This window comes from Ralstonia sp. UBA689, assembly GCF_002298975.1.
Classification (GTDB): Bacteria; Pseudomonadota; Gammaproteobacteria; order Burkholderiales; family Burkholderiaceae; genus Ralstonia.
This window is the reverse complement of sequence record NZ_DBMV01000001.1, coordinates 1-456,546: the sequence shown is the minus strand read 5'-3', so window position 1 is coordinate 456,546 and position 456,546 is coordinate 1. Positions and strand designations below refer to the sequence as shown.

At 63.3% G+C, this 456,546-nt stretch carries 428 protein-coding genes, 11 tRNA genes and 6 pseudogenes (1 of these 445 only partly in view); 184 read left to right on the top strand and 261 right to left on the bottom strand.

Annotated elements, in window-relative coordinates:
* Both B4F51_RS02220 and B4F51_RS02215 read right to left on the bottom strand, forming a co-directional pair.
* On the bottom strand, positions 1–881 hold the 5' portion of the coding sequence (locus B4F51_RS02220) for a sialidase family protein (protein ID WP_296223448.1). The gene continues 556 nt to the left of window position 1, outside the view; only the first 881 of its 1,437 coding nucleotides appear in the window; it begins with the start codon at positions 879–881; the stop codon falls past the left edge of the window.
* 826 nt (positions 882–1,707) lie between these two features.
* The gene (locus tag B4F51_RS02215; RefSeq protein ID WP_296223447.1) at positions 1,708–2,472 is read right to left on the bottom strand and encodes an SDR family NAD(P)-dependent oxidoreductase; all 765 of its coding nucleotides are present in this window, start codon (positions 2,470–2,472) and stop codon (positions 1,708–1,710) included.
* Positions 2,473–2,601: 129 nt separating this feature from the next.
* Between B4F51_RS02215 and B4F51_RS02210 the strand changes: the two genes are divergently transcribed.
* Positions 2,602–3,528, top strand: coding sequence for a LysR family transcriptional regulator (locus tag B4F51_RS02210; RefSeq protein ID WP_296223446.1), 927 nt, complete (start codon positions 2,602–2,604; stop codon positions 3,526–3,528).
* A 92-nt stretch (positions 3,529–3,620) separates the two neighbouring features.
* On the opposite strand, the gene B4F51_RS02205 is transcribed toward B4F51_RS02210, so the two are convergent.
* The 3 genes from B4F51_RS02205 to B4F51_RS02195 all read right to left on the bottom strand — a co-directional run bounded on the left by B4F51_RS02205 (position 3,621) and on the right by B4F51_RS02195 (position 12,822).
* Positions 3,621–7,721: an autotransporter domain-containing protein gene (locus B4F51_RS02205; protein WP_296223445.1), complete on the bottom strand. Its 4,101-nt coding sequence runs from the start codon at positions 7,719–7,721 to the stop codon at positions 3,621–3,623.
* 290 nt (positions 7,722–8,011) lie between these two features.
* On the bottom strand, positions 8,012–12,109 hold the full coding sequence (gene purL, locus B4F51_RS02200) for a phosphoribosylformylglycinamidine synthase (RefSeq protein ID WP_296223475.1): 4,098 nt from the start codon (positions 12,107–12,109) through the stop codon (positions 8,012–8,014).
* Between the two features lie 137 nt (positions 12,110–12,246).
* Positions 12,247–12,822, bottom strand: a complete 576-nt coding sequence (locus B4F51_RS02195; RefSeq protein ID WP_296223444.1) for a winged helix DNA-binding protein — start codon at positions 12,820–12,822, stop codon at positions 12,247–12,249.
* Positions 12,823–12,921: 99 nt separating this feature from the next.
* Here B4F51_RS02195 and B4F51_RS02190 point away from each other — a divergent pair, with 99 nt between their 5' ends.
* Positions 12,922–14,517, top strand: a complete 1,596-nt coding sequence (locus B4F51_RS02190; RefSeq protein ID WP_296223443.1) for an NAD(P)H-hydrate dehydratase — start codon at positions 12,922–12,924, stop codon at positions 14,515–14,517.
* Positions 14,518–14,578: 61 nt separating this feature from the next.
* Positions 14,579–16,198 (top strand): glucose-6-phosphate isomerase, encoded by a 1,620-nt coding sequence (pgi, locus tag B4F51_RS02185; RefSeq protein WP_296223442.1) that lies wholly within the window; start codon positions 14,579–14,581, stop codon positions 16,196–16,198.
* A gap of 39 nt (positions 16,199–16,237) precedes the next feature.
* Here the strand turns inward: pgi and B4F51_RS02180 are convergent, their stop codons facing one another.
* Complete coding sequence (locus B4F51_RS02180; protein ID WP_296223441.1) at positions 16,238–16,948, bottom strand: ABC transporter ATP-binding protein; 711 nt, start codon at positions 16,946–16,948, stop codon at positions 16,238–16,240.
* A 73-nt stretch (positions 16,949–17,021) separates the two neighbouring features.
* Here B4F51_RS02180 and B4F51_RS02175 point away from each other — a divergent pair, with 73 nt between their 5' ends.
* Positions 17,022–17,630: an arylesterase gene (locus tag B4F51_RS02175; RefSeq protein WP_296223474.1), complete on the top strand. Its 609-nt coding sequence runs from the start codon at positions 17,022–17,024 to the stop codon at positions 17,628–17,630.
* Between the two features lie 73 nt (positions 17,631–17,703).
* Positions 17,704–18,396, top strand: coding sequence for a signal peptidase I (gene lepB / locus B4F51_RS02170; RefSeq protein ID WP_296223440.1), 693 nt, complete (start codon positions 17,704–17,706; stop codon positions 18,394–18,396).
* A gap of 75 nt (positions 18,397–18,471) precedes the next feature.
* Here the strand turns inward: lepB and B4F51_RS02165 are convergent, their stop codons facing one another.
* The 14 genes from B4F51_RS02165 to B4F51_RS02100 all read right to left on the bottom strand — a co-directional run bounded on the left by B4F51_RS02165 (position 18,472) and on the right by B4F51_RS02100 (position 35,189).
* Entirely contained in the window at positions 18,472–20,418 is a 1,947-nt protein-coding gene (locus tag B4F51_RS02165) for a SurA N-terminal domain-containing protein (RefSeq protein ID WP_296223439.1), read from the bottom strand.
* A 64-nt stretch (positions 20,419–20,482) separates the two neighbouring features.
* The gene (locus B4F51_RS02160) at positions 20,483–21,043 is read right to left on the bottom strand and encodes an NADPH-dependent FMN reductase (RefSeq protein WP_296223438.1); all 561 of its coding nucleotides are present in this window, start codon (positions 21,041–21,043) and stop codon (positions 20,483–20,485) included.
* Between the two features lie 93 nt (positions 21,044–21,136).
* Positions 21,137–21,213: transfer RNA gene (locus B4F51_RS02155), tRNA-Asp, on the bottom strand.
* A gap of 44 nt (positions 21,214–21,257) precedes the next feature.
* A tRNA-Val gene (locus B4F51_RS02150) sits at positions 21,258–21,333 on the bottom strand.
* A gap of 77 nt (positions 21,334–21,410) precedes the next feature.
* The gene (locus tag B4F51_RS02145; RefSeq protein WP_296223437.1) at positions 21,411–21,683 is read right to left on the bottom strand and encodes an HU family DNA-binding protein; all 273 of its coding nucleotides are present in this window, start codon (positions 21,681–21,683) and stop codon (positions 21,411–21,413) included.
* Between the two features lie 170 nt (positions 21,684–21,853).
* A complete protein-coding gene (gene lon / locus B4F51_RS02140) occupies positions 21,854–24,274 on the bottom strand; it encodes an endopeptidase La (RefSeq protein ID WP_296223436.1) in 2,421 nt (806 codons plus the stop codon).
* A gap of 294 nt (positions 24,275–24,568) precedes the next feature.
* Positions 24,569–25,843 (bottom strand): ATP-dependent Clp protease ATP-binding subunit ClpX, encoded by a 1,275-nt coding sequence (gene clpX / locus B4F51_RS02135; protein WP_296223435.1) that lies wholly within the window; start codon positions 25,841–25,843, stop codon positions 24,569–24,571.
* Positions 25,844–26,018: 175 nt separating this feature from the next.
* On the bottom strand, positions 26,019–26,666 hold the full coding sequence (clpP, locus tag B4F51_RS02130) for an ATP-dependent Clp endopeptidase proteolytic subunit ClpP (protein ID WP_296223434.1): 648 nt from the start codon (positions 26,664–26,666) through the stop codon (positions 26,019–26,021).
* A 41-nt stretch (positions 26,667–26,707) separates the two neighbouring features.
* Positions 26,708–28,054 carry a trigger factor gene (gene tig / locus B4F51_RS02125; RefSeq protein WP_296223433.1) on the bottom strand — a complete coding sequence of 449 codons (1,347 nt, stop codon included), beginning with the start codon at positions 28,052–28,054 and terminating at the stop codon, positions 26,708–26,710.
* A gap of 233 nt (positions 28,055–28,287) precedes the next feature.
* Positions 28,288–30,294: a bifunctional tRNA (5-methylaminomethyl-2-thiouridine)(34)-methyltransferase MnmD/FAD-dependent 5-carboxymethylaminomethyl-2-thiouridine(34) oxidoreductase MnmC gene (gene mnmC, locus B4F51_RS02120; protein ID WP_296223432.1), complete on the bottom strand. Its 2,007-nt coding sequence runs from the start codon at positions 30,292–30,294 to the stop codon at positions 28,288–28,290.
* 182 nt (positions 30,295–30,476) lie between these two features.
* Positions 30,477–30,671, bottom strand: a complete 195-nt coding sequence (locus tag B4F51_RS02115) for a hypothetical protein (protein WP_296223431.1) — start codon at positions 30,669–30,671, stop codon at positions 30,477–30,479.
* A 90-nt stretch (positions 30,672–30,761) separates the two neighbouring features.
* On the bottom strand, positions 30,762–32,168 hold the full coding sequence (locus tag B4F51_RS02110; RefSeq protein WP_296223430.1) for an MFS transporter: 1,407 nt from the start codon (positions 32,166–32,168) through the stop codon (positions 30,762–30,764).
* Between the two features lie 76 nt (positions 32,169–32,244).
* Positions 32,245–33,441, bottom strand: a complete 1,197-nt coding sequence (locus B4F51_RS02105; protein ID WP_296223429.1) for a CaiB/BaiF CoA transferase family protein — start codon at positions 33,439–33,441, stop codon at positions 32,245–32,247.
* Positions 33,438–35,189 (bottom strand): acyl-CoA dehydrogenase family protein, encoded by a 1,752-nt coding sequence (locus tag B4F51_RS02100; protein ID WP_296223428.1) that lies wholly within the window; start codon positions 35,187–35,189, stop codon positions 33,438–33,440. Before B4F51_RS02100 ends, B4F51_RS02105 begins: the two co-directional genes overlap by 4 nt.
* A 119-nt stretch (positions 35,190–35,308) precedes the next feature.
* On the opposite strand from B4F51_RS02100, the gene B4F51_RS02095 reads away from it, so the two are divergent.
* Positions 35,309–36,205, top strand: coding sequence for a LysR family transcriptional regulator (locus B4F51_RS02095; protein WP_296223427.1), 897 nt, complete (start codon positions 35,309–35,311; stop codon positions 36,203–36,205).
* Between the two features lie 12 nt (positions 36,206–36,217).
* Here the strand turns inward: B4F51_RS02095 and B4F51_RS02090 are convergent, their stop codons facing one another.
* The 5 genes from B4F51_RS02090 to B4F51_RS02070 form a co-directional block, all read right to left on the bottom strand.
* Positions 36,218–36,550 carry a hypothetical protein gene (locus B4F51_RS02090; RefSeq protein WP_296223426.1) on the bottom strand — a complete coding sequence of 111 codons (333 nt, stop codon included), beginning with the start codon at positions 36,548–36,550 and terminating at the stop codon, positions 36,218–36,220.
* Between the two features lie 100 nt (positions 36,551–36,650).
* On the bottom strand, positions 36,651–37,076 hold the full coding sequence (locus B4F51_RS02085) for a GNAT family N-acetyltransferase (RefSeq protein WP_296223425.1): 426 nt from the start codon (positions 37,074–37,076) through the stop codon (positions 36,651–36,653).
* 159 nt (positions 37,077–37,235) lie between these two features.
* Positions 37,236–37,322, bottom strand: a tRNA-Leu gene (locus B4F51_RS02080).
* Between the two features lie 165 nt (positions 37,323–37,487).
* Positions 37,488–40,607 carry an efflux RND transporter permease subunit gene (locus B4F51_RS02075; protein ID WP_296223424.1) on the bottom strand — a complete coding sequence of 1,040 codons (3,120 nt, stop codon included), beginning with the start codon at positions 40,605–40,607 and terminating at the stop codon, positions 37,488–37,490.
* Positions 40,608–40,649: 42 nt separating this feature from the next.
* Entirely contained in the window at positions 40,650–41,858 is a 1,209-nt protein-coding gene (locus tag B4F51_RS02070) for an efflux RND transporter periplasmic adaptor subunit (RefSeq protein WP_296223423.1), read from the bottom strand.
* Positions 41,859–42,035: 177 nt separating this feature from the next.
* On the opposite strand from B4F51_RS02070, the gene hpnD reads away from it, so the two are divergent.
* A complete protein-coding gene (gene hpnD, locus B4F51_RS02065; protein WP_296223422.1) occupies positions 42,036–42,878 on the top strand; it encodes a presqualene diphosphate synthase HpnD in 843 nt (280 codons plus the stop codon).
* Here hpnD and B4F51_RS02060 read toward each other — a convergent pair.
* From B4F51_RS02060 to B4F51_RS02050, 3 genes are all read right to left on the bottom strand, one after another.
* Entirely contained in the window at positions 42,868–44,061 is a 1,194-nt protein-coding gene (locus tag B4F51_RS02060) for a DUF1501 domain-containing protein (protein WP_296223421.1), read from the bottom strand. The genes hpnD and B4F51_RS02060 overlap by 11 nt on opposite strands.
* A 25-nt stretch (positions 44,062–44,086) precedes the next feature.
* A complete protein-coding gene (locus tag B4F51_RS02055; protein ID WP_296223420.1) occupies positions 44,087–45,706 on the bottom strand; it encodes a DUF1800 domain-containing protein in 1,620 nt (539 codons plus the stop codon).
* Between the two features lie 79 nt (positions 45,707–45,785).
* Entirely contained in the window at positions 45,786–46,229 is a 444-nt protein-coding gene (locus tag B4F51_RS02050; protein ID WP_296223419.1) for a hypothetical protein, read from the bottom strand.
* Positions 46,230–46,439: 210 nt separating this feature from the next.
* On the opposite strand from B4F51_RS02050, the gene ompR reads away from it, so the two are divergent.
* From ompR to B4F51_RS02030, 4 genes are all read left to right on the top strand, one after another.
* The gene (gene ompR / locus B4F51_RS02045; RefSeq protein WP_004627064.1) at positions 46,440–47,162 is read left to right on the top strand and encodes a two-component system response regulator OmpR; all 723 of its coding nucleotides are present in this window, start codon (positions 46,440–46,442) and stop codon (positions 47,160–47,162) included.
* 33 nt (positions 47,163–47,195) lie between these two features.
* Positions 47,196–48,557: an ATP-binding protein gene (locus B4F51_RS02040; RefSeq protein WP_296223418.1), complete on the top strand. Its 1,362-nt coding sequence runs from the start codon at positions 47,196–47,198 to the stop codon at positions 48,555–48,557.
* A gap of 268 nt (positions 48,558–48,825) precedes the next feature.
* A complete protein-coding gene (locus B4F51_RS02035; RefSeq protein WP_296223417.1) occupies positions 48,826–49,380 on the top strand; it encodes a peroxiredoxin in 555 nt (184 codons plus the stop codon).
* A gap of 78 nt (positions 49,381–49,458) precedes the next feature.
* The gene (locus B4F51_RS02030) at positions 49,459–49,977 is read left to right on the top strand and encodes a carboxymuconolactone decarboxylase family protein (RefSeq protein ID WP_296223416.1); all 519 of its coding nucleotides are present in this window, start codon (positions 49,459–49,461) and stop codon (positions 49,975–49,977) included.
* Positions 49,978–50,051: 74 nt separating this feature from the next.
* Here B4F51_RS02030 and ispF read toward each other — a convergent pair whose 3' ends face one another.
* Both ispF and ispD read right to left on the bottom strand, forming a co-directional pair.
* Entirely contained in the window at positions 50,052–50,567 is a 516-nt protein-coding gene (gene ispF / locus B4F51_RS02025; RefSeq protein ID WP_296223415.1) for a 2-C-methyl-D-erythritol 2,4-cyclodiphosphate synthase, read from the bottom strand.
* On the bottom strand, positions 50,564–51,325 hold the full coding sequence (gene ispD / locus B4F51_RS02020; RefSeq protein ID WP_296223414.1) for a 2-C-methyl-D-erythritol 4-phosphate cytidylyltransferase: 762 nt from the start codon (positions 51,323–51,325) through the stop codon (positions 50,564–50,566). The genes ispF and ispD overlap by 4 nt, the downstream gene beginning before the upstream one ends.
* 159 nt (positions 51,326–51,484) lie before the next feature.
* Between ispD and mfd the strand changes: the two genes are divergently transcribed.
* The 4 genes from mfd (at position 51,485) to B4F51_RS02000 (ending at position 58,205) form a co-directional block, all read left to right on the top strand.
* The gene (gene mfd / locus B4F51_RS02015) at positions 51,485–54,916 is read left to right on the top strand and encodes a transcription-repair coupling factor (RefSeq protein WP_296223413.1); all 3,432 of its coding nucleotides are present in this window, start codon (positions 51,485–51,487) and stop codon (positions 54,914–54,916) included.
* A 48-nt stretch (positions 54,917–54,964) separates the two neighbouring features.
* Positions 54,965–56,158 (top strand): acetylornithine deacetylase, encoded by a 1,194-nt coding sequence (argE, locus tag B4F51_RS02010; RefSeq protein WP_296223412.1) that lies wholly within the window; start codon positions 54,965–54,967, stop codon positions 56,156–56,158.
* A gap of 109 nt (positions 56,159–56,267) precedes the next feature.
* Entirely contained in the window at positions 56,268–57,125 is an 858-nt protein-coding gene (gene serB, locus B4F51_RS02005) for a phosphoserine phosphatase SerB (protein ID WP_296223411.1), read from the top strand.
* Between the two features lie 18 nt (positions 57,126–57,143).
* Positions 57,144–58,205, top strand: a complete 1,062-nt coding sequence (locus tag B4F51_RS02000; RefSeq protein ID WP_296223410.1) for a PDDEXK nuclease domain-containing protein — start codon at positions 57,144–57,146, stop codon at positions 58,203–58,205.
* 39 nt (positions 58,206–58,244) lie between these two features.
* Here B4F51_RS02000 and B4F51_RS01995 read toward each other — a convergent pair whose 3' ends face one another.
* From B4F51_RS01995 to phaC, 9 genes are all read right to left on the bottom strand, one after another.
* Complete coding sequence (locus B4F51_RS01995; protein ID WP_296223409.1) at positions 58,245–59,456, bottom strand: cystathionine beta-lyase; 1,212 nt, start codon at positions 59,454–59,456, stop codon at positions 58,245–58,247.
* A gap of 54 nt (positions 59,457–59,510) precedes the next feature.
* Positions 59,511–60,251 (bottom strand): hypothetical protein, encoded by a 741-nt coding sequence (locus B4F51_RS01990; protein ID WP_296223408.1) that lies wholly within the window; start codon positions 60,249–60,251, stop codon positions 59,511–59,513.
* Positions 60,226–61,410 carry a beta-ketothiolase BktB gene (bktB, locus tag B4F51_RS01985; protein ID WP_296223407.1) on the bottom strand — a complete coding sequence of 395 codons (1,185 nt, stop codon included), beginning with the start codon at positions 61,408–61,410 and terminating at the stop codon, positions 60,226–60,228. Before bktB ends, B4F51_RS01990 begins: the two co-directional genes overlap by 26 nt.
* 86 nt (positions 61,411–61,496) lie before the next feature.
* Positions 61,497–62,858 (bottom strand): 30S ribosomal protein S12 methylthiotransferase RimO, encoded by a 1,362-nt coding sequence (rimO, locus tag B4F51_RS01980; protein WP_296223406.1) that lies wholly within the window; start codon positions 62,856–62,858, stop codon positions 61,497–61,499.
* A 64-nt stretch (positions 62,859–62,922) separates the two neighbouring features.
* The gene (locus B4F51_RS01975; RefSeq protein ID WP_296223405.1) at positions 62,923–63,903 is read right to left on the bottom strand and encodes a tRNA dihydrouridine synthase; all 981 of its coding nucleotides are present in this window, start codon (positions 63,901–63,903) and stop codon (positions 62,923–62,925) included.
* 200 nt (positions 63,904–64,103) lie between these two features.
* Positions 64,104–64,658 (bottom strand): polyhydroxyalkanoate synthesis repressor PhaR, encoded by a 555-nt coding sequence (gene phaR, locus B4F51_RS01970; RefSeq protein WP_296223404.1) that lies wholly within the window; start codon positions 64,656–64,658, stop codon positions 64,104–64,106.
* A 394-nt stretch (positions 64,659–65,052) separates the two neighbouring features.
* Positions 65,053–65,793 (bottom strand): 3-ketoacyl-ACP reductase, encoded by a 741-nt coding sequence (locus B4F51_RS01965; RefSeq protein ID WP_296223403.1) that lies wholly within the window; start codon positions 65,791–65,793, stop codon positions 65,053–65,055.
* 111 nt (positions 65,794–65,904) lie between these two features.
* On the bottom strand, positions 65,905–67,086 hold the full coding sequence (locus B4F51_RS01960; protein WP_296223402.1) for an acetyl-CoA C-acetyltransferase: 1,182 nt from the start codon (positions 67,084–67,086) through the stop codon (positions 65,905–65,907).
* A gap of 87 nt (positions 67,087–67,173) precedes the next feature.
* Complete coding sequence (gene phaC / locus B4F51_RS01955) at positions 67,174–68,967, bottom strand: class I poly(R)-hydroxyalkanoic acid synthase (RefSeq protein WP_296223401.1); 1,794 nt, start codon at positions 68,965–68,967, stop codon at positions 67,174–67,176.
* Positions 68,968–69,236: 269 nt separating this feature from the next.
* Between phaC and B4F51_RS01950 the strand changes: the two genes are divergently transcribed.
* On the top strand, positions 69,237–69,458 hold the full coding sequence (locus B4F51_RS01950) for a hypothetical protein (protein ID WP_296223400.1): 222 nt from the start codon (positions 69,237–69,239) through the stop codon (positions 69,456–69,458).
* A gap of 4 nt (positions 69,459–69,462) precedes the next feature.
* Here the strand turns inward: B4F51_RS01950 and pgeF are convergent, their stop codons facing one another.
* Together pgeF and B4F51_RS01940 are read right to left on the bottom strand one after the other, a co-directional pair.
* Entirely contained in the window at positions 69,463–70,272 is an 810-nt protein-coding gene (pgeF, locus tag B4F51_RS01945) for a peptidoglycan editing factor PgeF (RefSeq protein WP_296223399.1), read from the bottom strand.
* The gene (locus B4F51_RS01940; RefSeq protein ID WP_296223398.1) at positions 70,256–71,368 is read right to left on the bottom strand and encodes an RluA family pseudouridine synthase; all 1,113 of its coding nucleotides are present in this window, start codon (positions 71,366–71,368) and stop codon (positions 70,256–70,258) included. Before B4F51_RS01940 ends, pgeF begins: the two co-directional genes overlap by 17 nt.
* A 15-nt stretch (positions 71,369–71,383) precedes the next feature.
* Here B4F51_RS01940 and B4F51_RS01935 point away from each other — a divergent pair, with 15 nt between their 5' ends.
* Positions 71,384–72,229, top strand: coding sequence for an outer membrane protein assembly factor BamD (locus B4F51_RS01935; protein ID WP_296223397.1), 846 nt, complete (start codon positions 71,384–71,386; stop codon positions 72,227–72,229).
* A gap of 64 nt (positions 72,230–72,293) precedes the next feature.
* On the opposite strand, the gene B4F51_RS01930 is transcribed toward B4F51_RS01935, so the two are convergent.
* The 3 genes from B4F51_RS01930 to B4F51_RS01920 form a co-directional block, all read right to left on the bottom strand.
* Positions 72,294–74,405: an ATP-dependent DNA helicase gene (locus B4F51_RS01930; protein WP_296223396.1), complete on the bottom strand. Its 2,112-nt coding sequence runs from the start codon at positions 74,403–74,405 to the stop codon at positions 72,294–72,296.
* Positions 74,406–74,482: 77 nt separating this feature from the next.
* Complete coding sequence (locus B4F51_RS01925) at positions 74,483–74,686, bottom strand: DUF465 domain-containing protein (RefSeq protein WP_296223395.1); 204 nt, start codon at positions 74,684–74,686, stop codon at positions 74,483–74,485.
* Positions 74,687–74,721: 35 nt separating this feature from the next.
* On the bottom strand, positions 74,722–75,489 hold the full coding sequence (locus B4F51_RS01920) for a hypothetical protein (RefSeq protein WP_414706653.1): 768 nt from the start codon (positions 75,487–75,489) through the stop codon (positions 74,722–74,724).
* 119 nt (positions 75,490–75,608) lie between these two features.
* Between B4F51_RS01920 and B4F51_RS01915 the strand changes: the two genes are divergently transcribed.
* Positions 75,609–77,942 carry a Tex family protein gene (locus B4F51_RS01915; protein ID WP_296223393.1) on the top strand — a complete coding sequence of 778 codons (2,334 nt, stop codon included), beginning with the start codon at positions 75,609–75,611 and terminating at the stop codon, positions 77,940–77,942.
* A gap of 153 nt (positions 77,943–78,095) precedes the next feature.
* Here the strand turns inward: B4F51_RS01915 and B4F51_RS01910 are convergent, their stop codons facing one another.
* The 6 genes from B4F51_RS01910 to B4F51_RS01880 form a co-directional block, all read right to left on the bottom strand.
* Positions 78,096–81,227, bottom strand: a complete 3,132-nt coding sequence (locus tag B4F51_RS01910) for a beta strand repeat-containing protein (protein ID WP_422662587.1) — start codon at positions 81,225–81,227, stop codon at positions 78,096–78,098.
* Positions 81,228–81,277: 50 nt separating this feature from the next.
* Complete coding sequence (locus B4F51_RS24620) at positions 81,278–81,514, bottom strand: hypothetical protein (protein ID WP_414706652.1); 237 nt, start codon at positions 81,512–81,514, stop codon at positions 81,278–81,280.
* A gap of 124 nt (positions 81,515–81,638) precedes the next feature.
* Positions 81,639–89,165: a DUF11 domain-containing protein gene (locus B4F51_RS01895; protein ID WP_296223391.1), complete on the bottom strand. Its 7,527-nt coding sequence runs from the start codon at positions 89,163–89,165 to the stop codon at positions 81,639–81,641.
* 205 nt (positions 89,166–89,370) lie between these two features.
* Positions 89,371–92,256, bottom strand: a complete 2,886-nt coding sequence (locus tag B4F51_RS01890) for a beta strand repeat-containing protein (RefSeq protein ID WP_296223390.1) — start codon at positions 92,254–92,256, stop codon at positions 89,371–89,373.
* 224 nt (positions 92,257–92,480) lie between these two features.
* Entirely contained in the window at positions 92,481–93,080 is a 600-nt protein-coding gene (locus tag B4F51_RS01885; protein ID WP_296223389.1) for a hypothetical protein, read from the bottom strand.
* Positions 93,081–93,223: 143 nt separating this feature from the next.
* A complete protein-coding gene (locus tag B4F51_RS01880; protein WP_296223388.1) occupies positions 93,224–93,997 on the bottom strand; it encodes an EAL domain-containing protein in 774 nt (257 codons plus the stop codon).
* 512 nt (positions 93,998–94,509) lie between these two features.
* Here B4F51_RS01880 and B4F51_RS24615 point away from each other — a divergent pair.
* The 3 genes and pseudogenes from B4F51_RS24615 to B4F51_RS01870 form a co-directional block, all read left to right on the top strand.
* Positions 94,510–94,962: pseudogene (locus B4F51_RS24615) on the top strand (IS110 family transposase); the annotation flags it as partial.
* A gap of 110 nt (positions 94,963–95,072) precedes the next feature.
* The gene (locus tag B4F51_RS24610) at positions 95,073–95,408 is read left to right on the top strand and encodes a transposase (RefSeq protein ID WP_414706650.1); all 336 of its coding nucleotides are present in this window, start codon (positions 95,073–95,075) and stop codon (positions 95,406–95,408) included.
* 5 nt (positions 95,409–95,413) lie between these two features.
* The gene (locus tag B4F51_RS01870) at positions 95,414–95,584 is read left to right on the top strand and encodes a hypothetical protein (protein ID WP_296223386.1); all 171 of its coding nucleotides are present in this window, start codon (positions 95,414–95,416) and stop codon (positions 95,582–95,584) included.
* Between the two features lie 249 nt (positions 95,585–95,833).
* On the opposite strand, the pseudogene B4F51_RS01865 reads toward B4F51_RS01870, so the two are convergent.
* Together B4F51_RS01865 and B4F51_RS01860 are read right to left on the bottom strand one after the other, a co-directional pair.
* A pseudogene (locus B4F51_RS01865) lies at positions 95,834–96,094 on the bottom strand (transposase); the annotation flags it as partial.
* Between the two features lie 13 nt (positions 96,095–96,107).
* Entirely contained in the window at positions 96,108–98,009 is a 1,902-nt protein-coding gene (locus tag B4F51_RS01860; RefSeq protein WP_296223385.1) for a potassium transporter Kup, read from the bottom strand.
* A 392-nt stretch (positions 98,010–98,401) separates the two neighbouring features.
* On the opposite strand from B4F51_RS01860, the gene B4F51_RS01855 reads away from it, so the two are divergent.
* Positions 98,402–98,641, top strand: coding sequence for a hypothetical protein (locus tag B4F51_RS01855; protein WP_296223384.1), 240 nt, complete (start codon positions 98,402–98,404; stop codon positions 98,639–98,641).
* Between the two features lie 4 nt (positions 98,642–98,645).
* Here B4F51_RS01855 and B4F51_RS01850 read toward each other — a convergent pair whose 3' ends face one another.
* On the bottom strand, positions 98,646–99,680 hold the full coding sequence (locus tag B4F51_RS01850; protein WP_296223383.1) for a quinone-dependent dihydroorotate dehydrogenase: 1,035 nt from the start codon (positions 99,678–99,680) through the stop codon (positions 98,646–98,648).
* A gap of 239 nt (positions 99,681–99,919) precedes the next feature.
* On the opposite strand from B4F51_RS01850, the gene B4F51_RS01845 reads away from it, so the two are divergent.
* The 4 genes from B4F51_RS01845 (at position 99,920) to B4F51_RS01830 (ending at position 102,300) form a co-directional block, all read left to right on the top strand.
* Positions 99,920–99,996, top strand: a tRNA-Met gene (locus B4F51_RS01845).
* Between the two features lie 172 nt (positions 99,997–100,168).
* On the top strand, positions 100,169–100,756 hold the full coding sequence (locus B4F51_RS01840) for an NUDIX hydrolase (protein ID WP_296223382.1): 588 nt from the start codon (positions 100,169–100,171) through the stop codon (positions 100,754–100,756).
* Positions 100,757–100,784: 28 nt separating this feature from the next.
* Entirely contained in the window at positions 100,785–101,531 is a 747-nt protein-coding gene (gene aat / locus B4F51_RS01835; RefSeq protein WP_296223381.1) for a leucyl/phenylalanyl-tRNA--protein transferase, read from the top strand.
* Positions 101,518–102,300 (top strand): arginyltransferase, encoded by a 783-nt coding sequence (locus B4F51_RS01830; RefSeq protein ID WP_296223380.1) that lies wholly within the window; start codon positions 101,518–101,520, stop codon positions 102,298–102,300. Before aat ends, B4F51_RS01830 begins: the two co-directional genes overlap by 14 nt.
* A 209-nt stretch (positions 102,301–102,509) precedes the next feature.
* On the opposite strand, the gene B4F51_RS01825 is transcribed toward B4F51_RS01830, so the two are convergent.
* The 5 genes from B4F51_RS01825 to B4F51_RS01805 form a co-directional block, all read right to left on the bottom strand.
* Positions 102,510–102,677 carry a hypothetical protein gene (locus B4F51_RS01825; protein ID WP_296223379.1) on the bottom strand — a complete coding sequence of 56 codons (168 nt, stop codon included), beginning with the start codon at positions 102,675–102,677 and terminating at the stop codon, positions 102,510–102,512.
* A 14-nt stretch (positions 102,678–102,691) separates the two neighbouring features.
* Entirely contained in the window at positions 102,692–103,006 is a 315-nt protein-coding gene (locus B4F51_RS01820; RefSeq protein WP_296223472.1) for an NINE protein, read from the bottom strand.
* 69 nt (positions 103,007–103,075) lie between these two features.
* The gene (locus B4F51_RS01815) at positions 103,076–103,357 is read right to left on the bottom strand and encodes a hypothetical protein (RefSeq protein ID WP_296223378.1); all 282 of its coding nucleotides are present in this window, start codon (positions 103,355–103,357) and stop codon (positions 103,076–103,078) included.
* Positions 103,354–104,763, bottom strand: coding sequence for a LutB/LldF family L-lactate oxidation iron-sulfur protein (locus B4F51_RS01810; RefSeq protein ID WP_296223377.1), 1,410 nt, complete (start codon positions 104,761–104,763; stop codon positions 103,354–103,356). The genes B4F51_RS01815 and B4F51_RS01810 overlap by 4 nt, the downstream gene beginning before the upstream one ends.
* Before the next feature lie 30 nt (positions 104,764–104,793).
* Complete coding sequence (locus B4F51_RS01805) at positions 104,794–105,519, bottom strand: (Fe-S)-binding protein (protein WP_296223376.1); 726 nt, start codon at positions 105,517–105,519, stop codon at positions 104,794–104,796.
* 238 nt (positions 105,520–105,757) lie between these two features.
* Between B4F51_RS01805 and B4F51_RS01800 the strand changes: the two genes are divergently transcribed.
* Entirely contained in the window at positions 105,758–106,555 is a 798-nt protein-coding gene (locus B4F51_RS01800; protein ID WP_296223375.1) for an IclR family transcriptional regulator, read from the top strand.
* A gap of 71 nt (positions 106,556–106,626) precedes the next feature.
* On the opposite strand, the gene pbpG is transcribed toward B4F51_RS01800, so the two are convergent.
* The 5 genes from pbpG to B4F51_RS01775 all read right to left on the bottom strand — a co-directional run bounded on the left by pbpG (position 106,627) and on the right by B4F51_RS01775 (position 111,426).
* On the bottom strand, positions 106,627–107,823 hold the full coding sequence (gene pbpG, locus B4F51_RS01795) for a D-alanyl-D-alanine endopeptidase (RefSeq protein WP_296223374.1): 1,197 nt from the start codon (positions 107,821–107,823) through the stop codon (positions 106,627–106,629).
* Positions 107,824–108,272: 449 nt separating this feature from the next.
* Positions 108,273–108,980 (bottom strand): nitroreductase, encoded by a 708-nt coding sequence (locus B4F51_RS01790; protein WP_296223373.1) that lies wholly within the window; start codon positions 108,978–108,980, stop codon positions 108,273–108,275.
* A 15-nt stretch (positions 108,981–108,995) separates the two neighbouring features.
* A complete protein-coding gene (locus B4F51_RS01785; RefSeq protein ID WP_296223372.1) occupies positions 108,996–109,439 on the bottom strand; it encodes an acyl-CoA thioesterase in 444 nt (147 codons plus the stop codon).
* A 65-nt stretch (positions 109,440–109,504) separates the two neighbouring features.
* Positions 109,505–110,422, bottom strand: a complete 918-nt coding sequence (locus B4F51_RS01780) for a DMT family transporter (protein WP_296223371.1) — start codon at positions 110,420–110,422, stop codon at positions 109,505–109,507.
* Entirely contained in the window at positions 110,419–111,426 is a 1,008-nt protein-coding gene (locus B4F51_RS01775) for a histone deacetylase family protein (protein WP_296223370.1), read from the bottom strand. The genes B4F51_RS01780 and B4F51_RS01775 overlap by 4 nt, the downstream gene beginning before the upstream one ends.
* Positions 111,427–111,779: 353 nt before the next feature.
* Between B4F51_RS01775 and B4F51_RS01770 the strand changes: the two genes are divergently transcribed.
* Together B4F51_RS01770 and B4F51_RS01765 are read left to right on the top strand one after the other, a co-directional pair.
* Complete coding sequence (locus B4F51_RS01770; protein ID WP_296223369.1) at positions 111,780–112,358, top strand: phasin family protein; 579 nt, start codon at positions 111,780–111,782, stop codon at positions 112,356–112,358.
* Positions 112,359–112,701: 343 nt separating this feature from the next.
* The gene (locus tag B4F51_RS01765; RefSeq protein ID WP_349676267.1) at positions 112,702–113,262 is read left to right on the top strand and encodes a hypothetical protein; all 561 of its coding nucleotides are present in this window, start codon (positions 112,702–112,704) and stop codon (positions 113,260–113,262) included.
* Positions 113,263–113,361: 99 nt separating this feature from the next.
* On the opposite strand, the gene lpdA is transcribed toward B4F51_RS01765, so the two are convergent.
* The 4 genes from lpdA to aceE form a co-directional block, all read right to left on the bottom strand.
* A complete protein-coding gene (gene lpdA / locus B4F51_RS01760) occupies positions 113,362–115,149 on the bottom strand; it encodes a dihydrolipoyl dehydrogenase (protein WP_296223367.1) in 1,788 nt (595 codons plus the stop codon).
* A gap of 56 nt (positions 115,150–115,205) precedes the next feature.
* Complete coding sequence (locus B4F51_RS01755; RefSeq protein WP_296223366.1) at positions 115,206–115,778, bottom strand: MFS transporter; 573 nt, start codon at positions 115,776–115,778, stop codon at positions 115,206–115,208.
* 105 nt (positions 115,779–115,883) lie between these two features.
* Positions 115,884–117,560, bottom strand: a complete 1,677-nt coding sequence (gene aceF, locus B4F51_RS01750; protein ID WP_296223365.1) for a dihydrolipoyllysine-residue acetyltransferase — start codon at positions 117,558–117,560, stop codon at positions 115,884–115,886.
* Positions 117,561–117,713: 153 nt separating this feature from the next.
* Complete coding sequence (aceE, locus tag B4F51_RS01745; RefSeq protein WP_296223364.1) at positions 117,714–120,404, bottom strand: pyruvate dehydrogenase (acetyl-transferring), homodimeric type; 2,691 nt, start codon at positions 120,402–120,404, stop codon at positions 117,714–117,716.
* Between the two features lie 317 nt (positions 120,405–120,721).
* Between aceE and B4F51_RS01740 the strand changes: the two genes are divergently transcribed.
* The 4 genes from B4F51_RS01740 (at position 120,722) to B4F51_RS01725 (ending at position 127,173) form a co-directional block, all read left to right on the top strand.
* A complete protein-coding gene (locus B4F51_RS01740) occupies positions 120,722–123,292 on the top strand; it encodes a PAS domain S-box protein (RefSeq protein WP_414706649.1) in 2,571 nt (856 codons plus the stop codon).
* Between the two features lie 62 nt (positions 123,293–123,354).
* Positions 123,355–123,990, top strand: a complete 636-nt coding sequence (locus tag B4F51_RS01735; protein WP_296223362.1) for a response regulator transcription factor — start codon at positions 123,355–123,357, stop codon at positions 123,988–123,990.
* An 86-nt stretch (positions 123,991–124,076) separates the two neighbouring features.
* Positions 124,077–124,937 carry a bifunctional methylenetetrahydrofolate dehydrogenase/methenyltetrahydrofolate cyclohydrolase FolD gene (folD, locus tag B4F51_RS01730; protein WP_296223361.1) on the top strand — a complete coding sequence of 287 codons (861 nt, stop codon included), beginning with the start codon at positions 124,077–124,079 and terminating at the stop codon, positions 124,935–124,937.
* Positions 124,938–125,055: 118 nt separating this feature from the next.
* A complete protein-coding gene (locus B4F51_RS01725) occupies positions 125,056–127,173 on the top strand; it encodes a M3 family metallopeptidase (RefSeq protein ID WP_296223360.1) in 2,118 nt (705 codons plus the stop codon).
* A gap of 65 nt (positions 127,174–127,238) precedes the next feature.
* Here B4F51_RS01725 and B4F51_RS01720 read toward each other — a convergent pair whose 3' ends face one another.
* Positions 127,239–128,510 carry an amidohydrolase family protein gene (locus B4F51_RS01720; protein ID WP_296223359.1) on the bottom strand — a complete coding sequence of 424 codons (1,272 nt, stop codon included), beginning with the start codon at positions 128,508–128,510 and terminating at the stop codon, positions 127,239–127,241.
* Positions 128,511–128,628: 118 nt separating this feature from the next.
* On the opposite strand from B4F51_RS01720, the gene xth reads away from it, so the two are divergent.
* Both xth and hpaR read left to right on the top strand, forming a co-directional pair.
* Positions 128,629–129,438 (top strand): exodeoxyribonuclease III, encoded by an 810-nt coding sequence (xth, locus tag B4F51_RS01715; protein ID WP_296223358.1) that lies wholly within the window; start codon positions 128,629–128,631, stop codon positions 129,436–129,438.
* A 19-nt stretch (positions 129,439–129,457) separates the two neighbouring features.
* Entirely contained in the window at positions 129,458–129,928 is a 471-nt protein-coding gene (hpaR, locus tag B4F51_RS01710; protein WP_296223357.1) for a homoprotocatechuate degradation operon regulator HpaR, read from the top strand.
* Between the two features lie 7 nt (positions 129,929–129,935).
* Here hpaR and hpaI read toward each other — a convergent pair whose 3' ends face one another.
* The 4 genes and pseudogenes from hpaI to B4F51_RS01690 all read right to left on the bottom strand — a co-directional run bounded on the left by hpaI (position 129,936) and on the right by B4F51_RS01690 (position 132,901).
* The gene (gene hpaI / locus B4F51_RS01705) at positions 129,936–130,742 is read right to left on the bottom strand and encodes a 4-hydroxy-2-oxoheptanedioate aldolase (RefSeq protein ID WP_296223356.1); all 807 of its coding nucleotides are present in this window, start codon (positions 130,740–130,742) and stop codon (positions 129,936–129,938) included.
* 56 nt (positions 130,743–130,798) lie between these two features.
* Positions 130,799–131,614, bottom strand: a pseudogene (locus tag B4F51_RS01700) (aldehyde dehydrogenase family protein).
* 23 nt (positions 131,615–131,637) lie between these two features.
* On the bottom strand, positions 131,638–132,393 hold the full coding sequence (locus tag B4F51_RS01695; RefSeq protein WP_296223355.1) for a fumarylacetoacetate hydrolase family protein: 756 nt from the start codon (positions 132,391–132,393) through the stop codon (positions 131,638–131,640).
* Positions 132,394–132,610: 217 nt separating this feature from the next.
* Positions 132,611–132,901 (bottom strand): DUF1488 domain-containing protein, encoded by a 291-nt coding sequence (locus B4F51_RS01690; RefSeq protein WP_296223354.1) that lies wholly within the window; start codon positions 132,899–132,901, stop codon positions 132,611–132,613.
* Positions 132,902–133,222: 321 nt separating this feature from the next.
* Here B4F51_RS01690 and B4F51_RS01685 point away from each other — a divergent pair, with 321 nt between their 5' ends.
* On the top strand, positions 133,223–134,035 hold the full coding sequence (locus B4F51_RS01685; protein ID WP_296223353.1) for a DUF1223 domain-containing protein: 813 nt from the start codon (positions 133,223–133,225) through the stop codon (positions 134,033–134,035).
* A 12-nt stretch (positions 134,036–134,047) separates the two neighbouring features.
* Here the strand turns inward: B4F51_RS01685 and B4F51_RS01680 are convergent, their stop codons facing one another.
* From B4F51_RS01680 to B4F51_RS01670, 3 genes are all read right to left on the bottom strand, one after another.
* Positions 134,048–135,478: an amino acid permease gene (locus B4F51_RS01680; RefSeq protein ID WP_296223352.1), complete on the bottom strand. Its 1,431-nt coding sequence runs from the start codon at positions 135,476–135,478 to the stop codon at positions 134,048–134,050.
* Positions 135,479–135,679: 201 nt separating this feature from the next.
* On the bottom strand, positions 135,680–136,768 hold the full coding sequence (dinB, locus tag B4F51_RS01675) for a DNA polymerase IV (RefSeq protein WP_296223351.1): 1,089 nt from the start codon (positions 136,766–136,768) through the stop codon (positions 135,680–135,682).
* Between the two features lie 148 nt (positions 136,769–136,916).
* Positions 136,917–137,282: a hypothetical protein gene (locus B4F51_RS01670; RefSeq protein ID WP_296223350.1), complete on the bottom strand. Its 366-nt coding sequence runs from the start codon at positions 137,280–137,282 to the stop codon at positions 136,917–136,919.
* Between the two features lie 330 nt (positions 137,283–137,612).
* On the opposite strand from B4F51_RS01670, the gene B4F51_RS01665 reads away from it, so the two are divergent.
* Positions 137,613–138,551, top strand: a complete 939-nt coding sequence (locus B4F51_RS01665; RefSeq protein ID WP_296223349.1) for an aldose epimerase — start codon at positions 137,613–137,615, stop codon at positions 138,549–138,551.
* A gap of 17 nt (positions 138,552–138,568) precedes the next feature.
* On the opposite strand, the gene B4F51_RS01660 is transcribed toward B4F51_RS01665, so the two are convergent.
* A complete protein-coding gene (locus tag B4F51_RS01660) occupies positions 138,569–138,922 on the bottom strand; it encodes a carboxymuconolactone decarboxylase family protein (RefSeq protein ID WP_296223348.1) in 354 nt (117 codons plus the stop codon).
* Between the two features lie 116 nt (positions 138,923–139,038).
* Here B4F51_RS01660 and B4F51_RS01655 point away from each other — a divergent pair, with 116 nt between their 5' ends.
* The 3 genes from B4F51_RS01655 (at position 139,039) to B4F51_RS01645 (ending at position 140,588) form a co-directional block, all read left to right on the top strand.
* Complete coding sequence (locus B4F51_RS01655; RefSeq protein ID WP_296223347.1) at positions 139,039–139,962, top strand: AraC family transcriptional regulator; 924 nt, start codon at positions 139,039–139,041, stop codon at positions 139,960–139,962.
* A 133-nt stretch (positions 139,963–140,095) separates the two neighbouring features.
* Complete coding sequence (locus tag B4F51_RS01650; protein WP_296223346.1) at positions 140,096–140,461, top strand: DUF4156 domain-containing protein; 366 nt, start codon at positions 140,096–140,098, stop codon at positions 140,459–140,461.
* A 50-nt stretch (positions 140,462–140,511) separates the two neighbouring features.
* A tRNA-Pro gene (locus B4F51_RS01645) sits at positions 140,512–140,588 on the top strand.
* Between the two features lie 68 nt (positions 140,589–140,656).
* On the opposite strand, the gene B4F51_RS01640 is transcribed toward B4F51_RS01645, so the two are convergent.
* From B4F51_RS01640 to B4F51_RS01570, 15 genes are all read right to left on the bottom strand, one after another.
* Positions 140,657–141,079 carry a MerR family transcriptional regulator gene (locus B4F51_RS01640; RefSeq protein WP_296223345.1) on the bottom strand — a complete coding sequence of 141 codons (423 nt, stop codon included), beginning with the start codon at positions 141,077–141,079 and terminating at the stop codon, positions 140,657–140,659.
* A gap of 32 nt (positions 141,080–141,111) precedes the next feature.
* Positions 141,112–141,531, bottom strand: coding sequence for an integration host factor subunit alpha (locus tag B4F51_RS01635; protein WP_296223344.1), 420 nt, complete (start codon positions 141,529–141,531; stop codon positions 141,112–141,114).
* 78 nt (positions 141,532–141,609) lie between these two features.
* Positions 141,610–144,039, bottom strand: coding sequence for a phenylalanine--tRNA ligase subunit beta (gene pheT, locus B4F51_RS01630; RefSeq protein ID WP_296223343.1), 2,430 nt, complete (start codon positions 144,037–144,039; stop codon positions 141,610–141,612).
* A 66-nt stretch (positions 144,040–144,105) separates the two neighbouring features.
* A complete protein-coding gene (gene pheS / locus B4F51_RS01625; RefSeq protein WP_296223342.1) occupies positions 144,106–145,140 on the bottom strand; it encodes a phenylalanine--tRNA ligase subunit alpha in 1,035 nt (344 codons plus the stop codon).
* Between the two features lie 131 nt (positions 145,141–145,271).
* Positions 145,272–145,628 carry a 50S ribosomal protein L20 gene (rplT, locus tag B4F51_RS01620; protein WP_039597500.1) on the bottom strand — a complete coding sequence of 119 codons (357 nt, stop codon included), beginning with the start codon at positions 145,626–145,628 and terminating at the stop codon, positions 145,272–145,274.
* 28 nt (positions 145,629–145,656) lie between these two features.
* Positions 145,657–145,854, bottom strand: coding sequence for a 50S ribosomal protein L35 (rpmI, locus tag B4F51_RS01615; RefSeq protein ID WP_004636003.1), 198 nt, complete (start codon positions 145,852–145,854; stop codon positions 145,657–145,659).
* 167 nt (positions 145,855–146,021) lie between these two features.
* A complete protein-coding gene (gene infC, locus B4F51_RS01610; RefSeq protein ID WP_414706657.1) occupies positions 146,022–146,543 on the bottom strand; it encodes a translation initiation factor IF-3 in 522 nt (173 codons plus the stop codon).
* Positions 146,544–146,585: 42 nt separating this feature from the next.
* Entirely contained in the window at positions 146,586–148,493 is a 1,908-nt protein-coding gene (gene thrS / locus B4F51_RS01605) for a threonine--tRNA ligase (protein WP_296223341.1), read from the bottom strand.
* A gap of 406 nt (positions 148,494–148,899) precedes the next feature.
* A tRNA-Val gene (locus tag B4F51_RS01600) sits at positions 148,900–148,976 on the bottom strand.
* A 22-nt stretch (positions 148,977–148,998) separates the two neighbouring features.
* Positions 148,999–151,248, bottom strand: a complete 2,250-nt coding sequence (locus tag B4F51_RS01595) for a RelA/SpoT family protein (protein WP_296223340.1) — start codon at positions 151,246–151,248, stop codon at positions 148,999–149,001.
* A 27-nt stretch (positions 151,249–151,275) separates the two neighbouring features.
* A complete protein-coding gene (locus B4F51_RS01590) occupies positions 151,276–151,644 on the bottom strand; it encodes a RidA family protein (protein WP_296223339.1) in 369 nt (122 codons plus the stop codon).
* Positions 151,645–151,674: 30 nt separating this feature from the next.
* Positions 151,675–152,544 (bottom strand): alpha/beta fold hydrolase, encoded by an 870-nt coding sequence (locus B4F51_RS01585; protein WP_296223338.1) that lies wholly within the window; start codon positions 152,542–152,544, stop codon positions 151,675–151,677.
* A gap of 145 nt (positions 152,545–152,689) precedes the next feature.
* On the bottom strand, positions 152,690–153,469 hold the full coding sequence (locus B4F51_RS01580) for a 3-hydroxybutyrate dehydrogenase (protein WP_296223337.1): 780 nt from the start codon (positions 153,467–153,469) through the stop codon (positions 152,690–152,692).
* A 13-nt stretch (positions 153,470–153,482) separates the two neighbouring features.
* Positions 153,483–154,118, bottom strand: a complete 636-nt coding sequence (locus tag B4F51_RS01575) for a 3-oxoacid CoA-transferase subunit B (protein ID WP_296223336.1) — start codon at positions 154,116–154,118, stop codon at positions 153,483–153,485.
* Between the two features lie 10 nt (positions 154,119–154,128).
* A complete protein-coding gene (locus tag B4F51_RS01570; protein WP_296223335.1) occupies positions 154,129–154,830 on the bottom strand; it encodes a CoA transferase subunit A in 702 nt (233 codons plus the stop codon).
* Positions 154,831–155,010: 180 nt separating this feature from the next.
* Between B4F51_RS01570 and B4F51_RS01565 the strand changes: the two genes are divergently transcribed.
* A complete protein-coding gene (locus tag B4F51_RS01565; RefSeq protein WP_296223334.1) occupies positions 155,011–155,556 on the top strand; it encodes a LuxR C-terminal-related transcriptional regulator in 546 nt (181 codons plus the stop codon).
* 14 nt (positions 155,557–155,570) lie between these two features.
* Here the strand turns inward: B4F51_RS01565 and B4F51_RS01560 are convergent, their stop codons facing one another.
* On the bottom strand, positions 155,571–156,356 hold the full coding sequence (locus B4F51_RS01560; RefSeq protein WP_296223333.1) for an SDR family oxidoreductase: 786 nt from the start codon (positions 156,354–156,356) through the stop codon (positions 155,571–155,573).
* 210 nt (positions 156,357–156,566) lie between these two features.
* On the opposite strand from B4F51_RS01560, the gene B4F51_RS01555 reads away from it, so the two are divergent.
* Positions 156,567–158,252 carry an electron transfer flavoprotein-ubiquinone oxidoreductase gene (locus B4F51_RS01555; RefSeq protein WP_296223332.1) on the top strand — a complete coding sequence of 562 codons (1,686 nt, stop codon included), beginning with the start codon at positions 156,567–156,569 and terminating at the stop codon, positions 158,250–158,252.
* 77 nt (positions 158,253–158,329) lie between these two features.
* Here the strand turns inward: B4F51_RS01555 and aroC are convergent, their stop codons facing one another.
* The 4 genes from aroC to B4F51_RS01535 all read right to left on the bottom strand — a co-directional run bounded on the left by aroC (position 158,330) and on the right by B4F51_RS01535 (position 162,442).
* Entirely contained in the window at positions 158,330–159,430 is a 1,101-nt protein-coding gene (aroC, locus tag B4F51_RS01550; protein WP_296223331.1) for a chorismate synthase, read from the bottom strand.
* Positions 159,431–159,515: 85 nt separating this feature from the next.
* On the bottom strand, positions 159,516–159,932 hold the full coding sequence (locus tag B4F51_RS01545; protein ID WP_296223330.1) for an FKBP-type peptidyl-prolyl cis-trans isomerase: 417 nt from the start codon (positions 159,930–159,932) through the stop codon (positions 159,516–159,518).
* 63 nt (positions 159,933–159,995) lie between these two features.
* Entirely contained in the window at positions 159,996–161,903 is a 1,908-nt protein-coding gene (locus B4F51_RS01540) for an MFS transporter (RefSeq protein WP_296223329.1), read from the bottom strand.
* Positions 161,904–161,986: 83 nt separating this feature from the next.
* Positions 161,987–162,442: a CBS domain-containing protein gene (locus B4F51_RS01535; RefSeq protein WP_296223328.1), complete on the bottom strand. Its 456-nt coding sequence runs from the start codon at positions 162,440–162,442 to the stop codon at positions 161,987–161,989.
* A gap of 226 nt (positions 162,443–162,668) precedes the next feature.
* On the opposite strand from B4F51_RS01535, the gene B4F51_RS01530 reads away from it, so the two are divergent.
* The 3 genes from B4F51_RS01530 to B4F51_RS01520 are packed head-to-tail and all read left to right on the top strand — an operon-like array spanning position 162,669 to position 165,175.
* Positions 162,669–164,003, top strand: a complete 1,335-nt coding sequence (locus tag B4F51_RS01530) for an O-acetylhomoserine aminocarboxypropyltransferase (protein ID WP_296223327.1) — start codon at positions 162,669–162,671, stop codon at positions 164,001–164,003.
* Positions 164,003–164,836: an alpha/beta fold hydrolase gene (locus B4F51_RS01525; protein WP_296223326.1), complete on the top strand. Its 834-nt coding sequence runs from the start codon at positions 164,003–164,005 to the stop codon at positions 164,834–164,836. Before B4F51_RS01530 ends, B4F51_RS01525 begins: the two co-directional genes overlap by 1 nt.
* A 21-nt stretch (positions 164,837–164,857) precedes the next feature.
* On the top strand, positions 164,858–165,175 hold the full coding sequence (locus tag B4F51_RS01520) for an Mpo1-like protein (protein WP_296223325.1): 318 nt from the start codon (positions 164,858–164,860) through the stop codon (positions 165,173–165,175).
* Positions 165,176–165,179: 4 nt separating this feature from the next.
* Here B4F51_RS01520 and B4F51_RS01515 read toward each other — a convergent pair whose 3' ends face one another.
* Positions 165,180–166,490 carry a YihY family inner membrane protein gene (locus tag B4F51_RS01515; RefSeq protein ID WP_296223324.1) on the bottom strand — a complete coding sequence of 437 codons (1,311 nt, stop codon included), beginning with the start codon at positions 166,488–166,490 and terminating at the stop codon, positions 165,180–165,182.
* Positions 166,491–166,580: 90 nt separating this feature from the next.
* Between B4F51_RS01515 and wrbA the strand changes: the two genes are divergently transcribed.
* The 3 genes and pseudogenes from wrbA to B4F51_RS01500 all read left to right on the top strand — a co-directional run bounded on the left by wrbA (position 166,581) and on the right by B4F51_RS01500 (position 168,982).
* Positions 166,581–167,174 carry an NAD(P)H:quinone oxidoreductase gene (wrbA, locus tag B4F51_RS01510; RefSeq protein ID WP_296223323.1) on the top strand — a complete coding sequence of 198 codons (594 nt, stop codon included), beginning with the start codon at positions 166,581–166,583 and terminating at the stop codon, positions 167,172–167,174.
* A pseudogene (locus B4F51_RS01505) lies at positions 167,171–167,461 on the top strand (DUF2069 domain-containing protein); the annotation flags it as partial. The gene wrbA and the pseudogene B4F51_RS01505, both read left to right, overlap by 4 nt.
* Positions 167,462–167,569: 108 nt before the next feature.
* Entirely contained in the window at positions 167,570–168,982 is a 1,413-nt protein-coding gene (locus B4F51_RS01500; RefSeq protein WP_296223470.1) for an FAD-binding oxidoreductase, read from the top strand.
* A 12-nt stretch (positions 168,983–168,994) separates the two neighbouring features.
* On the opposite strand, the gene B4F51_RS01495 is transcribed toward B4F51_RS01500, so the two are convergent.
* A complete protein-coding gene (locus B4F51_RS01495) occupies positions 168,995–169,198 on the bottom strand; it encodes a hypothetical protein (protein ID WP_296223322.1) in 204 nt (67 codons plus the stop codon).
* Between the two features lie 679 nt (positions 169,199–169,877).
* Between B4F51_RS01495 and B4F51_RS01490 the strand changes: the two genes are divergently transcribed.
* Positions 169,878–169,954: transfer RNA gene (locus tag B4F51_RS01490), tRNA-Arg, on the top strand.
* A gap of 184 nt (positions 169,955–170,138) precedes the next feature.
* Here B4F51_RS01490 and B4F51_RS24605 read toward each other — a convergent pair.
* The 6 genes from B4F51_RS24605 to B4F51_RS01465 all read right to left on the bottom strand — a co-directional run bounded on the left by B4F51_RS24605 (position 170,139) and on the right by B4F51_RS01465 (position 173,585).
* Positions 170,139–170,465, bottom strand: coding sequence for a helix-turn-helix domain-containing protein (locus B4F51_RS24605; RefSeq protein ID WP_414706648.1), 327 nt, complete (start codon positions 170,463–170,465; stop codon positions 170,139–170,141).
* A 47-nt stretch (positions 170,466–170,512) separates the two neighbouring features.
* Positions 170,513–170,788: a helix-turn-helix domain-containing protein gene (locus B4F51_RS24600; RefSeq protein WP_414706647.1), complete on the bottom strand. Its 276-nt coding sequence runs from the start codon at positions 170,786–170,788 to the stop codon at positions 170,513–170,515.
* 293 nt (positions 170,789–171,081) lie between these two features.
* Positions 171,082–171,750 carry a hypothetical protein gene (locus B4F51_RS01485; RefSeq protein WP_296223321.1) on the bottom strand — a complete coding sequence of 223 codons (669 nt, stop codon included), beginning with the start codon at positions 171,748–171,750 and terminating at the stop codon, positions 171,082–171,084.
* A 314-nt stretch (positions 171,751–172,064) separates the two neighbouring features.
* Positions 172,065–172,244: a hypothetical protein gene (locus B4F51_RS01480; RefSeq protein WP_296223320.1), complete on the bottom strand. Its 180-nt coding sequence runs from the start codon at positions 172,242–172,244 to the stop codon at positions 172,065–172,067.
* Positions 172,245–172,533: 289 nt separating this feature from the next.
* Positions 172,534–172,959, bottom strand: a complete 426-nt coding sequence (locus B4F51_RS01470) for an Sbal_3080 family lipoprotein (protein WP_296223319.1) — start codon at positions 172,957–172,959, stop codon at positions 172,534–172,536.
* A gap of 452 nt (positions 172,960–173,411) precedes the next feature.
* Positions 173,412–173,585 carry a hypothetical protein gene (locus B4F51_RS01465; protein ID WP_296223318.1) on the bottom strand — a complete coding sequence of 58 codons (174 nt, stop codon included), beginning with the start codon at positions 173,583–173,585 and terminating at the stop codon, positions 173,412–173,414.
* A gap of 564 nt (positions 173,586–174,149) precedes the next feature.
* On the opposite strand from B4F51_RS01465, the gene B4F51_RS01460 reads away from it, so the two are divergent.
* Complete coding sequence (locus B4F51_RS01460) at positions 174,150–175,043, top strand: LysR family transcriptional regulator (RefSeq protein WP_296223317.1); 894 nt, start codon at positions 174,150–174,152, stop codon at positions 175,041–175,043.
* A 16-nt stretch (positions 175,044–175,059) separates the two neighbouring features.
* Here the strand turns inward: B4F51_RS01460 and B4F51_RS01455 are convergent, their stop codons facing one another.
* Positions 175,060–176,607 (bottom strand): acetyl-CoA hydrolase/transferase family protein, encoded by a 1,548-nt coding sequence (locus B4F51_RS01455; RefSeq protein ID WP_296223316.1) that lies wholly within the window; start codon positions 176,605–176,607, stop codon positions 175,060–175,062.
* 234 nt (positions 176,608–176,841) lie between these two features.
* Between B4F51_RS01455 and B4F51_RS01450 the strand changes: the two are divergent.
* Positions 176,842–176,982, top strand: a pseudogene (locus B4F51_RS01450) (trans-aconitate methyltransferase); the annotation flags it as partial.
* Positions 176,983–177,002: 20 nt separating this feature from the next.
* Here B4F51_RS01450 and B4F51_RS01445 read toward each other — a convergent pair.
* On the bottom strand, positions 177,003–177,863 hold the full coding sequence (locus tag B4F51_RS01445; RefSeq protein ID WP_296223315.1) for an MBL fold metallo-hydrolase: 861 nt from the start codon (positions 177,861–177,863) through the stop codon (positions 177,003–177,005).
* A gap of 162 nt (positions 177,864–178,025) precedes the next feature.
* On the opposite strand from B4F51_RS01445, the gene B4F51_RS01440 reads away from it, so the two are divergent.
* From B4F51_RS01440 to B4F51_RS01415, 6 genes are all read left to right on the top strand, one after another.
* Entirely contained in the window at positions 178,026–178,328 is a 303-nt protein-coding gene (locus tag B4F51_RS01440; RefSeq protein ID WP_349676268.1) for a metalloregulator ArsR/SmtB family transcription factor, read from the top strand.
* Between the two features lie 93 nt (positions 178,329–178,421).
* On the top strand, positions 178,422–179,690 hold the full coding sequence (locus tag B4F51_RS01435; protein WP_296223313.1) for an NAD(P)/FAD-dependent oxidoreductase: 1,269 nt from the start codon (positions 178,422–178,424) through the stop codon (positions 179,688–179,690).
* A 4-nt stretch (positions 179,691–179,694) separates the two neighbouring features.
* A complete protein-coding gene (locus B4F51_RS01430; protein ID WP_296223312.1) occupies positions 179,695–180,516 on the top strand; it encodes a sulfite exporter TauE/SafE family protein in 822 nt (273 codons plus the stop codon).
* Positions 180,517–180,551: 35 nt separating this feature from the next.
* Positions 180,552–180,628, top strand: a tRNA-Pro gene (locus tag B4F51_RS01425).
* A gap of 135 nt (positions 180,629–180,763) precedes the next feature.
* On the top strand, positions 180,764–181,237 hold the full coding sequence (gene sixA, locus B4F51_RS01420; RefSeq protein WP_296223311.1) for a phosphohistidine phosphatase SixA: 474 nt from the start codon (positions 180,764–180,766) through the stop codon (positions 181,235–181,237).
* Between the two features lie 128 nt (positions 181,238–181,365).
* Positions 181,366–182,199, top strand: a complete 834-nt coding sequence (locus B4F51_RS01415; RefSeq protein WP_296223310.1) for a GNAT family N-acetyltransferase — start codon at positions 181,366–181,368, stop codon at positions 182,197–182,199.
* Between the two features lie 71 nt (positions 182,200–182,270).
* Here B4F51_RS01415 and ppx read toward each other — a convergent pair whose 3' ends face one another.
* Positions 182,271–183,806, bottom strand: coding sequence for an exopolyphosphatase (gene ppx / locus B4F51_RS01410; protein WP_296223309.1), 1,536 nt, complete (start codon positions 183,804–183,806; stop codon positions 182,271–182,273).
* A 168-nt stretch (positions 183,807–183,974) separates the two neighbouring features.
* On the opposite strand from ppx, the gene ppk1 reads away from it, so the two are divergent.
* A complete protein-coding gene (gene ppk1, locus B4F51_RS01405; protein WP_296223308.1) occupies positions 183,975–186,146 on the top strand; it encodes a polyphosphate kinase 1 in 2,172 nt (723 codons plus the stop codon).
* A 94-nt stretch (positions 186,147–186,240) separates the two neighbouring features.
* Here ppk1 and phoR read toward each other — a convergent pair whose 3' ends face one another.
* The 11 genes from phoR to B4F51_RS01350 form a co-directional block, all read right to left on the bottom strand.
* A complete protein-coding gene (gene phoR, locus B4F51_RS01400; RefSeq protein ID WP_296223307.1) occupies positions 186,241–187,569 on the bottom strand; it encodes a phosphate regulon sensor histidine kinase PhoR in 1,329 nt (442 codons plus the stop codon).
* 84 nt (positions 187,570–187,653) lie between these two features.
* Positions 187,654–188,367, bottom strand: a complete 714-nt coding sequence (gene phoB, locus B4F51_RS01395) for a phosphate regulon transcriptional regulator PhoB (protein WP_296223306.1) — start codon at positions 188,365–188,367, stop codon at positions 187,654–187,656.
* A gap of 23 nt (positions 188,368–188,390) precedes the next feature.
* A complete protein-coding gene (gene phoU, locus B4F51_RS01390) occupies positions 188,391–189,104 on the bottom strand; it encodes a phosphate signaling complex protein PhoU (RefSeq protein WP_296223305.1) in 714 nt (237 codons plus the stop codon).
* Positions 189,105–189,139: 35 nt separating this feature from the next.
* Positions 189,140–189,931 (bottom strand): phosphate ABC transporter ATP-binding protein PstB, encoded by a 792-nt coding sequence (gene pstB / locus B4F51_RS01385; protein WP_414706644.1) that lies wholly within the window; start codon positions 189,929–189,931, stop codon positions 189,140–189,142.
* A complete protein-coding gene (gene pstA, locus B4F51_RS01380) occupies positions 189,928–190,812 on the bottom strand; it encodes a phosphate ABC transporter permease PstA (RefSeq protein ID WP_296223303.1) in 885 nt (294 codons plus the stop codon). The genes pstB and pstA overlap by 4 nt, the downstream gene beginning before the upstream one ends.
* Before the next feature lie 38 nt (positions 190,813–190,850).
* Positions 190,851–191,825: a phosphate ABC transporter permease PstC gene (gene pstC / locus B4F51_RS01375; RefSeq protein WP_296223302.1), complete on the bottom strand. Its 975-nt coding sequence runs from the start codon at positions 191,823–191,825 to the stop codon at positions 190,851–190,853.
* A gap of 97 nt (positions 191,826–191,922) precedes the next feature.
* Positions 191,923–192,954, bottom strand: coding sequence for a phosphate ABC transporter substrate-binding protein PstS (pstS, locus tag B4F51_RS01370; protein ID WP_296223301.1), 1,032 nt, complete (start codon positions 192,952–192,954; stop codon positions 191,923–191,925).
* A gap of 193 nt (positions 192,955–193,147) precedes the next feature.
* Positions 193,148–194,491: a phosphoglucosamine mutase gene (gene glmM / locus B4F51_RS01365; protein WP_296223300.1), complete on the bottom strand. Its 1,344-nt coding sequence runs from the start codon at positions 194,489–194,491 to the stop codon at positions 193,148–193,150.
* 103 nt (positions 194,492–194,594) lie between these two features.
* On the bottom strand, positions 194,595–195,458 hold the full coding sequence (folP, locus tag B4F51_RS01360) for a dihydropteroate synthase (RefSeq protein WP_296223469.1): 864 nt from the start codon (positions 195,456–195,458) through the stop codon (positions 194,595–194,597).
* Between the two features lie 145 nt (positions 195,459–195,603).
* Complete coding sequence (ftsH, locus tag B4F51_RS01355) at positions 195,604–197,490, bottom strand: ATP-dependent zinc metalloprotease FtsH (protein WP_296223299.1); 1,887 nt, start codon at positions 197,488–197,490, stop codon at positions 195,604–195,606.
* Positions 197,491–197,613: 123 nt separating this feature from the next.
* Positions 197,614–198,279 carry an RlmE family RNA methyltransferase gene (locus B4F51_RS01350; RefSeq protein WP_296223298.1) on the bottom strand — a complete coding sequence of 222 codons (666 nt, stop codon included), beginning with the start codon at positions 198,277–198,279 and terminating at the stop codon, positions 197,614–197,616.
* Positions 198,280–198,375: 96 nt separating this feature from the next.
* Here B4F51_RS01350 and B4F51_RS01345 point away from each other — a divergent pair, with 96 nt between their 5' ends.
* Complete coding sequence (locus tag B4F51_RS01345; RefSeq protein WP_296223297.1) at positions 198,376–198,876, top strand: YhbY family RNA-binding protein; 501 nt, start codon at positions 198,376–198,378, stop codon at positions 198,874–198,876.
* A gap of 54 nt (positions 198,877–198,930) precedes the next feature.
* Here the strand turns inward: B4F51_RS01345 and B4F51_RS01340 are convergent, their stop codons facing one another.
* From B4F51_RS01340 to gloB, 8 genes are all read right to left on the bottom strand, one after another.
* Complete coding sequence (locus B4F51_RS01340) at positions 198,931–199,398, bottom strand: DUF4149 domain-containing protein (RefSeq protein WP_296223468.1); 468 nt, start codon at positions 199,396–199,398, stop codon at positions 198,931–198,933.
* 20 nt (positions 199,399–199,418) lie between these two features.
* Positions 199,419–199,895 carry a transcription elongation factor GreA gene (gene greA, locus B4F51_RS01335; RefSeq protein ID WP_296223296.1) on the bottom strand — a complete coding sequence of 159 codons (477 nt, stop codon included), beginning with the start codon at positions 199,893–199,895 and terminating at the stop codon, positions 199,419–199,421.
* Positions 199,896–200,091: 196 nt separating this feature from the next.
* A complete protein-coding gene (gene carB, locus B4F51_RS01330) occupies positions 200,092–203,337 on the bottom strand; it encodes a carbamoyl-phosphate synthase large subunit (protein WP_296223295.1) in 3,246 nt (1,081 codons plus the stop codon).
* Positions 203,338–203,353: 16 nt separating this feature from the next.
* Positions 203,354–204,028 carry a leucine efflux protein LeuE gene (gene leuE, locus B4F51_RS01325; RefSeq protein WP_296223294.1) on the bottom strand — a complete coding sequence of 225 codons (675 nt, stop codon included), beginning with the start codon at positions 204,026–204,028 and terminating at the stop codon, positions 203,354–203,356.
* A gap of 22 nt (positions 204,029–204,050) precedes the next feature.
* Entirely contained in the window at positions 204,051–205,187 is a 1,137-nt protein-coding gene (carA, locus tag B4F51_RS01320; RefSeq protein ID WP_296223293.1) for a glutamine-hydrolyzing carbamoyl-phosphate synthase small subunit, read from the bottom strand.
* A 330-nt stretch (positions 205,188–205,517) separates the two neighbouring features.
* Positions 205,518–207,416: a propionate--CoA ligase gene (prpE, locus tag B4F51_RS01315; RefSeq protein WP_296223292.1), complete on the bottom strand. Its 1,899-nt coding sequence runs from the start codon at positions 207,414–207,416 to the stop codon at positions 205,518–205,520.
* Between the two features lie 146 nt (positions 207,417–207,562).
* Positions 207,563–209,089 (bottom strand): transglycosylase SLT domain-containing protein, encoded by a 1,527-nt coding sequence (locus tag B4F51_RS01310; RefSeq protein WP_296223291.1) that lies wholly within the window; start codon positions 209,087–209,089, stop codon positions 207,563–207,565.
* Positions 209,090–209,228: 139 nt separating this feature from the next.
* Entirely contained in the window at positions 209,229–210,056 is an 828-nt protein-coding gene (gloB, locus tag B4F51_RS01305) for a hydroxyacylglutathione hydrolase (protein ID WP_296223290.1), read from the bottom strand.
* On the opposite strand from gloB, the gene B4F51_RS01300 reads away from it, so the two are divergent.
* Positions 210,055–210,972, top strand: a complete 918-nt coding sequence (locus tag B4F51_RS01300; protein WP_296223289.1) for a class I SAM-dependent methyltransferase — start codon at positions 210,055–210,057, stop codon at positions 210,970–210,972. The genes gloB and B4F51_RS01300 overlap by 2 nt on opposite strands.
* 37 nt (positions 210,973–211,009) lie before the next feature.
* Entirely contained in the window at positions 211,010–211,462 is a 453-nt protein-coding gene (rnhA, locus tag B4F51_RS01295) for a ribonuclease HI (RefSeq protein ID WP_296223288.1), read from the top strand.
* Between the two features lie 22 nt (positions 211,463–211,484).
* On the opposite strand, the gene B4F51_RS01290 is transcribed toward rnhA, so the two are convergent.
* The 4 genes from B4F51_RS01290 to B4F51_RS01275 all read right to left on the bottom strand — a co-directional run bounded on the left by B4F51_RS01290 (position 211,485) and on the right by B4F51_RS01275 (position 214,038).
* Positions 211,485–211,994 carry a hypothetical protein gene (locus tag B4F51_RS01290; RefSeq protein ID WP_296223287.1) on the bottom strand — a complete coding sequence of 170 codons (510 nt, stop codon included), beginning with the start codon at positions 211,992–211,994 and terminating at the stop codon, positions 211,485–211,487.
* Between the two features lie 49 nt (positions 211,995–212,043).
* Positions 212,044–212,496: a lysozyme gene (locus tag B4F51_RS01285; RefSeq protein WP_296223286.1), complete on the bottom strand. Its 453-nt coding sequence runs from the start codon at positions 212,494–212,496 to the stop codon at positions 212,044–212,046.
* Positions 212,486–213,256, bottom strand: coding sequence for a DUF2589 domain-containing protein (locus tag B4F51_RS01280; RefSeq protein WP_296223285.1), 771 nt, complete (start codon positions 213,254–213,256; stop codon positions 212,486–212,488). Before B4F51_RS01280 ends, B4F51_RS01285 begins: the two co-directional genes overlap by 11 nt.
* Before the next feature lie 101 nt (positions 213,257–213,357).
* The gene (locus tag B4F51_RS01275; RefSeq protein ID WP_296223284.1) at positions 213,358–214,038 is read right to left on the bottom strand and encodes a DUF2589 domain-containing protein; all 681 of its coding nucleotides are present in this window, start codon (positions 214,036–214,038) and stop codon (positions 213,358–213,360) included.
* A gap of 249 nt (positions 214,039–214,287) precedes the next feature.
* Between B4F51_RS01275 and B4F51_RS01270 the strand changes: the two genes are divergently transcribed.
* The 3 genes from B4F51_RS01270 (at position 214,288) to B4F51_RS01260 (ending at position 216,101) form a co-directional block, all read left to right on the top strand.
* Positions 214,288–214,947, top strand: a complete 660-nt coding sequence (locus tag B4F51_RS01270; RefSeq protein ID WP_296223283.1) for a response regulator transcription factor — start codon at positions 214,288–214,290, stop codon at positions 214,945–214,947.
* 194 nt (positions 214,948–215,141) lie between these two features.
* Positions 215,142–215,420: a DUF1488 domain-containing protein gene (locus B4F51_RS01265; RefSeq protein ID WP_296223282.1), complete on the top strand. Its 279-nt coding sequence runs from the start codon at positions 215,142–215,144 to the stop codon at positions 215,418–215,420.
* A gap of 9 nt (positions 215,421–215,429) precedes the next feature.
* Complete coding sequence (locus B4F51_RS01260; protein ID WP_296223281.1) at positions 215,430–216,101, top strand: hypothetical protein; 672 nt, start codon at positions 215,430–215,432, stop codon at positions 216,099–216,101.
* Positions 216,102–216,123: 22 nt separating this feature from the next.
* Here the strand turns inward: B4F51_RS01260 and B4F51_RS01255 are convergent, their stop codons facing one another.
* The 23 genes from B4F51_RS01255 to B4F51_RS01145 form a co-directional block, all read right to left on the bottom strand.
* Positions 216,124–217,653, bottom strand: a complete 1,530-nt coding sequence (locus B4F51_RS01255) for a SpoVR family protein (protein WP_296223280.1) — start codon at positions 217,651–217,653, stop codon at positions 216,124–216,126.
* Positions 217,654–217,746: 93 nt separating this feature from the next.
* On the bottom strand, positions 217,747–219,009 hold the full coding sequence (locus B4F51_RS01250) for a YeaH/YhbH family protein (RefSeq protein ID WP_296223279.1): 1,263 nt from the start codon (positions 219,007–219,009) through the stop codon (positions 217,747–217,749).
* Positions 219,010–219,052: 43 nt separating this feature from the next.
* Complete coding sequence (locus B4F51_RS01245; RefSeq protein ID WP_296223278.1) at positions 219,053–220,975, bottom strand: PrkA family serine protein kinase; 1,923 nt, start codon at positions 220,973–220,975, stop codon at positions 219,053–219,055.
* A gap of 879 nt (positions 220,976–221,854) precedes the next feature.
* Positions 221,855–222,178 (bottom strand): DUF4224 domain-containing protein, encoded by a 324-nt coding sequence (locus B4F51_RS01240; RefSeq protein ID WP_296223277.1) that lies wholly within the window; start codon positions 222,176–222,178, stop codon positions 221,855–221,857.
* A gap of 51 nt (positions 222,179–222,229) precedes the next feature.
* On the bottom strand, positions 222,230–222,439 hold the full coding sequence (locus B4F51_RS01235; protein WP_296223276.1) for an excisionase: 210 nt from the start codon (positions 222,437–222,439) through the stop codon (positions 222,230–222,232).
* 609 nt (positions 222,440–223,048) lie between these two features.
* Entirely contained in the window at positions 223,049–223,987 is a 939-nt protein-coding gene (locus B4F51_RS01230) for a phage protein (RefSeq protein ID WP_296223275.1), read from the bottom strand.
* A 9-nt stretch (positions 223,988–223,996) separates the two neighbouring features.
* A complete protein-coding gene (locus B4F51_RS01225) occupies positions 223,997–225,361 on the bottom strand; it encodes a gp53-like domain-containing protein (protein WP_296223274.1) in 1,365 nt (454 codons plus the stop codon).
* A 100-nt stretch (positions 225,362–225,461) separates the two neighbouring features.
* Positions 225,462–225,755, bottom strand: a complete 294-nt coding sequence (locus B4F51_RS01220) for a hypothetical protein (RefSeq protein ID WP_296223273.1) — start codon at positions 225,753–225,755, stop codon at positions 225,462–225,464.
* Positions 225,756–225,765: 10 nt separating this feature from the next.
* The gene (locus B4F51_RS01215; RefSeq protein ID WP_296223272.1) at positions 225,766–226,419 is read right to left on the bottom strand and encodes a hypothetical protein; all 654 of its coding nucleotides are present in this window, start codon (positions 226,417–226,419) and stop codon (positions 225,766–225,768) included.
* Positions 226,420–226,427: 8 nt separating this feature from the next.
* Entirely contained in the window at positions 226,428–226,691 is a 264-nt protein-coding gene (locus B4F51_RS01210) for a hypothetical protein (protein WP_296223271.1), read from the bottom strand.
* Positions 226,688–227,146: a hypothetical protein gene (locus B4F51_RS01205; RefSeq protein WP_296223270.1), complete on the bottom strand. Its 459-nt coding sequence runs from the start codon at positions 227,144–227,146 to the stop codon at positions 226,688–226,690. The genes B4F51_RS01210 and B4F51_RS01205 overlap by 4 nt, the downstream gene beginning before the upstream one ends.
* Positions 227,143–228,447, bottom strand: a complete 1,305-nt coding sequence (locus tag B4F51_RS01200; protein WP_296223269.1) for an AAA family ATPase — start codon at positions 228,445–228,447, stop codon at positions 227,143–227,145. Before B4F51_RS01200 ends, B4F51_RS01205 begins: the two co-directional genes overlap by 4 nt.
* Positions 228,434–228,832: a hypothetical protein gene (locus B4F51_RS01195; RefSeq protein ID WP_296223268.1), complete on the bottom strand. Its 399-nt coding sequence runs from the start codon at positions 228,830–228,832 to the stop codon at positions 228,434–228,436. The genes B4F51_RS01200 and B4F51_RS01195 overlap by 14 nt, the downstream gene beginning before the upstream one ends.
* Before the next feature lie 120 nt (positions 228,833–228,952).
* Positions 228,953–229,279 (bottom strand): hypothetical protein, encoded by a 327-nt coding sequence (locus B4F51_RS01190; RefSeq protein ID WP_296223267.1) that lies wholly within the window; start codon positions 229,277–229,279, stop codon positions 228,953–228,955.
* On the bottom strand, positions 229,272–230,144 hold the full coding sequence (locus B4F51_RS01185) for a hypothetical protein (RefSeq protein WP_296223266.1): 873 nt from the start codon (positions 230,142–230,144) through the stop codon (positions 229,272–229,274). Before B4F51_RS01185 ends, B4F51_RS01190 begins: the two co-directional genes overlap by 8 nt.
* On the bottom strand, positions 230,138–230,434 hold the full coding sequence (locus B4F51_RS01180) for a helix-turn-helix domain-containing protein (protein WP_296223265.1): 297 nt from the start codon (positions 230,432–230,434) through the stop codon (positions 230,138–230,140). The genes B4F51_RS01185 and B4F51_RS01180 overlap by 7 nt, the downstream gene beginning before the upstream one ends.
* A gap of 3 nt (positions 230,435–230,437) precedes the next feature.
* Positions 230,438–230,647: a helix-turn-helix transcriptional regulator gene (locus B4F51_RS01175; RefSeq protein WP_296223264.1), complete on the bottom strand. Its 210-nt coding sequence runs from the start codon at positions 230,645–230,647 to the stop codon at positions 230,438–230,440.
* A 91-nt stretch (positions 230,648–230,738) separates the two neighbouring features.
* A complete protein-coding gene (locus tag B4F51_RS01170; RefSeq protein WP_296223263.1) occupies positions 230,739–231,437 on the bottom strand; it encodes a hypothetical protein in 699 nt (232 codons plus the stop codon).
* Positions 231,438–231,630: 193 nt separating this feature from the next.
* Positions 231,631–232,845, bottom strand: a complete 1,215-nt coding sequence (locus tag B4F51_RS01165; protein ID WP_296223262.1) for a tyrosine-type recombinase/integrase — start codon at positions 232,843–232,845, stop codon at positions 231,631–231,633.
* A 165-nt stretch (positions 232,846–233,010) separates the two neighbouring features.
* A tRNA-Val gene (locus tag B4F51_RS01160) sits at positions 233,011–233,085 on the bottom strand.
* Between the two features lie 70 nt (positions 233,086–233,155).
* Positions 233,156–233,884 carry a DNA polymerase III subunit epsilon gene (gene dnaQ / locus B4F51_RS01155; protein ID WP_296223261.1) on the bottom strand — a complete coding sequence of 243 codons (729 nt, stop codon included), beginning with the start codon at positions 233,882–233,884 and terminating at the stop codon, positions 233,156–233,158.
* Between the two features lie 17 nt (positions 233,885–233,901).
* The gene (purU, locus tag B4F51_RS01150) at positions 233,902–234,768 is read right to left on the bottom strand and encodes a formyltetrahydrofolate deformylase (protein WP_296223258.1); all 867 of its coding nucleotides are present in this window, start codon (positions 234,766–234,768) and stop codon (positions 233,902–233,904) included.
* Positions 234,769–234,776: 8 nt separating this feature from the next.
* Entirely contained in the window at positions 234,777–235,619 is an 843-nt protein-coding gene (locus tag B4F51_RS01145) for an NUDIX hydrolase (protein ID WP_296223467.1), read from the bottom strand.
* Between the two features lie 109 nt (positions 235,620–235,728).
* Here B4F51_RS01145 and B4F51_RS01140 point away from each other — a divergent pair, with 109 nt between their 5' ends.
* Positions 235,729–236,121, top strand: a complete 393-nt coding sequence (locus B4F51_RS01140) for a hypothetical protein (RefSeq protein ID WP_296223256.1) — start codon at positions 235,729–235,731, stop codon at positions 236,119–236,121.
* Between the two features lie 5 nt (positions 236,122–236,126).
* On the opposite strand, the gene B4F51_RS01135 is transcribed toward B4F51_RS01140, so the two are convergent.
* Positions 236,127–236,675, bottom strand: coding sequence for a hypothetical protein (locus tag B4F51_RS01135; RefSeq protein ID WP_296223255.1), 549 nt, complete (start codon positions 236,673–236,675; stop codon positions 236,127–236,129).
* 261 nt (positions 236,676–236,936) lie between these two features.
* Between B4F51_RS01135 and lpxO the strand changes: the two genes are divergently transcribed.
* The 12 genes from lpxO (at position 236,937) to B4F51_RS01075 (ending at position 250,791) form a co-directional block, all read left to right on the top strand.
* Positions 236,937–237,839, top strand: coding sequence for a lipid A hydroxylase LpxO (gene lpxO, locus B4F51_RS01130; protein ID WP_296223254.1), 903 nt, complete (start codon positions 236,937–236,939; stop codon positions 237,837–237,839).
* A 298-nt stretch (positions 237,840–238,137) separates the two neighbouring features.
* Positions 238,138–238,743 (top strand): BPSL1445 family SYLF domain-containing lipoprotein, encoded by a 606-nt coding sequence (locus B4F51_RS01125; protein WP_296223253.1) that lies wholly within the window; start codon positions 238,138–238,140, stop codon positions 238,741–238,743.
* A gap of 256 nt (positions 238,744–238,999) precedes the next feature.
* Positions 239,000–240,151, top strand: coding sequence for an ABC transporter substrate-binding protein (locus B4F51_RS01120; protein ID WP_296223251.1), 1,152 nt, complete (start codon positions 239,000–239,002; stop codon positions 240,149–240,151).
* A gap of 162 nt (positions 240,152–240,313) precedes the next feature.
* Complete coding sequence (locus B4F51_RS01115; RefSeq protein ID WP_296223250.1) at positions 240,314–241,288, top strand: LysR substrate-binding domain-containing protein; 975 nt, start codon at positions 240,314–240,316, stop codon at positions 241,286–241,288.
* A complete protein-coding gene (locus B4F51_RS01110; protein ID WP_296223249.1) occupies positions 241,285–242,796 on the top strand; it encodes a flavin-containing monooxygenase in 1,512 nt (503 codons plus the stop codon). Before B4F51_RS01115 ends, B4F51_RS01110 begins: the two co-directional genes overlap by 4 nt.
* On the top strand, positions 242,793–243,776 hold the full coding sequence (locus B4F51_RS01105; RefSeq protein WP_296223248.1) for an ABC transporter permease: 984 nt from the start codon (positions 242,793–242,795) through the stop codon (positions 243,774–243,776). Before B4F51_RS01110 ends, B4F51_RS01105 begins: the two co-directional genes overlap by 4 nt.
* Positions 243,773–244,711 carry an ABC transporter permease gene (locus B4F51_RS01100; RefSeq protein WP_296223247.1) on the top strand — a complete coding sequence of 313 codons (939 nt, stop codon included), beginning with the start codon at positions 243,773–243,775 and terminating at the stop codon, positions 244,709–244,711. Before B4F51_RS01105 ends, B4F51_RS01100 begins: the two co-directional genes overlap by 4 nt.
* Positions 244,708–245,721, top strand: coding sequence for an ABC transporter ATP-binding protein (locus B4F51_RS01095; RefSeq protein ID WP_296223246.1), 1,014 nt, complete (start codon positions 244,708–244,710; stop codon positions 245,719–245,721). Before B4F51_RS01100 ends, B4F51_RS01095 begins: the two co-directional genes overlap by 4 nt.
* Positions 245,718–246,719, top strand: a complete 1,002-nt coding sequence (locus tag B4F51_RS01090; protein ID WP_296223245.1) for an ABC transporter ATP-binding protein — start codon at positions 245,718–245,720, stop codon at positions 246,717–246,719. The genes B4F51_RS01095 and B4F51_RS01090 overlap by 4 nt, the downstream gene beginning before the upstream one ends.
* A gap of 30 nt (positions 246,720–246,749) precedes the next feature.
* Positions 246,750–248,318: an ABC transporter substrate-binding protein gene (locus B4F51_RS01085; protein ID WP_296223244.1), complete on the top strand. Its 1,569-nt coding sequence runs from the start codon at positions 246,750–246,752 to the stop codon at positions 248,316–248,318.
* Positions 248,319–248,323: 5 nt separating this feature from the next.
* The gene (locus B4F51_RS01080) at positions 248,324–250,204 is read left to right on the top strand and encodes an acyl-CoA thioester hydrolase/BAAT C-terminal domain-containing protein (RefSeq protein WP_296223243.1); all 1,881 of its coding nucleotides are present in this window, start codon (positions 248,324–248,326) and stop codon (positions 250,202–250,204) included.
* On the top strand, positions 250,201–250,791 hold the full coding sequence (locus tag B4F51_RS01075) for a peroxidase-related enzyme (RefSeq protein ID WP_296223242.1): 591 nt from the start codon (positions 250,201–250,203) through the stop codon (positions 250,789–250,791). Before B4F51_RS01080 ends, B4F51_RS01075 begins: the two co-directional genes overlap by 4 nt.
* A gap of 380 nt (positions 250,792–251,171) precedes the next feature.
* Here B4F51_RS01075 and B4F51_RS01070 read toward each other — a convergent pair whose 3' ends face one another.
* Positions 251,172–253,469 (bottom strand): xanthine dehydrogenase family protein molybdopterin-binding subunit, encoded by a 2,298-nt coding sequence (locus B4F51_RS01070; RefSeq protein ID WP_296223241.1) that lies wholly within the window; start codon positions 253,467–253,469, stop codon positions 251,172–251,174.
* Positions 253,466–253,933 carry a (2Fe-2S)-binding protein gene (locus B4F51_RS01065; RefSeq protein WP_296223240.1) on the bottom strand — a complete coding sequence of 156 codons (468 nt, stop codon included), beginning with the start codon at positions 253,931–253,933 and terminating at the stop codon, positions 253,466–253,468. Before B4F51_RS01065 ends, B4F51_RS01070 begins: the two co-directional genes overlap by 4 nt.
* Before the next feature lie 211 nt (positions 253,934–254,144).
* On the opposite strand from B4F51_RS01065, the gene B4F51_RS01060 reads away from it, so the two are divergent.
* From B4F51_RS01060 to B4F51_RS01050, 3 genes are all read left to right on the top strand, one after another.
* Positions 254,145–254,235: transfer RNA gene (locus tag B4F51_RS01060), tRNA-Ser, on the top strand.
* A gap of 144 nt (positions 254,236–254,379) precedes the next feature.
* Positions 254,380–255,615 (top strand): tyrosine-type recombinase/integrase, encoded by a 1,236-nt coding sequence (locus B4F51_RS01055; RefSeq protein ID WP_296223239.1) that lies wholly within the window; start codon positions 254,380–254,382, stop codon positions 255,613–255,615.
* A gap of 432 nt (positions 255,616–256,047) precedes the next feature.
* Positions 256,048–257,019 carry a hypothetical protein gene (locus B4F51_RS01050; RefSeq protein WP_296223238.1) on the top strand — a complete coding sequence of 324 codons (972 nt, stop codon included), beginning with the start codon at positions 256,048–256,050 and terminating at the stop codon, positions 257,017–257,019.
* Between the two features lie 773 nt (positions 257,020–257,792).
* Here the strand turns inward: B4F51_RS01050 and B4F51_RS01045 are convergent.
* A complete protein-coding gene (locus B4F51_RS01045) occupies positions 257,793–258,143 on the bottom strand; it encodes a T6SS effector amidase Tae4 family protein (protein WP_296223237.1) in 351 nt (116 codons plus the stop codon).
* Entirely contained in the window at positions 258,046–258,411 is a 366-nt protein-coding gene (locus B4F51_RS24595; protein ID WP_414706656.1) for a PAAR domain-containing protein, read from the bottom strand. Before B4F51_RS24595 ends, B4F51_RS01045 begins: the two co-directional genes overlap by 98 nt.
* A gap of 385 nt (positions 258,412–258,796) precedes the next feature.
* On the opposite strand from B4F51_RS24595, the gene B4F51_RS01035 reads away from it, so the two are divergent.
* Positions 258,797–259,735 (top strand): SOS response-associated peptidase family protein, encoded by a 939-nt coding sequence (locus B4F51_RS01035; RefSeq protein WP_296223236.1) that lies wholly within the window; start codon positions 258,797–258,799, stop codon positions 259,733–259,735.
* Positions 259,736–259,778: 43 nt separating this feature from the next.
* Here the strand turns inward: B4F51_RS01035 and B4F51_RS01030 are convergent, their stop codons facing one another.
* From B4F51_RS01030 to B4F51_RS01015, 4 genes are all read right to left on the bottom strand, one after another.
* A complete protein-coding gene (locus tag B4F51_RS01030; RefSeq protein WP_296223235.1) occupies positions 259,779–260,198 on the bottom strand; it encodes a type II toxin-antitoxin system HicB family antitoxin in 420 nt (139 codons plus the stop codon).
* 64 nt (positions 260,199–260,262) lie between these two features.
* Positions 260,263–260,448 carry a type II toxin-antitoxin system HicA family toxin gene (locus B4F51_RS01025; protein WP_296223234.1) on the bottom strand — a complete coding sequence of 62 codons (186 nt, stop codon included), beginning with the start codon at positions 260,446–260,448 and terminating at the stop codon, positions 260,263–260,265.
* Positions 260,449–260,535: 87 nt separating this feature from the next.
* The gene (locus B4F51_RS01020) at positions 260,536–261,582 is read right to left on the bottom strand and encodes a phage portal protein (protein WP_296223233.1); all 1,047 of its coding nucleotides are present in this window, start codon (positions 261,580–261,582) and stop codon (positions 260,536–260,538) included.
* Complete coding sequence (locus tag B4F51_RS01015) at positions 261,579–263,366, bottom strand: terminase ATPase subunit family protein (protein WP_296223232.1); 1,788 nt, start codon at positions 263,364–263,366, stop codon at positions 261,579–261,581. Before B4F51_RS01015 ends, B4F51_RS01020 begins: the two co-directional genes overlap by 4 nt.
* 141 nt (positions 263,367–263,507) lie before the next feature.
* On the opposite strand from B4F51_RS01015, the gene B4F51_RS01010 reads away from it, so the two are divergent.
* The 11 genes from B4F51_RS01010 to B4F51_RS00960 all read left to right on the top strand — a co-directional run bounded on the left by B4F51_RS01010 (position 263,508) and on the right by B4F51_RS00960 (position 269,815).
* Complete coding sequence (locus B4F51_RS01010) at positions 263,508–264,338, top strand: GPO family capsid scaffolding protein (protein ID WP_296223466.1); 831 nt, start codon at positions 263,508–263,510, stop codon at positions 264,336–264,338.
* Between the two features lie 43 nt (positions 264,339–264,381).
* Positions 264,382–265,419, top strand: a complete 1,038-nt coding sequence (locus B4F51_RS01005; protein ID WP_296223231.1) for a phage major capsid protein, P2 family — start codon at positions 264,382–264,384, stop codon at positions 265,417–265,419.
* Entirely contained in the window at positions 265,416–266,138 is a 723-nt protein-coding gene (locus B4F51_RS01000) for a terminase endonuclease subunit (protein ID WP_296223230.1), read from the top strand. Before B4F51_RS01005 ends, B4F51_RS01000 begins: the two co-directional genes overlap by 4 nt.
* 96 nt (positions 266,139–266,234) lie before the next feature.
* Positions 266,235–266,714: a head completion/stabilization protein gene (locus tag B4F51_RS00995; RefSeq protein WP_296223229.1), complete on the top strand. Its 480-nt coding sequence runs from the start codon at positions 266,235–266,237 to the stop codon at positions 266,712–266,714.
* Positions 266,714–266,917: a tail protein X gene (locus tag B4F51_RS00990; RefSeq protein WP_027681354.1), complete on the top strand. Its 204-nt coding sequence runs from the start codon at positions 266,714–266,716 to the stop codon at positions 266,915–266,917. The genes B4F51_RS00995 and B4F51_RS00990 overlap by 1 nt, the downstream gene beginning before the upstream one ends.
* 14 nt (positions 266,918–266,931) lie before the next feature.
* Positions 266,932–267,327: a phage holin family protein gene (locus tag B4F51_RS00985; RefSeq protein WP_260784573.1), complete on the top strand. Its 396-nt coding sequence runs from the start codon at positions 266,932–266,934 to the stop codon at positions 267,325–267,327.
* Positions 267,324–267,635, top strand: a complete 312-nt coding sequence (locus B4F51_RS00980) for a phage holin family protein (protein WP_296223228.1) — start codon at positions 267,324–267,326, stop codon at positions 267,633–267,635. Before B4F51_RS00985 ends, B4F51_RS00980 begins: the two co-directional genes overlap by 4 nt.
* Positions 267,632–268,438, top strand: a complete 807-nt coding sequence (locus B4F51_RS00975) for an N-acetylmuramidase domain-containing protein (protein ID WP_296223227.1) — start codon at positions 267,632–267,634, stop codon at positions 268,436–268,438. The genes B4F51_RS00980 and B4F51_RS00975 overlap by 4 nt, the downstream gene beginning before the upstream one ends.
* The gene (locus B4F51_RS00970) at positions 268,435–268,935 is read left to right on the top strand and encodes a hypothetical protein (protein WP_296223226.1); all 501 of its coding nucleotides are present in this window, start codon (positions 268,435–268,437) and stop codon (positions 268,933–268,935) included. Before B4F51_RS00975 ends, B4F51_RS00970 begins: the two co-directional genes overlap by 4 nt.
* A complete protein-coding gene (locus B4F51_RS00965; protein WP_296223225.1) occupies positions 268,932–269,366 on the top strand; it encodes a phage tail protein in 435 nt (144 codons plus the stop codon). The genes B4F51_RS00970 and B4F51_RS00965 overlap by 4 nt, the downstream gene beginning before the upstream one ends.
* Positions 269,363–269,815, top strand: a complete 453-nt coding sequence (locus B4F51_RS00960; RefSeq protein WP_296223224.1) for a phage virion morphogenesis protein — start codon at positions 269,363–269,365, stop codon at positions 269,813–269,815. The genes B4F51_RS00965 and B4F51_RS00960 overlap by 4 nt, the downstream gene beginning before the upstream one ends.
* A 56-nt stretch (positions 269,816–269,871) precedes the next feature.
* Here the strand turns inward: B4F51_RS00960 and B4F51_RS00955 are convergent, their stop codons facing one another.
* Positions 269,872–270,531 carry an MltR family transcriptional regulator gene (locus B4F51_RS00955; protein WP_296223223.1) on the bottom strand — a complete coding sequence of 220 codons (660 nt, stop codon included), beginning with the start codon at positions 270,529–270,531 and terminating at the stop codon, positions 269,872–269,874.
* Positions 270,532–270,664: 133 nt separating this feature from the next.
* Between B4F51_RS00955 and B4F51_RS00950 the strand changes: the two genes are divergently transcribed.
* Genes B4F51_RS00950 through B4F51_RS00920 form a run of 7 tightly spaced genes read left to right on the top strand, consistent with a single transcriptional unit; the run spans position 270,665 to position 274,811 of the window.
* Complete coding sequence (locus B4F51_RS00950) at positions 270,665–271,282, top strand: phage baseplate assembly protein V (protein WP_296223222.1); 618 nt, start codon at positions 270,665–270,667, stop codon at positions 271,280–271,282.
* Positions 271,279–271,626: a GPW/gp25 family protein gene (locus B4F51_RS00945; RefSeq protein WP_296223221.1), complete on the top strand. Its 348-nt coding sequence runs from the start codon at positions 271,279–271,281 to the stop codon at positions 271,624–271,626. Before B4F51_RS00950 ends, B4F51_RS00945 begins: the two co-directional genes overlap by 4 nt.
* A 2-nt stretch (positions 271,627–271,628) precedes the next feature.
* Positions 271,629–272,537 (top strand): baseplate assembly protein, encoded by a 909-nt coding sequence (locus B4F51_RS00940; protein ID WP_296223219.1) that lies wholly within the window; start codon positions 271,629–271,631, stop codon positions 272,535–272,537.
* A complete protein-coding gene (locus B4F51_RS00935; protein ID WP_296223217.1) occupies positions 272,518–273,147 on the top strand; it encodes a phage tail protein I in 630 nt (209 codons plus the stop codon). Before B4F51_RS00940 ends, B4F51_RS00935 begins: the two co-directional genes overlap by 20 nt.
* A gap of 5 nt (positions 273,148–273,152) precedes the next feature.
* Positions 273,153–273,728 carry a phage tail protein gene (locus B4F51_RS00930; protein WP_296223216.1) on the top strand — a complete coding sequence of 192 codons (576 nt, stop codon included), beginning with the start codon at positions 273,153–273,155 and terminating at the stop codon, positions 273,726–273,728.
* 10 nt (positions 273,729–273,738) lie between these two features.
* Positions 273,739–274,377, top strand: a complete 639-nt coding sequence (locus tag B4F51_RS00925) for a hypothetical protein (protein WP_296223215.1) — start codon at positions 273,739–273,741, stop codon at positions 274,375–274,377.
* A 2-nt stretch (positions 274,378–274,379) separates the two neighbouring features.
* On the top strand, positions 274,380–274,811 hold the full coding sequence (locus B4F51_RS00920; protein WP_296223214.1) for a hypothetical protein: 432 nt from the start codon (positions 274,380–274,382) through the stop codon (positions 274,809–274,811).
* A 122-nt stretch (positions 274,812–274,933) separates the two neighbouring features.
* Here the strand turns inward: B4F51_RS00920 and B4F51_RS00915 are convergent, their stop codons facing one another.
* Positions 274,934–275,734, bottom strand: a complete 801-nt coding sequence (locus B4F51_RS00915) for a hypothetical protein (protein WP_296223213.1) — start codon at positions 275,732–275,734, stop codon at positions 274,934–274,936.
* 208 nt (positions 275,735–275,942) lie between these two features.
* On the opposite strand from B4F51_RS00915, the gene B4F51_RS00910 reads away from it, so the two are divergent.
* From B4F51_RS00910 to B4F51_RS00865, 10 genes are all read left to right on the top strand, one after another.
* Positions 275,943–277,118 carry a phage tail sheath protein gene (locus B4F51_RS00910; protein WP_296223211.1) on the top strand — a complete coding sequence of 392 codons (1,176 nt, stop codon included), beginning with the start codon at positions 275,943–275,945 and terminating at the stop codon, positions 277,116–277,118.
* A gap of 39 nt (positions 277,119–277,157) precedes the next feature.
* Complete coding sequence (locus B4F51_RS00905; protein ID WP_296223210.1) at positions 277,158–277,667, top strand: phage major tail tube protein; 510 nt, start codon at positions 277,158–277,160, stop codon at positions 277,665–277,667.
* Between the two features lie 86 nt (positions 277,668–277,753).
* Positions 277,754–278,080 carry a phage tail assembly protein gene (locus B4F51_RS00900; protein ID WP_296223209.1) on the top strand — a complete coding sequence of 109 codons (327 nt, stop codon included), beginning with the start codon at positions 277,754–277,756 and terminating at the stop codon, positions 278,078–278,080.
* A complete protein-coding gene (locus tag B4F51_RS00895; protein WP_296223208.1) occupies positions 278,077–278,178 on the top strand; it encodes a GpE family phage tail protein in 102 nt (33 codons plus the stop codon). Before B4F51_RS00900 ends, B4F51_RS00895 begins: the two co-directional genes overlap by 4 nt.
* A complete protein-coding gene (locus tag B4F51_RS00890; protein WP_296223207.1) occupies positions 278,175–280,790 on the top strand; it encodes a phage tail tape measure protein in 2,616 nt (871 codons plus the stop codon). The genes B4F51_RS00895 and B4F51_RS00890 overlap by 4 nt, the downstream gene beginning before the upstream one ends.
* 2 nt (positions 280,791–280,792) lie before the next feature.
* Entirely contained in the window at positions 280,793–281,215 is a 423-nt protein-coding gene (locus B4F51_RS00885; protein ID WP_296223206.1) for a phage tail protein, read from the top strand.
* Entirely contained in the window at positions 281,212–282,309 is a 1,098-nt protein-coding gene (locus B4F51_RS00880) for a phage late control D family protein (RefSeq protein ID WP_296223205.1), read from the top strand. Before B4F51_RS00885 ends, B4F51_RS00880 begins: the two co-directional genes overlap by 4 nt.
* Before the next feature lie 125 nt (positions 282,310–282,434).
* On the top strand, positions 282,435–284,099 hold the full coding sequence (locus B4F51_RS00875) for a hypothetical protein (protein ID WP_296223204.1): 1,665 nt from the start codon (positions 282,435–282,437) through the stop codon (positions 284,097–284,099).
* 239 nt (positions 284,100–284,338) lie between these two features.
* Entirely contained in the window at positions 284,339–284,893 is a 555-nt protein-coding gene (locus tag B4F51_RS00870; RefSeq protein ID WP_296223203.1) for a hypothetical protein, read from the top strand.
* A 42-nt stretch (positions 284,894–284,935) separates the two neighbouring features.
* Positions 284,936–285,793: a hypothetical protein gene (locus B4F51_RS00865; RefSeq protein ID WP_296223202.1), complete on the top strand. Its 858-nt coding sequence runs from the start codon at positions 284,936–284,938 to the stop codon at positions 285,791–285,793.
* 33 nt (positions 285,794–285,826) lie between these two features.
* Here B4F51_RS00865 and B4F51_RS00860 read toward each other — a convergent pair whose 3' ends face one another.
* From B4F51_RS00860 to B4F51_RS00850, 3 genes are all read right to left on the bottom strand, one after another.
* Positions 285,827–286,282: an OB-fold protein gene (locus B4F51_RS00860; protein WP_296223201.1), complete on the bottom strand. Its 456-nt coding sequence runs from the start codon at positions 286,280–286,282 to the stop codon at positions 285,827–285,829.
* Positions 286,283–286,431: 149 nt separating this feature from the next.
* Complete coding sequence (locus B4F51_RS00855) at positions 286,432–287,505, bottom strand: WYL domain-containing protein (protein ID WP_296223199.1); 1,074 nt, start codon at positions 287,503–287,505, stop codon at positions 286,432–286,434.
* Positions 287,506–287,585: 80 nt separating this feature from the next.
* The gene (locus B4F51_RS00850) at positions 287,586–288,017 is read right to left on the bottom strand and encodes a helix-turn-helix domain-containing protein (protein WP_296223198.1); all 432 of its coding nucleotides are present in this window, start codon (positions 288,015–288,017) and stop codon (positions 287,586–287,588) included.
* A 326-nt stretch (positions 288,018–288,343) separates the two neighbouring features.
* Here B4F51_RS00850 and B4F51_RS00845 point away from each other — a divergent pair, with 326 nt between their 5' ends.
* Entirely contained in the window at positions 288,344–288,637 is a 294-nt protein-coding gene (locus tag B4F51_RS00845; protein WP_296223197.1) for a DNA-binding protein, read from the top strand.
* A gap of 89 nt (positions 288,638–288,726) precedes the next feature.
* Here the strand turns inward: B4F51_RS00845 and B4F51_RS00840 are convergent, their stop codons facing one another.
* On the bottom strand, positions 288,727–289,218 hold the full coding sequence (locus B4F51_RS00840; RefSeq protein ID WP_296223195.1) for a hypothetical protein: 492 nt from the start codon (positions 289,216–289,218) through the stop codon (positions 288,727–288,729).
* Between the two features lie 107 nt (positions 289,219–289,325).
* Between B4F51_RS00840 and B4F51_RS00835 the strand changes: the two genes are divergently transcribed.
* The 9 genes from B4F51_RS00835 to B4F51_RS00795 all read left to right on the top strand — a co-directional run bounded on the left by B4F51_RS00835 (position 289,326) and on the right by B4F51_RS00795 (position 294,361).
* Positions 289,326–289,577: an ogr/Delta-like zinc finger family protein gene (locus B4F51_RS00835; protein ID WP_296223194.1), complete on the top strand. Its 252-nt coding sequence runs from the start codon at positions 289,326–289,328 to the stop codon at positions 289,575–289,577.
* Positions 289,578–289,669: 92 nt separating this feature from the next.
* Positions 289,670–290,215, top strand: a complete 546-nt coding sequence (locus B4F51_RS00830; RefSeq protein ID WP_296223193.1) for a BRO-N domain-containing protein — start codon at positions 289,670–289,672, stop codon at positions 290,213–290,215.
* A 10-nt stretch (positions 290,216–290,225) separates the two neighbouring features.
* Positions 290,226–290,396: a hypothetical protein gene (locus tag B4F51_RS00825; protein ID WP_296223192.1), complete on the top strand. Its 171-nt coding sequence runs from the start codon at positions 290,226–290,228 to the stop codon at positions 290,394–290,396.
* Positions 290,396–290,638 carry a hypothetical protein gene (locus B4F51_RS00820; RefSeq protein ID WP_296223191.1) on the top strand — a complete coding sequence of 81 codons (243 nt, stop codon included), beginning with the start codon at positions 290,396–290,398 and terminating at the stop codon, positions 290,636–290,638. The genes B4F51_RS00825 and B4F51_RS00820 overlap by 1 nt, the downstream gene beginning before the upstream one ends.
* Positions 290,631–290,831, top strand: coding sequence for a hypothetical protein (locus B4F51_RS00815; protein WP_296223190.1), 201 nt, complete (start codon positions 290,631–290,633; stop codon positions 290,829–290,831). Before B4F51_RS00820 ends, B4F51_RS00815 begins: the two co-directional genes overlap by 8 nt.
* A gap of 19 nt (positions 290,832–290,850) precedes the next feature.
* Positions 290,851–291,159, top strand: coding sequence for a hypothetical protein (locus tag B4F51_RS00810; RefSeq protein WP_296223189.1), 309 nt, complete (start codon positions 290,851–290,853; stop codon positions 291,157–291,159).
* A complete protein-coding gene (locus B4F51_RS00805) occupies positions 291,159–291,425 on the top strand; it encodes a hypothetical protein (protein ID WP_296223188.1) in 267 nt (88 codons plus the stop codon). Before B4F51_RS00810 ends, B4F51_RS00805 begins: the two co-directional genes overlap by 1 nt.
* 18 nt (positions 291,426–291,443) lie before the next feature.
* Positions 291,444–294,149 carry a toprim domain-containing protein gene (locus B4F51_RS00800; protein ID WP_296223187.1) on the top strand — a complete coding sequence of 902 codons (2,706 nt, stop codon included), beginning with the start codon at positions 291,444–291,446 and terminating at the stop codon, positions 294,147–294,149.
* Entirely contained in the window at positions 294,146–294,361 is a 216-nt protein-coding gene (locus tag B4F51_RS00795) for a helix-turn-helix transcriptional regulator (RefSeq protein ID WP_296223186.1), read from the top strand. The genes B4F51_RS00800 and B4F51_RS00795 overlap by 4 nt, the downstream gene beginning before the upstream one ends.
* Before the next feature lie 342 nt (positions 294,362–294,703).
* Here B4F51_RS00795 and B4F51_RS00790 read toward each other — a convergent pair whose 3' ends face one another.
* The gene (locus B4F51_RS00790) at positions 294,704–294,985 is read right to left on the bottom strand and encodes a DUF7696 family protein (protein WP_296223185.1); all 282 of its coding nucleotides are present in this window, start codon (positions 294,983–294,985) and stop codon (positions 294,704–294,706) included.
* A gap of 522 nt (positions 294,986–295,507) precedes the next feature.
* Here B4F51_RS00790 and B4F51_RS00785 point away from each other — a divergent pair.
* The 8 genes from B4F51_RS00785 (at position 295,508) to B4F51_RS00750 (ending at position 303,596) form a co-directional block, all read left to right on the top strand.
* Positions 295,508–297,514, top strand: a complete 2,007-nt coding sequence (locus tag B4F51_RS00785; protein ID WP_296223184.1) for a CocE/NonD family hydrolase — start codon at positions 295,508–295,510, stop codon at positions 297,512–297,514.
* 295 nt (positions 297,515–297,809) lie between these two features.
* On the top strand, positions 297,810–298,820 hold the full coding sequence (locus B4F51_RS00780) for a hypothetical protein (RefSeq protein ID WP_296223183.1): 1,011 nt from the start codon (positions 297,810–297,812) through the stop codon (positions 298,818–298,820).
* Positions 298,821–298,825: 5 nt separating this feature from the next.
* Positions 298,826–299,629: a DUF4239 domain-containing protein gene (locus tag B4F51_RS00775; protein WP_296223181.1), complete on the top strand. Its 804-nt coding sequence runs from the start codon at positions 298,826–298,828 to the stop codon at positions 299,627–299,629.
* Positions 299,630–299,864: 235 nt separating this feature from the next.
* Entirely contained in the window at positions 299,865–300,944 is a 1,080-nt protein-coding gene (locus tag B4F51_RS00770; RefSeq protein ID WP_349676265.1) for a poly(3-hydroxybutyrate) depolymerase, read from the top strand.
* A 35-nt stretch (positions 300,945–300,979) separates the two neighbouring features.
* Positions 300,980–301,519 (top strand): hypothetical protein, encoded by a 540-nt coding sequence (locus B4F51_RS00765; protein ID WP_296223180.1) that lies wholly within the window; start codon positions 300,980–300,982, stop codon positions 301,517–301,519.
* Positions 301,516–302,142, top strand: a complete 627-nt coding sequence (locus B4F51_RS00760) for a hypothetical protein (protein ID WP_296223178.1) — start codon at positions 301,516–301,518, stop codon at positions 302,140–302,142. The genes B4F51_RS00765 and B4F51_RS00760 overlap by 4 nt, the downstream gene beginning before the upstream one ends.
* Before the next feature lie 133 nt (positions 302,143–302,275).
* Positions 302,276–302,893: a hypothetical protein gene (locus B4F51_RS00755; RefSeq protein WP_296223464.1), complete on the top strand. Its 618-nt coding sequence runs from the start codon at positions 302,276–302,278 to the stop codon at positions 302,891–302,893.
* An 85-nt stretch (positions 302,894–302,978) separates the two neighbouring features.
* Positions 302,979–303,596: a hypothetical protein gene (locus tag B4F51_RS00750; RefSeq protein ID WP_296223177.1), complete on the top strand. Its 618-nt coding sequence runs from the start codon at positions 302,979–302,981 to the stop codon at positions 303,594–303,596.
* A gap of 81 nt (positions 303,597–303,677) precedes the next feature.
* On the opposite strand, the gene B4F51_RS00745 is transcribed toward B4F51_RS00750, so the two are convergent.
* Together B4F51_RS00745 and acs are read right to left on the bottom strand one after the other, a co-directional pair.
* The gene (locus B4F51_RS00745; protein WP_296223176.1) at positions 303,678–305,741 is read right to left on the bottom strand and encodes a sodium:solute symporter family protein; all 2,064 of its coding nucleotides are present in this window, start codon (positions 305,739–305,741) and stop codon (positions 303,678–303,680) included.
* 19 nt (positions 305,742–305,760) lie between these two features.
* Positions 305,761–307,743, bottom strand: a complete 1,983-nt coding sequence (acs, locus tag B4F51_RS00740) for an acetate--CoA ligase (protein ID WP_296223175.1) — start codon at positions 307,741–307,743, stop codon at positions 305,761–305,763.
* Between the two features lie 204 nt (positions 307,744–307,947).
* Between acs and B4F51_RS00735 the strand changes: the two genes are divergently transcribed.
* From B4F51_RS00735 to murI, 4 genes are all read left to right on the top strand, one after another.
* Positions 307,948–308,904 (top strand): DMT family transporter, encoded by a 957-nt coding sequence (locus B4F51_RS00735; RefSeq protein ID WP_296223174.1) that lies wholly within the window; start codon positions 307,948–307,950, stop codon positions 308,902–308,904.
* 92 nt (positions 308,905–308,996) lie between these two features.
* The gene (locus B4F51_RS00730; RefSeq protein WP_296223173.1) at positions 308,997–309,536 is read left to right on the top strand and encodes a TIGR00645 family protein; all 540 of its coding nucleotides are present in this window, start codon (positions 308,997–308,999) and stop codon (positions 309,534–309,536) included.
* Between the two features lie 203 nt (positions 309,537–309,739).
* Positions 309,740–311,263, top strand: a complete 1,524-nt coding sequence (locus B4F51_RS00725) for a fumarate hydratase (protein ID WP_296223172.1) — start codon at positions 309,740–309,742, stop codon at positions 311,261–311,263.
* 21 nt (positions 311,264–311,284) lie between these two features.
* Complete coding sequence (gene murI / locus B4F51_RS00720) at positions 311,285–312,136, top strand: glutamate racemase (protein WP_296223171.1); 852 nt, start codon at positions 311,285–311,287, stop codon at positions 312,134–312,136.
* A gap of 41 nt (positions 312,137–312,177) precedes the next feature.
* Here the strand turns inward: murI and B4F51_RS00715 are convergent, their stop codons facing one another.
* Positions 312,178–313,455 carry a dicarboxylate/amino acid:cation symporter gene (locus B4F51_RS00715; RefSeq protein ID WP_296223170.1) on the bottom strand — a complete coding sequence of 426 codons (1,278 nt, stop codon included), beginning with the start codon at positions 313,453–313,455 and terminating at the stop codon, positions 312,178–312,180.
* A 371-nt stretch (positions 313,456–313,826) separates the two neighbouring features.
* On the opposite strand from B4F51_RS00715, the gene B4F51_RS00710 reads away from it, so the two are divergent.
* A complete protein-coding gene (locus B4F51_RS00710) occupies positions 313,827–314,168 on the top strand; it encodes a DHCW motif cupin fold protein (RefSeq protein WP_296223169.1) in 342 nt (113 codons plus the stop codon).
* On the opposite strand, the gene B4F51_RS00705 is transcribed toward B4F51_RS00710, so the two are convergent.
* Positions 314,169–316,484, bottom strand: a complete 2,316-nt coding sequence (locus B4F51_RS00705) for an AAA family ATPase (RefSeq protein WP_296223168.1) — start codon at positions 316,482–316,484, stop codon at positions 314,169–314,171.
* Between the two features lie 526 nt (positions 316,485–317,010).
* Here B4F51_RS00705 and B4F51_RS00700 point away from each other — a divergent pair.
* The 4 genes from B4F51_RS00700 to hemP all read left to right on the top strand — a co-directional run bounded on the left by B4F51_RS00700 (position 317,011) and on the right by hemP (position 319,457).
* The gene (locus B4F51_RS00700) at positions 317,011–317,670 is read left to right on the top strand and encodes an energy transducer TonB (protein ID WP_296223167.1); all 660 of its coding nucleotides are present in this window, start codon (positions 317,011–317,013) and stop codon (positions 317,668–317,670) included.
* Positions 317,671–317,712: 42 nt separating this feature from the next.
* Positions 317,713–318,441 carry a MotA/TolQ/ExbB proton channel family protein gene (locus tag B4F51_RS00695; RefSeq protein ID WP_296223166.1) on the top strand — a complete coding sequence of 243 codons (729 nt, stop codon included), beginning with the start codon at positions 317,713–317,715 and terminating at the stop codon, positions 318,439–318,441.
* 18 nt (positions 318,442–318,459) lie between these two features.
* Positions 318,460–318,873: an ExbD/TolR family protein gene (locus B4F51_RS00690; protein ID WP_296223165.1), complete on the top strand. Its 414-nt coding sequence runs from the start codon at positions 318,460–318,462 to the stop codon at positions 318,871–318,873.
* Between the two features lie 323 nt (positions 318,874–319,196).
* Positions 319,197–319,457 (top strand): hemin uptake protein HemP, encoded by a 261-nt coding sequence (hemP, locus tag B4F51_RS00685; RefSeq protein ID WP_296223164.1) that lies wholly within the window; start codon positions 319,197–319,199, stop codon positions 319,455–319,457.
* Positions 319,458–319,666: 209 nt separating this feature from the next.
* On the opposite strand, the gene B4F51_RS00680 is transcribed toward hemP, so the two are convergent.
* The 3 genes from B4F51_RS00680 to B4F51_RS00670 form a co-directional block, all read right to left on the bottom strand.
* Positions 319,667–320,080, bottom strand: a complete 414-nt coding sequence (locus tag B4F51_RS00680; protein ID WP_296223163.1) for a GlcG/HbpS family heme-binding protein — start codon at positions 320,078–320,080, stop codon at positions 319,667–319,669.
* Between the two features lie 347 nt (positions 320,081–320,427).
* Positions 320,428–320,748, bottom strand: a complete 321-nt coding sequence (locus B4F51_RS00675; RefSeq protein WP_296223162.1) for a hypothetical protein — start codon at positions 320,746–320,748, stop codon at positions 320,428–320,430.
* A gap of 186 nt (positions 320,749–320,934) precedes the next feature.
* On the bottom strand, positions 320,935–321,432 hold the full coding sequence (locus tag B4F51_RS00670; RefSeq protein ID WP_296223161.1) for a phasin family protein: 498 nt from the start codon (positions 321,430–321,432) through the stop codon (positions 320,935–320,937).
* 318 nt (positions 321,433–321,750) lie between these two features.
* Between B4F51_RS00670 and B4F51_RS00665 the strand changes: the two genes are divergently transcribed.
* From B4F51_RS00665 to B4F51_RS00655, 3 genes are all read left to right on the top strand, one after another.
* On the top strand, positions 321,751–321,957 hold the full coding sequence (locus B4F51_RS00665) for a glycine zipper 2TM domain-containing protein (protein WP_296223159.1): 207 nt from the start codon (positions 321,751–321,753) through the stop codon (positions 321,955–321,957).
* A 184-nt stretch (positions 321,958–322,141) separates the two neighbouring features.
* Positions 322,142–323,104: a nodulation factor ABC transporter ATP-binding protein NodI gene (gene nodI, locus B4F51_RS00660; protein ID WP_296223157.1), complete on the top strand. Its 963-nt coding sequence runs from the start codon at positions 322,142–322,144 to the stop codon at positions 323,102–323,104.
* 12 nt (positions 323,105–323,116) lie between these two features.
* Positions 323,117–323,938 (top strand): ABC transporter permease, encoded by an 822-nt coding sequence (locus B4F51_RS00655; RefSeq protein WP_296223155.1) that lies wholly within the window; start codon positions 323,117–323,119, stop codon positions 323,936–323,938.
* A gap of 68 nt (positions 323,939–324,006) precedes the next feature.
* Here the strand turns inward: B4F51_RS00655 and purF are convergent, their stop codons facing one another.
* The 23 genes from purF to B4F51_RS00540 all read right to left on the bottom strand — a co-directional run bounded on the left by purF (position 324,007) and on the right by B4F51_RS00540 (position 348,274).
* Positions 324,007–325,545: an amidophosphoribosyltransferase gene (purF, locus tag B4F51_RS00650; protein WP_296223463.1), complete on the bottom strand. Its 1,539-nt coding sequence runs from the start codon at positions 325,543–325,545 to the stop codon at positions 324,007–324,009.
* A 96-nt stretch (positions 325,546–325,641) separates the two neighbouring features.
* Positions 325,642–326,139, bottom strand: a complete 498-nt coding sequence (locus B4F51_RS00645; protein WP_296223154.1) for a CvpA family protein — start codon at positions 326,137–326,139, stop codon at positions 325,642–325,644.
* A gap of 81 nt (positions 326,140–326,220) precedes the next feature.
* Positions 326,221–327,087: an SPOR domain-containing protein gene (locus B4F51_RS00640; RefSeq protein ID WP_296223152.1), complete on the bottom strand. Its 867-nt coding sequence runs from the start codon at positions 327,085–327,087 to the stop codon at positions 326,221–326,223.
* Between the two features lie 92 nt (positions 327,088–327,179).
* On the bottom strand, positions 327,180–328,478 hold the full coding sequence (gene folC / locus B4F51_RS00635) for a bifunctional tetrahydrofolate synthase/dihydrofolate synthase (RefSeq protein WP_296223151.1): 1,299 nt from the start codon (positions 328,476–328,478) through the stop codon (positions 327,180–327,182).
* An 84-nt stretch (positions 328,479–328,562) separates the two neighbouring features.
* Entirely contained in the window at positions 328,563–329,435 is an 873-nt protein-coding gene (gene accD / locus B4F51_RS00630) for an acetyl-CoA carboxylase, carboxyltransferase subunit beta (protein ID WP_296223149.1), read from the bottom strand.
* Between the two features lie 37 nt (positions 329,436–329,472).
* Complete coding sequence (trpA, locus tag B4F51_RS00625; protein ID WP_296223148.1) at positions 329,473–330,270, bottom strand: tryptophan synthase subunit alpha; 798 nt, start codon at positions 330,268–330,270, stop codon at positions 329,473–329,475.
* A 15-nt stretch (positions 330,271–330,285) separates the two neighbouring features.
* On the bottom strand, positions 330,286–331,104 hold the full coding sequence (locus B4F51_RS00620) for a DNA-methyltransferase (protein WP_296223147.1): 819 nt from the start codon (positions 331,102–331,104) through the stop codon (positions 330,286–330,288).
* 19 nt (positions 331,105–331,123) lie between these two features.
* Positions 331,124–332,317 (bottom strand): tryptophan synthase subunit beta, encoded by a 1,194-nt coding sequence (gene trpB / locus B4F51_RS00615; RefSeq protein ID WP_296223146.1) that lies wholly within the window; start codon positions 332,315–332,317, stop codon positions 331,124–331,126.
* Between the two features lie 91 nt (positions 332,318–332,408).
* On the bottom strand, positions 332,409–333,110 hold the full coding sequence (locus tag B4F51_RS00610; protein WP_296223145.1) for a phosphoribosylanthranilate isomerase: 702 nt from the start codon (positions 333,108–333,110) through the stop codon (positions 332,409–332,411).
* 14 nt (positions 333,111–333,124) lie between these two features.
* Entirely contained in the window at positions 333,125–333,949 is an 825-nt protein-coding gene (gene truA, locus B4F51_RS00605; RefSeq protein WP_296223143.1) for a tRNA pseudouridine(38-40) synthase TruA, read from the bottom strand.
* A gap of 93 nt (positions 333,950–334,042) precedes the next feature.
* On the bottom strand, positions 334,043–336,916 hold the full coding sequence (tapV, locus tag B4F51_RS00600) for a FimV/HubP family polar landmark-like protein TapV (RefSeq protein ID WP_296223141.1): 2,874 nt from the start codon (positions 336,914–336,916) through the stop codon (positions 334,043–334,045).
* 388 nt (positions 336,917–337,304) lie between these two features.
* Entirely contained in the window at positions 337,305–338,408 is a 1,104-nt protein-coding gene (gene asd, locus B4F51_RS00595; RefSeq protein WP_296223139.1) for an aspartate-semialdehyde dehydrogenase, read from the bottom strand.
* Positions 338,409–338,490: 82 nt separating this feature from the next.
* A complete protein-coding gene (locus B4F51_RS00590) occupies positions 338,491–338,667 on the bottom strand; it encodes a hypothetical protein (protein ID WP_296223137.1) in 177 nt (58 codons plus the stop codon).
* An 81-nt stretch (positions 338,668–338,748) separates the two neighbouring features.
* A complete protein-coding gene (gene leuB, locus B4F51_RS00585) occupies positions 338,749–339,819 on the bottom strand; it encodes a 3-isopropylmalate dehydrogenase (protein ID WP_296223136.1) in 1,071 nt (356 codons plus the stop codon).
* Between the two features lie 29 nt (positions 339,820–339,848).
* Positions 339,849–340,499, bottom strand: a complete 651-nt coding sequence (gene leuD, locus B4F51_RS00580; protein ID WP_296223135.1) for a 3-isopropylmalate dehydratase small subunit — start codon at positions 340,497–340,499, stop codon at positions 339,849–339,851.
* A 25-nt stretch (positions 340,500–340,524) separates the two neighbouring features.
* The gene (leuC, locus tag B4F51_RS00575) at positions 340,525–341,934 is read right to left on the bottom strand and encodes a 3-isopropylmalate dehydratase large subunit (protein ID WP_296223134.1); all 1,410 of its coding nucleotides are present in this window, start codon (positions 341,932–341,934) and stop codon (positions 340,525–340,527) included.
* A gap of 197 nt (positions 341,935–342,131) precedes the next feature.
* On the bottom strand, positions 342,132–343,433 hold the full coding sequence (gene gltA, locus B4F51_RS00570) for a citrate synthase (RefSeq protein WP_296223133.1): 1,302 nt from the start codon (positions 343,431–343,433) through the stop codon (positions 342,132–342,134).
* A 121-nt stretch (positions 343,434–343,554) separates the two neighbouring features.
* Positions 343,555–343,842 (bottom strand): succinate dehydrogenase assembly factor 2, encoded by a 288-nt coding sequence (locus tag B4F51_RS00565; protein ID WP_296223132.1) that lies wholly within the window; start codon positions 343,840–343,842, stop codon positions 343,555–343,557.
* Positions 343,843–343,898: 56 nt separating this feature from the next.
* A complete protein-coding gene (locus tag B4F51_RS00560) occupies positions 343,899–344,600 on the bottom strand; it encodes a succinate dehydrogenase iron-sulfur subunit (RefSeq protein WP_003264033.1) in 702 nt (233 codons plus the stop codon).
* Positions 344,601–344,622: 22 nt separating this feature from the next.
* Positions 344,623–346,401 (bottom strand): succinate dehydrogenase flavoprotein subunit, encoded by a 1,779-nt coding sequence (gene sdhA / locus B4F51_RS00555; RefSeq protein WP_296223114.1) that lies wholly within the window; start codon positions 346,399–346,401, stop codon positions 344,623–344,625.
* Positions 346,402–346,404: 3 nt separating this feature from the next.
* Positions 346,405–346,770, bottom strand: coding sequence for a succinate dehydrogenase, hydrophobic membrane anchor protein (gene sdhD / locus B4F51_RS00550; protein ID WP_296223112.1), 366 nt, complete (start codon positions 346,768–346,770; stop codon positions 346,405–346,407).
* Positions 346,771–346,780: 10 nt separating this feature from the next.
* The gene (gene sdhC, locus B4F51_RS00545; protein WP_296223111.1) at positions 346,781–347,191 is read right to left on the bottom strand and encodes a succinate dehydrogenase, cytochrome b556 subunit; all 411 of its coding nucleotides are present in this window, start codon (positions 347,189–347,191) and stop codon (positions 346,781–346,783) included.
* A gap of 270 nt (positions 347,192–347,461) precedes the next feature.
* Positions 347,462–348,274, bottom strand: coding sequence for a GntR family transcriptional regulator (locus B4F51_RS00540; protein ID WP_296223110.1), 813 nt, complete (start codon positions 348,272–348,274; stop codon positions 347,462–347,464).
* 364 nt (positions 348,275–348,638) lie between these two features.
* Between B4F51_RS00540 and B4F51_RS00535 the strand changes: the two genes are divergently transcribed.
* The 10 genes from B4F51_RS00535 to B4F51_RS00490 all read left to right on the top strand — a co-directional run bounded on the left by B4F51_RS00535 (position 348,639) and on the right by B4F51_RS00490 (position 361,206).
* On the top strand, positions 348,639–349,628 hold the full coding sequence (locus tag B4F51_RS00535; RefSeq protein ID WP_296223109.1) for a malate dehydrogenase: 990 nt from the start codon (positions 348,639–348,641) through the stop codon (positions 349,626–349,628).
* Positions 349,629–349,739: 111 nt separating this feature from the next.
* Positions 349,740–350,720 (top strand): HpcH/HpaI aldolase/citrate lyase family protein, encoded by a 981-nt coding sequence (locus tag B4F51_RS00530; RefSeq protein ID WP_296223107.1) that lies wholly within the window; start codon positions 349,740–349,742, stop codon positions 350,718–350,720.
* 25 nt (positions 350,721–350,745) lie between these two features.
* Positions 350,746–351,642 carry a methylisocitrate lyase gene (gene prpB / locus B4F51_RS00525; protein ID WP_296223105.1) on the top strand — a complete coding sequence of 299 codons (897 nt, stop codon included), beginning with the start codon at positions 350,746–350,748 and terminating at the stop codon, positions 351,640–351,642.
* Between the two features lie 249 nt (positions 351,643–351,891).
* A complete protein-coding gene (locus tag B4F51_RS00520; protein WP_296223103.1) occupies positions 351,892–352,452 on the top strand; it encodes a hypothetical protein in 561 nt (186 codons plus the stop codon).
* A gap of 26 nt (positions 352,453–352,478) precedes the next feature.
* Positions 352,479–353,930 carry a bifunctional 2-methylcitrate dehydratase/aconitate hydratase gene (locus B4F51_RS00515; RefSeq protein WP_296223102.1) on the top strand — a complete coding sequence of 484 codons (1,452 nt, stop codon included), beginning with the start codon at positions 352,479–352,481 and terminating at the stop codon, positions 353,928–353,930.
* Between the two features lie 70 nt (positions 353,931–354,000).
* Positions 354,001–356,706, top strand: coding sequence for an aconitate hydratase AcnA (gene acnA / locus B4F51_RS00510; protein WP_296223100.1), 2,706 nt, complete (start codon positions 354,001–354,003; stop codon positions 356,704–356,706).
* A gap of 195 nt (positions 356,707–356,901) precedes the next feature.
* Positions 356,902–357,186: a hypothetical protein gene (locus tag B4F51_RS00505; protein WP_296223098.1), complete on the top strand. Its 285-nt coding sequence runs from the start codon at positions 356,902–356,904 to the stop codon at positions 357,184–357,186.
* Positions 357,187–357,269: 83 nt separating this feature from the next.
* Positions 357,270–358,481 carry a DUF2863 family protein gene (locus B4F51_RS00500; RefSeq protein WP_296223096.1) on the top strand — a complete coding sequence of 404 codons (1,212 nt, stop codon included), beginning with the start codon at positions 357,270–357,272 and terminating at the stop codon, positions 358,479–358,481.
* A gap of 169 nt (positions 358,482–358,650) precedes the next feature.
* On the top strand, positions 358,651–360,237 hold the full coding sequence (locus B4F51_RS00495) for an ABC transporter substrate-binding protein (RefSeq protein ID WP_296223095.1): 1,587 nt from the start codon (positions 358,651–358,653) through the stop codon (positions 360,235–360,237).
* Positions 360,238–360,372: 135 nt separating this feature from the next.
* Positions 360,373–361,206, top strand: coding sequence for a BspC domain-containing protein (locus B4F51_RS00490; RefSeq protein ID WP_296223093.1), 834 nt, complete (start codon positions 360,373–360,375; stop codon positions 361,204–361,206).
* 67 nt (positions 361,207–361,273) lie between these two features.
* Here B4F51_RS00490 and B4F51_RS00485 read toward each other — a convergent pair whose 3' ends face one another.
* Together B4F51_RS00485 and yaaA are read right to left on the bottom strand one after the other, a co-directional pair.
* Positions 361,274–362,419 carry a M14 family metallopeptidase gene (locus B4F51_RS00485; RefSeq protein WP_296223092.1) on the bottom strand — a complete coding sequence of 382 codons (1,146 nt, stop codon included), beginning with the start codon at positions 362,417–362,419 and terminating at the stop codon, positions 361,274–361,276.
* Between the two features lie 40 nt (positions 362,420–362,459).
* Complete coding sequence (yaaA, locus tag B4F51_RS00480; protein WP_296223091.1) at positions 362,460–363,233, bottom strand: peroxide stress protein YaaA; 774 nt, start codon at positions 363,231–363,233, stop codon at positions 362,460–362,462.
* 37 nt (positions 363,234–363,270) lie between these two features.
* Between yaaA and B4F51_RS00475 the strand changes: the two genes are divergently transcribed.
* A complete protein-coding gene (locus B4F51_RS00475) occupies positions 363,271–363,795 on the top strand; it encodes a putative toxin-antitoxin system toxin component, PIN family (protein WP_296223090.1) in 525 nt (174 codons plus the stop codon).
* A 12-nt stretch (positions 363,796–363,807) separates the two neighbouring features.
* Positions 363,808–364,980 carry a pyridoxal phosphate-dependent aminotransferase gene (locus B4F51_RS00470; RefSeq protein WP_296223089.1) on the top strand — a complete coding sequence of 391 codons (1,173 nt, stop codon included), beginning with the start codon at positions 363,808–363,810 and terminating at the stop codon, positions 364,978–364,980.
* Between the two features lie 15 nt (positions 364,981–364,995).
* Here B4F51_RS00470 and B4F51_RS00465 read toward each other — a convergent pair whose 3' ends face one another.
* Positions 364,996–365,649: a glutathione S-transferase gene (locus B4F51_RS00465; protein WP_296223088.1), complete on the bottom strand. Its 654-nt coding sequence runs from the start codon at positions 365,647–365,649 to the stop codon at positions 364,996–364,998.
* 110 nt (positions 365,650–365,759) lie between these two features.
* Here B4F51_RS00465 and B4F51_RS00460 point away from each other — a divergent pair, with 110 nt between their 5' ends.
* The 4 genes from B4F51_RS00460 to B4F51_RS00445 are packed head-to-tail and all read left to right on the top strand — an operon-like array spanning position 365,760 to position 369,949.
* On the top strand, positions 365,760–367,268 hold the full coding sequence (locus B4F51_RS00460) for a 3-hydroxyacyl-CoA dehydrogenase (protein WP_296223085.1): 1,509 nt from the start codon (positions 365,760–365,762) through the stop codon (positions 367,266–367,268).
* 29 nt (positions 367,269–367,297) lie between these two features.
* Positions 367,298–368,077, top strand: coding sequence for an oxepin-CoA hydrolase, alternative type (locus B4F51_RS00455; protein WP_296223084.1), 780 nt, complete (start codon positions 367,298–367,300; stop codon positions 368,075–368,077).
* A 13-nt stretch (positions 368,078–368,090) separates the two neighbouring features.
* Positions 368,091–368,825: a histidine phosphatase family protein gene (locus B4F51_RS00450; RefSeq protein ID WP_296223082.1), complete on the top strand. Its 735-nt coding sequence runs from the start codon at positions 368,091–368,093 to the stop codon at positions 368,823–368,825.
* 47 nt (positions 368,826–368,872) lie between these two features.
* Positions 368,873–369,949: a phosphotransferase gene (locus B4F51_RS00445; protein ID WP_296223462.1), complete on the top strand. Its 1,077-nt coding sequence runs from the start codon at positions 368,873–368,875 to the stop codon at positions 369,947–369,949.
* A 32-nt stretch (positions 369,950–369,981) separates the two neighbouring features.
* Here the strand turns inward: B4F51_RS00445 and B4F51_RS00440 are convergent, their stop codons facing one another.
* Complete coding sequence (locus B4F51_RS00440) at positions 369,982–370,383, bottom strand: glyoxalase (RefSeq protein WP_296223080.1); 402 nt, start codon at positions 370,381–370,383, stop codon at positions 369,982–369,984.
* The gene (locus B4F51_RS00435; protein WP_296223079.1) at positions 370,380–371,084 is read right to left on the bottom strand and encodes an SDR family oxidoreductase; all 705 of its coding nucleotides are present in this window, start codon (positions 371,082–371,084) and stop codon (positions 370,380–370,382) included. Before B4F51_RS00435 ends, B4F51_RS00440 begins: the two co-directional genes overlap by 4 nt.
* Positions 371,085–371,202: 118 nt before the next feature.
* On the opposite strand from B4F51_RS00435, the gene B4F51_RS00430 reads away from it, so the two are divergent.
* Positions 371,203–372,171 (top strand): LysR family transcriptional regulator, encoded by a 969-nt coding sequence (locus tag B4F51_RS00430; RefSeq protein WP_296223077.1) that lies wholly within the window; start codon positions 371,203–371,205, stop codon positions 372,169–372,171.
* On the opposite strand, the gene B4F51_RS00425 is transcribed toward B4F51_RS00430, so the two are convergent.
* Positions 372,099–373,046 carry a LysR family transcriptional regulator gene (locus B4F51_RS00425; RefSeq protein WP_296223075.1) on the bottom strand — a complete coding sequence of 316 codons (948 nt, stop codon included), beginning with the start codon at positions 373,044–373,046 and terminating at the stop codon, positions 372,099–372,101. The two genes, B4F51_RS00430 and B4F51_RS00425, sit on opposite strands and share 73 nt — an antisense overlap.
* Before the next feature lie 92 nt (positions 373,047–373,138).
* On the opposite strand from B4F51_RS00425, the gene B4F51_RS00420 reads away from it, so the two are divergent.
* The 4 genes and pseudogenes from B4F51_RS00420 to B4F51_RS00405 all read left to right on the top strand — a co-directional run.
* Entirely contained in the window at positions 373,139–373,591 is a 453-nt protein-coding gene (locus B4F51_RS00420) for a PaaI family thioesterase (protein WP_296223074.1), read from the top strand.
* Between the two features lie 53 nt (positions 373,592–373,644).
* On the top strand, positions 373,645–374,907 hold the full coding sequence (locus tag B4F51_RS00415; protein WP_296223072.1) for an acyl-CoA dehydrogenase family protein: 1,263 nt from the start codon (positions 373,645–373,647) through the stop codon (positions 374,905–374,907).
* A gap of 147 nt (positions 374,908–375,054) precedes the next feature.
* Complete coding sequence (locus B4F51_RS00410; protein ID WP_296223070.1) at positions 375,055–375,747, top strand: glutathione binding-like protein; 693 nt, start codon at positions 375,055–375,057, stop codon at positions 375,745–375,747.
* A 73-nt stretch (positions 375,748–375,820) separates the two neighbouring features.
* A pseudogene (locus B4F51_RS00405) lies at positions 375,821–375,967 on the top strand (isoprenylcysteine carboxylmethyltransferase family protein); the annotation flags it as partial.
* 10 nt (positions 375,968–375,977) lie between these two features.
* Here B4F51_RS00405 and B4F51_RS00400 read toward each other — a convergent pair.
* From B4F51_RS00400 to B4F51_RS00190, 43 genes are all read right to left on the bottom strand, one after another.
* The gene (locus tag B4F51_RS00400) at positions 375,978–376,280 is read right to left on the bottom strand and encodes a hypothetical protein (protein ID WP_296223068.1); all 303 of its coding nucleotides are present in this window, start codon (positions 376,278–376,280) and stop codon (positions 375,978–375,980) included.
* Between the two features lie 76 nt (positions 376,281–376,356).
* Positions 376,357–376,977 carry an urease accessory protein UreG gene (gene ureG, locus B4F51_RS00395; protein ID WP_296223066.1) on the bottom strand — a complete coding sequence of 207 codons (621 nt, stop codon included), beginning with the start codon at positions 376,975–376,977 and terminating at the stop codon, positions 376,357–376,359.
* An 11-nt stretch (positions 376,978–376,988) separates the two neighbouring features.
* Positions 376,989–377,678, bottom strand: coding sequence for an urease accessory protein UreF (locus B4F51_RS00390; RefSeq protein WP_296223461.1), 690 nt, complete (start codon positions 377,676–377,678; stop codon positions 376,989–376,991).
* Entirely contained in the window at positions 377,671–378,324 is a 654-nt protein-coding gene (gene ureE, locus B4F51_RS00385) for an urease accessory protein UreE (RefSeq protein ID WP_296223065.1), read from the bottom strand. Before ureE ends, B4F51_RS00390 begins: the two co-directional genes overlap by 8 nt.
* A 1,139-nt stretch (positions 378,325–379,463) precedes the next feature.
* Positions 379,464–381,182 (bottom strand): urease subunit alpha, encoded by a 1,719-nt coding sequence (ureC, locus tag B4F51_RS00380; protein ID WP_296223064.1) that lies wholly within the window; start codon positions 381,180–381,182, stop codon positions 379,464–379,466.
* Between the two features lie 13 nt (positions 381,183–381,195).
* Positions 381,196–381,501 (bottom strand): urease subunit beta, encoded by a 306-nt coding sequence (locus B4F51_RS00375; RefSeq protein ID WP_296223063.1) that lies wholly within the window; start codon positions 381,499–381,501, stop codon positions 381,196–381,198.
* A 12-nt stretch (positions 381,502–381,513) separates the two neighbouring features.
* On the bottom strand, positions 381,514–382,131 hold the full coding sequence (locus tag B4F51_RS00370; protein WP_296223061.1) for a HupE/UreJ family protein: 618 nt from the start codon (positions 382,129–382,131) through the stop codon (positions 381,514–381,516).
* A 24-nt stretch (positions 382,132–382,155) separates the two neighbouring features.
* Positions 382,156–382,458 carry an urease subunit gamma gene (gene ureA, locus B4F51_RS00365; RefSeq protein WP_021194965.1) on the bottom strand — a complete coding sequence of 101 codons (303 nt, stop codon included), beginning with the start codon at positions 382,456–382,458 and terminating at the stop codon, positions 382,156–382,158.
* A gap of 64 nt (positions 382,459–382,522) precedes the next feature.
* Positions 382,523–383,410: an urease accessory protein UreD gene (locus tag B4F51_RS00360; protein WP_296223058.1), complete on the bottom strand. Its 888-nt coding sequence runs from the start codon at positions 383,408–383,410 to the stop codon at positions 382,523–382,525.
* A gap of 90 nt (positions 383,411–383,500) precedes the next feature.
* The gene (gene urtE, locus B4F51_RS00355) at positions 383,501–384,193 is read right to left on the bottom strand and encodes an urea ABC transporter ATP-binding subunit UrtE (RefSeq protein WP_296223055.1); all 693 of its coding nucleotides are present in this window, start codon (positions 384,191–384,193) and stop codon (positions 383,501–383,503) included.
* A gap of 1 nt (position 384,194) precedes the next feature.
* Positions 384,195–385,058: an urea ABC transporter ATP-binding protein UrtD gene (gene urtD, locus B4F51_RS00350; protein WP_296223053.1), complete on the bottom strand. Its 864-nt coding sequence runs from the start codon at positions 385,056–385,058 to the stop codon at positions 384,195–384,197.
* Positions 385,055–386,218 carry an urea ABC transporter permease subunit UrtC gene (gene urtC / locus B4F51_RS00345; RefSeq protein WP_296223052.1) on the bottom strand — a complete coding sequence of 388 codons (1,164 nt, stop codon included), beginning with the start codon at positions 386,216–386,218 and terminating at the stop codon, positions 385,055–385,057. Before urtC ends, urtD begins: the two co-directional genes overlap by 4 nt.
* A gap of 4 nt (positions 386,219–386,222) precedes the next feature.
* Positions 386,223–387,854: an urea ABC transporter permease subunit UrtB gene (urtB, locus tag B4F51_RS00340; RefSeq protein WP_296223050.1), complete on the bottom strand. Its 1,632-nt coding sequence runs from the start codon at positions 387,852–387,854 to the stop codon at positions 386,223–386,225.
* A 106-nt stretch (positions 387,855–387,960) separates the two neighbouring features.
* On the bottom strand, positions 387,961–389,223 hold the full coding sequence (gene urtA, locus B4F51_RS00335) for an urea ABC transporter substrate-binding protein (protein ID WP_296223049.1): 1,263 nt from the start codon (positions 389,221–389,223) through the stop codon (positions 387,961–387,963).
* Between the two features lie 253 nt (positions 389,224–389,476).
* A complete protein-coding gene (locus tag B4F51_RS00330; protein WP_296223047.1) occupies positions 389,477–389,956 on the bottom strand; it encodes a MaoC family dehydratase in 480 nt (159 codons plus the stop codon).
* 37 nt (positions 389,957–389,993) lie between these two features.
* Positions 389,994–390,464 carry a MaoC family dehydratase gene (locus B4F51_RS00325; RefSeq protein ID WP_296223045.1) on the bottom strand — a complete coding sequence of 157 codons (471 nt, stop codon included), beginning with the start codon at positions 390,462–390,464 and terminating at the stop codon, positions 389,994–389,996.
* A gap of 56 nt (positions 390,465–390,520) precedes the next feature.
* A complete protein-coding gene (locus tag B4F51_RS00320) occupies positions 390,521–391,651 on the bottom strand; it encodes an acyl-CoA dehydrogenase family protein (RefSeq protein ID WP_296223044.1) in 1,131 nt (376 codons plus the stop codon).
* Between the two features lie 25 nt (positions 391,652–391,676).
* Entirely contained in the window at positions 391,677–392,873 is a 1,197-nt protein-coding gene (locus B4F51_RS00315) for an acyl-CoA dehydrogenase family protein (RefSeq protein WP_296223042.1), read from the bottom strand.
* Between the two features lie 84 nt (positions 392,874–392,957).
* A complete protein-coding gene (locus B4F51_RS00310) occupies positions 392,958–393,419 on the bottom strand; it encodes a DUF1178 family protein (protein ID WP_296223040.1) in 462 nt (153 codons plus the stop codon).
* Positions 393,420–393,556: 137 nt separating this feature from the next.
* Positions 393,557–394,168 (bottom strand): NUDIX domain-containing protein, encoded by a 612-nt coding sequence (locus B4F51_RS00305; protein ID WP_296223038.1) that lies wholly within the window; start codon positions 394,166–394,168, stop codon positions 393,557–393,559.
* Positions 394,169–394,214: 46 nt separating this feature from the next.
* The gene (locus tag B4F51_RS00300; RefSeq protein ID WP_296223037.1) at positions 394,215–394,520 is read right to left on the bottom strand and encodes a DUF2818 family protein; all 306 of its coding nucleotides are present in this window, start codon (positions 394,518–394,520) and stop codon (positions 394,215–394,217) included.
* A gap of 15 nt (positions 394,521–394,535) precedes the next feature.
* Positions 394,536–396,008 carry an NADH-quinone oxidoreductase subunit NuoN gene (gene nuoN / locus B4F51_RS00295; RefSeq protein ID WP_296223036.1) on the bottom strand — a complete coding sequence of 491 codons (1,473 nt, stop codon included), beginning with the start codon at positions 396,006–396,008 and terminating at the stop codon, positions 394,536–394,538.
* A 19-nt stretch (positions 396,009–396,027) separates the two neighbouring features.
* Entirely contained in the window at positions 396,028–397,494 is a 1,467-nt protein-coding gene (locus B4F51_RS00290; RefSeq protein WP_296223035.1) for an NADH-quinone oxidoreductase subunit M, read from the bottom strand.
* 12 nt (positions 397,495–397,506) lie between these two features.
* Positions 397,507–399,567, bottom strand: a complete 2,061-nt coding sequence (nuoL, locus tag B4F51_RS00285; protein WP_296223033.1) for an NADH-quinone oxidoreductase subunit L — start codon at positions 399,565–399,567, stop codon at positions 397,507–397,509.
* A 27-nt stretch (positions 399,568–399,594) separates the two neighbouring features.
* Entirely contained in the window at positions 399,595–399,906 is a 312-nt protein-coding gene (gene nuoK, locus B4F51_RS00280) for an NADH-quinone oxidoreductase subunit NuoK (RefSeq protein ID WP_296223031.1), read from the bottom strand.
* A 17-nt stretch (positions 399,907–399,923) separates the two neighbouring features.
* Positions 399,924–400,556 (bottom strand): NADH-quinone oxidoreductase subunit J, encoded by a 633-nt coding sequence (locus B4F51_RS00275; RefSeq protein ID WP_296223029.1) that lies wholly within the window; start codon positions 400,554–400,556, stop codon positions 399,924–399,926.
* 146 nt (positions 400,557–400,702) lie between these two features.
* Positions 400,703–401,194 carry an NADH-quinone oxidoreductase subunit NuoI gene (nuoI, locus tag B4F51_RS00270; protein ID WP_039597867.1) on the bottom strand — a complete coding sequence of 164 codons (492 nt, stop codon included), beginning with the start codon at positions 401,192–401,194 and terminating at the stop codon, positions 400,703–400,705.
* A 20-nt stretch (positions 401,195–401,214) separates the two neighbouring features.
* Entirely contained in the window at positions 401,215–402,279 is a 1,065-nt protein-coding gene (gene nuoH / locus B4F51_RS00265; protein ID WP_296223025.1) for an NADH-quinone oxidoreductase subunit NuoH, read from the bottom strand.
* An 8-nt stretch (positions 402,280–402,287) separates the two neighbouring features.
* Positions 402,288–404,639, bottom strand: coding sequence for an NADH-quinone oxidoreductase subunit NuoG (gene nuoG, locus B4F51_RS00260; RefSeq protein ID WP_296223024.1), 2,352 nt, complete (start codon positions 404,637–404,639; stop codon positions 402,288–402,290).
* A 12-nt stretch (positions 404,640–404,651) separates the two neighbouring features.
* Positions 404,652–405,947, bottom strand: coding sequence for an NADH-quinone oxidoreductase subunit NuoF (nuoF, locus tag B4F51_RS00255; protein ID WP_296223022.1), 1,296 nt, complete (start codon positions 405,945–405,947; stop codon positions 404,652–404,654).
* On the bottom strand, positions 405,948–406,451 hold the full coding sequence (gene nuoE, locus B4F51_RS00250; RefSeq protein WP_296223020.1) for an NADH-quinone oxidoreductase subunit NuoE: 504 nt from the start codon (positions 406,449–406,451) through the stop codon (positions 405,948–405,950). It lies immediately after the preceding gene.
* A gap of 101 nt (positions 406,452–406,552) precedes the next feature.
* Positions 406,553–407,806 (bottom strand): NADH-quinone oxidoreductase subunit D, encoded by a 1,254-nt coding sequence (locus B4F51_RS00245; RefSeq protein WP_296223019.1) that lies wholly within the window; start codon positions 407,804–407,806, stop codon positions 406,553–406,555.
* A 22-nt stretch (positions 407,807–407,828) separates the two neighbouring features.
* Complete coding sequence (locus B4F51_RS00240; RefSeq protein ID WP_296223017.1) at positions 407,829–408,431, bottom strand: NADH-quinone oxidoreductase subunit C; 603 nt, start codon at positions 408,429–408,431, stop codon at positions 407,829–407,831.
* Between the two features lies 1 nt (position 408,432).
* Positions 408,433–408,915 carry a NuoB/complex I 20 kDa subunit family protein gene (locus tag B4F51_RS00235; RefSeq protein WP_003261929.1) on the bottom strand — a complete coding sequence of 161 codons (483 nt, stop codon included), beginning with the start codon at positions 408,913–408,915 and terminating at the stop codon, positions 408,433–408,435.
* A 6-nt stretch (positions 408,916–408,921) separates the two neighbouring features.
* Complete coding sequence (locus tag B4F51_RS00230; protein WP_296223016.1) at positions 408,922–409,281, bottom strand: NADH-quinone oxidoreductase subunit A; 360 nt, start codon at positions 409,279–409,281, stop codon at positions 408,922–408,924.
* Between the two features lie 166 nt (positions 409,282–409,447).
* A tRNA-Leu gene (locus tag B4F51_RS00225) sits at positions 409,448–409,532 on the bottom strand.
* A 178-nt stretch (positions 409,533–409,710) separates the two neighbouring features.
* Positions 409,711–410,070 carry a preprotein translocase subunit SecG gene (secG, locus tag B4F51_RS00220; protein WP_296223015.1) on the bottom strand — a complete coding sequence of 120 codons (360 nt, stop codon included), beginning with the start codon at positions 410,068–410,070 and terminating at the stop codon, positions 409,711–409,713.
* A gap of 65 nt (positions 410,071–410,135) precedes the next feature.
* Entirely contained in the window at positions 410,136–410,882 is a 747-nt protein-coding gene (gene tpiA / locus B4F51_RS00215; protein ID WP_296223014.1) for a triose-phosphate isomerase, read from the bottom strand.
* A gap of 87 nt (positions 410,883–410,969) precedes the next feature.
* Positions 410,970–411,974: an NAD(P)H-quinone oxidoreductase gene (locus B4F51_RS00210; protein WP_296223013.1), complete on the bottom strand. Its 1,005-nt coding sequence runs from the start codon at positions 411,972–411,974 to the stop codon at positions 410,970–410,972.
* Between the two features lie 19 nt (positions 411,975–411,993).
* Positions 411,994–412,944: an HAD family hydrolase gene (locus B4F51_RS00205; RefSeq protein ID WP_296223460.1), complete on the bottom strand. Its 951-nt coding sequence runs from the start codon at positions 412,942–412,944 to the stop codon at positions 411,994–411,996.
* A gap of 103 nt (positions 412,945–413,047) precedes the next feature.
* Positions 413,048–415,216, bottom strand: coding sequence for a polyribonucleotide nucleotidyltransferase (gene pnp / locus B4F51_RS00200; RefSeq protein WP_296223012.1), 2,169 nt, complete (start codon positions 415,214–415,216; stop codon positions 413,048–413,050).
* 346 nt (positions 415,217–415,562) lie between these two features.
* Positions 415,563–415,832 (bottom strand): 30S ribosomal protein S15, encoded by a 270-nt coding sequence (gene rpsO / locus B4F51_RS00195; RefSeq protein WP_296223010.1) that lies wholly within the window; start codon positions 415,830–415,832, stop codon positions 415,563–415,565.
* 163 nt (positions 415,833–415,995) lie between these two features.
* Positions 415,996–417,264 (bottom strand): branched-chain amino acid ABC transporter substrate-binding protein, encoded by a 1,269-nt coding sequence (locus B4F51_RS00190; protein ID WP_296223009.1) that lies wholly within the window; start codon positions 417,262–417,264, stop codon positions 415,996–415,998.
* Positions 417,265–417,366: 102 nt separating this feature from the next.
* On the opposite strand from B4F51_RS00190, the gene B4F51_RS00185 reads away from it, so the two are divergent.
* Complete coding sequence (locus B4F51_RS00185) at positions 417,367–417,918, top strand: hypothetical protein (RefSeq protein WP_296223007.1); 552 nt, start codon at positions 417,367–417,369, stop codon at positions 417,916–417,918.
* 244 nt (positions 417,919–418,162) lie between these two features.
* On the opposite strand, the gene B4F51_RS00180 is transcribed toward B4F51_RS00185, so the two are convergent.
* From B4F51_RS00180 to B4F51_RS00155, 6 genes are all read right to left on the bottom strand, one after another.
* Positions 418,163–419,704 (bottom strand): 2-isopropylmalate synthase, encoded by a 1,542-nt coding sequence (locus tag B4F51_RS00180; RefSeq protein ID WP_296223005.1) that lies wholly within the window; start codon positions 419,702–419,704, stop codon positions 418,163–418,165.
* 315 nt (positions 419,705–420,019) lie between these two features.
* Complete coding sequence (gene pssA, locus B4F51_RS00175; RefSeq protein WP_296223003.1) at positions 420,020–420,892, bottom strand: CDP-diacylglycerol--serine O-phosphatidyltransferase; 873 nt, start codon at positions 420,890–420,892, stop codon at positions 420,020–420,022.
* A 13-nt stretch (positions 420,893–420,905) separates the two neighbouring features.
* A complete protein-coding gene (locus B4F51_RS00170; protein ID WP_296223001.1) occupies positions 420,906–421,553 on the bottom strand; it encodes a phosphatidylserine decarboxylase in 648 nt (215 codons plus the stop codon).
* 150 nt (positions 421,554–421,703) lie between these two features.
* On the bottom strand, positions 421,704–422,720 hold the full coding sequence (ilvC, locus tag B4F51_RS00165) for a ketol-acid reductoisomerase (protein ID WP_004630832.1): 1,017 nt from the start codon (positions 422,718–422,720) through the stop codon (positions 421,704–421,706).
* Between the two features lie 54 nt (positions 422,721–422,774).
* Positions 422,775–423,266 carry an acetolactate synthase small subunit gene (gene ilvN / locus B4F51_RS00160; protein ID WP_296223000.1) on the bottom strand — a complete coding sequence of 164 codons (492 nt, stop codon included), beginning with the start codon at positions 423,264–423,266 and terminating at the stop codon, positions 422,775–422,777.
* Entirely contained in the window at positions 423,266–425,023 is a 1,758-nt protein-coding gene (locus tag B4F51_RS00155) for an acetolactate synthase 3 catalytic subunit (RefSeq protein ID WP_296222999.1), read from the bottom strand. The genes ilvN and B4F51_RS00155 overlap by 1 nt, the downstream gene beginning before the upstream one ends.
* Before the next feature lie 360 nt (positions 425,024–425,383).
* On the opposite strand from B4F51_RS00155, the gene B4F51_RS00150 reads away from it, so the two are divergent.
* The 11 genes from B4F51_RS00150 (at position 425,384) to B4F51_RS00100 (ending at position 433,782) form a co-directional block, all read left to right on the top strand.
* Positions 425,384–425,950, top strand: coding sequence for an RNA polymerase sigma factor (locus B4F51_RS00150; protein WP_296222997.1), 567 nt, complete (start codon positions 425,384–425,386; stop codon positions 425,948–425,950).
* On the top strand, positions 425,947–426,390 hold the full coding sequence (locus B4F51_RS00145; protein ID WP_296222996.1) for a DUF3619 family protein: 444 nt from the start codon (positions 425,947–425,949) through the stop codon (positions 426,388–426,390). The genes B4F51_RS00150 and B4F51_RS00145 overlap by 4 nt, the downstream gene beginning before the upstream one ends.
* Before the next feature lie 11 nt (positions 426,391–426,401).
* Positions 426,402–427,256 (top strand): DUF3106 domain-containing protein, encoded by an 855-nt coding sequence (locus B4F51_RS00140; protein ID WP_296222994.1) that lies wholly within the window; start codon positions 426,402–426,404, stop codon positions 427,254–427,256.
* A gap of 124 nt (positions 427,257–427,380) precedes the next feature.
* Positions 427,381–427,872: an RDD family protein gene (locus tag B4F51_RS00135; RefSeq protein ID WP_414706635.1), complete on the top strand. Its 492-nt coding sequence runs from the start codon at positions 427,381–427,383 to the stop codon at positions 427,870–427,872.
* Between the two features lie 25 nt (positions 427,873–427,897).
* Positions 427,898–428,917, top strand: coding sequence for an esterase/lipase family protein (locus B4F51_RS00130; protein WP_296222990.1), 1,020 nt, complete (start codon positions 427,898–427,900; stop codon positions 428,915–428,917).
* A 243-nt stretch (positions 428,918–429,160) separates the two neighbouring features.
* Positions 429,161–430,111 (top strand): UDP-2,3-diacylglucosamine diphosphatase, encoded by a 951-nt coding sequence (locus tag B4F51_RS00125; RefSeq protein WP_296222988.1) that lies wholly within the window; start codon positions 429,161–429,163, stop codon positions 430,109–430,111.
* 107 nt (positions 430,112–430,218) lie between these two features.
* A complete protein-coding gene (locus tag B4F51_RS00120) occupies positions 430,219–431,262 on the top strand; it encodes a glycosyltransferase family 4 protein (protein ID WP_296223459.1) in 1,044 nt (347 codons plus the stop codon).
* Between the two features lie 12 nt (positions 431,263–431,274).
* Entirely contained in the window at positions 431,275–431,739 is a 465-nt protein-coding gene (locus B4F51_RS00115; protein WP_296222986.1) for a diacylglycerol kinase, read from the top strand.
* Between the two features lie 139 nt (positions 431,740–431,878).
* Entirely contained in the window at positions 431,879–432,577 is a 699-nt protein-coding gene (locus B4F51_RS00110; protein ID WP_296222984.1) for a TetR/AcrR family transcriptional regulator, read from the top strand.
* On the top strand, positions 432,574–433,158 hold the full coding sequence (locus tag B4F51_RS00105; protein ID WP_296222982.1) for a TIGR00730 family Rossman fold protein: 585 nt from the start codon (positions 432,574–432,576) through the stop codon (positions 433,156–433,158). Before B4F51_RS00110 ends, B4F51_RS00105 begins: the two co-directional genes overlap by 4 nt.
* 21 nt (positions 433,159–433,179) lie before the next feature.
* A complete protein-coding gene (locus B4F51_RS00100) occupies positions 433,180–433,782 on the top strand; it encodes a LysE family translocator (RefSeq protein WP_296222980.1) in 603 nt (200 codons plus the stop codon).
* Positions 433,783–433,812: 30 nt separating this feature from the next.
* Here B4F51_RS00100 and B4F51_RS00095 read toward each other — a convergent pair whose 3' ends face one another.
* The 4 genes from B4F51_RS00095 to B4F51_RS00080 are packed head-to-tail and all read right to left on the bottom strand — an operon-like array spanning position 433,813 to position 438,547.
* Positions 433,813–434,391 (bottom strand): DUF924 family protein, encoded by a 579-nt coding sequence (locus B4F51_RS00095; protein WP_296222978.1) that lies wholly within the window; start codon positions 434,389–434,391, stop codon positions 433,813–433,815.
* Between the two features lie 41 nt (positions 434,392–434,432).
* Positions 434,433–434,837 (bottom strand): group II truncated hemoglobin, encoded by a 405-nt coding sequence (locus B4F51_RS00090; protein WP_296222975.1) that lies wholly within the window; start codon positions 434,835–434,837, stop codon positions 434,433–434,435.
* Positions 434,838–434,858: 21 nt separating this feature from the next.
* A complete protein-coding gene (locus B4F51_RS00085; protein ID WP_296222973.1) occupies positions 434,859–437,390 on the bottom strand; it encodes an ABC transporter permease in 2,532 nt (843 codons plus the stop codon).
* Positions 437,391–437,446: 56 nt separating this feature from the next.
* Positions 437,447–438,547: a substrate-binding domain-containing protein gene (locus B4F51_RS00080; RefSeq protein WP_296222972.1), complete on the bottom strand. Its 1,101-nt coding sequence runs from the start codon at positions 438,545–438,547 to the stop codon at positions 437,447–437,449.
* A 159-nt stretch (positions 438,548–438,706) separates the two neighbouring features.
* On the opposite strand from B4F51_RS00080, the gene B4F51_RS00075 reads away from it, so the two are divergent.
* On the top strand, positions 438,707–439,555 hold the full coding sequence (locus B4F51_RS00075; protein ID WP_296222970.1) for a substrate-binding domain-containing protein: 849 nt from the start codon (positions 438,707–438,709) through the stop codon (positions 439,553–439,555).
* A 26-nt stretch (positions 439,556–439,581) separates the two neighbouring features.
* Here B4F51_RS00075 and B4F51_RS00070 read toward each other — a convergent pair whose 3' ends face one another.
* Positions 439,582–440,526: a LysR substrate-binding domain-containing protein gene (locus B4F51_RS00070; protein ID WP_296222969.1), complete on the bottom strand. Its 945-nt coding sequence runs from the start codon at positions 440,524–440,526 to the stop codon at positions 439,582–439,584.
* A gap of 222 nt (positions 440,527–440,748) precedes the next feature.
* Here B4F51_RS00070 and xdhA point away from each other — a divergent pair, with 222 nt between their 5' ends.
* From xdhA to B4F51_RS00040, 6 genes are all read left to right on the top strand, one after another.
* The gene (gene xdhA, locus B4F51_RS00065; RefSeq protein ID WP_296222966.1) at positions 440,749–442,263 is read left to right on the top strand and encodes a xanthine dehydrogenase small subunit; all 1,515 of its coding nucleotides are present in this window, start codon (positions 440,749–440,751) and stop codon (positions 442,261–442,263) included.
* 4 nt (positions 442,264–442,267) lie between these two features.
* Positions 442,268–444,634 carry a xanthine dehydrogenase molybdopterin binding subunit gene (gene xdhB / locus B4F51_RS00060; RefSeq protein WP_296222965.1) on the top strand — a complete coding sequence of 789 codons (2,367 nt, stop codon included), beginning with the start codon at positions 442,268–442,270 and terminating at the stop codon, positions 444,632–444,634.
* Between the two features lie 14 nt (positions 444,635–444,648).
* Positions 444,649–445,689: a xanthine dehydrogenase accessory protein XdhC gene (gene xdhC / locus B4F51_RS00055; RefSeq protein WP_296222962.1), complete on the top strand. Its 1,041-nt coding sequence runs from the start codon at positions 444,649–444,651 to the stop codon at positions 445,687–445,689.
* Positions 445,690–445,691: 2 nt separating this feature from the next.
* Positions 445,692–446,729: an adenosine deaminase gene (locus B4F51_RS00050; protein ID WP_296222961.1), complete on the top strand. Its 1,038-nt coding sequence runs from the start codon at positions 445,692–445,694 to the stop codon at positions 446,727–446,729.
* A gap of 17 nt (positions 446,730–446,746) precedes the next feature.
* Complete coding sequence (gene guaD / locus B4F51_RS00045) at positions 446,747–448,081, top strand: guanine deaminase (protein ID WP_296222959.1); 1,335 nt, start codon at positions 446,747–446,749, stop codon at positions 448,079–448,081.
* 345 nt (positions 448,082–448,426) lie between these two features.
* Positions 448,427–448,996: a TMEM165/GDT1 family protein gene (locus B4F51_RS00040; protein WP_296222958.1), complete on the top strand. Its 570-nt coding sequence runs from the start codon at positions 448,427–448,429 to the stop codon at positions 448,994–448,996.
* Positions 448,997–449,129: 133 nt separating this feature from the next.
* On the opposite strand, the gene B4F51_RS00035 is transcribed toward B4F51_RS00040, so the two are convergent.
* On the bottom strand, positions 449,130–450,347 hold the full coding sequence (locus tag B4F51_RS00035; RefSeq protein WP_296222956.1) for a urate hydroxylase PuuD: 1,218 nt from the start codon (positions 450,345–450,347) through the stop codon (positions 449,130–449,132).
* Between the two features lie 18 nt (positions 450,348–450,365).
* Positions 450,366–450,719: a hydroxyisourate hydrolase gene (gene uraH, locus B4F51_RS00030; RefSeq protein WP_296222955.1), complete on the bottom strand. Its 354-nt coding sequence runs from the start codon at positions 450,717–450,719 to the stop codon at positions 450,366–450,368.
* Positions 450,720–451,086: 367 nt separating this feature from the next.
* On the opposite strand from uraH, the gene B4F51_RS00025 reads away from it, so the two are divergent.
* The 5 genes from B4F51_RS00025 to uraD all read left to right on the top strand — a co-directional run bounded on the left by B4F51_RS00025 (position 451,087) and on the right by uraD (position 456,304).
* Positions 451,087–451,848, top strand: a complete 762-nt coding sequence (locus B4F51_RS00025; RefSeq protein WP_296222953.1) for a GntR family transcriptional regulator — start codon at positions 451,087–451,089, stop codon at positions 451,846–451,848.
* Between the two features lie 92 nt (positions 451,849–451,940).
* Complete coding sequence (locus B4F51_RS00020; protein WP_296222951.1) at positions 451,941–453,350, top strand: nucleobase:cation symporter-2 family protein; 1,410 nt, start codon at positions 451,941–451,943, stop codon at positions 453,348–453,350.
* Positions 453,351–453,354: 4 nt separating this feature from the next.
* A complete protein-coding gene (locus B4F51_RS00015; protein ID WP_296222949.1) occupies positions 453,355–454,779 on the top strand; it encodes an 8-oxoguanine deaminase in 1,425 nt (474 codons plus the stop codon).
* 44 nt (positions 454,780–454,823) lie between these two features.
* Entirely contained in the window at positions 454,824–455,786 is a 963-nt protein-coding gene (gene puuE / locus B4F51_RS00010) for an allantoinase PuuE (RefSeq protein ID WP_296222948.1), read from the top strand.
* Positions 455,783–456,304 carry a 2-oxo-4-hydroxy-4-carboxy-5-ureidoimidazoline decarboxylase gene (uraD, locus tag B4F51_RS00005; protein WP_296222947.1) on the top strand — a complete coding sequence of 174 codons (522 nt, stop codon included), beginning with the start codon at positions 455,783–455,785 and terminating at the stop codon, positions 456,302–456,304. The genes puuE and uraD overlap by 4 nt, the downstream gene beginning before the upstream one ends.
* Positions 456,305–456,546: the final 242 nt, after the last annotated feature.

Here is a 456,546-nt window from a genome sequence, read left to right as displayed (position 1 = left end):
AGCTGCGGTTTGGTCCATGTCGCGCCGCCGTCGGTCGACTTGACGAACGCCACGCTGTAGGTGCCCGCCGATCTGCCGGGCGCGTGGATGTAGTTGAAGAAGTCGTACAGCGTGCCGGTCTGCGCGTTGACCACGATCTGGTTGCCGATGGTTTGATGTTCCGACGGCGTGTTCACCATCACGCTGGGCGCGCTCCAAGTCTGGCCGCCATCAACGGTCTTGGAGAACAACCCCGGCCCACGCAAGGCCAAGGCGTGCTGGTTCGCATAGGGGTTGTCGTTGGGCAACTCCAGACGGTCCCACACCGCATATGCAACACCGCGCTTGACCGGGTCTGCCGTCACGGATTCCTTGTCGTTGAAGAACTGCGTGCTTGGCTCGTCGTCGGTAATGAGCTGGGTGAGATTGGTCCAGCTCAAGCCGCCGTCTCTTGAGACGGCCGCACCCACCGCGTTGCTGTTGTTGGTGTGGTTAAACGAGATCGACACTGAGTACGCGGTGCCGTCCGGCCCGAAGGACACCCACGGATCCGAAGCGCGCTCGTAACCAAGTCCACCCGCACACGTGCTGAACGGCTGAGGCACCGGCTTCCAGGTGGCGCCACCATCGAACGAAGCCGCAGACATCAGGCCGTGCGCGCCGCCGTTGGACCACCGGTCTTGCTGCCAGACGCCAATGTAGTTCGTCGGGTTGGCGGGGTTGACAGCGACGTAAGGCTCGACTTCTGCATTGACGTAATTCGTACCTGGGCCGCCGACAGTGCACCCGGCAAATGGACTGGGGCCGGAGACAAGCGTAGCCGCCCAAAGCGCCGGGCTGACGATCAGGGATGCCGTTAGCACGCTTCTGCGCAGCAGCGCAGCCGCTCTGTTACGAGACATGAGAACCTCCTCTTTCGGGGACTGCCTTGTGGTGGATGCCGCCCTTCTTCTCGATGTGTGCAACGCGCGGGTAACTGGCAGTGGAGCCATGCACTCGACGCTCCGCATCGCCGTCACCTCGTGGCGCAATGACGACGATGCCATTGCGCGCGGCCATCACGTCAACCGCCCTGCAACACCGCGGGGTCGGTTGGAAGGCGCTCAGGCAGCCGTTGCCGCGTAAGCTTAGGAAATACTTACGACTGTGGAGTGAAGTAATTTTTATCGCTGTGCAAACCAAAATTAACGATGCGCTGCAGCCAATCGCGCGCACGAGGTCCACACAGGCGATCACGGCAACGGTGGCTCACCGTTCGGTTCATTTTGTTGCAATGCAGAAGCTGTGAGCGCCGGGCAGCCGATCCACCATCCGGTGGAGTCGCCCGATGCGCGACACACTGCCTCCCCTATCCGAATGGCAGTCCATATCGGCCTCCCATGCTGGGCGTTGGCACATAAAGCGTCGATTTCAGCGACTGGAGTTCGAGCCTCCGGCCGCCACAACTTTTTGTTGGCGCTCCGAGTTCAGAGCTCGACGCGCGGAGCTTTTTTCTCGGCGTTCCGAGCTCAGAGCTCGACGCGTGGAGCTTTTTTCTCGACGATCCGAGTTCAGAGCTCGACGCATGGAGCTTTTTTCTCGGCGGCCCGAGCTCGGAGCTCGACGCGCGGAGCTTTTTTCTCGGCACTCCGAGTTCAGAGCTCAACGGGCGGAGCTTTTTTCTCGGCGTTTCGAGGTCGAGACTGGGCAGTTGAATAGCAGACCGCCGAGCGTCGCGGTCTGCGCGGCTTACAGGAACATCCCGCCCGACGCCTCGATACGCTGGGCGTTGATCCAGCGGTTGTCCGGCGACAGCAGCGACGCCACCACGCCGCCAATGTCATCGGGCAGCCCGGCACGGCCCAACGCCGTATTGGCGGCCACCATGGCGTTGATGTCGGCGTTGTCGCGCACCGCACCACCGCCAAAGTCCGTCTCGATTGCGCCCGGCGCCACCACGTTCACGGCAATGCCGCGCGGGCCGAGTTCCTTGGCGAGATAGCGCGTGAGCACCTCCACCGCCCCCTTCATCGCCGCATACGCGCCGTAGCCCGGCAGCGCAAAGCGTGCGAGACCCGACGAGATATTGACGATGCGCCCGCCGTCAGCCATGAGCGGCAGCAAAATCTGCGTGAGGAAAAATACGCCCTTGAAGTGGACGTTCATCAGTTCGTCGAACTGCGCTTCGGTGGTTTCGGCCACGGTGGCGTGCACGCCAACGCCGGCGTTGTTGACGAGGTAATCGAAGCGCTCGGCCTTCCACTGCGTCAGCACGCCGCGCACGGCATCGGCAAAGGCCGGGAAGGTGGCGGTCTTGCCGGTGTCGAGTTGCAGCGCGGCGGCGCGGCGGCCCTGGGCAGTCAGTTCAGCGACGAGCGCATCGGCTTCAGCGCAGTTGCTGCGGTAGGTGAAGATCACGTCGGTGCCGCGCTGCGCGAGCTTCTGGGCCATGTTCTTGCCAAGGCCGCGGCTACCGCCGGTGATGATCGCGATGGGGGTGTGGGTCTGCGTCATGTTGCTCTCCGGTTGGGTTGAGGGGTGTTGAACACCGTGAGAGCATGGTATTGGGCGATAAAGCAAGAATAAATCTCGCCTATTCTATTGCTGTGTTTGCCCACAGATAACAATCGACCGCCCCTCGCCATGTCCGCCAACCGACTCGAAGCCATGCAGATCTTTGTGCGCGTGGCCGAACTTGCCAGCTTCACGCGTGCGGCAGAAGCGCTGAGCATTCCCAAGCCCGCCGCCTCGGTGGCGGTGCAACAGCTGGAAACGATGCTCGGCACGCGCCTGCTGCACCGGACCACCCGCAAGGTGCAGCTCACGCAGGACGGCCAGGCCTTCTACGGGCGCTGCCAGGACCTGCTGGCCGACATGGACGAGCTGCAGACAATGTTCCGCCAGAGCGCGCAGGCACTGCGCGGCCGCCTGCGCGTCGACATGCCGGTCGGTGTTGCACGCCGCATCGTCATTCCCGCCCTGCCCGCGCTGCTGGATGCGCACCCTGAGCTGGAAATCGAGCTCTCCAGCACCGACCGCCGCGTCGACCCTGTGCGCGAGGGCTTCGACTGCGTGCTGCGCATCGGCAACCTGACCGACAGCAGCCTCATCGCGCGCCCGCTCGGCCAGTTGCATCAGGTCAACTGCGCGAGCCCGAGTTACATCGCACGCCACGGCATGCCGAAAACGCTTGAAGACCTCGACCACCATCGCATCGTCCATTACGTGCAGACGCTGGGGACGAAATCGCCGGGTTGGGAATACACGGTGGACGGCCGCTCCGCGTTCCGGCCGATGAAAGGCGCGGTGACGGTCAGTTCGGCCGAGAGCTACGACGCAGCGTGCCGCGCGGGGCTGGGGATGATCCAGGCGCCCGTGTATGCGGGGCTGTCGTCAGCGATTGCGGACGGCACGCTGGTGGAGGTGATGCCCGACTTGCGGCCGCCGCCGATGCCGGTGTCGCTGGTGTATCCGAACCGGCGGAATCTGCCGGTTCGGGTGCAGGTGTTTATGAATTGGATCGCAGACCTGTTGGCGCCGCATCTGGCGCCGTTACCGACCGGCCGGTAGTGCGGGGGGACTCCGGCTCACCCACACCGCCGAGCGCCGGAGCTTTCAGACTTGCCAGCACGATGCGCACGTGCGCCTCTGCACGCCCCCCGTCAGAACCTGTGATTGACCCGCACATAGGCCGACTGTGCAGACACGTGGCTCGTATTGATGGTCGCATCGACCCCAACGGACACCGTGGTCGCCTTGGCTGCCTGGAGCGTAACGCTGGCACCAGTCGTCAGGAACGAACGCGGGAGATCGGTGCCGGGAGCGGCGAACACGGTGCCGTCCTGGCTCTGCACCTGAATGACTCGGCCGGCGTTCATCAGCTCGTGCGCATAGCCCACGCGAAGCTGCACGTTGAGGGGGCGCACGGCATCGCCGAAGGCCTTGTCGAGCGTGACACCCACGTAGGGCTGGAGACTGCGCGCGCTGTCGGAGCCGACTTGCAGGTTCTGGCCGTTGGCGCCGTTCTCGCCGAAGCCGCTGCCGCGCACATAGGCATACCGCAGGCCCACGTGGGGGGCGAGCTGGATACCACCAACTTCCATCGGCAAGCTGGCCTGCGTGGCGACGGTGAGCTCGTGCGCCAGATGGTCGCCCTCGGCGGTCCCCACGCTGCCGAATGGCCGCTTCTGCGAGAAGAAATCGAGCCCGTAACCGACCGTGGCCGAAAGGTTGACGGCGCCCATCGGCTGCGCTCCGTAAAGAGCCACGCGCAGCGTATCGATGGCGCCCGATGCGCCGGTCGTGTCTTCACCGAGCGTGGTGTGGGTGTAGCCGCCAGCCGCGCCCACTGTGGCCCCACCAAGGCGGCCCTCCGCACCCGCGAGGAACCCATAGGCGTGTGTGAGGAATCCCGGCGCATTGCCCGTGCCCCCGACCTTGGTGCTGGAGCCGCTGGCCGTGACCCACACATCGTTGGAACCGACGGGGCCGTCTTGCAAGCTCGACAACCTGCCGAGCAGCGCGGAGCTGGCGCCCTGGGCCTGAAGCAGCGCTGTCGTGCCAAGTGCCGTGTAGATCGAGGTCTTTGCTGGTGCCACCACAGTGGTGCCAGTCGGCGTGCCCGGCCCGGTTGCTTCGGCGAGCAGCAGGTCGACCGCGTTGGTGCCGTAGTCCACCGACTGCTGCAACGCGCCGAGGTTCGCCCCGGCCGTGGCCGCACTGACGTTTGCGAAGCGGCCCGTCACGCCATTGGCCGCACTCAGCACGGTGTAGCGGCGAGCGGTGTAGGTGCCGGGATCGAACACAATGGCCAGCGAGCCATCCAGCGCCGCGGCACCGCCCACGCGTAGTTGCGATGCCTGCGTCGGGCTGACCTCGATCGAGAGGGTCGCGCCCGAGCTTTGCGTGTAGTTACCGCCGACGGAGAGCGTTCCGATGGAGCCACCCGGCGCGACCACCCCGCTGCTGCTGACGTCGCCCGATACCGTGCCATGGCCACGCAGCGTGCCTAGCGTATTCACCAAGACGTTGCCGCCGAGCACTGCGTTGGCGTTCGCCGCATCGCCGACGGCTAGGGTGCCGCCCGCCACCGTCGTCGTACCGGAGAAGGCGCTGCTGACCCCGTTGAGCGTGAGCGCACCCGTGCCCTGCTTGATCAAGGCTCCGCTGCCGCTCAGGCTGCCGCTGAAGGTTTGCGAAGAGTCATCAGCCAGCGTGAGCGCGCTGCCGCCCAGCGCCACCCGGCTGCCTGCCACGCCAGAGAGATGCGCCACCGTCTGGCTGCCGCCCGTAGACAGATCAAGCGCTGCGCCCGCACCAGCAAGCGACACCGACGTAGCCGAAGCCAAACGGCCAGCCCCCGACAAGGCGAGCGTGCCAGCGTTGATGGCCGTTGCTCCGGTATACGTGTTCACGCCGGACAGCGTTTGCGTGCCGCCACCCAGCGTGAGGCCGCCCGTACCGCCAATGGCGCCGCTGAACGTGCCGGCGGCATTGGCCAGCGTCAGCGTGCGGCCGCCCAACGCGACAGTTCCCGTGCCCGCCAGTGCGTTGATGGTGGCACCCGAGGTCGTCCCCGAGATATCGAACGTGCCGTTGTTGACCACGCCGCTGGAGGCGGCAATGCTGCCGGCGCCAGTCAACGCAAGTGTGCCGGCGTTGATCGTCGTTGCCCCGGTAAATCCATTCGCCGCCGACAGCGTCTGCGTTCCGCCACCCAGCGTGAGGCCGCCGGTACCGCCGATGGCACCGCTGAACGTGCCGGCTGCATGGGCCAGCGTCAGCGTCTGGCTGCCCAGGGCGACAGTCCCCGTGCCGGTCAATGCGTTGATGGTGGCGCCGGAGGTCGTGCCCGAGATGTCGAGGGTGCCGTTGTTGACGACGCCGCCGGAGGTCGCAATGCTGCCCGCGCCGGTCAACGCAAGGGTGCCCGCGCTGATGGCCGTTACCCCGGTAAATACGTTCGCCGCCGACAGCGTTTGCGTGCCACCCGCAATTGTGAGGCGCCCCGCCCCTCCAATGACGCCGCCGAACGTGCCGGCGGCATTGGCCAGCGTCAGCGTCTGGCCGCCCAGGGCGACTGCGCCCGTGCCGGTCAATGCGTTGATCGTGGCGCCTGAAGTCGTCCCAGAGATATCGAAGGTGCCGTTGTTCACCACGCCACTGGAAGCGGCAATGCTGCCGGCGCCCGACAGTGCGAGCGTGCCAGCAGTGATGGTCGTGCTGCCCGCATAGCCCGCCGTGCCCGAGATGGTCAACGTGCCGGGCCCCGCCTGCACCAGATTGCCGGAGCCGCCGATGGTGCCAGCGTATGTCAGCGTATCGCTGCGGTTGAAAGCCAGTGTGCCGTTGTTGACGATATTGCCCGCCACCGAGCCGGTGGTCCCGCCGTTGCCGATCTGCAGCGTGCCGGCGCTGATGGTGGTATCGCCCGTATAGGTGTTGTTGCCGGTGAGGGTGATCGTTCGATTGCCGCTCACACCCACGTTGCCCGCGCCCGATATGACACCTGACACCACGAGGTTCGTCGTGGTCGAATCGAGCGTGACGCGCGACGTGGTGTTGCCCAGCGTGATGTTGTTCGACAGCGAGAGCCCGGCGCTGCCTGCCGTGATCTTGGCTACCGCCCCCGCCGCCACGTCGAGGTTGCCGATGATGTTGGAACCCGTCAGCAGTTGCAGCGTGTTGTTCGTCCCGTTGAACTGGATGGCTGCCGCACGCGTCACGCCGTCGCTGAACAACCCGCCGCTGATCGTGCCGCCATTGACGATGACCGCGCCATTGGCAATGACACCTGCGCCCGCGGCACCGCCGTTGCCCGCGCCGCCAGTAATCGTGCCGACGTTGGTGAGCACGTTGAACCCGGCAGCCAGATTGACGCCCGCGCCACTGGCGCCTGCCGTGCTGCCGCCGCCACCGGCGCCGCCGCCGACACCGCCCACGATTGTCCCGATGTTGGTCACCTGCGAGCCGGAGCCCAAGATCAGCAACCCATCGCCGCCGCCACCGCCGCCACCCGGATTACCGCCGCCACCTCCGTTGCCGCCATTGCCGCCAACCAGCGTGCCCTGGTTGTTCACGTCGCCAGCTGGCGTCACCATCACCAAGGCTGCGCCGCCGCCACCACCGCCTCCGCCGTTGGAGGCCGGCCCCGATGTGCCGGCACCGCCAGTTCCACCCGCGCCGCCCTGCACGGTCGCGCCGGTGTTGACGGTGACGCTGGTGCCCGTGGAATAGACACCGGCGCCGCCGCCACCGGCGCCGCCGGCGAAATTGAATCCGTCGAAGGCTTGGCCTGACCCGCCTTGTGCGTTCGCGTTGATGACGACATCGCCAGCGACCACCGCGCCGGCCGCCCCGCCCGGGCCGACTTGCCCATATTCGTTCGCGGCCCCGGTGCCGCCCGTCCCGCCCGAGGTTGCACCGCCCGGAATCTGCACCGTGACGCCACCGCTGCCGAACGCGGACGAACCGCCGCCACCGCCATTGCCGCTGCCACCGTTGCCGCTGCGGTTCGGGATGCCATCGCCGCCTGCTGCGCTGCAGTTTGCAATCGTGCTCGGCGAGCACGTCGCCGCCCAGCCAGGGAGCGCCACGCCAGCCAAGCCGAGCGATATGCCGATTGAAATGATGGATGCTCGCCGATGCGCGTGCGTTGTGTCGTGGCTGGCGTCAACGCCCCCGTGCGATGCCTTTGTCAGTTCGGACACCACTTGCGGAGCACGCAAGGTGCGGCTCCAGACCAGCCGATAGACCCGGTTCATGTTGATCCCCTCGTTGCATAGACCCATGGGTCGGGCGCTGATCATTGAGAGGCAGGACCGTGGCGCGAGTGACCCGTTTTTTGTGTTGTCGTTCTCTGGCGCGCCGTCCGGTGGATGCAGTTTTTCGGCTTATGGCCGGGGGCGCATGCGCGCGAAATATAACACCTGCCTAGGAAATATTGCCCAGGCCATCGGTAAGGCCTGTTGTGCGGGCGCTGTTGCCCTGACCGGGGGCGAAAAAAACGCGCCGAGTTGCCCCGGCGCGTCTTTGTATTGCTGCGGCAGACAGGTCAGCCCATCCACTTCCGCGCATTGCGGAACATCCGCATCCACGGGCTGCTGCCATCCCCGGCGGCTTCCCATTCCTTCGGATGCCAGCTCATCTGCACCGCGCGGAACACGCGTTCCGGGTGCGGCATCACCACGGTGAAGCGGCCGTCATGCGTCGTCACTGAGGCGATGCCCTGCGGCGAGCCGTTCGGGTTCAGCGGATACGTCTGCGTGACCTGGCCGCGGTTGTCGACAAAGCGCAGGCCGACGGCCACCTTGCTGATATCGCCTTGCTGCGAGAAGTCCGCATAGCCTTCGCCGTGCGCGACGACGATGGGGATGCGGCTGCCTTCCATGCCCGCGTAGAAGATCGACGGCGATGCCTCCACCTGCACGCTCACCAAGCGGCCTTCGTATTGCTCCGACTGGTTGCGCGTGAACTTCGGCCATGCACCCGCGCCCGGGATGATCGGGGCCAGGTTCGCCATCATCTGGCAGCCGTTACACACGCCCAGCGCGATCGAATCGGTGCGGTTGAAGAACGCCGCGAACTGCTCGGCAAGCATGCTGTTGAAGAGGATGGTCTTGGCCCAGCCCTCGCCCGCGCCCAGCACGTCGCCATAGCTGAAGCCGCCGCAGGCCACGAAGCCCTTGAAGTCGGCCAGCTTGGTGCGGCCGGCCAGCAGGTCGCTCATGTGCACGTCGTACGTGTCGAAGCCGGCCTTGTCCATCGCGTAGGCCATTTCCACCTGCGAGTTGACCCCCTGCTCACGCAGGATCGCCATGCGCGGGCGCGCGCCCGTTGCAATGAACGGCGCAGCCACGTCTTCCGCAATATCGAACGTGAGCTTGGGCGAGATGCCCGGATCTTCGGCGTCGAGGATGCGGTCGTATTCGCTCTGCGTGCACTCGGGGTTGTCGCGCAGGTTGGCGATGCGCCAGGAAACGTCCGTCCACGTGCGTTGCAGTTCGATGCGCGACGCGCTGAACACCTTCTTCGCATCGCGCCAGATTTCGATGTGGTCATTGGCGTTGGGGGCGCCGATGACGTGGCTGCAGCCTGCCAGGCCGTGCTCGCGCAGTACCGCGAACACAGCGTCGCGCTGGGCCAGCGGCACCTGGATGACTGCACCGAGTTCTTCGTTGAACAGCGCACGCAGCGTCAGGTCGGCGCGGCGGCCGGAGACTTGCTGCGCCCAGTTCTTGGCGTCGCCGTAGTCCGATTCGTGCGTGCCGTCGAGGGTGAGCATGTCGACGTTGATCGACACGCCGCAATGGCCCGCAAAGGCCATTTCGCAGACGGTCGCCCACAGGCCCCCGTCGGAGCGGTCGTGGTAGGCCAGCAGCGCGCCGCTCGCGTTCAGTTGTTGGATGGCGGCGAAGAAGCGCTTGAGGTCTTCGGCGTCGTCCACATCGGGCACACTGTTGCCGATCTGCTCCGTGACCTGCGCCAGGATGCTGCCGCCCATGCGGTTCTTGCCGCGGCCCAGGTCGATCAGGATCAGCGTGGTGTCGGCCGGCGCGTTGGCAGATTCGACTTGCTTGAGCTGCGGCGTGAGCGTCTTGCGCACGTCCGTTACCGGCGCAAAGGCCGAGACGATGAGCGACACCGGCGCGACGACTTCCTTCGCTGCGCCCTCGTCTTCCCACTTGGTGCGCATCGACAGCGAATCCTTGCCCACCGGGATGCTGATCCCCAGTGCCGGGCACAGATCCATGCCGACGGCCTTGACCGTGTCGTACAGGCGGGCGTCTTCGCCGTTCACGCCGCACGCGGCCATCCAGTTGGCCGACAGCTTGAGTTGCGTGAGCGAGTCGATCGGCGCGGCGGCAATGTTGGTGATGGCCTCACCGATGGCCATGCGGCCCGACGCGGGTGCGTTGATGACAGCCAGCGGCGTGCGCTCGCCCATCGTCATCGCCTCGCCCGTGTAGCCCTTGAAGTCGAGCGTGGTGACGGCCACGTCGGCCACTGGCACTTGCCACGGGCCGACCATCTGGTCGCGCGTGTTCAGGCCGCCGACGGTGCGGTCGCCAATGGTGATGAGGAACGACTTGCTGGCGACCGTCGGATGGCGCAGCACATCGCGTGCGACGGGTTCCAGGTCCAGCCCGGTAACGTCCACTTCCGGCAGTTCCTGCGACACACGGCGCACGTCGCGATGCATGCGCGGCGGCTTGCCGAGCAGCACATCCATCGGCATGTTGACCGGGAAGTGCTCGGCACTGTCGGCGGGCGCGTCACGGTCGACCACCTGCAGTTGCTGTTCGTCCGTGGCAAAGCCGACGACGGAGAACGGCGCGCGCTCGCGCTCGCACATGGCCTGGAAGCGCGGGAAATCGCCCGGAGCAATCGCCAGCGTGTAACGCTCTTGCGATTCGTTGCACCAGATTTCTGCTGGGCTCAAGCCCGACTCTTCCAGATGCACTTGGCGCAGGTCGAAGCGGGCACCCTTGTCGGCGCCGTCAACGAGTTCTGGGAAAGCATTGGAGATACCGCCCGCTCCCACGTCGTGGATCGACAGGATCGGGTTGTCTTCACCCAGCGCCCAGCACGCGTTGATGACTTCCTGCGCGCGGCGCTGCATTTCGGGGTTGCCGCGCTGGACGGAATCGAAGTCCAGGTCGGCGGTATTGGTGCCGGTCGCCATCGAGCTGGCAGCGCCACCGCCCATGCCGATACGCATGCCGGGGCCGCCGAGTTGGATCAGCAGCGTACCGGCTGGCAGGCCGTGCTTGTGCGTGTGGCCGGCGTCGATGTTGCCGATGCCGCCGGCAATCATGATCGGCTTGTGATAGCCGCGCACGGTGCCGCCGACGTTCTGCTCGTAGACGCGGAAATAGCCGCCCAGGTTGGGCCGGCCGAATTCGTTGTTGAACGCTGCGCCGCCGATCGGGCCCTCGATCATGATCTGCAGCGGCGAGGCGATGCGGTCCGGTTTGCCGACCGGGCTCGGTGCAGCTTCATTCGGGTTGCGGTGTGCCACAGGCTGGGCCGTATCGCGGGCGTTTTCCCACGATTGCACGGCTTCGGGCAGCAGCAGGTTAGACACGGTAAAGCCGGTCAGGCCAGCCTTGGGCTTGGCGCCACGGCCGGTCGCGCCTTCGTCACGAATTTCACCGCCCGCGCCGGTCGACGCACCCGGGAACGGGGAAATGGCCGTCGGGTGGTTGTGCGTCTCCACCTTCATCAGCGTGTGCGTGAGGGCTTCACGGCGGCCATATTGCGGCACACCCGTCTCGCCTTCCGTGCCTGCGTGCGGGAACCAGCGCTCGGCCATGCCGCCTTCCATCACGGCGGCGTTGTCCGAGTACGCGACGATCGTGCCCTGCGGCGCGAGCTGGTGCGTGTTGCGGATCATCGCGAAGAGCGACTTGTCCTGCTGTTCGCCGTCGATGGTCCAGTCGGCGTTGAAAATCTTGTGGCGGCAGTGCTCGCTGTTGGCCTGGGCGAACATCATCAGCTCGACGTCGGTCGGGTTGCGTTCGAGCTTGCGGTAGGCGTCGACGAGATAGTCGATTTCGTCGTCGGAGAGGGCCAGGCCCATCTCAACGTTGGCGGCTTGCAGCGCGCGGCGGCCGGCGGCGGCGTCTCCGCTGCCCAGATCAACAAAGCGCAGCGCCTTGGCGGGCAGCACGTCGAACAGGCCGTAACCGGCTTCGCGCGTGTCGATCACGGTTTCCGTCATGCGGTCGTGCAGGTGCGCGGCCACGGCGGCGCGGGTGGCGTCGTCCAGGTGCTTGCGGCCCCGGATGAGGCCCTTCTTGCACGTGACGGTGAATTCCACACCCCGCTCGATGCGGTGGATTTGCGGCAGTGCGCAGTGGCGAGCGATTTCGGTCGCCTTGCTCGCCCACGGCGAGATCGTGCCAAAGCGCGGAATGACCACGAAGCGGTCGCCCTCCACCTCGGCCGGCGCGGGCGAACCGTAGGTCAGCAGCGCTTGCACACGGGCAGATTCATCGGCCGACAGCGGCGTGTCGGCGGCCACGAAATGCAGGTATTGGGCACTGACGGCATCGATGTCCGGATCGATGCGCTTGAGGGTGGAAAGCAGGCGTTGCTGGCGGAAGGCGGACAGCGCGAGAGCGCCGGGAAAGCACGAGAAATGCGCCATGGTGGGCAAGGCAGGCAGTAGCTGGAAGGGGAGTTTTCCCGGCGTGCGCGGGAAAACCGCCATTGTACCTTGCTCAGCCCTTCTTACCGATGGCCAAATCGGCTGGAAATGCCCTTGCCGAGGCTGAAACAGGCGTTTTACAGCGACGTCGCCGAGCGCGCGGCCTGCTCGTACAGCCCCGTCAGTACGCGCAGCAGGCGCGCCAGCTCGCCGATTTCGGCGTTCTCCTCGCCACCGGGCGAGATGTTGCTGGTCAGGCACTGCTCACGGATCTCGCGGTAGCGGGCACAGGCCTTTTCACCCGTCGGCGTGGTGGTGTAGGTGACTTCCTTGCCATTGCGCGTGCCTTCCACCAACTCCATCCCCTGCAGCTTTTTGAGGGAATACGTGACGAGGTGGGTGTCTTCCACGTTGAGCACAAAGCAGATGTCGGCCAGGCGCTTGGCGCGGCCACGGTGGTTGACGTGATGCACAACCAGCACATCGAGGAAGGTCAGGTCGCGCACGCCGGCGGCAGCCATGCAGCGCACGCACCAGCGGTTGTAGGCGTTGTAAGCCGTGTTGAGCGCAAACTCGAACTCCGACAACTCCGGGCTGCGCGCCGACACCAGGTGCGACGAAGACACGATCGGCCCGCCCGTCGCGCCCGTATCGGCGGTCACTTCAGACGGATCGGCTTTCTGTGTTGACGGCAATTTCGACGTGCTGGACATGCGCAACTCGGACGTAAAAGGGGCGGAAACGGTCGGAAACGCGGGCTATTGTAAGAGAATAGATCGTCATGTCTGACTCGGTTATAGCCTGTAGCCATCATGTCCACACACCCCACCTGGCGTGAAATCCTGATCGACGGCGCCCTTGCCGCGCATCATGGCGCCGATTTGCTGTTCGGCACGGTCGGCATCCGCGCACTGGAAGCCGCCGCTTACCGCACGCTCGAACCTTTCGCGCTCATGGCCCGTGCCGGCGAGGCTGCGGCCGACTGGCTGCAGACACGGGCGCCGCATGGCCATCTGCTGTTCGTTGCCGGCCCCGGCAACAATGGCGGCGATGCGTTGGTCGCGGCAACGGTGCTGCATCTGGCCGGCCGCACCGTCACCGTGTGGCTGACCGCCGACCCAGCCAAACTCCCCGACGACGCCCGGCGCGCCTGGACCGAAGCCCGCGCGGCAAACGTGCCGATCGAGCAACTCCACACGCCCGCGTCCGTACCGGCCACGGCCACCGGCATCGTCGACGGGCTGTTCGGCATCGGGCTGGGGCGGCCGCTGACCGGGCTGCCTGCGGCGCTGGTCGAGACCATCAACGCGAGTGGCCTGCCGGTCTACGCACTGGACATCCCCTCCGGGCTGAACGGCGATACGGGGCAGCCACCGGCGCCAGACTCGCCCGTCATCCGCGCGCGTGCCACCATCACGTTCCTTGCCGTCAAGCCCGGCCTGCTGACCGGCATCGGCCGTGACGCCGCGGGAGACATCGCCTTGGCGGATTTGCAGGCGGCGCAGCCTGCCTACGACGGCGTGATCGAGGCGGATGCGCTCATCAACACACCGGCGCGCTGGCTTGCGCAGGTGCCGCGCCGGCTCCACAACGGACACAAGGGTACGTACGGCAGCGTCGCCATCGTCGGTGGGGCGCCGGGCATGGTGGGCGCTCCGCTGTTGTCGGCACGCGGGGCGCTTTACCTCGGTGCGGGCAAGGTGCATGTGGTCTCTCTTGCTGCCGATGCGCCGCGTGTCGATTTCGCGCAGCCCGAGCTGATGCTGCACACATGGGGCGCACTCGACCTGGGCGACATGCAGGCGCTGGCCGTGGGCCCCGGCATGGGCACCGGCAAGGAGTCGGAAGCGGCGCTCGACCACTTGCTGGATCGCATGCTCTCGGCCCGAGCGCCTGCCGTGTTCGACGCCGATGCGCTGAACCTCTTCGCAAAGGCGCCCGCGCTGCTTACACGCCTGACACGGCTGGCGGAAAACGGTGTGCCCGTGGTGCTGACGCCGCACCCGCTCGAAGCCGCAAGGCTGCTGCAAACCGATGCGCAGACCGTGCAGCATGACCGGCTGTCCGCGGCCAAGGCGCTGGTCAATCGCACCAATGCCGTCGTCGTGGTCAAGGGTTCGGGCACCGTGATTGCTGCGCCGGGCATGGCCCCCGCCATCAACCCGACCGGCAATGGTGGCCTGGCCACGGGCGGTACCGGCGACGTGCTGACCGGCATGGTTGGTGCGTTGCTCGCGCAGGGTATATCGGCGCGCGAGGCGGCGCTCGCGGCGGTCTGGCTGCATGGCCGTGCGGCGGATGATCTGGTCCATGCGGGTGTCGGCCCCGTCGGTCTGCACGCGGGCGAATTGTGTGTGCCGGCACGACGTGCACTCAACGCGCTGCTGGCGTCGGACGCTCGCCGATAGAAGCCCGCCGTAACACGCCGTTATACTTGGCACACGTTTTCGCTTGCTGATGTCACGCCGTATGCCCATCGCCCTACCCGCCTGGCAGTCCCTCACGCAACACGCCCAGACCATCCGCGCTGCCCACATGCGCGACTGGTTTGCCGCACCGGACGCTGAGCAGCGGGTGCGCGCCTTCACGCTCGAAGCCGCGGGCCTCACGGTCGACTACTCCAAAAACCGCATTACGCCCGACACGCTTGCGCTGCTCCTCAAGCTGGCCGACGAAGCCGGCGTGCTCACGCTGCGCGACGCCATGCTGCGCGGCGGCCGCATCAACAACACCGAGCATCGCTCCGTCCTGCACGTCGCCCTGCGCGGCCATGCCGAAGATGACTACCGCGCAGATGGCGAGCCGGTCATGCCCGAGGTGCTGCGCGTGCGCGCCCAGATGCGCGACTTCGCCAACCGCGTGCATAGCGGCGCATGGACGGGCCACTCCGGCCAGCGCATCACCGATATCGTCAACATCGGCATCGGCGGCTCCGATCTGGGCCCGCGCATGGTGTGCCGCGCGCTCGATCACCTCGCCGTGCCGCAGGTGCGCGTGCATTTCGTTTCCAACGTTGACGGCACCGACCTGGCGGAGACGCTCGACGGCTTGAACCCCGACACCACGCTCGCCATCGTCTGCTCCAAGACGTTCACCACGCTCGAAACGATGGCCAACGCGCACAGCATGCGCCGCTGGTTTGTCGAGCACGGCGTGGCCGAAGATCAGCTCAGGCACCACTTCGTGGCCGTCTCCACCAACCGCGAGGCCGTCGTCCAGTTCGGCATCGATCCGGACAACATGTTCACGTTCTGGGATTGGGTGGGCGGGCGTTTTTCGCTGTGGTCGGCGGTGGGCCTGTCGATCGTGCTGGCGATCGGGCCACAGCAGTTCGAGGCAATGCTCGACGGCGCGCGCGCGATGGACCGCCACTTCGCCACGGCCGCACCGCGCGAGAACCTGCCGCTCATCCTCGGGATGTTGTCGGTGTGGTACCGCGGCTTCTTCAATGCGGCCAGCGCCTGCACGGTGCCCTACTGCGCGCCGCTTGAGCTGCTGACCGACTTCATGCAGCAACTGGAGATGGAGAGCAACGGCAAGTCGGTCCAACGTACGGGCGCCGCTATCGATACCGACACCGGCCCCATCGTCTGGGGCACAGCCGGCACCAACGGCCAGCATGCGTATTTCCAGTTGATTCATCAGGGCTCGCAGATCGTGCCGGTGGATTTCATCACCACGCTCGAACCCGTGCGCAACCTGCCCGGCCATCACGCCAAGCTGCTCGCCAACTGCTTCGCCCAGGGCGAGGCATTGCTGCGCGGGCGCACCGCCGATGAAGTACGCGCCGGCGGCGTGACCGACGAAGCACTGGTGCCGCATATGGTGTTCGACGGCAACCGCCCGAGCACAACCATCCTGATGCAGCGGCTCGATGCCGCGTCGCTCGGCGCGTTGATTGCCTGCGCCGAGCACCGCACCTTCGTACAAGGCGCGGTCTGGAACATCAACTCATTCGATCAATGGGGCGTGGAACTGGGCAAGAAGCTCGCCAAGCCGATCCAGGCAGAGCTGGAAGGTGCGCCCGCCTCGGTAGCGCACGATGCGTCGACGGCAGCGCTGATCCGCCGCGCCAGGACAGCCCTCTAACGACCACGTAGCCGCGAACGGCAGAGTTCGCGTCGGACGTCAGAGTTCGGTCATGGCCTCGTCACCGATCAGGTGACCGGCCTCGATCGTGAGGATACGGCTACAACGCGCCGCGACAGACCGGTCGTGCGTGACCAGCACCAGCGTGGAACCCGCACTGCGGTTGAGTTCGAACATCAGCGCAATGACGGCTTCGCCGGTGGCGGTGTCGAGGCTGCCGGTCGGCTCGTCGGCGAAGAGAATGTCCGGCTCGGTCACGAACGCACGAGCCAGCGCCACGCGCTGCTGCTCGCCGCCCGAGAGCGTCTTCGGATAATGCGACAGCCGCGCGCCCAGGCCGACACGCTCCAGCAGCGCCGTGGCGCGGCGGCGCATCTCTGCAGCGCCCACGTTGCCCTGCAGTTCCAGCGGCAGCGTCACGTTCTCCAGCGCGGTCAGGTGCGGCAGCAACTGGAACGACTGGAAGACGAAGCCCACGTGGCTGCCGCGCACGGCCGCGCGGCCATCTTCATCCAGCCCGAACAGGTCGTGCCCCAGCAGCTTGACCGTCCCGGAGGTCGGCAGATCGAGCCCCGCCAGCAATCCGAGCAACGTCGACTTGCCCGACCCCGAGGCACCGACAATCGCCAACGTCTCGCCCGCTTCCACGCGAAACGAAACATCGCTCAAAATAGGCAACTCGCCGGTGGCATCGCGCACGGTCTTGTGCAGCGAATCGACCTCAATCACCCAGGTAGCGGAAGACGACATGATCGGACAGGTTGGTAGTAAGAGGCGCAGCGTGAAAGCACTCGTTGCAGCGCTGGGTTACGCGTTGATCGGCATGCTGCCGGCCGGGCAATTGGCGGCGGCCCAGGACACGGTCGCATCGCATCGCGTGTTGGTGCTGGGTGACAGCCTGTCAGCGGGATACGGCCTGGCGCAGGGCACCGGCTGGGTCGCGCTGCTCGACAAGCGTCTCAAAGAACGGAAGCTTGATTATAGCGTCGCCAATGCCAGCATCAGCGGCGACACCACGGCCGGCGGCCGCGCCCGCTTGGCCGCAGTGCTGGCGCGCGAGAAGCCCACCGTCGTCATCCTGGAGCTGGGCGCCAACGATGCATTGCGCGGCCTGTCGCTTACCGCCAGCGAATCCAACCTGAAGGCAATGATCGATGCTTCGCAGGCGGCCGGCGCCAAGGTGCTGCTGGTCGGCATGCGCATCCCGCCCAACTACGGGCCCGATTACAGCGAGCATTTCTTCGCCATGTTCGGCAAGCTGGCGCAGCAGTACAAGCTGCCGCTGGTGCCCTTCCTGCTGGACGGCGTGGTGCAGCATCCCGACTGGTTCCAGGAAGACCGCATCCACCCGGTCGCCCAGGCCCAGCCGACGCTATTGGACAACGTCTGGCCCAAGCTGGAACCTCTGCTGAAGACGCGGGTCGGAGGGTGACGGCCCGGCCGCACTGCCCTGCTCGCTAGAAGCACGGCACACGTCAGGGGCGTATCTCACACGGGGGAACACCATGAAGCTTCTGGCAGGCGCACTGCACGCGGCACGCGACAACAAGCGATTCCTGGTCGGCATGTCCTTGTTGTTCGCATTCCGCGCCTGCATTGCCGATTGGGCTGTCGTGCCCAGCGGCTCGATGAATCCGACGCTCGTCGAAGGCGATTACATCCTGATGAATCGGCTGGCCTACGGTGTGCGCGTGCCGGCCACCACGGTCTGGCTCAAGCGTGGCGACGAACCCCGGCGCGGCGACGTCGTCGTGTTTTCCTCGCCGGAAGACGGCACGAAACTGGTCAAACGCCTGGTCGGCCTACCCGGCGACGTGGTCGAGATGAAAGGGGACGCACTGGTCATCAACCACAAGCGGATCGCCTATGCACCGCTGCCGGACGTTGCCCCTGGTGCATTGCCGCAGGCGACTGCCGCCTTGCCGCATGAGCTTTGGTCCGAGGCCCTGCCCGGCCGCGAGCATACCGTGATGGTCTTGCCGCAAGTGGCTGCATTGCGCAACTTCGGCCCGATCACGGTGCCGCCAGATCACTACCTGATGCTCGGCGACAACCGCGACAACAGCCGCGACTCGCGCTACTTCGGCCTCGTCCCGCGCAAAAACCTGATCGCACGCGCCTCGCACGTCGCGCTGTCGTTCGACCCGGACCGCTGGTACATGCCGCGTCTCGCGCGCATCGGCAAGCCGCTCGACTAAGCCGACCCACACAAAGACAAAGCCCCCTCGCCGATCGGCTAAAGGGGGCTTTTTTGTCAGGCTTGCAGCAACGCGTCAGGACGCATCGTCTGCCGAGTTGGCCGGCTTGGTGGCGTCGACCACGCTGCTGTTGATCTTCACCTTCGAGCGCGCCTTCAGCGCTTCGTAATAGGCGTTGAAATCGGCCTGGCCGGTGGCCTGCGCCAGTTGCTGCGCGTCCGCAGCGCGACGGGCGTCGTCCACGTTGGCCGGCGGCAGTACCTTGTTGACGCGATACAGCGCATAGCCCTGGGCACCGAGGTCGACGCCGACAGTGGTCGGCAGCTTGGTCGCGTCTGCGCGCAGGATAGCGGTCAGCGCTGTCGGCAGCGTACCTTGCGCTTGCTGGCGCGAGACCGTCTGCGCGGCACCGAACCCGTCGGCGCTGTTGCTCTGCTTGATTGCTGCGAGCTTCTCTTCGCCGGCCTTCTTGGCCAGCGCGGCCGACTGCTCGGCAATGACCTTCGCCTTGACCTGTTCACGCACGTCGGCCAGCTTCTTGACCGTGGCCGGGCGGTAGTCCACCACACGCGCCGCCACCAGTGTGGTCGGGCCAACCTGGATGGCCGCGGTGTTGCGGTGGTTCTTGATCACGTCATCGGCAAACAGTGCCCTGAGCACCTTGTCGTTGCCGAGCGGACTGCCGGTCAGCGCCGGAGTCGGGGTGCGCGTGACGTTATCGGCAGTCTGGATTTGCAGCTTGAGCTTGTCGGCCACCGGCTTCAGGCTGTCGGACTGGTCTTCCACCGCATTGGAGAACGCATCGGCCAGTTCGGAATACTTCTTGTTGGCCAGTTGCGTGCGCACTTCTCGCTCAAGCTCGGACTTGACGGCTTCCAGCGGCGGCACGCCGCCACCCTTCACCTCTTCGAGTTTGATGATGTGGAAGCCGAAATCGCTTTCCACCACATCGCTGATGTCACCCGGCTGCTTGAGCGCATACAGCGCATTCTCGAACGGCGGCACGGTCGACTTCCTGGGCAAAAAGCCCAGTTCACCGCCCTGCGCTGCCGAACCCGGATCACCCGAATACTTCTTCGCCAGCTCGGCAAAGCTCGCTGGGTTCTTGCGCACCTCGGCCAGCACTTCCTCGGCCTTCTTCTTTGCGGCCTCCTTATCGGCAGGCTTGGCGTTGTCCGGCAGCTTGATCAGGATGTGTGCGGCGCGGCGTTGCTCTTCGGTCTTGAAGCGCGCGGAGTTTTGATCGTAGTACTCCTTGAGCTGTTCAGGCGTGACCGGAAGCTGCTTCATCATGTCTTCGCCCGAGAACACAACGTACTCGGCCTTGACTTGCTCCGGCACCGAAAACTCCTGCTGGTGCGCGTCGTAGTAGGCCTGGATGGCCTTGTCATCAGCATTGACCTTGGCAGCATAGTCGGCCGGCTTGAACAGCAGGGCCTGCACTTCGCGCTGCTGGTCGCGGACCTGAATCAGATGCTCCACCAGCGACTTCGGCACGAAAGCCGTTGCCGTGATCGATTGCGGAATCTGCTGCTGCGAGAGCTCGAAGCGCAGGCGGCCCTCCAACTGCTCGGGCGTCATGTTCTGCGCGGCCAGCAGTTGCACGTAGGCCTGCTGATCGAACGAACCGTCCGGCTTGCGCAGCGCGGCCACTGCCGGGATCTGCAGGATGGTGTCGCGAATCTTGTCGTTCGAGACGGTCAGGTTGGCGCGCGTGACTTCGTTGGCCAGCACGCGCTGCTGGATGACGCCGTCCAGCACCTCGCGGCGCATCTGCGGGCCTTCAAACTGCCGCGGATCGTACTGCGAGCCCAGCATCTGACGCAGGCGTTCGGTCTGCTCGCGCATGCGCGCGTCGACCTCGCTAGTGGTAATGACCTTGCCGTCCACCTTGGCAGCGTCGTGCGAGCTGTCCATGAAGCTCGAATAGCTTTGCACGCCAAAGAACACGAACGACGGGAACACCAGAATCAGCAGCACCAGAAACATCAAGCGCCGATGCGTACGTACGAAATCAAGCATGCTGAACGGAGTGAGGAAGAGATGGAAAATTCGCTGATTCTATCAGGGCTGGTGATCCGCCTGGTCAATCGACCGGGTGATTCACTTCCTGCCGTTGATCCACGATGTACCGCCGCAGCGCTTCCAATGCGTCACGCAATGTCGCGGCGAGCACGGGGTGACTCGCAATGCCAGTCGCATCGAGCTTGCTGCCAAGCACCGGCAGCGTAACCGAAGCCGCCGACACGAGGTCCGCCGACATGACCGACAGCGTCTCTTTGAGCGCTGCATCGGCATGCGCGGCACGCGGCGATGCGTTCAGCACAGCCGTTGGCTTATAGACAAAGGCCTCGCTGCCGACAACCCAATCCAGCGCGTTCTTTATTACGCCGGTCACGCCGTGCGCATATTCGGGGCTGGCAATCAGCACGGCGTCTGCCGCGTTGAGTTGCTCTCGAAACGCCTGCACCGGAGGCGGCAACGGATATTCGGTATCGGGATTGAACAGCGGAAACTCACCAAGGCGCGCAAACGGCACGACGGCGATTCCGGCAGGCGCCACCGCAGCGGCCGCTGTCAGCACGGCGGTATTGACGGACGCGGCGCGCAAGCTGCCGGAAATGGCCAACACTCGGATGGTTTGCATTGCGTTGTCCCTACGATTGCCACCAGATGAGCGCATGCTCTCTCGGGAGCAGAAAAGACAAAGGCCCGAACGAATCGGGCCCTTGCAATGTTTTGGCGGAGCGGACGGGACTCGAACCCGCGACCCCCGGCGTGACAGGCCGGTATTCTAACCGACTGAACTACCGCTCCAGATTGGATCGGACCACCCGACGTCTGAGCGGCAACACGAACGATGGTGGGTGCTGAGAGGCTCGAACTCCCGACCCGCGCCTTGTAAGGGCGCTGCTCTACCAACTGAGCTAAGCACCCGTTCGTACTGCCGGCACAAGCCGGACTGTCCGGCGCCTGCGTTCGTTGTCACCCGAATCAGCAAGCACCAAAGCCCGCTAGTTTAGCGCATCTTTCAGCGCTTTGCCAGGTTTGAATTTCGCGACCTTGCCACCCTCGATCGTGATGGCAGCGCCGGTGCGCGGATTGCGCCCATTGCGCGAAGAACGCTTGCCGACCATGAACGTACCGAAGCCGACCAAGGTGACCGACCCGCCGTCGCACAGTGCGTCCTTGATGCCGCTGATCAGCGCGTCGATGGCGCGCCCGGCCGCGGCTTTTGACATGTCGGTCTGCGCCGCCACATGGTCGATGAGATCCGTCTTGTTCATCGCGCCACCTCCCCGAACACCCGCTCAGTGTGGATTCATTAAAGTGGTCGCCAATCGACGTGTCAAGGCGAAGAGCCGAGAGCGCATGTCGCTGACTGCATCGCACGCAATCCAAAGAAAAAGGGCCCGAACAATGTCGGGCCCTTCTTCCACCTAGGCAGGCTTCGGTATCAGTGATGCACCATCTCCTGCGCCTTGCCGTCGTCGGTCTTGGCGGCCTCGGGAGCCGGCTTGGCCTCCTCTTCCGGCAGCGGCTCGGGCTTGCGCACCAGCGCGAGTTCCAGCACCTTGTCGATCCAGCGCACCGGCTGAATTTCGATGCTGTTCTTCACGTTGTCCGGAATGTCTGCCAAGTCCTTGACGTTCTCTTCCGGAATCAGCACCAGCTTGATACCGCCGCGATGCGCGGCCAGCAGCTTTTCCTTCAGTCCGCCGATCGGCAACACCTCCCCACGCAGCGTGATCTCGCCGGTCATCGCCACATCGGCCCGCACCGGAATGCCGGTCAGCACCGACACCAGTGCGGTCGTCATGGCAATCCCCGCCGACGGACCGTCCTTGGGCGTTGCGCCTTCAGGCACGTGGATGTGGATGTCGCGCTTCTCGAACATCTCATCCTTGATACCCAGGCGAGCCGAACGCGAGCGCACCACCGAACGTGCGGCCTCGACCGACTCCTTCATCACGTCGCCCAGCGAACCGGTGCGGGTGATGTTGCCCTTGCCCGGCATCAGCGCGGCTTCGATGGTCAGCAGATCGCCGCCCACTTCCGTCCACGCCAGGCCCGTGACTTGGCCAACCTGATCTTCCTTGCCTGCCAGACCAAAGTCGAAGCGACGCACGCCGAGGAATTTGTCCAGATTCTCCGAATCGACCTTCACGGGCGCCACGCCCTCCTTCTTCAGCAGGAGCTGCTTGACGACCTTGCGGCAGATCTTCGAGACCTCGCGCTCCAGCGAACGGACACCAGCTTCCCGCGTGTAGTAACGGATGATGTCGCGCAGCGCGCCTTCGCTCACATCGATCTCGCCCGCCTTCAGACCGTTATTCTTGATCTGCTTGGGCAGCAAGTAACGTTGCGAGATGTTGACCTTCTCGTCTTCGGTGTAGCCCGATAGGCGAATAACCTCCATCCGGTCCAGCAGCGGCGCCGGGATGTTCAGCGAGTTCGACGTCGCCACGAACATCACGTCCGACAGATCGAAGTCCACCTCGATGTAGTGGTCCTGGAACGTATGGTTCTGTTCCGGGTCCAGCACTTCGAGCAGGGCAGACGACGGATCGCCGCGGAAGTCCGCACCCATCTTGTCGATTTCGTCGAGCAGGAACAGCGGGTTGCGCACGCCGACCTTCGTCAGGCTCTGCAGGATCTTGCCCGGCATCGACCCGATGTACGTACGGCGGTGACCGCGGATCTCGGCCTCGTCACGCACACCACCCAGCGCCATGCGCACGAACTTGCGGTTCGTCGCACGCGCCACCGACTGCCCAAGCGAGGTCTTGCCAACACCCGGCGGCCCCACGAGGCACAGGATCGGCGCCTTCAGCTTGTCCACACGCTGTTGCACTGCGAGGTATTCAAGGATGCGCTCCTTGACCTTCTCCAGACCGTAGTGGTCTTGATCCAGCACTTGCTCGGCATTCGACAGGTCGTTGTTGACCTTGCTCTTCTTGCGCCACGGCAGACCGACCAACGTGTCGATGTAGTTGCGCACGACCGTTGCCTCGGCCGACATCGGCGACATCAGCTTGAGCTTCTTGAACTCGGACTCGGCCTTCTTCTTGGCCTCCTTCGGCATGCGGGCGGCCTTGATCTTCTTGTCCAGCTCTTCGAGATCGGCGCCCTCTTCGCCTTCGCCCAGTTCCTTCTGGATGGCCTTGACCTGCTCGTTCAGGTAGTACTCGCGCTGGCTCTTCTCCATCTGGCGCTTGACGCGGCCGCGGATGCGCTTTTCCACCTGTAGGATGTCGATCTCGCCTTCCAGCTGCGACAGCAGGCTCTCCAGACGTTCGGTCACATTGAACATCTCGAGAATCTTCTGCTTCTGCTCGAGCTTGATCGGCAGATGCGCGGCGATGGTGTCGGCCAGACGACCCGGCTCATCGATGCCCGACAGCGAAGTCAGGATCTCTGGCGGGATCTTCTTGTTCAGCTTCACGTACTGATCGAACTGCGACACGATGGCGCGACGCAGCGCCTCGGTCTCAGCCGATTCAGTCGGCTCCGGCCCGACGGGCACCGCTTCACAGAAGAAGTGCGACTCGTCGTCGGTCACGGACAGGATGTTGGCGCGTTGCGTACCTTCGACCAGCACCTTCACGGTGCCGTCCGGCAGTTTCAGCATCTGCAGGATGTTGGCGATACAGCCGACCTCGTAGAGGTCCTTGTCGGTCGGCTCATCCTTGGCCGCCGTCTTCTGCGCGACCAGCATGATGCTCTTGCCCGCTTCCATCGCGGCTTCCAGAGCCTTGATGGACTTGGGGCGCCCCACGAACAGCGGAATCACCATGTGCGGAAACACTACCACGTCACGCAACGGCAACAGCGGCAGGCGAATCTGCTCAGCGGGTAAAAGTTGGGTTCCGGACATTATGTTCCCCAGAAAGTCATGTAAGGGCTAAATTGGGCGCAGTAGCAGTTTTACAAGACTGCTGCAGCAAGTCGCATGCCGGCCCGGTTTCCCGAAGCAAAAAAGCCGCTCGCATGCGAACGGCTTCCTGCATGGGACGCATACGGCGCATCCCTGCCGGGCATTCGCGTCAGAACCTGTCCGCGATCCGTAGCGAGCGGCCCGAGTTTGGCCAGAGAAGCGTAGTCGCACGAGAAGTACGGCGAGCATCGCATGGCCAAACTCGGGCCGCGCAGTAGGATCGTGAGCGGGTTCTCAGTTGGAACCTGCAACCTTGGGCTGCTCTTCGTAAATCAACAAGGGCTTGCCGTCACCGGAGATCGTGCTTTCGTCGATCACCACCTTCTGCACACCCTTGTGGTTGGGGAGGTCATACATCACATCCATCAAAGCGTGCTCGACGATGGAACGCAAACCACGCGCCCCCGTCTTGCGCTTGATCGCCTTGCGGGCGATCGCCGTGAGCGCGCTCGGACGGATTTCCAACTCCACTCCTTCCATCGCCAGCAGTTTCTGATACTGCTTCACGATTGCGTTCTTAGGCTCGACCAGGATTTCCATCAGGGCGGCCTCGTCGAGCTTGGCCAGCGTCGCCACGACAGGCAAACGACCGATCAGTTCAGGAATCAAACCGAACTTGATGAGGTCTTCCGGCTCCACCTGCGGCAGCACTTCGCTGATGTCGCGCTCTTCCTTGCTCTGTACTTCTGCTCCGAAACCGATCCCAGTCTTGTCGGAGCGCTGCATGATGATCTTCTCGAGACCATCGAACGCGCCGCCGCAGATGAACAGGATGTTGGTGGTATCGACCTGCAGGAAGTCCTGATTCGGATGCTTACGACCACCTTGCGGCGGCACTGACGCCATCGTCCCTTCGACCAGCTTGAGCAATGCCTGCTGCACGCCTTCACCGGAAACGTCACGGGTGATGGACGGGTTGTCAGACTTGCGCGAAATCTTGTCAATCTCGTCGATGTAGACGATGCCGCGCTGAGCCTTCTCGACCTCGTAATTGCAGTTCTGCAGCAGCTTCTGGATGATGTTCTCGACGTCTTCGCCCACGTAGCCGGCTTCGGTCAGCGTGGTGGCGTCGGCGATGACGAAGGGCACGTTCAGCAAGCGTGCCAGCGTTTGCGCAAGCAACGTCTTGCCCGAGCCGGTCGGCCCGATGAGCAGGATGTTGCTCTTGGACAGCTCGACATCGTCTTTCTTGCCGAGGTGCTTCAAACGCTTGTAATGGTTGTAGACCGCAACCGCCAGAATTTTCTTGGCTTGCTCCTGACCAATCACATATTGGTCGAGGCTTTGGCGGATCTCATGCGGCGTGGGCAGGTCGGACTTGACCGCTAAGCCACCTTCCTTTTCGGAAATGGCGGCTTCGTCCCGGATGATTTCGTTGCACAGGTCGATACATTCATCGCAGATGAAGACCGAGGGACCGGCAATCAGTTTCTTGACCTCATGCTGGCTCTTGCCGCAAAACGAGCAGTACAGCAGCTTTTCGCCAGTGGAGCCTTTCTTGTCCGCCATAACGATAACCAGTAGTTCCTGGCAGCATCATACGCCAAATTATCTGGCGACGATCCGCAGGTGTTGTACATAGCAAAAACGAGGCGCGAAGCCTCGTTTTTGACACCGCTTGACACTTTAGGATGGTCGCGCCGGTGTGCCCCAAAGCGCACCGACTGCCACGCACATAGGTGCCTTACCGCTTGCTGATGACCTTGTCGATCAGGCCGTACTCCCTGGCCTGCTCGCTGCTCATGAAGTTGTCGCGGTCCGTGTCGCGGGCGATCTTGTCGACCGGTTGACCGGTCACGTCGGAGAGCACCGTGTTCAGACGCTCACGCAGGTACAGGATCTCGCGCGCCTGAATCTCGATGTCGGATGCCTGACCGCGTGCGCCGCCCAGCGGCTGGTGGATCATGATCCGCGAGTTCGGCAGCGCGAAACGCTTACCCTTCGCGCCGGCAGCTAGCAGGAATGCACCCATGCTGGCTGCCATGCCCATGCACAGCGTGGAGACATCCGGCTTCACGAACTGCATCGTGTCGTACATCGCCAAGCCAGCCGAGACCGAGCCGCCCGGCGAGTTGATGTACAGCGAGATGTCCTTGTCCGGGTTCTCGCTCTCCAGAAACAGCAACTGTGCCACCACGAGGTTGGCAGTCTGGTCGTTGACCTCGCCCACCATGAAAATCACTCGCTCCTTGAGCAGGCGCGAGTAGATATCGTAGGCGCGCTCGCCGCGGCCCGACTGCTCGACCACCATCGGCACCAAACCGAGCCCTTGCGTCTCGAGCGCAGAAGCCTGGGTGCGGGCGAGTTGGTCGATCAGTTCATTGCGGATCATGCGGTTCTCCGGTGCTTACTTCCGAAACTCAGTCGATTGAATCAGCCTTGCGCCGGAGCGGCGGTCAGCTCTTCAAACGACACGGCCTTGTCAGTGACCTTGGCCTTGTCGCACACAAAATTTACCACGTTGTTTTCGAGCACGTAGGCCTCCATCTCGGCCAGGCGCTGCTGATCTCCGTAGTACCAGCGGATGACTTCCTTCGGATCTTCGTAGCTCTTAGCGAACTCTTCGATCTCGGCCTTGATCTGCTCCGGCTTGGCTTCCAGGTTGTTGGCCTTGACGACTTCAGCCAGCACCAGACCCAACTTGACGCGACGCTCGGCCTGCTGCGCGAACATCTCGGCCGGAATCGGCATGTTCTTGGCATTCGGCATGCCACGGGCTTCGAGGTCACGACGGGCCATTTCGACCAGGCGCTCCTGGTCTTGCTCGACCAGCGACTTCGGCACGTCCAGCTCGGACACCTTCAGCAGCGCGTCCATGACCTGATCCTTGAGCAGCGCGTGCGTGCGGCGCTTGACTTCACGCTCAAGGTTTTCGCGGATGTCGGCGCGCATCTTGTCGAGGTTGCCGTCGGCGATGCCCAGCGATTGCGCGAAGGCTTCGTTGACTTCCGGCAGGTGCGCCCACTCGACTTGCTTGAGCGTGACGGTGAATTCAGCGGTCTTACCGGCCACGTCCTTGCCGTGGTAGTCCTCGGGGAAGGCCAGCGGGAACACCTTCGATTCGCCCTGCTTCAGGCCCAGCGTGGCTTGCTCGAACTCCGGCAGCATGCGGCCTTCGCCCAGCACGAAACCGAAGCCCTCTGCCTTGCCGCCGGCGAATTCCACGCCGTCGATCGTACCGACGAAGTCGACCGTCACGCGGTCGCCGTTCTGTGCGACGGCCGCGCCGCCGTCACCGTGCTCGCCAGCTTCGCCGCGCGTATGGTAGTGCACGCGCTGCTTGCGCAAGATGTCGATGGTCTTGTCGATCTCGGCGTCGGTGATTTCGGTCTTGGTGCGGGTCAGTTCCGCGTCGGCCAGATCGCCAAGCTTGACTTCCGGATACACCTCGAAGGTGGCGTCGAATGCGAACTGGTCGTCGGCCACGCCTTCGGTCTTCAGTTCGAAGCGCGGCTGACCAGCGACCTTCACGCCCTGCTCGCTGGTGATGTCGAAGAACTGGCGAGCAGCCTTGTCGAAGCGCACTTCGAGTTCAACCTGCTGGCCGTATTGCTTTTCAACCATCTTCATCGGCACCTTGCCCGGGCGGAAGCCGGACATCTTGACGGTCTTGGACAGACGCGCCAGACGGCTTTGCTTCTCTTGTTCCACTTCGGCCTTCGGGACGGCCAGGGTCACCTTGCGATCGAGTTTGCCGAGGTTTTCAATGACAGTCGACATGGTCGTAATTCCAGATTCAGATGAAAGTTGCGTCGAACGGCGCAGCGCCAGCAGCAGCCGTGGTTCAGAGTTCTTGGTCTTGCCGGGCTTGCAGGAATGCGACGCGAGGGCCGCCTGGGCGACACATCGGGCGCGTTCGGGCTGGCAAACGCAAAACGCATATTATGGCATGGAACGCTCGCCGGCCTCGCTTTTTTGGGGCGAAACGCTCGTAAAACTGTTTGAGTGGGACGTCAGTCGAGGGGATCCGCCGCTTCGGTTTCCGCAGGTGCCGCACCATGCCCGTGGCGCAATGCACGCAGAATGAAGCGACCGGGATCCAGCGCCGCCGCCAAGTCGGTTTCCAGCGGCAACGGCCCCCCGTCGATCTGCGCGGCCAGTAGTTCTGCGCCCAGCACCGACCATGTGAGGCCACGCGAGCCGTACGCAAGTGCGGCATACAGCCCAGGCACACGCGGCAAGTGAGCATGCGGCCCACGCAGCCGGAAACCGGGCGTCATGGCTGCCGCCTCATCCGCTACCGCGCCGATCAGCGGCAAGCGATTGGCCGACACACATCGCACTCCGACGTACCCATGCAGTTGAGCCGGGTCCAACCGCGCCAGTGCAGCCAACTGTTGCGGTTGCAACTTTGCCAGCCGCCGTAGGTTGGCCGCGTGATCTGCGGGACGCTCGGCCATATCAGATTCTCCGGGTTGAAAGGAGGAACCAAAGCGTACGGACTGCGCGCCCGGCTCGACGGGTAGCAGATAGCCGTCGCCGCACACTACGGCCCCAGGCCAGGCGACACCCGGCTCCAGGCCAGCGACGGGCACATCCGTGAGTTGGCCGCGCACCGGTTTGAGCGATGCCGATGCCAGCGGTGCCAGACGTGCCGCATCCAGGCTGTTGGCTAGGACGACCACCGGCGCACTGGCGATCACGCCGCCGTGAGCGTCGAACGCTTGCCACTGACCGCCGTCTTGGCGCAACGATTCGACACGGGTATTCCAGCGCGTTTCGACCGCGCTGCCGGCAGCAGCAAGACTGGCTCGGCAGACATCGGGCGGCGCCACCCAACCCGCTTGTGCGAACCACCAGCCACCCTGGGGCACGCTGGCGCCAACCCGCTCGGCCGCCCGTGCGGCATCGAGCCAGTCGATGTAGTCCGCGGGATAGCCGAGTGCCTGCACGACGCGCTGCTGCTCGATGGCATCGTCGGCGTGTTCGGCAAGCTGGAGCACGCCGGTCGGCTGGAAGCCGGTGGCAAAGCCCGCGCGATCGAGCGCATCCCAATGCCGGCGCGCCAGCAGATTGCCGGCACGGGACAGACGCGAGAGCACGCTGTCGTCGATGGACACATGTGGATGCATGGCCGCCGCACGGTGCGCCGACGTGCCGCCCGCCGGACCGTCGTTCGCGTCGATGAGCGTGATGCGCCAGCCCCGCGCGGCAAGCCGTTCCGCGACGGAGCATCCCGCCAGTCCGGCACCTAGGACGATCGCGTGGCGATCACTCCAGACTGGCGCTTCGGCCGGACCGCGTCGCGTACGCCAATGGGTCGGGAATTGCGCGATGGTCATATCGCGTTTGGTGCCGAAGCCGGATGCCTTGCGTGCCTCGAAGCCAGCCTCTTGCAAACCTCGTCGAACAAAACCGGCTGCCGTGTACGTTGCCAACGTGGCACCGGCACGGGCCACGCGCGCGAGCTGCCTGAACACGCGCGGCTGCCAAAGGTCGGGGTTCTTCGCGGGCGAGAAACCGTCCAGATAGAACGCATCGGCCGCGCAGGACAATTGCGGCAGCATCTCCATGACGTCGCCAAAGAGCAGCGTGAGCGTAACGCGCCCGCCTTCGAACGCCAGGCGATGCACGCCGGGCACAGGAACTGGCCACGACTGGCGCAGCGCCTCAGCCAACGGTGCAAGTACGCCGCCTTTCGGATGCACGGCCAACAGCCCTGCGCGGTCGAACGGATGCTTTTCGACGGACACGAAATCGAGCCGCGCACAGCGCTGCGGATCTTCGCGCCAGACGGCCCACGTGGCCAGGAAGTTCAGGCCTTGGCCAAAGCCGGTCTCGACGACGGTGAAGGCGCCCTTGCTTTGCCACGCGCCAGGCAGGCCATTGCCGCCCAGAAACACGTGCTGCGCCTGCGCCAGACCACCTTCGGTGCTGTGGTAGACGTCATCGTATTGCGCGGAGAACGGCGTGCCGTCCGGTGTGAGAAATGGCGTGGCAAGAACGAGGCCGCGGGGCATGGAACACCTGAGGAAGAAGCGACGGATTGTACCGTCGCGACCTCGTCAACCACTTGTTCAATCTCAATCAGACAAGTGGATAAGTGCTGGCAACCCACCCAGGCAGTTTTCAGCGAACCCCGGTCGCAAATGGATGCTCAAAGCGGGAGCGCCGAGAAATTGCAAATAGCGGCAAGACGCCCCTAAGCCGCATCGTCAGTCGAACGATGGCGCCAAGCCATCAGCGCAATCGCCAGGGCGGCGACCGACAGACCGATCGCCAGCCCGGTCATCCTGCCCGCGCGGCGTGCCTCGTCGGCCTGATGGCGGGCCTCGATGGCCTGGCGTACGGTTTCCCAGAACGCCTCGCGATGCTCGTTCTCGTCAAAGATGGACATGGCACGCCTCCCCGTCGTGTGGCTAGCCTTGTCATCGTAGGGAATGTGCAGTGGGCTCGCCACCGCACGTTTCGCGTAGGAAGCCTGGACTCAGGAAGCGGTCACGGGCTTGCCGACCGGCACGGCGGGGGAACGAGCGGCATCGGCATCACCCTGCCCCAGGTCCATCGCGTCTGCGCGCTCGGCAGAGGACAGTTCATCGGCCCGATACCCGGTGCGGTTGAGCAGCACCAGCGTGCACGCCAGCGACACCACCGCATACAGCGCCGATGAGACCGCCACGCCCATGATGCTGCCCGTGCCATTCAGCACCCACTGCGCAAATACCGGCGTGCCACCGCCCACCACCAGCGAACACAACTGATACGCCAGCGACAACCCCGTATAGCGGATGCGCGTCGGGAACACCCGCGCCAGAATGCCACCGATGGCTCCGTAGAACATCGAATGCGGAATCGTCGCCAGGCACATGCCCGCCAGTGCAATCCAGTACACCTTGGTCTGGATGGCAAAGAACATCACCGGCATCAGCAGGAACTCCGGCAACACCATCAGGCAGATCGCGCGGCGCATGTCCATGCGCGAAACAAGCCATGCGCCCAGCGGCTGCGTGATGAACTGCACCACCAGCGCAATCGCGATGATGCCGAGGAAGGTATCCTGCGCGTAACCAAGCTCCTTGGTCGCCCACGACAGCGCGAAATTGCTCTTCAGATACGTCACGTGGATGAGCGGCAGCGTACCCGCGCCCAGCAGCACCAGGCCCCAGTGGTCGCGCACCACATCCTTGAGCGGCAGCTTGACGGTCTTCTTCTGTGCCAGCACGCGCTTCATGTCGTCTGACTCTTCCAGCCTCAGGCGGATGAGCATGCCGACAATCACCAGCACAGCCGACAGCAGAAACGGCACTCGCCAGCCCCACATCATGAACTGAGGCGTCGGCAGCGCGCTGAGCACAAAGAACACCATCGTCGCCAGCAGGTTTCCCGTGGGCGAGCCCTGCTGCGCAAACGCGGAATACAGGATGCTCTTGCGCTTGGGCGCGCTCTCGCTGGCGATCAGCACTGCCCCGCCCCACTCGCCGCCCACGGCGATGCCCTGGATCACGCGCAGCACCACCAGCCCCGCCGGCGCCCACACACCGATCTGCGCATAGCTCGGCAACAGGCCGATGCCCATCGTCGCCATCCCCATCATGATGAGCGTGATGATGAGCGTGGTCTTGCGGCCAATCTTGTCGCCCAGATGCCCGAAGAGGATCCCGCCGATGGGGCGTGCCGCAAAGCCGGCCCAGAGCGTTACGAACGACAACAGCGTGGCGATGCCCGGGTCCAGCGTCTTGGCAAAGAACACCTTGCCGAAGACGAGCGCGGCCGCCAGTCCGTAGATATAGAAGTCGTACCACTCGATCGTGGTACCGATGAACGCGGCAACCGCAGCACGGCGCGGCTGCAGGTTTGCGGCCTCGGTGGCCTGGGGCGCAGGCTGGTGTGACATGGTGGTCTCCTTGGTGGTGCAGCTTGGGTGGCGCGGCCTCTGTCGGACCGTCTACCTTGCTGTTTGCTGGGTCAGTTCATTTGAGGACGCCCGCCTCGAAGAGGCGCTGCCTCGTTGGCGCGTCGATACCGAGCGAGGCCAGCACGGCATCGGTGTCGGCGCCGAGCGCGGGTGGCGCACTGCGATACGTGGCCGGCGTGCGCGAGAGTTTGATCGGCGAGCCCGTGCCGCGATAGTCATCCAGCTCGACCACCATCTTCCGGTGCAGCGTGTGCGGGTGACGTGCCACCACGTCGACGCTGAGCACGGGCCCGCAAGGCACGCCGCTGTGGATCAGGTCATGCGCAAGCACCTCACAATCGAAGCGCGCCAGTTGCGCCTCCAGCGCCTGCTTGAGTTCAGGCCGATGCGCGCAGCGGCTGCGGTTGTCGGCAAAGCGTGTGTCCTCTGCCAACTCCGGCGCGCCAATGTGCGCGCACAGCTTGGCGAACTGACGGTCGTTGCCCACCGCCAGGAAGATCGGCGCTGTGCCGGTCTGGTAGCTGTCGTACGGGGCGATGTTCGGATGCGCGTTGCCGCTGCGCTGCGGTACCTTACCCGAGCCGAAATAGTTGGGCAGATGCGGATGCAGCAACGACACGCCGCAGTCGTACAGCGCAATGTCGATCGACTGCCCGCGCCCGCTTTTCTCGCGCTCGGCCAGCGCCAGCAGGATGCCAGCCAGCGCGTTGAGCCCAGTCACCATGTCGACGATGGGCAAGCCCACGCGCATCGGGCCGCCATCGCGCTCACCATTCACGCTCATCAGGCCGGCCATGGCCTGGATGGCGGCATCGTAGCCGGGCAGCCCGCCAAGCGGGCCGTCCGGGCCGAAGCCTGAAACGGCACAGTGGATCAGGCGCGGAAAGCGCGGCTGCAGATCGCGCTCGAAATCCATGCTCCAGCGCGCCAGCGTGCCGGGCTTGAAGTTCTCGACCAGCACGTCGGCGTCTTCCAGCAATTGCCAGAGGACAGCACGACCCTCGCCGCACGACAGGTCAACCGAGATGCCGAGCTTGTTGCGGTTGACACCATTGAAGTACCACGCGTTGTCGCTCTCGTCGAACGGCGGGCCCCAGGTGCGAGTCTCGTCGCCAACGGGCGGTTCCAGCTTGATGACCTGCGCGCCGTGATCGGCCAGCGCTTGCGTGCAGTACGGACCGCCGAGCACGCGGCTCAGGTCGATGACCTTCAAGCCATGCAGCGCGCCGCTTACACCGATCGCCGCGCTCATTGCGCGTCCCCCGCCGGCAGCGCCTGCATGGCCAGCGCCAACGAAACTTCGCGGTGCTTGACGAGGGTATCGAAGAGCAACGCGTCGTCGACTTCTGACAGGGCCAGCGGATCGACTGGCAGCAGCTTGTGACGCAGCACAAGGTGAGCCAGCGCAAGGCGTCGGTGATCCGGCGCCAGGCGCACACCCTCCACCGCCATGAAGATCGCCGTGGCGATGTGGTAGAGCGCAGAGCCAGCCTGCCGCACGAGCTGGTCGTTGCCAGCTTCGGCCACTTTGGCCATGGCACCGCAAACACGGTCGAGCGTGGCGCGCAACAGCACATCGCTCTGCGCCGGTAGCGTGACACCATTCAGCAAGCCAAGCAGATACGCGCGCAGCGGCTCCAGCGCCTCTTCGCGCTTGACTGCCCGCGCGATGTCCAGCGCAACGATATTGCTGGTGCCCTCCCAAATCGAGCCGAGATGCGCGTCGCGCACCAGGCGGGCGTCGCTCCACTCCTCGATGTAGCCGGTGCCGCCGCGTACTTCCATGGCGTCGCCAGTCACCCGGCGCGCATCGCGGCAGGCGCGGAACTTGATGAGCGGTGTCAGGATGCGCACGCATTTGGCGGCCTGCGCGTCGCCGGCATCGGCCAGCGGCAACAGTTGCGCGATCTGCATGAACATCGAGCGCGCCTGCTCGGTCGGCAGCAGCATCTTCAGGAGCTGGCGCTGCATCAGCGGCATGTCGATCAGCTTGCGGCCGAAAGCCTCGCGGTTGCGGGCGATGTGCAGCGCCTCGGTGGTGGCGCGGCGCATCAGGCCGGCGGCGCGCACACCATTCGACAGACGCGACATGTTGATCATGTCGGCCATCTGGTGGAAGCCTCGGCCAATCTCGCCAATCAGGTAGGCGGTGGCGCCTTCGAGCACGATCTCGCCGCTGGCCATCGAGCGACTGCCGAGCTTGTCTTTCAGGCGGATGATGCGGTAATGGTTGCGCGAACCATCAAGCAACGTCTTGGGCAACAGGAATAGCGCCAGGCCATTGATGCCAGACGGCGCACCGTCCGGATGGGCCAGCACCATGGCAAGATCGGCGTCGGCATTGGAGCAGAACCATTTGTCGCCATACAGGCGCCACGTCTGCGTGCCGTCGGGCGCGGTCTCCTGCACGGCGCGCGTGGCAATGCGAGCGACGTCCGAACCAGCAGCCTGTTCGGTCATGAACATCGCGCCCTGATACAGCTCGTTGAAATCGCGCGAAGCCAACATCGGCAGGTAACGCGCCACCAGCGCCGGGTCGCCAAACTTGCGCAGCGTGCGCGTGAGCGAATCGGTCATGCTGACCGGGCAGCACAGGCCGAACTCCGCCTGCACGAACAGATACGTGAGCGCGTATTTGACCAGCGGCGGCGGCGCGTTGCCCACGTGGCTCATCGACGCGAGCCCCAGCTCAGCATAGGCTACGCGTTCGAGGGCAACGTAGTCGGGGTGCTTGTCGATGGTTTGCAGCGCCTCGCCACGGCGCGTGCGGTGACGCAGTTGCGGCGGATTGTGATCGGCGCTAATGGCCCAGTCGTCGAGTTCGTCTGAAGCGCGCTGGCCGAGTGATTCGAGCTGCGGCTCCAGCCCACGGTACTGCGCATCGCCAAGGTACAGCCGCAACAGGCGTGCGAGATCGGGATCGACGTGGAAGAAATTGATGCCCCGGCTGTCGGGGATGTTCTGGTGGCCAATCAATGGCTCGCGGGCGATGTCGTTCATACGCGGGTTGCCTCGCTGTCTCCTGTGTTGTCCGGCCAGCATAGGAATGCCATCGATAATCGTCCAATACAGGTTTTGTCCTGTACGATAAATAGTTCTTATCGTTGAACGAGACCGCCATGGACTTGAAGCAACTGCGCTATTTCGTCGCCGTGGCGGAGGAACTGCACTTCGGGCGCGCGGCGCAGCGGCTGTTCATCTCGCAGCCCGCGCTGAGCTTCGACATCCGCAGGTTTGAGGAGCAGTTGGGCGTACAGCTATTGGCGCGCACCAACAAGAGCGTCACGCTTACCAACGCCGGCCAGGTGCTGCTGGACGAGGCGCGCAAGCTATTGCAGCAAGCTGCCGAGGTCGAACGCGTGACGCTGCGCTCCGCGCATGGCCTGGCCGGGCGGATGCGCGTCGGCTTTGTCAATTCGATGCTGTATCGCGGCCTGCCACGCGCCATAGAACGCTTCGAGGCCGATCACCCCGCCGTGGAAATCGTCCTCAAGGAGATGAACACCGGTGAGCAGATCCAGGCCATCCAACGGCAGCAGATCGATCTGGGTTGCGCGTATTGGGGCAGCTTCCCGGCGGAAGTCGTTTCCGCGCCGATCTTTTCCGAGCCCTTTGTCTGCTGCCTGCCGGCCGGGCACACGCTGGCTCGCCGCAAACATCTCGACCTGAGCGCGTTGGCGCAGGAACCGTTCATCCTCTTCCCTCGCACGGTATCGCCGCACTATCACGACCTGATCATCGCGCTATGCGTGGACGCCGGCTTCAGCCCGGTGATCCGCCACGAGGCGCGGCTGTGGCAGACGGTGGTGACGATGGTGGGGTTCGGGATGGGCGTGGCGTTGGTGCCGAAGACGCTGCAGCACGCGGGCGATGTGCGTGTCAGCTTTGTGCCGCTGGCGGGTGGAAAGAAGGAATCACCCGTGTTGTCGTTGCGGCGTGCGGGCGATACCGAACCGGTGACCGGGCGCTTCCTGGAATATCTGGAGGCAACGGCGCGGGAAAGCGCGCCGCGATAACCCTGTGCAGGGTCAGGGCGAGACCAGCTTGAAGCGCGTCAGGCAGACGTGCTTCTGCTGCTTGTCACGCGGCAGCGGTACGGCATCGGTCTTGCCATACGGCTCGCCGGTCTGCACGTCGAGCTCGTCCTTGTAGCTGCCCTTCACGTACTGCGTGTCGCACTGGTCGTACTTGTTGCAGACCTGGAGCTTGGTGCAGATGGCCTGCCCGTCGCGTTCATAGATGTAGTACGTAGCGCCAGAGTATGGCGGGCGTGGGTAGTTCTCCGTGCGTACCGTGGTCTCGGCGGCGTGGAGGTGGCCAGTTGCCAATGAGAGCGTGAGTGCGGCAAGTGCCTTGTACATGGAAAGGTCCCCCTCAGGGTTGAACGCGAATAGACAGATGCGATGCGCATTGTGCATGGGATTCGCGCCCAGGCAAGTGCTTAATCCGGAGGGCGCCACCTCACAACGTCTTGCTCAGGAAAACCCGGCTCGTACCAGGCGGATCGCATGGAACTTCTCCGAACGCCGTCCACCCGTTGCGCTTATAGAACTCCGGCGCCTGGAAACTGATCGTGTAGACCACCGCTGAGCGGCAGCCACGGCAGCGCCCTTCTTCTTCGAACCGGCGCAGCACCTCTGTTCCGATACCCATGCCTCGCAGCGTACCGGGCAGATAGAACAGGTCGAGAAACAGCAGCCCCAGCGAGGTACGCCCGCTTGCTCCGCCGACGATTTCCCCGCTCTGCGGGTCCCGAACCAGCACCGCCAATGGCTGCCGGTCAGCATAGCCGACGTGGGCATCGTTGAAGCGGTCCAGCCCGTCGCTAATAATCTTGACTGCGTGATGATCGGCGGTGTCTGTGACGATGATTTCTGGGGTCTGCACAAAGCCCTCCTATTGGCGTGCCGCAAGAAAACTGTACGAACGCGCAGCATTTGACGCGCTCTCGACGACAACGACAAGGCCGCGACATGCCACGCCGTTGCGGCAGCACGAAGCGAAGGCAATGCAAAAGAATGCTGGGAAACCTCAGAATGAGGCAGTTGGTGCGAGGGAGGGGACTCGAACCCCTACACCATTGCTGGCGTCAGGACCTAAACCTGGTGCGTCTACCAATTTCGCCACCCTCGCCGGATGGAACGCGGTGCACCGTACGGCGCACCGAAAAGGAAGCCCGCGATTATATCGCAGTCGCTCGAGGGTTTCCATCCCCCGCCCCGGCTCGGCACGGTGTAGGGATTCGAGTCCGCTCCCTTGCACCGCTCCGGCTAGGGCGGCGTGCGCGAGCTGCGAACGTCAGGCCGTTGGCGCAGAAGCCTCAGCCTCAGGCCGCTTGACACGGAACCACGCCGCATACAGCGCCGGCAGGAACAGCAGCGTCAGCACCGTGGCGATGATCAGGCCACCCATGATGGCCGCGGCCATCGGGCCCCAGAACACACTGCGCGACAGCGGAATCATCGCCAGCACCGCCGCTGCAGCCGTCAGGATGATGGGGCGGAAACGCCGCACAGCCGCCTCGACGATCGCCGTCCAGGTCGGCACGCCGGCCGCCACGTCCTGCTCGATCTGGTCGACCAGAATGACCGAGTTGCGGATGATCATGCCAATCAGCGCCGTGATGCCGAGCTGCGCCACAAAGCCCATCGGCGCGCGCAACAGCAGCAGCGTGGCCGCAGCCCCAATCAGACCCAGCGGCCCCGTCAGGAACACCATCACGGAGCGTGAAAAGCTGTGCAGTTGGAGCATCAGCAACAAGAAAATGATGAAGATGCACAGCGGCATCTGCGCGGCAATCGATGCACCTGCGTTGGCGCTCTCTTCTTCCGCGCCGGCGATCCTGATCTGGTAGTCCGGCGGCAAATCGGCGCGGATCTTGTCGAGCAGCGGGTTGATCTGCGCCGTCACCGTCGGGCCCTGCACGCCGTCAACCACGTCGGACTGCACGGTGATGCCGTAGTCGCGGTTCTCGCGCCAGATCACGCCCGGCTCCCATGCAAAGCCAACACGCGCCACCTGCGTGAGCGGCACGACGCGTCCACTGGCGGTCGGCACTTGCACCTTCTGCAGCGCATCGAGCGTGTTGCGCTCGTCTTCCTGCGGGCGCATGACGATGTCGAGCAGCTTGTCGCCGTCGCGATACTGGGCGATGGGCGAGCCGGACATCACCGTCTGCGTGACCTGCGAGATCGAACCAGTCGATACGCCCAACGCGCGCGCCTTGTCCTGGTCGATGTCCAGGCGCAGCACCTTGACGTTCTCGTTCCAGTTGTCGTTCACGCCCACGGTGTTGGGGTTGGCCTGCATGATGGCCTTGACCTGATCGGCAATCTTGCGCACGCCGCCAATGTCCGGCCCCATCACGCGGAACTGCACCGGATACGGCACGGGCGGCCCGTTAGGCAGAAGCTTCACGCGGCCGCGCAGATGTGGGAATTGCGACTTGAGTAGACCGATGATGTCTTGCCGCACGCCTTCACGCGCCTCCAGCGAAGCAGGCATCACGATGGCCTGAGCCACGTTGGTCTGCGGCAGAATCTGGTCCAGCGGCAGGTAGAAGCGCGGCGCGCCGGAACCGATGAACAGCGTGACGCTGTCGACCTTCTGTTCCTTGCGCATCAGCGCTTCAAAGCGCTTGGCCTCGGCTTCGGTCTGGCTAAAGCTGGAGCCTTCCGGCAACCACAGTTCCACCATCAGCTCGGGGCGACTGGAGTCGGGGAAGAACTGCTTCTCCACATACTTGAAGCCGAACACGCCGAGCGCAAAGGCCGCCAGCGTGATGACGATCACCGTCTTGCGGTACTCCACGCACCAGTTCACCCAGCCGCGGAAGCGGTTATAGAACGGCGTGTCGAACAGTTCATGATGGCCGCCGTCGCCCACGTGCGACTTGGTCCGCAACAGCAGGAAACCGAGGTAGGGCACGAACACCACGGCCGCAAACCACGACAGCACGAGCGCCAGCGCCGTCACTGCAAAGATGCCGAAGGTGTATTCACCCACCGTGGAGCGCGCCAGCCCCACCGGCAAGAAACCCGTGGCCGTGATGAGCGTGCCGGTCAGCATCGGCATGGCGGTGGAGGTGTAGGCAAAGGTGGCCGCCTCCATCTTGGAGAAGCCCTCCTCCAGCTTGCGCACCATCATCTCGACCGCGATGATCGCGTCGTCCACCAGCAGACCCAGCGCGATGATCAACGCGCCGAGCGAAATCTTGTGCAGGCCGATGTCGAAGATGCTCATGAACAGGAACGTCACCGCCAGCACCAGCGGAATCGTCAGGCCCACCACCAGCCCTGGCCACACATCAATGCGCAGGCGCGGCTTGGTATGCAGGCCCAGCGACAGGAAGCTCACGCCCAGCACGATCACCACCGCCTCGATCAGCACGTGCACAAATTCGCCCACCGAACTCTGCACCGATTTCGGCTGGTTCTGCACCTGCTCCATCTCGATGCCCACCGGCAGCTTGGCGCGAATCTTGTCGACCGTGGCGCGCAAGTCCTTACCGAGCTGGATGATGTCGCCGCCCTTGGTCATCGAGATGCCCAGACCGATGACTTCCTTGCCGTTGAAGCGCATCTTGGCGTGCGGCGGGTCGATGTAGCCGTGCTTGACGGTGGCGATGTCGCCCAGGCGGATGTTGGTCGTGCCGCCGGGGCCGCGCAGCGTCAGGTTCTCCAGATCGCGAATATCCGAGAACTGGCCCGACAGGCGAATCTGCACGTTGTCGGTGGGCGTCACCAGCACGCCGCTCGGGCCGATGTTGTTCTGCTGGCCGATCTGCGTGGCGATGCTGTTGATATCCAGCCCCATCTGCGCGAGCTTGGCCTGCTGGAACTCGATGTAGATCTTCTCGTCCTGATCGCCCAGCAGTTCGACCTTGGCGACGTTGGGCACACGCAGCAACTGCTGACGGATCGCATCGGCGTAGTCGTTGAGCTGACGGTACGTGAAGCCATCGGCGGACAGCGCATAGATCGAGCCGTACACGTCGCCGAAATCATCATTGAAGTACGGCCCGCGCACGCCCTGCGGCAGCGTGGGCGCGATGTCCCCCACCTTCTTGCGCACCGTGTACCAGAGCTGCTGCGTTTCCTTGGCGGGCGACGTGTCGGCCAACTGGAAGGTGACGAGCGTTTCGCCAGGCTTGGAGTAGCTGCGTATCTTCCAGGCGTACGGCACTTCCTGCAGCGCCTTCTCGATCTTGTCGGTCACCTGGCGCGACATCTGCTCGGCCGTGGCGCCAGGCCAGAAGGCCTGCACGACCATCGCGCGGAAGGTGAAGGGCGGATCTTCATCCTGCCCCAGCTTGGAATACGCAAAGATGCCGCCGAGCAGCAGCGCGACCAGCAGGAAGCGGGTCAGCGGCTGGTGTTCGAGCGCCCAGCGTGACAGGTTGAAACGGGAATGTTCCATACGCGCGAAGGTTGGCGTGTTGGGGCGGGGGCCGGGTGTGGCTTACCGGCGTGGTGTGATGGCGGATTGCGCCGACGGTTGATCCGCCGGGGCCATCGGCATCACCTTCTGACCAGCCTTGAGCAGATGCACACCGGCCGTGACGATGGCTTGGCCCGGCTGGAGCCCGCTGGTGACCAGGAGCACGTCGCCGCGCGGCTCGCCCACCGTCACCGGCACCGGCTTGACCGTCTGCGAGCCGGCGTCATACAGCCACACCACGTTCTTGCCTTGCTCCTGCAGCAGCGCAGTCAGTGGCACGCGAACGCCCATGCCACCGCTGTCCGCACCGCCGCCTGGGCGCAAGAAAGTCGCCACCGCCGTCATGCCGAGCCTCAGATCGGGCGGCGGGTTGGGGATGGATAGCTTCACGGTATACGTGCGCGTGAGCGGGTCCGCTGCCGGCGCAATCTCGCGTACCTTGCCCGGAATGCTGCGCGACTGATCGGCCCACAGCTTGACGCTTACCTCAGGCGATTTGCGCAGTGCGTCCACCTGATCTTCGGGAATGCCGATCACGACTTCCTTCTCGGCCGTCTGTGCCACGCGCACGACCGGCTGACCTGCGGACACCACCTGCCCGACTTCCGCATCGACACCCGTCACCACGCCATCCGCATCGGCTTCGAGCGTGGCGTAGGCGGCCTGATTGGCTTGGTTGCGATAGCCAGCAGTCGCTTGCTCGTAACGGGCCTGGGCAGCGTCATAGTTGGCCTGATGGCGCTGCTGCTCCGCCGCGCTGATGAAGCCCTTGGCAAAGAGTTCGGAAAAACGTTTGAGATCGGCGGCAGCCAGATCGCGGTCGGTCTTGGCCGCCGACAACTGGGCTTGGGCCGACTGCTGCGCGAGCGCCAAGTCAGTCGGGTCCAGTCGCGCGAGCACCTGGCCCTTTTTGACCGTCGCCCCCACATCTACCAACCGCGCGATGATCTTGCCCGGCACGCGGAAGCCCAGACGCGATTCGATGCGCGGGCGTACATCGCCGGAGAATTCGACGGTGCCGGCAGCCTGCTCGCTCGTTACCGTCATGATGCGCACAGGGCGCACTTCGGGGGCTTTGGGTTGCTCCTTGCTGCAACCGGTCAGGAGGACGGCGCCGCTCAGCAGGAGCACCGATGCCGTCATGGAGAAGGAGCGCCTGCGCGACAGGAAACGCGTGTCGGAGGAACCGGGGGAGTCGGAATGCAGGTACGACAGGCACATCGCAGGCATGACACGCTCTCAGTAAATAACTGACCGGTCAGTAATATACCCACGGCAATGCGCAGGGTCAACGACGCGGTCGTATCTGATTGACTTTTCTGGCCGAGCGCCCTGTAACGGCATGCTGCACCGCAACGCCATGTAGAATGGCCGCCCCGTTTCAATCCGCATCCCGACGGCCTTCCCGTGACCCTCGACGACTACTGCGCCGACAAGGCCGCTCCGCCCGGCAGCGACCTGTACTACAGCGTATTGTTTCTGGCGCCCGAGCGCCGTCGCGCGACCATCGCGCTGGAAGCCGTACGCCGCGAGCTGGAAGACGCCGTGCGCGACGCGACCGACCCGACGGTTGTGCAATCAAAGCTGCAATGGTGGCGCCAGGAACTGGCGCGACTGTTCGAGGGGCGCCCCGACCATCCCGCCACCAAGGCGCTGCAGCCGCATCTGGCAGCCTACGACATCGGCGCTGTGCACTTGGGTGAATTGCTGGCCGGCGTCGAAGCCGACGCCATGCAGAACCGCTATCTGGATTGGCCCAACCTGCGCCGCCACGGCGATCAGGTGGCGGGCGTGGCAGGCCGTCTAGCTGCCCGCATTGCCGGACACACGCATGCCCGCACGCTGGAGTTCGCCCGCCAGCTATCGCTGGCTGAACAGCTCGTCCACTTCGTCCGCAACCTGGGCGAAGACGTGCGCCACAACCGCGTCTACATCCCCGTGGATGAACTGCAGCGCTTCAACGTGCCGGCCGCTGACCTGTTCAACCGCCGCTATGCCGAAGGCTTCAAACCGCTGATGGCTTTCCAGGCCGAGCGCGCCCGCGCGACATACAAAGAAGCGCTGGCCGCCCTGCCCGCCGAAGACCGCCGCGCCCAGCGCCCGACGCTGATCCGCGGCGTGTTGGCCATGCGCCTGCTCGACGAAGTGGAGGCCGACGGCTTCCAGGTGCTCACGCAGCGCACCGACCTCACGCCGCTGCGCAAGCTGTGGCTTGCGTGGCGAACGCAAATCGTACAGATCAGGTCTTGATAAGGTCCAGCGGTGCAAACCGACCGGCAAGCACCGCCTGCGAATCCATTCCCCACCAGCGCTCAAGCACCGCCGCGTAGAGCGATCGGAAATCGACCGACGGGTCGAGATTGCCGCCGCCATCCAGGCGTTCCAGCACCGGCCCCTGGCCGGCCAGCCCGCCCTTTACACGGCCGCCCGCCACGAAATGCGCGGAGGCTGTGCCGTGGTCCGTACCATTGTTCAGGTTCTCGCGCGGGCGGCGGCCAAATTCGGAGTACGTGACGATCAGCGTGTCGTTCCAGCGGCCCAATTCCGTGAGCGCGCGCTTCAGCGACGCAATGCCCTCGCCCAGTTGACGCAGCAGATTCGCCTGCGTGCCCTGCTGGTTGGTGTGCGTATCGAAACTGCCCAGCGACAGGCACACCACGGCCACATCTGCGCCGCCGTGACCGGGCGCGGCCACCACTTGCATCGCGGCCTTGATCGAATTGCCGAAGCCGCCGTCCGGAAAGCGCGTCTGGAATGCGAACTTGCCCGCCTTCGGACGCAGCCCATCAGCGGCCTTGACGATGTCCGCCTCGACCTTGAGCACATGCTCCAGCGTGGCATTGCCGAGCGCGTGAGACGGCATGGCCAGCTTGGCCTCGTTGAGGAAGGCGTCGGGGTTGGCCAGCGCCACCGCGCGCGCGCCACCGTCCAGCGGACCGAGGTCTGCCGTACCGATGATCACGCCGTCGGCCCCAAACGATGCCGGCACCGGACGCGCTGCAAACGTGCGGGTCAGCCAGCCCTCGCGCAGATACTGGTCGGAGCGCGACGCCGTATCCCAGATCTCGATCGAGCGGAAGTGCGACAGGTTCGGCTGCGGATACGACAGCCCCTGCACCACCGACAGCTCGCCCGCCTGCCACAGCGGCATCATCGCCTGCAAAGACGGATGCAAGCCGTAGCGGTCATCCAGTTGCAGCACCTGCTCACGCTTGATGGCAATGCGCGGGCGCAGCGCGTAGTACTGTGCGCTGGTGTACGGCACGACGGTATTCAAGCCGTCGTTGCCACCCTTCAGTTCGATGAGGATAAGCAGGTTGCCGTAGCCCTTGCGTTTGTCCTGTCCTTGCGCAAAGACGATGCCCGGGAGCCCCGATGCGGCGCCACCCATGCCGAGCATGGCGCCTGCCTTGAGAAAATCACGACGTTCCATGATGTGTGCTCCAGCAGAGGTGGCGTTACTTCAGTTGATAAGCCGGGTCCATCATCAGCGTGCGCAGGTACGCCGTACCGGCCAGCTTGACGGGAATGGGCGCTGTCGGCTCGATCGGCAGCACGGCGCGCTGGATCGAGATGCGCGGCCCGAGTTGCGGCGGGTCATCCGCCTCCGCCCCGAATTGCGCGAGCCACTTGGCCGAGTTGAACGACACCATTGTCTGCGCCTGCGCCAGCTTGAAGCGGCCTTCCTGGCCCATGCCCTTGAGCGCTTGGCCCAGGCCCTGCACCGTGCCACCCTGCTTCAGGTCTTCGCGCATGGCGGCCATCATCACGCCGGGCTTCTGCTGCTGAGCCTGCTGTGCCGGCGGCTTCATCTCTGTCGAACGGAATAGCTGATCGAGAAACTGCTTGCGCCCCAGCAATGTGGTCGAGTTAATCCACGCATCACCGCCCGGCCAGCCCTTCACGTTGGGCGGCGCCAGCAGGTTCTGCCCGAGCTGTGCAGACTTGATCGCAAACGGCGTCGGATCGGAATACTGCACGTTGAATTCCTTGAGCGTGCCGACGATCATCTCCACGGGCGATTTCACCAGCGTCGCGCGCGTCTGCGGTGCCCAGAACGTGGGCGTCATGAACAGTTCGCGCAGCGCGACCTTGATGTCGTAGCCGCTGGAGCGGAAGGCATCGGCCACGCGCTGCACCTGCACCACATCCGGGTCAGGCGAAACGAACTCGCGCCACAGCTTGGTCACGATGAAGGTGGCCGTCTCGGAGCATGAGAGCAGGATGTCGAGCATCTGGTCGCCGTCGTAATCCCCGCTCTGGCCGAATACGGTTTTTACGCCCGTATCGTGAATTTGCGGGCGCCAGATGTAAGCAAAGTCGTGCTCGCGATCGATGCTCCAGCCGGTGTAGGCACGCGCGGCTTCCTTGATGTCCTGCTCGGTGTAATGGCCCTCGCCCAGCGTGAAGAGCTCCATCACCTCGCGCGCGAAGTTCTCGTTGGGCTTGCCCTTACGGCTTTCGGCACCGTCGAGGTAGATCAGCATCGCCGGGTCTTTGCCGATGGCGTGCAGCATGGTGCCGAAGTTGCCTACGGCGTTCTGCCGCAGCAGCACGTTCTGCCGATACATCAACTGCGCGAACGGCACCTTCTGCGAGCTGGAGACAAAGTGGTTGTGCCAGAACAGCGTCATACGCTCGGTGAGCGGCGACGGCGTCTTGATCATCTCGCCCATCCACCAGGCGCGCAGTTCCAATTCATGCGCGCCATTCTTCTGGCGAGCGGCCTTGCGGGCGTCTTCGTCGGGCAGCTTGTTGTAGGGGATGATCGGCTCGTTCACCCAGGCCGGTGGCGGCTGAGTGGCAACGTTGCCCGTCTGGGCCAGCACGCGGTCGACGGCCTCGCGGTGCGTCAGCCCGGCATAGGCATCGAGTTCGCTCTCGGAGGGCGAGAAGCCGATGCGGGTGAGGAAATAGCGCGCGTCGTCGCGGTCCAGGCGCTGCTCGTCGGCAGCAGGCGCCAAGGCTCGCGTACTGTGGCGATGCGGCTTGTCCTGCGTCGCCGCCTGCGTGGGTTGAAGTGAAAGCACGCCGGCGGCTGCCAGCGCCAAGAAAATGATGGTGCCACGTACTCGCACGTCGGTCCCCCGAGTCGACCCTACTGCCCCTGCGGAGCTTTGCCGGGGCAGCGACTGCGCGCCGTTCCTCGGCCCCTACCTAGCCGCCACGGTGGTAGATGTCCCGCGTGACGTCATAGATGTTCTGACGCAACTGCTTGCGTTCCTCGGGTGACAGCTTGCGCTGCGGGGGTGGCGACGACCGGCCTTCGTTCTCGGCCCGGCGCTTCTCCATGGCGGCGGCGCGGCGGCGGCGTTCATCGCCTTCGTTGCCGCGCGCCTGGCCCTGATTCCCGCCCTTGTGCGGTGCCGCGGCCTCGAAGAAACCACCGCCGCTGAATCGGCTGAACCCGCCACCGTTGCCACCGAATGCGCCAGGCGGGGCGTTGTGCGGCCCGCGCGCCTGCGCCGAAAGGTGCACCAGAAAAAGGGCGGCAGCACACACCGTCAGCGCCAACCGCTGCCGGAAACTTACCGATCGATCCGTCAAAAGAGAGAGAGAAGCCACGTCCATGTTGCTGGAAACCGATGCGCCATGCATCATTGCGCGACAATCGATAACAGGCAACCGCATTGCACGCCAGTCCCCTTCGCGGGGGTCGACAATAGTTGACCCGACTCGCGGAACTGCCAAGGCAGTGTAGCCGCGCGTCCCACAGACTGTTCGCGCGCCTCGGTAAATAATGTAACCGTCTGTTTCAATTAGGCTTTTGTTGCGCATCGAGCCCGTGTTTTTGCCGTTACCATTAGCGCCATGGAAAATTCCGGTCAAAAGATTCTTGTCGTCGACGACGATCCCCGCCTGCGCGATCTGCTGCGCCGCTACCTCGGGGAACAGGGCTTCACCGTGCTGGTGGCGGAAAACGCCACCGCCATGAACAAACTCTGGCTGCGCGAGCGCTTCGACCTGCTCGTGCTCGACCTGATGATGCCGGGGGAAGACGGCTTGTCGATCTGCCGCCGCCTGCGCGGCGCGAACGATCAGACGCCCATCATCATGCTCACCGCCAAGGGAGAAGACGTCGATCGCATTGTCGGCCTCGAAATGGGCGCCGACGACTACCTGCCCAAGCCTTTCAACCCGCGCGAACTGATCGCGCGCATCCACGCGGTGCTGCGCCGCCGCGGCCCGGCCGAGATTCCCGGCGCGCCGTCGGAAACGCCAGAAACCTTCGCTTTTGGCGATTTCGTGCTCAACCTGGCCACGCGCACGCTCAAGAAGAACGATGAAGAGATCACGCTTACGACGGGCGAATTCTCCGTACTCAAGGTGTTCGCGCGCCATCCGCGCCAACCCCTATCGCGCGAAAAGCTCATGGAAATGGCGCGCGGCCGCGAGTACGAAGTCTTCGACCGCAGCCTGGACGTGCAGATCTCGCGCCTGCGCAAGCTGATCGAACCCGACGCCAGCAACCCGCGTTTTATCCAGACGGTCTGGGGGTTGGGCTACGTGTTCATTCCCGACGGCGCCAAGTAAGGCGTCAAGCCAAACCTCCTCTTCCGCACCGACTTGCGCATCCCGCGTCCGGCCGCGCTGCGGCGTCTACTGATCAGTGTGTTCGGTTCGCTGTTCTGGCGAACCTTCATGCTGATCGCATTGCTCATCGCGATTTCGCTGGGCGTGTGGTTCCAGAGCTTCCGCATTTTCGAGCGCGAACCACGCGCGCAGCAGATCGCCATGCAGGTGGTCAGCGTGGTCAAGCTCACGCGGGCGGCGCTGCTGTATTCCGATCCCGCGCGGCGCCGCTTCCTGCTGCTCGACCTCGTGCAAAACGAAGGCATCAAGGTGTACCCGCGCGAAAAGGAAGACGAATACCGCGAGCCGCGCACCAATCCTTATCTGACGCAGCTCGTTCAACAGGAAATTCGCAACCGGCTGGGTGCCGATACGGTGATCGCCACGGCGGTCAACGACATCCCAGGTGTGTGGGTCAGCTTCCAGATCGAAGGCGACGACTACTGGGTCGCCATCAGCCCAGACCGCTTCGAACACGTGCCTGGGCTGCAATGGCTGTGGTGGTCGATGGCGGCACTGGTGCTGTCGGTACTGGGCGCAGCCTTCATCACCTCGCGCGTGAACCAGCCGCTCAAACGATTGGCCGACACGGCGCGCGCCATCAGCGCGGGTGACGACCCGAAGTCACTGCCCGAAGGCGGCGGTACTGAAGTGGCGCAGGCAAATCACAGCTTCAACCAAATGGTGCGCGACCTGAAGCAACTTGAAGCCGACCGCGCCGTCATGCTTGCCGGCATCTCGCACGACCTGCGCACGCCCCTCACGCGCCTGCGCCTGGAAACCGAGATGAGCCCCGTCGACGAGCAGACGCGCGAGTTGATGGTGGCCGATATCGAGCAGATGGATGCCATCATCGGCCAGTTCCTCGACTACGCGCGCCCCACCGGCGAGATGCTCGAAGCCGTCGACCTGACCGAGTTGGTGCGCGACACGGCCCCCGTCTACTCAGCGCACGGCGACATCGATCTGACGCTCAAGCTGGCGCCCGAGGCCGTCGCACACTGCAACCGCATGGAGACGCAGCGCATTCTCGACAACCTCATCGAGAACGCGCGCCGCTATGGCAAGACGCCCGGCACCAGTCGCGCAGAGATCACCGTCAGCACCACGCTGCAGAACAACGAAGTGGTGCTGTGCGTGGCCGACCGCGGTGTCGGAGTACCAAGCGACCAGCTCGTGCTGCTCACGCGCCCGTTCTACCGGCTGGAATCGGCCCGCAGCGAGGCCAAGGGCGCGGGGCTCGGCATGTCGATCGTCAATCGCATCTTGCAGCGCAGCGGCGGGCGGTTGACGCTCGAGAACCGCACGCCGCCGGAGACGGGGTTGGTGGTCAGTGCCTGCTATGCGCGGGCTTGATCTGGCACAGCCTGCACATCCCCCGTTTGGCACGGCTGTCATGCGAGGCCCGTAAGGTCGCGCAGGGTACGGCCGCTATGGCGCGCTTTGAGATTATCAATTAGCCGCTTGCGATTTCGTCGCCCATAATCCAGCCGCTAGGCTGCGCTTGCGCCGCGGCTATGTTTTTGTCTCTCCGCCCGTTGTCCCCCCTCGGCGAGCGGGTATTCGCAAGCCCCGCTGCTTCGCAAGTCCCGCCCCCAAAGCCCCGCAACTTCAGGAGAAGCTCATGAAGACCATTGGTGACAAGCTCGAACCGTTCAAGGTTGTCGGCGTCAAGCCGGGGTTCAACCATCACGAGGAAAACGGCCAGTCGGCGTTCGAAGACATCACCGAGACCTCGTTCCCCGGCAGGTGGAAGGTCATCTACTTTTATCCGAAGGACTTCACCTTCGTGTGCCCGACCGAGATCGTTGCCTTCGCCAAGCTCAACCAGGATTTCGAAGACCGCGACACGGTCGTCCTGGGCGGCTCCACCGACAACGAGTTCGTCAAGCTGGCGTGGCGCCGCGAGCACAAAGATCTGAACAAACTCAACCAGTGGTCCTTTGCCGACACGACTGGCGCGCTGATCGACCAGCTCGGCGTGCGCGAACACGAGGCCGGTGTCGCCCTGCGCGCCACGTTCATCGTCGATCCGCATAACGTGATCCAGCACGTGTCGGTCAACAACCTGAACGTGGGCCGCAATCCGGACGAAGTTCTGCGCATCCTCGATGGCCTGCAAACGGACGAACTGTGCCCATGCAATCGCGCGGTGGGCGGCGAAACGCTGCATGCCTGATTGCGGCGGCCGTGATGTGCCTAATGCCCGAAGCCCGCGCAAGCGGGCTTTTTCAGCGCGAGCGAATAGGAGAATTCAATGGAATTCCTGCAGACGATTAAAGGGCGTATTCCCGACTACGCCAAGGACATCCGCCTGAACGTGGACAGCACCATCGCGAGGTCTTCGCTCGAAGGCACAGATGCCGTGGGCGTGGCGCTGGCGGCAGCCTTTGCGGCCAAGAGCAAGGTGCTGGTCGAGATCATCCGCAATGCCGGCGTGCTGTCGCCCGAAGAGACCACCGGCGCACTCACCGCCGCAGCACTGATGGGCATGAACAACACGTGGTATCCGTTTGTCGAGATGGCCGATGACGAAGACCTGAAAACGCAGCGCGCCGAGCTGCGCATGAACGCCTACGCCGCCCACGGCGGCATCGACAGGCGCCGCTTCGAGATGTACGCCCTGACAGCTTCCATCGTCGGCAAATGCCACTTCTGCGTCAGTTCGCACTACAAGCTGCTCAGGGAGATCGGCATGCCCACGCAGCAATTGCGCGATGTCGGACGCATCGCTTCGGTGATCAACGCCGCAGCGATCGTGATTGCTTCCGAATAGGTGATCAGGCTCCACAAGCGACAACGGCAGCGCGGAGCAATCCGGGCTGCCGTTGTCGTTCGTGAGGCCGGGCTTCAGTCCTGGTCAGCACCTTCCGCGCGGTAGATCAGCACCACGGCCTGCGCGACGATGCCCTCTTCCTTGCCCTCGAAGCCGAGTTTCTCGTTGGTCTTGGCCTTGACGTTGCAGCGCGCGGGCGCAATACCGAGGTCTTCCGCCAAGTTGGCGACCATGCCCGGCACGTGCGGTGCGAGCTTCGGTTTCTGGGCGATGACGGTGGCGTCGACGTTGCCCACCGCATAGCCTGCCTCGCGCACACGGCGCACCGCCTCGCGCAGCAGCACGCGGCTATCTGCACCGGCAAAGGCCGGATCGGTATCGGGAAAGTGCCGGCCGATGTCGCCCAGGCCGGCGGCACCGAACAGCGCATCGGTAATCGCGTGCAGCAGCGCGTCGGCGTCGGAGTGGCCGAGCAGCCCGCGCGTGTGCGGAATCTCCACGCCGCCGAGGATCAGCTTGCGGCCCTCCACCAGCGCGTGCACGTCGTAGCCCTGGCCTATACGGAAATTCGGGATGTCCACCCAGTTCATGCTTGCGATGCCTCTTGATCGGGGTTGGCGCGCGCAAGGATGGCCTCGGCGAGCGCGAAATCGTCGGGATACGTCACCTTGAAGTTGCGCAGCGCGCCAGGCACCAGCAGCGGCTTATGGCCGGCGGCTTCGATGGCGCTGGCTTCATCGGTGACGATGCGGTGCTGCACGAGCGCGTCACGCAAGGCGCGTTCCAGCAGACCGAGCGGGAACATCTGCGGCGTCTGCGCCTGCCACAGACCGTCGCGCGGCACGGTGGCGTCGATGTGCTGAGCGATGTCGGCACGCTTGAGCGTATCGGCCACCGGCAGCGCGAGGATACCGCCCACCGCTTGCGAGCCTTCCGAGTCAACCGCTGCAACCAGGCGAGCGATCAGCGCGGGGGTCAGGCCAGGGCGTGCAGCATCGTGCACGAGCACCCAGTCGTCGTCATGCGCACCTAGGCCGCGCAACGCTGCCAGCCCGTGCGTGACCGAGGCGTGGCGCGAATCGCCGCCGCAATCGACTTCCACCAGTGTGGGGGCATCGAACCCGCCATCGGGAAAGCGCTGCGCGAGCGGCTGTGCGCCCGGCGTCGTGACAACCAGCACGGCATCAATCTCGGGACTGGCCAGAAACGCTTGCGCCGTATGCCAAAGCATCGGCCGCCCGGCAATCGCCTGATATTGCTTTGGCAGGTCACCACCGGCGCGTGAGCCGGTGCCGGCCGAGGGAATCAGCGCAAAGCGGCGTCGGCCTATGCGGGAGTTTTCGGGCATGGAATACGGAAGATGAAGCGTAAGTGCGGCGTTTTCCAGGATTTTTGGCCTTCACCAGCACGCGATTGGCGCGGATTTTATAATAGCGGCCGAACCCGGAACACCCCGCCCGCAAAAGCTGGCGGGGTGTCGTGCTTTGTCTTGCCGACCGACCCCCACATGTCCGATTTCTCGTTCTCCGCCCTGCCCGCCGTCAAACCAGGCCAGCGCTTCGTCTTCAGCGGCCTGCAGGGTGCGGCGGATGCCCTGCTGCTCGCGCGCTACCTGGAACAGCATCGCGCCGCCGTACCAATGCTGGCGGTGGTCTGCGCCAATGCCGTCGATGCCCAGCGCCTGGCCGAAGAGCTGCGCTGGTTCGCGCCGCAAGCGCGCGTGAAGCTGCTGCCGGACTGGGAAACGCTGCCGTACGACAACTTCTCGCCGCACCAGGATTTGATCTCGGAGCGGCTGGCGACGCTGCATGACCTGCAGAACGGCGCGTGCGACATCCTGCTGGTGCCTGCTTCCACGGCGCTGCAGCGTATCGCCCCAACCTCGTTCCTAGCCGCCTATACGTTCTTCTTCAAGAAGGGCGAAAAGCTCGATGAGGCCGCGCTCAAAGCGCAGTTCACGCTGGCCGGGTACGAACACGTCAGCGCTGTGATGCGGCCAGGCGAATATTCGGTGCGCGGCGGTCTGATCGACCTATTCCCGATGGGCTCGCCGCTGCCGTACCGGCTCGACCTCTTCGGCGACGAGATCGAGACCATCCGCTCCTTCGACCCCGACACGCAGCGCAGCCTTTATCCAGTCAATGAGGTGCGCCTGCTGCCGGGCCGCGAATTCCCGATGGACGAAGCCTCGCGCACCGCCTTCCGCGGCCGCTGGCGCGAGGTGTTCGAGGGCGACCCGACGCGCTCACCCATCTACAAGGACATCGGCAACGGCGTGCCCTCGGCCGGCATCGAGTATTACCTGCCGCTGTTCTTCGAAGAGACCGCGACGCTGTTCGACTACCTGCCCGGCGCCACGCATCTCGCCTTCGTGGGCGACATCGAAGGCGCGGTGCGCCGCTTCTGGGCCGACACCACCCAGCGCTACAACTTCATGCGTCATGACCGCGAGCGGCCGCTGCTGCAGCCGTCTGCCCTGTATCTGGATGAAGAGGCGTTCTTCGTCGCGGCTAAGCCGCACGCACGTCTGGTGTTGCGCAGCGAGCCCGGCGATGAACCGCTTTCGCTGCCGTTGCCGAACGTGGCCGTCAACCGCCGCGCAGAGGACCCGCTCGTCAATCTCGAATCGTTCCTGATGCGCAGCAACTGCCGCGTAATGATCTGCGCCGAATCCGCAGGCCGCCGCGAAACGCTTGCGCAAATGCTTGCTGCTAGCGGCTTGCACCCCGAAGGCGTGGCTGACTTTGCCGACCTGATGGCGGGCGATGCCAAGTTCGTGCTGGGCGTGGCACCGCTGTACCAAGGCTTCATCCTCGGCGAGGAGCGTATCGCCCTCATCACAGAGACCGAGCTTTACGAGCAAACCACCCGCCGCGCCGGGCGCCGCAAGCAGGAACAGGCTACCGCCGTGGATGCCATGGTGCGCGACCTGGCCGAGCTGAAGATCGGCGACCCAGTGGTGCATAGCGAGCACGGCATCGGCCGCTACCAAGGGCTCGCCTCCATCGATATGGGCAACGGCGAGGAGGAGTTTCTCCACCTCGACTACGACAAGGGCAGCAAGCTCTACGTGCCGGTGCATCAGTTGCACGTGATCTCGCGCTACTCCGGCGCCGATCCGGAAACTGCGCCGCTGCACTCGCTCGGCTCCGGCCAGTGGGAAAAAGCCAAGCGCAAAGCCGCTCAGCAGATCCGCGATACAGCGGCCGAACTGCTGAACCTGTATGCGCGCCGCGCGATGCGCCAGGGCTTTGCCTTCCCGCTCACGCCGAACGACTACGAGACGTTTGCCGAGAGCTTCGGCTTTGAAGAAACGCCCGACCAGGCTGCCGCCATTGCAGCCGTCATCGCCGACATGACCTCGGGCAAGCCGATGGACCGCCTCGTCTGCGGCGACGTCGGCTTCGGCAAGACGGAAGTCGCACTGCGCGCCGCCTTCGTCGCGGTGATGGGCGGCAAGCAGGTCGCCATTCTCGCGCCCACCACGCTGCTGGCGGAGCAGCATTACCAGACGCTGGTCGACCGCTTTGCAGATTGGCCCGTGCGCATTGCCGAGATCTCGCGCTTCAAGAACAAGAAAGAGATCGACGGAGCCATCGAGGCCATCAATGCCGGCACCATCGACATCGTGATCGGCACGCACAAGCTGCTCTCACCAGACGTGAAATTCGATCGCCTCGGGCTCGTCATCATCGATGAGGAACACCGCTTTGGCGTGCGCCAGAAGGAGGCGCTCAAGACGCTGCGCGCCGAGGTGGACGTGCTCACGCTCACCGCCACGCCGATCCCGCGCACGCTGGGCATGGCGCTGGAAGGCCTGCGCGATTTCTCGGTGATTGCCACCGCGCCGCAGAAGCGGCTGGCCATCAAGACCTTCCTGCGCCGCGAAGAAGACGGCGTGCTGCGCGAAGCCATCCTGCGTGAGCTGAAACGCGGCGGTCAGGTCTACTTCCTGCACAACGAGGTCGAAACCATCGAGAACAAGCGCGCCAAGCTGGAGGAGTTGATTCCGGAGGCGCGCGTGGTGGTTGCCCACGGCCAGATGCATGAGCGAGAGCTGGAGCGCGTGATGCGCGATTTCGTGGCCCAGCGCGCCAACATCCTGCTGTGCACGACGATTATTGAAACCGGTATCGACGTGCCGACCGCCAACACGATCCTGATCCACCGCGCCGACAAGTTCGGCCTGGCGCAATTGCACCAGTTGCGCGGCCGTGTCGGGCGCTCGCATCACCAGGCGTATGCGTATCTGCTGGTGCATGACGTGGACGGCCTGACCAAGCAGGCACAGCGCCGGCTGGAAGCGATTCAGCAAATGGAAGAACTCGGCTCCGGCTTCTACCTGGCGATGCACGACCTGGAGATCCGCGGCGCCGGCGAGGTGCTGGGCGACAAGCAGTCTGGCGAGATTTCCGAGATCGGCTTCCAGCTTTACACCGACATGCTCAATCAGGCGGTGAAGTCGCTCAAGGCGGGCAAGGAGCCCGACCTGATGGCGCCGCTGGCAGCCACCACTGAGATCAACCTCGGCACGCCCGCCCTGCTGCCGCAGGACTACTGCGGCGACGTGCAGGAGCGCCTGTCGCTGTACAAGCGCCTGGCCAACTGTGAAAGCAGCGAGACCATTGACAATATCCAGGAAGAACTGATCGACCGCTTCGGCAAGCTGCCGCCGCAAGCGCAATCGCTCATCGAGACGCACCGCCTGCGCATTGCGGCGGTGCCGCTGGGCATCCGCAAGATCGACACGGGCGCCGACGCTGTCACGCTGCATTTCGTGCCCAACCCGCCCGTGGATGCAATCAAGATCATCGACCTGGTGCAGAAGAACCGGCAAATCAAGCTGGCCGGCCAGGACCGCCTGCGCATCGAGAACATCCCCGCCGAGACCGCCGCGCTGGCACAGACGATCCGCCACGCCATGCGGCAATTGAGTTGATCGGATAGGATCAGCCAATCACCAGAAAGACACCCTCAGGACACCATCATGAGCACCACCCCCACCGGCCTATCCACGCTTGAATGGACGCGCAAGCTTGTCAGCTTCGACACCACCAGCCGCGGCTCCAACCTGGCGCTGATCGAAACCGTGCGCGACTACCTGCGCGGCGTCGGCATCGAATCGCATCTCTCGCACAACGACGACCGCAACAAGGCCAACCTGTTTGCGACGATTCCGGCTGCGGATGGCAGCGTGCAAGGCGGCATCGTGCTGTCGGGTCATACCGACGTGGTGCCAGTCGATGGTCAGAAGTGGGACAGCGCCCCGTTCACGCCGGAAATCCGCGACGGCAGGCTGTACGGGCGCGGCACGTGCGACATGAAGGGCTTTATTGCTTCGTCGCTGGCGCTGGTGCCGTCGCTGCTGCAGGCCAAGCTGCGCGAGCCGGTGCACCTGGCGCTATCGTATGACGAGGAGGTCGGCTGCGTGGGCGCACCGCGCATGATCGAAGACCTGATCGCACGCGGCATCAAGCCTGCCGGTTGCATCGTCGGCGAGCCCACCTCCATGCGTCCGATCATCGCCCACAAGGGCATCAACGCTTACCGCTGCCGCGTGCACGGGCGCGCCGCCCATTCGTCGCTCACGCCGCAGGGGGTCAATGCCATCGAATACGCCGCGCGCATCATCTGCTTCGTGCGCGACCTGGCCGATGAATTCCGCGCACAAGGCCCATTTGACGACGCATTCGACGTGCCCTTCACCACGGCGTCCACCGGCCTCGTCAACGGCGGCATCGCGCTCAACACGATTCCCGCGCTGTGCGAGGTCGTCTTCGAATTCCGCAACCTGCCGGGCGTGGATGCACCGGCCATCCGCGGCCGCGTGGAGCAATACATCCGCGAGACCATCGAACCCGCGATGCAGCGAGAACACCCGGATGCCCGCATCGAACTGGCCGAGATTGCCGCTGCGCCGTCGCTCGACGCCTCTGAGCAGGCCGCTATCACGCAGCTCGTGCGCGTGCTGACTGAGGACAACGACAAACGCAAGGTCGCCTACGGCACCGAGGCGGGCCTCTTCCAGCGTGCCGGCATTCCGGCCGTGTTGTGCGGTCCAGGCAACATTGAGCAGGCACACAAGGCCAACGAGTACGTGGAACTCGCCCAGCTTGATGCCTGCGACCAGTTCCTCGCCAAGGTGGTCCGCAGCCTGATGCTGGAGACTGCCTCCGCCTGAGCCCTGCTGCCTCAGTTCATGTGCGCCTCACCTTTTCGTGGGGCGCATTCCTAGGGCAGCGTTCGCTACAATGGCGCGCTTCCCCGGCATTTCATTCCCCCGCCCTCCCATGCCCGTCGTCCTGCAAAGCCTGTCGCCGCTGTCCTCCGGCGAGATCGAGTCCGTCCGCAGCCTGTTCGGCACTGCCGCCTACGAGATGCGTACGCCCAACGTAGCCGCCATCGAGTGGGTGCACGAACTACCCAGCGAACTGCGCGTCCAGCTCGACGCCATCTGCGCCAATCTGAAGCTGGACTACGCGTGGATTCCCGACGAATGGACCTTTGGGGATTTTCGCGTCCTGGCGATGGACATGGATTCCACCCTCATCACCATCGAGTGCATCGACGAGATTGCCGATTTCTGCGGCCTGAAATCGCAGGTGGCCGCCATCACCGAGGCGTCGATGCGCGGTGAGATCAAGGATTTCAACGAGAGTCTCACGCGCCGCGTCGAACTGCTCAAGGGCCTGGACGCGGGCGTGCTGGAGCGTGTTTATGCCGAGCGCCTGCAACTGTCACCCGGCGCCGAGAAGATGCTCAAGGCCGTGCAGGCCATGGGCATCCGCACGCTGCTCGTATCGGGCGGCTTCGAGTTCTTCACCTCTCGCCTGCAGGAACGCCTGGGCCTGGACCGCACGCGCGCCAACACGCTGGAGATCGTGGACGGCAAGCTCACCGGCCGCGTGCTCGGCGAGATCGTCAATGCGGATGTGAAGGCGCAGACGCTCAAGGCGTTCTGCAAAGAGTTGGACGTGACGCCGGACAACGCCATCGCCATGGGTGACGGCTCGAACGACCTGAAGATGATGGGCGTAGCTGGCCTGTCGGTGGCCTTCCGCGCCAAGCCCATCGTGCAGGCGCAGGCCGACGTGGCGCTCAACGTTGTCGGGCTGGATGGGCTGCTGAACCTTTTCCCGCAGCAGTAAAGCCGCTGTCAGACGGCGATGGCGACGAGGCAACCCACCCGCAAGAAACTCGCACCAGCGGTGCGAGAAAAGGACGTGGCAAAGGACTACCCGGCATTGCTGGCCGAGGTGAAGGCACGCATTCAGGCGGCGCAATACGCCGCACTGCGTACGGTCAACAAGGCACTGGTGGGCCTCTATTGGGATATCGGCCAGCTCATCGTCGAGCGACAGCACAGCGAGGGCTGGGGCAAGGGCGTGGTGGAACAACTCTCGAACGATCTACGCGCGGCGTTTCCCGAAGTGGGCGGGTTTTCGGTGCAAAACCTTTGGTATATGCGCCAGTTCTATCAGGAATACAGCGCCGCGCCAAAACTCCAACCACTGGTTGGAGAAATCGGATGGGCCCACAACCTGCTCATCATGTCGCGCTGCAAAGACGCCCAGGCGCGTGAGTTTTACCTGCGTATGACGCGTAAGTTCGGCTGGTCGAAAAACGTGCTCGCCCACCAGATCGACAACCAAAGCTACGAGAAATCGCTGCTGGGCCAGACCAATTTCGACAAGGCCCTGACGCCCACCTTGCGTGCGCAGGCCAAGCTTGCGATCAAGGATGAATACGCCTTCGACTTTCTCGAACTGGGCGAACAACACAGCGAACGGGAACTGGAGCGCGCGCTGATTACCCGCATTGAGGATTTTCTGCGTGCGATGGGCGGCATGTTCGCTTTCCTTGGTAGCCAGTACCGGCTTGAAGTAGACGGCGACGAATACTTTATCGACCTGCTGCTGTTCCACCGGCGCTTGCGCTCACTCGTCGCCATCGAACTGAAGATCGGCAAGTTCGAGCCTGAGTTCGTCGGCAAGATGCAGTTCTACCTGGCCGCGCTGGACGCACAGGTGCGCCAGGACGACGAAAACCCGTCCATCGGCATCATCCTGTGCAAGGAGAAGAAGCGCACCATCGTCGAGTACGCCCTGCGCGATGCGAAAAAGCCGATCGGCGTGGCGACTTACGCCATTACCAAGAGCTTACCGAAGGAGCTGCAAGGGCAGTTGCCCTCGCCGGAAGCCATTGCGCGCCTGCTGGAAACACTCTGACGGCCGCCGACGCCCGCGCCCGCCGGCGGCGCTCGTCAATCAACCCCGCAGGTGCGTCTCCATCGCTTGCTTCAGGTCGGCGATCAGATCGCGCGGATCTTCCAAGCCGATATACAGGCGCACAAAGCCGCCCGCATTCTCCCAATCCGCCGGCGGCCAGGCCGTGGCTGTGCGCATCGACGGGATGTTGTACGGCAGCGCAAGGCTGTGCGCTCCACCCCACGAAAAGCCGATCGCGAAGTAGCGCAGCCCCTCGATAAAGGCGTCGATCTGGGCAGCCGAATAGCGCTCGTGCAGCACGATCGAGAACAGGCCGGAGGCGCCCGTGAAGTCACGCTTCCAGTTCTCATGGCCCGGACAGTTGGGCAGCGCAGGATGCAGCACGCGCACGACCTCTGGCCGGTCGGATAGCCACTGCGCCACTTCACGCGCGTGTGTGTCATGCGCGGCCAACCGCGTCGGCAGGCTGGGCAGGCCGCGCAGCACGAAATAGCAGTCGTCCGCCGACACGCCCCAACCCATGCGCATGCGCGTGGCCAGCAGCTTGTGATGCAGCGCCTCGTCATTGGTAATGGTGGCGCCCATCAGCACGTCGCTACCACCGGACTGGTACTTGGTCAGCGCTTGCACCGAGATGTCGATGCCGTGCGCGAACGGCTGGTAATACACGCCGCCGCTCCAGGTGTTGTCGATGGCGGTGACGGCGCCGTGCGCGCGCACCACCTCGGCGATGGCAGTGCAATCCGGCACCTCCATCGTCACCGAGCCAGGCGCTTCCAGCCACACAAGCTTGGTGTTGTGGCGCATCAGATCGGCGATGCCGGCGCCGATCATCGGATCGTAATAGCGCACGGTGATGCCAAACTGGCGGGCCATCCATTCGCCGTGGTCACGATTCGGGCCGTAGACGTTATCGGGCACCAGCACATCGTCGCCGGACTTGATGAGCGTGAAGTACACCAGCGAGATCGCCGCCAGGCCAGAAGGCAGCAGCAGTGCGTGTGACCCGCCTTCGATCTGCGCCAGCGCCTGGCACAGCGCGTCGGAGGTCGGCGTGGCGTGCAGGCCGTAACGCCAGTGCACCACGCTGCCGCTGCCGAAGGCGCGCATGTCGGCGAGGTTCTTGAAAACGACGGTCGAGGCGCGTTGCGTGGCATGCGAAAACGCCGCAAAGCCGGGCGGGACATGCAGGTCCGGATGCACGGCTTGCGTCGCGGGAAACATGGGCGGGAGCTTGGTATCGTCGGTCACGAGGAATTCCTGGCCAAAGGCAGATGAGCGGCAGTCAGCGATGGACCCCGCAGCTTACCAGTGCGCGCCGGATCTGGCGGGATTAACGGACGGCAGCATCGGTGCCGGAGCCAACTGGCCCGGAGCGGCGGGCGTCAAGGGTGTCGCCGGTACGACGGCATTGCTATCGGCAGCGGCATCGTACGGCGGGATCACCACCACGGCCACTGGCCGCAGCACAAACGGGAGCGTATGGCCGCCATGCGCGACATCGGTCCAGGTGCCATGCACGATGCCGTGCGCGTCGATGGCGCCCTCCCACGTGCCGCTGACATGCGTGCCGTCGTCGGACTCCTCCATCAGGAAACCGCCGTTCTCGTATTCGCCGGTCACGAGACGCACACCCGGGCCATTGCCGGCGACGTACTCGCCGTGGACGCTGTCGATCTCGCCAGGCTTGGCGGCAAGGCGCATGTGGATCGGCATGTCGCCGATGACGCCGGTGTAGACAGGGTATTTCGCGTAGTCAGGCTGTGGCTGCAGCACGCGAGGCTGCTCGGTCTGGGCGGAGAACCCATTGCCCGCATGGGCGGCCCGTCGCTTATCACCATCGGCGATGGCGCGATTCAGGCCGAGGTCGACCGGCTGCACGTTAGCGCCGCCGGTCGACACGTCATAGCCGTTATTGGCAGACGGCGTCTGTGCAGACGCCAGCGCCACGCCCGTGGCCAGCGCCAGCGCAAGCAGCGCGCCGGCAGGCCGAATCAGCCGTTCAATCGGAAAAGTGCGTTCAGATGCGTTCGAACACCGCCGCAATGCCTTGTCCTCCACCAATGCACATGGTCACCAGCGCGTAGCGACCACCGATACGCTGCAACTCGTACAGCGCCTTCACCGTAATCAGGGCACCCGTCGCGCCGATCGGGTGGCCGAGCGAAATGCCCGAGCCGTTCGGGTTGACCTTGGCCGGGTCCAGGCCGAGTTCCTTCGTCACGGCGCAGGCCTGCGCTGCGAAAGCTTCGTTGGCCTCGATCACGTCCAGATCCTTGACCGACAGACCGGCACGCTCCAACGCCTTGCGCGTGGCGGGTACCGGGCCAATGCCCATGAGCTTCGGATCGACACCCGCATGGCCATACGACACCAGGCGTGCCAGCGGCTTGAGACCGCGCTTCTCGGCCACCGAGCGCTCCATCAGCACCAGCGCCGCACCCGCGTCGTTCAGGCCCGAGGCATTGCCCGCCGTGACCGTGCCGTTTTCCTTCGCAAAGACCGGCTTGAGCTTGACCATGTCTTCGATGGTCGCGTCGTGGCGCACGTGCTCATCCGTATCAAACTGGATATCGCCCTTGCGCGACTTGATCGTCACCGGAACGATCTGGTCCTTGAAGTAGCCCGCCTGGATGGCGCGCGAGGCACGCTGGTGCGATTCCAGCGCGGTCTGATCCTGCTGCTCGCGGCTGATGCCGAATTCGCGGGCGACATTTTCCGCCGTCACACCCATGTGGATGGTGTGGAACGGGTCGTGCAGCGCGCCGAGCATCATGTCGATCATCTTGGCGTCGCCCATGCGCGAACCCCAGCGGGCAGCGGGCGCAAGGTACGGCGCGCGACTCATGCTTTCGGCACCACCGCCAATGGCGATGTCGGCGTCACCCAGCAGGATAGTCTGCGCGGCGCTCACTACGGCCTGCAGGCCGGAGCCGCACAGGCGGTTGACGTTGAATGCGGGCGTATCGGCCGACACGCCGCCGTTCACGGCCGCCACGCGCGAGAGGTACATGTCGCGCGGCTCGGTGTTGATGACGTGGCCGAACACCACATGACCAACCTCCTCGCCCTTCACGCCCGCGCGGGCCAGAGCCTCGCGCACGACGAGCGCACCCAGTTCGCACGGGGCCACATCCTTCAAGCCGCCGCCAAACGTCCCGATTGCGGTACGAACACCGCTGACCACCACCACTTCACGTGCCATTGCTGTCTCCATGCAATTTAAATTGGATGGCGGCCAGTATAAGCGAACGACCGTTCGCAAATTTTAGGTGGGATTACCTAAGCGAATCAGACCTCGCCCCACAGGTCATGCCCATCCGCGCCGGTGATCTTAACCGACACAAAATCGCCCGCCTTGTAGCGCTTATACGGTTTGGACGGCGGCGCAATGTAGACCAGACCGTCAATTTCCGGAGCATCCGCTGAAGAACGGCCGATGCCGCCGTCCTGGTTCACCTCGTCCACCAGCACGCGCAGCGACTTGCCGACCTTGCGCTGCAGACGGCGGGCGGACACACGTTCGGCCACCTCCATGAAGCGTGCACGGCGCTCCTCGCGCACCTCGTCAGGCAGCGCACCCGGCAGGTCGTTGGCGGTCGCGCCTTCGACCGGCGAATAGGCAAAGCAGCCCACGCGGTCCAGTTCGGCCTCGGCGATGAAGTCAAGCAGCGTCTGGAACTCTTCTTCCGTCTCGCCGGGGAAACCGGCGATGAAGGTGCTGCGAATTGTCAACTCCGGACAGACCTCGCGCCAGGCGCGGATGCGGTCCAGCGTTTTTTCGGCGTTGGCCGGGCGCTTCATGCGCTTGAGCACGTCCGGGTGGGCGTGCTGCAGCGGCACATCGAGGTACGGCAACACCTTGCCCTCTGCCATCAGCGGCATCACTTCGTCTACGCTCGGATACGGATAGACGTAATGCAGGCGCACCCAGGCACCGTATTGCGAAGCCAGCTCGCCCAGTGCAGCCACCAGCTCGGTCATGCGCGTCTTGAGCGGACGGCCATTCCAGAAGCCGGTGCGGAACTTGACGTCGACGCCATAGGCGCTGGTGTCCTGCGAGATGACGAGCAGTTCCTTCACCCCCGCCTTCAGCAGGTTCTCTGCCTCCAGCATCACCTCGGCCACCGGGCGCGAGACGAGATCGCCGCGCATCGACGGGATGATGCAAAAGCTGCAGCGGTGATTGCAGCCTTCGGAAATCTTCAGATAGGCGTAGTGCTTGGGCGTGAGCTTGATGCCCTGCGGCGGCACCAGATCGATGAACGGATCGTGCGGCTTGGGCAGGTGCGTGTGTACGGCTTCCATCACCTCGCCCAGCGCGTGGGGGCCGGTCACGGCCAGCACCTTCGGATGCACGCTGGTGATGATGTCCTGCCCGGAGGCGTCCTTCTTGGCACCCAGGCAGCCGGTGACGATCACCTTGCCATTCTCGGCCAGCGCCTCGCCGATGGCATCCAGGCTTTCCTGCACCGCCTCGTCGATGAAGCCGCAGGTGTTCACGACCACCAGGTCCGCGCCGCCGTACGTGCCGGAAATCTCGTACCCCTCCGCGCGCAACTGGGTGATGATCTGTTCGGAATCGACGAGTGCCTTGGGGCAGCCGAGCGAAACGAAGCCCACCTTCGGGCTCTGGGTACTGACGTCGGACATGGGAACAACCTGATGTGGGGAGAGGATTTGCGCTGCACACACGGTTGCCGCGCGGTTGCGTATTTTAACCGTTCGCCGTGCCTTGGCGACCAAGCGCGAGTTGCATGTGCTCGATCACCCGCTCGATTTCCAACGCATCCTGCAGGCGCCGGATGGCATCATGCAATTCTGCGGCCTGCGGCCACGTCCGCTTCAGATAACCGAGCCACAGCTTGACACGGCCGTGCTCATGGCGCGCTGAGATGCGCGCGTGCAGTTTCTTCAGATAATCGGCGAGATATCCGAGCACCAGCGACCATTCCGCAGCAGACGGCTCCCGCTCCCTCTGCCCGCGAATGCGCTGGGCCAGGAAAGGATCGGACACGGCACCCCTGCCGATCATCACGTCGTCGCAGCCGCTCACGGCGAGGCAACGCTCCCAATCGGCGACGGTCCAGACTTCGCCATTGGCGGTCACGGGAATGTTCACCACGTCAGCAATCCGCGCGATCCAGTCCCAATGTGCGGGTGGCCGGTAGCCGTGATCCCGCGTGCGGGCATGCACGACCAGCGACTCCGCCCCACCTTCCGCCAATGCTGTTGCACAGTCGATCGCCCGTGAAGTATCCGAGACGCCGAGCCGCATCTTGGCTGTCACCGCGATATTGGCCGGAACGGCGGCACGCACGGCAGACACGATGGAGTGCAGCACCTCAGGCGTGTCGAGCAGCATGGCGCCGCCACCGTGCCGGTTTACCACCTTGGCGGGGCAGCCAAAGTTCAGGTCGATCCCGTGCGGCGACAACGTCGCGGCGTATGCAGCATTGCAGGCCAGCCATTCCGGATCGCTGCCGAGAAGCTGGATGACCATCGGCGTGCCGCTGGCCGTATAGCCGCCGCTGCGGATCTCAGGGGTTTCGCGCTCGTAGGTGCGCGCGGGCAGCAAGGAACCCGTTACGCGAACGAATTCCGAGACGCACCCGTCATAGCCGCCGGCCTGTGTCAGCACGTCGCGCATGACGAAATCCGCAACCCCTTCCATCGGAGCAAGTAAAAGGCGGCTCATGCGAAAACGGAGAACAACCGGCCTGCAAGCCCGGGGCTGACATCAAACATGGAGAAACTGAAACGGGAATCGGGATCGCCGGTGAGACGCCTGCCTCACTTGAAGGACCCGCATTCTACCCTGCCGCCCACCCGCCCTCGCTCCAAACAAAAAAGGCGAACCGCCACGCGATTCGCCTTACCTTGCCAAGCCTGCCGAGCTTACTTCTTCTCGGGCGGCTGATTGAACGGGAAGGTCCCGAACATGTTCTTGGCCTGGCTCTGCATCTGCTCCTGCATCTGCACGAACAGATTTTTGCTCTGCTCAATGTAGTTGCTCATCATGCCCTGCATCATCGGCCCCTGCATGTTCATGAACTGCGACCACATGTCGGGGTTGAAGGTATTGCCGCTGTAAAGATCCTTCGAGTTCTCGGCCAGCTTGCTCTGGATATCGACGAACGCCTGGATGTTCTTCTCCAGATACGTGCCCATCATGCCTTGCATGGCATTGCCGTAGAAGCGGATGATCTGCGCCAGCATGGAGCCGGAGAACATCGGCACGCCGCCGGTTTCCTCTTCCAGAATGATCTGCAGCAGAATGCTGCGGGTCAGGTCTTCACCGGACTTCGCATCGACCACGCGAAAATCCTCGGTTTCCATCACAAGCTGCTTGACGTCTGCCAGCGTGATGTATGTGCTGGTCTGGGTATCGTAGAGGCGGCGGTTGGGATATTTCTTGATCAGCCGTTCGGTGCCCTTCTTGCTGGTGGCCATCGTGCCTTTCCGTGGTGACGATGCTGCTGCGGTGCAGCCGATGCAGTGCGAAATTGCTGCACCAAGCGGTGCAACAAAATACGCGGTTGCTCGACTTTGCCGACCTGCGTGCAAGTACGGCAACGCAGATGCATCCGGTTATGATCGGACGCTCCTTGTCTCCCTGCGGAGCGCCTACGTGACTGGATTCTATGCCTGTCGCCCTGCAAAGAAAAGGCGACCTCCCCCGGTAAAAACCCGCAGCATTTTGATGCGGTTGGCGCACCTGGATTCACACGGGAAATGGCGTCAATAGATTGCTGCGACGCAATCAAGCGTCGCAGCACCAGACATGACTCGGGGCAAGAATTACTGCATCCACACGGCGACATCGCCGCCGCATGAGCGTTGAGGGTCAGCCCATGTGCAGGCCGCCGTTGAGGGAGAAATCCGCGCCGGTGGAAAAGCCCGATTCGTCGGACGCCAGCCATGCGCAGATCGAGGCGATCTCAGTCGGTTCGCCCAGGCGCTTGACGGGGATCGTACCGATAATCTTGTCGAGTACGTCCTGACGAATCGCTTTCACCATGTCGGTGGCGATATAGCCCGGCGACACGGTGTTCACCGTCACCCCCTTGGTCGCCACTTCCTGAGCCAATGCCATCGTGAAACCGTGCAGGCCGGCCTTTGCAGTTGAATAGTTGGTCTGGCCGAACTGCCCCTTCTGGCCGTTCACCGACGAGATGTTGATGATGCGGCCCCAGCCGCGATCCACCATGCCGTCGATCACCTGCTTGGTCACGTTGAACAGCGACGTGAGGTTGGTGTCGATCACAGCATCCCAATCAGCACGGGTCATCTTGCGGAACACCACGTCTCGCGTGATGCCGGCATTGTTGATGAGGACGTCGACCTCGCCCACTTCGGCCTTGACCTTGTCGAATGCCGCCTTGGTCGACTCCCAGTCGCCGACGTTGCCCTCGGACGGAACGAAGTCGAAACCAAGCGCCTTCTGTTGCTCGAGCCATTTCGCCTTGCGCGGCGAGTTCGGGCCACAGCCTGCGACAACGGTAAAGCCGTCGCGCGCCAAGCGCTGGCAAATCGCCGTTCCGATACCGCCCATGCCACCGGTGACGTATGCGATGCGTTTGGTCATGTCCACTCCTTGTCCTTGTTGTTGGAGCCGCTTGAGTCTTTCTCAAGCGGAGATGCTTCGGATCGGTGTGCGCTGATTTCGTTCAACACACACCGATAACACTGCACAGATTTACGGACGCTCAACTGCCAGCGCCACACCCATGCCGCCGCCGATACACAGCGAGGCCAGGCCCTTCTTCGCATCGCGCTTTTGCATCTCGTGCAGCAGCGTGACCAAAATGCGGCAGCCCGACGCGCCGATCGGGTGACCGATGGCGATGGCGCCGCCGTTGACGTTGACCTTGGACGTATCCCAACCCATCTGCTGATGCACGGCCAGCGCTTGGGCGGCAAACGCCTCGTTGATCTCCATCAGATCCAGATCGCCCACCGACCAGCCAGCGCGCGACAGGCAACGCTTGGATGCCGGCACCGGGCCCATGCCCATCACCTTCGGGTCGACACCCGCGTTGGCGTAGGCGCGAATGGTCGCCAGCGGCGTCAGGCCCAGCTCGCGGGCTTTGGCCGCCGACATCACCACCACCGCCGCAGCGCCATCGTTGAGGCCCGACGCATTGGCCGCCGTCACGGTACCGGCCTTGTCGAAGGCAGGCTTCAGGCCAACCATCGATTCCAGTGTCGCACCGTGGCGAACGAACTCATCCTGCGCAAAAGCAATCGCATCGCCCTTGCGCTGCGGGATCATGACCGGGACGATCTCGTCATTGAAGCGGCCGGACTTCTGTGCGGCTTCCGCCTTGTTTTGTGAGGCGACAGCAAACTCATCCTGGGCCTCGCGCGTGATGCCATATTCCTTGGCGACGTTCTCGGCGGTGATGCCCATGTGGTACTGGTTGTAGACGTCCCACAGCCCGTCCACAATCATTGAATCGATCAGCTTAGCGTCGCCCATGCGGAAACCGTCGCGCGAACCCGGCAGGACGTGCGGCGCGGCGGACATGTTCTCCTGCCCACCGGCCACAACGATCTCGGCATCGCCCGCGATGATGGCGTTGGCGGCCAGCATCACGGCCTTCAGACCGGAGCCGCACACCTTGTTGATGGTCATGCCGGGCACCATGTTTGGCAGCCCCGCCTTGATCAGGGACTGACGCGCCGGGTTCTGGCCGGAGCCGGCCGTCAACACCTGGCCCATGATGACTTCGCTCACCTGATCCGGCGCCACCTTGGCGCGCGAGAGCGCCTCGCGGATCACCGTTGCGCCCAACTCGGGCGCGGCGATCTTCGCCAGCGAGCCACCAAACTTGCCCACGGCGGTACGGACCGCCGATACGATTACAACATCAGTCATTTGCTTGCCTTCCACTGTCGAGAGAGAGTCGTGGGGAAACCGTCGGCGGCCGGAGCCGCGACGGCAACGGGGAATTGTCGTTCGATCTTACGCCTTCTGTTTGACGTAGCGGCCGGGCGCGGGCTCGATCTCCGGGTAGTCCGCATTGCCATAGCGCTTGGGAGCAGCCTTCTGCGCGCCGCCATGCGACGCCAGCCAGGCTGACCAATCGGGCCACCAGCTACCCGGGTATTCCTTGGCACCCTCCAGCCACGCGTCGGCGCTATCAGGCAGCTTGGCGTTAATCCAGTGCGAGCGCTTATTGGCCGCCGGCGGATTGATGACACCCGCGATATGGCCTGAAGCACCCAGCACGAAGCGCCGCTTGCCCTTGAGCAACGGCACGGAGGCGTAGGCTGATTGCCACGGCACGATATGGTCTTCGCGCGAGCCGTAGATATAGACCGGCGCATCGATCTTGCCGAAATCGACGGGCGTGCCCGCCACCGTCAGCTTGCCCGCCTCCTTCAGGTCGTTTTGCAGGTAGGTATGGCGCAGGTACCAGCAGTACCAAGGCCCGGGCAGGTTGGTCGAATCACCGTTCCAGTACAGCAGGTCGAACGGTGCGGGCGTCTTGCCCTTCAGATAATTCTCGACGACGTAGTTCCAGACCAGATCGTTCGGGCGCAGGAACGAGAACGTGTTCGCCAACTCGACGCCTCGCAGCAGGCCGGGACCAGTAGGCGCCTTCGCACCGATGGTCTTCTCGCGCATCTCCATTTGAGCCTGGTCGACAAAGACGTCGAGGATGCCGGTATCGGTAAAGTCGAGCAGCGTTGTCAGCAACGTCACGCTCGCGGCCGGATACTCGCCGCGCGCGGCCAGCACAGCCAGCGCTGTGCAGAGGATCGTACCGCCCACGCAGAAGCCCAGCACGTTGATCTGGTCCTGCGCGGAGATTGCGCGCGCGACGCGGATGGCCTCGATCGCGCCGCCCTCGATGTAGTCGTCCCACGTACGGGAGGCCATGCTCACGTCTGGGTTGCGCCACGACACCAGGAAGACCGTGTTGCCCTGCTCCACCGCGTAGCGCACCAGCGAATTGGCCGGCTGCAAATCGAGGATGTAGTACTTGTTGATGCACGGCGGCACCAGCAGCAGCGGTCGGGCATTGACCTTGGTCGTCAGCGGCTTGTACTGGATGAGCTGCAAATACTCGTTCTCGAAGACAACCGCGCCTTCGCTGTTGGCTACATTGCGGCCGATCTCGAACGCGGCTTCATCCGTCTGCGAGATCTTGCCGCGCTCCATGTCCTGCAGCAGGTTCAGGATGCCGGTGCGAAGGGATTCGCCGCGCGACTCGATCAGGTGCTTCTGCGCCTCGGGGTTCGTCGCCAGAAAATTGGACGGCGACATAGCGGCCGTCCATTGCGATACGGCAAAGCGCACGCGCTCACGCGTCTTGGCATCCGCCTGCACAGCATCGGCCATCTCCATCAGCGTGCGGGCGTTCAGCACATAGAAGGCAGCGGCATAACCGTAAAGCGGGCTCTTGCGCCAGGCATCGTTCGCAAAACGGCGGTCTGACGGTGCCACGGCCTCGACGCTTTCACCGGTGCTCATGTGGCGCCAGATCTGGAGCCATTCTTCGAGATACTTCTGCTGGATTTCCGCCAGACGCTCAGGCGGGATCAATGCAAAGGGAACCGCGCCCTCGCCCAGGGGCGCGCCATTGAATTGGCCAAAACTCGGCGCCGCGGCGCCAGACTGGGCGAATGCGCCCGCAAACGCCTGCCATTGATTGAACTGGTCCGCCCATTGTGTCGGGTCCGACAGGCCCGGCCAGGGGGCTTGAGTGTGGGCGCTAGATGCCTTGGAAGATGTCGATTGACGCGATGCCATAGTGCCCTCGATCCGTACGATGCGCGCCACTCCGGTTGGATGTGCGGCGCAAATCGTAGTATTGCGGGCCATTGTTGCCTTGCCATTTCACGGCTGTCAATCAGCGTTGACCGAAGATCGACCGCAAACCTTGATCAGGCGCGGGTCTTGCCGCAGCCATCCGCAAGCAACGCCCGCCGAATGGCTAAGCGCGGCGGCGGGCTATGGTCAAACTGGTGCAAATTCGTGCGAGACTGCTCCATTGCGCCAACGCGGGCCCCTTCTTGCCCATGTACATCGTTGCCATCGCCTGGCTATACGTCGTCCTGATGATGTCCCTGACTGAGCAATCGTGGATTGCCGGTATCGGCACATTCATCCTGTATGGCGTAGCGCCGCTGTCGCTCTTCCTCTGGCTTGTCGGGTCGCCCGCACGCAAACGACGCCGGCAGGCGCGGGAGGCGGCTCAAACGCAGGCAGATGCCGCCGCTTCCGGCGACGGCGCGGCTTGAAACCTCATTCGGCACGCCAGATCAGGGTCGCCATGCGGCCGGTCGTGCGCTCCCGGCGGTACGAATAGAAGCGCTCGGCGTCCGTCATGGTGCACAAGCCACCGCCATACACGTCCGTACAGCCGACGCGCGCCAGCCGCAGCCGGGCCAAGGCATACAAATCGGCGAAGAACTTTCCCTCGGAAGCGCCTTTCGCGAAGGCGGCCTCGGTGGCAGGCAACTCAGCGGGCTGAGCAGCCTCGATAAAAGCCTGGCGAACCTCCGAGCCCACCTCAAAGCACGATGGACCGATGGCGGGGCCGAGCCAGGCCAGCCACGTTGGATCGGCCTCCTGACCGCAAGCGCCCAGCCTTTGCATCATTGCCTCGAGCGTGCGCTCGATCACGCCGCCGCACAGGCCGCGCCAGCCGGCATGCGCCGCACCGACCGTCACGCCGCGCGCATCGCTCAGCAAAACCGGCAGGCAATCCGCAGTCATGACTACGCAGACGCGGTCTCGCCAAGACGCCACTGCCGCATCGGCGACCACTGGGGCCGACGCGCCGACGAGCTGGTCCAAGTCCGCCACACCTGTGCTGTGCACCTGCTCCATCCACACCGGCTCCGCAGGAACGGCCTCGCGCAGGATGCGTCGATTCTGCTCGACAGCGTCTGGTGCATCGCCCACATGCTGCCCCAGGTTTAATCCGCCCGGCAGGCCGCCCGCCAAACCATAAGGCCCGATGCTGACGCCGCCCAGACGTGTAGTCGCCAGCGCCTTGACGCACGGATGCGCCGGCCAGTCGGGGATGATCCAGTCAGGTGAGATCGACATCGGGGTCCAGGTCCAGAGCTTCCATCAGTTCTGCAAAATCGTCGGGCACACCGGCCTCCCAGTGCACCGACTTGCCCGAGGCTGGGTGCACAAGGCCCAGGCGTACGGCATGCAGCGCCTGTCGCGCGAACGGCACCGGCAGCGGCGCCTTGATCGTCTGCGGCTGGCCACGCCGGAAGTTGCGCGTGTACACCGGGTCTCCCACCAGCGGGTGGCCTTCGGATTCAAAGTGCACGCGAATCTGGTGTGTGCGCCCGGTCTCCAGCTGGCAGCGCACCAGCGACACCTGTGCGCGGCCCAGGTCCACCACATCCAGCGTCTTGAAATGCGTACGCGCGGGCTTGCCGCTGGCCGTCTCGATGATGGCCATGCGCGTGCGGTCACGCGGGTCGCGGCCGATCGGGGCATCGATCGTGCCCTCCTCCGGCGTCTCGCCCCACACCAGCGCCAGGTAGGTTCGCTTGACGGTGCGTGCCTGAAGCTGCCGCACGAGATCGGTCTGTGCAGGCAGCGTGCGGGCGACGACCATCAGGCCCGAGGTTTCCTTGTCGAGCCGATGCACGATGCCAGCGCGCGGCAACTCAGCGGCGCTGGGGTAGCGATACAGCAAGCCGTTAAGCACCGTGCCGCTCCAGTTACCGGCAGCCGGATGCACGACCAGGCCAGCAGGCTTGTTGATGACGAGCAGCGTGTCGTCCTCGTAGACGACGTCCAGATCGACGGGTTCGGCCACAAAGGCGTTCTCGTCGGCCGCGCGTTGCGGGATCACCTCGATGCGGGCGCCGCCGGAAACTGCCGCGCGCGGGCGCACCTCAGCGCCATCCATGCGCACGGCGCCGGCCTCGATCCACTGCTGCAAGCGACTGCGCGAATAGTCTGGCAGCAGCTTGGCAAGTGCCTTGTCCAGGCGCTCGCCGTGCATGGCCTCGGGAATCTCCACAACGATGGGCTCGGCCGCTGCGGCGTCGCCGGCAGCGGGCAGCTCAAGCGCCTCGTCGTCCAGGGCGTCGTCGCTTTCCAGCGAAGTGATGGAAACGTCAGCCTCTGCGTCGCCCGACACAGGGCTTGGGCTATAATCCTTGATGCGATTTTTCATTGAGAAAAGGTGCCCATGTCGGACACGAGCATGAAGCAGGCGCGTTTTGGTGGTCGAATCCGCGCGCAAATCGGAGCAGTGTTGGCGGCAGGTATTGCATGCCTGGCCGTCTCGGCCTGCGGCATCCTGCCAGAACAGCAAGACGAAACGGCTGGCTGGTCAGCCAACAAATTATATTCGGAAGCGAAGGACTCGCTCGACGGCGGCGACTATGCCAAGGCCGTCAAGTACTACGAGAAGCTCGAAAGCCGCTATCCGTTCGGCCAGTACGCCCAGCAGGCACAGATCGAAACCGCCTACGCCAACTACAAGGACGGCGAAACCGCCGCTGCGCTGGCTGCCGTCGATCGCTTCATCCAGCTTCACCCGAACCACCCCAGTGTCGATTACGCCTATTACCTCAAGGGCCTGATCAATTTCAACGACAACCTGGGCTGGCTCGGCCGCTTCTCGAACCAGGATCTGAGCGAACGCGACCCGAAGGCCGCGCGCGCCGCTTACGACGCCTTCAAGACGCTGATCACACGCTTCCCGAACAGCAAGTACACGCCGGATGCCACCCTGCGCATGCAGTACATCGTCAACGCGATGGCCGAGCATGAAGTGGGCGCGGCGCGCTACTACTACCGCCGCGGCGCCTACCTGGCTGCTGTCAATCGCGCGCAGGAAGCCATCAAGGATTACGACCGCGCACCCGCCGTGGAAGAAGCGCTGTACATCATGATGAAATCGTATGATGCGCTCGGCATGAAGGACATGCGCGACGACACCGAACGCATCATCAAGCAGAACTACCCGAACAGCGAGTTCCTCGCCTTCGGCCAGCGCAAGAAAGACAAGCACTGGTACCAATGGTGGTAAGCAAGACTTGAACACCACTGCAAGAAGAAAGCCCGGTCGATTGACCGGGCTTTTTGTTTGTGCGTCAGTCTGACGAGGCAGCTTCAGGTGGGCTATCCGGACTCAGCGAGCGCAGGAAGCCGGCCGCCGTGTCGGCCTCGCGCGTGCGCTTGAACGGCGGCAGGCTCTGCCAGATCTGTCGGCCATAGGATTTCTCCACCAGGCGCGGATCGCAGATCATCAGCACGCCGCGATCGCTCTCGGAGCGGATCAGCCGCCCCGCTCCCTGCTTGAGCGTGATGACGGCGTGGGGCAACTGGTGCACGGCAAATGGGCTCAAGCCCTTCTTCTCCAATGCCTCCATGCGGGCACTCAGCACCGGGTCATCTGGCGGCGCGAACGGCAGCTTGTCGATCACGACCAGCGACAACGCCTCGCCGCGCACGTCCACGCCTTCCCAGAAGCTCTGGCTGCCGATAAGCACCGCGTTGCCGAGCGTACGGAAGCGATCGAGCAATTCCGTGCGGCTGGCCTGCCCTTGCACGAGCAGCGGGAAATCCCAGCCGCGCTCGGCAAACTCATCGGCCAGCCGTTCGGCTGCCCGATTGACAGCACGCAGGGTGGTGCACAGCAGGAACGTCTTGCCGCCAGCCGCTTCGATCATCGGCAAGGCAGCGTCGAGCACGGCGTCGGTAAAACGTGAATCGCTCGGTTGCGGCAGATCGCGTGGCACGTACAGCAGGCCCTGCGACGCATAGTCGAACGGGCTGTCCAGCATCATCGAACGATCACGGTCCAGGCCAAGCTGCGCGGCGTAGTGTGTGAAGTTGCCGCGCACCGACAGCGTGGCCGAGGTGAAGATCCAAGCGCGCGGCTGGCCACCACGCTGGCGTGAAAAAATCGGTGCAATCGACAGCGGCGTCAGATGCAACTGCACGGAATTGGCGAAAACTTCGACCCAGCGCACGCGCTCGTCGATGGGCGCGGCCGTCTCGCCCCCCTCGTCACCATCCTTCCTAGGCGCTTGTGGCGGCTTGGGATCGACCCACGCCTCCAGCTTCTCGCACAGCGCCACGGCACGGCGATGGCATTGTTCGATAGTCTCGGCACGTTCGGCCTGGGCCTCCAGCGCGCCGGTAAAGTCCGAAAGCGCCTGCTCCAGCTTGGGCAAGACCTCGTAGAACGGCTTGGCCGTGGCCACATCGTTGTCGATCTGTTTGATCGACAAGCGCGCGCCATCCTGACGGAACACCAGACGCAAGTCTCGTGCGGCGCGCTCCAGCGGCGCGGCAATTGCCACCCAGTCCACCGCATCGCGCGCATGCGACAAGCCTTCGGCCACGCTGTCGCGCGCAAGCTCCAGGATCTGGTTGGTGGAGATGGTCTCGCCGAAGAACAGCGTGGCCGTCTCGGGCAACTGGTGCGCTTCGTCAAAGATGATCGTGTTGGCCGCCGGCAGCAGCTCGGCCATACCGGTGTCCTTCAACATCACGTCCGCAAAGAACAAGTGGTGGTTGACCACCACCACGTCGGCCTGCTGCGCCTCCTTGCGTGCGCGCATGACGAAGCAGTCCTTGTAGTACGCGCAGTCCGAACCGAGGCAGTTGTCGCGCGTGGATGTGACCAGATTCCACACCGGCGCGTTCTCGGGCACGGTGGCAAGCTCAGCCTTGTCGCCGCTTTGCGTGGTCTTCAGGAAGCGGTTGATCTCGCGCAGCCATGCCGCGTCCTGCCGCGAAGACAGTCGCCCGTTCTGCGACGTGCGCTCCAAATGGTAGTGGCAGACATAGTTGGCGCGCCCCTTGAGCAACGCCACCGACACCGGCGCGTTCAACGCCTTGCGCACCGTCGGGATGTCGCGCAGGAAAAGCTGATCCTGCAGGTTCTTGGTGCCGGTGGAGAGAATCACCTTGCCGCCCCACAGCATCGCCGGAACGAGGTAAGCGTAGGTCTTGCCCGTACCGGTGCCGGCTTCGACGATGATCGAATCAGTGGCTTCGATGGCGTTGGCCACGGCCTGCGCCATCTTCAGTTGAGAGCTGCGCGGCCGGTACGAATCGATGCCCTTGGCCAGCGTGCCGTCATCGGCGAAAAGCGTCGCCAGTTCGGCATGGTGGGCATCGGCGGTGGCAGCGGAGGCAGCATCGCCGGCGTCGGATTCAGCCGACAGCTCGGCGAGCGGGGAAAGCGAAGTCAACGCGGACAGGTTCCAGGGAAGCGGATGGCGGATGCCGCACGTGGCGGCAGCCTCTCAGAATCGGGGATTGACAAGACTCAGGCCGGCACGTCCGGCTCAAGCTGCAACTGTAGCAGCGTGATGGTGTCCTTGAGCTTGAGACGGCGCTTCTTGAGACGCTGTAGCTGCAGATCGTCGCGCGTCGCTTCGGCCGACAGGCGATTGATCAGGAAATCGAGATCACGGTGCTCGATCTGCAATTCGATGATGCGACGTGAGATCGTGTTTAGATCGCTATCCATCGCTGTCCTCCGGAAACCCGACCCTAGGCTGGAGTTTAGAACCCCAGCGGGCTCGTGTTGTTATTGTTTTGCTCGCTGCGGCGCTTGGTCTGCTCGCGGCGCTCTTCCAATTCTTTCTGGCGCCGCACGGCTTCACGCTGCTTCTCTTCGTATTGCTTGACGCTCTCGGCACGCTTGGCGGCGTTGGCAGCCCCCTGCTCCTGCGCGGCCTTGAGCTTGGCATCGTGCTCTGCCTGTTTCTGGCCGTACGCCTGCGTATTGGCAGCGCGCTGCGGTGCCTCGGCCTGGCGCTGTGCCTCATTCAGGCGCTGCTGCTCCTGCTTGTTCTGAAAGTCTGCGCGGTTCTTCTGCTCGTTGGCTTCGCGCTGTGGGCGCTCGGCATCGTACTGGGCCTGGCGGACAGCGCGGTCCTGGTCGCGGCGCGCGGCACGGTCGGCGCGCTCGGCTTCATCCAGCGCCAGTTCGCGCTCGCGGATGGCGTGGAGTTCCGTGCGACGCACATCCTTGGCCTTGTCGATGCAGCGCGTGGTGAAGAACTTGTCATAGCACGCACGTTCGGCCTGCGCATAGCGATACTCAGCCCAGGCTTTGGCGCTGTCGATGCGGCTGTGTTCCGCGCCAAAGTCGGGCGGAGTGGCCGACGGCGCAACCGCCGAAGCGGCCGACGGTGCCGGCGATGCAGCGGCGGGCTGGCTCTGACCCCACGCGGGCATGGCACCCAGTGCGGCAAGCAGCAGAACCAGACGAGAAGCAGCGTGGCGCGCACCGGCGCGGCAATGAGCGAAAAACGGGAGCGTAGGCATAACGCGCATTTTATCACCGCCCCTGTGCGGCAAACGTCGCGCGAGCACCGGCCTCGGGTCCGGAGCAGGCTGCGCCTTGTGGCAAAATGCGCGGCTTTCCATCGCACTCTCTGGAAGCAATGACTGATTCCGTGTTGCAGAAGATCGTCTCCCGCATCGCCGTTGAACTGGCAGTAAGGCCGCAACAGGTTGCGGCCGCCGTGCAACTGCTGGATGAAGGCGCTACCGTGCCGTTCATCGCGCGCTACCGCAAGGAAGTGACGGGCAACCTGGACGACACGCAACTGCGCAACCTGGAAGAGCGCCTGCTGTATCTGCGTGAACTGGAAGATCGCCGCGCGGCCATCCTCGCCTCCATCGAGGAGCAAGGCAAGCTGACCGACGCGCTGCGCGCTGCTATCGAGGCTGCCGAGACCAAGCAGGTGCTGGAAGACCTCTACCTGCCCTACAAGCCCAAGCGCCGCACGCGCGCCCAGATCGCGCGCGAATGCGGCCTGGAGCCATTGGCGCAGGCGCTGCTGGCCGACCCAATGCTGGATCCGCAGGCCGAGGCCTCCAAGTTCGTCAACGGCAAGCCGACCGCCGACGGCGGTGTGCCCGATGTGAAAGCCGCGCTGGACGGCGCGCGCGACATCCTCTCCGAACAATTCGGCGAGACGGCCGAACTGCTGGGCAAGGTGCGTGACCACCTGTGGAACCAAGGCCAGGTCTCGTCGACGGTGGTGGAAGGCAAGGAAACCGCCGAGGAAGAGAAATTCCGCGACTACTACGCCTACAGTGAGCCGATCCGCAATGTGCCTTCGCACCGTGCGCTGGCGCTGTTCCGCGGCCGCAATGCCGGCGTGCTGTTCGTCAAGCTGGGGCTGGGCGAAGAACAGGATGCGATGAGCCCGCACCTGTGCGAGACGATGATCGCGCGCCACGTCGGCATCGAGAACAAGGGCCGCCCGGCCGACAAGTGGCTGTCGGATGTCTGCCGCTGGTGCTGGCGCGTCAAGGTGCAGCCGCATATTGAAACTGAATTGCTGACGCAACTGCGCGAATCGGCCGAAGCCGAGGCCATCAAGATCTTTGGCCGTAACCTGCACGACCTGCTGCTGGCAGCGCCGGCCGGCCCGAAGTCGGTGATGGGCGTGGACCCGGGCATCCGCACGGGCTGCAAGATCGCCGTGGTTGACCACACCGGCAAGCTGCTGGAAACCGCCACGATCTACCCGCACGAGCCGCGCCGCGACTGGAACGGCTCGCTGGCGACGCTGGCCCGCCTGGCCAAGCAGCACAACGTGGCCTTGGTCTCGATCGGCAATGGAACAGCCAGCCGCGAAACCGACAAACTGGTGCAGGACCTCATGCGCAACGCACCGGAGCTGAAACTGACCAAGATCGTGGTAAGCGAAGCCGGCGCGTCGGTGTATTCGGCGTCGGAACTGGCAGCCAAGGAATTCCCCGAACTGGACGTATCGCTGCGCGGCGCGGTGTCGATTGCACGCCGTCTGCAAGACCCGCTGGCCGAACTGGTGAAAATCGATCCGAAGTCGATCGGTGTCGGTCAGTACCAGCACGACGTGAACCAGCGCGAGCTGGCTCGCGCGCTGGACGCCATCGTCGAGGACTGCGTGAACGCGGTCGGCGTGGATGTGAATACGGCGTCGGCCCCACTGCTGGCGCGCGTGTCGGGGCTGAACTCGATCCTCGCCAAGAACATCGTCGAATATCGCGATGCAAACGGCGCATTTGCCAACCGCGATGCGCTCAAAAAGGTGCCGCGCCTGGGTGACAAGACGTTCGAGCAGGCTGCGGGCTTCCTGCGCATCAATGACGGTGACAATCCGCTCGACCGCTCATCCGTCCACCCTGAAGCGTATCCGGTGGTGCAGCGCATCCTTGATCGCATCAAGAAAGGCATCGGCGACGTGCTCGGCAACCGTGAGGCCCTGCGCGGCCTGGCCGCACGCGAATTCACCGACGAGAAGTTCGGCCTGCCGACCGTGGTCGACATCCTGTCCGAACTAGAGAAGCCCGGCCGCGACCCGCGTCCCGAGTTCAAAACCGCCACCTTCCAGGACGGCGTGGAAGACATCAAGGACCTGCAGCCCGGCATGGTGCTTGAAGGCGTGGTGACCAACGTGGCCGCCTTCGGTGCGTTCATCGACATCGGCGTGCATCAGGATGGGCTGGTGCACGTGTCGGCACTCTCCACCAAGTTCGTCCGTGACCCGCACGAGGTAGTCAAGCCCGGCCAGATCGTCAAGGTCAAGGTGATGGAGGTGGACGTCAAGCGCAACCGCATCGGGCTGACGATGCGCCTGTCGGACGAGCCGGGCCAAGCGCCCGCGCGCACCGGCGGTGGCGATCGCCCGAACGGCGGCGGCAGCCGCCAGGGCGGCCAGCAGCGCCGGGAAGCGGAACCCGCCGGCGCCATGGCAGCGGCTTTCGCCAAGTTCAAGCGCTAGGTGTTCAGTCCCGCGTTTGGATGGTGCAATCTTTTCTCCTCAATGGAAGGAAGCACTATGAATCACCCGCTACGCATGCATCTGCAAACAGTGGACATCCGAACCGGATCGCTTCAGGATGGATCCGATCCATCAAATGCGGGGACTGAACACCTAGTTGACCTTCACTCGAAATAGGACCGTGCCACTGGCCCCAGCCGTCAGCGCCCCCGAGAACATCCAGCTAATCGCTCCAGTTCCACCGGCAGTCTGCGCCGTCGAGCACGCTACCGCTGGAGCGGGCGCGGGGTTCGCTGGCGTGTTCATCACACAACTGGTGAGCCCACCCGGCGTTGTGCCCGTGAGAGTTGACACAAACGTGGTATAGGCCGGGATTGTATCGGCGATCACCAGGTCCCTGATCGCCGAGGGCGCATTGTTCGTGTACGTGATCTGGTACTCCAGCACGTCCCCCGACTTGGCCTGGTTGTTCAGCCCCAGGGATCCGCCTTGCGTCACATTGCGCACCTGCTTGACCAGCGACATTGCCACGTTGTCCACCGTGGTCACGTCGTGCAGCGTGTAGCTCATGCTGAGCGTCGGGTTCGCATTGCTGTACGTGAACACCGCCTGCACGCTCGCATCGTTCTTGTTGCCGATCTGCGCCGCCCCAGGCACAGACTCCAGCAAGACCACGCACACGCTCTGGCCAGCCGTCAGCGCCTGCCCCGTGCTCATCGGCGGATAAAGCTGGGTTGCCCCGCTCTGCAGGCTGCCGCTACACGTCGGGTCCGCAAAAAGCCTCTCGCTCCAGCCACTGACTGCCGGAGTGGCGGTGGCGCTAGGCACGCTGAACACCACATTCCCCGCCGTCCCAGCCGTGAAGATATGTGCGTAGGTCGCCGTACCGTTGGGCAGGCTGTTCTTGAGGCCACCCACCGTAAAGGAATTGTTGTTCACCACACCCAGGCTCAAGCCACTGTGGCCCGTACCGTTCCAGGTGAAGGCGATCTGCTCCGGGGTCCCGGTGTTCTCGTACGTGTAGCTCGTCCCGCTCACCGTCGTCGCCGTGCCCAAGGGCAAGGCCGTGCCGTTCACCGAGGCACCGGTGGATACCTGACCGGTCGCGTTGGTCTTCCGCACACACAGGGCTGCCCCCACGGACAACGACGGCGCCGAGAAGCTGTACGTGCCCAAGCCCCCGGTCACCGCCGTGGCATACACCGTCCCCGCACAATTGGTCAATTGCACGGCAATGCCATTGACGCCCGCTTCACCACCGTTGATCACGCCATCGTTGGGCGTACCACCGCCTGTGCCGACATCGAGGAACACTTTGCCCGAGATCCCCGAGGGGCCGGCCGCGTTCGTGATCGTACAGGTGAGCTGCACCGCGGGTTGCGGCGTGATCGTATAGCCACTGCTATGCGTATAGACCGCGCCATTGGGCAGCCCCGTCTGTTGACCCGTCCCGTCCGTACAAGTAATTGTGCTGGTATAGCCTGACAGCGCCGAGGCACTAGAGGGTGCCATGGCTTCGCTCAGCGTATAGGCCACGCCGGAGGTCGCGATGTACTGCCCGGTTGTGCCGGTGCCTGCCGTAATCGTGCCAACGGCGCCGGTTGTCGTGCTGCTCGCGGTGGAGTTGACGACCGTCCCCGAGACGCCACCCGTGCGGATCGCAACGCTGAACTGGTCGGCATCGCTCACGCGGCCGTTGCCACCCAAGGCCGTCTGCAATGTGATCGTCGGAGACAACGATTGGCTTGTGTAGGCACACACGATCACGCTGTCCGTGTTGCCGACAGTGAACGTCGCAGGCAACGTTGCACCACTCAACGTTCCGATGCTGTTGTTACAGCTCACGGTGGTCATGTAGTTGGACTGGCTACCGACGCTGAAGCTTTCCGCCGGCAGCGTGATCGTGTCGCCGTAGTGCACGGTCACCGGCGCGCCTGTCGAGGTATTGCCCGCCGTAGTGGCCGTCGAGCTTATCGTTGCATTGTTCGCGCCGCCTATGGTCGTGACCGTGCTCGCATTGCCCGCAATGCTTTTGACCGACCACGTCTTGTTCAATTGCAGCGTCGATGTCTTGGCGTTGGTCAGGCTACACGTGATCGCCGCCCCCGCCTTGACGTTGGCTGCTGGAATCGTCACCACATTGCCTGCCAACGAGCCAAAGCTGCCCTCGTTGCCTGTCACTGCGGCGTTCGCATCCGTGCAACTGGCCCCCGTCAGCGCATACCCCGCCGCCGGGGTCTCCGTGAGCGTCACCGCCCTGCCCATCGTCGTCACGTTCACCGCCGCACCCGCCACCGCCGTACCCGCCGTCTTCGTCGTGATGTTCGCCGGCGCCGACGCCAGGTTCGTCGCCGTGAAGCTGAACGTCCCCGTCCCACCAACCGTCGTCGTGCTCACGTTCACCGTCGACCGCGTACTGGTCAGGCTACACGTGATCGCCGCCCCTCCCTTGACGTTGGTTGCTGGAATCGTCACCACATTGCCCGCCAACGAGCCAAAGCTGCCCTCGTTGCCTGTCACTGCGGCGTTCGCATCCGTGCAACTGGCCCCCGTCAGCACATACCCCGCCGCCGGGGTCTCCGTGAGCGTGACCGCTCTGCCCATCGTCGTCACGTTCACCGCCGCACCCGCCACCGCCGTACCCGCCGTCTTCGTCGTGATGCTCGCCGGCGCCGACGCCAGGTTCGTCGCCGTGAAGCTGAACGTCCCCGTCCCACCAACCGTCGTCTTGCTCACGTTCACCGTCGGATATTTAGGTAAAGCGTACGCAAATACATTTTGATTGGGATTCCACGGTGTTTGACCGTTCGCATTCACCCAAAAAGAAACGGTGTACGTAGCACCAACCACAGTCGGGACATTTTGCGATATTTTATCGTATAAATCCCTACTACCATCATAATAAGCGTAATGCCCACTATGTTTATCTATCTCCCTCACAGCGCCAGAGATGCCACTAGGATTTCCTGGATGTTCGTACAACCAATATCTCGGCTGATGCTCATGAACATCACCGGCCTCAAAGTCACCATTGCTCAATACATCCTTTTCCCCAACCACTGTTACATCATCCAATACGACATAGTCATTGTCATACCGAAACGCGAAAGCAATATTGGTAACAGTCGATTCAGCTTTGAATTTAAAACTATATTTTATCCACTCATTGCTGGCCCGACCACCGCTAGCCTCTGCTAAATTCCAAGAGCTTCCAGGCGGGGCAAGTTGCCCGACTGCCGGGGTGGCACTGGTAAGTAGAAAAAACGCCACGAGTGATCCACGCATCAGTCGGCCAGCTTGGCGCCAGATCTGTGCATACAACCCTGCCATCAATGTCATTGCATGCCCCCAAACAGAATTAGGATGGCCGAAGTTCGCCCGTAACGTTCGGCGATCAAGTCATGGAAGCCCTCGCCTTCAGGCGGCAGCGTGGGCTTGAGACCGAAGTCGTCAACGATGAGCAAAGAGATTGCCCAAGCATTGGCAGGGACCAGAAAATTGAAATGCCCTACAGAAACATCAACCACCAGCGCTGACTTTCCAAGGATCACAGCAAAAATTATCTCGCTCAAGATATGATTTTTTATTGGCCAAATATTTTCATTTTTCGAAATAAAATATTTATTTACATATAAATCAAAAAATACTATTTATATTCCGATAATTAAAATTCAAAACCGCACAATCAAAGTCGCGCTAAGGATTTTTCGAATAATTCTCCACAACATCAATTCGCACACGATAGCGACGCAGATCATTTACTGTTTGGGTCAAGTCGACAGGCTGATCATCGACAACGCGCAAGTGTTCGTCCGAAACCCCACCATCGTGCAAATAGGCTTGAACCACGCGCAGGCGCTCGTTGAAAAGCGTTTGCGAGTCGCAGTTCGATACGCAACCCTTCACCAGATCAACATCGTCGCCTCGGCGTACCAGCCTCGGCAGCAGCGCATCCAGCTCCGCCCGCCCTTGCGTGGTGAGCGTCGCCTGACTTGGCTCAAACAGGGTGCTCGCACGCACAATCGTTTGAGAACGCTCCGCTCCCGCAAGCTCGCCCTCAATGCGAGCGGAATCGGGCGCCCCTTGAGCACTCCCAGTTCGCGCGAACCCCAGGTTGGTTTCATCGAACTTGAAGCGCAATCGCGCATAGACACCTTTGCTTGTGTAGTCGTTGTCGGTTAAATCGGGGTCAGACAATCCTACGAAGTTGTATCCAATCGAAAACCACAGGTCCTTCATGATCAGGTAGCCGACTTCCAGTCCCGCAGATCTTTGCAGGGCACCGCCCGAGCCCCGTAGCAGCGCGGCCTGCACGCCAATATCCCATTTCCGATTGATGTCATGTGTCCATCGCCCTTGGAGCAAATGAGCGGAATAGGTGCTTTTAAGAACACCATCGTCGTGGGTCAATATCTTGGAGGCCAAGCGCCCCATGAAGGCTTCGCCTGGTTTCGGGTTGAGGTTCACGTTCGTGGATACAACTTGGGCTTCGTAGTTGCCCGGCATACTGTCGACCGAGGAGCCGAAGACGTTGCTGCTGATGGCTCCGACCGCCGTCCCGTTACCGCGAATGCGTTCCGTCCGGTGTTCGTAGCGAGTGAGCACATTCCACACGTCCTCATCCACCGGGCGATAAGCGATGCCGACTTGCTGGCGGGAGAGCGTGCGTTCGTTGCCTTCCTGCGCGCCATTGCCACGGCTACTGCTATAAATGCCGCGCGCCAAGATGCTCAAGTCGGAGTTGAGCTTGTATGCCCAACCCATGCTGTTGAGCACGGTATTAGCGTCCGAGCCATGGCGGCCTTCAAGCACGCCGCTAAACTTCACACGATCACTGAGATATTCGACACCGCTTGTCACTGCGGTCGAATCGCCAAGGCCAATGGCGGAACCGTTGTCCGACACACCACCAATCACGCGCGTGCGCTCGACACCGCCGGTCAATCGCCAGTGTTCGCCAAGTTTGACCGTATTGCGCACGCCGATTGCATCCTGTGCGGTACGGCCATCCAGCGCGTCAGCGAGGCGATATTCGTTGTAAACACGGCCACCTTCCATATAACTGCTTTCGATTCCGAAGATGGCCGTGTTGCGCGTTTGCTGTGCGTTGAAATCAAACAAGCTGGAGACCAGTTCATAGCGCCCATAGAGACGGGTTCTGTCGGTCAAGGCATAGCTGCCGCCAACGGCAGCCATATGGCGATTCCCTTCTCGCAGGTCTTGTTCACCCTCCACGAAAACCTGCGCCTGCGGAACGTTCGGCACATTCGCCGTCAAGCGGCCCCGCAGGGTCGTCAAGCTGTTCTGGCTACTATTGATGCCATTGGCTGCATTGGCCACGGAACCCAGCGTCGTCACGGAAGATCCGGTTTGACTTGAACCGAATGCGCCGTTGTAGCTGGACACCTGGCTATAGTTAAAAAGTGAGGCCGTGCTCGTTGAACTGGTGACGCCATAACGCAAGCCCACCTCGGCTGACAGGATGTCGTTAAAGCGCTTGAGCAAGCTACTGGTCACCCCTCGGGTCGCCCCTTCGGTCAACGCATCCTTGCTATAGAGTGCCTCCGAACGAACCGCGAGCGTTGGGTCAACGCGGTACTCCGCCCGTGCGGAGCCCTCGGTACGACCGGCCGCGAAGCCGGCCGCTGGATTGTCGAAGGAGATCGACGAGCGTGCGATTTGCCCCGTCACAGCCAGGGCCTCATCCTGATGACGCACTTCGATGCGCCCCGCGCCGCCGGAACCCTTGAGGTCGGAATCTGTACGCACCACTTCCGCCGCCACAGACGTATTGGCGTCGACACGCGCCAAGCCTGTCACCGCGGCAAGCTTGTGACGGTTGCGGGGGTCCTCGTCCGTATTGGCCACGACCCCAAGTTGCAGGTTGTCCCGGACCTTGAACTGCGCATCGACGCCTGCGACGGTGTATTTGGCCCCGCCGCTATCAACCTCGAGCGTCACGCGGATCGACTGTGGGTTCAGGCTGGCATCCGCCGAGGCAATCGGGTGCGTGAACAGCAAGCGCCCGGAGAGAGGCTCGATCGTATAGTCGACGAAGCGAGTCATCGTGGTACGTTGCAAGATCAGATTGGGTTGACTGCGGTCCCGAATGATGACCTCGACGATTTCGCTGTTCTCCACGAAACCACCGCTGCCGACCGACAGGTAGTAAGGGCCTGATGTCCCATTGGCAGGAAACTCGTCAATTTCCTGGGTCTGCGCGGTACGCGACACGTAGCTCGTAACACGCATGTCCTCGGTCTGATAGACGCTTTTCAGGCCAGTCAGAGTGCGGTTGGTCTGGCTGAGCTTGCGGACCTCCTCGCTGCTGGCGCTGGTGAAGTCACCATACAGCAGGTACGAGCGCCCCTTGTCGATGCGAACATACAGGCGCTGCGAACTCTGTGCATCGAACCCGCGTACCGAAGCGTCGCCATAGATGGGATAGAACTCGTCTGGCCGAATATCACGGAACAACCGTTGCTGGCTGGACTTTCCTGTGTCTAAAGCGGCAGTCAGCAGATACTCGCCCTTGATTGCACCCTTGAGGAAGAAGGCTGCACGCCCTCCCAAACGATTATCGGAATCTGCGTCGCCCACTGCGGCGAGCTCCTGCTCGAAGGCAGCCCCCGCTGGGATCTGGCCGACAGCAAGCGTGCCCCGACGGGACAAATCGAAGGTGCCCTCGACCACACCAACGGCGATCATGGGCCGCAGGTCAGGGAGCAGACTCAACCGCACGTCCTTCACAAATTCCGAAGCAGACACTCGAATCCGCACGTCACCAGGCGTGCCAGGGGGGATCAGGTGATAAGTTCCCTCTCCGCCATCAAGAAACACCTGATGCCCGGGCTCGCTGGAGTTGAGATCGTCCTCCTGCCAGCGGCCGGCATCGGCTTCCAGCGTCAATTGCGTGCGCGCAGTGATCGGGACGCCCGTAGCGTCAGTCAACCGCACGATCACTGGAACAGGCGTACGCAAGTCGGCGCGTGCGCCGGTTGGAACATCGACGAGAATCTGGCCAAGTTTGTCTGGTGCTGTAATCGCGATTTCCTGAGGCTCGGCACGAACAATGCCGAACTCGTCAACCACCTCCAGACGTAACCGGTTGATGCCCGGCTTCAAGGTCACGCCGATATACTCCCAGGCGGTCGTTCCGGTCTTGCCCAACGTAGCCTTCTTACCCACGCGTTTGGAATCGATTGCCACACCGTTGACGCTCAACCGCAATACGGTGCCTGCAGGCCCCTTGACCCGCACATTGATACTCTGCGCGAGCACGGTATCGTGGTCCTTCAGTTCCAAAAAGCCCGGCGCACTGTCAAGCGATGGCAAAAGCGTCTCCAGCTCGATGACCCCGGGTGCGCCTTGTGGGAACAAAGGCGTTGCGTTTGGCGCAAGTCGACTATTCTGCGCAGCGGACACTGTGGAATCGGCGTTCCCAGTTCCTGCTAGGGCGCTACTGACAGGCGAACCTGCCATCGCACCTGACGCATCCCGCCCCGGAGCGAAGCCCATCTGTTTTGCGGAACCCAGCGTGCCAGTCATTCCGCTTGCACTACCTGTGCCGTTGATGAAACTGTCGTTCGCACCGGACGCACCGGCGGGCAACTGGATCAGCGAACCGGAGGACTGCGGTTGGGATGCGCCTGCACCCGCACCATTGATCTGACCGGATGCCGGCATCCCTCGCGTGTCGACCGGAGCTGCCACGCGGTTCTGCGGGTCCAGGCGTGCGCGGATCATCGCCTCACCCTCGGCGTCCGCCCGCTTGTCTACCAGTGCCCGGCGTGCCCGTACATCCTTCATGACCTTCGGGTCCTGGCAGCCAAGCAACGGAAAATTGGCCTTCTGGAACTCGCCGTTCTTCAAGTCAAGGAAGCGGCTCGCGGGATTGTCTGCGTTGCGATTGTCCAGCAGCTCAAGCGTGACGCCCATGGGTAGGGTCGTTTCGTCAACGCGCAGCACGTGAGTCTGCGGGCGCAATCCATATAGGCTCCACTTGCCCTCGCCGTCAGTCACAACATTCGTTCCGTCCTCCAGCCACAACCGTACGCCAGGCACCCCGATCTCGTCTGCACCACTGTGCATACGATCACGGTTGCAGTCCATGAATACCTTGCCGAACGCGTATGCCTCGTCTGAGAACACTTCGCCGTTGACGCGTACAGTGAAGGTTGCTTGATTGGACTGCAGCACCCCAGACGTTGCCATCGCTCGGTTGGTTGCATTGCCCGAAATCCGGGCACCCACACCCACGCGGATGCGGTACCGCACCATCAGTGACTGATCGACTGCCAACTGTGCTGTTGGCAGACTCCAGACCAATTTAGGGCCAGCTCCGCCTTGCGGATCGGTACCCACCGCACCATTCAAACGACTGCTGCCAGACACGTAGGCAAAACCTGGCGGCAGCGTATCGGTAAAAGTCACCCCCGTGATGGGGGCGCCCGTCTTGTTGGTTACCGTCAGTGCAAAATCCAGGAAATCCCCGAAATCGACTTGCTTCTTGCTGCCGTCTTTGCGCAGTACCAAACCACTCTGGCTACCCGCATCCAGCGGAATGTGCAGGTGCTCCGCATTACAGTGCGTACCATCACCGTTCGGCCCCATCACAATTGACGTGTAGTAAGTCGTCGGGTCTGAGCCTTTCGGTGGCCCACTGTGGGGAACAATGGCACCACACGACGAGAAAACGCCAGCCGTACTGGGAATGCGCTGTGACGGGTAGACGTAGCCGCTGCCCGCAGGCGGCGTCACGGTGAGCGTATAGGTGCACTTGCTGGAGGCAGGCGTAGACAACATAGCGAACTGCCATGTCCCGGCTGCTCCGGTGACCATCGAGACGCTGCCCTTGGCGCCATACGTATAGGTGCCAGAGTTACCTTCAAGGATTTCGTCAGGCTGAATAACGGTGGACATACCGCCAGTACAAGACTGGCGCGAGAGGGTCACGATGGCTCCGGCGATCGGTTGCCGGGTCACAGAATCATAGACTGTGCCCTGTGGGTCCATCAGCATTCCGGTGGCGCTCGAAGCCGCCGCAGCCAACACCATGGAAGGCGTTACGTTGAGACTGTTCTGGCTGAGGCTTGCCGCCCACGCTTTATTGGTAAACGCTACACGCGAGCTTGCGATATTCGGCTTCTCTGTGACGCGCACCGTGAAAGCAAGCTGCTCGGATTGCCCCGGAGCAAGTGAATGGTTCCCCTCCACCAGAGACAGGTTGGACTCGGTGGGGATTTGGTAAGGGTCGGCGCTGTTTTGCCTGCTACGATCGCATGCCGCGTTCCCCGTATAGGCTGTTGCGGCACTAAGGATGCCTTTAGCAGACCGCACTGGAGACTGAAGCCGCCAGGATGCAATCTGCCCTGTCGGCAAATCCATGTCGAACGCACAGTTCAGGTTGTCCAGCACCCGTATATTGGGGGCCATGGCCTGACCAGTATTCGTCACCAGAAAGGTGAAATCGAGGTCGAACGTACCGTCGCCGACCCTGCGCGGTAGCGACACAGTTTTGGCAATCGACAACCCTGGGAGCTGTGTAGCGATGGGGGTCGGCGAGCCGTTGTTATGTGGATTGCCGTCCGCATCCGGGTCTGGATCCGTTCCGTCGACAGAGTCATCAAACACACTGGCAGCCCCCCCGGGAGCGATTGCCGCTTGACCCTTAACCAAGTTGTAGAGGGTGCCTGCACGCCCAGCCAAGTGAAAGCGAACCGCAAATTGAACCGTGAACTCTCCCCCTGGGGGCAATACGGCACCCGGCGCAAGCAAATTGGCATTCGAAGCCGTACCGCTGAATCCAGGATTGACAGCGCCAACGGTTCCCCTGACACCCCCATTGGGCTGACTCATCCGCAGCGAACCCGGCACAATCGCAAACTGATTGGCCGCGGGTATCGCCGTCGATACGTAGGTACCAAACTGCGTTGCCGCGTTACCCTCCAGCACGTCGAGTAGCGCCAAGTCATACAACCACTCAGTACCGTAGTTCTTGACGCGCACACTGAACGTAACGTCTTCGGTCTCGTTAGCCGCACCATCGGCATTGAGAATCGAAGATGAGGCAGCATTGGCCACACCCAAACGCGTGCTGCTAATGGGGATCACCACCGTATTGGATGGTGAGACGACTGCCTGGGTCCCGTCGTTATAGTAGGCCTGTGAAAGATTCGTGATACCGCCAGCGGCACCCGATAGCACATTGACCGCAAACTGCATCTGGATCGACGCGTTCGGCACAATAACTGATGGAGACGGAATCCCGATCGCAACTTCAACTGCCGAGGCATCGTCGGAGCCTGCCCGGTATGCGAAAGGGGCATCGCCCGGCAGCCGAAACAGCTTCAGAGCATTGGTGGCTGAGCTTTGCAGCGATCCCATGATGTACTGCGTACCAGCCGGAACCTGATCCCTGAGCAGGATCAGAGAAGCGGGTGTGCCGTTGACGGTGATGGGGGTTGCCCCTGCAGCGGCAGTTCCCGTAGCCTGTACGGGCTGCGTACCAATATTCACCCCCTTTACCGTGAAATCAACTCGGCTATTGCCCGGCACGACAATGCCGCCACGGATGCTCGCCGACTTCGTCAGCGCAAATACCGCCGTATTGCCCGCGCTGATCGTGTCAACATTGCTCGCCGAAACAGCTTGCGTGCCGCTCACAACCTTGAGATTCAAGCAGGCGGTTCCGGAAGCGCCCGAGGGCACCGCACCCTGCACCAACAAGACAGCACTCTCGCCAGGATTCAACGTGAGCGAGTTCGCCGAATTCAGTGCCAACGGCGGCTCGCCAGCATCAACGACACCGTTGGCATTCACGTCTCGCACAACGCGCAATCCACTCAATAGGTAATTCGCACCGGAACACCCATCACCGCCATTGCTCCAATTCAAAAAATAGCTTGAAGTCGTATTGCCGGTATTGGTCAGTACATGCGAAAGAGTGGCAGTCGCACCGGCCGGGCGGGCGACCGACTGGCTCTGTGTGAGCGACAATGCATCGATTGCCGCGATCGTCGCATCGACTCTATTGGAGTAGATTGTCTCCGTTTGCGTATGGCCGCTCGGTACATAGGTCGCTAAGGCAACGCTATGCAACACCGAACCCGCAGCCGCTGGTGCCGCAAGCGATTTTTCGGCAGTCAGCGCTGCCTCGATCAAACAGATCAGAATGACCCAAATCCAGACCCTCGCCCGAATCTGAAGAGTTTTCCTTTTCATTACAGAGTGCTCGCACAATTTCTTATTCAGAAGGTCGGCCCTGCAGCAATTCGTCGAAGACTCTTCTGGATGCCGAACGCCCTTTCCTAAGAGCTCTGCCAACAGGCAGCAACTCGCAGGAAAGGGCAGCGAAAAAAGAGATTCGCTGGCCCTTTCCAATCCTCTTATTCGCACGGGACGAATAGAGGCAACGCTTACCTAGGCACTATTGGTTGATCTTCAATTCGAAAGTCATCGTGGCTTCCGCCCCAGGTGAAACCGAGTTATTGCCGCCACCACAGCTCACCGATGTAGCCGTCGACGTAAAGACTGCATCGCTAAATGCCGGTGTAATGCCAGAGGACGTACACTTGACGCTCGGTTGCGTAGTATTGAGACTCGTGTACGCTGGAAACGCGTCGTTGATGCTCAGATTGGTCAATGTCCCGGTACCCTGGTTGGTCGCAGTCACCTGATACACGATGCACTGCCCCGGTTTTGCACCACCAATCGGATTGGCACTCTGCGAACCCACCGTACCGTTACAGGACGCATCCAACGCTTGCGTCTTGTTCAGTCGAATTTGACCTGCAACCACGGTCGACTGATCGGTTGCGGACGGCGCACCACACGAAGCGGCCCCGTTCGGGAACGTTACCGTTACCGTGGCGGTGGAGGTTGCCCCCGCAGTTGCACCACCTGGGCCAAAGACCTTGACCAGCATGGCTTGCGTAGCGCCTGCGGCCAGCGGGCCGGGAACTGGACCCGTCACAAGCGTGTCGGCTCCGTCAAGCACACCGTTGAAGTTCGTGTCGAGATAAATCGCCGTTGTCCAGCCTGCACTGACATCAGCTGCAGGCAGCGAAGCCGACACGGTGTAGGGCCCGGTACACGCACCGGTGCCGGTGTTGGTCAGCGTATGGGCATACGCAACCGAACCACCACTACCGAGCTGACCGCTGTTGTTCGGCGTGAGTGTTGCGGCATAGGTCGCTGCAGCAGCCGTGACTGTCACCGCGTCAAAACTGGTATCCAGTACAAGCGCGCCAGAAGATGCCGGGGCGTTGGACTTGACTTGAAAGTAAATCGATTGTGCCGTCAGCGGTGCTTGTGTTACAGGCACCGAGATACAAGCGGTCACCTCGGACTGCTGACCTGCACTCACCGCTACCGAAGTCGTCGCCGGTGCGGAAGCACAGTTGGCAGCCGTCACGTTGCCCGCCACGAACTTGACCACCCACCCAGCCGGCAGTGCCCCAGGGAAGCTTGCCGTGTTGCTCGCAGCAATCGAATAGCTGTTGTCAACGCTATCGTTGTTGGTCACAAAGAGTGGGAACGTCGTGGTCTGCCCCGCCGGAATCGTATTGGTGACGGTCGGCGCGGTGCTCGGCCCCGTCCCCGAATCCGATCCGGGTCCCGTTGCAGTGCCCCCGGCGCTATGCGTGAGGTCAACCAGAGCGCCCGTGACGTTGGTCAGGACATCGTGCGTGGCATCAATCTGAGTACTATCCCCTACAGACGTGCCGGTCACAGTCAAGGAGTAATTCAGATTGGAGCCCGCAGCGACCGTCGCAGGCAATGTCGCCTTCACAACAATGGTGACCGAATTTCCAGCCTCAATCGGGCCAGTATCGGGTAGGCCATCACCGTTGGTATCAAACAGCTGGGTCGCACCGTCCGCCTTGTAGTACGAGAAAGTCGTACCCGTCGGGAATGCGTTCCCACCGGCAGATCCAGGATTCGCGCTGTTGATATTGACGGTGTCCGTCGCGTTACCCCGGTTATAGACAACCTGGGTGAATGACACGCTCATACCCGCCGAACCATTCGTGACCGTGGTCGTGTCCGCAGAGCCAGCATTGGGCGCACCGACAACCGAATCTTTCGCCGTATTGGCAGTCGACGCTGCCGCCCCCAACGCGATGCTGTACGTTCCCTGCACAGTGAACGGCGCACCATTGGTGGTTGAGTTCGTGACACCCACAGGCGCAGCAGCCGTCGCACCTTTCGCATCCAGCGGATTGAAGGTGGCGATGTTGTTGGTAGCCGTGGTTCCCACACTCGAGGTATTGTTGATCAACACCACGAAGCTCACGCTGCGCGTCGCACTCACCGGCACGTCGTTATCGACGAAGGTCATTACACCGCCGGTGACCTGGAAATCGACGCCCGAGGGATCGCCTCCGGGGCCATCGCCCATCGCAGTACCCGACGCATTGCTCCAGACAGCGGACCCGGCAACGTAGGTCATACCCACAGTCGCACCCCTGCCAATCGCATCCTGGAGGTTGAACCGCCCCGACGCACCGCCTGTATTGCTATACGCCAACGTGTACACGGTGTATTGGCACGAAGGCGACGAAGCCAAACCAGCGGACCACACGGTTGGACATGAAGGCGATGACGAGCGCTTACCTGTCGTGGATGCCGTTGGCCACGCACCGCCGCCAGGCGCTGCGATGCCATTCTGCGGCTGAGCTACGGCCTTCGTAACGTTGAAGGCCGCCGTGGTAGACGTATTGACATTGTCGACGTCAGCAGCGGACTTGTTGGGGTCTGTGTAGAGAGCCGGCGTTCCCGGCACAGCCGTAACTGTCGCCGATGCATACGGTGCGGCAGCACCATTCACCGAACTCGGAATCGCGTACGCGACGACAAAGCCGAACTGCCCATTACTGCCCGCGACAGTTTGAGCCGGCACCGAGCATGTCGCATTCGACGTCACCGAACACAGTGCCGTCGTGCTATCAGGTAGGCCATCGAAATTGGCATCCGCATAGACTGCGACGCTCGAAAATCCAGTGGAGCTAGGCGCCACACTAATGGTGAACGTGTCAGAACCATTACCAGTGTTGGTCAGCACGTGAGGTGCATAAACTACGCTCCCCGCTGCGCCAACCTTGGTGTTGACAACCGTACTGGTGACTTGCGCATTGCCATCCAGAGTGAATGCCCCAACCTGTTGAACAGTCGTTTGCACGATGTTCGAGGTTGCGGTTTGTGCCAAACCATTGGGATCAAGGTATGCCGCTGTCGCTTGATTGCCAATAATCGTGCTAGCGGGAGGGGCGGCAGCAAAGACATCAGCACTTCCTAAGAACAGAAAGTCCAAGGTCAGCGCGACCGCCGCCGCCCAAGATACGGCCGGCTTGCAACCGGAGTACCGTCGTGGGCACGAAGATTTCACGTGATTTCTCCTAGTGGAAAACGAGCCGATCCTGTTAAAGGACGGCATGACAAGACTCCCAACCCGTTACTGCGGTGGGACCGCAACACTATGTTGGGAAGAAAAACGAGATAGACGGGGGAGGGGGAGGGAAGTAAGGCGACCCGGTTTTACGGCTTGGCAGCCGAAGAGGTCGGAGGAGAAACCCCTGCGCTGTTGTTGTCGGCCTTTGGAACGACCGCCTGCACCTTAACTCGAGCACTCACCACGACTGTTGCGCCAGGAGCCATTTGCCCGATATTCCAACGCAGCATGCGGTACTCGCCATAAGCTACGGGCACCACTTTTCCGTCAGAGAGTTTGCGCACGAGCGGTTCTGTAGCAAACACTCCGTCGGCAGCAGTGACCTGCACACCAACCGCTGGCAGGGCACTTTGCGGCAAATACTCCATCCCCTCAGGAATGGGCAAAGTCGCGGTCATGCCCTTTACCGACTTATCACTTGTGTTAACGTAAGTCGCTCGATACTCGATCACGTCGTGCGGGCGAACTTGACTGGCCTCAATCCACTTCTCCCTCCCCCGCTCATCCTTCACCACTTTCCGTTGCGTGAGGTTGATTGATACGGCTTTCGGATTCGCTGCAACCGCCTGATCCAAACGGTCGCCCTTCGTTGGCTCTTTGAACTGCGCAAACGCGGGGGAAGCAGTCCAAAGACAAGAAATCAACAGAACTGAAATTCCGAATTTCATTTTGATAAAATATTTCAATCAAACTAATTAACTTATGCCATCACTTTGAACACTGATAGCAAGGCAATAAAAAGGGCATACACGAGGCGGGACGACCGTGCTGCCAAAACCATCTCGCATTTCTCATTGATCTAGCGAGATGGCGAGGGAACGTCAAAACACTAAATTTGTCTCCCGAGCCCGGAATCCGGTCGAGAGGAATCTCGCGAAAATAAAAACCCTTGCATCCACGGCGCACCGCCATCCCGCGCCAAGTCATAATCAGCCTCACACTCCACTCCTTCGACAACCACCTGGGGAGCCAAACGCGAAGCAAGTGAAATCATCTTTTTTAGAGCATCACTGGGGTAGCGCCCTTCTCGAATTCCTTGCAATATCGAGCGATCAATCTTAATAATATCGGGAGACTTGATCTGAATCGCGGTTTCAACCCCATAACTGACGCCGAAATCATCAATCGCGATTTGACAACCGAGTTGTTTAAGGCGATTCACAAACTGCCTGCCGCGTTCCCATTCCAATCGAGCGGTCTCGGTGATCTCAATGACAAGCCTAGCTGCGATCTGCGGACGCCGCTCAAGCTCCTCAAACACCCCATCCCAGAGTGCATCGGGTGCCGCGCTGATCGCCGAAATATTCACACCTAGAGTCAACTCCGGGAAATGCTCTAGGCTTTGAATCACTCGGTTGACGATGTAATCATCAAATACACGAATCAATCCGCTGCGCTCCAGCGCCGGCAGGAAGTTGTCTGGGGCAACGCATTCGCCGTCCAGACGCAGAATCCGCCCCAGGCACTCGAAATAAAAAACAGGCGCACTGCCTACATCGGCACATACAGGCTCAACCTCAAGGATCACTCTATGATCCCGCATCGCCGCGAACACTTCAGCGCTCGACACCTTGCAACCAGCCGACGTTGTCGTACTACTCATCTTGACTCTCCCCTGACGGTGACTTTTGCCACCGACTGAGCGCCCAGCCTTTATGGGGTTAACCTCTTTAAAAAAAGAAACCCTTTTTCCCGCTCGCACTCAGTTGATATTCCTTATAAATATTTAGCTTCCCAGCGCGGCTTCCGAATGCCGCTCACCACACAAAATTAGTTTTAAAAAATGGTGCGCGCTTGGACCATCATGCGAACGTCAGCCGTATGACCATGTTTGGCTGATGAGCAGCCGATGCGTGATTTGCATGGCTCTGGGGAGGGATGCCAACCAGGATGCGATTGCGAGGCGCGCGACCTATCAATGCGCGGTACCCTGTTTTGAATTGGACATCTCGTTAGATGCGCGTACTCATCTAACCGACCGAGCAATTTTAGGAACCCTGCCCCCCCACACCGCCTATATCTTTGCAAGTCTTTACGTTCCACGTGAGACATCCGTTCATCGCAAGATGTGCGAAGACAAAGCACCTTCATCGGCGTGCGAAGCCAAGCATCGACATGCAGAGGTTTCTTCAACGGGAGGCCGCCATGAGCACACAAGCCGTTCGCGTCATGGGGATCGATTTCGGCAAGAACTGGTTCCACCTCGTCGGCATGGACGATCGGGGCCATCCGTTGTTTCGTGAGACGTTCAATCGCACGCAGCTCGCGGAGTTCGCCGCTACGTTGCCAGCACGCATCGTCGCCATGGAGTCTTGGCCTGGCTCGCAATACTGGGGACGTCGCTTCCAAAGTGCCGGACACACTGTGCGCGTGATCCCGGCTCAGTTCGTGAAACCCGACCTGAAGTCGAACAAGAAGGACTTCAACGATGCCGAAGCGATCGCCGAAGCCGCCAGTCGCGGCACCATGCGAACGGTGCCACTCAAGTCGAACGACCAGTTGGAGATGCAAGCCACGCACCGCGTCCGGCAGCGCTTCATTGTCGAACGCGCAGCCGCCGTGAACCCGATGCGTGCTCTGCCGCTTGAGCACGGCATCGTGATCCCAGTTGGCATAGCCCTCTTTGCACGCCGTTTGCCGCACATCCTCGAAGAGGCGAGAATGGCCTGTCGATCAGAATGCGCCAGCTTCTGCAACGGTTGCGGGAACGCCGGCAGGCGCTCGACAGGGAGATCGATTCGGTTTCCGCCGAAATCCACGAGGTCGCCAGCGACTCCGAGTTGTGCCGTCGTGTCGCCACGGCGCCAGGGGCCGGTCCCATCATTGCGAGCACCATGGTTGCCGCAATTGGTAGCGGCCAAGCGTTCGGTAAAGGGCGTGACCTTGCCGCGTGGCTTGGGCTGGTCCCCAAACAGTACTCGACTGGCGGCAAATCCAATCTCGGCGGCATCAGCAAGCGAGGCAACAGTTACTTGCGCATGCTCCTGATCCAGGGTGCGCGTGCGCTGATGTGATCCACATGAAGCGTGAGCGATCTCGCATGGGGCAATGGCTCCAGGAAATCGAGAAGCGTAGCCACCCACACGTCGCGCTGATCGCTCTGGCGAACAATATCGCCCGCATCTGCTGGAAGGTGCTTGTCAGCGGCGAACAGTACCAAGCGTTTCCGAATGAGCCAATGACCGCCTGAGCTGCATCAAACTGCTGAAGGAAGTCACACCGTCTTGTTTTTTTGAGCAGCGATTGTTGATGACGGAAGCGTTGACCGGCGCACCTTAATCCTGGCTAAAAAAGCAGACCCTTGTGACTGAACGCCTTATGAGTCAAGGCGCGCGCGGATTCCATCAAGGTCGGGGACCAGCGCACCCAACTGTAGGCCGGATACATTGACGCAAAACGTTCTTCTGACGTCGGCAAAGACCGCGGCAGAGCATACATTTCTTAGAATGTCGCACTCGATCTTCAGGCGCGCCACTTCCGCCTGCAACCGGGCCAGTTCCATTTGTTCCGGACTCACCGGTTTGGTATCTGCCGCGCTTAGCCGACCCTCCCGGTCGGCTTTGACCCAGTTGTATATCGTCTGGTCCGCAACGCTCAGCGTGGCGCCCACCGCCGCCATGCTTTGCCCGGCCTTATCGAGCCGCACCGCCCCCGGCTTTACCGTGCCTCGCTCCCGCACGGGCCGTCTGTTTAGATGCAGTCAGAGTTGTCGATCAGATCTCGACCTTGGTCCCCAACTCCACCACGCGGTTGGCGGGGATGTGGAAGAAGTCTGACGGCTTGGCGCCGTTCTGATGCATCCACGCAAACAAGCGTTCGCGCCACATCGACATGCCCGGCAGCTTGGACGGCACCACCGACTCACGCGCGATAAAGAACGAGGTATCCATCAACTCACAGCGCGTGCCGATCTGCGGCTGGCTGAGCTCGAGCACGCGGTACACGTCGGGCGTTTCCTTGAAGCCGTATTCCGCCTTGACGATGTAGATACCGCTGCCCAGATCGCGCACGGTGACGCGGCGCTTGTCGTCCACGTACGGAATGTCGCGTGTGACGAAGCTGATGAAGATCACACGCTCGTGCAGCACACGGTTGTGCTTCAGGTTATGCAGCAGCGACACCGGCACGAAATCGGTATTGCCGGTCAGGAACACCGACGTGCCCTCCACCCGATGCGGCGGATGGGCCAGCAAGCCGGCCAGGAACGGCTCGAGCGGAATGCCGTCTTCCAGGCTACGCGCGCGCAACAGTTTCTTGCCCTTGTACCAAGTCATCAGCAGGAAGAACACGCCGCCGCCGAGCATCAGCGGGAACCAGCCGCCGTCGCGAATCTTCAGCAAGTTGGCCGAGAAGAACGCCATGTCGACGATGAGGAAGCCCAGGCTCACCAGCGTCACCAACGCCGGATGCCAGCGCCAAACCGAACGCATCACTACCGCCGCCAGGACCGTGGTGATGACCATCGTTGTCGTCACGGCAATGCCGTAGGCTGCAGCCAGGTTGTCGGACTTCTTGAACGCCAGCACCACGCCGATCACCAGAATCAGCAGCATCCAGTTGACCATCGGCACATAGATCTGGCCGATCTCGGCTTCCGACGTGTACCGGATGCGCATGCGTGGCACGAAACCAAGCTGAATGGCTTGGCTCGTCAGCGAGAACGCGCCCGAAATCACAGCTTGCGAGGCGATAACAGTGGCCAATGCGGCCAGCACCACCATCGGCAGTTGCAGCGCTTCGGGCACGGAACGGTAGAACGGATTCTCGATCGTGCTCGGATCGGTCAACAGCATGGCGCCTTGGCCGAAGTAGTTCAGCAGCAGGCTCGGCGCCACGATGAAGAACCACGCCCAGCGGATCGGACGCGCGCCAAAGTGCCCCATGTCGGCGTATAACGCCTCGGCGCCGGTCAGCACCAAGAACACAGAACCCAGCACGATGAAGGCCTGTAGCGCATGATCGTGCAGGAACGAAATCGCGTACATCGGGTTGATGGCTACCAGGATCTGCGGCGCCTTCACCAGGTTAATCAGGCCCAGGGCCGCCAGCGCGGCAAACCACACCAGCATCACCGGCCCGAACAACTTGCCGACCACCGAAGTGCCACTGCGCTGGATCAGAAACAGCGCCACCAGAATCAACAGCGTGATCGGCAGTACAAACGGCGACAGCGCCGGTGCGGCAATCTCCAGGCCCTCCATGGCGGAAAGCACGGAGATGGCCGGCGTGATCACCGCATCGCCATAGAACATGCACGCACCGAAGACGCCGAGCATCAACAGCACCGACATGCGTTTGGAATTCGTATTGGTTGTGCGCAGCGACAGCGCCATCAGCGCGAGAATGCCGCCTTCGCCATTGTTGTCAGCACGCATGACGAACAGCACGTACTTGAGCGACACCACGATCACCATCGCCCAGAACAACATCGAAATGATGCCGAGGACTGCGGCGCTCGAAAACGGAATGCCGTGATCAGGGCTGAAACACTCTTTGAGCGAGTACAGCGGGCTGGTGCCAATGTCGCCGAACACCACACCCACGGCGCCGATCACCATGGCGCGCAGGTTCACGTTGGTTTGGGGGGACCCCGTTGCTGCGAGAGCTTGACTCATGAACTTGGAAATCGGCCGAACCGACGGCCGTTCAAAAAATCGTGCAATGCACAATGAGGGCGGATTGTACTCTCCGACTCCCACTCGCCAACCCTTCCAGCGGGCATTCGTTGCCGCGCCGCATCATGAAAAATACCCCTTGCCATTAGGCCCGCTCGGAAGCAGAGACGTCCCGCTCACAGCAAACGACCGTTTGACACCACCTGCGGAAACTGTGCAAAGCCAAGTGTTATGCACCTTGTTGCCGGGTCATGCATGCTGTGCTGCACATAGCCAAACGTAGGACAGCGGCCGACAGAACTTTGTAGGAAAATCCCCGACAAACCAGAATTGCAAACTTTTCTCGCCTGACATCCTGTCGGCGTGCGGCAATCTCTGAACAAGGACGGGCTTTGTCCTACTCATCTATCCGCGCCTGGGGACGCGCTCAAGCTTCACTGGCCGCACTGATCGTGCTGCTGGTGGTGGCTGTGGTGCTGCTCGCCATTCCTCGCGTAATACTGCCATGGGCGCAGTCATCGTTCGCGCAGCACCTCGATCCGACGGTGTGGGCTGACTACGCCGGCCCCTACGATGTGGCGGCCGGCGTGGTGACGATCAGCGCCATCGTCATCTACCTGATCCGGCGCTAGCCGGTCAGCGCGCCAGCGCGCGTGCACATTCCGCCACCAGCGCCGGGCCGCGATAGATCAACCCCGTATAGAGCTGCACAAGTTGCGCACCGGCGTCGATCTTCTCGCGCGCGTGCTCGCCGGACAAAATGCCCCCAACACCGATGATCGGCACCGCATCGCCCAGCAAGCCGCGCAGCGTGCGGATCACCCGCGTCGAGCCTTCGCGCACCGGCTGGCCCGATAGGCCGCCCGCCTCTTCCGCATGTTCCAGGCCTGCCACGGCTTCACGGCGGATCGTCGTGTTGGTGGCGATCACGCCATCCATCTTGTGGCGCAGCAGCGTGTCTGCAATATTGGCGATCTGATCGTCGTCGAGATCCGGCGCAATCTTCAGCGTTACCGGAACGTAGCGCTTGTACTGATCGGCCAGACGCTGCTGCGCGTCGCGCAGCGTGCCGAGCAGACTGTCGAGCTCGCTCGCGCCCTGAAGCTGGCGCAGATTCTTGGTGTTTGGCGACGAGATGTTCACCGTCACGTAGCTCGCGTGCGGGTACACGCGCTCGAGACAGTACAGATAATCGTCGACGGCGCGTTCAATCGGCGTGTCCGCGTTCTTGCCGATATTGAGGCCGAGCACGCCACCCGCCTCACGCCATTTCGACGCCTTCACGTTGCTGATGAAAGCATCGACACCGCCGTTGTTGAAACCCATCCGATTGATGAGCGCATTCGCGGCAGGCAGGCGGAACATGCGCGGACGCGGATTGCCTGGCTGCGCGCGCGGCGTGACCGTTCCGACTTCAATGAAACCGAAACCGAGCGCGCCAAGCGCGTCAATGTAAGCACCGTCCTTGTCCAGCCCGGCCGCCAGGCCCACCGGATTAGGAAACGTCACGCCCATCACTGTGCGCGGTCGCGGCGCGACACGTGCGCCGATGCAGCCAGACAACCCCATTGCGTGCGCTCGCTTGAGCTGGTTCAGCGTGAAGTGGTGCGCGTCTTCAGGGTCCATCGAAAACAGCAGCGGGCGGGCAAGCGGATACAGGGCGTTGAGCACGATTGGATACAAGAGAAGAACGCGAAAGGCGGCATTGTAAACGGCGCGCCTATCGTGATGTACCGGCAATGCATCGTGTGCGCCGCATGCGAACATTGCGCTCAATGAGCGGTCCAAAATGAGGTAGACGTTGGCTTGCAGGCGCTTCGCTTACGCATCACGCACCAGCAAAATGCACGTTGCGTGAAAAAAGTGTTGCATCGCCGCACGGACTCCGATATAGTCTCTTCTTCGACGGACGCGGGGTGGAGCAGTCTGGCAGCTCGTCGGGCTCATAACCCGAAGGTCGCAGGTTCAAATCCTGCCCCCGCAACCAACACAGTCGAACGGCTCGCTCCAAGACCTGAGCCGAATCAGCAAAGCCCGCGCATAGCGGGCTTTTTGCTTTTCTGTGCATCGCTCAGCACGCAACTCAGTCGATACCCAGCGCAGGCGGAGTCAAGCCGCCGCAGTGATACACTGAGTTATTCCATCTGCGTCAATCCCACATGAAATTCTGTTCCAGCTGCGGCCAGCCAGTCGTCTCGCGCATTCCCGCCGGCGATAACCGACTGCGCGACGTTTGCGACCACTGCAATACGATTCACTACGTGAATCCGCGCAATGTGGTTGGCACCGTGCCCGTGTGGAACGATCAGATCCTGCTGTGCAAGCGTGCCATCGAGCCGCGCTACGGCTTCTGGACCCTGCCCGCAGGCTTTATGGAAATCGGCGAGACCACCGCACAGGCAGCCGAGCGCGAAACGCACGAAGAGGCCGGCGCCCGCGTCGAAATCGGCGAGCTTTACTCGATGCTCAACGTGCCGCACGTGCACCAGGTGCATCTGTTTTATCTGGCCAAGCTAGGGGATCGCAATTTCGCGCCCGGCGAGGAAAGCCTGGAAGTCGCACTCTTCAACGAGGCCGACATCCCATGGGACGATCTCGCCTTCCCAACCGTCATCCACACGCTGCGCTGCTTCTTTGCCGACCGCGCCGCGGGCAAACTGGCCGACGGCACCTTCCGCCTCCACACGCTGGATATCTACAAGCCAATGCGTTCGGCCACGGTCGAAACGTCGGCCACGACGTTGTAATCCAGTCCCAAAGATTTTCTCTCGCATCATGATCGCCTGGCTGGATCCACATGATCCCTTTCCGCCGGTCGATCGTGCGCTCGGCCCCGACTCCGAGGCACCGGGCTTGCTCGCGGCCAGCGCGGACCTCTCGCCGCAACGGCTGCTGATTGCATATCGGCAAGGCATCTTCCCGTGGTACGCGCAGGGCCAGCCCGTGCTGTGGTGGAGTACCGATCCACGCATGGTGCTGCGCCCGGAAGATTTTCGTGTGTCGGCCACCTTCCGCAAAACGCTGCGCCGCGTCCTCGACGACCCGGCCTGGGAGATCCGAATCGACCACGCCTTCCGCGACACAATGATCGACTGCGCCACCACCGCGCGCCCCGGCCAACATGGCACCTGGATCACCGAAGACGTGATCCAGGCCTACACCGCTCTGCACCGTCGCGGCTACGCACACAGCGTCGAGGCTTGGTATGCGGGACATCGCGTTGGCGGTCTGTATGGCGTGGCGCTGGGCCGGATGTTCTATGGCGAGTCGATGTTCGCGCACCGCACGGATGCCTCAAAGATCGCGCTGGCGGCGCTGTGCGCCTTCCTCGGCAGCCAGGGCGTCGCAATGATAGACTGCCAGCAGGAGACTGAGCATCTGGCGTCGCTGGGCGGCGCCCCAGTGTCGCGTGTGGCATTTCTCGCGCATGTGCGGGAAGCAGCCAACGCGTCGGCCATTGTGCCGTGGCACTTCGACAAATCGGTGCTCCGACGGTGGACCGTTCGCAATGAGCAAGCTTAAGGAACTCCCCCTCTCGGCATTGCAGTTCTATGCCACCGCGCCTTATGCGTGCAGCTATCTCGATGGCCGCCTGGCGCGCTCGCAGGTCGCCACGCCAGCGCACCTGATCAACGCGGACGTCTATTCCAAGCTCGTGCGCGCCGGCTTTCGGCGCAGCGGCATTTTCACCTATCGCCCTCACTGCGACGACTGCCATGCTTGCACGCCGTGCCGCGTGGTGGTCGACCAGTTTGCGCCGTCGCGCGCGCAACGCCGGGCAGCGGAACGACATCAGTTGCTTGAAGCGTTGGTCGCCCCGCTCACTTATGTCGAAGAGCATTACCAGCTCTATCTGCTATACCAGTCGGTCCGCCACGCCGGCGGTGGCATGGACCACGACAGTCGCGACCAGTACGAGCAGTTCCTGCTGCAAAGCCGGGTGAACTCTCGCCTGGTGGAGTTTCGCGAGCCGCCCGAGTCGGAGTCGGCTGGCAAGCTGCGCATGGTCAGCATGATCGACGTGCTGGAGGACGGCCTGTCATCCGTCTACACGTTCTACGATCCACTCGAGCACAAAGCCAGCTATGGCACGTACAACGTGCTATGGCAGATCGCCCAGGCGCAGGCGCTGGATCTACCCTATGTCTACCTCGGATACTGGATCGAGCAGAGCCGCAAGATGGCCTACAAGGCGCTGTTCCAGCCGCTGGAGTTGCTGGCCAATGGAGAGTGGCGGCGATTTGAAGAGGTCGCCTCTCAGCCAATCCTCAGTCACGCTGACAAAACGTGACGAGAAACCATAGCCGGCCGCGTGGCAATTCGCTATAAGGACGCGTCCAATCTCTCTCAAACGACATGCGTCTTCTTGCCCGCTGTGATGCCTGCACCGTACTGGCCGTACTGATGACTGGCTGCGTTGGTTCCACGTGCTCACTGGGTCAAACCGAACCCTGCAAGTTTTACCCTGCCCCGCCGATGTCGGGCGGCATGAAGTAACCGTCAGCGAGATGTGCGCTCAATACCTGCGTCAATCACGCCATACGTACTGATGCTGGAACTCTGACTATATTGATCTCGCGAGGTCGCGCAGCCTGCCAGCGCGCCACTCAGGAAAGCTAGGCCGGCGATCCACAGCGCGGCACGCCTCCGCCACGAAATCTTGTTCATGAGATCGGCTCCTTTCAGGGCGTAGCCGTCAACCGCTCGGCCAGCACCGTATTGTATGCGCGGACCATCCCCGGAATCAGGAACACGTCCACCAGCACCCACAGCCCGCCGATGACGGCGAGCACCCAGCCGGCCGTGTTGTTCATGTCGCGAAACGCCAACCAGGTGCCACCGATGTTAGCGACAGCCTGCGCGATGCCGCTGCCCGGCCGCTTCAAATAAAAGCGGTGGGCGCCCAGGAAGCCCAGCAAGAACCACAAAAGGTAAGCGACGCCAGAACTCTTCTTCTGGGCGTCGTACGACATGATTTCGCGGGCGGTCTGGTTCATGGAATCGGCGGGCATGAGAATAACGTGTCAGACACTAGCATGCATCGTGCATTCCATGTCGACCGTCGATTACATGCGGGCGAGCTTGGCCTCCGCCTTGTCCGTCCACAAGCGCATTTCGGCCAGCAACGATGATGGCGAGAACGAGCAACTCTCCTCGCCAAATGACACTGCCATATCGAGCCGCTGCAACAGCGAGCGGCGCACCTGATCAAACGCCGCAGGTAAAACAGCCAGCGGTGCCAGCGCGGCCTCGTCGCGCCATTGCTTGAGAAGGCGTGGCAGGTCTGGCGATTGCGCGTGCCGGTCCAGCGCATCGCGCAGCGTCTGCAAGGACTCGGAGGCCGTCATGCGCGCGCCTTCTTCTCACGATACAGTTCGCGGAACGTCTTGCCCGCGGGGGCCGGCATATCCCGTGTATCTGTCCAGCCTTTGCCGACAGGCAGGGCGTGGATCAGCTTCTTGTCGCCCCCCATCCAGCGCAGCACTCGCGCGGCGACCCACGTACCAGCCGAATACAGCGCTGGTCGCCGCGCCATAAAACCCCACACACGCAGGCCAAAGCGTTCCGACTGCGGGCGCAGTTCGCGCTCCATCTGCTTTTCGCGCAGCGTGCGCAGCAGGTCCGACAGCGGGATCGACGCGGGGCACACACGATTGCACTCACCACACAGCGTGGCCGCCTGAGGCAAGTCCAGCGCGTTGGACAACCCAACATAGCTCGGCGTGAGCACACTGCCCATCGGGCCCGGATACACCCAGCCGTATGCGTGGCCGCCAATCTTCTGATAGACCGGGCAGTGGTTCATGCACGCGCCGCAGCGGATACAGCGCAGCATCTCCTGGAACTCGCCGCCGATCAGGCCACTGCGGCCGCCGTCGACGATGACGAAGTACATATGTTCGGGGCCATCCTTCTCGCCTTCGGCACGCGGGCCCGTGAGCAGAGAGAAGTAGTTCGAGATCGCCTGCCCCGTGGCAGAACGCGGCAGCAGACGCATCACCGTCGCCAAGTCTTCGAGCGTCGGTAGCACCTTCTCGATGCCAGTCACGGCGACATGCACGCGCGGCATGATCGTGCACATGCCCTCGTTGCCTTCGTTGGTGACGATAGCCACGGAGCCTGTCTCGGCAATGATGAAGTTGCCGCCCGTCACGCCCATGTCGGCGGACAGAAATTCGGGCCGCAGCACCTCGCGCGCCTCGCGCGTCATCTCGGAAATGTCTGTCAGACGCGGCTTCTTGTGCGTCTTGGCAAAGAGATCGGCAATCTCCTCTTTATCCTTGTGTACAACCGGCGCGATGATGTGCGATGGCGGCTCGCTGTCGTTGATCTGGAGGATGTATTCGCCCAGGTCGGTCTCGATACTCTGCACGCCCATCTCGCCGAGCACCTGGTTCAGGCGCATCTCCTCGGTCACCATCGACTTGCTCTTGATGACCTTCTTCACATCATGCTGGCGCGCGATTTCAGCAACCAGGCGGGCGGCATCGACGGTGGTTTCCGCAAAGAGGACCTTGGCGCCGCGGCGCGTGGCTTCTGCCTCAAACGTAGCGAGCCAGACGTCGAGATTCTCCAGCGCACGATTGCGCCGCTCCTTCAGCGCCTCGCGCGTGGCCGGAAAGTCGATCTCCTGGATGGCCGCCGCGCGCGCGGTAACAAACTTGCTCGAAAGTTTGGTGAGGTTTTGCTGCAGGCGCTTGTCAGCGAGCTTCTGCCCGGCGCGTGCCTTGAACTCCATGCTGCGGACTTGCATGCGATTGCGTCTCCGTCGTGTTCTTGGCGCTCAGGCATCGCCCGCCAGGACCTGCGCGATGTGCAGTACGCGCGTGTGCGTGTCCCCGGTGCGGCGCAGGCGCCCTTCGATGTTGAGCATGCAGCCTACGTCGCCGAGCACCACGGCATCGGCACCGCTGGCCTTAATGTTGGCGCACTTCTCATCGGCGATGGCAGTGGAGATGTCGCCGTACTTGATCGAGAACGTGCCGCCGAAACCGCAGCAGGCCTCGCACGCGGGCATTTCGGTCAATTGCACGCCCGGCAGCTTGCCGAGCAACTCGCGCGGCTGCGTCTTCACGCCCAACTCGCGCAGGCCGGAGCACGAATCGTGGTACGTCACATGGCCCTTGAACCCCGAATCGAGCGCATCGATGCGCGCAACGTTGACGAGGAAATCGGTCAATTCATAGACCCGCGGCGCGAGTCGCTCATAGCGACCGGCGAGTTCAGGATCGTCGCGAAAGAGATCAGCGTAGTGCTTGCGGATCATGCCGCCGCACGAGCCGGACGGGATGACCACGTAGTCGAACAGCTCGAATTCCTTGAGCGTCTTCTCTGCCAGATCGCGCGCCAGCGGGCGGTCGCCGGAGTTGTAGGCAGGCTGGCCGCAGCACGTCTGGGCGGGCGGCACCACCACGTCATAACCGGCCTTTTCCAGCAGCTTGAGCACCGAAAAACCAATGTCTGGCCGCATCAGATCAACGAGGCAAGTGACGAACAGTCCTACGCGCATGGGGAATCTCGTGTGTTCCGGGAAGCCAATATTATGCGCCCGACGCCCGCCCAGCGCGGGTTTTGGGGCATAGAACTTCTTCATGCTGGTCGTGAGTGCGCTTCATGAGCCCCATTCAGGCACAACGCAAGCCCGACCGAGAGTGCCTTCAAAAATACCCGGAATCATGCATCCAGAGGGTGCGCATTTTCACATCGTGGGATAGAATTTTGCATCGCATCCGCACCCCCCTGCACCCATGGCAGAAGCAGACAAAGACCCTGGCAAAACATCCATCCAGGTCATCGAACGCATGATGATGCTGCTCGACGCGCTGGCCGAGCATGCCGATCCGGTCAGCCTGAAGGCGCTGTCCGCCGGTACCGGCCTGCATCCATCCACCGCCCACCGCATCCTGAACGACATGGTGGCGTGCCGCTTCGTCGACCGCTCCGACCCCGGCAGCTACCGCCTCGGCATGCGCTTGCTGGAACTCGGCAACCTGGTCAAAGCACGCCTGTCGGTGCGCGAAGCCGCGCTGGCACCGATGCGCGCCCTGCATCGCCTGACCGGCCAGACCGTCAACCTCTCCGTGCGCCAGGGCGACGAGATCGTCTATATCGAGCGCGCCTACTCCGAGCGCTCGGGCATGCAAGTCGTGCGCGCCATCGGTGGCCGCGCACCGCTGCATCTGACCTCGGTCGGCAAGCTCTTCCTGGCCGCCGACGAAATCGGCCGCGTACGGGCCTATGCCACCCGCACTGGCCTGTCCGGTCATACACGCACGTCGATTACCGACCTGCCCAAGCTGGAGCGCGAACTGAACTGGGTGCGCACCAACGGCTACGCGCGCGACAACGAAGAATTGGAACTCGGCGTGCGCTGCATCGCTGCAGGTATCTACGACGACTCGCGCCGGCTGGTGGCGGGGCTGTCGCTGTCCGCGCCGGCGGACCGACTGCAGGACAGCTGGCTCGACAACCTCAAGGACACCGCCCTGCAAATCTCCAAGGGAATGGGCTACACCTACGAAGAGGAACCAGCGCGCGCGGAATAACCGCCTGTTTTGCCCAACAAAAAAGCGCGTTCGATGACGCGCTTTTTTGTTGGGCGATCAGACTTGCAAGCTCAGGTGCCGTGCGTCTGCTCCGAAGCCAGCACCGTCGACGGCTGCGCCGACACCGGCACATTGTGCAGCGGCGCAGCGGCCTGCGTGGCGGCCTCGATATGAGGATTGCGTTCGAGCCAGTTGCGCACGCGCGTGGCATCGGCAAAGCGCGTCAGGTTGCCTGCCGAATCCAGAAACACCATCACCACGTTGCGGCCGTGCACGTTGGCCTGCATCACCAGGCAACGGCCTGCCTCGTTGATGAAGCCGGTCTTCTGCAGGCCGATATCCCACTCGCCGCCACGCACCAGACGGTTGGTGTTGACGTAGTGCAGCGAGCGGCCATTCGCGTTGACAGTGTGTTCGGTGGTGGTCGTGAACTGGCGGATGACGGGCACCTTGTAGGCGGCCATTACGATCTTGGCGAGATCCTGTGCGCTGGAAACGTTGCTGCTCGACAGACCATTCGAATCGACATAGTGCGTGTCGTTCATGCCCAGCTCGCGCGCCTTGCGGTTCATGGCGACAACGAACGCCGGACGGCCGCCCGGATAGTTGCGGCCCAGCGCCGACGCAGCACGGTTTTCCGACGACATCAGCGCCAGCAGCAGCAAATCTTCTCGCGTGAGCATCGTGCCGTAACGCAGGCGCGAGCCGGTGTTGCGCTCGAAATCGCGATCATCTTCGGTGATCTCGAGCAGTTCGTCCATCGGCTGATGCGCCTCGGTCACAACCAGCGCGGTCATCAGCTTGGTGATCGATGCGATTGGCAGCACGGCCGACGAGTTCTTCTGGAGCAGCACTTCGCCAGTGCTCTGGTCCATCACCAGTGCGACCGACGAACGCAACGCCAGCGCGTCAGGCGTGGCGCGCAGGCCCATGGCCTCACCCAGCGTCGGGGCGGCCGGCACAAAGGCGGTACGTACCGGACGGGCGCCACGCTCGACGAGGATCACGCGGCGCTTGCCCTTGACGGTCACGACCTTGCGGACCTTGGCCGGCGCGGCGGCATCGTCACCGCCGGCCGATGCGACTTTGGCACTGGCCTTGCGATTGCTGACGGTTTTGCCTTTGGACTTGGATTTCTTGCTGGCGACGGGCTTTTTGTCGGCAGCGGCAGCGTTGGCCACAGAGGCGACAGAGACAGCGGCGAGCGCGACGGTCATCAGCGAGGCTAGGCCGAGACGTCGGAAAAATGAGGAAACAGACCGTGACATGATTCGATCACCCGCGCGTGAGATGGCGCAAGTGTAGGTAAAAACAAAATTCTTAGCAAGATGAAGGACTTAGCTCACAGCCTTAAAGTTTGACCTTTGGAGCCTTATCATTCGGTCAACATTTCAGCGCAACTCCCTGCTGTGGCAAGATCGGAATCGCAAAGAAAGTTGCGCAAGGCGCACATGACGTTTGGCGTGGAATCAGAAACGGAGTCGGGAATCATCCCGGGATTCCTTCGCCGATGGCGACAATCACGGTTCACAACCAACCTCAACACTTCCTCACAACGCCCTCACGTTCAGACGTGGGCCGCATGATGACAGTCTAACGGCACATCAGCCGAATCTGTTGACACAATTCGACGACTTTTTGGCCTCTATTCGCGCCTTGCGCGAAGATGTGCGCTGTAGCGTGCAAGCGGCAGCGTGTTGACAACATCTGTCTCTCGTCAGTCGAAGAAGTGGGTGAAGTCGGAGACAGGTGCACGCTCGGTGATGAGTGTGTTTTCAATGGCCGATGGATCCGCGTAGCCCATCGACATGCCGCAGACCACCATCTCTTCGTCAGGCAGCGCAAGGTGCTCTTTGATGACGCGGTGGAATTGCGTGAACGCGGCTTGCGGGCAGGTGTCGATACCGCGTGCGCGCGCAGCCACCATCAGGGCCTCGAGAAACATGCCGTAGTCGAGCCAACTGCCCTGCTCCATCACGCGGTCGATAGTGAAGATCAGGCCGACGGGCGCATCGAAGAAGCGGAAGTTGCGCGCGTGCTGCGCATGCATGCGCTCTTTCTCGGCGCGGCCAATGCCAAGCAGGCCGTACAAGTCCCAGCCGACCTTGCGACGGCGGCTCTGGTATGGGGCGATCCAGGTGCGCGGGTAGTACGGATACTCCTCGCGGTGCAGCGTATCGACCTCTGGGTGGTCGTACGCCGCCAGCACCGACTCCGTCAGACGGGCCTTCGATTCGCCCATCAGCACATAGACCCTCCACGGCTGTGTATTGCTGCCCGAGGGCGCGCGGCGCGCAACATCAAGAATGGCCTCAATGTCTTCGCGCGCTACGGGCGCGGGCAGAAACGCGCGGATCGAGCGGCGCGACGTGATCGCCTGATCAACGCGTTCGATTTCGGTGGGACTGGGGCGGCGGTCATTCATGGCAAGGCAAGCAACTCAGGCGGCGACGTCGGCGACAAGCGGCTCGAGCGCAGCGCGCAGCGCGGCGGGCAACGAGACGGGCCGGCGCGTCTCGCGATCAACGTAAACATGTACGAAATGCCCTTGCGCAGCAGCCTCGCGCGCATCGGCTCGGAACAGCCCCACTTCGTAACGCACGCTGGTATTGCCCAGGCGCGCAACGCGCAGCCCTGCCACCACCGGGTCAGGAAACGACAGCGGTGCGAAATAGTTGCACTGTGTCTCGATGACCAGGCCAATGGTGTCGCTGTGCTCGGGGTCCAGCACGCCCTGCTCGATCAGGTAGGCGTTCACCACGGTGTCGAAGTAACTGTAATAGACGACGTTGTTGACGTGGCCGTAGACGTCGTTGTCCATCCAGCGCGTGGTGATGGTGTGGAAATGGCGGTAGTCGTCGCGCGTCTGGCGGGGCATGCTCATGGGCGGCTGGCGGGTGGCGTTGGAAAACTACGAGGATACGCCAGCCGCCCGGGCCAGGCAGCCGCTCACTTGCGGATAACCAGTGCCACCCCACACGCGGCGATCACCATGCCCAGCGCGGCCAGCGGCGGAAAGCGCTCGCCGAACAGCGCCCAGGCCATCACGGCGGTCGTGGGCGGCGTGAGATACAGCAACGACGTCACCTTCGTTGCCGCGCCCTTGCGGATCAGCACAAACAGCAGAGAGATCGCACCGATGGACAGTGCCAGCACCGACCACACGAGTGCGCCGACCATCTGCGCGGTCCACTGCACCTCGCGCGTCTCGAACAAGAACATGAACGGCAGGCACAGCAGCGCCGACGCACCAAACTGAATGCACGCGCCCATGCGCAGATCGAACACCGGGCAATGCCGCTTCTGGTACAGCGTGCCGACAGTGATCGACAGCAACGCGCCCACGCACAGCGACAGTGTGGTCACACCCACGCCCGCCAAGTGCAGCTTGTTGGCCACAACCAGCCCCACGCCGGCGATGCCGCACAGCAGGCCCAGCCATTGACGGCCCGAGACCCGCTCGCCGCGCATCGACACATACAGCGCCGTGAGGATCGGCTGCATGCCGACGATCAGCGCGGTCATCCCCGCCGGCATACCCAGTTTGACGGCCGCCCACACGCCGGCCAGATAGCCCCACTGCATGAGCACGCCAGCCACAGCCAGGTGACCGATGATGGCCCAATCGACTTCAAGTGACCCCGCGCGGCGCGGCAAGGGCACACGCGCGGCCCACACCAGCGGCAGCAAGCAGACCAGCACACCGACAAAGCGCAGGAAGAGGAAGGTGATGGGCTCGGCGTACGGCATGCCGTACTTGGCCACAATAAAGCCTGTGCTCCAGATCAGCACGAACAGCCACGGCATGGCGACCACGAACAGGGAATCGCGTGCCGCAACGGGTGAGGCGGAATACGCTTGAGTCATGCGGAAAGCGAAAGAGAGGTCGATACGGTAGCGGTGTCGCCTTGTACCGCCCAGCGCTGTGCATGCCGGGCAGCCAGCGCGACAGTCTGCGCGTGGACAGCCACGGTGTCGTCGATATTGTTGCCGTAGCCGCCCGCCATCGTAACGGCAATCGGAATCCGCCGCTGATATGCGAAATCGAAAACCTCCTGGTCGCGCCTAGCCAAACCGTCCATGGTCAGCTTAAGCCGGCCCAGGCGGTCCCCTTCGTGCGGATCAGCGCCCGCCAGGTAGATGATCAGGCGCGGCTTGAAGCGCCCCGCCAGAATGTCGAGCGCTCCGATCAGGGCATGCAGATAGTCATCGTCGCCGCAGCCGTCGTGCAGGCCGATGTCCAGATCCGATGCCTCCTTGCGAAACGGATAGTTCTTCTCGGCGTGCAAAGACAAGGTGAAGACGGAGGCATCATCGCGCAGGATCGACGCCGTACCGTTGCCCTGGTGCACGTCGAGATCGACGACGGCGACGGGAAAATCGGCCGGCGCCCTGCCCAGCCGGCGCTGCGTCCAGCGCGCGGCGATGGCCGCATCGTTGAAGACGCAGAAGCCACCGCCTTTATCCGCATACGCGTGGTGCGTGCCGCCAGCCAGATTGACGGCGATTCCATCAGACATGGCCGCTTCGCACGCGGCCATCGTGGCGCCGGCCGAACGGCGGCTGCGCTCCACCATTTCTGGCGACCACGGGAAACCGATCTCGCGCTGCCGCGCCGGGTCGAGCTCGCCAGCGCTCACGGCCTGGATGTAGCCGGATGTATGGGCCAGCAGTAACGCATCGTCATCGGCGCGAGGCGCCTCATGCATGGCGAGTCCCGGGACATCCGCCACGACCCGTGCGCGCAGTTCGCTGTACTTGCGCATCGGAAACCGATGGCCAGGCGGCAATGGCAAGACAAAGTGGTCGGTATAGAACGCCCGCATGTGAACAAAGAATCGCAATGCAACAAAATTGGCAACCGGACGCATCCTAACCTAGGCTGCGTCAGTGTGTTTTTTGAGACAAATTTGCCGGCATCAGCCGGCGAGAGTGCTCGTCACGCGCCACAAACGCGCATTCTTATGCCACAAAAAATTACACCAAACGGTTGGTCGCGCAATTCTTGTGCACGAAAAATCAGTGGATTCTGATTTTTGTGCGATGCACAAGATCAACTTGACACTGCCTTTCCGTTCAACAACAATGAAATTGTTGCGATGCACCATCCCTAACCGATCGCGATGTCGCCTGGAAGGCTCGACGCTGGACGTCATGCTTTGTACATCTGGGCGATCTAAATTTTGATTTTGATTCCCCGTCCACCTTGCATTGGAGAGACAACATGCTGACTCAGGAACAGATCGCTGCGGCGCACAAAGCCAATCTGGAAACGTTCTTTGGCCTGACCAACAAGGCTTTTGAAGGCGTCGAGAAGCTGGTCGAACTGAACCTACAAGTCGTCAAGGCCACCCTGGCCGAGAACGTCGAGCACGCGAAGAAGGCCCTGTCTGCTAAGGACGCCCAGGAACTGCTGTCGGTGCAAACCGCTGCCGTTCAGCCGCTGGCCGAAAAGGTTCTGGCTTACAGCCGCCACCTGTACGAAATCGCTTCGGACACGCAAACCGAGTTCAGCAAGGCTGCTGAATCGCAGATCGCCGAAAGCAGCCGCAAGCTGCAAGCGCTGGTCGACAACGTGTCGAAGAACGCCCCGGCCGGTTCGGAATCGGCTGTCGCGCTGGTGAAGTCGGCCCTGTCGGCCGCCAACAACGCCTACGACTCGGTGCAGAAGGCCACCAAGCAAGCTGTGGAACTGGCTGAAAGCAACTTCCACGCTGCCGCCAACGCCGCCAGCAAGGCAACCGCCCAAGCTTCGGCCCAAGCGCGCGCTGCCACGAGCAAGAAGACCACGACCGCAGCCTAATCGGCCACGGTTACCGACTTCCGCCGCTCAAGCGGGCCTCCTTCGGGAGGCCCGTTTTGTTTGGGTCGCTGAATCAATCCTCCAAACACATCGTTTGCGTGCATTTGCGCGGAACCGAAACGCACATCCGGTGGTCCATTCCACCGTGTTCGTCAGATTGTCTCCTCGGTACCGCACATCAGAAAACCTGTCCTCAGTGGTGATCAGTGGGTATCTTTAACCCGGCTTCGGCCGGGTTTTTTGTGTGCTCGAACCATCGCAGCCCTTCAAAATAAGAACTTTTGTGGATAACCGGCGCTCCATCCTATATTGCGGTTTGCCGCCCCTGCCCCCCTTCACGCCGATGTCCCGCGAATCCTTGACCAAGCGCAGCCTGATCTTCCTGGCTGCGCTCATCCTGCTGTTCGAAGAGTGGATCTGGAATGCCATGCTGCGGGCGACCGCCCGGTTGGCGACGCACCCATGGGTGCAAGCTGCAGAACGAAGGCTGGCAGCGCTTGAGCCCGTCGAAGCCCTGTGCGCATTCATCCTTCCGATGTTGGTGCTGCTGCCGTTCAAGCTGGCTGCAGTCTATGTGCTGGCGCGCGGCAAGTTCATTGCCGGGACATTCGTGCTGGTCCTGGCCAAGGCGGTCAGCACGGCGCTCGGCGCGCGCATCTACTACACGGTACGGCCGCAATTGCATACGATCGCCTGGTATACGCGCTGGGAGACCGCCTTCCTGGCCTGGAAGCGCCGCGTGGTTGCCGCCTTGCGCGCCACGCAGACATGGCAAGCCTTGCAGGCGCGTATCACCGTCTGGCGTACACATCGGCGCGGACTGCTTCGCCTGATCTGGCGCCGGCTGACCGCGGCGCTGCGCCTGCTGCGCCGGCACCGGCGTCCGGCCCAACCTCGCCACTGAATCGACGCCTCAAATAAAAAGGGCCGCCCAATCGAGCGGCCCTTTCCTTTGCCAGCCAAGGTTCAGGTTGATCCTGAAAACATGGCGGTTAATTGCATGTCACCGCTTACGAGCAGGCGGCACATCCGTGCAAACGCCTTCGTAGATCTCGGCCGCCATGCCCACCGATTCACCTAGCGTCGGGTGCGGGTGGATGGTCTTGCCAATGTCAACGGCATCTGCGCCCATCTCAATGGCCAGGCAAATCTCGCTGATGAGGTCGCCCGCATGCGTGCCGACGATGCCGCCGCCGATGATGCGATGCGTCTCTTCATCGAAGATGACCTTGGTGAAGCCCTCGTCGCGGCCGTTAGCGATTGCGCGGCCCGAAGCGGCCCAGGGGAATACGCCCTTGCTGTACTTGATGCCCTGCGCCTTGCACTGGTCTTCGGTCAAGCCCGCCCAGGCCACCTCCGGATCGGTAAAGGCCACCGACGGAATCTGCTTGGCATCGAAGTAAGCCTTCTCGTCATGCGCGGCCTCGGCAGCCACGTGACCTTCATGCACCGCCTTGTGCGCCAGCATTGGCTGACCGACGATATCGCCGATCGCGTAGATATGCGGCACGTTGGTGCGTTGCTGCTTGTCCACGTCGATGAAACCGCGATCGGTCACAGTCACGCCTGCCTTCTCGGCGCCGATGCGCTTGCCGTTCGGGCTGCGGCCCACGGCCACCAGCACCATGTCGTAGCGCACAGGTTCCGCCGGTGCGGCCTCGCCTTCGAACTTGACATAGATGCCATCCGGCTTGGCCTCGACACCGACCGTCTTGGTCTTGAGCATGACCTTGTCGAAGCGGCCCTTGTTCATCTTGTCCCACACCTTGACGAGGTCGCGGTCGGCGCCCTGCATCAGGCCGTCGAGCATTTCCACCACGTCGATGCGTGCGCCCAGCGTGCTGTACACCGTGGCCATTTCCAGGCCGATGATGCCGCCGCCGATGACCAGCATCTTGCTCGGCACCTGACGCAGCTCCAGCGCGCCGGTCGAATCGACAATGCGCGGATCTTCGGGGATAAACGGCAGCTTCACGGCTTCGCTGCCCGCCGCGATGATGGCCTTGGCGAAGCGGATCACCTTTTTCTCACCGGTGGTCGCCTTGCCGTCGCCGCCGGTCAGTTGCACTTCCAGGTGGTTCGGATCGAGGAACGTGCCAACGCCGCGCACGACCTGCACCTTGCGGCCCTTGGCCATGCCGGCCAGACCGCCGGTCAGCTTGCCGACCACGGCTTCCTTGTGCTTGCGGAGCTGGTCCAGATCGACCTTCGGCTCGCTGTAGACGATGCCGTGAGCGGCCATCGCCTTGACCTCATCCATGATGGCAGCCGTGTGCAGCAGCGCCTTGGACGGGATGCAGCCCACGTTCAAGCAGACACCACCCAGCGTGGCGAAGCGCTCGACCAGCACGGTATTCATACCGAGGTCCGCGCTGCGAAAGGCTGCCGAATAGCCGCCCGGACCGGAGCCGAGGACGAGCATGTCGCATTCGATATCCGCGCCGCCGGCATGCTTGGCCGCTTGCGGTGCGGGCGCCGATGCTGCCGGTGCAGCAGCGGGCGCTGCGGCCGGAGCCGGTGCCTGCGCGGGTGCCGGAACAGCGGCAGCCGCCGCGCCAGCTTCCGCCGTCGCGATCACCGTGCCCTTGCTGACCTTGTCGCCTACCTTGACCTTCACGTCGACGATCTTGCCGGCCACGTCCGACGGCACGTCCATGCTGGCCTTGTCGGATTCCAGCACGATCAGCGACTGCTCTTTCTCGACGGCATCGCCCGCCTTGACCAGCACTTCGATGACTTCCACCGCATCGAAATCGCCGATGTCCGGCACCTTGATTTCCACCACGCTCATTCCTGACTCCTTGTTCTTGTCGTCGGCACCCGGCACCGCCTTGGCCGCCGACGCTTTCAATCCTGCAGACGCACCGTGTGCACTTCGATCGGGCCGCCGGAGCTCTTGTCGAACTCCACGCCCGCTGCCACACCAACCTGCGCAATATCCGCCGCCGACTTGCCCGGCATATCGAACACCGCCGACATCGCCCCCAGCGCAAAGTTGCGCCCCGAGCCGATGCCCCAGAAGCGGTCGAATGCAAATACCTCGCGATACGAATAGACGCCGTAGATGCCGGTTGCGTTGGCGATCAGACAAGTGATCTGCGATGACTCGTACGGGTCGTCGTCGTCTTCCTTGGTGTTAACGAAATACTCGTCCTTGAGCTTTTCGTGCACCTTGAGGAAGGTCCGGAAAACGTCGTCGCGCGTGCCAAGGCGGCACTCGTCGGCCAACCCCGTCAGCAGGCTGCGCATGACCGGAAAGTGGGCCGTCGTGCCCGCCAGCGCGATCAGCGACTCGCCTACCTGGAAGATCTTCTGGTTCTGCTCGTAACCGCGCGCCAGGCGCGTGTCGCCGAACGTCACCAGTGAATCGGCCGCAATCGCCACCTCGCCGTCTTTTTTGACCACCACGCACGTCGTCATGTCGTCCTCGCCATCAGTCCACTGACCAGTCCGCCGACCGCTGCAAACCCATCCGGGCCGGCACGCACAGGCCCGAAGCCAGATGCGTGCCGAGCCCGCGTGGGCTTACAGGCTGACGCGGCGGAAGTCCGCCAGCACGCTGGCCAGGTACGCGTTGAAGCGCGCAGCCTCCGCCCCGTCGATCACGCGGTGATCGTACGACAGCGACAGCGGCAACGTCAGGCGCGGCACGAATTGCTTGCCGTCCCAAACCGGCTTCTGATAGCCGCGCGACAGGCCCAGGATGGCCACTTCCGGTGCGTTGATGATCGGCGTGAAGTTCGTGCCGCCAATACCACCCAGCGACGAGATCGAGAAGCAGCCGCCCTGCATCTGGTCCGGCTTGAGCTTGCCTTCACGCGCAGCCTTCGACAGCTCCGCCATTTCCTTCGCGATGTCGATCAGGCCCTTCTTGTCCGCATCGCGGATCACCGGCACCACCAGCCCGTTGGGCGTATCGGCCGCAAAGCCGATGTGGAAGTACTGCTTGAAGACGAGGTTGTCGCCGTCCAGGCTCGCGTTGAAGGTCGGGAATTTCTTCAGCGCACCCACGACGGCCTTGATCACGAACGCCAGCATCGTGAACTTCACGCCGGCCTTTTCGTGGTCCTTGTTCATCTGCACGCGGAAGGCTTCCAGCTCGGTGATGTCCGCTTCGTCGTTGTTGGTGACGTGCGGGATCATGACCCAGTTGCGGTGCAGGTTTGCACCCGAAATCTTCTTGATGCGCGACAGCGGCTTCGGATCGATCGGGCCGAACTTGGTGAAGTCGACCTTAGGCCACGGCAGCAGGTTCAGCTCGCCACCGCCGGCCGGTGCGCCCGCCGCAGCCTTGCCAGGCGCCGCGGCCTGGCCACTCATCACGCCCTTGACGTAGCGCTGCACGTCTTCCTGCGTGATGCGGTTTTTCGGGCCCGTGCCGCCGACGAGATTCACGTTGACGCCCAACTCGCGCGCGTACTTGCGTACGGAGGGGCTGGCGTGGGCAGCCCTGCCCACCGTACCGACGGTGTCAGCGGTATACGTGGCGGGCGCTGCGGCGGGAGCAGCTGCGGGCGCAACCGCAGGGGCCGGGCTCGGTGCAGCGGCAGCCGGTGCGGGTGCCGGAGCTGGTGCAGCAGGTGCCGGCACAGCAGTTGCGCCGCCCGCGCCTTCCAGCACAACGATCAGCGTGCCTTCCGACACGGCGTCGCCCACCTTCACACGGATTTCCTTGATGGTACCGGCAGCCGGCGACGGCACATCCATCGTGGCCTTGTCCGATTCGAGCGTGATCAGCGACTGCTCGGCTTCCACCTTGTCGCCCACCTTCACGTTGATCTCGATGACCGGCACGTCGGTGTAGTCGCCGATGTCCGGCACCTTCACTTCAACCGTACCGCCACCTGCCGCGGCCGGCGCGGGGGCCGGCGCTTGCGCAGCGGGCGCGGGAACCGGCGCAGCAGCGGCGGGAGCCGGTGCAGGCGCGGCTTGGGGTGCCGGGGCCGGTGCAGCAGCAGCGCCCTGCTCTTCGAGCAGCAGCACCAGCGAGCCTTCCGACACCGCGTCGCCCACCTTGATCTTCACTTCCTTGACGACGCCGCTCTTGGGCGACGGCACGTCCATGGTCGCCTTGTCCGATTCGAGCGTGACCAGCGAATCTTCGGCGTTGACGGTATCGCCCGCCTTGACCAGCACTTCGATCACCGGGACGTCCTTGTAGTCGCCGATGTCCGGCACCTTGATTTCTACGACTTGACTCATTCTTCTGTCTCCAGAGGGTCTGGCGGCGAGAGCATCCGGCGGCGGACACGCGTTGCCCGGCAGGCTACCGCATCGTGCAGGCAAATGCACTACGCGACAAAGTCTGTCGGGGCGGTGCCCGGCCGGACGCAACCTGCGCGCCCGGCGGCTCCGTTATACGGTCATCGGGTTGGGCTTGTTCGGATCGAGGTTGTACTTCTTGAGTGCCTCGGCCACCTTCTCGCGCGGCAGCACGCCTTCATCGGCGAGCGCCTTGAGCGACGCAACCGTCACCCAGTAGCGGTCCACCTCGAAGAAATGACGCAGCTTCTCGCGGGTATCCGAGCGGCCGAAGCCGTCGGTGCCCAGCACCACATAGCGACGCGGCACGAAGGCGCGAATCTGCTCGGCGAAGGTGCGGACGTAGTCGGTCGATGCGATGACCGGGCCGCGCACGCCCTTGAGCATCTTCTCGACGTGCGACTCGCGCTGCGTTGCGGTCGGGTTGAGCAGGTTCCAGCGCGCGGTGGCGTTGCCTTCGCGGGCCAGCTCGGTAAAGCTCGGGCAGCCCCACAGGTCGGATTCCACGCCCCAGTCCTTCTTGAGCAGATCAGCCGCAGCGATCACCTCGCGGAAGATCGTGCCCGAGCCCAGCAGCTGCACGCGCGGTGCGTTACTGTTCTCGACGCCCTTCTTGAACAGGTACATGCCCTTGATGATGTCGGCCTCGACACCCGCCGGCATTTCGGGGTGCTCGTAGTTCTCGTTCATCACCGTCAGGTAGTAGTAGACGTCTTCCTGCTCGACATACATGCGACGCAGGCCGTCCTGCATTACCACCGCCAGTTCGTACTGGAAGGTCGGGTCATACGAGATGCAGTTCGGGATGGCGGCGTGGTACACGTGCGAGTGGCCGTCTTCGTGCTGCAGGCCTTCGCCGTTCAGCGTGGTGCGGCCCGCGGTGCCGCCCAGCAGGAAGCCGCGCGAGCGCATGTCGCCGGCGGCCCAGCAGAGGTCGCCGATACGCTGGATGCCGAACATCGAGTAGTAGATGTAGAACGGGATCATCGCCACGCCATGCGTCGAATACGACGTGGCGGCTGCGATCCAGTCGCACATGGCGCCGGCTTCGTTGATGCCTTCCTGCAGCACCTGACCCGTCTGCGATTCCTTGTAGAACATCAGTTGGTCGTGATCCTGCGGCACGTACTTCTGGCCTTCCTGGTTCCAGATGCCGATCTGGCGGAACAGGCCCTCCATGCCGAACGTGCGCGACTCATCCGGCACGATGGGCACCACGTGCTTGCCGACGTTCTTGTCCTTCAACAGGATGTTCAGAATGCGCACGAAGGCCATGGTGGTGGACACTTCGCGGCCTTCGCCGGTGGCCTTGAGCAGCGCGTCGAATGCAGCCAGTGCCGGCACCTGCAGCGCGTCGGCCTTCATGCGGCGGGCCGGCAGATAGCCGCCCAGGTCCATGCGGGCCTTACGCATGTATTCCAGTTCCTTCGAGCCTTCCTCGAACTTGACGTACGGAACCTTCTCGAGCTGATCGTCAGCAATGGGGATGTTGAAGCGGTCGCGCAGCTTGCGGATGGCATCCACCGGCATCTTCTTCTGCTGGTGGGCAATGTTCATCGCTTCGCCGGCCTCGCCCATGCCGTAGCCCTTGATGGTCTTGGCAAGGATGACGGTCGGCTGGCCCTTGTGCTCGGTCGCCGCCTTGAACGCCGCGAAAATCTTGTGCGGATCATGGCCGCCGCGGTTCAGCGCCCAGATGTCATCGTCGGACCAGTCGGCCACCATGGCCTTGAGTTCGGGCGTGTTGAAGAAGAACTCACGCACGTAGGCGCCATTCTTGGACTTGAATGTCTGGTATTCGCCGTCCACGCATTCCATCATGCGGCTCATCAGCAGACCCTTGGTGTCGCGGGCGAGCAGTTGATCCCAGCGGCTGCCCCAGATGACCTTGATGACGTTCCAGCCGGCACCACGGAATTCGCTTTCCAGCTCCTGGATGATCTTGCCGTTGCCGCGCACCGGGCCGTCCAGGCGCTGCAGGTTGCAGTTGACCACGAAGACGAGGTTGTCCAGCTTCTCGCGACCGGCCATGCCGATTGCGCCCAGCGATTCCGGCTCGTCGGTTTCGCCGTCGCCCAGGAAGGCCCAGACTTTGCGGTTTTCCGAGTTCTGGATCAGGCCACGGCTCGCCAGGTATTTGGTGAAGCGCGCCTGGTAGATCGCCATGATCGGGCCCAGACCCATCGACACGGTCGGGAACTGCCAGAAATCCGGCATCAGCCACGGGTGCGGATACGACGAGATGCCCTTGCCGTCCACTTCCTGGCGGAAGCTATCGAGTTGCTCTTCGGACAGGCGGCCCAGCAGGAACGCGCGCGAGTACACGCCCGGCGCCGAGTGACCCTGCACGAACACCATGTCGCCGCCATGCTTGTCCGACGGGGCGTGCCAGAAGTGGTTGTAGCCGACGTCATACAGCGTGGCTGCCGAAGCGAACGACGAGATATGCCCGCCGACGTTCGTGTCCTTGTTCGCACGCAGCACCATCGCCATGGCGTTCCAGCGCGTGTACGAGCGGATGCGGTGCTCGATTTCCTGGTCGCCCGGGATGCGGTCCTGGCTCTCGACCGGAATCGTATTGATGTAAGGCGTTTCTGCGTGCAGCGGCGAGGTCACGCCGTTGATGCGCGCGTATTCGATCTGCTTGTCGAGGAGGAACGCCGCACGCTGCGGGCCTTCCGCGCCGATGACGCCTTGCAGCGCCTCCAGCCATTCCTTGGTTTCCTGGGGATCGACGTCGCTGGCGCGCGTGGCGCCCAGGACTTGCTCTGGTACGGCCGACATGGCGGTCTCCTTGGGTAGCAGTAACGTTTGATGCGTCTCTTGGGAGGCGCCCCAGCGATACATGCATTCGCAAGGCACAGCCGGGCCACCCCAACTTTTGCGCTGATTCTATGGGCACCCACAAATGCAGCACAAGCTGAATTTTCAAATTGCGATATTGTTTTTTATAATGTGGAATATTGCGGCGATGCAAAACAAAGCACTTTTGACGCTGCACCGCAGCATTTTCATGTCTACCAAATGCGCCTCACCAAGCGGTTTCCCCAGGCGACCCATGAGTTAATTGCCGTTACACTTGGTTTTGCGCAGTTGCACAGATGTCCACTCCTCAATCTCCGCAGAATTCCGGCGTTCGTCCGCCCATCATGCTTTCCCCTTCCCACGCCCAGCAGGACCCAGCCCGGTCGCCCGAGCCGCCAATGCCTGCCGCGCCCGTTCCTGTGCCCGCACCCGAGTTGCCGCCCGATGAAGGCGCGCGCCCAAACATGCCGCGCCGCTTGTGGATGACGCGCCTGAGCCGGCTGTGGACGACCAACTGGTTCATGTTTGTGCCGCTGGTGGCAATCGTCCTGTTTGCCGGCGCGATGATCTTCATCCTGTACCAGTTGCACGCCACCGAAGTGCAGCAACAGCGCGACGCCCTCTACCGCGACGCCGCCTGGGCCGAGCAGAAGGTGCGGCTGTCCCTGCAGAGCAACCAGGACCAGGTGGCTGCCCTGGCGCGCGATATCGGCGCCGCGCAGCTCGATCCGAGCGCCTACCGCGATGCCGCCCGCCAGCTCCTGCGCGAGAACCCCGAGCTGGTCTTCATCAACTGGCTGGACGCCACACGCCGCCCGCGCTGGGCGTTCCCGGCCAACTCCGAGTTCGTCCCCCGCGTGCGCGAAACGCGCGAGCACCCGCTCGAAGCCGAGATCCAATCCGCCTACGATGCCGCGCGTGAAACGCAGCGCGCCGTTTATTCCCGCCCGATCCAGAACGAGCGCGGCGAGAGCTTCATGCTCATGGAAGTCCCGATCGTGCGCGACAACGAATTCCTCGGCACGGTGGGCGCCATGTATTCGGTCACCGGCATCCTCACGCAACTGCTGCCGGGCGAACTGACCGACCGCTACCGCTTCTCGCTGGTCGACAAGAACAACGTGATCCGCGCCAGCACGTCGCTGCGGCCGGTCCCCAAGGCGGCCGCCTCGTACGAGGTGCTGCTCGACCCGCCGGGGCATTCGCTGTCATTGCGGGCCGAGGCGTATCCGGCACCGACCAACCTGCCCAACAACATGCTGATGTGGCTGGTGGCGGGCCTGTCGTGCTTCGTGATCTGGAGCCTGTGGAGCGTGTGGCGCCACACCAGCCGCCGCTCCGAGGCGCAGCGCGCGTTGCTGGCGGAAACGTCGTTCCGCCGCGCCATGGAGAACTCCATGGTGATCGGCATGCGCGCGCTCGACCTCAACGGCCGCATCACCTACGTCAATCCCGCGTTCTGCCGCATGATCGGCTGGACGGAAGCCGAGCTGGTCGGCCGCATGCCGCCCTTCCCATATTGGCCGCCCAACGAGATCGGCGAGATGCAGAAGCAGATCGAGCTGACCCTGCGCGGCAAGGCCCCGGCCAACGGCATGGAGCTGCGCATGATGCGCCGCGACGGCACGAGCTTTTATGCGCGGATGTATGTCTCGCCGCTGATCGATGCGCGCGGCCGGCACACGGGGTGGATGAGCTCCATCACTGACATCACCGAACCCAAGCGCGCACGTGAAGACCTGGCTGCCGCGCACGACCGTTTCACCACCGTGCTGGAGAGCCTGGACGCGGCCGTGTCCGTGCTTTCCACCGACAAGGCCGAACTGCTGTTCGCCAACCGCTATTACCGCCAGCTCTTCGGCTGGGAGGCCTTTGGGCACCTGCAACTCTCCGGCCAAGACGTCGACACGGACGACGTGTCCAGCGACGCGCTCGACCTGGTCGATGCCTACGCCGGCCTGCCCGCCTCCGAGCTGACGCCGCACGCGGCGGATGCGCGCGAGATCTACGTGCCGTCGATGCAGAAGTGGTTCGAAGTGCGCCGCCGCTATATCCAATGGGTCGACGGCCACCTCGCACAGATGCAGATCGCCACCGACATTACCGTGCGCAAGGCTGCGGAGGAAATGACGCGCCAGCATGAAGAGCGCCTGCAGTTCACCAGCCGCCTGACGACGATGGGCGAGATGGCATCGTCTTTGGCGCACGAGCTGAACCAGCCGCTGGCGGCCATCAACAACTACTGCATGGGCGCGGTCGGGCGCCTGAAGAGCGGGCGCAGCACGCCCGAGGAACTGATTCCGGTACTGGAGAAGACCTCCGCCCAGGCCGTGCGCGCCGGCACCATCATTCAGCGTATCCGCGGGTTCGTGAAACGCAGCCAGCCGCAACGGCGCGAGGCCGACCTGCGCGAGATCGTGGCCGACGCCGTCGGCCTGGCCGAGCTGGAAGCCACGCGGCGCGGCATCACCATCCTCACGCGCCTGCCGGCCGACGTGCCGCATCTGTATGTGGACCCCGTGCTGATCGAGCAGGTGCTCGTCAACCTGCTCAAGAATGCGGCCGAGGCCATGGCCGCCCACCCGCGCCTGCGCGCCGCGAGCGTGCTGCGCCTGCATGCGCGCCGGATCGACGACCCGGAGAATTCCGTGCTGATCGAGGTGATCGACCAGGGCCCGGGCGTGGACGACAGCACCAAGGAGCGCCTGTTCGAGCCGTTCTTCAGCACCAAGTCCGACGGGATGGGTATGGGCCTGAACATCTGCCGCTCCATCATAGAATCCCACCTCGGCAGGCTCTGGGTGGAAAACAATGCCGACGGGATCGGCTGTACGTTTAAAATCGTCCTGCCGCTAAATCCACTGTGATCCGCTGCAATCCGCAGTCAATCGGTTTTAAAACGTAAAACGCAGAACGAGAGGACTCCTCCATGAGTGCAACGCCCACAGCAGTTGCCCCGCGCAACGAAACCGTGTTCGTCGTCGACGACGATGAAGCCATGCGTGACTCATTGACGTGGCTGCTCGAAGGCAACGGTTATACCGTGCGCACCTATCGCAGCGCTGAAGAATTCCTGGTCGACGACAAGCGCGCCGAAGGCGTCGGCTGCCTGATCCTCGACGTGCGCATGCAGGGTATGAGCGGCCCCGAGCTGCAAGACCGCCTGCTGGCCGAAAACAGCCGCATGCCAATCGTCTTCGTCACCGGCCACGGCGACGTGCCGATGGCGGTATCGACCATGAAAAAAGGCGCCGTCGACTTCATCGAAAAGCCGTTCGACGAATCCGAACTGCGCGAACTGGTCGAGCGCATGCTGAGCAAGGCCCGCACGGAGGATTCCGCCGCCCGCGAGCAGAAAGCCGCCAAGGATCTGCTGGGCAAGCTGACGACGCGCGAGCAGCAGGTGCTCGAGCGCATCGTTGCCGGCCGCCTGAACAAGCAGATTGCCGACGACCTGGGCATTTCCATCAAGACGGTGGAAGCCCACCGCGCCAACATCATGGAAAAGCTCAACGTGAACACGGTGGCCGACCTTCTGCGCCTGGCCCTGTCGCGCAATAGCTGAACGGCATCGCAAAACACCATGTGGGCGGTTGGGAAGAAGGTAGCGATTTATAATCGCGCTTTGCCTTCTCCCTCCTCCGCCCAGCCATGACCGCCCAACTCATCGACGGCAACGCGCTTGCCAAACAACTCCGCGCCGAAGCCGCACAACGCGCCGCCGCGCTCACCGCGCGCGGCCACCAGCCCGGCCTCGCCGTCATCCTCGTCGGCGAAGACCCGGCCAGCCAGGTTTACGTGCGCAACAAGATCAAGGCGTGCGAAGACAACGGCTTCCTCTCCGTCTTCGACCGCTATCCGGCTGACCTGACCGAAGCCGACCTGCTCGGTCGCATCGATGCGCTGAACCGCGACCCGCGCATCCACGGCATCCTGGTCCAGCTTCCGCTGCCCAAGCACATCGACAGCCACAAGGTGCTCGAAGCCATTGCGCCCGAAAAGGACGTCGACGGTTTCCATATCGCCAACGCCGGCGCGCTGATGACCGGTGCCCCGCTGTTCCGCCCGTGTACGCCGTATGGCTGCATGAAGATGCTGGAGTCGATCAACTATCCGGTGCGCGGTGCCAACGCCGTGGTGGTGGGTGCATCGAACATCGTCGGCAAGCCGATGGCCATGCTGCTGCTGCAGGCCGGCGCCACCATCACCATCTGCAACAGCAAGACGCGCGACCTGGCAGCCCATACGCGCGAGGCGGACATCGTCGTAGCCGCTGTCGGCCGCCGCAACATCATCACCGCCGACATGGTTAAGCCGGGCGCCGTCGTCATCGACGTGGGCATGAACCGCGACGACGCCGGCAAGCTCTGCGGCGACGTCGACTTTGCCGGCGTGAAGGAAGTCGCTGGCTATATCACGCCGGTGCCCGGCGGCGTCGGCCCGATGACAATCACCATGCTGCTGATCAACACCCTGGAAGCCGCCGAGCGCGTGGCTGAAGCGCATGTCTGAAGGATCTGCGCTGGCGGCGTAAGCTTCACCTGATCCTGTTGGAAATGGAAAAAGCGTCCCAACCTGATGGATCGGACGCTTTTTTTGTCCCCTTGATTTCCCCAACCCTGAGCCCGCCATGACCGACAACTCGCTCCAAGCCAACAATCCGCTGCTCGATCTTTCCGGTCTGCCGCGCTTTGCGGATATCCGCCCCGAGCACATCACGCCGGCCATCGACGTGCTGCTTGAGCGCGCCGCGGCCGCTGTCGCCAAGGTCAAGGATGCGGCCACGCCTTCCACGTGGAATACCGTCGTCGCCGCGCTGGAAGACGCCACCGAGCCGCTGGGCCGCGCCTGGGGCATCGTCGGCCACCTGAGCGCCGTGGCTGACACGCCTGCCCTGCGCGAAGCGCACGCAGCCAACCTGCCGCGCGTGACCGAATTCTGGTCGGGCCTGGGCCAGGATCTGGCACTGTTCGAAAAGTACAAGGCAATCGCCGTAAGTGCCGAATACGCCACTCTCACGCCAGCCCGCAAGAAGCTGCTCGACAACGAACTGCGCGGCTTCCGCCTCGGCGGCGCTGAACTGCCGGAAGACAAAAAGCCGCGCTTTGCCACCATCCAGGAGCAGCAGGCACAGTTGACCAAGGCCTTCAGCGACCACGTACTGGATGCGACCAACGCGTATGCGCTGCTGATCGACGACGAAGCCCGTCTGTCCGGCCTGCCCGACGACACCAAGCAGGCTGCCCGCGAAGCCGCCCGGCGCGACAATCCGAACGCCGCCGGCTGGAAATTCACCCTGCATTTCCCATCGTACTTCCCGGTGCTGCAGTATGCGGACGACCGCGCACTGCGCCGCACGCTGTACGAGGCGAACGTCACCCGCGCGTCCGAACTGGGCGCGCAGTACGGCGGCGGCAAGCCCGAATGGGACAACACCGCCAACATGGCCGAACAGCTCGCGCTGCGCACCGAAGAAGCCCACATGCTCGGCTATCGCAATTTCGGCGAGGTGTCGCTCGTGCCGAAGATGGCCGATTCGCCGGAGGACGTCCTGCGCTTCCTGGGCGAACTGGCCGACCGCGCCCGCCCGTTTGCCGAGAAAGACTGGGCGGAATTACAAGCCTTCGCCAAGACCACGCTCGGCATCGACAAGCTTGAGCCGTGGGACATGGCCTACGCCTCGGAAAAGCTGCGCGAGGCGCGCTACGCGTTCTCCGAACAGGAGGTGAAGCAGTACTTCCCCGAGCCCGCCGTGCTGGACGGCCTGTTCAACGTCGTGCAGACGCTGTTCTCGGTCAAGATCCGCCCGGAACAGGCCGCCGTCTGGCACCCGGACGTGCGCTTCTTCCGCGTGGAATCTGCCCAGGGTGAGCTGCTCGCGCAGTTCTACATCGATCTATACGCCCGCGAAGGCAAGCGCGGCGGCGCCTGGATGGATGACGCACGTGGCCGCAAGGTGTTGGCCAATACGCCTGACCAGCACGTACAAACCCCGGTGGCCTACCTCACCTGCAACTTCTCCGGTCCGGTCGGTGACAAACCCGCGCTGTTCACGCACGACGAGGTCATCACCCTCTTCCACGAATTCGGCCACGGCCTGCACCACATGCTCACGCAGGTGGACGAGCTGGGCGTGTCGGGCATCAACGGTGTGGAATGGGATGCGGTTGAGCTGCCCTCGCAGTTCATGGAGAACTTCTGCTGGGAATGGGAAGTGCTCTCGCGCATGACCCGCCATGTGGATTCCGGCGCTCCGCTGCCGCGTACGCTGTTCGACCGCATGCTGGCCGCGAAGAACTTCCAGAACGGCATGGCGACGCTGCGCCAGATCGTGTTCTCGACGTTCGACATGCATCTGCATACGGATTTCGATCCGAAGGGCGCGACGTCGGTGCTGGAGCTCTCGCGCCAGGTCAACAACCGCTTCCACGTGGTGCCGCAGGCGGAGCTGTCGCGCTGGCCGAACACGTTCAGCCACATCTTCGCGGGTGGCTATGCGGCGGGCTACTACAGCTACAAGTGGGCCGAGGTGCTGTCGGCGGATGCCTATGCGGCATTCGAGGAAGCCGGCAAGCTAAGCGGCTCGGTGCTCGACGCCGAGACCGGCGAGCGCTATCGCCGCGAAGTGCTGGCTGTCGGCGGCAGCCGTCCGGCGATCGAGTCGTTCACGGCCTTCCGTGGCCGCGCGCCATCGATCGACGCGCTGCTGCGCCATGGCGGAATGGTGGTCACGGCCGAACCTGCCTGAGCAAAGCTGATAAAGCAGTTCGCACCCAACGCCGCTTCGTGCCTCGCGCCGAAGCGGCGTTTTCTTTAGGACTGACGAAAAGCGACGTGCTGCGGGCGGCCTGCCAGTGACAGCACCGCGTGCGGCGCAGGCGTGCGCGCCACCACCTTACCCCGCCGCATCACCAAGGTGCGCGTCGCGCGCAGACGGATTGCCTCGATGGGATCGCGTGCGTCCAGCACGACCAGATCCGCTTGGCACCCGGGCGCGATGCCGTACCCTTCGAGGCCGAGGATGCGTGCTGGCGTTTCCGTCACGGCGGCAAAGCACTGGCGCATGGCATCCTGCCCGGTCATCTGCGCGACATGCAGGCCCATGTGCGCCACCTCCAGCATGTCGCCGGAGCCCAGGCTGTACCACGGGTCCATCACGCAATCGTGGCCGAAGGCGACGTCGATGCCGACCGCCAGCAGCTCGGGCACGCGCGTCATGCCGCGCCGCTTCGGATACGTATCGGACCGGCCCTGCAGCGTGATGTTGATCAACGGATTGGCGATCGCCGCCACGCCCGCCTCGCGCATCAGCGGCAGCAGCTTGCTGACGTAGTAGTTGTCCATCGAGTGCATCGACGTGAGATGCGAGCCGGCCACGCGGCCGTGCAAACCCAGGCGGTGCGTCTGGGCGGCGAGCGTTTCGATATGCCGCGAGAGCGGATCGTCGGACTCGTCGCAATGCATGTCGACGCGCAGGCCGCGTTCGGCGGCGAATTCGCACAGCAGCCGGATGGACTCGGCGCCATCGGCCATGGTGCGCTCAAAATGCGGGATGCCACCGACCACATCCACGCCCATCTCAATGGCGCACTTGAGGTTGTCGAACGCGTCCGGGCTGCGCAGCACGCCATCCTGCGGAAAGGCGACAAGCTGTAAGTCCAGATACGGTGCAACTTGCTGCTTGACGTGCAGCAACGCCTCGACGGCCAGCAGGCGCGGATCGCACACATCCACATGCGAGCGGATCGCCAGCAGGCCGCGCGCCACAGCCCAATCGCAGTAGCGCAGCGCACGCTCAACCAGCGCGTCCTGCGTAAGCGTCGGCTTGAGTTCGCCCCACAGCGTGATGCCCTCCAGCAGCGTGCCGGTCTGGTTCACGTGCGGCAGGCCGTAGGACAACGTCGCGTCCATATGGAAATGCGCATCGACAAACGGCGGCGAGACCAACGCGCCGGCGGCATCCAATTCCTCGGCACCGCGCGCCGGTAGCATCGGCTGCACGGCGGCAATACGGCCCGCTTCAATGCCGATATCGATGGCAGTGCGTCCGTCGGGAAGATTGGCGTTGCGGATCACGAAATCCATGCGGGCTCCTGTGGCGGCATGACACTCAATCTACCTCAAGCCGGTGATGGCACAATAACGGACGCTCTGGACGGCACCGGTTGTATGCGCCGTCACCATTTGCAAGGACCGATTCCCCATGCGCGTCGCCACCTGGAACGTCAATTCCCTCAAAGTCCGCCTGCCCCAAGTGCTGCAATGGCTGGCCGAACGCGAGGCCGACGCCACGCCCATCGACCTGCTCTGCCTGCAGGAACTCAAGCTGCCTGACGATCGCTATCCGCTGGCCGAATTGGATGCTGCCGGCTATGCATCGATCTTCACCGGCCAGAAAACCTACAACGGCGTGGCGATCCTCGCGCGCAAGGCTGCGCTGCCGGAAGGCCAGAACGTAGTAAAGAACATCCCGGGCTTTGCCGATGAGCAGCAGCGCATCGTTGCCGCCACCTATGAAGCGGTGGGCGGCCCCGTGCGGGTCATCTCGGCGTATTTCCCCAACGGCCAGGCGCTCGACTCCGACAAATTTGTCTACAAGCTGCGCTGGCTTGAAGCGCTGCAAGCGTGGCTGAAGACCGAAATGGCCGAACACCCGCGCCTGATGTTGCTGGGCGACTTCAACATCGCCCCCGAAGACCGCGACGTGCACGATCCGAAAAAGTGGGAAGGCCAGAACCTCGTATCGCCGGAAGAACGTGCGGCCTTTCGTGCGCTGGAAGGCGCCGGGCTCGTCGACGCCTTCCGTATGTTTGATCAGGAAGACAAGCTCTTCTCCTGGTGGGATTACCGGCTGTTCGCATTCAAGCGCAATGCCGGCCTGCGCATCGACCACATCATGCTCTCGCCTGAACTCGCCAAGCTATGCCAGTCATGCCATATCGACCGCGTACCGCGCGGGTGGGAGCAGCCCTCGGACCACACGCCCGTGGTCGCCGCCCTGCGGGATGCATAAAGGCATAAGGCAGGCACCCATGGCATCCACCTTCAAGCACCGCAATCTGCCGCACTTGCTGCTGCGCGCGCGTGAAACCTTCATGGCGCGCTTTCGGCCGATCCTGCGGGAGCACGGCATCACCGAGCAACAATGGCGCGTGCTGCGCACGCTCAACGACACCGGCGACATGGAGCCCAACCAGCTCGCCGATGCATGCCTGATCCTGAGCCCGAGCCTCACGCGCATGCTGGCGGCCATGGAGCAATCCGAGATGATCGTGCGCACGCGCTCGTCGGTGGACCAGCGGCGGCAGGTGATCTCGCTTACGCCCAAGAGCCGCCAGTTCCTCGCCAATGTGGAACCACAAGTGAACGCCGAATACGCGCGCATTGAAGCGCAGCTCGGGCGGGCACGGCTGGATGCGCTCTACGCCGCCGTCGACGAGTCGATCCAGGTCATGGAAACAGACTCGCCGCACATCCTGACGCGCTTCAACGGCGACGAGTAATCGCCGGTCAGTAGACGGTGCCGCCCGCCTGGGGCTTGGCGGCACCTTCGCCCTTGAATGCCTGCGCCAGTTGCTCGGCGCTTCGCGCCAGCAGCGTCACATCCGTCCCGACTGCCACGAAGGTCGCCCCGAGCGACAGGTAATGCCGGGCCTGTGCCTGATCGGCAGACAGGATGCCCGCCGCCTTGCCGGAGACGACGATGCGGCGGATCGTATCGTCGATGGTCTTGCGCACCTCCGGATGGCCAGGCTCGCCCAGATGCCCCATGGAGGCGGCCAGATCGCCCGGACCGATGAAGACGCCATCCACGCCTTCCAGCGCCAGCATGGCGTCGAGATGTGTCAAACCCTCCACGGTTTCCACCTGGACCAGCGTGCACATCTCAGCGTCGGCACGGCGGAGGTAGTCATCCACGCGGTTCCAGCGCGACGCACGCGCCAGAGCGCTGCCGACACCGCGAATGCCATTGGGCGGATAGCGCATGGCCTCCACGGCAGCACGGGCTTCCTCAGCGTTCTGCACCATCGGGATCAGCAACGTCTGTGCGCCGATGTCGAGCAGACGCTTGATCTCCACGGAGTCATTCCACGCCGGGCGCACGATCGGATGCGATGGATACGGCGCCACCGCCTGCAGTTGTGCGAGCGTTGACTGCAACTGGTTGGGCGCGTGCTCGCCATCGATCAACAGCCAGTCGAAACCCGCCCCGGCGACGATCTCAGCCGGATACGGATGCGCCATCGCCAGCCATAGGCCGATCAGCGGCCGCCGCTCGGCCAGCGCGCGCTTGAAGTGGTTCATCGGGAGCCGCATGAGGAAACCATCCTTTGAGCTTTGAGCTTTGAGCTTTGAGCTTTGAGCTTTGAGCATTAAACGAAATAGCACGCGATGCTGCCAAGTGGGCCGTAATCGCAGTGGAATGTATCACCGCGACGCGCCGGCACAGGCCGCGTGAATGAGCCCCCCCCAGGATGACCTGCCCCGGCTCCAGCGCCACGCCGTGCGGCGCCAGCTTGTTGGCCAGCCAGGCCACGCCGTTAGCCGGGTGGTTGAGCCCCCCCCGCCGCCACCCCCGTCTCTTCAATGACCGCGGTGCGCGAAAGGATGGCGCCAACCCAGCGCAGATCCACATCGCGCATGCGGATCGGGCGGCCGCCCATCACCACGCCCGCGTTGGCAGCGTTGTCGGCAATCGTGTCGAACACCCTGCGCGGGCGCCCGCTTTCCGGGTCGATCGACTGCGAGCGCGCATCGATGATTTCCAGCGCCGGGATCACGTGGTCCACCGCGTCGTACACGTCGAACAACGTCGCCTCCGGCCCTTCCAGCCGCTTGCCGAGCACGAAGGCCAACTCCACCTCCACTCGCGGCACGATGAAGCGGTCGGCGGAAATCTCGCTGCCTTCAGCAAAGAGCATATCGTCAAGCGTTTCCAGCGCGGCCAAGTGCGGCACGTTCTGCTCGATCAGTTCACCCAGGCGGCGCATCAACTTGGCACGCTGCTTGGCCGGCGTATTGGCCCAGGCCGGAAACGCCGCCTTGGCAGCCGCCACCGCGGCGTTGATCTCCGCCTCTCCGCCCAATGCCACCTCGGCAATGGGTTTGCCCGTGGCCGGATTGGTGGTGATGAACCGCTCGGCGCTATCGACCTGACGTCCGTCGATCCAGTGTTTGACAGGGTCCATGCTGACGGCAGGCATGCGCGTATTCATGCTGGCTCCTTGCTCGGTTGTTCGGCGACGATGGCGCTGACCAGTCGGCCGATGCCTTCGATTTCCGTGACGACTTCGTCGCCGGGTTGCGTATCGGCCAAACCCTCGGGCGTGCCGGTCAGGATCATGTCGCCGGCGCAAAGCGTCATGACGCTGGAGAACCAAGCAATGAGCGTAGGGATGTCGAAAATCATGTCGCGCGTGCTGCCCTCTTGCGTCACTCGGCCGTTGACGGTGGTGCGCAAGACGAGATTCATCGGGTCGGGCATACCGTTGCGGTCGACCAGCCAGGGGCCGATGGGCGTGCAGGTGTCGCGGCACTTGTGGCGGATCGCCGGACGGTAGTAGCTGGCGTGGGGCACCGTCAGGTCGTTGACGATGGTGTAGCCGGCAATGAAATCGTGTGCCCGCGCAGTGCTCACGCGAGCGGCTGTGCGGCCGATTACCACGCCCAGGCAAGCACCAGCCCAAACCGCATCCACGTCCGAGGGAAGCACAACGTCATGGCCGTGGCCGATATGTGTATTGGCCGACTTGAGGTACAGGATGGGCGCTTTGGACGGCGCCTGGTACGGCGGCACTGACAGCACATCGCCCAGCGCCTCCAATTCGCCACGATAGTTCAGCAACGTGCCGACGATAGTGCCGTCGACTGGCGGCAGCCAGCGCGGGACGACGCCCATATCGGCATGCCCGGCCGCCGTCACGTCTTGCTCCCGGCCGTCCGGCAATATCACCCTGCCTCGCCGCATCCCTGTCTCCTTCACGTTGGAGCGTCATCACGGATCGCTCCAATTTTTATTAACACGTTAATCATTTGATTGGGCGACGGCCCTGTCGAGTCGGAAGACACGGTGCAATGAAAAAGCCGGTCGCACGGACCGGCTTTTCGTGAGTGAGACAGCGGACGTGTGTCCGCCATGCGGGGACATCGGACGCGCCGATGCCCACAAAGGCAATCGAGCAGGATCAAGCGGATGCGATATGCACGAGCTTGACCACCACCGGTTGCGGCAAATCTTCCAATCCGTGGGCGCGCTGCACGCCATCGGCGATCAGCACGCGAGCGGCGTCCTGGATCCGTTCTCGCCCAGATTCGAAGGCTGCCTGCAACGACACGACTTGATCGCCGGTCAGTCCTTCCCACAGTGCCTCGCGCGTTGCCACGCAGGTCACCTTTGCGCCATCCACGAGTGCGTCGAACAGCAGACCCTCGTTGTTGACGGCGTACTCCTCTTTCGATTCGAACTTGATTTCCATTTCACAGCCCTCCGATTGCAATGGACAACAACGCACACGCTGTTGGCGTGGAAACCATGCGGGGGGGCCGGCATGATTCCGTCAGACTCCACGTCTGACTGCACGTTTTATTTTAACCATAGCTGGCGTTGCGCGTGCGAACGCCATCGCTCGCGCCGAGAATCCGAGAGAGGGCTCCAGCTCGCCATCCCAGGCTGCATCAGGCCTCACGCGCACGACGTCAGGGTTATGCTTTTTTGTCAGGCTCGCGTGTGTCGCGCGACTAAGCAAAGCGAGGGCCACACGCAAGGCCCATGCCGGATGTGCTTTCAGGAGAACGCGATGCCAATACAACCCCACCGTTTGCGACACCTTCATGTCAGCGCGGCACTGGCCCTGACAGGCATTTCATTTGCGGCACGCTCCGCCGATTGCGGCGCGCTGCACGTCCAGAGCCCACCGCACACGGTTGCGCTGGTTGAACTCTATACATCCGAAGGTTGTAATAGTTGCCCACCAGCCGACCGCTGGCTGAGCCGCGCGCCGGCCGACCCGCAGCGTTGGGTTCCGCTCGCGCTGCATGTCGACTACTGGGATAGCCTGGGGTGGAAAGACTCCTTCGGCCGCGCCGCGTTTACCGAGCGGCAGCACGTGCTTGGCGATGCTACGCACGCCTCGACGATCTATACGCCGGAAGTGTTCATCTCCGGTGGTGAGTTGCGCCACTGGGCAGATCGCTCCGATTTCGCGCGCGCCGTCGAGGCACGCAACGCGCTGCCTGCCATGGCGGATATTGCACTCGACGCAACCACGGTGAACACGCCCCGCGCAACGTTGCAGGCGCATGCACGCTTTACGCTGCGGCCGGGAGCCGCGGCCGGCACGAGCCCTGCCGTCGCCTGGATCGCGCTGACGCAAAACAATCTGGTGAGCCACCCGAGCGGCGGCGAGAACGGCGGCGTGGAGCTACGCCACGACCATGTCGTACGGGAATGGATCGGCCCGATCCGGCTGACTGGTGCAAGCACGCAATGGCACGGCGACATTCCCCTTCCCGCCAATGCGCACCCGACCGATTTGAATCTGGCCGCCTTCATCGAGCGGCCACGCGACGCGGACATCCTGCAAGCAGTGTCCGCGCCGCTATGTCGCTAATCGCTTCAGCGATCAGCGCACCGTTTCAGACACCGGCGCGGCGGCGTGCCCTGGCGTATGCAGCAGCGAACGGCGGCGTGCGTAGCCAAAGTACACCGCCAAGCCAATCACCACCCAGACCACGAAGGCGATCCAGGTGACCTTTTGCAGATGGCTCATCAGGAACAGGCACATGCCGATGGCCAGAAGCGGCACCACCGGCACACCTGGGCAGCGGAAGCCGCGATGCAAGTCCGGGCGCGTACGACGCAGGACCAGCACGGCAACCGCGATGAGCGAGAAGGCAGCCAGCGTGCCGATGTTGATCAGCTCCGCCAGCACGTTCAGCGGTACGAACGCGGCGATCAACGCAAACACGATGCCGACCGCCCACGTGTTGAGGAACGGCGTCGCGTAGCGCGGGTGAATGTGGGACAGGCGCTTGGGCAGCAGGCCATCGCGCGACATCGCAAAAATGATGCGGGTCTGGCCATAGGCCATCACCAGGATCACGGTGGTCATGCCAATGATGGCGCCCAGATCCACAAAGCCGGCCACCCAGCCCTCACCGGCCATCTGCAGCGCCAGCGACACCGGATGATCGACGCCCGCGAATTTCGGGAACGGCACGATGCCGGTCATGATGGCAGCCACCACCACGTAGAGGATCGTGCAGACCGCCAACGAGCCAATGATGCCGATCGGCAGGTCACGCTTGGGGTTGCGCACCTCCTCGGCCGCGGAAGTCACCGCGTCGAAACCGATGAAGGCAAAGAACACGATGGCCGCCGCACCGAACACGCCTTCCATGCCGAACGGCATGAAGGGCTGCCAATTGGCCGGCTGCACATGGCGCGCACCGACGGCGATAAACAGCAGCACCACCGTCACCTTGATCACGACCATGACGTTGTTGGCACGCGCCGATTCGCGCACGCCAAACGACAGCACTGCAGTGACGGCCAGCATGATGACCAGTGCCGGCAGGTTGAACAGCGTCTGCACGCCCGGGATGGCGCCCGGCGCAGCCGTCAGCGCCTGCGGCAGGTGAAGGCCGAAGCCCGACAGCAGCGATTGGAAGTAGCCGGACCAACCGACCGACACGGCGGAGGTCGCCAAACCATATTCCAGCATCAGATCCCAGCCGATGATCCAGGCGACCAACTCGCCCATCGTGGCGTAAGCGTAGGTGTAGATCGAGCCCGACACAGGGATGGTCGAGGCGAATTCGGCGTAGCACAGCGCGGCAAACCCGCAGGCCAGCGCGGCAACGATAAACGACAACGTGAGCGCCGGCCCAGCGGTCAGCGCTCCCGTGCCCGTGAGCACGAAGATGCCGGTGCCGATGATGGCGCCGACGCCCAGGAAGGTCAGGTCCAGGGGACCGAGGACTTTCTTCAGGCCGGTATTGCTGTGGCCCGTTCGGATCATGTGATCCACGTTCTTGGTACGGAACAAACTCATTGACTGCGTCTCCTGTCTACGTGCCTCCGTGGGTACGGATGCACTGTCGCGCACGTGTGGCGCGCGGCGGCGGATTTTTGCAAAAAGCGGGCATTCTACCCGGTGGCGACATCCGCCCTTCTATCGCCGTGGTGCAGACAGGAAAATAGGACAATTCGTACCCGACCGTCGTAAATCGCAGCACCTCACAACCATCGGCGGTTACTCGATGGCGTCGGCGTCTTCTGTAAACAAGGTCTGTTGGCGCGCGTGGGCATCGGACTCATATAGCCGCACACCCACGCCCAGCAGCCGCACAGGAATCTGCCGCCGCTCGAAGCCCTGTGCCAGCAATCTCGAAAACACCGGCAACGACACCTTCGGATGGATGCACTCGACGGTCGTGCCACGAAAATCCGCAAAACGCAGCTTGACGTAAGTCTTGTGGATCATCTCGCCGGCGCGGGCGCGTTCGACACGCGCGGCGAGCTGATCGACGAGCACGGTCAGCTCACGCTGGCAGTCGTCCAGCGTGCGCAGGTCAGTGGCGTACGTCTCTTCCACGCTGACAGACTTGCGGATCTGCGACGGTTGCACCTGCCGGTGATCAATGCCGCGGCAAAGGTCGTGCAGGCGAAAACCGAATACGCCGAAATGCTGCTGCAGACGGTCGGTGCCCCAACTGCGCAAGTCCCCGCACGTTTCGGCGCCCAGACGACGCAGCTTGGCGGCGGTCACCTTGCCGACGCCAAATAGACGCTCGACGGGCAATGCCGCCACAAAAGCATCCACCTGCTCCGGCCGCACCACGAACAGCCCATCGGGCTTGTTCCAGTCACTGGCGATCTTGGCGATGAACTTGTTGGGAGCCACGCCGGCCGACACGGTGATGCCGACCTCCTCGCGCACGCGGCGGCGGATGTCCTCGGCGATGCGCGTGCCGCTGCCGGCGTGCATCGGGCTGTCGCTCACGTCGAGGTAGGCCTCGTCCAGCGAAAGCGGCTCCACCAACGGCGTGTAGCTGTGGTAGACGGCGAAGATCTGGCGCGCAACCTGCCGGTATTTGTCCATGGCTGGCGGCACGATCAGCAAGTCCGGACAGCGCTTGACGGCCTGCGACATGGGCATCGCCGAATGGATGCCGAACTTGCGCGCTTCGTAATTGCAGGTCGCGACCACACCGCGCCGCTCAGGGCGCCCGCCCACGGCCAGCGGCTTGCCGACCAGGCGCGGATCGTCGCGCATCTCGATGGCGGCGTAGAAGCAGTCGCAGTCGCAGTGGATGATCTTTCGCACGGCAGAAGGCCGCAAAAAGCCCCGTCAGATCGGGGCTGGCAAGCGTTCAGGAGGAACGCAAGCGTATCAGCTTCCGCCCGGTGCGCACGCAACGATGCGCAACAATGCATTTCGCCGATACTGCGATGCAGCATCGGCGAACGCGAAGGATGAGGAAAGCCGCTTATCGGTTGATGTCGCGAGACACGGCGCCGAGTTCGTCGTTCAGCGTATGCTGTTCGTCGCCCGACAAGCCGCCGTTGTGCTGGCTGGCCATGTCGTTGGTTTCCTGGCGGATGCGGCGCAGTCGATCACGCAGGCCGTCGGCACGGTACGGATCGATATAGCCCTGCGATTGGCGCACGTCGACACGATGGAATTCCTCGGCGAGGCGGCCCTGCACCCGATCGAAGCGGGCGCGCGGGTCCACCGGTGCCGGGGCGGGCTCGTGCACAACCACCGTGCGAGTTTGCGGTGCCGGGGCCACCACGCAACCGGCCATGGAGGCCACCAGCACAGCGCACAGGGTCACACGCGGAAGAATCGACATGATTTGGCTCGTATTGCCGTTGTAGAAATGCGCAGGTCGCGCAGACCCGGCTATCTTACGAACCGCTTCACACAAAGCTGTGACGATTAGTAACAACGGATCACATCCGCGGCGCCTCTGGCGGCTCGACCGGCGGCGGGGGCTCATCGGGTGACGGCAGGTCAGGAGGAATCCCTGGAGGCGACGGTTCGTCGGGCGGTGGAACGGTATGGGCGGGACGCATCAGGATGCGTGTACGGCCGACGCGACTGGCGGACATGGTTTCCCTCCGGGCAAAACGCATTGACAATCTAGTACGCGATTCCCATCCCAACAAGTCACACTGCCGCTATGCATGACCTGCCCACCACTGGCTTTCAGGACCAGACGCTCATCCATATCGGAGACGCGCCCGCCGACGGCTCCATGCTGCTGCTTGCCCCGCACGCCGGCGGGCGGCTCGTACGCTGGCGCCATCAGGGCGAAGACATCCTCTTCTGGCCGGAGCCCGCCGACTGGTCGAACCCCGCGAAGGTGCGCGGCGGCAATCCGTTGCTCTTCCCCTTCATTGGCCGGCATTTCGTCGATGGCGAGATCGGCCGCTGGCGCGACGCACGCGGGCAGCTCCATGCCCTGCCGCAACACGGCTTCGCGCGCGATCTGCCCTTCGAGGTGGAGGACGCCGGCGACACCCATATCGTCATGCTGCTGCGAGATACGGCGCAGACGCGCGCCGGTTATCCGTTTGCGTTTGAATTCCGCATGACGTATCGGCTGCTCACCGACGCGCTGGAGGCCACCTTCTCCATCAAGCATCTTGACGAAGGCGATGCCCATGCACCGATGCCGTTCTACGCGGGCCATCATTTCTACCTGGCGCTGCCGCATACGTTGCGCGGTACGACCGAGTTGTCTATGCCGCCGTCGCGGTTATCACGCCAGTTGCCCGACGGCAGCCTTGATGTGCCCGAGCCCGGAAAAGGTACCTACCAGCTCAACGATCTGGCGCTGCAGGACCGCTATCACCTGCTCGATGGCGAAGGCGCAGCCACGCTCGTCATCCCGCCGCACGCCGGAGCGCCGTTTGGCCGCCGCATCCACATCGAGGTGGATGGCGCACCGGTGCCCTGGCACGCCATCACCACCTGGACGGAAAACACCACGTCCGACTTCTACTGCGTCGAGCCCTGGATGGGTCTGCCCAACGCGATCCACCACGGTGAAGGCCTGCATCTGCTTGCCCCGGGCGAGACACGCCAAGCCACCTGCCGCCTGCGGATCGTGCAATAGCGCAATAGCGGCGGGGCTCAAGCCTTGGCGGTCGCGCCCTCATGCGCCTCTACCGCATCCATCACGCGCGCCGAGTACACCAGCGCCGCTCCGGCATTGAGCGCAATCGCCACACCCAGCGCGTCGGCAATCTCTTCGTGCGTAGCGCCGTGCTTGAGCGCTTCGGCGCTGTGCACGGTGATACAGCCGTCGCAGCGCGCGGTCACGGCCACAGCCAGCGCAATCAGCTCGCGCGTCTTGGCGCCCAAGCGGCCAGTCTTGGCACCGGCTGCCGACAGCGTCTGATAGCCCTTGACGGTATCCGGCGTGAGTTGACCAATCTCGCCAATACGCCCCAGCAGTTCCTTCCGATACTCGACCCAGTCCAGCATGATGTGCTCCCGGTTATTTGACGCTGGCCCGATGCCTGCGCCGTTGGAAACAGTATTGCCTTCAGAGTCGATCCGCTGAATACTTAATATCGACAATTAATAGCGAATTCGTCTCAATGGACGCACTCAGCCAATTCATCCAGTTGACCCGCCCGCAGGCTAGCCTGGATCTGCGCTGCCTGTTTCAGGGCCCCTTCTCGATCCCGCACGCCCCCGAACCGGACGGCCAGGTGCTTTTCCATCTCGTACTTGCGGGCACCTGCGTGGTCGAGACCGGCGGCGTCACGCTGACGTTGCGCGAAGGCGATTTCATCCTCTTCCCGCGTGGTCACGCACACACCATCCACGACCCGGCAAGCCACGCTGATGCCGCAGCCCGCAAGCCGCGCGCATCGCATGACGGCATGCTGCCGCTACGCCAGACCGGACGCGGCGCCGCAGAGGTCGACCTGCTCTGCGGCCGCTTCGTGCACGAACCCGGCTCGACCACGCTGCTGGTGCGCACGTTGCCTGACCCGCTTCACGTGTCCCTGAGTGAAAGCGCCTCATTCCCAGCGCTGCAAGCCGTCATCGGCATGATGCGCAGCGAGGCCGAAACGCGTGCCCCCGGCGCACTGGCGATCGTCACGTCGCTGAGTCAAGCGCTGCTGACGCTCGCACTGCGCGTCTACGGCCAGCGCGAGAATGCCGGCCCGGGCACGCTGACACTGCTGTCAGACACTCGCCTTGGCCCGTCCATGCAAGCCATGCTCGCGGCGCCCGAACGCGCCTGGACCATCGACGCCCTGGCAGATCTTGCCGCCATGTCGCGCGCAACCTATGCGCGGCATTTCAAAGCGCGTGCCGATATGACGGTGTGGGATTTCCTCACGCGCGTGCGCATGACGCTCGCTTGCGATCAGTTGATCCACACGCGACACAGCGTGGGCGAGATCAGCGCGCGCGTCGGCTATCAATCCGAGGCCGCATTCGGCAAAGCGTTCAAGCAGCAGCTTGGAATGACGCCGGCGCGGTATCGACGGGCGGCCGGAGCCATCTAGCCGCGCCTTACGGACGGCAGCGCGCCGGCACATCAATTTGTAAGTCTTCGCGTTGGTACACCAGGGCAGCGTCGCTACCATGCGCAGCAGCATCCACCCTGCCGCACGCACCCTGACCTCTTGATAACACGCCATGACGCCATCAACCGCTCTGCCAGCATCGCTTGCTGCAATCCTGCTGCTTGCCGCATGCGCTCCCATTGCCCTCAACAACACCGATGCCACCGCTGTACGCCTGACGCACAGCGAGCCCGGCCCGCAATGCAAGTTCCTCGGCGACATAACAGGTAGCCAGGGTGATTTCCTGCTCGGCGGCATCACCTCCAATGCCGACCTCGAAACCGGTGCGCGCAACGACCTCAAGAACAAGGCCGCCGCAATGGGTGGCAATGTGGTCTACATGCTGACCAGCCGCGCCGGCCAGACCGGTACGAAAGACAACCTCGCACAGACCAACGTGACGCTGTCAGGCAACGTCTATCGTTGCCCGGGCACCTGAGCCGACCCACTAGCCATCGACAGTGGGCCTCTGTTATACTTTTGTGCTTTCGGGGCGTAGCGCAGCCTGGTAGCGTACCTGCATGGGGTGCAGGTGGTCGGAGGTTCAAATCCTCTCGCCCCGACCAAAACAAAAGCCCGCGTAACGGATGACGTTACGCGGGCTTTTTCATTCGCATCTGCGCGCAATGACGATTTACGATTTGTCGCTGCGCAGAATCTCAAGCACTGATTGCAAGGCGCGCCGCAGGCTCGGCACGTCGACTTCACCGCCAGCCATCAAAGACGCAGCCGCGGGCGCATCCACCTCCGGCGCGACAGCCTGTGCGGGCACAGCACCATGCCGCAATTCATCAAGCCGATTGCGCGCCCCGTTGATCGTAAAGCCCTGCTCGTACAACAACTCGCGAATGCGCCGGATCAACAGCACCTCATGGTGCTGGTAATACCGGCGGTTGCCGCGCCGCTTGACCGGCTTGAGCTGCGTAAATTCCTGCTCCCAGTAGCGCAGCACATGCGGCTTGACGGCGCACAGATCGCTCACCTCACCGATGGTGAAGTAACGCTTGGCAGGAATCGGTGGCAGGTTGACCCGCTCCGTGTGTTTATCGGCGGCCATGGAGGGCTGGCGAAAGAAACGGATAACCGGGTTTAGGCAGCAGTGCCGGCAGGCAGCGGCTCGACGCGCTCTTCTACGAGCGCTTTGAGCTTCTGGCTGGCGTGGAAGGTCACAACGCGGCGCGCCGTAATCGGGATGATCTCCCCGGTCTTCGGGTTGCGGCCTGGGCGTTGCGGCTTGTCACGCAGCTGGAAGTTGCCGAAGCCGGACAGCTTGACGCTATCTCCCTGTTCGAGGGCCTCACGAATCACGTCGAAAAATGCCTCGACCATGTCCTTCGATTCACGCTTGTTCAGGCCGACCTGCTCGAACAGCATCTCGGCGAGTTCGGCCTTGGTGAGCGTCGGCACATCCTGGCCGCGCGCATCTCGTGCCTCAGCCAGCGCCGAAGAGGAACCGAGCGAGTCGTCGTCCAAGGATGCCGCCAGCGCGGGCGCGTGTTGATCGTTCATAGGATTCGCTTGGCGTATTCGATCCGAATGCGGAGGCTCGTTCGAGCTGTCTCTAGCGCGGCACGGACGTCTGGGACATCAAGCGCGCAGGCGCGCGCCGAATGCATCGCTGGCCGCTCGAATCAGTTGCTGTGTGGCGGCCTCGACAATGTCGTCCTGAAGGGTGCTGTCAGTATCTTGCAACGTAATTCTGAAGGCAAGGCTTTTCTCCTGCGCCCCGATCGCGGCCGTGGCGGCCTTCGGACGGAACTCATCGAACAGCACAACGCCCTGCAGATAACGCTGCCACGGCGCACCGACAGCCGCCTTTTCGAACGCATCCACCAGATCCTGCACCGCCAAGTCCTGGCGTACGACCAGCGCGATGTCGCGCGTCACGGCAGGCACGCGCGGCACTTCGCGATACGTCGGCAGGCCCACTGCCGTGATGGCGTCGAGCTCCAACTCCCACACCACCGGCGCGGTCGGCAGATCGTACTTCTGCAGCCAACGCGGATGCAGTTCGCCGATCCAGCCGATGGCGCGGCCGTTCAGCACCACACGTGCGGAGCGTCCCGGATGCAGAGCGGGATGCTCAGTGCGCTCGAAACGCGCCTGCAGCGGCCACAGCAGCGACTCCACATCGCCCTTCACGTCGAAGAAATCAACGGCACGCGTCTGCACGCCCCACTGCTCTTCCTTGGACGGACCATAGGCGATGCCGCCGGCCATCATCGGTTGGGCGTAGCCCGCCACCGACAGGCCACCGTCCGCAACGCTCGCGTCGCGGTGGAACACGCGGCCGACCTCAAACAGGCGCACGCGTGAAGCCTTGCGATTCAGGTTGTAGCGCACCTTGTCGAGCAGGCCGCCGATAAGCGTGCTGCGCATCACCGAGTACTGGCTGGCGATCGGGTTCAGCAGCGGAATCGGCTGCGTGTTGCCGGCAAAGTCGGCTTCCCAGTCGGTTTCGACGAAGGCGAAGTTGACGACCTCGTGGTAGTCGCGCGCTGCCACGGCGTGGCGCACGTCATGCATCGTGCGGCGCGCTTCATTGGTCGGGCGCATGGCGCTCTCGGCCACCGGCGGCTTGGCCGGAATCTGCTCGAAGCCATAGATGCGTGCGACCTCTTCGATCAGGTCTTCCTCGATCTCGAGGTCGAATCGGTACGACGGCGGCTCGACCACGAACACATCGCCTTCCACGTTGAACGTCAGGCCGAGGCGCTTGAACACATCCGCCACCACTTCGTGCGACAGCGGAATACCGAGCACGCGCGTGGCGCGCGCCACGCGCATACGCACGGGCTGGCGCTTGGGCAGATTAACGATCTGATCGTCGATCGGACCAGCCTGACCACCGCAGATTTCGAGGATCAGCGCGCTGATGCGTTCAATGTGTTCAATGGTGGTTGCGTAGTCAACGCCGCGCTCGAAGCGGTGGCCGGCGTCGGTCGAAAAGTTGTAGCGGCGCGCGCGACCCTGAATGGCGGCGGGCCACCAGAATGCGGCTTCGACGTAGATGTTCTGCGTATCCAGCGTGACGGCGGTCTTGTCGCCGCCCATGATGCCGGCCAGGCTCTCGATGGCTTGTTCATCCGAGATCACGCCGACATTTTCATCGACGGTGATCGTGTCGCCGTTGAGCAGCTTCAGTTGTTCACCTGCCTTGCCCCAACGCACCGTCAGGCCGCCGTGAATCTTGTCCAGATCGAACACGTGCGACGGCCGTCCCAGCTCCAGCATCACGTAGTTGGAGATATCCACCAGCGCTGACACGCTGCGCATGCCCGCACGCTCGATACGCGAGACCATCCACATCGGCGTCTTCGCATGTGCGTTCACACCACGGATGATGCGGCCCGAGAAGCGGCCGCACAGGTCCGGCGCGTCCACCTTGACCGGCAGCTTGTCAGCCAGCGTGACGGCCACGGGTGCCATCGACGGCGTCGTGATCGGTGCACCGGTCAGCGCGGACACTTCACGTGCCACGCCGTGGATCGACAGGCAATCCGCCTTGTTGGGCGTGAGCTTGATCACGAAGATCTGATCATCCAGATCCAGCACCTTGCGGATGTCTTCGCCTACCGGCGTGTCTTCCGGCAGGATCAGCAGGCCGCCATGGTCTTCCGACAGCTTCAGCTCGCGTGCCGAGCACAACATGCCGTAGCTCTCCACGCCGCGCAGTTTGCCGATCTTGATCTTGAACGGCTTGCCGTCTTCGCCCGGCGGCAGCTCGGCGCCCACCAATGCGCACGGCACCTTGATGCCCACCGACACATTCGGCGCACCGCAGACGATCTGCAGCAACTCGCCTGTGCCCGCATCGACCTTGCAGACGTTCAGGCGATCGGCGTCCGGATGCTTGTTCACCTCGACCACATGGCCGACGACGATCTGCGAGAACGGCGGCGCAACGGGGTCGACATCTTCCACCTCGAGGCCGGCCATCGTCAGGCGATGGGAGAGCTCATCAGTGGTGATCGGCGGATTGACGAAACTGCGAAGCCAGGATTCCGGAAATTGCATGGCGCGACAGAAAGAAGAATTCGATTAACGGAGCGACAAGGTGACGAAACTGCGAGCGAGCGCGTATTACGCGAACTGGCGCAGGAAACGCACGTCACCCTCGAAGAACAGGCGCAGATCGTTGATGCCATAGCGCAGCATCGTCAAGCGCTCAAGGCCGGAGCCGAACGCAAAGCCGATGTAGCGCTCAGGGTCCAGGCCCATGTTGCGCACCACAGTCGGATGCACCTGGCCGGAGCCGGAAATCTCCAGCCATTTGCCGTTGCCGAACGCCATGTCGATCTCGGCCGACGGCTCGGTGAACGGGAAATACGACGGGCGGAAGCGCACCTGGATGTCGTCCCGCTCAAAGAAGTTGCGCAGGAAATCGGTATAGACGCCCTTCAGGTCAGCAAAGCTGATGTTGTCGGCAATCCAGAGGCCTTCGACCTGATGGAACATCGGCGAGTGCGTGGCGTCGCTGTCGACGCGGTATGTGCGGCCCGGGGCAATGACCTTGATCGGCGGGATGCGGTCGAGGTGCTTGTACTTTTCGACGTGCATGCGGGCGTAGCGCACCTGCATCGGGCTGGTGTGCGTGCGCAGCAGCAGGAGCTTGTCTTCGCTGTCGCGGCCGTCAATGTAGAACGTGTCCTGCATCGAGCGTGCCGGATGGTTGTCCGGGTTGTTCAGCGCCGTGAAGTTCATCCAGTCGGATTCGATCTCGGGGCCATCGGCCACGTCAAAACCGATCGAACCGAAGATCTTGGCCACGCGCTCCCAGGTGTTCATCACCGGGTGCAGGCTGCCTTCGGCCACATCGCGGCCGGGCAGCGTCACATCGATGGCCTCGGCAGCCAGGCGCGCGTTCATCAGCGCATCGGCCAGCGCCTGGCGGCGGGCGTTCAGGGCATCTTCAACGCGGCTCTTGGCCTGGTTGATGCGCGCGCCTTCCGACTTGCGCGTCTCCGGATCGAGCTTGCCGAGGCCCTTGAGCAAATCGGTCAATACGCCGGACTTGCCGAGAAAGCGCGCTTTCTCGTTTTCCAGCGAGGCGTTGTCCTCCACAGAGGCAAACGCGGTTTGGGCATCGGCGACGACTTGATCCAGATCCAGTGACATGGGAAGGCGAGCGTGAAAATTCGGGAATTCGGAATAAAAAACGGGGCTCGGTGAGAGCCCCGTCAGGGTGATCGGCCCGCAAAACGACTGGACTACTGCGCAATTCCAGCGGCCTGCCCGGCCAATCCAATTCAGGCGACGTTGGCTTTCACCTGGTTCACGATGGCGGCAAATGCCACCTTGTCGTGAATGGCCATGTCCGACAGCACCTTGCGGTCCAGCTCGATGGACGCCTTCTTCAGGCCGTTCATGAACTTGCTGTAGGTCAGGCCGTGCTCGCGTGCACCAGCGTTGATACGTGCAATCCAGAGCGCGCGGAACACGCGCTTCTTGTTGCGACGATCGCGGTAGGCGTACTGGCCAGCACGCATGACCGCCTGCTTGGCGATGCGATAAACGTTATTGCGGCGGCCGCGGTAACCCTTGGCAGCGTTGATAACCTTCTTATGACGGGCCCGCGCTGTGACCCCACGTTTTACTCGAGGCATGAAATGCTCCTTTCGTAGTTACTTAGGGTTAGGCGTACGGCATCATTGCGCGAACGGACTTCAGGTTCGTCTCATGGACGCCCTCGGTACCGCGCAGGTGACGCTTGTTCTTGGTGGTCTTCTTGGTCAGGATGTGACGCTTGAAGGCTTGGCCACGTTTGATCGTGCCACCAGGACGGGCAGTAAAGCGCTTGGAGGCGCTTTTCTTCGTCTTCATCTTCGGCATGGAACAACTCCGTTTTTGACATGAAGCCAGGTGGACGGCTGGCACCGACACTTGCAAGACCCGGGCTCACTTGTTGTATCGCGGTAGGCTTTGACACCTGCCGCGTTTTCCGACGTTTCCGTCTGGAACCTGCTCAGCGCGGCCGGAATCGCCCGACCGCCACTGCATTACTTTTTCTTCTTGGGTGCCAACATCATCACTGCCTGGCGACCTTCCATCTTCGGCATCTGCTCAACCTGGCCGAATTCCTCCAGGTCACTCTTGATACGCTCCAGCACGCGCATGCCGATTTCCTGGTGAGCCATTTCGCGGCCGCGGAAACGCAAGGTAACCTTTACCCTGTCGCCATCCTCCAGGAAGCGCGTCGCGTTGCGCAGCTTGACGCCGTAGTCGTTGTCGTCGGTGCCAGGGCGGAACTTGACTTCCTTCACCTGGATGACCTTCTGCTTCAGCTTGGCTTCGTGAGCCTTCTTCTGCTCCGAATACTTGAACTTGCCATAGTCCATCAGGCGGCAGACGGGCGGCTGCGCAGTCGGCGCGATCTCGACCAGGTCGACGTCTTTCTCTTCTGCCATACGCAGTGCGTCGAACAGCTTGACGATGCCGAGCGCTTCCCCCTCAACCCCGGTCAGCCGGATTTCCGGTGCGCTGATCTCGCGGTTGATGCGGTGAGATTTCTCAGTAGCGATGTTGATGTCCTCGAAGAATCAAAAAAACAGGCCGTGCCCAGCTCATGACTTGTTGGCGAGATCGTTCTGCAGTCGCTCAACGAACGCCGACACCGGCATGGAGCCTAGATCGACGTTGCCACGGGCACGCACGGCCACCTGATTTTCATCCCGCTCCTTGTCGCCAACCACAACCTGGTATGGGACCTTCTGCACGGAATGCTCGCGGATTTTATACCCAATCTTCTCATTCCGCAAATCGACGACCGCCCTAAATCCTTGTTTTTGCAGGGATTGCACAACGGATTGTGCGTATTCGGCGTGCGAATCGGTGATGCTGAGCACCGCAACCTGCACCGGCGATAGCCACGTCGGCAGCGCTCCAGCATGTTGCTCGATCAGGATGCCGATAAAGCGCTCCAAGCTGCCCACGATGGCGCGGTGCAGCATGATGGGTCGATGGCGGGCGCCATCCTCACCGACGTACTCGGCGTCCAGCCGCTCCGGCAGATTCGGGTCGACCTGGATCGTGCCGCACTGCCATTGGCGCCCGAGCGCGTCTTTCAGCACATATTCGATCTTCGGACCATAGAACGCGCCCTCGCCCGGCAGATACTCGAACTCGCAGCCCGAGGCGCGCAAGCCCTCAGCCAGTGCAGCTTCAGCGCGATCCCAACTTTCTTCGGTACCAATGCGCTTGTCCGGACGCGTGGACAGCTTGTAGAGAATCTCGGTAAAGCCGAAATCCTTGTAGACCTTCTGCAGCAGCGTCGTGAACGCCGTCACCTCGGCCTGAATCATCTCTTCTGTACAAAAGATATGACCATCGTCCTGCGTGAAACCGCGCACCCGCATGATGCCGTGCAGGCCGCCCGAAGGCTCGTTGCGATGGCAAGCACCGAACTCACCGAAGCGCAGCGGGAGGTCACGGTAGCTCTTGATGCCCTGCTTGTAGATGAGGATGTGGCCTGGGCAATTCATCGGCTTGAGCGCGTATTCGCGCTTCTCCGACTCCGTGATGAACATGTTTTCGCGGTACTTGTCCCAGTGGCCGGTCTTCTCCCACAGCGACTTGTCGAGAATCTGCGGCCCCTTCACTTCCTGGTAGCCGTTCTCACGATACACGCGGCGCATGTACTGCTCGATCTCCTGCCACAGCGTCCAGCCTTTGGGATGCCAGAACACCGTGCCGGGCGAATACTCGTCGATATGGAACAGATCGAGCTCGCGACCAAGCTTGCGGTGGTCGCGCTTTTCGGCCTCCTCCAGCATGTGCAGATAGGCTTCCTGGTCTTCCTTCTTGGCCCAGGCCGTACCGTAGATGCGCTGGAGCATCTCGTTGTTGTGGTCACCACGCCAGTAGGCGCCCGCCACCTTCATCAGCTTGAAAACCTTCAGCTTGCCCGTTGACGGCACGTGCGGGCCACGACACAAGTCGACAAAGTTGCCTTCGCGGTACAGACCAATCTCCTGGTCCTCCGGAATGGAAGCAATGATCTCAGCCTTGTACTTCTCACCCATGCCCTCGAACAGCTTGACGGCTTCGTCGCGATTCCAGACTTCGCGCATGACCTTCTCGTCCTTCTTGGCGAGTTCAGCCATCTTCTTCTCGATGGCAGCAAGGTCTTCGGGCGTGAAGGGACGCTTGTAGGCGAAATCGTAGTAGAAGCCGTTCTCGATGACCGGGCCGATCGTGACTTGCGCTTCCGGATACAGTTCCTTGACGGCGTAGGCCAGCAAGTGGGCCGTCGAGTGGCGGATCACGTCGACGCCATCGGCATCCTTGTCCGTGATGATGGCGAGCTTGGCGTCACGATCGATCGTATAGCTCGTGTCGACCATCCGGCCGTCCACGCGACCGGCCAGCGCAGCCTTGGCCAGACCGGCGCCAATGCTCTGCGCCACTTCAGCCACCGTCACCGGGCCAGGAAACTCACGCCGGGAACCGTCCGGCAACGTGATTGCGATCATGCTTGCTCCTGTGGAGTCGCCGTCGCGCGATTGTCGCGCACGCGGCGGTCATCATTCTGTCGTGCACCGCGTCGGCCGGATTGGGCTGGCGTGGCAGGTTGTCGAGTTGAATCCCAAATCAGATGCTTCGGAGCACTGCCAGCTCGATCGCCACGCATGACACGAAATCGCGGACGAAAAAAAACGCGGCCAAGGCCGCGTTTTCATTTGCGCTGACTACCGCTTGGGCAGACCGCAAAGGGCAGGAACATCACCCGCCGCACCTTGACTACTGTCGCTCCGAAGCGGTTGTAGTTCGCGGCACCTGGATCATGTTTTGCCTTTGTATGCAGTTTGCACGGGACAAACCCGAGATTGCAAGGATGACGGCTTGGACACCCTACCCGACGCGTCCTGCTAAATGCGTTGGTAGGCTCGATTGGACTCGAACCAACGACCCCCACCATGTCAAGGTGGTGCTCTAACCAGCTGAGCTACGAGCCTGCCGAAAGACGAAACTATACCGTCACTTTCGCCGCGCTGTCAATACCCCTGTCACCTCTTCAATCAATGTCAGCGCACGTTGCAATTGTGTGGCCTCCGCCACCTCGGCCGTGAACTGCATCTTGGCGACGCCCTTGCTCGATAGCGTACGCACGCCGGTCACGTTGATCTTCTCGCGCGAGAGGATTTCCGAGATATCGCGCAGCAGGCCCTGGCGGTCCAGCGCTTCGACGTGGATGTCGACCGGATAGACCGAATCGCTGCGCTGGCCCCACTCCGTCTGGATCACACGGCCGGGCGCGCGGGCGGCCAACTGCTGGAACGTCGCACAGTTCTGACGATGGATCGACACGCCGCGTCCGCGCGTGACAAAGCCGACAATCGGGTCCGGTGGCGCCGGCTTGCAGCAACGCGACATCTGCGTGAGCAGCGAATCGACGCCGACCACCAGCACCCCGCTCTTGGCACCACGGGCCACGCTGGTGGCCCGGCTCTTCTTGGTGATCGCAGCTTCGTCATCGACAGGAGCAGGCGGAGGTGCGCCGTCGGATCGCAGCACAGCCTCGACGCGACGCAGGCTGAGCTCGTCCTTGGCGACGACGGCATACAGATCCTCCGGCGCCTTGTAGCCGAGCTTGGCGGCCAGCTCTTCCAGATTGACGGCCGTCTTGCCTTCGCGCTGCAGGGTCTTGTCGATAAGAGCACGACCCTGGGCAAGCGTCTCCTCCAGTTCCAGCGCGTTGAACCACGCCCGCACCTTGGCGCGAGCGCGCTGGCTGACGAGATAGTGCAACTCAGGGTTGAGCCAGTCGCGCGACGGCCCGCCCTGCTTGACGGTGACGATCTCGACCGTCTGCCCGTTCTTGAGCGACGTGTTCAGCGGCGCCATCGCGCCATCGACCCGCGCACCCCGGCAACGATGGCCGAGATCGCTATGCAGGTAATACGCGAAGTCGACCGGCGTGGCACCCTGCGGCAAGGCGATGACACGCGCCTGCGGTGTCAGCACATAGATGTGATCGTCCAGCTCGGTGTGCTTGAGCTGCTCCCACGGCGAATCCTCGTGCGCGACGATGTGCTCGGCGTCGTCCTTCCAGGCGAGGAGCTGACGCAGCCAGGCGATCTTCTCGTCGTAACGCTCGCTGGCTGAAAACTGCCCGGCGTAGCCCTTGCTGCCGGCCTCCTTGTAGCGCCAGTGCGCGGCCACGCCATACTCGGCAAAGTGGTGCATCTCGCGCGTGCGGATCTGCACCTCCAGCGCGCGGCCGTCGTCACCGATCACCACCGTGTGCAGCGACATGTAGCCGTTAGCTTTCGGGCGCGAGATGTAGTCGTCGAACTCCTTCGGAATCGGCTGCCACATATGGTGCACGAAGCCGAGCACGGTGTAGCAATCCTTGATGTCATCGACGATGACGCGGAAGGCGCGCACGTCGTACAGATCGGCAAAGTCGAGCTCCTTGCCGCGCATCTTTTTCCAGATGCTGTAGATGTGCTTGGGCCGGCCTGTCACCTCGGCCTGGATGCCGGCATCGTGCAGTGTCTTCTGCAGCTTGACGATCGCCTCGCCGATAAACTTTTCGCGCTCGATGCGCTTTTCATCGAGCAGGCGAGCGATGCGCTTGTAGGTGTCGGCGTCTTCAAAGCGGAAGCCGAGATCTTCAAGCTCCCACTTCAATTGCCAGATGCCCAGGCGGTTGGCCAGCGGCGCGTAGATGTCGAGCGTCTCGCGCGCCATGCCTTCGGGCGCCGTGCGCTTGGTCTGCGCGAGCCAGCGCAGCGATTGCAGCCGCGACGCTAGCCGAATGAGCACCACGCGAATGTCCTGCGCAAACGCCAGCAGCATCTTGCGTAACGCCTCGACCTGGGCGCGGCGTGCCTCAGCCTCGTTCTTGCGCGTGATGCTGGCATCCGTCGGGCTAACGAGGCCAGCGATGGCACCGATGCGCAGCAATTGCCGCACTTCGTGCACAAGCTTCACCACCTCGGCGCCGAACGCAGGTTCGAGCGCCTTTTCGTTGTCCATCGCCAGCGTGGGCAGCAGAAACAGCGCCGCCGCCTGCAGCGACGGCGTATCGACGCGCAGCCCCTCCAGGATGGCGATCGTGCCGCGCGCGTGCGACTCCAGCGACTCGCCGGTCAGCGTGAGGTTGTCGCCGGCATTGGCTGCGAGGTATTCGATCGCCCGAGCGACCTCGCCCTGCGCGCCATTGGCGCCCTGCTCTGCCACCTTCCCGGCCCCCTCGGCCGGCCGGCCGGTCTTGTTCTCCATGATGCGTCCTGCGGTGACGCGACGGCGTCAGCTCTTCTGTGCCGCCGTCACGACGATTTCGATGCGGTACTTCGGGTTGGCCAGCGCGGCCTCCACCGTGGCACGCGGCGGCGAGTTCTTTGACTCGGCGGCGACCCACTGGTCCCACACCTTGTTCATCTCGCCGATCTCAGTGATGTCTTTCAGGAATATCTGGCACATCAGGATGCGCGTCTTGTCGCTGCCGTTGACGGCCAGCACGCGGTCGACGATGGCGAGCACTTCTGCCGTCTGCTCAGCGATGCCGGCGTCCAGCGTGGTCTCCGGCACCTGGCCGGCCACGTAGACGACGCCGTTGTAGACGGCCGCATCGGAATAGCGATGTTCGACGTTGTAACGCTTCAGTTCAGTGCTCATCTTGCAAATCGAATCGGATCAAACAAACGGTCATTGACCGAGAAAGAACTTGCGGGCAATCGCCACCTGGTCCGGCTGGACGAAGGTCGGCGCGTGGCCCACGTCGGGGATCGCCACCGTGTTCACATGCTGGCCGCGCTGCATCATGGCTTCGACGGTTTCGCGCGTGAGCAGATCGGACTGCGCGCCGCGCACGATCAGCACCTCGCCGGGAATCGCCTCGAACAGCTTCCAGAGCGTAGCTTCGCCGGCAGCGATCATTTCGGGCGTGGTGCTCTTGAACGGCTGGGCCAGGCGCGGGTCGTAGTGCAGAATCCACTCGCCGCCCTGCGGCTTCAGGATCGCGGTATTCAGCTCCCGCCATTGCTCCGGCGTGTGAGGTCCGAACGAGGCGCTGATCGTCTTGAGGTACGCCAGACCTTCATCGAAGGTCTTGAAGCGGACATCCAGCCCGAGATAATCGCCAATGCGCGCCAGCGACGACTCCGTCACGCGCGGCCCCACGTCGTTGATCAACAGCTTGCGGATCGGAGACTTCGGCAGGCCGGCGAGACTCATGCCGATCAGCCCGCCCATCGACGTGCCGAACCAGTCCACCGACTCCACGTTCAGCCGCGCGAGCAGCGTGACCATGTCGGACACATATTGCGGAATGACATAGCCCTTCGGATCGGCCAGCCAATCCGAGCGGCCGCGGCCGACCACATCGGGGCAGATCACACGATAGTCGTTGCACAACGCCTGCGCCAGCACGTCGAAGTCGCGGCCGGTGCGCGTAAGACCATGCACGCAGACCAGCACACGCGGATTCTGCGGATCGCCCCACTCGTGATAGGCCATCCGATGCAGACCGGACGGGCTCAGGCACTGCACGAAAGCGAGGCGCGGCGAAACAGGCATGAACGACTCCTACACTTGAACAACCGGAAGAAACGAAGCCTGATTGTACGCCGGCCCAGACTGGATGCGGCGATGCAGCAGGCAGCAGCCCATCGCCAAAAAAAAGCCTCGCAGTTGCGAGGCTTTTTCGTTGGCCGCGAAGCGATTACTGAGCGACCCAGCCGCCATCCATGTTCCAGGCAACGCCGCGCACCTGCTCGGCCGCATCGCTGCACAGGAAGACTGCCAGCGCGCCGAGTTGATCTGGGGTGACGAACTCGCCGGAAGGCTGCTTCTCCATCAGCAGTTCCTTCTTGGCCTCCAACGCGGAAATCCCTTCCTTCTCCGCACGGGCGTCGATCTGCTTCTGCACCAGCGGCGTCAGCACCCAGCCCGGACAGATCGCGTTGGACGTGATACCGGTTTGCGCCGTCTCCAGCGCCACCGACTTGGTGAAACCGACGATGCCGTGCTTGGCTGCCACGTACGCCGACTTCTGCGCCGACGCCACCAGCCCATGCGCCGACGCGACGTTGATGATACGGCCCCAGTTCTTTTGCTTCATGCCGGGGATGGCCAAGCGCGTGGTGTGAAAGGCCGAGGTCAGGTTGATGGCGATGATGGCGTCCCAGCGCTCGACCGGGAAGTCCTCCACGTTGGCCACGAATTGGATGCCGGCATTGTTGACGAGGATGTCCACGCCGCCGAATTCTGTATTGGCGTACGCGAACATCGCTTCGATCTCGGCCGACTTGCTCATGTCGGCGCCGTGGTAACCGACGCGGATGGCGTTCTTGCCCGCCGCCGCGATCTGGGCCTTGGGCGCTTCCACATCGCCGAAGCCGTTCATGATGATGTTGGCGCCCTGCGCGGCCAGCGCGCAGGCAATGCCCAGACCGATCCCGCTGGTCGAGCCCGTAACGAGGGCGGTTTTTCCTTGCAGCATGCAGGTCTCCAGATTACAGCAGGTTGACGCCGGTCTTGGCTTGGATCTCTTCGCGCGACACACCCGGCGCGGTTTCGACCAGTTTCAGACCTTGTTCGGTCACGTCGATCACGCCCAGGTCGGTAATGATGCGATCGACCACGCCCACCCCCGTCAGCGGCAGCGTGCACTTGGGCAGGATCTTCAGATCTTCGGTACCGTCCTTCTTCTTGGCGACGTGCTCCATCAGCACGATCACGCGCTTGACGCCCGCAACCAGGTCCATCGCGCCGCCCATGCCCTTGACCATCTTGCCCGGAATCATCCAGTTGGCCAGATCGCCAGTCTCGCTGACTTGCATGGCGCCGAGAATCGACAGGTTGATCTTGCCGCCGCGAATCATCGCAAAGCTTTGGTCGCTGCCGAAGATGGCGCTGCCCGGCAGCGTGGTCACGGTCTGCTTGCCGGCGTTGATGAGGTCGGCGTCCACTTCGTCTTCCGTGGGGAACGGGCCGATGCCGAGCATGCCGTTTTCGCTCTGCAGCCAGACTTCCTTGTCGCCGGTGTGGTTGGCCACTAGCGTCGGGATGCCGATGCCGAGGTTGACGTAGAAGCCGTCTTGCAGCTCCTGGGCAGCACGTGCCGCCATTTGATCTTGGGTCCAGGGCATATCGGTCTCCTTAATTGGCTGCGCGGATGGTGCGCTTTTCGATGCGCTTCTCGGGCGCGGCGTTGAGCACGATGCGATGCACATAGATGCCGGGCAGGTGAATGTCGTCCGGCGCAAGCTCACCCACCTCAACGATCTTCTCGACCTCGACGATGCAGATCTTGCCGGCCGTCGCGGCGGCGGGGTTGAAGTTACGTGCGGTCAGGTTGAAGCGCAGGTTGCCGGACTTGTCGGCCACCTGAGCTTTGACCAGCGACACGTCAGGCAGCAGCGCGCGCTCCATGACGTACGTTTCGCCGTCGAACTCGCGCAGCTCCTTGCCTTCGGCCACGATGGTGCCGACACCGGTCTTGGTGAAGAACGCCGGAATACCGGCGCCGCCAGCGCGCAGCTTCTCGGCCAGCGTGCCTTGCGGGGTAAATTCCAGTTCAAGTTCGCCGGCCAGGTACTGGCGCTCGAACTCCTTGTTCTCGCCCACGTAGGACGAAATCATTTTCTTGATCTGGCGAGTTTCCAGCAGCAGGCCCAGGCCGAAACCGTCCACGCCCGCGTTGTTGGAAATGCAAGTGAGATTCTTGGCGCCCGAATCGCGCAGCGCGCCGATCAGCGCCTCCGGAATGCCGCACAGGCCGAAACCGCCTACGGCGATGGTCTGGCCGTCCTTGACGACGCCCGCGAGCGCCTCGCCGGCGCTGGCGAAGATTTTGTTCATGCGTGCTCCTTCCTTGGTGGTCCAACGTATCCGGCAGGGTTTTGACCGATCACACAGTTGGGGTTTGTGCGATGCAGCGCCGGAAAATAGTAACGATACAATCTGGCGAGAATACGCAAGCGTCACGCAACGCAGCAATACGTACGACTACATAAGGCCCAAGCCTAATCACAAGCCGCCATGCCCGCACTCGATTATCAGACCGCGTTCCAGCTCGCCCCGGTTGGCATGGTGATGTCGCGCGAGCGGGTGATGCTCGACGTCAACGACGAAGCCGCGCGCATCTTCGGCCACGCGCGCGTAACGATGATCGGGCAATCGTTTGAGCTGCTCTATCCGACACATGACGAGTACGAACGCACCGGCGCACGCATCGTGCCCATCATGAACGCGCGCGGCAGCTACTCCGACGAGCGCATCATGAAGCGCGCAAATGGTGAACTCTTCTGGTGCCACGTCACGGGTCGCGCGCTGGACCGCGCCAAACCGCTGGGCGAAGGCATCTGGACGTTCGAGGATCTTTCAGCGCGCCGGCCGGTCACTGCGGCACTCACGCCACGCGAGCGCGATATCGCCGCGCAATTGGTGGAAGGCAAGACCAGCAAGCAGATCGGCAAACAGTTGGAGATCAGCCCGCGCACGGTCGAAATCTACCGCGCGCGTCTGATGAAGAAGTACGCCGCCAACACGTCGGTCGAGCTCGTGCAGCGGCTGATGGGGCACTAGGCAAAGCCTGCGCCTTAAACCATCCCGTCGTCAGCGTTGATGACGGCGCCGTTGATGAAGTCCGACTGGTCCGACGCCAGCAGCAGGATCAGCCCATCGAGGTCTTCTGGCTTGCCGACACGCTTGCGCGGCAGCATCTGCACGAGCTTCTGGCCGGCTTCGGTTTCCCAGTGGTGGTGATTGATCTCGGTGTCGATGTAGCCGGGGCAGATGGCGTTCGTGTTGATGCCGTGGCGCCCCCACTCCAGCGCCATGGCGCGCGTCATGTGCACCACGGCAGCCTTGCTCATGCAATAGACGCCGATCTGGGACAGCACCTTCAGCCCGGCCACCGATGCAATGTTGATGATGCGCGACTGCGGCAGCGGCGAGCCGTTCTTCTCGGCGCCCTTGGCGCGCGCAATCATGCGCTTGGCCGTTTCCTGTGCCACGAAAAACGCGCCGCGGGTGTTGGTGTCGAAGATGAAATCGAAATCATCCGGCGTCACGTCCACCATGCGTTGCGTAGTGGAAACACCCGAGTTGTTGACCAGGATGTCGATGGTGCCGGCTTCGGTTTCGGCGTGGGCAATGGCGGCACGGATGCTATCTGGATCCGTCACGTCCAGACGCACGACGTGGGCGCTGCCGCCCTTCGATTCGATGTCGGCGCGCAGTTCCTTCAAGCGTTCGACGCGGCGCGAGGCCAGCACGACCTTGGCACCGGCCGCCGCCAGCGTATGCCCAAAGCGCGCCCCCAGGCCGCTGGATGCGCCCGTGATGAGCGCAACCTTGCCTTCCAGATTGATCGACAGACCCATGATGCGTGTTCCCCGTGTGTTGGTTTGGCGTGTGCCGGACCGGTCGAGGGCTGCCCCGACATGTGGCGCGGGCGCAGCTTAGCAAAAAATCGAACGATCGTTCAGAAATTTCGCTTGCCGCATCCGGGCGCGTCCCCGACAATGCGGGAAATTCTAATGCAGCAATCCGTCATACCAATAAGCAAACGCCCTACAAGCGAAGAGACACTTATGAACCAGCAGCAGCTCCTCGAACAATTCGGCCCGCGCGAGTCCATGGAGTATGACGTCGTGATCGTCGGCGGTGGCCCCGCCGGTCTTGCGACTGCGATCCGCATCAAGCAACGGGCCGCCGAGACCGGCAAGGACGTGTCGGTTGTCGTGCTGGAAAAAGGCTCCGAGCCTGGCGCACACATCCTCTCGGGCGCCGTGATGGATCCGCGTGCGATCAATGAACTGCTGCCCAACTGGAAGGCCGACGGCGCCCCGCTCAACCAAGCCGTCACGGGCGACGACGTGCTCTTCCTGAGCGAAACCGGCTCCAAGCGCACGCCTGACTGGCTGGTACCGCGCAATTTCCACAACCATGGCTGCTACGTCGTCTCTCTGTCGAACGTGGTCAAGTGGATGGCCACGCAGGCCGAAGCACTGGGCGTGGAGATTTTCCCGGGCTTTGCCGCCGCCGAAGTCCTGTACGACGACAAGGGTGCCGTGCGCGGTGTCGCCACCGGCAACATGGGCATCGGCAAGGATGGCGAGCCGACCGAAGCCTTCCAGCTCGGCATGGAGCTGCTCGGCAAATACACCATCTTCGCCGAAGGCGCGCGCGGCCACCTGGGCCGCCAACTGCTCGACAAATACAAGCTCAACGCCGGCAAAGACCCGCAGACCTTCGCCATCGGCATCAAGGAATTGTGGGAAATCGATCCGACCAAGGCTAAGCCCGGCCTGGTGGTCCACACCGCCGGTTGGCCAATGGAAGACGACACCTTCGGCGGCGGCTTCCTGTACCACCTGGAAGACAACAAGGTCACGCTCGGCTTCGTGATCGGCCTCGATTACAAGAACCCGTGGCTGAGTCCATTCGAAGAAATGCAGCGCTGGAAGGCTCACCCGGCCATCCGCGCGCATATCGAAGGCGGCAAGCGCATCGGCTACGGCGCGCGCGCGATAAACAACGGTACGCCGCAAGCGCTACCCAAGACGGTGTTCCCGGGCGGCGCGCTGGTCGGCTGCGATGCTGGTTACCTGAATGCCGCGCGCATCAAGGGCAGCCATGCAGCCATCAAGAGCGGCATGATGTGCGGCGAAGCCGTGTTTGAGGCCGTGACGGGCGGCCGCTCGGCTGATGAGCTGTCCGCCTACCCGGCTGCGTTCGAGCAGAGCTGGCTGAAGGAAGAGCTGGACCAGTCGCGTAACTTCAAGCTGTGGTTCAAGAAGAGCCCGACGCTGGGCAAAATCATGACCGGCATCGAGCAATGGCTGCTGCCCAAGATCGGCGTCAGCAACCCGCCCTGGACGCTGCATGGCACGAAGTCGGACAACCAGTCGCTCAAGCCGGCGTCCGAGTGCGCGCAGATTGCCTATCCGAAGCCAGACGGCAAGATTACGTTCGACCGACTCTCGTCGGTGTTCCTCTCGAACACCAATCATGAAGAGAATCAGCCCGCTCACTTGACGCTGAAGGACCCGACCGTCCCGACGCGCATCAACCTGGCGCAATTCGCAGGCCCCGAGCAACGTTACTGCCCGGCCGGCGTCTATGAGTTCGTCAAGAGCGACGAAGGCGCCGAGCGTCTGCAGATCAACGCGCAGAACTGTGTGCACTGCAAGACCTGCGACATCAAGGACCCGACGCAGAACATCGTGTGGGTCACGCCTGAAGGCGGCGGCGGCCCGAACTACGTGGGCATGTAATCGGAATCATTGGGTCAACGCCCAACAAAAAAAAGCGCGTTCGATGACGCGCTTTTTTGTTGCCTGCGTGAACCGGATTACGACGCCTTGGCCGCAATGGCCGGCGTTTCCACCGACACATCGCCACATTGCGCGCGATGGCGCAGCGCGTGGTCAATCAGCACCAGCGCCAGCAGCGCCTCAGCGATCGGCGTTGCGCGGATGCCAACGCACGGGTCATGCCGGCCGAACGTTTCTACCACGGCCGGATCGCCCGCCTTGTCGATCGAACGGCGCGGGGTGCGGATGCTCGACGTCGGCTTGATCGCCAGCGACACGGAGATATCCTGCCCAGTCGAAATCCCACCCAGGATGCCGCCCGCGTTGTTGCCGACAAAGCCTTCCGGCGTCAGTTCATCGCCGTGCTCGGAGCCGCGCTGGGCCACGGCGTGGAAGCCGGCACCGATCTCCACACCCTTCACCGCGTTCAGGCCCATCATGGCGTGGGCGATGTCGGCGTCCAGGCGGTCGAACAGCGGCTCGCCCCAGCCGACCGGCACACCGGTGGTCACCACCTCGATGCGCGCGCCGACGGAGTCGCCATCGCGGCGCAGCGCGTCCATGTAGGTTTCCAGCTCGGGAATGATTTCGGCGTTCGGCGCGAAGAACGGGTTGTTCGGCACCTCGTTCCAGTCCATGAACGGGATGTGAATATCGCCGAGTTGCGACATGAAGCCGTGAATCTCTACGCCAAACTTCTCACGCAGCCACTTCTTGGCCACTGCGCCGGCTGCTACCACCGGCGCCGTCAGCCGAGCCGAAGAACGGCCGCCACCGCGCGGGTCCCGAACGCCGTATTTGTGCCAGTAGGTGTAATCGGCGTGGCCGGGGCGGAAGGTCTCGGCGATGTTGCTGTAGTCCTTGCTGCGCTGATCGGTGTTGCGGATCAGCAGGCAGATGGGCGTGCCGGTGGTCTTGCCCTCGTACACGCCGGAAAGGATCTCGACGAGGTCTTCTTCCTTGCGCTGCGTGACGTGGCGCGAAGTGCCCGGCTTACGGCGGTCCAGGTCGGGCTGAATATCTTCAGCCGACAGCGTCATGCCCGGCGGGCAGCCGTCGATGACTGCGCCGATGGCCGGGCCATGCGACTCGCCGAAGGTGGTGACGGAAAACAGCAGGCCCAGGGTATTGCCAGACATGGTCGTGCTCGCGATTGTGCGCAGGAGAGCGCCGCAACAGTTGCGGCGCAAAACATCGGGAAACCGCTATTGTAAAGCCGATCAATCAGCCGCCGATGCCAAGCAGCTCGACCTCGAAGTTCAGCGTGGAATTGGGCGGAATCGTGCCGGGCACGCCGCGCTCGCCGTAGGCCGTGGCTGCCGGGCAAGTCAGCTTGGCCTTACCACCCACCTTCATCTTCTGCACACCTTCGGTCCAGCACGGAATCACGCGGTTCAGCGGGAACGAAATCGGCTGGCCGCGCTTGTAGGAGCTATCGAACTCGGTGCCATCCGTCAGCGTGCCACGATAGTGCACCTTGACCGTATCGCCAGCTTTGGGAGACGTACCGGCGCCCTTGGCCAGCGTTTGGACGATCACGCCGGAAGGCAAGGTTTCACTCGACGCGGGCGATGCGGCCTGCGCGGTGGTTGCGGCAATAGCAAGTGACGAAGCGCACAGCAACAAAGAAAGGCGTTTCATGGACAGAGAACGAAAGAAGTTAGAGGAGCCAGCAGTGTATCCAATCGCGTCATTGCGCTTTGGCTAACGCCACTCACCGCGCAGCGCCAGCACGGCGGCCTGAAGCCCTTCCGGAGACACCGACTGCGGCGCCACCGGCGTACCGATGCACAGCTCAAGCTTGTTGAGGAAGCCCCGGCGGAACGGGCGCGTCATCGCCGTCCCGCCGTGGCGGGAGAAAAAGCTACCCCACAGGCCGCGCAGGGCCATTGGCACCACCGGCACGGGGGTGCGCTCGATAATGCGGCGCACGCCTTCCTTGAATGGATTCATCTCGCCCGTGGCTGTGATCTTGCCTTCGGGGAAGATGCAGACCACCTCCCCCCCGGCCAGCGCCGCAGCAACCGCATCATAGGCGCGCTTAAGCATCTCGGGGTCTTCATGCAATGGCGCAATCGGAATCGCCTTGACGGTGCGGAAGAACCACGACAACAGCGGCACCTTGAAGATGCGGTGGTCCATCACGAAACGCACCGGCCGGCGCACGAAGGCGCCCACCACTACCGCATCGACAAAACTCACGTGGTTGCAGACCAGCAGGCACGGGCCTTCATCCGGGATGCGCTCCGAGCCCTCCACCTTCACGCGATAGACGGTGTGGATCAGCAACCACATCACGAAGCGGATCAGGAATTCGGGCACCAGCGTGTAGATGTGGATCGCCACCACCGCATTGAGAATGCCGGTAACGAGGAACAACTGCGGGATCGTAAAACCGGCGCGCGTAAGCACCATCGCGAGCACGGCCGAGGCGATCATGAACAGTGCGTTGAGGATATTGTTGGCGGCGATGATGCGCGCGCGGTGCGTCGGCTCGCAGCGGCTCTGGATCAGCGCATAGAGCGGCACGCTGTAGAAACCGCCGAACATCGCCAGCAGGAACAGATCGGCCAGCACGCGCCAGTGGCGATGATTCTGCAGGAAGCCCGACACGCCCGTCAGCACATCGTGCGCAACCAGCGCTTCCGCATGCGAGGCAAGGTACAGGTCTACCGCAAACACCGTCATGCCGATCGAGCCGAACGGCACCAGACCAATCTCCACCGTGCGGCCCGAGAGCTTCTCGCACAGCACCGAGCCCAGCCCGATGCCGATGGAGAACACCGCCAGCAGCAGCGTCACGACGTTCTGATCGCCACCAAGCACGTTGCGTGCAAAAGCAAAGAATGACGTCAGGAACGTCGCGCCCACGAACCACAGCCACGAGATGCCAAGCAGGCTCAGGAACACGGCGCGCTGGTTGCTCGCCAGCTTCAGGTTGCGCCAGGTCTCGGAGACGGGGTTCCAGTTGATGCGCAGATCCGGCTGCGAGGCCGGCGACACCGGCACGCCGCGCGCCGTCAGCCAGCCGGTCGCCGCAATGACCAGGCAGGCAACGCCGGTCAGCGTAGGCCCGATCAGCTCGCCATTGCGCGTCAGGTTGGCGAGTTCGCCGCCGCCGATGGTGCCGATCAGGATGGCGACGAAAGTCCCCATCTCCACCAGCCCATTGCCCCCGACCAGCTCCGACGACTGCAGATGTTGCGGCAGATACGCATACTTGACCGGCCCGAACAGCGTCGAATGCACGCCCATCAGGAACGTGCACAGGTACAGCAGTTCGACGTGACGCAGCGCAAAACCCGCGCATCCGATCGCCATGATGGCGATCTCCAGCGTCTTGACCAGGCGGATGAGACGCGCCTTGTCCATGCGGTCGGCAATCTGCCCACTGGTCGCCGACAGCAGAACGAAAGGCGCAATGAAGATGGCCGAGATCAGGAACGCCGCCGAAGCCGGGTCCGCATTGCCGAACAGCGCGGCGTGGTACGTGACCAGCGAGGAAAACGCCACCTTGAACACGTTGTCGTTCATGGCGCCCAGGAACTGGGTCCAGAAAAACGGCGCAAAGCGGCGCTGCTTCAGCAGGGAGAACTGGCTCGATTGGCTCATCGGCGAGAGTGTCTGGGTTCAACAAAAAACCCGCTCGCAACAGCGGCGGGTTTTTGGGGCTTGCGGTAAAAACGAGAGACCGATCAGTCTTCGTTGGCTTCTTCCTTCGGCCAGTCGCGGATGTACGCCTTGAGCATCTTGTTCTCGAAGTTCTGCTCTTCGAACACCGCCCTGGCAACATCGTAGAAGGAAATCACGCCCATCAGGGTGCGGTTGTCGAGCACCGGCAGGTAGCGCGCGTGGCGCTCCAGCATCATGCGGCGCACTTCGTTGACTTCGGTTTCGAGCGTGCAGGTGAGCGGATGGTCATCCATCACCTTGCGGATGGTCGTGCCCTCACCCACCGTGCCGTTTTTCTCGGCGAGGACCTTGATGATCTCGCGGAAGGTCAGCATGCCGACCAGTTCGCCGTACTCCATCACCACGAGCGAACCGATGTCGTATTGCGCCATCGTCTGCACGGCCACCTGGAGCTTGGTTTCAGGAGCCACGGTGTAGAGCGTGTTGCCCTTCACGTGAAGGATGTCGCTGACTTTCATATTGCGTCTCCCAGGTTCGGGGTGCCGGTCTGCCGGGGGGGCGACCGCGCGCGGGTTGTGGTTATGTTTGTGTTTCGATCCTAGCCCAAACCCGAGGGCTTCGACAAGCTCGCGGCGCAGAAAAACCTCTCAAAAACCGCGTCCGCTCGGCGTTTGCCCGGAATGCACTGCAACAGGGAGCAGTGCTAGCATGCGCCGTCTTCACCCTCATTCGGTGCTTGAATCCATGTCCAAAGCCCGCTTCGACACGCTGGCCCTGCACGCCGGCGCCGCGCCCGACCCGGCCACCGGCGCGCGCGCCACCCCCATCCACCTGACCACCTCGTTCGTGTTCCGCGACAGCGAACATGCGGCGTCATTGTTCAATATGGAACGCGCGGGCCACGTCTACTCGCGCATCTCCAATCCGACAGTCGCCGTATTCGAAGAGCGCATGGCCGCGCTGGAAAACGGCGTGGGCGCCATTGCCACGGCCTCGGGCCAGGCGGCGCTGCATCTGGCCATCGTCACGCTGATGGGCGCGGGCTCGCACATCGTTGCGTCGTCGGCGCTGTACGGCGGCTCGCACAACCTGCTGCACTACACGCTGCGCCGCTTCGGCATCGAGACCACTTTCGTCAAGCCCGGCGACATCGACGGCTGGCGCGCAGCTATCCGACCGAATACGCGGTTGCTGTTTGGCGAAACGCTCGGCAACCCGGGGCTGGACGTGCTGGACATTCCGACCATCGCCGCCATTGCGCATGACGCGGGCGTGCCGCTGCTGGTCGATTCCACCTTCACCACGCCGTGGCTGCTGCAACCGTTCGCGCACGGCGCCGATCTGCTCTATCACTCGGCCACCAAGTTCCTGGGCGGGCATGGCACGACCATCGGCGGCGTGCTGGTCGACGGCGGCACCTTCGACTACGTGGCCGCCGGCAAGCACCCCGAGATGACAGAACCCTACGCGGGCTTCCACGACATGGTGTTTGCTGAGGAAAGCACCGTCGCACCCTTCCTGCTGCGCGCGCGCCGTGAGGGCCTGCGCGACTTTGGCGCGTGCATGAACCCGATGGCGGCCTGGCAATTGCTGCAGGGCATCGAAACGCTGCCGCTGCGCATGGCCCGTCATATGGAGAACACCCGCCGCATCGTCTCCTTCCTGGCCAGCCACCCGATGGTGGCTTCGGTGGCCTACCCCGAACTGGAATCGCACCCGGACCACGCCCTGGCCAAGCGCCTGCTGCCGCGCGGCTGCGGCGCCGTGTTCAGCTTCGACCTGCGCGGCGACCGGCGTGCCGGCCAGCAGTTCATCGAATCACTCGGTCTGTTCTCGCACCTCGCCAACGTGGGCGATGCGCGCTCGCTGGTCATCCATCCCGCCTCGACCACGCACTTCCGCATGGATGCCGATGCGCTGGCCGCTGCCGGCATCAGCGAAGGCACGATTCGCCTGTCGATCGGCCTGGAAGACACCGACGACCTGATCGACGATCTGAAACGCGGCCTGAAGACCGCCGAGCGCGCGATGTCTGCCTCGTCAGGCAAGACCGCACCCAACGCAACCGGAGCCCGCTGATGGAGTTGACCGTACAAGGCCAGCGCGCCTACGCCTATACCGGCGGCAAGCCGTTCAATGCGGCGCTGCCCTGTGTCGTCTTCGTGCACGGTGCGCAGAACGATCATTCGGTTTGGAGCCTGCAAACCCGCTGGTTTGCACACCACGGGTTCAGCGTGCTGGCAGTGGATTTGCCCGCGCACGGGCGCAGTGCCGGCGCGCCGCTGCAAACCGTGGAAGCCATGGCGGACTGGGTCATGGCGCTGGTGCAGGCGGCAGGTGTCACGCAGCCTGCGATGGTGGTCGGCCACAGTATGGGCTCGTTGATTGCGCTGGAGTGCGCCTCGCGCTACACCGATCGCGTGCGCCGCATCGCGCTGGTGGCGACAGCCTGGCCGATGAAGGTGTCGGATGCGTTGCTCGACGCAGCGCTCAACAACACGGCGAGCGCCATCGACATGGTGAACACGTGGTCACATTCCAGCCTGGCCAACAAACCCTCCGCACCGGGGCCCGGCTTCTGGATGCACGGCGGCAGCCAGCGGCTGATGGAACATGTGGCGCGCGGCACGGAGGCACCGGTCTTCCATACCGACTTTTCCGCCTGCAACGCCTATGCGCGCGGCGCGCAAGCCATGGCATCCGTGAACTGTCCGTCGCTCGTCATCGTCGGCGAGAAAGACCAGATGACCCCGGCCAAAGCAGGCCGTCAGGTGGCCGCCGGGCTGGCCGGAAGCCGGGTCGTCGGCTTGCCGGGCGGACACGCGATCATGGGAGAATGCCCGGACGGCACGCTCGACGCACTGATAGCCTTTGCACGCGAAGGCGATCGCGCAAAGGCACAGAGCGCGTAGCGCCCCGCCTCGGAGACGATCATGGCCACCACGGACACCCGCACCTTCGACAGCTTCGCCGAGTTCTATCCGTACTACCTGGGCGAGCACCAGGACCGCACCTGCCGGCGCCTGCATTTCGTAGGCTCGACGGTGGCGCTGGTGTGCCTGATCCAGTTGATCTTCACCGGCAGCCTGTGGTGGCTGCTCGGCGCGGCCGTCAGCGGCTACGCATTTGCGTGGGTCGGGCACTTCGGGTTCGAGAAGAACAAGCCCGCCACTTTCCGCCACCCCATCTACAGCCTGATGGGCGACTGGGTGATGTACCGCGACATCTGGACCGGGAAGATCCCGTTCTAAACCGTCAGACCCTGGCCGCTACCGGCACCGGCGCGGCTGCAGCCTGCGCAGCGGCGGCCACGCCGCGTTCTCCGGAAGCGAATACGCTCTCCAGCGTGCAGTCGAGCGCCGCGTTGTGCAGTTGGCTTGCCAACGCGTGCGTATCGCCCAAATGCCGCGCGAGCGAGGTGCGTGGCAGTCGTGGCAAGCTCAGCACAAGCTTTTCATAGAGCGGCCGTAGCGTCATCGTATGCGCGTCGCACAGCAGCGCCCAGTGCGCCACGCTCCGATCCTGCTGCAGCTTGCCGACCAGGTGCAGCGTCTTGAGCTTGGCGAGCAGATCGGCCAGGTAATCGGCTTCGAGCTGCAACCGCCGGCCGATTTCGAGCTCGGCCACCGTGCGCGGCGCCTGCTCACGAGCACGGTACAGCAGCAGCAGAACACCCAGCGCATCGAAGAACTCGCTGCCCGGAAACGTGCGCCGCTGCCAATAGCCCTGGCGAATGATCGGCAGCGTCGACGCGATGGTCGCGCCCAGCAGCGTCACCAGCCAGCTCACGTAGATCCACGTCAGGAAGATCGGGAGCGCGGCAAACGCGCCATAGACAGCCGTGTACGTGGGGATATGCGCAACGTAGGAGCCGAAGCCTCGCTTGGCAATTTCGAACGCCACCGCAGCGATGAGGCCTGCCACGAACGCATCGCGCCGCGCCACGTTGGTGTTTGGCACAAACACATAGAGCATCGCAAACGCAATCGCCGACAACAGGATCGGCACCACGCCCACGATCACGCCCAATCCGAACGGCAACTTGTGCACGTAGCCCGCCGAGATCGACACCAGATACGAGCTGACCGACAGACTCGCGCCAATCAACACCGGGCCGAAGGTCACCAGCGCCCAGAACACCAGCACCCGCTGCGCCAGCGGCCGCCGATGCCGCACGCGCCAGATGGCGTTGAGCGCGTTTTCCACGGTGAGCATCGTCATGACCGACGTGACGACCAGGCCGATCAGACCCGCCGCCGTCAGCCCCTTGGCGTTGGACGAAAACTGATTGAGATACGTGAGGATCGGCCGGCTGATATTGCCCGGCACGAGGTTGCTGAACATGTAGCTCTCGATGTCCGCACGAAAGCTCTTGAACATCGGAAACGCCGTGAACAGCGCGAAGGCCACCGTCAGGATCGGCACCAGCGCAAGCACCGTCGTGAACGTCAGGCTGCCGGCCACCTGCGGCAGGCTGTCTTCGCCCGCGCGGCGCAGCGCATAACGCGCCAGCGCACGCAGCTTGGCGGCATTCCATTGACGAAGCACTCGGGAATCAAAAAGCATGAAGAATGAGGCGGAATAAGGCAAATGCGGGAGATGGGGGCGCAACTATAATACCGCGACGTCATTGCCGGTCCGGCCGCATTGTTATTTATGAAAGATATCCTGGTCCTGTACTACAGCCGTCACGGCAGCACACGCGCGCTGGCCGAAGCCATTGCACAAGGCATCGAAAGCGTGGATGGCGCCCAGGCGCGCGTGCGCACCGTACCGGCCATCTCCACCGTCTGCGAAGCCACGCAGCCCGACGTGCCCGATGGCGGCCCGCCCTACGTGGAAGTGCGCGACCTGGAAGAATGCGTCGGCCTGGCACTGGGCTCGCCCACGCGCTTCGGCAACATGGCCGCTCCGCTCAAGTACTTCCTGGACGGCACCACGCCGCAATGGCTGGCGGGCGCGCTGGCCGGCAAGCCCGCCTGCGTCTTCACCTCCACAGGCAGCATGCATGGCGGGCAGGAAACCACGCTGCTCTCAATGATGCTGCCGCTGCTGCACCATGGCATGGTTGTGCTTGGCCTGCCGTATCAGCAAAGCGAGCTGCTCTCCACCGAAGCCGGCGGCACGCCATATGGCCCGTCGCACGTGGCGCATCGTGGCGACACCGCGCCGCTCACCACGGCCGAGCGCACGCTTGCCACCGCGATGGGCCGGCGCCTTGCGCAAACTGCTCTCAAGCTTGCCGCATGACCGCTGCCGAAACTCCTGCCGTTGAATCGCGCGCGCTGCATCTGCTGAGTGCCGCCAGCCTGATCGCGCTGATCATGCTGTGCGCGACATGGGAGCTATGGCTGGCGCCAGTGCGACCGGGCGGCTCATGGCTCGCGCTCAAGGCGCTGCTGCTGGCGTGGCCGCTGCCGGGCGTGCTGCGCAGGAACCGCTACACGATGCAATGGGCGTCGATGTTCATCCTGCTGTTCTTTACCGAAGGCATCGTGCGGGCGACGTCAGATGCGGGCCTGTCGCGATCGCTCGCCTGGGTCGAGGTGGTGCTGAGCGTCGTGTTCTTCTTCGCGACGATCTTCTATCTGCGTCCGTTCAAGCGTGCGGCCAAGGCACGTGCCAAACAGAACCCCGGACCCGCCATGACCCAAGATGCGTTCCTGCAAGCCTGCGTTGATGCCATTGGTGCTGCGCACGTACTGACTGCGCCTGAAGACCAGACGCCCTATCTGACCGACTGGCGCAAGCGCTTCACCGGCCGCGCTCGCGCAGTGCTGCGCCCGGCCGATGCTTCGCAGGTGGCAGCGCTGGTGCGGCTGTGCAACGAGCATGCGGTGCCGATGGTCCCGCAAGGCGGCAACACCGGCCTGTGCGGCGGCGCCACGCCCGACATGGAGGGCAGCGCGGTCGTGATCTCGCTGCAGCGCATGCAGCGCGTGCGTGCGGTCGACCCCATCAACAACACCATTACCGTGGATGCCGGCTGCATTCTCGCCAACGTGCAGCGGGCTGCGGCAGAGGCCGACCGCCTCTTTCCGCTCAGCTTGGCCGCCGAAGGCAGTTGCTCCATTGGCGGCAACCTCGCAACCAACGCGGGCGGCACCGCCGTCCTGCGCTACGGCAACGCGCGAGAACTGTGCCTGGGGCTCGAAGCCGTGCTGCCCAACGGCGAGCTGTGGAACGGCCTGCGCGGCCTGCGCAAGGACAACACCGGCTACGACCTGCGCGACCTGCTGATCGGCGCGGAAGGCACGCTCGGCATCATCACCGGGGCGATGCTGAAGCTGTATCCGCAGCCGCGCGCCAAGGTGACGGCATTGGCGGCATTACCATCGCCACGCAAGGCGCTGGAGTTCCTCTCGCTCGCGCAAAGCCATGCGGGGACGCTGCTGACGGGGTTCGAGCTGATGTCGGCGTTCTGCCTGGAGCTGGTGCGCAAGCACTATCCGCAGTTGCGCGTGCCGTTTACGCAAGTGCATCCGCAATACGTATTGCTGGAGCTGTCCGACCTGGAGAGCGAAGAACACGCCCGCGCGCTGTTCGACGCGATGATGGAAGATGCGCTCGCACGCGGCGTGATCGACGATGCGGCAGTGGCCGAGTCGGTGGCCCAGTCGCGCGATTTCTGGAACCTGCGCGAGCACATCCCGCTGGCGCAGGCCGACGAAGGCAAGAACATCAAACACGACATCGCCGTGCCCATCTCGCGCATCGCCGACTTTATCGACGTGACCGACCGCGCGCTGGCCGCCGCCTATCCCGACATCCGCATGGTGACCTTCGGCCACCTTGGCGACGGCAACCTGCACTACAACGTGTCGCCGCCGGAAGGCCATGAACACGAGGCCTTCCTGGCCAACCAGGACGGCATCAACCGCATCGTGCACGACAGTGTGCACGCGCACGGCGGCTCGATCTCGGCGGAGCACGGCATCGGCCAACTCAAGCGCGAGGACAACGCGCGCTATAAGAGCCCGGTGGAAATGGCCGCCATGCGCGCGATCAAGCAGGCGCTGGACCCGCGCGGCCTGATGAATCCGGGAAAGGTGCTGTAGAGCGCCGCGGCGTCAGCCGAAATACCGCAGGATGTAGTTCACCGCCGCAAAGGCGATGGTCGCGGCCAGCAGCCACAGCAGCAGGCGCGGCACGCCACTGGGCGGCAGGCGGTGATCTGCGGCGTTGGAACGGTCACCGATCCGCCCGCTCTGGGCATTGCGGACATAGTTGCTTCGGGACGCCCCTGCCGGGCGTCGTGCGTGACGCGTACTCATTTCTGATTCTCTCCCTGCCCCATGGCTGGCGCTTCTGCCTGGCCCCCTGATGCCGGCAGAAAACAACTGCGACAGCAGCGCAATGGGTCGCTCCATGGCTGCCAAACAAGACTCCCCTGATTTCCCGTCTGGTCGGAACCGAAAAGGCATCCGTCACGCCCTTTGGCGTGCGTAGGCACCGCGTTCTGCGTCGTTGCGCAGAATTTCGAGTGAAAACATTGTTGTTATGGCACTACCCGACGCCACGGAATGTATCAAAAAATCCCCCCAATGGGGGGTATGAATTTCGGTCATCACCGTTTGGATGATGCGTGGGAACGACGCTTGCAGGTTGGATCAGGGCAAACCCTTGGTCACATCGTCGATACTTCCCGGAGCCGTCCATGTATTCCGCCCTGCTTGCCCCACTCTGGCGCGCGCACATCACGCCGCCGACCCCGCCTGAATCGCCGCCGCATCCACCACCAGAAATGCCACCCCCGGGCGAGCCGGACCACGACCCCATCCACGACCCGGAGCCCCTCACGCCGCCGATCGAGTTGCCGCCCGGCGAGTTACCGCCAGAAATTCCGCCCCAGCATTAGCTCTGCCGTGATACGTCCATCTGATAGAATCGCGGCCTCCCAGGCATCCCGAGGCTGCGCGCCAATCAACTGCCTGGGCAGTCCAGTCCGCGCATCTGCCCATAGCTCAGTTGGATAGAGCATCGGCCTTCTAAGCCGACGGTCGGGGGTTCGAATCCCTCTGGGCAGGCCAAAATCCTTTGCGAATCAGGTACTTAGAGAGTCGCCGCATCGGGCGATTTGTGGAAAACTGCCCGCGCAGTGTGCCAGAATTGCACCAAGGAAACCACCGCAAAACTAGGCCCGGAGCCGATCTGCGGCACGGACCACCCGAGCGAATTGCACCGACGCTCTATCTCGGGACGGCCTGCCCGTCCTCACGTCTTCCGCGCTGCTTCGAAGATCAGCTTTAGTTGTTCTTCTGAGGACATACCTGCGTCACGCATTGCTTGCAATAAGTCCGGGAGGGGCTTGCCGCGCCGGGGCTTCGTGATAGGTACGAAGGAAGGAGCCGGAGCAGGCGGCGTTAGATTCGCTGTAGCCTGCTCGTCAAGGAACCGCATAAGGGCGGACACGGGGAATCGCCAGGAGCGCCCCAGCTTCACGCCGGGCAACTTGTGAGTAGCGGCCATCGTATTAACGTGCGCCGCCTCGCATCCCAATGCCTCGGCTACCTGCTCCGAGGTTAGTAGGTCTAGCAGCATGCCAACCTCCCCTTGCTACTTGTATCAACTGTTCTGCGATGGCGGCGCTACGCCTCGACCCGCACTAGCTGCGTAAAGTCCAAGGGCGGTTTGCGGCGGCTCTTGGGTGGGCGCACTTCCGGCATAGGGGCGGTGCGGCTGCGCCCCAGGTTATCTAGGGCCTTCTGTTCTAGGTACTGCTTGAGGGCCGCAGCAGGGAATCGCCACGACCTCCCGTATTTGACGGCGGGTAGATGGCCCGACGAGGCCAGCGCGCTTACACGGTCAGGGTCGCACCCGAGGGCGTCTGCTACCTGTGCAGCGGTGAGAATATCTAAAGTCATTCGTGCCTCGACTAAGAAGCAACCGATCTTAAACCAAGGCGCATGAATTAATTCTTTGTCAGTTATTACAATAAATGACTGACATTTAATATGTATCCACCATTCTTATAGGCTCGTGGAAATAGCCCAGCACCGTCAATCTTTCAGAGGTGACGTTCTTACGTGAGTACGGCACGGGCGATGGGATGCCACATGGGCGACTGATCGGAGCAACAGCGGTTAGCCCGTTCCGAGTTGCGCCGCACATCCCGAAGCCGCCCGTATGGCTGGCCGCGCATGCTCAAGGCTTCGCGCTATTGGAAGGTGGCTACCAGCGCGGCGGTATTGGGAGGAATCGTTACGGTTCGCCGCTCGTTACCCGACCAAAAGAGTCTGTACTCCTTCTGCCACGCATCATTAACGGACTTGAGGAAATGATTCCTTTGATGGTCGTGCGTGTACCCACAATTCGCCATTGTGCCGTTTAGCCCAATTTGGTGATCTAGATTGGCCTTTAGATCAGCGATGTTCAGAATTTTTACACACGCCCGCTTGCCCATCCTCCTTGCAATTTCAGCAGAAAAATCGTTGCAGAATGAAAGAATGAGACCGTCTTCAACGTAGTAGTCGGCGTTAATAATATTTGGAATGGGAACGCCGTTGATGCTGCTATTCACTATTGAGATATTCCTAACATTCTCAAGATGAAATGCGGGGCGGAGCGAGCGCAGATCAACCGGCGATCTGTGAATTGTATTCTCGTCTGGTGTAAAGATTCCGGATCGCGTTCCGCTGAGGTAAGAGCTAGCCAAGCTTATTGGAACCTCCCCACCTCTAATCCATGCATCAGCCCAATCCACCTGCGTCAAATATAGGAACTTCTCGTTTGATGAGTTGACTTGAATCAGATCGGCAGAAACAACGCCCTTCGGGATCAGCCCGTAGTTCGGCTCGCTGGATTTTCTTCTCTTTGCCTCGCCCATACCCCGCCTTAGTTAAATTGCCGCCCTTTATACTAATCTACCGCGCTCAGCACCCCACTTTCCCGTTACCGGCAACACCAGCGCCGCTCTGGCCGCATCCGCCAGATTGTCCGTCTTCGTGCTGCGGGCCGTAACCTGAAACCCTCGTGTCAGCGTCTGCTCATCGTGCAGAACACTGAGCCGATACAGTACCTCCCGTAGCGCCTTTCGCTTGCGCGCCATGTCAGTTGAACGCATAGCCGGGTAAAGCCTAAGAGCGATCCGATCCCGCTGCGCCAATCCGCACGCAAATTAGTGCCACGCTACGCGCGCCGTTACATCGGCGGCCATGTTCGGCAACGTACATCAACGACAGCGGCGCTCGCAAGGCCGGCTTCTTCCGAGCGCCGCGCTTGTAACGGCGCGCGCTTTTGCATAACCACGTGAGCATAGTAGAAATGCCCTTCGCCCTTGCCACCCATGAACTGCTTGCCTAGCAGCGGCGCGACTTCCATCAGCTCGGCCTGTGTCATGCCGGCGTAGATAGGGTCGCCTTCTTCCTGCCGTCCTTGTCGATCATGGTGAGGAGCGTCAGCGGTTCACCAATCTTCGGCTGACCGCCATGCTTCGGGTAATCCGAGATATGAACGAAGACATCCTAACCCCCGCTGAACGGGGTGATGAAGCCGAAGCCCTTTTCGCTGTTCCAAGCTTTGATGGTGCCGATGATGCGAGTGTTCATGGATTGTCGCCTTGACGGGCCACCTTGTTACGTCGCTGGCAACATGGGCCATCGGTACCCGGTTACTTCCTCAGCAATTCATCGATTACCGGGTCCATCTTGTCCTTGGTCCCAGCCCATTTCGCAAGTGAGAAGCCACCTTTTCCATTGAGGTGGTACTCCGCATACGCGATCTGTTTGCCGTCTTTCTCGATGCGAAGTTCGGCATGACTGAGATAAGGCGTGAAGTCCCACGAACGCAAAGCGGTGTATGTCAAAACATACTGACACGTATCGGGCATCGCGCCCGAATAAAGCTTGGTGTCAATCGAGTGACGAGAAAAACCATCCCGAACCACCGGGACGAAGTCGTCCACTTGGACCTTTGGATTTTCCCGGATGCAGACCATCTTCATCGCATAAGACGGATCGACGCGATCCACCTTGATGGACGTACAGGCAGCCAGACCCATCGTGATCGCAACCGAGATCAGCGTGCGCTTGTTCATGTAGTACTCCCCAGAGTTTTCTTGATTTTGGCTACCCCGTCGTTGAACAGCTACAGAGAGGTCCGCCCGTCATTATCAGATGCCAAGGCTATCAGTTATCCACACAGAGTGCAGCTACACTGCTGCATCCAACAATAAATGTCGGAGAAACATCCCGATGGCGAAGATGAAGAAAATCCTGCGGACCGTCTCCTATACGATCAGTCTTCTGATTTCGCCATCCCTTATAGCCGCGACGTGCGATGCCCCGAGTAGGCACCTGAAGCGTCGCGGACGAAATCCGGCGAATTCAAGTATCTAGACCACTGGGATAACGTTGCTCCGCCCCACCAACTCAAGCACCAGCAATCGCACGTGCAAAAGGCGGGCGAGCCCAGACAAGCCCCAGCACCGATGCTGCAACATCGGCACCAACAGGCCTTAATACGCCCGGCTCGCCCATAAACTCAGCGTTATTGGTCGGGATGTTCCGGCGCATCAGCCGCGCTCGCGGCACGCGTGTTGTCCGCAGCGATACGGCTGAACACCGCGCGCAAGAATCCGCGCGCAGACAGCACGCCCTTCTGATATTCGCTAAGCGCGTCGCCAGCCGGAGAATCGATGGATTTGGAGATCGAGCGGGTCACGGCATTCCTCTTCATGTGATGAACGGAACCGCGCCCAACCCTTGGGGAAGGGGTGGGCGAGCACAGGCAAGCTTGGAACACCGATGAATACCAGTCGGCACGGCCGAAGCCGTACAAGCCTGGCTCGCCCAATGAGGGTGACGAAGCCAAGCCATAGCGGATGAGGACAAGAACCTATGCTCGGCTCTTGCCCGGTATTCACGAGGGTTCCAAGCCTCGATCGCTTTCTCTATGGCACTGAAAGCGATGGCGTCGAGTGTAGTGACCGCTGCTTCGTCAGAGCAAGGGCGGAACTATAAATCAGAATTGGCTTAAATCTGCCGTAAACCCTGCGCCCATGCGGCGTGGCGCGTTCGGGAGGCGTTTGGCATTCACAACAATTTGCGATCGAACGCATCCCGCGCATGGCAGCGGAGCGGATACGCGAATGCCCTCCCCCTGCCCTTCTTGCGTGGGCAACGCCAACCCCGTTCAGTGCCGAGTTTGGATCCAGCACGTCGCACATAGAAAAATTTCACTAATATTGCGCATCCCATTCGCATGCTTCATGGCAAAGGACCGCCCGTGCCCATCGACATCCGTGCCCTGCGCTACTTCGTTGAGACCGCGCGGCTGCAAAGCTTCACCCAGGCGGCAAGCTCGCTGTCGGTGACGCAGTCCACCATCAGCAAGATGGTGCGCCAATTGGAAGACGAAATCGGCCAGCCGCTGCTGATTCGCGAAGGCAAGCAGGTGCGGCTGACGGATGTGGGACGTGTGGTGTATGCGCGCGGCCAGGAAGCGCTTGGCGTGGTGCATCGGCTGACGCTTGAAATCGCCGACCTGTCTTCGCTCGGACGCGGCCAACTCACGGTGGGCATCCCGCCGATGGTGAACCTGTTCTTCTCGCCCGTCGTCAGTGCGTTTCGCCAGCGTTATCCCAATCTGGCGCTGAACATCGCCGAATATGGCGGCCAGACTGTGGAGCAGCAGGTGGCCAGCGGCGAGTTGGAGGTGGGCGCGACGGTGCTGCCCGGCGACAGCGGTCTCGCACTGGCGACGCGGGAGTTCGCCAAGTATCCGATCTGGGTGGTCGGACCGCGCCAGGCGAAGTGGGCCAAGGGCAAGACCGTCACGCTGGCGGCGCTGCGCGACGAACCCCTGCTGCTGCTGGCCGAGGACTTCTCCCTAACGCGCAAGCTGCGTCAGGCCTTTCTCGAAGCCCGCATCGAGCCACACGTCGCTGCGCAAAGCGGGCACTGGGAATTCCTCGCCTCGATGGCCGCAGCGGGGCTGGGCACGACCTTTCTGCCGCAGCCGCTGGTGGCCAATCTTCCGATCCGCGACCAATTGGCCGTGGCTCGCCTGACGGCTCCGGAGATGGATTGGGCCCTCGCGCATCTGTGGTCGCCGGGCCGCTATCTCTCCCACGCTGCGCGCGCTTGGCTCGCGGTCTGCGAGGAAGTTCTGGGAGCCTGACTAGCGGCCCCAGCCCTCATGCGCAGAGCGCGGGCTCCTGAAGCTGGCTGTCATCGCAAAGCCCTGCCGAATCCATCGAACCGTGATCACGGAAGCGGACATGCCAGGCGAGCGCCTCCTCCAGCAGATGGGGCGTGTGGCCGCCGCGCCGCTGCGCCCGCGCGACATAGTCGCGCAGCAGTTCGCGATAGCGTGGGTCCGCGCAGTTGCTGATAACTTGGTCCGCACGCTCGCGCGGCGCCAGCCCGCGCAGATCGGCCAATCCGTGTTCAGTGACGATGATGTCGACGTCGTGCTCAGTGTGGTCCACATGCGAGACCATCGGGACGATGCTGGAAATATTGCCGTCCTTGGCCAATGACTTAGTCACGAAGACCGACAGATGCGCGTTGCGCGCGAAGTCGCCGGAGCCACCGATGCCGTTCATCATGTGCGTTCCACCCACGTGCGTCGAGTTCACGTTGCCGTAGATATCGCATTCCAGCGCGGTATTGATGGTGATCAGACCGAGCCGGCGTATCACTTCGGGATGGTTGCTGATCTCCTGCGGACGCAGAACCACATGCGACTTATAGCGCTCCAGTTCGGTCAGGAACCGCTTGTACACAGGGCGCGACAATGTGATCGACGAAGCCGAGGCGAAGGCCAGCTTGCCCGAATCGAGCAATTCGATCGTGCTGTCCTGCAGGACTTCCGAGTACATCTTGAGGTCATGGAACGGCGACTCGATGAAGCCGTGCAGAACCGCGTTTGAGATGGTTCCGATGCCCGCCTGCAGCGGCTGCAGCGAGGGCGACAGACGGCCCGTGCGCACCTCGCGCGTCAGAAACGCATTGAGGTGCCCGGCGATCGCGTTTGTCTCGGCATCGGGCGGCAGCACGTTGGATGGGCTGTCGTCCTGCCCCGTGATCACGATGGCAGCGATCTTGCGCGGATCGATCGGGATGTACGGCACGCCGATGCGCTGCTCCACGGCGATGAGCGGAATCGGCTGACGGTAAGGCCGCTGCACTGGGAAGAAAATGTCGTGCAGCCCCTCCAGGTTGGCGGGCATGTTCAGGTTGATCTCGACGATCACCTGTTTTGCCAGGACCGCGAAACTCGCGGAATTGCCCACCGAAGTGGTCGGCACGATGCCGCCGTTCTCGGTGATGGCCGTGGCCTCAACAACGGCCACATCGAGCGGTGAAATCTGCCGTGAGCGCAGTTGCTCCACGGTCTCCGACAGGTGCTGGTCAATGAACATGACCTCCCCCGCGTTGATCTTGCGGCGCAGGGTGGCATCGGCCTGGAAAGGGAGACGGCGCGCGATCACATCCGCTTCGGCCAACACCTTGTCGATGTCGTTGCCCAGCGAGGCGCCGGTCATCAAGGTGATGCGAAGCGGCTCGTGCGCGGCACGCCGGGCCACTGCAAACGGCACGGCCTTGCAGTCGCCGGCGCGGGTAAAGCCGCTCATGCCGACCGTCATGCCATCGCGGATCAGCGTAGCGGCTTCGTCCGCCGATACCACTTTATCCAGCAAGGATTGCAGGCGAATGCGGCTACCAATATCCGGGGTCATCTTGTCTCCTTGATACTTCACGGGGCCCGCATTTGGCGCTTCTTGTGCTTCTGCGCGACGCCTGCGTGCGGCCCTCAGGTCTGTTCACTGTGGTGTGTTGACCAAGTGTAGCGACGGCAAGGAATTCCGATTCGGATAAAAAATCATGGGATCAAGTCGCTTTTTTCATAGATCGACGATTCCGGCGGTATCGCCAAAATCGTCCGGGACCCGCGCCCGCTTGGCGCGGGTCGGAAGCTCAAAGGCGTGGAGCGAAGCGAGCGGTTCGACGCGCATCGCTACCACGCGCAGCTATCACCGCTGTGCTCGCGCGTGGACATCTGGCGCACCACCTACCACCACCCGTTGCAGGGCGGCGCGGATGCGGTGGCCGAGTGATTCAAGGGCAGCGCGGCTTACAACGCGTTAAGCGGAATCTTCAGGTACTGCACGCCGTTGGCCTCGGCCGGCGGCAGCGCGCCTGCGCGGATGTTGACCTGAATGGACGGCAGCATCAGCGTGGGCATGCCGAGGGTGGCGTCGCGCCGGGTGCGCATCTGCACGAACTCGGCCTCGGTCACGCCATCGCGCACGTGGATGTTGGCGCGCCGCTGCTCGGCCACCGTGGTGTAGCACGTGGCCTCGCGTCCGGCAGGCGGATAGTCGTGGCACATGTAGAGCCGCGTGGTGGGCGGCAGGTCCAGCAGGCGACGGATCGACTGGTATAGCGTGGCGGCGTCGCCGCCGGGGAAATCGCAGCGTGCGGTGCCGACATCCGGCATGAAGAGCGTGTCGCCAACAAACACGGCATCGCCCACCTGATACGCCATATCGGCCGGCGTATGCCCCGGCACGGCCAGCGCGCGCGCTTCCAGTTCACCGATGTGAAAAACCTCGTCCGGTGCGAAAAGATGGTCGAACTGCGAGCCATCGAGCTGGAACGACGGCTCCAGGTTAAAGATCGGCTTGAAGACGCCCTGCACCACGCGGATGCTCTCGCCGATGGCGATGCGCCCGCCAAATCGAGCGCGCAGGTACGGCGCGGCCGACAGGTGATCGGCATGCGCGTGCGTCTCCAGCAGCCATTCGACTTTCAGCCCCTGCACTTCGATGAAGGCGCTGATCTGGTCTGCCGACCGGGTGCGCGTACGGCCGGATTTCGGGTCGTAGTCGAGCACCGAATCGACCACGGCGCAGGGTGTGCCCGGCCCTGCGTGAACGACGTAGCTCATCGTGCAGGTGTCGGGGTCGAAGAAGGGTTCGATCTGGGCGTGCATGGTAGTTTCCGCAAACAATCTATATTTTTATATAATATCGTCAGACATTTTGTCTGCCAATAGAGCAAATAGAGCAACAAGCACCACGCCCCGATGATTGATCCGACCACCCCCCCGACCGACGCAGCCGACATCGCGCCGCTGCCCGAGGCGGCCATCTCCATGCTGCGCGCCTCCGCTCGCCAAGCGTGCGCTGCACTCAAGGCCATGGCCCATGAAGACCGCCTGCTGCTGCTGTGCCAACTCACGCAGGGCGAACGCAATGTGGGCGAACTCGAAGCGCTGGTCGGCCTGCACCAGCCGAGCCTTTCGCAGCAACTGGGCGTACTGCGCGACGAGGGCCTGGTTGCCACCCGGCGCGAAGGCAAATACGTCTACTATCGGCTAGCCAGCTTCGAGGTCATCCAGATCATGCAAACGCTCTCCGAGCTGTACTGCGGCAAGGTCCTCAAGATCGTCAGGTAAACCGTCCCGCGTTGCGCCGGCTTGTGATGCACTGGTGCCGCGCCCTTCTTCAAAGCCCCCGCCGGGCCATCCGGCCGCCCCAACTGAAATCGCATGCATATCGATTCCCCCTCCCTGTCCGCCCCCGCGCTTGACTGCGATGTCCTTATCCTTGGTGGCGGTGCCGCCGGCATTGGCGTAGCGGCCAGCCTGCGCCGGCGCCGTCCGCAGCTCGGCATCACCATCGTCGAGCCCTCCGACGTGCACTACTACCAGCCGGCATGGACGCTGGTCGGCGGCGGCGTGTTCGATGCGAAGGCCACGGCGCGCCAGACCGATACGCTGCTGCCGCCGGGCGTGCAACGCATTCGCGCCGCTGCAACGCGCATCGATGCCGACGCGCATCGCGTGCAGCTCGACAACGGCCAAACGCTGACCTACCGCCAATTGATCGTCTGCCCCGGCCTGCGCCTGGCGTGGGAGCGCATCGAAGGCCTGGAAGCAACGCTCGGCCAGCACGGCGTTACGTCCAACTATAGGTTCGATCTGGCGCCTTACACGTGGTCGCTGGTGCGCAGCCTGCGCTCGGGCCGCGCGCTGTTCACGCAGCCGGCCATGCCGATCAAGTGCGCCGGCGCACCGCAGAAGGCGATGTATCTCGCGTGCGACCACTGGCGCCGCACCGGCGCGCTGGACCGCATCGAGGTGGAATTCAATCTTGCCGGGGCAGCACTGTTTGGCGTCGAAGCCTTTGTGCCGCCGTTGATGCGCTATGTGGAGCGCTACCGCGCCCAGCTCGCGTTCGGCTCCACGCTGGTCGCGGTGGATGGCCCGGCACGTACGGCATGGTTCGAGAGCAAGAACGCAGCCGGTGAGGCCACGCGCACCGCCAAGCGCTTCGACATGCTGCACGTGGTGCCGCCCCAGGTGCCGCCTGCTTTTATCGCCGAAAGCGGCCTGGGCGATGCTGCCGGCTGGTGTGAGGTCGATCCGGCAACGCTGCAGCACGTGCGCCATGCCGATGTCTTCTCGCTGGGCGATGCGAGTTCCACGCCCAACGCCAAGACGGCGGCCGCCGCACGCAAGCAGATCGTCGTCGTGGCCGAAAACCTGCTCGCACACCGCGAAGGCCAGCCGCTGCCCACGCGCTACGACGGCTACGGCGCGTGCCCACTCACCGTCGAACGCGGCAAGGTCGTGCTTGCGGAATTCGGCTATGGCGGCAAGCTCCTGCCGACCTTCCCGCTGGTGCCGACGGTGGCGCGCAAGTCCGCATGGTGGCTCAAGGCATCGTTGCTGCCGTGGCTGTACTGGAACGCGCTGCTCAAAGGCCGCGAATGGCTGGCACGGCCAAGTACAACGAACGTACCCACAGGACGCTGAAACCATGTCACCGATTGAAGCTGGCTGGATTGTCAGCGCAGGGCTGGGCTCGGTGGTCGGGCTCATCCTGGCGCTTACGGGTGCGGGCGGTGCCATCGTCGCCGTGCCGCTGCTGATCTTCGGGTTGCATTTATCGGTGTCCGAGGCGGCACCGGTCGCGCTGCTGGCAGTCGGGTTGTCGGCCGGGCTGGGGGCCATGCTCGGGCTTCGCGAAGGCCGAGTCCGCTACAAGGCGGCCGGCCTGATGGCGCTGTGCGGTGTGCTGGTGTCGCCGTTCGGCATCTGGGTTGCGCACCGCGTGCCGAATACGCCGTTGACACTGCTGTTTGCCGTGGTGCTCGGCTATGTGGCGCTACGCATGTTCCGGCAGGCACGCGGCATTGCGCCTGCATCGGCGTCACCGAGAGACACCGCACCTCCCTGCCATCTCGACACAACAACCGCCAAGCTGATCTGGACGCTGCCGTGCGCACGCGCGCTGGCTGTATCGGGCATTGGCGCCGGGTTCCTGTCGGGCCTGCTGGGCGTCGGCGGCGGCTTTGTCATCGTGCCCGCGTTGCGCCGTGCGACCGATCTGCCGATGCAGACCATCGTGGCCACGTCGCTGGCCGTGATTGCGCTGGTGTCAACGGGTGGCGTGGTCGCCTCTGCCATCGGCGGGCACGTCGACTGGCATATCGCGCTGCCGTTTGCTGCCGGCGCATTGACCGGCATGCTGGCAGGCCGCCGCTTTGCGCGACGCTTGGCGGGGCCGGCGTTGCAGCAGGGTTTTGCCGCATTTTCCGGTGTGGTGGCGCTAGGACTGATTGTCCGGACATTGATTTGACCGGATTGTTATGAAGGCGGTACAATCGCCGGTTCCGGAGCGTAGCGCAGCCTGGTAGCGCATCTGATTTGGGATCAGAGGGTCGTAGGTTCGAATCCTATCGCTCCGACCACGATTTGGCAGGAAACAAAACGGCTTACGTTCATCACGTAAGCCGTTTTGCTTTGGAGATGGCAACTGATGTCATATGGCGGTGCTATAAAGACAACATCCGCGCCATGCAGCATCCTCCGCAGATCACTCCTCCATGAACCTCATCCTGTGGCGCCACGCCGAAGCCGAAGACGTGACCGCACCGCTGCGCATCCAGCGCAGCACCGATCTCCAACGTGAACTGACCAAGCGCGGCGAAAAGCAGGCCGAGAAGATGGCTGCTTGGCTGCGCCCCCGCCTGCCCGAAGACACGCAGGTGCTCGTGAGCCCCGCCGTGCGCACGCAGCAGACAGCGCGTGCCCTCACCGAGCATTTCCGCACGGTGCAGGAAATCGCCCCGGGCGCCGATGTCAGCGCCGTCCTCTCCGCGATCGACTGGTCATCCAATGCGAACGTGCTGCTGGTAGGCCATCAGCCGTGGATCGGCCGCCTGGCCAGTCTGCTGATCGCCGGCACCGAGATGGACTGGAGCGTGAAGAAGGCCGGCATCTGGTGGCTGTGCCGCCGTGTGCGCGAGGGCGAGGCGCAGACCGTGCTGCGCGCGGTGGTCAACCCCGATCTTGTGTGACACGTCATCGTTGTCACGGGAACGCCACGTAAATTTCACGTAACAGCCACGATTGACACGCTTTTGTCAGCGATCTGTCACGCAGCGCCTCTAGAATCGCCCCGAAATCCACCCTTGGGGATGCACGAATGCGAGACCTGCCGACGCCCACCCAGCCGTTGATCGACGCACTGCCGAGCCTGAATCTGGGCAACGCACGGAGGGGCCTTCCTCGCTCACCCGACGCTGTTCCGACGCGTGACAAACCTGTTCTGGCCGTTTCGTGGGCGCGCCATCAAGATGAAGTGACCGAAGCACAGCGCCTGCGCTACAAAGTGTTTGCCGAAGAAATGGGCGCCCGCCTGCCATCGGCGCACACCGAACTGGACGTCGACATGTTCGACCCCGTGTGCGATCACCTGATCGTGCGTGACCAGAAGACGCTGCGCGTGGTCGGCACCTACCGCGTGCTGCGCCCGGACGCCGCCAAGCAGATCGGCTGCCTGTATTCCGAATCCGAGTTCGACCTCGTGCGCCTGACGCACCTGCGCCCGAAGATGGTCGAACTCGGCCGCTCGTGTGTGCATCGCGACTACCGCTCGGGCAGCGTCATCATGGCGCTGTGGGCTGGCCTGGGTGAATACATGCAGCGCTACGGGTTCGAATCGATGCTGGGCTGCGCGAGCGTGTCGATGGGCGACGGCGGTCACTTTGCCGCCAGCCTCTATCGCAGCTTCGTCGACGACGGTTCGCTGGCGCCGATCGAATACCATGCCTTCCCGCGCGTGCCGCTGCCAGTTGAAGAGCTGAACCAGAACCTGGAAGTCGAGCCGCCCGCGCTGGTCAAGGGCTACCTGCGTCTGGGCGCCCGCATCTGCGGCGCGCCGGCCTGGGATCCCGACTTCAACGTTGCCGACTTCCTGACGCTGCTGCGTCTGTCGGACATCAACCCGCGCTACGCACGCCACTTCCTGCGCGCTTAAGGCAATACGGCCTCAACGCAAAACGGCCCGGATCAAACCGGGCCGTTTTGCTTTTTGACAGCGCGACGCGCTTACACGTACACCACCTTGTAGCGACGGCCGATGCGCTGCCATTCGTCGGCTTCCTGTGTGAGGCTGTACTCGACCAGCGGATTCTGTTCGATCCAGCTCTTGGGCAGCTCCACTTCGAAACCGCCTTCGTTGAGTTCGCCTTCGCTATGGCGCACCCGCAGTCCCGGCAGCTGGATCGCCCCACGCCGGCGGCATAGCACGAAGGCCAGACGCAAGCTGAACAGCATCCGCCAATCAAGAAACTTGCCGCCGCCCGAGAGCTTGCCGAGCTTGCCCGCATGCCCCAGCAGCAGCGTCGCCAAGCGGGCCTGATCCGTCTTTGAGAAGCCCGGCATGTCGGCATGGCTGGCAATGTAGGCGGAGTGCTTGTGATAACCGCTGTGCGAGATGCTCATGCCAATCTCGTGCAGATTCGCGGCCCAGCCGAGCAGCGCAAGGTTGTCTTCGCGGCGCTCGTCGGGCGGATCGGGAAACTGCGACAGCAGCGCCATCGCGGCATCGCGCACGCGGTGCGCCTGCGCACGATCGACGCCGTAGCGACGCATAAACTGCTCAATCGTCACCGTGCGCATGTCTTCATGGTGACTGCGACCAAGCAGGTCATACAGCACGCCCAGCCGCAGCGCGCCATCGGTCACATCCATGCGGTCGATGTCGAGCTCGGCAAACACGCCGAGCATGATCGACAGCCCACCGGGCAGCACCGGAATGCGATCCGACTTCAGGCCGGTCAGTTTCAGCCGGTTGGTGTTCTCCGCCTTGATGAGCGCGCGCTTGAGGCGCTCCAGCCCTTCGCGGGTGATGCCGTGCTCGCTGCCTTTGTCGTTGAAGCCGTTCAGCTCGATCAACTCGGCCAGCGCGCGAGCCGTACCCGACGAGCCCACCGCCTGGTTCCAGCCGGCCGTGCGGTATTGCTGCACCAATATCTGAATTTCGCGACGCGCGGCCAACTCGGCCTGCTTCATCGCGTAGTCGTCCACGCTGCCGTTGGGGAAGAAGTGACGGCTATGCGAGACGCAGCCAATGTAGAGCGATTCCATCAGCTTGGGCTTGTAGCCGTTGCCGATGATGAACTCGGTCGAGCCGCCGCCGATGTCGACGACAAGCCGGTTGCCTTGACACGCCGGCGCGTCGTGTGATGCGCCAAGATAGATCAGCCGCGCCTCTTCGCGGCCCGCAATCACTTCGATGGGGAAGCCGAGTGCAGCTTCCGCCTCGATCAGGAATTCCTGCGCATTCTTGGCCACGCGCAACGTGTTGGTCGCCACCGCGCGCACGTGATCCGGCGAGAAATCGCGCAGCCGGTCGCCGAAGCGGCGCAGTGCGTCGACGCCTCGTCGGCGTGCGGGTTGATCCAGGTATTTATCTTGCGTAAGCCCAGCGGCCAAACGCACCGGCTCGCGCAGCGCATCGACCTGGAAGATCTGGCTGCTGGTGCCACTGGTGGTGACAGTCTCGTCGACACGGCCGATCATTAGCCGGAAGCTGTTGGAGCCCATGTCGACAGCGGCCAGCAGACGGGGGGTGGGACTCATGAATGGAAACGGATGAGGAACGCGATCAGACCGCGGAGTATTGTCGTTTGCAACGCAGGACAACAAAATATGTCTCTATTGTGTCCCGAACGTGACAATTCAAATGTGTCACAAATTTGACACCAGACTATGAAAAAGTGGCCGGATAGTCATTCGCTGGAACAGAACATGTCGACATTGCCCGCGGGCGACCTGCTCAATCGCGAACTGGGCATCCTTGAATTCAACGCCCGTGTGCTCGCCCAGGCAGCCGATCCTGGCGTGCCGCTCATGGAGCGCCTGAAGTTCATCTGCATCGTGTCGAGCAATCTGGATGAGTTCTTTGAAATCCGCATCGCCGGGTTGAAGGAGCAGATGCGGGACAACCCGTCGTCGCTCACCCCGGATGGGCTATCGGTGCAGCAAGCATTCGGTATCGTGACGGAACAGGTGCGGCAACTGGTCACTCAGCAGTATGCCATGCTGCAGGAAGAGATCCTGCCCCTTCTGGAGAAGGAAGGGGTGTTCTTTCACATGACCACCAACTGGAACGAAGCCCAGCGAGCCTGGTGCCGCAGCTTCTTCCAGCGCGAACTGGTGCCGATCCTCACGCCCATGGCACTGGACCCGGCGCACCCCTTCCCTCGGGTGCTCAACAAGAGCCTGAATTTCATCATCGAGCTCTCGGGCAAGGACGCGTTCGGCCGCGAAGCGGAACTCGCCATCGTGCAAGCTCCGCGCGCCCTGCCCCGCCTGGTGCAGATGCCGCCGGAACTGTCGGGCTATCCGTATGGCTTCGTGCTGCTGTCGTCGTTCATGCAGGGCTTCGTGCACGAACTGTTCCCGCAGATCGACGTGCACGGCTGCTACCAATTCCGCGTCACGCGCAATTCCGACCTGTTCGTGTCGGAAGACGAGATCACCGACCTGCGCGAGGCACTGCAGGGTGAACTGTCCACGCGCCACTTCGGCGATGCGGTGCGGCTGGAAATCGCGCACGACACCTCGCCCGCGCTGGCGCGCCGCCTGTTGCAGGAATTCGGCCTGACCGAGGCCGACTGCTATCGCGTCAAGGGCCCAGTGAACCTGGTGCGCCTGCTGCAAGTGCCCGATATGGTCGACCGGCCGATGCTGAAATACCCGCCGCATGTCCCTGCCACGGTCAAGGCAGTGGCCAACAGCTCAAGCGTGTTCGATGCCATCCGCCAGGGCGACATCCTGCTGCACCACCCGTACGAAAGCTTCACGCCCGTGCTGGAACTGCTACAACAAGCCGCGCGCGACCCCGATGTGGTCGCCATCAAGCAGACCGTCTACCGCACCGGTAACGAATCACCAGTGATGGAGGCGCTCATCAAGGCGGCGCACAACGGCAAGGAGGTGACCGTCGTAGTCGAACTGCTGGCGCGCTTTGACGAAGAGACGAACATCAACTGGGCCGACCAGCTCGAATCGGCTGGCGCGCATGTTGTGTATGGTGTGGTGGGCCACAAGTGCCATGCCAAGATGCTGCTGGTGGTACGCCGCGAGATGGTCGGCAAGGGGAAGACGGCCAAGCTACGCCGCTACGTACACCTGGGCACCGGCAATTACCACCCAAAGACCGCGCGCCTCTATACCGACTTCGGTCTGATGACGGCCAACGAGCATATCTGCGAAGACGTGCACCACGTGTTCCAGTTGCTCACCGGAACGGGTGCGCAGATCAAGCTGCACCACCTGTGGCACTCGCCGTTCACGATGCACGAGAACCTGATCGAGCATATCCGCGCTGAAGCGCGTGCCGCCCGCTCGGGCAAACGTACGCGCATCATTGGCAAGATGAACGCGCTTCTGGAGCCGACCATCATCGACGAGCTGTATAAGGCTTCGCGTGCGGGCGTGAAGATCGATCTGATCGTGCGCGGGGTATGCGCGCTCAAGCCGGGTGTTCCGGGGCTGTCGGAGAACATCGGCGTGCGCTCGGTCGTCGGGCGCTTTCTCGAGCACCATCGCGTCTATTACTTCCATGCTGGCGGCGAGGAAGTCGTCTACCTCTCCAGCGCCGACTGGATGGACCGCAACCTGTTCCGGCGCGTCGAGGTAGCCTTCCCCGTGCTCGATCGCAAGCTCAAGGCGCGCGTCATCAAGGAAAGCCTGCAGGTGCATCTGCGTGACAACGCGTCGGCATGGGTGATGCAACCCGATGGCACCTACGTGCAGCGCCAGACCCGCGGCAAGCACGTGCGCATCAGCCAACTTGAATTGCTGAACCACTTCTCGCCGCAGGCTGCAGCCGCGGCAGAAACGGCCGCGGCCGTCGCAGCCGCCACGGCTGCGGAGCCAGCCGTACGTGTGCCGGTTGAAATTTCAGCAGGCTGATCGCTGATCGTTCCTGAACGCTAAACAAGAACGCACGCCTTGGAGCGTGCGTTTTTCATTGGGGTGCCAAGCCGAATCGCGAATCGATCAAGGATCAGGCAGCACGCTCATCGGTGATGCTGGCGCTGCGCACCACAGTGCGCTCGGGCGGAAACACCGCGCGGAACGTACTGCCCTTGCCGTGCTCGCTGGTCACCTGCAGCTCGCCGCCATGGCGCGAGAGTACGTGCTTGACGATCGCCAGGCCCAGACCCGTGCCACCGGTGTTGCGCGAGCGGCTGCGGTCCACACGGTAAAAGCGCTCGGTCAAGCGCGGGATGTGCTCAGGTGCGATGCCGATACCCGTGTCGGTCACGGAGAACACCGCGTGACCATCCTTCACACCCCAGTCGAGGCGGATCTTGCCGCCGTCGGGCGTGTAGCGCACGGCATTGGAAGCGAGGTTACTGAAGGCGGAGAGCAACTCCAACTCCGCCCCGCACACGCTCACTGTCGGGTCGCACGTCATGCTGATGGTGTGGCGGCCTGCCGAGAGTGCCTCGATGTCGTGCTGAAGCTGCAGCATCATGCGCTGCATCGGTACCGGCGTGACGGACGGCGGCTCGGAGTTGCCTTCGAGCGTGGCCAGTGCCAGCAAGTCTTCCACCAGATGCTGCATGCGCATCGCCTGCGTGTGCATCATGTCCAGGTAGCGCTTCTTGTCTTCCTCGGGCAGCGGAAGGTCGCGCACCGTCTCAAGAAAGCCCGAGAGCACCGTCAGCGGCGTCTTCAGCTCGTGCGAGACGTTGGCGACAAAGTCGCGGCGCATCGCCTCGGTGTTCTCGAGCTTGGTGATGTCCTGCGACACCAGCAGCTTGCGGTCTTCGCCATATGGCAGGACCTGGGCGGAGACGATGCTTTGCTTGTGGTGCCCCATGTCGTGCATGGTGAGCGGCTCCTCGAACTCGCCGCGCGCCAGGTAGCGTACAAACTCCGGTCGGCGGATCAGGTGGGTAATGCGCTGGCGCAGGTCACGCTTGGCCGACAGGCCGAAATGCTCTTCGGCCACGGCGTTGCACCATTCGATCTGGTCTTCGGCATCCAGCATCAGCACGCCGTTGGGCGATGCCTGGATGGCCTGGATAAAGCGGCTGTGCTGCTGCTCGACCTGCAGCACCTGGGTGCGCCAGCCCTTCATCAGCCGGTGCAGACGGTAGTAGACCTCTCCCCAAAGGCCAAGCGCGCTCGGGATCTCGCCATAGGCCGGCGAATCCAGCACGCGCCACAGGCGTTGGATCTGGTAGACGTAATAGAGGAGCACCGCCAGCAGCAGCGCGCTGAGCACGGCCAGCGCGGTGACCTGGTTGGCGAAGACGTACAGGCATGCCGTCAGGATGCCCAACAGGGCAACGAAGACGACAAAGCGGGTCCAGAAGACGTTCATGAGGGCATTCTAAGTGCTGGACCGCGAAGATCGTGTGAACGCGCTATGCATGGCAAAGCACTCGCGCGTTCGATCCGCCGACGATTATTGCCCCGGATTGCGCGCCAGGCGGTAACCGCTGCCGCGCACGGTTTCGATCATGTTGCTGTAGCCGCCCGGGGCGAGTGCCGCGCGCAGGCGCTTGATGTGCACGTCCACCGTGCGCTCCTCCACGAACACGTGATCGCCCCACACCTGGTCGAGCAGTTGCGAGCGACTATGCACGCGCTCCGGATGCGTCATCAGGAAATGCAGCAGGCGGAATTCGGTCGGGCCCAGATCGAGCTTGATTGGGTTTTCCGCTTCGGTGTTCAGGGCCGTCACGCGGTGCGTGGCCGGGTCCAGCTTCAGGCCGTTGATGGCCACCACGTCGTCAGTCAGTTGCGGCGCACGGCGGCGCAGCACGGCCTTGATGCGGGCCAGCAGTTCCTTGGGCGAGAACGGCTTGGTGACATAGTCATCAGCGCCGCTGTCCAGACCCATGATCTTGTCCTGCTCTTCGCTGCGGGCGGTCAGCATGATGATCGGAATCTGGCGTGTACGCTCATTGGCGCGCAGCTCCTTGGCGAACATCACGCCGGACTTGCCCGGCAGCATCCAGTCCAGCAGAACGAGATCGGGCAGCACGTCGCTCATCAGCGAGAGCGCTTGTTCTGCGTTATATGCACGAATCGGGTAATGACCCGCGTGCTGCAGGTTGACGGCGATCAGTTCGGCGATCGCCGGTTCGTCTTCCACGACGAGAATACTGCTCGGCATGCTCACGTCTCCAGTCCTGCCTTTTATTCGCCCTCGCCCAGGATCTCGCGCTCCAGCGCCTCGCGTCCGGCATGCCGGACGTCGGTTCCCTTGACGATGTAGATAATAAACTCGGCGATATTCTTGGCATGGTCGCCGATGCGCTCGATCGCCTTGGCGATGAAGAGCAGGTCCAGCGCCACCGAAATCGTGCGCGGGTTCTCCATCATGTAGGTGATGAGCTCGCGCATGAAGCCACGGAATTCCTCGTCGATCGCCTTATCTTCCTGCAGGATCGACACGGCAGCGGCTGTGTCCAGGCGTGCGAAGGCATCCAGTGCGTGGCGCAGGATGGTCGCGGCCATCTCGCCCGAACGCTCCACGTCAGCGTAGTTCAGCGAATGCGCCAGCGGGTCCTGCATGAGGCGCTTGGTACGCTTGGCGATCTTCGCGGCTTCATCGCCGGCACGTTCCAGGTTGGTGATGGTTTTCGAGATTGCCATCACCAGACGCAGGTCGCGGGCGGTCGGCTGGCGGCGCGCGATGATGTTGTTGCAGTCGCCGTCGATCTCGATTTCGAGCGCATTGATCTCCTGCTCCACTGCGAGCACCTGGTCGCACATGGCGGTGTCGAAATTGGCCAGGGCACGCATCGCACGGGCGATCTGCGCCTCGACCAAGCCACCCATCTGCAGCACCTTGGTGCTGATGGAAGTCAGGTCGGTGTCGAATTGCGTCGACAGATGTTTATCGGACATCGCTTTCTCCTTGTCGCTTCGGCTCGGGTTGCTGGTCAGCCGAAGCGGCCGGTGATGTAGTCTTCCGTCTCTTTGCGGCGGGGCTTGATGAAGATCTTCTCGGTTTCGCCGAACTCGATCAGCTCGCCCAGGTACATATAGGCGGTGTAGTCGGAGCAGCGCGCCGCCTGCTGCATGTTGTGCGTCACGATGACGACGGTGTAGTCGTCCTTCAGCTCGGCAATCAACTCTTCGATCTTACCGGTGGAAATCGGGTCCAGCGCAGAGCACGGTTCGTCCAGCAGCAGCACTTCGGGGCGGATGGCAATGCCGCGTGCGATGCACAGACGCTGCTGCTGGCCGCCCGACAGGCCGTAGCCCGATTGGTTGAGCTTGTCCTTCACTTCATTCCACAGCGCGGCCTTGGTCAGCGCCCATTCCACGCGGTCGTCCATTTCGGAACGCGACAGGCGTTCGAACAGCTTCACGCCAAAAGCGATGTTGTCGTAGATCGACATCGGGAACGGCGTCGGCTTCTGGAACACCATACCCACCTTGGCACGCAGCAGGGCGATGTCCATGCGCGAGGTCAGCAGGTTCTCGCCGTCCATGTTGATCTCGCCTTCGGCACGCTGTTCGGGATATAAGGCGTACATCTTGTTGAACGTACGCAGCAGCGTCGACTTGCCGCAACCCGACGGACCGATGAAGGCCGTCACCTGTTTCTCGGGAATCTGCAGCGAGATGTTCTTCAGCGCGTGGAACTTGCCGTAGTAGAAGTTCAGGTCGCGAACATCGATCTTCGGGTTCTGCGTGCGCACTTCGAGGGACGTAGCAGTCATGGTCATTTCTTGGTGAACAAGGCACGCGCGAGGACGTTCAGCCCCAGCACACCCAGCGTAATCAGGAACACCCCGGCCCAGGCCAATTGCTGCCATTCGAGGAACGGGCTCATCGCAAAGCGGAAGATCACCACCGGCATCGTCGCGATCGGCTGGTTCAGATCCAGGCTCCAGAACTGATTGTTGAGCGCGGTGAAGAGCAGCGGCGCGGTTTCACCGGCAATGCGCGCCACGGCCAGCAGCACACCAGTGATCACACCGGCATACGATGCCTTGAGCGTGATCGACAGCACCATCTTCCACTTGGGCGTGCCGAGCGCCATGGCGGCCTCACGCATGGCGTTGGGCACCAGGTTCAGCATGTTCTCGGTGGTTCGCACCACGATCGGGATCTGCAGCAGCGCCAGCGCAATCACACCGGAAATGCCTGAGAAATGCTGCACGCGCGCCACCACCAGGGCATACACAAACAGGCCGATCACGATGGACGGTGCCGACAGCAGGATGTCGTTGATGAAGCGCGTGGCGCTGGCCAATGCCGAAGTCTTGCCGTACTCGGCCAGATAGATGCCTGCCAGGATGCCCAGCGGCGTGCCAATCAGCGTGGCCATGCCCACCAGCAGGAACGAACCCACGATGGCATTCGCCAGACCGCCTCCGGGCGTGTTCGGCGGCGGCGTCATCTCCGTGAAGAGCGCCAGCGACAGGCCGCCCACGCCCAGCGAGAGCGTGGTCCACAGAATCCACGCCAGCCACACCAGACCGAAGCCCATGGCGGCGAGCGAGAGCGCCAACGCAAAGCGGTTGACGTTACGGCGGCGGGCCTGCAGGCGCGACTTGACCTTCTCGGAGTCAGCGCGGACGGCAGGAATGGATGGCGTGCGCATGGTGTTGGGTCTCATGGCGTCGGGCAAATCGCGTTGGTTCACTTATGGCCCTCGCTCTTCTGCAGGCGCAGCAGCAGCAGCTTGGATGCCGCCAGCACGATGAACGTGATGACGAACAGGATCAAGCCCAACTCCATGAGCGCTGCCGTGTGCAGGCCAGGGCCTGCCTCTGCAAATTCATTGGCCAGCGCCGAGGTGATGCTGTTACCGGGAGAAAACAACGACACGTTATCCAGCAGGTTGGTGTTGCCGATGACGAACGTCACTGCCATGGTCTCGCCCAGCGCGCGACCCAGGCCCAGCATCACACCGCCGATCACACCCGCCTTGGTGTACGGCAGCACCACGTTCCACATCACTTCCCACGTCGTGCAGCCCACGCCGTAGGCGGATTCCTTGAGTAGCGTCGGCGTGATTTCGAACACGTCGCGCATCACTGCCGAGATGTACGGGATGATCATGATTGCCAGGATCACCCCCGCGCACAGCAGGCCGATACCGATTGGTGCGCCCTGGAACAGCGCGCCCACAAACGGGATCTGGCCGATGGTTGCTGCCAGCGGCTTTTGAAAATACTCGCCGAAGATCGGCGCAAACACGAGCAGGCCCCACATGCCATAGACGATGGACGGCACGGCAGCCAGCAGCTCGATGGCGGTACCCAGCGGTCGGCGCAGCCAGGCCGGCGACAGCTCGGTCAAGAACAGGGCAATGCCGAAACTCACTGGCACGGCAATGATGAGCGCGATCAGCGAGGTGACAACGGTGCCATAGATCGGTACCAGCGCACCATACACGTCGGCGGGCGGATCCCACTCCGAATTCCACAGGAATGACAGGCCGAACTTCTGGATCGACGGCCAGGCGCTAACGATCAGCGAGACGATGATGCCGCCCAGCAGCAAGAGCGTAACGATGGCCGCAAGGCGGGTCAGACCGCCGAACAGCAGATCGCCGATGCGGCTTGGCGCTCGCACACTGGAAGCACCGGAAGAATCAGAGAGCGTGGCCATGAGGGAAACCGGTCAGCCGTGAGAGAAGCTTTGAAATGGCGCGGGCGGCCGTTCTGCACCGCCCGCACCTGTGCTACATCCATGCAGCGAACAACGATCAGTTATAGACCGCCTTGCCCGATGCGTCCTTCACGTTCGACTTCCAGGTCGCGCGGATCTGGTTCTTCACCACGTCTGGCAGCGGCACGTAGTCCAGCGCCTTGGCTGCATCATCACCACCCTTGTAGGCCCAGTCGAAGAACTTCATCACTTCAGCGCCTTGCACCGGCTTGTCCTGCGTCTTGTGCAGCAGGATGAAGGTCGCGCCAGCGATCGGCCACGCATCCTTGCCCGGCTCGTCCGTCAGGATCTGGTAGAACGACTTGTTCCACTCGGCACCGGCAGCGGCGGCCTTGAAGGCATCAGCGGTCGGCTGCACCACGGCACCCGCCTTGTTCTGCAGGTTGATGTGGGTCATGTGGTTCTGCTTGGCGTAGGCGTACTCGACGTAGCCGATGGCGCCACCCAGACGTTGCACGAACGCGGCCACGCCTTCGTTGCCCTTGCCGCCCGTACCGGTCGGCCAGTTCACGGTCGTGCCTTCGCCAACCTTGCCCTTCCACTCGGCATTCACCTTCGACAGGTAGTTCGTGAAGATGAAGGACGTGCCCGAGGCATCAGCACGGCGCACCACCAGAATGTCCTGGTTCGGCAGCTTCGCCTTCGGGTTCAGCTTGACGATGGCGGGGTCGTTCCACTTCTTGACCTCGCCCAGGTAGATCTTGCCCAGTACGTCGCCGGTCAGCATCAGCTCGCCCGGCTTCACGCCCGGCAGGTTGATCACAGGCACCACGCCGCCGATCACGGTCGGGAACTGCATCAGGCCGTCCTTGTTCAAGTCAGCATCCTTCAGCGGCATATCCGAAGCGCCAAAGTCAACGGTCTTGGCAGTGATCTGCTTGATGCCGCCGCCCGAGCCGATGGCTTGATAGTTCACCTTGGTGCCGGTTGCCTTTTGATAGGCATCAGCCCACTTGCTGTAGACGGGGGCCGGGAACGTTGCGCCGGCGCCGGTAATGTCAACAGCAAATGCAGCACCAGCGAAAGCCAGCGAAGCCACGCCCGCGATCGCGGTTTTGACCAGTTTCATGTGTCCTCCAGAGGAGCGGTTGAGCGATGACAGATTTTTGACATCCGAACTTTAGGTCGCTCACATGACACTTATGTGACAACACAAAAACTTCTCACAACCAGCTTATGCCGCACGAAAGTTGCCTGCAAGGCATAAAAAAAGCGACACAAAGGCCGCTTTTTTTCCACTTCTTCAGCGTTCTGCTGGCAACTTACTGAAATGTTGCCGCCAGGCGCTCCGCGTGCCGTGTTGCCAGATCGGCATCTTGTGCCTCCACCATGACCCGCACAACCGGCTCGGTGCCGGACGGACGGATCAGCACCCGCCCCTTGCCGTCGAGTTCGGTCTCGCTCGTCTTCAGTGCGGCCTGCAAGCCGGCATGGGACTTCCAGTCAAAGCCCTTTGCGACGCGGACATTGATCAATTTTTGCGGGAACAGGCGCACGCCGTCCAACATCTGGTCGAGCGTTTGGCCGCTGCGACGCAGCGCCGCAAGCACCTGCAGCGCCGAGATGATGCCGTCGCCAGTGCTGTGCTTGTCCAGGCACAGCAGATGGCCCGAGCCCTCGCCGCCCAGCAGCCAGCCGTTCTTCTTCAGCTCTTCCAGCACATAACGGTCACCCACCTTGGCGCGCACAAATTCCACGCCTTGCGCCTTGAGCGCCAACTCCACCGCTAGGTTGGTCATGAGCGTACCAACGGCACCGGGCACCGGCAGACCGGCCGCACGACGCGCCTGCACCATTACGTAGAGCAGCTCATCACCGTTGTAGAGGCGGCCATTCTTGTCGACCACCTGAAGGCGGTCGGCGTCACCATCAAAGGCCAGACCGATGTCCGCACCATGCTCACGCGTCGCCTCAACCAGCTTGCCCGGCGCCGTCGCGCCATAGCCGTCGTTGATGTTGCGACCGTTCGGCTGGTTGCCGATCGACACCACGTCGGCCCCGAGTTCGTGGAAGACATGCGGGGCGATGTGATACGCGGCACCATGCGCGCTATCCAGCACGATCTTCATGCCGAACAGGTTCAGGTCGTTCGGAAACGTGCTCTTGCAGAACTCGATGTAGCGGCCGGCAGCATCGTCGATGCGGCGGGCGCGGCCCAATGCGTCGGAAGCCGCGTACTCCATCGGCTTCTCCAGCTCGGCCTCGATCTGCGCCTCGGTTTCGTCCGGCAGCTTGTCGCCGGTGGCAGAGAAGAACTTGATGCCGTTGTCGTAATACGGATTGTGCGAGGCCGAAATCACCACACCGGCGGACAGACGCAGCGCACGTGTCAGATATGCCACGCCGGGCGTAGGGAGCGGCCCACTCATCAGTACATCGACGCCGGCCGCCGTGAATCCAGCTTCCAGCGCCGCTTCCAGCATGTAGCCCGACAGACGCGTGTCCTTGCCGATCAGCACCGTAGGACGGCCATGCCCGTGCGCCTCATTGCCATGCGCCAGCACGCGGCCCGCCGCATAGCCGAGCCGCAGCACGAAGTCAGGGGTGATCGGGCTCTCACCCACGCGCCCCCGGATGCCATCGGTACCGAAATACTTCCTGGACATTGCGTATCTCTCCTGCGAAATGTTTCTTTGTTTGTAAGGCGCCGGCCGTGGCCGGGCAATCGTCTGTTCGCTCGACCCCGCCCGCGCGAAACCGAAGCGACAATCATTCCTGTGGCGGATCGATGCGTTCGTGACGCATGGCCCACCAGACCCGAAGGGCTTCGACAGTTGGCTGCACATCGTGCACGCGCACGATAAAAGCGCCCCGCTCGGCTGCCAGCAATGCGGCGGCCACGCTCGCCGTGACGCGCTCGGCCGGCGGCTTGCCGCCCAGCACCGCACCCAGCGTGGATTTACGCGACAACCCGACCAGCAGCGGCAGGCCGATACGTTCGAAGCACTCCAAGCGATTGAGCATGATGAGATTGTGATCCGGTGTCTTGCCGAAACCAAACCCTGGGTCCAGCGAAATGCGCTCGGCTGCTACACCTGCCGACAGCAAGGCGGCCGTCTGCGCCCGCAGAAAATCCTCGACTTCCGCCATCAGGTCGGTGTAGCGGGGTGCCTCCTGCATGGTTTCCGGATCACGCTGCATATGCATCACGCAGAGGCCTGCAGTGCCCTTGGCCACCGCCTCGATTGCACCGGCGCGACGAAAGCCCCAGATGTCGTTGATGAGATCGGCGCCAGCATCCAGCGTGGCGCGCATCACCTCGGGCTTGTAGGTGTCGATCGACAGTGGCTTGCCGCAGTCGCGCAACGCTTCGACGATCGGCATCACACGATCCAGCTCTTCCTGCAGGCTCTGCGGCGCGGCGCCCGGCCGGCTCGACTCGCCGCCGATATCGATAATGTCAACGCCCTCGCCAATCAGCAGTTCGGCATGACGCAACGCCGCATCGCGCGTGGCATGCTCGCCGCCATCGGAAAACGAATCAGGGGTGACGTTGAGGATGCCCATGACCAGCGGGCGCCGGTCGCGTGCGTAACGAAAACGTCCGCACTGAAAGTGCGTCGTGGTGGGAATGGAAGCAGGCAAGATATGCGAATCAGAATGCGGCGCAGGATCAGGATGCTACGCCAGGGCAAGCCCAATGAAGCGCCCACAAAAAAGCCGGCGCGCTCGCACCGGCTCTTCTGCGTCACCCGCTGGGCGACAAACTAAACAGTCATCAGGCCGTGGCAGGCACGTTGCCCGGGTTCACGCCAGCAGGCGTGCCACCGCCCGGCGGGGTGCTGCCGCCACCGGTCGAACCATAGCGCGGCGGACGCGGCGGCTTGCCGTCCATGATGTCGTTGACTTGGTCGGCGTCGATGGTTTCCCATTCGAGCAGCGCGGTAGTCATCGCCTCGACCTTGTCGCGGTTCGATTCCAGCAGGCCCTTGGCCAAGGTGTACTGCTCATCGACGATACGGCGGATTTCCGAATCAACCTTCTGCTGGGTCGCCTCAGACACCGTCTTCGATGCCATGCGACCGAAGAAGCCATCCTGCTCAGTGTCGACATAGACCATGGTGCCGAGCGTGTCGCTCATGCCATAGCGCGTCACCATGTCGCGGGCCATCTTGGTGGCGCGCTCGAAGTCGTTGGAGGCGCCCGTGCTCATCGCGCCCAGGAACACTTCTTCTGCTGCACGACCGCCGAACAGGATCGCGATCTCTTCCAGCATCGTGTCCTTGTACGCGTAGTGCTTGTCATGCTCCGGCAGTTGCCATGTCAGGCCACCAGCCCAGCCGCGCGGCATGATCGTGACCTTGTGCACCGGATCGGCCTTCGGCAGCAGCTTCGCAACCACCGCGTGGCCCGACTCGTGGTACGCCGTGGCGCGGCGCTCTTCTTCGCGGATCACGGCCGACTTGCGCTCCGGCCCCATGTAGATCTTGTCCTTGGCGTCTTCGAAGTCCTGCATGTCGACCACGCGCTTGTTGCGGCGGGCGGCAAACAGCGCAGCCTCGTTGACCAGATTGGCCAGATCGGCGCCCGAGAAGCCCGGCGTACCGCGTGCCAGCACCGACGCATCAACGTCATTGCCGATCGGCACCTTGCGCATGTGGACCTTCAGAATCTGCTCGCGGCCGCGGATATCTGGCAGACCGACGTAGACCTGGCGGTCGAAGCGACCCGGACGCAGCAGCGCCTTGTCGAGCACGTCCGCACGGTTGGTCGCGGCGATGACGATGACACCCGAGTTGGCCTCGAAGCCGTCCATTTCGACCAGCATCTGGTTCAGGGTCTGCTCGCGCTCATCGTTGCCGCCGCCCATGCCGGCGCCGCGATGGCGGCCGACCGCGTCGATTTCGTCGATGAAGACGATGCAGGGGGCCTGCTTCTTGGCGTTCTCGAACATGTCGCGCACGCGGGCCGCGCCCACGCCGACGAACATTTCAACGAAGTCCGAGCCCGAGATGCTGAAGAATGGCACCTTGGCCTCGCCGGCAATGGCGCGGGCCAGCAGCGTCTTACCCGTACCCGGAGGGCCAACCAGCAGCACACCACGCGGGATGCGCCCGCCCAGCTTCTGGAATTTCTGGGGATCTTTCAGGAAGTCGACCAGCTCGACGACTTCTTCCTTGGATTCGTCACAGCCTGCCACGTCAGCAAACGTGACGCTATTGTTGTTCTCGTCGATCAAGCGCGCTCGCGACTTACCGAACGAGAAGGCACCGCCTTTCCCGCCGCCCTGCATCTGCCGCATCATGTAGAACCAAAACACGATGATCAGCAGTGTCGGGCCGAGGTAGTAAAGCGCAGTGAGGAGCACACCTTGCTCTTCTTCTGCCTTGCCGGTCACCTGCACGCCGTACTTCATCAGGTCGCCAACCATCCAGATGTCGCCCGGCGAAATGATGGAATACTTGTTGCCCTCGTTGGGCGTGACCAACAGTGTGCGGCCTTGGACTTCAACGCGCTTGACCTTGCCAGCCTTCGCATCGTCCATGAATTGCGAATACGTCACACCCTCTTGGGCGCGCGGCTTGTCGAACTGCTTGAAGACGGTGAACAGCACCAAGGCAATCACCAGCCAGATGGCCGCCTTCTGAAACCAGTTGTTATTCAAGGCGAGACTCCTTTAGAAATGCCTTGACGGGATGCTTGGCATTGTAATGCACGGACACTGCCGCGGGTTGATTGCCCGCAAGACCGTCAGCGCCACTCAGCCCCCCTACTCAAATATCGTCCGTCAGCCCGGATGCTTGAGCTGGCGGCCCAGCAGAAATGTCTCGGAAGACTTGTCGCGGGAGGCCTTGGGCTTGCGCGGCGCCACAATCTTGAAATGGCGCTTGAACATCTCGACGATTTGACTATAGCCGCTGCCGTGAAAACATTTGATCAGCAGCGCGCCCTCGGGTTTCATGTGTGCCTGGGCGAATTCCACGGCCAGCTCGGCGATATGCTCCATGCGCGCGGCGTCCGCCGACGCCACTCCGGACAGATTGGGGGCCATATCCGACAAAACAAGGTCCACCTTGCCTCCGCCGGTGGTGTCCAGCACGATTTTTTCGAGCTGCTGGAAGACCTCTTGGTCGCGGAAGTCACCCTGAATGAAGGTCACGTCGGCCACCGGTTCCATTGGCAGGATATCGATGGCGACGATGGCGCCGTCAATACGCCCGTCCTTGGCGCGCGGAGACGCGGCCAGCTTGTTGCGCACGTACTGGCTCCAGCTTCCTGGCGCAGCGCCCAGATCAACAATGACCTGGCCCGGCTTGATCAGCTTGTCCTGCTCGTCGATCTCCTTGAGCTTGTAGGCGGCGCGCGCGCGGTAGCCTTCGCGCTGCGCCAGCTTCACGTACGGATCGTTGATATGGTCGTGCAGCCACGACTGGTTGAACTTGTTCTTTGCCATCGAATTGATTGCCACGCCGCCTAAAAATGGCAGCTAGGGCTGATTTTGGCGGATAATACGCGCCGTTTGTCTTTTTGCGCGATTCCGCCCTCATTTATGCCCGCCCTCATCCTCACCCCTGCCCAACGATCGGAACTGCGCTCGGAAGCGCATGCGTTGAATCCGGTCGTCATCATCGGTGCGGAGGGCCTGACCAAGGCCGTTCTAGCCGAAATCGACCGCTCACTGGCGGCCCACGAGCTGATCAAGGTCCGTGTGGCTGGCGATGACCGCGAAGCGCGCATCGAAATCTACGACACCATCTGCGCTCGCCTGCAGGCCGCGCCCGTGCAGCACATCGGCAAGCTGCTGGTGATCTGGCGTGAAGGTCCGGTCTACCTGAAGGAAAACCAGCCGAAGGATCTCAAGCCGCCTCGCAAAACCACCATCGGTACCGGTCCGCGCTCTGTAGTGGTGCGCAAGCCGAATCCGAACAGCACGCGCCGTCCGAAACCGATTCGGCTGAGCGTGCTCGGCAACGAGCGCGTCACGGCCGGCGGCAACGTCAAGCGGGCCAAGCCGCGCCAGTCCAGCCAGAAGAAGAAGGCGCTGTCCTGATTCAGCCCCCACAAAAAAAGAACGACCGGCTTTTTCTGCCGGTCTTTTTTTTCCTCAAGCGGACTGCCGGATGCCGGCCGCTTTCCAGATCAGTACAAGGCCGAGCAGGCTTTGCACCAGATAAAACACGCTCGACACACCATGCAGCATGCCGAACTGAGTGCGGTACGGCGAGTCACCCACCGCCACGCCCAGCGCATCGGCCTGGGCCCGCAGCGAAGCCATGAACGGCTGTAGGCCAAAATAGCCAACCAGAACACACAACAGCATCCCCAACGCCAGCCAGCGCAGTGGCTTGTAACCCATCTGCCCACGCCGCACGAGCGCGGTGGCGGCCACCAGCATCAGACAGCCGGCGGCCAAACCGATCCACGCCTCGGCGTGGAACAGTCGGCCAGCAATCGAACCCGCCAACTGACGATCTTCCAGCATGGCAAACAGCGTCGGGGCAACGATGTAGCCGATGGTCCAAAGCGAACCGCACCATACCGTGGCAAGCAACAGGAAGAAGCGCTGCGGCATGGTGGCCATTCCGGTTCGGGTTACAGGTACTTGACTGCCAGGACTTCGTACTCGCGTTCGCCGCCCGGGGCGATCACGGTGGCTACGTCGCCCTCGAACTTGCCGATCAGCGCACGGGCGATCGGCGAACTGATCGAGATCTTGCCCGTTTCCAGATCGGCTTCGTCATCGCCAACGATCTGGTAGGTGACGGGCTTGCCCGAATCCAGGTCTTCCAAGTCGATGGTGGCACCGAAAACGACACGGCCATCGGCATCCAGTGCGGATGGATCGATGATCTGCGCGGCGGACAGCTTGCCTTCGATTTCTTGGATGCGGCCTTCGATGAAGCCCTGGCGTTCCTTGGCGGCATCATAGTCGGCGTTTTCGGACAGATCGCCCTGGGCACGTGCCTCGGCGATGGCGTTGACGACGGCCGGACGCTCCTTGGTCTTCAGACGTTGGAGTTCGTCTTTCAGCATCTCGGCACCGCGCTTGGTAATCGGAATGGTGCTCATGTTGTGGAATTTAGAATCACAAAAAAATCAGCCGCTGCGAAGCGGGAGGGCGCGTAGCGCACACCCGCCTGACGGCGGCTGTCGTTGTTTTGACACGGACGCTGTAGTTTAGGCGAACCGCCCGGAGGCGGCAACTGCCGCCCCCAGGGGGCTCTGACCGCGACGCTATGCCGCGCCGCGCGGCCTGACGAAGGCCTTAAAGACTGGCGTGCAGGCCCTGCAGGTCGTACACATCCAGGTTCTGGATGTGCTTCAGCCCCTCCACCGCAGCACGTGCGCCGGCGATGGTGGTGTAGTACGTCACACGCTGAGCCAGCGCCGCTTGGCGAATGGAGCGCGAGTCGGCAATCGCGGCGCGCGTCTCATCGACGGTCGTGAACACGAGCGCCAGCTCATTGTTCTTGATCATGTCGACAATGTGCGGACGGCCGTCCTTCACTTTGTTGACCACGCGCACAGGAATACCGGCGGCTTCGATGGCCGAGGCCGTACCGCGCGTCGCTACGATCGGGTAGCCCAGCATATGCAGCGAACGGGCAACTTCCACCGCCTGCGGCTTGTCGCTGTCCTTGACCGTCATCAGCACGGTGCCCTTCTCGGGCAGGCGCGAACCGGCGGCGAGCTGGCTCTTGAACAAAGCCTCGCCGAAGGTCTTGCCGACGCCCATCACCTCGCCGGTGGAGCGCATTTCTGGTCCAAGCACCGGGTCGACGCCCGGGAACTTGTTGAACGGAAACACGGCTTCCTTGACGCTGTAGTACGCCGGCACGACCTCGGTCTCGATGCCTTGCGAATCGAGCGACTGCCCGGCCATGCAGCGCGCGGCCACCTTGGCCAGCGAGATGCCGGTTGCTTTCGACACGTACGGCACGGTACGCGAGGCACGCGGGTTCACTTCCAGCACGTAGACGATATCTTCGCCACCCTTGCGCTGGATCGCGAACTGCACGTTCATCAGGCCGACCACATTCAGTGCCTTGGCCATCGCGGCGGTCTGGCGCTTGAGCTCATCGACGGTGGCTTGCGACAGCGAGTACGGCGGCAGCGAGCAAGCTGAGTCGCCCGAGTGTACGCCGGCCTGCTCAATGTGCTCCATCACGCCGCCGATGAACACGCGCTTGCCATCGGAGAGGCAATCCACGTCGCATTCGATGGCGTCGTTCAGGAAGCGGTCGAGCAGCACAGGGCTGTCATTCGAGACCTTCACGGCTTCGCGCATGTAGCGCTCGAGGTCGCGCGACTCGTGCACGATTTCCATCGCGCGGCCGCCCAGCACGTACGACGGGCGCACCACCAGCGGGTAGCCGATCTCTTCGGCAAGCTTGAGCGCTTCGTCTTCGGCACGCGCGGTGCGGTTGGGCGGCTGGCGCAGGCCCAGGTCTTGCAGCAGCTTCTGGAAGCGCTCGCGATCTTCGGCTGCGTCAATCATGTCCGGCGACGTGCCGATGATGGGCACGCCGTTGGCTTCCAGATCAAGCGCGAGCTTCAGCGGCGTCTGGCCGCCGTACTGCACGATCACGCCGACCGGTTTTTCCTTGTCGACGATTTCGAGCACGTCTTCCAGCGTGACCGGTTCGAAGTACAGGCGGTCAGAGGTGTCGTAGTCGGTCGAGACGGTTTCCGGGTTGCAGTTGACCATGATGGTCTCGTAACCGTCTTCGCGCAGTGCCAGTGCGGCGTGCACACAGCAGTAGTCGAACTCGATGCCCTGGCCAATCCGGTTCGGGCCACCGCCCAGCACCATGATCTTCTTGCGGTCGGTCGGCTCGGCTTCGCACTCACCGTGCTCGGCCTCGTAGGTCGAGTACAGGTAGGCCGTGTTGGTCGCGAACTCGGCCGCGCAGGTGTCCACACGCTTGTAGACCGGGCGGACCTTCTCGGCGATACGCTTCTCGCGCACGGCCTTGGAGGTCGTCTTCATCAGCTTGGCGAGGCGCCGATCGGAGAAGCCCTTCTGTTTGAGCAGACGCAGTTCGGCAGCCGACAGGCTATCGAGCGTGCGGGCCTTGACCAGCGCTTCGGTCTTGACGATGTCTTCGATCTGCGCGAGGAACCACGGGTCGATGTCGGTCTCGGCGTAGACCTCATCGATCGACAAGCCCAGGCGGAATGCGTCGCCCAGATACCAGATGCGGTCCGGACCGGCTTCGCCGATCTCTTCGATGATCTCGTCGCGGTCGGTGGACTTTTCGTCCAGGCCATCCACGCCGACTTCCAGGCCGCGCAGCGCCTTCTGGAACGATTCCTGGAACGTACGGCCCATGGCCATCACCTCGCCCACCGACTTCATCTGCGTGGTCAGGTGGCTGTCGGCCTGCGGGAATTTTTCGAACGCGAAACGCGGCACCTTGGTGACCACGTAATCGATGGACGGCTCGAACGATGCCGGGGTCGCGCCACCGGTGATCTCGTTCTTCAGCTCGTCCAGGGTGTAGCCCACGGCCAACTTGGCAGCGACCTTGGCGATCGGGAAGCCGGTGGCCTTCGAAGCCAGTGCTGACGAACGCGACACACGCGGGTTCATCTCGATCACGATCATCCGGCCATCCTTCGGATTGATCGAGAACTGCACGTTCGAGCCGCCGGTATCCACGCCGATCTCGCGCAGCACGGCCAGCGAGGCGTTACGCAGGATCTGGTATTCCTTGTCGGTCAGCGTCTGCGCCGGGGCCACGGTGATGGAGTCGCCGGTGTGGATGCCCATCGGGTCCAGGTTTTCGATCGAGCAGACGATGATGCAGTTGTCTGCCTTGTCTCGCACGACTTCCATCTCGTACTCCTTCCAGCCGAGCAGCGATTCTTCAATCAACAGCTCGTTGGTCGGCGAGAGGTCCAGGCCGCGCTTGCAGATCTCTTCGAATTCTTCGCGGTTGTAGGCGATGCCGCCGCCCGTGCCACCCAGCGTGAACGACGGACGGATCACGATCGGATAGCCGCTGGTGCCGGTGTCCTTGGAGATCTTCGCCTGCACGGCCAGCGCTTCTTCCAGCGAATGCGCAATGCCCGACTTGGCAGAACCCAGGCCGATCTTGGTCATCGCATCCTTGAACTTCTGGCGGTCTTCAGCCTTGTCGATGGCCTCCGGCGATGCGCCGATCAGCTCGACGTTGTACTTCTGAAGCACGCCGTGGCGGTGCAGGTCCAGCGCGCAGTTCAGCGCGGTCTGGCCGCCCATGGTCGGCAGGATCGCGTCCGGACGTTCCTTGGCGATGATGCGCTCGACCACCTCCCAGGTGATCGGCTCGATGTAGGTCACATCGGCCGTGCTGGGGTCGGTCATGATGGTGGCCGGGTTGCTGTTGACCAGAACCACCTTGAAGCCTTCCTCGCGCAGCGCCTTGCATGCCTGCGCGCCGGAGTAATCGAATTCACACGCCTGGCCGATGATGATCGGACCTGCGCCGATGATCAGGATGGTTTTGATGTCTGTACGTTTTGGCATAACCCGCTCGATTCGATTAATTCAGTGTGGCCGTCGCCAGCTTGGCGGAAAAGCCGATAAACATGGCGCCGACGCCGCTGCTCATTCCGGCAGACAGACGTCGTCGCGCGCGGAACGCCGCGGCCAGCCGCGCGCCCACGAAGATGATGGTGGTCAGGTACAGGAAGCTGCAGATTTGGCAGACCAGCCCAAGCACGACGAACGACACCACCGGCAGCGCGTAGTGCGGATCGACGAACTGGATGAAGAACGAGATGAAGAACAGGATCGCCTTCGGGTTCAGCAGGCTGATGATCAGCGCCTTCTTGAACGGATGCGATTCATCGGCCGGAGCGGCGTTCTGCTCAACCGATTCGCCGGCCTTGCGCGCGCGCCAGCTACGCAGCGCACCACGCAGCATCTGCAGGCCGATCCACGCCAGGTACGCCGCGCCGATGTATTTCACGACGTAGAACAGCGCCGGACTCGCCTTCAGCAGCGAAGCCACGCCCGCCGCCGACAGCACCATCAGGATGGCATCACCCAGGAACACGCCGCATGCGCCCTGATAGCCCGCACGCACACCGCGACGGGCTGCCACCGACAGCACGTACATCGAGTTCGGCCCCGGCAACAGCACGATAAAGATCGTGCCGAGCAGGAAGGTCCAGAACTCGGTGACGCCGAAGTGAGCAAGCATGAAAGCGTTCATGGCGATGCGTTCTCGTTTGCAGTTATTGCTTGCGCTCGGCCATCGCCGCGGTGAAGCGGTCGAACAGATAGGCGATGTCGTGCGGGCCTGGCGACGCTTCCGGGTGGCCCTGGAAGCAGAACGCCGGGCGGTCGGTCAGTTCGAAACCCTGCAGCGTGCCGTCGAACAGCGAGACGTGCGTCACGCGGGTGTTGGCGGGCAGCGATTCCGGGTCCACCGCGAAGCCGTGGTTCTGCGAGGTGATGACCACGCGGCTGTCCTGGAGGTCCTTGACCGGGTGGTTCGCACCGTGGTGGCCGGTCTTCATCTTGAGCGTCTTGGCACCGACGGCCAAGGCCATGATCTGTTGACCCAGGCAGATGCCAAACGTCGGGATACGGCGCTCCAGGAATTCTTTCGTGGCGTTGATGGCGTAGTCGCACGGCTCCGGGTCGCCGGGGCCGTTGGAGAGGAACACGCCGTCTGGGTTGTAGGCGAGCACGTCGGCGGCACTGGTTTGCGCCGGCACCACCGTCACGCGGCAACCGCGTTCGGCCAGCATGCGCAGGATATTGAACTTGACGCCGAAGTCATACGCGACCACATGGTACTTCGGCGCTTCCTGCTTGCCGTAGCCGCGGCCCAGCGCCCATTCGGTCTGGGTCCACTCGTATGGCTCCGTCACGGACACAACCTTCGCCAGATCCATCCCCGACAGGCCCGGGAACGAGCGCGCCAAGTCGATGGCCTTCTGCACGTTGTCTTCGCCGGCCAGAATGCAGCCGTTCTGAGCGCCCTTCTCGCGCAGGATTCGGGTCAGCTTGCGGGTATCGATCCCGGAAATGGCGACCACCTTCTCGCCCTTCAGGTAATGCGAGAGCGAATGCTCCTTGCGGAAGTTCGACGCGAGGATCGGCAGATCCTTGATGATGAGGCCGGCGGCATGGACTTTCGTGGCTTCGACGTCCTCACGGTTCACGCCGACGTTGCCGATATGCGGATACGTGAGCGTGACGATCTGGCGCGAGTAGCTCGGATCGGTAAGGATTTCCTGGTAGCCGGTGATGGCGGTGTTGAACACCACTTCGCCGATCGTATGACCAGCTGCACCGATGGAATAGCCACGAAAGACCGTGCCGTCTGCAAGCGCAAGAATGGCGGGCGGGAAAGACGGCAACACGGGTAGCTCCTGCTGGATTCACCCTGTGCCAACCTGAACGCCTTGCGCGCCATGCGGACTTCCGGCTGAGCGGAATCCGGGCCGTTTGCGCGTCGGAACTGGGGCGGAGCTCACCAAAGAACGAGGCAGACGGGGCGGTAGGCGGGAGGTAGAAAGCGGTAGGCGCTAGGGTGATGGGTTTCTGAACTCAAACCCAAAAATTATACCCCGACACCATAAAAAACTCAATAAAAGGAAGGACTTAACGGCGAGCACCCCGCCAATTGTGGCGAGGCCTCGCAGCCGCCAGCCTTTTTTCAGACTGGCGCATGCATCACTTTTTATGGGCGATCAGCCTTCCATTGCCGTCTTGACTTGGGCGAGCGCGGTCGGGTCTTCAATGGTGGTCAGATCACCCGGATCGCGGCCCTCAGCCACCGCCTGCATTGCCCGGCGCAGGAGCTTGCCCGAACGCGTTTTGGGCAGCGCACCCACGAAGAACACACGTGATGGCCGCGCCACCGCGCCTAGTTGCGTCTCCACTGTGCGCATCAGCTCGCCCTCCAGCGCGAGGCGGCCAGCCGCGTCGGCCACGCGCGACGCATCGCGCACGATGGCAAACCCCATCGCCACCTGCCCCTTGAGTTGATCGGCCACGCCCACCACCGCCACTTCGGCAATCGCCGGATGCGACGACAGGCTCTCCTCGATCTCGCGCGTGCCCAGCCGATGGCCCGCCACGTTGATCACGTCATCGGTGCGACCGAGGATGGTGATGTAGCCCTCCTCGTCGCGCACACCCCAGTCGAAGCTGGAATAGAGGTGGCGCCCGGGAAAAGCGGACCAGTACGTCCGCAGGAAGCGCGCGTCGTCACCCCAGACAGTGCTCATGCACCCCGGAGGCAGCGGTGCGGCGACAGCCAGCAGCCCCTTTTCACCTGGGGCACAGGGCTCGCCTGTGGTTTCGTCCAGGATATCGAGCTTGTAGCCATACACCGGAAAACCCGGCGAACCGAGCTTCTGCGTAGAAGGCTCCACGCCCTGCGGGATGGCCAGCATCGGCCAACCGGTTTCGGTCTGCCAGTAGTTGTCGACAATGGGCTTTTGCAAGGCGTCGCCGATCCAGCTTGCCGTGGGCTCGTCCAACGGCTCCCCGGCCAAAAACAGGCGGCGCAGGCTGGACAGGTCGTGCCGGCGCAGCAGCGCCGGATCCTGCTTCTTGAGCACGCGGATGGCCGTCGGCGCGGTGAACATCACGTTGACGCGGTATTGCTCGACGATGCGCCACCAGACCGCGCCGTCGGGGCGGATCGGAGTGCCTTCGTACATGACGGTCGTCAGGCCCGCCAGCAGCGGCGCATAGACGATATAGCTATGCCCCACCACCCAGCCGACATCCGACGCCGTAAACATCGTGTCCCCCGCCTGCGCGCCAAAGATGAGCGGAATCGACGCCGCCAGCGCCACAGCATAGCCGCCCGTGTCGCGCTGCACGCCCTTCGGCTTGCCGGTCGTGCCCGAAGTGTAGAGGATGTACGACGGCTCATTCGACTCCATCCATTCGCACGGCACGTCGGCATCGGCGTGTTGGCCGGCCAGCGTGGCGTAATCGACGTCGCGCGGGTGGCGCTGCATCGGCGCGAGCTTGCGGTTGACCAGCAAGACGTGCTCGGGCTTGTGCGCAGCCAGATCGATGGCGGCATCGAGCAGCGGCTTGTATTCGACCACCTTGCCCGCGCGCGAGCCAGCATCGGCGCTGACGATCACGCACGGCGTCGCATCGTCGATGCGCGTGGCAAGGCTGTTGGACGCAAAGCCGCCGAACACCACCGAGTGGATCGCCCCGATGCGCGCGCAGGCCAGCATCGCAAAAGCCGCCTCGGGGATCATCGGCAGATAGATCAGCACGCGATCGCCACGCTTGACACCCAGCGATTGCAGGCAAGCCGCCATGCGATTGACTTCGCGATGAAGCTGGCGATACGTATAGGTGGTCTCAATGCCGGTTTCGGTGGACACGTAGGCCAGCGCGGCCTGCTCGCCGCGCGTGGCGAGATGCCGGTCGACAGCGTTGTGGCACAGGTTGGTGCGCCCGCCCACAAACCAGCGCGCGAACGGCAGGCGCGAATCGTCGAGCACGGCAGAGTACGGCGTCTGCCAATCAATGCGCTGGGCCTGCTCGCCCCAGAAGCCGGCGGGGTCGTCGATGGAACGCTGATACAGCGCGCGGTATGCGGCGGACATGGACATGACGTTGTCTCCTGGCCGTCGTGCGCGACGGCTCAATGTTGGATGTGCTCAATGCGCCTACTGTGCGGCTGCCAACTTACGCAGGTCTTACCGCAGGCCAAAAAGCAAAACGGCGCCCCGCAGGACGCCGTTTCATCTTGCCAGTCTCAGCGCTTTTTGCGCTTGGCCGAAGTGCTTGCCACCGGTTTGGCCTTGACCACCGGCTTGCCCGCCACCTTCGCCACCGGCACACGGGACGTCGCAGCCGGCTGTGCCGACGCCGATACCCGCACGATGCGCGCCCGGCCACCACGTGCCTGCGGCAACATCAGCACCACGTTATGCCCCCGGGGAATGGCATCGCCGGGCAACTGGTTCCACGCCCGAATCTGTGCTGCCGACACGCCATAGCGCCGCGACAGCCCTGCGACGGTATCCCGTTTGCCCGCGCGCACGACCACGCGGCGCAGGTCCGGCAAGTCGGGTTCGACCGCCATCGTCGCGTTCTCGGCCAGCTCGGGGCTGATATCGGGTGCGCCTTCCTTGTCGCCCTCGGCACGCGGCACCACCACGGTGGAGCCGGCTTTCAGACGCATCCCCTTGGGGATGCGGTTGATCTCGCGAATCGTGTCCGGGTCCACCTTCAATCGCGCGGCCAAGGCCTCCACGCGCTCACGGTTGCCGACCGTCACGGCCGTCCAGCTCGACAGGCCACCGTGATACGTATTCAGGTTGTATTGGAACGTTTCCGCGTTGTCGTAGGGCAGCAGAATCTGCGGGTTGGACGCGCCAAGAATCACCGGCCGGTTAAAAGACGGATTGAGCGCCTTGAACTCGTCCATCGGCAGATTGGCCAGGCGCGCGGCCAGCGCGACGTCAATGTCACGCGAGGTGGTGACGGTGACAAAGTATGGGTGGTTCGGGATATCCGGCAGCGTGACGCCGTAGCGCCCCGGGTTGGCGATGATGTTCTTGACCGCCTGGAGCTTGGGCACGTACATGCGCGTCTCCGCGGGCATGTTCAGGTTGATGTAATCCGTCGACAGGCCCGCTGCCTGGTTGCGCGCAATGGCCCGGGCGACCGAGCCCTCACCCCAGTTGTAGGCGGCCAGCGCCAGTTGCCAGTCGCCAAACTGGTCGTGCAGCTTGGAGAGATAGTCCAGCGCGGCGTCGGTCGAGGCGAGCACGTCCCGGCGCTCGTCCTGGAAGACGTTCTGCTTGAGGTTGTAAGTTTTGCCGGTGCTCGGGATGAACTGCCACATCCCGGCCGCCTTGGCGCTCGACACTGCCTGCGGGTTGAAGGCGCTTTCCACGAACGGCAGCAGAGCCAGTTCAGTGGGCATGTTGCGCCGTTCCAGCTCTTCGACGATGTGATACAGGTAGCGATTGGAGCGGTCCACCATGCGGCGGAACGCTTCGGGGCGCTGCGCATACCAATCGGTGCGGTCGTCCACGGCCGAGCTTTGCAGGTCGGGCATGGAGAAACCTTGGCGGATGCGCGCCCAGAGATCCTTGGCCGGCCCTTTCAGGGAGGCCACGGGCTGCTGATCGACGTTGACAACCGACGTGTTGCGGCCGGAGGTGGAGGATACGGCGCTTGTGCTGGCGGTGTCGGCATTCGGAGCGGGAGCGGTGGCACAGGCCGCGAGAAGCAGACTGAGCACAGATGCCGCAAGAAGTCGCACGGATCGCATCAAGTTCTGAGGGGTTGGACCGAAAAATTGCCCCGATGGTATGAAAGGCATTCCGCCGAGTCAACCCGCGTTCACCCGGCGTACCAGCGTTTGATGCCGCTTTGGGTGCGTCATCAGGCGCTCAAATGCTCCTTCGGACTCAGCGGAATCCGTTCTTCCACTCGCGCAGCGCGGCAAAGACAGCCACAGGATCAGCAACGTCTATGCCCGCATGGCGCGCTACAGATGCCATCACCCCGGCCTCATCCGATCGCATGAAGGGATTGGTCGCACGCTCGTGGCCGACGGTGGTGGGCACAGTCGAGCGGCCCTCGGCCCGCAACGCCGCTACCTCATCCTCCCAGGCCGCCAGGCGGGCGTTGCCCGGTTCGACTGCGCGCGCAAAGCGCACATTCGACGCGGTGTATTCATGCGCACAGTAAACACGTGTGTCGGGCGACAGCGCCGCCAGCTTGGCGAGTGACTGCCGCATCTGCGCGGGTGTGCCTTCGAAGAGCCGGCCGCAACCGGTGGCGAACAGCGTATCGCCGCAGAAGAGACTGGCCGGCGCATCGTCGCCCTGCAAGTGGCCGACATAGGCGACGTGGCCGCTGGTATGGCCGGGCACATCGATCACCCTGAAAGTGGCCGACGGCTGGGCGAGCGTGACGGTATCGCCCTCGCGCACGGCCTGCGTGCGGTACGGGATCGATTCCCCCGCCGGGCCGATCACGGGCAGCGCCGCGCCCCCGGGATTCTCCGGATAAGCCGCGAGCAGTTCGCGCACCCCGCCCACGTGATCGCCATGATGATGTGTGATTACAATGGCACCGAGCGCCAGACCACGCTCGCGCAGGAAGCGCAGCACCGGTTGCGCGCCGCCTGGGTCGACGACAGCAGCCACGCGGCCATCGTGAAGTGCCCAAATATAATTGTCGGTAAACGCAGCGATCGCCTCTACGGCAAGCGGCACACCACCCTGGACCATGCCCGACTCCTCTTCCGATCGTCGCATTATAGATTGGCATCATTGGCTCGCCTCACCGCCTGGGCAATATGTCCTGCGCTGGGAGCAGGCCCAATTCGACCGCACCGTCGCCGACATGTTCGGCTTCCACGCCCTGCAGCTCGGCCACCCCGGCTTTGGCGCGCTGCGTGAGAACCGCATTCCGCTGATCGCCCGCGTGATCGACGACATCGACCCGAGCGCGCCCATCGAAACGCTCGACCCGATGGACGGCGACCCGGCCGACCCCGTCGACCCGCCGGCCGATGCCGAGACCAACCCCGCCACCCCGCAACGCCAGGCCACGCCGCGCGTGATCTGCCGCTACGACGAACTGCCCTTTGCTTCGCAGAGCATCGACCTGGTGGCCCTGCCCCACGTGCTGGAATTCACCGACGACCCGCACGAAGTGCTGCGCGAGGTGGCGCGCGTGCTGATGCCCGAGGGACGGTTGGTCATCACCGGGTTCAACCCGCTGAGCCTGTGGGGCATGCGCCAGGGCATGCGCCGCCTGGGCACGGAATCGTTCCTGCCCGCGCAGAGCCAGATGATTGCGTTCACCCGCCTGAAGGACTGGCTCAAGCTGCTCGGATTTGATATCGTGCGCGGCCGCTTCGGCTGCTACTGCCCGCCCAACCGCACCGACAAATGGCTGCAGCGCACGGCCTTCATGGAAAAGGCCGGCGACCGCTGGTGGCCGATCTTCGGCGCGGTCTACATGCTGCAGGCAGTCAAGCGCGTGCGCGGCATGCGGCTAGTAGGACCAGCGTGGAAGACGCGCAAATCCTCGGGCCTGGTGCCGGCCGGCACGCCCGTGGCCACGCCTTCGGGGTCGCATTCGAGCAAAACACCGCCCGCCGCTGCGCATGACCGCAAGCCGGGCAAATCGCGCGCCTGAGCACAGCCGCTCTCTGACCTATCACCGATCGTTTTTCATGCAGGAAGTCACTGTCTATTCCGATGGCGCATGCAAGGGCAACCCTGGCCTTGGCGGCTGGGGCACCGTGCTCGTCTCGGGCAGCCACGAGAAAGAGCTTTTCGGCGGCGAGGCCGTCACCACCAACAACCGTATGGAGCTGATGGCCGTCATCGAGGCCTTCCGCGCGCTCAAGCGGCCATGCCGGGTGGAGGTCTACACCGATTCGCAGTACGTACAGAAAGGCATCAGCGAATGGCTGGCCGGCTGGAAGGCGCGTGGCTGGAAAACCGCCGACAAGAAGCCCGTGAAGAACGACGACCTGTGGCGCACGCTGGATGAACTCGTCACCGGGCATGAGGTGAGCTGGCACTGGGTCAAGGGCCATGCCGGCCACCCCGGCAACGAGCGCGCCGATGCGCTGGCCAACAAGGGCGTCGAAATGGCGCGCGAGGCCAAGGCCGGCGCCTGACGTCCTCGCCTCGTTTACCGGTCTACGCCGGATTGGCGCAGCGCTGTGTCGGCACCTTGGGCGCAGCCGGTACAGTCGTCGTCAGGAATTGCGGCGCGCCGTCCTGCGCATAGACCAGCCTCAACGGGCCACGCTTGCCCAATCCGTCATCCACGTCCGCCTGCAGCCAGCCGGTCTGGCCCCACGCGCTGCCCCCCAGGCTGCGCTTGAGGAGCAAGGCCGGGCGGTTGGCGCCATCGGGCCAATCCACCTTGCCTTCGGGGTCGAAGCGATTGGGCAGACGGCCGTACACGTACAGCATGTTCAGCGTTTCGGCCAGGTAGGTCACGCCTTGCGGCGAGAGGCGCGGCAGGGATTGCTTGGCTAGCTCGGCGTTCAGCCGCTCGGCTTCGGCGGTGCAGGTGTGCGGTGCTTCCGCAGCACGGGCATACGACACACCGATGGCGATGAGGGTTGCAATGGCCCAGATCAGTGCGCCACGCAGGCGGCGCGGCGGCACCGTGGGGATGGCGGGCAGCGGTTCGGTACGCATGGAATATCTCCGTAACATCGAGGGGGATCGACGTTGGTCGTGGTTGAGCTCAGGACAGGAACAACTTGCGTTCGGCCTGGCGGCGCCTGGTCAGGCCCTTGAGCGGCTTGCCACCGGCCTTGTCCCACAGCAGGAACTGATCGGCCGCGCCGGCGTAGTCGCCCGCATTGAGCTTGCGCAGCAGCGTCGAGGAGCGCAGCCTCCCCGCCCCCAGGTTGAACACGAACGACGCCAGCGCATCGAACTGCCCTTGCGTGATCGACACGCGCACTGCCTTGGCGATGCCCTGCTCGGTGTCGCATAGATCCTTGCGCAACAGCGCTTCGGCCTGCTGCTGCGAGATGGGCCCCTTGAAGGTTTCGCCGGGGCGGATCAGGTGGCCATAGCCGATGGTCGGCTTGCCAACGGCATCGAGATAGGTCGACAGGCGCAGGCCTTCCGATTCCTTGATCAGGGCGAGGCCTTGCTCGCCCGTGGTGCGCGGGTTGTTCTCAGTGCTCATCGCTGTGCTCCTCGGGTGTGGGGTCTGGCTTGACCGGCCGCGGCAGTAGCCGATTCGTGTATTCGTCGATCAGCCGCATTACCGCCTCGGGCGGCTGCAGCGCGGTGAACTTCATCTCGATATCGATGTGCTCGCTGTCACGGCCGCTGCCGCCACCGCTGCTGCGCTTCGAATGCGGTGCGAGCGAAACGTAGAACCTGCCAACACTGCCCGCACCTTCGCCTTGTGCTGGCAGCGTCTCGGCGATATCGCTGCGCACGGTCATGTTCACGGTCATCTCGTCGAGCGCCAGGCCACGCGGCATGGCCAGCGACACCAGCGGCAACGCCAGCCGGTGCTGGGCATCCAGCGCCAATTCGACCTCCCGAGCGACCAGCGTGCCGTTCTCGTCGGCATCGAAGAACTGATCGAGCAGCGCGGTGTACTGCTGCGCCAGCATCTGGTTGGCCGCCGAGGCAGCGTGCTGCATGCCGCGTGTAATGTCGTCGAGCGTCAGGCCGCTCATGCCCGGATGGCCGTGGCTGCCGCTGCCGCCACTGCTGCCGTCATTGCCTGCCCCACCGCCGCTGGGCGGTGCGGAGACCGGCGGCACCGGCGGCGATGCCTCGGCGGCAGGCGGCACATCGGGTGGCGCGCTGTGAAACGGCGTGGCGCCAAACGGAGGCTCCGGCGGCGTGTCTGCCGGCACTGGCGCGGGCGGTGCAGGTACTCGCGACGCGTGGTCGTCCTGGCGCCGCCAGCGGCTGAAGAGTCTGGACATGGTGTCGGGTCGGTCGGGGTCGATCGGCGGCGCGCGGCTCAAGTGCGCCGGTCAGGACGCCGGCCGTGGGGAGGCCGGCCAGTGTCCGGTGCGGGCGTGGCTTAAGGGGTGTTGGGTGCCGGAGCCGGAGCCGGTGCCGGCGCATTGCCGCTGGCCGGCACCTTCTCGCCGATCATCGTGCCGTCGGTGGGCGTGGCGGGCAGCGGCTTGACGTCCTTCTCCTTGCCCTTGACGACCACCGGCTTCGTGGCGGCCTCGGTCAGGAAGTCCATCACGCGCATCAGCGCCTCCGGCGGGTTCTGGCGCTTGACCTGGGTGTGGAAGGAATACTTGGCGCGCGTATCGGTGCTGCGTGTCTGTTCCGCCTTGTGCGAGGCGCGGCCCGACACCGACACGCTGAACGGCCCCCAGCCCAGCTTGGCCTGGAACGAACCCTCAGCCTCGGTGGTGGACGATGTTTTCTCCGACTGCGAAATCTCCAGCTCGAAATCGATCGTGCCTTCCTCGATGGCGATCACCGGATGCACAACCGCACACAGCAGCGGAATGCGCATCGTCTTCTGGATCGTGCCCTGCGACACGCCCTGCTCGTCGACCAGCGTTTCGTCATAGTCGAACTGCACCGCAACGGCCTTGCCGTTCTGAATACACACCTGCAGCAAAAAATCCGCATAGGATTTCGCGGCCGAGGTCTGCGCCGCGATCATCGCCTGCAGCGGTGCGGAGATCATCTTGTCGATCGGCAGCGCATTGATAACCGATCCGATAAATCCTGTGTCCATTTAAAAACTCCTCACATTGAATTATTGGACGCACAAGCCTGTGCGCCGGAATCCAAAGTAAGTGTTTTCGGGGCGGTCGTCGATACCCCGGAAGTACCGTCCATGGCCACAGGACGGCAGCCTATTACCCTGCGATAACTCGTCCATGACTTTCGGCACTGAACTTCGGTTTTACTGCATCCGGACCAAGCACGCTCTACAAAAGAATCGGTTTCTTTTGAAAATAATTAACCGAAGTACGAGGGGTCGATGAATATTCTGGTTATTGATAGCCTTCCGCTTTTTGCGGCAGGTGTTTCCAATGTATTGAATGCACTCGATGCGCATGGCGTGTTTATCGATACGCACTATTCCGCGCAATTCGGCCCCGCATGCAGGGAGGCTGAACCAAGCGCTGTCGTCATGGAATGGAGCGCACAAGACGACGGCGCACGGCAACGCCTGTCGGATCTGAAAGCAGCGCTGCCGGAAGTGCCCGTACTGCTGACGGTGCAGGCCGTCGGCCGACACGTGGTGGGAGATGCGCTGCGCTTCGGCGCGGCGGGCGTAGTCGATCGCCAGGCCACGGCCGATGTCCTGCTCGAAGCCTTGCAGCGGATCACCTCGGGCGCGGTCTACCTGCCGCCGATCAGCAACTTCTACCCCGATGATCCGCGACAGAGTCCTGGCGAAAGCCCGGCCGATGTCTGGAGGCGACTCACGCCACGCCAGCACGAAGTGCTGCAACTGCTTGCAGAAGGCAAGTCGAACAAGCAGATTTGCCGCGTGCTCAACGTGGCGGAGGGCACCATCAAGAATCACCTGTATGCGCTGTTCCGGCAGATCGGGGTGAACAACCGGACCGAAGCCGCACTCTGGCTATCACGCTGCAAGGCCAGCATGGCGCGCCTGCAAATGTGCGAGATATAGCCCCAACGCAGCGTGCGTCCGCACGCCATGCAAGATGCCGGCTGCACTGCGCTTGATCCGCGTGCAGGCGGCGCAACCCCGTTTTGATGTACATCGAAGGTGCTGTGCAAGGGGATTGCATTCATCCGGTCGCGCCATACACTGGACGCAAGGCGACGCGTATTGCATCGCCGTTTTTTTCATGGAGGCCGGCCATGAAAACCATCGAATTCCACACCGGTCCGCCACGCTATTGCGCTGCGGACCTCACCCTCACCTGTACCGCCAGCGTCGACGGCACTCCCGCCTGTTATGCGGTGACGGCAGAAGCGCTGGAAGACCATTTCGGTGCCCGCTCCTGGCGGCAGGAAGATCTGTTGCAGGCGATGGAAAGCCACCGCGGCACCATCGAAGACATGGCCCGCTCGCTGTTCAAGCTGACTGATTCGCACAATATCGTGCTGCGCAGCGGACATTTCCGCTTCGGCATGTAACCACTTGGCGTGCGGCGAGCCGATGCCAGTCTCGGCCATACCGCCCGCCACCCACGACAGGCGCTCGTCCATCCGCACGATGACGAGCTGGATGGGGGAGACCGGGGCGCCATGCGGGACGACATCGGCAGGGCCCCGCCACCACATTTTCGGAGGCTCACCGTGCAAGCACCCATCGATCTCTCTCTCGAAATCTTTCGCACGCAGTTGCAAACCATCCTGCATACCCTGACCACATTGGAGGAAACCCAGGAACGCGCACTCAAGATCACGCTCAAGGGCGTGGAGGATGCGGAGCGACGTGCACTGCAGGCCTGCGCATCGGTTGCCGAGGCCACCTGCTGGGAAGACATGACAAAGCTACCAGCGACCCTGATGCAAGCCCGCATCGAACAGAACAGCCGCCTGTTCCAGACGTTCCTGAGCCTGCTCGCCGAGCATCAGAACGCCATGCTGCAGCAGGCCAACACCTCGGCAGATGCCTGGCGCACGTTGGTCACGCATTGGGGGGATGAGCCGATGATTGCACCAGTGCGTGCGCTGTTCGGCGCGTTGGGAACCGCCCAGCCACCGTACATGCCGGAAACACAGCAGGCGGCGGACAAGAAAAAAGCCAGCACGAAGGCTGGCCTTTCGGATAACGCAAGCGAGGGAGCCAAATCCGCGGCGCCCACCGCATGAGCAAGCCCCACAGCCTTGCCTGCTAGTCTGGCTTGCACTCGTACTTCATCTCGCGTCGACCGTCCTCGTAAACCACTTCCAGCCGGCACGTAAAGCCCCACAGGCGAACAACGTGCCGGAGCATTTCTTCATAGTTGCCCGCCAGCGGGCGCCGATTGCTTTGCTGATGGCGCAGCGTCAGTGAGCGATCACCGCCCACGTCGACGTTGGTCACCTGGATATTGGGTTCCAGATTCGACAGATCGTACTGGCTTGCCAGCAATTGTCGGATCATGCGGTAGCCATCTTCGTCGTGGATGGCGGTCACGCGCAGCTTGGACTCACGGTCGTCATCCAGCACCGAGAACAGCTTGAGCTCGCGGATCACACGCGGCGACAAAAACTGCAGCAGAAAGCTCTCGTCCTTGAAGTTGCGCATGGCGAAGTCCAGCGTCTCCTGCCAGTCGCTGCCAGCAATCTCGGGCGCCCAGCGCGCATCCTCGTCGGTCGGGTCTTCGCAAATGCGGCGAATGTCCTTAAAAATCAGGAAACCCAGCGTGTACGGATTGAGGCCGCTGTAATACGGACTGTTGTACGGCGGCTGGTAAATCACATTGGTATGCGCCTGCAGCAGCTCCAACATGAAGGCGTCGTTGACGAGCTTTTCGTCGTAAAGCTTGTGCAGGATGGTGTAGTGCCAGAACGTGGCCCAGCCCTCATTCATCACCTTGGTCTGCCGCTGCGGATAGAAATACTGGGCGATCTTGCGCACGATGCGCACGATCTCCCGCTGCCACGGCTGTAACTTTGGCGCATTCTTCTCGATGAAATAGAGAAGGTTCTCCTCCGGTTCAGGCGGAAACCTCTCTTCCCGCTCGGGGGCCTCATCCGCGACGGCCAACGCGTGCGAGCGGTGCTTGGGCAACGTGCGCCACAAATCGTTGACCTGCGCTTCCAGATACTTCTCGCGCTCGGCCTGGCGGGCCTGCTCTTCATTGATCGACAGCTTCTTGGGCCGCCGATAGCGGTCCACGCCGTAGTTCTGCAGTGCGTGACAGGAATCGAGCAGCAGTTCCACCGCCTGCTCGCCGTAGCGCTGCTCGCATTCGGTCACGTAACTCTTGGCAAAGAGCAGGTAATCGACGATGGCGTCGGCGTTGGTCCAGGTGCGGAACAGGTAATTACCCTTGAAGAACGAGTTGTGGCCATAGCAGGCATGCGCGATCGTCAGCGCCTGCATCGGCATCGTGTTCTCCTCCATCAGATAGGCGATGCAGGGGTTGGAGTTGATGACGATCTCGTAGGCCAGCCCCATATGGCCGCGCTGGTAGCTGCGCTCCGAAGCCAGGAAGTGCTTGCCGAACGACCAGTGGCTGTAGCCCAGCGGCAAGCCCGCGGACGCATACGCATCGAGCATCTGCTCGGCGGTGATGATCTCGATCTGGTTCGGATAGGTGTCCAGGCCGAACTCGGCGGCAATGCGGGCGATGCTTTGGTCGTAGCGCCTGATCAGCTCGAAGGTCCACTCCGAGCCCGTAGAAAGGTAGGCCATGCTCGTTCCCGTTGACTTCATCACACTCGTGGCGTGTGCGCTGAGGCACCGGCGCGGTTGCCCCAAGACGACTGAAGCAACGGCACCCCGCTGGGAGCGACCCGCAACCGCCAATCAGGCGGCGCGCTTCTGGAACAGATCGTGCAGCACCGGGTAGATTTCGTCGGCCTTGAGAATGCGCTGCATCGCGAAGTTGTCGTGCCCAGCCTTCACCGTAAGATACTCCTCCCACAGGTTCTGTGGCTCCGTCGACACCACCTCCACATAAGCGTAGTACTGCGTCACCGGCAGGATCGATTCGCGCAGCAATTTGGCGCACAACTCCGAATCGCCCGCCCAGTTGTCGCCGTCCGAAGCCTGCGCGCAGTAGATGTTCCACTGGCTGGGCGAGTAGCGCTTCTGAATCACTTCCAACATCAGCTTGAGCGCACTCGACACGACCGTGCCGCCAGACTCGCGCGAATGGAAGAAATCCTCTTCATCCACCTCCTTGGCCACGGTGTGGTGACGGATGAAAACGACGTCGATGCGCTCGTAGTTTCGCTTCAAGAAAAGGTAGAGCAGCATGAAGAAGCGTTTAGCGAGATCCTTGCGGGGCTCGTCCATCGAGCCGGACACATCCATGACGCAGAACATCACCGCCTGCGCTTGCGGACGCTTGCGCAGCACGCGGTTGTTGTAGCGCAGGTCCAGCTTCTCGATAAACGGCACGCGGTCCAGGCAGGATCGCAGGTGATGCATCTCCTTCATCAGCTCCTGGGCGCGCGCGCTGTAAGGCCCGTCGTTATCGAGCACCTCGTTGTATTCCTTCTCCAGCTCATGCAGGCGACGCTGATACGGGCTGGACAACGCGATGCGGCGGCCAATCGAACTACGCATCGTGCGCAGGATGGACAGGTTTGATGGCGTGCCGTCCAGCGAGAACCCGGCGCGCACCTTGCGCACCTCGGCCAGCTTGGCGAGGCTGCGCTTGGCCAGATCGGGCAGCGCCATGTCCTCGAAAAAGAAGTTGAGGAAGTCCTCGCGCGAGAGTGTGAAGACGAAGTCGTCCTCGCCTTCACCCGAATCGCTCGCCTGTGACCCTGTTCCGCCGCTGCCCTGTTGCGGACGGTCAAAGGTATCCCCACGCACGAACTGCCGATTGCCAGGGTGGACGCCCTCCCGGCGCCCGCCCGAGCCGTGGTGGAAAATGGGCTCGGAGATGTCCTTGACCGGAATGGACACCTGCCCGCTCTGCTCGATGTCCATGACCTTCCGGCCCGACACCGCCTTGGCCACCGCACGACGAATCTGGTCCCGGTAGCGCTTGATGAAGCGCTGCTTGTTGACGGTACTCTTGCCGCCGCCGTTCTCTCGCCGATCAATGATCGTGCCCATGTGCGCGCCCTCGGTTGGAAGTTGTCCGCTTGGCACCCTCTCCTTAAGACGACTTCCTCACGCGCAGATACCACTCCACCAGCAGGCGCACCTGCTTCTCCGTGTAGCCCTTCTCCACCATGCGGTTGACGAAGTTCTCATGCTTCGCCCGGTCATCGTGCGACGACTTGGCGTTGAACGAGATCACCGGCAGCAGATCCTCCGTGGTCGAGAACATCCTCTTTTCGATCACCGCGCGCAGCTTCTCGTAGCTGGTCCAGTTCGGGTTCTTGCCCCCGTTCCTGGCCCGAGCCCGCAGTACGAAGTTGACGATCTCGTTGCGGAAGTCCTTCGGGTTGGAGATGCCCGCCGGCTTTTCCACCTTTTCCAACTCGTCGTTCAAGGCGCTGCGATCGAGAATCTCACCGGTGTTCGGATCGCGGTATTCCTGATCCTGAATCCACAAGTCGGCAAACACCACATAACGGTCAAAGATGTTCTGCCCATACTCCGAATACGACTCCAGATAAGCGGTCTGGATCTCCTTGCCGATGAACTCCACATAAGGCGCAGTGAGGTACTCCTTGATGTAGGACATCAGCTTGGATTCGGTCTCCGGCGCAAACTGCTCGCGTTCGATCTGCTGTTCGAGCACATACAGCAGGTGCACCGGATTGGCCGCCACCTCCGTACCGTCAAAGTTGAAGACCTTCGACAACACCTTGAAGGCAAAACGCGTCGACAGCCCGGTCATGCCCTCGTCGATGCCGGCAAAGTCGCGGTATTCCTGGTACGACTTGGCCTTCGGGTCGACGTCCTTCAGGCTCTCGCCGTCATAGACGCGCATCTTGGAGAAGATATTGGAATTCTCCGGTTCCTTGATGCGCGTGAGCACCGCAAACTGCGCCATCATCTTCAGCGTGCTCGGCGCGCACGGCGCATTTGACAGCGAGCTGTTGCGCAGCAGCTTGTCGTAGATCTTCACCTCATCAGACACACGCAGGCAGTACGGCACCTTGACGATGTAGATGCGATCGAGGAAAGCCTCGTTGTTGCGGTCGGACTTGAAGCTCTGCCACTCTGCCTCGTTCGAGTGCGCCAGGATGACGCCATCGAACGGGATCGCGCCAAAGCCCTCGGTGCCCTTGTAGTTGCCTTCCTGCGTGGCCGTCAGCAGCGGGTGCAGCACCTTGATGGGCGCCTTGAACATCTCGACGAACTCAAGCAGCCCACGGTTGGCTAGGCACAGGCCGCCGGAATACGAGTACGCATCCGGATCGTCCTGCGGATAGTCCTCCAGCTTGCGGATATCGACCTTGCCGACCAGCGACGAAATGTCCTGATTGTTCTCATCGCCGGGCTCCGTCTTGGAGATCGCTATCTGCGACAGCACCGACGGATGCAGCTTCACCACACGGAACCGCGTGATGTCACCGTTGAACTCGTGCAGCCGCTTGACCGCCCACGGCGAGGCGATGGAGTTCAGGTAGCGCTTTGGGATACCGTAGTCTTCCTCCAGGATCTTGCCGTCCTCGTCGGGCGAGAACAGCCCGAGCGGAGACTCGTGAATCGGCGAGCCCTTCAGCGCGTAGATGGGAACCTGCTCCATCAGCGCCTTCAGTTTTTCAGCCAGAGAAGACTTGCCGCCACCCGGAGGCCCGAGCAGATAAAGGATCTGCTTACGCTCCTCCAGCCCCTGCGCGGCATGCTTGAAGAAGGAGACGATCTGCTCGATCGTGTCCTCCATGCCGTAGAACTCCCGGAAGGCCGGGTAGATCTTGATGACCTTATTGAAGAACAGCCGTGACAGCCGAGGATCGTGGTGCGTATCTACCAGTTCAGGCTGACCAATCGCGGCGAGCATGCGCTCGGCGGCTGTCGCATAGGCGGTCGAGTCCTTCTTGCAGATATCCAGGTACTCCTGGATACTGTACTCGTCCTCTTTGCGAGCTTCAAAACGCGTTGCGTAGTGGCGGAAAATATCCATATCTCCCCCGTAGACTTTTCCCCATCCCGGCACGGTCGTATCGAGACGAAGCTAGTTGTAACGTGCGTTTAGTGCGGTAGCAATTCCACTGTAGACCAATCGCTGGTGAGCACAAGCCGTTGCTAAAAAACTTCGTTCCGTGAAAACCCGCTTCTGGCGTGCATTAGCGCTCGACACTCGCCAGTGCTAACAACCGCGGCAGCCAATGCGGACCCACTCACGCTGCAACAGGCGACAAGGAACGGGAACACGCTGCAGCGCAACCACCACGCAAACCGATACCGGCTGATTGCGACGCAGCAGAAACCATACCCGCTGCCGCATGCGCATGGAATGCGCGCCATGAGGCGCGCTTGCAAGATTTGTACGTAACCGATCCGGACGAGTTCCCTGCGGCGCTCGACGAGAGATGGCGTGACCTGGTGGCGGCAGCCCGCGAGAATGAAGGTGCGCATCGCCGCGACGGCCGTTTTTTTGTACCGGCAACTTCCGCTACAACGCGCAACGGCACATTGCACAATCAGTGCATCCGGCCTCGGTTCGGTGCATATGCATCCTTGCAGCGCGCCTTTGGCGAGAACTGGTCGCTGGAGTGCTTGAGGCCCGGCTGTCGCTTTTGTGCCAAAGAGATCGGTGTACGCGGGCACCCCCGGCAAAGCCCTAGCGAGGAAATGGACAAAGAAGGAGGGCAAAGAAAAAGGCCCTCGGCGATTGCCAGAGGGCCCTTTTTGCGATGACTCGCGAATTTGGTGGTGGTACAGCTACCAAATAGTTGCCGCAAACCAACACCACTAAACAATCTTCGTTTTTCATATCCGAAAAGTACCCCCAAAAATACCCCCAGACCTGCCCGGCTACCCCGTGAATCCCAATGTGTGGTCATGCCCTTACAGCAAAGGCTTGGCGGTTCGGCCCATCTGCGTAACGCGGTGACGTGTTGCCTTCGGAAATGCCCATCTTGCGATCGTGATAGGCGCGAGCGACTTTCGGCAGGCCGCGGCTGTCCATCACGAAGCGCCAGTGATGGGCCTCAAGCCATTTCACCATCCGCGCGCGCTGGTTCGCTTTGCAGCCGACTAGACCGGCGAGTTCGCCCATGGTCAGGTATTGACTAACCCCGGCCAGCTCCAGGCACGCGTTGCGCTTGTCTAGCTCTACAATGAAGCGCTCGACCAGCCGTTCTATCAGATCAGTTTCCCTCACATTCCACTCCATGCGCTTAGGCCCGCGTCCTCGGGATGTGTATATCGGCAGCTACAGCTTTTTCAGGCCAAGCCTATGCACCAAGCGAGGCGCGCCCTCAATCTCGCTAACGTGCACAGCGTTCTCGTCGACGTAGTAGGCTTTGCCGACCTTCTGTGCGGGCGGGTAGATCTTCCCGTCGCGCGCCCAGGCGCGCAGGGTGTCGATATGCGGCGGCGGATCGTAGTTCTTGGCTGCCCATTTCAAAAGACTGATCTTCATGCACCCCTCAAGCTGTGGTCGACGGTGGCTCGGTCCATTGTCCGCTTATGGGCTCGCTTTTCAAGAATCGGGAAAAACAGCGCCCGCCGGCGCGGAGATGGGGCCAAAACCGTGGAAACCATGGACTGGAAACCAGCCTTGCCAACCGTTTAGAAACCCAAATGACCTTGCGAGCGGGAACCCTTGCGCCAAGCGAGTCATCGCCGCTTTTTTCCGTTCAGAAACTAGGCCGCTCCCTGCACAGAAATCTCGGCGATGGCTTACACAAATGTCAGAGGCGCGAACCTATCTGCGAACTTACCCGAGCGATTTTCGCCCGCCAGGCCAAGTCAGCCAAAGGAACCCGCGCGAACTTATCGCGTCCAGAAACCCCGCAAAACCGTGGAAACCTTCTTGGTAACCATGGACTGGAAACCATGGATACCAGCGTGGATACCGGGCGCTTAGGGCCGCGAGGTCCAGAAGACCTCCTTGACCGGATTTGAAGGCCGCGCGCAGCGGAATTGCCCCAGAAGCCTTACGACACGGGCCTTGCGGGCATCTTCCGCAGCAAGCTCTACTTGGATCCTGTCTAGGCCCTGTCAGACAACCAGGGGCGCTAGGGCGCGTTCAGTAGGTCACCTCTGGCACTGCGTTGATGGCAGGTCCGCTCAGCGGCGCAGTGCCATCGATCGCAGAACAGATCATCTCCGTGTACCAGGCCTGACCACGCGTGTCGCCGTTGTTGACGACATAGAGCACCTTGTACACGCCACGCGCATCCAGAGTCGGCATCTTGATGTCCTGGGTCTGCGGCTGCATCGGCTTCTTCACCACTGTATCGGTGATGTAGGAGTTGTCGATCTGGACGCGCATCCCGGCTTTGATGTTCGGGTTTAGAAGGCACTTGACCACGATGCCCTCCATCGTCAACTCGGGAACGCCGACCATCCCAGTGGACGGGCTGAGCACGATAGCGTCACTCAGCACGTACCCGCCCCTCGGAATGAAGTTCAGGCGCCCATCCTGGATGTTCCAATCGCAACCGATGGCATCTGCGGTTTGACGAAGATGGTCTCGGACCATGCCGTACATCGTGATCCCGGCCGGCCCCTTTGTGGCAGGCAGAGAGGGCATTACGCCCATCAAGATGCCATAGGGCTCCATGACCTTGGCTAAAGCCGAAATCTTGTCCTGGTATGTCCATCCGGCCGCGAGAGTCGTGTTCACTACACCCCAGTTGTAGACCTTGTCACCGTCGGCGCCCTCCAATTCGAGGAAGCTATCAGTGGCGTTTTCCCTTCCGCGCTTCACCTTCGTGATACTGCCCGAGAAGATCTGGCCAATGCCGCCTTCGTAGCCGACCTGCAGGGTAAAGCGGGTAAATTCCCGCAGCACGCGGTTTGTCGTGTCTTGGGAAACGTTATAGACGCGCACAGTCGCTCGTTTTAGGGTCTGCGTCGTCGCCCCATGCACCGAAAACGTAATGTGCAGCGCCGACAGATCCAGGGCATTGCCGGCATCGTCACCGACGATCAGCTCAGCCCTCCTCAGCCATTGTTGGATCATTGGAGCTCCTCAGTTGCCGAGAATGATGTACGGAACCGTCTGGGCAATCCGTGACCCAGATGTCGACCAGCAGCCCACATTCATGCCGACAGAGGTTAGAGAGTTGTAAACAGGGATGGCTGCGGAGCTGCTATTTGCAGCAAGTGACACTGCCCGGACAGAGGTCGGGAAAGCAATCGGGAACGTTACGGGGCTGTCAGCCGACGTTGCAGTTGTCACGCTGCCCCATTGGATGATCAAGCCACTCGGGAGCTTTTGATAACCGTTACTGCCGAACAATGCACCGAAAGCTGCCGCATATCCAAGCTGCGCCGTTCCACCATAAGGCTTCCAGCCGCCAGGTTCAGCCATGAGCATCAACGAATCACCACCGCCGAGAATCAGAGAGGTAACGGGGGCTCCATTGTTCACCGAAATGGTGTCGCTGCCGGCACGTTGAATCGTGCCGATAGCCGATGCCACCGAGAACAGCGTGATCGTGGCACCAGGCGGATACGTTGCCGAACTAGGCAGCGTATATGTAGACGCCACGCCAGCATGGTTCAGGACAACGACCTTCCCGGCATGGGATGTGTCCAGTGCCGTGCTACCAGAGAGCACCACCTCGTTGCCAAACTGCAAGCCTACAGCGCGCACCGCCGCCGAAGTCATCAGGCGCGCGCTGTTGTCGAACTGCGCAGGGCTCTGCCAGTTCGCGCCGGACATGACTGCGGCGAAAGGAAGCTGTGCCGATCCGTCGTACGTTTGCCAGTTCGACACGCCATCACTCACCAGCGACAGGGTGTCGCCGCCATTCAGCGTGATTGACGTGACCGTCGATCCGCCATTGACTGTGATGGTGTCGCTGCCGCTGCGGGCAATCGTGACGCTCGACGGTAGCGCCTTGAAGCCAAATCGCGATCCGGGCGCCACAGAGCTGGCTGCGGGCAGCGTCTGAGTGGAGCTGCCGCCACCACCCACCACCATCAGTTGGCCTGCATTGCTGGCCGGAATGGAGTTGTTGCCGGCCAAGGCTACGACGCCGGCGAACGAGGAGCCGAATTGGCGAACAAACGCAGTGGTCGAGAGGTTCGTGCTGTTGTCGAACTGCGGCGCAGTGATGCCCGCCGCATTGATTGCTTTTTTGAGGTTCGCCTCAAGGGTGGCCGTTGTGCCGTCGTCAACAGCACTTTGTCCAGAGTTGTCGGCGATGAACTGCCCGAGGACAGCCGCCATGATGCTCGCTTGGCGCCACACCTTGTTCAATTGCGCTGAGTTTGCGACACCGGACTGAAAACCGGTCTGTTGGGCGGCGAGCGCTGCATAGACAGCCTGCGTGATGACGTTTGCACCGGCAGCTCCAGCGAAAGGCAAGAAGTCGTTTTGCGTGGTCATATTTACCTTAGCCTCTATTAAAAAGTCGAGTTAGTCCACTTACTAACGGGCCGCCAGATCCCCAGTATCGGTAGACCCGGCACCCGGCCGCGCCTTCTGACTACTTCAGGCCGTTTTCCTTCCAGTACTTCGCATTGGCCTCGTTGATCGAACTGATCTGTTTGGCCATCGCGTCGGCAGTCGCTGCGCCTGGCGACTGAGCGACCAGCCGGGCGTCGCGCCGGATGATCTTGATGGTCTTGCCGTCGACCGCGTACATGTAGTCGAGCATCGAGTACTCAGCGACAACGGGCACCCCTGGCATGGGCGTCTGCAGCGCAGTGGTGGCGTCATCTCGACCCTTGGCTCGCGTCGACTTGACGTGCCGTCCTTGATCCCAAAAACGCATTTTCATAAAAGCCTCCTTAGGCTAGCTGCGCGTCGGCGTCGTGCCTCAGCGCGGTTACAAAAGCAGCACATTCCTTTGCGGCGATGTTCGTTGGGTGATGTTCGCCACCGAGTGGGATGAAGAGGTCGTTGTTGGGATCGAGCAAGCGGCCCTGTTCATTCGTGAGCCATATCGGCCGTCCGGGCGGCATGTGGGCATCACCCAGCGCCACCAACAGATAGCGCAGCCGGCGCTCCTTCTTCTGGATCTCCGCGAGTTCCGCCGCCACCCTGTCGCGCTCGAGCTCCAGCGCCGCCCGCATGGCGACCTCCAAGGTGGTATTGGCGGCCTGCAATGCCTCGTTTGCCATCCCCAAGTCGATGGCAAGGGACTGCTCTGCCAGGTGTGCCACGCTGCGCCGGCGCTCGGCGTCGAGGCGCCGCTCGCGCAGTTCGGAATCCTCCTGGTGCAGCAGATCAACCCGTTCACCCTTGCGTAGGCGCTCGGCGATAGCCTGAGCGTCTGAGTCAGCCGTTTCCCTGTCCTTCTGACCAATGGCGGCGAGGGCTGTGCCGGCCTCAGCCAGCAAGCGCAATGCGCGGCTGTGTGCCTCCGATGCATCAACAACGCGCCTCTCGGCATCGACCTTTGCTGCGATGGCCTCAGCGAGGCGCTTCCGTTGTTCGCTCATGGTTTTTCCTATTCGAAGTCGTCAAAGTCATCGTCTCCGCGCTGCGTCAGCACGCGGTTTACGGAGACACGAAGGATTGCGACGCTGTCGCCCACGTGCAGGCGCGTTAGCGCGCGCCGCGCTTCTGGATTGCCAGATGTGCAGGAGATGAGCTGCACTTTTCCGCTGCCATCCAGGGCAGTGAGGTTCACGCGAGCTCGCGGGCGGCCGTCATCACCGAGGCGCTCGCGTGGTTCGTTGCTTACGGTTCCAGCGATAAGCACGTCGATCATGCGAACCTCCCTTCACGGTCACGACTGACGCGCTCGACGGCCTCGATAGCGCTCAGGCGCTCTCGGAAATACGTCAGGTCATCAGCCAGGGTGGAGACGGGCTGGCGAGCCACCAGGCTCAGCAGGTCCGCCCGTCGCTCGGCCGCCCATCCCTCGCGGTCAGCCACCTTGTGGATGGTCGCCCGCAGGTCTGCCAATAGCCCAGCCACACGCCCGGGCGTCATCGGCACGCAGTAAGGCGTGAAGGGACCGTCCTGCGTGGGATAGCCAAGCAGATGCAGGGCTTCGCTTGCGGTGCCGCGCAAGTACTCCACGATCTCCGCTTTATGGGCTGCCAACTCGGGCTTGATCGCCGCGATCGACTCAGCCGGGCCCCGCAGCTTCACACCTTCGCCGTTCAGAATCAGGCGAACACCCATCGCGCGCGCCTTGCTCAAAAGCGATGCGACGCTCATAGCTCCTCCTCCGATTCGTCGGTTTCAGAGCGAACCCCGCCACTCCCTCTACCGTGGCGGTCTTCGCGGTCTTCGTTAGAAGTGGCGGTCTGCACCTCCTTGGAAACCCTTGTAATTCCAGAAGACCGCCAACCATCCCGAAGACCGCCACCGTTTGGAGAGTGGCGGGGTTCGTCGTCTTCGTGGCGGACTTCGGCGGGAAGGGTCCACACCCATCCGTCTTTCATGCCGGCCTTTCGGGCATCCACCCCCAGCTCACGCTTTGCGCGCTCGATGGTGCGCCAGGCATACCCCGCCCCGGTCGCGTCGGCCTTGATGGCTTTCACCGAGACAGGTCCACCCTCCAGCAGCGACCGCAGGAAGTCGGCCGCCTCGTCGCGCTCGGTGCGTTCTTCCTGGTCGTCTTCCTGCTCGACGTCGCCCAGAATCTCGCGCGCGGTGCCCTGAATCAGCTCGCCCCACATGACCCGGCTGGCGGTGATACCAACGCCGGCCTCCACTTGCTCGATGGCGTAGCTCACTCCGCCGTCATCCGGGCTGATGTTGGACTTGGCACGGGCCAGGATGCGGCGCTCTGCGGCTTCATCTTTCCCGGCCACCAGAACCATCCGGGCGAGGGCAACGAACGCTTGAGAGCCGATAACGCGCTCCGCAGGGCTCGTCCCCTTGGTGCCTTTTGCAAAGTGCGAGATGCCCAGTACAGCGCACCGGTGTGCCGCTGCCACGTTCACCAGGTCCTGCAGGTTGCGGCGCACGTCATTGACGCGGTGGGCATCGCCCGATACAGCCGAGACGATCGGATCCACGATCAGCAAGTCGGCACCGCCCATTTCACTCAGGCGCTCCGACAACAAGTGCATGTCGCGGGCCGGATCGAACGGCTGCAGTTCGCCGTGTTCATCGGCCACCGCCTGTGCAAAGTGGATACGGCGCAGATCGGCGCCAGCGGCCATCAGGCGGGGCACCAGCGTGTCGGCCGGGTCGTCTTCGCTGGACCAGATCAGCACGCTCCCCGGTTTCTTCATCTGCGAGCCATCCGGCCATGTGTCGCCGTTGCTAACGATCGCCGCCATGGCGAGCGCCAGCGTGGTTTTGCCGGTACCGGGCGAACCGGCGAGGATCGAGATTTTTCCCGCGGGCAACCAGCCAGGCCACAGCCAGACGATTGCCTCTGGCACCACGTCTGCGGCGCACGTCAATAGCAGGCGAAGGCCGGGCGGCTGAGCGTGCTTTTCCTGGGCTGCCTCGAAGGCGGCTTGCGCTTCAGCACTGGCAGGGACCAAGCTCTCAATGAGCCCCATGCGCGTCCCCCTTCTTCAAGATGACGATGGCTGGACGCTGGCCGCAAATCAGTAGCAGCAAGCGCAGCGGATCCGCCCGAAGTATTCCCGCGACCAAACCACGCACCAAGCCATAACCCGCCTCGTCGTCGATCAGCAACTCGCAATCGAGACCGCGCAGGGCCGACAAGTCATCGTCCAGGCTCGGCTTGTAGCCCGGCGCGACGCTCACCGCCGGCACCCACCGCGCGATGTGGCCGCCGGCCTGAATGACGATCCAGCCATGGCGCGGCGTCATGCCCGATGCGCGCGCATGGTGAAGTGGCTGCAGCCACTCTGGGCAGCGCGAGGCGCGAGTGTCCCCGCCCACCTGCGCGCGCAGGTGGTTTTGTTGTGTCGGAGTCACGTCAGGCTCCCAGGAGGTGCCAGAACGCCGCGCAGAAGCGGCGCAGGGCTACGCGGCGGCGGTTGTAGTAGCGGCTGGCAACAAAGCCTCCCAAGGCACTATGGCGAACGTGAGCGGCGATCATGCTGCTACCCTCGGAGCATGTCGCATGGCTTCAGCAGATCGTCGCGCGTCCAGGCGGCGACACATCGCTGCATCCTTGTAGTTGCAGCCCACCTGCTCGGCTTCCCAGTTGATACAGTTTTCGATGTCTTCTGCCTTGCTGCGGATGGCTTGCAGCGCATAGGCAATGTCTTCTAGGTTCAGCCAACCTTCCGGCGTCTCCAGTCGGGACAGAGCGAGCCCAGCGACGGCCGCGATTTCCGAGAATCCGCTCTGCGACATGGCGTCCATACTTTCGATGGCTTCGCGCAGCTTTTGCGTGTCAATGGTGATCGTCTTAGCCATGGCACACCTCCACGCTGGCCAGCAGATCGAGGACGCGAGCCTTGTGGCTTTCCCAGGTGGCTGCGTCGTCGGCAGCCAGATAGCCGTTCTCGGTATCGAAGTTCAGGACTTCCGCGATGTATCTCAGGCTGCGCGGGTCGATCTGCTCGGCGATCGCCAGGGCTTCGGCCAAGTTGTACGGTCGCTCATTGCCAGCAGCATCGATCAGGCCGACAAAGGCACGATCGTCCAGGCCGATGCTGCTGCCGGTCAGGCGAAGGGTTGGACGTACCTTCGCCTTGCTGCGCAGCTTCTGCGCGGCGCCAGCCATGGCCGTTTGTCGGCCGGCATTTGCGCTCAAGGGGAAGCGGGAGTGCTCAGAACGAGCGAGAACTTCAGGCATGGCAGCCTCCTCAGTTGCGAGGGCGGCCGGGCGATTTTGTGCGTCACCGGTCAGATAGATCGCAACAGGTTTGCGCTGCTCCTTTGCTGCGGCAAGCAATGCCACCGACACGCGTTCGAGCAGGCGAACACTGTCTGGCGTTTGAGAACGATAGGCGATGCCCGAATGGGCGTGGTGAGACTGGCGCATGGCGGCCTCCATCGTGATTGAGGAAGGCCCGCCGCTCATTTCCACATGAGGGGTGGCGGGCCTGACAGCGGGGGTGGAAAACCGGCACGATGGCACCGGCCAGCCCGAAGGCTGCCCCGCCCGGCCCGCCATAATCGAAGGCGTGCGCAAGCGCAACGGACGAAAAAATACCGCCAAGAGCGGCGGCTGTCCGCCATCGTGAATCGGGTTTCCACACCCGGCCGCCGTTGTCTCGGCGACAGGCAAAGTATACGCCTTTGCCATGGGTTTACAAGTGCCAGTGAAGTTCAGCATGTTCCGACCTCCAGCAGGTACACGCCGACACGATGAGGCACGCCGGCTTCCGTCTGCTCGATGCGCGTCACAGTCTTGATGCGGTGGCCGAGGTGGTGGCGCAGCTCGAAGATGCGCGGACGTGGGTCGTACACGTCCAGGTGGCGCATCAGCTCGAACGTGGTGACGCTGCCCAGCGTCTGCATCGCAGTCAACGCACGTTGGCGCTGCGATGCGCTATCATTACCCGGAATCGTTTGAAGAATTTGCTTGAGGGCTGCGGCGCGAGTCGTGGCCTTTTTCTTTGCCATCTTTCAGCCCTCCGCGCGGTAGCTGGCCGGATTGGCCAGGAAGGCGTCGATGTCGCCGGCGCGCCAGCCCACGGAGCGCGGCCCCAGACGGACAGCAGGCGGGAAGGTCTTGTCCCTGAGGCGGGCGTAGATCGTGGAGCGCGAAAGCCCCGTTGCGGCTTCAACCTGCTTACGGCGCAGGATAGTCAGCGCTGTTTGGATGTTTGTGGCCATGCAAAAGCTCCGTCAGTTGCCTCGGGACCACCCCGAAGCTCTGAGGAACTGTTTGCACCAAGGAAAAAATTTTAGAAAACAGGAGGGGTTTCTAAATTTTTGACCTCACAGGTTGACGCCAGATGTGACTGGCAGAAGGCTTTCTGATTTGCTTTTTTGGTGCCGTTTTGACCCTTGGCACTGCCATACGCCGGAGCTGCTTGTCTCGCTCTTTGACCTGCTGGATCAGCGCCTTGTACTCGTCTGCCAACTCACCATCGGCTAAATACTGACGCCAGACAAGATCAACCTGAGAAACGCTTACGCCTGCGCTATTTGCCACTATGCGCTGAATGTGCCGGGCGGTCGCAGGCGGCGGATCACCACGCGACGATTCCCCGCTAGCGAATCTCACCTGCAATGAAGCCGCGGCGCGGTAAACGTTCGCCATTGCTTGGACGATTTTTTCCTCAAGCGCTCGAGCGCCGGAACTTCGGGGAGCTTTGTCCCCGTCGATCCTCAGAGCCCGCTTGATGGCTGCGCGGCCCTCATTTGTGCTCGTGTCATCCAGCTCCAGAAGATCGGCAACAACGTCGTCCAAGATCGATAGGACGCGGTCCCTCAGGGAGTCCAGCACTTCTGTGGACAACTTGGGTTCTTGCCCATTCCCCCACGTACTGACGTAGGCAATCATCGCTTCCTGATAGGCAGGCCAGAGTCTTTCCGCATCTCGGACGCTCTTGTAGGCTAGCCATGCAAAGCGACCGTGCCCATACTCGTTATATTTTGTCAGGGCATCAGTGGCGGCCACGATCGCGTCACCGTACCTGCCGATGTGATCCTGATTAGCCCAGAACTCTCTGTTCTGCGAATTTATGTCGCTGGGTGTGGGAGTCGAGCCCATCCTTGCGCCCTCACGCAAAGTCCCTCGAAAAAGAGAGCAGCGCCGGCGGGTGAGAGAACCCGTTTTCGATTGGCCGATCTAGGCGCGGCTCGTGTGATTGTCACATGCTCGATGGCAGCGGAATCACCTTCGCGCCGCGTCTAAGTTCGTCTAGGTAGTCCGCCCACGCCTGCATCATCTGTTTGCGCACGGACAGGAAGGCCACCCGGTCATACGCCGCGCCGTTCGGATCTTTCTTCCGATGTGCGAGCTGCAGCTCGATTACCTCAGCCTCGAAGCCCAGCACTTCGCGCAGGATGGTGCGCGCAATGGGACGCACGCCGTGGCCGGTGAACTCCTTCTGGGTGTCGACGCCCATGCGTTTGAGCGCGGCGTTGATGGCCGCCTCGGACATGGGCTTGGCTTTGTCCCGCGCGCCAGGGAAGAGGTAGCGGCCGTGGCCGGTCAGGGCGTGTAGGTCACGCAGGATTGCGATGGCCTGGGTCGAGAGGGGCACGATGTGGGGCACGTCTCGCTTAGACGACAGGAAGCGCCATTCGGCTGCGTCCAGATCGATGTCCACCCATTCCGCTGCGCGCAGCTCGCCAGGCCGGACGAAAACCATCGGGGCTAGCAACAGCGCGCACTTCACGACAAACGTGCCCGTGAAACCATCAAACATCCGCAGCAATCCGGCCGCTTCCTTGGGATCAGTCGGTGCGGCGTAGTGCTTCCCCTTAGCCGGGGGCAAAGCTCCCCGCAGGTCGCCCGAGGGGTCACGCTCTGCCCTGCCGGTGGCAACGGCATAGCGGAAGATCTGGCCGCAAGTTTGCAGTACACGGTGTGCAGTATCCAAGGCGCCGCGAGACTCGACACGACGGCACACGGCCAGCAGTTCTGGCGCCTTCAACTCGGCAATCGGCCGTCCGCCAAGCCAGGGGAACACGTCGTTCTCCAAACGGGCCAGCACCTTCTTGGAGTTGCTCTCGGACCAGCCCGGCGCGTACTTGGTGTGCCACTCGCGGGCCACGGCCTCGAAGCTGTTAGCCGCCCGCTCGACCGTCGCCACCTTCCGCACCTTGCGCTCGACTGACGGGTCAACGCCCTCGCCCAGCTGCCGTTTGGCTTCCTCCCGCCGATCCCTGGCCTCTTTCAGGCCGACTTCCGGGTAAACGCCCAGGGCCAGCAGCTTCTCTTTGCCCGCGAACCGATACTTCAGCCGCCAGTAGCGCTGGCCGGCGGGCGTGACGTGGAGAAACAAGCCGCCGCCGTCGAACAGCTTGATCGGCTTGTCGGCAGGCTTGGTGTTGCGGATTGCGGTGTCGGTGAGTGCCATCTGGGGGTATCTCCAGCTGGGGGTATCTGATGTACCCCCAGAAATACCCCCACGTACCCCCGGATGTCAACGCAGCTTATCGGACGATTCTGGAATGAAAAAACCCGCGAAGCCTTGAGCTATCGCGGGTTTTTGGACTTCCAGGGAACTCACCGGAAGTGTATTTGGTGGGTGGTACAGGGATTGAACCTGTGACCCCTGCCGTGTGAAGGCAGTGCTCTACCGCTGAGCTAACCACCCGTGTGCGGCGAAAACGAGATTATGGCGAAAAGCTATGGCCGTGTAAATACCCGACCGCACTTTTTTTACATCACGCCGCCGGGGGCGCGGCTTCGGGTGCTTCGCGCGTCCAGACGGTCTTGCCACCACTGGCCTTGTCGATCTCCTTGAGCACGCCGGCGTGAGCCTCGGCTTCGGCCCCGGTGGCCGACAGTACCAGCAGATCCAGTACGCTTAGGTCGACGGCGTCAGCCTCCGCGGATTCCCCTTCGCCGCCTTCCAGCATGTCGATCACCAAGGCGTTCTGGCCGCGCGTCATAGCCAGGTAGACCTCGGCCAGCAGCTCCGCGTCCAGCAAGGCGCCGTGCAGCGTGCGGTGTGCGTTGCTCACGCCCAGCCGGTCGCACAGCGCATCGAGCGAGTTGCGCTTGCCGGGGAACATCCGGCGCGCCTCCAGCAGCGTGTCGATGCAGCCCGACAGGTGCTCGCGGAAGGTCGGCAGGCCCAGGCGCTGGAACTCCATGTCCAGGAAGCCCAAGTCGAACGCGGCGTTGTGGATGATCGCCTCGGCGCCCTGCACGTAGTCGCGGATCTCGTTGACGATTTCCGCAAACTTCGGCTTGTCGGCCACAAACTCGTTGGTGATGCCGTGCACCGCCATCGCGCCCGCATCGATTTCGCGCTCGGGGTTGATGTAGAAGTGCAGGTTGCGGCCGGTCAAGCGGCGGTTGACCATTTCCACGCAGCCGATTTCGATCACGCGGTCGCCGGTGGCGGCGTTCAGGCCGGTGGTTTCCGTATCGAGGATGATCTGTCGCATCGCGTACGCTCCTCCCCTTACTTGAAGACCACGGTCTTGTGGCCGTTCAACAGGATACGGTGTTCGGCGTGCCACTTCACGGCACGGGCCAGCGCCACGCATTCCACGTCACGGCCGACGGCGGTGAGCTGCTCCGGGTCCATGCTGTGGTCTACGCGTTCGATTTCCTGCTCGATGATCGGGCCTTCGTCCAGGTCGGCCGTCACGTAGTGGGCCGTCGCGCCGATCAACTTCACGCCGCGCTCATGCGCCTGGTAATACGGCTTGGCGCCCTTGAAGCTCGGCAGGAACGAATGGTGGATGTTGATGGCACGGCCTTCGAGCTTGCGGCACAGGTCGTTCGAGAGAATCTGCATGTAGCGCGCAAGCACGACCAGGTCGATCTGCTGCTCCTGAGCGATTTCCCAGATGCGGGCTTCCTGTTGTGCCTTCTGCGCGTCGGTTGCCTGCAGGAGGGGCAGATGCATGAACGGCACGTCATACGACGCGGCGAGCTGGTAAAAATCGCGATGGTTCGAAACGATGGCGGCGATCTCGATCGGCAACTGGCCGGCACGGGCGCGGAACAGCAGGTCGTTCAGGCAATGGCCGATCTTGGAGACCAGGATCATCACCCGCGGCTTGACCGCAGCGTCAAATATGCCCCACTGCATGGAAAATCGCTCGCCGATGGGAGTGAAGCGATCGCGCAGCGTCTGCAGATCGAGCGGCTGGCCCTGCGGCACGAAATGGACGCGCATGAAGAAGCGGCCCGTGAATTCGTCGCCGAACTGGTCGGAATCGAGAATGTTGCAGCCCTGCTCGAACAGCAGGCCGGAGACGGCGTGGACGATGCCGGGCTGATCCGGGCAGGACAGGGTAAGAATGAAACCGGAGTGACTCATCAAGCGTTTTATGTATTGTTGTCGGGCGCGAACCATTGCGGCATCCGGCGCACCAAGGCATCAAGGGTGACGAGCGTGGCGTCCACCGTCATCGCGCAGTCCGCCATGATATCAAGGGCGGTGTCCGGGCTGGCGCGCAGGTGGCCAGCGACCTCGCCGTCCTGGTTGACTGGAATGAAGTCGCCCGGCAGCGTCAGATCGAAGACGAACAGGGTCTCGTTCTGGATGCCCTCCGGAACTTCGCGCATGACATCGAGGGTACCGCGCGGCACTAGCCCGGCGGCCAGATCGGCGCCGATGCCCGCCTCTTCCCAGCATTCCTTTTCCAACGCGCCGCGCGCATCGAAGCCGTGGCCGATACCGCCAGCGACAAGGTTGTCCCACATGCCGGGGTCGATGGGCTTGGTGCTGGAGCGGCGGGCCAGCCAGAGGGCGGGTTCCGAGCCCTCCGCCCCATCAATCAGGCCGTTCATGTGCGCGGCATACGTGCGGATCCCGAAGAAGCGTGCGGCGGCGCGCTCGATCAGCGCCAGCACGGGCGTGCCCCAACCGGTATTGACCTCGAAGCGCTCGTCGCGCCAGCCGCGCACGTGGCCGTCTTCGGCCAGGCGTGCGGCCACCTCGGCCAGCGCGGCGGTGCGCTCGCCCTCGGTGGCGAGCGTGTTGCGCAAGTCGACGCGCTGCGCCGAGACCTCGAACCACCGCGGCCAGCGCATCAGCAGCGCGGCACGCTCGCGGTCCAGCCAGCCGACGCGCTGCCCAGCCACCATCCACGGAACCAGCGCGGCGGGATCCAACGCATTGCGTGCCGCCAAACCTTCCGCCACAAGCCGGATGCGCGGGTCGCTCATGCCATCACCGTGCAAAGCAAAGCGGCGCATGCATTGTGCTTTCCGTGCCGCGCGCGGCGCGCGATAATGTGCCGTTAATACAAGCCGTCATCAGATTGGAGAAATAAGGATGGATGAAATCGACGAGCTGTCGGATCTGCCGACCCCGCGCTTTATCTGGGGGTTCGCCATCGCCGTCACACCGTCCGGCGAAGTGTCTCACGATGAGTTCGAGTATCTGACCCACACCCGCGCGCCGCGCTTCACCTGCCGCGTGGTCGAACTCGAAGACATGCCAGCCGAACCCGAAGACGATAGCGACATCGACGGCCGCATCGTCCACTTCGAGAATCCGAAGCGGATGTTCTACATCACCGACCTGGGCTTGGCGCTGATGAACTTCACGCTGTTCGACAAGGTGGACAACAAGGCCAAACTGAAGAAGGCCTGCGACGAGGCCATCGCCGACTGGCTCACCCGTCGCGAATTCCTCGATAACGAGCCTGACGACGACGAGGAATAAGGCGTCTAGCCCTGGCTACCTGCGCTGCCATCTTCGGCAAAGCGCAGGTCGGCCAGGCGCACATCGGCGTAGGCGCGCCCGGCGTCGAGCAGCGCCACAACCTGCGCCCTCACCCGCTCCTTCTGCGCACGCAGGGTTCGCGGCGGCACGTTCGGATCCTGGCCGGTGTGATGCAGATACAGCATCTTGTACGTGAGCTGACTCACCATCCACTGCCGCAGGACGCGACGCCGCCCGGCATGATCGGCTTCCAGCACATTGATCTGGCCCAGCAACGCAGAAAACGCCCGCGCTACGCACGCCGCATCCGGAGCCTCTCCGGCAATGCAGCCCTCTGCAACGGCGCGCGCCTCGGCCGGGGGCATGGCGTCAGTCTCGACAAACCGGTCCGCGGTCTGGCTGGCGGCTGATGCTTGACGTGGCAGCCGGGCAGACACGGCGGAAAGCGCTTCTTGCGCGCGGCGGATGGACGCATTCAGCGACTCCACACTGCCCGGCATCATGCCAAGCGCTGGCATTTCGCTGGGTTGTTCGACGCGCTTCTTGAGGTCCATCGCTCCCTCCGGTTGCGCCCGCAGCCATGACGCATGGCCGGGCAGAAACCGGATTGTAGAACGTGAAGCACATTTCGCGACAAATCAACACATTTGTTCCGCATTGAACAGCGAACGCAAACGATAATGCGACGTCACAAAACGACGGCTAGCTGTTGGTCGGGTTCAACGCTGCGTCACCGTGCCCCGGTTAAAATACAAAATTACGCGCGAATACTTCGCTCCAACTACTGACCGCCCAAGCGCGGCAAGGAACACACCTTGATCAAGTGGATTATTGTGGCCCTGTACCTGGGCTCCATTCTGTACGTGCACTTCCGCGGCAAGGTGCGCCTGAAGTTCTGGCGCCAGATGTTCGACCATTCCGCCGTGGTCGCCCCGGTTAACTGCTTCATGTATGCCTTCTCGGGCGTGCCGCAGACGCCCTATGTGCCGGTCGAACGCTTTCCCGATCTGGAAAAACTGCAGGCCGCCTGGCCGGAGATTCGTGACGAGGCCCAGGCGCTCGCCAGCCTGCGCAAGATCAAGGCCGCAGAGAAAAACGACGACGCCGGCTTCAACTCGTTCTTCAAGAATGGCTGGAAGCGTTTCTACCTGAAGTGGTATGAGGCGAGCCACCCGTCGGCCGAGCAACTATGCCCGAAGACGGTGGCGCTGCTGCGAGAATTGCCGAGCGTAAAGGCCGCGATGTTTGCCGAACTGCCGCCGGGCGGCAAGCTCAACCCGCACCGCGACCCGTTTGCCGGCTCGCTGCGCTACCACCTGGGTCTGGCCACCCCCAACGACGACCGCTGCTTCATCGAGGTCGACGGCGAGCGCCATAGCTGGCGCGACGGCCAGGGCGTCGTCTTTGACGAAACCTTCCTGCACTGGGCGCAGAACGGCTCCGACCGGGATCGCCTGATCCTCTTCTGCGACATCGAGCGCCCGATGAAATTCGGCTGGGCGCAGCGCGTGAACAAGTGGCTCGGCCGCAAGGTCATGACCGCCGCCAGCTCGCCAAATGACGAAGGCGACCAGACCGGCGGCATCAACAAGCTATTCCGCTACGTCTGGCTGATGGGCCAGTACCGCCGCCGCTTCAAGGCGTGGAACCGCAAGCTCTATTACGTCGTGAAGTTTGGCCTCATCCTCGGCGGGGTCGCGTTGATCATCTGGATCTGACGCGCCACACGCATTGCACAAAGAACCGGCCTCGCGCCGGTTTTTTGTTGCGCGTGCGAAAAGCCCTTCGCACAGCGATCGATTTGCGCTTTTACAAAGCAAGCGCTGAAAAGCGCCACCTGCGGCACAAATCTCGCCTAATGTCAGGAACTGAGCGCTCAGCCGTTCATCTGATATGGTGGGCACACCGCTTGCTGCAGCCAGTTCGACACCCTTGCCGATTGCACGGGGCCCACGTCGGCTCGGTTTGCAGGACTGTGGCGCCCCACCTCCTCAACAACACTTAGGACCGATCGCCATGCACAAGAACCTGATCAGCCGCCGCACCGCCGCCACCCTTGCCGCCGTCGCGCTGCTCGGCACCCAGATCGCGGCCTGTACCACCACCAGTCCGAGTGCGCAGGGCTCCGACGTGATGACGTCGACCAACAAACACGCCACCACCAACTCGCAGGCCGACTCAGTACTCTCGCGCCTGTACACCACGGCCAATGGTTCACGCGAACTGGTCTCGCGCGCCAAGGGCGTGCTGGTATTCCCGTCGGTGCTCAATGCCGGCTTCGTGGTCGGCGGCCAGTACGGCGAAGGCGTGCTGCGCACGGGCGGCGGCCGTCCGCTGGGCTACTACAACATCGCCTCCGCGTCGGTGGGCTTCCAGGCTGGCGCCCAATCGCGCGCGCTCATCATCCTCTTCATGACGGACGAAGCGCTGCAGAAATTCCAGAACAGCCAGGGCTGGACGGCAGGCGTGGATGCCACCGTGGCGCTGGCCAAGATCGGCGCGAATGGGGTGGTCGACACCAACACCGCGCAGCAACCGATCATCGGCTTCAACCTGACCAACGCGGGCCTGATGGCCGGCGCGTCGATCGAAGGCACGAAGATCACCAAGCAGAACAACTGATCCGATTGATCGTCGCGTGGACCCGAGAACCGCCGTCTTGCACGGCGGTTTTCTTTTGCCTGCCGCTGGCAATTGGACGCGAACTTCCTATGCTGTTCACGCATGGAAGCATTCCAACAACGAGGTGTCCCTTGGGGGAAATCCGGGGGCAGGAATCGTAAGACTTCTCGGCTAGGATCATGCGGCAGCCGCATGTGCGCGGGCACGGCGGCGGCACTGACAACCATAAGACAACCACCCAGAATCGAGGGGAGACATGACGGGGCTCAATTCCGCGTGGCGCGGCACCTTCGCGTGCGCGCTGCTTTCCGGTCTGCTGCTGGCGTCGGGCCAGTCGATGGCCGAGCCGGGCATCACCGAGAACAAGATCGTCATCGGCCAGACCGCGGGCTTCACCGGCCCCGCCGGCGAACAGGTCAAGGAGATGACGCAAGGCGCCAAGCTCTATATCGATGCAGTCAACCGCACAGGCGGCGTATACGGGCGCAAGATCGAGCTGATCTCGGAAGACGATGGCTTTGACGCGACCGCCTCCAAGAGACACGCGCATGCACTGCTGATCGACAAGCAGGTCTTCGCCCTCTTCCTGCCGCGCGGCACGCCCAATACGGAGGCGATCATGGCCGAAGCCCGAGCGGCGGGCGCACCGGTGGTGGCACCATCGACCGGCGCATCGACGTTTTTCGACCAGCCCGATCCGCTGCTCTTCGTGGTGCGCGCGAAATATCAGACGGAAATTGCGGAGCTGGTCCGCTATTTCGACACACTGGGCCTGCGCCGCCTGGCGCTGGTCAACGTGAACGACACCTTCGGCAAGGACACGGAGGCCGGCTTCAACAACGCCACGCAGAAGCAACCGGCCGATACGCACCGCATCTTCACGGTCGACCGGCTCAAGCCCGACGTGGACAAGGCAACGGCGGAGATCGCCAAGTTCTCGCCGCAGGCGGTGATCCTGGCCTGCCCAGGCACGACGGCACGCGCGTTTGTCGAAGCGCTGAACAAGCAAGGTGCCACCGCGCAACTGGCCGCGCTGTCGAACAATGCCAGCCTGGCCTTCGCGCAATCCCTCGGGCCACAGGGACGGGGCGTGGTGGTCTCTCAGGTGATGCCATCGCCGGTGCGCTCAACCTCGCAGTTGGGCCGTGACCTCGCGGCCAGCGCCAAGGCTGCAGGCGTGACACCGTCGTACGCAATGATGGAAGGTTATGCATCTGCCCGGGTCCTGGTCGAAGGGTTCAAGCGCGCGGGCAAAACGCCCACGCGGGCGAGCTTCGTCTCGGGCCTGGAGTCCGCCGGCACGATCGACCTGGGCGGACTGGAAGTGCGTTATGGCCCCGGCAGCCGCAAGGGTTCGAACTACGTCGAGCTGTCGGTGATCGGCCCGAACGGTACGTTCATCAAATAAGTGCACACCGAGGTGCCAACTGCCCAGGCAACCGCTTCACCGCAAGGCATAGCGGGCGCTTGCGTAAAACGCATGAGCACATAAGAAAATACTATTTGGAATTCGCATACTGCCTCTAACAGAATGCATGAACCACATGCATGACTTGGATCAATCAGGCAGATGGAACTCCGACAACTCGAAGCATTTGCTGCCGTCATGTCGACAGGCAGCGTCACTGCGGCGGGCAAGCTGCTGGGCCGTTCGCAGCCTGCCATCAGCCGGCTCATCCAGGATCTGGAAGCCGAAATCGGCTATGCCCTCTTCACGCGCGCGGGGCCCCGCGTCTCGCCCACCGAGCAGGGTTTCCTGCTGTATGAAGACGTTGAACATACCCTGATCAGTCTGCGGGAGATCCGTACGCGCGCCGAAGAAATCGCCCGTGGCGAAGCGCGTCCGCTGCGTCTGGCGGCCACCTCGGCGCTGGCTGCGGGGCTTTTGCCTGCCGCGCTGGCCGATCAGCCTGACCTCGCCCAGCACATCCAGATTCGCAGCGCCTCGCCCGAGCAGGTCGTGCACGCGGTGCTCACAGGCGCCGCCGACTTGGGGCTCGCCAGCCTGCCGCTCGAGCATCGCGGCGTGACGGTGCATTGGATTGGCGAATCGGCCTGCGTGGCTGCCGTGCAGGAGAGCGACCCGCTGGCCGCCTGCAAACGTGTGGCGCTGGCCGATTGCGCGGGGCGTCGCATCGTCACGATGCACAACCCGTACCGCCTGCGCCGTCGCCTGGATCAGGCGCTGGCCAAGGCCGGCGTGACGCCCACCTTGCTGATCGAGACCAACGCCTCGTTCAACGCGCTCACCGCCGTGCGCGCCGGCTTGGGTGTGGCGCTGCTGGAGCCGGTCACGGCTTACGGCGTGCCGATCGAGGGCGTGACCGTGCGGCCGATCGACGCCGAGATTCCATTCTTCTTCGGCGTGATCACGCCCGAGGCCAAGCGGCCCGCGCCCGCCGTGACTGCGCTGATCGATGCGCTCTCCCGCGCCGCGCAGCGCCTGCTGCCCGACTGCAAGCTGCACGACCCCGCACGTCACGCCAGCATGCTGCAGGTGCTGTACGGCGAACCACTCAACGAAACCGAAGGCGCGTCCGCATGACCGCTCTCCAACAAGACAACGCGGTGCAGGCCAATGGCCTCGCGGCGCTGGAAGCCCGTTTGCGCCAGGACCTTGCCTGGCTGGAGCTGCCCGCCAAATCCTGGACGCTACCGCACGTGCTGGAAGACCAGCTGGTGCTGGACGTGGCCATCATTGGGGGCGGCATGGCTGGCCTGGCGGCAGCGGCATCACTCAAGCATCTCGGCATCGGCGCCGTCGTGTTCGATCGCGCGCCCATCGGCTTCGAAGGCCCGTGGGCTACAACCGCGCGCATGGAAACCCTGCGCTCACCCAAGCAGTTGACCGGCCCCGCGCTGGGCCTGCCCGCACTGACCTTCCGCGCGTGGTTCGAGGCGCAGTTCGGCGCCGATGCGTGGGAGGTGCTCGACAAGATCCCGCGTCTGCAATGGATGGACTACCTGCGCTGGTATCGCCATGTGTTGCAGATTGACGTGCGCAACGAGCACCACGTGAAGGCGATCCATCCGCGCAAGGATGGCGCCGTCGAACTCGTGATCGACGTGCCGGGCCAGCCAACGCAGCGCGTGTTCGCGCGCCGCGTGGTGCTTGCCACCGGCCGCGATGGCCTGGGCGGACCTTCGGTGCCCGAGTTCGCGCGCCGGCTGCCACGCCGCTGGTGGGCACATTCGTCCGACGAGATGGATTACGGCACGCTTGCGGCCAAGCGCGTGGGCGTGATCGGCGCAGGCGCCTCGGCGATGGATTCAGCGGCGACCGCGCTGGAGGCCGGCGCCGCGAGCGTCGACCTGCTGATCCGCCGCCCCGACCTGCCGCGCGTGAACAAGGGCAAGGGCGCAGGCAGTCCCGGCTTGGTGCACGGCCACCTGCACCTGCCTGATGCGTGGAAATGGCGCATCCGCCATTACATCAACGTCGAGCAAGTGCCCCCGCCGCGCGGCAGCACGCTGCGCGTATCGCAGCATCCGAACGCGAGCTTCAACCTCGGCTGCGGCATCCTGGGCGTGGACGAGCATGACGGCGTGCTGCATGTGGCGACGACCAAAGGCGTCTTCCAACTCGATTTCCTGATCTTCTCCACGGGCTTCCGCACCGACTGGGCGGCGCGCCCCGAATTCAGCGCGCTGGCGCCGCACGTGCGCCAATGGCGCGACCGCTACACGCCCCGCCCCGGCGAGGAAGACGCCGAACTGAGCGATTCACCCGACCTCGGCCCCACGTTCGAATTCCGCGAGAAAACGCCAGGAGCACTGCCCGGCCTCTCACGCGTGCACTGCTTCTGCTATCCGGCCTCGCTCACGCACGGCAGCGTGTCGGGCGACATCCCGGCCATCAGCGAAGGTGCGAAGCGGCTGGCGCAAGGCATTGCCGGCCTGCTGTACCAGGAAGACATCGAAGACCACTACGCCGCCATCCAGGCCTATGCAGAGCCGGAAATCTTCGGAGACGAATGGACGCCCGCCCCACCGATCGGCTTAGAAGCGGGCGTGGAAGCGGAAAGCGTGTCCAGCCAGGAGGCCGCACGATGACGAGCTGGCTCCTCCGCCGCATCGGCCAGGCGCTGCTGGTGGTGCTGGTGATGACGGTGATCGTCTTCGTGGGCCTGCACGCCATCGGCAACCCGGTCGATATCCTGATCGGCCAGGACGTAGACCAGATCGAGCGCGCCCGCATCATTGCCGAGCTGGGCCTGGACAAGCCGCTGTGGCAGCAGTACCTGGCCTTTCTCGAAGGCGCGCTGCACGGCAACCTGGGCAAGAGCTTCGTCTACAACGAGCCGGCCATCCAGCTCATCCTGCAACGCCTGCCGGCCACGCTGGAGCTGGCCTTTGCGGCGCTCATCATCGCGGTGGTGATTGGGGTGCCGTTGGGGCTGTTCGCGGGGCTGTACCCGAACCATCCGGTGTCGCGCTTGCTGATGACAGGCAGCGTGGTGGGCTTCTCACTGCCGACGTTCTGGGTGGGGCTGATGCTGATCATGGCCTTCAGCGTAAGCCTGGGCTGGCTGCCGGCCAGCGGGCGTGGCGAGACTGCGCGCCTGTTCGGCATCGAATGGTCGTGGCTGACGGTCGATGGCTTGCGGCACCTGGTGCTGCCAGCGGTCAACCTGTCGCTATTCAAGCTCTCGCTGGTGCTGCGGCTGACGTCAGCCGGCGTGCGCGAGGTGCTGCCGATGGATTTCGTGAAATTTGCGCGCGCCAAGGGGCTGTCGCCGCTGCGCGTGGTGCTGGCGCACGTGCTGCGCAATACGCTGATCCCGCTGGTGACGGTTCTGGGGCTGGAACTGGGCTCGACCATCGCCTTTGCGGTGGTGACGGAGAGCATCTTCGCGTGGCCCGGCGCGGGCAAGCTGATCCTGGACAGCATCAATTCGCTGGATCGCCCAGTCATCGTCTCGTACCTCATCGTCGTGGTGTGCCTGTTCGTGTCGCTCAACCTGATCGTCGACATCCTGTATCGCCTGCTGGACCCGCGCGTGCGCGCGGCGGATAACGCGGAGGCGGTATGAACACGACCTCGCAAACCGCGGTGGCTGCGGCTCAAGCGACGGCCGCGCCGGCGCCACGCAAGCAGTCGCCCTGGCGGCGTGTGGCGGTGGATTTTCTGGCGTCCAAGTCAGCCATCTTCGGGCTGGTCGTCGTTGTGCTGCTGATGGCGGCTGCGCTGGCCGCACCGTGGATCACGCCACAGAACCCGTACGACCTGATGCAGCTCGACGTGCTGGATTCACGCCTGACGCCCGGCTCGCCCAACGGCTTGGGTACGTTCACGTACTGGCTCGGCACCGACGGCCAGGGGCGTGACCTCTACTCCGGCATCCTCTACGGCCTGCGCATCAGTCTGGGCGTGGGCATCGGCTCGGCGGCGGTCGCTGCTGTCATTGGCACATTGCTCGGGCTGATTGCCGCGTACGCGGGTGGCAAGGTCGACAGCGTGATCATGCGCGCGGTCGATCTGCTGCTGTCGTTTCCATCCGTGCTGGTGGCGATGATGATCCTCGCCTACCTCGGCAAGAGCATCACCAACGTCGTGCTGACGCTGGTGCTGCTGGAGTGGGCGTATTACGCGCGCACGGTACGCGGGCAAGCGCTGGTCGAGCGCCGGCGTGAGTATGTGGAAGCCGCGCGCTCGCTCGCGCTGCCGGGCTGGCGCATCGCGCTCAAGCACATCCTGCCGAACTGCCTGCCGCCGCTGATCGTCGTGGGCACCTTGCAGGTGGCGCGCGCGATCACGCTGGAGGCGACGCTCTCCTTCCTGGGCCTGGGCGTGCCGATTACCGAGCCGTCTTTGGGCCTGCTGATTGCCAATGGATACCAATACATGCTGTCTGGCCAGTACTGGATCAGTTTCTATCCGGGCATCGCGCTGCTGCTGGCGCTGGTGGCCATCAACCTGGTGGGCGACCGCCTGCGCGAAGTGCTGAACCCGAGGACGCAACGATGAGCGCGTCCGCGAACCTGACGCTGGAGGTGCGCAACCTGCGCACGCAATTCCTCACGCGCGACGGTGTGCTGCCTGCGGTGGACGACGTGTCGTTCTCGCTCGCACGCGGCCGCATCCTTGGGCTCGTCGGTGAATCGGGCTCGGGAAAATCCGTGACCGGCTTCTCGATCATGGGCCTGGTTGACCCGCCTGGCCGCGTGACCGGCGGAGAGATCCTCTACCAGGGCCGCGATCTCACAAAGCTGCCCGCGCGCGAACTCCGCAAGCTGCAGGGCAACCGCATCGCCATGGTCTTCCAAGACCCGATGATGACGCTCAACCCCGTGCTGCGCATCGACGCCCAAATGATCGAGGCCGTGCGCGCACACAGCGGCATGAGCCACACGCAAGCCCGTGAGCACGCCCGCGACACGCTCGGCCTGATGGGAATTCCCAGCCCGGAGGAGCGCCTGCGCGCCTATCCGCATCAACTGTCCGGCGGCATGCGCCAGCGCGTGGCGATTGCCATTGCGATGCTGCATCGGCCCGACCTGATCATTGCCGACGAGCCGACCACCGCGCTGGACGTGACCATTCAGGCGCAGATCCTGTCGGAGGTGCAGAAGCTCGCGCGCCAGCACGGCACTGCGCTGATCTGGATTACGCATGATCTGTCCGTCGTCGCCGGTCTGGCTGATGAGGTGGCCGTGATGTACGCGGGCCGCATCGTCGAGCATGGCCCGGTCGACGCCGTGCTTGATGCGCCACTGCACCCGTACACGATGGGCCTGATCGACAGCCTGCCGAGCGAGAACCGCCGTGGCCAGCGCCTGCGCCAAATTCCGGGCATGACGCCGAATCTGCTGTCGCTGCCGGCCGGCTGCGCGTTTGCGGCGCGCTGCCCACGTGCATCCGAGGCGTGCAGTGTGCGTCCGGAGCTCACGCAGCCAAACGCCGGCCGCCTCGTGCGTTGTTTCCATCCAGGCACGTTGCCGGCTGCAGGAATCGACAACCAGCGGGAGGTCGCATGAGCACGCCGCTGGTCGAACTCAAGCAGATCAGCAAGCGCTTCGGCGATCGCAAGATCGGCGCGGGCGGACGCGTGCTGCAACGCCTCGGCCTGGCGCAACCGCCCGCCGTGGTGCGCGCTGTCGATGGCATCGATTTGGCGATCCGGCCGGGCGAAGTTGTCGGCCTGGTGGGGGAATCAGGCTGCGGTAAATCCACGCTCGGCCGCATTGCCGCAGGGCTGATGCCGCCATCCGACGGTGAGGTGCGCGTCGATGGCAAGGCCGTCGAGACGCTCTCCGCCGCCGAAGCCCGCGATGCCCGATTGAAGATTCAGATGATCTTCCAGGACCCATACGCCAGCCTCAACCCGCGCCTGCGCGTGGAAGAGATCATCGGCGAGGCGGCGCGCGTGCACGGCCTGACCGACCGCGCCAACTTTGCCGACTACGTGGCCGCGCAGATGCAGCGCGCTGGCCTGGACCCCGCACTGCGAGACCGCTATCCGCACCAGTTCAGCGGCGGCCAGCGGCAGCGCATCGGCATTGCACGCGCGCTGGCGGTGCAGCCGTCGATGCTCGTCTGCGACGAGGCGGTGGCGGCGCTGGACGTGTCGATTCAGGCGCAGATCCTGAACCAGTTCATGGACCTGCGCGAGCAACTCAACCTGACCTACCTGTTCATCAGCCACGACCTGGGCGTGGTGGAGCACCTGTCGGATCGCGTGGTCATCATGTACCTCGGCCGCGTGGTGGAATCGGCTCCGGCCGAGGAAGTCTTCCGCCGCCAGAACCACCCGTACACGCAGACGCTGCTGGCGGAAATTCCGCGCCTGTCGGCCCGGCACAAGACGTTCACGGCCATTCAGGGCGAAATGCCCAGCCCGCTGAACCCGCCGACCGGCTGCCATTTCCACCCGCGCTGTCCGCACGCCATGCCGCGCTGCAAGACCGAGGCCCCCACCTTGCGTGGCATTGCGGTCAATCATGTCAGCGCCTGTCATCTGAACGATCTTCAATAAGCCAACGAAACAACAACTAAGGGAACAACCGTGAAACGCCTCCTCGCCTCTTCGCTTGCCGTTGCCCTGTTTGCCGCCGCCGGTACTGTCAGCGCGCAGACACTGAACATCGGCTTTGCCGATCCGCTGTCGTCGCTGGACCCGCAACTGAACAACCACGCCGGCGACCGCTCGACCGACGTGCACTTCTGGGATTTGCTGGTCGAAAACAAGTGGAACAAGCTGCAGCCCGGCCTGGCGCTGTCGTGGAAGACGCTGGATCCGAAGACGTGGGAATTCAAGCTGCGCCCCAATGTGAAATGGCAGGATGGCCAGCCTTTCACCGCCGATGACGTCATCTTCTCGTACCAGCGCGCGCGCAGCGTGCCGGGCAGCGTGGCGACATTCGCGGGCTACCTGCGCACCGTGGAATCCGTTACGGCCAAAGACCCGCTCACGCTCATCATCAAGACGAATATCCCGAACCCGGACCTGCCGCTGAATCTGGCCTCCGTGCACATCGTCAGCAAGCACGTAGGCGAGAAGTCCACCACCGAGGACTACAACGCCGGCCGCGCCGTGGTGGGCACCGGCCCCTACAAGTTCGTCTCGTATGTGCCGGGCGACCGCGTGGTGATGGCGCGCAACGATGGCTACTGGGGCGGCAAGCAAGCCTGGGAGAAGGTCAACTACCGCTACATCAACAACGCCGCCGCGCGCACGGCCAACCTGCTATCGGGCGAGGTGGACGTGATCGACAAGGTGTCGGTGTCGGACCTCGCGCGCCTGCGCCAGTCTCCCAACGTGAAGGTGTTCGCCTACCCCGGCCTGCGCGTGATGCTGCTGCAGCCGAGCTTCCGCAAGGGGCCGAACGAATACATCACGGGCAATGACGGCAAGCCGCTGCCGAACAACCCGCTGCTGGACGTGCGTGTGCGGCAGGCGCTGTCGCTGGCCATCGACCGCAAGGCGATTGTCGACCGCATCCTGCAAGGCGCGGCCACCGTCGCCAACCAGTGGATGCCCGCCGACACCTACGGCTACAACCCCGACGTGAAGGACATCGCTTACGACCCGGCGCAAGCGAAGAAGCTGCTGGCTGATGCGGGCTTCCCGCAGGGCTTCAACCTGGTGATGCATGTGCCGAACGACCGCTACCTGCAAGGCCCGGAGACTGCCCAGGCCGTGGCGCAATTCTGGACGCGCATCGGCGTGAAGGCCAAGGTGGAAGTGGTGCCCTGGTCGGTCTACTCGGGCCGCGCCAACAAGAATGACTACGCGATGAGCATGCTGGCCTGGGGCAACGGCACCGGCGAAGCGAGTTACGCGCTGGTCAACGTGCTGGCCACGGTCGATACCAAGAAGGGCCTGGGCGCATCGAACTGGGGCCACTACAGCAATGCGGCCGTGGACAACGCGCTGAACGCCTCCACCGAGGAGTTCAACGTCGAAAAGCGCGCGGCCATCCTGCGCCACTCGGTCAAGCTGGTCTCCGACGATGTGGGCGTGATGCCGCTGTACCACTACCAGAACGTGTGGGCCGCCAAGAAGGGCCTGAAGGTGACGCCGATGACGAGCGATCGCACGGCAGCCCAAATGGTCACCAAGGACGGCAAGTAAGCGCCATGGAAACGTTCGTGCTCAGCGTTACGCCGGCGGATGACCTGATCGACGTGTCGCGCAGCATCGTCGTGACGGGGCTCACGCCCGGCGCACAGGTCGGCATCGTGGCGCAAACGCGTCGTGGCAACGGTGTGCTGTGGCACAGCCGCGCCGCGTTCGTTGCCGATGCGCGAGGCACCGTCGACCTGACGCGCGACGCCCCCGTCTCAGGTGACTACACCAGCGTGAGCGCGATGGGCCTCGTCTGGAGCCAGCGCCCGGAAGACGGGAAGGCGCGCGAGGTGTTTCCGCTGCCCGTGACAGAACCGCTGACGACCACGCTCACAGCCACGGCCAACGGCGAGTCGGTCCATGCACGCTTCGTGCAACGGCTGGCCGCACCGGGTGTGACGCGCTACGAGGTGCGCGACGAGGGACTGGTCGGCACGCTGTATCTGCCGGACGCGTATGCGCACCCTGGCCCGCGCCCGGCGGTGCTGATCCTCAACGGCTCGGGCGGCGGCATCAACGAACCGCGCGCGGCGCTGTACGCCTCGCATGGCTATGCGGCGTTTGCGCTGGCGTATTTCAAGGCGCCGGGGCTGTCGGACTACATTTCCAACACGCCGCTGGAGTATTTCGAGCGCGCGCTCACCTGGCTGCGCCGGCGCGTCGAGCCGCTGCACGACTTTGTTGCGGTGAGCGGCCAGTCGCGCGGCGGCGAGCTGGCGTTGCTGCTGGGCGCGACGTTCCCGGAAGCCGTATCCGCCGTGATCGGCTACGTGCCGGGCGCCGTCGTGCACAGCGCGCAGAATGCCGCCGACCCGGCCATCGGGCGCGAAGGCCCGACGTGGCTGTATCGCGGCCAGCCGCTGCCGCATCTGTGGGAAGGCAACCGCACGGCCACCTGGGCGCCGTTTGACGAAGGTCCCGCGCCGCACCGGCACGAGCGCGCCATCCGCACCGCGCTGCAGGACGCCGATGCCGTGGCGCGCGCCCGCATCCGCGTCGAGCGCACGCGTGGGCCCATCCTGTTGCTCTCCGCCACCGATGACGGCTCCTGGCCCTCAGGCGACTACTCACGCATGGTCACCGCCAAGCTGGCCGAGGTACGCCACCCCTACCCCGTGCAGCATTTCGACTACGAAGGTGCCGGCCACGCCATCGTCTTCCCTTACGTGCCGACCACGCAGCTCGTTTATGCGCACCCGGTGTCGGGCCGCATCAGCACAGGCGGCGGCGAGCCGCGTGCCAACGCCCGCGCCGATGCCCAATCGTGGGCGGCAGTCCGCCGTTTCCTCGCCGGTGCGGTGGCTGCGCGCGGCGCATCCGTACCCGATTCTCGGAGCCTTTCATCGATGGATTTCACGCCTGCCCAAGATGGGGTCGACCAGGTTGCTGGTCTGGACGACAGCAGTGCCACGCACGCGCTTCGCCATGCTCGCGAGAAGGTCGCAACCGCCACACAAGGCAGCTACGACGCGCTGTTCGACGCGTCCCTGCCCGGCCTCACGCTCGGCGAGCGGCTGCTCGTGGCGCTGTATGCCTGCCGCCTGACGCCAGCGCCTGAGTTGGCCAAGCACTATCGCGCGCGACTGGCGGAAACACCGGTCGACGCTGCAGTCCTGCAAGCCATCGACCGCGGCGATGTGGACACGCTGCCCGACGCACGCCTGCGCGCCATCCTCACCTTCACGCGCACGCTGATCGAGCGCCCGATTGAAGGCGACCGCGATGCGCTGCTGCGCTTGCCCGCTGCGGGACTCGCCACGGCGGACGTCGTCACGCTCGCGCAACTCATCGCCTTCCTGTCGTATCAGACGCGGCTGGTGGCCGGCCTGCGCGCACTGCGCGAAGCCGCCGATGCCAGCGCCCCCACCGCCTCCACGGAGACCGCAGCATGACCGAGATCATCCGCGCCCACGGCTTCACCAACGAATCGCTGGAGTGGAAGGCGTGGCTCGACGTGGTCGATCTCGACCGCGCCACGCCTGAGCAGATCACCGTGCTGGAAGAGAGCCACCCCAAAGCGAAGACATCGGATTACTACCGCTTCCTGGTGCACCAGCCGGAGATCCTGCGCCAGCGCTCGGCGGCGTTCAACGCGATCATGTATGCGCCGGGCGGCCTGTCGCGCGCCGAGCGTGAACTCGCCAGCGCGGTCGTCTCGCGCGTGAACGGCTGCGTGTATTGCGCGTCCGTGCATGCTCAGCGCTTCGAGCAGCTCGCCAAGCGCAACGACGTCATCAAGCAGGTCTTTGAAGACCCGCATACCGCTGGCACGAATGCGCGCGAACGTGCCATTGCGTTGTTCTCGCTCGACCTGACGCTGCGTCCCGGCGACGTGCGTGCCGAAGACCTGCAGCCGCTCAAAGCCGCGGGGCTGACGGATGCGGAAATCCTGGACCTGGTCCACGCCGTTGCCATCTTTGCGTGGGCCAATCGGTTGATGCTGAACCTGGGCGAGCCGGTGTTTCCGGATGCGGGCTGAGTCGCTCACTAACACCAAAGACCAAAGAAAAAGCCGCAGGCCCGTGCAGGGTGTGCGGCTTTTCTCATTTGGTAATCCGTTGATCATTGATGCCGGTGGTCCATCCTCGGCTTCGTCCCCTGCCGGGGCCGACTCACTTTCTTTGTCTTGCCAAAGAAAGTAAGCAAAGAAAAGCGCGCCCGATGCGGCGACCCCCTCCTTGAATTTCTGTGACCGGCCGGAGAAGGAGGCAAACTCGCTTTGCTCAAACAGGCCTCCTTCCTTTATCCGCCCGCTCACAGAAATTCAAGGCGCCGCATAGGGCAGGAAAGTCAGAAGCCAAACCGTCTGGGCGCGTGCGATGGCGTCAAAGCGAGTGCCGGCGGATCGCAGACAAGTCTTTATGCGATCGGCAGTTGCCGCACCGGCTTGCCGGTCAACTGCGCCACGGCGTGCGCCACGGCCGGGGCGATCGGCGGCACGCCAATCTCGCCCACGCCGCTGGGCTCCGCTGTGCTGGGCACGATGTGCGTTTCGATGACGGGCGCCTCGGCCATCTTGAGCGCCGGGTAGTCGGAAAAGTTCGACTGCACGACCTGCCCATCCTTGATCTCGATCCGCCCATACAGCACAGCCGTCAAGCCGAAGATGACCGCACTCTCGATCTGCTGGGCGACGATGCCCGGGTTGATGACCGTGCCGCAATCGACAGCGCACACAACGCGATGTACACGCGGCTTGCCGTCCTGCAACGACACCTCCACCACCTGCGCGACCACCGAGCCGAAGCTCGGGTGCAGCGCCAGCCCACGCGCACGCGGTGCGCCGTCGGCAGTAGGCGCCAGCGGCTGTCCCCAACCGGCCGCCTGCGCTGCCGTGTCGAGCACCTTCAGCTCACGCGGATGCGCGCGCAGCAAATCACGCCGCATCGCCAGCGGGTCAAGCTTGGCCGCGGTTGCCACGTCATTGAGGAAGCCCTCCATGAAGAACCCGTTGTACGAATGCCCGACGCTGCGCCAGAACCCAACGGGAACCGGCAGATCGACCGCCAGATGCGCGATGTGCTCGTGCTCGATCTCATACGGCAGGTCAAACAGCCCCTCGGCGGTGTAGCGATCAATGCCTGCCGACGGTGCGCCGAACAGGCGGTCCAGCTCGCCCGCCAGGATGGATTGGCCAGCGCTGCGTGAGGCGATCGCCGTGATCTTGCCGTTCTCGACACGCGCCTTCAGCCGTGCAATGGCGTGCGGACGATAGAAATCATGGCGGACATCGTCTTCGCGCGACCAGATGACTTGCACCGGCTTGCCCTCGGTCTTGGTGGCGATGGTGACCGCTTGACCGATGAAATCCGATTCCAGGCGCCGCCCGAAACCGCCGCCGATCAGCGGAATGTCGATGTGGACCTTGTCACCACTCACGCCAGCCGCGCGTGCCGCGACCAGTTGCGCCAGCGTGGCGACCTGCGTGGGCGCCCACAGGTGCACGCCGTCCTGCGTCACTTGTGCCGTGCAGTTGATCGGCTCCATGGCCGTGTGGGCGAGATACGGGGCGGTGTATTCGGCCTCCACAAGGGTGGCGCCGTCGGCCTTGTCGAAAGCCTTCAGGCCGTCGCCCAGTGAGCGGTAGGTGAAGCCGCTCTTGTCGCTGTCGAGCGCGCTGATCAGTTGCTGGCGGATGCCGGCGGAGTCGAGCGTGGCGTGCGGGCCGTTGTCCCACACCGGCTCGAGCATCGCCAGCGCCTGATGCGCCTGCCAGTAGTGATCGGCCACCACCGCCACGCCGGGCGCACCGCCTGCCGTGCCCTCGAACGGCACCACGTAGCGCACCCCCGGCATGCCAAGCGCCGCCTTCGACTGGAAGGTCTTGAGCTTGCCGCCGAAGACCGGGCACATCACGACGGCGGCGTACAGCATCCCGGGCGGGCGCGCATCGATCGAAAAGCGCGCGCTGCCGTCGGTCTTGGCGGCCAGATCATTGCGCGGCGCCGGTTTGCCGATCAGTTGATACTGCGAGGCCGGCTTGAGCACGACGTTGGACGGCGCCCCGATGCCACGCGCGGTCTTCGCCATCGCGCCAAACGAGGCCTGCTTGCCGCCCGGACCGATCAGTTGGCCCTCGCGCACGCTCACCTGCGCGGCCGGCACGTTCCATTCGCGCGCGGCGGCTTCCACCAGCGCGGCACGCGCCGTGGCAGCGGCTTCGCGCACGGGCTGCCAGCCGTCGGCCACGCTGCTGCTGCCGCCAGTGATGATGAGGCCGATCTCGCGCGCGCTCTTCGCCATGATCCAATGCAGCGCGCGGGCCCAGGCCTTGTCCGCGCTGTCCGGATGCAGCGGCAGCGAGCTGTCGCCCATGGCGACCACGTTGCCGTAGATGCGTTCCACCGGCGAGGTTTCGATGCTCACCCGCGCCAGCGGAATGTCCAACTCTTCCGCTGCCAGCATCGACAGCGCGGTATGGATACCCTGCCCCATCTCAACACGCGGCATGGCAAGCACGACGTTGCCTTCGGGGGTGATCTTGATCCACCCGTTCAGGGCGATCTCGCCGGCATGTTCGGGAAACGCTGATGGATCGCCCACGCGGCTACGCGGCGGCATGACGCCCCAGCCCACCACCAGCGCGCCGCCCACGGCGAGCGCGCCCAACAGAAAACGGCGTCGCCCGCTGCGCGGTTTGGTTGCCTTGGCGTTCATGCGCGGCCCTCCCGCAGCGCCTTGGCGGCACGCTTGATGGCCACGCGCACGCGCGGATACGTGCCGCAACGGCAGATGTTGGTGATGGCGGCGTCGATATCGGCGTCGCTCGGGTCAGGCTGCCGGGCCAGCAAGTCCGCTGCTGCCATTAGCATGCCCGACTGGCAGTAGCCGCATTGCGGCACCTGCTCGTCCACCCAGGCCTGCTGCAGCGCATGGCGCTTGCCATCGCCGCCGGCCAACCCCTCGATTGTGGTGACGTGCTTGCCAGCCACCGCCGCCACCGGCAGCACGCATGACCGCACGGCCGCTCCGTCAAGATGTACGGTGCATGCACCGCAAGCCGCGACGCCGCAACCGAACTTGGTGCCGGTGAGGTTCAGGTGATCGCGCAGCACCCATAGAAGGGGTGTGGCCGGGTCGCAGTCGACGCTGACTGGTCGGTGGTTGACGTCCAGGTCCATGAAGGGGGCCTCCTTGTCATTTGTATTTTTGCTGGCAAAGCGTACGTTCAAACGGCTGGGGGCGGCAATAGTAGTACTTCTCGATCCGCGGGCAAATGCGACCGCCCCTTGCACCATGCATGACTCCAGAAATGCGCTATCGCGCCCTTTCCCCGGGGATGAGCGCTGGGGCTTGGCGTGCCTGCACGGTGTGCTACAATCGCGGGCTTCCGGAGAGATGGATGAGTGGTTTAAGTCGCACGCCTGGAAAGCGTGTATAGGTTAATAGCCTATCGGGGGTTCGAATCCCCCTCTCTCCGCCAGGATTCATTCTCAGCGACTCTCGCTGACTCTCAGACGCTCTCGCAATCCCCGCTAGATAGCGGGTTTCGTGGGTAATAGCGTTCTTGCCTCGTCTCAGGGCCTCCCAAATAATCCCACCCTCAATTGTGGGTAGGATTGTGGGTATGGCTTCCTCCAGACAGATTCACCGCCTCAATGCTCTGCGCGTCGCCAAACTGCTGACGCCTGGCTACCACGCCGACGGCGGCGGCCTGTATCTCCAGATTTCCGATAGTGGCTCGCGGTCGTGGATCTACCGCTACTCGCTGGCCAAGCGTGCGCGCGAGATGGGCCTCGGCCCGTTGTCGGCCATCTCGCTGGCGGAGGCCCGAGCCGAGGCCGCGCGGTGCCGCAAGCTGGTGGCACTCGGCATTGATCCCATCGAGGAGCGCAAAGAGCGTCAGCGCGCCGCCGAAGCTACCCCCAATTCGATGCTTTTCCGCGACGCCGCGCGGACCTACATCGAGTCGCAGCGCGAAGGCTGGAAGAACGCGAAACACGCCCAGCAATGGGAGAACACGCTCACCACCTACGCCTACCCCATCATGGGCGACGTCGACGTCCGCGACGTGGACACGGCCATGGTCCTGCGCGTGCTGCAGCCGATCTGGACGAAGAAGGCCGAGACGGCCAGCCGGGTGCGCGGGCGCATCGAGTGCGTGCTCGACGCGGCCAAGGTGCTGGGCAAGCGATCGGGCGAGAATCCCGCGCGCTGGCGCGGCCACCTGGACAAGCTGCTACCCAAGCGCGAGCGGTCCAAGAAGGTGAAGCACCACCCCGCCCTTCCCTGGCAACAGATTCCCGAGTTCATGCCGCAGCTCACGGCGCGCGACGCGCCGGCGGCCCGCGTGCTGCATCTGCTGATCCTGACGTGCGTACGCACGACCGAAGCACTGCATGCGCGGCCGGAAGAGTTCGACCTGGAGCGCCGCGTGTGGACTGTGCCGCCCGACCGCATGAAGATGGAAAAGGAGCTGCGCGTGCCGCTCTGCGTCGACGCCGTGCGCCTGGTGCAGGAAGCGAAGAAGACGGCGGACGGCTACCTGTTCCCTGGCCAGAAGAAAGGCAAGCCCCTGTCGAACATGGCCATGCTGAACATGCTCGACCGCATGGGCTACTGCGACATCACGGTGCACGGCTTCCGCTCGACGTTCCGCGACTGGGTAGCCGAATGCACCGAATACCCCGACTCGCTGGCAGAGATGGCCCTCGCGCACGCCGTGGAAAACAAGGTGGAAGGCGCCTACCGCCGAGGCGACATGCTGGAGCGCCGGCGGAAGATGATGGAAGACTGGGCCAGGTACTGCAGCGGCCGGACGGGCGTTGTGGTGCAGCTCAGGGATGACCAGGCTGCAGCGTAACGTCGGGCTGCCAGGTGCACCGTGGCAACAGCATGAGAGTGCGGGCATTCGCCGGCCGGCCTGGCAGAGGTGCGCCGCCCCGCCCGCTCCAGTTGACCATCGGGAAAAGGTAATCTCGGTAATCCCTCATGCCGCTTCGGCCGCAAACCGTTGTGGGACTAGGCTTTGCAGGTCATCGAGCAAAGGTAATTTCTTGGTAACCTATAGGTAATCTCATTACCTTTGTAGAGAGTCACCTCTCGCCTTGTTCGAACCTATAAGAATCAAGGACTTACGTTGAGATTACCTTTTCGATTACCGAACATTACCTTCTAGGGGTAATCCGAAAAGCGGTGTTAAATCAAACAGATACGTTGCTTTTTTGGGTGGGATTACGGAAATTACCTTTTTCCGATGCTATTCCCAACAACATGACAACGAAGTGGGGTAGTAGTGAACGTTCTGGATCACGAACCGCAAGGCTGGTATTTGCTTAAAGACGAATGGGGCCTGTACCTGGACGTCAACTGCAACCACAGCTTTGCTGGTTACAGCTTCATGATGCGGCTCGACTTCGATGAGGCCACGAAATACCTGCGGCAAGGGCGGCGCTATTTGAACCAGTTGGCACAGGCTGTTCAGAAGTCAGCGCCGGGGATATCTGGAAGTCAGTCCCCTTACAAAGACCGGATGGCTCCGTCCGATGTGAACGCGAGGGCCAACGACGCTATCCGGCAATGGCAAGCTGCAAACGCGCAACCAGCAAACGAAGCAGCCGAACCAGCGCAGGCAAATGGAGACGAGATGCCAGCGGTCCTCACCGCCGCGCCTGATAAACGGCCACAATCATCAATCGGAGCACTGACAATAACGCTTTGGCTGCTCTCCATTGGGTTCTACGTCGCATCCCTTACGCAGACAGCGCTCTCCACGTACTCCTTTCCAATGTCCGGCTTCTTCGTTTTGACGTTGGGCTGGATATCCGCCTTCGACAGAGTTAACTTTGCCTGGCTAGCAAACTTTGCCTTCGTTATCTGCCTCATCGAAATCCCCTCACGCAATCCTGCGGACTGGAGGTTTGCCGCACGCGCGAGTATCGCTGCAGTATTGCTCTCGCTGGATACAGTCAGGTTCACCGCCACCATGATTGATGAAAGCGGACAATTGGCAACGATTCGGGGATATGGATGGGGCGCCGCCTTGTGGATCATGGCCCTGTGTTTGGCCATGGCGGCAATTGGTTCTCGCTATTCGGATGCACCCGAAAAGGATATAGACGGCACCTTTGATGGTGCGCTGTTGCGACCTATTGGACTGGCGCTATTTGTTGTCGTCGTTGCGGCTTCCGCATACTGGTCGAAGCAAGTGCCCCACGAGTACACCCCCGGCGGCGAACGTATCGTTTTTGTCCGCGAGCACTATTGAGCCACGCGGTTGACGGCCAATGCAAACATGGAGATCCTCCATTGCAGTGGCTGAGTGCATAAATCTGCATAGGTCCACCGAGGCTGCGACGACCTTGCCTAGCCTTGCTGGTAGCCGCTTCAAGCCATCTATGCAGCCGCATAAGAATCACTCGATGAAGCGCGCAGGTGAGGCGGGGTCCCAACCGCGCGCGCCCGGGTGACGGGCGGCCCTCCCCCCCCACAGGGAAGACCCACCAGACTGCGCCAGGGACCCGTGGAGGCGCGTTCAGGTGCTCGGGGGCACCGCGTGGCTGCGCAGCCGCGAAGCGCCCGCAGGGCATCGCAGATGCGGCCGGAGCCATGTTTGCAACGTCGATATTGACGGGCGCACCTCCGCCATTGACACAGTCTGCAGAGAGTGGCGCCGCGCCAAGCGCCCTCGCCAGATGCGACGGTCCTACCGCGTGCCCATAAAAAAAGCCCCGGATAGTCCGGGGCCTCTTCTGGTGTCGCTGTAACGCTATCGGGCGTCCACCATAACGCCAATCGCCTGCCCGTCCGATTGTCATCGCCTCTCTGACTGCTTGGCCTGACGACTCTTGGCCGCCACCCAACCGATAGCCGCCAACAGCAGCCCGGCAACTAAGCCGCAACGCAAGGCAAACATCAGTGCACGCGTACCGCATGCATCACCGCATTCGACGGTTCCGGCCGGCAGAGCAACATAAAGCGCGAGAAGCCCCCCGCCCAATGCCCCAACGACAAATAGGAGCATGGCGGCTAGCGCCACCTTCATGCCACCCCCCAGAAGAGGATCTGTTTGGCGTCTGCAAGATTGGAATACAGATTTTCAGGCCCCACGCCGATGACCGACAGAGGATTCCATACCTTGCTTATGCCGAACGTAAACCGAAGGGTCGTTTCCGAGCTTGGCGTAAGGCGGTCTCCATTCCACAAATCGATGTGATCCCCCGTCGGAGTCTTTTCCTTTAGGTTGCGCCTCCAATAACTGCCAAAGAAGATGATTCCCGTTCTTCCTTTCGCCTTATCCTGCCAATCGGCTCCGGTAATCACTTCTGGAGACGGACAGCCGGCGAAAGGGCGGCGCAGAAGCCATTCGGCCACTTCCTTCGCTCGAAGCATATGGCTGTGAGGGTGTCCATGGAACCAACATGTTGCAACCGCACAGCACGATGTCACCGTCTGCCGCAGTCTCGCCCATGAAATCAATGCGCCTCGGCCCTCCTGCCTTCGCTATCACCCCGGTACTCTTGCACGCCCTACAGTAGGCCTGCCCACCAATAAGAGCGACTTGATGGCCAGCATCGCCCATGGTGAAGACCGGACCGGCGTAAGGCATTATTTCGCCGCCGCGTTCCAGGCTGTCACCAACAACAGCAATTCGACGCATCATGCTCTCAACTCCCTATGCCGATTCTTTTGTAGTCGCATTCAAAGACAAAGCGCTCCGCGCATGCGCCGAATGTGCACGATCATAGCCCCGCCCCCCGCGCACAATTGCAAAACATCTGTCAGTGCACAGGCAGCACCACATGCTCGCGACACTTACGCACGTGGTGCTCAGTCATGCGCCGACTCTTGTGGCCTAGCAGGTCTTGTGCGTGCGCCCGCTCCTCTGTGTCGGGGGCAGCCTTAGCGCGAATGTTATGAAGCGGGCAACTTACGCCGGCCTTGACCGAGATGGTTGCGAAGATGAAAGCGCAGCAGCCACCGGGCGACCGAAGGTAAAGCGCCTCGCGGCGTATGATGAGACACCCCGCCAGGAGGCCGCGCCCATGTGCTACTCCGCCCAAATCGAAGCCGACTATCGACGGTTCGTACACGAGTACGGCGCCATCATGTCGCTGGACGAATTCACGCGCATGGTGGTCGAGTACTTCGACAACCCTAAGATGCGGGTGCCCAAGGCAATGACCGCGCATTTCCTCGAATCGCCCGAGACTCACGAAGAAAAGAAGATCGCCGAGGTCATCCGCGCGCGCATGGCGGCAGACGAGATCGCGCTGCTGCAGGAGCTGGCCAAGCAGACCGAACGGCTGGAGAAAGCCCAGCAGAGCCTCGCCACCAAGGCCACCAAGAAAGCCGCCGAAGACGTCCGCATCGCCACCAACAAGATCGCGGCCGCCAAAGGCAAACTCGAAGAACTGAAGAGCACGGAGCTCAAGCCGCGCGACTCGCGCATCTACCCCGGCTGGTACGCGCCAGTGATGGTCATGGAGAACGGCCGGCGCGTCGTCAAGCCGATGCGCTACCAGTGCCGCCCCGCCGGCAAGCCCGCGTTCTACGACGAACAGTACCCCGGCACCTACAACGCCCGCCGCGACAACCTGCGCGGCTTCTGGAAAGGCCAGTACGGCCACACACACGGCCTGGTCCTGGTCGACGCGTTCTACGAGAACGTAACTGGGCCAGACGGCAAAAACGTCATCCTCGAATTCCGCCCCGACCCTCCGCAGACGCTGCTTGTCGCCTGCGTGTGGTCACACTGGCGTGCGACCAAGCCCGGCGAGAAGGATCTGCTGTCGTTCGCCATCATCACCGACGATCCGCCGCCGGAGATTGCCGAGGCGGGGCACGACCGCTGCCCGGTTCCGATCAAGCCGGAGAACATCGACGCATGGCTCAACCCAGCGCCGCGCGAGCTGGCGGCAATGGACGAAATTCTCGATGATCGCCCGGCGCTGTATTTCCGGCACAAGGTCGCAGGCCCATAAAAAAAGGGCAGCCGTAGCTGCCCCATATCTGTATAGCGTGGCGTTACACCACTCGAACGTCAAGCCGCTTTCCGAGCGCGGCAAGCGCTGATTCCACGGCTTCAATCTTCGACGCATGGCCGAACTTAAACAACCGATCGACCTGCACCTGGTTGACGTTAAGCAGGCGCGCCAAATCGGCCTTGCGCACTTTCCGGGCCACCATCTCGTTGGCCAGCAACACCTTGGCCGTCACAAGCGCGGGCAGCGTGACCACTTTCTGGCCACGCTTAGGTTTCGACGGCATCGGGATCAGCCGCTTCTCATCGAAATAGACTTCTAGCGCCGCCTCCAAAGCGTCCAAGCCTTGAACAAGCGCATCCGCCTCGTCATCGCCGGCGGTAATCGCCTCTGGCACGTCGGGAAACGTAACCAGCAGCGTGCCGTTCGTGTCGGGCGTCAGTTTGACGGGGTATGACAACATTTCCACTCCATTGGCGCGGGGTCATGAACCGCGAGGGAACTGCGGCCCGAAAGCCGCAGTTCTGTTACTTCAAACCGAGTTGCTTCTTAATCGCTTCGACCAACCCTTTACCGATCTCTTTGCTGCCGTGATCGGGAAAGATCGTGGTCTTGCCATTGACCGTCACCCGGTAGTGGCTGGAGCCGCTTCGGTGCTTCTCAAACGTTGCACCTTGCTCCTTCAACCACCTGCGAAACTCGCTGTATTTCATGACCTCCCTTGTTTGTCGCGATGGGGATAAATATACAACACATATGTTGTATCCGCAATCCAACTTCGCAACATAAATGTTGTATTTCTATGAGGCATTGGATTCATCGAGCACATACGGCCCAAACCTAACCACCTCCTCCCCCACCCACTCATTAATCGCCAACAGCCGATCCTGCAGCGGCTTGACCTCATTCCGCGCGAACACTAGCGCAGCCTTCTCCACATCCCCAAAGCCCCCAGTGTTCGACGGAATGATCCCCATGAGCTGGGGCGGCACCCGATGCGCCGCGAGCTGGTCGTCGCGCGTCACGTTTTTGATGTTCCAGAACTCATCCTTCGCCGCCACCTCTGACACCGGCAGAATCTGAATCCCCTCCTTCTTGCCGCCTGGCGCATACATGAACAGGTTGCGGAAGTTGCCAGGCCCCTTGGCCTGCTTAATCTTTTCCCGCAAATCATCAACATCTTCCTGCTTGTGCGCGGCGTCGGTCATGTACAGGATGAACCCGGCGTGTGAGCCGTTCTTGTAATACCGCCGGCGGAACAGCGTTGCAGACTCATTCAGCCACGTTGCATTCAGCGACGACAGATATTCCGGCAACCCATACACCTCCTGGTTAATGTCCGGCTCCTGTAAATGGAAAATCGTGCCGTGAGCAAACTCGTGCGTCTCCTTCCATCCCTGCACAAAGTAGTACGTCGACAAGTCCACGCCTCGCCGCATGTACTTGGCCATCGCCGGCACCAGGCCCATGCTGGAACCCGCTAGGCTCAGTCGGTTCTCCAGATACCCGTTGCCAAACACCTGCCAGTCCAGAACAAGCCGCTCGAACGCCGCACGCGACAACAACGGGTGCGGAATGAACGTACTCACCAGGATATTGCGCTTCACATAGATCGCCGAGCTGTGATGCACCGCCGCGCGGAAGGACCGCGCCAAGCCATCTAACGGCAGTGGCGGCTCGAACCACTTCCCCGAGCGCATGCACTCCACGTAATCGAGCAGCTCGCGCCGGTCGAGTACCTCCGTGGGATCGCCAAACGAAAAGACCTCCGGGCGGGCCGCCTGGTCGTTGAGGTGCGAGACGGGCGTCGCTGCGCCGGCGGCCAGCCGATTCTTCTTGCGGCTCATGAAAACTCCATAAAGCTGGTATTGGTCGAGGTCGCGCCTTCGAGGGGTTCGTACGAAAGCGCATGCATGCAGGCCCACGCCAGGTCGGCATGGCTGGTTTCCTCCGAGCGCCCCGCCTGATAGGTGACGCGCGCGCCGGAGGCGGTAACGGTTTTCTTTATCGACATGAACGACGCGGCAAAGTCCGTCCAACCGGCGTCGAATTCCAGCCGGCCCTTGCTGATGACGTCGTACGCCTTCAGCACCAGGTTCGTCTTCACATCCACGGAATACGAGAAGCCGTGCGCATCCGGCCTTGTCTTCGTCACGAGCTGGTAGACGGCGTCGCCAACGCCCGTGCGGTCGATCCCAATAAAGGCGACGTTGTAGCGAGAGCACACCCGCAAGATGGCGTTCGCCTGATCTTCAAAGTCGATGCCCTTAAACTGGTGTTTCTCCAGCACGCGGAACTTGCCATCGGGCACCGCCGGCGGCGCAAGCACCACAATCGCAGCGCTGTCACCAGTTGGCCCGCCCCCGTTGGGGTCGTACCCCAGCCACACCTCCCGAGTGCCGAACGGACGCGGCGCAAACGGCCGGAAGTCCACCCACTCCTCCCAGCTATCAACCATCCCGCGCGACAGCATCGACAGCGGAAAAACCGACGCCGTGTCATCCACAAACTGACACATCAGCAAGTTCGCGTAGTCCGGCTCGCTGTACTCCAAGCGAAGTTGGTCCAGGTCGAACAGATTGCAGCCGCCGCGCAGCGCATCCTCCACCGTCACGATCTGGCGCCACTGCCCATCCGCGCAGCGCAGGCCATCGCGCAGCGCCGCATGGCTCACGTCGATCTTGACCTGCCTGTCCTTCGCCTTCCCCCGGTTGAACAGCGCGCCCGACCAGAACGGATAGGCGTCATGCGCCAGGCTGGAAGGCGTCGAGAAATACGTCTGCCGCCAGTGCTTGTGGATCGCCATCCCAGAGGCGACCTTGCGCAGCTCCTGGAAGCGCGGCACCCAGAAGTACTCGTCGAAATACAGGTTGCCGTGATAGCTCTGCGCCGTGCGCGCGTTCGTGCCCAGGAAGTACAGCGTGGCGCCGTTCGGCAGCACGATGGGATCGCCCTTCAGCTCGACGCCGGCCGCGTCCTTGGCGAACTGCACCATGTACTGCTTAAACACGTGCGCCTGCGCCTTGCTGGCGGAAAGGAAGATCTGATTGCGCCCCGTCGTCAGCGCATCAATCAGCGCTTCACGCGCGAAATACCAGGTCGCCCCAATCTGGCGTGACTTCAAGATGTTGCGAATCCGCTCCGCCTCGCCCGCTCGGTGCCACACCTCCTGATACCCAAACAGTGAATCGCGGAAGGCCTCCTGCAACTGCTCCTGCTCTTCAGGGCTCATCGCATTGCGCTCCGCCTTCTTGCGCGGCCCCGCATTGCGGTTCGCCACCTTCGGGTTGAGGTCGGTCTCGTTGCCGCCATCGCGGTAGCGCTCGCGCCGTGCGACGTTGTTGAGCTGGCGGTTCAGCAGGTCGATCTCTTTGAAGTCCCGCCCCTCCTTCTGCTCCTTCGTCACCAGGCGCATCAAGCGCTCTTCAATCGTCAGCGCCACGCGTTCATCCGGCGTCGTGTCCGCCCATGCATCGCGGCGCTTCCAACTGTGCACCGTGACCGGCTTCACCTTGAGCATTTCCGCGATGCGCGCCACGCGGTAGCCCTGCCAATAGAGCGAACGCGCCACGCGGCGCGGGTCCATTTCCGGGTCGATTGAGAGAGAAGCGATAGGCGGCAACGTAGTCATGCCGCAACGCTACCGGCCGCGCGCGCGCGTGCCACGCGCTGCCTGTTGTCGCGCCGGTTCGCACAACACCAACGCGTTGCCCGCGCGATGCACGGCGCTGAAGATGACAGCACCAACGAACCCCAGACCAACGAGGACAACATGGGCACCAAGGCCAACAGGTTCTTCCGCATCGCCACCGAAGGCGCCACCAGCGACGGCCGCATCATTGATCGCAACATGCTCGTGCAGATGGCGAAGAACTACGACCCGAAGACGTACTCCGCGCGCATCAACATGGAGCACATCCGCGGCTATTCGCCGGCCGGCCCGTTCAAGGCCTACGGCGATGTCATTGCACTGAAGGCGGAAGAGCACGACGGCAAGATGGGCCTGTACGCACAGCTCGACCCCACCGATGAACTCGTCGCACTCACCAAGGCACGGCAGAAGATTTTTTCGTCGATGGAAGTGCAGCCGAGCTTCGCCGACACCAAAGAGGCCTACCTGGTCGGCCTGGCTGTCACCGACAACCCCGCAAGCCTGGGCTGTGAAGTGCTGCAGTTCAGCGCCACCGCCAAGGTCAACCCGCTCGCGGCGCGCAAGCAAGACCCCGACAACGTCTTCACCGAAGCCGTGGAAGTCGACCTCGACTTCACCCTCGAGCAGCCCAGCGCCACCGCAGGCCTAGCCGACAGCATCAAGCGCCTGTTCTCGCGGCAGGCCAAAGCCGAGACCGGCAACGATGCCCGCTTCTCCGACGTGCAGGACGCCGTGCAGACCATCGCCACTCAGGTGCAGTCGCTGGGCGACCAGTTCACCGCAGGCCTCAACACGATCAACAACCAGTTGGCCGAGTTCAAGGCCCAAGCCGACGAGCGCGACAAGGCCTTCAACACCCTTAAGCAAGGCTTGGAAAACACGCCCGCCTTCAGCGCCCGGCCGCCCGCCACCGGCGGCGACGGTACCGCCGACATCAAGACCGACTGCTGACCCGGCCACCGCCGCACAACCCGACCAACACCCGGAGCACCCCATGCGTAACGATACCCGCCGCCTCTACGACGCCTACACGGCCGAAATCGCCAAACTGAATGGCGTCAGCCGCGTCGACACCAAGTTCTCGGTCAATCCGACCGTGCAGCAGCGTCTGGAAACAAAGATTCAGGAATCCAGCCAGTTCCTGTCCAAGGTGAACATCCATGGCGTCTCGGAACAGGAAGGCGAAAAGATCGGCCTGGGCGTGTCCGGCCCCATCGCCAGCACGACAGATACCACCAAGCAAGACCGCGAAACGGCGGACCTGTCGACGCTCGACGCCATCGGCTACCGCTGCGAGCAAACCAACTCGGATACCCACATCACGTACCGAAAGCTCGACGCCTGGGCCAAGTTCAAGGACTTCCAGACCCGCATCCGCGACGCCATCATCAAGCGCCAGGCACTGGACCGCATGGTCATCGGCTTCCACGGCATCAAGCGCGTGCCCACATCCGACCGTGCGACCAACCCGCTGTTGCAGGACGTCAACAAAGGCTGGCTGCAGCACATCCGTGAAGGCGCCCCGCAGCGCGTGATGACGCACGACGGCAAGAACGCAGACAAGATCGTCATCGGCGGCGACGGCTCCGCATACGAAAACCTGGATGCGCTGGTCTTCGACATGGCGGGCAACCTCATGGAGCCCTGGTACGCAGAAGACCCAGAGCTGGTCGTCGTGTGCGGCCGGGAGCTGCTGGCCGACAAGTACTTCCCCATCATCAACCAGCCCAACCGCCCGACGGACACGCTCGCGCTGGACTTGATCGTCAGCCAGAAACGCATCGGCAACCTGCCGGCCGTGCGCGTGCCCTACTTCCCGGCCAACGGCCTGCTGCTGACGCGGCTCGACAACCTGTCCATCTACTACCAGGAAGGCACCCGCCGCCGCACCATCGTCGACAACGCCAAGCGTGACCGCATCGAGAACTACGAATCCAGCAACGACGCGTATGTCGTGGAAGAGCTGGGCTGCGTGGCAATGGCTGAGAACGTCCATATCACTGGCGCAGCACCAAAGGCGGGCGAGAAATGACCAGCCCCGCCCGCAACCACTTCCTGCGGGCCTCCGCCGCCCTGGCGGCGCAGGCCGAGCAGGAAGCCAACCCGCTGCGCCACGCCAACGGCTACGAGCTGATGCTCGCGCAGCTCGCCGAGCACAAGCGCCAGCTCAAGCAGGTGCAGTCCGTCGAGCGCAAGGCGGACACCAAGCGCCGCATGCTCCCCGAGTACGCGGCCTGGGTGGAAGGCGTGCTGCAGGCCGACAGTGGCACGCAAGACGACATCTTCATGACAGTCCTCGTCTGGCGCATCGACGTGGGCGACTTCGCCGGCGCCCTGCCGCTGGCCGAATACGCCATCCGCCACAAGCTGGCGATGCCCGATCAGTACCAGCGCACCACCGCCTGCCTCATCGCAGAGGAGTTCGCCAACATGGTCTTGAAAGACCCGGCCGCCATCCAGTCGGCCGACGTTGAAGCGCTCGTCGAGGTGGAAGCGCTCGTGCGCGACCAGGACATGCCCGATGAAGTGCGCGCCAAGCTGCACAAGGCGCTCGGCTACATCATTGCGGCGGTGGCGACCGGTCACGACCAGGCCACGGCCAACGCCTGCCGCGAAGAAGCCCTCGCGCACCTGCGCCGCGCGCTGGAGCTGCACGACAAATCCGGCGTGAAGAAAGACATCGAGCGCATCGAGCGCGACATCAAGAACGCAGCCGCTGCCGGCACCAAGAATCGCACCGGCAAAAGCTGACACCGAGCGTGACCCCGCGCATCAGGCGGCACGGGGCAGTCTTCCGGCGTGCCGCGAAGCCTCGCCCCGTCCACCGCCTCCCAGCCCACTGAACCCATGTCCTCCTTCATCGCAGCCGCATCCGTACCGCAGCCCGCCGTGGCAGGCGGCCCGCCCATCGCCAACGACGGCTTCTTCCCCGACATCGACGTCGACCAGGCCTACGCCGCCATGCGCCTGGACGGCACCGTCACGCAACAGCGCATGCGCGCAGCACTGGTCGAGGCGGTGATTTCCGTCAATGACGAGCTGGAGGCCTGGAAGGTCGCGCAGGTCTCGTTTGGTCGGAACAGGCTGGCCGCAGTGCCCGCGCCCAAGATCGACGGCGAAAGCGCCCATCTGCACCGCTACCGGCGCGCCGTGCACTGCCTGGCCGCCGCCTGGCTCATCGAGCGCTACCGCACCTTCGACGCCACCGCCGCCGGCGACCGCAAGGCTGAAGCCGAAAACCTGGGCGTTGACGATCTGCGCCGCGACGCCCGCTGGGCCATCAGCGACATCAAGGGCGCTGCCCGCACCACCGTCGAGCTCATCTGATGCGCGTGCGAGCCATCCAGGGCGACACGGTCGATGCCATCTGCCACCGCGTCTACGGCCGCACCGCAGGCGTCACAGAAGCCGTCTTGGCCGCCAACCCAGGCATTGCCGATCTTGGCCCCGTCCTGCCCCACGGCACCGAACTCGTCATGCCCGACATCTCCCCGCAGCCGGCCATGCAAATGGTCCAGCTCTGGGACTGACCACAAGGAACCCAATGGCTGAACCCATCTCCACCGGCTCCACCGCCACCCTCGCCGTCACGGGCGTGGGCGCGTTGTCCCTGCTGCCAGGCGTCGACCCGGGCACCGTGCTGGGCGCCTTCGCCGGCGCCGCTGTCTTCGTGCTCAACAGCGGCGAGCTCGGCACCGTCAAGAAGCTCGGCTTTCTGGCCGCGTCCATCGTCGCAGGGCTGCTGTCCGCGCCGCTGTCGGCCGCGCTCATCGCCAAGGCCCTGCCCACCAATACCGAAGTCAGCCACGCCGTGGGCGCGCTGGTCGCCTCCACCGTCGTGGTGAAGCTGCTCCTGGCTCTCATCCGCCTGGCAGACAACAGCGACCGCCTCTTCGCCTCGCTCAAGGGCGGCGCAGACAAGGGAGGCAAGCAACCATGAAAACGCTCTTCATCGTGCAGGCCGCGTTGTGCGCCCTGATCGCCCTGCGGCTGCTTCTGTTCAAGCGCGACGGCGCCGCGCACCGGCCGTGGGCGTCACGCCTGGCGTACGGCCTGGTCGTGCTCGCCGGCGCCGTCACCATCAGCGTGCTATTCGGGCGGTATGACTGGGCGCTCGCCGCACAGAACGGCATCACCGCCGTGCTGTGCGTCGCCGTCTACGCCGTGCGCGGCAACGTGGTCGAGCTTTTCCGCATGGGCGGCGCACGGCAGGGTTGGTTTGTTCGCATCCTGCGGAGGTCCGCATGACGATCCTGCGAGAAGGCATGGTCGGCGCTGCTGTGTTGGAGTTGCAGCGGCTGCTCTCCGCCAACGGCTTCACTGCCCCGGACACCGCGGTCTACTGCGCAGACACCGCCGCCGCCGTGCGCGTGGCACAGATCCGTTTCGGCCTGGTGGTCGACGGCATTGCCGGCCCCAAGACCATGGCAGCGCTGCAGTCCGGCGCGCGCAACATCCGCCACCTGACGGCCGCCGACCTGCAGGCCGCCGCTGAAACGCTCGACGTGCCTCTGGCCGCCATCCGCGCCGTCAACGAGGTCGAAAGCCTTGGCAACGGCTTCCTGCCGGACGGCCGCCCGGTCATCCTGTTCGAGCGGCACATCATGCATCGACAACTCCAACGCGCCGGCAAAGACGCCGACGCCCTGGCGCGCCAGTTTCCCAACCTGGTCAACCCCAAGCGCGGCGGCTACGTCGGCAACGCCGGCGAACACATGCGCCTGGCGCGCGCCATCCAGATCGACGAAGACTGCGCCCTCGCCTCGGCCAGTTGGGGTTCCTTCCAGATCATGGGGTTTCACTGGAACCTGCTCGACTACCCCAGCGTGCAGCACTTCGTCGCCTCCATGCGCACCAGCGAGGCGGCGCAGCTCGATGCGTTCGTGCGCTTCGTCAAAGCAGAAGCCACCCTGCTCAAGGCGCTGCGCGCCTGCAAATGGCCCACCTTCGCCAGGCTGTACAACGGCCCCGGCTACAAAGCCAACCTGTACGACGTCAAACTCGCCCGCGCCTTCGACCGCTACCAAGCCAAAGAAGAGGCCGCAGCATGACCCGCCCCGTCGCCCTGCTCACCGGCGCTGCGGTCGCCGCAGGCTTGGCCTGGTGGGCCACCGCCAGCTACAACGCCGCAGTGCAGCGCGCCAGCCTGGCAGAAGCCACCGCCGCCACCCTGCGCAAGCAGCTTCACAACGCCCAGGGCGCCACCGTCACCGTCACGCAGTACGTCGACCGCGAGCGCGTCATCCGCCTCAAGGGCGACACCATCATCAAGGAAGTCCCCCGCTATGTCCCCGTTCAAGCTGACGCTGCCTGCGTTGTCCCTCGCGGCTTTGTGCGCCTGCACGACGCCGCAGCCGCCGGCACCGTGCCAAATCCAGATACCGGAGATGCTGATGCGGCCCCCTCAGACGTTGCGCTCTCTACCGTCGCCGGCACCGTCGCTGCCAACTACACCGACTGCCACGTCGACGCCGCGCGACTGACCAGCCTGCAGCAGACGCTGCGCGATCAGGGCGTGACCATCATCGGGGAGCCGACCGCGCCATGATGAAACCCAACAGCCTGCGCGAAGCCCTCACGGCCGCCGTGCCCTACCTGGCTGCGCACCCCGATGCGCTGCATGTCTTTGTCGATGAAGGAAACGTGGTCGGCACCGGCGCTCGGTCACTCGGCTTCGAATACCGATACACGCTGACGTTGATCGTGACCGACTACCCCGACAGCTCCGACACCGTCGTCGTGCCCGTCCTGGCCTGGCTGCGCACCAACCAGCCCGACGCCTTCACCAACCCCGACAAGCGCGAAGACGCTTTCAAGTTCGAGGCCGAGATCCTGAACCACACGACCGCCGATATCTCCATCAAGCTGAAGCTGACCGAGCGGGTCACGGTGAAGGTGGATGGCAAGGGCTACCAGGTGGAACACCACCCGGAACCGGTCAACGAAGACGACGACCCTGCGACATGGAGGCCTGCGTGAGCAACCTGCACGAGCTGGACGCCTACCTGGTCGGCCTGCTGGGCAAATTGGAAGCGCCGCAGAGCCGGGCGCTGGCCCGCGCCATTGCGGTGGAGCTGCGGCGCCGGCAGTCCGCCCGGATCGCCACGCAGCGCAACCCGGATGGCACCGCCTACGAGCCGCGCAAGCCGCAGCTACGACACAAGCGCGGCGGAATCCGGCGCTCGATGTTTACGCGGCTGCGGATGGCGAAGTACATGCGCATTGAGGCGAGCCCGAACGCGGCTGTCATCACGTTTGCCGGCAAGGTTCGGCGCATTGCGTCGGTGCACCACTTCGGCCTGCGGGATCGGGTCAATAAGAATGGGCTGACAGCGCAATACGCGGCGCGCGAGTTGCTGGGCCTAGACGATGGCGATATCGCAAACATCACCGACACGGTGTTGCTGCACCTGCTTCGACCCGCCTAGCCCGCAGCACTGTTGGACTCGATACTCGGACGCTACGGCTGCTGGCGCATGCGAGGCTACTTGCTTTCGTTCATGCGCTTTTCGGCCTCCACTATGGCCGTCTCTTTATCGACGATCCAATGAATCAGGAAGCGCAAGCAGGCGCGGTAAGCGTCTGTGACGCTGGACATAAAGTCGCTGGCGATCGAGTCTCTGATGTGGTCGGGGCTGGTACCGCCATCCAATCGAGATCGAGCCTCGGCTGCCATGTTCTTGACCATGTCGTACATGTGCATGCTTTGAATCCAGCTGCGAACCGGATCGCTGTCGAACTTCACAATAGTGAGGTCGTGGGCAAACACATTTCGTATTTTGCTGACGGCGGTGAGATCACGCTGTAGCTCGGGACCTATGATGCGAAGCATATACGCAAGGCGTATCTTGGTTCCAAACGGACCGAGCGGACCGCTGGGTTGGAACAGCTCCCGTGCGATCTTTTCATCTCGGCGCATATACAGACGCAGCAGACTGGTCAGATGGTTTTCAACTATCGCACCGAGGAGCACGGCCATCGCACGCTCAGAAGATTGATCGTAAAAGGCGTGCAGCTCTTCTTCTGTGAGCTTGTCATTCAATGCCCTGCGACCGCTGCGTTGCTCTTCTTCTTGCAGCAGTGCATCGAGGGCGTCCATTGGTTGGGAAACAGCGCCTTCTTCTGCATGAACGTTGTCGGTCATTGCTCCTCCGCCTTTGCCGATTGGTGGGCTACATTCGGTTGATATTCTGCCCTGTGTCACTCGGTCGTTGTGGCAACCGCCCGCACAACAACAGTCAGGTGCAGTCTTCGCGCGCGCACGGCACTCTGCAGGCATGGACCTCGCAGAACTCGCCCGCCTCATCGAAAACCTGATCCGCATCGGCACCGTGGCCGACGTGCGCCACGGCAACCCACCGACCGTACGCGTGCGCACCGGCGGCATCACCACCACCTGGCGCCCGTGGTGCGAACGCCGAGCCGGCACCACCCGCACCTGGAGCCCACCCACCAAGGGCGAGCAGGTCGTGCTGCTCTGCCCCAGCGGCGACCCGTCCAACGGCATCATCCTGTGCGCCATCCCATCGGCCGCGAACGACGTGCCGAGCCATTCGCCCAACGAAACCGTCACGCTCTACCCGGACGGCGCGCTCACCAAGTACGACCATGCGGCCGGCATGCTTACCGTGCAGGGCGTTAAGACCGTCTTCCTGGAAGCCGCCACCAGCGTGCTGGTGAAGTGCCCGGACACGACGTTCGACGGCTCCGTCACGGTCAAAGGCCTGCTGTCCTTCATGAACGGCATTGCCGGCCAGGGCGGCAGCAACGGCAACGTCATCACGGGCGACCTGACGCACCAAGACGGCAAGCTCTCTTCCAATGGCGTTGTGCTCGACGACCACAGCCATGGCGGTATCAAGCAAGGCGGAAGCTGGACGGACGGCACGCGATGACAGGCATGAACAACACCACCGGCCGTGCCGTCGCCGACGTCGCCCATATCCGCCAGTCCGTACGCGACATTCTCACCACGCCGATTGGCTCCCGCGCGATGCGCCGAGACTACGGCTCGTTGATCCCCGAGCTGGTCGACCAGCCCATGAATCCGGCAACCCGATTGCGCGTCATGTCGGCCTCGGTTTCTGCGTTGGTGAGGTGGGAGCCCCGCATCCGCGTTGCATCCGTTCGCTTGGCGGTGGACGCAAAGGGCAGCGCTGTCGTTGATATCGAAGGCGACCGTATTGACGGGCCGCGTCCCGAATCGCTCGGCCCGGTCTCTGTGGCGCTCCGGGGCTGACCATGGGCGCAATCGACCTCTCACTGCTACCCGAGCCCACCGTTGTGGAGGTGCTCGACTACGAAGCCATCCTGGCCGAGCGAAAGGCGTACTTCGTCGCGCTGCATCCAGCCGACGAGCAGGACGCCGTGCGCGCCATGCTGGCGCTGGAATCCGAGCCCATCAATAAACTGCTGCAGGAGAACGCATACCGGGAGCTTGTTTGGCGGCGGCGGGTGAACGATGCCGCGCTGGCAGTCATGCTGCCCTTTGCAAAAGGCAAAGACCTCGACAACCTGGTCGCCAATTTCAATGTCAAGCGGCTCACCGTCCTGCCCGCTGATGACACGACCGTTCCGCCCACCGCGGCCGTCATGGAGTCCGACGAGGCGCTGCGTGAGCGTGCTCAAGAGGCATGGGAAGGCCTGTCCGTCGCAGGCCCGGCCAAAGCGTACGAGTTCTACGCGCGCTCGGCCGACGGTCGCGTAGCAGACGCTCGCGCCACCAGCCCGGCCGGGGCAGAAGTCGTGGTCTCGGTTCTTTCCCACATCGGCGACGGCAGCGCAGACGAAAACCTGCTGCGTATCGTGTACGCGGCACTCTCAGGGGAAGATACCCGGCCGTTGGCTGACCGCCTCAAGGTGCAGTCCGCAACAATCGTCCCGTATCGCATTCGCGCTACCGTGTACCTGGCGCCCGGTCCTGCAGCAGAACCCATCCTCGATGCAGCTCTGAAACAAGCAACCCGCTACACCACAGCGCGGCGCCGTATCGGCCGCGACATCAACCGCTCGGCCATTACCGCTGCGCTGCACGTGGAAGGCGTGGAAAAGCTTGTCCTGGTGGAACCCGTCGCCGACATCCCGCTCGACCTCACGCAGGCGAGCTACTGCACGGGCGTGGAGATCATCAATGGGGGCACCAGTGAGTAACGCCACGCTGCTGCCACCCAACGCCACACTGCTGGAGCGCAGAGCGGCTTCGGCTGGACAGCGCATTGAACACGTACCGGTGCCGCTGCGCGAGCTCTGGAACCCGGCCACGTGCCCAGCCGAACTGCTTCCGTTCCTGGCTTGGTCTTTCTCCGTCGACAGATGGAACCCAGACTGGCCGACATCCACCAAGCGCGCCGTCACATCCGCGTCGTACCTGGTGCACCGGCGCAAGGGAACCATCGGCGCCATCCGCCGCGCGGTGGAACCGCTCGGGTTCGAGATCCGCGTCACCGAGTGGTGGGAGACGGAGCCGCCCGGTCCCCGTGGGTCTTTCAAGCTCGATGTGCAGGTCGGAGCGTTCGGCATTGATGAAACCACCCACATCGAGCTGGAGCGCGTGGTCAACGACGCAAAGCCATGCTCGCGCCCGATGCTCGCTCTACAGATCAGCCTCGTCACGCGCGGCGCAGACGCCGCCAGTGCCGCCGCCTATCTGGGCGACACGTTGACCGTCTACCCCTACGCACCACCAGACATTGTCGTCGCGGGTACCACCCGGTTCCTCGGCGCGACGCATGACATCGACACCCTCACCGTCATTCAGTAACCGCTATGTCGCAAACATTCTTTGTCGTCCCCACCGCTGCAGGCGAGGCACGCGATGCCAACGCCAAGGCGCTGGGCCTACCCCGGCGCTACACCCACATGGCCATCGGCGATGGCGGTGGCGCGCTGCCCACGCCCGACCGCAGCCGCACAACGCTCGTGCATGAACACCACCGCGCCCAACTAAATGCCCTGTGGCAAGACCCGGGCAATCCGAGCCAGTTTGTCGCCGAGCTGGTCATTCCTGAAACGCTGGGCGGCTGGTGGATTCGCGAGCTGGGCCTGTACGACGAAGACGGCACGCTTTGCTACTACGGCAACTGCCCCGAGACCTACAAGCCACAGATGGCAGAAGGCTCCGGCCGGACACAGGTCGTGCGTATGGCCGTGCTGTCCGCCTCCGGTGCCACGGTGGAATTGAAGATCGACCCCACGCTAGCTCTGGCCACTCGGCAGTACGTCGATGAAGCCGCAGTCAAGCAGATCGCAAATATCGCGAGCAACCAGTTGCTGCATATGACCACGGTATTGCGATCCCTCTGCGACACGAACAGGCTCGTCCTGAAGAACCACTATCTATGAAAGGTGAAGCATGACTCTTGAACAACAACTGGCTGATGCCATTGCCGCGCAAAATGCCCTGACACAGGCGGTTGCAGGCAAACAAGCGCAGATTGATGAAGCAACTACAGCGCAGCAGGCGGCGTTTGTGGCATGGATGGACAACGCGAAACACCAATTCGCAGCGAACAACCTTCGCGCCCTATTCGTAGGTGGCTCGGAAAGTAAGTGGTACCCGGTCGTGTTCTCGCTGCCGGCCCGCGTGCTCGGCCGAGTCAACATCGGCCGCGGCGTGCATAACGATGCCGACAAGTACGGCAGCTTTAACGGCTCAATGAACTTCAGCCTCGATGTCGTCAGCGGTGAATGGGGCGGCGCGCCGGGGCGAGTCATCCCATATAGCTACCAGTATTCCTTGGGCACGAACGTCGTGAATCCCTATGTCGCCGACTTTGGGCCAGACGTGTACGGCATGGCGCTCGTCGTTTATCTGTTGGGTCAGCGTACATACGATATCTCAACGTCATGGCAAGGGGACGTGACGGCCTACACGGCAGACAAAGACAATCTCATCTATTCCGCTGAAGGCGACGAATACGCGATCTTTCGTGACGCCAGGACGGCAGTCGCTCCGTCCATGTTGCCCAACAACTATCTCCGTGGAGGTTAACCATGCAGGCACCGAACGATTCCGTTGACTTCACAAGCCTGAGCGCAGGCCAGAAGACTGAGCTCCTAAAGCAATGGGAGTCCCAGCAGGCTCAAATTGCCAAAGACCGTTTGCGCATGCAAATCGAAGGCGTCGCCGACACGAAGACCCGTGAAGGCGTCATGTCAGATGTCGTCGGCATGATGTTTGTCGGCCTGGCCGAGCTAGTCGTTGCGCTGTCGAAGGCAAAGAGCATTGCAGACGTCAACTCTGCAGCCGAGCCGCTTTTCAAGATCGGAAGTGCCGTCGATTCGGCAGTGAAATCGGGGGCATTGAAACTGCCCTACATGGTCAAGGTTGGGGGCGCTCAGGGCGTGCTAGCTGACATGACGGAACTGTCGAACGGCATCGCCGCAGTCATCGCAGCGCAGCGATCGGCTTCGAACCAGCAGTAGACGTGGTGGCGCCGGGTGCGGAGTACTCAGCCGGCGCGCTCCTTGTAACCTCACTCCGATCGTGCCGGCATAAGAAATGGGGCTCCCGAGCACAAGCTGGAGCCACCGCAAGTGCGGCGCGCCTATTGCAGGGCCGTCGCGCTGGATGACGGTGGCACCTGGCCGGCTGGGCTCGGCACCATCCGTTTCAGGCGCTCCACCTTGTTTGTGGCAACAATGTCGTCGACGTACCGGTCGCAGACTTCAGTGACCCACCTGTAATCCCCGGCGTTCAGTTGCGGCGCGTGGAGCTGGATAAAGAGCAGCTTCTCTTTCACGCGCGCAATGTACGTGCACAGCAGGAACTTGGCCGCTACGTGGTCTCCGCCGGTGTTGATGTCGGCTCGCCACACTGCTGTGTAGCCAGCGGCATCGTCGTCTTCGCGTCCACGATGAAGCAGCGCAAGCTGCCCAATCCGCAGTTTGTCGACCTTCTGGCCAAGCGCTTCGTCCAACTCGTGCTCTCGGCCCTTGACCGCTTTGTTGGCAAAGGCGGCAAAGTTCGCAAGCGCGGTACTTGATGCCTTTGTCTGCGAAGTGATCTTGAGGAAATCGTCCAACGAAAGGCGCTGATCCGCCATGGCGGCGGGCGTCTTGATCAGGATGTAGCTATCTCTGTCCCCGTGGCGAACCTGCATGGAGACCAATTGCGCGCCCGGCTCAAGGCGCACCGTTGATTCTTCTTTCTCGCCATCCGGCATCACCTTCGTATCGGTGTAGCCAGACGCAATAGGCACGTACAGCTCGGTGTGCCCGACCACCACTGTCCTTTCTTCGGCCGCGCTTGCGGCGCCCGCAAAGGTCAGTGCGGCAAGGAGCAGAAATGTCTTAAAGCGGTTGCTTGTCATGCGCGGTGAGAGGTGGGTTTTATAGGCAACCTGCATAGTGCAACGTCGCGCGCGGCACCGCTCGAAGTTCGGCGCTTCCCCCCTCTTCTGACGGGTCCAAATGCAGCGAATTTGCGACATTCGCCGCTGCGGCCTGTGTTCTGTTGTGCAGCCTCACGCCACAACACCCAGCGCGCGACACGCTCGCGCGCGCGCCGCATCCTTGCCGGGTCTGATCCAACGTCGGCTCACCCCGGAGGAATGCATGCCCACCGACTACCACCACGGCGTCCGTGTCATCGAAATCAACGAAGGCACACGCCCCATCCGCACCATAGCAACCGCCGTCGCCGGCGTGGTCTGCACGGCCAGCGACGCGGATGCGGCCGCCTTCCCGCTAGACACTCCCGTGTTGCTCACCGACGTGCAAGGCAGCGTTGGCAAGGCCGGCGACAAGGGCACGCTCGCCCGCACGCTGCAGGCCATTGCAGACCAAACCAGCCCTCTGACCGTCGTCGTGCGCGTGGCTGAAGGCAAGGCCGAAGGCGAGACCACCAGCAACCTGATCGGCACCACCAACGATCAAGGCCGCTACACCGGCATGAAGGCGCTGCTCGCCGCGCGCAACCGCTTTGGCGTCACGCCGCGCATCCTCGCCGCGCCTGGGCTCGACTCGCTGCCCGTCGCATCCGAGCTGGCCAGCATCGCCCAAAAGCTGCGCGCCTTTGCCTACGTCAGTGCCGCCGGCTGCAACACCAAGGAAGACGTCGTCGCCTACCGCCAGAACTTCGGCGCGCGCGAGCTCATGATGCTGTGGCCGGACTTCGTGGGCTGGGACACCGCCACCAACGCCGAGCGCACGCTCTGGGCCACCGCCCGCGCCATCGGCCTGCGCGCCAAGATCGACAACGAGACCGGCTGGCACAAAACGCTCTCCAACGTGCCCGTCAACGGCGTAACGGGCCTCTCGCGCGACGTGTATTGGGATCTGCAGAACCCCGCCACCGATGCCGGCTACCTCAACTCCCACGACGTCACCACGCTCATCAATCAAAACGGCTTCCGCTTCTGGGGCTCGCGCACCTGCAGCGCCGACAAGCTGTTCGCCTTCGAGAACTACACGCGCACCGCGCAAGTCCTGGCCGACACCATGGCCGAAGCGCACATGTGGGCCAACGACCTGCCCATGACGCCAAGCCTGGTGCGCGACATCCTGGCCGGCGTCAACGCCAAGCTGCGCAACATGGTGCGCAACGGCTACCTGCTGGGCGGCGAAGCGTGGTTCGACCCCGCCGTCAACGACAAAGACACGCTCAAGGCCGGCCAGTTGGCCCTCGACTACGACTACACGCCCGTCCCGCCGCTGGAAGACCTCACCTTCCGCCAGCGCATTACCGATCGCTACCTCATGCAGTTTGCCGACGCCGTCAAAGCGGCCTGAGCGGCGGCACCCGCAATTGCCATCTGACAAGGAACCACCATGGCACTCCCCCGCATCCTCAAACAGTTCAACGTCTTCGCCGACGGCATCTCGCACGCCGGCGAAGTGGAAGAAATCACCCTGCCCAAGCTCACGCGCAAGCTGGAGGAATACCGCGCCGGCGGCATGAACGGCCCCATCGACATCGACCTCGGCAACGAAAAGCTGGAGATGGAAACCACTTACGGCGGCCTGATGCGCGAAATCCTCAAGCAGTACGGCACCACAACCGTGGACGGCGCCATGCTGCGCTTCGCCGGCGCCTATCAGCGCGAAGACAGCAACGAGGTAGACGGCGCAGAGGTTGTCGTGCGCGGCCGTCACACGGAAATCGACTTCGGCAACGCCAAGGCCGGCAGCAAAGACCCGTTCAAAGTCAAGTCGTCGCTCTCGTACTACAAGCTGACCGTCAACGGCGAAGAGTGGATCGAGCTCGACCACGTCAACTTCATCGAGCGCGTGTTCGGCGTCGACCGCCTGGCCGAACAACGCAAGGCCATCGGGCTCTGACCGCTCAAAAGCCACCTGGCGGCCCGCCTGGCGCGGGCCATCCGCCCACACGGGGCAACCCTCCTTTCTTCTTCGCACTCATCACCATGGACAAACAAACCGCCACCATCACCCTGGACACCCCCATCAAGCGCGGCAACCAGGAAATCACCACCATCACCGTGCGCAAGCCCGGCTCGGGCGAGCTGCGCGGTGTGAGCCTCATTGACCTGATGCGCATGGAGGTGACCGCCCTGCACACCGTCCTGCCGCGCATCACCGACCCGACGCTCACCACCGCCGACGTAAGCAAGCTGGACCCCGCCGACCTGGTGCAGATCGCCAACGAGGTGACGGGTTTTTTGCTGCGGAAGCAGGACAAGGAGGACGCCTTCCTGACCGAATCGAAGACGCCGCAGCAGACGTTGCAGTGATCTTCGGCTTCCGCCTGGAGGAGCTATACGCCATGGGCATCATGGAGCTGATGGAGTGGCGCGAACGCGCCCGCGAGCGTAGCGAGGCGCAGGAATGAGCGACGCTCGCCGCCTGCGCCTGGAGGTTGTGCTGCAGGCTGTGGATCGGGCCACGCGCCCGTTTCGCAGCCTGCTGAAGACCAACAACGAGCTTGCCCGCTCGATGAAGGCCACGCGCGACCAGCTCAAGGCGCTGGAGCGTGCGCAGGGGCTGACCAACCAGTTCGGCAAGCTGCGCTCCAATATCGGCGAGACCGCCACTGCGCTCAAGGCCGCCCGGGAGCGGATGGTTCGTCTCCGCGAAGCCGTAAAAGCGGCCGAGTCGCCCACCGCCAAGCTGGTGCAACAGTTCCGCCAGGCCTCGGCCGAGTCCGTTCGTCTCGCCAGCAAATACCAGGCACAGCGCACCCAGCTCGAAGAAGTGCGGCAGAAGCTGCGGGAGGCGGGGCGCGGCTCCATGACGATGGCGCAGTACCAGGATCACCTGCGCAAATCCACCGAAGCCGCCACGCGGGCGCTAGAACAGCAGGACGCCAGGCTTAAGGCTCACAACTCTCGCGCAAAGGCACAGGCGGCGGTGCAGCACACCGCAGACCGAATCCGCGCGCGCGCCGGCAACCTGGCCGCTGCCGGAGCCGGCGCGTCGGTGGCCGGCATGGCGGCTGGCTCGCCCCTCTTGAAAGGCATTGGCCAGGCGAAAGACTACGAACAACAGGTCTCCCAGTTCCGCGCGCTCGGCATTGGCGAGAAGAAGCTGCAGGAGGCCGCAGCGTTCGCCAACAGCATCAACGTTCAGGGCCTGAGCCAGCTCGACAAACTCAAGCTGCTCAAAGAGACGTACACCATCACGCGGGACATGCACCACGCCGAAGAGATCGCGCCTGTCCTCGCAAAGATGAAGGTCGGCATCGAATCGGTCATGGCCCGGCGCGGCCACGGCGAAGGGCACGGTGAGATCGCCGAGCAAATGCTCATGGACCTGGTTAAGACCACCGAGCTGCGCGGCTCCCTCAAGAGCCCCGAAGCCTTCAAGCAGGCCGTGGATAACGCGACCAAGGCCTATGTGGCTTCTGGCGGCACGGTCAAGCCGGAAGACTTCCTCAATGCCATCAAAACGGGGGGGATCGCAGCCAAGCAGTTGGGCGACGATAGCTTCTACTTTGGCCTGCTGCACACCATGCAGGAAATGGGTGGCTTTCGCACAGGCACGGGCTTGATGAGCGCGTACACAAACTGGGTGCAGGGCCGCAGTACGCAGCAAACTGCGGAAGAGCTCGTCAACGCCGGCATGGTCGATCCGGCCTCGGTCAAGTACGGCAAGACCGGGCACGTCACCAAGATGCTGCCCGAAACGCTCGAACAGGTTGAGCTCTACAAGACCGACCCGTTCGAGTACATGACGAAAGTGCTGCTGCCCAAGATCAACCCGGACGGCAAGCTGAGCGACCAGCAAGTGGTTAGCAAAATCGGCCAAATGTTCTCCGCCCGCAAAGGCGGCGACCTTCTTGCATCGCTCTTTCTTGAGCGGGCCAATATCCAAAAGCACCGGGAGAGCGCGCCCAAAGCGTACGGAGTGGATCCGCTCTACGCCGAGGGAATGCGCATGACGCAAGGCAAGGAAATGGAAACCCTTGCCAAGGTCCGAGATCTGGAAAAGGAAATCGGCGAGAAGGTATTGCCGCTGTACGCCAGCGCCCTGGAGTGGGTCGCACGTGCAGCCGATCGCGTCACCAAGTTCATGCAGAAGAACCCCGGGCTCGCCAAGGCCATGGCCATCAGTGTTGGCGTGCTGGCCGCCTCGCTGCTGGTGCTCGGCCCCATCATGCTGGCGATTGCATCCGTGCTCGGGCCGTACGCCATGCTGCACATCCTCCTGGGCAAGATCGGCGTGTCGGGCGGCGTGCTGTCCGCCGTGCTGCGGGGGCTGGGCGGCGCCTTCATGTGGGTGGCGCGTGCGGTGCTGTTCATCGGCCGCGCTCTGCTGCTGACTCCCATCGGTTTGGCAGTCACGGCCATTGCAGTGGCAGCCTATTTGATCTACAAGCACTGGGACTGGATCAAAGGCAAGTGGCGCGAGATTTGGCAAGGCATGGAAACCGACACCAGCGGCACCATTGCCCGCATCAGCGCGATCGTGCTGAGCTGGGCACCGCTCAGGCTCTTTTACGCCGTGCTCGCGCCCGTGCTGCGCTGGTTCGGCGTCGATATGCCAGACAAATTCTCGGAGTTCGGCGCCAACATCATCAAAAGCCTGATCGACGGCCTGTTCAGCAAATTCCCCGCGCTCAAAGACGCCCTAGGGAAAGTCGCCGCGTGGTTCAAAAACCTGTTTGGCGACACCGCCCCCGCGCTGCCCACACCTCCTGAAACACCCGCGCTGGAAGCGGCCAAGACTGGTGTCGGCAAGCTGGCCGGCATCGGTGCAGGCATCGCCATCGGCAGCGCACCGGCGCTGGCCGCACCCATTTCTTTCGACATGCGCCCGGCGCTCACAACCATCGCCGCCGCCGGCGCCGCGGCCCATGCCGCGCCCATGCAGCCCATCATCAACGTGTACCCGCCCGCCGGCGCCGACCCGCAGGCCATCGCGCGCATGGTGCGCGACGAGCTGCGCCAGATCGAAAACCAACGCGCGGCGCGTGCGCGCTCGCGCCTCTCAGACAGGGATTGACCATGATGATGGCACTGGGTCTGTTCGTGTTCAGCCTGGACACGGCCCCGTATGCGGAGTTTCAACGCCAGATCGGCTGGCGCCACCCCGGCAACAATCGGGTCGGCCGCCGCCCATCGCACCAATTCACCGGCCCGGACGACGAAACCATCACGCTATCGGGCAAGCTGGTGCCCGAGCTCACCGGCGGCGAATGGACGCTCGCCGCGCTGGAAGTCATGGGCGACAGCGGCGAATCTCACACGCTCATCGAGGGCACCGGCCGCTACTACGGCCAGTTCATCATCGACAGCCTGGACACCACCCGTACCTACTTCTTCCAGGACGGCGCCGCCCGCGTGTGCGACTTCACCATCAAGCTGACCCGCGTAGATGACGGCCTGCTGTCCAAGGCGGCGAGCGTTGCAACGGACTTGCTGCGATGACGGACAAGCACACCACCGCCCTCTCCCCCCGCCCGGCCTACCGCATCAAGGTGGGCGACAAAGACATCACCGACCGCTTCCAAGGCCGGCTGATCGAGCTCACGCTCACCGACAACAGCGGCTTTGAAGCGGACCAGCTCGACATCGAGCTCGACGACAGCGACGGCAAGCTCGACCTGCCCGAGAAAGGGGTACGCCTGGCGCTGTCGCTCGGGTGGGCAGATTCCGGCCTGGTGGACAAAGGCACCTACAAGGTGGACGAGCTGGAGCACAGCGGCCCGCCGGATCGGCTCATCATCCGCGCGCGCAGCGCAGAGATGGACGGTGGCCTCATCACCCGGCGCGAAGACTCGTATGCCGACAAGACCGTCGCGGAAGTCGTCCAAGCCATCGCTCTGCGCAACAAGTTCACCTGGTTGGTCGGCAAGAAGCTGGCCGGCCAAGTCATCACCCACGTGGATCAGACCGGCGAGTCAGACGCCAACTTCCTCTCGCGGCTGGCGAAAGAGTTCGACGCCATTGCCACGGTGAAGAACGACAAGCTGCTATTCATTCCCGCCGGAGAGCCGACCAGCGGGTCGGGCCTGCCGCTGCCCACGGTCAGCATTACGCGCGCGTCGGGCGACACCCACACCTTCAGCGTTGCCGATCGGGAGAACTACAACGGCGTGAAGGCGCACTACCAGGACACGCGCGCCGGCGTGCGTGGTGAGGTGGTCATCGATGCTTCCAATGCCGTGGCCACCAAAGAGAAGCGCACCACCAAAGAGAAAAAGAAGAAGCAGGAGACGGTGCAGGCCGACCCGAACCCGGACAACGTGAAGGTGCTGCGGCACACATACGCGTCACGGTCCAACGCCGAGCGGGCTGCACGGGCGGAATGGCAGAAGATTCAGCGCGGCGTGGCGACGTTCAACATCACGCTGGCGCGCGGGCGGGCGGAGCTGTTTCCCTCGTTGCATGCGAAGGTGAGCGGGTGGAAGCCGCAGATTGATGGGACGGGCTGGTCTGTCGGCCGTGTTGTTCACAGCTTGAACGACAACGGTTTCATAACAACCATCGATCTTCAGATCGCTTCTAACAAGGTTAGTTGACCATCGACAAACAACATATCAACCGTTTTAGTTCACTAAATTCATGGGCACCACCTGCAGTGGGGGATTCTCGGCTTCTGCATACCAGTCGATAATGAGATCCAACTTTGGGTTGGATTTTTCTCATGCGTCTTACCGATTCGGCTGCCACCAAGCTTGAGCACTACTTCTTGGACATTAAGTTCGCGCCCTTAGCCCTCAGCGCCATTAGCGAGTTGCTGGCTGAAGTACTGAAGGAAGCACCGCCCCCTGCCGAGGAGATGGAAGGAGAGTTGGCAGCAGCCTTCCTTGAGAGGCTGATTCCTCTAGTACAAACAGCCATCATCAAGAAACAGCAGGCATATGGCGCTGTGCAGTGGCTTTGGTACCTTCGTCGAATGCCGGAGTTCCCCTTGATGGGTAGTTACCATACGACGCTTGCGTACGACCTCGCATTGGCAGAGTCGCTATCTTGGTATTGCCCGCAAACTGGTGCCAGCCCCTCGGGCAATCCCCTCGCCTTCAACTGCGATGAGTCAGTTGCAAGACACCTCGCAAGGTTTATTGGAAGAATCAAGCTGCTGTCGCAGCTCCACATCGCCTATCGGCGGGTCGGCAAGGGTTCAAGACTGACGGTCAGTTCAAAGGAAGTACGTTTTCATACTGACGCTGCAACAGAAGCCGCCATTAATCTCTATGACGAGCGGCATGACGCTGCGCGACAACACAATGGCGGTCGACTTGGGATCGCTGAAGGAAATACTGACTTCACCGATCCGGAACATTTCTCAGAGCCCGACATAGCGAGAGCGCACCTTGTGTTCGGCTTCCATGGCGACAAAATAGACGCCCCAACACTTTTCCCGCATGAAGGACGGCTTGTAGCCGGTCTTGTCGCAACGCGCTTCATTCTTCAATCCGCAAGTGTCGACCGTATCATCCGCCCTTTTTTGGCGGGAAACGGGCCAACGCCCGCCTATGTGCAACAACTGTCGGCATTGGTGCTGCTCCTGATTTTGTTGCCCTCACTTTTCGTTGAGTTCCCATGGGCGTTTTCGACCGTTCAGCAACGTGGGTACTTCTTAACTATGGGTGCGCAACTCCGGGCATGGGCAGACAAGAACTTAGAGCATGTAGCAAGGCAGCTCTCTGAGCGCTACCCAGAGATCGTTTGGCCCGGCAAGTACGACGACTGGATCAATAGCCTTAACTCTATTGAACCGAACCTGTGGCCACTGAAGTCCGGAGGTGTCCTGCGAAAGTTGGGAGAAATTACGCTCATAGACTTTTCAGCAGCGACTAGTTCCTTACTTGCTGGGCAGCAAATTGATAGAGACCCGGCCATAGGGAACGTTCGAGCAGGCATCTTCGAGGATGAATGCCAGGAAATCATCGATGCAAGCTCATGGGTGCCGCCGGACGCGCTCAAGCAACAGCGCCGAAAGCAGCTAAGGCGTAATGGAAACAAAATCACTGATGTCGATGCCGTCGGCTGCCGGGATGGCCAACTGCTCCTGGTTTCCTGCAAGAGCCTCGTCTACGACGGTGACTATGACAAAGGCGTACTCCGGGTGGTGAAGAACCTTCAGTCAACCATTGACAAGGCCGTTGCCGATTGGAACGCCAAGATTGAGGACATTCGCAACAACCCAAGGGGAGACAACTTCGATTTTTCCGGGTACCGCGAAATACACGGAGTCGTATGCACGCCCTTCGTGGCCTACTCGAATACGGCGGCAACCCTCCAAAGGTCTATCTTTGGATGGCACGCATGCGCCTCTGCCGAGGAACTGCGGAATGCCCTGGCCTGAAAGAACCTCCCACCACACGTATGCATATGCCGAGGAGCCCATCCCCTTCGGCTCCGACAAAGCGGTCTCCCGCCGAGCAAACGCAAACCTTCATTGCGAAGCCTCCTTCACGCTTCAAGTTCGACCACCCCCGCACTAAGCTCAACGTCTAACGCGTTGCCACACTCGTTAACCCACAGCCCCGCCACCGCGCCGTAGCCTCACCACGCGGCCCGCGCGCCGCTGTGGGAGATACGTAAGTGAGCAACAAGACGAACATCAAGCAGAGCATTTCCGCCGGCAATGGCAACGTGCAAATCGGCCAGGTGATCCTATGCGGGTCCGCCGCCCGTTCACGCTGCCCCACTCCGCCGGCGCCAGCCAAAGAACGCATGACCACCGAGCAACGGGCAGAACTCACCCACATCGCATTACAGATTGAACTGGAGGAAGATGGCGCCGTGGACGCCGGCACCGTTTGGAAAGCCTTGTGCAACCACCTCAACGGCCGGGGCTTACAAGACGTGAGAGACAACACTGAGTTGTCTCACGAGCAGTACTGGGCAGCCCGATCCTATTTGGATGGCTGGTTATCCTGCGCGCGGGGTGAAAACCTGCCGCGTACCGGCATGATTCGGGAGATCATGCGGATGTGGGGACTTCGGGGTGGGCTTCGAGCGTCCACAATGGCGTTGTGCGAAACACGGTTTCGTGCGACTACGCTGGGCGATCTAACAGACGCCCAACTACGGGCAGCGCTATGGGTTACGGTGGCAGATTGGCGCGCATACTGGACGCAACTGGAAACCAACTAACTGCCCCTATTCCGTCAGATCAGACGATCCAGAGGAATTACATTGGAATACGCTGGAAGAAACTGGCACTACAGCTACCGTCGCTACTTCGATCTTTGCGAAGAAGCAGAGTTGAAGACTTGCTCCAATCGAATTTCAGAGCAATATGCCAGGCTGACTAAGAACTGGACAACTGAACTCAACTCTGAATGGTCATGTCGCATCTACTTTGCGACAAAGATGATTCTCAACGCCACTGTGCTCACCAACAGCCTGGATTTTTCCACCAGCGTCGGGTTGAGAGTCGCCAATCCATATTTTGAGTACTACGCCACCCTCTCACTCTTGAGAGGCTTGGTCTACACGCTCCCAAGCGAGGCGTGGCAGGATGGAAAGCTCCTAGAGATATCGCACAGCAAGGCAATCAATGTTGCCTTCGACTGGATAGCAAAGTTCAACCGACCAAAGGCTGATCAACTCAAAGAGTTGACGTTGCAGCTCAAAGCTCAACGCGAACTCATTGCGTATCGCGCCCCTGCCAGTGGCGACAGCAATCTCGGCAAGGACTACGATCTCAATGAGTTGCTTGTTCTTCTAGCCGAGTCGGCACAATTCAACTCAGAGCTGCTACAAGCCTCTGTCGAGAAAAATGCAGACCCTTCTTCTTTTGAAGTTCTATTCGAGCACATCGAATCGATTTGCTCGGTTTCAATAGAAGGCTACGATTTCGTTGACTACGAGGATGCACATCGCCTGGACTATGTACGTCGAAAGATAAAGCGCCCCTACCAGCTAGCCTTGTTTATGACTGAAGGTCAAACTGAGGACTTCATTGGAGCGTGGGACAGCAAAGAAGATGAAGAGGGACACTTCTCAAACGGTTCGCCCTCCAATTGGCAAACCATTTTTGATATTCCGTGATCGAAAAGCCCGCGCCTAGCGGGCTCCCGTCACCTACACCTTCGGCGCGCACTTCCTCAACACCGGGCTCCCGATAATGCGCCCACCACCGGTACACACCCAGGCAACCTTCGCGCCCTTCTTGAGCGAAGCGGCCACCGCCTCATGCTCCTTGTCCAGGTACGCATGCACAGGCATGAACGGATTGCCGGCGCCAAGCTTCACAACGATGCCGTCGGTAAAGTCCTTGTCGATGCTCTGCACCGTACCGCTCACCAGCAGGCTCTTGCCTTTGTACTTCTGATCGGCCGCCACCTCGTTATCGTCGTAGGCCCGGAACAGCGCTTCGGCCTTGACTGGTAGGGGCGGCTCGGCAGCGTCTGCGCTCTCCAACACACTGCCCGCACTCGGGGCACCGCCTGCCGCCGGCTTTGGCTTCATAAGGTTGCTGATCGCACTGATGATGAACACGGCAATCGCCAACCCAAACAGCAACTTCACTACCTTCATCACTTCTCCTTTCTATCGTCCCGACACGCTGGTTGATAAAAAGGCTGTATGCCGCGCCCCCCCGCGCAGCTACTGCTCTATTGGAATTGCTTCAGAACGCACGCTGTCGACCATGGTGATTAAGCTAGCCGGGCCTCATCGCCCTGCGGCTACTCCATCATGAGCGCGATCGCTTCGTCTTCATTCATTACTGGAATCCCAAGCGCCTCGGCCTGAGCAAGCTGCTTGTGCCCCACCAACGGCCCGGCAACCACATAGGTCACGGTCCTGGTGATTCTCTCTCGCACATCCCAGCCAGCTTCCAACGCGCGCGCCTCCAAGGCGTCGCGTCGAGTAGGGTGCAGGCCAGCGAAGACCACCGCTGTCTGCCAATCCCATGCCTCCGCTTTGCGCCGACCTCTTTCCTTCCGTCTGGTCGAATCCGGCGACATCGCTACAGCGGAAAGCCAAGAGGCTGCGCTCATGACTTCCCCCGTCTCTGAGCGGGTAACTGAGCCAACAATGCGGTGGATCAGGAAAGAGCGCGTCGCCTTTCGATCATGGTCGTGCGCGTCCATGTATGGCCTGCCCTTTATGTCCACCACCTGAAACGCTGTCACCGTGCGCCTCTGCTGCGTTCCATCGGCCTTGCGATACCGGAATGAAATTGTGTCGGGGAGTTGGATCGGTTCGACAGTTGCCGACAGGTACATCTCCGGTGCCCTGCCCTTCGACTTTGCTGCCGGCGTAGCCCGTCTCGGCGGCTGAACCGAATCAGACTGAATGGTCGGCGCCCCACTCGCTTTCGTGCCAGTTGCACTTGCGCTGGTCGGAAGGCTAGACGGCGCCATCTGACGCACGTCGCCGGGCACGTAATTGAGCTCCCGCCACCACGCACCGAGCCGCTCGCGCAATGGCCCTGAAACGGGACGCAAAACTGGCTTAACTGCTAGCCCTGGCGCCTTCGTCGCTACCTGGCCATATCGGTGATATGCCCAACAAGTTCCAAAGGTGAACAGCCACATTAGCAACTTGCCGCCATCGCCCCAATCATCGTCATTTGACACTACTGCCGCACAGACGAACATGAAGGCGGGAACATGCGCGGCAAAAAGCGCAATCAAGTGCCCGCGCCACCGTGGCCCACCTCGGGCAACGTGACCACGAACCAATTCAAGCCATCCCCAAGCGGTCAGCCAAACATAACCGACCAAAATTCCGATGCTGGCAAACGCGTCCTGCACGTGTGCTCCACTGAATCATCCCGAGTCTAGGTTGATAAAGAGGCCGTATGCCGCGCCCCCGCACGGCCACTGCTCTGTGCTTATTTCTTCGCCTTCTTGACCGCCGGCGCTTTCGTCCGGACGTTGCCAACTTGGACGTTGTTCGAGCCGCCCACAATGATCTGGGAGCGCTTGCCCGCCTTCACAGGCTGCACGTCAGTGGCAGGGGCCGAAAGCCCGCCAATCAGCGCAAGCACACCCGCGCGCCCGCGCGCATCGAGTTCCCGATAGCCGGCCACCACTGCGTCTTCCTCTGGTGACATCAGGGAAGTCATATGCCTGCCCGTCACGATGTAGAGAACGTCGGCGCCGTTCGCGCCCCAGCCGGCCAGGGACAAGATCCCGGGCTCGCGTTCCCCAGATTCGTAGTTCGAGTAGGTCCGCAAGGCCACACCGCCGAGTTGGGCCATTTGAGTTTGGGACAACCCCAGCCGCACCCGCTCTCGCGCGAGCCGCACGCCGAATTGCAACATTGTGCTATCCATGCTCATTACACGCACGTTCGTGCATATCATTAGCCTTCATATGCAAGATTCTCTTTCACGAGTATATCGACCATGCCCCGTGGAAATGTCGCAGAACGTCGCGCGCCAACTGGCGTCGTGACTGACAAGCCCGTCTATATCCGCCTTCGGCCCGAGGAGCTTCAGAAGTTCAAAGCGCGCGCGGCCACTGAAGGCCGGTCGCTCGGCAACATGGGCCGCCTCCTGATCCTGAGCGCGCTAGCCCAGCCGAGCCCCAACAAGCTTAAGCAAGACGTGCCCCAACGGCACGCAACATCCGTTGTGGAGGATTGACCATGCACACCCAACACCGAATCGAACACGCCTTGCGGCGCAAGCTCTCCGGCCCATCGCGGCAAGACGCGCAGCAGACCATGGGCTGGGACAAAGGCGCCATGAGCCGCTTCCTGAGCGGCGAGCAAGGCGTGCTGATCGACAAGCTGGATACGCTCGTTGGCGTTTGCGGCTATGTGCTTGTTACGCGCAAGTACATGGATGCTGTCGCCACCCTAGGCGAGGTCGGCATGTTCTGCGAGTGCGCGCGTCAGGGGCTGGGCGAGTGCAGCCGTCCGCAAGGGGGTGGGAAATGAAGCGCCTGCAGAACCGCCTTGCCCGACTGCGTGCACGCAGCGACCGTGCAGACGCCAAGTTCGACCGTGCGTTTGAGTCGTGGGCGCGATTAGACGGTCGGCCCGAAAAACTCGATGAAGCTCTGGCTCTCTTCTATGCCAGGTATCCGAGCCTGACACTCTGGGCAATGAAGCAACGCCTTGCCCTGTTCAAATTCCAGCTTCGACTTACGACCGTCGTATGCACACGCTGTACAAATGTACACACGCCTGTCGCTCTGGCTGGGTGGAAGTGGCTTGGCAAGGCATCGACCGCCCAGGGGCGTCTTAAACGATTTGTATCCGGCGAGGTCGCGGTCGCGCTCAAGCAACTCGCTCAACTGCTGTCTGAGCTCCACGTTTTCCTGCTCTGTCGTGGTTACGCGCTGCAGGAGCGCCGCATTTCCCTCTTGAAGTGCACGAGCCAACTTCAAGAGGTGCATACGCTGACGCTCAAACACCTCTTCAGCTTCTGCCAGTCGGGCGCTGTCTCTGGCCGCAACGGCGGTTTTGGCAGCGGCGAACGTGTTGCCGATGTGACTGAGCAAGGTATCGATTTCCATGAGGGCTCCTCTGTTGATGATTCAAACGGTGTTGGAACCAATGAGTCTATGGCCGAGGATGTCCCTCACCCACCTTCTGTAAAACAAAGCCACAAACAGGACCGCCCATGCTGATGACCTGCCCCCATTGCAAAGGCCGTCTGAAAATCCGCACCAGCCGCGAGGTGACGCTGCTCACGCGCGAAGCCTACTTGCAGTGTGAAGACGTGCATTGCGCCTACACCTGCGCGGCCATCATTTCGCAGGTGCGCACCATCGCGCCCAGCATGCGGCCCAACCCGCAGGCCTATCTGCCCGTGAGCCGCAAGCGGCCAGCGGCGCAAGACACGCGCCAACTGGATCTGCTCGGCGGCAAGTAGCCGCCCCTCTCTTTCCTCCCTTTTCCCCTGTCCGACGGCGTGTCTCCCCCACGCCGGAGGGCGGCTTTTTGCCCATTTTTTGCGAGGCCCGTATGCAAACCAACGCAGTCTTGACCTTTGAAAACGTCGACTTTGATGTGGTCGATATCCGCAACACGCCATGGCTAAGGGTCTTCCAGATTGGAAGTGCCTTGGGCTACCGGAATCCCAGCTCCGACATGGCGAAGCTGTATGACCGCAATGCGGACGAGTTCACCGAGGAATTGACGCAGCTCATCGAGCTCGACACCGTCGGCGGCCGGCAGCAAGTGCGCATCTTCAGCCCGCGCGGCTGCTATCTGCTCGGCATGCTGGCGCGCACCGAGCGCGCCAAGGCGTTCCGCCGCTGGGTGCTCGACGTGCTGGAAGGCCGCCTGGTGCCACAAGAGACGGGCCGCATGACGGTGCCGCAGCGCCTGGCTGCGCTCCGCTGCCGCAGCACCTTGGTCAAAGAACTTGCCAACGCACGCACCGCGCCACTGGCGGTGGAGCTGTACGCCAACCTGCAGCAGGTCTCCCGGCTGCTGGGCATGCAGGCGCAGCCCATCTCCGTGCTTGCGCCCATCGCGCGCCAGAACAGCCTGCAGGGCATTGCCTGAGGAGGCCAGCATGCAACCGTCTGTCCTGGCTTTCGTTGTCCGCGTTACCAGCTCCACCGGCGTGCGCCAGCGTTTCTTCGTCTTGGCCCGCTCCAGCGTCGACGCACTGCTCATGGTGCTCGGCCAGCGCGGCATCAGCGCGCGCGGTGCCTCTGCCCGCCCCGCGCGGAGGGCCGCCTGATGCTCGCTCTCGTCAACCTCTGGATGGTGCTCACCGCCCTGGTGTCGGTGGCTCTGCTGAACTACGACAGCCGCACGCACCGCTGGGGCGCACTGGTGGGCCTGCTGGGCCAGCCTGCATGGCTGTACCTGACGCACGTAACCAATGAGCCCGGCATGTTCACCGCCAGTGTGTTCTTCCTGCTGTGCTACGGCCACGGCGTCTGGCGGGGCTTCTTCGCCAGTGGGGTGCGCCATGAGTAAGCCGAGCGTCTCCGAGGCGGATGTGCGCCGCGCCTACCGCTTCCTGCGCGTCCTCACGCCGTACAACGCCATGTCCGCGCCGCTGCGCGCAATCGTTACCGCAACCGCACGGGCACGCCTGAAGAAGCGCTCCCACACGAACCCTCCCGCCATCGACCTGAAGCGCCGCGCCGCTGGCGACCTGGACGACTGACATTCATCGAGACCTGACCATGAAAACATCCATTACCTTCAAAATCGACAGCTCCCTCCTGCCGAGCTACAGCGACGAGTACATCGCAGCGCTGTGGCATATCGCCCAGGTCAACCCAGCGCCCCACGGCGACCACGACGCTGGCGTGCTGGTCGAGCACATCGGTCGCGAGATCATCCTGCGCTGGTTGCGCGGCGTGCCCGTGCCCGTCTGGAATATCCAAGGCCGCGACTACTACCACCAGCAGCTCATACGGTTTGCTCGCTGGAATGGCGTGGAATGGGTGGAGGACCACTCTTCAAATCCGACCCTGCAGGAGGCCGTCTGATGCGAGCACTCGAAGACCGCACGCACGACACCGAGCGGGACGCCATGCGGTATCGCTGGCTTCGTGACACGCAAAACAAGCCGGTGCGCGGCGGCGAAGACCATGAACCGGCCGGTACGATCAGCAACCTCTTTGTCAGCGAAGGGGACGGCGTGGCGATCTCGCCGGACAGCGACGAACTCGACGCCGCCGTCGATGCCGCCATGCTTGCCGCGTCGCCCGACGTCCCGTTCCAGCGCCCCGCCGCTGGCGACGCCAACGACTGACCCACCTTCCTGATCGCAATGAACCTCGACCTCTCCTCCGCCCTTGCGTCGCGCCTGGTGCGCGACTACGGCTTCAAGGAACGATCGAACAAGCTGGAGAACGGCACCTGCCCCTCCTGCGGAAAACGCTCGCTGTGGGCCTTTGCAGATGCGCCCTGGGTCGTGCGCTGCAACCGGCTGAACAACTGCGCAGCCGAGTACCACGCCAAAGAGCTGTACCCCGATCTCTTCGCCTCCTGGAGCGACCGTTACGTCAAAACTGCGGAAGCGCCCAACGCAGCAGCCGACGCCTACATGCGCGACGCACGCGGCTTTGACCTGGCGCGCGTCGCTGGCTGGTACACGCAAGAGAGCTACTACAGCCACGAGCTGAAGATCGGCAGCGCCACCGTCCGCTTCCCCTTGAGCGAAGGCCGCTACTGGGAACGCATCATCGACCAGCCCGAGCGCTTTGGAGACCGTAAAGCCACGTTCAGCGGCTCATACGCGGGCACCTGGTGGCAGCCGCCCACCCTGCCGGCCCAGCCAAAAGAGCTGTGGCTGGTGGAGGGCATCTTTGATGCCATCGCCCTGCTGCATCACGACGTGGCGGCAGTCGCCACGTTCTCTTGTTCGCACTACCCGGCCGCCGCATTGGCCGCGCTGGCCGAGCAATGCGCCGCCGGCGGCCACAAGCGCCCGCACCTGGTGTTTGCCCTGGACAACGACGCCGCCGGCCGGCGCTACGCGCTCAAGCACATCGAGCGCGCCCGCAACGATGGCTGGTCGGCGTCGGCTGCGCTGCCCAAGCAGGCCGGCAAGACCAAGCTCGACTGGAACGAGCTGCATGTGCGCGACCGCCTTTCCAAGCGGGACCTGGACGAATATCGCTACCTGGGCGACCTCTTCACCGCCGCCACGCCATCGGACAAGGCGCGCTTGATGTACCGCCGCACGGGCGACGCGAAGTTTCCGTTCGAGCACCGCAACCGCCTGTACTCGTTCAAGCTCGACCTCGACGCCTTCCAGCGCGAAAGCACGACCGTGCGCGAGGTGCATGAAGACATGGCGGAAGACGAGGTGCGCGAGCACGCCCTCCAGCGCGCCTGCATCGTGCAGCCCATCGCCAACTGCCTGCCCACCGCGCTCTACTACCAGGCCAGCCCGCAGACAGACGAGTCCTGGTACTACTTCCGCGTCGCCTTCCCGCATGATGGCCAGCCCATCAAAGCCACGTTCACCAGCGCGCAAATCGCCAGCAGCAGCGAGTTCAAGAAGCGCCTGTTGGGCGTGGCCCCGGGCGCCATGTACACGGGCACCGGCCAGCAGCTCGACGAATACCTGGAGAAGCAGCTCGCCCACATTCCAACCGTGCAGACCATCGACTTTGTGGGCTACACCAAGGAATACGGCTGCTACGTCTACGGCGACGTGGCGGTGAAAGGCGGCAAGCTCTTTCGGCTGAACGACGAAGACTTCTTCGACATCGGCAAGCTCTCGGTTAAGACCATCAGTCAGGCTGCAACGCTGTCCCTCTCCACTGACGTGCAGGGCATGCAGACGACCTGGTTGCCGCTGCTGTGGCAGGCCTTCGGCCCCAAGGGCCTGGCCGCGCTGGCGTTCTGGTTTGGCAGCCTGTTCGCAGAACAGATCCGCCAGGAGCACAAGAGTTACCCCTTCCTGGAGCTGGTGGGCGAGCCAGGCGCCGGCAAGACGACGCTCATTGAATTCCTCTGGAAGCTCTGCGGCCGGCGTGACTACGAAGGCTTCGACCCGAGCAAGTCATCGCTCGCCGCCCGCGCCCGCAACTTCGCCCAGGTCGCCAACCTGCCCGTCGTGCTCATCGAGGGCGACCGCGGCGACGAAGGCGCCAAGCAACGCGGCTTCGATTGGGACGAGCTCAAGACCGCCTACAACGGCCGCAGCACCCGCGCGCGCGGCATGAAGAACGGCGGCAACGAAACGTACGAACCGCCCTTCCGTGGCGCCATCGTCATCAGCCAAAACGCAGAAGTCAGCGCCAGCGACGCCGTCCTCCAGCGGATCGTCCATATCTATTGCGACCGCTCGGCACAAACGTCAGCCACGCGCGCTGCAGCCGAAGCGCTGGAGCGCATTCCCGTCGAGGATGTGTCCGCCTTCCTCCTGGCCACCGTTATGGCCGAGTCCAAAGTGCTGGAAACCTTCGCCGCCCGCGTGTCTGCTCACGAGCAGGCCTTGATGGCCCGCCCCGACATCAAGACCGTCCGCATCGCCAAGAACCACGCGCAAATCATGGCGATGGTCGACAGCATGCGCCACGTGCTGCCGCTCACCGACGAGCAGCATGCCGCCGCCCTGGACGAGCTGGGCCGCATGGCCGCAGCGCGCCAACAGGCCATCAGCGCGGATCACAAGCACGTACAGCAGTTCTGGGAGGTGTACGAGTACATCGAGTCGGCCGACGACGACCGCCCGATCCTCAACCACGCACGCGGCGACGGCCTCATCGCCATCAACCTGCAGCACATGGAACAAGTCGCCGGCGAGCGCCGCATCGAGCTGCCCCCGATCGCGGAGCTCAAGCGGGTGCTCAAGACGTCTCGTCAGCGCAAATTCGTCGACATCCGCGCCGTCAACAGCGCGATCAACGCCCACCACAACCGCGAATACCTGCACGCCCCCAAACGGCCGGAAACGGTCAAGTGCTGGGTGTTTGAGTCGCCGTCTTCCAAGCAACACAGCAACACAGGAACCCCAGCATGAAAGCCCTGAACATCAACCAGGTCGCCGACAAAGTCTCGCTCGGCAAATCCACCATCTACCGTATGATTGCCAAAGGCGACTTCCCGCAACCGTTTTCCCTAGGCGGCAACCGCCGCGCCTGGCTGGAGGAAGACATCAACAAGTGGCTTGCCGCCAAGGCCGGACGGAGGCTGCCGCTGCCTGGCCCTGCTGCTGCGGCAGCACGCCCGTGAACGCCGGCGCCGCCCGGCTTTACCCTGCCAAACTGGCCCGATTTTTGGGGTCTCGGCCAGATTGTGGGTAGGGTTGTGGGTAGAGGTGCATTTTTAGATGGGGAGCCATATCTGGCGCGGCTTTCCGGCAAGCTTTGAGCGGCCCCTCTCTCCGCCAGGATTGGATAAAAAGCCCCGTCAAGTCAGCGACTCACGGGGCTTTTTCTTTTCCGGCGCTCAGTTCAGCCATCGATCGAATTTGCCTGGAGCCGCAGACCAACAAAAAGCCCTGTCTTCCCGACAGGGCTTCTTGGCTCCCACAGCCGGCGCCTCCAGCGCGCCGGCATCTCCCTCGCCTCGATTTCAATGCACCGTCACCGGTGCCTCGTGCGCCAGCAGCGTCTGCTTGACCTGCTCGCGGATCGACTCGGCTTTCATCAGCAGGCGCAGCGCGATGTCTGCGCCGCGGCTGGCGGCCACGTGTTCGATAAATGCGGTGCGGGCGCGCTCGTTCAGGGTGGCGACATGCGCGGCTTCGGACCATACCTGCCACACAGCGGGTTGCCCCGCATACTGCTGGCGGCGACGCAGCAGATCCGAGTCGATGGCGGCGGTGATTTCGATGTCTTGAATGGTGCGGTTCATGTTGGTCCCCTTCTATCTGTGCGTGCTGTGCGTGGCGCCCTGTGCCGGGCAAGCCTGACCGGATTACGCAACCTCCATGCCAGTTTCAGTGTGGGGGCGGTTCCCTCTGCTTTGCCTGCGTCTCACGCTATCGAGCCTTGTTTGAAACGCACTGCTGGCGAGGGTTGACAGACACAGCCCCCACATCGGTGGGGTGCGAATTTCTCATCCGAAAACTGGGGCGCGGACATGTTCGTTACGTCGCGCGTTACGTAACACAGGCGGTGTTCCGGCCCCGAAACACGCCTCCATCCATCGCACCAGGCCGTGGGTGCGCTGTCTGTCGGCAGGCATGCTTGGTGCTTTGTCGATAACGCTCAAGCCCGCTGGCGTGCGGTCGGCCGTGTCACCCACCCCTCTTCTGCGCCAGCCCCTTCGCTGGCCCGGCTTCCCGATCGGAAGCGGCCTGCCGCGTGCCCCGGAGGAATGCCCCCGCGGCACGACGGCCATCCCCCAATAAGAGCATTCAAGAGGAGACACCCCATGCAGATGGGCACCCCACGCGTGCGGCAAGGCCGCACGCTGATCTCGGCACTGCTGTGTGCGGCGCTTTCGCTGTCCGGCTGCGGAGGCGATAGCGCTCCGGCCATGGCCACCCAGAACAGCACGCCCGCCGATGCAAACACCGCCACGCCACCCGTCCAGCCGGCAGCCGTCAACTGGACCACGCTCGGCACCCGCGCCACGCCTGCGCAACCCGGCACGTCCATCACGACCAACGCGGGCGCCAAGTGGAGCGACTACAACCCGCCCGTGCTCTTCGCGGGCGTCGCGCGGCAGGCCACGCAATACCTGACCATGCCTGATGGCACCAAGCTGGCGGCCTATGTGACGCTGCCCGCCGATGCTTTGGGCAACCCCGCCACGGGCCCATTCCCGACGGTGCTCGTGCAAACCTCATACAACGGCGGCAATGCGCAGTACGAAGCGTCGATCGGCGCGGCGCTGGGCGCGGCTGATCCGTACATCGTCCAGCACGGCTATGCGACGGTGGTGGTGGACGTGCGAGGTACCGGTCAGTCGCAGGGCACATGGGATGCCTTCGGCGCCGATGAGCAGAGCGACTACGGCCACGTGGTCGACTGGGTCACGCAGCAGCCGTGGAGCAACGGCGCCATCGGCTTGTACGGCGTGTCGTATCTCGGCATCACGACGGTCATCACAGCGGCGCAGAACCATCCTGCGATCAAGGCGGCCTTCCCCATCGTGCCCATCGGCGATGGCTACCGCGACATCGTCTTCACCGGCGGGCAGACCAACCTGACGTTCATTCCGGCGTGGTTCGGGCTGGTATCGGTGCTGAGCCTGACCGATCCAACGCTGATCACCAACCCGACCATCGGCCTGCCGGCGGTGCTACAGCACTTGATGTCGGCTGTGGCCACGTTCCAGTTACCGACCGTGCTGCAGGCACTGCTCGGCGCACCGGGCACGGCCTACGACGGCGCGTTCTGGGCAACGCGCTCGCCGCTGGAGAACGACGCCAAGATCAAGGTGCCGACTTTCGTGGTGGGCGGTCTGCACGACCTCTTCCAGCGCAGTGAACCGCTCACATACGAGGCCATCAAGACGCAAGCGCCGGCCAAGCTGCTGATCGGCCCGTGGACGCACCTGCAGGCGGCGCTGGGTAGCGGGCTGCCGGTGGATGGCGTACCGCCGCTGAACCATATCCAGTTGCAATGGTTCGACCAATACGTCAAGGGCATGAACGTGGGGGCTGATGCGCTGCCCAACGTCACACAGTACGTGACCGGCTACGGCCACTACGCCACCGCCACCGACTGGCCACACCCGCAGGTGCAGGCGCAGCAGCTCTTCCTGCGCGCCGACAAGAGCCTGTCGGCCGCCGCGCCGGCTGCCAATGAACCCGCCAACCAGGTGGTGCAGCAACCGCTGAACGGCGCGTGTTCGATCAGCCTGTCGCAGTGGACCGCGGGGCTGACCGGCTTCATTCCGCTGCCATGCCAGACCGACGATACGATCGCCGAAGCCGCCGACGTGAAGTTCGAAACGCCACCTATGCCGGCGGACACGTACCTCAACGGCCCGATCGAGGCCGACGTGTGGATTTCCACGACCGCGCTCGATGCCGGTGTATCGGTACGCATCGATGACGTGGATGCCGCAGGCAACGTCACGCCGCTGACCGACGGCGTCCAGACCGCCTCGCTGCGCGCGGTGGATGCTGGCCGCTCACGCACGATGAACGGCCTGATGATCCAGCCATGGCATCCGTTTACGCCTGGTTCCGCGCAACCGCTCTCGCCGGGCCAGGCTGTGCTGGTGCCGGTGGAGGTGTTTCCGACCAGCGCGCTGATCGCGAAGGGCCACAAGCTGCGCGTGGCCGTGGGCGCGAGCAACCTGCCGCAAGGGGTACCCTCGCTGCCCACGTTGCTCAACTCACTCGTCGGCGTGCTGACGGTCTACAGCGACGCGGCGCATCCATCCAAGGTCGTGCTGCCAGTCGTGCCGACGTCGGCCCTACCGTAACTGCGCGCCAGCGCGCATCACCAACCCGCCGGTCTGGCGGGTTTTTTTACGTCTTCTGGGCTGCGCAGAAGCATACGTCCTGTGCCATTCGTTAGGTCGTCGTTCGTGACTTCCGCCGCATTGGCGACGCGGCCCGCGCGACGCAAAGTGACCTTGCCCCGCTCAATGCGAAAGACGGGGCAAGCCCGGGCCGCGCCCGGTCCGCCCTGTCGACGAAGGCCACCATGCGAACGAACACCTCACTCCAGCGACGCCGCATGCTCAGCGCCGCCATGCCGCGCAGCAGGAGGCCGGCATGATCCCGCTTGCGCTCACGCAGTGGCTCCGCCCACGCCCAACACCGCCACATGAACTCCCGGGCACCGCCCTCGCCGAGCAGTTGTGCGAAGAATGCGAAGCCATGGCGCGCTATGCCCTGCACCATGGCCTGCCGGTGGCGCCGGAGACCATCGCCCAGCTTGGCAGCCTGATCGACCGGCAGGCCAGCACGCACACCACGCCACATCACGCGCTGGCGGCCATCCATCGCAAGCTGGCGGCAGCCATCGCGCCGGCAACGCCGCAGGCGGTCACGCTGCTCGATGCCGAACACCGCAGCGACCACCCGCTGGCGTGGCTGGGGCCCGTGCCGCTGATCCGCCTGCTGACCGGCGCGGCCGTCCTCTTCCTGATCGCCGTGATCGCCACCGGCATGTCGCCCGACGTGTCGAGCGAGAACATCGACCGAGGCTTCCTGCAGTCCGACGGCACGCGCCTGCTGTGGAACACGCTGTTCCTGCTGTTCTGCGCGGGGCTGGGTGCATCGTTCGCGACGCTGTTCCAGGCGCATCGCTACGTGGCGGCCTCCACCTACGACCCGAAGTACGACGCCTCATACGGCGCGCGATTGATCCTCGGGTTGATTGCCGGACTGATCCTGGTGGAGATGCTGCCCGCACAGTTGTTCGACCACGGCAGCATGCACAACTTCGGCAAACCGGCGCTGGCCATGCTGGGTGGGTTCTCGGCCACGGCCGTACACCGGCTGCTGCAACGGCTGGTGGATGCGTTGGAAACCCTCGTGCGCGGCGACCGCGCCGCCGACGCCGACGCCGCCATGCAGACCTACCGCGCCCGCGCCGCCAGCGAACGCACGCAGTGGCAGAGCGAACTCGCCGCCAACCTGATCGACCTGCAGCAATCGTTCGACGGCTCAGCCTCGCCCGAGTCGATGCGCCAGCGCCTGGCCGAATTCACGCGCGCCATGCTGGCCGCGAGCGACCCGGCTGCCTCCTTCTCCCTCGATCCATCGCACCCCAAGGAGTGACTCTCATGCTGTTCCTGTACAACATTCCCGCCTGGGCGATGGGCGCGGCGATCGTCTTCGTCACGCTGACGGTGGCGCTGAGCGGCTACGCGCTGTTCCGCCGCTGCTTTCCGATCACGCTCGACGCCGAGCAGCGCAGCATGACCATCGCCATGATGACGGCGGTGACGACCATCAACTCGCTGCTGGTGGCGTTTTCCGCCATCTCGGTATGGGGCGCATACCAGGCGGCCGCCGACATCGTGGCCGCCGAGGCTGCCTGCGCAACCGAACTCGCGCACGATCTCTCTGCGTTCTCGCACCCGAGTGCGGCTGCAGCTCGGCGCGAGCTGGTGACCTATCTGGAGCACGTCGTTCATGACGAATGGCCGAGCATGCAGCAGGAGGCGCGCTCGGATGCCCGCACCGAAGCATCGTTTGACCGCATGTTCGCCACCGCCAACCGCATCACCCCAAGCGACGACCGCGAACGCGTGCTGCTGATCGAAGTGCTCGGCCGCGTCAACGAGATGGTCAAGTACCGCGAGAAGCGCCTGCAGAACCTCGATGCCGCCATGCCTGGCACGCTCTGGGGCGTGATGCTGCTTGCCAGCGGGCTATCGTTGCTGCTGCTCTATCCGTTGCCGGCCACGCGCTTTCATGTGGCACTGGTGACCACGTGGGCGATCACGCTCGGCCTGGCGTTCTTCTTCGTGCTGGCGGTGGACCGCCCCTTCGCGGGCGAAGTCAGCGTGAGCGCGGCGCCCATCGAGCGGGCCGTCCAGGCGCTATCGGAAGACGACGTGAAGATCGATCTCGCGCCAGGCTGAACACGTCTACGGCCCCCTCTTCTTGCCCATAGCGACGGCCCGCATGCGTGCGCGCCGTCGCTGTTTCTTTTGCGGCGACCACGCCATCGGTCATAGGACGCCGTCCCTGCCTTCTCCCCTATTCAAGTGCGGTGCACGCCTGCGTACGCTGCTCTCACTGCAGCACGTCACCCAACCTCACAGATCAACCGACCAGGAGCCCAGGATGCACCGCACGGCAGAACATGAATCTCGCTTGACTCAACCTCCTCGCACCCTCCGCGCGAGGGCCTTGCCCTATGTGATTGCCGGCCTAACCGTGGCGGCAACGTTCCTGTGCAACGTACCGGACGCAGATGCCGGCCCGCTGGACGCCTATGGCGCCGACCTGCAGCGCGTATCGGTATCGGGCCTGTCGTCGGGCGCCTTCATGGCCGCGCAGTTCAATGTGGCGTACTCCGCCGAGCTGATCGGCGCGGGCATTGTCGCGGGTGGCCCCTATCACTGTGCTGGGCTGTCGGATCTCGTGGCACCGTTCCAGGCCGCCGTCACGCTGTGCATGCAGCCGGTGGGCGCTGCCCCTTCCGCCGACAACGCGTGGCGCGACGCGCAGGCCTTCGCCAAGGATGGCCTGATCGATGACCCGGCCAACCTGCGCAAGCAACGCATCTATGTGTTCAGCGGCGCAAAGGACAGCGTGGTGGCCACAAAGGTCGTCGACCAGACCGCCCGCTTCTACGAACTGGCCGGCGTGCCTGACACACAGGTCAGCTATCGCAAGCATCCGGGAGCCGGCCACGCGTTCGTCACGGATCGCCCGCAGGACATCGACTGCAGCGCCAATCGCAGCCCCAACATCAACAACTGCGGCTTCAAGCAGTCGCACGACATCGTGCGCTGGATCTATGGCGCGGCAGACGCGCCGCTCAACCCGCCTGCCGAGGTGGCGCACGGCAAGGTGCTGACGTTCGACCAGGCGCCGTTCGATGCCGCGGGCCGCGCCTCGCTGTTCAAGAACGGCTACGTCTATGTGCCGACGGCTTGCCTGGCTGGCGGCTGCGCCGTGCACGTGGTCTTTCACGGCTGCACGCAAAGCGCCCAGACCATCGGCGAGCGCGTGGTGCGCGACGTCGGCTACAACGAGATTGCCGACACCAACCGCCTGATCGTGCTGTATCCGCAGGTGGCGAAGTCCTCCTCCAATCCGCTCGGCTGCTGGGATTTCTGGGGCTACACGAGTGCAGACCCAGACCGCCCCGACTTCTACACGCGCCAGGCGCCGCAGATGGCCGCTGTGATGAAGATGATCCAGCGCCTTGGCCAAGCCCGCCAGTAAGCCCATCCCCGAACCCACTGCCAGGAAGATCGCCCATGCTCGCCAACCTGATCACCCAGTTGCAGGCCGCCCAACGTGACGCACTGCAGCGCTGGACCCACGCCGTCGCTGATGCGGCCACCAACTCACCATTGCCCGCCGCAGATCTCGATGCGTGGCGCGGGCTCGCCCTAGCCGCGCTGCAGGCTGGTCAGCATTACTCCACGGCGTGGCACTCAGCGCTCGATGCCGGCTGGCGAGAACAACGCGACCGCCTCGCGCTGGATGGCTCGGCCGAAGCGCTGCGTGCGCTCGCCAGCCTGCATACCGACCTCGCCGCCCGCGCCGGTGAAGCCCGCGCCAAGCATGCCGAGGCGATGGCCGCTTCGGCGGCGCAATACCTGCAAGACCTCCACCAGGCCCGCAGCGGCACCGACATCGCCCTGGCCCTCACGCGCCTGGCAACCGACAACCAGGCGCACAGCCGCGAACACGGCATGCAGCTCGCTGCGTTGGTCGGCGGATTGTCGCCCGCGCTCACGCAGTGGACCGAGCGCGCCCTGTCGCCCACCCGCACACCGGAGGCCGCGTCATGAACATCCACCTGCGCTTCATCAACCGCTCCAACGATTGCGGCAACAGCGAGGTCGTCCTCTTTCAGCGCAACGTCGTACCCGACCTGGAAGAGCTGGCAGTCGCCTGGAAGGTCATCCGCTTCTGCGGGCGCGATTGCCAGCACCCGTTCGTGTTCTCGACCGAGCTGGAAGTCTCGCTGGGCGACGAGCACGGCAACTTCTCGCCGCGTGTGGCTGCCCATCCGGGTGATCGTCTGCTGGTCACGCCGCACCCGACCGGGCGCGGGCGGCTTGTCCATGACAGCGCAATGGCAGGCGCCAGTGGCGCCGACATCCAGGTCGTCAACCGCCTGGCGCGCGGTGCGGTCAACGTCAACGCCTTCAGCGCCGGCAAGCTGCTTGCCGTCAAGGTAGCGGTGGCTCCGGGGCAAAAGGCGGAATTCCGCTTCGCGCCGGCGCTGTGGATCGGTGTGGCTTCAGGCATCGAAGAGGGCCGATCGCTGAACGCGGCAGTGCTGTCTTCCAGCAACACGCTGCTGCAACTGGCGGGCATGGCCGCGGCCGACATCGTGATGAGCGGCGGCGGCAGCGGCACCGGCGCGCAACCTTTCAGCTTCGCGCTGGAGAACGTCACGCACCTGTAGCAACGCGGCGCGCGGCCTGCGCGCATTTCCCACCCCTTTGTTTGACGACCTGCCCACCCAGGCAGGCCGGAGGCAAGGTGCGCGGCAAACCGATTGCCGCATGTTCGACTCTCTCGACTCAAGGAGCCCCGAAGTGGATATCCAGCTGAACTTCATCAACCGTTCCAACGATGCCAACAACTCCAGCATCGTGATCTTCCAAAAGAACGTCGCCACCGACTTCGACGAACTGGCCATCGCCTGGAAGGTCATCCGCAACTGCGGCCAAGGCGACAACCACCCGTTCAAGTTCCCCATGACGATGAGCGTGAGCGCCAGCGACAGCTACGGCAACTACATGCCACAGCAGCTCGCCACCAACGGCCAGGTGTTCCAGGTGGTGCGCTCGACCTCGGGCGACGTGCTGCAACTCTCCTCCGACCCGGGCGCCAGCTCGGAAGTGCAGGTGCGCAACGACCTGCCGAGCGGCGCCGCCAACGCGACCATCTACAAAGACGGCAGCGCGCTGGCGATCAAGACGTCGATCGCCCCGGGCCAGAAGGCGGTCTTCCAGTTCAAGCCGACGATCTGGATCGGCGTGGCCTCGCAGATCGAGCAAGGCCAGTTGCTGAACTCGGCCGTCATCTCCGACATCAACACTGAGCTCTCGCTGCTGGGCATCGCCAGCGCCGACATCGTGCTCACCGGCGGCGGCCCGGGCCCGAAGTCGCAGCCGTTCACGTTCCGACTGGAAAACGTGGTGATGGCGTAACCGCCCATCCCCCACACCCGCCGCTCCAGCCCCGATGGCGACGCCGCGCGCGTCGCCCTCCCCACCTGTTTTCACCCGAGCTGCCATGGACATCAAACTCAACTTCATCAACCTGTCGAACGACAGCAACAACAGCCAGGTCGTGCTGTTCCAGAAAAACGTCTCGACCGATTTCGACGAGCTGGCGATCGCCTGGAAGGTCATCACCAACTGCGGCCGCGGCGACAACCACCCGTTCGTCTTCCCGATGCAGACCGCGGTAAGCGCCAGCGACGCCGACGGCAACTACATGCCGCGCAAGGTGGCCGACAACGGCCAGATGTTCAGCGTCACGCGCGCGGCCTCGGGCAACGTGCTGGCACTGGCCGGCCGCTCGCCCAGCTCGCGCGAGATCCAGTTGCGCAACGACCTTCGCACTGGAGCCATCACCGCATCGGTGTTCAAGGACAACCGGCTGCTCGCGCACAAGACCGGCATCGTGCCCGGCCAGAAGGCGGTGTTTCAGTTCAAGCCCACGCTGTGGATCGGCACCGCCTCGCAGATCGAGCAAGGCGCGGTGATGAACTCGGCCGTGCTGTCGGACATCAACACCGAGCTGTCGCTGCTGGGCGTGGCCAGCGCCGACATCGTCATGACGGGCGGCGGCGCTGGCACGTCGGCCACGCCCTATGTGTTCCGCCTGGCCAACGTTGTGATGGGCTGACAGGAGAGGTCAGCCCAGGGCCGGCATGATATGCGTCGGCCGCTTCCCCCTTCGCCGGCTCGTCGAGGGCCGGCATTTTTTCTACAGCGGATCGCGCAGATAACCGACCAGCTTGTCGATCACCGGCCGGTTCGGTTTGGTAAGCAGGCTGACGGCAATGGCCGCCACAAACCCGGCCGGCACGCCGAACGCCCCAGAGGCGATCGGGTCCACGCCAAACCACGGCTGGCCCAGGATGCCCGTCATGCGCGTGAAGAACGGGTAGTTGACGATGATGTAGTACACGCTGACGGTCAACCCTGTCAGCATGCCGGCAATTGCACCGGCCCGATTGGTGCGCTTCCAGAACACCCCCAGCACCAGCGCCGGAAAGAAACACGACGCCGCCAGTGAGAACGCCGCCCCCACCAGAAACAGGATGTTGCCCGGCTTGAGCGATGTCACATACGCCGCCAGCAAGGCTACGCCCAGCAGCACCACCTTGGCGCTCGTCACGCGCCGCTGGTGGCTGGCCTTGTTGTCGATCATATGGAAATACACGTCGTGCGATAGCGCATTGGCAATCGTCAGCAGCAGACCGTCAGCGGTCGACAGCGCCGCTGCCAGCGCACCCGCCGCGATCAACCCCGACAGCACATAGGGCAGTCCGGCGATCTCGGGTGCGGCCAGCACCACCATGTCAGGCTGCATCATCACCTCGGCCCACTGCACGATGCCGTCGCCATTGATGTCGTGCAGCGCGAACACCGCCGGATCGACCTTGCGCCACGGCACGATCCACTGCGGAAGATCGGCAAACGGGGCGCCCACCAGGTGTTGCAGCAGGTCGAGCTTGACCAGTGCCGCCATCGTCGGCGCCGACACATACAGCAACGCCACGAAGAACAGCGTCCAGCTGACCGAGTTGCGCGCCTCGCGCACCGACGGCGTGGTGTGGAAGCGCGTCAGAATATGCGGCAGGCTGGCGGTGCCCACCATCAGGCAGAACACCAGCAGCACGAAGTTCAGGCGCTGCGTACCGCGCTCGGTTTGGGATGCCGATGGGAACGGCTCGGTGGATGGCGGCGCCACGCGGCTGCGTTCGAGCGCGTCTTCGCGCTCCTGGTTCCACACGATGGCCGCCGTGGCGGCATCCGGCGGGAACGCCTCGCGCGCGCGTTCGAGCGACTTGATCTCGCGCAGCGGCGCGTTGCGCTCGCGGGCGAGCTTCAGTTGCGTGTTCAGCGCCTCGCGCATCTCATCGAACGACTGCGGCAACCGCGCGATGCGCTCCTGCAATGCCTGCGCCTCGTTCAGGAAATGATCGCGCACGCGCTGCTCGCCGGGGTCGTGGGCGATGCGCCGCTCCTCCTTCTCGATCTGCTGCAGCAGATGGCCAGTGGAGAGCTGCGGCACCGGATCGTGATACCGGTGCCAGCCGATCATCGCCACCACACCCAGGAACGACACGATCATGATGATGTACTGCGCCACCTGCGTCCACGTCACCGCACGCATGCCGCCCAGGAACGAACACACCAGAATGCCCGCCAGCCCGAAGAACACGCCCACCGCAAAATCCACGCCGATGAAGCGCGTGACCACCAGCCCCACGCCCTGGATCTGCGCGACGAGGTAGACAAAGGAACACAGCGTCGCGCCCAGCACGGCGATGCCGCGCACCATCGAACTGCCGCCGCGCTCGCCGTTGCCATAACGCGTGGCGAGGAAGTCCGGCACCGTATAGCCGCCGAACTTGCGCAAGTATGGCGCGAGCAGAAAGGCGACCAGGCAGTAGCCGCCGGTCCAGCCCATCACGTAGGCCAGGCCCTCGTAGCCGGAGGCGAACACGATGCCGGCCAGCCCGATGAACGAGGCGGCGCTCATCCAATCGGCTGCGGTAGCCATGCCGTTGAAAAACGCCGGCACACGGCGCCCGGCCACGTAGTACTCCGTCAGGTCGGCCGTACGGCAGATCAGCCCGATGCACGCGTAGATGGCGATGGTGACGAACAGGAACACGTAACCGAGCCACACGCCCGCCCCGCGCACGCGCTCGATTGCCCCCATCATGACGATGAAGAGCAGCAGCCCTACCGTGTAGAGCCCGTAATAGAGAAACAGCCGCTTGCGAAAGCGGCTGTCTTGTTGCGGATCGGCGGCCACGGTACTCGGCCGTCTGCGGTTAGCGCACGTCCTTCAGTTGCTCAAGGATGGCGGGGTTCTCGAGCGTGGAGGTGTCCTGCGTGATGTCCTCGCCCTTGGCCAGGGAACGCAGCAGGCGGCGCATGATCTTGCCCGAGCGCGTCTTGGGCAGGTTGTCGCCAAAGCGGATGTCCTTGGGCTTGGCAATCGGGCCGATCTCCTTGCCCACCCAGTTGCGCAGCTCGGTTGCGATCTGCTTGGCCTCGTCGCCGTTGGGGCGAGCACGCTTGAGTACCACGAACGCGCAGATGGCCTCGCCGGTCATGTCGTCCGGGCGGCCCACCACGGCGGCCTCGGCCACCAGCGGGTTGGCCACCAGCGCCGATTCGATCTCCATCGTGCCCATGCGGTGGCCCGAGACGTTCAGCACGTCGTCGATACGGCCCATGATGGTGAAGTAGCCGGTGTCCTTGTCTCGGATGGAGCCATCGCCTGCCAGGTACAGCTTGCCGCCCAGCTCTTCCGGGAAATAGCTCTTCTTGAAGCGATCCGGATCACCCCAGATGGTGCGGATCATTGACGGCCACGGACGCTTGACGACAAGAATGCCGCCCTGCCCGTTCGGCACGTCCTGGCCGGTTTCATCAACGATGGCCGCCATGATGCCCGGCAGCGGCAGCGTGCACGAGCCCGGCACCAGCGGCGTGGCGCCCGGCAGCGGCGAAATCATGTGGCCGCCCGTTTCGGTTTGCCAGAAGGTGTCGACGATCGGGCAGCGGCCGCCGCCGATGTTCGTGTGGTACCACATCCAGGCTTCCGGGTTGATCGGCTCGCCCACCGTGCCCAGCAAGCGCAGGCTGGAGAGGTCATATTGCTTCGGGTGGATCTTCTCGTCGGCTTCGGCCGCCTTGATGAGCGAGCGGATCGCCGTGGGCGCGGTGTAGAAGGTGTTGACCTTGTGCTTCTGGATCATTTCCCAGAAGCGGCCAGCGTTCGGGTACGTCGGCACGCCTTCGAACACGACCTGCGTGGCGCCTGCAGCCAGCGGCCCGTAGGCGATGTAGCTGTGGCCGGTCACCCAGCCGATGTCGGCGGTGCACCAGAAAATATCGTCGTGCTTGAGGTCGAAGGTCCACTGCATGGTCAGCAGTGCCCACAGCAGGTAGCCGCCCGTGCTGTGCTGCACGCCCTTCGGCTTGCCGGTCGAGCCCGAGGTGTAGAGGATGAACAGCGGGTGCTCGGCGCCCACCGGGGTGACTTCGCAGGTATCAGGCTGACCGCCTTCAACCTCGTCCATCGCGCGGTCGCGGCCCTCCACCCAGTTCACGTTGCCGCCGGTGCGGCGGTAGACGATCACATGCTTGACGGCATCCGTGCCTTCCATGGCCAGAGCCTCATCGGCGATGGCCTTGAGCGGCAGCGCCTTGCCGCCGCGCATCTGCTCGTCGGCGGTGATGAGCGCCACGGCGCCCACGTCGACGATGCGTTCCTGCAGCGACTTGGCCGAGAAGCCACCGAACACCACCGAGTGCGTCGCACCGATGCGCGCGCACGCCTGCATAGCAACGACGCCTTCCACCGACATCGGCATGTAGATGACCACGCGGTCGCCCTTCTTGATGCCCAGGGCCTTCAGGCCGTTGGCGAAGCGGCAGACACGCGCGTGCAGCTCACGATAGGTGACCTGGGTGACCTTGCCGTCGTCAGTCTCGAAAATGATGGCGACCTTGTCGGCGTTGCCGTTTTCCAGGTTGCGTTCGAGGCAGTTGTACGAGGCGTTGAGTTCGCCGTCTTCAAACCACTTGTAGAACGGCGCGTTGGACTCATCCAGCACCTTGGTGAAGGGCTTGTGCCACACCAGATGCTCGTGCGCCAGGCGTGCCCAGAAGCCTTCGTAGTCATGCTCGGCCTCGGCGCACAGGGCACGGTAGGCGTCCATGCCGGCGATGTTTGCCTGTTTAACAAAGGACTCGGGCGGGTCGAAAACGCGCGTTTCCTGCAGGACAGATTCAATGCCAGCCATGATGTCTCCTGATAGCGATGTCTGTGATCGTTTTGCGGCGAATCTAAGCGGTTGACCTGACTCCAGCCTTACGCATTCCTGCTCCGCAAACCGACGCGAAGGGCATTACTATAATGCGTCGCCTCACGTTACGGCACGCACTGCAGTGCAACATGAGCGGCCCAAGAGCCGCGCCCCGCGCCGTTTCTCACCCAATTCATCATCGTGCCCATCCACGCCTTTTTCCTGATTGCTGCCATGGCACTGGTCGGCAGCAACGTCGGTTTCGGCAAATCGATTGTCGCCGTCATGCCGGTGATGCTGTTCGCGCTGCTGCGCTTCCTGATTGCCATCGTGTGCATGGCCCCGTGGTACAAGCCGTCATGCATGCGACGCGTGACGCGCAGCGAGTGGACCAACCTCTTCCTGCAGGCATTCTTCGGCACCTTCGGCTTTACGCTGCTGATGCTCAACGGCGTGCGACTGACCTCGGCGCTGGCCGCCGGCATCATCACCAGCACGATTCCCGCCACGGTGGCATTGCTGTCGTGGCTGGTGCTGCGCGAGCGGCCGTCGGGGCGGACCTTCGCGTCGGTTGCGCTGGCGGTGGCGGGCGTGGCCATCCTCAACGCATTCCGTGGCGTCGAATCCGGCGGCGCAGCGGCGGGTGCATCCCGGGCGCTGCTGGGCAATGCGCTGGTGATGGGCGCGGTGCTGTGCGAGTCGATCTACGTGATCCTGTCGCGACGGCTGACGCAAACGTTGCCCGCCATCGAGATCTGCGCGTACACGCACCTGATCGGCGGGCTGCTGATGCTGCCGCTGGGGCTGGTGCCGCTGCTGACGTTCGATGCGTCGACGGTACCGGCGTCCATCTGGGGCCTGGTGGTCTGGTATGCGCTGTCGGCCAGCATCTTCTCGTTCTGGCTGTGGATGAAGGGTATCCGGCACGTGCCGGCGCATTTGGCTGGGGTGTTCACGTCGGTGCTGCCGATTGCGGCTGCCACTTACGGCATCGTTGCATTGGGCGAGACGCCCGGCTGGCCACATGCCGTGGCGCTGGCGTGCGTGGTGGCGGGCATCCTGGTGGCAAGCTGGCCGGCGCGCCCACGCCAGCCGGTGCGGCGCGCGCGGGTGATTGACCCGTTGGACCCGCTCGATCCATCGTTGGATCGCGAATAGGACGCGGTCGGCCAGCGCCTTCCCGTAAGCGATTTCGCAATCACAGAACGTTACAATCACGCGGTTTTTCGTCCAACCGCCCGTTTCAAGCCATGAAGCCGCTCACCGCCCCGCTGCGTCCGATTCCGCGCCTGATCTTCTTCTCCCGCTGGCTGCAACTGCCGTTGTATCTGGGGCTGATCATCGCCCAGGCCGCCTATGTGTACCTGTTCGTGGTCGAGGTGTGGCACCTGGTCTCGCATCTGGGCGAGATGGACGAAACCAAGATCATGCTGGCCGTGCTGGGCCTGATCGACGTGGTGATGATCTCCAACCTGCTGATCATGGTGATCATCGGCGGGTATGACATCTTCGTGTCCAAGCTCGGCATCGAGGGCCATGAAGACGAGCCGGAGTGGCTGGACCATGTCAACGCCGGCGTGCTGAAGGTAAAGCTGTCGATGGCGCTGATCAGCATCTCGTCCATCCATCTGCTCAAGACCTTCATCGACGCCGCGCAGAAAGACACCCACACGATCCTGTGGCAGGTGGCGATCCATCTCGCCTTCCTGATCTCGGCCCTGGTGATGGCCTGGGTGGACCGCCTCGTCTCGCACGCCCAGCCCGAGGGCGCGACCGCCGGCGCACATTGACGCGCCAGCCTGTCGGCGGACGACGCCGGCACTGCGATTCCGACGAATCCGGTCGGACAATTCGCACCCCACATTGCGTGTATGATTCCGGGTTGTTTTGAGCCGGCGGCGCCCGCTGCCGGTGCATAGCGCAGATGTGCAGATCACTGCCCCTCCGCCGCATCCAGCACCCGGTTTCCCATTCCTATACGTTGGTCCCCACCATGACCGTCATCCGTCAAGAAGACCTCATCCAGAGCGTCGCCGACGCCCTGCAGTACATCAGCTACTACCACCCGATGGACTACATCACTGCTCTGGGCCGTGCCTATGAGCAGGAGCAGAGCCCGGCGGCCAAGGATGCCATCGCGCAGATCCTGACCAACAGCCGCATGTGCGCAGAGGGCAAGCGCCCGATCTGCCAGGACACCGGCATCGTCACCGTGTTCCTGAAGGTGGGCATGAACGTGCGCTGGGATGGCGCCACGATGAGCCTCGAAGACATGGTCAACGAAGGCGTACGCCGCGCGTACAACGACGTCGACAACAAGCTGCGCGCAAGCGTGCTGGCTGATCCGGCCGGCAAGCGCACCAACACGAAGGACAACACGCCGGCGGTGATCAACATGTCGATCGTGCCGGGCGACACGGTGGACGTGATCGTCGCAGCCAAGGGCGGCGGCTCGGAAGCCAAGTCGAAGTTCGTGATGCTCAATCCGTCGGACTCGATCGTCGACTGGGTGCTCAAGACCGTGCCGACCATGGGCGCCGGCTGGTGCCCGCCGGGCATGCTGGGCATCGGCATTGGCGGCACGGCTGAAAAGGCCATGCTGCTGGCCAAGGAAGCCCTGATGGAGCCGATCGACATTCAAGACCTGATCGCCCGCGGCCCGAGCAATCGCGCTGAAGAACTGCGCATCGAGCTGTACGAGAAGGTCAACGCGCTGGGCATTGGCGCGCAGGGCTTGGGCGGCCTGGCCACCGTGCTCGACGTGAAGATCCTGGACTACCCGACCCACGCGGCCAACCTGCCGGTCGCCATGATCCCGAACTGCGCGGCGACGCGGCACGCGCACTTCACGCTGGACGGCAGCGGCGTTGCGAAGCTGGAAGCGCCGGACCTGTCGCAATGGCCGAAGGTCGAGTGGGCACCGAACACGGAAACGTCCAAGCGCGTGGATCTGAACGCGCTTACGCCGGAAGAGGTCGCCTCCTGGAAGCCCGGCCAGACGCTGCTGCTCAACGGCAAGATGCTCACGGGCCGCGACGCCGCGCACAAGCGCATCGCCGACATGCTGGCCAAGGGCGAGAAGCTGCCCATCGACTTCACCAACCGCGTGATCTACTACGTCGGCCCGGTCGACCCGGTGCGCGATGAAGTTGTCGGCCCGGCAGGCCCGACCACGGCCACGCGCATGGACAAGTTCACCGAGACGATGCTCGCGCAGACGGGCCTGATTGCCATGGTGGGCAAAGCCGAGCGCGGCCCGGTCGCCATCGAATCCATCAAGAAGCACAAGTCGGCTTACCTGATGGCGGTGGGTGGTGCGGCGTATCTGGTGTCGAAGGCCATCCGCGGCTCGAAGGTGCTGGCATTCGAAGACCTGGGCATGGAAGCCATCTACGAATTCGACGTGAAGGACATGCCTGTCACCGTCGCCGTGGACAGTTCGGGCACGTCGGTGCACAAGACCGGCCCGGCGGAATGGCAGGCGAAGATCGGCAAGATTCCCGTCGCCGCTGCCTGATCAATTCCACGTCATTCAATCGTGACAACGCGCGCGCAGGCACCGGTCGGGGTCTTTGACTCCGGCCTCGGAGGTCTCTCCGTCCTGCGCGCGATTCGCGCCGAACTGCCGGCCGAATCGCTCCTCTACCTGGCGGATTCCCGCCATGCCCCGTACGGGGAGAAATCTCCCGAATTCATTGCCGGACGCACGCTGCGCGTGTGCGAGTGGCTGGTTGACCAAGGCTGCAAAGCGCTGGTGATCGCGTGCAACACCGCTACGGCGCAGGCCGTGCACGTGCTGCGCGACAAGCTGGCGGTGCCGGTGATTGGCGTGGAGCCGGGCTTGAAGCCGGCAGTCGCCTTGTCGAAAAGCCGTGTGGTCGGCGTGCTGGCCACGGAAAGCACGCTACGCAGTGAGAAATTCGCGCGCCTGCTCGCCAACGTCTCTGGTGATTGCCGCGTACTCTGCCAGCCCGGTTACGGCCTTGTCCCGCTGATCGAACGCTGCGACACGCATTCCCCCGCCGTGCTGGAATTGCTGCAGGCATATCTGCAGCCGATGCTCGATGCCGGCACCGATACGCTGGTGCTTGGCTGCACGCACTACCCATTCCTGGAAGACGCCATCCGCGAGATTGCCGGTGACCGGCTCACGCTCGTCGACACCGGCCATGCCGTGGCGCGCCACCTCGGCCGCACACTGGCGGCAGCACAATTGCAGGCGACCGGCCAAGCTGCTCCGCCGCGCTTCCTGAGCACCGGTGACGTACTTCCGCTGCAAGCCATGGTGGCCGCGTTGCTGGGCGAGGCGCCGATGGCACAGCGCGTCGATATTGGCGAGGCGTCGCTCCAGGCCCCGCTTGTTCCGCAGCCGATTTCTCAGCCCGAATAAAACGACGCCACCCGGGTGGGCGGCGTGTTCAGTTTCTTGCGTCAGCCGAGGTTTGGCTGCACTGCAGGCTGTGCCGCTTCCGCGTCGACTTCGTCTTCCGCCGGCTCGTACTTCGCCACCACGGCGGTGGCCAGGCTGTTGCCGATCACGTTGGTGGCCGTGCGGCCCATGTCGAAGAACTGGTCGATGCCGATGATCAGCAGCAGACCGGCTTCAGGCAGATGGAACATCGGCAGCGTAGCCGCCACCACCACCAGCGAGGCGCGCGCCACGCCGGCCATGCCCTTGCTCGTCAGCATCAGCACCAACAGCAGCGTCAGCTGCTGTGTGAAGCTCATCTCAATGTTGTAGGCCTGCGCGATAAACAGCACCGCGAACGCCTGGTACATCATCGAGCCGTCGAGGTTGAACGAATAGCCCAGCGGCAGCACGAAGCTCGAAATGCGTTTGGGCACACCAAAGCGGTCCAGCGCCTCGATCGTCTTCGGGTAAGCGGATTCACTGCTCGCCGTGGCAAACGCCAGCAGCGTCGGCTCGCGAATCAGCCCCAACAGACGGCCCAGCGAGCGGCCCAGCAGCACGTAGCCCACCAGGAACAGGATCGCCCACAGCAGGGCCAGCCCCAGGTAGAACTCCCCGATCAGCTTGCCGTAGGTCCACAGCACGCCCACGCCTTCCACCGTGATGGCGGCGGCCATGGCGGCAAATACGCCCAGCGGCGCAAAGCGCATCACATAGTCGGTAATGCGGAACATCAGCTTGGTCAGCTCTTCCAGGCCGCGGCCGATCACGCTGTCCATGGGGTTCTTCATGGTCGACAGGGCAGCGCCGAAGAACAGCGAGAACACCAAGATCTGAAGGATCTCGTTGGTGGCCATGGCCTCCACGATGCTGCGCGGGAACACGTGCGTGATGAAGGCCTTGAGCGTGAAGTCGCCGGTCTTCAGACCCGACGTGGCCGAGACATCCGGCAGCGCGAGGTTCATGTGCACACCCGGCTGGAAGAAGTTGACCAGCAGCATGCCCAGCGCCAGCGACGTGGCCGATGCACACACAAACCAGATCATCGCGCGCAGGCCCACGCGGCCGACCGAGCGGCCACCGCTCATGCTCGCCAAGCCCGTCACCAGGGTCGAGAACACCAGCGGCGCGATGATCATCTTGATCATGCGCAGGAAGATGTCGGTGATGATGCTGAAGTACGAAGCGATGTCCTTGGCCGCGGCAGCGTCCTTGGCGTATTCGTGGCAGCCCCAGCCGACGGCAATGCCCAGCAGCATCGCCAGTCCGATGTGGGAGGTCAGACGTTTGGTGTTCAAGACTTTCTCCAAGGAATACCGTGGCCGGAGGGACGGCGCGCGGAGACGCGGATCTCATACGGGCCAAGGGCTGGCCCAAATTCGTCACGCTTTGTAAAAAGCGACGATATTAGAGAAGCGCGCAAGCATCGTTATGTCGATGATGCATAGCACCATGCAATCTCCGCATACATTTGCGCGAACTGGCTGGCGGCCCGTTGCGGTACCGCATCGGCATTGGAATTGTGCAGAATCGGCGGGATTATTGAGGCAAGCGCAATGCCGTCGGGGCATACAAACAAGCGCTCCTTAAGCCACATTCAATGCGGCGCATGTTCCACTCGCGCCACTGCTACCATCGCGGGCTGACCTCACCCACCGGAGCTCCCACGATGAAGATGGCCCCCTTCGCCTTCGGCACGACAGACTGGTCTGCCGTCGAGCCCACCGAACATACCGGCGAGACCGGCATGGCCTATTGGCGCACACGCTACTTCGGCGACGAGCCGAACCGCATCCGCGTGCGCATGGTCGAGTACACCCCCGGCTACCTGGCCGACCACTGGTGCAAGAAGGGGCACATCCTGTTCTGCCTGGAGGGCGAGTTGGAAACCACGCTCGAAGATGGCCGCAAGTTCACACTGACGCCCTGCACGAGCTATCAGGTCGGCGACGACGCCGAGGCGCACCAGTCCTATACCAGGACCGGCGCCAAGCTGTTCATCGTCGACTGATCAGCGCGAGGTAAAGCCGATCGACCGCCGCTCGCGCAGCTCCGGCTTGATGGAATGCTCCTGCCGCAGTTGCGCGAGAAACGCCTCGGGGTCGAGCGCCTCGCCCAGTAGCACCGACTGCTGCTTGACCACCGCAAAGTCGCCCGGCGTGAGCATGTCCAGCGAGGCCAGAATCTCGCGCCACACCGGCTTGAGCGCTCCGGCATCGCCGCCCAGTGCCTCGGCAATGAACATCTGCTCGCGCTGTGCACGCACCAGCGGCTTGAAGCGGATCTTGAACGCAAAACGCCGCAGCGCCGCCTCGTCGATCCGATCAAACAGGTTGGTCGTGCAGATGAAGATGCCGTCAAAGCGCTCCATGCCCTGCAGCATCTCGTTGACTTCCGACACCTCGTAGTTGCGCACCGCGCTCTGACGGCTCTGCATGAAGCTGTCGGCCTCATCCAGCAGCAACAGCGCGCGCTCCTCTTCCGCACGCGCGAACATGGCGGCAATCTGCTGCTCCGTCTCACCAACGTACTTGCTCATCAGGTCTGATGCGCGACGGATCATCAACGGCACGTCGAGCTGGCTGGCAATGTGCTCGGCCAGCACGGTCTTGCCGGTGCCCGGCGGCCCATAGAAGCACAGCGTGCCGCGACGTCGCGCGCGCAGCGCATCGATGATGCGGTCCACCGAGAAGCGCGTCTCCAGGTTCAGGTAATCGAGCCGGTATTCGGTCACAACCCGATGCGCCTGCACTTCCGGCCGCAACCCCATGGCCTGGTCGGCGTGGTCGAGCTGACGCACGATCAGGGACTCGGCGGATTCCTCCATCGCCGGCTGCGTCAGGCGCGCAAAGCGCGCGGCGGAATCAATCTGCGCGGGCGTGAGCGTCTTGCGCGCGGCCAGCTTGGCCATGAACGCATCCGACACGTCCAACCCTTCCAGGTGTTTGCGGATGATGCTTTCACGCACTGTCGGCGGCGGCACCTTCAACTCCAGGTGGAACTGGAAGCGCCGCAGGTACGCCGGATCGATCTGCCGGATCGAGTTTGATACCCAGATCACCGGCACCGGATTCTGCTCCAGCGTCTGGTTGACCCACGCCTTGCCGTTGACCGAGCCGCGCGGTTCTTCATGGCCGAACAGGCTCATCAGTTCGCGCGTCGGGCCGGGGAAGACGTCTTCCACCTCGTCGAACAGCAGCACGGCGCCAGACCGGCCGCGCAGGAAAGCCTGCGATACCTGCAGGGAGCGATAGCGGTCCTTGCCGGAGAGGCTGTTGCCGTCCTTGTCGAGGCAATCCACCTCGTACAGCTCGCAGCCGGCATCGCGCGCCAGCACGCGCGCAAGCTCCGTCTTGCCGGTGCCTGGTGCACCGTAGAGCAGGACGTTGACTCCCACGGCGCGCTGCTGCGAGGCATTCTCCAGCAGCGCGGTCAGATAACGTGCATCCGTCTCGACGTGCGGGTAGTCGGATTGCGAGAGCGTGGTGGGCGGCGCGGGGCGCGTAAAGACCGCCATCATCTCCGCCTCGTTGGCGTAATCGCCCAGCAGCACGTGCAGCAGGCGGTCGGAGATGCGCATCAGGTCGCCCAGGTCGGTGATGCTGTTCTCGGGTAATGGCGGCTCGATCAGACCAAGCGTTTCCAGCCGCGAACCGGGTCGCAGCGAGGCCGCCACCTCGGCAGTGCTCGCGCCGGCCAAGCCGGCCAGCAACTGGAACGCCTCCTGGCTGTGCGCGACTTTGCAGTCGACCATCACCGCACGCAGATCACGCTTGTACTTCACCAGCGAAGCGAACAGCAGCAGCGCGCGTTCGTGCGGCGGCAGGCCCAGCACGCGCGCCAGCATGTCGATGTTGCCGACCAGCAGGACGCGTTCGCTGGCCAGCCGCTCACCCAGCGCATCGCACGAGGCGCCGAACACGGTGAACATGTCCTTGGCGTGATGCTTGACGTACTCGTCGAGGTAGTAGAACAACGAGCCCTCGTCGAAGGCGCTGCTCCACTGACCATGGCGATCCATGAAGGTGGGGAGGTCCAGCTTGCCGACGGCACGCCAGCCTGGCATGTCGGCACAGCGCGCAGCCAGGAAGCGCTGCAAGCGCTGGATGACCGTCACGGGCCAGATCAGCTCCGGCGCGCAGACGGTGAGGATGTCGTTGATATTGGTGCGCAGGTTGAAGCGCAGGCCCATCGCGCACACGGTGCGCAGCGCAAATTGCGCGCACATGGAGTCCAGCGACGACAGCAGCGCCTGAGGCTGGCTACCGCCGGTGGGGACGAACGTGCCATCGTCGGCGTCGTCCAGGCTGAGGTTGGCTTCATCCATGGCGCCCCCTGTTTCCCCGTTTCACGGTTGGCCGGCCCGCCACCGTGTTTGAATGCATTTCATCCTAGCGCGTTTGCGCCAGCAGCGTAGCCCGGGGCGATCCCTGTCTTCGCAAAATGCCGGCCCCACCCGTTGACGCTGGGTGCCGCTGGAGCAAGACGCCCCGGCAAGCAGTTTTTCGCCATCAGTCATCTGGATATGCATCGCACCCCACGAAAAACAGCGCAAAAACGAGGGCATTCTCGCAAATAGGAATCATTATCGTTTATACTTCGTCATCGACGCGATAGGCTGAACCACGACCGCGTCCAGCTGTCGCAACATTGTTGCATGTTGTGGACCTACAATACCTGCCATGCTGGCGGCATCCCCGCCGGCACCAACGCTAGGCGCCATGGAACTGCTCCTGAGTCTGCTCATCAGCATCGGGGTTTCACTGATCGTCTTCGGCAAGCGCTGAAGCCGTAGGTCACTGCCATCACGTCGCCCTACTGCCCTTTATTCCGCTTTCGATTCCCGGTCGTTGATGATTCACCCTCGTACCCTGAAAGTCCTCCTCGTGGTGGTGTTGCTGCATGTCGGCATGCTGATGCTGATTCAGCTTGGCCTGATTCCATCGCCGCTGAGCAGGGATGCACCCGAAGAAGTGATGGTCAACATCATTCCGGCGACGCCGCCGCAGCCGGTGCGCGCACCGGAGCCTCCCAAGCAGCAGCCGGTCAAGCAGGAGGCGCCCAAGCAGGTCAGCATCGCCAAGCCCGTGCCGCAGCCCAAGCCGATGCCAATGCCGACACCCAACCTGCCACCATCGGACAATGCGCCCGTGGTGCCCGCCGCCCCACCCGCGCCGCCGGCCCCACCCGCTGAACCCACGCCCGCACCGGCCCCGGTACAGAGCGGCCCGATCAGCGTCGGCGTGAATGACATCCAATGCGAACAGCCGACGCCGGTTTATCCCGCCATGTCGCAAAAGATGGGCGAGGAAGGCCGTGCAGTGGTCCGGGTTTCCATCGATGCCGAGGGCACGGTGACCAACGTGATGGTCAAGTCGACCTCTGGCTCCCCCCGACTCGATCGTGCCGCCGTTGCGGCGGCCCAAGCCTTCAAGTGCCGGCCCTACAGGCAAAACGGACGCGCGATGTCCGTCGTCGCCGACAAACCGTACGATTTCAAGCTCGATAACTAATTCGATCCGTCATCCGTCTCTCGCTCAATCAGGAAACCCATCATGCAGGAACTCGGTCTTTCCCACCTCTGGACACAAGGCGACATCGTCACGCGCGGCACGGCGATTCTGCTCTTGATCATGTCGCTCGCCTCCTGGATCGTCATCCTCACCAAGGCCTGGGACATCGTGCGCCTGAAGGCAATGGCGCAAGGCGCCGAAAAGCGCTTCTGGCACTCGGACGACTTCGACCACGCCATGCAGACGCTCGGCTCGTCCAAGGACAACCCGTTCTACGCGCTCGCTCAGACCGGCCGAGAAGCCGCACAGCACCATCGCGCCAGCCAGCCGCAACTGCACGACGTGATGGATATCTCGGATTGGCTGACCCGTTCGCTCAAGAGCGCCATCGATGAATCCGTCGGTCAGATGCAATCGGGGCTGGCCGTGTTGGCATCGGTGGGTTCGACCGCGCCGTTCGTCGGCCTGTTCGGCACGGTATGGGGTATCTATCACGCTCTGCTGGGCATCGGCGCCGTGGGTGTACCGACCATCGACAAGGTGGCTGGCCCCGTAGGTGAATCGCTCATCATGACGGCCTTCGGCCTGGCCGTGGCCATTCCGGCTGTGCTCGGCTACAACGCGCTCACGCGCGGCAACAAGGCCGTCATCGCCAAGCTCAACCGCTTCGCGCACGACCTGCACGCCTACTTCGTGACTGGCGCCCGCCTGCGCCCGAGTGCTTCGCGCGACGATGCCTCAGTGCGCCTGGCCTCGGTCAAGCCGCAATAACCGGTGTAGGGAGCCCCCATGGCCTTCGGTTCTTTCGACAACGATGACGATGTGATGAGCGAGATCAACATGACGCCGCTGGTCGACGTCATGCTGGTGCTGCTGATCATCTTCATCATCACCATTCCCGTGATCAACCACGCGGTGAAGATCGACCTGCCGCGTGCATCCAACAAACCCGACGATGCCAAGCCCCAAAGCGTGAACGTCGAGATCGACGCGCAGGGCCAGGTGTTCTGGAACAACCAGCCCGTCGATGAGGCCACGTTGCAAGCCGACATCGTGCAGGCCGCGCAGCAGCAACCGCAGCCGGAGATGCATCTGCGTGCCGATCGCAACGTGCGCTACGAGCGCGTGGCGCAGGTGATGGCCGCCATCCAGCGCGGCGGTCTCTCGCGCATCGGTTTCGTGACGGAGCCGCAGCACAACTGAAGCAGACCGACGCAGCACTCCGCCCTGCTCACGCGCCCCCCGTCCCTGCTCGGGGGTTCGTCATTTTTGGCGATGGCTTGCACCGCTACGAAGCTCTACCGCGCCCAACGGGCCGACGAGCGCAAGCGCCTGCTGCGTGAAGCGCCAAGCCATATCCGAACCTCCGACATAACCGGACCGCACGTCCGGCTTCTTCCTGGCAAGCAGCGATCAGCGCATCGTCAGATGTTTCTTGAAATGATAACGATTCTCATTTAATCTAGTGGGCATTCGCTGGAATCCCTTGCCAGCCAACGCGCATCAAGCCCGCCAGGAGCCTCGCCATGAATGCCGCAGAACAGCAAGACGCCGCACGCACCATCACCCGCCGTCGCCACGTCATCGTGGCCCGCAAACGCCCGGCAGGCATCGACGCCACGCCTGAAGTCTCTCCGGCCCAGCCTGTCGCCACCGCCATCGGCGATACCCGCCTGACGACCTCTGAACAGTTGTTTGCGGGCCGCAGCGCCGTGGCCATCCACCACAACGGCGCGATCTACACACTGCGCGTGACGCGCTTCGGCAAGCTGATCCTGACCAAGTAACACGCAACACGTATCGATTTTTGTGGGGACGTCTCTCTCAGGAGACATTCGGCTGTAGCCAGCCATCGTCATTTCGCGTTGGCAGACACCCAGACCCGTCTGCCGGACGACCGCCAGCCAAGCCATTCTTTTACAACCGTGCGCCCAAAGAAAAAGGGCGCGACCTGCGCCGCGCCTTTCCCTTCGATACGATTGCCGCGATCTGCGCGTCAGCAGATCACGTGCACGGCGGCAATGCCCGCCTTGGCGATCTGCACGTCTTCAGACGACTTCACGCCCGACACGCCCACCGCCCCGGCACACACGTTTTCCACCAGAATGGGCACGCCGCCCTCAAGCATGCCCTGCAATTGCGGCGCCGACAGGAACGAGGTTCGGCCGTTGTTGATGATGTCTTCGTAGACCTTCGATTCACGACGGCCCAGCGCAGCGGTGCGTGCCTTCTCCGGCGCGATGTACGCCGAGATGGTCGCGCAGCCGTCCATGCGGCGCAGGCCCATCAGGTGGCCGCCGTCGTCCACCACGGCGATCGTCACGGCCCACTGATGTGCGCGTGCTTCCTTCTCGGCCGCATCCAGGATCTTGGTGACATCGTCCTGGCACAGGCAGGGCTTGGTTTTCATGACGTTCTCCTTGGTGGTTGTGATGCAAATGTGCAAAGGCTTCATACGGTCTGCATAGGGCGGAAGTATGCCATCGGCGTACCTTGTTGCCACCGCGCGATCCCAACCCTGCAGTGCAGATGAGCCGATACATTCCTGCGCCCTCATCTTCAGTATCGTCGCGCATGCGACGCTTGCCAGTCCTGCTGCCGATGACGTTAGCACGCACTGCGTATGCGGAAGATGCGCAAAGAAAAAGCCCGGGTATCGCCCGAGCTTGATGTTGCGATGCGGCAGCGGGTTAGGCGCCGCGGCATCGCGACAGAAAAGAAGGCTCCCGAAGGAGCCTCATCCATGTGGCGCGCCGATTAGCGCCAGCGACGCCAGTGATAGCCATCGTAATAGCGGTAGCGCGGGCCCCAGCGATACCAGCCCGGACCGACCACGACGGGCGGCGGACCATAGTACACAGGTGCCGGAGCGTAATACACCGGAGGCGGCGGAGGCGCGTAGTACACGGGCGGGGGCGGCGGATAGTAGATCGGAGCTGGCGCCACATATACCGGCGCCACCGGCACGCCAATCCCGATGCCGACGCTCACGTGCGCAGACGCCATCTGTGGCACGGCCAGCACTGTCAGCGCTGCCGCGCCTGCAATCAACAGTCCCTTGCGTCGAATCATCTTCATCACCTGCTGCATAGAGAGCGCCGTGCAAGAACCGCAGCCAACGCCAATTACGGTATCTGTATTGTATTCAGGGCCACAGACACAGGTGATACGGCGCTGGCGATTTGGTAACAGAACGTAACCCCCAATGCCACCTCAAATTGCTGCCAATCAGTATGGACGTCGACGCCTGAATGCAGGGGCAACTCAATGTGCGGTGTCGTCCTTGTCGGCAACGCCACTCGCTTCGGAAACGGCCTCCTCCGCGGCTTCCGCGGCGGCCACCTCCAAGCCTACCGATGCCTTCAGAAACCTCACGGCAACCTCGGTGCCCGGAGGGGCGGCGTCGACAAAATTCTCGGCAGCGAACCCCCATTGCCGGCGCACCTCGTCGCCATGATGCTGCAATGCGCGTGCGATGCTGTTCTGCGTCTGCACGCCGATTTCGACAAGATTGCGCGTATAACCGGAGACACGATCTCCCGCAGGTTGCAGATACCGCACCTGTGCACCAAACCATTGTCCCGGGTCTTGTGCCGCCACGGCCTCGTGCAGGCACTGCTCCGTCTCTCCGAAACCGGCCTTGAATGCCTGGAGATTGAGCCCGATCAGGCGATTGACGCCGTCGACGGCTTCTTCGGTGACGGCCAGCCACGCCTCAAGCTGCGATCGTTGCAGGATGCCGAGTTGCTCCAGAGTCATCATGTCGGTTTCTCCATCGTGGGGTGCGGTGAACGCATCCGGCAGGGGCCGGGCGCTTCAGTGTAGCCCCCAGTCGCACCGATTTCTTTGACATCCCCCATTTGTCGTACAGGTCTTCGACGTAGTTTTACGTGGACATCGAATCCACGTACGCACGTCACGAAAGCCTATCGCGGTGCGATGCCGTCTTGGGAACTTTGGCTCAGAAATCCGTGCTGAAGGTGTGGGAATCGACTGACAGGGTTTTCAGGCATCGGTGCCTGCGCATCGCGGTGCACGCGACCTTTAATACAGGTACAGGAACGACAATAGGAGTGTTCTATGCGTGCCTTCGTATCTCTGCTTCTGGCGGCCGCGTTGGCATCCGTCAGCGGATGCGCCGGCATGACTGCCAAGCAGCGCAACACAGCGATCGGCGCGGCCGCCGGTGGTGTAGCCGGGGCGGCTATCTGGGGCGGCCCGGGCGCGACGCTGGGTGGTGCTGCACTAGGCGGTGTGGCCGGCAACGTGCTGACCCCTGGCCGGTAACATCCTGACCAGATAAACCGCCACTGCCTTGTTATTGTGTGTGCTGCAAGGCCAGGGCCAGGCAAAGTTGCCTGGCCTTTTTGTTGTCTGAGTCCCGCCCGCGCCATCGCACGTTCCCCTCATACGCTAATGCCGATGCCGGCGCATAATCAGCGTTTTGCCACGGAGGCATGACGGAGGCGATGTGCGATACGAGCAACCAGGATCTGGCGTGAGCAGCACACCGATCCTGAGCGTCGAAGGCCTGCGCAAGCACTACGGCGACCAGACCGTCGTCGATAACCTGAGCTTCAGCGTCCGGCGCGGCCAGTGCTTCGGTCTGCTCGGCCCCAACGGCGCCGGCAAGACCACCACGCTGCGCATGCTGCTCGGCATGACGATGCCCGACGCGGGCAGGCTGCAATTGTGCGGCGAGGCTGTCCCCGCATTCGCGCACCGCGCGCGCATGCGCGTGGGCGTGGTGCCGCAGTTCGACAACCTCGATCCGGATTTTTCCGTTTCGGAAAACCTGCGCATCTTCGGCCGCTACTTCGGCTTGTCTGCCGATGCCATCCGCGAGCGCATCCCTGCCCTGCTGGAATTCGCGCGGCTCGAGCAAAAGGCCGATGCGCCGGTGCGCGCCCTCTCGGGCGGCATGAAGCGCCGGCTGACGGTGGCACGCGCGCTCGTCAACGACCCCGACATCCTCATCATGGACGAGCCCACCACGGGGCTCGACCCGCAAGCGCGCCACCTGATCTGGGAGCGCCTGCGCTCGCTGCTTGCGAGCGGCAAAACCATCCTGCTAACCACGCACTTCATGGAAGAAGCCGAGCGCCTCTGCGACGAACTCTGCGTGATCGACAACGGCCGCAAGATCGCGCAAGGCAAACCGCACGAGCTCATCGCCCGCGAAATCGGCTGCGACGTGGTGGAGGTTTACGGCGATGACCTGGGCGCGCTGCGCACGTTGCTCACTCCGTTGGCCGAACGCGTGGAGGCCAGCGGCGAAACCCTCTTCTGCTACGCGCGCGACCCGCAGCCGCTGGTAGCCGCCCTGCGCGCCCAGACTGAGACGCACACCATGCCGGGCCTGCGCTACCTGCATCGCCCGGCAAACCTCGAAGACGTATTCCTGCGCCTGACCGGGCGCGAGATGCGCGACTAGAATCGGGATGCCATGACCACCGAAGCCACCCTCACCGCCCCGCAGCAGCAAGCCTATCCGCAGCCGCTGTTGCCGCTGAACTTCCGGAACTGGCAATACGTCTGGCTGCGCAACTTCATGGTGTGGCGCAAGCTGGCGATTCCCTCGCTGGCCGGCAACCTGGCCGATCCGATGATCTACCTGTTCGGCCTGGGGCTCGGCCTGGGCCTCCTGGTCGGGCACGTCGACGGCGTCTCGTACATCGCCTTCCTGGCGGCCGGCACAGTGGCTTCCAGCACGATGATGTCGGCGAGCTTCGAGGCGATGTACTCCGCGTTCTCGCGCATGCACGTGCAACGCACCTGGGAAGCGATTCTCTATGCGCCGCTCACGCTGGGCGATGTGGTGCTTGGCGAGTTGATCTGGGCGGCCAGCAAGTCCGTGCTGTCTGGCCTGGCGATCATGCTGGTGGCGGGCGCGCTCGGCTATGCGTCGATGCCGCAGGCGCTGCTCGCGTTGCCCGTCATCGTGCTGACGGGCTTCGCCTTTGCCTGCCTGGCGATGAACATGACAGCGCTCGCCCCCAACTACGACTTCTTCATGTTCTACCAGACCCTGGTCATCACGCCAATGATGCTGCTCTCCGGCGTGTTCTTCCCGTTGTCGCAACTGCCCGCCCCAATCCACGCGGTGACGAACGTGCTGCCGCTGCCGCACGCCGTCGAGCTGATCCGCCCACTGATGCTCGGCCGCACGCCCGAGAACATCCTGCTGCACCTGGGCGTGCTGTTGCTATACGCCATTGGCGCGCTGTGGCTATGCCTGTGGCTGTTGCGCCGACGCATGCTGAAGTAAGCTCCAAGCGCGCACCCAACAAAAAGCCCGTCACGAAGACGGGCTATTTGTTGGGTGTGAAGAACGACTTACTCGTTCACGGCAGAGCGCTGCAGATGCAGTTGCGTGCGCGGATCGTCGTTCTGCGCATTCTCGCGATCGGCTCGCGCGGCCGAGCTGTTGCGCGACGCCTCAAGACGATCGAGATACGCCTCGTCGATATCGCCCGTCACGTACTTGCCGTCAAAGCACGATGCGTCGAACTCCTTGAGCGCCGGGTTGACATCGCGCACAGCGCGCTTCATGTCTTCCACATCCTGGTACACGAGTTGATCGGCACCGATGATCTTGGCGATCTCTTCATGCGTGCGGCCATACGCGACCAGTTCGCCGCGCGTAGGCATATCGATGCCGTACACGTTCGGGTATTTCACCGGCGGCGCGGCCGAGGCGAAGATCACCTTCTTAGCGCCCGCATCGCGTGCCATCTGCACGATCTCCGACGAGGTCGTGCCGCGCACGATGGAGTCGTCGACAATCAGCACGTTCTTGCCCTTGAATTCGATCGCCATGGCATTGAGCTTCTGGCGCACCGACTTCTTGCGCACCGCCTGCCCGGGCATGATGAAGGTGCGGCCCACGTAGCGGTTCTTGAAGAAACCCTCGCGATATGGCACGCCCAAGCGGTTGGCAACCTGCATGGCGGCCGGGCGCGATGAATCCGGAATCGGCATCACCACGTCGATGGAGTCGGTCACTTCGCGCTTGATCTTCTCGGCCAGGTAGTCACCCATGCGCAGACGCGCGTCGTACACCGACACGCCGTCTATGCGCGAATCCGGGCGCGCCAGGTACACGTACTCGAAAATGCACGGTGTAAGCACCGGGTTCTCGGCGCATTGCTTGGTGTGCAGCTTGCCTTCCAGGTCGATAAAAATGGCCTCGCCGGGCGCCACGTCGCGCTCGAACTTGAAGCCGATGCCTTCCAGCGCCACCGATTCCGAGGCAACCATGTATTCGATGCCGCCGTCGGCCGTCTCCTGGCTACCCAGCGCCAGCGGGCGGATGCCGAACGGATCACGCACGGCCAGCACGCCATAGCCGGAGATCTCGGCGACGATGGCGTACGAGCCGCGCACGCGACGGTGCATACCGGCCACGGCCGTGAAGATGGAATCCCGGTCCAGCGGAATGTCATTGCTCGCGCGCTGCAGCTCGTCGGCCAGCACATTGAGCAGCACTTCGGAATCGGACTGCGTATTGATGTGGCGGCGATCGCGCCGGAACATTTCTTCGCGCAGTTGATCGGAATTCGTCAGGTTGCCGTTGTGTGCCAGCACGATGCCGAACGGCGCGTTGACGTAGAACGGCTGAGCCTCTTCTTCGCTGGAGGAACCGGCGGTCGGATAACGCACCTGGCCGATACCGCTCGTGCCCGGCAGGCCGCGCATGTTGCGCGTGCGGAACACATCGCGCACCATGCCGTTGGCCTTGTGCATGTAGAAAGTGCTGCCTGACGCGGTGGCAATGCCGGCCGCATCCTGCCCCCGGTGTTGCAGGAGCAGCAGGCTGTCATAGATCAGCTGATTGACGGGCGTGGACGAAACCACCCCAACGATACCGCACATGTCGATCTCCAGCGAGAACGTATTGGTCGCGCCCACACCCGTTGCGGACGCCTAAAAAGCTTCCCAGACCGCTAGCTTGTGGCCAAGCGGTCCAGATCAATAGTGAACATACTTCGCCACCTCCGGTGGCAGCAGCGGCTTGGCGGCACGTGCCGCCTCCTCTGCATATGGCCGCGTCATCGCATCGCGCCAGAACGGCTGCTCGGGCAGGCTGGTGAAACCCGCCACCGTCATCAGCACAAGGATGATCACGCCGCCGCGCGCCAACCCGAACACCATGCCCAGGCCGCGATCCGCCGGCTTGAGTCCGGCGCTCGCCAGCGCCGCCGACAGCAGCGCACCCACCAGCGACGTCACAATCACCGTCACTACAAACAGTAGGATGAATCCGAGAATGGTGCGCGCCACCGGCCCGCCCGGCAGCGACTCGGGCATCCAGCCCGCGGCCACGCCCGAAAACGTGTACGCCACCCACGCCGCGAACAACCAGCCCGCCAGCGCCAGCACCTCGCGGATCAACCCGCGAAACAGCCCCACCAGTGCAGACGTGACGACGATAAACAGCACACCATAGTCAAAGAAAGTCGGTTGCATCGGGCAGCGGTTTGAATCGACTTTGATTGGTAGCGGCGTGGCGGGCTGACGAGTTTGGCGAGTGCGCGTCGGGCCGCATGGCTATTGCTGAACGAGTTTGGGCGTCAGGCCGATCTGCTCGGCGCGCTTCTGCGCCGCTTCCGCCGACGCGCGATCATTGAACGGGCCAGCACGCAGCAGGGCCAGATCGCCCTTCTCGGGCACCTTCTTGTGTTCGATGTAGCCGGGAATTTTGTCGGCCTTGAGTTTGGCGAGCCAATTGCGCGCACGGTCTTCGGAAGCAAAGGCACCGATCAGCAGAACGAACTTGCCGTTCTTGGCATCCGCATTGGACGCGGCGGCAGGTTGCGCCGGCTGGGCCGCCTGAACTGGCTTGGCAGCCGGTTTGGTGTCTGCAGGGGGCGTCAGGCTGGCGACAGTCTTGGGCGGCGTCAGCTTGGCCGCCGGGGCTGCCTGCGCGGGAACCGGGGTGCTCGCGCTGGCCACCGGCGTATCGTTGGCGGCGACCACCTCCTCCCCCTGATCGAGCGCCTGTGCCTGCTCCGCGGTCGACCCGGCGGCACGTGGCGCAGAACGGCGGCCGGCCACCTTGGGTTCATCGCTGGACACCTTGGCGCCGCGATCGACCGGCTGATCCTGGATCTGTACGGCCACGGCATCCGTCACGGGACGCGGCTTGGCGTCGAACACCAGTGGCAGCACCACCACGGCGGCGCCGACCAGCACGACCGCGCCGATCAGCCGGCGGCGGGCGCGTTGTTTTTGCGGGAGCTCCCGATCAAGGCCGTCGTCGTCATCGTCGCGAAGGGAGACGCGGCTGCGCGCCTTTGACGATGCGCGGGATCCGCGCACGGCATCGCGGGCCACATCGGCGGCACTGCCGGCAGCGCCGCGCGAGCGTTCGCCTTCAGCGTTCTTGCGGGAGGAGAAGATGGAAAGCAGTCCCATGAATTGCGCTCGGTTTGGCTCTCAGACGATGCATGTGAGGTCAGCGCCGACGCCCGGATTGTCCGGTGCTGCCTAGCGTTGCCCAATCTTGGCTAATGCGCGCGGTTCTTGCGCTCCGCAAGCACGCCGGCAACGGTAAAGAACGATCCGAAGACGACGATTCTATCATCCTCGGTCGCCCGCTCCATGGCGTTGCGATAGGCTGTGGCCGGATCGCTGAATGTGCCGACGCTCGAATCCTTGCCCGGATGGAAGCCGGCATCGGTCAGCACCTGCTCCAGGTACTGCGCGCTGGCCGCCCGGGGCGTCGGCAGATCGGTCAGGCACCAGTGGTCAACCTTGTCGAGCATATGGCCCAACACGCCGGCGATGTCCTTGTCCTGCATGGCGCCGAACACGGCGTACGTGTAGCGGAAGAACCCCATGTTCTCAAGATTCTGACCAAGCGCTGCAGCGGCATGCGGGTTATGCGCTACGTCCAGAATCACTGCGGGACGCCCCGGCATGACCTGGAAACGGCCCGGCAACGCCACCTGGGACAGCCCCAGGCGCACGTCCTGCGCCGAGACCGGCAACCTGTCGCGCACCGATTCGAGCGCCGCCAATGCCGCCGATGCGTTCAGCAACTGGTTCGCCCCCCGTAGCGCCGGATAGCCGAGGCTCGGCCACCGCCGCCCTCGCCCGCTGAAGCCCCATTGCTGCTTGTCACCCTGGAAGTTGAAGTCACGGCCGATCAGCCACAGGTCTGCGCCGATGGCCTCGGCCTGCTTGACCAGCGAGATCGGCGGCACCGGATCAGAGCAGATCGCCGGCTTGCCCGGGCGGAAGATGCCGGCTTTTTCAAAGCCGATCGCCTCGCGGGTGTCGCCCAGATAGCTCATGTGGTCCAGATCGACGCTGGTGATGATGGCGCAATCCGTATCGATGATATTGACCGCGTCCAGCCTGCCGCCCAAACCCACCTCAAGGATCACCGCATCGAGCCCCGCGTTGGCAAACAGATGCATGATCGCCAGCGTGGTGAACTCGAAGTACGTCAGGCTGACGGGCTCGGGAAAGCTGCAGCGCGCGCGCTCGACGGCCTCGAAATGCGGCAGCAGCATCGCGTCTGTGGCGATCTCGCCGTTCACGCGGGCACGCTCGTTGAAGTCGATCAGGTGCGGCGACGTGTGGCAGCCGACCTTGTAGCCGGCGGCCAGCAGGATCGTCTCCAGCATCGCGCAGGTCGATCCCTTGCCGTTGGTGCCGCCGACCGTGAAGACGACGGATTTGAACTCCAGCCTCAGCGCATCGCGCACGCGGCTGATGCGGGCGAGACCCATGTCGATGCCGACCGGGTGCGCGGTTTCGAGGTGGGCCAGCCAGTCGGGCAAATTGTCGAATGTAGGCATGCGAAGCGTGTCGCGCGGAATCCGGCGCGCAAAAACAAGAAGCGCGGACTCATCGCCCGCGCTTCGATTAACGGATGCGGCGCATCAGGCCAGTGCGTCAGCCGGCTGCTTTTGCAAGAGCGCGAGCAGTTCGGCGATTTCGCGGCGCATGTTGCGGCGATCGACGATCATGTCGATCGCGCCTTTCTGCAGCAGGAACTCAGCGCGCTGAAAGCCTTCCGGCAGTTTCTCGCGCACGGTCTGCTCGATCACGCGCGGGCCGGCAAAGCCGATCATGGCTTTGGGCTCAGCCATCACCACGTCGCCCATGAAAGCGAAGCTGGCGGACACGCCGCCCGTGGTCGGATCAGTCAGCACGCTGATGAACGGCAGCTTGGCTTCCGCCAGCTTCTGGACCATCGCAGTGGTCTTGGCCATTTGCATGAGCGACAGCAGGCTTTCCTGCATGCGCGCGCCGCCCGAGGCCGTCACGCAGATGAACGGCACCTTCTGCTCCAGCGCAGTCTGCGCGCCACGCACGAAGCGTTCGCCCACCACCGAACCCATCGAGCCGGTCATGAACTCGAACTCGAAGCAGGCCACCACCACCGGCAGCGCATGAATGGCGCCGCCCATCACAACCATTGCATCGGTTTCGCCGGTGTTGTCCATGGCGGCCTTGATGCGGTCGGGGTATTTCTTGCTGTCCTTGAACTTGAGCGCGTCGACCGGGAGGATCTCCTGGCCCATCTCATAGCGGCCTTCTGCGTCCAGCAGCGCATCCAGACGGGCGCGGGCGCCGATACGCATGTGGTGGTCGCACTTCGGGCAGACGTGCAGGTTGGCTTCGATGTCGGTGCGGTACAGCACCGACTCGCAGGCCGGGCATTTGATCCACAGGCCTTCCGGAATGCCCTTGCGTTGCGACGGATCGGTCTGTTGAATCTTGGGCGGAAGCAGTTTGTCCAGCCAGCTCATGCGTGCTCCTTGAATGCGCTCGCGCGGAGGTCCCGACTCAAGCGTCCAGCGCCTGGCGGATCTCCGCGATGAAATCAGTCAGGCATTGTACCGCTTGTTCGCGCGGCGCCTCTTCCAGCAATTGCACAAGTCGGGAACCGATCACAACGGCATCAGCCACGCCGCTGATCGCGCGTGCCGTGGCTGCATCCCGAATGCCGAAGCCGACGCCCACCGGCAACCGCGCATGCTGGCGGATCTGCGGAATGCGTGCGGCGACGCTGTCGAGGTCCAGCGTCGCGGCGCCGGTCACGCCCTTGAGCGAGACGTAGTAGATGTAGCCGCTCGCCACGCGGGCGATCTGGGCGATGCGCGCCTCGGTGGAGGTCGGCGCAAGCAGGAAGATCGGATCGATACCCGCCGCCCGCATGGTCTTGGCGAAGCCTTCGCACTCTTCGGGCGGGTAGTCGACCACCAGCACGCCGTCCACACCGGCCTCTGCGGCGGCCTTGGTGAAAGCGTCAACGCCCATGCGCTCGATCGGGTTGGCGTAGCCCATCAGCACCACGGGCGTGGTCGTGTCGGTGGTGCGGAACGCGCGCACGTATTCCAGCACGTTACGCAGGCCAACCTTGTGGGCCAGGGCGCGTTCCGACGCACGCTGGATAACCGGGCCATCGGCCATCGGGTCGGAGAACGGCACGCCCAGCTCGATGACGTTGGCGCCGCCCTTGACCAGCGCGTGCATCAGGTCGACGGTCATCTCAGGAGACGGATCGCCCGCCGTGATGAACGGGATCAGGCCCTTGCGGCCCTGCGCGGACAATTGCGAAAAGGTTTGAGCAATGCGAGACATAGCGGGATCAGTTTGTCAGGCGACCTTGACGGTGTCAGGCGCCTCGGATTCAGTCGGTTGGGCAGCAGATGCGGCGGCATGCACGGCGGCGACACGTTCACGTGCCACGCGGCAATAGTCGGCGTTGATCTCGAAACCGGCAAAGCGACGGCCGTGCTGGGCGCTTGCCACGGCGGTGGTGCCGCTGCCCAGGAAGGGGTCCAGCACCAAGCCGCCCGGCGGACAACTCGCCAGCACCATGCGCTCGACCAGCTCCAGCGGCTTCTGCGTCGGGTGCTCGGCGCGCTCCGGGTCTTGCCGATGCAGGCGCGACACACTCCACACGTCCTTCGGGTTGTAGCCGACTTCCAGCCACTTCTTGCCCTCGAAACGCTTGCGGCTACGGGCCTTCTTCGTCTCGGCGTCGTACGGGATACGCACGGCGTCGACGTCGAAGTAGTAATCGCGCGAGGCGGCAAAGAAGCCGATGTTGTCGTGCACCGATGAGAACTTGCGCGTGCTGCCGCCCATGCTGGGCACGCGGCGGTCCCAGATGATCTCGTTGATCATCGAGAGGCGCCGCTTGAGCATCACGAACAACTCCGGCGCGTATTGCCACGTGCAGAACACGTACATGGAACCGTTGCGCGCCAGCTTCGGCAGCACCGCGTCGATCCAGCGTTCGGACCACGCAAGGTACGCGTCGCCCGACAGCTTGTCGGAGTCGTTGCCGTAATCCTTGCCCAGCCCGTACGGCGGATCGGCGATGACGAGGTCCACGCTGCCGTCGGCCAGATGCCCGACCCCGGCAATGCAGTCCTCGTTGAAGATGCCGTCGATGGCGCGTTCGGTCATGCAGTTGCCTGGGGTGCCGTTAGAGCTTGATGCCGGAGAATTCAGCGACGGTGTGCATATCCTTGTCGCCGCGGCCCGAGAGGTTCACCAGCAGGATCTTGTCCTTCGGCAGCGTCGGCGCCAGCTTGCTGGCATACGCCAGCGCATGGCTTGATTCCAGCGCCGGGATGATGCCCTCCATGCGGCACAGATCGTGGAAGGCCTGCAGCGCTTCCTTGTCGGTGATGCCGACATATTCCGCGCGGCCGGCATCCTTCAGCCAGGCGTGCTCGGGGCCGACTCCCGGGTAGTCCAGGCCAGCCGAGATCGAATGCGTTTCGATAATCTGACCGTCCTCATCCTGCAGCAGGTACGTACGGTTGCCGTGCAGCACACCCGGCGAGCCTCCAATGAGCGATGCGGCGTGACGGCCCGTTTCGATGCCCTCGCCCGCCGCTTCCACGCCGATCAGCTTCACGTCGGCATGGTCGATGTACGGATAGAAGATGCCCATGGCGTTGGAGCCGCCGCCCACGCAGGCGATCACGGCGTCCGGCTGGCGGCCGGTCATCTCGGGCATCTGCACCTTGCATTCCTCGCCGATGACGGCCTGGAAATCGCGCACCATCATCGGATACGGGTGCGGACCCGCCACCGTGCCGATGATGTAGAAGGTGTCAGCCACGTTGGTGACCCAGTCGCGCATCGCCTCATTGAGCGCGTCCTTGAGCGTGCGCGAGCCGGATTCCACCGGCACCACGGTCGCACCCAGCAGCTTCATGCGGTAGACATTGGCGGCCTGGCGGCGCACGTCTTCGCTGCCCATGTAGACGACGCACTCCATGCCGTAGCGCGCGGCAATGGTGGCCGTGGCCACGCCGTGCTGGCCGGCACCGGTTTCCGCAATCACGCGCGGCTTGCCCATGCGGCGTGCCAGCAGCGCCTGGCCGATGACGTTGTTCACCTTGTGCGCGCCGGTGTGGTTCAGGTCTTCGCGCTTGAGGTAGATCTGTGCGCCGCCGCAGTGCTCGGTCAGGCGGCGGGCGTGATAGATGGGCGACGGACGGCCGACGAAATGCTTCAGCTCGTATTCGTATTCCTTGATGAATTCGGGATCGTGCTGGTAGCGCGCATAGGCTTCGCGCAGTTCGTCCAGCGCGTGGGATAGCGTCTCTGCAACGAAGGTGCCGCCGTAGGGGCCGAAGTGGCCGTGGGCGTCAGGCAGGTTGTACATGGCAATCTCTCGAAGCGTCCGCCAGGGCTCGTGGGCCTACCAGCGGAGAAATTCAGGAAGGTGCGAACCGCGAGAGGCTGGCGCTATCGCATCAAGCCGACGCCGATGCGTCCAGGGCAGCATCGGCCTCGCGGACCGCACGCACGAATGCGGTCATGCGGGCGTGGTCTTTCACGCCCCGTGCAGCCTCGATCCCGCTGCTGACATCAACAGCGTAGGGCCGCACGCGCTCAATCGCGCCAGCGACGTTTTGCACGCTCAACCCACCACTCAAAACGAGCCGAGGAGCGGCGCTTGTGGTTGGCAAGGATGGCGGTTGCGAGAGCCATTGCGGGGGAATCAGGGTCCAGTCGAAGACATGGCCGCCGCCGCCATACCCCTCAACAAATGCGTCGAGCAGCAGGCCTTGGGCAGCGACAAACCGATCGGCGAATTCTACCAAATCGGCCCCCGGCTGAACACGCAGGGCGCGCAGCCAGGGCAGCCCCACCTTGCCGGCAATCTCGGCGCAGTGCTGGGGCGTCTCGTCGCCGTGGAACTGGAGCAGCGTCAGCGGCACCTGATCGAGCACGCGGGCGACGTCGTCCGCGCTGGCGTTGACGAACAGGCCCGTCACGGTGACGAAGGGACCGGCGCGACGGGCCAGTTCGGCGGCGCGCTCGGTCGCCACAAAGCGCGGGCTGGGGGGGTAGAAGACGAGGCCAATCGCGTCGGCGCCGAGCGCGACGGCATGGTCGACATCGGCTGGCTGGGTCAGGCCACAGAGCTTGATGCGGGTACGGTGCAGCGACATGGCGGAAGCGGCATTCACAGACCGGCGTGCTCGTCGAACACGCCGCGAAACAGGCTGGACGATGCCGGCGACGCCGGCAACTGAAAGGCATCAGGATAGCCGACCTCGGCCAGGTACAACCCATCGGGCATGAAAGTGGGCGCAGCGGCCACGCGGCTGCGGGCGGCCAGCACGTCGGCCATCCAGGTAGCCGGCTGCCGCCCCCGCCCGATCGCCACCAGGCAACCCATGATGTTGCGCACCATGTGATGCAGGAAAGCGCTGCCACGGATGCGCACGAACACCCACTCGCCCTCCCCGCGCACCTCGGCCGAATACATCGTCTTGACCGGCGACTTGGCTTGGCATTCCGCCGCGCGGAAGGAAGAAAAATCATGCTCGCCAACCAGCACCTGCGCGGCCTCGTGCATGGCGGCCACGTCGAGCGATTGCCCAGGCGGCAAAGTCACATATCCAGCCTTGCCTTGCAACAGCGGTGCGCGTGTCGGCCCGTAGGTCAGCGCGTAGTAATACGTGCGGCGATGGGCGGAGAAGCGCGCATGAAAGTCCGCCGGCATCTCCTGCGCCCAGCGTACGGCCACCGTCGGCGGCAGAAAGGCATTGGTGCCGCGCACCCACGAGAACGGGTCGCGTACCAGATCGGTATCGAGGTGGGCCACCTGTCCCAACGCATGCACACCCGCGTCGGTGCGACCGGCCACGGTGGTTTGCAATGGCACGCCGGCAAACTCGCGCAGCGCCGCCTCCAGCACGTCCTGCACGGTATTGCCATGCGGCTGCGATTGCCACCCCGAAAACGCGGCACCGTCGTACTGGATGCCGAGCGCGATGCGCGTCATGCCTGATGAACCCTTATGCGGAAAGAAAAACGCCGGCAGGATACCACCCTGCCGGCGCTGTCGATTGCCTGATGCCTCGCGGCAATGCTGCGATCAAGCGATCTGGCGCATCAGTGCCTGAGCCTCGGCGTGGAACGACGGATCGCCCAGGTCCAGCACTTCCTGCAGCAGTTCGCGCGCGCCTTCCTTGTCGCCGATCTCGATATAAGCCTTGGCGAGATCAAACTTGATCTGCAGATCGCGCACGCCATCGGAACCACCTTCACCAGACAGCGTATGCGGCAGGTTGGTATCCAGGCGGATGGCCGATTGCGGCTCATCGTTGGCAACGTGCACTTGCTCGGCGTGGTGCGGTTCGGCTTCGAAGTGCATCGGCGCCTGCGACAGATCAGTCGGCTGGGCCCAGGACGGCAGGCTTTCCTCAGCCACTGCAGCCGGAGTTACCGGAGCAACTTCCGCTGCTGGTGGCGTCGGGTTCAGGTCAAGCGACAGATCCGACAGGTCCATGTGCAGCGGCGGCGCGGAAACCGGCTGATAAGCCTCACCGGCGTGCGCATTGAACTGCGGCAGATCGACTTCCGGTTCAGTGTGTGGCTTGAAGACTTCGACAGCTTCCGTCTGAGCGGTGATCGGCTCGCCGGCTGCCGGTGCCGGGAATGATTCCAGCGGCAGATCCAGATCCGCCAGTTGCGGTGCCTTCGTCGACGGCGCAGACGGGTCCAGGTCCGGGGACAGCGTGGTCCAGTCGTCACCGCGGCGAGTCGTTTGACCCGTCACCGTCGGCTGGAAGGCTTCTGCGGCGGCAACCGCACCCACACCTGCCAAGGCCGCAGCACCCGCAACAGCAGCACCGGCGTGACTCGGCGCGGCGGCGGCTTCGGCAGCCGGATGTTGACCATCGCCTTGCACCGTCAGGTACAGCGGATTGGCCGGATCGAACTTGCGGCCCATCGCGGCGGCCTCGGCCCATTCCGGCGAGGCTGCACCGACTTGCGCCAGCATCTCCTCAGCAACGGTCTGGAAGCCGTGCGCGTCCTGGCGGTTGGCGTAGATTTCCATCAGCTTCAGGCGAATCGCCTGACGATCCGGATGCTGCTCCAGTGCCTCGCGCAGGATTTCCTCGGCCTGCACGTCGCGACCGTAGGCGATGTAGACATCCGCCTCGGCGATCGGGTCGACCTCATTGCTCTCATTGCTGCCGCCGATGCGGAAGTCCGCACCGAACACGCTGTGCTGCGAGGTGTCGACGCTCTGGCCTCCGGCCGCGCCGAACAGCGAGTTGGCGCCCGCCATCACGGTGCTTTCCTGCGATAGCAGGCTGTCCTGGAAGCCATGCGCCTGCTCGGGCTTCTGCTGGCGACGGCGGTAGACCGCCAGACCACCCAGCAGCGCGATCACCACGCCACCCAGACCCAGCGCCATCGGGTTGCCCAGCAGCGACGAGAAGAACGACTCCTCCTCGACCGGCGGCGGCGGTGCCACTACAACCGGGGTCTTCTTCGGCGCAGCAGCCGGAGCCGATGCGGCAGCCACAGGTGCGCTGGCAGCGGCTGCCGGCGCCGACGCTGGTGTGGAGGCTGCAGCCGCGGCCGTGGAAGCCGGCGCAGCCGCCGGGGTTTCCGCTGCTGCTGCGGTCGGTTGCTGGGCGGCTTGTGCAGGAGCGGACGCCGATGCTGCAGCGGCCGGCACAGGTGCCGGTGCGTTGGCTGCGGCCACTGCCGGAGCTGCCGTGGACGGTGCGGCGCCCGCAGCCGGCTTGGCAGCGCTGGCGGCCTTGGCCAGCTCGGTGTTCTTCAGTTCCACCAGACGTTGCATGTCGGAGAGGTTCTTCTCCAACTGGGCAACGCGCGATTCCATTTCCTTGAGCGCACGCTCCTTGGCAACGAGTTCCTCGTCACGGGCAGCAGCGGCGCCAGCCTTGCCGGCACGATCAGCCTTCGACAGACGCAGTTCGTCACGGCCGCTGGCAGCCGGCGTGGCCTGGTCCTGCACGCGCGCCGAAACGCTGCCGCTCTGCTGGCGGGCCGAATCGGTATCCGTCGCGGCGTTGGCCTCGGCGGCCGTCGCCAGTCGGTTGCGATAGCCGGCAAAACCGGACGTCTGAGCGACCACCTCGCGGCGCGCTTCACGCGGCGCAACCTTCTGCGCATCGGCCTGCGACGGCACCTTCAGCACCGAGCCGGTACGCAGCCGATTGATGTTGCCGCCAATAAACGCGTTCGGGTTGTTGCGGTACAGCGCCAGCAGCATCTGGTCGAGCGACACGGCGTCCTGGCCTTGTGCGGCCGTCGACGCGATGTCGTACAGGCTGTCGCCGCGCTGTACGGTGTATGAACCACCGGGCGTGGCGTCGGGGGCTGCTGCAGGCGCCGCCTGTTGCTGGCGAGCAGCCTGGCGGGTGGCACGCGGCTGGCGTGCCGGCGCGGGCGCTGTTGCGGCAGCCGGGGCGGGCGCGGCAGATTCAACAGCGCCCGGCGTGGTGGCTTGCACCACCGGCGTCGGCGCGAAATTCTGAGCGGTATTGCTGGACCCCACCGGGTCCAGCAGGAATGTGTAAGCGCGCGAGACGTGGCCGCTCGCCCAGTTCAAGTCGACGAGAACATCAACGAACGGCTCTGCGACGGGCTGCGTCGAGCGCAGACGCACCACGTAGTTGCCATTCGACTGGCGCTCCAGCGAGGCACGCAGCGAGGAGACGATCGGGTTGTAGGTCAGACCGGCACGCGAATAGGCATCCGGCGCAGCCAGCTTGGCAACCAGGTTTTGCGCCTCTTCAGGCGTCACGCCCGTCAGATCGATTTCGGCCTGCAGCGGCTGGCCGAGGCTGGAACGCACGTGCAGCGCGCCGAAACCGGCCGCGTGCGCTGCGGGCTGGATCAGCAGCAGGCTCGCCGCAGCAAACGCGACGGCCGACCAGCGAGGACTGCGATGGGACGATTCTCTCCGGCGGTATTGGCTCACCCTCACCTTCGACTCCGTTATCTTTTAATGTGCAAACGAACTTAACATCAACGAGTTAGCGCAGCAAGTTCACCCAAAAGGTGAAAAGCTGGGATAAGAACCGCCGCCGATTTTTATCAAAACGACACAATTGGCGCAGTTCTGAAGCACCCGACGTACCCCCCGGAATGCGTGTGCTTCATGTGGCGCTAACCCTTCCCCGTGCCCCGTCCACCCCACGAATGGGCGGACAGCGTTCCGGCCGCTATTGTGTACCAACGTTACAGACCGTGGGCGTCCAGATGGCACAACGCCGCGCAGGCCGCGCGGCGTTGGTTGAAAAAGCGCACTTTCTGTTGTCAGGCCGCAACGACAGCTGCCGATGCCCGGCCTGACAGGGAAAGCAAAGCTCGAATCACTTGCCAAGCAGGATACGCAACGTACGACGCAGCGGCTCGGCGGCGCCCCACAGGAGCTGGTCGCCGATCACGAAGGCGCTCACGTATTCCGGCCCCATGTTCAGCTTGCGCACGCGGCCCACGCCGATTTCAAGGCCGCCGGTGATAGATGCCGGCGTCAGTTCCTTCTCCGTGATGCTGCGCTCGTTCGGCACCCACTTCACCCACGAGTTGCCCGAGCGGATGATCTGTTCAATCTCTTCGAGCGGCAGGTCGCGCTTGAGCTTGAGCGTCAGGCCCAGGCTGTGGCAACGCATTGCGCCGATGCGCACGCACAGGCCGTCAACCGGAATCGGTTGAGCGTTGCCCAGGATCTTGTTGACCTCAGCCTGGCCCTTCCACTCTTCCTTCGACTGACCGTTGTCGAGCTGCTTGTCGATCCAGGGGATCAGGCCGCCAGCCAGGGGCGCCGGGAAGAATTCGGTCGGCACATCTTCGCGGATGGTCTTGGCAACCTTGCGGTCGATATCCAGAATGGCGGACGCCGGGTTGGCCAGCTCGTCAGCCACGGCGCCATGGATCACGCCCATGCCCTTGAGCAGTTCGCGCATGTGGTTCGCACCACCGCCCGAAGCCGCCTGGTAGGTCATCGAGCTGACCCACTCGACCAGGCCTTCGCGGAACAGACCGCCCACGCCCATCAGCAAGATGGAGTTGGTGCAGTTGCCGCCGATGAAATTCTTGGTGCCAGCCGCTACTGCGTTCTTGATGAGGCCCAGGTTGACCGGGTCCAGCACGATCACGGCGTCGTCTTCCATGCGCAGCGTCGAAGCGGCATCGATCCAGTAGCCGTTCCAGCCGGCGGCGCGCAGCTTCGGAAAGACGTCGGTGGTGTAGTCACCGCCCTGGCACGTGATGATCGTGTCGCACGCCTTCAGTGCTTCGATGTCGTTCGCGTCGGCCAGAGGCGCATCCGTCTTGGCGAATGCGGGTGCCTTGCCGCCAGCGTTGCTGGTGCTGAAAAACACGGTGTCGATCAGGTCGAAATCCTTTTCTTCCTGCATGCGCTGCATCAGCACACTGCCGACCATGCCGCGCCAACCGACGAGACCTACCTTCATGATTGTGAACCTCTAGTGATTTTCCCCGCCTCGGTCGCCCGGCGTGACCGCGCGGGGAAGGCGAACGGACACGACGGACGATCTACGAGATCGTTTTTTTGGTAATGATTTTCGTGGTCGTGCGAATCTCGACAGGCGTCATGCAAGCGCGCGCTGCGGTGCCCTTGGCGGCGATAGCCAAGGTGCCCAGAATGCCCAGTACGAGGACGGGGAGCGCGATCGAGATCATCTGCAAAAATATACACGATTTGGCGGTCACACAATGCACTGCAACATGTGTCCGCCCAAAAAACGACGATTGCGGTGTCACATGTGACGGCACCGCAACGCGTGATTTGATTTACAGGGCAGCGACCACCGCGTCGCCCATCTCCACAGTGCCGACCTGCTTGCAGCCCGGCGTCAGGATGTCGCCGGTCCGGTAGCCCTGCGCCAGCACCTTCTTGACGGCAGTTTCGATGCGATCAGCCTGCTCGGCCTTGTTCAGCGAATAGCGCAGCATCATCGCCGCCGACAGGATCGTCGCCAGCGGGTTGGCAACGCCCTTGCCCGCGATATCCGGTGCCGAGCCGTGCGACGGCTCATACAGGCCCTTGTTGTTTGCATCGAGCGACGCCGACGGCAGCATGCCGATCGAGCCCGTCAGCATGGCCGCCTCGTCCGAGAGAATGTCGCCGAACATGTTGCCGGTGACGATCACGTCGAAGTTCTTCGGCGCCTTCACGAGCTGCATGGCCGCATTGTCGACGTACATGTGCGAGAGCTCGACTTCCGGATATTCCTTGTGCACGTCAGTGACGATGTCCTTCCAGAACTGGAACGTCTCCAGCACGTTGGCCTTGTCGACGCTGCACAGCTTCTTGCCGCGCTTGGCGGCAGCCTGGAAGGCGACGTGCGCGATACGACGGATTTCCGGCTCGCTGTAGCGCATGGTATCGAAGCCTTCGCGTGCACCGGCGAACAGGCCGTCCGGTGCCGCACGCACACCGCGCGGTTGACCGAAGTAGATATCGCCGGTCAGCTCACGCACGATCAGGATGTCGAGGCCGGCCACGATCTCGGGCTTCAGGCTCGATGCGCCGGCCAGTTCCGGATAGCAGATCGCCGGGCGGAAGTTGGCGAACAGTTGCAGATGCTTGCGCAGGCCCAGGATGGCCTGCTCGGGGCGCAACTCGCGCGCCAGCGTGTCGTACTTCCAGTCGCCCACGGCGCCAAACAGGATGGCGTCGGCTTCCTTGGCGAGCTTGAGCGTGTCTTCCGGCAGCGGGTGGCCCTTGGCCTCGTAGCCGGCGCCGCCCACCGGGGCGAATTCCATCTCGAACGGCTCGCCCAGTACCTTGAGCACCTTCACGGCCTCGGCGACGATTTCCTTGCCAATGCCGTCACCCGGCAACACTGCAATCTTGGTCATGTAGTTGTCCTTGTTGTTCTGGTGTCAGCTCAGCCGACGAGCTTGTGCGCGAGCCACGGCATCTTGGTAAGGCGCTGCGCTTCGTAAGCCTTGATCTGGTCGGCGTAGCGCAGGGTCAGACCGATGTCGTCGAAGCCGTTGAGCAGGCAGTATTTGCGGAACGCGGTGATGTCGAACGGATACGCCGTACCGCCCGGCGTGACGACAACCTGCTTGTCCAGGTCCACCGTCAGTTGATAGCCGGTGAAGGCCTGCGTTTCGTTGAACAGGTGATCGACCTGCGACTCCGTCAGCACGATCGGCAACAGGCCGTTCTTGAAGCAATTGTTGAAAAAGATGTCGGCAAAGCTCGGCGCGATGATGGCGCGGAAGCCATACTGCTGCAGCGCCCACGGCGCGTGCTCGCGCGAGCTGCCGCAGCCGAAGTTCTTCCGCGCGAGCAGCACGGACGCGCCCTTGTAACGCGGCTGGTTCAGCACGAAATCCGGGTTCAGCGGACGCTTGCTGTTGTCCTGGCCGGGCTCGCCGACATCCTTGTAGCGCCACTCATCGAACAGGTTCGGGCCGAAGCCCGTGCGCTTGATCGATTTGAGGAATTGCTTCGGGATGATGGCGTCGGTGTCGACGTTCTCGCGGTCGAGCGGGGCCACGAGGCCGGTGTGGATGGTGAATTGTTCCATGATTGCTCTCTCTCTGTCCTGCCGCTCAAGCGAGCTTGCGCACGTCGACGAAGTGGCCTTCCAGCGCAGCCGCAGCCGCCATCGCCGGGCTTACCAAGTGGGTGCGACCACCCGCGCCCTGACGACCTTCGAAGTTGCGGTTGGACGTGGAGGCGCAGCGCTCGCCCGGGTCGAGGCGGTCGGCGTTCATTGCGAGACACATCGAGCAACCCGGCTCGCGCCATTCAAAGCCAGCCGCCTTGAAGATCTTGTCGAGCCCTTCGCGCTCGGCCTGCTCCTTCACGAGGCCGGAGCCCGGCACGACCATCGCCAGCTTCACGTTGGAGGCAATGCGCTTACCCAGCTTCTGCACGACCCACGCGGCGGCACGCATGTCTTCGATGCGGCTGTTGGTGCACGACCCGATGAACACCTTGTCGATGTTGATGTCGCTGATGGCGACGTTCGGCTGCAGGCCCATGTATTCGAGCGCGCGCTCCATGGCGTTGCGCTTGTTCGGGTCCTTTTCCTTGTCAGGGTCCGGCACGCGGTCTTCAATGCTGACCACCATTTCCGGCGATGTGCCCCAGCTCACTTGCGGGCGGATATCTTCGGCGCGCAGTTCGACCACTTGGTCGAAGTGGGCACCTTCATCGGAATGCAGCGTGCGCCAGTAGGTGACGGCTTGCTCCCACTCCACACCTTGCGGCGCGAACGGACGGCCCTTGATGTATTCCAGCGTGACATCATCCACGGCGACCATGCCGGCGCGCGCGCCGCCCTCGATCGCCATGTTGCACACCGTCATACGACCTTCCATCGACAGCGCGCGAATGGCCGAGCCGCCGAATTCCATGGCGTAGCCCGTACCGCCGGCCGTGCCGATCTTGCCGATGATGGCGAGCACGATGTCCTTGGCGGTGCAGCCGCGAGGCAGCGCGCCTTCCACCTTCACGAGCATGTTCTTGCTCTTCTTGGCAAGCAGCGTCTGCGTGGCCAGCACGTGCTCGACTTCCGACGTGCCAATACCGTGCGCCAGTGCACCGAATGCGCCGTGCGTGCTGGTGTGCGAATCACCGCACACTACCGTCATGCCCGGCAGCGTTGCGCCCTGCTCCGGCCCGATCACGTGCACGATGCCCTGACGCTTGTCATTCATCTTGAATTGCGTGATGCCGTAGCTGTCGCAGTTGGCATCGAGCGTATCGACCTGCAGTTTGGAGACCGGATCGGCAATGCCGTGCGAGCGGTCGGTGGTCGGCACGTTGTGGTCCGACACAGCCAGATTGGCACTGATGCGCCACACCGGACGGTGCGCCATCTTCAGGCCCTCGAACGCCTGCGGGCTGGTCACCTCGTGCAGCAGTTGGCGATCGATGTAGAGCACGGTCGTGCCATCGTCTTCGGTATGAACGACGTGATCGTCCCAGAGTTTGTCGTAGAGCGTCTTGGCCATGATGCGATCCGTGCACAGCGCGCCTCAAAAAGTGCGCCGCGCGAGCAGTTTCGTGGGGAGTGATCGATTATGCCACCCGGGCCGTCTCGCACAGGACGTGACTGGCGAAAGGGGGTTTCGCGAATTGACGAAAGCTCCGGGCAACAAAAAACCCCGCCGGTTTCCCAGGCGGGGTTTCGTGCGTACTGCCGAGCGGCTTAGCGCTTGTCGATCGACGGCACTTCGCGTGTGGCGGCGCCGTTGAACAGTTGGCGCGGACGGCCGATCTTGTATTCCGGATCGGTGATCATCTCCTCCCACTGCGCGATCCAGCCCACTGAGCGGGCCAGCGCGAAGATGCAGGTGAACATCGAGGTCGGGATGCCCAGCGCGCGCTGCACGATGCCCGAGTAGAAGTCGACGTTCGGGTACAGCTTGCGGCTGACGAAGTACTCGTCTTCCAGCGCGATCTTTTCCAGCTCCATGGCCAGCTTGAACAGCGGGTCGTTGTGCAGGCCCAGTTCGTTCAGCACTTCATGGCAGGTTTCGCGCATCAGTTTGGCGCGCGGATCGTAATTCTTGTACACACGGTGGCCGAAGCCCATCAGGCGCACGCCGCTGTTCTTGTCCTTGACCTGCTTGATGAACTCGGGAACCTTGTCCACAGTGCCGATTTCTTCCAGCATGTTCAGTGCGGCTTCGTTCGCACCACCGTGCGCCGGGCCCCACAGGCACGCGATACCGGCAGCGATGGCGGCGATCGGGTTGGTGCCCGACGAACCGGCCAGCCGCACCGTCGACGTCGATGCGTTCTGCTCGTGGTCGGCGTGCAGGATGAAGATGCGGTCCAGCGCCTTTTCCAGCACCGGGTTCACCTTGTAGTCCTCGCACGGCGTGGCGAACATCATGCGCATGAAGTTGCCGGTGTACGACAGGTTGTTCTGCGGATAGATCAGCGGCTGGCCGATGTTGTACTTGTAAGCCATGGCCACCAGCGTCGGCAGCTTGGCGATCAGGCGAATCTGCGAGATCTCGCGCTCACGCGGGTCATTGATGTTGGCGGCGTCCGGGTAGAACGCGCTCATTGCACCGACCAGACCCGTCAGCACAGCCATCGGGTGGGCGTCGCGACGGAAACCGCGCAGGAAGAACTGCATCTGCTCATGCACCATGGTGTGATGCATGACGGTTTCATTGAACTCTTCCTTCTGCTTGCCGTTGGGCAGTTCACCCTTGAGCAGCAGGTAGCAGATTTCCAGGAAGTCGCATTTGCTGGCCAGATCGTCGATGGCGTAGCCGCGATACAGCAGTTCGCCCTTGTCGCCGTCGATGTAGGTGATCTTGGAATTGCACGACGCGGTCGACATGAAGCCGGGGTCGTACGTGAACTTGCCCGTCTGGCCGTACAGTTTGCGGATGTCGATCACGTCCGGGCCAACCGTGCCCTTGTAGATCGGCAGCTCGACGCTGGGCGAGCCATCGGAAAACGATAGGGTGGCTTTCACTTCGGACGGCGTCATGTCGGTTTCCTTCTCTGCTGTTTATGAAAATGAATACGGGAGACTCCCGCCAGACGGATCGCAAGGTGCCGTGGGGGCGGCTGGACCGATTCGTCTTGCGGCAACCTCTCGCGCGCCGGTGCTAGACCGAGCGCAGCAAGGTCAGGACGTGCTGGACTTGCGGCACGTCGAGTTCGCCCTCGGGCTCCTTGCGTGCGAGCAGGAGATCCATCAGGTCGTTGTCGGGCAACTCGAACAACTGCGTGAGTGCGGCAACGTCGTCATCCGACAGTTCCGTCTCGTAGCGGTTGAAGAAACGCTCGACGATGATGTCGTTCTCCAGCAGGCCACGCCGAGCTCGCCAGCGCAGACGTGCGCGCTTGTGCGGATCGGACTGATGGGAGAACGTCGGAGTATTCACAGCGGTCATGCTCTAAAAGTCGCGTCGCCGGAAAACTGCTCCGGCGACGCTGGGTGCTTCGCGATTTACACCGCGCGGCGCACCATCAGTTCCTTGATCTTGCCGATGGCCTTGGTCGGGTTCAGGCCCTTCGGGCACACATCGACGCAGTTCATGATGGTGTGGCAGCGGAACAGGCGGTACGGATCTTCGAGGTTATCGAGACGCTCGCTGGTCGCCTGGTCGCGGCTGTCGGCGATAAAACGATAGGCCTGCAGCAGACCTGCCGGGCCGACGAACTTGTCCGGGTTCCACCAGAACGACGGGCACGACGTCGAGCAGCTTGCGCACAGAATGCACTCGTACAAGCCATCAAGCTCTTCGCGCTCTTCCGGCGATTGCAGACGCTCCTTCTCGGGCGGCGGCTCGTCGTTGATCAGGAACGGCTTGATCGAGTGGTACTGGTTGAAGAACTGCGTCATATCGACGATCAGGTCGCGCACCACGGGCAGCCCCGGCAGCGGACGCAGCACGATCTTCTCGGGCAGCTCGCGCATGTTGGTCAGGCAGGCCAGACCGTTCTTGCCGTTGATGTTCATGGCGTCGGAACCGCACACGCCTTCGCGGCACGAGCGGCGGAACGCGATCGACTCGTCCAGCTTCTTCAGCTTGACCAGCGCGTCGAGCAGCATGCGCTCATGCCCATCGAGTTCGACCTCGTAGGTCTGCATGCGGGGAGCTGCGTCCTTGTCCGGATCGTAGCGATAGACTTCAAAAATACGCTTCATTTTTGTGGGTCCTTCTTTCCGGTTAGAACGTGCGCGCTTTGGGCGGCACGCTTTCCACCGACAGCGGCTTCATCTGCACGGGCTTGTATTCCAAGCGATTGCCTTCGCTGTAGAACAGCGTGTGCTTGAGCCAGTTATCGTCGTCGCGGTTCGGGAAGTCGCTATGTGCATGGGCACCGCGTGATTCCTTGCGGGCAGCAGCCGATACCATCGTTGCCTTCGCCACTTCCACCAGGTTGGCCACTTCCAGCGCTTCAATGCGCGCTGTGTTGAACACCTTGGATTTGTCCTTCAGGTGGATGTTGGCGGCGCGCTCGGACACTTCCAGAATGCGCTGGACGCCTTCGTCCATCAGGGCCTGCGTGCGGAACACGCCGGCGTGCGACTGCATATTGCGGCGGATGTCGTTGGCGACGTCCTGCGCGTATTCGCCCGAGCTGGACGAATCCAGCTTGGCCAGGCGGGACAGCGCACGGTCAGCAGCGTCAGCCGGCAACGGCTTGTGCTCGCGGTTCTTCAGGTTCTGCGCAACGATGTGGTTGCCGGCCGAGCGACCGAACACCACGAGGTCCAGCAGCGAGTTCGTGCCCAGACGGTTGGCGCCGTGCACCGACACGCACGAGCATTCGCCAATTGCATAGAAGCCGTTGATGACTTCGTTCGGGTTGCCGTTCTTCGGTGCCACGACCTGACCGTGATAGTTGGTCGGGATACCGCCCATCTGGTAGTGGATGGTCGGCACAACCGGAATCGGTTCCTTGATGGCGTCCACGTTGGCGAACTTCAGGCCGATCTCGCGGATGGACGGCAGGCGCTTCATGATGGTCTCGGCACCGACGTGGGTCAGATCGAGCAGCACGTAGTCGCCGTTCGGGCCGCAGCCGCGGCCTTCCTTGATTTCCTGGTCCATCGAGCGCGACACGAAGTCACGCGGTGCCAGATCCTTCAGCGTCGGGGCATAGCGTTCCATGAAGCGCTCGCCATCCTTATTACGCAGGATGCCGCCTTCGCCGCGCACGCCTTCCGTGATCAGCACGCCCGCGCCGGCCACGCCGGTCGGGTGGAACTGCCAGAACTCCATGTCTTCCAGCGGAACGCCTGCGCGCGCTGCCATGCCCAGGCCGTCACCGGTGTTGATGAAGGCGTTGGTGGAGGCTGCGTAGATCCGGCCAGCGCCGCCCGTGGCGAACAGCGTCGTCTTGGCTTCGAGGATGTAGACCTCGCCGGTTTCCATTTCCAGCGCGGTCACGCCCAGCACGTCGCCGTCCTGGTCGCGGATCAGGTCCAGCGCCATCCATTCGACGAAGAAGTGGGTCTTGGCGCGCACGTTACGCTGATACAGCGTATGCAGCAGCGCGTGGCCGGTACGGTCAGCGGCGGCGCAAGCACGTTGCACAGGCTTCTCGCCGTAGTTCGACGTATGGCCGCCGAACGGGCGCTGGTAGATCGTGCCGTCGGCGTTACGGTCGAACGGCATACCGAAGTGTTCCAGTTCATAGACCACATTCGGCGCCTGGCGGCACATGAACTCGATCGCATCCTGGTCGCCGAGCCAGTCGGAGCCCTTGATGGTGTCGTAGAAGTGATAGTGCCAGTTGTCTTCGCTCATGTTGCCAAGCGACGCACCGATGCCACCCTGCGCCGCCACGGTATGCGAGCGGGTGGGGAAAACCTTCGAGAGCACGGCCACCGAGAGGCCGGCTTCTGCGAGTTGCAGCGATGCGCGCATGCCCGCACCACCTGCTCCGACGATCACGACGTCGAACTTGCGACGCGGCAGACCCGTCTTGACTGCGACCATGTCTTAAACCCTCCAGAGAATCTGAGCTGCGTAGCCCGCACAACCGACGAGCCACAGAATCGTCAACACTTGCAGCGTCAAACGCACCGCCACGGGTTTCACGTAGTCCATCCAGATGTCACGCACGCCGATCCAGGCGTGATACGTGAGCGACAGGAAAGCCAGGAACGTCAGCAGCTTCATCCACTGGTTGGCGAAGAGGCCAGCCCAGCTTTGGTAAGAAGTGTCTTTCGAGAGCAGGAACGAGACCAGCAGCACGACGGTGTAGACCGCCATGATCACGGCGGTGACGCGCTGCGCGAGAAAATCCTTCAGGCCATAGTGCGCGCCGACGACAAGGCGCTTGGGACCGATATTGTTTTGTGCCATTGCGGATTCCTCAGAACAGGCCGAACAGCTTGGCGCCGAACACGACGGTCAGCAGCAGGCTGACGATCAGCACGCTTGTTGCCGACTTGGCCGAGGTGGCCTTGTCGATACCGACATGCAGATCGAGGAGCAGATAGCGGATGCCGGCGCAAAAGTGGTGCAGATATGCCCAGATGAGCGCGAGAACGACAACCTTGGCGAAACCGTTGGACAAAAGCGCCGTGAACTTGGCGAAACTGATTTCCGACGTGAGACTTTGTTCGAACAAGTACAGCACGAACGGAAGAAGAAGGAACATCAGTGCACCGCTGGCACGATGCAGGATGGACACCTTACCGGCCCAGGGCAAGCGGTAGCGGGCGATATCGCCCAAACCGATGTTCCTGAATTCCGGTCTGGCTTTCTTGACGGCTTCTGCCATGTCAGACCCCATTGGCTAATCAACAAACAAAACTGCTTTGCACAAATCCGCGAGATTTTAGCGCGCTTTTGTTGCGCAGCGCACCAATAATTTCCCGCGCCGCGCTCCATTTTTGTGCTTCCCGCCCTCGCCTGCCAGTGGCGCGATGCGTGGGCGATTGTCCTCTTTACATCGTCTTCATGACACGCAATACGCCGTTGCGCGCCTCACAAATCAAGACGCCGGCGGATCTGCCGAATTCTCATCAGGCAGGAGCTCGGCGGCGCGTCGTCAACTCAGCTCATTCTGGTAGTAATGCCGCGTCGTGACGTACAAACCACGCCGCAACTCAACCGGCCTGTCGCCGAACGTATGCGACACGCGCTCGACCGACAACAGCGGCGATGCAGCCTGCACCGACAGCAACTCGGCCGTGGCCGCATCGGCCGCCACCGCACGAATGCGTTCCGTGGCACGCAACATGCGTACGCCGAATTCCGTTTCAAAAAACGCGTACATCGGCCCCTTCCATTCGGTCAGCCTCTCGGCGGTCAGCCCTTTGAAGCTGGCACCGGGCAGCCAGATTTCCTCGAACACCGTCGGCTCGCCCGAGAAGAACAGCACACGGCGAATCTGCACCACGCTGTCGCCGGCCTTCAACTCCAGCAAGCGGGCGATCTCGGCGGGCGCCCGCATGCGCTTGCACTCCAGCACGCGGCTACTCGGATAGTGCTGCTCGCCCTGCTCCGGCATCAGGCGCAGGAAGCGGAACTGCACACCCTCTTCGTAATGCGTGGTGACGAACGTGCCCTTGCCCTGGCGTCGGGCGACCAGATTCTCGCCTGCCAACTCGTCGATCGCCTTGCGCACGGTACCCTGGCTGACCTTGTAGCGGGCCGCCAACTCCATCTCGCTGGGGATCATCTCGCCAGGCTTCCATTCGCCGGTCTGCAGGCTCTGCAGGATCAGCGTCTTGATCTGCTGATACAGCGGGCTGAATGTGGGCGAGCCGCCCCCTACCCCCGCAGTCAGAGGCGACGCGCCAGCCTCGCCGCCCGAAGACGGCGGCACAGCGGCGGACAGAGGGCTGGATGTACTCGACATAGCTGCCGATTTCACCACAAAAGCGACAAACGCGTCCAGCCCGTTTATAGAATGTCTTATGTCTTATATAAGACAGAAGATTGATTGACTTCGCCCTAGGCCGGACCTACACTCGCGCCTGTTCCGGACGAGCGGTTCCACGCCGGCTGCCTCAGGCCTTCGAGCAAAGCATAAGGGTGTTTCCACTTCGTCATGCGGACGCAGTAAACTGCGAGGCTCTTGCCGATCCCGAGCCGGCTGCCCCATGAGATCCATGCGGCAAGCGACCGCTACCGGCAATGCCTGCGTGGCAGTGCAGCCATCCCGCCAGGATGCGCGTGCAGCGCAGTGCGATCCGCTTTTCACTACCGTTTGGAGAGTTCTCATGGCAAAAGCACCCATGCGCGTCGCAGTGACCGGCGCTGCTGGACAGATCGGTTACGCCCTGCTGTTCCGCATCGCCGCGGGCGAAATGCTGGGCAAGGATCAGCCCGTCATCCTGCAACTGCTGGAAATCCCCGATGAGAAGGCCCAGAAGGCGCTCAAGGGCGTGATGATGGAGATCGAAGACTGCGCCTTCCCGCTGCTGGCCGGCATGGAAGCCCACTCCGACCCGATGACTGCCTTCAAGGACGTCGATGTGGCCCTGCTGGTGGGCGCCCGCCCCCGCGGCCCGGGCATGGAGCGCAAGGACCTGCTGTCGGCCAACGCGCAAATCTTCACGGCACAGGGCAAGGCCCTGAATGCCGTCGCTTCGCGCAATGTCAAGGTGCTGGTGGTCGGCAACCCGGCCAACACCAACGCCTACATCGCCATGAAGTCGGCGCCGGACCTGCCGCGCGAGAACTTCACCGCCATGCTGCGCCTGGACCACAACCGTGCCCTGTCGCAGATCGCCGCCAAGACCGGCAAGCCGGTGGCCAGCATCGAGAAGCTGTTCGTGTGGGGCAATCACAGCCCGACGATGTACGCCGACTACCGCTACGCCACCATCGACGGCAAGAGCGTCAAGGACATGATCAACGACCCGGCGTGGAACAACGATGTGTTCCTGCCGACCGTCGGCAAGCGCGGTGCCGCCATCATCGACGCACGCGGCCTGTCGTCGGCTGCCTCGGCTGCCAACGCCGCCATCGATCACGTGCGTGACTGGGTACTGGGCACGAACGGCAAGATCGTGACGATGGGCATTCCGTCGAACGGCGATTACGAGATTCCGCAAGACGTGATGTTCGGCTTCCCGGTCACGACGGCCAACGGCAAGTACGAAGTGGTCAAGGGCTTCGAGATCGACGCCTATAGCCGCGAGAAGATCAACATCACGCTCAAGGAACTGCAAGAAGAGCAAGATGGCGTGAAGCACCTGCTGGGCTGAAACGCATGATCTGACAAGAAACCGGAGCGGATCGGCAGCGAACCCTCCGGTTTTTTTACATCCAGACTCCGGCGCCCGGGCAGTAAGCGCCACCCAAACCGATAACGCTCAGTGCACCCCACCGAGGTCTTGTTCCAGGACGATGCCGCTCCGGCCCAACTGCCGGTCTGCGACCACTATGCTGGCGCAGAAAAGCTGATGCGCAAGTCGCTCGCCCTGCAACAAGCGCTTGGCCCCGTCTTCGACATCACCTTCGACTGCGAGGACGGCGCCGCCATCGGCCAGGAGCGAACGCACGCCGAACTGGCGGCCACACTCATCAACAGCGACGACAACCGATTCAATCGCGTCGGCGTACGCATCCACGACCCGAACCACGACGCCTGGACGCAGGACGTTGACATCCTCGTCGGCCAGGCCGGTAGCCGCCTTGCATACGTGACCGTGCCCAAGGTGCGCGACGTGGTGGAAGTCGCCCGCGTAACCGATCGCGTCAACCAGGCCGCGCGTGCAGCCGGCATCGCCCGGCATCTGCCGATCCACGTGCTGATCGAGACACACGGGGCGCTGGCACAGGTGTTCGACATTGCGTCGCTGGTGCAGGTGGAATGCCTGAGCTTCGGGCTGATGGATTTCGTCTCGGCGCACAACGGTGCGATTCCCGGCTCGGCGATGGGCTCGCCGGAGCAGTTCGAGCATCCGCTGATCCGCCGCGCGCTGACCGACATTTCCGCCGCGTGCCACGCGCACGGCAAGGTGCCGTCGCACAATGTCAGCACCGACATCAAGCACCCGGACCGCGCTGGCGCTGACGCCGCACGTGCCCGCAACGCATTCGGCTACCTGCGCAAGTGGAGCATCCACCCGGACCAGATCGAACCAATCGTCGACGCGTTCCGTCCGTCGCACAATGAAGTGACAAAGGCGGCCGCCATTCTTGTGGCCGCACAGGACGCGTCGTGGGGCCCGATCCAGCACGAGGGTCGCCTGCACGACCGTGCGAGCTATCGCTATTGGTGGGCCGTGCTGCAACGCGCGCACACCACCGGAGTTGAGATTCCGGCGGACGCTGTAGCGCGCTTCTTCGCATAAAGGCCGCCTTGAGAGGAGATTCGCCATGACCGCCAATACCCAAGCCAGCGCAGGCGCCCGCTTCCGCCAGGCGCTGGTGGAAGAATCGCCGTTGCAGATCGTAGGCACCATCAACGCCAACCATGCGCTGCTGGCCAAGCGTGCCGGCTATCGCGCGATCTACCTATCGGGCGGTGGCGTAGCGGCGGGATCGCTGGGCCTGCCCGATCTCGGCATCTCGGGCCTGGATGACGTCCTGACCGACGTGCGCCGCATCACCGACGTGTGCGACGTGCCGCTGCTGGTGGACGTCGATACCGGTTTCGGCGCCTCGGCGTTCAACGTGGCGCGCACGACCAAGTCGCTCATCAAGTTCGGCGCGGCGGCCATGCATATTGAAGACCAGGTCGGCGCCAAGCGCTGCGGCCATCGGCCCAACAAGGAGATCGTCTCCCGGGACGAAATGGTCGACCGCATCAAGGCCGCCGTCGATGCGCGCACCGACGCCAATTTTGTCGTGATGGCACGCACGGACGCGCTGGCCGTCGAAGGCCTTGACCGCGCCATCGAGCGTGCGGTGGCCTGCGTGGAAGCCGGCGCCGATGCAATCTTTCCCGAAGCAATGACGGATCTGCCGATGTACCGCAAGTTCGTGGATGCAGTAAAAGTGCCGGTGCTTGCCAACATCACGGAATTCGGCCAGACGCCGCTGTTCACGCGCGACGAGCTGGCATCGGCGGGCGTGGCGATGATCCTGTATCCGCTGTCGGCCTTCCGCGCCATGAACAAAGCCGCCGAGAACGTCTACGCCGCCATCCGCCGCGACGGTACGCAGAAGAACGTGGTCGATACCATGCAGACGCGCATGGAACTGTACGACAGCATCGGCTACCACGACTATGAAGCCAAGCTTGACGCGCTGTTCGCGCAGAACCGCGGTTGAGCCGGGCAATCGAAATCGATCAACCCCGATCAGGAGAACGGAAGACGAGAAACGCGAGACGGCCTCCTTGAAAACCACTCTGCACCTGGCGCGACACCCCCGTTTGGGGGAGTGGTTGCATCGCCATGTAACAGAACGTTGGGCATGGCGTACAAATCAGTCAAAATACCGGCCGGTGTGCGCCAAACCCCGGCAATTCCGGCCCGGGACGGTCGCCTCCCCCGATCCAGTCTTACCGAAGGAAACCCTATGAATAAGTTCATCGTGGGCGCCTGCGCTGGCGTTCTCTCGCTGGCCGCATCGCAATACGCCACAGCCCAGACCACGACCACCGCCAAGCCGGCCGCCAAGAAGAAGGCTCCGGCCAAGAAGAAAGCCACCAAGAAAGCAGCGCCTGTTGCCGCCGTCAAGCCGGAAGGCGTGCAGTGGAAGTGCGAGCTTGGCAACGAGCTGTACATCGCGGGCAACATGACGCGCGACCAGGTCGTCACCATGTACTGGAAGGGCAAGAACTACCAACTGCCGCGGCAGTTGACCCACACCGGTGCCGACCGCTACTTCGACCAGAAGACTGGCATGGATCTGGTGGTCATCCCCGCCAAGGCCATGCTGTTCGACCGCAATGAAGGCCACCGCCTGGCCGACGAGTGCCAGACTGCCGAGATGGCCGCTGGCGCACCAGCACCGACCCAGGCCGGCGCCCTGCGCGCTCCGGCTGGCCTGCCGCTGATGTTGCAGGACAACGCTGCCCCGGCTCCGGCCCCCGCTCCGGACGCCACCGGCGCCACCGCCCAACCCGCCAAGCAGTAACGCAAGAGGCCCTCAGGAACCCGCCCATGTCCGCACCGGTTGCGAACATCCGCCCGAGACCCGACAAGGTCATCGTCGACATCGTCGACTATGTGACCAAGTTCAAGGTCGACAGCAAGGCTGCCTATGAAACGGCCCGCCACTGTCTGCTCGATACCTTGGGCTGCGGGCTGGAGGCGCTGTCGTATCCGGCGTGCACCAAGCTTCTGGGGCCCATCGTGCCGGGAACCGTCGTGCCGAATGGCGCGAAGGTCCCGGGCACGCAATTCCAGCTCGATCCGGTGCAGGCCGCCTTCAATATCGGCGCCATGATCCGCTGGCTGGACTTCAACGACACGTGGCTGGCTGCCGAATGGGGCCATCCGTCGGACAACCTCGGCGGCATTTTGGCCGTGGCGGACTGGTTGTCCCGTACGAACATCGCCGGCGGCAAGAAGCCGCTCGTGATGAAAGACGTGCTCACCGCGATGATCAAGGCCCACGAAATCCAGGGCTGCATCGCGCTCGAAAATGCATTCAACAAGGTGGGGCTGGACCACGTCGTGCTGGTCAAGGTCGCCACCGCCGCGGTGGTCGGGCAATTGCTCGGGCTGTCGCGTGAAGAGATCATCAACGCCGTTTCGCTGGCGTGGGTCGACGGCCAGTCGCTGCGCACCTACCGCCATGCACCGAATACCGGCAGCCGCAAGTCGTGGGCAGCGGGCGATGCGACCAGCCGTGGCGTGCGCCTGGCGCTGATCGCCAGGACGGGCGAGATGGGCTACCCCTCCGCCCTCACCGCCAAGGACTGGGGCTTCTACGATGTGTCCTTCAAGGGCCAGCCGTTCACGTTCCAACGCAAGTACGGCACGTATGTGATGGAAAACGTGCTGTTCAAGATCAGCTTCCCGGCCGAGTTCCATGCGCAGACCGCCGCCGAGGCGGCCATGGCACTGCACAAGGCACTTACGAACGCCGGCAAGACCACCGACGACATTGAGCAGATCACGATCCGAACGCACGAAGCAGCGATCCGCATCATCGACAAGCAAGGCCCGCTCGCCAACCCGGCGGACCGCGACCATTGCATCCAGTACATGGTCGCCGTGCCGCTCATCTTCGGCCGCCTGACGGCCGAAGACTACGAAGACACTGTCGCGCGCGACCCGCGCATTGATGCACTGCGTAAGAAGATCGTCTGCGTGGAAGACAAGCAGTTCACCAAGGATTACCACGACCCCGAGAAGCGCTCGATCGCCAACGCGATCACCGTCCAGCTCAAGGATGGTAAGGCGCTCAAAGAGGTTGCGGTGGAGTACCCGATCGGCCACAAGCGGCGGCGTAAGGAAGGCATGCCGCTGCTGGTCGAGAAGTTCCGGACCAACCTGGCCCGGCGGTTTCCGGACAAGCAGCAGGAGGCCATCCTGCATGTCTCGCTCGACCAGAAAGCGCTTGAAGCCATGCCGGTCAACGAGTATGTCGATTTGTACGTGATTTGATCTGTCGATTTGACGTATCCGCAAGGGGCGCCCCGGTGCCCCGCGCATCCTCAAGCATTGGAGTCATGCCATGCCCCACAACCTGAAAAAGACACTCAAGGAATTCAAGATCAACGGCGGCCAGACCGGCAAGTTCCATTCCCTGCCGCAACTGGGCAAGGAACTGGGCGTGGCGATCGAGCGCCTGCCTGTTTCCATCCGGATCGTGCTGGAATCGGTGCTGCGCAACTGCGACGGCAAGAAGGTGACTGAAGAGCACGTCACCCAACTGGCCAACTGGAAGCCGAACGCCGAACGCGTTGACGAAATCCCGTTCGTGGTCGCGCGCGTGGTGCTGCAGGACTTTACCGGCGTGCCGCTGCTGGCCGACCTGGCCGCCATGCGCAACGTGGCCGAGCGCATGGGCAAGAACCCCAAGAAGATCGAGCCGCTAGTGCCGGTCGACCTGGTGGTGGATCACTCGGTGCAGATCGACCACTTCCGCGAGAAGAAGGCGCTGGACCTGAACATGCAACTGGAATTTTCGCGCAACAACGAGCGCTACCAGTTCATGAAGTGGGGCATGCAGGCATTCGACACGTTCGGCGTGGTGCAGCCGGGTTTCGGCATCGTTCACCAGGTCAACCTGGAATACCTGGCACGCGGCGTCCATAAGAAGAGCGGCGTGTACTACCCGGATACGCTGGTCGGCACCGACAGCCACACCACCATGATCAACGGTATCGGCGTGGTGGGCTGGGGTGTGGGCGGCATCGAGGCGGAAGCCGGCATGCTGGGCCAGCCGGTGTACTTCCTGACGCCGGACGTGGTGGGCGTGGAACTGAAGGGCCGTTTGCGCGAAGGCGTGACCGCTACCGATCTGGTGCTCACCATCACCGAAATGCTCCGCAAGGAAAAGGTCGTCGGCAAGTTCGTCGAGTTCTTCGGCGAAGGCACGGCCAGCCTGTCGCTGCCGGACCGCGCGACCATCGGCAACATGGCTCCGGAATACGGCGCCACGATGGGCTTCTTCCCGGTGGACGACAAGACCATCGACTACTTCAAGGGCACCGGCCGCACGAAGGAAGAAATCGCCGCGTTCGAAAGCTACTTCAAGGCGCAGAAGCTGTTTGGTGTGCCGAAGGCCGGCGAAATCGACTACACCAAGACGTTGACCCTGGACCTCGGCACGGTGGCCCCGTCGCTGGCTGGCCCGAAGCGTCCGCAAGACCGTATCGAAATCGGCAACGTGAAGTCGACGTTCTCGTTGCTGTTCTCCAAGCCGGTTGCGGAAAACGGTTTCAACAAGAAACCGGAAGACCTCGACAAGACCTTCACGACCACCAACGGCGTCGACGTGAAGAGCGGCGACGTGCTGATCGCAGCCATCACCTCGTGCACGAACACCTCGAACCCGAGCGTGCTTCTGGCTGCAGGCCTGCTAGCTAAAAAGGCTGTCGAAGCCGGCCTGGAGGTCGCGCCGCACATCAAGACCTCGCTCGCCCCGGGAAGCCGCGTGGTGACGAAGTACCTGGAAGCCGCCGGCCTTCTGCCGTACCTGGAGAAGCTGGGCTTTGGCGTAACGGCGTATGGCTGCACCACGTGTATCGGCAACGCCGGCGACCTGACGCCGGAACTCAACGAAGCCATCGTGAAGAACGACATCGTTGCTGCCGCCGTGCTGTCGGGCAACCGCAACTTCGAAGCACGTATCCACCCGAACATCCGCGCCAACTTCCTGGCCTCCCCGCCGCTGGTGGTCGCTTACGCGATCGCCGGCAACGTGACGCGCGACCTGATGACCGAGCCGGTCGGCAAGGGCAAGAAGGGCAAGGACATCTACCTGGGCGACATCTGGCCGACCTCGGACGAAATCGCCAAGCTGATGAAGTTCGCCATGAACGCCGACACGTTCCGCACGAACTACGAACAGGTCAAGAAGCCGTCCAAGCTGTGGGCCAACGTCAAGGGCACGAAGGGTCAGGTCTACGACTGGCCGAAGTCGACCTACATTGCCGAGCCGCCCTTCTTCGAAGGCTTTGGCATGACGCCGGCCGCTGCCTCGGCATCGGTCAAGGGCGCACGCGCGCTGGGCGTGTTTGGGGATTCCGTGACAACCGACCACATCTCCCCGGCCGGTTCAATCAAGGAAACGTCGCCCGCCGGCAAGTACCTGCTGGCCAACGGCGTGCTCAAGGCCGACTTCAACAGTTACGGGTCGCGCCGCGGCAACCATGAGGTGATGATGCGCGGCACGTTCGCCAACGTGCGCATCAAGAACCTGATGATCCCGGCCAAGGCCGATGGTTCGCGCGTGGAAGGCGGCGAAACGCTGTTCCAGCCGAGCGGCGAACAAATGTCGATCTACGACGCCGCCATGAAGTACATCGCCGAAGGCACGCCGACGGTCGTGTTCGGTGGCGAAGAGTACGGCACGGGCAGCTCGCGCGACTGGGCCGCCAAGGGCACGCAACTGCTGGGCGTGAAGGCTGTGATCGCACGCAGCTTCGAGCGTATTCACCGCTCGAACCTGGTCGGCATGGGCGTGCTGCCGCTGCAGTTCAAGGGCAACGACTCGGCACAATCGCTGGGCATCGTGGGCGACGAGACCTTCGACATCGAAGGACTGGAAGGCGAAATCAAGCCGCAACAGGACGTCACCCTGGTGATCAAGCGCGCCAACGGCGAGACCAAGCAGGTGGAGGTGCTGCTGCGCATCGACACGCCGATCGAAGTCGACTACTACAAGCACGGCGGTATCCTGCCGTTCGTGCTGCGTCAGTTGCTGGCCGCGTAAGCTGCCTGCTGCTCTGTAGCAGATCGGAAGCCGGCTCTTCGGAGCCGGCTTTTTTGTTGCCTGCCGCGTCAAACAGCGTAACGATGCCCCAATCCATGCGCGGGCTTTGGTAGAGTGTGCCGATTAGGCCGCGTGGCAGCATCGCTCGCCATCCGGGCCGCCATCCGATTGACGCACCCGCAGGAGTCTGCCCCCATGGCCCAAGTGGTACTCGCCCTACTCGTCGTGGCGGCCGCCGTGTTCTACATCCTGTTCAAGGCACCGCATACCGATGCCCAGGCACCCGCGGCAAGCGCTGCAGCAACCGCGGCTGCGCCCGTCCCACCGCCCCCGCCGATAGCCGCAAGCGCGCCACCCGCAGCTACAGCACAGCCCCCTGTTAGCGCGCCGTCTGCATCGGAACCTGCTGCAGCCGCATCGGCGCCGACTGCGGCAAGCACCGTGGCGGCCGGAGCCTCGGCGCCCGCAACCAAGCCTTAGGGCTTTCGCCGACAAAGCGGCACATAGCAGCGTACAAGGGTAAAATAACGCCCCTTCTTTCCAATCGACCGGTACGGCACAGCATGGCAGGATTCCGCTCCAAGGCTCCCCAACGTCTTTCCCCCGATGCAGAACGGCTCGTCGCCGATGCGCTGGCGCTTGATGCGTCAGGCAGCCGCATCGAAGACGTCTACTGGGAACAAAGGCTGTCCGAACGGCTGTCCCGGCTGCTGAAGAACGGCAGCCAGACCGCGCTCGACGCCGCACTCGACCACCTCTTCAAGCACAACGAGGAAGCCTCCGACGTGCTGGCCGAACAGGCCGAGACGCTGGCTGAATCGGCTGTACTGACATCGGGCGACATTGAATATGACGCGCTGCTGATCGCGGCGCCCATCCTCGCGCACACGCGCTACATGATTCCGTCGGGCACCATCAAACCCGAGCTGGCGCAGACGCTGCAGGTGCATCTGCAGGCGCACGTGATGGCCTCCAATGCGCGCGTGGCGCTCGCGCCATACCTGTACAGCATCGACCAACTCCCGCGCACGCATTCCGACACCTTCGCGCTCACTCACAAGCTGGCGGCCTATGCGCTGTCGGGCCAGCCGCCCAAGGTGGAACTGCGCGACATGCCCGAGACCGCACCCATCCTGGCCGACCCGCGCTACCTGCTCGCCATCGTCGTGGCCCAGCACGGCCAGCCGCTGTTCCGCTGGCAGGAAGACTCCAAGGAGCACCACGCCGAGCGCACCACGTGTCTGGAGCAATGGCGCGAGCAGGTCACGCCGACCATCTCCACGCTGATGCCCGGCTGCGAGTTCGACCTCCTGCTGCCGGACGCCTTCTTTCTGTCCTGCCGTGAATCCGACAAGCGCATCCGCCCGCTGACGGTACGTGCCGCCGTCAACTACCTGCAAGGCGCGCTGGACCTGCCGGCCAACCGCTTTGGCGCCATCATCGGCGCATTCGGCGAGGAGCAGATCGAGGAATACCGGGTGGCCTTCACCGTGCGCGGCGAGAAAGACCTGATCTACGGCATCGTCTGGCCCGTCTACGGCCGCGATGGCGGTGCCACGGATGTCGCCGCGGAAGGCGAGCCTGGCAGCCCGCTGGAGCAGATCTGTGACGAACTGCGCGCGTGCGGCATCGAAGACATCTTCCGCCACGGCCAGCTTTTCGAGCCGGAATACTGCGAAGACTGCGGTGCCCCACTCTATGCCGACCGCTCGGCCGAGATCGTCCACGCCGAAATGCCGGAAGACGCGCCGACGCAACAGCCGCTGTTCCACTGACGCACTGGACGCATGAAGCGAATCGCCAAGCCGCCTTCGGGTGGCTTTTTTGTTGCTCCACCATCATTCATATTGATTGTCGGTTTGCGTCGCACGCACCACGACGCCCTGCGGCACAATGACGATCTCTCGCCACTTGGCATCACCGCCCGAACCCGAGGAGCCTCCGATGGCCAGTCACCCCTTCATTCGCGCCCTGATCCGCAACCTTGCCGCCTGCGCGCTGGCTGGCGCTGCGGCCGCACCGCTGGCAGCGCTGGCCGACGACTTGCGTATCGGCCTGTCCGCCGACGTCACATCGATGGACCCGCAATGGAACAACGCCGGTCCCAACAACGCCATGGCGCTGCACATATTCGAGTCGCTGGTCTTCCTGGATAAAAACGGCCGCTACACGCCGGGGCTGGCCACCTCGTGGAAGGCCATCGACGCCAACACGTGGGAGATCAAGCTGCGCCCGAACATAAAGTGGAGCGACGGCACGCCCTTCACCGGCGACGACGTGAAAGCCTCCATCGAGCGCCCTGCCCGCCTGACCAACAGCCCGGGCCCGTTCACCAGCTACACCAAATCGATCACCGAGGTGCAGATCGTCGATCCGCTCACGGTGCGGCTAAAGGTGTCGATCCCGAACTACGCGAGCATCCCGAACGATCTGAACAGCCTGCCGATCATCCCCAAGAAGGTGGCGGATGCCTCGCAGGCGGATTTCGATGCCGGCCGCGCCATGATCGGCACAGGCCCGTTCCTGTTCGACCACTTCACGCGCGGTCAGGAAATCGTGCTCAAGAAGAACCCGAACTATTGGGGTCGCGTGCCGCTGTGGGACAAGGTCACCTTCAAGATCATCACCGACAACGCCGCGCGCACGGCTGCACTGCTCTCGGGCGACGTCGATGTGGTGGAAGCCGTGCCCGCCGCGGACGTGCCGCGCATCAAGCAGAGCCCGAAGTTCCACCTGGAGCAGCAGGTGTCGTGGCGCACGATCTTCTGGCAGATGGACCAGAACCGCGATGTATCGCCGTTCATCACCGACAAGGCCGGCAAGCCGCTGGCAAAGAACCCGTTCAAGGACCGCCGCGTGCGTGAAGCCGTGGCGCTGGCCATCAACCGCGATGCCATCGTCTCGCGCGTGCTCGAAGGCCAGGGCGTGGTGGCATCAAGCATTGTCTCGCCGCAGATCTTCGGGCACCCGGGGGGCAAACTGATTCCGTACGACCCGGACCGCGCCAGGAAACTGCTAGCCGAGGCAGGCTACCCCGACGGCTTCGGGCTGACGCTGCACGCCACCAACAACCGTTATCTGAACGACGCACAGGTCGCACAGACCACCGCACAACTGCTCACGCGCATTGGTATTCAGACCAAGGTGGAGACGTTGCCGGTGGCGGCGTACTTCTCGCGCGCGCGTCAGGGCGAGTTCTCGTTCATGATGCTCGGCTGGGGTTCGGTGGCGGCGGACGTGGCGCTGCGCAGCATCCTTGGCACGCCCAACGCGCAGACCGGCTACGGCACCTGGAACTGGGGCAAGTACAGCAACCCCGAACTGGACAAGCTGGTGCAGACCTCGCTCTCGACGGTGTCGAGCGAGCAGGCCCACGAGCAGGCCGCCAAGACTGCCGCACGCTTTGCGCAGACCGACTTCGCGATCATCCCATCGCACCATCAGCTCGCCACGTGGGCAATGCGCAAGGGCATCCGCTACCAGGCGCGCACCGACGAATGGTCGCTGGCGCATCTGTTCACCAAGCAGTAGGCAAACCGTTCGCCGTAACGCCCTGTTACAGCTAAATCGCCGCAGGCGCCGCATTGGGGAAAGCCGCAGGAACTTTCGGCCTTGGCTTTCCTCTATCATGGCGTTTTTCCACGCCGACACTCTGTAACACTCGTGATGTTGCGACCCAACCTACTCTGTCTCGGCGTCGTCGCCCTGCTGGCCGCCTGCTCCAATCTGGAGACCCAACCGACCGACGCGTCGGCCCAGGCCACCGGCCGCACGACGTCGAACCCCCAGGCGGTGCAAGCCGCGCCGGCCACGCCTCCCGCACCGATCAACCCGCCCATCGTCTTCGGCTCGCCTGACACCAGCGGCACCACGACGGTCAACCTGCCGCCCAAGGACAAGATGAGCTTGTCCGACTACCGCGCGCAAACCCGTGACCGCCTGATCAAGTCCGAAAACGCCCGCCCCGACGTGGCCGATTGCGCCGCGCATGCGAGTTGGATCATTCCGCGCTCCACCAACTTCGACCAGTTCCGCCTGCCGACCGGCGCACTGTCCGAAGGACAGGCCAAGGTGGAGCCGTGGGACTCGCGCTTCTCATCCAGCAAGCAAGGCGCTGTCAAAGTATCGAGCGTGGTCAGCTTCACCGCTGCCGTGCACAAGCGCGGCACGGGCAGCGACCAATGGGAGCCAGTGAAAGTCCGCTGCGGCTATGACGAAGGCATGATGCTCGCGTACGAACTGCTCGACGCCACCGGCCAGCCGTTCGCGAGCCCTGCCGCCGCACCTTCGACAACAGCCCGCACGCACTGCCGACGCGGCCACCGCTGCACGACAACGGCCGCGCATGGCAAGACCACCGCCAAGGGCAAGGCCGCGGCCAAGTCCGCGAAATCAGCCAAGGGCAGCGGCACGGCCAAGACCAAGTCGACTTCGACGGGCAAATCCACCGCCAAGTCGACCGCCAAAAAGACGACGAAGAAGTCGACCGCCGGCCAATAAAAGCAAACGCGCCGCCAGAACCTTGGCGGCGCGTTTTCGTTGATGGCTTCGGCGCAGATGGTCTCGATCAGCCGAGATATTCCAGGATCGCCTGCAGCATTGCCGCGCCCAATGCGGCGCTACGGGCGCCGTCCCAGCCCACGCGTGCGTCGGGCAAATCCGCATTGTCCTTGAAGGGCATCTCCAGCGTGAGCGACAGGCAGCCATAGGTGTGGCCGATGTACTTGGAGGCCAGCTTGAGCGCGTCTTCGTTGTACTTGCTCGCCTCGTAGCCGTACCGCGTCTGGAAATCCGGCGAGGCACGCAGGAAGGCCGCCACGAACCGGTCCTGATCCGCGCGCTGCGCATCGGTAAAGCCCGGCAGCATCTCGCTGCCCGCCACAAACACGTAGGGCAACGCCTCATCACCGTGGATGTCGAAGAACAGGTCGACGCCGGTCTGCTCGATGGCCTGGCGCACGCACAGCACTTCGGGGCTGCGCTGGGCGTCGGGCTCCATCCATTCGCGATTCAGGTTGGCACCGGCGGCGTTGGTACGCAGATTGCCCAGCGACGAACCATCCGGATTCATATTGGGCACGATGTGGAAGACGGCGCGTTCTGTCAGCACGCGGCCGAGCGGGTCACCGCTCCACACACCTTGGCGCGTCAGGCGCGCGAGCAGCCCTTCGACAAACCATTCGGCCATCGTCTCGCCCGGATGCTGGCGGGCGATGATCCACACGTTCTTCTTGGCCGGCCCGGGCTCGCCGACGGTAATGCTCGTCATGTCGCGACCCTGCACCGTGCTGCCGAGACGCTGCGTGCGTACGCCGGGCAAGGTTTGCGCGGCGGCCACCAGCGACAGGTGGCGCTCATCCGAATACGGCTCGAAATAGGCGAACCAGATGCTGTCGTGCTCGGGCGTCAGCTCGATCGTGAGCGTCTTGCCGTCATAGCGCGTCGGCACGCGAAACCAGTGTTCGCGGTCGTACGAAGCCACGGCCTGATAGTCCTTCCAGCCGGCCGCGTACGTGCATTCAGCAGCGTTTTCCAGCGCCAGCTTGCACGCCTGCCCTAGCACGCCCTGCAAGCGGAAGTGGAACCACTGCGTGAAGTCCGCATGCGAGTCACGGCGGATGCGCAGGCGGATCGCATCGGCGCGCGCTGCATCGATGATTTCGATGGCGCCGCTATCGAAGGTGCTGGAGATGTGCGGTTGGGTGGCAGTCATGTCGGGTCCTGTCAGAAGCGGATAGAGAGCGAAAGTCGGTTCAGGCGAGCTTGCGGCGGAAGATCCAGCGCTCATCGTCGGAGTCGGCGGCGGCAAACGCGTAGCCATCCACGTCGAACGCCTTGAGCTTGCGCGGATCGGTGATGCGATGTTCGATCGCGTAGCGCGCCATCAGCCCGCGCGCCCGCTTGGCGTAGAACGAGATGATCTTGTACTGACCGTTCTTCCAGTCTTCAAAGACCGGCGTGACGATGCGCGCCTTGAGCACCTTGGGGCGCACCACCTTGAAATACTCTTCCGACGCGAGATTGACGAGCACGGGGTCTTCGTCGTGCTTGAACAGCGTATTGAGCGCGAGCGTCACATCGTCGCCCCAGAAGGTGTAGAGATCCTTGCCGCGCGGGTTGGCCAGGCGCGTGCCCATCTCCAGGCGGTACGGCTGCATCCAGTCGAGCGGGCGCAGCACACCGTACAGGCCCGACAGAATCCGCAGATGCTTCTGCGCGAATTGCAGATCGTCAGTCGACAGCGAATTGGCGTCGAGCCCGCCGTAGACATCGCCATCGAAGGCTAGCGCGGCCTGCTTGCTGTTCTCGGCCGTGAATTCGGCCGACCAGTCCGCATAGCGGGTAGCGTTGAGCACGGCCAGCGGGTCGGAAATGTGCATCAGCGTGCCGATCTGGGCCGGCGACAGCTTGCGGAGCACGTCAATGAGTTCTGCGGAGCGCGCGATGAAATCGGGCAGCGTGTGGGTCTTTGTGCGCGGCGGTGTGTCGTAGTCGAGCGACTTGGCCGGCGAGAGGACGATGATCATGTCAGAATCGCGGTTCACAAGTCTGGAATTGTATCGAATGGCAGACGCTGCCGCCCTCGCCCACTCCACACAGGCTCCGGCCCCGCGCGTGGTGCTGGACTCCAACATCTGGGTCGACATCCTGATCTTCGACGATGCTGTCGCGCGCCCCATCCGCGCCGCGCTGGAGGCCGGCCGTCTGCACGCGATCATCAGCCCGGCATGCCGCGAAGAACTGCGCCGCGTGCTGGCCTATCCGCAATTCGCCCACCGCGCCGTGGATACAAAAGCCGCGCTGGCGTGGGTCGACCGCATGACGCATTCGGTCGCAGATCCCGAAGAAGCGCCGCGCGCAGATGGCGCGGCCTTCGTACCGCGCTGCAAGGATCGCGACGATCAGAAATTCCTGGCGCTGGCCGATGCCGCCAACGCCGCCTATCTCGTCTCCAAGGACCGCGCCGTACTCAAGCTCAAGCGCCGCATGGCCAAGTATTGCGACGTGGCAGTATTGCCGCCCAAGCAGTTCGTCACGCTGGTCCAGTTGGAGACCATGCCCCTTGCTGCAATCCCAAATCAAGCCTGAAGCCGTCTTGTCATGACCACCGCTGAATCGCTCGCGCCCATTGCACCGCCGCCGTCGCGGCTTCCGAATGTCGGCACCACCATCTTCACCGTGATGTCGGCGCTGGCCGTGGAAAAGCAGGCCGTCAACCTGGGCCAAGGCTTTCCGGATTTCGACTGCGACCCGCGCATCGTCGATGCGGTATCGGACGCCATGCGCGCGGGCTTCAATCAATACCCGCCGATGACCGGCGTGCCCGCACTGCGCCAGGCCATCGCCGCCAAGATCGGCAAGCTCTATGGCCACACGTATGACGCCGACCGCGAAATCACCATCACCGCCGGCGCCACGCAGGCGCTGCTGACGACCGTGCTGTGCTGCGTGCATCCGGGCGACGAAGTGATCGTCTTCGAGCCGACGTACGACAGCTACATTCCGTCAATCGAACTGGCCGGCGGCAAGGTCGTGCCGATCACGCTCGATGCGCCGGGCTACCGCATCCCGTTCGACAAGCTGGCTGCCGCCATCACGCCGCGCACGCGCCTCATCATGCTCAACACGCCGCACAACCCGACGGGCACCGTCTGGCATGCGGACGACATGCAGAAGCTGGCGGAGATACTGGCGCCGACCAACGTGCTGCTGCTCTCCGACGAGGTGTATGAGCACATGGTGTACGACGGCGTGCCGCATGCGTCGGTTGCGCGCATTCCGGAGCTGGCGCGCCGTGCCTTCGTGGTGTCGAGCTTCGGCAAGACGTACCACGTGACGGGCTGGAAAGTCGGCTACGTGGCCGCGCCTGCGGCGCTGTCAGCGGAATTCCGCAAGGTGCACCAGTTCAACGTGTTCACGGTCAACACGCCGATGCAGCACGGGCTGGCGAACTACATGGCCGATCCGCGCCCGTACCTGGACTTGCCCGCCTTCTACCAGCACAAGCGCGACCTGTTCCGCGCGGGGCTGGAGACAACGCGCTTCAAGCTGCTGCCGTGCCAGGGCACGTATTTCCAGTGCGTGGATTACAGCGCCATCTCCGATCTGCCCGAGGCTGAGTTCGCCAAGTGGCTGACGAGCGAGATTGGCGTGGCGGCAATTCCAGTGTCAGCGTTCTATTCGCAGCCGCACGAATCAGGCGTGGTGCGTTTCTGCTTCGCTAAGAAAGACGAAACGCTCCAACTGGCGTTGGAGCGTTTGTCGAAGGTGTAAGACCGGAGCAGCAGGTCAGCGCTTGCTGGCGTAGTGCGCCAGCATCTGCTCCAGGTTCGCCTTGCTGTCTGCACGCACCCTCTGCACGTTGGGGTTCTCGGCCATCTTGGCGAGATATGGCTTGATGCCCTCGATCGGCGCAAGCATGTCTTCGCCGTAGATGATCTTGGTGGCGGAACTGATCAGCGGGAAGTGCACGATGGCCGCGCAATCCGCAATGGTGAACGTGTCGCCCGCCACATACGGCGCGAACTTGAACAGCTTGGCCGCCGCCGGGATGTTCTTCTGCAGTTGCTCGCGCACCTTGACCTTCAGGTTGTCGCTGACCTTGCCGCCAAAGAACGCCTCGGGAAACAGTTGGCGCGCCACCAGTTCCAGGTGCAGTTCCAGGAAGGTCACGACCTCGCGCACCTTGGCGGCCTTGAACGGATCGACCGGAATCAGCGGATGCTGCGGGTAGCGCGCTTCCAGATAGTCAATGATGACTTGCGATTCGCACAGGCCACCATCTTCGCCCACCAGATACGGCACCTTGTGCAGCGGCGAGATGCCGCCGTCGGTCTGGTCTGGCCAGCGCAGCGATTCCTCGAACGGAATCCCCTTTTCCATCAGCGCGAGCTTGACCTTGTTGTAGTAGTTGCTCGCGGAAAAACCGTATAGCGTCAGCATGAACCAATCTCCTTGGGTGGTAGGGCCGCCTGTTATGGTTGGCGCGGATGCCAGGAATCGCACGCTCGTGCTATTTTAGCCAGACTTCTTTCGACCGAAGCGGAATTCCTATGCAGACTATCGGGATTGTGGGTACCGGCGCCATGGGGCGCGGGATTGCGCAGATTGCGGCGCAGGCCGGCCTGCGCGTCAAGCTGTTCGACGCCAACCCGCAAGCGGTGGAAGCGGCGCGGAGTGCGCTGGCCGACACCCTTGCCAAGCTGGCAGCCAAAGGCAAGCTGACCGCGGACGAGGCCGACGCCACCGTCGCCCGGCTGATCCCCGCCACCGCGCTCACGGAGTTGGCCGATTGCGATCTCGTCGTCGAGGCCATCGTCGAGAAGCTGGATGTGAAGCGCGACCTGTTCTGCCAGCTTGAAGACGTCATCCGCGCGGATGCGATCCTGGCGTCGAACACGTCTTCGCTGTCGATCACGGCGATTGCCGCCACCTGCAAGCACCCCGAGCGCGTAGCGGGCTTCCACTTCTTCAACCCGGTGCCGCTAATGAAAGTGGTCGAAGTGATCGACGGCCTGCGCAGCGCGCCCGCCACCGGTGATGCCTTGGCCGCACTGGCCAAGCGCATGGGCCACACTGCGGTGCGCTGCATCGACATGCCGGGCTTTATCGTCAACCATGCCGGACGCGGCATGAACACCGAAGGCCTGCGGGTGGCGCAGGAAAGCGTGGCTACGTTTGCCGACATCGACGCCATCATGCGCGAGCAGGCGGGCTTCCGCATGGGCCCGTTCGAGTTGATGGACCTGACGGGGCTGGATGTCTCGCACCCGGTGATGGAATCGGTCTACCGCCAGTTCTATGAAGAGCCGCGCTATCGGCCGTCGCAGATCACCGCTGTGCGCTTTGCGGGCGGCATCCTGGGCCGCAAGACGGGCGAAGGCTTCTATCGCTACCCCGAGGGGCAGAAACAGGTGCCGGCCGAGGCGCCTGTACCCACCGCGCGCCCGTCGTCCGTCTGGATCAGCCGCGCACACGAGGCGGGTCATGCTGCCGCGCAACGCCTGCTGCTCGATCTGGGCGTTACGCCCGAGGCAGGCTCCAGACCGTCCGCCGACGCGCTGATCATCGTTACGCCGCGCGGGCTGGATGCCACGGCCTGCGTGGCCGCCGAAGGGCTGGACGCACGCCGCACCGTGGCGCTGGATACGCTCTATCCGTTTGCCGCCACCAAGCGCCGCACGCTGATGACCACACCCGCCACCGCCCCGGCCTACTGCGACGCCGCGCATGGCCTGCTCGCCTCCGATGGCGTGCCGGTGACGGTCATTCGCGATTCGGGCGGCTTTGTCGCGCAGCGCATGGCCGCGTGCATCGTCAACATCGCCTGCGACATCGCGCAACAGCACATCGCCACACCCACGGATATCGACCTCGCCGTCACGCTGGGCCTCGGTTATCCGAAAGGACCGCTGGCGCTGGGCGATACGCTGGGCACGAACGCCGTGCTGGAGGTGCTGCAGAACCTCTATACGCTGTATGGCGACCCGCGCTACCGCCCGAGCCCGTGGTTGCTGCGCCGTGCCCGCCTCGGCATGTCGCTGCTGACACCCGACGCCTGATCGCTGCCATTCACCCTAACGAGGCCGCCATGACCGCGCAACTGCTCTCCCAACGCATCGGCTCGACGCTGGTGCTCACGCTGTCCAACCCCGGCGCACGCAACGCGCTGGACCCGGTGATGTACACCGTGTCGATGGAGGCCATGGACCGCGCCGCCAACGACAACGAGATCCGCGCCATCATCTTCACCGGCGCTGACGGCGCCTTCTGCGCCGGCGGCAACCTGAACCGCCTGCTGGAGAATCGCGGCAAGCCCAAGAGCGTGCAGGAGCAAAGTATCGATGCGCTCAACCACTGGATCGAAACGATACGCACCTTCCCCAAGCCTGTGATTGCGGCAGTGGAAGGTCCGGCGGCTGGCGCGGGCTTCTCGCTGGTGCTGGCGTGCGATTTTGTGGTGGCGGCATCGGACGCGAAGTTCGTGATGGCGTATGTGAACGTGGCGCTCACGCCCGACGGCGGCGGCTCGTGGCACATCGCGCGCTTCCTGCCGCGCCCGCTGGCAAGCGAGATCATCATGCTGGGCAAACCCGTCGGCGCGGAGCGGCTGGCGCACTTCGGCCTCATCAACGAAATCGTCAAGCCGGGCGAGGCGCTGGACACCGCGCTGGCGCTGGCAGAAAAACTGGCCGCGCAATCGCCGCATGCAGTGGGCCGCATCAAGGGCCTCATCACAAACGCGGAAGATGCCTCGCTGCACGATCACCTCAAGGCCGAGCAGCACAGCTTTGTCGAAGCGCTGCATCACGCCGATGGCAACGAAGGCATCTCGGCTTTCCTGCAGAAGCGAAAACCCGCATATCGCTAACCCGCAGGCACGCATGATTCCGTTCCCGACTCCCAATCGCCGGCGCGTCTACCTGATGCGCCATGGCGCGGTCACGTACTTTGATGAGACCGGCCGCCCCGTTGTGCCCGAGACAGTGCCCCTCAACGAGGACGGTCGCAAGCAGGCCACCGCCGCCGGCCAGACCTTTGCCGCAGAGAACATCCTCTTCGACCGTGTGATCGTAAGCGGCCTGCCGCGCACGGTGGAAACCGCGCAGCGCGTACTGGCCGAGATGCCGGCGATGAAGGCGCGCGGCGTCGCGCTCGAACAATGGCCCGAGCTGCAGGAGATCCGCGGCGGCAAGCTGGCGGAAATTCCCGAGCATGAACTCGCGCAGGCTTTCATCGGCGTGTTCGAGGGCACGGTGCCGGACGATCGCCGCTTCATGAACGGCGAGAGCGTCGGCGAATTCCTCGACCGCGTGATTCCGGCCATCGCCCGCCTGCGCACCCTGCCTGACTGGGACACCGTCCTGCTGGTACTGCACGGCGGCACCAACCGCGCGATCCTCTCGCACGCCATCACCGGCGGCGAGCGCGTGTTCTTCGGCAACCTCGCACAGACCGCCGGCTGTATCAACGTGCTCGATGTGGGTGACGAACCCAGCGACTGGGTGCTGCGCATGAGCAATTTCTCGCCGCCCTCGCCCGCCCACCTCGGCTCGCGCCTGACGACGATGGAAGTGCTGCTGCAGCAGTACCTTCGCTATCGAGACTCAGCGGCCTGACCTTCCCAGACACACAACAAGATTCGGAGACACACCCTATGTCGCACATGCAGCAGCAGGATTTCTCGGCTTTCGAGGGCACGCGCCCGGTGGCGGAACAGCAGAAGTTTGACGTCGGCGCGCTGCAAGCGTGGATGCATGCGCATGTCGACGGCTTCGCCGGCCCGCTCACCGTTGAACAGTTCAAGGGCGGGCAGTCCAACCCGACCTTCAAGCTCATCACGCCGTCGGGCACATACGTGATGCGCGCCAAGCCAGGGCCGAAGGCGAAACTGCTGCCGTCCGCGCATGCCATCGAGCGCGAATATCGCGTGATGCATGCACTGGCCAAGACCGACGTGCCCGTCGCCAAGATGTTCGCGCTGTGCGAAGACGAAGCCGTGATCGGCCGCGCCTTCTACATCATGGAGTTCGTGCAGGGCCGCGTACTGTGGGACCAGGCCTTGCCCGGCATGGCGCCCGCCGAGCGCACCGCTATCTACGACGAAATGAACCGCGTCATTGCCGCGTTGCACTGCGTGGACTACGCCGCGATCGGCCTGTCCGACTATGGCAAGCCCGGCAATTACTTCGCACGCCAGATCGAGCGCTGGAGCAAGCAGTACAAGCTGTCGGAAACCGAATCGATTCCGGCGATGGACAACCTGATCGAATGGCTGCCCAAGCATGTGCCGCAAGAGGCTGAAGAGATCACCAGCATCGTCCACGGCGACTACCGGCTCGACAACCTGATCTTCCACCCGACCGAGCCACGCGTGCTGGCCATCCTCGATTGGGAACTGTCGACGCTGGGGCATCCGCTGGCCGACTTTAGCTACCACTGCATGAGCTGGCACATCGAGCCAGGCCAGTTCCGCGGCGTGGCCGGGCTGGACTTCGCGGCGCTGGGCATTCCCACCGAAGCCGAGTACATCCGCCAGTACGAACAGCGCACCGGCCGCCGCATTACCGGCGACTGGAACTTCTACCTCGCCTACAACATGTTCCGCATTGCGGGCATCCTGCAAGGGATCATGAAGCGCGTGGTGGACGGCACGGCGTCTTCTGCGCAGGCGCTGGAGGCCGGCAAGCGTGCCCGCCCGATGGCCGAGCTGGGCTGGAAGTACGCCCAGCAGGCCGGCTGACCGACAATCGACAATCCAGCCAGGCGCGCGGCTCAATAGTCGCGCGCTTCCTCCAGCGGCCCAGACAGCCGCGCCTCGAGTTCCAGGACGATCGCGCCCGGCATCTGCACAAAGATCTGTGCGACAGCCCGCTCCGGGTGTCTCCGCACCTGATACGGCATGCCGCTCGCACGCACCTTGGCGAGCACATCGGCCGCCTCCTGCTGCGTACGAAAGCAGATGTGCGAGAACACCAGCTCGGGCTGATCACCCTCCGCATCGACCAGGTGGATCAGCGCATCGTCGTGCTGATACAGCCATGTGCCCGAAAACGGAAACGCAGGCCGGGGGCCCGGCTTCCAGCCCAGCACGTCGGCGAAGAACTTGAGAATGGGCGCGTCGCTGGCCACGTGAAAGTTCACGTGATCGAATGTCCAATCGCCATTGGGTGTCATAGCAAACCGCCTCCTTCGATGTCGATGATGGCGCCGGTCATGAAGCCGTTGGTCATGGCCAGCAGATAGCCTTGGGCGAGGTCTTCCGGCGTGCCCACGCGGCCGACCGGCAGCCCGCTGCCGATGCGCAAAAGCATAACCTCACGATCGGCCGGTGCACCCCACACTTCCGTATCGACCACGCCGGGACTCACTACGTTGACGCGGCGCGGCGCGAGTTCCTTCGCCAGGTTCTTACCCGCCGCCTCCACCGCCGCGTTGATCGACGCACGCAGCAACCCCGTCGCCGTCGGCTTGCGCGAGAGCAGCCCCGACGTGAGCGTGATCGACGCCCGCTCGGCCAGATGCGGCAGCGCGGCCTGCACCGCCATCAGCGCGGCAAACAGCTTGGTGCCGAAGCCGATCTGCAGGTCTGCCAGTTGCAGCGAGGCGAACGGCGGCGGGCTCGCGCGCGAGCCGATGGTGATGACGAGGTGGTCGATCTTGCCGACGGCGGCGGCCTGCGCCAGCGCGCCGGCCAGCGCCACGGTGTCGTTCGCATCGACGGCAATGCCCTGGATACCGTCGCCGGTCCTGGCCGAACGGCCCAGTACCGCGACGTTGGCACCGGCCGCCGCCGCGGCGCGCGCCACCGCCTGCCCGATGCCAGCCGTCCCACCCAGCACCACCACCGATTGGCCCTGCAACGTCTTCGAAGTCATGTCAACGCTCCTTTGAGAAGAGAGAGAAAAACCGTAGATCAATTGCGGCCATTCTTTCATCAAACAAGAACACCATAATCTGGCTATGCTTTGATGATTTTCCAAACCTTCTTTGACAATGATCGCCCTTGATGACCTCCGCCTATTGGTGCGCATTGCCGATGCCGGCAACCTCTCGGCCGCCGCCCGGCAGCTCGGCTGGCTGCCCGCCACGGCCAGCGCGGCGCTCAAGCGCGTCGAAGGCGAACTGGGTGCACGCCTGTTCGAGCGCACCACGCGCAGCATGCGGCCGACCGAAGCTGGCCACCGATATCTAGGGTATGCAAGACAGGCCCTGGAGGCGTTGGATGAAGGCGCGGAAAGCCTGGGGCAAGACCGCACCGAGCTGGCCGGCCCGATCCGCATTGCTGCCCCGTCAGACCTGGGGCGACACATCCTGCGCCCGTGGCTCGACGCGTTTTGCGACGAGCACCCCGGCGTGCGCATCACGCTGGTGCTGGGCGATCGGCTGGCCGACCTGATGCGCGAAGACCTCGACTTCGCGCTGCGCTACGGACACCTGCAGGATTCGGCGCTGGTGCGGCGGCCGTTGGCTTCGCATCCGCGCGTGATCGTGGGGGCGCCGTCGTACTTCAAGCGCCATGGTCGCCCCGCACATCCAAGCGATCTCGCCGATCACCGCTGCCTGATCCTGCTGCGCAATGGCGAGCCGGTCACGCGCTGGCAGCTCACTCACGCCAGCGGCCCGGCCCCCATGGACGTGCGCGGCGATTTCCAGTGCGATGACGGAGCCGTGGTGCGCGACTGGGCCATCGCGGGGCGTGGGCTGGCATTCAAGTCGTGGCTGGATGTGGCGCAGGATGTGTACGCCGGACGGCTGGAGGTGGCGCTTCCGGCGTGGAGCCATGCGCCCACGCCGCTGCAGCTTGTGAGCCTCGCCCGCCGCCATCGCCCGGCGCGGCTGACGGCGTGCGCGGATTTTCTCGCTGCGCGCTTTGCAGAATTCAGCGCGCGCTATCCGTTCCCGTCGCCAAAGGCAGCAGCGGCATCGTCCAAGGCCACTTCGGCCATCGCGGCGAACACGTGATCCCGCAGCCAGCGGCTGGCGGCATCCTGGTCGCTGTTGGTGTGCCAATACAAGTAAAGCTCCAGCGGCTGCACGTTGAACGGCAGCGGCAGCATGACGTTGCCGTACGGCTCGTTGGCGATGCGTGCATAGCGGATCGGCAAAGTGGCGAGCAGATCCGTGCAGCTCACCACCCTGCACGCCGCCGGGTAGTGCTGACAGCGCAGCCTCACCCGCCGCTCGTGCCCGAGCCGGCGCAACTCCACATCCTCGAGCCCGGCGCCCCGTCGCCTTGACGACACGTGCACGTGCTCGCACGCCAGATAGCGCTCGAGCGTAAGCGGTTCGTGCGCGATGGGGTGCCCGGGACGCGCCAGCACCACCATCGGATCGCTCAGCAGCGACGCATGGCGAATAGCCGGCGATGCCGGCAGCAGAATGTCCGCCGCCGCGTCGATGGTGCCGGCCAGCAACTCGGCTTCAAGCTGGCGGCGGTCTCCGCGCACGGTCGTCACGTCGATGCGCGGCGCTTCCTTGGCGATGGCCGCCATCAGGGGCGGCAGCAGCGTGGCCTCCAGCGCATCGCGCATCGAGAGGGTGAAGCGGCGCTCGCTCACGGCGGGGTCGAAACGCGTGCCCTCACGCAAAGTGCGCTCAAAGCCCTGCAGCGCGGTGCGCACCTCGGCAACAAGCGTGCGCGCCAGCGGCGTCGGCACCATGCCCTGCCCGCGCCGCTCGAACAGCGCGTCGTCGAACAGCTCGCGCAGCCGCCCCAGCGCGTGGCTGACCGCCGGCTGCGTCAGGTTGAGCGTGCGCGCAGCCGCCGTGATCCCGCCTTCCGTGTAGATGGCGTCAAAGACAACGAACAGGTTCAGATCGACACGGGATATATGCATGACATTGATGAACGGCAATCTATTAAATTCATTTCTCTTATTGTAGGTGAAGGCTTATGCTGCGTGCATCGATGTGAGAGAGGCCATGCGCCATGACCACAGCCACCGACAACCTGACCGTGCCCGCCGGCTTTGAAAAGCTGAACAAGCCGAGCCCCTTCCTGACAATGCTGGGGCCGGTCTATGCCCGTGGCATGGGGCCGTCGATGGTGATGGGCTTTCACGTGGGCCATCACCACCTGAACCGGCGCGGCATCCTGCATGGCGGCGTGGTGGCCTCGCTGGCCGATGCGGCGCTCGGCTATTGCCTGGCCGAACCGGGTGACGGCAACGGCGGCGCGATCGCCATGTCCACCGCCAGCCTGACGGTCGACTTCATCGCCTCGGCTGGTGAAGGCGACTGGATCGAGATCACCCCAGAAGGTTTGCGCACCGGCAGCAAACTGGCCTTTGCGCAGGCCCTGTTCCATCGTGGCGACCGGCTGGTCGCGCGCGCGAGTGCCGTGTTTGCAGTGCTCGGCGGACGCATCGCCGAGACCGTCTGAACCGACTTGATGCATTGCCCGTTCGAGGTTTCGAGATTTCCTGAGGAGACGCCATGAATTTCGACTACACACCCAAGGTCAAGGAAATGCAGGCCCGCCTGCTTGAATTCTTCGACCAGCACATCTACCCGAACGAGCACCGCTTCCACGAAGAGGTGGAAGCCAACCGCCGGGCCGGTAACGCGTGGATCCCCACCAAGGTCATCGAAGAACTCAAGCCGCTGGCGCGCAAGGCCGGGCTGTGGAACCTGTTCCTGCCGCAATCGCCGCGCGCGCCGGAAGGCCTGTCGAACCTGGAATACGCCCCGCTGTGCGAGATCATGGGCCGCGTGCCCTGGGCGCCGGAGGTGTTCAACTGCTCCGCGCCCGACACCGGCAACATGGAAACGCTGGAGCGCTACGCATCGGAAGCACTGAAAGACCGCTGGCTGGAGCCGCTGCTGCGCGGCGAGATCCGCTCGGCTTTCCTGATGACCGAGCCGGCCGTGGCCTCGTCGGACGCCACCAACATTGAATGCCGCATCGAGCGCCAGGGCGACGAATACGTCATCAACGGCCGCAAATGGTGGTCTTCCGGCGCTGGCGACCCGCGCTGCGCCGTGTACATCGTCATGGGCAAGACCAACCCGGATGCGGGCCGCCACGAGCAGCAATCGATGATCGTAGTGCCGGCCAACGCGCCGGGCATCACCGTCATGCGTCCGCTGACGGTGTTCGGCTACGACGACGCACCGCACGGCCACATGGAAGTCGACCTGAAGAACGTTCGCGTGCCGGTCGGCAACATCCTGCTGGGCGAAGGCCGCGGCTTCGAGATTGCGCAGGGCCGCCTGGGCCCGGGCCGCATCCATCACTGCATGCGCAGCATCGGCATTGCCGAGCGCGCGCTGGAACTGATGTGCAAGCGCCTCACGACGCGCGTCGCCTTCGGCAAGCCGATCGCCCAGCACAGCGTCTGGCACGAGCGCATTGCCGAGGCACGCTGCATGATCGAGCAGGCGCGCCTGCTCACGCTCAAGGCCGCGTACATGATGGACACCGTCGGCAACAAGGTCGCCAAGGCCGAGATTGCGATGATCAAGGTCGTGGCTCCGAACATCGCCTGCCAGATCGTCGACTGGGCGATCCAGGCACACGGCGGCGGCGGCGTGTCGGGCGACTTCCCGCTGGCTTCGGCCTATGCGCACCAACGCACCCTGCGCCTGGCCGACGGCCCGGACGAGGTGCACCGTGCAGCCATCGCCAAGCTGGAACTGGCCAAGCACCTGCACAAGCTGGCCGACGTGGCCGATATGCCCGTCACGCGCGGCGCCTGATATCGCCGCACGTTTTTCTACCGTTCACTCCTTATTCCCCGCGTTTTGCGGGGATTTTTTTTGCCCGCGGCCGCCGTCTGCGCGTTTTCGTGTTCTGTGCTTGAATGGTCGGCTCTCCCCTCTTTCCTGCTCAGGAGCACGCAAGTCATGATCGACGTCTATAGCTGGGCCACGCCCAACGGGCATAAGGTGCACATCATGCTGGAGGAGTGCGGGCTGCCCTACCGCGTTCACGGCATCAACATCGGCGCCGGTGACCAGTTCAAGCCCGACTTCCTCAAGATCAGCCCGAACAACAAGATCCCGGCCATCGTCGATCACGACGGCCCGGACGGCAAACCCATCTCGCTGTTCGAATCAGGCGCAATCCTGCTGTACCTCGCCGGCAAGACGGGCAAGTTCATGCCCGACGACGTGCGCGGCAAATATGAAGTGCTGCAATGGGTGATGTTCCAGATGGGCGGCGTCGGCCCGATGCTCGGCCAGGCACACCACTTTCGCATCTATGCGCCGGAAAAAATTGAATACGCGATCAACCGCTACACGAACGAGGCCAAGCGCCTGTATGGCGTGATCGACAAGCGTCTGTCCGAATCCAAGTATCTGGGCGGCCCGGAGTATTCCATCGCCGATATCGCAACGTGGCCGTGGCTGCGCAGCTGGAAGAACCAGGGGATCGAGCTGTCGGATTACCCCAAGCTGCAGCGCTGGTTTGAAGCCATTGAAGAACGCCCCGCGGTACAACGCGGCGTGAAGGTGCTGGCCAGTGAACGGCCTGCCGTGCAGGATGACAAGGCCAAGGAGATTCTCTTCGGCGCTACGCAGTATCAGCGTCGTTGATCGTCTTCTTTGCTGGGGAAACAGGCCGCGTGATGCGGCCTTTTCTTTTGGGAGCCGTCGATGCGGGCAACGGGTGGCCGGCGTGGCGCTCACTGCGTTGCTGATTCCGCCGCTGGTGGCACGCGTGCACGCTGCGGAAGCCCTGCTCCAACCGCAATTCGGCGCCGAGTACGACGCGTACCGCGCCCGGACCTGGCGCCGGATTCCCGGGTTGTACTAGCGCCCCTCGTTCAAAGCGGCAGCGCAACACACTGGACATCCGGCGCCGTATAAGGCGTCGGATACGGCGACCTGGGCCCCACCTCCAGCCGCATCGGCTGCAGCGCAAGTACCTCGGCTTCGTTGCGCTCGCGCGTGGTCAGCGCCGGCCCCGGCGGATCGGGCCGCACCAGCGGCGCGTTGACGGCGCAGCGCACCTGCTTGCCGTCATGCAGCCGCACATCCATGGTGTAAGACGGGCCGGAGACCACCGGAGTACACGCCACCGCACCCCAGACAGTTGCTGCCAGCAGGAGCCAATGTCGCGAGCCCATCGGGCACCTCCGGTCGCGCGCCTATCAAAGCCGTTTGGACCCACTATGCCGTCGGGAGTGCCCCGTAACCCGCACCTCAGGCCGCCAACATCCCCTGCCGCTCGATGAACCGGATGACCTCATCCAGCCCGCCCTGCGCCTTGAGGTTACACATCACGAAGGGGCGGTCACCGCGCATCTTGCGCGTGTCGCTCTCCATCACTTCCAGCGAGGCCCCAACGTACGGCGCGAGATCGGTCTTATTGATGATCAGCAGATCCGACTTGGTGATACCCGGCCCGCCCTTGCGCGGGATCTTCTCCCCGCCCGCCACGTCGATCACGTAGATCGTCAGGTCCGACAGCTCGGGGCTGAAGGTGGCCGCGAGGTTATCACCGCCGGATTCGATGAAAACGACATCGGCATCCGGAAACCGGCTCAGCATACGGTCGACCGCTTCGAGGTTGATCGAGGCATCTTCGCGGATGGCGGTGTGCGGGCAGCCGCCCGTCTCCACGCCCATGATGCGCTCAGGCGGCAATGCGCCGGAGATGGTCAGCAGGCGCTGATCTTCCTTGGTGTAGATATCGTTGGTGATGGCGACGAGGTCATAGCGGTCGCGCATGGCCTTGCAGAGCATCTCCAGCAACGTCGTCTTGCCGGAGCCCACCGGGCCGCCCACGCCGACGCGCAAGGCGGGAAGTTTCTTGGTACGCATGATGTTTAGGATCAAGAACGGAACAACCGTGAATATTGGGTTTCATGCCGGGCCGAGAGCACGCCCAGCCCAGGCGAAAACGTCGAGAGTTCAGGCGGATGGCTTGCCGCGCGGCGGGTCGCCTCTTCCACCGCGTGCGCCACCGCCGCATGCAGGCCGAAGAGAATGCGCTGCCCGGCGGCCTGCCCCAGCGGCACAGCCTTGACCGCCGCCGCCATCTGGTTCTCCACCCAGGCAAAGCAATAGGCCGTCACGCCGTCAAGCGGGTCGACATTCAGCGCGGCAGCGGCCGCCGCAAATGCGGTGGGGAACGTCACCGACGCACGCGCCGCCAATGCGGCACGCAATGCATCGTCGCCCCACACCATCTGCTGAATGAGGCGGCTGAGCGACCAGCCCATCTGCGCGGTCTCCAGACGCAGCTCGCGCGTTTCGCGTGTGGAGAGAAACCACGCATCGCGCTCGGCCACTGCGTCGAAGCGGCCTGCCTGCCAATCAGCGAATTGCAGCAACCACAACGGTGCCTCGCACGCGGCGAGCACGTCGAGCCCTTCGGCAATCCACTGCGCGGCTGATGCTTCGTTTGTCACATGCTGCACATCCACCGCCGCCTCCAGCCCCTGCGAATAGCTGAACGCGCCCACCGGCAGCGCCGGCGACGCGAGGTGCAGCAAGGCGGTCAGTTGCGCGGTGTTAGTCATGATGATGGTGGTGATGGCCACAGCCTGGGCCATGCACGTGTCCGTGGTCATGCGCATGATCGTGATCGTGCGCGTGGCCGTGGCTGTGACCGTGACTGTGCGAGTGGCCGTGCTCATGCCCCTCATGCCCGTGATGCTCGTGGTACAGCGCCTGCGCGGCCGCGTAGTCCTCTTCGAACGTTGCATCGTGGCCATGGCGATGGCCACCGCCGTAGGCGCCCGCCTCGGGCTCGAACGGTGCCTCCACATGCGCGACGGTCACGCCCAGGCGCGTGAGCATGTCTTCGAGCACCGGATCGGCTTCAAGCTGCAGCGCATCTGCGCTGACCTGCACGGGCGTGTGGCGGTTGCCGAGGTGGTAAGCGGCACGCATCAGTGCGAGGCGGTTTTCGCTGGTCACATGCAGTACCTGCTCGGGTGCGGCGAGCACTTCCACCAGCGTGCCGTCTTCAGTGACGAGCACATCGCCGCCGCGCATGACGGTGCCGCGCGGCAGCACCACAGCCACCTCGCGGCCATCATCGAGCGTGGCGCGCAAGCGGCTGCGGCTGCGCTCCAGGAACGGCAGCACCAGCTTGGGTGCGCGCTTGACCAGCACAGAGGCCAAGCCGTGCGGCGCGGGAAGATGTTTATTGATGGAAAGCATCGTTGGAACCTATTCACAATCTCACGACAACCCAGCGTGGAGCTGAGCATGTCAAACACCGAGTTCCGAGCCCGGAACGTCGAGTTCTGAAAGCCAATCACCGGGCTCTGAACCTCAACAGCCGGGCTTTGACCTCCGAGTTTCACACTTTTGGTTTCGAATCCCGAGCGCTAAGCCTCAAACGTCAGGCTCAGCGCTTGGAGCACGAGGCTTTTCGCTTGGACTATCGCGCTTCGAGCCCCGAAAAATTCTGCATCTTTGCTTCAGTTGCGTCTCATTTTGTCCAGATTGGGTCCAGCGCCCGAATTGCTTCGCTTCGTCGGCTCGTATTCGATATCGGGAGTATCGAATTTGAGGGTCAGAGGGTCGTGCTTGAGGCTCTGACCCTCGGACGCCGGGGTCTGAGGCTCGGATTTTCTCTGCCTGCGACGGGTCTTGTTGGTTTGCTCCTGTTTCGTCCCCTGCCGGGCACGACTCACTTTCTTTGTCTTGCCAAAGAAAGTAAGCAAAGAAAGGCGCGCCCGAGATGGCGAAAGATTCCTTGAATTTATGTCGCAGGGAGGGGAAGGGAAAAACTCGCTGCGCTCAGACAGTTTCCCTTCCTTTTTCCTCCCTGCAACAGAAATTCAAGGCGCCATCTAGGGCAGGGGTAAAGCACACAATCTTCTGCCAGCACGCTGCTCCTTCGCACGATCCCAACTATCGCTCGCACCTGCACTTGCACCTGCACTTGCACCTGCACTTGCACTTGCACCTGCACCTGCACTTGCACTTGCACTTGCACTCGCACTCGCACTCGCACTCGCACTCGCACTCGCACTCGCACTCGCACTCGCACTCAACGAGTCTTGGCGTTCACCTGCGTTCCCCGCCGGTTTGGCCTTTGACTTTCCTGCCCTTGATGGCGCCTTGAATTTCTGTAAGCGGGCGGAAAAAGGAAGGAGGCTTGTCTGAGCGCAGCGAGTTTGCCTCCTTCCCCGCCCGGTTACATAAATTCAAGGGGAAGTCGCCATCTCGGGCGCGCCTTTCTTTTGCTTACTTTTCTTTGGCAAGACAAAGAAAAGTGAGTCGGCCCCGGCAGGGGACGATACGAGGGATGGACCAACAACAAGAAACCCGAGCCCACCCCAACCCACCAGCTAGAACAGGAAATACCGCTGCGCCATCGGCAACACCTCAGCCGGCTCACAAGTCAACACAGTCCCATCCGCCACGACCTGATAAGTCTCCGGATCAACGGTAATGTCAGGCTGCCAGTCGTTATGAATCATGTCCGCCTTGCTCACAGTACGCGTGCCCTTGACCACCGCAGTGGTCTTGGCCAACCCATACTGCTCCGCCACCCCCGCAGCCGCAGCCGACTGCGACAGGAAGCTCAGTGAAGTCCGCCCCAGCGCCCCACCCGCCGACCCAAACATCGGCCGATAGTGCACAGGCTGCGGCGTCGGGATCGACGCATTCGCATCCCCCATCGCCGCAGAAGCAATCATCCCGCCCTTCAGGATCAGACTCGGCTTCACACCAAAGAACGCCGGACGCCACAGCACAAGGTCCGCCCATTTGCCAACTTCGACCGAGCCCACCTCGTGCGCAATGCCGTGCGTGATCGCGGGGTTGATCGTGTACTTGGCGACGTAGCGCTTCACGCGAAAGTTGTCATGGCCGCCGCGCGCATCGTTCGGGTCGCCCGCCAGCTTGCCGCGCTGCACTTTCATCTTGTGCGCGGTCTGCCAGGTGCGCAGCACGACTTCGCCCACACGGCCCATGGCCTGCGAGTCGCTGGAGATCATCGAGAACGCGCCCAGGTCGTGCAGGATGTCTTCGGCGGCAATCGTCTCGCGGCGGATGCGGCTCTCGGCAAAAGCAATGTCTTCGGCGATGGACGCATCGAGGTGATGGCACACCATCAGCATGTCGAGGTGCTCATCCAGCGTGTTGACGGTGAACGGCCGCGTCGGGTTGGTGGACGACGGCAGCACGTTCGATTCACCGCACACGCGGATGATGTCCGGCGCATGCCCGCCGCCTGCGCCTTCGGTGTGATACGTGTGGATCGTGCGGCCTTTGAATGCGGCGACGGTCGCTTCAACAAAGCCCGATTCGTTCAACGTGTCGGTGTGGATGGCGACCTGCGTGTCAGTGTCGTCGGCCACACCCAGGCAGCAGTCGATCGCTGCGGGCGTGGAGCCCCAGTCTTCGTGCAGCTTCAGGCCAATGGCGCCCGCGTCGATCTGCTCGCGCAGCGCGCCCGGCAGGCTGCCGTTGCCCTTGCCCAGGAAGCCGATGTTCATCGGGTAGGCATCAGCGGCCTGCAGCATGCGCTGCATGTACCACGGCCCCGTCGTGCAGGTGGTGGCGAAGGTGCCGGTGGCGGGGCCGGTGCCGCCGCCGATCATGGTCGTCACGCCGCTGTTGAGCGCCTCGTCAATCTGCTGCGGACAGATGAAGTGGATGTGCGTGTCGACGCCGCCCGCGGTAACGATCATCCCCTCGCCCGCGATGATCTCCGTGCCCGGGCCGATGACGATCGTCACGCCGGGCTGGATGTCAGGGTTACCGGCCTTGCCGATTGCGGAAATGCGGCCGTGCTTCAGGCCGATGTCGGCCTTGACGATGCCCCAGTGATCGATGATCAGCGCGTTGGTGATGACGGTGTCGGCGCAGTCCTTCGATTCGCGCTGGCTCTGGCCCATGCCGTCGCGGATGACCTTGCCGCCACCGAATTTCACTTCCTCGCCGTAGATGGTGAAGTCGCGTTCGACTTCAACGATGAGGTCGGTGTCGGCCAGGCGGAGGCGGTCTCCGGTCGTGGGGCCGAACATTTCCGCATAGGCGCGGCGATTGATCTTCAATGTCATGTCCGTGTCTCGCTCAAAGCTTGCCCATCACACGGCCAGCGAAGCCGTAGACCACGCGGTCACCGGCCAGCGCCACGAGTTCGACCGTGCGCTCCTGCCCCGGCTCGAAGCGCACGGCGGTGCCGGCGGCGATGTTCAGCCGATAGCCGCGCGTGGCCTCGCGGTCAAAGCGCAGCGCGTCGTTGACTTCATAGAAGTGGTAGTGCGAGCCGATCTGGACGGGGCGATCACCGGTGTTGGCCACCGTGACCGTCACCGTGGGGCGGCCTGCGTTGAGTTCGAGATCGCCGTCTTGCGGCAGGAGTTCACCGGGGATCATGTCGCGCCCCTTTTACACAGCCGCCGCCAGCAGCCCGGCACCGTACAGCGCCACGCCAACACCCGACAGACGCGCCAGCCATGCCAGACGCGGCTTGAGCGCAACCCCCGCGCCAATACCAGCCGCATGCAGCAGCGCCGTCGCCACGGCAAAGCCGCCGACGAAGGTCGGGAACATCGCCTGTGCACCCGCCGGGAATTCCGTGCCGTGCGCGTAGCCGTGAAACAGGGCAAACGCGCCGCACAGCAGCGCACCAGCCCACGTCGGCATCTGCGCGCGCGCGGCAATCAGCAGGCCAAACACCAGCAGCGATGCGGCAATCATCGGCTCGACCATCGGCAACACCATACCGCCTGCCCCCAGCACGGCACCCATGACCATCAACGCGACGAACGCAACCGGCGCCCACAGCGCATCACGCACGGAACGCGAGGCGAGCGCGCTCCACACCCCCACGGCCACCATCGCCAGCAGGTGGTCCGCACCGGTAAGTGGATGCAGGAAACCGGCGAGCAGGCTGGCCTCGGCCGTGTGGCCGGGGTGCCCAGGATGCGCGAAGGCGGCGGAAGCGCCCAACGTGAGGGCGATGGCCGCAGCGGGCCGGACGTAGCGAGACAGGGTGTGCGTCATGGCAGGACTCTTGGTGGAGGGCATTCAGACAATGGGATGGTGGACGGTAACCAGCTTGGTGCCGTCCGGAAACGTGGCCTCGACCTGAATGTCGGGAATCATCTCGGCCACGCCGTCCATCACGTCCTCACGTGAGAGAAGCGTCGTGCCGTAGTGCATCAACTCGGCCACCGTTCTGCCGTCACGCGCGCCTTCCATGATGGCGGCGCTGATGAAGGCGACGGCTTCCGGGTAGTTGAGCTTGAGGCCGCGGCCCTTGCGGCGCTCGGCCAGCAAGGCGGCGGTGAAGATCAGCAGCTTGTCTTTTTCGCGCGGGGTCAGTTCCACGAGGGGCTCTCTTCGCTAAGTGTCAAGTCGGGTCTAAATTGGGCGGCGTACGGTCACGTCGCCATCATGTGGCCCACAAGCGCAACGGACGACCCGCCACGCCATGGATCGGTTCGCGCAGCGCCAGCCAGGTTTGCGATAGCAAGGCGCGCGCATCTTCGGGCCGGCGTGCCAGCACGCGCAGCAGCAATACGTTGGGCAGGCCGGGTGCGTCTTGCGTGAGGCAAGTCACGCCGGCACGCATGTTGTCGTTGTACGGCAGGTGTTCGGCCATCGCTTCTGCCAGGGCCTCGGTGGCGCCCTCGCCCACCGCCCACAGCGTGCCGACAACATGGAAACCGGCCATGCCTGTTGTCGCGTTCAACACCGGGGATTGCGCGTCGAAGGCGGCAGATTCGATCCACAGCGGCTGGCCGCCGCAACGCACGTTCGTGCGCATGACGATCCGGCCTTCGGCCCACGATTCGCCAGCAGCGTGGCGGCCGAGCATGGTGGTGTCCCAGCCGATGGCAGTAGCGCCGGGGGCGAGGTCCAGCGTGAGATCGATGATCGGGCACGCCTGGTTGAAGACGATGTTCTCCTGCGGCAGCCAGTCGAGGCGCGCGCCGGCATCCATGCGGATGGCAACGCGCTGCGTGGCCGTTCGGCCGAGGGACTTGTACCACTTGGTGGCGCCGGGCGTGGTCAGCACCGCGTGCGCCTCGGCGCCGAGCGCGATGTCGATGTCGAGCACGTCGCCACCGGCAATGCCGGCAGGCGGGTGCAGCATGACAACGTGGCAGATGCCGTCGCCTTCCGGATACAGCGCTTTTTGCACGCGCAGCGGCCCCTGATGCCGACACGACGCTAGCACCGTCCGCGCCTCGCGGCGGGCAAACGCCAGACGCAGTGACGCTTCCCAGGACGCGAATGAATCGGTCTGCGGCGGTACGGGAAAATCGGGATGGCGCATCAGGAGTGCGGCGCTGCGGCTAGGAATTTTCTCATCATAGCCAGATGCCGCTGATTTGGCATTCGACTTTTTTGGCAAAGCTCCCGTGCATCAGACCGCAACCAGATCGCGCACGCCATCGGCCTCCATGCGGGCGCCGTCACCCTGGGCAATGACCTCGCCACGGCTCATGACGACGTAGCGGTCGGCAATGCAGCGGGCAAAGTCGTAGTACTGCTCGACCAGCAAGACGGACATGCCGAACTCGTCCACCAGCCTGCGCAGCGTGCGGCCGATCTCCTGGATGATGGAAGGCTGGATGCCCTCGGTCGGCTCGTCCAGGATCAGCAGACGCGGTTCGCTCATCAGCGCACGGCCGATAGCGAGTTGCTGCTGCTGGCCACCGGACAAGTCGCCGCCCCGCCGCCCTTTCATTTCCTCGAGCACCGGGAACAGCTCGTAGATCGAATCGGGCACCTTGGACGGCGCACGCCTGGCCGCTGCACCAATCAGCAGGTTCTCTTCCACCGTCAAGCGAGGAAATATCTCGCGGCCCTGCGGCACATAGGCGAGGCCTTGCGAGACGCGTTCATACGCGGGCAGCTTCTGGATGGCGCGCCCTTCCCAGTCAATCTCGCCGCTGGCCGTGGGCACGACACCCATCAGGCACTTGAGCAGCGTCGTCTTGCCGACGCCGTTGCGGCCGAGCAGCGTGGTCAGCTTGCCAGTCGGCACCTCAAAGCTGACGTTGCGCAGGATGTGGCTGCCGCCATAGAACTGGTTCAGTTGCTGGATCTGCAGCATGTCAGCGTCCTAGATAGGATTCGATCACTCGCTCATCGCGCTTGACGGCATCGAGCGTGCCTTCGGCCAGGACGCTGCCTTCGGCCAGCACGGTCACACGCCCTTCAGCGCCGGCCAGCGCGGCGACGAACTCCATGTCGTGCTCGACCACCATGATCGAGCACTTGCCGCGCAAGCCATTCAGGAGCGTGGCCAGTTGCATCGTCTCTTCATCGGTCATGCCGGCGACGGGCTCATCGAGCAACAGCAATTGCGGTTCCTGCATCAGCAGCATGCCGATCTCCAGCCGTTGCTTCTGACCATGAGAGAGCAACCCGGCCGGCCGATACGCCTCGGCTTCCAGGTGGATGCGGCCGAGCGTTTCTTCAATGCGCTGGCGGCCGTCGTTCAACAGTCGCGCGCGCAGCGACACCCACCAGCGCTTGTCGGCCTTCATGGCCAGTTCCAGGTTTTCCCACACGGTGTGTTGTTCGAACACGGTGGGCTTCTGGAACTTGCGCCCGATGCCGATCTGCGCAATGCGCGGCTCGGTCAGGCGCAATAGGTCGATGCTCTGGCCGAGGAACACACGACCCGTCACGTCCGCATTGCGCGGGCCGGTCTTGCCGGTGATCACGTCCATCATCGTGGTCTTGCCCGCGCCGTTGGGGCCGATGATGCAGCGCAGCTCGCCGTGGTCGATGGACAACGTAAGCGCGTTCAGTGCGCGAAAGCCGCCAAAGCGCACCGTCACGTCTTCGAGATACAGGATGGCGCCGTGCGAGACGTCGATGGTGTCCGGCTCGACCACGTGGCCCATGCCGGTGGCGGTGCCGCTGAAGTTTCCAATCTGCGCGCTGTCGGGGAGTTCGGTCAAGGTGCTCATGCGTGGTCTCCGGTGACGGTCGCGGCTTCAGGTGCCTTGGTTTGCGTGGGCACGCGCTTCTTCATGCGCAGCTTGCCCGTCAGCCCCAGCACGCCATTCGGCAGATACAGCGTCACCAGCACAAAGATCGCACCGAGCACGAACAGCCAGTACTCCGGCACCCATGCCGTCAGCAGCGTCTTGGCCCCGTTGACGAGAAAGGCGCCGATGATCGGGCCGATCAACGTGCCACGTCCGCCCACGGCCACCCACACGGCCATCTCGATCGAGTTGCCCGGCGACATCTCGCCCGGGTTGATGATGCCGACCTGCGGCACATACAGCGCGCCCGCAATGCCGCACAGCACGGCCGAGAACGTCCACACGAACAGCTTGTAGCCGAGCGGGTTATAGCCGGAGAACATCACGCGCGCCTCGGCATCGCGAATGGCCGTGACCACGCGCCCGAACTTGGAGGTGACGATGGCGCGGCACGCGATGAACGCCAGCACCAGCGCAACAAATGTCGCCATGAACAACACCGTGCGCGTCGGCAATGCGGCAATCGGAAAGCCGAGGATGCGCTTGAAATCGGTGAAGCCGTTGTTGCCGCCAAAGCCCGTCTCGTTGCGGAAGAACAGCAGCATGGCCGCATAGGTCATCGCCTGCGTGATGATCGAGAGATACACGCCCTTGACGCGTGAGCGGAATGCGAAGAAGCCAAACAGCCACGCCAGCACACCGGGCACCAGCACCACCAGCAGCGCGGCCCAGACAAAGTGCTCGGTGCCGTGCCAGAACCAGGGCAGCTCCTTCCAGTCGAGGAAGACCATGAAATCCGGCAGATCGCTCTTGTACACGCCGTCGCGGCCGATGGAGCGCATCAGGTACATGCCCATCGCGTAGCCGCCCAGCGCAAAGAACACGCCGTGGCCGAGGCTCAGGATGCCGCAGTAGCCCCACACCAGGTCGAGTGCCAGCGCCGCCAGCGCGTAGCACATGATCTTGCCGATCAGCGTGAGCGCATACGCCGACAGATGCAGCGGGTTGCCCTCCGGCACGAGCAGCGCGCACACCGGCGCGCCAATGCACACGATGAGCGACACGAGCACCAGCGCAGACCACCCGCGCCGCGACAGCAGCGGCATGCGCGCCGGAATATCGAGAGTGAATTGGGTCATATCGTCAGGCCTCCGCGCTGCGGCCCTTGAGGGCGAACAGCCCCTGCGGACGCTTCTGGATGAACAGCACGATCAGCGCCAGCACGATGATCTTCGCGAGCACCGCGCCGTAGAACGGCTCGATGAACTTGTTGATGAGCCCCAGCCCGAACGCGCCGATGATGGTGCCGGCCAACTGCCCCACCCCGCCCAGCACCACCGCCATGAACGAATCGATGATGTAACTCTGGCCGAGGTCCGGACCGACGTTGCCGATCTGCGAAAGCGCGCAGCCGCCCAACCCGGCAATGCCTGCCCCGAACGCAAACGCGTAGCTGTCGACTTTCCACGTGCGCACGCCAACGCAGGCGGCCATGGTGCGGTTCTGCGTGGTGGCGCGCACGAACAGGCCCAGGCGCGTACGGTTGAGCACCGCCCACGCAATCGCCACCACCGCCAGCGCAAACAGCAGGATGACGAGCCGGTTGTACGGCAGCACGAGGCCCGGATACAGCGCAATGCCGCCGCTCATCCAGTTTGGGTTCGCGACTTCCACGTTCTGCGCACCGAAGATCGAGCGAACGGCCTGCATCAACAGCAGGCTGATGCCGAACGTGGCGAGCAGCGTTTCGAGCGGACGGCCATACAGGTGACGCAGCACCAGCCGCTCCAGCGCAAAGCCGACGACGGCCGCGGCCAGGAACGCGGCAGGCAGCGCTGCGGGCAGATACCAGTCGAATGCGTTCGGAAAGTAGTTACGGAAGATGGTCTGCACCACGTAGGTGGCGTACGCACCGATCATCAGGAACTCACCGTGCGCCATGTTGATGACGCCGATGAGGCCATAGGTGATGGCCAGCCCGAGGGCCGCGAGCAGCAGCACGGAGCCGAGGCTGAGCCCGGCAAACAGGTTGCCGATCAATTCAGATTTGCGTTCCTGTGCGGTCAGACTGTCGAGCGCTTGCTGTGCGGCGGCACGCAGTTCATTGTCAGCGCCGCTGTCTTTAGCGAGCAACGGGGCGATGCGCTGGCGCGTCTGCGGGTTGGTATCGCCCGCAAGCAACTTGAGCGCTTCGAGCTTCTCGGCATGCGTCCCGTCGTCGAGTGCGAGATTGGCCCACAGGACATGCAGCTTGCCGCGCAACTCCGGATCGGTTTCATGCTTGCGCGCCGCGTCGACAATGGGGCGCGATGCCGTCTCTGGGTGCGCAAGCAACGTATCGACCGCCTGTGCGCGCACGGCACGGTCCGGCGACTGCAGAACGAAGCCGCTCGCCGCGCTGTCCACTTGCGCACGCAGGGCATTGTTCAGTGTGAGGGATTGCAGATCGTCGGCCTTGACGGTGACGGGCTGGCCAGTGATCGCGTCCAGGTACTTCTCGCCATCCTGACGCACCATGCCGGCGGCGGGCGCGAAGAACAGCGCGTCATTCTGCAAGGCTTGCAGGATCGGCCCGGCTTGTTCGGCGGGCGCGGCGGTCAGCGCGTTGAGCGTCTTGACCTTGGCATCGAAGTCGTCTTCGGCCAACGGCTTGAGATCAGCTTGGGTCAATGGTTGTCCGGCAGCCCATGCGGATACCGCAGGCATCGCAGCCAGACAGAAAGCGCACAGCAGTGCGGCAAGGGAATGAAACAACCAGCGGGACAAGCACATCATGGCAATCCGATGCGTGGCGGCCGATATCGAAACCGGCCCACCACGTCGTAGAGCGTCGTTCAAAAGGCCGGTTACGTTGGACACGTGACCGGCCCGCCTGACCACATCACTTGCTTGCAACCATGTCAGGCTTGCCCTCGTTGCCGGGAATGTACGGGCTCCACGGCTTGGCGCGGATCACCGTCGGCGTCTTCCAGACGACGTTGAACTGGCCATCGCCGCGCACCTCGCCGATCATCACGGGCTTGCTCAGGTGATGGTTGTTGTTCATCACCAGCGTGAAGCCCGACGGTGCCTTGAACTGCTGGCCGTACATCGCTTGGCGAACCTTGTCCACGTCGGTGGTGCCGGCCTTCTCGACGGCCTGCTTCCACATCATGATGCCGACGTAGGTGGCTTCCATCGGGTCGTTGGTGACGCGCTTGTCACCGCCCGGCAGGTTGTTGGCCTTGACCCACGCGGCCCACTTCTTTTTGAAGTCGTCATTGACCGGATTCTTGACCGACATGAAGTAGTTCCAAGCGGCAAGCTGGCCGGCCAGCGGTTTCGTGTCGACGCCGCGCAGTTCTTCCTCGCCCACCGAGAACGCGACCACCGGCACGTCCTTGGCCTTCAGGCCGGCGTTGCCGAGTTCCTTGTAGAACGGCACGTTGGAATCGCCATTGATGGTCGAGATCACGGCCGTCTTGCCGCCCTGCGAGAACTTCTTGATGTTGGCGACGATGGTCTGGTAATCGGAGTGGCCGAACGGCGTGTAGACCTCTTCGATGTCGCTGTCTTTCACGCCCTTGCTGTGCAGGAAGGCACGCAGGATCTTGTTGGTCGTGCGCGGGTAGACATAATCGGTGCCCAGCAGGAAGAAGCGCTTGGCGCCGCCGCCTTCCTTGCTCATCAGGTATTCCACCGCGGGAATGGCTTGCTGGTTGGGCGCGGCGCCGGTGTAGAAGACGTTCTTTGACATCTCTTCGCCTTCGTACTGCACCGGGTAGAACAGCAGGCCGTTCAGCTCTTCATAGACCGGCAGCACCGACTTGCGCGACACCGACGTCCAGCAGCCGAACGTCACGGCCACCTTGTCCTGCGTCAGCAGCCCACGCGCCTTCTCGGCAAACAGCGGCCAGTTCGACGCCGGATCCACCACCACCGGCTGCAGCTTGCGGCCCAGCACGCCGCCGCTCTTGTTGATCTCGTCGATCGTCATCAGCGCCACGTCTTTCAGCGACGTCTCGGAGATGGCCATCGTGCCCGACAGCGAATGCAGGATGCCGACCTTGATCGGCTCCTTTGCCTGAGCAAACGCGAGATTCGACACGGACAACAGCGTTGCGGCGGCGACGGCGGACAGCTTCAACAGCTCACGACGTTTCATTGCGGCTCCTTGGGTTATTGGCGGCGAGAACGACCTCCGGGGCCAAAATTGCAACTACCGTGCCATCACATTTCGCTCATGGAATGGGAAATCCGCGCCAAAACAGTGCCGAAACTGCGCCAAGTCCGCGCATTTGGCCGGCGTGATGCGCTTGCGTGGGGCACGCGCAGACAAGCACAAAACAAGCGGAGCGCAAGAAGAAATACAAAGGCCGGCATTGCGCCGGCCCCTTCAGACAAGTGCGGAAGACCGCTCAGGAGTAGCGGCGCGAGATCGATTCCGCCACACAGACCGGGCGCTCCTGCCCTTCCCGCTCGATGGTCACGCCCCAGGTCATCTGGGCGCCCGTCAGGGCGGGGGCATTGGGCAGCGGCGGCAGCGTTTCCATCTCCAGCAAGCTGACGCGCGCACGCACGCGGCTGCCCACCGGCACCGGCGCCGTGAAGCGGACCTTGTTCAGGCCGTAGTTCACGCCCATCTTCACGTCCGGCATGGCGAGCGCGTTCTGCATCAGCATCGGCAGCAGCGACAGCGTCAGAAACCCATGCGCCACCGGCGCCCCGAACGGCGACTCGCGCTTGGCGCGCTCCACATCGACGTGAATCCACTGGTGATCGCCCGTGGCCTCGGCGAACAGGTTGACCTGCTGCTGCGTGATCTCGGTCCAGTCGCTCACCGCAACTTCCTGGCCGATCAATCCTCGCAGCTCGTCGAGCGATTCGATGATGCGCATTCCGGTTGTCTCCTTGTTGTTGTGTCGTAACGTGAGATCAGGCTTTCGGACGACGCCCGAACAAGCCCATGCCGGTCACGGTGCAAACCAGCTCACCGCGCTGGTTGCGTGCCTCCCAGCGGTTGACCGCCACACCGCGATCCGGCTTCGACTGCGAGGGCCGCACCTCCATGCAGGTGCTCGACACCGACAGCGTGTCGCCCGGATACACCGGCTTGAGCCAGCGGATCTCGTCCACGCCCGGCGAGCCCATGCTGGCTGCCTTGCTGAGAAAGCCCTGCACCATCAGCCGCATCATCACCGAGCAGGTCATCCAGCCGCTGGAAATGATGCCGCCGTAAATGCTGTGCTTGGCCGCATCCGCATCAATGTGAAACGGCTGCGGATCGTATTGCCGCGCAAAGGTCAGGATCTCTTCTTCGGTGACCGTGTAGCTGCCCATCTCCATCGTACGGCCGACCTCGAAATCGTCGAAGTAGAACTCGTACGGTAGCGTTGCTTCTGCCATGACGTCTCCTCAAAATGACAACGCCCCGCAGGGACGCGGGGCGTTGAGGGTTGCCGTTACGCTGCGTTCTTGAAGCCCGGCAGCGATGCGAAGCGGGCCAGATGATGATCCACGTCGCCGAGCGTCGTGTTGATCATCGTGAGCCGTTTGAACATGTGCGCGGCCGGCAGTTCGTTGGTCACGCCCATGCCGCCGTGCAATTGCACGGCTTCCTGCCCGACATCACGCGCAGCCTGGCCGACGCGGGCCTTGGCCGCCGATACGTAGCGGCGGCGGGCTTCCACGTCACCGTCTTCAAAGTGCGCAGCCGCCAGATACGTGATCGAACGGGCCTGCTCAGCATGAATGAACATGTCGACCATGCGGTGCTGCAGCGCCTGGAAGCGCGCGATCGGCACGCCAAACTGCTGGCGCGTCTTGGTGTATTCCAGCGTGGCGGCATTCAGCGCGTCGATCAGGCCGACGGCCTCGGCGCACAGTAGCACGCAGCCCAGGTCGGCCACCCCATCAATGGTCTCCCATGCTTGGCCAGCCTTGCCGAGCAGCGTGGCCGGCGCGTTGTCAAAGCGGATGTCGGCGGCATGCAGGTTGTCGATGGTGCGGTAATCCTTGATCGTCACGCCCGCGGCATCACGATCGACCACGAACAGCGACAGGCCAGCCGTGTCGCGTGCCTCGCCATCGGTGCGTGCCGAGACGATCAGCTTGTCGGCCTGCGCGCCGTGCACGACCACGGCCTTCTCGCCGGTGAGCACCCAGCCGCTGCCCTGCTGCGCAGCACGCGTGATGACGTTGAAGAGTTCGTAGCGCGACTGCCGCTCGCCAAAGGCAATGGCCAGCTTCACCACACCGCCGGCCACCTGCTCCAGCAGCGCATCCTGGCCGCCCGCCAGCTTAAGCGCCTGCGCACCCAGCACGGTCGCCTGATACGGCTCCACCACCAGGCCACGGCCGAGTTCCTGCATCACCACCAGCAGGTCCATCGCGCGGCCATCGAAACCGCCTTGCGCTTCCGGCACCGGCAGCGCGGTCAGGCCCAGCTCGGCCAGCCCGCCCCATGCGGCTTGCGACACACCTTCGGGCGAATACACGATCTTGTTGCGCGCCTCGAAACCGTAATCCTTGTCGATGAAGCGGCGCACCGCATCGGCCAGTTGCTTCTGTTCGTCGGTGAACGAGAAATCCATGTCTTGTCTCCGTTATCCGTTCTGGTCAGACGCCGAGGATCATCTGCGAGATGATGTTGCGCTGGATTTCGTTCGACCCGCCGTAGATCGAGGTCTTGCGATAGTTGAAGTAGTACGGCGCGAGCGGTGCGGCGTCGTTGTCGCCCGTCACGGCCTGCGGCACTTCGCCTTCCAGGTAGCTCGGGTCGAACGGCTGCGCATACGGGCCCACGGCCTCGACCATCAACTCGGTCAGCATCTGCTGGATCTGCGTTCCCTTGATCTTGAGCAGCGACGCCTCGGGGCCAGGGCCCTTGCCGGCGTTCTCGCTCGACACCACACGCAGCACGGTGACCTCCAGCGCCATCAGTTCGATCTCCAGCGACGCCACCTTGCCGGCGAACACCGGGTCTTCGAGCAGCGGCTTGCCGTTCTTCTGATGCTGCAGGGCGACGCGCTTGAGGAAGGCCAGCTCGCGCTTCGAATTGCCGACGCGCGCAATGCCGGTACGCTCGTGACCGAGCAGGTACTTGGCATACGTCCAGCCGCGGTTTTCGTCGCCGATCAGATTTTCGACCGGCACCTTCACGTTGTCGAAGAACACCTCATTCACCTCGTGCTCTTCGTCGAGCATGATGATCGGGCGTACGGTGATGCCCGGCGTCTTCATGTCGATCAGCAGGAACGAGATGCCCTCTTGCTTCTTGGCGTCCGGGTCGGTGCGCACCAGGCAGAAGATCATGTCGGCGTACTGGCCGAGCGTGGTCCAGGTCTTCTGGCCGTTGACGACGTAGTGATCGCCCTCACGCACAGCGCGCGTCTTGACCGAGGCGAGGTCGGAACCGGAACCCGGCTCGGAGTAGCCCTGGCACCACCAATCTGTGCAATCGACGATGCGCGGCAGAAAGTAGCGCTTCTGCGCCTCGTTGCCGTACTTCATGATCACGGGCGCGACCATGCTGACGCCGAATGGCAGCACGCCGGGCGCGCCGATCTCTGCGCACTCTTCGTCCCAGATGTGTTTTTGGATGGGGGACCAGCCGGTGCCACCCCACTCGACCGGCCAGTGAGGCACCGACCAGCCCTTGGCCGCGAGCGCCTTGTGCCAACGGACGAAATCGTCGCGGTTCAGGCGGCGGTGGTTCAACACCTTGTCTTGGATGTCCTTGGGCAGATTGGCTTCCAGCCAGCCGCGGACTTCCTGGCGGAACGCATCATCGGCCGCCGAGTAGTTCAGATCCATGCCTGTCTCCTGTGGTTGGCTCCCCACCGTGGCAAATCGGTGGAGAACGTTCTGTCGGACCGGCGCGGACCTGAATCGGGGCTGCTAGTGCACGGGCTGCTTGAGCGCGTCGGGCACCAGCAGCGGCATCACCTCGATGCCTTCCTCCGCCAGTTCCTGCGCTTCCTCCCGAGACGTCGTCCCGCGAATACCCCGCTCCGGCGCCTCGTTGTAATGCATGCGGCGCGCTTCTTCTGCAAACCGGTCGCCGACGTCCTCGGTATTGGCCAGGACATGGCGCACGGCCTTCAGGTAGAGCTGTTGCAGGGCCACGGGCACGCCGCTTTCGCCTTCCACCGTCTTGGCGACGGCCCCCCTCTGGGCAGCCTCCGCTCGCGACGACGACAAGTTCAGGCGCGGTGCACTCGGCAGGCGCTCAACCTCGTTGTGGCCGCAGACCGGGCACGTCAACAGCCCGCGCTCACGCTGCGATTGCAGGTCGGCATCGGAGTCGAACCAGCCTTCGAAGCGGTGGTCATTGGCACAGCGGAGGTCCAGCACTTTCATTGATCGGTCCAGCGCATGGGGACGAGTGTATCCCCGATTCGAAAATTTGTGAACGATCGTGCTAATTTTTTCGCACGATCGTTCGTCATAGTAGAGAGGTTGGAAAGATGGGGCCGGCTAACGCTTGCGCAAGCGACTCAGACGCCACCCGGAGCCCAGGCACCCGACAGTATCTTCTCCAGCCAGAATACGCCGATGATGGTCTTCACATCGGAGATCTTCCCTTCTCGCACCCAGTCAATCAGTTGGCCGGCCGGCGCAATGAAGGTCTCGAGGAATTCGCCCTCATCGAGCGCGGCATCGCCATCCCGTAAGTCACGCGCGAGGTAGATGTCGATGAACTCGGTGGAGTAGGAGATGACCGGGTGGATGCGCGTCAGATAGTCCCAACGCTCGGCTGTGTAGCCGGTTTCCTCTCGCAGCTCACGCTTACCGCATGCCAGCGCTCCCTCCTGCGGGTCGAGCTTGCCGGCCGGGAATTCGATCATCACCTTGCCGATCGGGTAGCGGAACTGGCGCTCCATCAGCACAGTGCCATCATCAAATAACGGGATCATCATGACCGCGCCCGGGTGGATCAGGTATTCACGGCTGGCGTTGCGGCCGTCCGGCAGGCGGACGATGTCTTGCCTGAGTGTGAGGAACTTGCCCTGATGCATCAGCGCCGAAGCGACCTGGGTCTCGCGCAGGCCGGCGTCCGAATCGGACGTCGTGTCAGGAGATGTGGGAAGCGGAGTGTGATCGGACATGGCGCTCTCTCGTGCCGAGACAGCGGGGTGCCTGCCCGGCGGGTAATCAACGGGGGTGGCGAACCAGGTATTGCCACGTAAAGCCGGGAAACGCGAACACCAGCATCAGGCAGGCAGTAATCGCATAGAACTGCCAGCCCTGCGGGAAAGCATTGCCCTGGCTCGATTCGATGCCGAAACCGATCAGCCCGACTACAACGTACATGGCAATCAGTTCAGCGCCGCGCAGCCAGAACGGCTTGCGCGGCCAGCGTACCGGCACGACGGCCAGAACGCGTTGATTGACGAACGGCAGGTTGGCACAGATCAGTGCCAACACGATGACAAACAAGCCGCCCGTCGAAGCGTTCATCTTGGGACGGCCGGATTACGAGGCCAGCGTCAGGCGGATCGCCTGGTAGCACATGGCCATCAGGCCGGCCGGGAAAATGCCCAGCACGAGCACCAGCAGGCCGTTGACCGACAGCAGCGAGCGCAGGCCGAAGGTAGCCTCCACGGGGCCTTCGTCGGTCGGCGTATCGAAGTACATGGCCTTCACCACGCGCAGGTAGTAGAACGCGCCCACCAGTGAGAACAGCACTGCCACGATGGCCAGCCACGACATGCCGGCATCCACCACCGCACCCAACACCGACAGCTTGGCGTAGAAGCCCACCGTCGGCGGCAGACCCGCCAGCGACATCATCATGAACAGCATCAGCAGTGCAAACCACGGGCTCTTCTTCGACAAGCCCTTCAGGTCGGCAATCTCTTCCGCTTCATAACCCTTGCGAGCCAGCAGCAGGATGATGCCGAAGGCGCCCAATGCGGTCAGCACGTAGGTGATGGCATAGAACATCGAGGCGCTGTAGGCCTGGGCGGTCAGATCAGGCTTGCCGGCGCTCACGCCCGACAGCATGCCCAGCAGCAGGAACCCCATGTGCGAGACCGTCGAGTACGCCAGCAGGCGCTTGAAGTTGGTCTGCACCACGCCAGTGATATTGCCGATAGCCAGCGAGACAACCGCCAGCACGATCAGCATGTTCTGCCAGTCGAACGCCAACGGCAGCAGGCCTTCGACCAGGATGCGCAGCGTCATCGCGAATGCGGCCACCTTCGGCGCACCGGCAATCAGCAGCGTGACGGCCGTCGGCGAGCCCTGATACACGTCGGGCACCCACATGTGGAACGGAGCAACGCCCAGCTTGAAGGCCAAGCCAGCCACCACGAACACCACGCCGAACACCAGGATCGTCTTGTTGATGTTGCCGGTGTTGATGGCTCGGAACACTTCGCCCAGGTCCAGCGAGCCGGTCGCGCCGTACAGCATCGACATGCCATACAGCAGCAGGCCAGAAGCCAGCGCACCCAGGATAAAGTACTTCATGCCCGATTCCGACGACACATTCGAGCGGCGGCGCAGCGCCACCAGCGCGTACGAGGCCAGCGACAACAATTCCAGTCCGAGGTACAGCGTCAGGAAGTTGTTGCCAGAGATCATCACGATCTGGCCCAGCAGCGTGAACAGCGCGAGGATGTAGAAGTCGCCGCCGAACATGTCGCGGTCGGCAAGATAGCGGCGCGTATACACCAACGTCACCAGCATGGTCAGCGCGCAGAACGACGACAGGATCTGCGCCATCGGATCGAAGACCGCCAGATTGCTGAAGACGTAATGCGTTTCGCCAGACGTAGCCTGTACCGCAAACCAGATCGTCAGAGCCAGCGAGGCAAACAGGCTCAGACCGTAAGCCGGGCTATCACTGCCCTTGCTGCGGAACACGTCCGCCATCTGGATCACGGCGATCATCAGCGCCAGAAAGATGATCGGCAGCAACGGCGCCCAATTCATGTTTTGCATGATCGTTTCGACTCCCCTCTTACAGCTTGGACTGGGCCACGTGGGTGAGGAGATTCACCACGGACGCATGCATGACATCGGTGAAAGGCTTCGGATACAAGCCCATGTACAGGGTGGCGATCGCCAGCACGCCCAGCATGAAGAACTCGCGGGCGTTCAGGTCTTGCAGCTCGGCCACATGCTTGTGCGTCACGTCCCCAAAGATCACGCGCTTGACCATCCACAGCGAATACGCTGCGCCGAAGATCAGGGCGGTGGCGGCCAGCAGACCGATCCAGAAGTTGAACTGAACCGAACCCAGGATCACCATGAATTCACCCACGAAACCCGAGGTGGCCGGCAGGCCGCAGTTGGCCATCGCGAAGAACACCGACAGCGCCGCGAATTTCGGCATCGTGTTCACCACACCGCCGTAATCGGCGATCTGGCGCGAGTGCACACGGTCGTATAGCACGCCGATGCACAGGAACATTGCGCTCGAGATGAAGCCGTGCGAGATCATCTGAACGATGCCGCCCTCAATGCCGATCTCGTTGAAGATGAAGAAGCCCAGCGTGACGAAGCCCATGTGTGCGATCGATGAATACGCGACCAGCTTCTTCATGTCGGCCTGCACCAGCGCAACCAGGCCGATGTAGATCACAGCGATCAGCGAGATCGCGATGATGAACGCCGACAGGCTATGGCTCGCATCAGGCGCGATCGGCAGCGAGAACCGCAGGAAGCCGTAAGCGCCCAGCTTCAGCATGATGGCCGCCAGCACCACCGAACCGCCGGTCGGCGCTTCCACGTGGGCATCCGGCAGCCAGGTATGCACCGGCCACATCGGCACCTTCACGGCGAAGGCCATGAGGAAGGCAATGAACAGCAAAATCTGCTCGTTCATCGAAAGCTTGACCTGGTGCCACTGCAGGATCTCGAACGTACCGCTATGGAAGTACAGGTACAGCAACGCAACCAGCGTCAGCAGCGAGCCCAGCAGCGTGTACAGGAAGAACTTGATGGCTGCGTACACGCGGTTTGGGCCACCCCATACGCCGATGATGATGTACATCGGGATCAGCGTGGCTTCGAAGAACACATAGAACAGCAGGCCGTCGAGCGCCGCAAACACACCGATCATGAGGCCGGACAGAATCAGGAACGCCGCCATGTACTGCGCAACGCGCTCGGTGATCACTTCCCAGGCCGAGATCACCACGATGACCGTGATGAACGCCGTCAGCACCACGAACCACATCGAGATGCCGTCGACACCCAGGTAGTAGTTGACGTGGAAGCGCTCGATCCAGCTTGACTTCTCGACGAACTGCATAGCTGCAGTCGTCTTGTCGAAACGCGTGATGAGCGGCAGCGTGATCACGAAGCTGACCAGCGAGCCGATCAGCGACATCCAGCGGACATAACCGGGATTGCGGTCTGAGCCCGAGGCCAACACCAGCACGCCGAAAAAGATCGGCAGCCAGATCGCAAAAGACAGAACCATTTTAGTTATCCCTTATTTGCCCGCCAGGAACACGAAGTACGTCAGCAGCGCAACCGTGCCGACAATCATCGCGAACGCATAGTCATAGATGTAACCGGACTGGAGCAGGCGCACGACGCTCGCAAACCACCCGACCAGACGCGCGCTGCCGTTGACGATCACGCCATCGATCACACCCTGATCGCCGCCCTTCCACAAGCCGCGGCCAAACTTGACCGCACCGTTGGCAAAGACGATCTCGTTGATCTTGTCCATGTAGTACTTGTTGTCCAGCAGCGTGTAGAGGCCGGAGAAATGCTTGGCGATGGCCGCCGGAATGTCAGGACGCTTCAGGTAGAAGAACCACGACAGCACCACGCCAGCAGTCAGCAGGATGAACGGAGCCGACGTGAAGCCATGCAGCGCCATTTCGACCCAGCCTTGGAAGTCGTCGCTCAGCACCTTCATCGCTTCGTGGTTCTCGGCGTTGAAGATGACGTTGGTGAAGACCACGCCATGCTTGAAGAATTCGCCGAACAGCATCGGCTGGATCGCCATCGCACCAATGATGACCGACGGAATCGCCAGCAGCACCAGCGGCACCGTCACCACCCACGGCGACTCGTGCGGCTTCTGACCCGGGGCCAGGCCATGGTGATGATCGGCCGTTTCTTCCTCGTCCACGTGGTTGCCTTCGTGATGCGAGTCTTCCTTGCCGAAGCGCTCTTCGCCATGGAACACGAGGAAGTACATGCGGAACGAATAGAACGCCGTCACAAACACGCCGGCCAGCACGGCCCAATATGCGAACTCGGCGCCCGGCAGACGCGATTCGCGCACCGCCTCGATGATGGAATCCTTCGAGTAGAAACCCGAGAAGAATGGCGTACCGATCAGCGCCAGCGAACCCACCAGCGACGTCAACCACGTGATCGGCATGTACTTGCGCAGACCGCCCATGTTGCGCATGTCCTGATCGTGGTGCATGCCGATGATGACCGAGCCAGCACCCAGGAACAGCAATGCCTTGAAGAAGGCGTGCGTCATCAGGTGAAACACGGCCACCTGGTAGGCCGAAGCGCCCAGCGCGACCGTCATGTAGCCGAGCTGCGACAGCGTCGAATAGGCCACCACCCGCTTGATGTCGGTCTGGATGATGCCCAGGAAGCCCATGAACAGCGCGGTGATGGCGCCGATGATCAGCACGAACGACAGCGCGGTATCCGACAGCTCGAACAGCGGCGACATGCGTGCGACCATGAAGATACCGGCAGTCACCATCGTGGCGGCGTGGATCAGCGCGGAAATCGGCGTCGGGCCTTCCATTGAGTCCGGCAGCCACACGTGGAGCGGGAACTGTGCCGACTTACCCATCGCACCGATGAACAGACAGATGCAAGCGACTGTCAGCATGTGCCAATCTGTACCCGGAAAGCCAATGGCAGCCAGCTTGTCGCGGGCGGCGAACACGTCAGCGTAGCTCAGGCTGCCGCTATAGGCCAGCAGCAGACCGATACCGAGCACGAAGCCAAAGTCGCCTACGCGGTTGACCAGGAACGCCTTCATGTTGGCGTAGATGGCCGTCGGACGCTTGAACCAGAAACCGATCAGCAGATACGACACCAGGCCCACCGCTTCCCAGCCGAAGAAGAGCTGCAGGAAGTTGTTGCTCATCACGAGCATCAACATCGAGAAGGTGAACAGCGAGATGTACGCGAAGAAGCGGTTGTAGCCGTCATCCTCCTGCATGTAGCCGATGGTGTAGATGTGCACCATCAGCGAGACGAAGGTCACCACGCACATCATCATCGCCGTGAGCGAATCGATGAGGAAGCCGACTTCCATCTTCAGCGAGCCGACGGTCATCCATTCATAGACGGTGCCGTTGTAGCCGGCGCCGTTCATGACGTCCGACAGCACCAGCGCCGACAGGACAAAGGCGATCGCAACGCCGAGGATGGTGACGCTGTGGGATGCCGTACGGCCGATCTTCTCGCCGAAGAACTTGGTGCCGAACAGCCCGGCGATCGCCGCGCCGGCCAGCGGCGCGAGCGGAATCGCCAGCAGCAGGTTGGGATTGAGCGTGGTAGCCATGGAGCTTCTTATCAGTGGTTGCGGCGATCAGCCTTTGAGGCTGTCCAGATCGTCGACGTTGATGGTGTCCAGGTTACGGAACAGCACCACCAGGATGGCGAGACCGATCGCGGATTCCGCCGCGGCCACCGTCAGGATGAAAAACACGAACACCTGCCCCGCCAAGTCACCCAGGTAATGGGAAAACGCGACGAAGTTCATATTGACCGCAAGCAGCATCAACTCGATTGCCATCAGCAGCACGATGACGTTCTTGCGGTTCAGGAAAATGCCGACGATGCTGACGGCAAACAGCACTGCGCCGAGCACGAGGTAATGGGCAAGGGATAGCGAAGACATATGGATTCTCCCGGGGCTCAGCCGTTGGATTCAGCCGAGGCTGCGCCAGCCGACTTTTCTGCCGGCATCGAAACCAGGCGCACGCGGTCCTTGCGCTGCACGCGGATCTGATCGGACACCTTCTGGGCCTTGGTGTCCTTGCGGCGGCGCGCGGTCAGCGCCACGGCCGCGACGATCGCCAGCAGCAGCACCGCGCCGGCCACTTCAAAAGCGTAGATGTAATCGGTGTAGATCAGCTTGCCGAGCGCCTGCGTGTTCGGACCGTCGAACCCCTTGGGCAGCGCTTGCACGGGCTGTACACGCCCCATGAAAGTCTTGGTCAGCACGACAGCCATTTCCAGGATGATGACCACGCCCACGAAGGCCGCCATCGGCACATAGGTCCAGAAATCGCGCCGCAGGTGCTCGATGTCGATATCGATCATCATCACCACGAACAGGAACAGCACCATCACCGCCCCAACGTAGACCAGCACCAGCGTGATGGCGAGAAACTCCGCCTTGAGCAGCATCCAGATCGCCGCTGCGGTAAAGAACGAGAGCACGAGGAACAGCGCCGCGTGCACCGGGTTCTTCGCGGTGATGACCTTCAGCGCCGAGAGCACTAGCACCAGCGCGAAACAGTAGAAGATGATCGTCGTGATTTCCATGATCCTGGCGCGGGCCGTTTTGCGACACGCGCTTGTCCAAAGCCGCAGCGGCATGGCGCCGACGCAACTGGTTGGCTCACGAGGAGCCGTTATCCTTCCGGAATTTCAACTGCGCCGCCCACAGCCTGCGCTGCGGGCGTCTTGAATCAGCGGTACTTCGCGTCAGCCGCCTTGTTGGCCGCGATTTCCGGCTCAAAGCGGTCACCCACGGCCAGAAGCATGTCCTTGGTGAAGTACAGGTCGCCGCGCTTCTCACCGTGATATTCCAGGATGTGCGTCTCGACGATGGCGTCCACCGGGCAGGCCTCTTCGCAGAAGCCGCAGAAAATGCACTTGGTCAGATCGATGTCATAGCGCGTGGTGCGGCGCGTGCCGTCGTCGCGCTGATCCGACTCAATGGTGATGGCCATGGCCGGGCACACGGCTTCGCACAGCTTGCATGCGATGCACCGCTCCTCGCCGTTCGGATAACGGCGCAGCGCGTGCAGACCACGGAAACGCGGCGACAGCGGCGTCTTCTCTTCCGGGAAGAGCACGGTGATCTTGCGCGCGAACAGATAGCGCCCGGTCAGCGCCAGCCCCTTGAAGAGTTCCTTCAGGAGCAGGCTGTTAAAGAATTCCTTGATGGCAAGCAACATGGTGGCTTCCTATTGTCCCGTTACTTCCAAATGTTCCACGGCGACACAATCCAGATGGCGACGACGATAAGCCAGCCCACGGTGAGCGGAATGAAGATCTTCCAGCCTAGGCGCATGATTTGGTCATAGCGATAGCGCGGGAACGATGCACGCAGCCAGATGAAGACCGACAACAGCAGGAACACCTTGATCAGCAGCCAGAAGAAGCCCGGAATCCAGTTGAACACCGGTGCATCGATCGGCGACGCCCAGCCCCCCAGGAACATCGTTGCCGTCAGCGCCGAGATGACGATCATGTTGATGTACTCGGCCAGGAAGAACAGCGCGAACGCCATGCCCGAATACTCGATCATGTGGCCTGCCACGATTTCCGACTCGCCTTCCACCACGTCGAACGGGTGGCGGTTCGTTTCAGCCACGCCCGAGATGAAGTACACACCGAACATCGGCAGCAGCGGCAGCCAGTTCCACGACAGGATGTTGATGCCGTGATTGGCGAAGACACCTCGGTTCTGCGAGTTGACGATGTCCGACAGGTTCAGGCTGCCCGTCACCATCAACACCGTCACGAGCGCGAAGCCCATGGCAATTTCATACGAGATCATCTGTGCCGATGCGCGCATCGCACCCAGGAACGCGTACTTGGAGTTCGAGGCCCAGCCGGCCAGGATCACGCCATACACGCCCACCGAACTGATCGCCATCACGTACAGCAGGCCTGCGTTGATGTTCGACACCACGGCCTCGGCCTGGAACGGCACCACCGCCCAGATCGCCACAGCGGGCATCAGCACCATCAGCGGCGCGATGATGTACATGCCACGACTGACCGCGCTCGGCACCATGACTTCCTTGAGCAGCAGCTTGAGCACGTCGGCGATCGGCTGCAACAGACCGAACGGGCCCACGCGGTTCGGGCCCAGACGCACGTGCATCCAGCCAATCAGCTTACGCTCCCACAGGATCAGGTAAGCCACGCACAGCAGCAGCGGCAGGATGATGCAGACCGCACGCACCAGCGTCCAGATCAGCGGCCACCAGCCGCCGAAGGTCGCCGTGCCGAAAGAAGTAATCGACTCGATCATGTTGACCCTTACACCGTAGCCGCCAGCGCGGACGATTCAACCCTCTCAACGCTTACCGCGCCGAACATTGCACCCAGTTGGGCCGATGCCTCGGTGGCAGCCGGTACGCGGATCACGCCGGAAGCCAGCGAGCGGTCCAGCACGGCCGGCAGCACCACGCTGCCCTGCCCCTGCGTCACGCGCACGGCGTCGCCGTCGGCCAAACCCAGTTTCGCGAACAGATCGGCTGGCAGGCCAGCGCGCACTGCGGCGCGGGCAGCGGCAGTCAGTTGCAGCGAACCAGCGCGGCGCACGATCGGGTCGGCGTGGTAGATCGGCACGTCGGCCAAGCGCTCAATGCCGGCAGCAGCCGCAGCCGGGGCGCTGGTCTGTGTCGTCGTCGTATTCGACAGACGCTCGGCGACCGGCTTGGCCAGCGCTTCGTCACGCACCACTTCCGAGGTGTCATAGTCGAAGCCACCCACGTTCAGCAGGTTGCCCAACACGCGCAGCACCTTCCAGGCCGGACGCGAATCACCCAGGCTGCGCACGACGCCGCTGAAGCTCTGGGGCAGGCCTTCGCAGTTGACAAAAGTGCCCGAGGTTTCCGTGAACGGCGCGGTCGGCAGCAGCACATCGGCGTATTCCAGCGCGGCGCGCGAAGCGAACGGCGCCAGCACGATCACGGTGTCGGCCTGATCCAGTGCAGCGCGAGCCTGCAGCGGGTTGGCTGTATCGAATTCCGGCTCGGCGCCCAGCAGCACGTAGGCGCGGCGCGGCTTCGCCAGCATGGCGGCGGCGTCTAGGCCATTGCCCTGCGGCAACGCGCCGGCGATGTAACCACCGACCGTGTTGGCTGCTTCTGTCAGGAAGCCCAGCACGGCGCCAGTCTGCTGCGCAACCCACTGGGCCAGCGCATGCAACTTCGAGAATTGCGGATGCGCGACGGCAGCATTGCCCAGGAACACAGCCTTGCGTTCGCCCGAGGTCAAGCTCGCAGCAATGCGCTTGGCGATCTCGCCCGCTTCAATGCCATCGGTGCCGGCCGGACGCGCGATGTTGTTGGCAGCAGCCACTGCCACAGCCACTTCCGACAGCAACGACAGCCACTGTGACGGCGCGCCCAGCAGTTGCGTGGCAGGCATCAGCATATCTTCGCCGCCGGCACCGATCGCGTTCAGTTGCAAACCTTTCTTGCCGGCTTGACGCAGACGCGCGGCCAGCAGCGGATGATCCTTGCGCAGGAAGGCGCCCACCACCAGCGCACGCTGCAGCAGCGACACCTCAGCAATCGGCATACCCAGCCACGGAGCGCCCGTCGGCTTGGCGGAAAAATCGGATTGGCGCAGACGGAAATCAACGTTGTCGCTGCCGATACCGCGCACCAGCTTTTGCAGCAGGAAGAGTTCTTCCAGCGTGCTGTGCGGGCTGGCCAGCGCGCCGATCTGCTCGGCACCATGGTCGCGCTTGATTTCGTTCAGGCCATTGGCAACGTATTCCAGCGCCGTCGTCCAGTCGACGGCCTTCCACTGGCCGCCCTGCTTGAGCATCGGCTGGGTCAGGCGGTCGTCGCTGTTGACGCCTTCATAGGCAAAGCGATCCTTGTCCGACAGCCAGCATTCATTGATGGCCTCGTTCTCCAGCGGCAGCACGCGCATCACGCGCTGGTTCTTGGTCTGGACAATCACGTTAGCGCCCAGGCCGTCGTGCGGCGACACCGACTTGCGGCGTGCCAACTCCCACGTACGTGCCGAATAGCGGAACGGCTTGCTGGTCAGCGCACCGACCGGGCACAGGTCGATCATGTTGCCCGACAGTTCGGAGTCCACCGTCTGGCCGACGAACGTGGTGATCTCGGAATGCTCGCCACGGTTGAGCATGCCCAGTTCCATCACGCCAGCAACTTCCTGGCCAAAACGAACGCAGCGCGTGCAGTGAATGCAGCGCGTCATCTCTTCCATGGAGATCAGCGGCCCTACATTCTTGTGGAACACCACGCGCTTCTCTTCCTTGTAGCGCGATTCAGACTTGCCGTAGCCGACAGCCAGATCCTGCAGTTGGCACTCGCCGCCCTGATCGCAGATCGGGCAATCCAGCGGGTGGTTGATCAGCAGGAATTCCATCACGGACTTCTGCGCCTTCACGGCCTTCTCCGAGGCAGTGAAGACCTTCATGCCTGCGGTGACGGGCGTGGCGCAGGCCGGCAGCGCCTTGGGCGCCTTCTCGACCTCGACCAGGCACATCCGGCAGTTGGCCGCGACCGACAGTTTGCGGTGATAGCAGAAGTGAGGGATATACGTGCCCGCCTGGCGAGCCGCCTCCATCACCAGGCTGCCTTCGGCAACCTCGACCTTCTTGCCATCGATTTCGATTTCAACCATGTTCTGCCACGCTTAAATGTAGGTGGGCACCATGCACCGCTTGTGTTCGACGTGATACGCGAACTCATCCCAGTAGTGCTTGAGCATGCCGCGGACCGGCATCGCGGCGGCATCGCCGAGTGCGCAGATGGTCCGGCCCATGATGTTCTCGGCCACGCTGTTGAGCAGGTCCAGGTCTTCCTGGCGGCCCTTGCCGTGCTCGATGCGATCGACCACGCGATACAGCCAGCCAGTACCCTCACGACACGGCGTGCACTGACCGCACGATTCTTCGTAGTAAAAGTACGACAGGCGCAGCAGCGACTTCACCATGCAGCGCGTCTCGTCCATGACGATGACTGCGCCCGAGCCGAGCATCGAGCCGGCCTTGGCGATCGAGTCGTAATCCATGTCGGAGGCCATCATCAGATCGGCCGGCACGACCGGCGCCGACGAGCCGCCCGGAATGACCGCCTTGAGCTTCTTGCCGCCGCGCATGCCGCCAGCCAGTTCCAGCAGCTTGGAGAACGGCGTGCCGAGCGGAATCTCGTAATTGCCTGGGCGCTCCACATCGCCGGACACCGAGAAGATCTTCGAGCCGCCGTTGTTCGGCTTGCCCATCTTCAGGTAGTTGTCCGGACCGATAGTGAGCAGGAACGGCACCGCAGCAAAGGTTTCGGTGTTGTTGATGGTGGTCGGCTTGCCGTACAGACCGAAGCTGGCCGGGAACGGCGGCTTGAAACGCGGCTGACCCTTCTTGCCCTCCAGCGACTCGAGCAGCGCGGTTTCCTCGCCGCAGATGTACGCGCCATAGCCATGGTGCGCATGCAGTTGGAAGTTGAAGCCGGAGCCGAGGATGTTATCGCCCAGAAAACCTGCAGCACGCGCCTCTTCGAGCGCCTGCTCAAAGATCTTGTATTCGTTCCAGATCTCGCCATGGATGTAGTTGTAGCCCACGGTGATACCCATCGCGTAGCCGCCGATGGCCATGCCTTCGATCAGGGCATGCGGGTTGTAGCGAATGATGTCGCGATCCTTGAACGTGCCCGGCTCGCCTTCGTCCGTGTTGCAGACCAGGTATTTCTGGCCCGGGAACTGGCGCGGCATGAAGCTCCACTTCAGGCCGGTCGGGAAGCCCGCACCGCCACGACCGCGCAGGCCCGAGGCCTTCACGTCGGCGATGATTTGTTCAGGCGGGATCTTTTCCGTCAGGATGCGCTTGAGCTGCTGATAGCCGCCGCGCTTGACGTAATCTTCAAGGTGCCAGTTGTCGCCGTTCAGGCCGGCGAGAATCAACGGCTGGATGTGTCGATCGTGCAGGGAGGTCATTTACTTGCCTGCTCCGTTGGCGGACGCCTTCGCCTGCAGATCGGCGATCAGCGCGTCGAGCTTCTCGTTGCTCATGAAGCTGCACATATGGGTGTTGTTGACGATCATGACCGGTGCGTCACCGCACGCGCCCATGCACTCGCCTTCCTTCAGCGTGAAGTTGCCGTCGGCCGTCGTCTCGTTGAAACCGATGCCCAGCTTCTTCTTCAGGTAGTCGGCCGCGCGCTCGCCGCCCGACAGCGCGCACGGCAGATTCGTGCACACCGACAGCTTGAAGCGGCCCACCGGCTTGGTGTCGTACATGTTGTAGAACGTCGCCACTTCCTCGACCCACACCGGCGGCATTTCGAGGTACTCGGCCACGAACTGCATGACTTCGGGCGAGACCCAGCCTTTCTCGCTCTGCGCGACCGCCAGCGCCGCCATCACGGCGGACTGCTTCTGGTCGGCGGGATATTTCGCGACCGCCCGGTCGATTTCCTTGAGAGCTTCTGCTGATAGCATTTTCGTTGCGATTGGTGCGGGACGCGGGGCTCTCACCCCGGCGTGCGTCCTCGTTTCACAGCCGCGCTTGCCAGCGCGTCAAACCGTTGTTTCCTGCGGGTTCAGCGGTCGATCTCGCCAAACACGATGTCTTGCGTACCGATGATCGTCACAGCGTCGGCGATCATGTGGCCCTTGGCCATCTCGTCGAGTGCCGCCAGATGGGCGAAGCCCGGTGCACGGATCTTCAGGCGGTACGGCTTGTTGGCGCCATCCGACACCACGTAGATGCCGAACTCGCCCTTCGGGTGCTCGACGGCGGCATACGCCTCGCCTTCGGGCACATGCATGCCTTCCGTGAAGAGCTTGAAGTGATGAATCAGCTCTTCCATGTTGGTCTTCATGTCCACACGCGACGGAGGTGCCACCTTGTGATTGTCGGTGATCACCGGACCCGGGTTCTTGCGCAGCCACTCGATGCACTGGCGGATGATGCGGTTGCTCTGGCGCATTTCTTCGACGCGCACCAGATAACGGTCGTAGCAATCGCCGTTCACACCGACCGGGATATCGAAATCGACGCGATCGTACACTTCGTACGGCTGCTTCTTGCGGATGTCCCACTCGATGCCCGAGCCGCGCAGCATGGCGCCAGAGAAACCCTTCTGGAGCGCACGCTCCGGGCTCACCACGCCGATACCGACCAGACGCTGCTTCCAGATCCGGTTATCCGTCAGCAGCGTTTCGTATTCGTCGACGTACTTCGGGAACCGGTTGGTGAAGTCTTCGATGAAGTCCAGCAGCGAGCCCGAACGTGTTTCGTTCAGAGCAGCCAATGCCTTCTCGTTGCGCACCTTGGATGCCTTGTATTGCGGCATCGTGTCGGGCAGGTCGCGGTACACGCCACCCGGACGGTAATAAGCCGCATGCATACGCGCGCCCGACACGGCTTCATACATGTCGAACAGGTCTTCGCGCTCGCGGAAGGCGTACAGGAACACCGCCATAGCGCCCACGTCCAGCGCATGCGAACCGATCCACATCAGGTGGTTCATGATCCGCGTGATCTCGTCGAACATGACGCGGATGTACTGCGCACGCAGTGGCACTTCGAGGCCCAGCAGGCGCTCGATGGCCATTACGTAGGCGTGTTCGTTGACCATCATCGACACGTAGTCGAGACGGTCCATGTACGGCACGCTCTGGATCCAGGTCTTCTGCTCGGCGAGCTTCTCGGTCGCGCGGTGCAGCAGGCCGATGTGTGGATCAGCACGTTGAATCACTTCGCCGTCCAACTCGAGCACTAGGCGCAGCACGCCGTGCGCGGCCGGGTGCTGCGGGCCGAAGTTCAGGGTGTAGTTCTTGATATCTGCCATAGTCGGGCGCCCTTCAGTGCCGTCAGTGCTTTAAGCCACCGTATTGATCCTCACGGATCACACGCGGCGTAATCTCGCGCGGCTCGATGGTCACCGGCTGGTAAACCACGCGGCGTTGCACCGGGTCGTAACGCATTTCAACGTAGCCCGACACAGGGAAATCTTTGCGGAACGGATGGCCGATAAAGCCATAATCGGTCAGGATACGGCGCAGGTCCGGGTGGCCTTCGAATACCAGGCCGTACAGATCGAACGCCTCGCGCTCGAACCAGTTGGCGGAGTTCCAGAGATCAACCATGGACGCCACGACCGGCAGGTCGTCGTCCGGCGCGAACACGCGCACACGCACACGCCAGTTGTGTGTGACCGACAGCAGGTGCGACACAGCCGCAAAGCGCGGACCATTCCAGGCGCCATCGCCGTAGTCAGCGTAGTCGACGCCGCACAAATCCATCAGTTGCTCGAATTTGAGCGATGCGTCGTCGCGCAGCGTGCGCATGGCCTCGAGGTAATCGGCCGCCTTCACCACGAGGGTGAGTTCACCGACCGACTCGGTCAGACTTTGAATGCGGTTGCCCAGTGCCTTTTCCAGCGCGGACTTCAGGGTGGCAAGCTTGTCGGTCATGTCAGCCCTTGCGCGCGATGGTGTTGGTGCGGCGGATCTTGGCCTGCAACTGGATGATGCCGTAGATCAGCGCCTCAGCAGTCGGCGGGCAGCCCGGCACGTACACGTCGACCGGCACAATGCGGTCGCAGCCGCGCACGACAGAGTACGAATAGTGGTAGTAGCCGCCGCCGTTGGCGCACGAACCCATCGAGATGACCCAGCGCGGCTCGGCCATCTGGTCGTACACCTTGCGCAGCGCGGGCGCCATCTTGTTGCACAGCGTGCCTGCCACGATCATCACGTCGGACTGGCGCGGCGACGGGCGGAACACCACCCCGAAGCGGTCCAAGTCATAACGCGATGCACCTGCGTGCATCATCTCCACGGCACAGCAGGCCAGGCCGAACGTCATCGGCCACAGCGACCCGGTACGGGTCCAGTTGATCAGCTTGTCAGCGGTGGTCGTGACAAAGCCTTCGTTGAGTACGCCTTCGATCGCCATTTCACATCACTCCCAATCGAGCGCGCCTTTTTTCCAGATGTAGACGAAGCCCACGAGAAACTCGAGAAGAAATACACCCATCGCAATGAACCCCGGCCAGCCGATATCGCGCAGCGCCACGCCCCACGGGAAGAGGAACGCTGTTTCGAGATCGAACAGGATGAACAGAATGGCGATAAGGTAATAGCGCACGTCGAACTTCATGCGCGCGTCTTCGAAGGCTTCGAAGCCGCACTCGTACGGCGAGAGCTTGTCAGGATCGGGATTATTCGGACCGAGGACTCGGCCGATGGTCATCAGGGCAAGGCCAAGGCCAACACCGATGACGATGAACAGCAGAACGGGGAAATAGGCTTCGAGGTTCAAGGGACGCCCGCCTTTTTGAATGGTTGCAACAGCACTGCCCGCAGGCGGCGCCTTGTCGCCCCATCGAAGGCGCCGGGTCCGCAGCCTCACGGCGCTCGAACTACCCGCCGTTTTGCGGATGGGGTCTGCGCGGAACAATCCCGTTGAACAGACCCCGAAATTTGATTGGTGCCGACGGCGAGACTCGAACTCGCACAGCTTTCGCCACTACCCCCTCAAGATAGCGTGTCTACCAATTTCACCACGTCGGCTGGGGGAAGAAACTTTATCAAGAACACGATCGGGCTTTGTGCCACCACCGTTTTCCGCATTGTTTCAAGCCTTGCATTCTACCGCAAAGCTGGGCTTTTGTTCAACGCACAAACAAAAAACTTGTGCGGCGAGGCGCACCGAAAAACCCGACGGCGCGCCCGTCATCATTACGTCGAATTACTTCGGCACAGCCGGGGCGGAAGCCGCTGCCGGAACTGCAGGAGCCGAGGCTGCCAGCGCGGAAGCCGGCGTCGCAATCGGAGCCACCGAACCCATCACGCCCGTCGACACGCTACCCTTGTTGGTGCCGATCAGCGTCAGCGCCAGCGTGGCCACGAAGAACACGGTGGCCAGAACGGCCGTGGTACGCGAAAGGAAGTTGGCCGAACCGGTAGCACCGAACAGGCTGCCCGATGCCCCGGAACCAAAGGCCGCACCAACGTCCGCGCCCTTGCCGTGCTGCAGCAGCACTAGGCCGATCACGCCGAGCGCACTCAAGATTTGCGCCACCAGCAGCAGAGTCTTCAGAATTGCCATTTCGTATCTCTCAATAATGTGTTGCGGTTGCACGTGCACCGCACGTTGCAACCTCGACCAATCGTTTAAGCGCGACCAATCGCCAGGAAATCATCGGCCTTCAGCGACGCGCCGCCAATCAGGCCGCCGTCGATGTCCGCCATTGCAAACAGCTCACCTGCGTTGTCCGGCTTGACGCTGCCGCCGTACAGAATCGGCAGGCGCTGCGCCACACCCGCGTCACGAGCTGCAACGCGCGCGCGCAGGAAGGCGTGCACCGCCTGCGCCTGCTCGCTGGTCGCGGTCTTGCCGGTGCCGATGGCCCATACCGGCTCGTAGGCAACAACGATCCGACCCAGTTGCTCGATCGACAGCGCATCCAGCACCGCATCCAGTTGGCGTCCCACTACCTGCTCGGTCTCACCTGCTTCACGCTGCGCCAGCGTTTCACCCACGCAGACGATCGGGTTGATGCCGTGTTCCAACGCACGCAGCGCCTTGGTCGCCACCTGCGCATCGGTTTCGCCGTGATACGTGCGACGCTCGGAGTGGCCGACGATCACGTAGCCGCAACCGAACTCCGACAGCATCGACGCCGCCACTTCGCCGGTGAAGGCGCCACGCGTTTCGGCCGACACATCCTGTGCGCCCCAACCCACTACAGAGCCCGCCAGCAGCGATTGGCACTGAGCCAAATACGGGAACGGTGCGCACACCGCCAGCGTGGCGTTGGTCTTGCCCGCCGCCTTGATCTGCTCAAGCAGCGCGGCATTGGTGTTCAGGCTGCCGTGCAGCTTCCAGTTGCCCACCACCAGCTTCGGTCTTGCGTTCACGTTCTTGTTCCGCCCGGTCGACTGTCAAATAAACCCGCTATTCTACCGTGGCGGCAAAAACAGGGTCAATTTCGGCGTCTTCGGACATCAGCTCCAGACCAACATGATCTTGCCAATGTGTGCGCTCGATTCCATCAAGGCGTGCGCCTGCGCCGCCTGTGCGGCCGGCATGACCGCATGGATGACCGGCTTGATATGGCCCGACGCCAGCAGCGGCCAGACCTTCTCGACCAGGTTGGCCGCGATGGCTGCCTTGAAGGCTACCGGGCGCGGACGCAGCGTCGAGCCGGTGAGCGTGATGCGTCGGCGCAGGATGTCGCCCAGCGGCACCTCGGCCTTGGCGCCGCCCAGCAGCGCAATCAGCACGATGCGGCCATCATCGGCCGTGCAGGCGATCTCACGCGCGACGTAGCTGCCGCCAACCATGTCGAGCACCACATCAACGCCGCGTCCGGTTTCAGTCTTGACGATCTCGACGAAATCCTGGGTCTTGTAATTGATAGCGCGCGTGGCACCCAGTTCGACGCAGGCGGAGCACTTGTCAGCGCTGCCTGCGGTGGCGAACACGCGATACCCCAGCGCAGACGCCATCTGAATGGCCGTCGTGCCGATACCGCTGGAGCCGCCCTGCACCAGCAGCGTTTCATCGGCGCCGTGCGCGCCCTGCCCCAGCAAGCCGCGATCAAACACGTTCGACCACACGGTGAAATAGTTCTCAGGCAGCGCTGCCGCCTCGACGTCGGACAGGCCGGCCGGTACCGGCAGCACCTGGCCCAGCGGCGCCGTGCAGAACTCCGCATAACCGCCGCCCTGCACCAGCGCGCAGACGCGGTCGCCCACCTTCAAGCCGTAGCGGTTATCGGCATGCGATAGATCGCCGCTGACAATCTCACCAGCCACTTCCAGCCCGGGAATATCCGACGCGCCGAGCGGCACCGGATAGTTGCCCATGCGCTGGAACACATCGGGCCGGTTCACGCCAGCCGCACGCACGCGGATCAGCACTTCACCCGCTTTCGGCTCAGGCATCGGACGCTCGCCGAGCTGCAGAACTTCGGGGCCGCCGTACTGGGTAATTTCAATGGCTTTCATGGGAATCAGGTTATTTGAGTTACGACGCGGCACGCTTCGGCTCGACAAAATGCTGCGGAATGCCGCGCGTGGTCTCGCGCAGGATCTCTTGCTTGCCGTGGACGATGGCGTCGGCGATCTTGCCGATATGCAACTTGAGCCACCGCTCGGTATGCGAACGCGCGCAGTAATCGGCAGGACCAAACGAATCGACACGCTGATTGGCGCGCAGATCATCGGCCTGCTCAAAAGAACGCCCATCCTGGCTCGTTGCGTTGTAGACGGCGTAAGTTCGGCCACCTCCCTTACGCACGACGGAAAATGCCGGAATGTCGCTCGGGCCGTCCGCCACGTAGATCATATTGCGCATGGGCACGCGGCGCTCCTCCTCGGCAATTGTCGAATTGACGTTGACCTCGTGATGCTTGTTGACGCCTTTGTTGATCTCAAAAATCGCGCGCGTCTTCGTCGTGTTGTCGATAGCGTAGATCACCTCAGCGATTTCCGCCTGCCCGTCGGGTGCAGCAGACTCAAGGAACTCGCACCCCCAGATGCCATCGATATGCGGCGCCAACACCGAGCCCTTGATCATCTCGGTCAACCCTGTGCTGACAATGTAGTGCTCCAACTGGATGTCGAACTGCTGGTAGGCGGGAACGCTGGCAACCCATGCCTTGCTGGCCGAGAAAAATTCCACCACCCCCGGAAAGAATTCCAGCGTGCCGCCTAACTCACGCAGCAGCGCATTGCTCAAGCCAGACATCCTGCGCTCACGCACGTAACGCAGCAGAACACTCAGATAGAACGTGTCATGGTTGACCCTCTGGCCAGCAGCTTCAAGTGCAGAAGAACCCGCGCCCACCTCTTTCCAGAACGCAGCCTCGTCGAGGTTGTACCGCTCGAACAGCGGCACTTGCATGTAACGCGGGATCAGCGTCTTGTCGAAATCCCAGACGACGGCGATGCGGTTTTGTTCGAACAGGCGGCTCATGGTCGGAGGCAGGTGGAGAACTCGCGACGCAGTGTAAACAAAAAAACGGCTGGACACTGTCCAGCCGTCTTCGGTGCGAGAAACCTCGCCGCCTTTGCTACGGTTACTGCTGTTGTTGCTGTTGCTGCTGCGAAGTAGCATCGCCAGCGCCAGGCGCTTGCGGTGCTGCGGCCGGCACGTCGCCTTCCTCGGCCTTAGCGGCCTTGATCGACAGACGCATGCGACCCTTCTCGTCGGTGCTCAGCAGCTTCACGCGCACGGCTTGGCCTTCCTTCACGTAGTCCGACACCTGGTTCACGCGCTCGTTGGCGATTTCCGAGATGTGCAGCAGACCGTCCTTGCCCGGCAGAATGTTCACGATCGCGCCGAAGTCCAGCAGCTTGAGCACGGTGCCGTTGTAGATCTTGCCCACTTCGGCCTCGGCCGTGATGGCCTCGATGCGGCGCTTGGCTTCAGCCATGCCTTCCGACGAAGTCGACGCGATGGTGATCGTACCGTCTTCCTGGATGTCGATCGTGCAGCCGGTTTCCTTGGTCAGCGCCTGGATGGTCGAACCGCCCTTGCCGATCACGTCGCGGATCTTCTCCGGGTTGATCTTGACGGTAATCATGCGCGGAGCGTGCTCCGACAGCTCGGTGCGTGCGTGACCCATCGCAGCCTGCATCTTGCCCAGGATATGTAGACGGCCTTCCTTGGCTTGCGCCAGTGCGACCTGCATGATTTCCTTGGTGATGCCCTGCACCTTGATGTCCATCTGCAGCGCGGTGATACCGTTGTCGGTACCCGCCACCTTGAAGTCCATATCGCCCAGGTGATCTTCGTCACCCAGGATGTCGGTCAGCACGGCGAACTTGTTGCCTTCCAGGATCAGGCCCATGGCCACGCCGGCCACGTGCGCCTTGACGGGCACGCCAGCATCCATCAGTGCCAGGCAGCCGCCGCAGACGGACGCCATCGACGACGAACCGTTCGACTCGGTGATCTCCGACACCAGGCGGATCGTGTAGGCGAATTCATCGTCCTTCGGCAGCACCGGGATCAGTGCACGCTTGGCCAGACGGCCGTGGCCGATTTCGCGGCGCTTCGGGCTACCCACGCGGCCGGTTTCGCCCGTGGCGAACGGCGGCATGTTGTAGTGGAGCATGAAGCGGTCACGGTACTCGCCTTGCAGCGCGTCGATGATCTGCTCGTCGCTCTTGGTGCCCAGCGTAGCCACCACCAGCGCTTGCGTTTCACCACGCGTGAACAGCGCCGAGCCGTGAGCGCGCGGCAGCACGGAGGAGCGAATCTCGATCGGGCGCACCGTACGGGTGTCGCGGCCGTCGATACGCGGTTCGCCGCTCAGGATCTGGCCGCGCACGATCTTCGATTCGAGCTCGAACAGGATGTTGTCGACTTCCACACCGTCGGCTTCCACGCCGGCTTCGGCCAGCTTCTCGGCCACCGACTTGTAGACTTCCTTCAGCTTCTGGCTGCGAGCCGACTTCTGGCGCAGTTGGTAAGCGGCTTGCAGATCGGCCAGGCCCAGTTCGGATACCTTGGCGACCAGCGCTTCGTTCTTGGGAGCTGCTTGCCAATCCCACTCGGGCTTGCCGCCTTCGCGCACCAGATCATGGATCGCGTTGATGGCGATCTGCATCTGATCATGGCCATATACAACGGCGCCCAGCATGACTTCTTCCGAGAGCTGGTTGGCTTCGGATTCGACCATCAGCACGGCACGCTCGGTTCCGGCCACCACGAGGTCCAGTTCCGAATGCGCGAGCTGTGCGCGGTTCGGGTTCAGCAGGTACTGGCCATCCTTGTAACCCACACGGGCAGCGCCCACCGGACCGTTGAACGGCAGGCCCGACACGGCCAGTGCTGCCGATGCGGCCACCAGTGCCGGGATGTCTGCCGGCACTTCCGGGTTGATCGACAGCACGTGGATGACAACTTGGACTTCGTTGTAGAAGCCTTCCGGGAACAGCGGACGCAGCGGACGATCGATCAGGCGCGAGGTCAGCGTTTCGTTCTCCGACGGACGGCCTTCACGCTTGAAGAAGCCGCCAGGAATCTTGCCGGCGGCGTAGGTCTTCTCGAGGTAGTCGACGGTCAGCGGGAAAAAGTCTTGACCCGGCTTCGGGTTCTTGGCGCCCACCACGGTGGCGAGCACGACGGTGTCGTCCATGTCGAGCAGCACGGCGCCGCTGGCCTGACGAGCAATCTCACCCGTTTCCATGCGGACCGTATGGCCGCCCCATTGGAATTCTTTGACGATCTTATTGAACATGTTTTCTCCTGTTCGGTATTCGCGGCGCCAACTCTTGAACATCGTTTCTCAAGCGCCGCGACAAACACGTTCCGGAAGACGGTGTGGTTGCAGAGGTGTGTTTATGCCATTCCAGCGCGGCGCTGGTGCTCAACGCCGCGCTGGAATGACACAAGATTCTGCTTCCCGCCGCCCCCGGTCCCAGGCAGCCGATGCATCCGCTAGTTAAGCTTAAACAAGCGGTCTGGCTGCCATCGCTTGCCGGTTGCCCGGCTTGGCCGCAAATGCGGCCGCCAAAAACAAAATGCCTGCATCAGCACGCTGACGCAGGCACTTGTTCATCACGCGCAGTGCGTGAGAGCCACCATTACTTACGCAGACCCAGCTTCGCAACCAGTGCGGTGTAGCGGTCAGCGTCTTTGCCCTTGAGGTAGTCCAGCAGACGGCGGCGACGGCTCACCATCTTGAGCAGGCCGCGGCGGCTGTGGTGGTCCTTCATGTGCGCCTTGAAGTGCGGTTGCAGCTCGTTGATGCGGGCCGTCAGCAGTGCAACTTGCACTTCCGGGCTACCCGTATCGTTGGCGCTGCGGCCGTTGTTCTTGACGATTTCTTGCTTGTTGATGTCAGCGACGGACATTTCGATTCCTTTGACTTGCGGACACTGCAGCGCCTGAAAACCATCGCCGCCGGTGCCGTGTTGAACAATGTCTTGCCGGCCCCATTCCGAACGCGGCCTGGACGGCAAGACGGCGATTATAGCCCAAATGCCCCGGCAAACGACAGTTCTGTGTCAGGGCCGGTCAATAGCGCGTCATCCTGCAAGTCGTTGGCAAGACGGTTTGCGCGGCCGGGATCACTTTCAGGGTCCGAAAACCGTAGCCGGAACCCTCGATATCGAACGGCACGCCAGGCGTGCCCACCCGCTCCATCTGCGTGACGATCAGCGGCTGGATGGCCTGATGATCCTCGGCGCGCAGCGTGATGCGGTGGAAACCGCTGTCCAGCGAAGCGCCTTCCAGCGCACGCGCCACGGCACCCGCCTCGGTTGTGCCAGCCCGCTCGACGGCGGCGGCCAGCATGTCGATCATCATCTGGTCGCGCAGCACCGGGTAATCGTCGGCCGGCGCCGGGTAGCGCGCGCGGAACGCCTTGTAAAACGCATCGGATTTGCCGCCGCCCAGATTCGGGTGCCACTCCGCCACCGCCACGACGCGGCCAACTCCTGCCTCGCCCATCGCCCCCGGTGCGCCCAGCGAATTGCCATAGAACGTGAAGAAGCGTGCCTTGAGGCCCGCGTCACGCGCAGCCTTGACCAGCAGGGTCAGGTCGTTGCCCCAATTGCCGGTGATGACCGTGTCCGCACCAGAAGCTGCGATGCGCGCTACATACGGCGCGAAATCCTTCACCTTGCCGATCGGGTGCAACACCTCGCCGACGATGGCGATATCGGGCCGCTTCTCGCTCAACTGCTGACGCGCCGATTGGGCCACTTGGCGGCCGAACGTGTAGTCCTGGCCAATCAGGTAGACATTCTTGACCGACTTGTCCGTGCGGATCACCTCGGTCAGCGCGAGCATGCGCATGTCGGCCGAGGCGTCGAAGCGGAAGTGCCAGAAGGTGCACGCCTCGTTGGTCAGGGCCGGATCGACAGCGGCGTAGTTGAGGAACAGCACGCGCGCATCGGGGTGACGTTCGTTGTAGCGCGAAATCGACGTCGACAACGCTGCCGCAGCCGCCGAACTGTTGCCCTGCAGGACGAAGCGGATACCGGCATCGGTGGCTGCCTGCAGTTGCAGCAGGGACTCATCGACCGTGTTCTTGCTGTCGAAGCGCACCAGCGCGAGCGGATGGCGTCCGTCGGGCAGCTTTACGCCGCCCCGCGCATTCACACCTTCGATGGCGATGCGCAGATTGCGATCCACCGCCTCCCCCGCATTGGCAAACGGGCCGGAAAGTCCCTCGATCAGCGCCAAGCGAATCGGCGCGGCCTCGGGCTGTGCAACGGCAAGATTGACCGTCGCCGCGCTCAATCCCACGACCGCCAGCGCGGCCACAAGCAAACGAAACATGGTGGTAATTCCCCGTAAGCAGCGCCGGATGGTAAGGGGTGGTGCCGCCCCGACACAAGCCGCGTTCCGCCCTAAACTCAAGACACGGCAGGAGAGCACATCATGAAGGCCCATTCGCTTGGTCACATCGGCGTGATTGCTGCGGCGTCGGCATTGGCATTGGCATTGGCATTGGCATTGGCATTGGCAGCCGGCTGCACTGTACTCGCCCCGGTCCAGACTGGGCAAACCTTGATCGGACAACCGGAATCCGCCGTTGCCGCCCGCTTTGGCAAGCCACCAGAACAATACCCGCGCGCCGATGGCGGCACGCGCTGGCTGTATCCGACGCAGCCGTACGGGCAATACACCTATGCAGCCGATTTCGACGCATCTGGCCGCCTGACATCGTTCCGGCAGATCCTGACCACGATGGATTTTGCGCAGATCCGCGTCGGCACCTCGACGCAGAAGGATGTGCTGCAGATGTTCGGCAAACCCGAGGAAATCGCCTATTTCCGCTTGATGGGCCGGCTGGTGTGGTCCTACCGCTTCAAGCACGAAGGCGTGTGGCCGTCGCTGATGAACTTCTATTTCGACGACCGGGGGATCGTGCGGCTCACGCAGGTCAGCCCAGACCCGATGTACGACCACGACCACGATTCCAGCCACTGAGCACTGGCCGCGCTACAACGGCAACAGCCACGCGAGGCGCATCACCTGGCGTGGGTGTTCGGGTCGGCCATGTCGTGGATCACACGGACATCGCACTCAAAGACGGCGGGCATGGAAATCACGCTCCTGACGTGTCCGGTGCCGCCGCACCCGCTTCGCGTCCCGATGGGTAACCGGGTGCGCGCTCTGTAGTGATCGTGTTGGGGTCTAGACTGACTCCTGCGTGTGTTGATGAAACCCGCGATCAGATCTGCGGGTTGAGCTTTTCGCTGCTCTTGTCCTGCAGCTTGTTCAGCGCGGCCAGGTAGGCCTTGGCCGAAGCCGCCACGATGTCCGGATCGGTGCCCACGCCGTTGACGATGCGGCCAGCCTTGGACAGACGCACCGTCACCTCGCCCTGCGCCTGCGTGCCGGTCGTGATGGCGTTGACCGAATACAGCAACTGCTCGGCGCCGCTGGCGACTTTGCTTTCGATGGCGTTGAGCGTGGCGTCAACCGGGCCGTTGCCTTCTGCCTCGCCGGTCACTTCCGTGCCGTCGGCCACAAAAACGACACGTGCATGCGGGCGCTCGCCGGTTTCGGAGCGCTGCGACAGCGATACGAAGCGGAAGTGTTCACCCTCGCTATGTTGCGCTTCGTTGGAGACGATGGCGACGATGTCTTCGTCAAAGATCTCGGCCTTCTGGTCGGCCAGTTCTTTGAAGCGCGTGAAGGCGGCGTTCAGCTCGGCTTCGGAATCCAGCTCGATGCCCAACTCCTGCAGGCGCTGCTTGAACGCATTGCGGCCCGAAAGCTTGCCCAGCACGATCTTGTTGGCCGTCCAGCCCACATCTTCGGCGCGCATGATTTCGTAGGTGTCACGCGCCTTCAACACGCCATCCTGGTGGATGCCGGAAGCGTGCGCGAATGCGTTGGCACCCACCACGGCCTTGTTCGGCTGCACCACGAAACCGGTGATCTGCGAGACCAGCTTGGAGGCGGGCACGATCTGCGTGGTATCGACACCCACGTCGAGGTTGAAGTAATCACGGCGCGTCTTGACGGCCATCACCACCTCTTCGAGGCTGGTATTGCCGGCGCGCTCGCCCAGGCCGTTGATCGTGCACTCGATCTGGCGCGCGCCACCCAGCTTGACCGCAGCCAGCGAGTTGGCGACTGCCATGCCCAGGTCGTTGTGGCAGTGCACCGACCAGATCGCCTTATCCGAATTCGGAATGCGCTCGCGCACGGAGCGAATCAGCGCAGCGTAGCCTTCTGGCACCGCATAGCCCACCGTGTCCGGCAGATTGATGGTGGTCGCGCCTTCGGCAATCACGCCTTCCAGCACGCGGCAGAGGAAATCCATGTCGGAGCGGCTGCCATCTTCCGGCGAAAACTCGATGTCATCCGTGAACTGGCGGGCGAAGCGCACGGCCAAACGCGCCTGCTCATACACCTGGTCCGGCGTCATGCGCAGCTTCTTCTCCATGTGCAGCGCAGACGTGGCAATGAACGTATGGATACGGAACTGGCCGGCCGGTTTGAGCGCCTCGGCAGCGCGGGAAATGTCGCGGTCGTTCGCACGGGCCAGCGAACAAATTCGCGAATCCTTGACCGACTGAGCAATCGCGCGGATCGCCTCGAAGTCGCCATTCGAACTGGCTGCGAAGCCGGCTTCGATCACATCCACCTTGAGCCGCTCAAGCTGCTTGGCGATGCGGATCTTCTCTTCCTTGGTCATCGACGCCCCGGGGGACTGCTCGCCGTCGCGCAAGGTGGTGTCGAAAATGATGAGTTTGTCGCTCATGGCGGCTCCTTGGTGGGGTGACGTTTTTGGCGTCGGTCTCAGTAGTGTTTTGGATGGTTTTTTGCGGCGCAGAATGCAAAACGCCCCGGCGTGCATGGTTGCAGGCCGGGGCGCTGTGAATCCTGGTTCGCGAAAACTTGGCTGTTTCTGCTTGCCTTGTCTTGCGATTTCCTATGCGCGTGTCCCGACCTGACGACCTAGTAGGCCATCAATCGAGACTAGCGTAATCAGAATGGAAATCGGGCGCGAAAGCATGCAGATGACTATAGACGAATTCAAAAATTGACGCAAGCGCACAATCGTGCAGCGCATCGGTCACTCGTGCGCATCGTCCGAAGCCTGCTTCGGCAAGCGCGGGCTACCCTGCTGCCCATGCAGCGTACGCCAGCCCCAGAGCAGATAGCCCGACACCGCATAGCCGACAAACAGGCCGAACAGCGCCACCGGCGGATCGCTCGACACCACCACGAACAGCACAAGCACCAGCACCATCACACCGAACGGCACGCGATGCCGCACATCGAGCGCCTTGCCGCTGTAGAACGGCGCATTCGACACCATCGATAGCCCCGCATACAGCGTCAGCCCGAAAGCGACCCACGGCATCCACAGTTCCTTGACCGGCAGCTTGTTGTCGATGGCCAGCCAGACAAAGCCGGCGATCAGCGCGGCGGCGGCCGGGCTCGGCATGCCCTGGAAGAAGCGTTTGTCGACCACACCGATGTTGGTATTGAAGCGTGCCAGACGCAGCGCAGCGCCTGCGCAGTAAACGAACGCAGCCAGCCAGCCCCACTTGCCCAGGTCACGCAAGATCCACTCGTACATCACGAGCGCAGGCGCGACGCCAAACGAGCACATGTCGGACAGTGAGTCGTACTGCTCGCCGAACGCACTCTGCGTGTTGGTGATGCGGGCGACACGGCCATCCATGCCGTCGAGCACCATCGCCGCGAAGATGGCAATCGCCGCCGTCTCGAAGTTCAGGTTCATCGCCTGCACGATGGCGAAGAAGCCCGCAAACAACGCAGCCGTCGTGAAAGCGTTGGGCAGCAGATAGATGCCGCGGCGACGTGGACGCACGACCTCCAGGTCGTCTTCATCCGAACGCGGCTGGTTGTGGCGCAGCGAACGCAAGTGCGTCACGTTGTTGGCGGTAAAGCGCTTCTTGCGCCGATTGAACGCGGGCATGGCGGCCTCCGGATCAGTCCAGTTCGGCGAGCACTGTGAGCGTGGCGGACACCTTCTCGCCAATCGTCACGCGCGGGCGTGCGTTCAGCGGCAGGTATACGTCGACGCGCGAGCCGAAGCGGATGAAGCCATAGCGTTGGCCGCGCGCGAGGGTCTCGCCGACTTTGGTATAGCAAAGGATGCGGCGCGCGATCAATCCGGCCACCTGCACCGAGGTCACGATCTGGCCATCGTCACGACGCAACACCACGGCATTGCGCTCGTTTTCCAGCGAGGCCTTATCCAGATCGGCGTTGACGAACTTGCCAGGGAAGTACGACACCTGCTCCACCTTGCCGTCGACCGGCGCGCGGTTGGAGTGCACGTTGAACACGTTCATGAACACGCTGATCTTCAGCGCATCGCGATCGGCATACGGATCGCGCACCTGCTCGACGGCAACGATGCGGCCGTCGGCCGGCGACAGAATCGCGTTGGCCTGCGTCGGGACGGCACGCGCTGGATCGCGGAAAAACTGCAGCACGAACAGCGTCACCAACCAGAACGGCCACGCCCAGCCAAAGCCGGCGGCAGCCTGCACGATGAGCGTGACAATGAAAATCCCGCCCAGGTACGGCCAACCCTCGCGGGCAATGATGGGATGCGGATACGTGTTGTTCAAAATCAGACCTCGACTGCGTCTTGAAGGAAATGCGGCATTCTAGCCGACACGGGGCCGCGCCAGCACTTGAAACAGCGCCAGACACCTTCGATTCAGCATAAAAAAAGCCAGCCCGGAGGCTGGCTTTCTTCTCGCACAAAGCGTGATCGATCAGTTCTTGGTCTGGTCGACCAACTTGTTCTTGGCGATCCACGGCATCATTGCGCGCAGCTTGGCGCCAACCTGCTCGATCTGGTGCTCTTCGGTCAGGCGGCGGCGTGAGATCAGCGTCGGCTGGCCTGCCTTGTACTCCAGCAGGAAGCTCTTGGCGTACTCGCCGGTCTGGATGTCCTTCAGGCATTGCTTCATGGCCTTCTTGGTCTCTTCCGTCACGACGCGCGGGCCGGTGACGTATTCGCCGTATTCGGCGTTGTTCGAGATCGAGTAGTTCATGTTGGCGATGCCGCCTTCGTAGATCAGGTCGACGATCAGCTTCAGCTCGTGCAGGCACTCGAAGTAAGCCATTTCCGGAGCGTAGCCGGCTTCCACCAGCGTCTCGAAGCCAGCCTTGATCAGCTCGACGGTACCGCCGCACAGCACGGCTTGCTCGCCGAACAGGTCGGTTTCGGTTTCTTCACGGAAGTTGGTTTCGATGATGCCGGCGCGGCCGCCGCCGTTGGCGGTGGCGTACGACAGCGCGATATCACGCGCTGCGCCCGACTTGTCCTGGTGCACGGCGATCAGGTGCGGCACGCCGCCACCTTGCGTGTAGGTGCCACGCACGGTATGGCCCGGAGCCTTCGGGGCGATCATGATGACGTCCAGGTCGGCGCGCGGAATCACGGCACCGTAGTGCACGTTGAAGCCGTGGGCAAATGCCAGTGCGGCGCCTTGCTTGATATTGCCGTGCACTTCGTTCTTGTACACGTCAGCGATCTGCTCGTCCGGCAGCAGGATCATGACAACGTCGGCTTCCTTCACTGCCTCGGCCACTTCCTTGACCTGCAAGCCGGCGTTGACGGCCTTGTTCCACGACGCGCCGTTCTTGCGCAGACCAACCGTCACCTTCACGCCCGAGTCGTTCAGGTTGAGGGCGTGGGCATGGCCTTGCGAGCCGTAGCCGATGATGGTGACGTTCTTGCCCTTGATGAGGGAGAGGTCGGCGTCCTTGTCGTAAAACACTTTCATGTTGATGTCCTAATTTTCAAATATCCATGGGGGCCGGCAGCACGCACGCGCCGGTCAAACCTTCAGAATGCGCTCGCCGCGGCCAATACCCGAGCCGCCCGTACGGACGGTCTCCAGAATGGCAGTACGATCGATGGCATCGAGAAACGCGTCGAGCTTGCCGCCGTTACCGGTCAACTCGATCGTGTAGGTCTTCTCGGTCACGTCGATGATGCGACCGCGGAAGATGTCCGCCGTACGCTTCATTTCCTCGCGCTCCTTGCCAACCGCACGCACCTTCACGAGCATCAGTTCGCGCTCGATGTGCGCACCTTCGGTCAGGTCGACGACCTTGACCACCTCTACCAGGCGGTTCAGGTGCTTGGTGATCTGCTCAATGATGTCGTCCGAACCGGTCGTGACGATCGTCATGCGCGACAGCGAGGCGTCTTCGGTCGGGGCGACCGTCAGCGTCTCGATGTTGTAGCCGCGCGCCGAGAACAGGCCCACCACACGCGACAGCGCACCCGGCTCGTTTTCCAGCAGGACAGAAATGATGTGACGCATTACAGATCCTCCACGCCGAGCAGCATTTCAGAGATGCCCTTGCCAGCCTGGACCATCGGCCAGACGTTTTCGGTCGGGTCGGTCTGGAAGTCGAGGAACACGGTGCGGTCCTTGAGTCGGAAGGCTTCGCGCAGCGCGGGCTCGACATCCGCCGTCTTCTCGATGCGCATGCCAACGTGGCCATACGATTCGGCCAGCTTCACGAAATCCGGCAGCGCCTGCATGTAGGAATGCGAGTAACGGTTGTCGTACTCGATTTCCTGCCACTGGCGCACCATGCCCAGATAGCCGTTGTTGAGCGAGCAGATCTTCACCGGGGTGTCGTACTGCAGGCAGGTCGACAGTTCCTGGATGCACATCTGGATCGAGCCTTCACCGGTGATGGTGACGACTTCCTTGTCCGGGAACGCCTTCTTGATGCCCATCGCGTAAGGCAGGCCCACGCCCATGGTGCCCAGACCGCCGGAGTTGATCCAGCGGCGCGGTTCGTTGAACTTGTAGAACTGCGCGGCCCACATCTGGTGCTGCCCAACGTCGGAGCAGACGAAGGCGTCGCCATTGGTCAGTTCCCAGATCTTCTCGACCACGTACTGCGGCTTGATGATCTCGGAGGTGCGGTCGTACTTCAGGCAATCGACGCTGCGCCACTGCTCGATCTGCTCCCACCACTTGGCCAGCGCCGTCTTGTTCGGCTTGGCTTCGCCGCTCTGGATCTGGGCGATCATCTCCTGCAGCACGTCCTTGACGTTGCCGACGATGGGGATGTCGACCTTCACCCGCTTGGAAATGGACGACGGATCGATGTCGATGTGGATGATCTTGCGCGGCTGCGACGAGAAGTGCGCCGGGCTGCCGATCACACGGTCGTCAAATCGCGCACCGATGGCGATCAGCACGTCGCAGTTCTGCATCGCCATGTTGGCTTCGTACGTGCCGTGCATGCCCAGCATGCCGACGAACTGCTTGCTGGTGCCCGGGAATGCGCCCAGGCCCATCAGCGTGTTCGTGACGGGGTAGCCGGTCAGCGCAGCCAGTTGACGCAGCTCTTCGCTGGCGTCGGCAAGCACCACGCCGCCACCCGAATAGATGTACGGACGCTCAGCCTGCAGCAGCAGGCTCACAGCCTTGCGGATCTGGCCGGAATGGCCCTTGTTGACCGGATTGTACGAGCGCATCTCGATGGTCTTCGGATACTCGTACTTGCACATCTCGCGCGAGACATCCTTGGGGATGTCCACCACCACCGGGCCCGGACGGCCGGTCGAGGCGATGTAGAACGCCTTCTTGATGGTCGAAGCGAGATTGCGCACGTCCTTGACCAAGAAGTTGTGCTTGACGATCGGGCGTGTGATGCCGACGGTGTCGCATTCTTGGAAGGCATCCTGACCGATGGCGTGCGTCGGCACGTTACCGGTGATGACGACCATCGGGATCGAATCCAGGTAGGCAGTGGCGATGCCGGTCACGGCATTGGTCACGCCCGGGCCGGATGTCACCAGGGCGACACCGACCTTGCCCGTGGCGCGCGCATAGCCGTCGGCCGCATGGACCGCCGCCTGCTCATGGCGCACAAGAATGTGTTCGATCTTGTTTTGCTTGTAGAACGCGTCGTAGATATAGAGCACCGCGCCGCCGGGGTAACCCCAGACGAACTCGACGCCCTCTGCTGCGAGCGCATTGACGAGGATCTCAGACCCCATCATGTCGGCAGATGAACCGCTATTGGCGTGGGAAAATTCCGCGCTTGGCATATTCATGTCAGTCCTTTGCAATTTTCGGCAAAAAATTGTTTGGATGCTCTCTACCGGGCTTGTGGCGCGGATTTGAGCGGTGCGCGTCTGCATGGATGGTCCGCCTGATGGGCGGCCAGATGAGACAAACCACAGATATTGTGAACCGACAATGATACTGCAATGCCGCATGTCGGTCCAGCGACGGCAAGATTCGCCACACTGGGCGCCTCGCCAGACAGTCAGGCTGTCCGCCGACCCGCATTTTTGCTAGCATCGCAACATTTTTGACGGCCCAGGCCGTCGCTGCCATGCGGCGCCACCATCACATGATGACAATGTGAACTTCCGCCCGGCTGCCCCACCAGGATTCGCACCCGCCGTAGTATGGCCTCTGAACAGGAACTGTCGGCCTTCCTTCTAAGCGTCGAGAAACGCGCCTTCAAGCAGGCGGTCTTCGCGGTCCGTGACGACGATGCCGCGCTCGATATCGTGCAGGACGCCATGATCAAGCTGGCCGAGAAATACGGCGACAAGCCCGAGGCCGAGCTGCCCCTGCTGTTCCAGCGTATCCTCCAGAACACGATCCACGACTGGTTCCGCCGCACCAAGGTGCGCAATACGTGGGTCAGCCTGTTCTCCAGCTTCCGCACGGAATCCGAAGGCGACGACACCGACCCGCTCGAACTGATCGAAAGCGAAGCCGGCTCCACAGCGGCGGAGAGCAGCGCCGACAAGGTCGAGCGCTCGCAGATGCTGGAAATTCTCGAGCGCGAAATCGAGAAACTCCCGACACGTCAACGGGAGGCCTTCCTGATGCGTTACTGGGAAGACATGGATGTTGCCGAGACAGCCCAGGCAATGGGCTGCTCCGAGGGGAGCGTGAAGACGCACTGCTCGCGGGCAACGCACGCCCTGGCCCAAGCGCTGCGGGCGCGAGGGATCCGACTATGAACAAGGCAGAACTCCGAGAACGCCGCTTCGTGCACGCCGTCCGCATCGCTCTGAACGAGTCGGCCGGACAGTTGCCGCCTGATGTGCGCGACCGCCTCAGCGCGGCGCGCAGGACAGCGCTCGCGCACAAGAAAGCAGAGGCGCCGAGCACGGTGCGCACGCCTGCCCTGGCCATGCCGGGTGTCGGCTCGGTGTCCTTCGACATGGAAGGCGGCGCGCCGTCGCCGCTGCAGCGTGCCTCGGCGCTCCTGCGCCGTTTCGGCCTGCTGTGGCCGACCATCGCGCTGCTCGCTGGGCTTGCCGGCATCTATCAGTGGCAACAGCAGCAACGCGTGGACGAACTCGCCGAGGTCGACACCGCGATGCTGCTCGACGACCTGCCGCTGGCCGCCTACGCCGATCAAGGCTTCCATCAGTATCTCGACAAACGCGATCAGTGAAAGGCTGATCGATGAGCGACCTCCAACGCACCCACGGCCAACCACCGCGCGGCGGGCAGACAACCTCTCGGTTGGCTGCCGTCATCGTCGCGCTGATCGGCATGACGAGCGCGGTCCTGGCGCAAGTGCCAAGCGCATCGACACCGACTGCAGCTTCGACTCCAAGCGCCAGCGACACGCTGGCGCTGCCGACGCCGCCCGCCACGAATCCGCAACCGTCCGTCCACCCGAACTGGTCCGAGTTGACCACCGTGCAGCAGCGCATCCTTGCACCGCTGGCCCCGGAATGGAACGGCATGAACGAACTGGCCCGCAAGAAGTGGCTGCAGATCGCCCAGGCCTATTCCAAGTACACGCCAGCCCAGCAGCAGCGCCTGCAGACGCGCATGGCCGACTGGGTCAAGCTGACGCCCGAACAACGCCACCGCGCGCGGGAGAATTTCCAGACCACCAAGTCGGTTCCGCTGCAGAAGAAGAGCGAAGCGTGGCAGCACTATCAGCAGTTGCCTGACGAGCAGAAGAAGGCGCTCGCTGCGGCGGCCAAGGCGCAGAAGCGTCCATCGGCAGTGACGGCGCTGCCGGGAAGCACGAGGCTGGCCAAGGATGCCGCCAAGGCGGTGCACCACGGCGCGCGCACCAAGCCGGGCACGACCAAGTCGGCGCCCAATCCGCTGGCGCCAGCCAAATCAACGGCGTCTGCGCCTGCGGCCGCGCCCATGCCTACGCCCGCACCGGCTCCGGCCGCGGCGGCGTCCACCCCCGCCAGCGTCCAGGTGACGACACCGTATCCGGCCGTGCCCCCCACCGCGCCGAACGGCGACTCGGGCACGGGCAATCCACCGCCGTCGACGGTGCTGGGCGGCTGAGCATCGCTCGCCCTTTGGCATAATCCGATCAAGCGCTGTGCACGTTGTGCCGGCGCGCGATCGATGACCACGCCGCACTCTTCCCGGTTCGATGTCCACGACTGCTTCTCCGATCCCGCCTGTCATGGCGACTGACCCGCTCGCCACGCCCACACTGCGCCGCCGGCTTGCCGCGATGCTCTACGAGGGGCTGCTGCTGTTTGGCGTGATGTTCGGTGCCACGGCAGTCTTCCTGGTCTTGCGGGCAATCATTCCGCCACTGGCGCGCACGGGCGATGCGGGCCTGCAGGTCTGGGGCTTCCTGGCGCTGGGCCTGTACTTCGTGGGGTTCTGGCGCCGACGCGGCCAGACGCTGGCCATGCAGACTTGGCGCATGCGCGTGGTCAACGCGGACGGATCACGCATTTCGCTTGGCCGCGCCGTTGCACGCTACGTGCTGGCGTGGATCTGGGTTGCGGTGGCCGTCGGCATCATCCACGTGAGCGGAGTATCGCGCTGGGCCGGCGCCGGTGTTGCGCTGGCTTGCGTGCTGGCATGGGGCGCGCTGGCGTGGCTGGACCCGCAGCGCCAGTTCCTGCACGACCGCCTGGCCGGTACGCGCGTGGTGCGCGACTGAACCCACCCGCGGCGACGCCCACCTCATGACGCGCGCCAACCTACCTACATCTGCTGTTCCCCTCGCCTTCCTGACGGCGGCCGGCGCGCGCCGCATCGCCGTGGCAATGCAATGTGCGGCAACGCTGGCACTCGCCTGGGCCGCACATCGCTGGATGGGATTGAACTGGGCAGGCGCAGCGGCAGTGGCCTGCGCGAGCCTCGTTCTCGGATACATCCTTTCGGTCGGCTGGGCCTTCGTCATCTCGCAGGCGAGCCCGGGCACGGCCATCCCGGATGATCCGGCTTGGGACCGCATGCCCGTGCCGCACGAACAGCGCATCGGCGTGACGGGCTTCATTGCATGTTGGCTGCGCGAATGCGGTTCGGTGGCATGGATGTTCAACGTGCTGCAGCCGTTTCGCTCGCGCGCCGCGTTCGATGCACCGGCAGGCGGCGGGAAGCTCGTGCCGGTGCTGATGATCCACGGCTACGGCTGCAACCGCGCGGTGTGGTTGCCGATGCAGAAGCACCTGGCCGCCGCTGGCCACCCGATCGATGCGATCGACCTGATGCCATTGCTTGGCGATATCGACGACTACGCGCACGACCTTGCCGCTGCCGTCGCCCGCATGACGCACGAATACGGCCGCGCGCCGGTACTGCTCTGCCACAGCATGGGTGGGCTTGCCGCGCGCGCGCTGCTGCGGCAATCGCAGGAGACCGCCCTGGTTGCGCATGTCATCACGCTTGGCTCACCGCACCGTGGCACAGCGATGGCACGCTCGGGGCGCGGCCATAACGTGCGTCAGATGGCCTGGGCGAGCCCGTGGCTGCGGCAACTTGCGGCCTCCGAAACCTCGGCCGTGCGTGCGCGCATCACGTCGATCTTCTCGTGGCACGACTCCATCGTCGGGCCGGCTGGCGCGTCGTGGCTGGAAGGCGCACGGCATATCCCGTTCTCGGGCATCGGGCATGTGTCGCTGCTATGCGACGCACGTGTGCGCGATACCGTGCTGGCAGAACTTGCGCGCATCGAAGACACCGCACCGACTCCATCCGCCTGAAACACACGCCCAGCGCAGGTCTTGGGCATGCCCTTCGTCGTTCGTGGGGATCACGTCATGTGGCGGTCATGTTTCTGACACGGCTTATTCACGCAGCGGTGGCGAAATCCGTCCAACGCAGCCTCCGTTGCCGACATGGTCCTGCCAAATCTGCCATCGCGCCCTGGTTTTCTCCGCCGCCTCGCGCAACGCTTTCGCGCCGCTCCCCTCACCGGTTCCGACTGGAACGCCCCACCGCCTCTGATGCAAATGGCTGCCGGACTTGCTGCCGCCGGCACACTGGGCTCGGCCGTCCCCGCCGGGCGCGGCAATGTGCGAGACCACGAGGCGCCCGCCACGGCACCGACCTCCGCTCTGGTCCCGGACCAGATGGCGGACAAGGACACCGACCCGCCCGCCGAGAAAGTCCACCGCTACCGCACGATCTGGCTGTCGGACATCCACCTCGGCACGCCGGGCTGCCAGGCGACCTACCTGCTCGACTTCCTCAAGCACAACGAATCCGACACGCTGTACCTGGTCGGCGACGTCGTCGACGGCTGGCAACTGCGCAAGGGCTGGTACTGGCCGCAAGCGCACAACGATGTGGTGCAGAAGGTGCTGCGCCGCGCGCGCAAGGGCACCCGCGTGGTGTTCATCCCGGGCAACCACGACGAGATGGCGCGCCAGTTCCACGGCCTGAATTTCGGCGATATCGAAGTCGCCGAGGATGCAGTGCACGTAACGGCCACCGGCAAGCGCCTGTGGGTCGTGCACGGCGACCTCTTCGACGGCGTGATGCAGCACGCGCGCTGGCTCGCCTATGTGGGCGACACGCTCTACACCTTCATCCTGGCGATGAACCGGCACTTCAACCGTATCCGCGTGCGGCTTGGTTTTCCGTACTGGTCGCTGTCGCAATACCTCAAGCATCAGGTCAAGAACGCAGTCAACTTCATCAATTCGTTCGAGCGCGTGATGACGGACGAAGCGCGCCGCCGCGGCTGCGACGGCGTGGTCTGCGGGCATATCCACAAAGCCGAGATCCGCGAGATCGACGGTCAGCTCTACTGCAACGACGGCGACTGGGTGGAGAGCCTCTCCGCCTTGGTCGAGACCATGGAAGGCGAGCTGCAGATCGTCTACTGGACGCATCTGCTCGACGCGCCGCGCACGTCCCGCCGCGCACGTCGTGCTGCTGCGGCTGCCGCCTGATGGAAGCCCACATGACCCACACCAACATCGACCTCGCACAACCTGCCGCTGTCGCCACCCTCTCGACATCCCCCGCAGCCACGCCCCAAGGAGAGCCCGTGAAAGTCATGATCGTCACAGATGCCTGGGAACCGCAGGTCAACGGTGTCGTCCGCACCCTCACCCAGACGCGCCGTGAACTCGAAGCCATGGGCCACGTCGTCGACATGATCACGCCGCTTGAATTCAAGACGGTGCCGTGCCCGACGTATCCGGAGATCCGCCTGTCGATCCTGCCGGCCAAGCGCGTGCGCGAGCGCATCGAGAAATTTGCCCCGCAAGCGCTGCATATCGCCACCGAAGGACCGCTGGGGCTGGCCGCGCGCGCCTATGCGCTGCGCCATAAGCTGCCCTATACGACGGCTTATCACACGCGCTTTCCGGAGTACGTGCAGGCGCGCTTCGGCATTCCGCTGGCCTGGACGTACCGCTTCCTCCGTTGGTTCCACAGCCCCGCCCAGGCCGTGATGGCACCGACGCCCGTGGTGCTGAAAGACCTGGCGGCCTACGGCATCACCAACGGCGTGCTGTGGACGCGCGGCGTGGATCTGGACGTCTTCACCTCCCGGCGCGGCAACATGCTCAACACGGCCCACCCGATCTTCCTGTACGTCGGCCGGGTGGCCGTGGAGAAGAACGTCGAGGCGTTCCTGGAGCTGGATCTGCCCGGCTCCAAGTGGGTGGTTGGCGAAGGCCCGGCATTGGCCGGCCTGAAGGCCAAATATCCGAACGCCAACTACCTGGGCGTGCTCAAGCAGCCGGAACTGGCCAAGGTGTACGCCTCGGCCGACGTGTTCGTCTTCCCGAGCCGCACCGACACGTTTGGCCTGGTGCTGCTGGAGGCGCTGGCCAGCGGCCTGCCGGTCGCCGCGTATCCGGTGACGGGCCCGATCGACGTGCTGGGCGATTCGCCTGCCGGTGCGCTGCGCGACGACCTGCGCGAAGCCTGCCTGGAAGCGCTGCGCATTGACCGCGCCACCGCACGCGCGCACGCCGAGCGCTTCTCATGGCGCGCGGCCTCCGAGCAGTTCCTGGCCCACCTGCGCCCCCTGCCCGCCGTACAATCGGACGATACCAAGACCGTCCAACCCTCGACCGCGACGGGCGCATAGACCTTGCGTTCCATGAAACCCACCACCCCACCGGATCGGCCACTCGAAGGCCCGGCCGCGCCGCCAGCGACTGGCACTTACTCGCCGGCCGATAACCCGCACAAGGGCAACCGCGGCATCACGCGGGCCTGGTTTGCGCTCAAGAACTCCATCAGCGGCATCCGCTTCGCCATCGACGAGGAAAGCGCGTTCCGCCAGGAGTTGACGCTGTGCGCGATCCTGCTGCCGTGCGCGTTCATCATCCCGGCCACGGTGGTGGAGCGCATCCTGATGATCGGCACGCTGGTGCTGGTGCTGATTGTCGAGTTGCTCAATTCCAGCATGGAGGCGGCGGTGGACCGGATTTCGCTGGAGCAGCACGGGCTGTCCAAGCGCGCCAAGGATTTCGGCAGCGCAGCGGTCATGCTGGCCCTGCTGCTGTGCGCGGGGACGTGGGTGGCGATCGCCTGGCCCTGGGTGGCATCGCTGTTGCGTTAGGACATACCCGCCCCGAGACCACGTCAACGTTTGGCAATGTGGCGCCCGTAGTACGTGGGGAGTCGTTGCGCAAGCACGATCTTTTATAATCCGGGCACCAACACGCCACGGAGACAGGGCCACCGGCCTTGGCAGTTCAATGGAAACCAAGCAGCATTCCACCGGCCCACGCCGAACGCGCGACCGCATCCTCGAAGTGTCGCTGCGCCTGTTCAACGAGCTGGGCGAGCCCAACGTCACCACCACAACGATCGCCGAAGAGCTCGAAATCAGTCCGGGCAACCTGTACTACCACTTCCGCAACAAGGACGACATCATCAACTCGATCTTCGTGCAGTTCGAGCAGGAGATGAGCCGTCGCTTGAAGCTGCCGGATGACCATAAGGCCACGCTGGACGAAACCTGGGGCTATCTGCAGTACATGTCGGAGTTCCTGTGGAACTACCGCTTCCTGTACCGCGACATCAATGATCTGCTCGCACGCAATCGCATGCTGGAGCTGAACTTCAAGCGGATCGTCGAGCAGAAGCGCCACTTTGCGATGGACATCTGCCACCAGTTCATCGAAGACGGCGAGATGGAAGCCACGCCCGAGCAGGTGGACGTCATCTGCACCAACATCGTGGTGGTGGGCACCTATTGGCTGTCGTTCCAGTTTGTCCTGCACCCACGCCAGTACAACGATCCAAAAGCCATCCGCGACCATCTGCACGGCGTGAGTTATCACCTCCTCTCCATCCTCGCGCCCTACTTGCGCGGCAAGCCGCGGCGGGCCTTTGACCTGCTGGCCGTCAGCCGCAGCAACGACCCGCTCCCTGAAGCCAAATCCAATCAATGAAATCGATCTGCGTCTATTGCGGTTCCAGCCCGGGCACGCGCCCGGAGTACAAGGCCGGCGCCATCGCGCTGGGCAACGAGATGGTCAAGCGCGGCCTCTCGCTCGTCTATGGCGGTGGCAACGTCGGTCTGATGGGCGTCGTGGCCGATGCCGTGCTGCACGGCGGCAGCCCGGTCGTCGGCATCATCCCCAAGTCGCTGGTGCGCAAGGAAGTCGGCCATAAGGAGCTGACCGAGCTGCATGTCGTCGACAGCATGCACCAGCGCAAGCAGATGATGGCCGACCGCGCGGATGCCTTCATCGCCATGCCCGGCGGCGTGGGCACCTATGAAGAGCTGTTCGAAACCTTCACGTGGCTGCAGCTCGGCTACCACAACAAACCGATCGGCCTGCTGAACGTGGCGGGCTTCTACGACAAGCTGCTCGCCTTTATCGACCACGCGGTGCAGGAAGGCTTCCTCAAACGCCACCACGCCGACCTGCTCTATGTGAGCGACGACCCGGCCGCGCTCGTCGACATGCTGGCCAACGCGCCGCGCGAGACCGTCGACAAGTGGTCGGAACGCCGCGAGCGCACGTAAAACCAACCACCCAAGAAACGTTTGCCCATGCAAGACACCTTGCTCCGGATGGCGCTGTATGTGTCGCTCGTGCTGATCGTGCCGGGCCCGACGAATACGCTGCTGCTGTCGTCAGGCCTCAAGGTGGGCGTGCGTCGGACGAGCCCGCTGATCGTCGCCGAAGCGCTGGGCTACGTCACCGCCGTCTCGGCGTGGGGATTCTTCCTGAACGCGCTGTCGGCCAGCCGGCCTTGGCTGCCGGTTGCCGTCAAGCTGCTGAGTTCGGTCTACATCCTCTATCTGGCAGTCAAGATATGGCGCCAGAGCCATGCGCTGCAACATGTTGCGGCCAACCCCGTGAGCTCGCGCGACATGTTCGCCACCACGTTGATGAACCCGAAGGCGCTGCTGTTTGCGAGCACATTGTTTCCGCTCGCAGCGTTCCAGTCCGCGATCTATTTTGCGTGGACGATTGCAGTGTTCCTGGTCGTGCTCGTGCCGATCGCCATTGGCTGGTCGACTCTTGGCGTGCTGCTGACGGCACGGCGCACGTGGGCGCCCCATACGCCCAAGCTGCTACGCGGTGCATCCCTCGTGCTGCTGATGTTCTCGGGCACGCTCGTGTATTCGGTGCTGGGCCGCTAAGCCGCGCAACACACGCGGCTCGCCCGTTTCCTAGAAGGAGGATCCTGGCTGCGTGAGAAACACCGCCTCCTCGGGTGTTGACACGCGCCCGAGCGCCGCATTGCGATGCGGAAAGCGCCCGAAGCGCGCAATGATTTCCCGATGTTTTTCTGCCCAGAGGAGCGAGTCCGCATCGCCTTCCCGGTCTCGCAGGCGCGTGTAGAGGCGGATCGACTCGTCCTGCGCGGCAAGCGCCTCGCTATGCTCGAATGGCAGGTAGCAGAACGCGCGGTGAAAACGCGTCGGAAGCTGCAGATCCCAGCCGGCGGCCACGACGATCTGCGCGGTGTGCAGCGCGGCTGCGTCACTGGCGAAGGCTCGTGCGGTGCCGCGAAACATGTTGCGCGAAAACTGGTCGAGCACCACGATGCGCGCGATGGCCTCCAGTGGCGTGTCCATCCACGTGTTGGCCTCGCCCGTGGAGAGCGCCTCCCACAGCGGCAGGAAGCGTGTGCGTATCTCGGCATCGAAGGCGTCGGACTTGTCGAACCACTCCGGGCGCGCCTCGGTGAGCGGCGCGGTGCCGAACCAGAACGCGAGTACATCGTCGGCGGTGGGCAACCCGATCATGTAAGTCTCCTCTATCGCTTTTTTCTCGTCATGTCCGCGCTTTAGCGCGGCACGTTGCGCATCCAGTCGGCGGTCTGCCAGAAGGCCTGCATCAGGCGCATCTGCAAGGCCTCGTCCAAACCTAGGTCTTGCATCGCCAGCGCCATGCAGCGCATCCATTGGTCGCGCTCCTGCGTGCCGATCTCGAACGGCAGGTGCCGCGCCCGCAGGCGCGGATGCCCGAAGCGTTCGATGTAATGATTCGGGCCGCCCAGCCAGCCGCACAGAAACCAGAACAGCTTGTCGCGCGAGCCGTCGAGGCTGGGCGGGTGCACTGCACGCAGCACGGCAAACTCGGGCTCGAGGTCCATCAGGTCATAAAAGCGATCGACGAGTTCGCGCACGCGCGCCTCACCGCCGATCAGGTCGAATGCCAGGGTTTCCTGGCCGGAAGCAGCATCGGTCATACAACCATCACATCAAGAAATTCAGGCATCGCGCAGCGTAGCCATGGCCGGACGGCGCAGCACATCACGCAGGCCCAGCCAGCCACCAGCGAAGGCGCACACCATGCCGCCCACGATACCCACCGGCAGAATCGCCGGATTGAAACGATACGGGAAATCGAATACATACGCCGACAGCAACCAGCCGATGGCGATGGCGCCCACGCCAGCCATCAGCCCAGCAAGGCCGCCGACGATCAGCACCTCGGCGTACTGTGTCTGCCGCACCACGCCGGAGCCCGCGCCCAGCGCGCGCAGTACACCGGCATCGCGCAGACGCTCATCGCGCGAGCCGGACAGCGCGGCGTACAGCACCAGCACGCCCGCCGCCAGCGTGAAGACGAACAGGAACTCCACCGCCACCGTCACCTGATCCAGCACGCCCTGCACCTGCCGCAGGATCAGCTCGGTATCGACCACCGTCAGGTTCGGGAACTCGCGCACCAGCCTGGCCGGCAGATCGGCTTGGCCGGCGGGAATATGGAACGCCGTCACGTAGGTCTGCGGCATGTCGTGCAGCGCCACGGGCGGCAGGATCACGAAGAAATTCACGCGCATCGAACTCCAATCCAGCTTGCGCAGCGATGTGATGGGCGCGTCCACCGTCTGCCCGGCAACGTCGAAGCGCAGCACGTCGCCCAGGCGCAGGTTCAGCGTCTTGGCGATGCCCTCTTCCACCGACGCCTCGGGCTTCTGCCCGCCGAACCAGCGGCCGGCGACGATGCGGTTCTCGGGCGGCTGCGCCGTGGCGTAGGACAGGTTGAACTCGCGCTCGACCAGATTGCGTGCGCGCGATTCGGCGTACGTCTCGCGGCCGATGGCTTGGCCGTTCACCTGCGTCAGACGCCCGCGCACCATTGGGTAGAGCTTCGGATCGGCCACCCCCGCGCGGGCTAGCGCTTGCGCGACCGACTCCATCTGGTCCGGCTGGATGTTGATGATGAAGCGGTTGGGTGCGTCGGCCGGCGTGGCGTTATGCCACGAGCGGATCAGGTCGTTCCGCGTCATGGCCAGCAGCAACAGCGCCATCAGCCCGACGGCCAGCGCCACCGTTTGCAGCACGCTCACGCCGCGACGGCGCTCCAGCACCGCCAGCGCAAAACGCCAGCCCACGCCCAGTGCATGGCCGCGCCCCAGCGACGCTCCCAACGCGCGCAATCCGCCGGCAGCCAGCAGCGCAAACACGACGATGGCGCCGGCAAATCCTGCGGCCGTCAGCGCCCCAAGCTTCACGTCGCGCGCAGACACCACGAGCAGCGCGAAGAACGCCGCCGCGCCCAGCGCATAGCCAATCCATGCGCCAACGGCGCGCTCGCCCGCGTCACGCCGCAGCACGCGCAGCGGCGCCACACGCACCAGGCTCAACAGCGGCGGCACGGCAAAGCCGACCAGCAACACCAGCCCCGCCGCTACACCCAACGCCGCCGGCCACGCCGATGCCGCAGGCAGTGTCACCGTCAGCAGATCGCCCAGTGATGCCAGCAGCAGCCAATGCGCGCCGTAGCCCAGCAGCACGCCCGCCGTCGAACCCAATACACCGACCAGCAGAAACTCCAGCGCAAACGTGCCGAGAATCTGCCCCTGCCGCAGCCCCAGGCATTTGATGATGGCCACCGCATCGGTATGCCGCGCGGTATAGCGGCGCGCCGCCATGGTGATGGCCACCGCAGCGATCATCGCCGCCAGCAGCGCGACGAGCGAGAGGAAGCGCTCGGCGCGATCCAGCGTTTCACGCATCTGCGGCTGCCCGTTCTGTAAGGACTCGATGCGCACGCCACGCAACCGGCGTGTCTTCAGTTCGTGCTCAGCCCAATTGCGGAATGTGTTGGCGGCGGCATCCGGGCCGGCCACCAGCAGGCGATACGTGACACGACTACCGTAAGTAATGAGGCCCGTCGAGGCCAGATCGGCCATCGGCAACATCACGCGCGGGGCGAAGTTCATGAAGCCCGTGCCGCGGTCTAGCTCCTGCGTAATGACGTGGGCAATCTTGAAGGTGCGCGTGCCGAGGCGAATGGCATCGCCCACGCGCACGCCCAGCGCTTCGAGCAGCGGCGCGTCCACCCACACGGTGCCGGCAGAGGGAATCTCACGGATGGGTGCCCCGACGGTGTCACGCCCGTCGCTGACCTTGACTGCACCGCGCAGCGGGTAGCCCGTGTCGACCGCCTTGACCGCCGCCAGTTGCGAAGCGGGCTCACCCGACGCGCCGTTGGCGAGCGAGCTTGCCATGCTGGGGAACGCCGCGGTGTGCGTGACCTGCAGGCCACTGGCGCGGGCGCGCGCCTCGATATCCGATGGCAGCGGCTGGTCGGACACCACCAGCACATCCGCGCCGAGCAACTGACGTGCGTCGCGCTCCAACCCCGCGTGCATGCGGTCGGCGAGGAAGCTGACGGAAGCCAGCGCGGCCACGGCCAGCACCAGCGCGACGAGCAACAGGTTCAGCTCGCCGGCCCGCCAGTCGCGGCGCAGCATGCGCAGGGCTTGAGTCCAGACGGAAAAACGTGGCATGGGCGGAACATGGAGGGGCGCATCAATCGCGCAGACCCTGCCATGTTCGCATGACTTCAGCGCGCCAGTACGCGGGCGTCTTCGGCATGCCAGGGCAGCGCCTGATCTGCGGTAAGCAGCGAGACCTGCTCGGTGGCGCGGTAGCCAGCAAGATGGCTCAAGCCTTCGCGGAAAGCGGGCCGGCCGATCTGCTCGATCAGCTCGCGCACCCAGGGGCTGAGCGCGTCGTTGCGGCGCACCGCCAGGTAGTACGTCTCACGCGTGAGCGGCACGAAATGCAGGCCATGCGCCTCGGCCCCCGGGCGCAGGCCAAAGCCGACATCCGCGCGCCCCTCCTGCACGGCCACAGCGATCTTGTCGCTGGAGAACTCCTGCTCGTCGTAACCATGGATCTGATCGGGGTACAGCCCGGCAGCCACCAGCAGTTGATCGAACAGCAAGCGCGTGCCCGAACTGCGCTGGCGGTTGACGAAGCGCGCCTGCGTGCGCGCCAGGTCCGGCAGCGACTGCACGCGCCCCGCCCACTGCGGCGACATCATCAGCCCTTGCTCCCGATCCGCCAGGGCGATCAGGCGCACGGCAGTGGGTCGCAGCCACTTGCGCAGGGTCTGGTGCGCGATCGAGCCGGCGCCCTGCTGCGGCGCCACATAAAAGCCGGCCACCTCGCACTGCTTCTCCTGCAGACAGATCAGCCCTTCGACGGCGCTGCAGAACACTGTGTCGAGCTGCGCGCCATGGCTCTCGTGCGCGAAGGTCTGGGCCAACACCTCGACGGCTGGATCATGGCTGCCCGAGAAACGGATGCGCGCCTGTGACTGCGAGGCGTCCTCCAACTCCGACAGGAACTGCCCCATGGCTTGGCGCAGCGCAGGGTCGAGTTGCTCGCGCAGACGCATCTCGGCGCGCAGCATGCGCTCGCCGAACAGCGTGAGCGAGGCACCCCGGCCGCGCTCCATGTCGAGCAGCGAGCGCCCGAGCATTTCCTCCCACGACCGCATCACCCCCCAGGCGTGCCGGTACGAGAGCCCCACCTGCTTGGCCGCCCGGTGCAGCGACCCCGTCTCGCGCACCGCCCGCAGCAACTGGAAAACCTTGCCATTGGCACGTGGGTTGTCATCCGGCCCGACCACCGGAAATACCTCGAACTGGAATGTCATTATGTTTATGGTTTCCTATTTACATCGACCACGGCCCCGGGAAACAATCCTGCTGATCCCCAGGGGGCGGGCGCATCGTGGCCGTCGACTGCCCCATGCTGCCGCCATCATGCAGCATCCGACATAAAGCGTCCACGTTTCCCACATCGCCCTCACGACATGCCCGGATTCTCCAAAACCCTTCGGTTGTCTGCTGTCATCTGCATGACATTGATCGTCGCTGGCACTGCATATGCAGGCGATCTCCGCATGGCAACCACCACCAGCACCGAAAACTCCGGCTTGCTCAAGGTCCTGCTGCCCAAGTTCGAGGCGGCCACCGGCATCCATGTGCAGGTGATTGCCGTTGGCACTGGCAAGGCCGTCAAGCTGGGCGAATCGGGTGACGTCGATGTCGTGCTCGTGCACGCCCGGCCACTGGAAGACGCCTTCGTCGCCTCGGGCGGCGGCATCGACCGGCGCGACGTGATGTACAACGATTTCATCCTGGTCGGCCCAGCCAATGATCCGGCCCGCGTACGCGGTCAGAAGAACGTCATCCAGGGCATGGAGACCATCGCCTCCGCAGGCGAAAAGTCGGGCGCAAAGTTCATCTCGCGCGGCGACAACTCCGGCACCGACGTCATGGAAAAGGCGTACTGGAAAATGGCCAACATCGACCCGAAGGGCAAACCCTGGTTCGTGAGCGCAGGCTTGGGGATGGGCGAGGTGCTGAACATGGCCGCGCAGATGAACGCCTACACTCTCTCCGACCGTGCCACCTACGGCGCCTACCGCGCCAAGACTGGCCTGGACATCGTCCTGGCGGGCGACCCGCGCATGTTCAACCCATACGGCATCATCGCCGTCAACCCGGCCAAGCACGCCGGCATCAATTACACCGATGCGACCAAGCTGATCGAGTGGATCACTTCGACCGCCGGCCAGCAGGCCATCGCCGACTTCAAGGTCAATGGGGAGCCGGTGTTCTTCCCGAGCTACGGGAAGGCGGTGGCGAGCGGGAAGTAACTCCCGCTGCATACGAGAACGGCGGCTCAGGCCGCCGTTTCCAATTGCGGATGCTGCGGCAGTTCGGCGGCCACTTCGCCGATCATGCGGCGCAGCCACATCACATCGGGTGCAGCATGGCTGCGCTCATGCCAGAGCTGGTAGAACCGCATCTTCGGAAAGGCCACGGGCGCAGGCAGGATGCGGATCGGCAGGTATTGCGCACAGTGCGCTGCAAACTGGCGGCCGGTGGTGAAGACGAGGTCGGTGCGCATTAGCACATAAGGCACCAGCCCGAAATATGGCAGCGAGACCTGAATCTGGCGCTTGAGCCCCTGCTCCGCAAGCGCCTGATCGATCATGCTGCGCTGCATGACGGCATACGGCGCGGGAGCCAAGTGCGGCATCTCAATGTAATGCTTGAGCGAGATGCCCTTGCGCGCCAGCGGATGCTGCGCCCCCAGCATGCAGACGACCTCGTCGTCGAACAGCGGTGAAATGTGGAGATGTTCCGGCGGCGAAAGCCAGTTGCCGATCACCAGATCCATGCCGCCCTGCTCCAGCGCCGCCAGGTAATCAACGCCGGCATTGAGCGGATGCACCACCAGCTTGGCTTGCGGCGCGTGCTTGCGCAGGCGCTCGACGATGTTGGGCAGGAAAAATGCATCCAGATAATCCGGCGCGCCCAGGTGGAAGGTGCGCGTGGTGTTGGCCGGGTCGAACTCCTGCGACGGGCGGGCGATGCGCTCCATCGCTTCCAGGCTCTGCTGGGCCAGCGTGAGCAGTTCGTGGCCGCGCTCGGTCGGCACCATGCCGCTCTTGCCGCGCACGAGGATGGCGTCGCCGGTGATCTCCCGCAGGCGCTTGAGCGTATTGCTGATGGCCGGTTGCGACTGGCCGAGCTTGACCGCCGTACGCGTCACGCTCTGCTCGGTGAGCAGCGTGTACAGGACGCGCAGGAGATAGGTATCGAGGTGATCTTTGCCGTGCATCGGGGGCGGGCACGGGCAATGCCGTACCGTCAAAAAACTGGCGAGAAAATCGCTTGGGGGACGATGTCAGTGTATGTCACTTGCACGCCGCGCCGCCAGACCGCTGCCGGCGGGTATACCCCGGATTTTGGCTTTCCGATGCGGGTTATCACCTGGGCCAAATATTGCATTCCTGGCCCGGTGCTATGGTTCCGTTACACACACAAACAGGCGTAGACCCCCATGGAGACTCAGCCCATCCGCTTTTTCCACCGCGGCCAGGTGCGCACCGTCACGGATGCTCCGATCACCCGCACGGTGCTTCAATACCTGCGTGAAGACGCACACTGCACAGGCACCAAGGAAGGGTGCGCCGAGGGCGATTGCGGTGCATGTACCGTCGTGCTCGGCGAGCTGCAGGCAGATGGCAGCGTCGGCCTGAAGGCCGTCAACGCGTGCATCCAGTTTCTGCCCACGCTCGACGGCAAGGCGCTGTTCACGGTGGAAGACGTGCGCGGCAAGGATGGCGTATTGCATCCGGTGCAGCAGGCGATGGTCGAATGCCACGGCTCGCAGTGCGGCTTCTGCACGCCGGGCTTCGTGATGTCGCTCTACGCGCTGTACGAGAACACCGGCAGCGAGGCGCCCATCCCCTCGCGCCAGACCATCTGCGATGCACTGACCGGCAACCTGTGCCGCTGCACCGGCTACCGCCCGATCATCGACGCGGGCGAGCGCATGTTTGAGCTGTCCGCGCCCGCCGGCATCGACCGCACGCAACTGGCAGAGACGTTGCGCAACCTGCAACGCAAGGGCACCTTCAGCTACGCGCCCGTCGGCACCGAGAATGCGCCGCACTTCCATGCGCCGCGCACCGCATCCGCTTTCGCCGCCATCAAGGCCGCACACCCGAACATACGCATCCTGGCCGGCAGCACCGACGTGGGCCTGTGGGTCACCAAGCAGTTCCGCGAACTGGGCGACATCCTCTACATCGGCCAGGTGGCCGACTTGTACGCGCTGGAAAAGCACGACGGCTGGACCGAAGTTGGCGCTGCCGTCTCGCTGGAACAGGCCTACGCCTTCCTCGCCGAGGATTACCCCGAGCTGACCGAACTGTGGCTGCGCTTCGCCTCGCTGCCGATCCGCAATGCCGGCACGCTGGGCGGCAACATCGCCAACGGCTCGCCGATTGGGGATTCGGCCCCCGCACTCATCGCGCTTGGCGCACGCGTGGCGCTGCAGCGTGGCGAGCAACGCCGCGAACTGCCGCTCGAAGACCTCTACCTCGCCTACCAGAAGAACGCGATGGAAGAAGGCGAGTTCGTCGCCGGGCTACGCGTTCCGGCACGCGTTGGGCGCGATGCTCTGCGCTTCCGCACGTACAAGCTGTCCAAACGCTTTGACGAGGACATCTCGGCCGTGTGCGCGGCGCTGGCGATCGAGTTGGACGGCGACGTAGTACGCAGCGCGCGCATCGCTTACGGCGGCATGGCCGCCACCTCCAAGCGCGCGACCGAAACCGAGGCCGCCATCATCGGCCAGCCATGGAACGAGGCGACCGTGCGCGCTGCCATGGCAGCCATGTCGCGCGACTACACGCCGCTCACCGACATGCGCGCCACCGACAACTACCGCCGCGTGTCAGCCGCCAACACGGTGTACCGCTTTTGGCTGGAAACCCGCACCGACGCGCCGCTTGCGCCCGAGCAGATCAATGTGCGCGCGGTCGAATTGAACACCCTCACCGCCGCCTGAGAACATGAACAAGCAAACCGAAGCCTTCCTGCTGGCGGAAGCCGACATCACGGCAGCGCTGCCAGACCAGCGCGGCGCCGTGGTCGGCATCTCGCGTCCGCACGAATCCGCACACCTGCACGTTGCCGGCAGCGCCACCTACACCGACGACATTCCCGAGCTGGCCGGCACGCTGCATGCCGCACTCGGCATGAGCACGCAGGCGCATGCGCGCATCGTCAAGCTTGGGCTGGACCGCGTGAAGGCGGCACCAGGCGTGGTGGCGGTGTTCACCTCGGCCGACATTCCGGGCACCAATGATTGCGGCCCGATCATCCACGACGATCCGATCCTGGCCACCGACACGGTGCACTTCATCGGCCAGCCGATGTTCATTGTGGTTGCCACGTCGCACGACGCGGCACGCCGCGCCGCTCGCCTGGGCGACGTTGAATACGAAGTCCTGCCCCCGCTGCTCACACCCGAGGAAGCACGCGCTGCCGGTCGTTCCGTGCTGCCACCGATGCACCTCAAGCGCGGCGAACCGGCCGAGCGCATCGCCAGCGCGCCGCATTCGGAAGCCGGTCAGATGTCGCTGGGTGGTCAGGAGCAGTTCTACCTGGAAGGCCAGATCTCGTACGCCGTGCCGAAGGAAGACAACGGCATGCATGTGTGGTGCTCAACGCAGCACCCGACCGAGATGCAGCACATCGTGTCGCACATGCTGGGCTGGCACGCCAACCAGGTGCTGGTCGAATGCCGCCGCATGGGCGGTGGCTTCGGCGGCAAGGAATCGCAATCCGGGCTGTTTGCCTGCTGCGCCGCGCTGTCTGCCTGGAAGCTCGCCTGCCCGGTCAAGCTGCGTCCGGACCGCGACGACGACATGATGATCACCGGCAAGCGACACGACTTCCGCTTCGCCTACGAAGCCGGCTACGACGACAACGGCCGCATCCAGGGCGTGAAGGTCGACATGACCTCGCGCGCCGGTTTCTCGGCCGATCTGTCCGGCCCAGTCATGACGCGCGCCATCTGCCATTTCGACAATGCCTACTGGCTGCCCGAGGTGGAGATCGACGGCTTCTGCGCACGCACCAACACGCAGTCGAACACCGCCTTCCGCGGCTTCGGCGGCCCACAGGGCGCGTTTGCCATCGAATACATCATGGACAACATCGCGCGCTCGGTGGGCAAGGACCCGCTGGACGTGCGCCGCGCCAACCTGTACGGCAAGGATAAGAACAACGTCACGCCGTACGGCCAGACCGTGGAAGACAACGTCATCCATGAATTGCTCGACGAGCTGGAAGCCTCGTCCGACTACCGTGCGCGCCGCGAGGCCATCCGCGCATTCAACGCGACGAGCCCGGTGCTCAAGCGCGGTCTGGCGCTCACGCCCGTGAAGTTCGGCATCTCATTCAACGTGAAGCACTTCAACCAGGCCGGTGCGCTGGTGCACGTGTACAACGATGGCTCGATCCTCGTGAACCACGGCGGCACCGAAATGGGCCAAGGCCTGAACACGAAGGTGGCGCAGGTGGTCGCGCACGAACTGGGTGTGGCCTTCACCCGCATTCGCGTGACAGCCACGGACACCAGCAAGGTGGCTAACACGTCCGCCACGGCGGCTTCGACTGGCAGCGACCTGAACGGCAAGGCGGCGCAGGATGCTGCGCGCCAGATCCGCGAGCGCCTGACCGCATTTGCCGCGCAGCACTATGACGTGCCCGTCGAAACCGTCGCATTTGTGGCCGACCAGGTTGAGATCGGCGCGCGCCGCGTACCATTTGACGATCTGATCCGCCTGGCCTACATCGCACGCGTGCAGTTGTGGTCGGATGGCTTCTACGCCACGCCCAAGCTGCATTGGGATCAGGCCAAGCTGAACGGCCGCCCGTTCTACTACTACGCATATGGCGCGGCCGTGTCGGAAGTGGTGGTCGACACGCTCACCGGCGAATGGCGCCTGCTGCGCGCCGACGTGCTGCACGACGCCGGCCGCTCGATCAACCCGGCGCTGGACATCGGCCAGGTGGAAGGCGCGTTCATCCAGGGCATGGGCTGGCTGACCACGGAAGAACTGTGGTGGAACAAGAACGGCAAGCTGATGACGCACGCGCCGTCCACCTACAAGATCCCGACGGTCAACGACTGCCCGCCGGACTTCCGCGTGCGCCTGTTCAACAACGCCAACGTGGAAGACAGCATCCACCGCTCCAAGGCGCTGGGCGAGCCGCCGCTGCTGCTGCCGTTCTCGGTGTTCTTCGCCATCCGCGACGCGGTGGCCGCCGTGGGCGATGGCCGCACCAGCCCGCCGCTGAACGCACCGGCCACCAGCGAGGAAATTCTCAAGGCCATCGACGCCATCCGCAGCGCCCCGCTGTCCGCCTGAGTTTGGGAGACATCATGGACCACACGCAACTGCGCCCCTTCCGCTTTGCCGACGTGCTTGCCACCGTGCAAGCCGGGCTACGGTGCGTGCTGGTCACCGTGACGGACGTGCAGGGCTCTGCCCCGCGCGAGCCGGGCACACTGATGCTGGTGTGTACAGACGGATTCTTCGGCACCATCGGCGGCGGTCATCTCGAATGGCGCGCGATGGAAATCGCGCAAACGATGATGGATGCGCCCGAAGCCAACGGCGAAGCCCGCCGCCAGTTCGTGCGCATCCCGCTCGGCCCCGCGCTCGGCCAATGCTGCGGCGGCGTGGTGCGTCTTTCACTCGAACGCCTCGACGCGCGTGATACGCGGTGGATCGCGCTGGCCGACGACGCCATGCGCCAACGCCGCAGCCTGCGCCGCTTCGTCTCCGCCGATCCGGCAATGCCCGTCGAAGCATCCATCGGCGACGCAGTGGCAGCCGGCGTGCAATTCGACGCCAGCGGCAGTCCTGGTGGCTTTGTGCAAACCGTGCTGCCGCCCGACATGTCGATCGTGCTGTGCGGCGCGGGCCATGTCGGCCACGCCATCGTGCGCGCGCTGGCCCACCTGCCCTGCCGCGTAACGTGGGTCGATGAACGCGATGCGATGTTCCCGGCCGACGTGCCGCCCAACGTCATCATCGAAGCCACCGATACACCGGAAGCCGTGATCGACCACACCCCGGCCGGCAGCTACTTCCTTGTCATGACGCACAACCATGCGCTGGACCTCATGCTGTGTGAACGCATCATGCGCCGCACGGACTTTGCCTACTTCGGCCTGATCGGCTCCAAGACCAAGCGCGCACGCTTCGAGCACCGCATGGTCGAGCACGGCATAGACCCGGCACGATTGCCGGAAATGGTTTGCCCGATTGGCGTTGCGGGCATCGTGGACAAGGCGCCGGATATCATTGCGGTATCCGTCGTCGCCCAACTTCTGCAGGTACGCGAGCTCCAGCAGCACGCGCTCACCACCGCCAGCGGTGGGGCGGCGGTTCCTTACCGCGTCCCCACACTCGTCTGATCATGCCGATCTCGCCCGCTCTTGCAGAACGCATCGCCACCAGCCCGAAAGCCGAACTGCACATCCACATCGAAGGCTCGCTCGAACCCGAACTGATGTTCGCGCTGGCCGAGCGCAACGGCGTCAAGCTGCCGTATGCCTCCGTCGAGGAAGTCCGCGCCGCCTACGCATTCGACGATCTGCAATCGTTCCTCGATCTGTACTACGCCGGCGCCAGCGTGCTGCTGACCGAGCAGGATTTCTACGACATGACCGCCGCCTATGTGGCGCGCGCGCTGGCGGATAACGTCCGCCACGCAGAGATCTTCTTCGACCCGCAGACGCACACCGCGCGCAATGTGCCAATGCACGTGGTCGTCAATGGCATCGTCCGCGCGCTGAATGATGCCGAGCGCGAACACGGTTTCTCCAGCCGCCTGATCCTCTGCTTCCTGCGCCACCTGAGCGAGGAAGACGCGTTCGACACGCTGGAAGCCGCCCTGCCCTATATCCAGGACCCAGCCAATCGCATCATCGGCGTGGGGCTGGACTCGTCCGAGCGCGGTAATCCGCCGGAGAAGTTCGCACGCGTGTTCGCACGCTGCAAGGAACTGGGCCTGCGCTTGGTCGCCCACGCCGGGGAGGAAGGCCCGGCGCAGTATGTGACCGATGCGCTCGACATCCTGAAGGTGGAGCGCATCGACCACGGCGTGCGCGCCATCGACGATGCTGCGCTCGTCAAGCGTCTGGCCGCCGAGCGCATTGCGCTGACGGTCTGCCCGCTGTCGAATGAAAAACTGAAGGTCTACCCCGACTTGCGCGATCACTCGCTCAAGCAACTGCTGGACGCCGGCTGCGCAGTGACCCTGCACTCGGATGATCCGGCCTACTTTGGTGGCTACATGAACACCAACTGGCTCGCCACCTTCAACGCCCTCGACCTGTCCGCCGCCGATGCGCACACGCTCGCGCGCAACAGCTTCGAGGCGTCCTTCCTGCCCGAGCAGGACAAAACGATGTGGCTTGCCAAGGTCGACGACCACTGGAAGCACACGCACTAAAAACCCACGAAACGACGATGACCACGATGCCCCCGACTTCCAACACCGTTCACGCCTACCGCGGCCGCGTGCTGCATTTCCTGCACGATCCGCAGTATCGCGAGCGCGATGCCTATGAGTATTGGGAGGATGGCCTGCTCGTGGTCATGGGCGGCAAGGTCGTGCAGGCCGGCGACTACGCCGCACTGCGTGAAACCCTGCCCGTCGGCACAAAACTGCACGACTACAGCGACAAGCTGATCGTGCCCGGCTTCATCGACACGCACATCCACTTTCCGCAGACGGACATCATTGCGTCGCCGTCGCCTGGCCTGCTGCACTGGCTGGAGACGTACACATTCCCTGAAGAGCGCCGCTTCGAGAGTCCGCAGTACGCTGCTGGCGTCGCCGCGTTCTTCCTCGATGAGCTGCTGCGCAACGGCACGACCAGCGCGATGGTCTGGAGCACCGTGCATCGCAGCTCGGCTGAGACGCTGTTCGAGCAGGCACAGCAGCGCGGCATGCGCATGATCACCGGCAAGGTGATGATGGACCGCAACTGCCCCGAGTACCTGCGCGACACGGCCGAATCCGGCGCACGTGATTCGGCGGATCTGATCTCTCGCTGGCACGGCAAGGACCGCCTCGCCTATGCCATCACGCCGCGCTTCGCACCGACCTCCAGCGAAGCGCAACTTGCTGCCAGCGGCGAATTGGCCAAGCAGTATCCGGACGTCTTCATCCAGACCCACGTTGCCGAGAACCCGGACGAGGTGAAATGGGTGGCGGAGCTGTTCCCGAACGCGCGTAGCTATCTGGACGTGTATGACCACTACGGCCTGTTGCGCAAAGGCGCTTTCTACGGCCACGCCATCTGGCTGGACGATAGCGATCGCCAGCGCATGGCTGAATCCGGCGCGGCCGTGGCGCACTGCCCGACCTCCAACCTATTCCTGGGCAGCGGTCTGTACAACTTCCACAAGAACGATGCGCACCGCCTGGCGCTCACGCTGGCCACCGACGTGGGCGGCGGCAGCTCGTTCTCGATGCTGCGCACGATGGGCACGGCACACAAGGTCGCGCGCATGGGCGGCTATCACCTGACCGCGCTGCGCATGTTCTACCTGGCCACGCGCGGTGCCGCCGAGGCGCTGGGCTGGGAAGACCGCATCGGCAGCTTCGTACCGGGTGCCGAAGCCGACTTCATCGTGCTGGACCCGGCCGCCACGCCGCTGCTGGCGCGCCGCAATGCGCGCTCGGAAACGCTGGAAGAGCTGCTGTTCTCGCTGGCACTGCTGGGCGAGGATCGTGCCGTGTCCGCCACCTATATCCAGGGCGAACCGGCCAAATTTGCGGTTGGCGCGGCAAGCTGATCCTCGTATAATCGCGGCTTCCATTGGGGAGTAGCCGCTCGAAGTCGACACTTCGAGGGCCACGTCAACAGACTTGACCGTCGCTGCAATGGCAGACGGTTATGGCGTGGTCAGCCACACTCGAATCTGCTCACGATCCGTAGCGAGCAGCCCGAGGTTGGCCCGAGAAGCACAGCCGTACAAGGGTACGGTGGGCATCGCAGGGCCAAGATCGGGTTGCGCAGTAGGATGGATCATGCGTAGATTCGCCGGTGACGCGCCTGGCGAGACCGATGACACACCTCTGCGGATAGGGCCGGCAGCGGTGCGTCATTGGTTCGCATACGGCCCGGACACCACAACAACATGGAAGCCTTTCTCGTCTCCACCGGCATCGTCGCCCTTGCTGAAATCGGCGACAAGACACAACTGCTGTCGATCCTGCTGGCCGCGCGTTTTCGCAAGCCAGTCCCGATCATCATCGGCATCTTCATCTCCACCCTCGTCAACCACGCGTTTGCCGGTGCCGTCGGCGGCTGGATCACGCACGTGCTCGGCGAGAACGTGCTGCGCTGGATCCTGGGCGTTGGCTTCATCGCCATGGCCGGGTGGATGCTGATTCCAGACAAGCTGGATGACGAGGAAGCACCGAAAGACGCACGCGGCCTGGGCATCATCGGCACCACCATCGTGGCGTTCTTCTTTGCCGAGATGGGCGACAAGACGCAGATTGCCACCGTGGCGCTGGCAGCGCGCTTCCATGACATCGCCTGGGTGGTGGCGGGCACGACCTTCGGCATGATGCTGGCCAACGTGCCGGCGGTACTGATGGGCAACAAGTTTGCCGCGCGCATGCCGATCAAGCTGGTGCACCGGATTGCCGCGTTGATCTTTCTGGTGCTGGGCGTGCTGGCGCTGCTGGGCGTGGGCAAGTAAGCAAACAGCGCGCAGGCTCAGGGCAAAAAAAAACGGGGCCGCAGCCCCGCTCAACCCTCACCGGTCATGCCATCCGCTAGGGAACGCATGGCATGCTCCGATAAACCTTTCTGCTGTCACTTCGACGTGCGCCTCAGTTGGTCCTGGCGCCGCCTTCAAACCACTTGGCGATGATCGTGCGCTCGTCGTCGGTGATCTGCGTCACGTTGCCCAACGGCATCAGCTTCTGCTGCACGGCTTGCTGATAGACGAGTTGCGCATGCGCCGCGAGTTGATCCGGCGTATCGAGCAGCACGCCCTTGGCCGGAGAAGGCATCAGGGTAGGATGTGCCGAGTGACATTGGTAGCACCGTGCGGTAACGACTGCCTGTACTTTGGCGAAGTCCGAGCCGCCGGTAGTGGCCGTTGCCGCTGCAGCGCTTTCCGCCACCGGAGCTGCCGGACGCTGCGCTGGCGCCAGCCACACGGCCACACCCAGCAACACCCCCACGCCTGCCGCCGGATAGCCCCAGTTCACCACGCCCTTGTGCTTCAGGATGAAGAACTGACGGATCAGCACGCCGGCCAGCATGATCAGCACCAGCACGATCCAGTTGTACTTGTTCGCGTACATCATGCTGTAGTGGTTCGACAGCATTGTGAACAGCACCGGTAGCGTGAAGTACGTGTTGTGCACGCTGCGCTGCTTGCCGCGCTTGCCGTGGATCGGGTCCGGCTTCTCGCCGGCCTTGAGCGAAGCCACCACCTTGCGCTGCCCTGGGATGATCCAGAAGAACACGTTGGCGCTCATGATGGTCGCGATCATCGCGCCGATCAGCAGGAACGCCGCGCGGCCCGAGAACAAGTGGGTCGCCGCAAACGCCGCGATCACCACATAGATCGCCACCAGAATGCCCACCACACGGTCGTTCTTGCCGAACACGCGGCAAATGGTGTCATACACCAGCCACCCGACCACCAGGAACGCCAGGGCGAGGATCACCGCCGTCGCCGCCGTCATGTCGAACACGCTGCGGTCGATCATGTAGACGTTGGCGTTGAACAGGTACACCACCGTCAGCAGCGCGAAACCCGACATCCAGGTCGTGTACGACTCCCAGTAGAACCAGTGCAGATGATCCGGCAGTTGCTTGGGCGCCAGCAGGTACTTCTGCGGGTTGTAGAACCCGCCGCCGTGCACAGCCCACAGCTCGCCGTCGACGCCTTTGTCTTTCAGATCCGGCGCAGTCGGCTTGGTCAGGCTATTGTCGAGCCAGACGAAGTAGAACGACGAGCCGATCCACGCGATCGCGACGATCACGTGCAGCCAACGCAGCAAGAGGTTGGCCCAGTCTAGGATATAGCCTTCCATGATGTGCTCCCCGCCCTATCAGCTACCGCGGTAGGTCGAGTACGACCACGGCGAGACCAGCAGCGGCACGTGGTAGTGCGCACCGGTATCGGCCACGCCAAAGCGCAGCGTCACCACGTCCAGGAACGCGGGCTCGGGGAGTTTGACGCCGGCCGCGCGGTAGTAGTCGCCCACCGCGAAATCCAGCTCGTAGACGCCCGCCTGCAGCGCGTCGCCTTCCAGCAACGGCGCATCGCAACGGCCATCGTGATTGGTGCGGACCGTTTTCACCGGTTGCCTATGATTGTCGACAATTTTGAACAGGGCGATCGCCAGGTCCTTGCCCGGCGTGCCTGCAGCGGTGTCGAGCACATGGGTAGTCAAGCGTCCCATTTGTCTTCCTCTGTAGTTTGAATTTTCAGAAGCGCCGCTGCCTCCACTTGCACCTCGCTCCAAACCCTTGAGGGATAAGGGTTGGTGGCGGGGCCCGCTCGGTACGTGCACTGCACGCATCCCGGCGCGCGTCCAGCCGGTTTACGCCTGCCGCCCATATTGGGAGGGGGGCATGCCAAACCGGCAAAGCCGTCGCTCGCTCTGGGGCCGACGCCGTGTCTCCGTGGGAACATGAGACAGGGATTTCCCTAGTTTGTCGGCTTCCCGAACGCATTTTGTTGACAATATTTTGGCCATCCACGAATAATTGTCAACAGGTTTTCGCGGCGGCCTATGCGGCGCTGCACTATTCAAAGGCGGGTCTGCCATGTCCAAGAGTCTCAAGCTGGTCTCCACTGAAACGGCGCTGAAACCGGGTACGCCGGGCGCCAAGGCGTCGGGGGCAACACGTATGTCGGTCGAAGAACGCATGTACCACGAGATCTACGACGCGATCATGGAGCACCGCCTGCCTCCGCGCACCAAGTTGACGGAGCATGCGCTTTGCGAAATCTATGCCACCGCGCGCCATACGGTGCGCAAGGTCTTCTCCCGGCTGGCCGCTGACGGCCTGGTCGACCTGGAGCCGAACCGCGGCGCGTTCATCGCCGCCCCGTCCATTGACGAAGCGCACGCCATGTTCGAGCTGCGCCAGATCCTGGAGCGCGCCGTGCTCGACAAGGTCGGCCACAGCAGCAACCCCAAGGCGGCGATCGCCCCGCTGGTGGAACTGGTCAAGGAAGAGCGCCAGGCCTTCGTCACGCATGACCGCCCGCGCTGGATCCGGCTCTCTGCGGAATTCCACGTTGCGCTGGCCGAGCAGGCCGGCAACCCACTGGTGGTCGAGATAATGCGCCGCCTGGTCTCGCGCACCACGCTGATGATCGCCAGCGTGGAAGCACCGGGCCACAACGCCTGTTCCTTCGACGAGCACCTGGACATTCTCAACGCGCTGGAGCGCGGCGACGCCAGCGCCGCCCAGGCTCACATGGCCCAGCACTTGCAATGCTGTGCCGACCGCGTGCGCCCGGAGGCGCCCGCCGATTTCGACCTGCGTTCGGTATTGGGCCCGCGCGGCGACAAAGTCTAGGACCGGTTTTGCTGTATTGGGCGAGCCGGCACGACAGAGGCCGGCCGCCACAAGCCGGGCGCCGTCCGGCTCACCACCCAAAGGAGACCTTTATGGCAAGCAGCACCATCGCCGCCCCCGCGGCGGATCTGACCAACGAGCGCGTGGCGTACGGACGCCTGCTCGCATTGGGCCTGCAACATGTATTGGTGATGTATGCAGGCACCGTGGCTGTGCCCTTGATCGTGGGCGGCGCACTGCATTTGCCCAAGGAGCAACTCGCCTTCCTGATCAATGCCGACCTGTTCGCCGCTGGCCTCGCCACGCTCATCCAGGCGTTCGGGGTGTGGAAGTTCGGCATCCGCATGCCCGTCATGATGGGCGTGACCTTCGCCTCGGTCGGACCGATGATCGCCATCGGCACCGACCCCACCATCGGCCTGCTAGGCATCTACGGCGCGGTGATCGCGGCGGGGGTGTTCGGCATCGTCGTCGCGCCGCTGATGGGGCGCGTGCTCGGCCTCTTCCCGCCGGTCGTGACCGGCACTGTCATCACGCTGATTGGCATGTCGCTGATGGGCGTTGGCATCAACTGGGCCGGCGGCGGGCAACCCACCAAGAAGGTCGTCGTCGATGGTGTACTGCAAACCGTGCCGAACCTGGACTACGGCAACCTGGGCGGCCTGGCGATCGCGCTGGCGGTGCTGGTGATCATCCTGCTGCTGACCAAGTACGGTCGTGGGCTGATCGGCAACATCGCCGTGCTGCTGGGCATCGTGATCGGCACGCTCATCGCCATGGCCTTCGGCAAGGTGAGCTTTGCTGGCGTGGCCGACGCCGAGTGGATGGCTGTCATCACGCCGCTGCACTTCGGCATGCCGACCTTCCACATCGGCGCCATTGCCTCGATGTGCGTGGTGATGATGATCACGCTGGTGGAATCGACCGGTATGTTCCTGGCGCTGGCCGAAATCACCGGCAAGAAGCTCTCCACCGATGATCTCACCCGCGGCCTGCGTGCCGACGGCCTGGGCACTGTGATCGGCGGCGTATTCAATACCTTCCCGTACACCTCGTTCTCGCAGAACGTGGGCCTGGTGACCGTGACCGGCGTGCGCTCGCGCTTCGTGGCGGCCATGGGCGGCCTCATCCTGATCGTACTGGGCCTGTTCCCGAAGATGGCGCACATCGTGGCGTCGGTGCCTTCCTTCGTGCTGGGCGGCGCGGGCATCGTCATGTTCGGCATGGTGGCCGCCACGGGTGTGCGCATCCTGGGCTCGATCGACTTCAACAAGTACCGTCACAACCTGTTCATCGTGGCCATCTCGATCGGCTTCGGCATGATCCCAACGCTGGCACCGACATTCTTCCAGTATCTGCCGCACTGGCTGGAGCCCGTGACGCACAGTGGCATCGTGCTGGGCACGCTGGTGGCAGTCGTTCTGAACCTCTACTACAACGGCATGCAGTCGACCGAGCACGCAATGCGCGAGGCTGCCGCCAACACCCACGGCACGGAGTAATTGCATGAACGCCACTGTCGCGCACACCGACCCGCTTTTGATCGCCCGCCATGCCGACGTGCTGGTCACGATGGACGCGCAACGCCGCGAGATTCCCGACGGCGCCCTGGTGGCACGCGGTGGCGTAATTGAGTGGGTGGGCGCCACGGCCGATCTGCCCGCGCAGTATGGCGACGCGATCGGCCAGCCCAATGTGCGCGTGCTGGAACTGCGCGACCACGTGGTCACGCCCGGCTTCGTCAACACGCACCACCACATGTATCAAAGCCTGACGCGCGCCCTGCCCGCCGCGCAGGATGCCGAGCTGTTCGGCTGGCTGACAAACCTTTATCCGGTGTGGGCGGGACTCACGCCCGAAATGGTGCGTGTGTCCACGCTCACGGCGATGGCCGAGTTGTTGCTGTCGGGTTGCACCACTTCCAGCGATCACCTCTACCTATATCCCAACGGCTGCCGGCTCGACGACTCCATCGAAGCCGCGCACCAGATCGGCATGCGCTTTCATGCCGCGCGCGGCAGCATGAGCGTGGGCCGCAGCCAGGGCGGCCTGCCGCCGGACCGCGTGGTCGAAGGCGAAGATGCCATCCTCAAGGAAACGCAGCGCCTGATCGAAACCTGGCACGACGCCGATCGCCATTCGATGCTGCGTGTGGTGGTGGCGCCGTGCTCACCGTTCTCGGTCTCGCGGGACCTGATGCGCGAATCGGCCAAGCTGGCGCGCAGCTACGGTGTGTCGATGCATACCCACCTTGCCGAGAACGACAACGACATTGCCTACTCGCGTGAGAAGTTCGGCATGACGCCGGCCGAGTACGCCGAAGACCTCGGCTGGGTTGGCCACGACGTGTGGCACGCGCACTGCGTAAAGCTCGACGCGCACGGCATCGACGTATTTGCACGCACCGGCACGGGCGTAGCGCATTGCCCATGCTCGAACATGCGCCTCGCTTCGGGCATCGCGCCCATCCGCACCATGCGTGATGCCGGCGTGCCGGTCAGCCTGGGCGTGGACGGCAGCGCATCGAACGACGGCGCGCACATGCTCGGGGAAACACGCCAGGCGATGCTGCTGGCGCGCGTCGGCTTCGGCCCGGCGGCGATGAGCGCGCGCGAGGCGCTGGAAATCGCCACGCTCGGCGGCGCGCGCGTGCTCAACCGCGACGACATCGGCGCTCTGGCACCTGGCATGTCGGCCGACTTTGTCAGCTTCGACCGCCATCAGGTCGGTTTTGCTGGCGCCGACCACGACCCGGTCGCCGCGCTGGTGTTCTGCGCCCCGTCCAACGTGGCGCACAGCGTGATCAATGGGCGTGTGGTCGTCGAAGACGGGCGCCTGACCACGCTGGAACTCGACGCGCATCTCACGGGTCACCGGAGGCTTGCACTGGAACTTGCGCAGGCTGTCCGGGCAGTTCCGGCATCCGCGTAAAACACGCGAGCCGGTGTTGTGCGAAGTCTCCTCGATCTCAAATCATGACCAACAATAACTATCCGCGCGATCTCATCGGTTACGGCAAGAACCCGCCGGACCCCAAATGGCCGGGCGGTGCGCGCGTGGCCCTGCAGTTCGTCCTCAACTACGAAGAAGGCGGCGAGAACTGCGTGCTGCATGGCGATACCGGCTCAGAACAATTCCTCTCCGAGATCATCGGTGCGGCCGCCTACCCCGCCCGCCACATGAGCATGGAGGGCATCTACGAATACGGCTCGCGCGCGGGCGTCTGGCGCATCCTGCGCGAGTTCGAGAAGCGCGGCCTGCCGATGACCATCTTCGGCGTGTCGATGGCCCTGCAGCGTCATCCCGACGTGACGCAGGCCTTCGTTGATCTCGGCCACGAAATCGCCTGTCACGGCTGGCGCTGGATCCACTATCAGAACATCGACGAAGCCACCGAGCGCGAGCACATGCGCATCGGCGTCGAGATCATCCGCGAGCTGACCGGCAACGCGCCGCTGGGTTGGTACACCGGCCGCGACAGCCCCAACACGCGCCGCCTGGTGGTCGAGCACGGCGGCTTCGCCTATGACGCTGATTACTACGGCGACGACCTGCCCTTCTGGACCGAAGTCGAAACCTCGGCCGGCGAGCGCAAGCCGCACCTGGTGGTGCCGTACACGCTCGACACCAACGACATGCGCTTCGCCAGCCCGCAGGGCTTCAACACGGCCGACCACTTCTACCAGTACCTGAAGGACGCCTTCGACGTGCTGTACGCAGAAGGCGACCCAGACGGGCTGGCCGCGCCGAAGATGCTGTCGATCGGCATGCACTGCCGCCTGCTGGGCCGTCCGGCGCGCTTGCGCGCACTGCAACGTTTCCTGGATTACGTGCAATCGCACGACAAGGTGTGGATCTGCCGGCGCATCGACATCGCGCAGCACTGGATTCAGCACCACCCTTACGTCAAGCAACCTGTTTTGAGCAACGCAGCATGAGCCAATCCACGTATTCCATCGCCCAACTCAACGCCATGAACGCCGCACAGTTCGTGCAGGCGCTGGGTGGTATCTACGAGCACTCGCCGTGGGTGGCCGAGCAGGCTGCCACTCAGCGCCCGTTTGCCTCGGCCGACGCACTGACCACGGCCATGCGCCACGCCGTGGATGCCGCCGGCATCGACCCGCAGCTCAAGCTCGTGCGCGCCCACCCGGAACTGGCCGGCAAGGCCGCCGTGCGCGGCGAGCTGACCGTCGAATCGACGCGTGAGCAAGCGGGCGCCGGCCTGGACCAGTGCACGCCGGAAGAATTTGCGCGCCTGCAGGATCTGAACAACCGCTACAACGAGAAGTTCGGTTTCCCGTTCATCCTGGCCGTGCGCGGCTACGACCGCCACGGAATCATCGAAGCCTTCGCCAAACGCGTGGACAACGACCGCGATACCGAGCTGCGCGCGTCGCTGGAGCAGATCCACCGCATTGCCGGCTTCCGCTTGCACGATTTGATTTCAGGTTAATCAGCAGAACAACGCCGTGGGCGCGGTGTCACGGAGCACTGGGACACCGCCGGCATGGAGCCTGACCGGCCGATCCGCGACTGCATCGACGAATGCGGCGCACCCCGCGGCGATTCCATCAACAACAAAGGAGGTAGAGATGCAGTCAAGAATCAAGCGTGGCGCGGCCGCGCTCGGGGTGGCATCCGCGCTGGGGGCGATGAGCGCCGGCGCACACGCGCAATCGTCCGTCACGCTGTACG

Bases quoted from the DNA above. Each gene is read 5' to 3' on its own strand.
- B4F51_RS02215 (WP_296223447.1), bottom strand. From the start codon at position 2,472: ATGACGCAGACCCACACCCCCATCGCGATCATCACCGGCGGTAGCCGC.
- B4F51_RS02210 (WP_296223446.1), top strand. From the start codon at position 2,602: ATGTCCGCCAACCGACTCGAAGCCATGCAGATCTTTGTGCGCGTGGCC.
- B4F51_RS02205 (WP_296223445.1), bottom strand. From the start codon at position 7,721: ATGAACCGGGTCTATCGGCTGGTCTGGAGCCGCACCTTGCGTGCTCCG.
- purL (WP_296223475.1), bottom strand. From the start codon at position 12,109: ATGGCGCATTTCTCGTGCTTTCCCGGCGCTCTCGCGCTGTCCGCCTTC.
- B4F51_RS02195 (WP_296223444.1), bottom strand. From the start codon at position 12,822: ATGTCCAGCACGTCGAAATTGCCGTCAACACAGAAAGCCGATCCGTCT.
- B4F51_RS02190 (WP_296223443.1), top strand. From the start codon at position 12,922: ATGTCCACACACCCCACCTGGCGTGAAATCCTGATCGACGGCGCCCTT.
- pgi (WP_296223442.1), top strand. From the start codon at position 14,579: ATGCCCATCGCCCTACCCGCCTGGCAGTCCCTCACGCAACACGCCCAG.
- B4F51_RS02180 (WP_296223441.1), bottom strand. From the start codon at position 16,948: ATGTCGTCTTCCGCTACCTGGGTGATTGAGGTCGATTCGCTGCACAAG.
- B4F51_RS02175 (WP_296223474.1), top strand. From the start codon at position 17,022: ATGCTGCCGGCCGGGCAATTGGCGGCGGCCCAGGACACGGTCGCATCG.
- lepB (WP_296223440.1), top strand. From the start codon at position 17,704: ATGAAGCTTCTGGCAGGCGCACTGCACGCGGCACGCGACAACAAGCGA.
- B4F51_RS02165 (WP_296223439.1), bottom strand. From the start codon at position 20,418: ATGCTTGATTTCGTACGTACGCATCGGCGCTTGATGTTTCTGGTGCTG.
- B4F51_RS02160 (WP_296223438.1), bottom strand. From the start codon at position 21,043: ATGCAAACCATCCGAGTGTTGGCCATTTCCGGCAGCTTGCGCGCCGCG.
- B4F51_RS02145 (WP_296223437.1), bottom strand. From the start codon at position 21,683: ATGAACAAGACGGATCTCATCGACCATGTGGCGGCGCAGACCGACATG.
- lon (WP_296223436.1), bottom strand. From the start codon at position 24,274: ATGTCCGGAACCCAACTTTTACCCGCTGAGCAGATTCGCCTGCCGCTG.
- clpX (WP_296223435.1), bottom strand. From the start codon at position 25,843: ATGGCGGACAAGAAAGGCTCCACTGGCGAAAAGCTGCTGTACTGCTCG.
- clpP (WP_296223434.1), bottom strand. From the start codon at position 26,666: ATGATCCGCAATGAACTGATCGACCAACTCGCCCGCACCCAGGCTTCT.
- tig (WP_296223433.1), bottom strand. From the start codon at position 28,054: ATGTCGACTGTCATTGAAAACCTCGGCAAACTCGATCGCAAGGTGACC.
- mnmC (WP_296223432.1), bottom strand. From the start codon at position 30,294: ATGCCCCGCGGCCTCGTTCTTGCCACGCCATTTCTCACACCGGACGGC.
- B4F51_RS02115 (WP_296223431.1), bottom strand. From the start codon at position 30,671: ATGTCCATCTTTGACGAGAACGAGCATCGCGAGGCGTTCTGGGAAACC.
- B4F51_RS02110 (WP_296223430.1), bottom strand. From the start codon at position 32,168: ATGTCACACCAGCCTGCGCCCCAGGCCACCGAGGCCGCAAACCTGCAG.
- B4F51_RS02105 (WP_296223429.1), bottom strand. From the start codon at position 33,441: ATGAGCGCGGCGATCGGTGTAAGCGGCGCGCTGCATGGCTTGAAGGTC.
- B4F51_RS02100 (WP_296223428.1), bottom strand. From the start codon at position 35,189: ATGAACGACATCGCCCGCGAGCCATTGATTGGCCACCAGAACATCCCC.
- B4F51_RS02095 (WP_296223427.1), top strand. From the start codon at position 35,309: ATGGACTTGAAGCAACTGCGCTATTTCGTCGCCGTGGCGGAGGAACTG.
- B4F51_RS02090 (WP_296223426.1), bottom strand. From the start codon at position 36,550: ATGTACAAGGCACTTGCCGCACTCACGCTCTCATTGGCAACTGGCCAC.
- B4F51_RS02075 (WP_296223424.1), bottom strand. From the start codon at position 40,607: ATGGAACATTCCCGTTTCAACCTGTCACGCTGGGCGCTCGAACACCAG.
- B4F51_RS02070 (WP_296223423.1), bottom strand. From the start codon at position 41,858: ATGCCTGCGATGTGCCTGTCGTACCTGCATTCCGACTCCCCCGGTTCC.
- B4F51_RS02060 (WP_296223421.1), bottom strand. From the start codon at position 44,061: ATGGAACGTCGTGATTTTCTCAAGGCAGGCGCCATGCTCGGCATGGGT.
- B4F51_RS02050 (WP_296223419.1), bottom strand. From the start codon at position 46,229: ATGATGCATGGCGCATCGGTTTCCAGCAACATGGACGTGGCTTCTCTC.
- ompR (WP_004627064.1), top strand. From the start codon at position 46,440: ATGGAAAATTCCGGTCAAAAGATTCTTGTCGTCGACGACGATCCCCGC.
- B4F51_RS02035 (WP_296223417.1), top strand. From the start codon at position 48,826: ATGAAGACCATTGGTGACAAGCTCGAACCGTTCAAGGTTGTCGGCGTC.
- B4F51_RS02030 (WP_296223416.1), top strand. From the start codon at position 49,459: ATGGAATTCCTGCAGACGATTAAAGGGCGTATTCCCGACTACGCCAAG.
- ispF (WP_296223415.1), bottom strand. From the start codon at position 50,567: ATGAACTGGGTGGACATCCCGAATTTCCGTATAGGCCAGGGCTACGAC.
- ispD (WP_296223414.1), bottom strand. From the start codon at position 51,325: ATGCCCGAAAACTCCCGCATAGGCCGACGCCGCTTTGCGCTGATTCCC.
- mfd (WP_296223413.1), top strand. From the start codon at position 51,485: ATGTCCGATTTCTCGTTCTCCGCCCTGCCCGCCGTCAAACCAGGCCAG.
- argE (WP_296223412.1), top strand. From the start codon at position 54,965: ATGAGCACCACCCCCACCGGCCTATCCACGCTTGAATGGACGCGCAAG.
- serB (WP_296223411.1), top strand. From the start codon at position 56,268: ATGCCCGTCGTCCTGCAAAGCCTGTCGCCGCTGTCCTCCGGCGAGATC.
- B4F51_RS02000 (WP_296223410.1), top strand. From the start codon at position 57,144: ATGGCGACGAGGCAACCCACCCGCAAGAAACTCGCACCAGCGGTGCGA.
- bktB (WP_296223407.1), bottom strand. From the start codon at position 61,410: ATGGCACGTGAAGTGGTGGTGGTCAGCGGTGTTCGTACCGCAATCGGG.
- rimO (WP_296223406.1), bottom strand. From the start codon at position 62,858: ATGTCCGACGTCAGTACCCAGAGCCCGAAGGTGGGCTTCGTTTCGCTC.
- B4F51_RS01975 (WP_296223405.1), bottom strand. From the start codon at position 63,903: ATGAGCCGCCTTTTACTTGCTCCGATGGAAGGGGTTGCGGATTTCGTC.
- phaR (WP_296223404.1), bottom strand. From the start codon at position 64,658: ATGGCCACCAGCAAGAAGGGCACCGAACGGCTGATCAAGAAATATCCC.
- B4F51_RS01965 (WP_296223403.1), bottom strand. From the start codon at position 65,793: ATGACCAAACGCATCGCATACGTCACCGGTGGCATGGGCGGTATCGGA.
- B4F51_RS01960 (WP_296223402.1), bottom strand. From the start codon at position 67,086: ATGACTGATGTTGTAATCGTATCGGCGGTCCGTACCGCCGTGGGCAAG.
- phaC (WP_296223401.1), bottom strand. From the start codon at position 68,967: ATGGCATCGCGTCAATCGACATCTTCCAAGGCATCTAGCGCCCACACT.
- B4F51_RS01950 (WP_296223400.1), top strand. From the start codon at position 69,237: ATGTACATCGTTGCCATCGCCTGGCTATACGTCGTCCTGATGATGTCC.
- pgeF (WP_296223399.1), bottom strand. From the start codon at position 70,272: ATGTCGATCTCACCTGACTGGATCATCCCCGACTGGCCGGCGCATCCG.
- B4F51_RS01940 (WP_296223398.1), bottom strand. From the start codon at position 71,368: ATGAAAAATCGCATCAAGGATTATAGCCCAAGCCCTGTGTCGGGCGAC.
- B4F51_RS01935 (WP_296223397.1), top strand. From the start codon at position 71,384: ATGTCGGACACGAGCATGAAGCAGGCGCGTTTTGGTGGTCGAATCCGC.
- B4F51_RS01925 (WP_296223395.1), bottom strand. From the start codon at position 74,686: ATGGATAGCGATCTAAACACGATCTCACGTCGCATCATCGAATTGCAG.
- B4F51_RS01920 (WP_414706653.1), bottom strand. From the start codon at position 75,489: ATGCCTACGCTCCCGTTTTTCGCTCATTGCCGCGCCGGTGCGCGCCAC.
- B4F51_RS01915 (WP_296223393.1), top strand. From the start codon at position 75,609: ATGACTGATTCCGTGTTGCAGAAGATCGTCTCCCGCATCGCCGTTGAA.
- B4F51_RS01910 (WP_422662587.1), bottom strand. From the start codon at position 81,227: ATGCGTGGATCACTCGTGGCGTTTTTTCTACTTACCAGTGCCACCCCG.
- B4F51_RS01895 (WP_296223391.1), bottom strand. From the start codon at position 89,165: ATGAAAAGGAAAACTCTTCAGATTCGGGCGAGGGTCTGGATTTGGGTC.
- B4F51_RS01880 (WP_296223388.1), bottom strand. From the start codon at position 93,997: ATGAGTAGTACGACAACGTCGGCTGGTTGCAAGGTGTCGAGCGCTGAA.
- B4F51_RS24610 (WP_414706650.1), top strand. From the start codon at position 95,073: ATGCGCCAGCTTCTGCAACGGTTGCGGGAACGCCGGCAGGCGCTCGAC.
- B4F51_RS01870 (WP_296223386.1), top strand. From the start codon at position 95,414: ATGAAGCGTGAGCGATCTCGCATGGGGCAATGGCTCCAGGAAATCGAG.
- B4F51_RS01860 (WP_296223385.1), bottom strand. From the start codon at position 98,009: ATGAGTCAAGCTCTCGCAGCAACGGGGTCCCCCCAAACCAACGTGAAC.
- B4F51_RS01840 (WP_296223382.1), top strand. From the start codon at position 100,169: ATGAAATTCTGTTCCAGCTGCGGCCAGCCAGTCGTCTCGCGCATTCCC.
- aat (WP_296223381.1), top strand. From the start codon at position 100,785: ATGATCGCCTGGCTGGATCCACATGATCCCTTTCCGCCGGTCGATCGT.
- B4F51_RS01830 (WP_296223380.1), top strand. From the start codon at position 101,518: ATGAGCAAGCTTAAGGAACTCCCCCTCTCGGCATTGCAGTTCTATGCC.
- B4F51_RS01825 (WP_296223379.1), bottom strand. From the start codon at position 102,677: ATGAACAAGATTTCGTGGCGGAGGCGTGCCGCGCTGTGGATCGCCGGC.
- B4F51_RS01820 (WP_296223472.1), bottom strand. From the start codon at position 103,006: ATGAACCAGACCGCCCGCGAAATCATGTCGTACGACGCCCAGAAGAAG.
- B4F51_RS01815 (WP_296223378.1), bottom strand. From the start codon at position 103,357: ATGACGGCCTCCGAGTCCTTGCAGACGCTGCGCGATGCGCTGGACCGG.
- B4F51_RS01810 (WP_296223377.1), bottom strand. From the start codon at position 104,763: ATGCAAGTCCGCAGCATGGAGTTCAAGGCACGCGCCGGGCAGAAGCTC.
- B4F51_RS01805 (WP_296223376.1), bottom strand. From the start codon at position 105,519: ATGCGCGTAGGACTGTTCGTCACTTGCCTCGTTGATCTGATGCGGCCA.
- B4F51_RS01800 (WP_296223375.1), top strand. From the start codon at position 105,758: ATGGCAGAAGCAGACAAAGACCCTGGCAAAACATCCATCCAGGTCATC.
- pbpG (WP_296223374.1), bottom strand. From the start codon at position 107,823: ATGTCACGGTCTGTTTCCTCATTTTTCCGACGTCTCGGCCTAGCCTCG.
- B4F51_RS01790 (WP_296223373.1), bottom strand. From the start codon at position 108,980: ATGAATGACCGCCGCCCCAGTCCCACCGAAATCGAACGCGTTGATCAG.
- B4F51_RS01785 (WP_296223372.1), bottom strand. From the start codon at position 109,439: ATGAGCATGCCCCGCCAGACGCGCGACGACTACCGCCATTTCCACACC.
- B4F51_RS01780 (WP_296223371.1), bottom strand. From the start codon at position 110,422: ATGACTCAAGCGTATTCCGCCTCACCCGTTGCGGCACGCGATTCCCTG.
- B4F51_RS01775 (WP_296223370.1), bottom strand. From the start codon at position 111,426: ATGCGTCCGGTTGCCAATTTTGTTGCATTGCGATTCTTTGTTCACATG.
- B4F51_RS01770 (WP_296223369.1), top strand. From the start codon at position 111,780: ATGCTGACTCAGGAACAGATCGCTGCGGCGCACAAAGCCAATCTGGAA.
- B4F51_RS01765 (WP_349676267.1), top strand. From the start codon at position 112,702: ATGTCCCGCGAATCCTTGACCAAGCGCAGCCTGATCTTCCTGGCTGCG.
- lpdA (WP_296223367.1), bottom strand. From the start codon at position 115,149: ATGAGCGTGGTGGAAATCAAGGTGCCGGACATCGGCGATTTCGATGCG.
- B4F51_RS01755 (WP_296223366.1), bottom strand. From the start codon at position 115,778: ATGACGACGTGCGTGGTGGTCAAAAAAGACGGCGAGGTGGCGATTGCG.
- aceF (WP_296223365.1), bottom strand. From the start codon at position 117,560: ATGAGTCAAGTCGTAGAAATCAAGGTGCCGGACATCGGCGACTACAAG.
- aceE (WP_296223364.1), bottom strand. From the start codon at position 120,404: ATGTCGGCCGTACCAGAGCAAGTCCTGGGCGCCACGCGCGCCAGCGAC.
- B4F51_RS01740 (WP_414706649.1), top strand. From the start codon at position 120,722: ATGTCCACTCCTCAATCTCCGCAGAATTCCGGCGTTCGTCCGCCCATC.
- B4F51_RS01735 (WP_296223362.1), top strand. From the start codon at position 123,355: ATGAGTGCAACGCCCACAGCAGTTGCCCCGCGCAACGAAACCGTGTTC.
- folD (WP_296223361.1), top strand. From the start codon at position 124,077: ATGACCGCCCAACTCATCGACGGCAACGCGCTTGCCAAACAACTCCGC.
- B4F51_RS01725 (WP_296223360.1), top strand. From the start codon at position 125,056: ATGACCGACAACTCGCTCCAAGCCAACAATCCGCTGCTCGATCTTTCC.
- B4F51_RS01720 (WP_296223359.1), bottom strand. From the start codon at position 128,510: ATGGATTTCGTGATCCGCAACGCCAATCTTCCCGACGGACGCACTGCC.
- xth (WP_296223358.1), top strand. From the start codon at position 128,629: ATGCGCGTCGCCACCTGGAACGTCAATTCCCTCAAAGTCCGCCTGCCC.
- hpaR (WP_296223357.1), top strand. From the start codon at position 129,458: ATGGCATCCACCTTCAAGCACCGCAATCTGCCGCACTTGCTGCTGCGC.
- hpaI (WP_296223356.1), bottom strand. From the start codon at position 130,742: ATGCGGCTCCCGATGAACCACTTCAAGCGCGCGCTGGCCGAGCGGCGG.
- B4F51_RS01695 (WP_296223355.1), bottom strand. From the start codon at position 132,393: ATGCGGCGAGGCAGGGTGATATTGCCGGACGGCCGGGAGCAAGACGTG.
- B4F51_RS01690 (WP_296223354.1), bottom strand. From the start codon at position 132,901: ATGGAAATCAAGTTCGAATCGAAAGAGGAGTACGCCGTCAACAACGAG.
- B4F51_RS01685 (WP_296223353.1), top strand. From the start codon at position 133,223: ATGCCAATACAACCCCACCGTTTGCGACACCTTCATGTCAGCGCGGCA.
- B4F51_RS01680 (WP_296223352.1), bottom strand. From the start codon at position 135,478: ATGAGTTTGTTCCGTACCAAGAACGTGGATCACATGATCCGAACGGGC.
- B4F51_RS01670 (WP_296223350.1), bottom strand. From the start codon at position 137,282: ATGTCGATTCTTCCGCGTGTGACCCTGTGCGCTGTGCTGGTGGCCTCC.
- B4F51_RS01665 (WP_296223349.1), top strand. From the start codon at position 137,613: ATGCATGACCTGCCCACCACTGGCTTTCAGGACCAGACGCTCATCCAT.
- B4F51_RS01660 (WP_296223348.1), bottom strand. From the start codon at position 138,922: ATGCTGGACTGGGTCGAGTATCGGAAGGAACTGCTGGGGCGTATTGGC.
- B4F51_RS01655 (WP_296223347.1), top strand. From the start codon at position 139,039: ATGGACGCACTCAGCCAATTCATCCAGTTGACCCGCCCGCAGGCTAGC.
- B4F51_RS01650 (WP_296223346.1), top strand. From the start codon at position 140,096: ATGACGCCATCAACCGCTCTGCCAGCATCGCTTGCTGCAATCCTGCTG.
- B4F51_RS01640 (WP_296223345.1), bottom strand. From the start codon at position 141,079: ATGGCCGCCGATAAACACACGGAGCGGGTCAACCTGCCACCGATTCCT.
- B4F51_RS01635 (WP_296223344.1), bottom strand. From the start codon at position 141,531: ATGAACGATCAACACGCGCCCGCGCTGGCGGCATCCTTGGACGACGAC.
- pheT (WP_296223343.1), bottom strand. From the start codon at position 144,039: ATGCAATTTCCGGAATCCTGGCTTCGCAGTTTCGTCAATCCGCCGATC.
- pheS (WP_296223342.1), bottom strand. From the start codon at position 145,140: ATGTCACTGGATCTGGATCAAGTCGTCGCCGATGCCCAAACCGCGTTT.
- rplT (WP_039597500.1), bottom strand. From the start codon at position 145,628: ATGCCTCGAGTAAAACGTGGGGTCACAGCGCGGGCCCGTCATAAGAAG.
- rpmI (WP_004636003.1), bottom strand. From the start codon at position 145,854: ATGCCGAAGATGAAGACGAAGAAAAGCGCCTCCAAGCGCTTTACTGCC.
- thrS (WP_296223341.1), bottom strand. From the start codon at position 148,493: ATGATCGCAATCACGTTGCCGGACGGTTCCCGGCGTGAGTTTCCTGGC.
- B4F51_RS01595 (WP_296223340.1), bottom strand. From the start codon at position 151,248: ATGGAGAACAAGACCGGCCGGCCGGCCGAGGGGGCCGGGAAGGTGGCA.
- B4F51_RS01590 (WP_296223339.1), bottom strand. From the start codon at position 151,644: ATGAGCACTGAACTGAAGCGTTACAACGTCGAACATCGCTATTCCGAT.
- B4F51_RS01585 (WP_296223338.1), bottom strand. From the start codon at position 152,544: ATGCCTGTTTCGCCGCGCCTCGCTTTCGTGCAGTGCCTGAGCCCGTCC.
- B4F51_RS01580 (WP_296223337.1), bottom strand. From the start codon at position 153,469: ATGCTGCAAGGAAAAACCGCCCTCGTTACGGGCTCGACCAGCGGGATC.
- B4F51_RS01575 (WP_296223336.1), bottom strand. From the start codon at position 154,118: ATGCCCTGGACCCAAGATCAAATGGCGGCACGTGCTGCCCAGGAGCTG.
- B4F51_RS01570 (WP_296223335.1), bottom strand. From the start codon at position 154,830: ATGAACAAAATCTTCGCCAGCGCCGGCGAGGCGCTCGCGGGCGTCGTC.
- B4F51_RS01565 (WP_296223334.1), top strand. From the start codon at position 155,011: ATGCCCGCACTCGATTATCAGACCGCGTTCCAGCTCGCCCCGGTTGGC.
- B4F51_RS01560 (WP_296223333.1), bottom strand. From the start codon at position 156,356: ATGGGTCTGTCGATCAATCTGGAAGGCAAGGTTGCGCTCATCACGGGC.
- B4F51_RS01555 (WP_296223332.1), top strand. From the start codon at position 156,567: ATGAACCAGCAGCAGCTCCTCGAACAATTCGGCCCGCGCGAGTCCATG.
- aroC (WP_296223331.1), bottom strand. From the start codon at position 159,430: ATGTCTGGCAATACCCTGGGCCTGCTGTTTTCCGTCACCACCTTCGGC.
- B4F51_RS01545 (WP_296223330.1), bottom strand. From the start codon at position 159,932: ATGAAACGCCTTTCTTTGTTGCTGTGCGCTTCGTCACTTGCTATTGCC.
- B4F51_RS01540 (WP_296223329.1), bottom strand. From the start codon at position 161,903: ATGAGCCAATCGAGCCAGTTCTCCCTGCTGAAGCAGCGCCGCTTTGCG.
- B4F51_RS01535 (WP_296223328.1), bottom strand. From the start codon at position 162,442: ATGAAAGTCAGCGACATCCTTCACGTGAAGGGCAACACGCTCTACACC.
- B4F51_RS01530 (WP_296223327.1), top strand. From the start codon at position 162,669: ATGTCCAAAGCCCGCTTCGACACGCTGGCCCTGCACGCCGGCGCCGCG.
- B4F51_RS01525 (WP_296223326.1), top strand. From the start codon at position 164,003: ATGGAGTTGACCGTACAAGGCCAGCGCGCCTACGCCTATACCGGCGGC.
- B4F51_RS01520 (WP_296223325.1), top strand. From the start codon at position 164,858: ATGGCCACCACGGACACCCGCACCTTCGACAGCTTCGCCGAGTTCTAT.
- B4F51_RS01515 (WP_296223324.1), bottom strand. From the start codon at position 166,490: ATGCTTTTTGATTCCCGAGTGCTTCGTCAATGGAATGCCGCCAAGCTG.
- wrbA (WP_296223323.1), top strand. From the start codon at position 166,581: ATGAAAGATATCCTGGTCCTGTACTACAGCCGTCACGGCAGCACACGC.
- B4F51_RS01500 (WP_296223470.1), top strand. From the start codon at position 167,570: ATGACCCAAGATGCGTTCCTGCAAGCCTGCGTTGATGCCATTGGTGCT.
- B4F51_RS01495 (WP_296223322.1), bottom strand. From the start codon at position 169,198: ATGAGTACGCGTCACGCACGACGCCCGGCAGGGGCGTCCCGAAGCAAC.
- B4F51_RS24605 (WP_414706648.1), bottom strand. From the start codon at position 170,465: ATGCTGCTAGACCTACTAACCTCGGAGCAGGTAGCCGAGGCATTGGGA.
- B4F51_RS24600 (WP_414706647.1), bottom strand. From the start codon at position 170,788: ATGACTTTAGATATTCTCACCGCTGCACAGGTAGCAGACGCCCTCGGG.
- B4F51_RS01485 (WP_296223321.1), bottom strand. From the start codon at position 171,750: ATGGGCGAGGCAAAGAGAAGAAAATCCAGCGAGCCGAACTACGGGCTG.
- B4F51_RS01480 (WP_296223320.1), bottom strand. From the start codon at position 172,244: ATGGAAGTCGCGCCGCTGCTAGGCAAGCAGTTCATGGGTGGCAAGGGC.
- B4F51_RS01470 (WP_296223319.1), bottom strand. From the start codon at position 172,959: ATGAACAAGCGCACGCTGATCTCGGTTGCGATCACGATGGGTCTGGCT.
- B4F51_RS01455 (WP_296223316.1), bottom strand. From the start codon at position 176,607: ATGACCCCGGATATTGGTAGCCGCATTCGCCTGCAATCCTTGCTGGAT.
- B4F51_RS01445 (WP_296223315.1), bottom strand. From the start codon at position 177,863: ATGCACGCCCAGATCGAACCCTTCTTCGACCCCGACACCTGCACGATG.
- B4F51_RS01440 (WP_349676268.1), top strand. From the start codon at position 178,026: ATGCTGCGCGCCTCCGCTCGCCAAGCGTGCGCTGCACTCAAGGCCATG.
- B4F51_RS01435 (WP_296223313.1), top strand. From the start codon at position 178,422: ATGCATATCGATTCCCCCTCCCTGTCCGCCCCCGCGCTTGACTGCGAT.
- B4F51_RS01430 (WP_296223312.1), top strand. From the start codon at position 179,695: ATGTCACCGATTGAAGCTGGCTGGATTGTCAGCGCAGGGCTGGGCTCG.
- sixA (WP_296223311.1), top strand. From the start codon at position 180,764: ATGAACCTCATCCTGTGGCGCCACGCCGAAGCCGAAGACGTGACCGCA.
- B4F51_RS01415 (WP_296223310.1), top strand. From the start codon at position 181,366: ATGCGAGACCTGCCGACGCCCACCCAGCCGTTGATCGACGCACTGCCG.
- ppx (WP_296223309.1), bottom strand. From the start codon at position 183,806: ATGAGTCCCACCCCCCGTCTGCTGGCCGCTGTCGACATGGGCTCCAAC.
- ppk1 (WP_296223308.1), top strand. From the start codon at position 183,975: ATGTCGACATTGCCCGCGGGCGACCTGCTCAATCGCGAACTGGGCATC.
- phoR (WP_296223307.1), bottom strand. From the start codon at position 187,569: ATGAACGTCTTCTGGACCCGCTTTGTCGTCTTCGTTGCCCTGTTGGGC.
- phoB (WP_296223306.1), bottom strand. From the start codon at position 188,367: ATGCCGAGCAGTATTCTCGTCGTGGAAGACGAACCGGCGATCGCCGAA.
- phoU (WP_296223305.1), bottom strand. From the start codon at position 189,104: ATGTCCGATAAACATCTGTCGACGCAATTCGACACCGACCTGACTTCC.
- pstB (WP_414706644.1), bottom strand. From the start codon at position 189,931: ATGACCATGACTGCTACGTCCCTCGAAGTGCGCACGCAGAACCCGAAG.
- pstA (WP_296223303.1), bottom strand. From the start codon at position 190,812: ATGCGCACGCCATCCATTCCTGCCGTCCGCGCTGACTCCGAGAAGGTC.
- pstC (WP_296223302.1), bottom strand. From the start codon at position 191,825: ATGGCCACGCTCTCTGATTCTTCCGGTGCTTCCAGTGTGCGAGCGCCA.
- pstS (WP_296223301.1), bottom strand. From the start codon at position 192,954: ATGAAACTGGTCAAAACCGCGATCGCGGGCGTGGCTTCGCTGGCTTTC.
- glmM (WP_296223300.1), bottom strand. From the start codon at position 194,491: ATGTCCAGGAAGTATTTCGGTACCGATGGCATCCGGGGGCGCGTGGGT.
- B4F51_RS01350 (WP_296223298.1), bottom strand. From the start codon at position 198,279: ATGGCAAAGAACAAGTTCAACCAGTCGTGGCTGCACGACCATATCAAC.
- B4F51_RS01345 (WP_296223297.1), top strand. From the start codon at position 198,376: ATGCCCGCCCTCATCCTCACCCCTGCCCAACGATCGGAACTGCGCTCG.
- B4F51_RS01340 (WP_296223468.1), bottom strand. From the start codon at position 199,398: ATGCCGCAGCGCTTCTTCCTGTTGCTTGCCACGGTATGGTGCGGTTCG.
- greA (WP_296223296.1), bottom strand. From the start codon at position 199,895: ATGAGCACCATTCCGATTACCAAGCGCGGTGCCGAGATGCTGAAAGAC.
- carB (WP_296223295.1), bottom strand. From the start codon at position 203,337: ATGCCAAAACGTACAGACATCAAAACCATCCTGATCATCGGCGCAGGT.
- leuE (WP_296223294.1), bottom strand. From the start codon at position 204,028: ATGAACGCTTTCATGCTTGCTCACTTCGGCGTCACCGAGTTCTGGACC.
- prpE (WP_296223292.1), bottom strand. From the start codon at position 207,416: ATGTCCATGTCCGCCGCATACCGCGCGCTGTATCAGCGTTCCATCGAC.
- B4F51_RS01310 (WP_296223291.1), bottom strand. From the start codon at position 209,089: ATGCGATCCGTGCGACTTCTTGCGGCATCTGTGCTCAGTCTGCTTCTC.
- B4F51_RS01300 (WP_296223289.1), top strand. From the start codon at position 210,055: ATGCCCGACTCCTCTTCCGATCGTCGCATTATAGATTGGCATCATTGG.
- gloB (WP_296223290.1), bottom strand. From the start codon at position 210,056: ATGGTCCAGGGTGGTGTGCCGCTTGCCGTAGAGGCGATCGCTGCGTTT.
- rnhA (WP_296223288.1), top strand. From the start codon at position 211,010: ATGCAGGAAGTCACTGTCTATTCCGATGGCGCATGCAAGGGCAACCCT.
- B4F51_RS01290 (WP_296223287.1), bottom strand. From the start codon at position 211,994: ATGCGTACCGAACCGCTGCCCGCCATCCCCACGGTGCCGCCGCGCCGC.
- B4F51_RS01285 (WP_296223286.1), bottom strand. From the start codon at position 212,496: ATGAGCACTGAGAACAACCCGCGCACCACGGGCGAGCAAGGCCTCGCC.
- B4F51_RS01280 (WP_296223285.1), bottom strand. From the start codon at position 213,256: ATGTCCAGACTCTTCAGCCGCTGGCGGCGCCAGGACGACCACGCGTCG.
- B4F51_RS01275 (WP_296223284.1), bottom strand. From the start codon at position 214,038: ATGGACACAGGATTTATCGGATCGGTTATCAATGCGCTGCCGATCGAC.
- B4F51_RS01270 (WP_296223283.1), top strand. From the start codon at position 214,288: ATGAATATTCTGGTTATTGATAGCCTTCCGCTTTTTGCGGCAGGTGTT.
- B4F51_RS01265 (WP_296223282.1), top strand. From the start codon at position 215,142: ATGAAAACCATCGAATTCCACACCGGTCCGCCACGCTATTGCGCTGCG.
- B4F51_RS01255 (WP_296223280.1), bottom strand. From the start codon at position 217,653: ATGAAGTCAACGGGAACGAGCATGGCCTACCTTTCTACGGGCTCGGAG.
- B4F51_RS01250 (WP_296223279.1), bottom strand. From the start codon at position 219,009: ATGGGCACGATCATTGATCGGCGAGAGAACGGCGGCGGCAAGAGTACC.
- B4F51_RS01245 (WP_296223278.1), bottom strand. From the start codon at position 220,975: ATGGATATTTTCCGCCACTACGCAACGCGTTTTGAAGCTCGCAAAGAG.
- B4F51_RS01235 (WP_296223276.1), bottom strand. From the start codon at position 222,439: ATGAAGATCAGTCTTTTGAAATGGGCAGCCAAGAACTACGATCCGCCG.
- B4F51_RS01230 (WP_296223275.1), bottom strand. From the start codon at position 223,987: ATGATCCAACAATGGCTGAGGAGGGCTGAGCTGATCGTCGGTGACGAT.
- B4F51_RS01225 (WP_296223274.1), bottom strand. From the start codon at position 225,361: ATGACCACGCAAAACGACTTCTTGCCTTTCGCTGGAGCTGCCGGTGCA.
- B4F51_RS01220 (WP_296223273.1), bottom strand. From the start codon at position 225,755: ATGAAAATGCGTTTTTGGGATCAAGGACGGCACGTCAAGTCGACGCGA.
- B4F51_RS01215 (WP_296223272.1), bottom strand. From the start codon at position 226,419: ATGAGCGAACAACGGAAGCGCCTCGCTGAGGCCATCGCAGCAAAGGTC.
- B4F51_RS01210 (WP_296223271.1), bottom strand. From the start codon at position 226,691: ATGATCGACGTGCTTATCGCTGGAACCGTAAGCAACGAACCACGCGAG.
- B4F51_RS01205 (WP_296223270.1), bottom strand. From the start codon at position 227,146: ATGAGCGTCGCATCGCTTTTGAGCAAGGCGCGCGCGATGGGTGTTCGC.
- B4F51_RS01200 (WP_296223269.1), bottom strand. From the start codon at position 228,447: ATGGGGCTCATTGAGAGCTTGGTCCCTGCCAGTGCTGAAGCGCAAGCC.
- B4F51_RS01190 (WP_296223267.1), bottom strand. From the start codon at position 229,279: ATGGCTAAGACGATCACCATTGACACGCAAAAGCTGCGCGAAGCCATC.
- B4F51_RS01185 (WP_296223266.1), bottom strand. From the start codon at position 230,144: ATGCTGAACTTCACTGGCACTTGTAAACCCATGGCAAAGGCGTATACT.
- B4F51_RS01180 (WP_296223265.1), bottom strand. From the start codon at position 230,434: ATGGCAAAGAAAAAGGCCACGACTCGCGCCGCAGCCCTCAAGCAAATT.
- B4F51_RS01175 (WP_296223264.1), bottom strand. From the start codon at position 230,647: ATGGCCACAAACATCCAAACAGCGCTGACTATCCTGCGCCGTAAGCAG.
- B4F51_RS01165 (WP_296223262.1), bottom strand. From the start codon at position 232,845: ATGGCACTCACCGACACCGCAATCCGCAACACCAAGCCTGCCGACAAG.
- dnaQ (WP_296223261.1), bottom strand. From the start codon at position 233,884: ATGCGACAGATCATCCTCGATACGGAAACCACCGGCCTGAACGCCGCC.
- purU (WP_296223258.1), bottom strand. From the start codon at position 234,768: ATGAGTCACTCCGGTTTCATTCTTACCCTGTCCTGCCCGGATCAGCCC.
- B4F51_RS01145 (WP_296223467.1), bottom strand. From the start codon at position 235,619: ATGAGCGACCCGCGCATCCGGCTTGTGGCGGAAGGTTTGGCGGCACGC.
- B4F51_RS01140 (WP_296223256.1), top strand. From the start codon at position 235,729: ATGGATGAAATCGACGAGCTGTCGGATCTGCCGACCCCGCGCTTTATC.
- B4F51_RS01135 (WP_296223255.1), bottom strand. From the start codon at position 236,675: ATGGACCTCAAGAAGCGCGTCGAACAACCCAGCGAAATGCCAGCGCTT.
- B4F51_RS01125 (WP_296223253.1), top strand. From the start codon at position 238,138: ATGCACAAGAACCTGATCAGCCGCCGCACCGCCGCCACCCTTGCCGCC.
- B4F51_RS01120 (WP_296223251.1), top strand. From the start codon at position 239,000: ATGACGGGGCTCAATTCCGCGTGGCGCGGCACCTTCGCGTGCGCGCTG.
- B4F51_RS01115 (WP_296223250.1), top strand. From the start codon at position 240,314: ATGGAACTCCGACAACTCGAAGCATTTGCTGCCGTCATGTCGACAGGC.
- B4F51_RS01110 (WP_296223249.1), top strand. From the start codon at position 241,285: ATGACCGCTCTCCAACAAGACAACGCGGTGCAGGCCAATGGCCTCGCG.
- B4F51_RS01105 (WP_296223248.1), top strand. From the start codon at position 242,793: ATGACGAGCTGGCTCCTCCGCCGCATCGGCCAGGCGCTGCTGGTGGTG.
- B4F51_RS01100 (WP_296223247.1), top strand. From the start codon at position 243,773: ATGAACACGACCTCGCAAACCGCGGTGGCTGCGGCTCAAGCGACGGCC.
- B4F51_RS01095 (WP_296223246.1), top strand. From the start codon at position 244,708: ATGAGCGCGTCCGCGAACCTGACGCTGGAGGTGCGCAACCTGCGCACG.
- B4F51_RS01090 (WP_296223245.1), top strand. From the start codon at position 245,718: ATGAGCACGCCGCTGGTCGAACTCAAGCAGATCAGCAAGCGCTTCGGC.
- B4F51_RS01080 (WP_296223243.1), top strand. From the start codon at position 248,324: ATGGAAACGTTCGTGCTCAGCGTTACGCCGGCGGATGACCTGATCGAC.
- B4F51_RS01075 (WP_296223242.1), top strand. From the start codon at position 250,201: ATGACCGAGATCATCCGCGCCCACGGCTTCACCAACGAATCGCTGGAG.
- B4F51_RS01070 (WP_296223241.1), bottom strand. From the start codon at position 253,469: ATGAACGCCAAGGCAACCAAACCGCGCAGCGGGCGACGCCGTTTTCTG.
- B4F51_RS01065 (WP_296223240.1), bottom strand. From the start codon at position 253,933: ATGGACCTGGACGTCAACCACCGACCAGTCAGCGTCGACTGCGACCCG.
- B4F51_RS01055 (WP_296223239.1), top strand. From the start codon at position 254,380: ATGGCTTCCTCCAGACAGATTCACCGCCTCAATGCTCTGCGCGTCGCC.
- B4F51_RS01045 (WP_296223237.1), bottom strand. From the start codon at position 258,143: ATGCTTCGAGCGAAGGAAGTGGCCGAATGGCTTCTGCGCCGCCCTTTC.
- B4F51_RS24595 (WP_414706656.1), bottom strand. From the start codon at position 258,411: ATGCGTCGAATTGCTGTTGTTGGTGACAGCCTGGAACGCGGCGGCGAA.
- B4F51_RS01035 (WP_296223236.1), top strand. From the start codon at position 258,797: ATGTGCTACTCCGCCCAAATCGAAGCCGACTATCGACGGTTCGTACAC.
- B4F51_RS01030 (WP_296223235.1), bottom strand. From the start codon at position 260,198: ATGTTGTCATACCCCGTCAAACTGACGCCCGACACGAACGGCACGCTG.
- B4F51_RS01025 (WP_296223234.1), bottom strand. From the start codon at position 260,448: ATGAAATACAGCGAGTTTCGCAGGTGGTTGAAGGAGCAAGGTGCAACG.
- B4F51_RS01020 (WP_296223233.1), bottom strand. From the start codon at position 261,582: ATGAGCCGCAAGAAGAATCGGCTGGCCGCCGGCGCAGCGACGCCCGTC.
- B4F51_RS01015 (WP_296223232.1), bottom strand. From the start codon at position 263,366: ATGACTACGTTGCCGCCTATCGCTTCTCTCTCAATCGACCCGGAAATG.
- B4F51_RS01010 (WP_296223466.1), top strand. From the start codon at position 263,508: ATGGGCACCAAGGCCAACAGGTTCTTCCGCATCGCCACCGAAGGCGCC.
- B4F51_RS01005 (WP_296223231.1), top strand. From the start codon at position 264,382: ATGCGTAACGATACCCGCCGCCTCTACGACGCCTACACGGCCGAAATC.
- B4F51_RS01000 (WP_296223230.1), top strand. From the start codon at position 265,416: ATGACCAGCCCCGCCCGCAACCACTTCCTGCGGGCCTCCGCCGCCCTG.
- B4F51_RS00995 (WP_296223229.1), top strand. From the start codon at position 266,235: ATGTCCTCCTTCATCGCAGCCGCATCCGTACCGCAGCCCGCCGTGGCA.
- B4F51_RS00990 (WP_027681354.1), top strand. From the start codon at position 266,714: ATGCGCGTGCGAGCCATCCAGGGCGACACGGTCGATGCCATCTGCCAC.
- B4F51_RS00985 (WP_260784573.1), top strand. From the start codon at position 266,932: ATGGCTGAACCCATCTCCACCGGCTCCACCGCCACCCTCGCCGTCACG.
- B4F51_RS00980 (WP_296223228.1), top strand. From the start codon at position 267,324: ATGAAAACGCTCTTCATCGTGCAGGCCGCGTTGTGCGCCCTGATCGCC.
- B4F51_RS00975 (WP_296223227.1), top strand. From the start codon at position 267,632: ATGACGATCCTGCGAGAAGGCATGGTCGGCGCTGCTGTGTTGGAGTTG.
- B4F51_RS00970 (WP_296223226.1), top strand. From the start codon at position 268,435: ATGACCCGCCCCGTCGCCCTGCTCACCGGCGCTGCGGTCGCCGCAGGC.
- B4F51_RS00965 (WP_296223225.1), top strand. From the start codon at position 268,932: ATGATGAAACCCAACAGCCTGCGCGAAGCCCTCACGGCCGCCGTGCCC.
- B4F51_RS00955 (WP_296223223.1), bottom strand. From the start codon at position 270,531: ATGACCGACAACGTTCATGCAGAAGAAGGCGCTGTTTCCCAACCAATG.
- B4F51_RS00950 (WP_296223222.1), top strand. From the start codon at position 270,665: ATGGACCTCGCAGAACTCGCCCGCCTCATCGAAAACCTGATCCGCATC.
- B4F51_RS00945 (WP_296223221.1), top strand. From the start codon at position 271,279: ATGACAGGCATGAACAACACCACCGGCCGTGCCGTCGCCGACGTCGCC.
- B4F51_RS00940 (WP_296223219.1), top strand. From the start codon at position 271,629: ATGGGCGCAATCGACCTCTCACTGCTACCCGAGCCCACCGTTGTGGAG.
- B4F51_RS00935 (WP_296223217.1), top strand. From the start codon at position 272,518: ATGGGGGCACCAGTGAGTAACGCCACGCTGCTGCCACCCAACGCCACA.
- B4F51_RS00930 (WP_296223216.1), top strand. From the start codon at position 273,153: ATGTCGCAAACATTCTTTGTCGTCCCCACCGCTGCAGGCGAGGCACGC.
- B4F51_RS00925 (WP_296223215.1), top strand. From the start codon at position 273,739: ATGACTCTTGAACAACAACTGGCTGATGCCATTGCCGCGCAAAATGCC.
- B4F51_RS00920 (WP_296223214.1), top strand. From the start codon at position 274,380: ATGCAGGCACCGAACGATTCCGTTGACTTCACAAGCCTGAGCGCAGGC.
- B4F51_RS00915 (WP_296223213.1), bottom strand. From the start codon at position 275,734: ATGCAGGTTGCCTATAAAACCCACCTCTCACCGCGCATGACAAGCAAC.
- B4F51_RS00910 (WP_296223211.1), top strand. From the start codon at position 275,943: ATGCCCACCGACTACCACCACGGCGTCCGTGTCATCGAAATCAACGAA.
- B4F51_RS00905 (WP_296223210.1), top strand. From the start codon at position 277,158: ATGGCACTCCCCCGCATCCTCAAACAGTTCAACGTCTTCGCCGACGGC.
- B4F51_RS00900 (WP_296223209.1), top strand. From the start codon at position 277,754: ATGGACAAACAAACCGCCACCATCACCCTGGACACCCCCATCAAGCGC.
- B4F51_RS00890 (WP_296223207.1), top strand. From the start codon at position 278,175: ATGAGCGACGCTCGCCGCCTGCGCCTGGAGGTTGTGCTGCAGGCTGTG.
- B4F51_RS00885 (WP_296223206.1), top strand. From the start codon at position 280,793: ATGATGATGGCACTGGGTCTGTTCGTGTTCAGCCTGGACACGGCCCCG.
- B4F51_RS00880 (WP_296223205.1), top strand. From the start codon at position 281,212: ATGACGGACAAGCACACCACCGCCCTCTCCCCCCGCCCGGCCTACCGC.
- B4F51_RS00875 (WP_296223204.1), top strand. From the start codon at position 282,435: ATGCGTCTTACCGATTCGGCTGCCACCAAGCTTGAGCACTACTTCTTG.
- B4F51_RS00860 (WP_296223201.1), bottom strand. From the start codon at position 286,282: ATGAAGGTAGTGAAGTTGCTGTTTGGGTTGGCGATTGCCGTGTTCATC.
- B4F51_RS00850 (WP_296223198.1), bottom strand. From the start codon at position 288,017: ATGTTGCAATTCGGCGTGCGGCTCGCGCGAGAGCGGGTGCGGCTGGGG.
- B4F51_RS00845 (WP_296223197.1), top strand. From the start codon at position 288,344: ATGCACACCCAACACCGAATCGAACACGCCTTGCGGCGCAAGCTCTCC.
- B4F51_RS00840 (WP_296223195.1), bottom strand. From the start codon at position 289,218: ATGGAAATCGATACCTTGCTCAGTCACATCGGCAACACGTTCGCCGCT.
- B4F51_RS00835 (WP_296223194.1), top strand. From the start codon at position 289,326: ATGCTGATGACCTGCCCCCATTGCAAAGGCCGTCTGAAAATCCGCACC.
- B4F51_RS00830 (WP_296223193.1), top strand. From the start codon at position 289,670: ATGCAAACCAACGCAGTCTTGACCTTTGAAAACGTCGACTTTGATGTG.
- B4F51_RS00825 (WP_296223192.1), top strand. From the start codon at position 290,226: ATGCAACCGTCTGTCCTGGCTTTCGTTGTCCGCGTTACCAGCTCCACC.
- B4F51_RS00820 (WP_296223191.1), top strand. From the start codon at position 290,396: ATGCTCGCTCTCGTCAACCTCTGGATGGTGCTCACCGCCCTGGTGTCG.
- B4F51_RS00815 (WP_296223190.1), top strand. From the start codon at position 290,631: ATGAGTAAGCCGAGCGTCTCCGAGGCGGATGTGCGCCGCGCCTACCGC.
- B4F51_RS00810 (WP_296223189.1), top strand. From the start codon at position 290,851: ATGAAAACATCCATTACCTTCAAAATCGACAGCTCCCTCCTGCCGAGC.
- B4F51_RS00805 (WP_296223188.1), top strand. From the start codon at position 291,159: ATGCGAGCACTCGAAGACCGCACGCACGACACCGAGCGGGACGCCATG.
- B4F51_RS00800 (WP_296223187.1), top strand. From the start codon at position 291,444: ATGAACCTCGACCTCTCCTCCGCCCTTGCGTCGCGCCTGGTGCGCGAC.
- B4F51_RS00795 (WP_296223186.1), top strand. From the start codon at position 294,146: ATGAAAGCCCTGAACATCAACCAGGTCGCCGACAAAGTCTCGCTCGGC.
- B4F51_RS00790 (WP_296223185.1), bottom strand. From the start codon at position 294,985: ATGAACCGCACCATTCAAGACATCGAAATCACCGCCGCCATCGACTCG.
- B4F51_RS00785 (WP_296223184.1), top strand. From the start codon at position 295,508: ATGCAGATGGGCACCCCACGCGTGCGGCAAGGCCGCACGCTGATCTCG.
- B4F51_RS00780 (WP_296223183.1), top strand. From the start codon at position 297,810: ATGATCCCGCTTGCGCTCACGCAGTGGCTCCGCCCACGCCCAACACCG.
- B4F51_RS00775 (WP_296223181.1), top strand. From the start codon at position 298,826: ATGCTGTTCCTGTACAACATTCCCGCCTGGGCGATGGGCGCGGCGATC.
- B4F51_RS00765 (WP_296223180.1), top strand. From the start codon at position 300,980: ATGCTCGCCAACCTGATCACCCAGTTGCAGGCCGCCCAACGTGACGCA.
- B4F51_RS00760 (WP_296223178.1), top strand. From the start codon at position 301,516: ATGAACATCCACCTGCGCTTCATCAACCGCTCCAACGATTGCGGCAAC.
- B4F51_RS00750 (WP_296223177.1), top strand. From the start codon at position 302,979: ATGGACATCAAACTCAACTTCATCAACCTGTCGAACGACAGCAACAAC.
- acs (WP_296223175.1), bottom strand. From the start codon at position 307,743: ATGGCTGGCATTGAATCTGTCCTGCAGGAAACGCGCGTTTTCGACCCG.
- B4F51_RS00730 (WP_296223173.1), top strand. From the start codon at position 308,997: ATGAAGCCGCTCACCGCCCCGCTGCGTCCGATTCCGCGCCTGATCTTC.
- B4F51_RS00725 (WP_296223172.1), top strand. From the start codon at position 309,740: ATGACCGTCATCCGTCAAGAAGACCTCATCCAGAGCGTCGCCGACGCC.
- B4F51_RS00710 (WP_296223169.1), top strand. From the start codon at position 313,827: ATGAAGATGGCCCCCTTCGCCTTCGGCACGACAGACTGGTCTGCCGTC.
- B4F51_RS00705 (WP_296223168.1), bottom strand. From the start codon at position 316,484: ATGGATGAAGCCAACCTCAGCCTGGACGACGCCGACGATGGCACGTTC.
- B4F51_RS00700 (WP_296223167.1), top strand. From the start codon at position 317,011: ATGATTCACCCTCGTACCCTGAAAGTCCTCCTCGTGGTGGTGTTGCTG.
- B4F51_RS00695 (WP_296223166.1), top strand. From the start codon at position 317,713: ATGCAGGAACTCGGTCTTTCCCACCTCTGGACACAAGGCGACATCGTC.
- B4F51_RS00690 (WP_296223165.1), top strand. From the start codon at position 318,460: ATGGCCTTCGGTTCTTTCGACAACGATGACGATGTGATGAGCGAGATC.
- hemP (WP_296223164.1), top strand. From the start codon at position 319,197: ATGAATGCCGCAGAACAGCAAGACGCCGCACGCACCATCACCCGCCGT.
- B4F51_RS00680 (WP_296223163.1), bottom strand. From the start codon at position 320,080: ATGAAAACCAAGCCCTGCCTGTGCCAGGACGATGTCACCAAGATCCTG.
- B4F51_RS00675 (WP_296223162.1), bottom strand. From the start codon at position 320,748: ATGAAGATGATTCGACGCAAGGGACTGTTGATTGCAGGCGCGGCAGCG.
- B4F51_RS00670 (WP_296223161.1), bottom strand. From the start codon at position 321,432: ATGATGACTCTGGAGCAACTCGGCATCCTGCAACGATCGCAGCTTGAG.
- B4F51_RS00665 (WP_296223159.1), top strand. From the start codon at position 321,751: ATGCGTGCCTTCGTATCTCTGCTTCTGGCGGCCGCGTTGGCATCCGTC.
- B4F51_RS00655 (WP_296223155.1), top strand. From the start codon at position 323,117: ATGACCACCGAAGCCACCCTCACCGCCCCGCAGCAGCAAGCCTATCCG.
- purF (WP_296223463.1), bottom strand. From the start codon at position 325,545: ATGTGCGGTATCGTTGGGGTGGTTTCGTCCACGCCCGTCAATCAGCTG.
- B4F51_RS00645 (WP_296223154.1), bottom strand. From the start codon at position 326,139: ATGCAACCGACTTTCTTTGACTATGGTGTGCTGTTTATCGTCGTCACG.
- B4F51_RS00640 (WP_296223152.1), bottom strand. From the start codon at position 327,087: ATGGGACTGCTTTCCATCTTCTCCTCCCGCAAGAACGCTGAAGGCGAA.
- folC (WP_296223151.1), bottom strand. From the start codon at position 328,478: ATGCCTACATTCGACAATTTGCCCGACTGGCTGGCCCACCTCGAAACC.
- accD (WP_296223149.1), bottom strand. From the start codon at position 329,435: ATGAGCTGGCTGGACAAACTGCTTCCGCCCAAGATTCAACAGACCGAT.
- trpA (WP_296223148.1), bottom strand. From the start codon at position 330,270: ATGTCTCGCATTGCTCAAACCTTTTCGCAATTGTCCGCGCAGGGCCGC.
- B4F51_RS00620 (WP_296223147.1), bottom strand. From the start codon at position 331,104: ATGACCGAACGCGCCATCGACGGCATCTTCAACGAGGACTGCATTGCC.
- trpB (WP_296223146.1), bottom strand. From the start codon at position 332,317: ATGTACAACCTGCCTGACGCCCACGGCCACTTCGGCCCCTACGGCGGC.
- B4F51_RS00610 (WP_296223145.1), bottom strand. From the start codon at position 333,110: ATGTCGCTGCACCGTACCCGCATCAAGCTCTGTGGCCTGACCCAGCCA.
- truA (WP_296223143.1), bottom strand. From the start codon at position 333,949: ATGACGCGCATCGCGCTCGGCATCCAGTACGACGGTGCCGCGTTTTCG.
- asd (WP_296223139.1), bottom strand. From the start codon at position 338,408: ATGAAGGTAGGTCTCGTCGGTTGGCGCGGCATGGTCGGCAGTGTGCTG.
- leuB (WP_296223136.1), bottom strand. From the start codon at position 339,819: ATGACCAAGATTGCAGTGTTGCCGGGTGACGGCATTGGCAAGGAAATC.
- leuD (WP_296223135.1), bottom strand. From the start codon at position 340,499: ATGGAACAATTCACCATCCACACCGGCCTCGTGGCCCCGCTCGACCGC.
- leuC (WP_296223134.1), bottom strand. From the start codon at position 341,934: ATGGCCAAGACGCTCTACGACAAACTCTGGGACGATCACGTCGTTCAT.
- gltA (WP_296223133.1), bottom strand. From the start codon at position 343,433: ATGACGCCGTCCGAAGTGAAAGCCACCCTATCGTTTTCCGATGGCTCG.
- B4F51_RS00565 (WP_296223132.1), bottom strand. From the start codon at position 343,842: ATGACCGCTGTGAATACTCCGACGTTCTCCCATCAGTCCGATCCGCAC.
- B4F51_RS00560 (WP_003264033.1), bottom strand. From the start codon at position 344,600: ATGAAGCGTATTTTTGAAGTCTATCGCTACGATCCGGACAAGGACGCA.
- sdhA (WP_296223114.1), bottom strand. From the start codon at position 346,401: ATGGTCGCAGTCAAGACGGGTCTGCCGCGTCGCAAGTTCGACGTCGTG.
- sdhD (WP_296223112.1), bottom strand. From the start codon at position 346,770: ATGGCACAAAACAATATCGGTCCCAAGCGCCTTGTCGTCGGCGCGCAC.
- sdhC (WP_296223111.1), bottom strand. From the start codon at position 347,191: ATGGCAGAAGCCGTCAAGAAAGCCAGACCGGAATTCAGGAACATCGGT.
- B4F51_RS00540 (WP_296223110.1), bottom strand. From the start codon at position 348,274: ATGTCGAGTACATCCAGCCCTCTGTCCGCCGCTGTGCCGCCGTCTTCG.
- B4F51_RS00535 (WP_296223109.1), top strand. From the start codon at position 348,639: ATGGCAAAAGCACCCATGCGCGTCGCAGTGACCGGCGCTGCTGGACAG.
- prpB (WP_296223105.1), top strand. From the start codon at position 350,746: ATGACCGCCAATACCCAAGCCAGCGCAGGCGCCCGCTTCCGCCAGGCG.
- B4F51_RS00520 (WP_296223103.1), top strand. From the start codon at position 351,892: ATGAATAAGTTCATCGTGGGCGCCTGCGCTGGCGTTCTCTCGCTGGCC.
- B4F51_RS00515 (WP_296223102.1), top strand. From the start codon at position 352,479: ATGTCCGCACCGGTTGCGAACATCCGCCCGAGACCCGACAAGGTCATC.
- acnA (WP_296223100.1), top strand. From the start codon at position 354,001: ATGCCCCACAACCTGAAAAAGACACTCAAGGAATTCAAGATCAACGGC.
- B4F51_RS00505 (WP_296223098.1), top strand. From the start codon at position 356,902: ATGGCCCAAGTGGTACTCGCCCTACTCGTCGTGGCGGCCGCCGTGTTC.
- B4F51_RS00500 (WP_296223096.1), top strand. From the start codon at position 357,270: ATGGCAGGATTCCGCTCCAAGGCTCCCCAACGTCTTTCCCCCGATGCA.
- B4F51_RS00495 (WP_296223095.1), top strand. From the start codon at position 358,651: ATGGCCAGTCACCCCTTCATTCGCGCCCTGATCCGCAACCTTGCCGCC.
- B4F51_RS00490 (WP_296223093.1), top strand. From the start codon at position 360,373: ATGTTGCGACCCAACCTACTCTGTCTCGGCGTCGTCGCCCTGCTGGCC.
- B4F51_RS00485 (WP_296223092.1), bottom strand. From the start codon at position 362,419: ATGACTGCCACCCAACCGCACATCTCCAGCACCTTCGATAGCGGCGCC.
- yaaA (WP_296223091.1), bottom strand. From the start codon at position 363,233: ATGATCATCGTCCTCTCGCCGGCCAAGTCGCTCGACTACGACACACCG.
- B4F51_RS00475 (WP_296223090.1), top strand. From the start codon at position 363,271: ATGGCAGACGCTGCCGCCCTCGCCCACTCCACACAGGCTCCGGCCCCG.
- B4F51_RS00470 (WP_296223089.1), top strand. From the start codon at position 363,808: ATGACCACCGCTGAATCGCTCGCGCCCATTGCACCGCCGCCGTCGCGG.
- B4F51_RS00465 (WP_296223088.1), bottom strand. From the start codon at position 365,649: ATGCTGACGCTATACGGTTTTTCCGCGAGCAACTACTACAACAAGGTC.
- B4F51_RS00460 (WP_296223085.1), top strand. From the start codon at position 365,760: ATGCAGACTATCGGGATTGTGGGTACCGGCGCCATGGGGCGCGGGATT.
- B4F51_RS00455 (WP_296223084.1), top strand. From the start codon at position 367,298: ATGACCGCGCAACTGCTCTCCCAACGCATCGGCTCGACGCTGGTGCTC.
- B4F51_RS00450 (WP_296223082.1), top strand. From the start codon at position 368,091: ATGATTCCGTTCCCGACTCCCAATCGCCGGCGCGTCTACCTGATGCGC.
- B4F51_RS00445 (WP_296223462.1), top strand. From the start codon at position 368,873: ATGCAGCAGCAGGATTTCTCGGCTTTCGAGGGCACGCGCCCGGTGGCG.
- B4F51_RS00440 (WP_296223080.1), bottom strand. From the start codon at position 370,383: ATGACACCCAATGGCGATTGGACATTCGATCACGTGAACTTTCACGTG.
- B4F51_RS00435 (WP_296223079.1), bottom strand. From the start codon at position 371,084: ATGACTTCGAAGACGTTGCAGGGCCAATCGGTGGTGGTGCTGGGTGGG.
- B4F51_RS00430 (WP_296223077.1), top strand. From the start codon at position 371,203: ATGATCGCCCTTGATGACCTCCGCCTATTGGTGCGCATTGCCGATGCC.
- B4F51_RS00425 (WP_296223075.1), bottom strand. From the start codon at position 373,046: ATGCATATATCCCGTGTCGATCTGAACCTGTTCGTTGTCTTTGACGCC.
- B4F51_RS00420 (WP_296223074.1), top strand. From the start codon at position 373,139: ATGACCACAGCCACCGACAACCTGACCGTGCCCGCCGGCTTTGAAAAG.
- B4F51_RS00415 (WP_296223072.1), top strand. From the start codon at position 373,645: ATGAATTTCGACTACACACCCAAGGTCAAGGAAATGCAGGCCCGCCTG.
- B4F51_RS00410 (WP_296223070.1), top strand. From the start codon at position 375,055: ATGATCGACGTCTATAGCTGGGCCACGCCCAACGGGCATAAGGTGCAC.
- B4F51_RS00400 (WP_296223068.1), bottom strand. From the start codon at position 376,280: ATGGGCTCGCGACATTGGCTCCTGCTGGCAGCAACTGTCTGGGGTGCG.
- ureG (WP_296223066.1), bottom strand. From the start codon at position 376,977: ATGCGTACCAAGAAACTTCCCGCCTTGCGCGTCGGCGTGGGCGGCCCG.
- B4F51_RS00390 (WP_296223461.1), bottom strand. From the start codon at position 377,678: ATGACTAACACCGCGCAACTGACCGCCTTGCTGCACCTCGCGTCGCCG.
- ureE (WP_296223065.1), bottom strand. From the start codon at position 378,324: ATGCTTTCCATCAATAAACATCTTCCCGCGCCGCACGGCTTGGCCTCT.
- ureC (WP_296223064.1), bottom strand. From the start codon at position 381,182: ATGACATTGAAGATCAATCGCCGCGCCTATGCGGAAATGTTCGGCCCC.
- B4F51_RS00375 (WP_296223063.1), bottom strand. From the start codon at position 381,501: ATGATCCCCGGTGAACTCCTGCCGCAAGACGGCGATCTCGAACTCAAC.
- B4F51_RS00370 (WP_296223061.1), bottom strand. From the start codon at position 382,131: ATGACGCACACCCTGTCTCGCTACGTCCGGCCCGCTGCGGCCATCGCC.
- B4F51_RS00360 (WP_296223058.1), bottom strand. From the start codon at position 383,410: ATGCGCCATCCCGATTTTCCCGTACCGCCGCAGACCGATTCATTCGCG.
- urtE (WP_296223055.1), bottom strand. From the start codon at position 384,193: ATGCTGCAGATCCAGCAACTGAACCAGTTCTATGGCGGCAGCCACATC.
- urtD (WP_296223053.1), bottom strand. From the start codon at position 385,058: ATGAGCACCTTGACCGAACTCCCCGACAGCGCGCAGATTGGAAACTTC.
- urtC (WP_296223052.1), bottom strand. From the start codon at position 386,218: ATGACCCAATTCACTCTCGATATTCCGGCGCGCATGCCGCTGCTGTCG.
- urtB (WP_296223050.1), bottom strand. From the start codon at position 387,854: ATGATGTGCTTGTCCCGCTGGTTGTTTCATTCCCTTGCCGCACTGCTG.
- urtA (WP_296223049.1), bottom strand. From the start codon at position 389,223: ATGAAACGTCGTGAGCTGTTGAAGCTGTCCGCCGTCGCCGCCGCAACG.
- B4F51_RS00330 (WP_296223047.1), bottom strand. From the start codon at position 389,956: ATGCGCATCATCGAATCGCTCGACGAGCTGCGAGGATTGATCGGCCAG.
- B4F51_RS00325 (WP_296223045.1), bottom strand. From the start codon at position 390,464: ATGGCAGAAGCAACGCTACCGTACGAGTTCTACTTCGACGATTTCGAG.
- B4F51_RS00320 (WP_296223044.1), bottom strand. From the start codon at position 391,651: ATGGATTTCTCGTTCACCGACGAACAGAAGCAACTGGCCGATGCGGTG.
- B4F51_RS00315 (WP_296223042.1), bottom strand. From the start codon at position 392,873: ATGGATCTGAACTACTCGGCGGCCGATGATGCGTTCCGCCAGGAAGTC.
- B4F51_RS00310 (WP_296223040.1), bottom strand. From the start codon at position 393,419: ATGAAAGTGCTGGACCTCCGCTGTGCCAATGACCACCGCTTCGAAGGC.
- B4F51_RS00305 (WP_296223038.1), bottom strand. From the start codon at position 394,168: ATGTCCGATCACACTCCGCTTCCCACATCTCCTGACACGACGTCCGAT.
- B4F51_RS00300 (WP_296223037.1), bottom strand. From the start codon at position 394,520: ATGAACGCTTCGACGGGCGGCTTGTTTGTCATCGTGTTGGCACTGATC.
- nuoN (WP_296223036.1), bottom strand. From the start codon at position 396,008: ATGCAAAACATGAATTGGGCGCCGTTGCTGCCGATCATCTTTCTGGCG.
- B4F51_RS00290 (WP_296223035.1), bottom strand. From the start codon at position 397,494: ATGGTTCTGTCTTTTGCGATCTGGCTGCCGATCTTTTTCGGCGTGCTG.
- nuoL (WP_296223033.1), bottom strand. From the start codon at position 399,567: ATGGCTACCACGCTCAATCCCAACCTGCTGCTGGCGATTCCGCTCGCG.
- nuoK (WP_296223031.1), bottom strand. From the start codon at position 399,906: ATGTCTTCGCTATCCCTTGCCCATTACCTCGTGCTCGGCGCAGTGCTG.
- B4F51_RS00275 (WP_296223029.1), bottom strand. From the start codon at position 400,556: ATGGAAATCACGACGATCATCTTCTACTGTTTCGCGCTGGTGCTAGTG.
- nuoI (WP_039597867.1), bottom strand. From the start codon at position 401,194: ATGTTGCTTGCCATCAAGGAATTCTTTAACAGCCTGCTCCTGAAGGAA.
- nuoH (WP_296223025.1), bottom strand. From the start codon at position 402,279: ATGATCGAGTCGATTACTTCTTTCGGCACGGCGACCTTCGGCGGCTGG.
- nuoG (WP_296223024.1), bottom strand. From the start codon at position 404,639: ATGGTTGAAATCGAAATCGATGGCAAGAAGGTCGAGGTTGCCGAAGGC.
- nuoF (WP_296223022.1), bottom strand. From the start codon at position 405,947: ATGACCTCCCTGCACGATCGACACATCCAGCCGTTGATTCTCGCCGGC.
- nuoE (WP_296223020.1), bottom strand. From the start codon at position 406,451: ATGCTATCAGCAGAAGCTCTCAAGGAAATCGACCGGGCGGTCGCGAAA.
- B4F51_RS00245 (WP_296223019.1), bottom strand. From the start codon at position 407,806: ATGGCAGATATCAAGAACTACACCCTGAACTTCGGCCCGCAGCACCCG.
- B4F51_RS00240 (WP_296223017.1), bottom strand. From the start codon at position 408,431: ATGACCGACAAGCTTGCCACCCTGAAGTCCGCGCTGGAAAAGGCACTG.
- B4F51_RS00235 (WP_003261929.1), bottom strand. From the start codon at position 408,915: ATGGCGATCGAAGGCGTACTCAACGAAGGCTTTGTCACGACCACCGCT.
- secG (WP_296223015.1), bottom strand. From the start codon at position 410,070: ATGGCAATTCTGAAGACTCTGCTGCTGGTGGCGCAAATCTTGAGTGCG.
- B4F51_RS00210 (WP_296223013.1), bottom strand. From the start codon at position 411,974: ATGAAAGCCATTGAAATTACCCAGTACGGCGGCCCCGAAGTTCTGCAG.
- B4F51_RS00205 (WP_296223460.1), bottom strand. From the start codon at position 412,944: ATGAGCCGCCTGTTCGAACAAAACCGCATCGCCGTCGTCTGGGATTTC.
- pnp (WP_296223012.1), bottom strand. From the start codon at position 415,216: ATGTTCAATAAGATCGTCAAAGAATTCCAATGGGGCGGCCATACGGTC.
- rpsO (WP_296223010.1), bottom strand. From the start codon at position 415,832: ATGTCCGTCGCTGACATCAACAAGCAAGAAATCGTCAAGAACAACGGC.
- B4F51_RS00190 (WP_296223009.1), bottom strand. From the start codon at position 417,264: ATGTTTCGTTTGCTTGTGGCCGCGCTGGCGGTCGTGGGATTGAGCGCG.
- B4F51_RS00185 (WP_296223007.1), top strand. From the start codon at position 417,367: ATGAAGGCCCATTCGCTTGGTCACATCGGCGTGATTGCTGCGGCGTCG.
- B4F51_RS00180 (WP_296223005.1), bottom strand. From the start codon at position 419,704: ATGAGCGACAAACTCATCATTTTCGACACCACCTTGCGCGACGGCGAG.
- pssA (WP_296223003.1), bottom strand. From the start codon at position 420,892: ATGCCCGCGTTCAATCGGCGCAAGAAGCGCTTTACCGCCAACAACGTG.
- ilvC (WP_004630832.1), bottom strand. From the start codon at position 422,720: ATGAAAGTGTTTTACGACAAGGACGCCGACCTCTCCCTCATCAAGGGC.
- ilvN (WP_296223000.1), bottom strand. From the start codon at position 423,266: ATGCGTCACATCATTTCTGTCCTGCTGGAAAACGAGCCGGGTGCGCTG.
- B4F51_RS00155 (WP_296222999.1), bottom strand. From the start codon at position 425,023: ATGAATATGCCAAGCGCGGAATTTTCCCACGCCAATAGCGGTTCATCT.
- B4F51_RS00150 (WP_296222997.1), top strand. From the start codon at position 425,384: ATGGCCTCTGAACAGGAACTGTCGGCCTTCCTTCTAAGCGTCGAGAAA.
- B4F51_RS00145 (WP_296222996.1), top strand. From the start codon at position 425,947: ATGAACAAGGCAGAACTCCGAGAACGCCGCTTCGTGCACGCCGTCCGC.
- B4F51_RS00140 (WP_296222994.1), top strand. From the start codon at position 426,402: ATGAGCGACCTCCAACGCACCCACGGCCAACCACCGCGCGGCGGGCAG.
- B4F51_RS00135 (WP_414706635.1), top strand. From the start codon at position 427,381: ATGGCGACTGACCCGCTCGCCACGCCCACACTGCGCCGCCGGCTTGCC.
- B4F51_RS00130 (WP_296222990.1), top strand. From the start codon at position 427,898: ATGACGCGCGCCAACCTACCTACATCTGCTGTTCCCCTCGCCTTCCTG.
- B4F51_RS00125 (WP_296222988.1), top strand. From the start codon at position 429,161: ATGCAAATGGCTGCCGGACTTGCTGCCGCCGGCACACTGGGCTCGGCC.
- B4F51_RS00120 (WP_296223459.1), top strand. From the start codon at position 430,219: ATGATCGTCACAGATGCCTGGGAACCGCAGGTCAACGGTGTCGTCCGC.
- B4F51_RS00115 (WP_296222986.1), top strand. From the start codon at position 431,275: ATGAAACCCACCACCCCACCGGATCGGCCACTCGAAGGCCCGGCCGCG.
- B4F51_RS00110 (WP_296222984.1), top strand. From the start codon at position 431,879: ATGGAAACCAAGCAGCATTCCACCGGCCCACGCCGAACGCGCGACCGC.
- B4F51_RS00105 (WP_296222982.1), top strand. From the start codon at position 432,574: ATGAAATCGATCTGCGTCTATTGCGGTTCCAGCCCGGGCACGCGCCCG.
- B4F51_RS00095 (WP_296222978.1), bottom strand. From the start codon at position 434,391: ATGATCGGGTTGCCCACCGCCGACGATGTACTCGCGTTCTGGTTCGGC.
- B4F51_RS00090 (WP_296222975.1), bottom strand. From the start codon at position 434,837: ATGACCGATGCTGCTTCCGGCCAGGAAACCCTGGCATTCGACCTGATC.
- B4F51_RS00085 (WP_296222973.1), bottom strand. From the start codon at position 437,390: ATGCCACGTTTTTCCGTCTGGACTCAAGCCCTGCGCATGCTGCGCCGC.
- B4F51_RS00080 (WP_296222972.1), bottom strand. From the start codon at position 438,547: ATGACATTCCAGTTCGAGGTATTTCCGGTGGTCGGGCCGGATGACAAC.
- B4F51_RS00075 (WP_296222970.1), top strand. From the start codon at position 438,707: ATGCCCGGATTCTCCAAAACCCTTCGGTTGTCTGCTGTCATCTGCATG.
- B4F51_RS00070 (WP_296222969.1), bottom strand. From the start codon at position 440,526: ATGCACGGCAAAGATCACCTCGATACCTATCTCCTGCGCGTCCTGTAC.
- xdhA (WP_296222966.1), top strand. From the start codon at position 440,749: ATGGAGACTCAGCCCATCCGCTTTTTCCACCGCGGCCAGGTGCGCACC.
- xdhB (WP_296222965.1), top strand. From the start codon at position 442,268: ATGAACAAGCAAACCGAAGCCTTCCTGCTGGCGGAAGCCGACATCACG.
- xdhC (WP_296222962.1), top strand. From the start codon at position 444,649: ATGGACCACACGCAACTGCGCCCCTTCCGCTTTGCCGACGTGCTTGCC.
- B4F51_RS00050 (WP_296222961.1), top strand. From the start codon at position 445,692: ATGCCGATCTCGCCCGCTCTTGCAGAACGCATCGCCACCAGCCCGAAA.
- guaD (WP_296222959.1), top strand. From the start codon at position 446,747: ATGACCACGATGCCCCCGACTTCCAACACCGTTCACGCCTACCGCGGC.
- B4F51_RS00040 (WP_296222958.1), top strand. From the start codon at position 448,427: ATGGAAGCCTTTCTCGTCTCCACCGGCATCGTCGCCCTTGCTGAAATC.
- B4F51_RS00035 (WP_296222956.1), bottom strand. From the start codon at position 450,347: ATGGAAGGCTATATCCTAGACTGGGCCAACCTCTTGCTGCGTTGGCTG.
- uraH (WP_296222955.1), bottom strand. From the start codon at position 450,719: ATGGGACGCTTGACTACCCATGTGCTCGACACCGCTGCAGGCACGCCG.
- B4F51_RS00025 (WP_296222953.1), top strand. From the start codon at position 451,087: ATGTCCAAGAGTCTCAAGCTGGTCTCCACTGAAACGGCGCTGAAACCG.
- B4F51_RS00020 (WP_296222951.1), top strand. From the start codon at position 451,941: ATGGCAAGCAGCACCATCGCCGCCCCCGCGGCGGATCTGACCAACGAG.
- B4F51_RS00015 (WP_296222949.1), top strand. From the start codon at position 453,355: ATGAACGCCACTGTCGCGCACACCGACCCGCTTTTGATCGCCCGCCAT.
- puuE (WP_296222948.1), top strand. From the start codon at position 454,824: ATGACCAACAATAACTATCCGCGCGATCTCATCGGTTACGGCAAGAAC.
- uraD (WP_296222947.1), top strand. From the start codon at position 455,783: ATGAGCCAATCCACGTATTCCATCGCCCAACTCAACGCCATGAACGCC.